Origin of the sequence: Xanthomonas sacchari (assembly GCF_024266585.1) — a bacterium.
Lineage (GTDB): Bacteria > Pseudomonadota > Gammaproteobacteria > Xanthomonadales > Xanthomonadaceae > Xanthomonas_A > Xanthomonas_A sacchari_C.
This window is the reverse complement of record NZ_CP100647.1, coordinates 2,387,345-2,840,676: the sequence shown is the minus strand read 5'-3', so window position 1 is coordinate 2,840,676 and position 453,332 is coordinate 2,387,345. Positions and strand designations below refer to the sequence as shown.

At 68.9% G+C, this 453,332-nt stretch carries 389 protein-coding genes, 7 tRNA genes, 8 pseudogenes and 1 riboswitch (1 of these 405 cut by a window edge); of the genes and pseudogenes, 155 read left to right on the top strand and 249 right to left on the bottom strand.

Annotated features, from left to right (window positions below):
• Positions 1-65: 65 nt before the first annotated feature.
• The 41 genes from NKJ47_RS11770 to NKJ47_RS11570 form a co-directional block, all read right to left on the bottom strand.
• Positions 66-2,450 carry a methyl-accepting chemotaxis protein gene (locus tag NKJ47_RS11770; protein WP_254458084.1) on the bottom strand — a complete coding sequence of 795 codons (2,385 nt, stop codon included), beginning with the start codon at positions 2,448-2,450 and terminating at the stop codon, positions 66-68.
• Positions 2,451-2,551: 101 nt separating this feature from the next.
• Positions 2,552-2,932: a hypothetical protein gene (locus NKJ47_RS11765; RefSeq protein WP_254458083.1), complete on the bottom strand. Its 381-nt coding sequence runs from the start codon at positions 2,930-2,932 to the stop codon at positions 2,552-2,554.
• A 182-nt stretch (positions 2,933-3,114) separates the two neighbouring features.
• On the bottom strand, positions 3,115-3,609 hold the full coding sequence (locus NKJ47_RS11760) for a chemotaxis protein CheW (protein WP_254458082.1): 495 nt from the start codon (positions 3,607-3,609) through the stop codon (positions 3,115-3,117).
• 122 nt (positions 3,610-3,731) lie between these two features.
• Positions 3,732-4,514, bottom strand: a complete 783-nt coding sequence (locus NKJ47_RS11755) for a flagellar brake protein (protein WP_254458081.1) — start codon at positions 4,512-4,514, stop codon at positions 3,732-3,734.
• A 59-nt stretch (positions 4,515-4,573) separates the two neighbouring features.
• Entirely contained in the window at positions 4,574-6,778 is a 2,205-nt protein-coding gene (locus tag NKJ47_RS11750) for a methyl-accepting chemotaxis protein (RefSeq protein ID WP_254458080.1), read from the bottom strand.
• A complete protein-coding gene (locus NKJ47_RS11745; RefSeq protein ID WP_254458079.1) occupies positions 6,775-7,215 on the bottom strand; it encodes a hypothetical protein in 441 nt (146 codons plus the stop codon). The genes NKJ47_RS11750 and NKJ47_RS11745 overlap by 4 nt, the downstream gene beginning before the upstream one ends.
• Before the next feature lie 334 nt (positions 7,216-7,549).
• Positions 7,550-10,045, bottom strand: coding sequence for a methyl-accepting chemotaxis protein (locus tag NKJ47_RS11740; protein ID WP_254458078.1), 2,496 nt, complete (start codon positions 10,043-10,045; stop codon positions 7,550-7,552).
• Between the two features lie 688 nt (positions 10,046-10,733).
• Positions 10,734-12,977, bottom strand: coding sequence for a methyl-accepting chemotaxis protein (locus NKJ47_RS11735; RefSeq protein ID WP_254458077.1), 2,244 nt, complete (start codon positions 12,975-12,977; stop codon positions 10,734-10,736).
• 342 nt (positions 12,978-13,319) lie between these two features.
• Complete coding sequence (locus tag NKJ47_RS11730) at positions 13,320-15,554, bottom strand: methyl-accepting chemotaxis protein (RefSeq protein WP_254458076.1); 2,235 nt, start codon at positions 15,552-15,554, stop codon at positions 13,320-13,322.
• Between the two features lie 460 nt (positions 15,555-16,014).
• Positions 16,015-18,267 carry a methyl-accepting chemotaxis protein gene (locus NKJ47_RS11725; protein ID WP_254458075.1) on the bottom strand — a complete coding sequence of 751 codons (2,253 nt, stop codon included), beginning with the start codon at positions 18,265-18,267 and terminating at the stop codon, positions 16,015-16,017.
• Positions 18,268-18,755: 488 nt separating this feature from the next.
• Entirely contained in the window at positions 18,756-20,759 is a 2,004-nt protein-coding gene (locus NKJ47_RS11720) for a chemotaxis protein CheA (protein WP_254458074.1), read from the bottom strand.
• A 34-nt stretch (positions 20,760-20,793) separates the two neighbouring features.
• Positions 20,794-21,159: a response regulator gene (locus NKJ47_RS11715; RefSeq protein WP_010341778.1), complete on the bottom strand. Its 366-nt coding sequence runs from the start codon at positions 21,157-21,159 to the stop codon at positions 20,794-20,796.
• Complete coding sequence (locus NKJ47_RS11710) at positions 21,156-21,464, bottom strand: STAS domain-containing protein (RefSeq protein ID WP_010341777.1); 309 nt, start codon at positions 21,462-21,464, stop codon at positions 21,156-21,158. Before NKJ47_RS11710 ends, NKJ47_RS11715 begins: the two co-directional genes overlap by 4 nt.
• Positions 21,465-21,576: 112 nt before the next feature.
• Positions 21,577-23,049, bottom strand: coding sequence for a chemotaxis protein CheW (locus tag NKJ47_RS11705; protein WP_254458073.1), 1,473 nt, complete (start codon positions 23,047-23,049; stop codon positions 21,577-21,579).
• The gene (locus NKJ47_RS11700; protein ID WP_254458072.1) at positions 23,046-23,828 is read right to left on the bottom strand and encodes a ParA family protein; all 783 of its coding nucleotides are present in this window, start codon (positions 23,826-23,828) and stop codon (positions 23,046-23,048) included. Before NKJ47_RS11700 ends, NKJ47_RS11705 begins: the two co-directional genes overlap by 4 nt.
• A complete protein-coding gene (gene motD / locus NKJ47_RS11695) occupies positions 23,828-24,775 on the bottom strand; it encodes a flagellar motor protein MotD (RefSeq protein ID WP_254458071.1) in 948 nt (315 codons plus the stop codon). The genes NKJ47_RS11700 and motD overlap by 1 nt, the downstream gene beginning before the upstream one ends.
• Before the next feature lie 7 nt (positions 24,776-24,782).
• Positions 24,783-25,523, bottom strand: a complete 741-nt coding sequence (locus tag NKJ47_RS11690) for a flagellar motor protein (RefSeq protein WP_254458070.1) — start codon at positions 25,521-25,523, stop codon at positions 24,783-24,785.
• Positions 25,524-26,056: 533 nt separating this feature from the next.
• Positions 26,057-27,805 carry a chemotaxis protein CheA gene (locus tag NKJ47_RS11685; RefSeq protein WP_254458069.1) on the bottom strand — a complete coding sequence of 583 codons (1,749 nt, stop codon included), beginning with the start codon at positions 27,803-27,805 and terminating at the stop codon, positions 26,057-26,059.
• Positions 27,806-28,072: 267 nt separating this feature from the next.
• A complete protein-coding gene (locus NKJ47_RS11680; protein ID WP_254458068.1) occupies positions 28,073-28,681 on the bottom strand; it encodes a protein phosphatase CheZ in 609 nt (202 codons plus the stop codon).
• On the bottom strand, positions 28,682-29,074 hold the full coding sequence (gene cheY, locus NKJ47_RS11675) for a chemotaxis response regulator CheY (protein WP_254458067.1): 393 nt from the start codon (positions 29,072-29,074) through the stop codon (positions 28,682-28,684). It lies immediately after the preceding gene.
• A gap of 19 nt (positions 29,075-29,093) precedes the next feature.
• The gene (locus NKJ47_RS11670; protein WP_017908923.1) at positions 29,094-29,843 is read right to left on the bottom strand and encodes an RNA polymerase sigma factor FliA; all 750 of its coding nucleotides are present in this window, start codon (positions 29,841-29,843) and stop codon (positions 29,094-29,096) included.
• Positions 29,840-30,724: a MinD/ParA family ATP-binding protein gene (locus tag NKJ47_RS11665; protein WP_254458066.1), complete on the bottom strand. Its 885-nt coding sequence runs from the start codon at positions 30,722-30,724 to the stop codon at positions 29,840-29,842. The genes NKJ47_RS11670 and NKJ47_RS11665 overlap by 4 nt, the downstream gene beginning before the upstream one ends.
• Positions 30,711-32,348, bottom strand: a complete 1,638-nt coding sequence (gene flhF / locus NKJ47_RS11660; RefSeq protein WP_254458065.1) for a flagellar biosynthesis protein FlhF — start codon at positions 32,346-32,348, stop codon at positions 30,711-30,713. Before flhF ends, NKJ47_RS11665 begins: the two co-directional genes overlap by 14 nt.
• A 170-nt stretch (positions 32,349-32,518) precedes the next feature.
• Complete coding sequence (flhA, locus tag NKJ47_RS11655) at positions 32,519-34,579, bottom strand: flagellar biosynthesis protein FlhA (RefSeq protein ID WP_254461409.1); 2,061 nt, start codon at positions 34,577-34,579, stop codon at positions 32,519-32,521.
• Positions 34,580-34,596: 17 nt separating this feature from the next.
• The gene (gene flhB / locus NKJ47_RS11650) at positions 34,597-35,727 is read right to left on the bottom strand and encodes a flagellar biosynthesis protein FlhB (protein ID WP_254458064.1); all 1,131 of its coding nucleotides are present in this window, start codon (positions 35,725-35,727) and stop codon (positions 34,597-34,599) included.
• A gap of 109 nt (positions 35,728-35,836) precedes the next feature.
• Positions 35,837-38,737 carry a ligand-binding sensor domain-containing diguanylate cyclase gene (locus tag NKJ47_RS11645; protein WP_254458063.1) on the bottom strand — a complete coding sequence of 967 codons (2,901 nt, stop codon included), beginning with the start codon at positions 38,735-38,737 and terminating at the stop codon, positions 35,837-35,839.
• 221 nt (positions 38,738-38,958) lie between these two features.
• Positions 38,959-39,750 carry a flagellar biosynthetic protein FliR gene (gene fliR, locus NKJ47_RS11640; protein ID WP_254458062.1) on the bottom strand — a complete coding sequence of 264 codons (792 nt, stop codon included), beginning with the start codon at positions 39,748-39,750 and terminating at the stop codon, positions 38,959-38,961.
• 631 nt (positions 39,751-40,381) lie between these two features.
• The gene (locus NKJ47_RS11635; protein ID WP_010343869.1) at positions 40,382-40,651 is read right to left on the bottom strand and encodes a flagellar biosynthetic protein FliQ; all 270 of its coding nucleotides are present in this window, start codon (positions 40,649-40,651) and stop codon (positions 40,382-40,384) included.
• 4 nt (positions 40,652-40,655) lie between these two features.
• Positions 40,656-41,486, bottom strand: coding sequence for a flagellar type III secretion system pore protein FliP (fliP, locus tag NKJ47_RS11630; RefSeq protein WP_254458061.1), 831 nt, complete (start codon positions 41,484-41,486; stop codon positions 40,656-40,658).
• Between the two features lies 1 nt (position 41,487).
• The gene (gene fliO / locus NKJ47_RS11625; RefSeq protein ID WP_254458060.1) at positions 41,488-41,904 is read right to left on the bottom strand and encodes a flagellar biosynthetic protein FliO; all 417 of its coding nucleotides are present in this window, start codon (positions 41,902-41,904) and stop codon (positions 41,488-41,490) included.
• Positions 41,901-42,239: a flagellar motor switch protein FliN gene (fliN, locus tag NKJ47_RS11620; protein ID WP_429002413.1), complete on the bottom strand. Its 339-nt coding sequence runs from the start codon at positions 42,237-42,239 to the stop codon at positions 41,901-41,903. The genes fliO and fliN overlap by 4 nt, the downstream gene beginning before the upstream one ends.
• Positions 42,236-43,243 carry a flagellar motor switch protein FliM gene (gene fliM, locus NKJ47_RS11615; RefSeq protein WP_254458059.1) on the bottom strand — a complete coding sequence of 336 codons (1,008 nt, stop codon included), beginning with the start codon at positions 43,241-43,243 and terminating at the stop codon, positions 42,236-42,238. Before fliM ends, fliN begins: the two co-directional genes overlap by 4 nt.
• A gap of 12 nt (positions 43,244-43,255) precedes the next feature.
• Entirely contained in the window at positions 43,256-43,774 is a 519-nt protein-coding gene (locus NKJ47_RS11610) for a flagellar basal body-associated FliL family protein (protein WP_254458058.1), read from the bottom strand.
• Between the two features lie 248 nt (positions 43,775-44,022).
• Positions 44,023-45,333, bottom strand: coding sequence for a flagellar hook-length control protein FliK (locus tag NKJ47_RS11605; RefSeq protein ID WP_254458057.1), 1,311 nt, complete (start codon positions 45,331-45,333; stop codon positions 44,023-44,025).
• Complete coding sequence (fliJ, locus tag NKJ47_RS11600; protein ID WP_010341649.1) at positions 45,330-45,791, bottom strand: flagellar export protein FliJ; 462 nt, start codon at positions 45,789-45,791, stop codon at positions 45,330-45,332. The genes NKJ47_RS11605 and fliJ overlap by 4 nt, the downstream gene beginning before the upstream one ends.
• 3 nt (positions 45,792-45,794) lie before the next feature.
• Complete coding sequence (locus NKJ47_RS11595; RefSeq protein WP_254458056.1) at positions 45,795-47,171, bottom strand: FliI/YscN family ATPase; 1,377 nt, start codon at positions 47,169-47,171, stop codon at positions 45,795-45,797.
• Positions 47,168-47,791: a FliH/SctL family protein gene (locus NKJ47_RS11590; protein ID WP_254458055.1), complete on the bottom strand. Its 624-nt coding sequence runs from the start codon at positions 47,789-47,791 to the stop codon at positions 47,168-47,170. The genes NKJ47_RS11595 and NKJ47_RS11590 overlap by 4 nt, the downstream gene beginning before the upstream one ends.
• Positions 47,788-48,777, bottom strand: a complete 990-nt coding sequence (gene fliG, locus NKJ47_RS11585; RefSeq protein ID WP_254458054.1) for a flagellar motor switch protein FliG — start codon at positions 48,775-48,777, stop codon at positions 47,788-47,790. The genes NKJ47_RS11590 and fliG overlap by 4 nt, the downstream gene beginning before the upstream one ends.
• Before the next feature lie 10 nt (positions 48,778-48,787).
• Positions 48,788-50,506, bottom strand: coding sequence for a flagellar basal-body MS-ring/collar protein FliF (gene fliF, locus NKJ47_RS11580; RefSeq protein WP_254458053.1), 1,719 nt, complete (start codon positions 50,504-50,506; stop codon positions 48,788-48,790).
• 12 nt (positions 50,507-50,518) lie between these two features.
• Positions 50,519-50,881 carry a flagellar hook-basal body complex protein FliE gene (gene fliE / locus NKJ47_RS11575; RefSeq protein WP_254458052.1) on the bottom strand — a complete coding sequence of 121 codons (363 nt, stop codon included), beginning with the start codon at positions 50,879-50,881 and terminating at the stop codon, positions 50,519-50,521.
• A 265-nt stretch (positions 50,882-51,146) separates the two neighbouring features.
• On the bottom strand, positions 51,147-54,671 hold the full coding sequence (locus NKJ47_RS11570) for a glycosyltransferase (RefSeq protein ID WP_429002412.1): 3,525 nt from the start codon (positions 54,669-54,671) through the stop codon (positions 51,147-51,149).
• Positions 54,672-55,108: 437 nt separating this feature from the next.
• Between NKJ47_RS11570 and NKJ47_RS11565 the strand changes: the two genes are divergently transcribed.
• Positions 55,109-55,558, top strand: coding sequence for a hypothetical protein (locus NKJ47_RS11565; RefSeq protein ID WP_254458051.1), 450 nt, complete (start codon positions 55,109-55,111; stop codon positions 55,556-55,558).
• 160 nt (positions 55,559-55,718) lie between these two features.
• Here the strand turns inward: NKJ47_RS11565 and NKJ47_RS11560 are convergent, their stop codons facing one another.
• From NKJ47_RS11560 to NKJ47_RS11410, 31 genes are all read right to left on the bottom strand, one after another.
• Complete coding sequence (locus NKJ47_RS11560) at positions 55,719-56,186, bottom strand: FkbM family methyltransferase (protein WP_254458050.1); 468 nt, start codon at positions 56,184-56,186, stop codon at positions 55,719-55,721.
• Positions 56,187-56,268: 82 nt separating this feature from the next.
• On the bottom strand, positions 56,269-56,886 hold the full coding sequence (locus tag NKJ47_RS11555) for an acetyltransferase (RefSeq protein WP_254458049.1): 618 nt from the start codon (positions 56,884-56,886) through the stop codon (positions 56,269-56,271).
• Positions 56,883-58,022, bottom strand: coding sequence for an aromatic ring-hydroxylating oxygenase subunit alpha (locus NKJ47_RS11550; protein WP_254458048.1), 1,140 nt, complete (start codon positions 58,020-58,022; stop codon positions 56,883-56,885). The genes NKJ47_RS11555 and NKJ47_RS11550 overlap by 4 nt, the downstream gene beginning before the upstream one ends.
• A gap of 24 nt (positions 58,023-58,046) precedes the next feature.
• Positions 58,047-58,688 carry a NeuD/PglB/VioB family sugar acetyltransferase gene (locus NKJ47_RS11545; RefSeq protein ID WP_254458047.1) on the bottom strand — a complete coding sequence of 214 codons (642 nt, stop codon included), beginning with the start codon at positions 58,686-58,688 and terminating at the stop codon, positions 58,047-58,049.
• The gene (locus tag NKJ47_RS11540; RefSeq protein ID WP_254458046.1) at positions 58,685-59,446 is read right to left on the bottom strand and encodes an SDR family NAD(P)-dependent oxidoreductase; all 762 of its coding nucleotides are present in this window, start codon (positions 59,444-59,446) and stop codon (positions 58,685-58,687) included. The genes NKJ47_RS11545 and NKJ47_RS11540 overlap by 4 nt, the downstream gene beginning before the upstream one ends.
• Before the next feature lie 14 nt (positions 59,447-59,460).
• Entirely contained in the window at positions 59,461-60,222 is a 762-nt protein-coding gene (locus NKJ47_RS11535) for an SDR family NAD(P)-dependent oxidoreductase (protein WP_254458045.1), read from the bottom strand.
• Positions 60,223-60,224: 2 nt separating this feature from the next.
• Positions 60,225-61,265: a ketoacyl-ACP synthase III gene (locus NKJ47_RS11530; RefSeq protein WP_254458044.1), complete on the bottom strand. Its 1,041-nt coding sequence runs from the start codon at positions 61,263-61,265 to the stop codon at positions 60,225-60,227.
• Position 61,266: 1 nt separating this feature from the next.
• Entirely contained in the window at positions 61,267-61,491 is a 225-nt protein-coding gene (locus NKJ47_RS11525) for an acyl carrier protein (RefSeq protein ID WP_254458043.1), read from the bottom strand.
• Entirely contained in the window at positions 61,488-62,669 is a 1,182-nt protein-coding gene (locus tag NKJ47_RS11520; RefSeq protein ID WP_254458042.1) for a DegT/DnrJ/EryC1/StrS family aminotransferase, read from the bottom strand. The genes NKJ47_RS11525 and NKJ47_RS11520 overlap by 4 nt, the downstream gene beginning before the upstream one ends.
• A gap of 276 nt (positions 62,670-62,945) precedes the next feature.
• The gene (locus NKJ47_RS11515; protein WP_254458041.1) at positions 62,946-64,433 is read right to left on the bottom strand and encodes a sigma-54 dependent transcriptional regulator; all 1,488 of its coding nucleotides are present in this window, start codon (positions 64,431-64,433) and stop codon (positions 62,946-62,948) included.
• Positions 64,430-64,813, bottom strand: coding sequence for a response regulator (locus NKJ47_RS11510; protein WP_010341669.1), 384 nt, complete (start codon positions 64,811-64,813; stop codon positions 64,430-64,432). Before NKJ47_RS11510 ends, NKJ47_RS11515 begins: the two co-directional genes overlap by 4 nt.
• Before the next feature lie 15 nt (positions 64,814-64,828).
• A complete protein-coding gene (gene rpoN / locus NKJ47_RS11505) occupies positions 64,829-66,232 on the bottom strand; it encodes an RNA polymerase factor sigma-54 (RefSeq protein WP_254458040.1) in 1,404 nt (467 codons plus the stop codon).
• Positions 66,233-66,500: 268 nt separating this feature from the next.
• Positions 66,501-67,133 (bottom strand): response regulator, encoded by a 633-nt coding sequence (locus tag NKJ47_RS11500; RefSeq protein ID WP_017908534.1) that lies wholly within the window; start codon positions 67,131-67,133, stop codon positions 66,501-66,503.
• Positions 67,134-67,224: 91 nt separating this feature from the next.
• Positions 67,225-67,803, bottom strand: coding sequence for a PilZ domain-containing protein (locus tag NKJ47_RS11495; protein WP_254458039.1), 579 nt, complete (start codon positions 67,801-67,803; stop codon positions 67,225-67,227).
• Positions 67,800-68,099, bottom strand: a complete 300-nt coding sequence (locus NKJ47_RS11490; RefSeq protein WP_254458038.1) for a hypothetical protein — start codon at positions 68,097-68,099, stop codon at positions 67,800-67,802. Before NKJ47_RS11490 ends, NKJ47_RS11495 begins: the two co-directional genes overlap by 4 nt.
• Positions 68,096-68,515: a flagellar export chaperone FliS gene (gene fliS / locus NKJ47_RS11485; protein WP_254458037.1), complete on the bottom strand. Its 420-nt coding sequence runs from the start codon at positions 68,513-68,515 to the stop codon at positions 68,096-68,098. The genes NKJ47_RS11490 and fliS overlap by 4 nt, the downstream gene beginning before the upstream one ends.
• Positions 68,516-68,664: 149 nt before the next feature.
• Positions 68,665-69,987, bottom strand: coding sequence for a flagellar filament capping protein FliD (gene fliD, locus NKJ47_RS11480; RefSeq protein WP_254458036.1), 1,323 nt, complete (start codon positions 69,985-69,987; stop codon positions 68,665-68,667).
• A gap of 198 nt (positions 69,988-70,185) precedes the next feature.
• Entirely contained in the window at positions 70,186-71,373 is a 1,188-nt protein-coding gene (locus NKJ47_RS11475; protein ID WP_254458035.1) for a flagellin, read from the bottom strand.
• Positions 71,374-72,203: 830 nt separating this feature from the next.
• On the bottom strand, positions 72,204-73,391 hold the full coding sequence (locus tag NKJ47_RS11470; protein ID WP_254458035.1) for a flagellin: 1,188 nt from the start codon (positions 73,389-73,391) through the stop codon (positions 72,204-72,206).
• Positions 73,392-73,725: 334 nt separating this feature from the next.
• Positions 73,726-74,931: a flagellar hook-associated protein FlgL gene (flgL, locus tag NKJ47_RS11465; RefSeq protein WP_254458034.1), complete on the bottom strand. Its 1,206-nt coding sequence runs from the start codon at positions 74,929-74,931 to the stop codon at positions 73,726-73,728.
• On the bottom strand, positions 74,928-76,802 hold the full coding sequence (gene flgK / locus NKJ47_RS11460) for a flagellar hook-associated protein FlgK (RefSeq protein ID WP_254458033.1): 1,875 nt from the start codon (positions 76,800-76,802) through the stop codon (positions 74,928-74,930). The genes flgL and flgK overlap by 4 nt, the downstream gene beginning before the upstream one ends.
• An 11-nt stretch (positions 76,803-76,813) precedes the next feature.
• Positions 76,814-78,028, bottom strand: coding sequence for a flagellar assembly peptidoglycan hydrolase FlgJ (gene flgJ / locus NKJ47_RS11455; RefSeq protein ID WP_254458032.1), 1,215 nt, complete (start codon positions 78,026-78,028; stop codon positions 76,814-76,816).
• A 1-nt stretch (position 78,029) separates the two neighbouring features.
• On the bottom strand, positions 78,030-79,148 hold the full coding sequence (locus tag NKJ47_RS11450) for a flagellar basal body P-ring protein FlgI (RefSeq protein WP_019796242.1): 1,119 nt from the start codon (positions 79,146-79,148) through the stop codon (positions 78,030-78,032).
• 8 nt (positions 79,149-79,156) lie between these two features.
• Positions 79,157-79,858 carry a flagellar basal body L-ring protein FlgH gene (flgH, locus tag NKJ47_RS11445; RefSeq protein ID WP_254458031.1) on the bottom strand — a complete coding sequence of 234 codons (702 nt, stop codon included), beginning with the start codon at positions 79,856-79,858 and terminating at the stop codon, positions 79,157-79,159.
• Positions 79,859-79,881: 23 nt separating this feature from the next.
• Complete coding sequence (flgG, locus tag NKJ47_RS11440) at positions 79,882-80,667, bottom strand: flagellar basal-body rod protein FlgG (RefSeq protein WP_254458030.1); 786 nt, start codon at positions 80,665-80,667, stop codon at positions 79,882-79,884.
• A gap of 103 nt (positions 80,668-80,770) precedes the next feature.
• On the bottom strand, positions 80,771-81,526 hold the full coding sequence (locus tag NKJ47_RS11435; protein ID WP_254458029.1) for a flagellar basal body rod protein FlgF: 756 nt from the start codon (positions 81,524-81,526) through the stop codon (positions 80,771-80,773).
• Positions 81,527-81,632: 106 nt separating this feature from the next.
• Complete coding sequence (gene flgE / locus NKJ47_RS11430) at positions 81,633-82,856, bottom strand: flagellar hook protein FlgE (protein ID WP_254458028.1); 1,224 nt, start codon at positions 82,854-82,856, stop codon at positions 81,633-81,635.
• Between the two features lie 31 nt (positions 82,857-82,887).
• Positions 82,888-83,562: a flagellar hook capping FlgD N-terminal domain-containing protein gene (locus NKJ47_RS11425; protein ID WP_254458027.1), complete on the bottom strand. Its 675-nt coding sequence runs from the start codon at positions 83,560-83,562 to the stop codon at positions 82,888-82,890.
• A gap of 41 nt (positions 83,563-83,603) precedes the next feature.
• Positions 83,604-84,011, bottom strand: coding sequence for a flagellar basal body rod protein FlgC (gene flgC, locus NKJ47_RS11420; protein ID WP_254458026.1), 408 nt, complete (start codon positions 84,009-84,011; stop codon positions 83,604-83,606).
• Positions 84,012-84,013: 2 nt separating this feature from the next.
• Positions 84,014-84,412, bottom strand: coding sequence for a flagellar basal body rod protein FlgB (gene flgB / locus NKJ47_RS11415; protein WP_017908569.1), 399 nt, complete (start codon positions 84,410-84,412; stop codon positions 84,014-84,016).
• Positions 84,413-84,571: 159 nt separating this feature from the next.
• On the bottom strand, positions 84,572-85,519 hold the full coding sequence (locus NKJ47_RS11410; protein ID WP_254458025.1) for a chemotaxis protein: 948 nt from the start codon (positions 85,517-85,519) through the stop codon (positions 84,572-84,574).
• Positions 85,520-85,632: 113 nt separating this feature from the next.
• Between NKJ47_RS11410 and flgA the strand changes: the two genes are divergently transcribed.
• From flgA to NKJ47_RS11390, 4 genes are all read left to right on the top strand, one after another.
• Positions 85,633-86,277: a flagellar basal body P-ring formation chaperone FlgA gene (gene flgA / locus NKJ47_RS11405; protein WP_254458024.1), complete on the top strand. Its 645-nt coding sequence runs from the start codon at positions 85,633-85,635 to the stop codon at positions 86,275-86,277.
• Positions 86,278-86,343: 66 nt separating this feature from the next.
• Entirely contained in the window at positions 86,344-86,661 is a 318-nt protein-coding gene (flgM, locus tag NKJ47_RS11400) for a flagellar biosynthesis anti-sigma factor FlgM (protein ID WP_048489805.1), read from the top strand.
• Positions 86,658-87,002, top strand: coding sequence for a flagellar protein FlgN (locus NKJ47_RS11395; RefSeq protein ID WP_254458023.1), 345 nt, complete (start codon positions 86,658-86,660; stop codon positions 87,000-87,002). Before flgM ends, NKJ47_RS11395 begins: the two co-directional genes overlap by 4 nt.
• A 72-nt stretch (positions 87,003-87,074) precedes the next feature.
• Positions 87,075-88,295 carry an ATP-binding protein gene (locus tag NKJ47_RS11390; protein ID WP_429002411.1) on the top strand — a complete coding sequence of 407 codons (1,221 nt, stop codon included), beginning with the start codon at positions 87,075-87,077 and terminating at the stop codon, positions 88,293-88,295.
• Between the two features lie 153 nt (positions 88,296-88,448).
• Here the strand turns inward: NKJ47_RS11390 and NKJ47_RS11385 are convergent, their stop codons facing one another.
• Positions 88,449-90,173 carry an EAL domain-containing protein gene (locus tag NKJ47_RS11385; RefSeq protein WP_254458022.1) on the bottom strand — a complete coding sequence of 575 codons (1,725 nt, stop codon included), beginning with the start codon at positions 90,171-90,173 and terminating at the stop codon, positions 88,449-88,451.
• A 4-nt stretch (positions 90,174-90,177) separates the two neighbouring features.
• Entirely contained in the window at positions 90,178-92,280 is a 2,103-nt protein-coding gene (locus NKJ47_RS11380; RefSeq protein ID WP_254458021.1) for a PAS domain-containing sensor histidine kinase, read from the bottom strand.
• Positions 92,281-92,443: 163 nt separating this feature from the next.
• Between NKJ47_RS11380 and NKJ47_RS11375 the strand changes: the two genes are divergently transcribed.
• The 3 genes from NKJ47_RS11375 (at position 92,444) to NKJ47_RS11365 (ending at position 98,847) form a co-directional block, all read left to right on the top strand.
• The gene (locus NKJ47_RS11375; protein ID WP_254458020.1) at positions 92,444-95,233 is read left to right on the top strand and encodes a sensor domain-containing protein; all 2,790 of its coding nucleotides are present in this window, start codon (positions 92,444-92,446) and stop codon (positions 95,231-95,233) included.
• Positions 95,234-95,753: 520 nt separating this feature from the next.
• Complete coding sequence (locus NKJ47_RS11370; protein ID WP_254458019.1) at positions 95,754-97,511, top strand: ABC transporter permease; 1,758 nt, start codon at positions 95,754-95,756, stop codon at positions 97,509-97,511.
• 16 nt (positions 97,512-97,527) lie between these two features.
• Positions 97,528-98,847: an AAA-associated domain-containing protein gene (locus tag NKJ47_RS11365; RefSeq protein ID WP_048489799.1), complete on the top strand. Its 1,320-nt coding sequence runs from the start codon at positions 97,528-97,530 to the stop codon at positions 98,845-98,847.
• Between the two features lie 663 nt (positions 98,848-99,510).
• Here NKJ47_RS11365 and NKJ47_RS11360 read toward each other — a convergent pair.
• The 6 genes from NKJ47_RS11360 to NKJ47_RS11335 form a co-directional block, all read right to left on the bottom strand.
• Positions 99,511-99,810 (bottom strand): hypothetical protein, encoded by a 300-nt coding sequence (locus NKJ47_RS11360; RefSeq protein WP_254458018.1) that lies wholly within the window; start codon positions 99,808-99,810, stop codon positions 99,511-99,513.
• A 130-nt stretch (positions 99,811-99,940) separates the two neighbouring features.
• Positions 99,941-101,131 (bottom strand): methyl-accepting chemotaxis protein, encoded by a 1,191-nt coding sequence (locus NKJ47_RS11355; RefSeq protein ID WP_254458017.1) that lies wholly within the window; start codon positions 101,129-101,131, stop codon positions 99,941-99,943.
• Positions 101,132-101,293: 162 nt separating this feature from the next.
• Positions 101,294-101,908: a high frequency lysogenization protein HflD gene (hflD, locus tag NKJ47_RS11350; RefSeq protein WP_254458016.1), complete on the bottom strand. Its 615-nt coding sequence runs from the start codon at positions 101,906-101,908 to the stop codon at positions 101,294-101,296.
• Positions 101,905-103,047 carry a tRNA 2-thiouridine(34) synthase MnmA gene (mnmA, locus tag NKJ47_RS11345; protein WP_254458015.1) on the bottom strand — a complete coding sequence of 381 codons (1,143 nt, stop codon included), beginning with the start codon at positions 103,045-103,047 and terminating at the stop codon, positions 101,905-101,907. Before mnmA ends, hflD begins: the two co-directional genes overlap by 4 nt.
• Positions 103,044-103,502: an NUDIX hydrolase gene (locus tag NKJ47_RS11340; RefSeq protein ID WP_254458014.1), complete on the bottom strand. Its 459-nt coding sequence runs from the start codon at positions 103,500-103,502 to the stop codon at positions 103,044-103,046. The genes mnmA and NKJ47_RS11340 overlap by 4 nt, the downstream gene beginning before the upstream one ends.
• Complete coding sequence (locus NKJ47_RS11335) at positions 103,502-104,005, bottom strand: hypothetical protein (protein WP_254458013.1); 504 nt, start codon at positions 104,003-104,005, stop codon at positions 103,502-103,504. Before NKJ47_RS11335 ends, NKJ47_RS11340 begins: the two co-directional genes overlap by 1 nt.
• A gap of 76 nt (positions 104,006-104,081) precedes the next feature.
• Here NKJ47_RS11335 and clpS point away from each other — a divergent pair, with 76 nt between their 5' ends.
• Both clpS and clpA read left to right on the top strand, forming a co-directional pair.
• Entirely contained in the window at positions 104,082-104,402 is a 321-nt protein-coding gene (gene clpS / locus NKJ47_RS11330) for an ATP-dependent Clp protease adapter ClpS (RefSeq protein ID WP_254458012.1), read from the top strand.
• A 123-nt stretch (positions 104,403-104,525) separates the two neighbouring features.
• On the top strand, positions 104,526-106,808 hold the full coding sequence (gene clpA / locus NKJ47_RS11325) for an ATP-dependent Clp protease ATP-binding subunit ClpA (RefSeq protein ID WP_254458011.1): 2,283 nt from the start codon (positions 104,526-104,528) through the stop codon (positions 106,806-106,808).
• 136 nt (positions 106,809-106,944) lie between these two features.
• Here clpA and infA read toward each other — a convergent pair whose 3' ends face one another.
• The 4 genes from infA to trxB form a co-directional block, all read right to left on the bottom strand.
• On the bottom strand, positions 106,945-107,163 hold the full coding sequence (gene infA / locus NKJ47_RS11320; RefSeq protein ID WP_004425677.1) for a translation initiation factor IF-1: 219 nt from the start codon (positions 107,161-107,163) through the stop codon (positions 106,945-106,947).
• Between the two features lie 92 nt (positions 107,164-107,255).
• The gene (gene aat, locus NKJ47_RS11315) at positions 107,256-107,993 is read right to left on the bottom strand and encodes a leucyl/phenylalanyl-tRNA--protein transferase (RefSeq protein WP_254458010.1); all 738 of its coding nucleotides are present in this window, start codon (positions 107,991-107,993) and stop codon (positions 107,256-107,258) included.
• A 22-nt stretch (positions 107,994-108,015) separates the two neighbouring features.
• Positions 108,016-109,140: a GNAT family N-acetyltransferase gene (locus NKJ47_RS11310; protein ID WP_254458009.1), complete on the bottom strand. Its 1,125-nt coding sequence runs from the start codon at positions 109,138-109,140 to the stop codon at positions 108,016-108,018.
• A gap of 114 nt (positions 109,141-109,254) precedes the next feature.
• Entirely contained in the window at positions 109,255-110,223 is a 969-nt protein-coding gene (gene trxB / locus NKJ47_RS11305) for a thioredoxin-disulfide reductase (protein WP_010341722.1), read from the bottom strand.
• A 288-nt stretch (positions 110,224-110,511) separates the two neighbouring features.
• On the opposite strand from trxB, the gene NKJ47_RS11300 reads away from it, so the two are divergent.
• The 3 genes from NKJ47_RS11300 to lolA all read left to right on the top strand — a co-directional run bounded on the left by NKJ47_RS11300 (position 110,512) and on the right by lolA (position 115,565).
• Positions 110,512-112,869, top strand: coding sequence for a DNA translocase FtsK (locus tag NKJ47_RS11300; RefSeq protein ID WP_017909556.1), 2,358 nt, complete (start codon positions 110,512-110,514; stop codon positions 112,867-112,869).
• A gap of 47 nt (positions 112,870-112,916) precedes the next feature.
• A complete protein-coding gene (locus NKJ47_RS11295) occupies positions 112,917-114,863 on the top strand; it encodes a DUF3857 domain-containing transglutaminase family protein (RefSeq protein WP_254458008.1) in 1,947 nt (648 codons plus the stop codon).
• A 75-nt stretch (positions 114,864-114,938) separates the two neighbouring features.
• Entirely contained in the window at positions 114,939-115,565 is a 627-nt protein-coding gene (gene lolA, locus NKJ47_RS11290; protein WP_254458007.1) for an outer membrane lipoprotein chaperone LolA, read from the top strand.
• Between the two features lie 48 nt (positions 115,566-115,613).
• On the opposite strand, the gene dmeF is transcribed toward lolA, so the two are convergent.
• A complete protein-coding gene (dmeF, locus tag NKJ47_RS11285; protein WP_254458006.1) occupies positions 115,614-116,705 on the bottom strand; it encodes a CDF family Co(II)/Ni(II) efflux transporter DmeF in 1,092 nt (363 codons plus the stop codon).
• A gap of 140 nt (positions 116,706-116,845) precedes the next feature.
• Here dmeF and NKJ47_RS11280 point away from each other — a divergent pair, with 140 nt between their 5' ends.
• Together NKJ47_RS11280 and crcB are read left to right on the top strand one after the other, a co-directional pair.
• Positions 116,846-118,219 carry a replication-associated recombination protein A gene (locus NKJ47_RS11280; protein ID WP_254458005.1) on the top strand — a complete coding sequence of 458 codons (1,374 nt, stop codon included), beginning with the start codon at positions 116,846-116,848 and terminating at the stop codon, positions 118,217-118,219.
• Between the two features lies 1 nt (position 118,220).
• Positions 118,221-118,290, top strand: a riboswitch (Fluoride riboswitch).
• Positions 118,291-118,400: 110 nt separating this feature from the next.
• Positions 118,401-118,820: a fluoride efflux transporter CrcB gene (crcB, locus tag NKJ47_RS11275; RefSeq protein WP_254458004.1), complete on the top strand. Its 420-nt coding sequence runs from the start codon at positions 118,401-118,403 to the stop codon at positions 118,818-118,820.
• Between the two features lie 16 nt (positions 118,821-118,836).
• Here the strand turns inward: crcB and NKJ47_RS11270 are convergent, their stop codons facing one another.
• From NKJ47_RS11270 to NKJ47_RS11260, 3 genes are read right to left on the bottom strand one after another with little or no spacing between them, the layout of a single operon-like run.
• The gene (locus NKJ47_RS11270) at positions 118,837-119,169 is read right to left on the bottom strand and encodes a DUF3325 domain-containing protein (RefSeq protein WP_254458003.1); all 333 of its coding nucleotides are present in this window, start codon (positions 119,167-119,169) and stop codon (positions 118,837-118,839) included.
• The gene (locus NKJ47_RS11265; RefSeq protein ID WP_254458002.1) at positions 119,166-120,782 is read right to left on the bottom strand and encodes a PepSY-associated TM helix domain-containing protein; all 1,617 of its coding nucleotides are present in this window, start codon (positions 120,780-120,782) and stop codon (positions 119,166-119,168) included. Before NKJ47_RS11265 ends, NKJ47_RS11270 begins: the two co-directional genes overlap by 4 nt.
• Positions 120,779-121,108, bottom strand: a complete 330-nt coding sequence (locus NKJ47_RS11260; protein WP_254458001.1) for a DUF3649 domain-containing protein — start codon at positions 121,106-121,108, stop codon at positions 120,779-120,781. Before NKJ47_RS11260 ends, NKJ47_RS11265 begins: the two co-directional genes overlap by 4 nt.
• Before the next feature lie 223 nt (positions 121,109-121,331).
• Between NKJ47_RS11260 and NKJ47_RS11255 the strand changes: the two genes are divergently transcribed.
• Complete coding sequence (locus NKJ47_RS11255; RefSeq protein WP_254458000.1) at positions 121,332-121,691, top strand: response regulator; 360 nt, start codon at positions 121,332-121,334, stop codon at positions 121,689-121,691.
• A gap of 38 nt (positions 121,692-121,729) precedes the next feature.
• Here the strand turns inward: NKJ47_RS11255 and NKJ47_RS11250 are convergent, their stop codons facing one another.
• The 14 genes from NKJ47_RS11250 to NKJ47_RS11185 all read right to left on the bottom strand — a co-directional run bounded on the left by NKJ47_RS11250 (position 121,730) and on the right by NKJ47_RS11185 (position 132,783).
• Complete coding sequence (locus tag NKJ47_RS11250) at positions 121,730-122,380, bottom strand: tetratricopeptide repeat protein (RefSeq protein ID WP_254457999.1); 651 nt, start codon at positions 122,378-122,380, stop codon at positions 121,730-121,732.
• Positions 122,377-122,853 (bottom strand): cytochrome c-type biogenesis protein, encoded by a 477-nt coding sequence (locus tag NKJ47_RS11245; protein ID WP_254457998.1) that lies wholly within the window; start codon positions 122,851-122,853, stop codon positions 122,377-122,379. The genes NKJ47_RS11250 and NKJ47_RS11245 overlap by 4 nt, the downstream gene beginning before the upstream one ends.
• Positions 122,850-123,392 carry a DsbE family thiol:disulfide interchange protein gene (locus tag NKJ47_RS11240; RefSeq protein ID WP_254457997.1) on the bottom strand — a complete coding sequence of 181 codons (543 nt, stop codon included), beginning with the start codon at positions 123,390-123,392 and terminating at the stop codon, positions 122,850-122,852. Before NKJ47_RS11240 ends, NKJ47_RS11245 begins: the two co-directional genes overlap by 4 nt.
• On the bottom strand, positions 123,389-125,359 hold the full coding sequence (locus NKJ47_RS11235; protein ID WP_254457996.1) for a heme lyase CcmF/NrfE family subunit: 1,971 nt from the start codon (positions 125,357-125,359) through the stop codon (positions 123,389-123,391). Before NKJ47_RS11235 ends, NKJ47_RS11240 begins: the two co-directional genes overlap by 4 nt.
• Positions 125,360-125,396: 37 nt before the next feature.
• The gene (ccmE, locus tag NKJ47_RS11230; protein ID WP_254457995.1) at positions 125,397-125,861 is read right to left on the bottom strand and encodes a cytochrome c maturation protein CcmE; all 465 of its coding nucleotides are present in this window, start codon (positions 125,859-125,861) and stop codon (positions 125,397-125,399) included.
• Positions 125,845-126,060, bottom strand: a complete 216-nt coding sequence (gene ccmD / locus NKJ47_RS11225; RefSeq protein ID WP_254457994.1) for a heme exporter protein CcmD — start codon at positions 126,058-126,060, stop codon at positions 125,845-125,847. Before ccmD ends, ccmE begins: the two co-directional genes overlap by 17 nt.
• Entirely contained in the window at positions 126,057-126,863 is an 807-nt protein-coding gene (locus NKJ47_RS11220) for a heme ABC transporter permease (RefSeq protein ID WP_254457993.1), read from the bottom strand. The genes ccmD and NKJ47_RS11220 overlap by 4 nt, the downstream gene beginning before the upstream one ends.
• A gap of 9 nt (positions 126,864-126,872) precedes the next feature.
• A complete protein-coding gene (locus tag NKJ47_RS11215) occupies positions 126,873-128,207 on the bottom strand; it encodes a S8 family serine peptidase (protein WP_254457992.1) in 1,335 nt (444 codons plus the stop codon).
• Complete coding sequence (locus tag NKJ47_RS11210; protein WP_254457991.1) at positions 128,204-128,845, bottom strand: zf-HC2 domain-containing protein; 642 nt, start codon at positions 128,843-128,845, stop codon at positions 128,204-128,206. Before NKJ47_RS11210 ends, NKJ47_RS11215 begins: the two co-directional genes overlap by 4 nt.
• On the bottom strand, positions 128,845-129,426 hold the full coding sequence (locus tag NKJ47_RS11205) for an RNA polymerase sigma factor (protein ID WP_254457990.1): 582 nt from the start codon (positions 129,424-129,426) through the stop codon (positions 128,845-128,847). Before NKJ47_RS11205 ends, NKJ47_RS11210 begins: the two co-directional genes overlap by 1 nt.
• Positions 129,427-129,489: 63 nt before the next feature.
• The gene (locus NKJ47_RS11200) at positions 129,490-130,245 is read right to left on the bottom strand and encodes a hypothetical protein (protein WP_254457989.1); all 756 of its coding nucleotides are present in this window, start codon (positions 130,243-130,245) and stop codon (positions 129,490-129,492) included.
• Between the two features lie 180 nt (positions 130,246-130,425).
• Positions 130,426-130,821 (bottom strand): c-type cytochrome, encoded by a 396-nt coding sequence (locus NKJ47_RS11195; RefSeq protein ID WP_254457988.1) that lies wholly within the window; start codon positions 130,819-130,821, stop codon positions 130,426-130,428.
• Positions 130,822-130,844: 23 nt separating this feature from the next.
• A complete protein-coding gene (locus NKJ47_RS11190) occupies positions 130,845-132,209 on the bottom strand; it encodes a cytochrome C (RefSeq protein ID WP_254457987.1) in 1,365 nt (454 codons plus the stop codon).
• Between the two features lie 61 nt (positions 132,210-132,270).
• Complete coding sequence (locus NKJ47_RS11185) at positions 132,271-132,783, bottom strand: cytochrome b (protein ID WP_429002534.1); 513 nt, start codon at positions 132,781-132,783, stop codon at positions 132,271-132,273.
• Between the two features lie 278 nt (positions 132,784-133,061).
• Here NKJ47_RS11185 and NKJ47_RS11180 point away from each other — a divergent pair, with 278 nt between their 5' ends.
• From NKJ47_RS11180 to NKJ47_RS11110, 15 genes are all read left to right on the top strand, one after another.
• Complete coding sequence (locus NKJ47_RS11180; protein WP_254457985.1) at positions 133,062-133,478, top strand: sugar 3,4-ketoisomerase; 417 nt, start codon at positions 133,062-133,064, stop codon at positions 133,476-133,478.
• Between the two features lie 2 nt (positions 133,479-133,480).
• Complete coding sequence (locus tag NKJ47_RS11175) at positions 133,481-134,146, top strand: acetyltransferase (RefSeq protein WP_254457984.1); 666 nt, start codon at positions 133,481-133,483, stop codon at positions 134,144-134,146.
• 5 nt (positions 134,147-134,151) lie between these two features.
• Positions 134,152-135,111 (top strand): hypothetical protein, encoded by a 960-nt coding sequence (locus tag NKJ47_RS11170; RefSeq protein ID WP_254457983.1) that lies wholly within the window; start codon positions 134,152-134,154, stop codon positions 135,109-135,111.
• Positions 135,098-136,033: a GNAT family N-acetyltransferase gene (locus NKJ47_RS11165; protein ID WP_254457982.1), complete on the top strand. Its 936-nt coding sequence runs from the start codon at positions 135,098-135,100 to the stop codon at positions 136,031-136,033. Before NKJ47_RS11170 ends, NKJ47_RS11165 begins: the two co-directional genes overlap by 14 nt.
• Positions 136,030-137,160, top strand: a complete 1,131-nt coding sequence (locus NKJ47_RS11160) for a DegT/DnrJ/EryC1/StrS family aminotransferase (RefSeq protein ID WP_254457981.1) — start codon at positions 136,030-136,032, stop codon at positions 137,158-137,160. The genes NKJ47_RS11165 and NKJ47_RS11160 overlap by 4 nt, the downstream gene beginning before the upstream one ends.
• The gene (locus NKJ47_RS11155; protein WP_254457980.1) at positions 137,157-138,410 is read left to right on the top strand and encodes an O-antigen translocase; all 1,254 of its coding nucleotides are present in this window, start codon (positions 137,157-137,159) and stop codon (positions 138,408-138,410) included. Before NKJ47_RS11160 ends, NKJ47_RS11155 begins: the two co-directional genes overlap by 4 nt.
• Positions 138,410-139,351 (top strand): glycosyltransferase, encoded by a 942-nt coding sequence (locus NKJ47_RS11150; protein WP_254457979.1) that lies wholly within the window; start codon positions 138,410-138,412, stop codon positions 139,349-139,351. The genes NKJ47_RS11155 and NKJ47_RS11150 overlap by 1 nt, the downstream gene beginning before the upstream one ends.
• On the top strand, positions 139,348-140,514 hold the full coding sequence (locus tag NKJ47_RS11145; protein WP_254457978.1) for a hypothetical protein: 1,167 nt from the start codon (positions 139,348-139,350) through the stop codon (positions 140,512-140,514). The genes NKJ47_RS11150 and NKJ47_RS11145 overlap by 4 nt, the downstream gene beginning before the upstream one ends.
• 11 nt (positions 140,515-140,525) lie before the next feature.
• Positions 140,526-141,374, top strand: a complete 849-nt coding sequence (locus NKJ47_RS11140) for a Wzz/FepE/Etk N-terminal domain-containing protein (protein WP_254457977.1) — start codon at positions 140,526-140,528, stop codon at positions 141,372-141,374.
• 108 nt (positions 141,375-141,482) lie between these two features.
• Positions 141,483-142,331, top strand: coding sequence for a class I SAM-dependent methyltransferase (locus tag NKJ47_RS11135; RefSeq protein ID WP_254457976.1), 849 nt, complete (start codon positions 141,483-141,485; stop codon positions 142,329-142,331).
• Positions 142,332-142,333: 2 nt separating this feature from the next.
• Positions 142,334-143,566 (top strand): amidohydrolase family protein, encoded by a 1,233-nt coding sequence (locus tag NKJ47_RS11130; protein WP_254457975.1) that lies wholly within the window; start codon positions 142,334-142,336, stop codon positions 143,564-143,566.
• Entirely contained in the window at positions 143,563-144,258 is a 696-nt protein-coding gene (locus NKJ47_RS11125) for a class I SAM-dependent methyltransferase (RefSeq protein WP_254457974.1), read from the top strand. Before NKJ47_RS11130 ends, NKJ47_RS11125 begins: the two co-directional genes overlap by 4 nt.
• A gap of 23 nt (positions 144,259-144,281) precedes the next feature.
• The gene (locus tag NKJ47_RS11120; protein WP_254457973.1) at positions 144,282-145,793 is read left to right on the top strand and encodes a B12-binding domain-containing radical SAM protein; all 1,512 of its coding nucleotides are present in this window, start codon (positions 144,282-144,284) and stop codon (positions 145,791-145,793) included.
• Positions 145,794-145,819: 26 nt separating this feature from the next.
• Positions 145,820-146,944 carry a glycosyltransferase family 4 protein gene (locus tag NKJ47_RS11115; protein WP_254457972.1) on the top strand — a complete coding sequence of 375 codons (1,125 nt, stop codon included), beginning with the start codon at positions 145,820-145,822 and terminating at the stop codon, positions 146,942-146,944.
• Entirely contained in the window at positions 146,941-148,077 is a 1,137-nt protein-coding gene (locus NKJ47_RS11110) for a glycosyltransferase family 4 protein (RefSeq protein WP_254457971.1), read from the top strand. The genes NKJ47_RS11115 and NKJ47_RS11110 overlap by 4 nt, the downstream gene beginning before the upstream one ends.
• Before the next feature lie 323 nt (positions 148,078-148,400).
• On the opposite strand, the gene NKJ47_RS11105 is transcribed toward NKJ47_RS11110, so the two are convergent.
• Positions 148,401-149,672, bottom strand: a complete 1,272-nt coding sequence (locus NKJ47_RS11105; protein ID WP_254457970.1) for a nucleotidyltransferase family protein — start codon at positions 149,670-149,672, stop codon at positions 148,401-148,403.
• Complete coding sequence (locus tag NKJ47_RS11100; RefSeq protein ID WP_254457969.1) at positions 149,669-151,180, bottom strand: B12-binding domain-containing radical SAM protein; 1,512 nt, start codon at positions 151,178-151,180, stop codon at positions 149,669-149,671. The genes NKJ47_RS11105 and NKJ47_RS11100 overlap by 4 nt, the downstream gene beginning before the upstream one ends.
• Positions 151,181-151,356: 176 nt before the next feature.
• On the opposite strand from NKJ47_RS11100, the gene NKJ47_RS11095 reads away from it, so the two are divergent.
• The 3 genes from NKJ47_RS11095 (at position 151,357) to NKJ47_RS11085 (ending at position 155,150) form a co-directional block, all read left to right on the top strand.
• The gene (locus tag NKJ47_RS11095; protein WP_254457968.1) at positions 151,357-152,418 is read left to right on the top strand and encodes a serine kinase; all 1,062 of its coding nucleotides are present in this window, start codon (positions 151,357-151,359) and stop codon (positions 152,416-152,418) included.
• Between the two features lie 99 nt (positions 152,419-152,517).
• The gene (locus NKJ47_RS11090; RefSeq protein WP_254457967.1) at positions 152,518-154,245 is read left to right on the top strand and encodes an ATP-binding cassette domain-containing protein; all 1,728 of its coding nucleotides are present in this window, start codon (positions 152,518-152,520) and stop codon (positions 154,243-154,245) included.
• Positions 154,246-154,451: 206 nt separating this feature from the next.
• A complete protein-coding gene (locus NKJ47_RS11085; RefSeq protein WP_254457966.1) occupies positions 154,452-155,150 on the top strand; it encodes a TraX family protein in 699 nt (232 codons plus the stop codon).
• Positions 155,151-155,349: 199 nt separating this feature from the next.
• On the opposite strand, the gene NKJ47_RS11080 is transcribed toward NKJ47_RS11085, so the two are convergent.
• The 3 genes from NKJ47_RS11080 to NKJ47_RS11070 form a co-directional block, all read right to left on the bottom strand.
• Positions 155,350-155,625, bottom strand: coding sequence for a hypothetical protein (locus NKJ47_RS11080; protein ID WP_254457965.1), 276 nt, complete (start codon positions 155,623-155,625; stop codon positions 155,350-155,352).
• Positions 155,626-155,909: 284 nt separating this feature from the next.
• Positions 155,910-157,190, bottom strand: a complete 1,281-nt coding sequence (locus NKJ47_RS11075) for a phospholipase D-like domain-containing protein (protein WP_254457964.1) — start codon at positions 157,188-157,190, stop codon at positions 155,910-155,912.
• 379 nt (positions 157,191-157,569) lie between these two features.
• The gene (locus tag NKJ47_RS11070) at positions 157,570-157,800 is read right to left on the bottom strand and encodes a hypothetical protein (RefSeq protein WP_254457963.1); all 231 of its coding nucleotides are present in this window, start codon (positions 157,798-157,800) and stop codon (positions 157,570-157,572) included.
• A gap of 155 nt (positions 157,801-157,955) precedes the next feature.
• Between NKJ47_RS11070 and NKJ47_RS11065 the strand changes: the two genes are divergently transcribed.
• Genes NKJ47_RS11065 through NKJ47_RS11040 form a run of 6 tightly spaced genes read left to right on the top strand, consistent with a single transcriptional unit; the run spans position 157,956 to position 162,531 of the window.
• Positions 157,956-158,498, top strand: coding sequence for a ZrgA family zinc uptake protein (locus tag NKJ47_RS11065; RefSeq protein WP_254457962.1), 543 nt, complete (start codon positions 157,956-157,958; stop codon positions 158,496-158,498).
• Positions 158,495-159,208 (top strand): ABC transporter ATP-binding protein, encoded by a 714-nt coding sequence (locus NKJ47_RS11060; protein ID WP_254457961.1) that lies wholly within the window; start codon positions 158,495-158,497, stop codon positions 159,206-159,208. Before NKJ47_RS11065 ends, NKJ47_RS11060 begins: the two co-directional genes overlap by 4 nt.
• Positions 159,209-159,210: 2 nt before the next feature.
• Positions 159,211-160,464 carry an ABC transporter permease gene (locus NKJ47_RS11055; RefSeq protein WP_343237539.1) on the top strand — a complete coding sequence of 418 codons (1,254 nt, stop codon included), beginning with the start codon at positions 159,211-159,213 and terminating at the stop codon, positions 160,462-160,464.
• Between the two features lie 2 nt (positions 160,465-160,466).
• Positions 160,467-161,060: a DUF3299 domain-containing protein gene (locus NKJ47_RS11050; RefSeq protein ID WP_254457959.1), complete on the top strand. Its 594-nt coding sequence runs from the start codon at positions 160,467-160,469 to the stop codon at positions 161,058-161,060.
• Entirely contained in the window at positions 161,047-161,712 is a 666-nt protein-coding gene (locus NKJ47_RS11045; protein ID WP_254457958.1) for a DUF3299 domain-containing protein, read from the top strand. The genes NKJ47_RS11050 and NKJ47_RS11045 overlap by 14 nt, the downstream gene beginning before the upstream one ends.
• A gap of 39 nt (positions 161,713-161,751) precedes the next feature.
• Positions 161,752-162,531: a hypothetical protein gene (locus tag NKJ47_RS11040; protein ID WP_254457957.1), complete on the top strand. Its 780-nt coding sequence runs from the start codon at positions 161,752-161,754 to the stop codon at positions 162,529-162,531.
• A 171-nt stretch (positions 162,532-162,702) separates the two neighbouring features.
• Here the strand turns inward: NKJ47_RS11040 and NKJ47_RS11035 are convergent, their stop codons facing one another.
• From NKJ47_RS11035 to NKJ47_RS11010, 6 genes are all read right to left on the bottom strand, one after another.
• Positions 162,703-164,298, bottom strand: a complete 1,596-nt coding sequence (locus NKJ47_RS11035; protein WP_254457956.1) for a phage tail sheath family protein — start codon at positions 164,296-164,298, stop codon at positions 162,703-162,705.
• Between the two features lie 401 nt (positions 164,299-164,699).
• Positions 164,700-166,175 (bottom strand): hypothetical protein, encoded by a 1,476-nt coding sequence (locus NKJ47_RS11030; protein WP_254457955.1) that lies wholly within the window; start codon positions 166,173-166,175, stop codon positions 164,700-164,702.
• Positions 166,162-167,145, bottom strand: coding sequence for an ATP-binding protein (locus tag NKJ47_RS11025; RefSeq protein ID WP_254457954.1), 984 nt, complete (start codon positions 167,143-167,145; stop codon positions 166,162-166,164). Before NKJ47_RS11025 ends, NKJ47_RS11030 begins: the two co-directional genes overlap by 14 nt.
• A gap of 46 nt (positions 167,146-167,191) precedes the next feature.
• Positions 167,192-169,057, bottom strand: coding sequence for a hypothetical protein (locus NKJ47_RS11020; protein WP_254457953.1), 1,866 nt, complete (start codon positions 169,055-169,057; stop codon positions 167,192-167,194).
• Positions 169,047-169,772: a hypothetical protein gene (locus tag NKJ47_RS11015; RefSeq protein ID WP_254457952.1), complete on the bottom strand. Its 726-nt coding sequence runs from the start codon at positions 169,770-169,772 to the stop codon at positions 169,047-169,049. Before NKJ47_RS11015 ends, NKJ47_RS11020 begins: the two co-directional genes overlap by 11 nt.
• A gap of 107 nt (positions 169,773-169,879) precedes the next feature.
• Positions 169,880-170,152: a hypothetical protein gene (locus tag NKJ47_RS11010; protein WP_152249581.1), complete on the bottom strand. Its 273-nt coding sequence runs from the start codon at positions 170,150-170,152 to the stop codon at positions 169,880-169,882.
• A gap of 977 nt (positions 170,153-171,129) precedes the next feature.
• Between NKJ47_RS11010 and NKJ47_RS20830 the strand changes: the two genes are divergently transcribed.
• Together NKJ47_RS20830 and NKJ47_RS11005 are read left to right on the top strand one after the other, a co-directional pair.
• Positions 171,130-171,498, top strand: a complete 369-nt coding sequence (locus NKJ47_RS20830) for a GIY-YIG nuclease family protein (RefSeq protein WP_429002410.1) — start codon at positions 171,130-171,132, stop codon at positions 171,496-171,498.
• Between the two features lie 218 nt (positions 171,499-171,716).
• Positions 171,717-172,703: a hypothetical protein gene (locus tag NKJ47_RS11005; RefSeq protein ID WP_254457951.1), complete on the top strand. Its 987-nt coding sequence runs from the start codon at positions 171,717-171,719 to the stop codon at positions 172,701-172,703.
• A 720-nt stretch (positions 172,704-173,423) separates the two neighbouring features.
• Here the strand turns inward: NKJ47_RS11005 and NKJ47_RS11000 are convergent.
• Complete coding sequence (locus tag NKJ47_RS11000) at positions 173,424-173,999, bottom strand: 3'-5' exonuclease (protein ID WP_254457950.1); 576 nt, start codon at positions 173,997-173,999, stop codon at positions 173,424-173,426.
• A gap of 237 nt (positions 174,000-174,236) precedes the next feature.
• Between NKJ47_RS11000 and NKJ47_RS10995 the strand changes: the two genes are divergently transcribed.
• From NKJ47_RS10995 to NKJ47_RS10980, 4 genes are read left to right on the top strand one after another with little or no spacing between them, the layout of a single operon-like run.
• On the top strand, positions 174,237-175,436 hold the full coding sequence (locus tag NKJ47_RS10995) for an HNH endonuclease (protein ID WP_254457949.1): 1,200 nt from the start codon (positions 174,237-174,239) through the stop codon (positions 175,434-175,436).
• Positions 175,433-176,692: a nucleotidyltransferase domain-containing protein gene (locus NKJ47_RS10990; protein ID WP_254457948.1), complete on the top strand. Its 1,260-nt coding sequence runs from the start codon at positions 175,433-175,435 to the stop codon at positions 176,690-176,692. Before NKJ47_RS10995 ends, NKJ47_RS10990 begins: the two co-directional genes overlap by 4 nt.
• Entirely contained in the window at positions 176,685-178,457 is a 1,773-nt protein-coding gene (locus tag NKJ47_RS10985; protein WP_254457947.1) for a ThiF family adenylyltransferase, read from the top strand. Before NKJ47_RS10990 ends, NKJ47_RS10985 begins: the two co-directional genes overlap by 8 nt.
• Complete coding sequence (locus NKJ47_RS10980) at positions 178,454-178,939, top strand: Mov34/MPN/PAD-1 family protein (RefSeq protein ID WP_254457946.1); 486 nt, start codon at positions 178,454-178,456, stop codon at positions 178,937-178,939. The genes NKJ47_RS10985 and NKJ47_RS10980 overlap by 4 nt, the downstream gene beginning before the upstream one ends.
• Before the next feature lie 127 nt (positions 178,940-179,066).
• On the opposite strand, the gene NKJ47_RS10975 is transcribed toward NKJ47_RS10980, so the two are convergent.
• From NKJ47_RS10975 to NKJ47_RS10960, 4 genes are all read right to left on the bottom strand, one after another.
• Positions 179,067-181,001, bottom strand: a complete 1,935-nt coding sequence (locus NKJ47_RS10975; protein WP_254457945.1) for a UvrD-helicase domain-containing protein — start codon at positions 180,999-181,001, stop codon at positions 179,067-179,069.
• A complete protein-coding gene (locus tag NKJ47_RS10970; protein ID WP_254457944.1) occupies positions 181,001-182,953 on the bottom strand; it encodes an ATP-dependent nuclease in 1,953 nt (650 codons plus the stop codon). The genes NKJ47_RS10975 and NKJ47_RS10970 overlap by 1 nt, the downstream gene beginning before the upstream one ends.
• A 150-nt stretch (positions 182,954-183,103) precedes the next feature.
• Complete coding sequence (locus NKJ47_RS10965; protein ID WP_254457943.1) at positions 183,104-184,216, bottom strand: hypothetical protein; 1,113 nt, start codon at positions 184,214-184,216, stop codon at positions 183,104-183,106.
• Positions 184,217-184,336: 120 nt separating this feature from the next.
• Positions 184,337-185,425, bottom strand: a complete 1,089-nt coding sequence (locus NKJ47_RS10960) for a site-specific integrase (protein WP_254457942.1) — start codon at positions 185,423-185,425, stop codon at positions 184,337-184,339.
• Positions 185,426-185,529: 104 nt separating this feature from the next.
• Between NKJ47_RS10960 and NKJ47_RS10955 the strand changes: the two genes are divergently transcribed.
• From NKJ47_RS10955 to NKJ47_RS20825, 4 genes are all read left to right on the top strand, one after another.
• Positions 185,530-186,429 carry a DNA-binding protein gene (locus NKJ47_RS10955; RefSeq protein WP_254457941.1) on the top strand — a complete coding sequence of 300 codons (900 nt, stop codon included), beginning with the start codon at positions 185,530-185,532 and terminating at the stop codon, positions 186,427-186,429.
• A gap of 88 nt (positions 186,430-186,517) precedes the next feature.
• A tRNA-Ile gene (locus NKJ47_RS10950) sits at positions 186,518-186,610 on the top strand.
• A gap of 655 nt (positions 186,611-187,265) precedes the next feature.
• Positions 187,266-187,625 (top strand): hypothetical protein, encoded by a 360-nt coding sequence (locus tag NKJ47_RS10940; protein ID WP_152249660.1) that lies wholly within the window; start codon positions 187,266-187,268, stop codon positions 187,623-187,625.
• A gap of 175 nt (positions 187,626-187,800) precedes the next feature.
• A complete protein-coding gene (locus NKJ47_RS20825; RefSeq protein ID WP_327237550.1) occupies positions 187,801-187,893 on the top strand; it encodes a hypothetical protein in 93 nt (30 codons plus the stop codon).
• Between the two features lie 362 nt (positions 187,894-188,255).
• On the opposite strand, the gene NKJ47_RS10935 is transcribed toward NKJ47_RS20825, so the two are convergent.
• From NKJ47_RS10935 to NKJ47_RS10925, 3 genes are read right to left on the bottom strand one after another with little or no spacing between them, the layout of a single operon-like run.
• Positions 188,256-188,477, bottom strand: coding sequence for a hypothetical protein (locus tag NKJ47_RS10935; RefSeq protein WP_254457940.1), 222 nt, complete (start codon positions 188,475-188,477; stop codon positions 188,256-188,258).
• A 50-nt stretch (positions 188,478-188,527) separates the two neighbouring features.
• On the bottom strand, positions 188,528-189,778 hold the full coding sequence (locus NKJ47_RS10930) for a sensor histidine kinase (RefSeq protein WP_254457939.1): 1,251 nt from the start codon (positions 189,776-189,778) through the stop codon (positions 188,528-188,530).
• Entirely contained in the window at positions 189,775-190,464 is a 690-nt protein-coding gene (locus NKJ47_RS10925) for a response regulator (protein ID WP_254457938.1), read from the bottom strand. Before NKJ47_RS10925 ends, NKJ47_RS10930 begins: the two co-directional genes overlap by 4 nt.
• A 109-nt stretch (positions 190,465-190,573) precedes the next feature.
• Here NKJ47_RS10925 and NKJ47_RS10920 point away from each other — a divergent pair, with 109 nt between their 5' ends.
• From NKJ47_RS10920 to NKJ47_RS10900, 5 genes are read left to right on the top strand one after another with little or no spacing between them, the layout of a single operon-like run.
• The gene (locus tag NKJ47_RS10920) at positions 190,574-192,034 is read left to right on the top strand and encodes an efflux transporter outer membrane subunit (RefSeq protein WP_254457937.1); all 1,461 of its coding nucleotides are present in this window, start codon (positions 190,574-190,576) and stop codon (positions 192,032-192,034) included.
• 26 nt (positions 192,035-192,060) lie between these two features.
• Entirely contained in the window at positions 192,061-192,879 is an 819-nt protein-coding gene (locus tag NKJ47_RS10915) for a MipA/OmpV family protein (protein ID WP_254457936.1), read from the top strand.
• Between the two features lie 23 nt (positions 192,880-192,902).
• Positions 192,903-194,021, top strand: a complete 1,119-nt coding sequence (locus tag NKJ47_RS10910; protein WP_254457935.1) for an efflux RND transporter periplasmic adaptor subunit — start codon at positions 192,903-192,905, stop codon at positions 194,019-194,021.
• Positions 194,018-197,089: an efflux RND transporter permease subunit gene (locus NKJ47_RS10905; protein WP_254457934.1), complete on the top strand. Its 3,072-nt coding sequence runs from the start codon at positions 194,018-194,020 to the stop codon at positions 197,087-197,089. Before NKJ47_RS10910 ends, NKJ47_RS10905 begins: the two co-directional genes overlap by 4 nt.
• Positions 197,086-199,149, top strand: coding sequence for an esterase/lipase family protein (locus NKJ47_RS10900; RefSeq protein WP_254457933.1), 2,064 nt, complete (start codon positions 197,086-197,088; stop codon positions 199,147-199,149). Before NKJ47_RS10905 ends, NKJ47_RS10900 begins: the two co-directional genes overlap by 4 nt.
• Positions 199,150-199,330: 181 nt before the next feature.
• Here the strand turns inward: NKJ47_RS10900 and NKJ47_RS10895 are convergent.
• The 4 genes from NKJ47_RS10895 to NKJ47_RS10880 form a co-directional block, all read right to left on the bottom strand.
• Positions 199,331-199,406 (bottom strand) — tRNA-Glu (locus tag NKJ47_RS10895).
• A gap of 44 nt (positions 199,407-199,450) precedes the next feature.
• Positions 199,451-199,526 (bottom strand) — tRNA-Ala (locus NKJ47_RS10890).
• Positions 199,527-199,637: 111 nt separating this feature from the next.
• Positions 199,638-199,713 (bottom strand) — tRNA-Glu (locus tag NKJ47_RS10885).
• A 45-nt stretch (positions 199,714-199,758) separates the two neighbouring features.
• Positions 199,759-199,834 (bottom strand) — tRNA-Ala (locus NKJ47_RS10880).
• Positions 199,835-200,248: 414 nt separating this feature from the next.
• On the opposite strand from NKJ47_RS10880, the gene NKJ47_RS10875 reads away from it, so the two are divergent.
• From NKJ47_RS10875 to NKJ47_RS10865, 3 genes are all read left to right on the top strand, one after another.
• A tRNA-Leu gene (locus tag NKJ47_RS10875) sits at positions 200,249-200,335 on the top strand.
• A gap of 162 nt (positions 200,336-200,497) precedes the next feature.
• Positions 200,498-200,878: a response regulator gene (locus NKJ47_RS10870; RefSeq protein WP_254457932.1), complete on the top strand. Its 381-nt coding sequence runs from the start codon at positions 200,498-200,500 to the stop codon at positions 200,876-200,878.
• A gap of 157 nt (positions 200,879-201,035) precedes the next feature.
• A complete protein-coding gene (locus NKJ47_RS10865) occupies positions 201,036-204,839 on the top strand; it encodes a PAS domain-containing protein (protein WP_254457931.1) in 3,804 nt (1,267 codons plus the stop codon).
• Between the two features lie 81 nt (positions 204,840-204,920).
• Here the strand turns inward: NKJ47_RS10865 and NKJ47_RS10860 are convergent, their stop codons facing one another.
• From NKJ47_RS10860 to NKJ47_RS10850, 3 genes are all read right to left on the bottom strand, one after another.
• Positions 204,921-207,287, bottom strand: coding sequence for a Tex family protein (locus NKJ47_RS10860; protein WP_254457930.1), 2,367 nt, complete (start codon positions 207,285-207,287; stop codon positions 204,921-204,923).
• Positions 207,288-207,383: 96 nt separating this feature from the next.
• Positions 207,384-209,018: a hybrid sensor histidine kinase/response regulator gene (locus NKJ47_RS10855; RefSeq protein ID WP_429002409.1), complete on the bottom strand. Its 1,635-nt coding sequence runs from the start codon at positions 209,016-209,018 to the stop codon at positions 207,384-207,386.
• A gap of 75 nt (positions 209,019-209,093) precedes the next feature.
• Positions 209,094-209,309 (bottom strand): hypothetical protein, encoded by a 216-nt coding sequence (locus NKJ47_RS10850; RefSeq protein ID WP_254457928.1) that lies wholly within the window; start codon positions 209,307-209,309, stop codon positions 209,094-209,096.
• 179 nt (positions 209,310-209,488) lie between these two features.
• Here NKJ47_RS10850 and NKJ47_RS10845 point away from each other — a divergent pair.
• Positions 209,489-210,700: pseudogene (locus NKJ47_RS10845) on the top strand (NAD(P)/FAD-dependent oxidoreductase).
• Positions 210,701-210,835: 135 nt separating this feature from the next.
• On the opposite strand, the gene NKJ47_RS10840 reads toward NKJ47_RS10845, so the two are convergent.
• From NKJ47_RS10840 to NKJ47_RS10820, 5 genes are all read right to left on the bottom strand, one after another.
• Positions 210,836-211,291 carry a hypothetical protein gene (locus tag NKJ47_RS10840; protein ID WP_254461405.1) on the bottom strand — a complete coding sequence of 152 codons (456 nt, stop codon included), beginning with the start codon at positions 211,289-211,291 and terminating at the stop codon, positions 210,836-210,838.
• Entirely contained in the window at positions 211,288-211,488 is a 201-nt protein-coding gene (locus NKJ47_RS10835; protein WP_254457927.1) for a PspC domain-containing protein, read from the bottom strand. The genes NKJ47_RS10840 and NKJ47_RS10835 overlap by 4 nt, the downstream gene beginning before the upstream one ends.
• 81 nt (positions 211,489-211,569) lie before the next feature.
• Positions 211,570-212,646 (bottom strand): class III poly(R)-hydroxyalkanoic acid synthase subunit PhaC, encoded by a 1,077-nt coding sequence (locus NKJ47_RS10830; protein WP_254457926.1) that lies wholly within the window; start codon positions 212,644-212,646, stop codon positions 211,570-211,572.
• On the bottom strand, positions 212,643-213,770 hold the full coding sequence (phaE, locus tag NKJ47_RS10825; protein WP_254457925.1) for a class III poly(R)-hydroxyalkanoic acid synthase subunit PhaE: 1,128 nt from the start codon (positions 213,768-213,770) through the stop codon (positions 212,643-212,645). The genes NKJ47_RS10830 and phaE overlap by 4 nt, the downstream gene beginning before the upstream one ends.
• A 45-nt stretch (positions 213,771-213,815) precedes the next feature.
• Positions 213,816-214,430 carry a CDP-alcohol phosphatidyltransferase family protein gene (locus NKJ47_RS10820; protein ID WP_010342962.1) on the bottom strand — a complete coding sequence of 205 codons (615 nt, stop codon included), beginning with the start codon at positions 214,428-214,430 and terminating at the stop codon, positions 213,816-213,818.
• A gap of 147 nt (positions 214,431-214,577) precedes the next feature.
• Here NKJ47_RS10820 and NKJ47_RS10815 point away from each other — a divergent pair, with 147 nt between their 5' ends.
• Entirely contained in the window at positions 214,578-215,336 is a 759-nt protein-coding gene (locus tag NKJ47_RS10815; protein WP_254457924.1) for a 3-hydroxybutyrate dehydrogenase, read from the top strand.
• Between the two features lie 273 nt (positions 215,337-215,609).
• On the opposite strand, the gene NKJ47_RS10810 is transcribed toward NKJ47_RS10815, so the two are convergent.
• The 3 genes from NKJ47_RS10810 to ppsR form a co-directional block, all read right to left on the bottom strand.
• Entirely contained in the window at positions 215,610-216,098 is a 489-nt protein-coding gene (locus tag NKJ47_RS10810; RefSeq protein WP_254457923.1) for an NUDIX hydrolase, read from the bottom strand.
• An 81-nt stretch (positions 216,099-216,179) separates the two neighbouring features.
• Positions 216,180-216,686: a DUF1249 domain-containing protein gene (locus NKJ47_RS10805; RefSeq protein WP_254457922.1), complete on the bottom strand. Its 507-nt coding sequence runs from the start codon at positions 216,684-216,686 to the stop codon at positions 216,180-216,182.
• Between the two features lie 137 nt (positions 216,687-216,823).
• Positions 216,824-217,645, bottom strand: a complete 822-nt coding sequence (ppsR, locus tag NKJ47_RS10800) for a posphoenolpyruvate synthetase regulatory kinase/phosphorylase PpsR (RefSeq protein ID WP_254457921.1) — start codon at positions 217,643-217,645, stop codon at positions 216,824-216,826.
• A 145-nt stretch (positions 217,646-217,790) separates the two neighbouring features.
• Between ppsR and ppsA the strand changes: the two genes are divergently transcribed.
• Positions 217,791-220,166, top strand: a complete 2,376-nt coding sequence (gene ppsA, locus NKJ47_RS10795) for a phosphoenolpyruvate synthase (RefSeq protein WP_254457920.1) — start codon at positions 217,791-217,793, stop codon at positions 220,164-220,166.
• A gap of 5 nt (positions 220,167-220,171) precedes the next feature.
• Entirely contained in the window at positions 220,172-221,125 is a 954-nt protein-coding gene (locus NKJ47_RS10790) for a mechanosensitive ion channel family protein (protein WP_254461404.1), read from the top strand.
• Between the two features lie 91 nt (positions 221,126-221,216).
• Here the strand turns inward: NKJ47_RS10790 and orn are convergent, their stop codons facing one another.
• From orn to mntR, 3 genes are all read right to left on the bottom strand, one after another.
• Positions 221,217-221,789 (bottom strand): oligoribonuclease, encoded by a 573-nt coding sequence (gene orn, locus NKJ47_RS10785; RefSeq protein ID WP_254457919.1) that lies wholly within the window; start codon positions 221,787-221,789, stop codon positions 221,217-221,219.
• Between the two features lie 101 nt (positions 221,790-221,890).
• A complete protein-coding gene (gene tadA / locus NKJ47_RS10780; RefSeq protein WP_254457918.1) occupies positions 221,891-222,391 on the bottom strand; it encodes a tRNA adenosine(34) deaminase TadA in 501 nt (166 codons plus the stop codon).
• Positions 222,388-222,852 carry a manganese-binding transcriptional regulator MntR gene (gene mntR / locus NKJ47_RS10775; protein ID WP_254457917.1) on the bottom strand — a complete coding sequence of 155 codons (465 nt, stop codon included), beginning with the start codon at positions 222,850-222,852 and terminating at the stop codon, positions 222,388-222,390. The genes tadA and mntR overlap by 4 nt, the downstream gene beginning before the upstream one ends.
• A gap of 149 nt (positions 222,853-223,001) precedes the next feature.
• Between mntR and NKJ47_RS10770 the strand changes: the two genes are divergently transcribed.
• Entirely contained in the window at positions 223,002-224,351 is a 1,350-nt protein-coding gene (locus tag NKJ47_RS10770) for an Nramp family divalent metal transporter (protein WP_302329791.1), read from the top strand.
• Between the two features lie 148 nt (positions 224,352-224,499).
• On the opposite strand, the gene NKJ47_RS10765 is transcribed toward NKJ47_RS10770, so the two are convergent.
• The 3 genes and pseudogenes from NKJ47_RS10765 to NKJ47_RS20765 all read right to left on the bottom strand — a co-directional run.
• Entirely contained in the window at positions 224,500-224,952 is a 453-nt protein-coding gene (locus NKJ47_RS10765) for a VOC family protein (protein WP_254457916.1), read from the bottom strand.
• A gap of 81 nt (positions 224,953-225,033) precedes the next feature.
• Complete coding sequence (locus tag NKJ47_RS10760) at positions 225,034-225,384, bottom strand: helix-turn-helix domain-containing protein (RefSeq protein ID WP_254457915.1); 351 nt, start codon at positions 225,382-225,384, stop codon at positions 225,034-225,036.
• A 172-nt stretch (positions 225,385-225,556) separates the two neighbouring features.
• A pseudogene (locus NKJ47_RS20765) lies at positions 225,557-225,853 on the bottom strand (hypothetical protein); the annotation flags it as partial.
• 561 nt (positions 225,854-226,414) lie between these two features.
• On the opposite strand from NKJ47_RS20765, the gene NKJ47_RS10750 reads away from it, so the two are divergent.
• Positions 226,415-227,929, top strand: a complete 1,515-nt coding sequence (locus NKJ47_RS10750; RefSeq protein ID WP_254457913.1) for an MASE1 domain-containing protein — start codon at positions 226,415-226,417, stop codon at positions 227,927-227,929.
• Here the strand turns inward: NKJ47_RS10750 and NKJ47_RS10745 are convergent.
• From NKJ47_RS10745 to NKJ47_RS10735, 3 genes and pseudogenes are all read right to left on the bottom strand, one after another.
• Positions 227,913-228,332 (bottom strand): hypothetical protein, encoded by a 420-nt coding sequence (locus NKJ47_RS10745; RefSeq protein WP_254457912.1) that lies wholly within the window; start codon positions 228,330-228,332, stop codon positions 227,913-227,915. The two genes, NKJ47_RS10750 and NKJ47_RS10745, sit on opposite strands and share 17 nt — an antisense overlap.
• A gap of 175 nt (positions 228,333-228,507) precedes the next feature.
• Positions 228,508-229,327, bottom strand: a pseudogene (locus NKJ47_RS10740) (alpha/beta hydrolase).
• A gap of 53 nt (positions 229,328-229,380) precedes the next feature.
• Positions 229,381-230,298: an NAD(P)-dependent oxidoreductase gene (locus NKJ47_RS10735; RefSeq protein WP_254457911.1), complete on the bottom strand. Its 918-nt coding sequence runs from the start codon at positions 230,296-230,298 to the stop codon at positions 229,381-229,383.
• A 144-nt stretch (positions 230,299-230,442) separates the two neighbouring features.
• Between NKJ47_RS10735 and NKJ47_RS10730 the strand changes: the two genes are divergently transcribed.
• Entirely contained in the window at positions 230,443-230,901 is a 459-nt protein-coding gene (locus NKJ47_RS10730; RefSeq protein WP_429002408.1) for an acetyltransferase, read from the top strand.
• 96 nt (positions 230,902-230,997) lie between these two features.
• Here NKJ47_RS10730 and NKJ47_RS10725 read toward each other — a convergent pair whose 3' ends face one another.
• Both NKJ47_RS10725 and NKJ47_RS10720 read right to left on the bottom strand, forming a co-directional pair.
• Positions 230,998-231,546: a GNAT family N-acetyltransferase gene (locus NKJ47_RS10725; RefSeq protein WP_254457910.1), complete on the bottom strand. Its 549-nt coding sequence runs from the start codon at positions 231,544-231,546 to the stop codon at positions 230,998-231,000.
• Between the two features lie 263 nt (positions 231,547-231,809).
• On the bottom strand, positions 231,810-231,953 hold the full coding sequence (locus NKJ47_RS10720) for a hypothetical protein (RefSeq protein WP_254457909.1): 144 nt from the start codon (positions 231,951-231,953) through the stop codon (positions 231,810-231,812).
• A gap of 303 nt (positions 231,954-232,256) precedes the next feature.
• Between NKJ47_RS10720 and NKJ47_RS10715 the strand changes: the two genes are divergently transcribed.
• Positions 232,257-233,108 carry an AraC family transcriptional regulator gene (locus NKJ47_RS10715; protein ID WP_254457908.1) on the top strand — a complete coding sequence of 284 codons (852 nt, stop codon included), beginning with the start codon at positions 232,257-232,259 and terminating at the stop codon, positions 233,106-233,108.
• A 5-nt stretch (positions 233,109-233,113) separates the two neighbouring features.
• Here NKJ47_RS10715 and NKJ47_RS10710 read toward each other — a convergent pair whose 3' ends face one another.
• The 4 genes from NKJ47_RS10710 to NKJ47_RS10695 form a co-directional block, all read right to left on the bottom strand.
• Entirely contained in the window at positions 233,114-233,740 is a 627-nt protein-coding gene (locus tag NKJ47_RS10710; protein ID WP_254457907.1) for a Fur family transcriptional regulator, read from the bottom strand.
• Between the two features lie 118 nt (positions 233,741-233,858).
• Entirely contained in the window at positions 233,859-235,301 is a 1,443-nt protein-coding gene (locus NKJ47_RS10705; protein ID WP_254457906.1) for an efflux transporter outer membrane subunit, read from the bottom strand.
• 13 nt (positions 235,302-235,314) lie between these two features.
• A complete protein-coding gene (locus NKJ47_RS10700; RefSeq protein ID WP_254457905.1) occupies positions 235,315-238,407 on the bottom strand; it encodes an efflux RND transporter permease subunit in 3,093 nt (1,030 codons plus the stop codon).
• 11 nt (positions 238,408-238,418) lie between these two features.
• Positions 238,419-239,555 carry an efflux RND transporter periplasmic adaptor subunit gene (locus NKJ47_RS10695; protein ID WP_254457904.1) on the bottom strand — a complete coding sequence of 379 codons (1,137 nt, stop codon included), beginning with the start codon at positions 239,553-239,555 and terminating at the stop codon, positions 238,419-238,421.
• 348 nt (positions 239,556-239,903) lie between these two features.
• Here NKJ47_RS10695 and NKJ47_RS10690 point away from each other — a divergent pair, with 348 nt between their 5' ends.
• The 3 genes from NKJ47_RS10690 (at position 239,904) to NKJ47_RS10680 (ending at position 243,119) form a co-directional block, all read left to right on the top strand.
• Positions 239,904-242,195, top strand: a complete 2,292-nt coding sequence (locus NKJ47_RS10690) for a TonB-dependent siderophore receptor (protein WP_254457903.1) — start codon at positions 239,904-239,906, stop codon at positions 242,193-242,195.
• Positions 242,196-242,317: 122 nt separating this feature from the next.
• On the top strand, positions 242,318-242,731 hold the full coding sequence (locus NKJ47_RS10685) for a hypothetical protein (RefSeq protein WP_254457902.1): 414 nt from the start codon (positions 242,318-242,320) through the stop codon (positions 242,729-242,731).
• A complete protein-coding gene (locus NKJ47_RS10680) occupies positions 242,724-243,119 on the top strand; it encodes a hypothetical protein (RefSeq protein ID WP_254457901.1) in 396 nt (131 codons plus the stop codon). The genes NKJ47_RS10685 and NKJ47_RS10680 overlap by 8 nt, the downstream gene beginning before the upstream one ends.
• A gap of 253 nt (positions 243,120-243,372) precedes the next feature.
• Here the strand turns inward: NKJ47_RS10680 and NKJ47_RS10675 are convergent, their stop codons facing one another.
• Entirely contained in the window at positions 243,373-244,302 is a 930-nt protein-coding gene (locus NKJ47_RS10675; protein ID WP_254457900.1) for a LysR family transcriptional regulator, read from the bottom strand.
• A 107-nt stretch (positions 244,303-244,409) separates the two neighbouring features.
• Here NKJ47_RS10675 and NKJ47_RS10670 point away from each other — a divergent pair, with 107 nt between their 5' ends.
• Both NKJ47_RS10670 and NKJ47_RS10665 read left to right on the top strand, forming a co-directional pair.
• Positions 244,410-245,981, top strand: a complete 1,572-nt coding sequence (locus NKJ47_RS10670) for a proton-conducting transporter membrane subunit (RefSeq protein ID WP_254457899.1) — start codon at positions 244,410-244,412, stop codon at positions 245,979-245,981.
• Between the two features lie 23 nt (positions 245,982-246,004).
• The gene (locus NKJ47_RS10665; RefSeq protein WP_254457898.1) at positions 246,005-248,392 is read left to right on the top strand and encodes a YbcC family protein; all 2,388 of its coding nucleotides are present in this window, start codon (positions 246,005-246,007) and stop codon (positions 248,390-248,392) included.
• 175 nt (positions 248,393-248,567) lie between these two features.
• Here the strand turns inward: NKJ47_RS10665 and NKJ47_RS10660 are convergent, their stop codons facing one another.
• The gene (locus tag NKJ47_RS10660) at positions 248,568-249,494 is read right to left on the bottom strand and encodes a LysR family transcriptional regulator (RefSeq protein ID WP_254457897.1); all 927 of its coding nucleotides are present in this window, start codon (positions 249,492-249,494) and stop codon (positions 248,568-248,570) included.
• A 64-nt stretch (positions 249,495-249,558) separates the two neighbouring features.
• Here NKJ47_RS10660 and NKJ47_RS10655 point away from each other — a divergent pair, with 64 nt between their 5' ends.
• Positions 249,559-250,599, top strand: a complete 1,041-nt coding sequence (locus tag NKJ47_RS10655; protein ID WP_254457896.1) for a zinc-dependent alcohol dehydrogenase family protein — start codon at positions 249,559-249,561, stop codon at positions 250,597-250,599.
• 495 nt (positions 250,600-251,094) lie between these two features.
• On the opposite strand, the gene NKJ47_RS10650 is transcribed toward NKJ47_RS10655, so the two are convergent.
• The 5 genes from NKJ47_RS10650 to NKJ47_RS10630 form a co-directional block, all read right to left on the bottom strand.
• Entirely contained in the window at positions 251,095-252,141 is a 1,047-nt protein-coding gene (locus tag NKJ47_RS10650; protein ID WP_254457895.1) for a glycoside hydrolase family 43 protein, read from the bottom strand.
• A 283-nt stretch (positions 252,142-252,424) separates the two neighbouring features.
• On the bottom strand, positions 252,425-253,324 hold the full coding sequence (locus NKJ47_RS10645) for an alpha/beta fold hydrolase (RefSeq protein ID WP_254457894.1): 900 nt from the start codon (positions 253,322-253,324) through the stop codon (positions 252,425-252,427).
• A gap of 17 nt (positions 253,325-253,341) precedes the next feature.
• Positions 253,342-253,956 carry a TetR/AcrR family transcriptional regulator gene (locus NKJ47_RS10640; RefSeq protein WP_254457893.1) on the bottom strand — a complete coding sequence of 205 codons (615 nt, stop codon included), beginning with the start codon at positions 253,954-253,956 and terminating at the stop codon, positions 253,342-253,344.
• Positions 253,957-254,072: 116 nt separating this feature from the next.
• The gene (locus NKJ47_RS10635) at positions 254,073-255,206 is read right to left on the bottom strand and encodes an FAD-dependent oxidoreductase (protein ID WP_254457892.1); all 1,134 of its coding nucleotides are present in this window, start codon (positions 255,204-255,206) and stop codon (positions 254,073-254,075) included.
• Entirely contained in the window at positions 255,207-256,094 is an 888-nt protein-coding gene (locus NKJ47_RS10630) for an NAD-dependent epimerase/dehydratase family protein (protein ID WP_254457891.1), read from the bottom strand. It lies immediately after the preceding gene.
• 100 nt (positions 256,095-256,194) lie between these two features.
• Here NKJ47_RS10630 and NKJ47_RS10625 point away from each other — a divergent pair, with 100 nt between their 5' ends.
• A complete protein-coding gene (locus NKJ47_RS10625; protein WP_254457890.1) occupies positions 256,195-256,911 on the top strand; it encodes a TetR/AcrR family transcriptional regulator in 717 nt (238 codons plus the stop codon).
• Here the strand turns inward: NKJ47_RS10625 and NKJ47_RS10620 are convergent.
• Positions 256,883-257,017: pseudogene (locus tag NKJ47_RS10620) on the bottom strand (SDR family NAD(P)-dependent oxidoreductase); the annotation flags it as partial. The gene NKJ47_RS10625 and the pseudogene NKJ47_RS10620 overlap by 29 nt on opposite strands.
• Positions 257,018-257,056: 39 nt before the next feature.
• Here NKJ47_RS10620 and NKJ47_RS10615 point away from each other — a divergent pair.
• Positions 257,057-257,485, top strand: a complete 429-nt coding sequence (locus tag NKJ47_RS10615) for a RidA family protein (protein WP_429002407.1) — start codon at positions 257,057-257,059, stop codon at positions 257,483-257,485.
• 94 nt (positions 257,486-257,579) lie between these two features.
• Here NKJ47_RS10615 and NKJ47_RS20820 read toward each other — a convergent pair whose 3' ends face one another.
• The 6 genes and pseudogenes from NKJ47_RS20820 to NKJ47_RS10595 all read right to left on the bottom strand — a co-directional run bounded on the left by NKJ47_RS20820 (position 257,580) and on the right by NKJ47_RS10595 (position 260,864).
• Complete coding sequence (locus tag NKJ47_RS20820) at positions 257,580-257,816, bottom strand: hypothetical protein (RefSeq protein ID WP_429002533.1); 237 nt, start codon at positions 257,814-257,816, stop codon at positions 257,580-257,582.
• 104 nt (positions 257,817-257,920) lie between these two features.
• Positions 257,921-258,151 (bottom strand): annotated as a pseudogene (locus tag NKJ47_RS20815) (aldo/keto reductase); the annotation flags it as partial.
• Between the two features lie 182 nt (positions 258,152-258,333).
• The gene (locus tag NKJ47_RS10610) at positions 258,334-259,344 is read right to left on the bottom strand and encodes a saccharopine dehydrogenase NADP-binding domain-containing protein (protein WP_254457888.1); all 1,011 of its coding nucleotides are present in this window, start codon (positions 259,342-259,344) and stop codon (positions 258,334-258,336) included.
• Positions 259,345-259,355: 11 nt separating this feature from the next.
• Complete coding sequence (locus NKJ47_RS10605; RefSeq protein ID WP_254457887.1) at positions 259,356-259,703, bottom strand: YybH family protein; 348 nt, start codon at positions 259,701-259,703, stop codon at positions 259,356-259,358.
• Positions 259,704-259,707: 4 nt separating this feature from the next.
• On the bottom strand, positions 259,708-260,109 hold the full coding sequence (locus tag NKJ47_RS10600) for a VOC family protein (protein ID WP_254457886.1): 402 nt from the start codon (positions 260,107-260,109) through the stop codon (positions 259,708-259,710).
• Between the two features lie 11 nt (positions 260,110-260,120).
• Positions 260,121-260,864 (bottom strand): SDR family NAD(P)-dependent oxidoreductase, encoded by a 744-nt coding sequence (locus NKJ47_RS10595; RefSeq protein ID WP_254457885.1) that lies wholly within the window; start codon positions 260,862-260,864, stop codon positions 260,121-260,123.
• Between the two features lie 134 nt (positions 260,865-260,998).
• Here NKJ47_RS10595 and NKJ47_RS10590 point away from each other — a divergent pair, with 134 nt between their 5' ends.
• Complete coding sequence (locus NKJ47_RS10590; protein WP_254457884.1) at positions 260,999-261,910, top strand: AraC family transcriptional regulator; 912 nt, start codon at positions 260,999-261,001, stop codon at positions 261,908-261,910.
• On the opposite strand, the pseudogene NKJ47_RS10585 reads toward NKJ47_RS10590, so the two are convergent.
• From NKJ47_RS10585 to folD, 4 genes and pseudogenes are all read right to left on the bottom strand, one after another.
• Positions 261,897-262,020: pseudogene (locus NKJ47_RS10585) on the bottom strand (Arm DNA-binding domain-containing protein); the annotation flags it as partial. The gene NKJ47_RS10590 and the pseudogene NKJ47_RS10585 overlap by 14 nt on opposite strands.
• A 299-nt stretch (positions 262,021-262,319) precedes the next feature.
• Positions 262,320-263,885 (bottom strand): glutamine-hydrolyzing GMP synthase, encoded by a 1,566-nt coding sequence (gene guaA / locus NKJ47_RS10580; protein ID WP_254457883.1) that lies wholly within the window; start codon positions 263,883-263,885, stop codon positions 262,320-262,322.
• A gap of 100 nt (positions 263,886-263,985) precedes the next feature.
• Complete coding sequence (gene guaB, locus NKJ47_RS10575; RefSeq protein WP_254457882.1) at positions 263,986-265,443, bottom strand: IMP dehydrogenase; 1,458 nt, start codon at positions 265,441-265,443, stop codon at positions 263,986-263,988.
• A gap of 171 nt (positions 265,444-265,614) precedes the next feature.
• Complete coding sequence (gene folD / locus NKJ47_RS10570) at positions 265,615-266,526, bottom strand: bifunctional methylenetetrahydrofolate dehydrogenase/methenyltetrahydrofolate cyclohydrolase FolD (protein ID WP_254457881.1); 912 nt, start codon at positions 266,524-266,526, stop codon at positions 265,615-265,617.
• A gap of 51 nt (positions 266,527-266,577) precedes the next feature.
• Here folD and NKJ47_RS10565 point away from each other — a divergent pair, with 51 nt between their 5' ends.
• Together NKJ47_RS10565 and NKJ47_RS10560 are read left to right on the top strand one after the other, a co-directional pair.
• Positions 266,578-266,874, top strand: a complete 297-nt coding sequence (locus tag NKJ47_RS10565) for a DUF1244 domain-containing protein (RefSeq protein ID WP_254457880.1) — start codon at positions 266,578-266,580, stop codon at positions 266,872-266,874.
• Between the two features lie 2 nt (positions 266,875-266,876).
• Entirely contained in the window at positions 266,877-267,650 is a 774-nt protein-coding gene (locus NKJ47_RS10560; protein ID WP_254457879.1) for an alpha/beta hydrolase, read from the top strand.
• A 255-nt stretch (positions 267,651-267,905) separates the two neighbouring features.
• Here the strand turns inward: NKJ47_RS10560 and NKJ47_RS10555 are convergent, their stop codons facing one another.
• The 11 genes from NKJ47_RS10555 to ndk all read right to left on the bottom strand — a co-directional run bounded on the left by NKJ47_RS10555 (position 267,906) and on the right by ndk (position 280,188).
• Entirely contained in the window at positions 267,906-269,753 is a 1,848-nt protein-coding gene (locus tag NKJ47_RS10555; RefSeq protein ID WP_254457878.1) for a monovalent cation:proton antiporter-2 (CPA2) family protein, read from the bottom strand.
• A gap of 623 nt (positions 269,754-270,376) precedes the next feature.
• On the bottom strand, positions 270,377-271,513 hold the full coding sequence (gene moeB, locus NKJ47_RS10550) for a molybdopterin-synthase adenylyltransferase MoeB (RefSeq protein WP_254457877.1): 1,137 nt from the start codon (positions 271,511-271,513) through the stop codon (positions 270,377-270,379).
• A gap of 51 nt (positions 271,514-271,564) precedes the next feature.
• Complete coding sequence (locus NKJ47_RS10545; protein WP_254457876.1) at positions 271,565-272,782, bottom strand: molybdopterin molybdotransferase MoeA; 1,218 nt, start codon at positions 272,780-272,782, stop codon at positions 271,565-271,567.
• Positions 272,779-273,381 (bottom strand): molybdenum cofactor guanylyltransferase, encoded by a 603-nt coding sequence (gene mobA, locus NKJ47_RS10540; protein ID WP_254457875.1) that lies wholly within the window; start codon positions 273,379-273,381, stop codon positions 272,779-272,781. The genes NKJ47_RS10545 and mobA overlap by 4 nt, the downstream gene beginning before the upstream one ends.
• A gap of 7 nt (positions 273,382-273,388) precedes the next feature.
• Entirely contained in the window at positions 273,389-274,786 is a 1,398-nt protein-coding gene (der, locus tag NKJ47_RS10535) for a ribosome biogenesis GTPase Der (RefSeq protein WP_254457874.1), read from the bottom strand.
• An 18-nt stretch (positions 274,787-274,804) separates the two neighbouring features.
• A complete protein-coding gene (bamB, locus tag NKJ47_RS10530; RefSeq protein WP_429002532.1) occupies positions 274,805-276,163 on the bottom strand; it encodes an outer membrane protein assembly factor BamB in 1,359 nt (452 codons plus the stop codon).
• Positions 276,160-276,798 carry a YfgM family protein gene (locus tag NKJ47_RS10525; protein WP_254457872.1) on the bottom strand — a complete coding sequence of 213 codons (639 nt, stop codon included), beginning with the start codon at positions 276,796-276,798 and terminating at the stop codon, positions 276,160-276,162. Before NKJ47_RS10525 ends, bamB begins: the two co-directional genes overlap by 4 nt.
• Before the next feature lie 64 nt (positions 276,799-276,862).
• A complete protein-coding gene (locus tag NKJ47_RS10520) occupies positions 276,863-277,744 on the bottom strand; it encodes a helix-turn-helix domain-containing protein (protein ID WP_254457871.1) in 882 nt (293 codons plus the stop codon).
• The gene (gene pilW, locus NKJ47_RS10515) at positions 277,741-278,559 is read right to left on the bottom strand and encodes a type IV pilus biogenesis/stability protein PilW (protein ID WP_254457870.1); all 819 of its coding nucleotides are present in this window, start codon (positions 278,557-278,559) and stop codon (positions 277,741-277,743) included. The genes NKJ47_RS10520 and pilW overlap by 4 nt, the downstream gene beginning before the upstream one ends.
• Positions 278,546-279,751: a 23S rRNA (adenine(2503)-C(2))-methyltransferase RlmN gene (gene rlmN, locus NKJ47_RS10510; protein WP_429002406.1), complete on the bottom strand. Its 1,206-nt coding sequence runs from the start codon at positions 279,749-279,751 to the stop codon at positions 278,546-278,548. Before rlmN ends, pilW begins: the two co-directional genes overlap by 14 nt.
• Positions 279,752-279,762: 11 nt before the next feature.
• On the bottom strand, positions 279,763-280,188 hold the full coding sequence (gene ndk, locus NKJ47_RS10505) for a nucleoside-diphosphate kinase (RefSeq protein WP_002812972.1): 426 nt from the start codon (positions 280,186-280,188) through the stop codon (positions 279,763-279,765).
• 215 nt (positions 280,189-280,403) lie between these two features.
• Between ndk and NKJ47_RS10500 the strand changes: the two genes are divergently transcribed.
• The 3 genes from NKJ47_RS10500 to NKJ47_RS10490 all read left to right on the top strand — a co-directional run bounded on the left by NKJ47_RS10500 (position 280,404) and on the right by NKJ47_RS10490 (position 284,801).
• Positions 280,404-281,036 carry a TetR/AcrR family transcriptional regulator gene (locus NKJ47_RS10500; protein WP_010342898.1) on the top strand — a complete coding sequence of 211 codons (633 nt, stop codon included), beginning with the start codon at positions 280,404-280,406 and terminating at the stop codon, positions 281,034-281,036.
• 34 nt (positions 281,037-281,070) lie between these two features.
• On the top strand, positions 281,071-283,443 hold the full coding sequence (locus NKJ47_RS10495; protein WP_254457869.1) for a 3-hydroxyacyl-CoA dehydrogenase/enoyl-CoA hydratase family protein: 2,373 nt from the start codon (positions 281,071-281,073) through the stop codon (positions 283,441-283,443).
• 152 nt (positions 283,444-283,595) lie between these two features.
• The gene (locus tag NKJ47_RS10490) at positions 283,596-284,801 is read left to right on the top strand and encodes an acetyl-CoA C-acyltransferase (RefSeq protein WP_254457868.1); all 1,206 of its coding nucleotides are present in this window, start codon (positions 283,596-283,598) and stop codon (positions 284,799-284,801) included.
• 266 nt (positions 284,802-285,067) lie between these two features.
• Here the strand turns inward: NKJ47_RS10490 and galU are convergent, their stop codons facing one another.
• The 8 genes from galU to cmk all read right to left on the bottom strand — a co-directional run bounded on the left by galU (position 285,068) and on the right by cmk (position 293,377).
• Positions 285,068-285,949: a UTP--glucose-1-phosphate uridylyltransferase GalU gene (gene galU, locus NKJ47_RS10485; RefSeq protein WP_254457867.1), complete on the bottom strand. Its 882-nt coding sequence runs from the start codon at positions 285,947-285,949 to the stop codon at positions 285,068-285,070.
• Positions 285,949-287,859, bottom strand: coding sequence for a polysaccharide biosynthesis protein (locus tag NKJ47_RS10480; RefSeq protein ID WP_254457866.1), 1,911 nt, complete (start codon positions 287,857-287,859; stop codon positions 285,949-285,951). The genes galU and NKJ47_RS10480 overlap by 1 nt, the downstream gene beginning before the upstream one ends.
• Entirely contained in the window at positions 287,860-288,849 is a 990-nt protein-coding gene (locus NKJ47_RS10475) for an MraY family glycosyltransferase (protein WP_254457865.1), read from the bottom strand.
• Complete coding sequence (lapB, locus tag NKJ47_RS10470; protein WP_254457864.1) at positions 288,849-290,027, bottom strand: lipopolysaccharide assembly protein LapB; 1,179 nt, start codon at positions 290,025-290,027, stop codon at positions 288,849-288,851. Before lapB ends, NKJ47_RS10475 begins: the two co-directional genes overlap by 1 nt.
• 6 nt (positions 290,028-290,033) lie before the next feature.
• Positions 290,034-290,336, bottom strand: coding sequence for a lipopolysaccharide assembly protein LapA domain-containing protein (locus NKJ47_RS10465; RefSeq protein ID WP_254457863.1), 303 nt, complete (start codon positions 290,334-290,336; stop codon positions 290,034-290,036).
• 73 nt (positions 290,337-290,409) lie between these two features.
• The gene (locus NKJ47_RS10460) at positions 290,410-290,715 is read right to left on the bottom strand and encodes an integration host factor subunit beta (protein ID WP_010342890.1); all 306 of its coding nucleotides are present in this window, start codon (positions 290,713-290,715) and stop codon (positions 290,410-290,412) included.
• A gap of 79 nt (positions 290,716-290,794) precedes the next feature.
• Positions 290,795-292,474 carry a 30S ribosomal protein S1 gene (gene rpsA / locus NKJ47_RS10455; protein WP_010342889.1) on the bottom strand — a complete coding sequence of 560 codons (1,680 nt, stop codon included), beginning with the start codon at positions 292,472-292,474 and terminating at the stop codon, positions 290,795-290,797.
• 231 nt (positions 292,475-292,705) lie between these two features.
• Positions 292,706-293,377, bottom strand: coding sequence for a (d)CMP kinase (gene cmk, locus NKJ47_RS10450; protein ID WP_017913728.1), 672 nt, complete (start codon positions 293,375-293,377; stop codon positions 292,706-292,708).
• A gap of 172 nt (positions 293,378-293,549) precedes the next feature.
• Between cmk and ykgO the strand changes: the two genes are divergently transcribed.
• The 6 genes from ykgO to NKJ47_RS10420 all read left to right on the top strand — a co-directional run bounded on the left by ykgO (position 293,550) and on the right by NKJ47_RS10420 (position 298,190).
• Positions 293,550-293,675 (top strand): type B 50S ribosomal protein L36, encoded by a 126-nt coding sequence (gene ykgO, locus NKJ47_RS10445; protein ID WP_010342887.1) that lies wholly within the window; start codon positions 293,550-293,552, stop codon positions 293,673-293,675.
• Positions 293,676-293,802: 127 nt separating this feature from the next.
• On the top strand, positions 293,803-294,132 hold the full coding sequence (locus tag NKJ47_RS10440; RefSeq protein ID WP_254457862.1) for a hypothetical protein: 330 nt from the start codon (positions 293,803-293,805) through the stop codon (positions 294,130-294,132).
• Positions 294,133-294,297: 165 nt separating this feature from the next.
• Positions 294,298-295,335 (top strand): agmatine deiminase family protein, encoded by a 1,038-nt coding sequence (locus NKJ47_RS10435; RefSeq protein ID WP_254457861.1) that lies wholly within the window; start codon positions 294,298-294,300, stop codon positions 295,333-295,335.
• 143 nt (positions 295,336-295,478) lie between these two features.
• Positions 295,479-296,363, top strand: a complete 885-nt coding sequence (locus NKJ47_RS10430; RefSeq protein ID WP_254457860.1) for a carbon-nitrogen hydrolase — start codon at positions 295,479-295,481, stop codon at positions 296,361-296,363.
• 11 nt (positions 296,364-296,374) lie between these two features.
• Complete coding sequence (locus NKJ47_RS10425) at positions 296,375-296,911, top strand: GNAT family N-acetyltransferase (RefSeq protein ID WP_254457859.1); 537 nt, start codon at positions 296,375-296,377, stop codon at positions 296,909-296,911.
• Positions 296,904-298,190 (top strand): TraB/GumN family protein, encoded by a 1,287-nt coding sequence (locus NKJ47_RS10420; protein ID WP_429002405.1) that lies wholly within the window; start codon positions 296,904-296,906, stop codon positions 298,188-298,190. The genes NKJ47_RS10425 and NKJ47_RS10420 overlap by 8 nt, the downstream gene beginning before the upstream one ends.
• A 140-nt stretch (positions 298,191-298,330) precedes the next feature.
• Here NKJ47_RS10420 and NKJ47_RS10415 read toward each other — a convergent pair whose 3' ends face one another.
• From NKJ47_RS10415 to NKJ47_RS10405, 3 genes are read right to left on the bottom strand one after another with little or no spacing between them, the layout of a single operon-like run.
• Positions 298,331-301,417, bottom strand: coding sequence for an efflux RND transporter permease subunit (locus tag NKJ47_RS10415; protein WP_254457857.1), 3,087 nt, complete (start codon positions 301,415-301,417; stop codon positions 298,331-298,333).
• Positions 301,414-304,920, bottom strand: coding sequence for an efflux RND transporter permease subunit (locus tag NKJ47_RS10410; protein WP_254457856.1), 3,507 nt, complete (start codon positions 304,918-304,920; stop codon positions 301,414-301,416). The genes NKJ47_RS10415 and NKJ47_RS10410 overlap by 4 nt, the downstream gene beginning before the upstream one ends.
• The gene (locus tag NKJ47_RS10405) at positions 304,920-306,038 is read right to left on the bottom strand and encodes an efflux RND transporter periplasmic adaptor subunit (RefSeq protein WP_254457855.1); all 1,119 of its coding nucleotides are present in this window, start codon (positions 306,036-306,038) and stop codon (positions 304,920-304,922) included. The genes NKJ47_RS10410 and NKJ47_RS10405 overlap by 1 nt, the downstream gene beginning before the upstream one ends.
• Positions 306,039-306,232: 194 nt before the next feature.
• Between NKJ47_RS10405 and NKJ47_RS10400 the strand changes: the two genes are divergently transcribed.
• Both NKJ47_RS10400 and NKJ47_RS10395 read left to right on the top strand, forming a co-directional pair.
• The gene (locus NKJ47_RS10400; protein WP_254457854.1) at positions 306,233-306,616 is read left to right on the top strand and encodes a c-type cytochrome; all 384 of its coding nucleotides are present in this window, start codon (positions 306,233-306,235) and stop codon (positions 306,614-306,616) included.
• Positions 306,617-306,623: 7 nt separating this feature from the next.
• Positions 306,624-307,085, top strand: coding sequence for a c-type cytochrome (locus tag NKJ47_RS10395; protein ID WP_017911097.1), 462 nt, complete (start codon positions 306,624-306,626; stop codon positions 307,083-307,085).
• A 666-nt stretch (positions 307,086-307,751) separates the two neighbouring features.
• Here NKJ47_RS10395 and NKJ47_RS10390 read toward each other — a convergent pair.
• Positions 307,752-309,473 carry a hypothetical protein gene (locus NKJ47_RS10390; protein WP_343237515.1) on the bottom strand — a complete coding sequence of 574 codons (1,722 nt, stop codon included), beginning with the start codon at positions 309,471-309,473 and terminating at the stop codon, positions 307,752-307,754.
• 13 nt (positions 309,474-309,486) lie between these two features.
• Complete coding sequence (locus NKJ47_RS10385; RefSeq protein WP_019800223.1) at positions 309,487-310,083, bottom strand: NfuA family Fe-S biogenesis protein; 597 nt, start codon at positions 310,081-310,083, stop codon at positions 309,487-309,489.
• Between the two features lie 86 nt (positions 310,084-310,169).
• Here NKJ47_RS10385 and NKJ47_RS10380 point away from each other — a divergent pair, with 86 nt between their 5' ends.
• The 4 genes from NKJ47_RS10380 (at position 310,170) to NKJ47_RS10365 (ending at position 313,815) form a co-directional block, all read left to right on the top strand.
• Positions 310,170-310,511 (top strand): 4a-hydroxytetrahydrobiopterin dehydratase, encoded by a 342-nt coding sequence (locus tag NKJ47_RS10380; protein ID WP_254457853.1) that lies wholly within the window; start codon positions 310,170-310,172, stop codon positions 310,509-310,511.
• 5 nt (positions 310,512-310,516) lie between these two features.
• Positions 310,517-310,957 (top strand): energy transducer TonB, encoded by a 441-nt coding sequence (locus tag NKJ47_RS10375; protein WP_254457852.1) that lies wholly within the window; start codon positions 310,517-310,519, stop codon positions 310,955-310,957.
• Between the two features lie 97 nt (positions 310,958-311,054).
• Positions 311,055-311,876, top strand: coding sequence for a zinc transporter ZupT (gene zupT / locus NKJ47_RS10370; protein ID WP_254457851.1), 822 nt, complete (start codon positions 311,055-311,057; stop codon positions 311,874-311,876).
• 127 nt (positions 311,877-312,003) lie between these two features.
• Positions 312,004-313,815 (top strand): DUF3300 domain-containing protein, encoded by a 1,812-nt coding sequence (locus NKJ47_RS10365; protein ID WP_254457850.1) that lies wholly within the window; start codon positions 312,004-312,006, stop codon positions 313,813-313,815.
• 45 nt (positions 313,816-313,860) lie between these two features.
• Here the strand turns inward: NKJ47_RS10365 and NKJ47_RS10360 are convergent, their stop codons facing one another.
• A complete protein-coding gene (locus NKJ47_RS10360) occupies positions 313,861-314,850 on the bottom strand; it encodes an RluA family pseudouridine synthase (RefSeq protein ID WP_254457849.1) in 990 nt (329 codons plus the stop codon).
• 403 nt (positions 314,851-315,253) lie between these two features.
• On the opposite strand from NKJ47_RS10360, the gene NKJ47_RS10355 reads away from it, so the two are divergent.
• Positions 315,254-318,772, top strand: coding sequence for an Rne/Rng family ribonuclease (locus tag NKJ47_RS10355; protein WP_254461399.1), 3,519 nt, complete (start codon positions 315,254-315,256; stop codon positions 318,770-318,772).
• 408 nt (positions 318,773-319,180) lie between these two features.
• On the opposite strand, the gene NKJ47_RS10350 is transcribed toward NKJ47_RS10355, so the two are convergent.
• Complete coding sequence (locus tag NKJ47_RS10350) at positions 319,181-319,828, bottom strand: response regulator (RefSeq protein WP_254457848.1); 648 nt, start codon at positions 319,826-319,828, stop codon at positions 319,181-319,183.
• A 461-nt stretch (positions 319,829-320,289) separates the two neighbouring features.
• Between NKJ47_RS10350 and NKJ47_RS10345 the strand changes: the two genes are divergently transcribed.
• The 3 genes from NKJ47_RS10345 (at position 320,290) to NKJ47_RS10335 (ending at position 322,141) form a co-directional block, all read left to right on the top strand.
• The gene (locus NKJ47_RS10345) at positions 320,290-320,436 is read left to right on the top strand and encodes a hypothetical protein (RefSeq protein ID WP_254457847.1); all 147 of its coding nucleotides are present in this window, start codon (positions 320,290-320,292) and stop codon (positions 320,434-320,436) included.
• A gap of 159 nt (positions 320,437-320,595) precedes the next feature.
• The gene (locus NKJ47_RS10340; protein ID WP_254457846.1) at positions 320,596-321,426 is read left to right on the top strand and encodes an AraC family transcriptional regulator; all 831 of its coding nucleotides are present in this window, start codon (positions 320,596-320,598) and stop codon (positions 321,424-321,426) included.
• A gap of 76 nt (positions 321,427-321,502) precedes the next feature.
• Entirely contained in the window at positions 321,503-322,141 is a 639-nt protein-coding gene (locus tag NKJ47_RS10335) for a LysE family translocator (protein WP_254457845.1), read from the top strand.
• A gap of 25 nt (positions 322,142-322,166) precedes the next feature.
• Here the strand turns inward: NKJ47_RS10335 and NKJ47_RS10330 are convergent, their stop codons facing one another.
• The gene (locus NKJ47_RS10330; protein WP_254457844.1) at positions 322,167-323,354 is read right to left on the bottom strand and encodes a DUF2252 family protein; all 1,188 of its coding nucleotides are present in this window, start codon (positions 323,352-323,354) and stop codon (positions 322,167-322,169) included.
• Between the two features lie 316 nt (positions 323,355-323,670).
• On the opposite strand from NKJ47_RS10330, the gene NKJ47_RS10325 reads away from it, so the two are divergent.
• Positions 323,671-324,249, top strand: coding sequence for a DUF3617 domain-containing protein (locus tag NKJ47_RS10325; protein ID WP_254457843.1), 579 nt, complete (start codon positions 323,671-323,673; stop codon positions 324,247-324,249).
• A 145-nt stretch (positions 324,250-324,394) separates the two neighbouring features.
• Here the strand turns inward: NKJ47_RS10325 and NKJ47_RS10320 are convergent, their stop codons facing one another.
• The 4 genes from NKJ47_RS10320 to NKJ47_RS10305 are packed head-to-tail and all read right to left on the bottom strand — an operon-like array spanning position 324,395 to position 327,407.
• Entirely contained in the window at positions 324,395-325,696 is a 1,302-nt protein-coding gene (locus NKJ47_RS10320) for a hypothetical protein (protein WP_254457842.1), read from the bottom strand.
• Positions 325,689-326,282, bottom strand: coding sequence for a hypothetical protein (locus NKJ47_RS10315; RefSeq protein WP_254457841.1), 594 nt, complete (start codon positions 326,280-326,282; stop codon positions 325,689-325,691). Before NKJ47_RS10315 ends, NKJ47_RS10320 begins: the two co-directional genes overlap by 8 nt.
• Positions 326,269-326,847, bottom strand: coding sequence for a hypothetical protein (locus NKJ47_RS10310; RefSeq protein ID WP_254457840.1), 579 nt, complete (start codon positions 326,845-326,847; stop codon positions 326,269-326,271). Before NKJ47_RS10310 ends, NKJ47_RS10315 begins: the two co-directional genes overlap by 14 nt.
• Positions 326,844-327,407, bottom strand: a complete 564-nt coding sequence (locus tag NKJ47_RS10305; protein WP_254457839.1) for a hypothetical protein — start codon at positions 327,405-327,407, stop codon at positions 326,844-326,846. Before NKJ47_RS10305 ends, NKJ47_RS10310 begins: the two co-directional genes overlap by 4 nt.
• Positions 327,408-327,825: 418 nt before the next feature.
• Between NKJ47_RS10305 and NKJ47_RS10300 the strand changes: the two genes are divergently transcribed.
• Positions 327,826-328,617 (top strand): DUF5343 domain-containing protein, encoded by a 792-nt coding sequence (locus NKJ47_RS10300; protein WP_254457838.1) that lies wholly within the window; start codon positions 327,826-327,828, stop codon positions 328,615-328,617.
• A gap of 514 nt (positions 328,618-329,131) precedes the next feature.
• Here the strand turns inward: NKJ47_RS10300 and NKJ47_RS10295 are convergent.
• From NKJ47_RS10295 to serS, 4 genes are all read right to left on the bottom strand, one after another.
• Positions 329,132-329,491, bottom strand: coding sequence for a hypothetical protein (locus NKJ47_RS10295; RefSeq protein ID WP_254457837.1), 360 nt, complete (start codon positions 329,489-329,491; stop codon positions 329,132-329,134).
• 123 nt (positions 329,492-329,614) lie between these two features.
• Positions 329,615-329,704, bottom strand: a tRNA-Ser gene (locus NKJ47_RS10290).
• Between the two features lie 213 nt (positions 329,705-329,917).
• Positions 329,918-330,907, bottom strand: a complete 990-nt coding sequence (locus NKJ47_RS10285) for a LysR family transcriptional regulator (protein WP_160947841.1) — start codon at positions 330,905-330,907, stop codon at positions 329,918-329,920.
• A gap of 399 nt (positions 330,908-331,306) precedes the next feature.
• Entirely contained in the window at positions 331,307-332,587 is a 1,281-nt protein-coding gene (serS, locus tag NKJ47_RS10280) for a serine--tRNA ligase (protein ID WP_254457836.1), read from the bottom strand.
• 131 nt (positions 332,588-332,718) lie between these two features.
• Between serS and NKJ47_RS10275 the strand changes: the two genes are divergently transcribed.
• Both NKJ47_RS10275 and NKJ47_RS10270 read left to right on the top strand, forming a co-directional pair.
• On the top strand, positions 332,719-333,372 hold the full coding sequence (locus tag NKJ47_RS10275) for an energy transducer TonB (RefSeq protein WP_254457835.1): 654 nt from the start codon (positions 332,719-332,721) through the stop codon (positions 333,370-333,372).
• Between the two features lie 106 nt (positions 333,373-333,478).
• Positions 333,479-333,730, top strand: a complete 252-nt coding sequence (locus NKJ47_RS10270) for a hypothetical protein (protein ID WP_254457834.1) — start codon at positions 333,479-333,481, stop codon at positions 333,728-333,730.
• 205 nt (positions 333,731-333,935) lie between these two features.
• On the opposite strand, the gene NKJ47_RS10265 is transcribed toward NKJ47_RS10270, so the two are convergent.
• Complete coding sequence (locus NKJ47_RS10265; RefSeq protein ID WP_254457833.1) at positions 333,936-335,414, bottom strand: PLP-dependent aminotransferase family protein; 1,479 nt, start codon at positions 335,412-335,414, stop codon at positions 333,936-333,938.
• A 471-nt stretch (positions 335,415-335,885) separates the two neighbouring features.
• Between NKJ47_RS10265 and NKJ47_RS10260 the strand changes: the two genes are divergently transcribed.
• The 4 genes from NKJ47_RS10260 to NKJ47_RS10245 are packed head-to-tail and all read left to right on the top strand — an operon-like array spanning position 335,886 to position 343,213.
• On the top strand, positions 335,886-338,267 hold the full coding sequence (locus NKJ47_RS10260; protein WP_254457832.1) for a TonB-dependent siderophore receptor: 2,382 nt from the start codon (positions 335,886-335,888) through the stop codon (positions 338,265-338,267).
• Between the two features lie 2 nt (positions 338,268-338,269).
• Positions 338,270-340,018: an ABC transporter ATP-binding protein/permease gene (locus NKJ47_RS10255; protein WP_254457831.1), complete on the top strand. Its 1,749-nt coding sequence runs from the start codon at positions 338,270-338,272 to the stop codon at positions 340,016-340,018.
• A 53-nt stretch (positions 340,019-340,071) separates the two neighbouring features.
• Entirely contained in the window at positions 340,072-340,404 is a 333-nt protein-coding gene (trxA, locus tag NKJ47_RS10250; protein WP_242159037.1) for a thioredoxin, read from the top strand.
• A 1-nt stretch (position 340,405) separates the two neighbouring features.
• Positions 340,406-343,213 carry a S9 family peptidase gene (locus NKJ47_RS10245; RefSeq protein WP_254457830.1) on the top strand — a complete coding sequence of 936 codons (2,808 nt, stop codon included), beginning with the start codon at positions 340,406-340,408 and terminating at the stop codon, positions 343,211-343,213.
• Positions 343,214-343,555: 342 nt separating this feature from the next.
• On the opposite strand, the gene aroA is transcribed toward NKJ47_RS10245, so the two are convergent.
• Complete coding sequence (aroA, locus tag NKJ47_RS10240) at positions 343,556-344,872, bottom strand: 3-phosphoshikimate 1-carboxyvinyltransferase (protein WP_254457829.1); 1,317 nt, start codon at positions 344,870-344,872, stop codon at positions 343,556-343,558.
• On the opposite strand from aroA, the gene NKJ47_RS10235 reads away from it, so the two are divergent.
• A complete protein-coding gene (locus NKJ47_RS10235) occupies positions 344,842-345,231 on the top strand; it encodes a hypothetical protein (protein ID WP_254457828.1) in 390 nt (129 codons plus the stop codon). The two genes, aroA and NKJ47_RS10235, sit on opposite strands and share 31 nt — an antisense overlap.
• 333 nt (positions 345,232-345,564) lie before the next feature.
• Here NKJ47_RS10235 and pheA read toward each other — a convergent pair whose 3' ends face one another.
• Complete coding sequence (gene pheA / locus NKJ47_RS10230; protein WP_254457827.1) at positions 345,565-346,722, bottom strand: prephenate dehydratase; 1,158 nt, start codon at positions 346,720-346,722, stop codon at positions 345,565-345,567.
• 80 nt (positions 346,723-346,802) lie between these two features.
• Positions 346,803-347,888, bottom strand: a complete 1,086-nt coding sequence (gene serC, locus NKJ47_RS10225; protein WP_254457826.1) for a 3-phosphoserine/phosphohydroxythreonine transaminase — start codon at positions 347,886-347,888, stop codon at positions 346,803-346,805.
• 154 nt (positions 347,889-348,042) lie between these two features.
• On the opposite strand from serC, the gene msrP reads away from it, so the two are divergent.
• Both msrP and msrQ read left to right on the top strand, forming a co-directional pair.
• Positions 348,043-349,011 carry a protein-methionine-sulfoxide reductase catalytic subunit MsrP gene (msrP, locus tag NKJ47_RS10220; protein ID WP_254457825.1) on the top strand — a complete coding sequence of 323 codons (969 nt, stop codon included), beginning with the start codon at positions 348,043-348,045 and terminating at the stop codon, positions 349,009-349,011.
• A gap of 134 nt (positions 349,012-349,145) precedes the next feature.
• Positions 349,146-349,775, top strand: a complete 630-nt coding sequence (gene msrQ, locus NKJ47_RS10215) for a protein-methionine-sulfoxide reductase heme-binding subunit MsrQ (protein ID WP_254457824.1) — start codon at positions 349,146-349,148, stop codon at positions 349,773-349,775.
• On the opposite strand, the gene NKJ47_RS10210 is transcribed toward msrQ, so the two are convergent.
• Positions 349,744-350,541 carry an FHA domain-containing protein gene (locus NKJ47_RS10210; protein ID WP_254457823.1) on the bottom strand — a complete coding sequence of 266 codons (798 nt, stop codon included), beginning with the start codon at positions 350,539-350,541 and terminating at the stop codon, positions 349,744-349,746. The two genes, msrQ and NKJ47_RS10210, sit on opposite strands and share 32 nt — an antisense overlap.
• A gap of 116 nt (positions 350,542-350,657) precedes the next feature.
• Here NKJ47_RS10210 and NKJ47_RS10205 point away from each other — a divergent pair, with 116 nt between their 5' ends.
• Complete coding sequence (locus tag NKJ47_RS10205; RefSeq protein ID WP_254457822.1) at positions 350,658-350,933, top strand: polyhydroxyalkanoic acid system family protein; 276 nt, start codon at positions 350,658-350,660, stop codon at positions 350,931-350,933.
• A gap of 198 nt (positions 350,934-351,131) precedes the next feature.
• On the opposite strand, the gene NKJ47_RS10200 is transcribed toward NKJ47_RS10205, so the two are convergent.
• Positions 351,132-351,851 carry an FFLEELY motif protein gene (locus NKJ47_RS10200; RefSeq protein ID WP_254457821.1) on the bottom strand — a complete coding sequence of 240 codons (720 nt, stop codon included), beginning with the start codon at positions 351,849-351,851 and terminating at the stop codon, positions 351,132-351,134.
• An 87-nt stretch (positions 351,852-351,938) separates the two neighbouring features.
• Between NKJ47_RS10200 and NKJ47_RS10195 the strand changes: the two genes are divergently transcribed.
• From NKJ47_RS10195 to NKJ47_RS10185, 3 genes are all read left to right on the top strand, one after another.
• Positions 351,939-353,204 (top strand): patatin-like phospholipase family protein, encoded by a 1,266-nt coding sequence (locus NKJ47_RS10195; RefSeq protein ID WP_254457820.1) that lies wholly within the window; start codon positions 351,939-351,941, stop codon positions 353,202-353,204.
• 114 nt (positions 353,205-353,318) lie between these two features.
• Entirely contained in the window at positions 353,319-353,972 is a 654-nt protein-coding gene (locus NKJ47_RS10190) for a phasin family protein (protein WP_254457819.1), read from the top strand.
• Between the two features lie 200 nt (positions 353,973-354,172).
• Positions 354,173-355,168: a restriction endonuclease gene (locus NKJ47_RS10185; protein WP_254457818.1), complete on the top strand. Its 996-nt coding sequence runs from the start codon at positions 354,173-354,175 to the stop codon at positions 355,166-355,168.
• Between the two features lie 155 nt (positions 355,169-355,323).
• Here NKJ47_RS10185 and NKJ47_RS10180 read toward each other — a convergent pair whose 3' ends face one another.
• The 3 genes from NKJ47_RS10180 to NKJ47_RS10170 all read right to left on the bottom strand — a co-directional run bounded on the left by NKJ47_RS10180 (position 355,324) and on the right by NKJ47_RS10170 (position 359,958).
• Positions 355,324-357,312, bottom strand: coding sequence for an SDR family oxidoreductase (locus NKJ47_RS10180; protein ID WP_254457817.1), 1,989 nt, complete (start codon positions 357,310-357,312; stop codon positions 355,324-355,326).
• 476 nt (positions 357,313-357,788) lie between these two features.
• Positions 357,789-358,511 carry a histidine utilization repressor gene (hutC, locus tag NKJ47_RS10175; protein ID WP_254457816.1) on the bottom strand — a complete coding sequence of 241 codons (723 nt, stop codon included), beginning with the start codon at positions 358,509-358,511 and terminating at the stop codon, positions 357,789-357,791.
• A gap of 49 nt (positions 358,512-358,560) precedes the next feature.
• Positions 358,561-359,958: a formimidoylglutamate deiminase gene (locus tag NKJ47_RS10170; RefSeq protein WP_254457815.1), complete on the bottom strand. Its 1,398-nt coding sequence runs from the start codon at positions 359,956-359,958 to the stop codon at positions 358,561-358,563.
• A 63-nt stretch (positions 359,959-360,021) separates the two neighbouring features.
• On the opposite strand from NKJ47_RS10170, the gene hutI reads away from it, so the two are divergent.
• The 7 genes from hutI to NKJ47_RS10135 all read left to right on the top strand — a co-directional run bounded on the left by hutI (position 360,022) and on the right by NKJ47_RS10135 (position 367,390).
• Positions 360,022-361,224: an imidazolonepropionase gene (gene hutI, locus NKJ47_RS10165; protein ID WP_254461398.1), complete on the top strand. Its 1,203-nt coding sequence runs from the start codon at positions 360,022-360,024 to the stop codon at positions 361,222-361,224.
• The gene (gene hutH / locus NKJ47_RS10160; RefSeq protein WP_254457814.1) at positions 361,221-362,759 is read left to right on the top strand and encodes a histidine ammonia-lyase; all 1,539 of its coding nucleotides are present in this window, start codon (positions 361,221-361,223) and stop codon (positions 362,757-362,759) included. Before hutI ends, hutH begins: the two co-directional genes overlap by 4 nt.
• 109 nt (positions 362,760-362,868) lie before the next feature.
• Entirely contained in the window at positions 362,869-363,732 is an 864-nt protein-coding gene (hutG, locus tag NKJ47_RS10155; RefSeq protein WP_254457813.1) for an N-formylglutamate deformylase, read from the top strand.
• Positions 363,733-363,780: 48 nt separating this feature from the next.
• Positions 363,781-365,448: a urocanate hydratase gene (hutU, locus tag NKJ47_RS10150; protein WP_254457812.1), complete on the top strand. Its 1,668-nt coding sequence runs from the start codon at positions 363,781-363,783 to the stop codon at positions 365,446-365,448.
• A 140-nt stretch (positions 365,449-365,588) separates the two neighbouring features.
• Positions 365,589-366,401, top strand: coding sequence for a hypothetical protein (locus NKJ47_RS10145; RefSeq protein ID WP_254457811.1), 813 nt, complete (start codon positions 365,589-365,591; stop codon positions 366,399-366,401).
• Positions 366,402-366,506: 105 nt separating this feature from the next.
• Positions 366,507-366,764 carry an acyl-CoA-binding protein gene (locus NKJ47_RS10140; protein ID WP_254457810.1) on the top strand — a complete coding sequence of 86 codons (258 nt, stop codon included), beginning with the start codon at positions 366,507-366,509 and terminating at the stop codon, positions 366,762-366,764.
• Entirely contained in the window at positions 366,764-367,390 is a 627-nt protein-coding gene (locus NKJ47_RS10135) for a TetR/AcrR family transcriptional regulator (RefSeq protein ID WP_254457809.1), read from the top strand. Before NKJ47_RS10140 ends, NKJ47_RS10135 begins: the two co-directional genes overlap by 1 nt.
• Before the next feature lie 42 nt (positions 367,391-367,432).
• Here NKJ47_RS10135 and NKJ47_RS10130 read toward each other — a convergent pair whose 3' ends face one another.
• Both NKJ47_RS10130 and NKJ47_RS10125 read right to left on the bottom strand, forming a co-directional pair.
• Positions 367,433-367,912 carry a GNAT family N-acetyltransferase gene (locus tag NKJ47_RS10130; protein WP_254457808.1) on the bottom strand — a complete coding sequence of 160 codons (480 nt, stop codon included), beginning with the start codon at positions 367,910-367,912 and terminating at the stop codon, positions 367,433-367,435.
• A gap of 78 nt (positions 367,913-367,990) precedes the next feature.
• Positions 367,991-368,410 carry a hypothetical protein gene (locus tag NKJ47_RS10125; RefSeq protein ID WP_254457807.1) on the bottom strand — a complete coding sequence of 140 codons (420 nt, stop codon included), beginning with the start codon at positions 368,408-368,410 and terminating at the stop codon, positions 367,991-367,993.
• A 160-nt stretch (positions 368,411-368,570) separates the two neighbouring features.
• Here NKJ47_RS10125 and NKJ47_RS10120 point away from each other — a divergent pair, with 160 nt between their 5' ends.
• Positions 368,571-369,425, top strand: coding sequence for a hypothetical protein (locus tag NKJ47_RS10120; protein ID WP_254457806.1), 855 nt, complete (start codon positions 368,571-368,573; stop codon positions 369,423-369,425).
• A gap of 317 nt (positions 369,426-369,742) precedes the next feature.
• On the opposite strand, the gene NKJ47_RS10115 is transcribed toward NKJ47_RS10120, so the two are convergent.
• From NKJ47_RS10115 to ligA, 7 genes are all read right to left on the bottom strand, one after another.
• A complete protein-coding gene (locus tag NKJ47_RS10115) occupies positions 369,743-372,172 on the bottom strand; it encodes a membrane-bound PQQ-dependent dehydrogenase, glucose/quinate/shikimate family (RefSeq protein ID WP_254457805.1) in 2,430 nt (809 codons plus the stop codon).
• A gap of 340 nt (positions 372,173-372,512) precedes the next feature.
• Positions 372,513-375,329, bottom strand: a complete 2,817-nt coding sequence (gene gyrA, locus NKJ47_RS10110; RefSeq protein WP_254457804.1) for a DNA gyrase subunit A — start codon at positions 375,327-375,329, stop codon at positions 372,513-372,515.
• Between the two features lie 208 nt (positions 375,330-375,537).
• Positions 375,538-376,602 carry an S-methyl-5-thioribose-1-phosphate isomerase gene (mtnA, locus tag NKJ47_RS10105; protein ID WP_254457803.1) on the bottom strand — a complete coding sequence of 355 codons (1,065 nt, stop codon included), beginning with the start codon at positions 376,600-376,602 and terminating at the stop codon, positions 375,538-375,540.
• Positions 376,603-376,672: 70 nt separating this feature from the next.
• The gene (locus NKJ47_RS10100; protein WP_254457802.1) at positions 376,673-377,380 is read right to left on the bottom strand and encodes a DUF3011 domain-containing protein; all 708 of its coding nucleotides are present in this window, start codon (positions 377,378-377,380) and stop codon (positions 376,673-376,675) included.
• Positions 377,381-377,516: 136 nt separating this feature from the next.
• Positions 377,517-378,467 carry an EF-P lysine aminoacylase EpmA gene (epmA, locus tag NKJ47_RS10095; protein WP_254457801.1) on the bottom strand — a complete coding sequence of 317 codons (951 nt, stop codon included), beginning with the start codon at positions 378,465-378,467 and terminating at the stop codon, positions 377,517-377,519.
• Positions 378,467-378,952 carry a GNAT family N-acetyltransferase gene (locus NKJ47_RS10090; protein ID WP_254457800.1) on the bottom strand — a complete coding sequence of 162 codons (486 nt, stop codon included), beginning with the start codon at positions 378,950-378,952 and terminating at the stop codon, positions 378,467-378,469. The genes epmA and NKJ47_RS10090 overlap by 1 nt, the downstream gene beginning before the upstream one ends.
• On the bottom strand, positions 378,949-381,465 hold the full coding sequence (gene ligA, locus NKJ47_RS10085; RefSeq protein ID WP_254457799.1) for an NAD-dependent DNA ligase LigA: 2,517 nt from the start codon (positions 381,463-381,465) through the stop codon (positions 378,949-378,951). The genes NKJ47_RS10090 and ligA overlap by 4 nt, the downstream gene beginning before the upstream one ends.
• 810 nt (positions 381,466-382,275) lie before the next feature.
• Here ligA and NKJ47_RS10080 point away from each other — a divergent pair.
• On the top strand, positions 382,276-383,406 hold the full coding sequence (locus NKJ47_RS10080; RefSeq protein WP_254457798.1) for a pyridoxal phosphate-dependent aminotransferase: 1,131 nt from the start codon (positions 382,276-382,278) through the stop codon (positions 383,404-383,406).
• 382 nt (positions 383,407-383,788) lie between these two features.
• Here NKJ47_RS10080 and zipA read toward each other — a convergent pair whose 3' ends face one another.
• The 7 genes from zipA to NKJ47_RS10045 form a co-directional block, all read right to left on the bottom strand.
• Positions 383,789-384,520, bottom strand: a complete 732-nt coding sequence (gene zipA / locus NKJ47_RS10075; RefSeq protein WP_254457797.1) for a cell division protein ZipA — start codon at positions 384,518-384,520, stop codon at positions 383,789-383,791.
• Between the two features lie 114 nt (positions 384,521-384,634).
• Complete coding sequence (gene smc, locus NKJ47_RS10070) at positions 384,635-388,138, bottom strand: chromosome segregation protein SMC (protein ID WP_254457796.1); 3,504 nt, start codon at positions 388,136-388,138, stop codon at positions 384,635-384,637.
• 329 nt (positions 388,139-388,467) lie between these two features.
• Positions 388,468-388,917, bottom strand: coding sequence for a 50S ribosomal protein L9 (rplI, locus tag NKJ47_RS10065; RefSeq protein ID WP_254457795.1), 450 nt, complete (start codon positions 388,915-388,917; stop codon positions 388,468-388,470).
• 192 nt (positions 388,918-389,109) lie between these two features.
• Positions 389,110-389,340, bottom strand: coding sequence for a 30S ribosomal protein S18 (gene rpsR / locus NKJ47_RS10060; protein WP_002804494.1), 231 nt, complete (start codon positions 389,338-389,340; stop codon positions 389,110-389,112).
• Positions 389,341-389,351: 11 nt separating this feature from the next.
• Entirely contained in the window at positions 389,352-389,786 is a 435-nt protein-coding gene (gene rpsF / locus NKJ47_RS10055; RefSeq protein WP_010342529.1) for a 30S ribosomal protein S6, read from the bottom strand.
• Positions 389,787-390,094: 308 nt separating this feature from the next.
• On the bottom strand, positions 390,095-390,640 hold the full coding sequence (locus NKJ47_RS10050; RefSeq protein ID WP_254457794.1) for a CbrC family protein: 546 nt from the start codon (positions 390,638-390,640) through the stop codon (positions 390,095-390,097).
• A 65-nt stretch (positions 390,641-390,705) separates the two neighbouring features.
• Entirely contained in the window at positions 390,706-391,053 is a 348-nt protein-coding gene (locus tag NKJ47_RS10045; RefSeq protein WP_254457793.1) for a HesB/IscA family protein, read from the bottom strand.
• A 136-nt stretch (positions 391,054-391,189) separates the two neighbouring features.
• On the opposite strand from NKJ47_RS10045, the gene asnS reads away from it, so the two are divergent.
• Genes asnS through NKJ47_RS10025 form a run of 4 tightly spaced genes read left to right on the top strand, consistent with a single transcriptional unit; the run spans position 391,190 to position 393,851 of the window.
• Positions 391,190-392,584, top strand: coding sequence for an asparagine--tRNA ligase (gene asnS, locus NKJ47_RS10040; RefSeq protein WP_254457792.1), 1,395 nt, complete (start codon positions 391,190-391,192; stop codon positions 392,582-392,584).
• Positions 392,585-392,606: 22 nt separating this feature from the next.
• Positions 392,607-392,912, top strand: coding sequence for a hypothetical protein (locus NKJ47_RS10035; RefSeq protein WP_160948275.1), 306 nt, complete (start codon positions 392,607-392,609; stop codon positions 392,910-392,912).
• Entirely contained in the window at positions 392,909-393,223 is a 315-nt protein-coding gene (locus tag NKJ47_RS10030) for a hypothetical protein (protein WP_254457791.1), read from the top strand. The genes NKJ47_RS10035 and NKJ47_RS10030 overlap by 4 nt, the downstream gene beginning before the upstream one ends.
• 7 nt (positions 393,224-393,230) lie before the next feature.
• Positions 393,231-393,851: an FMN-binding negative transcriptional regulator gene (locus NKJ47_RS10025; RefSeq protein WP_254457790.1), complete on the top strand. Its 621-nt coding sequence runs from the start codon at positions 393,231-393,233 to the stop codon at positions 393,849-393,851.
• An 18-nt stretch (positions 393,852-393,869) separates the two neighbouring features.
• Here the strand turns inward: NKJ47_RS10025 and NKJ47_RS10020 are convergent.
• The 5 genes and pseudogenes from NKJ47_RS10020 to NKJ47_RS10000 all read right to left on the bottom strand — a co-directional run.
• Positions 393,870-394,049, bottom strand: a pseudogene (locus NKJ47_RS10020) (DNA-binding response regulator); the annotation flags it as partial.
• A 128-nt stretch (positions 394,050-394,177) separates the two neighbouring features.
• Entirely contained in the window at positions 394,178-394,891 is a 714-nt protein-coding gene (locus tag NKJ47_RS10015; protein ID WP_254457789.1) for a hypothetical protein, read from the bottom strand.
• Between the two features lie 104 nt (positions 394,892-394,995).
• Positions 394,996-395,184 carry a hypothetical protein gene (locus NKJ47_RS10010; RefSeq protein WP_254457788.1) on the bottom strand — a complete coding sequence of 63 codons (189 nt, stop codon included), beginning with the start codon at positions 395,182-395,184 and terminating at the stop codon, positions 394,996-394,998.
• On the bottom strand, positions 395,177-395,506 hold the full coding sequence (locus NKJ47_RS10005; RefSeq protein ID WP_254461496.1) for a hypothetical protein: 330 nt from the start codon (positions 395,504-395,506) through the stop codon (positions 395,177-395,179). Before NKJ47_RS10005 ends, NKJ47_RS10010 begins: the two co-directional genes overlap by 8 nt.
• Before the next feature lie 11 nt (positions 395,507-395,517).
• Positions 395,518-395,772: pseudogene (locus tag NKJ47_RS10000) on the bottom strand (DUF2589 domain-containing protein); the annotation flags it as partial.
• A gap of 175 nt (positions 395,773-395,947) precedes the next feature.
• Here NKJ47_RS10000 and can point away from each other — a divergent pair.
• The 8 genes from can (at position 395,948) to NKJ47_RS09960 (ending at position 405,107) form a co-directional block, all read left to right on the top strand.
• Positions 395,948-396,610, top strand: coding sequence for a carbonate dehydratase (gene can / locus NKJ47_RS09995; RefSeq protein ID WP_254461291.1), 663 nt, complete (start codon positions 395,948-395,950; stop codon positions 396,608-396,610).
• 38 nt (positions 396,611-396,648) lie between these two features.
• Entirely contained in the window at positions 396,649-397,173 is a 525-nt protein-coding gene (locus tag NKJ47_RS09990; protein ID WP_254461290.1) for a 3-hydroxyanthranilate 3,4-dioxygenase, read from the top strand.
• 31 nt (positions 397,174-397,204) lie between these two features.
• On the top strand, positions 397,205-399,349 hold the full coding sequence (locus NKJ47_RS09985; protein ID WP_254461289.1) for an FUSC family protein: 2,145 nt from the start codon (positions 397,205-397,207) through the stop codon (positions 399,347-399,349).
• Positions 399,350-399,491: 142 nt separating this feature from the next.
• On the top strand, positions 399,492-400,763 hold the full coding sequence (gene kynU / locus NKJ47_RS09980; RefSeq protein WP_254461288.1) for a kynureninase: 1,272 nt from the start codon (positions 399,492-399,494) through the stop codon (positions 400,761-400,763).
• Positions 400,764-400,809: 46 nt separating this feature from the next.
• The gene (locus NKJ47_RS09975) at positions 400,810-402,174 is read left to right on the top strand and encodes an FAD-dependent oxidoreductase (protein WP_254461287.1); all 1,365 of its coding nucleotides are present in this window, start codon (positions 400,810-400,812) and stop codon (positions 402,172-402,174) included.
• A gap of 172 nt (positions 402,175-402,346) precedes the next feature.
• On the top strand, positions 402,347-403,786 hold the full coding sequence (gene sbcB / locus NKJ47_RS09970) for an exodeoxyribonuclease I (RefSeq protein WP_254461286.1): 1,440 nt from the start codon (positions 402,347-402,349) through the stop codon (positions 403,784-403,786).
• Positions 403,783-404,469, top strand: a complete 687-nt coding sequence (locus NKJ47_RS09965; protein WP_254461285.1) for a DUF2461 domain-containing protein — start codon at positions 403,783-403,785, stop codon at positions 404,467-404,469. Before sbcB ends, NKJ47_RS09965 begins: the two co-directional genes overlap by 4 nt.
• Before the next feature lie 101 nt (positions 404,470-404,570).
• Complete coding sequence (locus tag NKJ47_RS09960; protein ID WP_254461284.1) at positions 404,571-405,107, top strand: DUF2939 domain-containing protein; 537 nt, start codon at positions 404,571-404,573, stop codon at positions 405,105-405,107.
• A gap of 544 nt (positions 405,108-405,651) precedes the next feature.
• Here the strand turns inward: NKJ47_RS09960 and NKJ47_RS09955 are convergent.
• From NKJ47_RS09955 to NKJ47_RS09940, 4 genes are all read right to left on the bottom strand, one after another.
• Positions 405,652-406,464 carry a fused MFS/spermidine synthase gene (locus tag NKJ47_RS09955; RefSeq protein WP_254461283.1) on the bottom strand — a complete coding sequence of 271 codons (813 nt, stop codon included), beginning with the start codon at positions 406,462-406,464 and terminating at the stop codon, positions 405,652-405,654.
• Positions 406,461-407,426 (bottom strand): 5'-nucleotidase, encoded by a 966-nt coding sequence (locus NKJ47_RS09950; protein WP_254461282.1) that lies wholly within the window; start codon positions 407,424-407,426, stop codon positions 406,461-406,463. Before NKJ47_RS09950 ends, NKJ47_RS09955 begins: the two co-directional genes overlap by 4 nt.
• Positions 407,427-407,561: 135 nt before the next feature.
• A complete protein-coding gene (locus tag NKJ47_RS09945; RefSeq protein ID WP_254461281.1) occupies positions 407,562-408,332 on the bottom strand; it encodes an NAD kinase in 771 nt (256 codons plus the stop codon).
• Between the two features lie 324 nt (positions 408,333-408,656).
• Positions 408,657-413,549 carry an NAD-glutamate dehydrogenase gene (locus tag NKJ47_RS09940; RefSeq protein WP_343237537.1) on the bottom strand — a complete coding sequence of 1,631 codons (4,893 nt, stop codon included), beginning with the start codon at positions 413,547-413,549 and terminating at the stop codon, positions 408,657-408,659.
• 112 nt (positions 413,550-413,661) lie between these two features.
• Here NKJ47_RS09940 and NKJ47_RS09935 point away from each other — a divergent pair, with 112 nt between their 5' ends.
• The 4 genes from NKJ47_RS09935 to NKJ47_RS09920 are packed head-to-tail and all read left to right on the top strand — an operon-like array spanning position 413,662 to position 419,142.
• Positions 413,662-414,021 (top strand): hypothetical protein, encoded by a 360-nt coding sequence (locus tag NKJ47_RS09935; protein ID WP_254461279.1) that lies wholly within the window; start codon positions 413,662-413,664, stop codon positions 414,019-414,021.
• A gap of 10 nt (positions 414,022-414,031) precedes the next feature.
• A complete protein-coding gene (locus NKJ47_RS09930) occupies positions 414,032-414,682 on the top strand; it encodes a TetR/AcrR family transcriptional regulator (protein WP_254461278.1) in 651 nt (216 codons plus the stop codon).
• Positions 414,679-415,956, top strand: coding sequence for an efflux RND transporter periplasmic adaptor subunit (locus tag NKJ47_RS09925; protein ID WP_254461277.1), 1,278 nt, complete (start codon positions 414,679-414,681; stop codon positions 415,954-415,956). The genes NKJ47_RS09930 and NKJ47_RS09925 overlap by 4 nt, the downstream gene beginning before the upstream one ends.
• 12 nt (positions 415,957-415,968) lie before the next feature.
• Entirely contained in the window at positions 415,969-419,142 is a 3,174-nt protein-coding gene (locus NKJ47_RS09920) for a multidrug efflux RND transporter permease subunit (protein ID WP_254461276.1), read from the top strand.
• 336 nt (positions 419,143-419,478) lie between these two features.
• On the opposite strand, the gene NKJ47_RS09915 is transcribed toward NKJ47_RS09920, so the two are convergent.
• Positions 419,479-420,627: an acyl-CoA dehydrogenase family protein gene (locus tag NKJ47_RS09915; protein ID WP_254461275.1), complete on the bottom strand. Its 1,149-nt coding sequence runs from the start codon at positions 420,625-420,627 to the stop codon at positions 419,479-419,481.
• A gap of 126 nt (positions 420,628-420,753) precedes the next feature.
• On the opposite strand from NKJ47_RS09915, the gene NKJ47_RS09910 reads away from it, so the two are divergent.
• The 4 genes from NKJ47_RS09910 (at position 420,754) to NKJ47_RS09895 (ending at position 426,753) form a co-directional block, all read left to right on the top strand.
• Positions 420,754-421,755: an ArsR/SmtB family transcription factor gene (locus NKJ47_RS09910; protein WP_254461274.1), complete on the top strand. Its 1,002-nt coding sequence runs from the start codon at positions 420,754-420,756 to the stop codon at positions 421,753-421,755.
• Positions 421,752-422,903: a homocysteine S-methyltransferase family protein gene (locus NKJ47_RS09905; RefSeq protein ID WP_254461273.1), complete on the top strand. Its 1,152-nt coding sequence runs from the start codon at positions 421,752-421,754 to the stop codon at positions 422,901-422,903. The genes NKJ47_RS09910 and NKJ47_RS09905 overlap by 4 nt, the downstream gene beginning before the upstream one ends.
• A 99-nt stretch (positions 422,904-423,002) precedes the next feature.
• Positions 423,003-425,765, top strand: a complete 2,763-nt coding sequence (metH, locus tag NKJ47_RS09900) for a methionine synthase (protein WP_254461272.1) — start codon at positions 423,003-423,005, stop codon at positions 425,763-425,765.
• Positions 425,766-425,835: 70 nt separating this feature from the next.
• Positions 425,836-426,753 carry an NAD-dependent epimerase/dehydratase family protein gene (locus tag NKJ47_RS09895; RefSeq protein ID WP_254461271.1) on the top strand — a complete coding sequence of 306 codons (918 nt, stop codon included), beginning with the start codon at positions 425,836-425,838 and terminating at the stop codon, positions 426,751-426,753.
• A gap of 10 nt (positions 426,754-426,763) precedes the next feature.
• Here NKJ47_RS09895 and NKJ47_RS09890 read toward each other — a convergent pair whose 3' ends face one another.
• From NKJ47_RS09890 to NKJ47_RS09860, 7 genes are all read right to left on the bottom strand, one after another.
• Positions 426,764-427,513 (bottom strand): transporter, encoded by a 750-nt coding sequence (locus NKJ47_RS09890; RefSeq protein ID WP_254461270.1) that lies wholly within the window; start codon positions 427,511-427,513, stop codon positions 426,764-426,766.
• A gap of 142 nt (positions 427,514-427,655) precedes the next feature.
• Positions 427,656-429,773, bottom strand: coding sequence for an acyltransferase family protein (locus NKJ47_RS09885; RefSeq protein WP_254461269.1), 2,118 nt, complete (start codon positions 429,771-429,773; stop codon positions 427,656-427,658).
• Positions 429,774-429,796: 23 nt separating this feature from the next.
• A complete protein-coding gene (locus NKJ47_RS09880) occupies positions 429,797-430,498 on the bottom strand; it encodes a DUF2058 domain-containing protein (protein WP_254461268.1) in 702 nt (233 codons plus the stop codon).
• 27 nt (positions 430,499-430,525) lie between these two features.
• Positions 430,526-430,762: a SlyX family protein gene (locus NKJ47_RS09875; protein WP_010344225.1), complete on the bottom strand. Its 237-nt coding sequence runs from the start codon at positions 430,760-430,762 to the stop codon at positions 430,526-430,528.
• Positions 430,752-432,098 (bottom strand): UDP-glucose dehydrogenase family protein, encoded by a 1,347-nt coding sequence (locus NKJ47_RS09870; RefSeq protein WP_254461267.1) that lies wholly within the window; start codon positions 432,096-432,098, stop codon positions 430,752-430,754. The genes NKJ47_RS09875 and NKJ47_RS09870 overlap by 11 nt, the downstream gene beginning before the upstream one ends.
• Positions 432,099-432,113: 15 nt before the next feature.
• On the bottom strand, positions 432,114-433,064 hold the full coding sequence (locus NKJ47_RS09865) for an FKBP-type peptidyl-prolyl cis-trans isomerase N-terminal domain-containing protein (protein WP_254461266.1): 951 nt from the start codon (positions 433,062-433,064) through the stop codon (positions 432,114-432,116).
• 95 nt (positions 433,065-433,159) lie between these two features.
• Complete coding sequence (locus NKJ47_RS09860; RefSeq protein ID WP_254461265.1) at positions 433,160-433,726, bottom strand: glutathione peroxidase; 567 nt, start codon at positions 433,724-433,726, stop codon at positions 433,160-433,162.
• A gap of 128 nt (positions 433,727-433,854) precedes the next feature.
• Between NKJ47_RS09860 and NKJ47_RS09855 the strand changes: the two genes are divergently transcribed.
• Genes NKJ47_RS09855 through NKJ47_RS09830 form a run of 6 tightly spaced genes read left to right on the top strand, consistent with a single transcriptional unit; the run spans position 433,855 to position 437,795 of the window.
• The gene (locus tag NKJ47_RS09855; protein ID WP_254461264.1) at positions 433,855-434,097 is read left to right on the top strand and encodes a hypothetical protein; all 243 of its coding nucleotides are present in this window, start codon (positions 433,855-433,857) and stop codon (positions 434,095-434,097) included.
• Positions 434,098-434,099: 2 nt separating this feature from the next.
• On the top strand, positions 434,100-434,462 hold the full coding sequence (locus NKJ47_RS09850) for a GntR family transcriptional regulator (RefSeq protein WP_254461263.1): 363 nt from the start codon (positions 434,100-434,102) through the stop codon (positions 434,460-434,462).
• Positions 434,459-435,337, top strand: a complete 879-nt coding sequence (locus tag NKJ47_RS09845) for an ABC transporter ATP-binding protein (RefSeq protein ID WP_254461262.1) — start codon at positions 434,459-434,461, stop codon at positions 435,335-435,337. The genes NKJ47_RS09850 and NKJ47_RS09845 overlap by 4 nt, the downstream gene beginning before the upstream one ends.
• Complete coding sequence (locus NKJ47_RS09840; RefSeq protein WP_254461261.1) at positions 435,334-436,326, top strand: ABC transporter permease; 993 nt, start codon at positions 435,334-435,336, stop codon at positions 436,324-436,326. Before NKJ47_RS09845 ends, NKJ47_RS09840 begins: the two co-directional genes overlap by 4 nt.
• 43 nt (positions 436,327-436,369) lie before the next feature.
• Positions 436,370-437,194 carry a DUF4097 family beta strand repeat-containing protein gene (locus tag NKJ47_RS09835; RefSeq protein WP_254461260.1) on the top strand — a complete coding sequence of 275 codons (825 nt, stop codon included), beginning with the start codon at positions 436,370-436,372 and terminating at the stop codon, positions 437,192-437,194.
• Between the two features lie 40 nt (positions 437,195-437,234).
• On the top strand, positions 437,235-437,795 hold the full coding sequence (locus NKJ47_RS09830) for a DUF2884 family protein (protein WP_254461259.1): 561 nt from the start codon (positions 437,235-437,237) through the stop codon (positions 437,793-437,795).
• A 98-nt stretch (positions 437,796-437,893) separates the two neighbouring features.
• Here the strand turns inward: NKJ47_RS09830 and NKJ47_RS09825 are convergent, their stop codons facing one another.
• Complete coding sequence (locus NKJ47_RS09825; RefSeq protein ID WP_254461258.1) at positions 437,894-438,757, bottom strand: DMT family transporter; 864 nt, start codon at positions 438,755-438,757, stop codon at positions 437,894-437,896.
• A gap of 161 nt (positions 438,758-438,918) precedes the next feature.
• Between NKJ47_RS09825 and NKJ47_RS09820 the strand changes: the two genes are divergently transcribed.
• The 3 genes from NKJ47_RS09820 (at position 438,919) to NKJ47_RS09810 (ending at position 441,725) form a co-directional block, all read left to right on the top strand.
• On the top strand, positions 438,919-440,286 hold the full coding sequence (locus NKJ47_RS09820; RefSeq protein WP_254461397.1) for a PLP-dependent aminotransferase family protein: 1,368 nt from the start codon (positions 438,919-438,921) through the stop codon (positions 440,284-440,286).
• A gap of 79 nt (positions 440,287-440,365) precedes the next feature.
• On the top strand, positions 440,366-440,806 hold the full coding sequence (locus tag NKJ47_RS09815; RefSeq protein ID WP_254461396.1) for a hypothetical protein: 441 nt from the start codon (positions 440,366-440,368) through the stop codon (positions 440,804-440,806).
• A gap of 175 nt (positions 440,807-440,981) precedes the next feature.
• A complete protein-coding gene (locus NKJ47_RS09810; protein WP_254461257.1) occupies positions 440,982-441,725 on the top strand; it encodes a carbon-nitrogen hydrolase family protein in 744 nt (247 codons plus the stop codon).
• Positions 441,726-441,956: 231 nt separating this feature from the next.
• On the opposite strand, the gene NKJ47_RS09805 is transcribed toward NKJ47_RS09810, so the two are convergent.
• Together NKJ47_RS09805 and NKJ47_RS09800 are read right to left on the bottom strand one after the other, a co-directional pair.
• Entirely contained in the window at positions 441,957-443,390 is a 1,434-nt protein-coding gene (locus NKJ47_RS09805) for a class II fumarate hydratase (RefSeq protein WP_254461256.1), read from the bottom strand.
• A gap of 382 nt (positions 443,391-443,772) precedes the next feature.
• The gene (locus NKJ47_RS09800; protein ID WP_254461255.1) at positions 443,773-444,777 is read right to left on the bottom strand and encodes a YiiG family protein; all 1,005 of its coding nucleotides are present in this window, start codon (positions 444,775-444,777) and stop codon (positions 443,773-443,775) included.
• A gap of 373 nt (positions 444,778-445,150) precedes the next feature.
• Between NKJ47_RS09800 and NKJ47_RS09795 the strand changes: the two genes are divergently transcribed.
• The 6 genes from NKJ47_RS09795 to NKJ47_RS09770 all read left to right on the top strand — a co-directional run.
• Complete coding sequence (locus NKJ47_RS09795) at positions 445,151-446,470, top strand: hemolysin family protein (protein WP_254461254.1); 1,320 nt, start codon at positions 445,151-445,153, stop codon at positions 446,468-446,470.
• Positions 446,471-446,506: 36 nt separating this feature from the next.
• Entirely contained in the window at positions 446,507-447,874 is a 1,368-nt protein-coding gene (purB, locus tag NKJ47_RS09790) for an adenylosuccinate lyase (protein ID WP_254461253.1), read from the top strand.
• A 67-nt stretch (positions 447,875-447,941) separates the two neighbouring features.
• Positions 447,942-448,529, top strand: a complete 588-nt coding sequence (locus tag NKJ47_RS09785) for a DUF3060 domain-containing protein (RefSeq protein ID WP_254461252.1) — start codon at positions 447,942-447,944, stop codon at positions 448,527-448,529.
• A 217-nt stretch (positions 448,530-448,746) separates the two neighbouring features.
• Positions 448,747-449,997: a cupin domain-containing protein gene (locus tag NKJ47_RS09780; protein ID WP_254461251.1), complete on the top strand. Its 1,251-nt coding sequence runs from the start codon at positions 448,747-448,749 to the stop codon at positions 449,995-449,997.
• A 7-nt stretch (positions 449,998-450,004) separates the two neighbouring features.
• The gene (locus tag NKJ47_RS09775) at positions 450,005-450,901 is read left to right on the top strand and encodes a GNAT family N-acetyltransferase (protein WP_254461250.1); all 897 of its coding nucleotides are present in this window, start codon (positions 450,005-450,007) and stop codon (positions 450,899-450,901) included.
• A 183-nt stretch (positions 450,902-451,084) separates the two neighbouring features.
• Positions 451,085-453,332: the 5' portion of a 2-oxoglutarate dehydrogenase E1 component gene (locus NKJ47_RS09770; protein ID WP_254461249.1), read on the top strand. The gene runs 578 nt beyond the window's last position; the window shows 2,248 of its 2,826 coding nt (coding positions 1-2,248); it begins with the start codon at positions 451,085-451,087; its stop codon lies off the right edge, out of view.

The window sequence follows — 453,332 nt, the reverse complement described above, 5'->3', positions numbered from 1 at the left end:
CCGCGAAAAAAAATCCCCGGCGCGAAGGCCGGGGAGAGGGGATGCAGCGACAGGCCGGGCCGGTCTCAGAACTCCTGCCAGTCCGAATCGGCAAGGGCCGGCTCGACCTTGCGGGCGCGCACCGGCGCCGGCTTGGCGGAGGCCACGGCCGCAGGCTTCTTCGCCGCCACTGCCGGCTTCGGCGCGGCCACGGCGTGCGGTACCTGCGCCGCCGCGGTCTGGGCCGACTGCTCGACACGGAAGATCGACACGGCCTCGATCAGCTGGCCGGCCTGTTCCTCCATCGACCGCGCCGCGGCGGTGGCTTCTTCCACCAGGGCGGCGTTTTGCTGGGTGGTCTCGTCCATCTGGGTGACGGTCTGGTTGACCTGCTCGATGCCGGCCGACTGCTCCTGCGAGGCGGCGGCGATCTCGCCCATGATGTCGGTGACGCGCTGCACCGAGGCGACGATCTCGGTCATGGTCTGGCCGGCCTGGCGCACCAGGGTCGAGCCGTTGGCCACCTGGCTCACCGAGGCGTCGATCAGGCCCTTGATCTCCTTGGCGGCGTTGGCCGAGCGCTGCGCCAGGGTGCGCACTTCGCTGGCGACGACGGCGAAGCCGCGGCCCTGCTCGCCGGCGCGCGCAGCTTCCACCGCGGCGTTGAGCGCCAGGATGTTGGTCTGGAAGGCGATGCCGTCGATCACCGAGATGATGTCGGCGATCTTCTTCGAGGAGGCCTCGATGCCGCTCATGGTCTGGACCACCTGGCCGACCACGTTGCCGCCCTGCGAGGCCACGGTCGCGGCACCGCCGGCGAGCTGGTTGGCCTGGCGGGCGTGCTCGGCGTTCTGGCGCACGGTCGAGGTCAGTTCCTCCATCGAGGCGGCAGTTTCTTCCAGGTTGGCGGCCTGCTGCTCGGTGCGGCGCGACAGGTCGTCGTTGCCGGCGGCGATCTCGCTGGCGGCGCCGTTGATCGCGTTCGCCGCCTGCTGGATGCGGCCGACGATGGCCGCCAGCTGCGCGGCGGTGGCGTTGGCGTCGTCGCGCATGGTCGCGAACACGCCCTGGAAGTCGCCGTGCATGCGCGCGGTCAGGTCGCCCTGCGACAGCGCGGTCAGCAGCTTGGACACTTCGCCGATGCTGTCGCCGTTGGCCTGCAGCAGGCCGTTGAGCTGCTGCGCCAGCTGCAGGAAGAAGCCGTGCTTGCCTTCGATGCCGACACGCCCGCTGAGGTCGCCGGCGGCGGCCTCGCGCACGATCTTGGCCACTTCCTGCTCCACCTGCGCTTCCAGGGTGCGGTCGCGCGATTCGCAGACGAAGCCGATGTGGGCGCCGTGCTGGTCGCGGATGGCGGTGATGGTCTGGGCGATGCGGGCGTCGGCGTAGGCCATCTCGCGCTCCATCACGCCCTTCTTTTCCAGCTCCGCCAGGGCCTTGGGATCGTGCTGGTTGCCGTACTCCAGCACCGTCACCTGCGAGCCGACCAGCGGCAGGCTCGAATCGAAGGCCGGCGCCACCGAGTGGATCTGCTCGGCGTACTTGTCGGTGAGGCCCTGCATCGACGGGTTGGCGTAGACGATGTTGTAGTCCAGGTCGACGATGAACATGCCGATCGAGGAATTGTCCAGCGCGGTGCGGATGCGCAGGTTCTCGGAAGCGACCGCGGCGTCGCGCTCGATGCGCCCGCGCAGGTCCTGCTGCATGCGCTTGAGCGCCTGCATCAGTTCGCCGATTTCGTCCTTGCCACTGGCATCGATGTGCCCGTCGAGCTTGCCGCCGGCGACATCGCTGGCCACCTTGACCGCGTCGCGCACGCTGTTGGCCAGCATCCGCCCGAACAGGAAGGCCATGCCGATCGCCGCGCCCAGGCCGATCAGCAGACAGATCAGCAGGGTCGCGGAGGCCTTGCGGTAGGTACCGCTGGCGGCGTCGGCGGCGACCTTGGCCTGGCGGTCGTTCTCCGCGATCAGGGCCACGACGTCGTCCACGACCTTGTTGTGCAGGGTGCGGGTCTCGCCGGTGAAGGTGTCGATGGCGTCGTCATGCAGGTCCAGCTGCAGCATTTCGTTGACCGACTGGTAGGAGGCGCTGGCCTTCTTCCAGTCGGCCACCAGCCGCTCGTAGATCTTCTTTTCCTGCGGGCTGCCGATCTTGGGCGGATAGTCGGCCAGGATCTTGTCCAACTGTTTCTTCAGCTCGACCGAGCGCGCGGCCGATTCCTTCTTCAGCGCATCGCTGCTGCGGATCAGGCTCTGGTAGGCCGCGTTGCGGTACTCGCCCAGGATGCCGCGCATTTCACCGCCGGTGCGCACGCTCGGCACGACCTGCGACGAGAGATTGCCGGTCACGCCATTGAGCGAGTTCAGACCGCGATAGGCGGCCACACCCTGGATGAGCATCAACGCCAGTACGACGCCGAACGCCAGCATCAGCTTGGGCATCACCTTGAGATCTTTTATCCACTGCATGAGCGCGTTTCCCGTAATTCGGAGGGGGCGGCAAGGGGAGAGAACGACAAACGCCGCCGCGCCGGACCGCCTGCACGGGTCCAGCACGGCGGCGTCCGGGCTTACTTGATGGTGGCCAGCTTCAGGCTCGACGGCGCGCTGACCTGGATTTCGGCGCGCGAGCTGTCGCGCTCGATCTTGCCGATCACGCACACGTCCTTGCCTTCCAGGGTCTCCGGCGGGAAGCCGAACTTGCTGCGGTCGGCGCCGGCGATGCGGGCGGAGAAGGTGTGGCGCGGGAACATGCCGCCCATGTACAGGAAGGTCGGCTCGCCTTCGGAGTTCTGCGCGTACTTGGCTTTCTCGACCTTGCCGCAGACCATGCCGTCCTTGCCCACGAAACGGGTGGCCATTTCCGGCGGGATCATCTGCTGGGACTGGGCGAAGGTGCTGGGGCTGGCGGCGAGCAGCAGGACCAGCAGCATGGGAAAGTTCGGTTTCATGGGGCGACTCCTTGAGAACGGGGGATGAAGTGAGGGCTGCGTGATGGCTAGCCACCCTTCAGCTATCGGCGTGAAGTCGGGGAACTTGATTCGAGCAAGTGATAAGTAGTTCGCATTTCAAATAAAAAACCCGCCGTGAGGCGGGTTCTTCTTGCGTCGGGCGGCCGCCGCGGCGGCCGGGCTCAGGCTGCCTCGTCGACGTGGGCGTGCTGCTGGCCGAACTCGGCGCTGTCGAGCAGGGTCTCGATATCCAGCAGGATCAACATCTTGTCGTCCTGGGTGCCGATGCCGGAGATGAAGCGGGTGTCGACCGCCGCGCCGAACTCGGGGGTGGGGCGGATCTGCTCTGCGTTCAGCGGGATCACGTCGGAGACGCTGTCCACGACGATGCCGACCACGCGGTTCTCGACGTTGAGCACGATCATCACCGTGAAGGCGTCGTAACGGGCTTCCTTCAGGCGCAGCTTCAGGCGCAGGTCGATCACCGGCACGATGGTGCCGCGCAGGTTGATCACGCCCTTGATGTACTCGGGGGCGTCCGGGACCCGGGTGACCGAGTCGTAGCCGCGGATTTCCTGCACTTTGAGGATATCCACGCCGTAGTGTTCTTCGCCGAGGGTGAAGCTGAGGAATTCGCCGCCGGTGGCGCCGGAGGTGGAGGTGGTCTTGTCGTTCATCGTGTGCTCCTGGTGCGCACGGGATTGCGGATGGTGGCGTGAGAGGGGAAAGCGCGACTCTGATGCTAGATCGGCGCGGCGCCGCCGAACTTTAGACCCGATCGACTGACCGGGTCCGGCGTTCAGGAAAGCACGCCGCTCTTGCGGGCGCTGCGCTGGCGCTCGATCCGGAACACGTAGCGCTGGATCGCCGCATCGGCGCCGCGCGGCAGGTCCAGGAAGCGCATGCCGACCCGCAGCGTGTCCTGGCCGTTGGCGAGCTTGGAGACATACATGTTGCAGACCTGCAGGGTCAGCCGGATGGGATCGGCGTCGGGCAGCTGCAGCACGCAGTTGGGGTAGCTCTGCTGCAGTTGCGGCATCGGCTGGCCCTCTACCAGCGCCACCGCCAGGCCGCCGCCGCTGATGTCCACCACGCGCAGCTTCAGTTCGACCAGGCCGGCGTCGTCCTCGATCCGCAGCACGCACAGCGGCGACTCGGTGATCGGCGTCTCCAGGCGGAAATGCTCGCGCCGCTGCAGGTAGTACAGCGATTCGGGCAGCGGTGCGCGGAAGCCGGACTGGCCGTTGTGGTCGGTGCGTTGCGGGCCTTCGATGCGAAAGCGCAACCGCACCCTGTCCAACTGGGCGAAGCACAGCAGGTAGTCGGCCTGTTCGGCGGCGCGGTTGGAGGCTTCGTTGACGCTCAGGTCCAGCAGCACGCTGTCCTCGTCCAGCTCCAGCAGCGCGGTCGAGAAGGCCTGATCGCGACCGCCCACGTGCGCGCTGACCTGCGAACGCTGCTGGATCAGCGACTGCAGCAACTGGCGGATCTGCCGCGGCTTGGTCAGCAGGAAACGGTCGTCCTCCACTTCTTCTTCCGGCGAAGTCGGGGCAGGGGAGTCGCTGGGAGTGCCTTCGGCCATGGTGGAGACGGGGACTGGAGGTGGGTGGGGCGGCGCTGCGTCGAGCCGCCACACGCATGCTATCGGCTGAGCAGGACGTTTTTGTAGGCCGGCTGCACCTTGCCGCCGGCGGCCGCGCTCAGCGGCGGGCGCTGCTCCAGGGTGAAGGATGCCACGGCGCGCGCCAGGGCGCCGGCCTCCTGTTCCATCGAGCGGGCGCTGGCGCTGGCTTCCTCGACCAGGGCGGCATTCTGCTGGGTCGCCTCGTCCATCTGCGCGACGGTCTGGTTGACCTGCTCGATGCCGGCCGACTGCTCCTGCGAGGCCGCGGCGATGTCGCGCATGATGTCGGTGACGCGCTGCACCGAGGCCACGATCTCCCGCATGGTGGAGCCGGCCTGGTCGACCAGGGCCGAGCCTTCGGTGACGCGGGTCACCGAGTCGCCGATCAGGTCCTTGATCTCCTTGGCGGCGCCGGCCGAACGCTGCGCCAGGGTGCGCACCTCGCTGGCGACCACGGCGAAGCCGCGGCCCTGTTCGCCGGCACGCGCGGCTTCCACCGCCGCGTTCAAGGCCAGGATATTGGTCTGGAAGGCGATGCCGTCGATCACCGAGATGATGTCGGCGATCTTCTTGGAGGAGGCCTCGATCCCGCTCATGGTCTGGACCACCTGGCCGACCACGCTGCCGCCTTGCGAGGCGACCGTCGCCGCGCCAACCGCCAACTGGTTGGCCTGGTGCGCATGCTCGGCGTTCTGCTTGACGGTGGAGGTCAGCTCCTCCATCGATGCGGCGGTTTCCTCCAGGCTGGCGGCCTGCTGTTCGGTGCGGCGCGACAGGTCGTCGTTGCCGGCGGCGATCTCGCCGGCGGCGGTGTTGATCGCGTCGGAGGCGCCCTGGATCTGCCGCACGATCGCCGACAGTTGCGCGGCGGTGGCGTTGGCATCGTCCTTCATGGTTGCGTAGACGCCCTGCAGGTCGGCGTCGATGCGCCGCGACAGGTCGCCTTCGGCGAGGGCGCGCAGCAGCTGCTGGATGTGGCCCAGGCCGGCGGCGCCGGCGGCGAGCATGGCATTGATCTGTTCGCCCAGCTGCAGCAGGAAGCCGTGCTTGTTGTCCAGGCGGATACGCCCGCCGAGGTCGCCGGCGACCGCGCCGCGCACGATGCCGGCGATCTCCTCTTCCACCGCGACCTCTTCGGTGCGGTCGGCCCATTCCACCACGAAGCCCAGACGGTTGCCGGCGGCGTCGGTGACCGGATTGACGATCAGGCGCATGGTGTGGCCGCCGACGCGGATCTGTGCGCGGTGGGTGCCCTTGAGCTCGGCGAGCATGCGCGCCTGGTGTTCGGGATGGCGGTGGAACACGTCGATGGTCTTGCCCAGCAGGGTGCTGGCATCGAACTGGGGCAGGTCGCGGCGCAGGTCCTCCTGCACCTCGCTGAGCATCTGCAGCAGCGGGCGGTTGACGTAGACGATGCGGCGCTCGGCGTCGGCGATCATCACGTTGGTGGTGACGTCGTCCAGTGCGCTGCGGATGCGCAGGGTCTCGCGCTGGGCCTCGCTGTCCTGCTCGCGGCTGCGCAGCAGTTGCGCGTTGGCCGCCACCAGGGTGTGGGCGATGGAGCCTTCCGGCAGGGCCAGCGTGCGGATCGCGGCCGGCAGTGGCTGCTGCTGGGCGATGGCGCGCGCGGCCTGCGCCAGGTCGTGCGGATCGTGGCCCACGTCCAGCAGTTGCCGGCGCATCTGCACCGCCATCGGCACCAGGATCGCCGCCTCCACCGCCACGTACAGCGCGTGGATCGCCAGGATGCCGATGCCGGCCTCGGCGGCGAACACGCGGACCGGCAGGCCGCGGTGCTGTAGCCAGAAAAACAGCACGTGATGCACGGCGATCGCCGCGGACGCGACCACGATCGGCCGCCAATCGCGGTAGTACAGCAGCAGCGCGATCAGCAGGATGACGCCGAAGTGCACCTCGATCATGCCGCCGGCCTGCTGGATCAGCGTCGCCGCCAGCACCATCAGACCCAGTGCCACGGTGCAGCGGCTCAGCAGGCTGCCCGGATGCAGCTTCACCTGCAGGGCGACCACGGCCAGGGTCGGCAGGCTGACCGCCAGCCACGGCGTCCACGCACCCTGATGCCAGGCAGCGGCCAAGCTGGCGAGGGTGGCCAGCGCGGCCACCGCCACGAACAGCCGGTCGGCCTGTGCGGCGAGTTCCTGCAGGTAGACGTAGCGCTCGTTGCCGACGAGAAAACTGCCTTGGGGAGGCGAGGCGCTCATGCGAAGGGTTCCTTGGAGTCGGGGGGACATCCGCACTGGGCGGGAGAGATCAGCGGCGAGGCGCCGCTGGTGGCCAGCAGTCGCGAGATCAGCGCCGCGGCGGCGATCGGCGTGCCGCATCCGGCCAGTTGCGCCGGACCCGCATAGATCAAGCGCGACTGCGCGTCGAGGACGATAAGCGGATAGGGCAACGCCGGCGGCGCCGGTCGGTCGCGCAGGTCGACGCTGTGGACGCCTGGCAGCGCGAGCGCCGCAGGCGCGGCGCATGCGCAGCCGGCGATGCGCAGGCGGAACGCCACGGCCTGGCCGGCGGTGCGGGTGATGGGGGCGAAGGCCAGCAGGCGCGCGCGAATGGCCTCGGCACTGTCGGTTGGTGGCGGCGTGGCGAGCGCGACCAGCTGGCTCGCCGCCCAGATGCTCCAGAGCACCAGCAGCACCAGTCCCCATGGCAGGCGGGCGAGACGTCGCGGACGGGGCGTCGTGGCGGAACGTGCCTGCGGCATGGAAGATCGGCCAGCGTGACGCCGGCACGCACCGGCTTTTCACGTTATCGACAGTGCGCCTGGTTCCTTAAGGTTGCATTCATCACAATTCGCGGTGTGGTAACGACGCTGACGGCGCTTTCGCTCGCAAGCGCTGAGTTACGCGCCTGGAAACGCGATCGGCCGCGGAACGGCCGCGGCCGATCGGGCCGTGCGCCTTGCCGCCCGGCGCAAGCATTGCGTTGGCCGGGGGCAGAGCGGGTGGAGACCGGCGGCCGCGCGGGCCGGCTCAGGCGGCTGCGTGAGCCGGCCTGCGCGCGGACGGCAGCGTCGGCGCGCGGGCCGAGGGCGCCGCCTCCACCTTGAATACCGCCACCGCTTGGCGCAGTTGGCCGGCCTGTTCCTCCATCGAGCGCGCGGCGGCGGTGGCTTCCTCCACCAGGGCGGCGTTCTGCTGGGTGGTCTCGTCCATCTGGGTGACGGTCTGGTTGACCTGCTCGATGCCGGCCGACTGCTCCTGCGAGGCGGCCGAGATCTCGCCCATGATGTCGGTCACGCGCTGCACCGAGGCGACGATCTCCTGCATGGTCTTGCCGGCCTGGTCGACCAGGGCCGACCCTTCGGCGACGCGGTCCACCGAGTCGTCGATCAGCATCTTGATTTCCTTGGCGGCGTTGGCCGAGCGCTGGGCCAGGGTGCGTACTTCGCTGGCGACCACGGCAAAGCCGCGGCCCTGTTCGCCGGCGCGGGCGGCTTCCACTGCGGCGTTCAAGGCCAGAATATTGGTCTGGAAGGCGATGCCGTCGATCACCGAGATGATGTCGGCGATCTTCTTGGAGGAGGCCTCGATGCCGCTCATGGTCTCGACCACCTGGCCGACCACGGCGCCGCCCTGCGAGGCCACCGCGGCCGCACCGCTGGCGAGTTGGTTGGCCTGGCGGGCGTGTTCGGCATTCTGCTTCACGGTGGAGGTCAGTTCCTCCATTGACGCGGCGGTTTCTTCCAGGCTGGCGGCCTGCTGTTCGGTGCGGCGCGACAGGTCGTCGTTGCCGGCGGCGATCTCGCTGGCGGCGCCGTTGATGCTGACCGCGGCGGCCTGGATGCGCGCCACGATCGCCGCCAGTTGTTCGGTGGTGGCATTGGCGTCGTCGCGCATGGTGGCGAATACGCCCTGGAACTGGCCGTGCATGCGTGCGGTGAGGTCGCCGGCGGCGATGGACTGCAGCAGGGCCGACAGCGCCTGCAGGTTGCCGTCGGCGGTGGCCATCAGCTGGTTGAGGCTGTCGACCATCAGCCGGAAGTCGTATTGGAAGCGCTCGGTGTCGCCACGCACGCTGAAATCGCCTGCGGCAGCCGCCCCGGCCAGGTGCTTGATCTCGCGGTTCATCGCGGTCAGGTTGCGCTTGACCGTGTCCATGGTCTCGGTGAGCGCGGCCTTCTCGCCGGGCAGGCGCTCCATGTCCTCGGACAGGTCGCCGATGGCGTAGCGGCCCATGATCTGCGCCAGGCGCTCGGTCACCGCGATGTGCGCGGCGGACAGGGCGTTGCTGTCGCGGACCATGCGCCCGTAGTCGCCGGGGAACAGGCTTTCGTCCATGCGGTAGCTGGTCTGGCCCGCATCGTGGCGCCGCGCCATCTCGGTCTGTGCGGCCAATACCTCGCGCAGTTGCTGCTGCATGCGCTGCATGTCGGCCAGCAGGCGCCCGCTTTCGTCGCGGCTTGGCACCACGATCCGGGCATCCAGGCGTCCCTGGGCGATGTCGGCGGCGACCCCGGCGGCGCGGCGCACGTTGCGGGTGAGGGTGCTCAGGGTATGCACGCACACCGCCGCGATCAGCAGCGTCAGCAGGCTGAGCCCGGCCACTGCGGTCCACATCGCCTGCAACGAGGCGTCCAGGTGCCGCTGCGACTGGCGTTGCAGTGCCTGCAGCGCGGTGGCGCTGAGGCCGTGCAAGGCCGCGTCCCAGCCGTGCAGGGCCGCGTTCCAGCGCTGATCGGCATCGGCGCCGCCGCCGTCCAGGGCCTGCGCCAGCTGCGGCAGGGCGCGATCGGCGACGGTGGCCTCGGCGGCGACGGCGCGCGCCAGCGCCGGGTCCGGTTGCTCGAGCAAGCCCAGGGCCTTCTTCAGCTCATGCCGCAGGCGTGCGTGGTCGCGCGCGAGCTCGGCGATCTGCGCGCGCAGGATCGGCAGTTCGGCGCCGGCCTGGGATGGGGCGCGCATCGCATCCAGGCGGGTCAGGGTGCTGCTGGTGACCGGCGCGTAGATCAGGCTGCTGACCACCAGGTGGTAGCTTTCCACGTACGGCGTATACACCAGCTGGCTGTCGTCGCGCAGGGCGTCCAGCGCGTCGTCGGCCTGGTCGGCGACCGTCGCGGAGTCGTTGCGCCGGGTCTGCAAGGTCTGCTGCAACCGCGCCAGCGCCGCCGTGCTGCGTTCGAAGCCGGGCAGGGCCGGCACGGTCCGCTGCAGTTCGCGCAGCGCACGGTCGGCGCTGGCGCGTGCCTGCGCCGCGTCGGCGGCGCCGCCGACCTGTTCTTCCTGCAGGGCCGCCAGCAGCGTCAGCATCTGGCGCAAGGGCGCATAGCTGCGCAGCTCGGCGCGGCTCACTTCCACGCCGTCGTTGAGCGTGCGGGTGTACAGCAGCAGGGGAATCACCAGCCCGATCAGGGCCAGCACGCCGATCAGGCTGAGCTTGCGCGCAATGGGAAGGTCGTGCCAGACCCGCCAGCGGGAGCGGCGTTCGGAGGCGGGCGGAGCGGCGTTGTTCGCGGGGGGCGACGTCATTGCGCGGGTCTCTGAGGGAGAGCGAAGGAAGGCAGGCGCTCCATAGGGAGTGCATGCCGTGGGAATACGGGGTGGAACCGGACGACCGTCGAACCTCGCCTGGTCCGGATGCGCGTCTGCAATGGGATTGGCAGCGCTCGACCGGGCCGGGCAGATCTTTAGCGGCCGCCACGGAGGAAACTTTGAATCTGTGATGGCCGCCGAATTACGCCGGCACCGTGTTACGTGTGCCACCGCGAGCTCGATCGGGCAGGACATACGCGGTACGCGCTTGTGCGGATGCAGCCACGAGGCAGGTCCTTGCGCGATCCGCGCGCGGCGGCATGGTCCTGGTGTTCGTAGGGCAGCGCGAAGCGATGCCGGGGCGGTCGTGACCGGCGCGGCGACCTGCATGCGGCCATCCAACCTCGCCCCAGAGGGGGGCGGTATGCCGCCTTCGCACGCGGGGCCTGCAGCAGGCGTCGCTTGCCCGGCGTCGTTCGGTATCGACGGGCGGCGTCATCGGAGTGGGGAAACGCGGGGCGGTTCCGCACCGGCGTGCCGCGAGCGATGGGGCCTAGTAAGGGTCGGACCGGCCGTCGCCGGCTGCGCGTGTCCGCGCCGCCGGCGTTCGATCGGGCCCAAAATGGCGGCTGTGCCGCATGTACAGGCGTGGTGGCCAGACCGCAGGGGCCTGGCCAATGTGGCCTCAGAACTCCTGCCAGGCGTCGCCGTTGCTGGCGGCGGCCACGATTGCGCGGCGCGCGGCCGGTTGCGGCGTCGGGCCGGCCTTGGTCGCGCTCCGGCCCGCCGGCTTGGCCGGCACCGCGCGGACCGCTGGCGGCCGCGCGGTCGTAGCAACACGGTCGATCTTGAACAGCGCCACCGCATCGCTCAGTTGCACGGCCTGTTCCTCCATCGACCGCGCCGCGGCGGTGGCTTCTTCCACCAGGGCGGCGTTTTGCTGGGTGGTCTCGTCCATCTGGGTGACGGTCTGGTTGACCTGCTCGATACCGGCCGACTGTTCCTGCGAGGCCGCCGAGATCTCGCCCATGATGTCGGTCACGCGCTGCACCGAGGCGACGATCTCCTGCATGGTGTGGCCCGCCTGGCCGACCAATGCCGAGCCGGTGGCGACGCGGCCGACGGAGTCGTCGATCAATGTCTTGATTTCCTTGGCGGCACCGGCCGAGCGCTGGGCGAGGCTGCGCACCTCGCTGGCGACCACGGCGAAGCCCCGGCCCTGGTCACCGGCGCGGGCGGCTTCCACCGCGGCGTTGAGCGCCAGGATATTGGTCTGGAAGGCGATGCCGTCGATGACGCTGATGATGTCGGCGATCTTCTTCGAGGAGGCCTCGATGCCGCTCATGGTCTGGACGACCTGGTCGACCACGCTGCCGCCCTGTGCGGCCACCGCGGCCGCCCCCACCGCCAACTGGTTGGCCTGGCGGGCGTGCTCGGCATTCTGCTTCACGGTGGAGGTCAGCTCTTCCATCGACGCGGCGGTCTCTTCCAGGCTGGCGGCCTGCTGTTCGGTGCGGCGCGACAGGTCGTCGTTGCCGGTGGCGATCTCGCTGGCGGCGGCGTTGATGCTGACCGCCGCGGTCTGGATGCGGCCGACGATGCCGGTCAACTGGTCGGCGGTGGCGTTGGCGTCGTCGCGCATGGTGGCGAACACGCCATGGAACTCGCCTTCCATGCGCGCGGTCAGGTCGCCGGCGGCGATGGCCTGCAGCAGCGAAGACAGCTTGCCCAGGTTGCGGTCGCTGACCTCCATCATCGCGTTGAGGTCCTGCACCATCAGCCGGAAGTCGTGCTGGAAGTGCGCTGCATCGCCGCGGGCGCTGAAGTCGCCGGCCGCGGCGGCCGCGGCCAGGCGCTTGATCTCGGTGTTGATCGCCAGCAGGCTGGCCTTGGCCGCATCCATCGATTCGTGCAGTACCGCGCGGCTGCCGGGCAGGCGGCGGGCGTCGCGGCGCAGGTCGCCGTTGGCGTACTCGTTGAGCACGCCGATGGCGTCGACGATCGCGTCCAGGTGCTCGAACATCATGGTGTTGATGCCCTTGCTCAGTTCGCCGTACACGCCCGGGAAGTCCTGCGGCATGCGATGGCGCATGTCCTTGTCCGCATGCAGTTCGATCATCAACGCGGTTTCGCCGGAGAAACGCTGCAACTGGGTCTGCATGCGGCCCATCGCCAGCAGCAGGCGGCCGGGTTCGTCGTGCGCGTCGGTGGTCACGTCGTTGTCCAGGCGCCCGTCGGCGATGGCTTCGGCGGCGCGGGTGGCGCGGCGCAGCGGTCCGGTCAGGCTGCGGGTGATGGTCCACCCCAGCAGGCCGCTGACCAGCAGGACGGCGAGGCCGCCGGCGATCAGGACGATGCGGCCACGCGCCATCGCCGCCGAGGACGCCGTATAAGCGTCCTGGCTCAGGCGCCGCTGCAGATCGGCATTGGCGCGGATCGCCGCCTGCTGCTTCTCCATCGCCACCGATGCATCGCCGAGCAACAGCGCCTGCGCCTGCGCGTTCTGGTCCTTCTCGCCCAGTGCCAGCACCTGGTCGTTGAGTTGCATCGACCGCGTCCGCGCGGCCTGGATCAGGGCCATGGCCTGGTGTTCGCGCGCACTTGCCGGCATCGCCGACAGCGCATCGTGCGCGGCCTTGTAGCGCGCCCGGTTGGTCTTCACGATGTTCAGCATCTTCTGGTTGGCCGCATCGCCCTGGACGATGCTGATGGCCAGCAGCCCGATCTGCACATTGGTGTTGGCATCCAGCATCTCGTTGGAGAGCCGGACCTTCTCCATGTTGCCGTTGACGATGCTGTCCAGTTCGCGATGCGCCCTGGTCATGGTCAGCAAGCCCATGGCGACCAGCACGCCGGACAGCAGGATGAGGATGCCGAACGCCATGCCCAGGCGCCGGCCGACGTTGTAGCGTTGCAGAAGTGCGTTCATAACCGACCTTTCGGGGGAACAGGAGGAGTCGAGGTCGCAGGTGCTGGCAGGCCAGCCATGCGATATGTCATGGCGATGCGCTGCCACTGCCTGGATATCGACATGGCGGGCGGAAATTGAGCGGTGCTGCGGTTCTCGTTGGCGGGCGCTTAGGAAGCTGTCTGGAAAGCAGACGGAGTGGTCGACGCGGGCAGAATCCGACACTGTTCCGACATGCGATGGCGCGGACTGGGCGCATCTACGCCTTGCCTGTCGTGGATATGCGCCCACGACAGGCAAAGCGGATGTCGGATGTTGCCGCCGGGACCGTTCGCCGTGCCGCCGGCACGGCGAACGCGCGACTCAGAACTCCTGCCAGTCGCCGCCGACCACGGCCGCGGCGCGCTTGGCGGGTTGACGCGGTGTGTGCGCCACTGCCTTGACGGCGCGCGGAGCGTGGGGAGCCACGGCCGGTGCCGGTGCCACGCGCACGCCAGCGACGGCAACGACACCGACGCTGTCGATCTTGAACAACGCCACCGCATCGCTGAGTTGGCTGGCCTGTTCCTCCATCGACCGCGCCGCGGCGGTGGCTTCTTCCACCAGCGCGGCGTTCTGCTGGGTGGTTTCGTCCATCTGCACCACGGTCTGGTTGACCTGCTCGATGCCGGCCGACTGTTCCTGCGAGGCGGCCGAGATCTCGCCCATGATGTCGGTCACGCGCTGCACCGAGGCGACGATCTCCTGCATGGTGCGGCCGGCCTGGTCGACCAGGGCCGAGCCCTCGGTCACGCGGGCGACCGAGTCGTCGATCAGCGTCTTGATCTCCTTGGCGGCACCAGCCGAGCGCTGGGCGAGGCTGCGCACCTCGCTGGCGACCACGGCGAAGCCCCGGCCCTGGTCGCCGGCACGCGCCGCTTCCACCGCCGCGTTCAAGGCCAGGATGTTGGTCTGGAAGGCGATGCCGTCGATCACCGAGATGATGTCGGCAATCTTCTTGGAGGAGGCCTCGATGCCGCTCATGGTCTGGACCACCTGGCCGACCACGCTGCCGCCCTGCGAGGCGACCGCCGCTGCGCCGCTGGCGAGCTGGTTGGCCTGGCGGGCGTGCTCGGCATTCTGCTTGACGGTGGAGGTCAGTTCCTCCATCGAGGCGGCGGTCTCCTCCAGGCTGGCGGCCTGCTGCTCGGTACGGCGCGAGAGGTCATCGTTGCCGGCGGCGATCTCGCTGGCGGCACCGTTGATGCTGACCGCGGCGGCCTGGATCCGCGACACGATGGCGGCCAGCTGTTCGGCGGTGGCATTGGCGTCGTCGCGCATGGTGGCGAATACGCCTTGGAACTGGCCGTGCATGCGTGCGGTGAGGTCGCCGGCGGCGATGGACTGCAGCAGGGCCGACAGCGCCTGCAGGTTGCCGTCGGCGGTGGCCATCAGCTGGTTGAGGCTGTCGACCATCAGCCGGAAGTCGTACTGGAAGCGCTCGGTGTCGCCACGCACGCTGAAATCGCCTGCGGCAGCCGCCCCGGCCAGGTGCTTGATCTCGCGGTTCATCGCGGTCAGGTTGCGCTTGACCGTGTCCATCGTTTCGGTGAGTCGGGCTTTTTCGCCGGGCAGGCGCTCCATGTCCTCGGACAGGTCGCCGATGGCGTAGCGGCCCATGATCTGCGCCAGGCGCTCGGTCACCGCGATGTGCGAGGCGGACAGGGCGTTGCTGTCGCGGACCATGCGCCCGTAGTCGCCGGGGAACGCGGTTTCGTCCATGCGGTAGCTCATCTGGCCGACGTCGTGGCGCTTGGCCATGTCGGCCTGCGCGGCGAGCACCGCCTGCAACTGGCTCTGCATCTTGTCCATGCTCAGCAACAGCACGCCGGCCTCGTCCTTGCTGCGCAGGTCGATCGTATTGTCGAGCTTGCCGCGCGCGATGGCGTCGGCCACGCCGATCGCAGTGCCCAGACGCTTGAGCAGTTGCCGGCGGATCACGATCGCCAGGCCGATCGCGGCCACGATCACCAGCAGGTTGCCCAGCAGCACGGCCCACTTGTTCTGCGCGCGCACCGTGTTCAGGGTTGCGCTGCGCTTGGCCAACAACCCGCTTTCCTCGTTGTGGAACGCACCGAGCAGGCTGCGGATCGTTTGCATTGCCTTGCGATCGCGTGCTTCGCGGAACACCGACACGACCTGCGCCGGATCGTTGGACTGCTCGCGCAGGGCGGTCACCTGCTTTTCCACGTTGACGAGATCGTCGAACGCGGTATGCAGCTTTTCCAAGCGCGCCTGCTGGCGTGGATTGTCCGAGGTCAACTGCTTGGCCTCGGTGAAGTTCTTGTCGAAGTTGGCCTGGCCGTTGATGAAGGGCTGCAGGTGTTGCTTGTCGCCCGACAGCATGTAACCGCGTGCGCCGGTTTCAACGTTCAGGGCGTCGAGCCCCATCATGTCGCCGGTGGCCAGCACCTTGTAGGTGTGGTCGTTCATGTCGGCGGCATTGTTGAGCGAAGAGAGACTGCTGAGGCTGATCGAGCCGATGATCACCGTGATCAGCACGATGACCGAAAAGCTGAGCGCGAGTCTTGCGGAAAGACTGAGATTCTTGAGCGTCATCGTCGTATTCCTGGTGGAAAAGTGGTGCGTTGGGGATGGCGTACCCCGTGCCTGAGTCGATGTCCGCGTAGGCGCTGGGCGCTGCCCTATATATTCATGCTGTGAATTGAAATAAACTAATTGATAGTTATTCTTTAAATAAACGTTTGCGATTGAAGCGTTTACTGCACTCTGACTTGTCTTGCTTTAGTCGCTTGATGACACGGCGCATTCAAATTTGTAGACAATTTGTGTGAGCAACACCCGTATCGGCATGTGCGCTTCGTTCTTGAAGCCGCCGTGACGCGCGAATTTAGCTTTGCTTCACATTGACTTCACGTCAGTCGGAATGGGGTTCACGCTCTGCTCTGCGTGGGTGCGTTGCAAGGGGGCTCGGGCCATGCGCGCTGGTGCAAAAAAGCCCGGGAGCTGGCGCTCCCGGGCTTGGATCCTCTGTGTCCGTGGCAGGTGGGTGAGGCGATCAGAACTCCTGCCAGTCCGCGCCGCCGCCACTCGCGGCCGCGGCGATGGCCACCGGCCGGCGTGCGTTCGCCTTCGGGGCAGGTGACTTGGCCGGCGGTCGCTTGGGGGTAGCGGTGGCGAGCGCCGGCGGCGGAGCGGCAGCGTGGTGGGCCGCCGCCACTGCCTGCTGGTCGATCCTGAACAGCGCCACGGCCTGGCTCAACTGCCCGGCCTGATCCTCCATCGAGCGCGCGGCGGCGGTGGCTTCCTCGACCAGCGCGGCGTTCTGCTGGGTGGTCTCGTCCATCTGCATGACGGTCTGGTTGACCTGCTCGATGCCGGCCGACTGCTCCTGCGAGGCCGAGGCGATCTCGCCCATGATGTCGGTGACGCGCTGCACCGAGGTCACGATCTCCTGCATGGTCTTGCCGGCCTGATCGACCAGGGCCGAGCCTTGGGCGACGCGGACCACCGAGTCGTCGATCAGGTCCTTGATCTCCTTGGCCGCATGCGACGAGCGCTGCGCCAGGGTGCGCACTTCGCTGGCGACGACGGCGAAGCCGCGGCCTTGTTCGCCGGCGCGCGCGGCTTCCACCGCGGCGTTGAGCGCCAGGATATTGGTCTGGAAGGCGATGCCGTCGATCACCGAGATGATGTCGGCAATCTTCTTGGAGGAGGCCTCGATGCCGCTCATGGTCTGGACCACCTGGCCGACCACGCTGCCGCCCTGCGAGGCGACCGCCGCTGCGCCGCTGGCGAGCTGGTTGGCCTGGCGGGCGTGCTCGGCGTTCTGCTTGACGGTGGAGGTCAGTTCCTCCATCGAGGCGGCGGTCTCTTCCAGGCTGGCGGCCTGCTGCTCGGTGCGGCGCGAGAGGTCATCGTTGCCGGTGGCGATCTCGCTTGCCGCGGCATTGATGCTGACCGCCGCGGTCTGGATACGGCCGACGATGCCGGTCAACTGATCGGTGGTGGCGTTGGCGTCGTCGCGCATGGTGGCGAATACACCGTGGAACTCGCCGTCCATGCGTGCGGTCAGGTCGCCTCCGGCGATGGCTTGCAGCAGTGCCGACAGCTTGCCCAGGTTGACGTCGCTGACCTCCATCATCGCGTTGAGGTCCTGCACCATGCGTTGGAAGTCGTGCTGGAAACGCTCGGCATCGCCGCGGGTGCTGAAGTCGCCGGCCGCGGCCAGGCGCTTGATCTCGGTGTTGATCGCTAGCAGGCTGGCCTTGGCCGCATCCATCGATTCGTGCAGCACCGCGCGGCTGCCGGGCAGGCGACGCGCGTCGCGACGCAGGTCGCCGTTGGCGTACTCGTTGAGCACGCCGATGGCGTCGACGATGGCGTCCAGGTGCTCGAACATCATGGTGTTGATGCCCTTGCTCAGCTCGCCATACACGCCCGGAAAGTCCTGCGGCATGCGGTGACGCATGTCCTTGTCGGCATGCAGCTCGATCATCCGCGCGGTTTCGCCGGAGAAGCGCTGCAACTGGGTCTGCATGCGCTCCATCGCCAGCAGCAGGCGGCCGGGTTCGTCGCGCGCGTCGGTAGCCACGTCGTTGTCCAGGCGGCCGTCGGCGATGGCCTCGGCAGCGCGGGTGGCGCGGCCCAGCGGTCCGGTCAGGCTGCGGGTGATGATCCAGGCCAGCGCACCGCTGACCAGCAGGACCGCCACGCCACCGGCGATCAGCATGTTGCGGCCCTGTGCCATCGCCTGGGTGGCGTTGGCATAGGCGGCTGCCGTCTCCTGTTCCTGCAGGGCCACGTTCTCGCGGATCTTGTCCTGCAGGGCGGCCGTCACCGGCCTGGCCTGCTCGTTCATCAGTGTTTGCGCTTCGGCATTGCGGTTGGCGTTGCCGAGTGCGATCACCTGGTCGTTGAGCTTGCCGGCAGCGGCACGCCGCGCATCGATGTCCGCACGCAACTGCTTGACGGCGTCGCTGGAGGGAGGGAACGCATCGAGTTGCTTGCGCAAGCCGACATATCGCTGACGCGCCTGCTGGATGGCGGCCATCTCCTTCCGGTTGAGTTCTTCGTCGGACACCATGCTCAACGCACTCACCGCGAGCAGGACGCGCGTATTGGCTTCGAGCATGCCGTTGCTGATCCGGATCTTCTCGACATCGACCTTGACGATGTGATGCAGCTCGCTGCGCGCCTGCGCGATGGAGACCAGGCCGGCGGCGACCAACAGGCAGGACAGCACGATCAGCAGGCCGAAACCACCGCCGAGGCGGCGACCCACGTTGTAGCGTTGCAAGAAAGACGTCATGTTCAAACCCCCTGAGAATGGACAATTCACTGCGTGTTCGCTACGAGGGAAAATCGATCGCGGTGCAGGCTTCATCTGTGATGAAGTACGCAAACCGAGCGGAGAGCGTGCAAAACACGCGCCCAGGCGGCGCCCCATGACACACACGATGCGATTTCCCCTTCTCTGGCATGGCTTCAGCGACCGGCAGCGTCTCCGATCGATCCCCCTGAAGTGCCGGTTCCACCTCCCCAGGTGTCACCAACACGCACATCGGGACAAAAATGTGCGCTACATCGATATCGGCAGGTTCGTCCTCTTCTTCAGGCCCGCAGTGCGCTCGTCGCCTGTCCGACGACAGGTCGCGCGGCAACACTGTCCATGCGATGCGTCGCCCCTGCGTCCGGTCGTCATGCACGAAGATGCGGATCGTGCGGACGCGCTGCAAACGAAAGCCCCGGCATCGCTGCCGGGGCTCGTGTGATGCATGACGCGCGAGGGCGGGGCGGTCAGGCCGCTTGCTGTACCCGCAGCGAGCGGACCAGGCCGCCGATGTCCACGATCAGGGCGACGCGACCGTCGCCGAGGATGGTGGCGCCGGAGATGCCGCTGATGCGCCGGTAGTTGTTCTCGATGTTCTTGACCACCACCTGCTGCTGGCCGATCAGCTCGTCCACTTCCAGCGCCAGCTTCTGCCCGTCGGCCTCGACCACCACTACCAGCGGTTCTTCGCTCTGCTCGATGCGGCCAAAGCCGTAGGAGTCGCTGAGCGAGAGGATCGGCAGGTACTCGCCGCGGACCCGCAGCACGCGGCCTTCGCCGGCCATGGTGCGGATGTCGTCGGCCTTGGGCTGCAGCGCCTCGATCACGTAGGCCAGCGGCAGGATCAGGGTCTCGCCGGCGACCGCCACGGTCATGCCGTCGAGGATCGCCAGGGTCAACGGCAGACGGATCAGCACGCGGGTGCCGCGGCCGGATTCGCTTTCCAGCTGCACTTCGCCGCCCAGGCCCTGGATGTTGCGGCGGACCACGTCCATGCCGACGCCGCGGCCGGACAGGTCGGTGACCGCATCGGCGGTGGAGAAGCCCGGGGCGAAGATCAGATCCCAGACCTGCGCATCGCTCGGGTTGTCCGGCACCGCGATGCCGCGTTCGGCGGCCTTGGCCAGGATGCGGCTGCGGTTGAGGCCGGCACCGTCGTCGCTGACTTCGATGACGATGTGGCCGCCCTGGTGCGAAGCCGCCAGGGTGATGGTGCCGGTCTCGTCCTTGCCGGCGGCGCGGCGCGCCTCCGGCAGTTCCAGGCCGTGGTCGATCGAGTTGCGCACCAGGTGCACCAGCGGATCGGCGATCTTCTCGATCAGGCCCTTGTCCAGTTCGGTGCCCTCGCCGATGGTGCGCAGGCGCACCTGCTTGCCGAGGCGGGTGGAGAGGTCGCGGACCAGGCGCGGGAAGCGGCGGAACACCGCGTCCACCGGCAGCATGCGCACGCCGATCACCGCTTCCTGCAGGTCGCGGGTGTTGCGTTCCAGCAGGTCCAGGCCGGCGAACAGGCGCTCGGCCACGGCCTGGTCCAGGCCGGTGGAGACCTGCTTGAGCATGGCCTGGGTGATGACCAGTTCGCCGACCAGGTTGATCAGCGCGTCGACCTTGTCGACGCTGACGCGGATCGAGCTTTCCGCTTCGTGCGCGGCGGCGGCGTTGCCGGCCGGCGCGTTGGCGGCCACGGCGGCGGCCGGCGCCGCGGTGGCGGCGGTCGGCGGCGCGGTCAGCACCGGCGCCGGCGCGGTGGCCAGGCTCGGCGGCGGCACCGGGCGGATCTCCAGTTCGCAGTCGTCGATGACCCAGGCGAAGGTGTCTTCGATCGCGCTGCGCGGGATCTTGCCGACCAGGCCCAGGTCCCAGGCCAGGTAGGCCTCGAGCGGGTCGAGTTCGGCGAAGCCGGGCAGGCGGGTGCTGCGGCAGGCGACCTGCAGCGGGCCGAGGTGTTCCAGTTCGCGGATGATGCGCAGCGGGTCATTGCCGCTCATGAACAGCGACGGCGCTGGGGTGAAGCCGATCTGCCAGGCTTCCGGTTCGGCCGGCTGGTTCGCCGCCGGAGTGGCGGCGGTCGGCGCGGCCGGGCCGCCGTTCAGCGCGTGCTGCAGGCGCTCGTGCACCGCCTTGACCGCGGCCGGATCGGCCGGGACGCCGTGTTCGGCTTCGCGCAGCAGGGCGCGCAGCACGTCCACCGAGCCGAGGATGGCGTCGATGGCGTGCGCCTCGACGTCGCGCTTGCCGGCGCGCAGCTCGTCGAGCAGCGTTTCCAGCACGTGGGTGAGGCCGGCCATCGCCTCGAAGCCGAAGGTGGCGGCGCCACCCTTGATCGAGTGCGCGGCGCGAAACACCGAGTTGATGGTCTCGGGATCGCGATTGCCTTCTTCCAGCGACAGCAATCCGGCTTCCATCGCGTCCAGTCCTTCGCGGCTTTCCTCGAAGAAGGTGGCGTGGAAACGCTGCAGGTCCATGCTCATGGGGCGGGAATCCGGAAAAGGAGGAGGAGAGGGATCAGCCCAGGACTTTCTGGACGGTGGCGATCAGCTGTTCGGGATTGAACGGCTTGACCAGCCAGCCGGTGGCGCCGGCGGCCTTGCCCTCGGACTTCTTCTCCGCCGCCGACTCGGTGGTCAGCATCAGCATCGGGGTGAACTTGTAGTCCGGCAGCTGCCGCAGCTCGCGGATCAGGGTGATGCCGTCCATGTTCGGCATGTTGACGTCGGTGACCACCGCATTGAAGCGCTGGCCCTTGGCGCGGCCCAGCGCGACCGCGCCGTCTTCGGCTTCTTCGACGGCAAAGCCGGCCGAGGTGAGGGCGAAGGAGACCATCTGGCGCATCGACGCCGAATCGTCCACTACCAAGATACGTGCGCTCATGCCGCGTTCTCCACAGATTTCAGATTGTCAGGGGTTGCAGGAAGGCCCAGCGATTCGCTGACCCCTAGCAGGCGGGCCGCGTCGCGAAAGGTCGCGTTGCAGGCCTCGAATTCGGTGCGCTTGCCGTCCTTGCGACGGGCATCGACGAACGCGCACAGCACCTGTACGGATGCGGTGTGGATGCGGCGGACTTCGCCGGCGTCCAGCCGCAGCACGTCGTCCGACGCAAGGAACGCGGTCAGGCGTTGTTTCAGGTCGGCGCTGGTCTCGATGCCGAGATCTTCGCCAAGGGGGACTGTGCTCATCATTGCTCCGCACCAATGGTTCTATGGCAGATAACGGCCGTGGCCTGAAAAGCTTTAGCGGCGCTTGGTAAAGTGCGGCACCGTTCGCAGTTGCCGCCCGCCGGGCCCCGGGTCAGTGCAGCAGTTGCTCGGCGTCGAGCAGGATCATCGGCTGCTGCGCCAGCCGCGCCACGCCGCGGAACAGATGGTTGGAAATGCGGCAGATGCGGGCGTTGTCCGGCGGCTCGATTTGCTGGTCGCTGAGGCTGGCCACGTCTTCCACCGCGGACACGCGCAGGCCCAGGGTCTCGCCGTTCTCCTCCAGCACCACCACGCGGGTCAGCATGTCCATCTCGATCGGGGCCGCGCCCAGGTGCAGGCCGAGGTCGAGCACCGGTACCACCTGGCCGCGCAGGTTCATGATGCCGAGCATGGCCGGCGGGGTGCCGCGCAGCGCCAGCAGCGGCACCGGCAGCACCACTTCCTGCACCTTCAGCAGTTCCAGCGCGTAGGCCTGCTCGCCGCAGCGCAGGCGCAGCCAGCGGGTGCGGCGCTCGGACAGGCGGTCGGGGGCGATGGCCGAGCCGTGTGGCACGCTCGGCGCCATGAAGGACTGCAGGTTCGGCGGCAGCTTCGCGCCGGCGGCCTGGGCGCGGCTGGCTTCGGCGCGCCGTTCCGGCGGCACCGCCATCGGCGGGCGCTTGATCGCGCGCGCGGCGGCGGCATCGTCTTCGGCGGCCAGGTTGCGCGGCACGGTGACGCGCTGCCGCTCCATCGCCGCGACCGCGTCCAGGTCGGCCTGGCGCTCGGCCTGTTGGGCCGGGGTGAGTGCGGCGGGCGCGGCCGCCTGCTGCGACATGATCCCGGCCAGGGCCGGATCCGAATCGGCTTCGGCCAGCACCGCGGCAGCGATCTGCTCGGGCGTCGGGCCGGTCGGCGCGGGCGCCAGGGCGTGTTGCGACATGATGCCGGCCAGGGCCGGATCCGAATCGGCTTCGGCCAGCACCGCGGCAGCGATCTGCTCGGGTGTCGGGCCGGTCGGCGCAGGCGCCAGGGCTTGTTGCGACATGATGCCGGCCAGGGCCGGATCGGCATCGGCTTCGGCCAGGACCGCGGCAGCGATCTGTTCGGGCGTCGGGCCGGTCGGTGCGGGCGCCAGCGCCTGCTGCGACATGATGCCGGCCAGCGCGGGATCTGCATCGGCTTCGGCCAGGACTGCGGCAGCGATCTGTTCGGGCGTCGGGCCGGCCGGCGCGGGCGCCAGGGCCTGCTGCGACATGATGCCAGCCAGCGCGGGATCGGCGTCGGCTTCGGCCAGGACTGCGGCAGCGATCTGTTCGGGTGTCGGGCCGGTCGGCGCAGGCGCCAGTGCCTGCTGCGACATGATGCCGGCCAGCGCCGGATCGGCGCCGGCCTCGGCCAGGACCGCGGCGGCGATCTGCTCCGGGGTCGGCGCGGCCGCGGCAGGCGCCGGGGTATCGGCGTCCGCGTGCGCGTCGGCGACCGCGACCGCTGCGGGACTCGGCGGCGGCGCCTTCTGCTCCTCGGCGATCACGTCGTGGAGCAGGCCTTCCAGATAGTCGTCGAGGATGCCGGGGGTGCTCATGCGGCTTGCTCCATCGGTGTCGCATCGCTGGCCAGCAGCCATTCCAGTGCGCGGCGGTAGGCGGCCAGGCCGCGGCCGGGGTAGTCGCCCGGCACGCCGGGCACGGTCAGCGCCTTGACGTTGCAGATCTTGGTGTCGACCGGGATCGCGTCTTCCCAGACCCGCTCGGCGTAGCTGTCCTGCATCTGCCGCAGGGTCTCGTTGCCGGCGCGGGTGCGCTTGTCGAACAGGGTCGGCAGGATCGAGGCGGGCAGCGGACGGCGCCGCGAGCGCTCGACCATGTCCACGGTACGGACCATGCTGGCCAGGCCGTGCAGCGCCAGCGGCTCGGCCTGGGTCGGGATGACCACGCGGTCGGCCGCGGCCAGCGCGTTGATCATCAGCAGGCCCAGGGTCGGCGGGCAGTCGAGCAGGATGTAGTCGTGCTGGCCGGCGTGGCGGGCCATCGCCTGCTGCAGCGCCAGGCCCAGGCCGGGCTGGTTGGCGCTGCGCCGTTCCAGCGTGGCCAGCGCGGTCTGCCCGCAGACGAAGCTCAGGCGCTCGACGGCGGTGTCGCGGGCCAGCGCGGCGAGTTCGCCCGGCGGGGTCGCGAACAGGTCCAGCACGCCCGGCGGCTGCGGTTCCTGCGGCACGTCGAAGGCCCGGGTCAGCGAGGCGTGCGGATCGAGATCGAGCATCAGCACGCGGTGTCCGAGCATGGCCAGCCCACGGCCCAGGGCCAGCGTGGTGGTGGTCTTGCCCACGCCACCTTTCTGGTTGGCGATCGCCCAGATGCGCATCAGTTGACTCCTTCAATGGCAGGTACTGCGCGGGGCGCGCCGGCGTTGCCGGCGGCCGCCGCGGCGGGGGGTGTGGTGGTGGCCGGCGCGGCGCCGGCGCTCAAACGGTCGGAGGCCGACGGCGTCGCATCGCCGCTGGCGCCGGAATCGGCCAGGATCACCAGCACCACGCGGCGGTTGGCGTTGCGGCCGGCCGGCGTGTCGTTGCTGGCGCGCGGGCGGAACTGGCCGTAGCCGATCATCGACAGCCGCGAGGGCTGCAGGCCCTGGTCGGCGAACAGGTGGACCACGCTGGCCGCGCGCGCCGCCGACAGCTCCCAGTTCGACGGGAACTGCTGGGTGGCGATCGGGGTGTTGTCGGTGTAGCCCTCCACGCGCACCCCGTTGGGCACGCCGGCCAGCACCTGCGCCAGTTCCGCCAGGGTGGCGCGCGCGCTCTGGTCCAGCGCGGCCGAGCCGGAGCCGAACAGGATGTCGCTGTTGATCTCCACTTCGATCCACAGCCCGGCGCGGCGCACGGTGATCAGCTTCTTCTGGATCAGCGGCGCCAGCGCGGCGCCGAGGCGGTCGGCGATGCTGTCGAGCTGGCGTTGCGCGCGGCGCAGCTGCTGCGCGTCGCGCAGGTCGTCGCCGCGCTGCGCGGTGCCCGAGGGCAGGCGGTTGGGATCGGGTAGGGTCAGCGCCGGGCTGGACTTGATCGGGGTCGGCCGTTCGCCGCCCTGGCCCTGCAGCGCCTGGTCGCCGACCTGGACCGGGCGCACGGTCTTCGGCGTGCCGCCGAACGCGGCGCTCATCGCGTCGGCCATGACCCGGTACTTGGCTTCGTTGACCGTGGACAACGCGTACATCACCACGAAGAAGGCGAGCAGCAACGTCATCAGGTCGGCATAGGGGATGGCCCATGCCTCGTGGTTGGCGTGCTCGTCGTGGGCGTGCTTGCGGGCCATTCGGAACTCAATGCAAGAATCCGGCCAGTTTCGATTCGATGTTGCGCGGGTTCTCGCCCTGGGCAATGGCGATCAACCCTTCGATGACCATTTCGCGCTCGCCGCAGCCGCGCTTGATCACGCTCTTGAGCTTGGCGGCCATCGGCAGGAACAGCAGGTTGGCCGAGGCGATGCCGTAGATGGTGGCGGTGAAGGCGGCGGCGATGCCGTGGCCGAGCTTGCTCGGGTCGGCCAGGTTCTTCATCACCGCGATCAGGCCCAGCACCGCGCCGATGATGCCAAGGGTGGGCGCATAGATGCCCATGCCCTCGAACACTTTGGCCGCGGCCAGGTCGCAATGTTCCTGGCCTTCCAGGTCGATCTCCAGCATGTGCCGGATGGCCTCCGGTTCCACGCCGTCCACCAGCATCTGCAGGCCCTTGCGCACGAACGGATCCTGCTGCTGCGGCACCTGGTTCTCCAGGCCGAGCAGGCCCTGGCGGCGGGCGATATTGCTCCATTCCACGATCTGCTTGAGCAGTGCCTGGCGATCGCTCGGCGGCGGCCACAGGATCCACTTGGCGATCTGGAACGCACGGCGGAACACCGCCGGCGGGGTATGCACCAGGATCGCGGCCACGGTGCCGACGATCACGATCACGAACGCAGCCGGCGACCACAGCGCCGACATGCCGGCGCCCTTGAGGATGCTGCCGCCGATCAGCGACAGAATCGCCAACAGCAGGCCAATGAGACTGAGCTTGTCCATGCAAGAGGTATCGGCAACGGGGCTTGGGACTTGATGGTAGGGGGCCGGGAGTGGGGATTCGGGATTCGCTGCAGCCGGGATTGGGGAATCGGGAGTGGGGATTCGCAAAGGCAAGCCGCACGGAAATCTGGGGTCGGCTGTTGTGGGAGCGGCTTCAGCCGCGACGCGCGGACCTCGGCGTGTCGCCGGCGCGCACTGCGACATGCGTCGGCGAGAGACAGGAGGCCAGGGGCATTCGCTTTCGCCAATGCAGATTCCCCACGCCCGGCTTTACCGCGTCGCGACTGAAGTCGCTCCCACAAGGAAGGGATACCAGCGGGGAACCGCTGCTGCGCTTTCCGAATCCCCATTCCCGAATCCCAGCCTCACCGCGTCGCGGCTGAAGCCGCTCCCACAGGGAAAAACGAGGCGCACGGGGCCGCTGTTGCGATTCCCGAATCCCCATTCCCCATTCCCGGTTTCACCGCAGAAGAAGGAGGCGCAAGGAACCCTGCTCTTACGATTCCCCAATCCCCATTCCCCACTCCCGGCTCTCAGGCCTTCAAGCCATCCACATCCAAAATCAACGCCAGACGGCCATCGCCGATCAGGGTGGCGCCGGCATAGCCGGGCAGGCCGCGCAGCGAGCGCGGCAGCGGCTTGATCACCACTTCCTCGCGGCCGCGGACCTGGTCCACGACCAGGCCCATGCGCGATTCGCCGGCCTGCAGCACCACCACGGTGAGCAGCGGCAGTTGCGGGGCGTCGATGTTGAGCCACTGGCGCAGGTCCACCAACGGCAGGGTGTGCGACTGCCGGTCGAGCACGGCGCGGCCGTCGAACCAGCCCAGCGAGCGGCGCGGCGCATGCAGCACTTCCACCACGCGCGCCAGCGGCAGCGCATAGACGGTGTCGCCGGCCTGTACCAGCAGGGTCGGCAGGATCGCCAGGGTCAGCGGCACGCGGATCAGGAAGCGGCTGCCGCGGCCCAGCTCCGACTGGATCTGGATCTGCCCGCTGAGTTCGCGGATGCGCGACTGCACCACGTCCATGCCGACGCCGCGGCCGGAGATGTCGGTGACTTCGGATTTGGTCGAGAAGCCGGGCAGGAACACCAGGTGCAGGCATTCCTCGGTGCTCAGGCGGGCGGCGGCCTCGGGGTCGATCAGGCCCTTCTCGCGCGCCTTGGCGCGCAGCCGTTCCGGGTCGATGCCGGCGCCGTCGTCCTGCACTTCGATGCTGACGTAGTCGCCTTCCTGCTGCGCCGACAGGCGCACGTGGCCGCCGCGCGGCTTGCCGGTGGCCTCGCGCAGCGCCGGGGCCTCGATGCCGTGGTCGATCGCGTTGCGCACCAGGTGCACCAGCGGATCGGCCAGCGCTTCGACCAGGTTGCGGTCCAGTTCGGTGTCGGCGCCGACCAGTTCCAGTTCCACTTCCTTGTTGAGCGAGCGGGCGACGTCGCGCGCCACCTTGGGGAAGCGCGAGAACACCTTGCCGACCGGCTGCATGCGCGTGCGCATGACCGCCGACTGCAGGCGCGCGGTGGCGATGTCCAGGCTGCTGACCGCGCGGTCGAGTTCCTCGTCGCGCAGGCGCACGCGCAGGGTCTTGAGGCGGTTGCGCGAGAGCACCAGTTCGCCGATCAGGTTGACGATCGCGTCCAGGCGCTTGGTGTCCACGCGCACGGTCTGTTCGGGCTCGGCGGCCTTGGCCGGGGCGGCCGCGGCCTTGGGCGCGGCGCTGGGCGCGCGTGGCGCCGGCTGCAGCGCCTGCGGCGTGGCCGCCGGCGGCGCATCGCCGTGCAACTGGTCCAGCAGCGCCTCGAATTCGTCGTCGCTGATCAGGTCCGCATCGCCCGCGGCGGCGGCGGCCGGGGCTGCTGCCGGCGCCGGCGCGGCGCTCTTGGCCGGGGCCGGCGCGGCGGTGCCGTGCGCGTCGAACTGCGCGATCAGTTCCGCCGGCGCGCGCGGCGGCTCCTGGCCGTTGCCGAACGCGTCGAGCATCGACTGCAGGTAGTCCAGCGACTGCTGCGCGGCGTCGAAGTGCTGCGCCTGCAGGGTGGCCTGGCCGGCACGGGCCATGCCCAGGGTTTCCTCCGCGGCGTGGCACAGCTCGACCATGGCGGTGATCGCCAGGAAGCCGGCGCCGCCCTTGAGCGTGTGGAAGCCGCGGAACACGGCGTTGAGCTGGCCGCTGTCCTCGGGCGCCTGCTCCAGCGACACCAACTGCTCGCCGAGCCGGTCCAGGATCTCCTGGGCCTCGATGATGAAGTCGGCAGCGATGTCGTCGGGGACGGCGCTCATGGCTAGAGCCTGCCCGCGCGGTTGCAATCGGCCACGTTGCCGTGTCCGGTTGCCAGGTGGCTGCGCGCGGCGCCGCGACAGGCCGACCGCCTGTTCAAGCCGTGCGCGGCCGCCTGGGGAGCGGACACGGCAACCCGAACGGCCGCGCTTGGGTGCGCGCGATCCTGCGTCATCATGCGGTCGTCTGTTGACATAAATTTCCTCGTTCTTTCTCGCCGTGCGCGCACCCGAGTGCGGCGTGGCCTAGTCCAATCGCCCGGGCACGCTCTAGAGTCCCAGTCCGGACAGCAGGTCGTCGGCGTCGTGCTGCGACACGCCGTGGCGATCCAGGCCGGGCAGGACCGGGCCGGCCAGGGTGCCGTCGGCCTTGCGTTCTTCCTTCGGCGGCAGACCCAGCGCGCCGAAGCCCTCGTGCACGCGGCGCACGATACCGGCGACGCGGCGGATGATCTGCCCGGTCAGGTCCTGGAAGCTCTGCGCCAGGGCCATTTCGGTGAGGTTGTGGCGGATCTTGTCGAGGATCTCGCCCTGGTCGCCGCTGAGGCCGCCGGCGGCCAGCTGGTCGGCCAGCGCACGGCATTCCTCGGCCAGGTCCAGGGTGCGGTGGCTGGCCTGTTCGGTCATCTCCACCACGTGGTCCAGGCGCGAGCAGGCATCGTCCAGTTCGCCGGCCTCGCTGGGCACCACCGGCAGTTCGCCGAGCGCCTGCCCCAGATCGCGCGCAAGCCGGCTCAGGCCCTGCATCATCGGCCGTGTGCGCCAGGCGGCGAGGGTGTCGATCTCCCTGCGCCAGCCGGCCTCGTCGCCGTTTTCCAGCGCGTCGAGCGCGCCTTGCAGGCGTTCGATCAGGGCGGTGCGTTCGGCGGTAGCTTCCATTTAGGCGGTCGCTCCCAGGCGTTCGAAGATCTTGCCCAACTTCTCCTGCAGCGTCTGCGCGGTGAACGGCTTGATGATGTAGCCGTTCACGCCGCACTGGGCGGCCTCGATGATCTGCTCGCGCTTGGCCTCGGCGGTGACCATCAGCACCGGCAGGTGCTTGAGCTTGTCGTCGGCGCGGATGTTGCGCAGCAGGTCGATGCCGGTCATGCCCGGCATGTTCCAGTCGGTGACCACGAACTCGAACGGCGCCGAGCGCAGCGCGACCAGGGCGCTGTTGCCGTCTTCGGCCTCGGCGGTGTTGGTGAAGCCCAGATCGCCGAGCAGATTCTTGACGATGCGTCGCATCGTCGAGAAATCGTCCACGATCAAAATCCGCATGTTCTTGTTCACCACTGACTCCTAAGGGTTCCTATTCTTCGTCTTCCAGACCGGCATCGGCGACCTCGAACGCCTTCAGGCGTCCGCGCAACCGTACCGTGGCCTGGCCATGGATCTGACACACGCGCGACTCGCTGACCCCGAGCACCGCGCCGATTTCCTTGAGGTTCAATTCCTGCTCGTAGTACAGCGACAGCACCAACTGCTCGCGTTCGGGCAACTGCGCGATGGCCTTGCCCAGCTCGCGGCCGAATTCGCTGCGCTCGAGCATCTGCTGCGGATTGGGTCCGCCCTTGGCGATGGTATCCAGTTCGCCATGGTCCTCGATGCGCGACTCCAGGCTCAGCACCTGGCCGCGGGCGGCATCTTCCATCAAACGCAGGTATTCGGGAAGCGGCATGTCCATCGCCGCGGCCACTTCGTTGGCGGCGGCGGCGCGGCCGGTGCTCTGTTCGATCTTGCGGATCGCCGAGGCGGCGTCGCGGGCGCGGCGGTGCACCGAGCGCGGCACCCAGTCGCCGCGGCGGATCTCGTCGATCATGGCGCCGCGGATGCGGATCGAGGCGTAGGTCTCGAACGAGGCGCCCTGTTCGGCGTCGTAGCTGCGCGAGGCCTCGATCAGGCCGATCATGCCGGCCTGGATCAGGTCGTCGATCTCGACGCTGGCCGGCAGCCGCGCCGCCAGGTGGTGGGCGATGCGCCGGACCAGGTCCGAGTGCTGAGCGATGTAGTCGTTGGCGCTGTTGCGCTGGACGGCGCGGTAGTGGGCGGCGGCGTTCATGCGGCCACCCCGCGCTGGATGATGCGTTCGACGAAGAACTCGACGTTGCCGCGCGGGGCGGTCGGCGCCTGCCATCGCGCGGTGCGCCGGGCGATCTCGGCGATCGCCTGCGCCGACGGGCTGGACGGGTAGGCCTTGACCACCGGCTGCTGGCGCTGCACCGACAGGCGCAGCCAGTCGTCCTGCGGCACGCAGCCCAGGTAGTTCAGCGACACGTCGCCGAGGAATTTCTCGCAGACCCGGCTGAGCTTGTCGTACAGCATGCGGCCTTCGTTGAGGTCGCGGACCATGTTGGCGACGATCTGTACCCGGTCCACGCCGCGCTCGCGCGAGAGGACCTTGATCAGGGCGTAGGCGTCGGTGATCGAGGCCGGCTCGTCGCAGACCACCACCACCGCGTCCTGCGCGGCCTGGCAGAAGGTCAGCACGCTGTCGGTGATGCCGGCGGCGGTGTCGACGATCATCACGTCCAGCTCGCGCTGCAGCTCGGAGAACACGTTGACCAGGCCCACGTGCTGGGCCGGCGGCAGCTCGGCCATGTAGCGGCGGCCGGAGGCGGCGGGCACCACCATCAGCCCGTTGGGCAGGTCGATCAGCACCTCTTCCAGGGTGCAGCGCCCGGCGACCAGGTCGGCCACGGTGAACTTGGGGGTCAGCCCCAGCAGCACGTCGACGTTGGCCAGGCCGAGGTCGGCGTCCAGCAGCAGGGTGCGCTTGCCCATGTCGGCCAGCGCCATGGACAGGTTGACCGAGATGTTGGTCTTGCCCACGCCGCCCTTGCCGCCGGTCACGGCGATGGTCCGCACCGGACCCAGCGGTTCGTTGCGCGTCGCCGACAGGGGAAAGGCATTGGTCAGATTGACGTAGTCACGCGACGGCATGGGTCTGCTCCGGAGTACAGGGCTTATCGGCAGCGCGCCGCAAATCTTCAAGGCGCAATACCAGGCTGGCGGCGTTGGCGCGGTGCAGGTCGTCCGGCACACGCTGTCCATCGGTCACCCAGGTGATGGGGAGGCGGTGGTCGACGACCACCGACAAGGCACTGCCGAACCGCCCGGTCTCGTCCAGCTTGGTCAGGATGACCCCCTGCGGGTCGGCGCCGGCGAACCGGCGCACCACCTCGTCCAGGTCGGAGAAATGGGCGTTGGCGGGGAGGACCAGCAAGGACCGGACCACCCGCGAGGCGCGCAGCCAGTGCAGCTGCGCGGCCAGGGCGCGGTCGCGCTGGCCCATGCCGGCGGTGTCGATCAGGACCAGCTTGTAGTCGGCCAGGCGCTCCAGCAGCAGCTGCAGCGCGGCGTCGCTGTCGGCCTCGTGCACGGCGATGCCGAGCTGGCGGCCGTAGCTGTGCAACTGTTCGCGGCCGCCGACGCGGATGGTGTCGGTGGTGACCAGGGCCACGTCGCGGGCGGCATGGCGCTCCAGGAAGCGCGAGGCCAGCTTGGCGATGGTAGTGGTCTTGCCGGCGCCGGTCGGGCCGATCAGGGCGATCACGCCGCCTTCCTCAAGCGGGTCCAGCGCGGCGATCGGCAGGCGCTTGGACAGCAGGCCCAGCATCAGTCCGCGGCCGCGGTGCAGCTCCAGGTCGGCGGGGATCTGCATGACCACGTCGCGGATGATGCCGCTGTCGAAGCCGTAGTCGTCCATCAGCTCCAGCGCCTGGGCGCGGACCGGCGAGCCGCGCAGGCGCTCGTCGGTGAGGCGGTTCATCTCGCGCTCGATCATCTGCCGCATCAGCGCCAGTTCGTCGCGCAGCTGCGTCAATTGTTCGTCGTTCTGCGGGGCGGGGAAGGTCGGCACCGCCGCCAGTGCCGCGGCCGCCGGGATTCCGGCAGCGGCCGGCGCCGGCGCGATCGGCGCGATCGGCGCGATCGGCGCGGCCGGGGCGCTTACCGGGGTCAGCGCCACCGCGGCGACGTCGTCGCGCCAGGCCGGCGCGGCCTCGGCGGCCGGCGCCGGGGTGGCGGCGAACGGGCTGGGCAGGGGCACGCTGATCGGGGCGTTGCGGAACACGTCCTCGGGAATGCTGAACTCGGCACGGGCCGGCGCTGGCGCCACCGCCGCAGCTGCAGCCGCAGCCTTGGCCGGCGCGGGCTGGCGCGCGGCGGCGGCCGGGGCGGCCGCGCCCGGCATGGCCGAGGCGGCGAGCGCCGCCGGCTGGGTCAGCGGCCGTGCGGCGGCGGCGGGCGCGGCATTGCCGCGGCGTTCGCTGATCGCGGCCATCATCGCCATCGCCGGGCTGGCCGCGGCGCTGTCGCCGCGTGCGGCACGCGGGGCGGCCGCGGCCGGGGCCTGCGCCGCCGCGGCGGCGCGCGGCGCCTCGTCCGGGCGCACCGCATCCAGCGCCCGCTGCACCAGGGCTTCGTCGTAGTTGCTGGCGGCGACGATCTCGATGCCCTCGTCGGTGCGCCGGTTGGACAGGATCACCGCATCCGGCCCGTGCTCGTCGCGCACCATCCGGAAGGCGGTGCGCATGTCGGGGGCGACAAAGCGTTTGATCTTCATGGGTGGAAGCCGGGAATGGAGAACGGGGAATGGGGAATGGACGCGCTGCCGGTGCCGATACGTGGCGGGCCGCGGTGCCGTGTCTGGGTTGTGGTGATCGTGTTCATTGCTCTCTCCGCTTCCGGGACAGGGGGACGATTCCCCATTCCCTGTTCCCGATTCCCGTCATCTCAACTGATCGTGCCCACCAGCTTCAGCCGCTTGTCTTCCGGCACTTCGCTGTAGGACAGGACCGACAGCGCGGGGACGCTGTGGCGGACCAGGCGGGCGAGGGCGGCGCGGACCTGCGCCGGCACCAGCACCACGGCCGGTTCGTTGCGCGCTTCCTGCTTGCTCACGCAGTCCGCCAGACTTTGGTGCAAGCGTTCGGCCAGTCCGGGTTCCAGCGCCGCGCCGTTGCCCTGGGTGGAGTCTTGCAAGACACGTTCCAATTGCGGGGCCAGGGTGAACACCGGCAGTTCCGGGGCCATGCCGGCGATCTCCTGGACGATGAAACGGCCCAGGGCGTTGCGCACCGCGGCGGTGAGCGCGCCGGGTTCCTGACTCTGCGGGGCGTGTTCGACCAGGGCTTCGACGATCTTGCGCAACTGCCGCACCGGGATCTTCTCGATCAGCAGGTTCTGCAGCACGCGTACCACCACCGACAGCGGCAGCGCCTTGGGGGTGAGGTCCTCGACCAGCTTGGGCGCGCTCTTGGCCAGGGTGGCCAGCAGCTGCTGCACTTCCTCGTGGCCGAGCAGTTCCGGGGCGTGCTCGCGGATCAGGTGCGAGAGGTGGGTGGCGATCACCGTGGCCGGGTCGACCACGGTGTAGCCCATGGTCTCGGCCTGGGCGCGCAGGTGCGGCTGGATCCAGATCGCGTCCAGGCCGAATGCCGGGTCCTTGCCGGGAATGCCGTCGATCTTGCCGAGGGCGCCGCCCGGGTCCAGCGCCAGTTCGCGGTCCGGATGGATGTCGGCGGTGGCCACGGGAACCCCGTGCACCAGCAGGCGGTAGGCGTTGGCCGGCAGTTCCAGGTTGTCGCGGATATGCACCGGCGGCACCAGGAAGCCGATGTCCTGGGTCAGCTTGCGGCGCACGCCCTTGATCCGCGCCATCAGCTCGCCGCCCTGGGCCTTGTCCACCAGCGGGATCAGCCGGTAGCCGACTTCCAGGCCCAGCGGGTCGATCGGGCGCAGTTCGTCCCAGCCCAGTTCGGCATTGGCCTGGGCCGCGGCCGCGGCCTGTGGCGCCGCTTCGGCGGCGGCCGGCGGCGGCTGCAGGCTACGCTTCCACATCTTCCAGGCCAGCAGGCCCAGGATCAGCGCCAGCGTCAAGAAAGCGACGTTGGGCATGCCCGGGATCAGGCCGACCAGGCCCATGATCGCCGCGGCCACCGCCAGCGCCTTATGCTGGCCGAACACTTGGCCCATCATCGAGGCGCCCATGTCCTGCGAGCGCGAGGCGCGGGTGACCAGCATCGCCACCGCCGAGGACACCAGCAGCGCCGGCAACTGCGCGACCAGGCCGTCGCCGATCGACAGCAGGGTGTAGGTGGAGGCTGCCTGGGCGAACGGCATGCCGTGTTGCAGCACGCCGACCGCCATGCCGCCGATCAGGTTGATGAACAGGATCAGGATGCCGGCGATGGCGTCGCCGCGGATGAACTTGCTGGCGCCGTCCATCGAGCCGTAGAAGTCCGCTTCCTCGCGCACTTCCTCGCGGCGGGCCTTGGCTTCCTCGCGGGTCAGCAGGCCGGCGTTGAGGTCGGCGTCGATCGCCATCTGCTTGCCGGGCATGGCGTCGAGGATGAAGCGCGCGGTCACTTCCGACACGCGCCCGGCGCCCTTGGTGATGACCACGAAGTTGATGATGGTCAGGATCGCGAACACGACGATGCCGACCGCGTAGTTGCCGCCGATCACGAATTCGCCGAAGGCCTCGATGACCTTGCCGGCGGCGCCGTGGCCGTCCTGGCCGTTGATCAGGATCACGCGGGTGGAGGCCACGTTCAGCGCCAGGCGCAGCATCGTGGTCATCAGCAGCACGATCGGGAAGATGCTGAACTCCAGCGGCCGCTTCACGTACACCACCGCCAGCAGCACCATCAGCGAGATGGCGATGTTGAAGGTGAACAGGGCGTCCAGCACCGGGGCGGCCAGCGGCACCACCACCATCGCCAGCATCAGCAGCACGATCACCGGGGCGCCCAGCCCGTGCTTGATCATGTCCATCACTTTGCGCGTGTTCATCTGCGCGGCCGGCTGGCTCATGGCTGGCTCCCCGGGGCGAATTCATCCACCTCCAGCGGCGGCAACGGCGGCATCGGCCCGCTGCGCCAGGCGCGCAGCTGGTAGACGTACGAGAGGACCTGCGCCACCGCCGAATACAGTCTCACGGGAATTTCCTTGCCGAGTTGGCCTTCCCTATACAAGGCGCGTGCCAAAGGCGGCGCCGAGATCACCGCCACCCGGTGCTGCTCGCCGACCTCGCGGATGCGGAAGGCGATCTCGTCCACGCCCTTGGCGACCACGGTGGGCGCGCGCATGCGCCCGCTCTCGTACTTCAGCGCCACCGCGTAGTGGGTGGGGTTGACCACCACCACGTCGGCCTTGGGCACCGCTTCCATCATCCGCCTCTGCGACATCTGCATCTGCATCTGGCGGATGCGGCCCTTGACCTCTGGGCTGCCGTCGCTTTCCTTCATTTCCCGGCGCACTTCCTCCCGGGTCATCTTCAATTTGCGGATGTAATTCCACTTCTGATAGGGCGCGTCGATCGCGGCCAGCAGCGCCAGCGCGCCGGCGGTGTACAGCAGCAGCCGCAGGGTGAAGCCCAGGCCGTGGCCGATGGCCTGCTCCAGCGGCTGCAGCAGCAAGCCGCGCAGGAAGTCGACGCTCCCCCACAGGCACAGCACCGCGGCGCCGCCGACGAAGCCCATGCGCAGAATCGACTTCAGCAGTTCGGCCAGGGTCTCGGCACCGTACATCCTGCTCAGCCCGGCCATCGGATTGAGACGGTCGAACTTGGGGATCAGCGCCTGGCCGGAGAAGCGCAGGGTGCCCATCAGCACCGGCGCGGCAAAGCTGGCCGCCAGGCAGATGCCGACCAGCGGCAGCACCACCCAGAGCAGGTTCAGCAGCAGGTCGCCGAAATGGCCGAACATGGCCTCCGGATGCTGGCGCATCGACAGGTCCGGGCGCAGCGCTTGCTTCAGCCAGGCCACGGCGCCGGCGGTCAGCGAGGTGGACAGGCCCATCAGGGCGAAGACGCCGGCGCTGAACACCGCGGCCGTCGCCAGCTCGCGCGAATGCGGGACATTGCCCTGTTCGCGGGCTTCGCGCAGGCGTTTGTCTGTGGGCTGTTCTGTGCGCTCTGCGCCTTCTTCGCTCTCGGACATCGGGGGATGCGCTCGGCCAGGATCGACCCTGCGCGCTGCAAGGACCGTGCCGGTCCCGTGCCGCGCTTGCCCCGGCGCTGCCGGGGGGCGCCTCCGACCGCGGCGGCGGCTAGGCCGGCTGCAGCTCCACCCGGTCGCGGCCCAGGTGCTTGGCCTGGTACAGCGCCGCGTCGGCCCGCGCCAGCAGGTGCTGCAGCGGCTCGCCGGGCTGGTACCAGGCCACGCCGATCGAGGCGGTGATCGCCAGCTGCCGCTCGCCGATGCGCAGCGGCTGGCCGGCGATGGTGGCGCGCAGGGCCTGCAGCCGCTCGCCGCAGCTCGGCGGCAACCCCGGCAGCACCGCCAGCAGCTCCTCGCCGCCGTAGCGGCCGACCAGGTCGGCGTCGCGCAGGTTGGCATTCAGGCGCCGCGCCACCTCGATCAGCACCGCATCGCCGACCAGATGGCCGTGTTCGTCGTTGATCCGCTTGAAGTGGTCCAGGTCGATCATCGCCACAGCCAGCGGGATCTGGTCCGCCCCGCAGCGGCGCATCTGCGCCGCCAGCGCCTCGAGGATGCCGGCGCGGTTGAGCAGGCCGGTGAGGGCGTCGTGCGAGGCCTTCACCGCCAGTGCGGCGCGGGCGATCTCCAGTTCGCGCTTGTCGTGCTCCAGTTCCTCTGTGCGCCGCGCCACCAGGTCGGCCAGTTCGCGCTGGCGCTGGTACAGGCGACGTTCGCGCCAATGCAGCAGCGCCACCGCCAGGCCGCCGCCGAGCAGCAGGTACAGCGCCAGCATCGGCTGGCTGCGCCACCACACCGGCGCCACCGAGAACGCCACCCGCAGCGGGGCCGAGGCGCGGCGCCGGTAGGCATCCAGCAACTGGATCTCCAGCACGTAGCTGCCCGGCGCCAGCGGCGGTTGCTCGAACTCGAAATTGGGCGTGTGCAGCCAGCGCGTATGCGCGCCCTCGAAGCGGTAGCGGAAGCTGATGCGGTTGCGTTCGTCGTACAGGTCCGGGGCCCCGACCGCGATGTGCAACGGATCTTCGCTCCAGCGCAGGCGCGCGCCCGCGGCGATGGGCACGCCGCCGCGGCTGAACTCCTGCAGCGCCAGCCGCGGCGCCTGCGTCGGAAACAGCCGCGCCGGGTCCAGCAGGTGGGTGACGCCGCGGCTGCTGCCGAGCCACACCGAGCCGTCGTTGTCCTCCAGGAAAGCCGATTCGGACATGTCGTTCCAGAGCAGGCCCTGCGCCTGGGTCAGCCGCGACCAGGCGCGTCCGTCGTACACGTCCACACCCTGGTTGTGGCAGATCCAGATCCAGCCGTTGCGGGTGCGGCGCAGGCTGTAGAGCTGCAGGTCGCTCAATTGCGCATCGGCCGGCTGCAGGTGCAGGGTGTCGCCATCGAGCCGGCCTTGCCAGACGCCAGGGCCGTACAGGCTGGCCCAGGCCTGGCCGTCGTCCAGGACCAGCAGCTTGCTGAGCACCGGCTGCGCCGGCGCGCCGTCCAGCGTCAGCCGGATCGGCGTCCAGGTCTCGCCGCGCAGGCGGAACACGCCGGTCATGCCCACCACCAGCACGCTGCCGTCGTGGCGCTGCTGGATGTCCGAATACTCGCCGCCCGGCAGCGCCCGCACCGGCTCCGGCACCGCGTCGGCGTCGGCCTGCGCCAGCAGGTAGACGCCGCGGTTGGTCAGGATCCAGACCCGGCCGCGCGCATCCACGAACAACTGCTTGGCGATGCCGTCCAGCGGCGGGTAGGCGCGCAGCAGCCGGCCCTGCGCGTCGTAGCGGCGCAGCATGCCGACCGACCCGATGCTCCACAGCGTGCCGTCCGCGGCGCGTTGCAAGCCGATCATCTGGGTGCCGTTGTCGCTGGCCCAGCGCTCGAAGCGGCCGTCCTCGCGCAGCCGATCGACGCCGCCCTCGTTGCCGACCAGCAGGTCGCCGCGCTGGGTGCGCTGGATGCTCCAGGTCGGCGCCCGGCTGATGCCCTGCGACACGTCCCAGTTCTCGATCCAGCCATAGCCGTTCCAGCGCAGCACGCCTTCGCCGTCCATGCTCAGCCACAGGTCGCCGGCCTGATCGAAGTGCATCGCGACGATGTTGCCCTCGGGCAGGCCGTGGCGGCCGTCGAAGCTGCGCCAGCGGCCGTGCTCCCAGCGCGCCAGGCCCTGGTTGGTGCGCACCAGCACGCGGCCCTGCGGGTCGAGCAGGATCGGCGTGCGCAAGGTCACTAGGGCCGGTCCGTCCAGGCCCGGCGGGGTCTGGTCCTGGAAGCGCGTCGTGCCGGCCGGTCGCCGCATCACCGTGCGGTTGCCGACGACCCACAGGGCGCCGTCGTTGTCGCGGACCGCATTGCGCCAGAACTCGGGCGGCAGGCCATCGGCCTGGTCGTAGCGGGTGGCGCGGCCATCGGCATCGACCCGGCACAAGGCCTTGGCGCAGCCCAGCCACAGGGTGTCGTCGGCCACGAACAGGTCGTGGACATCGGCCAGTTCCGGCTGCCGCGCCAGCGTCGCCGCATCGAACAGGGGCTGCAGCTGCCATCCCTTTCCGTCGGCCTTGCGCACCGCGCGCAGGACCCGGTGCTCGTCGAGCACCACCGTGCCCCAGGCCGGCGTGGCCAGGCGCGGGCGGTTCAGCCGGCGCTGCGAAGGCAGGCTGCTGTGCTCAAGCGGAATCCACCGTGCCGGAGCGCCGTCGCCGACGTAGATCGCATCGAAGGTCGCCACCCACAGGCGCTGCGCGGCGTCCTCGGCCGCGTCGGAGATGTAGTGGCCGCCGCGGCCCTCCAGCGGCAACTGCTGGAACTGATCGCCGTTGAACGCGTACAGGCCGCTCTCGCTGCACACCAGCAGGCTGCCGTCGCGACGCTGCAGCAGGCAGGTGTCGGCGAGGCCGAGCAGGCCCTGGTCCTGCGCGTAGTGCCGCAACGGAATCACCTGGGCCTGCGCGGCCCCGCTGCAGGTCAGGGCCGACAGCAGCAGCCACAGTGGCCAGCGCAGGCATCGACCCCGCAACGTACGCATGCGCCGCTCAGCCGCCGCGACGCCGCCGTGGGACACGGCGATGGCAGGCACGAGCGGGCGCTGGCGGGCGATGGGGCATGGCGTGCGCGGACGGCGAAGGAAGGGACGGACAGGGGCGATCGGCAGTGTAAGGACGGCCGGCGTCGCCGGCGCTCATCCTGGCGTCACACCGATGGCATGCTGCCGGTATCGGCCGCGTCGCAGCTTAGCTTGAGCGCCGGCTATGCGGTGAGCGCGCGCGCGGCGTCGAAGGCGGCGTCGAACAGGCGCTGCACCGGCGGCCCCATCTCGCCGACCAGCACCGCCAGCAGCGCCAGGCCCAGCACCACCGCCACCGGCAGGCCGAGCTGGATCGGGTTCAGCGACGGCGCGGCCTTGGCGAGCGCGCCGAAGGCCAGGTTCACCGCCATCATCGCCACCATCACCGGCAGCGCCAGCGTCACCGCGCCGCGCATGATGCTCATGAAGAAGTTCGGCGCCACCGAGGCCATGGCCTGCGCATCGGGCAGGGCGGTGCCGATCGGCAGCGCCTTGTAGCTGTCCACCAGCAGCGACACCACCGCCAGATGCCCGTTGGCGGTGAAGAACATCATCCCGAAGGCCAGATAGAACCACTGGCCGATCACCGGGGAGTTGACCCCGCGCAACGGATCGGCCATCTGCGCGAACCCCAGGCCGGTGCTCTGCGAGACCAGTTCCCCGGCCATCGCTCCGGCCTCGAAGATCAGCCGCAGCATGAAGCCCATGCTGGCCCCCACCGCCAGCTCCCGCGCCACGCTGAGCACCACCGCGGCATTGAACCCATCCCAGTCCGGCACCGGCGGCAGCAACGGCGCCAGCGCCATCGCCAGCGTCCCGGCCAGGATCACCCGCACCCGCCCCGGCACCGCCTTGGTCCCCACCATCGGCATCACTGTCAGCATCGCCCCGATCCGCAGCATGGTCCACAGAATCGCCCCGACCATCGCGAACGCCCGCGACCCATCGACCACCATTTGCGTGGCGGCATCCATCAGCCCGAGACCCCGGTAGGCATTACAAAGGAGCGGTGAGCACCAACCGCGCTAGGCGAGCGGCCTGCAGCCAAAGACCGACCGGCGACCATGCGAACAATCGCAGACACCGCACGCTCGATACCCAAGCCAACGCCCCCATGGCTGCAACTATTGCCGTTGCTGTTGCCGTTGCTGTTGCTGTTGCTGTTGGGATTGTTTTTGCTGTTGCTGTTGTTTCGCTCTTGATCCACCGGGTCCCCTCCGCAGCGGCGGAGCTGGCGGGTCAAACCCCCCGCAGGGGGGCGGCGCACAGGGACGTGCGCCGTTTTCGGCCGGGGCAGGGCTCGCCGGGAAAAGGCGAAGCACTGCTTCGCCCCGGCGGGCGGGCAGGCGCCGCGAGGCGACTGCCCCGGACTTGGCTGCGAAGCAGACAAGCCCCGTCCGAAAATCCCGTCAGCGGAGCGGACCCGCGTAGCGGGCGCTGCGGCGGGGTGTGCTTTCTTTTGGTTACTTTTCTTTGCACAAGCAAAGAAAAGTAACTCGCCGCCAGGCGAAAGCTCTAGCTGTTGCTCTCCAAACCTAGAAAAGCGAGCAGAAGAGGCATCCACTACACAGGGAGCGATCAGGGCAGCAGGCGCAGCCATCCCCGCTACCCAATCAAATGCGGAATACGCTGAAACAGCATCGTCGTGTACTCCACCAGGTGCGCCAGCAGCATGCTGCCCGTCGCGAACAACATCGCCGTCAACGCCACCACCTTCGCGATGAACGCGATCGTCGGCTCATTGAGCTGCGTCGCCGCCTGGAACACACCGATCACCACACCCACCGCCAGCATCGCCAGCAACAACGGCCCGGCCACCCACAACACCGTGATCAGCCCGCCACGCAGCTCGGTCAACGCCAGTTCCGGACTCATCGCCTCAGACCCCGTTGAAACTGGCGGCCAGCGTGCCGACCGTCAGCACCCAGCCATCGACCAGCACGAACAGCAGGATCTTGAACGGCGCCGAGATCAGCATCGGCGACATCATCATCATGCCCATCGACATCAGCACGCTGGCGACCACCAGATCGATGATCACGAACGGAATGAAGATCAGAAAGCCGATCTCGAACGCCGTCTTCAGCTCGCTGGTGACGAACGAGGCCACCAGTACCTGGAACGGCACCGCGTCCGGGCCGCTGTAGGTGCCGTTGCCGGCCATGCCGGCGAAGGTCATCAGGTCGGTCTCGCGCACCTGCGCCAGCATGAACGCGCGCAGTGGCTGCGTGGTCAGCGTCCACGCGGTCTGGAAATCGATCTGGCCGTTGAGATACGGGCTCATGCCCTGGCCCCAGGCCTTTTCCCACACCGGCATCATCACCAGCGCGGTCAGGAACAGCGCCAGGCCCATCAACACCTGGTTGGACGGCGTCTGGCCGGTGCCCAGCGCCTGCCGCAGCAGGCCGAGCACGATGGTGATGCGGGTGAAGGCGGTCAGCACCAGCAGCATCGACGGCAGCAGGGTGATGGCCGTCATCAGCAGCAGCGTCTGCAGCGGCAGGCTCACCGGCTGCGCGCCGATCTTGCCGACGTTGACCTGCGGCAGCGAGGGCAGGGTGGGCGCGGCGTTCTGCGGATTCTGCGCGGTCGGCGTGGCGGCCGGTGCCGCGGCGGCCTGCGCCCAGGCGAACGCGGGCAGCAGGCTCAGCGCCAGCAGGATCAGCAGCAGGCGCAGGCGGCGGGCGTTGCGGTTCCAGAAAAACGGCATGTCATTTGTCCTTGCGCAGCTTCTGCGCCAGAAGCTGGGCGAAATCGGGAAGCTGCTTGAACGGCTTGATCGCGGGCAGGGTCGGCGCGGGCGCCTGCGGCAGCGGCGCGGGCAGCTGATGCAAGGTGCGTACCCCGCCGGGCGACACGCCGAGCAGCAACTGTTCGCCGTTGACCTCGACCACCACCACCCGCTCCTTGGCGCCGACCGCCAGGCTGGCGACCACGCGCAGGCCCTGCGCCGGGCGGAAGCCGCTGCCGGGCAGGCGCTTGAGCACCCAGGCCATGGCCAGGATCAGGCCCAGCACCAGCAGCAGGGCGAACACCGCGCCGAGCAGGCTGGGCGCCGACGGCGCCGCGTTGCCGACGCCCGCACCGTGCTTGGCGGTCTGCGTGGCGACGGCGAGCAACAGGCTCACCGCAATCTCCGGATGCGCTCGCTGGGGCTGACCACGTCGGTCAGGCGCACGCCGAAGCGGTCGTTGATGGTCACCACTTCGCCGTGCGCGATCAGGGTGCCGTTGACGTACACGTCCAGCGGCTCGCCGGCGCCGCGTTCCAGTTCCACCACCGAGCCCTGGTTGAGCTGCAGCAGGTTGCGGATCGGAATGCGGCTGCGGCCGACTTCCAGCGACAGCGTGATCGGCACGTCCAGGATCACGTCCAGGTTCAGATCGTTGGACTCGGCCATGGCCTCCGGCTGCAGGCTGTCGAACTGGGCCGGCGCCGGCTGGGTGGGATCGGTCTGGGTCATGGCTGGTCTTCCTGTGGAGCGGGGCGGCGGCGCGGCGCGCCGGGGGGATGGGTGGCGGTGATCTTCACCGCGTTCTGGCCGTGCGAAATGCCGAACTCGCCGGTGAACACCGGGATGTTCTCCACGCACAGCGGCACCTGCTTGGGCAGGTCGATCGGCAGCACGTCGCCGATCTTCAGCCGGGTCAGCTCGCGCAGGCTCATCTGCTTCTGCGCCAGCACGCTGGAAATGGTGACCTCCGAGCCGAACAACTGCTCGCGCAGCATGATGTTCCAGCTCTCGTCGCGGTCCACGCGGTCGCTCTGGATGCCGGCGTCGAGCAGTTCGCGGATCGGCTCGAGCATCGAATACGGCAGGGTCACGTGGATCTCGCCGCCGCCGCCTTCCAGCTCCACGTGGAAGCGGCTGACCACCACGTACTCGCGCGGGGTGACGATGTTGGCGAAGTGCGGGTTGACCTCGGAATTGAGGTACTCGAAGTCCACTTCCATCACCGGCGCCCAGGCCTCGGCCAGGTCGGCGAAGGTCTGCTTGAGCATCAGCTGGATCACCCGCATCTCGGTCGGGGTGAACTCGCGGCCCTCGATGCGGGTGGGGTAGCGGCCGTCGCCGCCGAAGAAGTTGTCGACCACGGTGAACACCAGGGTCGGCTCGAACACGATCAGGCCGGTGCCGCGCAGCGGCTTGAACTTGATCAGGTTCAGGTTGCTCGGCACGTACAGCGAGTGCATGTAGTCGTTGAACTTGATCAGGTCGATGCCGCGCACCGACAGGTCGGCCGAGCGCCGGATCAGGTTGAACAGGCCGATCCGCCACAGCCGCGCGAAGCGCTCGTTGACCATCTCCAGGGTCGGCATGCGCCCACGGATGATCCGGTCCTGGCTGGAGAAGTCGTAGCTGCGCGCTTCGCCCGGCTCGGCCGGCGGTGGCTCGGTGTCCACCACGCCGGCGTCGACGCCATGCAGCAGGGCATCGATCTCGTCTTGGGAAAGCAGGTCGGTCATCGCGGCAGCGCCTTACTGGGTGACGAAGCTGGTGAACAGCAGTTCTTCCACGCACTTCTTGCCGGTCTCGGCGGTCATCAGCTTCTGCGCGTCGGCCAGCGCCGCGGCCTGCAGCTTCTTGCGCCCGGCGATGTCGGCGATGTCCGGCGCCTGCACCTGCGAGAACAGCATCAGCAGGTGCGCGCGGATCGCCGGGGCGTTCTCGGTGATCAGCTTCAGTTCTTCCGGGTCGCGGGTCATCAGCTGCACTTCCAGCTGCAGGTAGTGCGGGCCGTCCTCGGCGCCGCCATTGAGGTTGACCACGAACGCCGGGTCCATCGCGAAGTACTGCGCCGGCTTGGGAATCTCGGCGGTCTTCTCTTCGGCCTTGGCGTGGCCGCCCTCGGGCTTCTTCAGGAAGAAGAACGCGCCGGCACCGCCGCCGCCGAGCACCAGCACCGCCGCGACGACGATGATCAGCAGCGTCTTCTTGGACTTGCCGCCTTCCGGGGCATCTTTGGCGTCTTTCTTGGATTTGTCGGCGGCTGACACAGAGCGGGCTCCTGGAGGGGGTCTGCCCCTAGGGATGCAATCGCCGTGCCGAAACCGGGCGGCTGGCGCGCCGGGTGTTTGACGGGGGGCCGCGCGCCGTGCGGGCGCGGGCCAAGACCGTTGCGGGAGAAGGGGCTGGGAGGGGCGGCGGGGCGTCGGCCCCGACGCTTTTGGGGATGGCGCGTCGGGGCTGGAGCCCCTCCCACAGGGCGAATCGCCCGGCCGCGGTGGCGCCGCCGCCGCCAGGATCAGGCGTAGGCGTCGAGCAGGCCGCGCTGGCGCAGCACCATCGCCGGAATCCCGACGCTGCCGGACAGGTCGTCGGCCAGCTCGGTGCCGCTGCGGCTGCCGCCCTGCGGCGTGCTCTGCGCATTGGCCTGCTGTTGCTGCGGCTGCTGCTGGCCGACGTCGGCCTGGCCGAGCTGGAAGCCGTGCTGGCCGAGCATGTCGCGCAGGCGCGGCAGGCTGTTTTCCAGCGCCTGGCGCACGTCGGCCTGGGCGCTGATGAAGCTGGCGTTGACCTGGTCGCCGGTCATGTGCAGGCGCACCTCGACCGGGCCGAGCTCGGCCGGATTCAGCTTGATGTGGGCGTGGCCGATCTTCTGGTCGGCCAGCCAGCTGATGCGCGCGCCCAGTTCCTCGTCGAACTGGTTGCCGTGCAGGTTCGGGGTCGGCGTCGGCGAGCCGCTGAACGGCTGCGGATCGGCCAGCCGCGCCGCGGCGTGCAGCGGGGCCGCCGCCGCGGTCGGCACGATCGCGCTGGGGTCGGCGGCGGGGGCGGCGTCGCCACTCTCGCCGCTCTTGCCGCCAGCCGCGGCGGCGACGGCGGCCAGCGCCGCCAGCGGGGCCGCGGTCTCGGCGCCGCCGGCCTTGCCGGCCGACCCGGCCTGCGTCGACAGCATCACGCCGAAGCCGCCGGCCGCCGAGGCTGGGGCGGTACCGGCGGCGGTGCCGGCGGTGGCGGCGTTCGGATCGGTGGCGCCGGCCGCGGTCTGCGGCAGCGCGTCGCCGCCGCCGAGCAGGGCCGCGGCGCCGTTGGCCACGGCGCCGGCGACGCCGACCGCCAGCCCGGCCGCCGCACCCAGCGGGGTCGCGGTGGCCGCCGGCAGCACGGCCGCGCCGATCGCCGGCAGCAGGCCCAGGCCGATGCCGGCCAGGCCGGCCGGCGGCCAGGCGCTCTCGTCGGGCTTGGCGTCGTCGCGCTTGTCGTCGCTCTTGCCCTTGTCCTTGCCGGCTGCCTTGGTCTCGGTGCTGCTCTTCTCGGTGTCCTGGGCGACCTTGTCGCCGGCCTGGGCGGTGCGCGCCGGATCGCTGGCGGTGTCGTCCGCGGCGGCCGGGCGCTTGTCCGCCTGGTCCTTGCCGGCGGCCTGCGCCGGCTTTGGGGTCTCGCGGGCAGCCGGCTTGGGCGCGGTGGTGCGTGCCGAGCCGCTGCCGCCACCGCCACCAAGCAACTTGGCGAAGTCCTTGCCGCCGGTGCGGTCAGTGCCCTGGGCGTCGTTGCCGCCGCCGATCTGGCTGGCGCGGCCGCTGCCGGCCAGCGCGGAAAGCGCGTTGTTCATCGTCCATCTCCGTCATCGTGTTCGTCGGCGGTGGCCGCCAGGCGCGCGCGGCGTGCGCCGAGGTCGTCCATCTCGCGCTGGCTGCGGCGGTCGTCGACCTTGCGTTCCTGTGCGCGGTAGCTGGCCGCGAGCTGTTCCAGCACCTGCTTGTCGCGGCTGGCCAGCAGCAGCCGGCTGCGCTCCATCTCCACCTTCTCGCGGTTGCGGTCCACGGTCTGGCACTGCTGCTGCACCGCGCTTTCCAATCTGTCCAGGAACGCACGGCGGTTGGCCAACTGCGCCAGGCTGGTCGCGGCCATCTGGCTGTTGGCGTACTCCTCGGCGTAGCGGCGCAGTTCCTCCAGCCGCGACTCGTGGGTGGCCAGGGCGCGCTGGCGCTCGGCGAGATCGCGCGCGACCTCGTCTTCGTGCTGCTGGGCGCGGCGGAGCAGGGGATCGAGACGTTGCGATTGCATCATGGCTTAGTTCTCGCGGTCGACCAGGCGCTTCAGGGCGGCCTGGCTATGGGGCAGATCTGCGGCTTTGGCGACGTCCTGTCCGAGGAACTCCATGATCTCCGGCCAGCGCTCCAGCGCTTCGTCCACGGCCGGATCGTTGCCGCGCTGGTAGGCGCCGATGGTGATCAGGTCGCGGTTGGCCGAGTACGCCGCGACCAGCCGCTTCAGCGCGCGGATGCGCAGCCGCCACGGTTCGTCGGCGATGTCCTGGACCACGCGGCTGACCGAGGACTCGACGTCGATGGCCGGGTACAGGCCGCTGTCGGCGACGCGCCGCGACAGCAGGATGTGGCCGTCGAGGATGGCGCGGGCGGCATCGGCGATCGGGTCCTGCGGATCGTCGCCCTCGGTGAGCACGGTGTAGAAGGCGGTGATCGAGCCGCGGCCCTTGGCGCCGTTGCCGGCACGCTCGACCAGCGCCGGCAGCTTGGCGAACACCGACGGCGGATAGCCGCGGGTGGTCGGCGGCTCGCCGACCGACAGGCCGATCTCGCGCTGCGCCTGGGCGAAGCGGGTCAGCGAGTCCATCAGCAGCAGCACGTTCAGGCCCTGGTCGCGGAACCATTCGGCGATGGCGGTGGCGCGGTAGGCGCCGTGCAGGCGCGCCAGCGGCGGGCGGTCGGCCGGGGCGGCGACCACCACGGCGCGGCGCAGGCCTTCCTCGCCCAGGGTGGTCTCGACGAAATCGCGCACTTCGCGGCCGCGTTCGCCGATCAGCCCGACCACGATCACGTCGGCGGCGGTGTAGCGGGTCATCATGCCCAGCAGGGTGGACTTGCCGACGCCGGAGCCGGCGAACAGGCCCACGCGCTGGCCGCGGCCGATCGGCAGCAGCGCGTTGATCGCGCGCACGCCCACGTCCAGCGGGGTGGTGATCGGTTCGCGCGCCAGCGGGTTGATCGACACGCCGGCCATGCCCACCGAGCCTTCGGCGCGGATCGGGCCCTTGCCGTCCAGCGGCACGCCGTCCGAGTCGATGACCCGGCCGAGCAGGCCTTCGCCCACTTCCACGCCGCCGCGGCGGTGCAGCGGCACCACCCGCGCATTGGGCAGCAGGCCGTGGGTTTCGGCGCTGGGCATCAGCGAGGTGCGGTCGCCGGAGAAGCCGACCACTTCGGCATCGACCCAGCCGCCGTCGACCTCGACCTTGCAGGTGGCGCCCATCGGCGCCTCGCAGCCGACCGCTTCCAGGGTCAGGCCGACCGCGCGGCGCAGGATGCCTTCGCGGATCAGGCCGCGGCCGGCGGCCGCGGCCAGGTCGAGCTTGCCCAGGCGGCCGGCCAGGCGCAGGTTGCGCGCATCCAGCCAGTCGCCGGGGTGGGTGCCGGACAGCGCGCTCACAGGCCCGCTCCGGACTTGCGCATCACCGTCTCCAGGGCCGCGCGCAGGCGCGCCTCGAGGGTGCCGTCGATGCGCACCGATTCGGCGTGCACGCGCAGGTCGCCGCGGCTCAGGCTCAGGTCCGGCACCAGCCGGATGCCCTGGTCCATCAGCGTCAGCAGCGGGGTCAGCGCGGCGATGTCGTCCGGATGCAGGCGCACCTCGACGTCGCGGCGCGCGCCGCCGACCGCGTCCAGTGCCTCGGCGACCAGTTCCGACAGCAGCACCGGGTCGGCCTGGTAGGCGCGGCCGACCAGGCTGCCGGCGATGCGCACCGCCAGTTCGCCGAGCGCGCCGACCACTTCGTTCTCCAGCCGCGCCAGCGGCCGCGAGAAGTTGTCCAGGATGCCTTCGATCTGCGCGGTCAGGCGGCGGATCTCGGCCTGGCCCTGGGCCAGGCCCTCGGCGTGGCCGCGTTCGAAGCCTTCGTGCTGGGCCGCGGCCTCGATCGCCTGGATCTCCTCCAGGCTCGGCGGACGCAGCACCGGTTCGTCCGGCAGGGCGTCCTCGTACGGCAGCGCCGCCAGCGGGGGCGGGGCATCGAGTTCCGGCGCCAGCCAGCGCACCACGTTGCCGTTCATACCATGGCCTCCGCACCGCTGCCGCCGAGGCTGATCACGCCCTCATCGGCCAGGCGCCGCACGATCGCCAGGATCTCCTTCTGCGCGGCCTCCACGTCGGACAGGCGCACCGGGCCGCGCGCCTCCATGTCTTCGAGCAGGATCTCGGCGGCGCGCTGGGACATGTTCTTGGTGATCTTTTCGCGCACCTTGATGTCGGCCCCGCGCAGGGCCAGGCCGAGGCGATCGCCGCTGACTTCGCGCAGCATGGTCTGCAGCCCGCGGTCGTCCAGCTCCACCAGGTTGTCGAACACGAACATCAGGTCCTGGATACGGCTGCCCAGGTCGGCGTCGATCTTGCTGATCGCCGACAACACGCCCTGGTCCGCGCCGCCGTCCAGGAAGTTGAGGATGTTGGCCGCCACCTTGACCCCGCCGACGTTGGACGACTTCAGGTTTTGGTTGCCGGAGAACTGCCGCTCCATGATCTCGTTGAGCTCGTTGAGCGCGTGCGGCGGGATGCCGTCGAGGGTGGCGATGCGCATCAGCACGTCGGCGCGGGTGCGCTCGGGCAGCAGCTTCAGCGCCTCGGCGGCCTGGTCGCTGTCCAGGTGCGCCATCACAATGGCGATGATCTGCGGATGCTCGTTGCGCACCAGGTCGGCGATGGAGCGCGGGTCCATCCACTTCAGGGTGTCCAGGCCGGTGGTGTTGCGGCCCAGCAGGATGCGGTCGATCAGGCTGCCGGCCTTGTCGGCGCCCAGCGCCTGCACCAGCACGTTGCGGATGTAGTCGTCGGCGCCCACGCCGAGCGAGGTCTTGCTGCCCAGCTCGGCGTTGAATTCCTCCATGACCTTCTCGACCTGCTCGCGCGAGATGCCGCTCAGCGTGGCCATGGCGATGCCGATCTTCTGCACCTCCTTGGGGTCCATGTGCTTGAGCACCTCGGCCGCGTCGGTCTCGCCGAGCGACAGCAGCAGCACGGCGGCGCGCTGGGTGCCATTCATTGCGTTCGCATCAGGCTTCATTGGCGACCCATCCCTTCACGACCTGCGCCACGCGCTTGGAATCCTGTTTGACCGCTTCGCGGGCCTGGCGCAGGCGTTCCTCGTAGGCGTCGGGCAGGGCGATGGCGGGGTTGCCGCCGCCGCTGAGGCTGGCGGTGTCCTCGCCCAGCGACGGCAGCAGCGAGGTGTCGTCGTCGAGCATCGACAGCTTGGCGTCGCGCGGCTCGTTGCCGTCGCGGTCGTGGCCGACCGCCGCCGCCGGCGCGGGACCGGCGATCTGGCGCAGCGCCGGGCGCAGCACGCCGAACAGCAGCGCCAGCACCACAGCCGCACCCAGCACCAGGCGCAGGCCGTTCATCACCCGCGGATCTTCCCACCAACCGGGCTTGTCGGCCGCTTCCGGGGCCGGGCGGACGAACGGAGCGTTCATCACCGAGACGGTATCGCCGCGTTCGGCGTTGAAGCCGACCGCCTGCTTGACCAGGCCTTCGATGCGGGTCAGCTCGGCGGCGCTCAGCGCCTGCTCGGTCATCTTGCCCTTGGCGCCCGGCCGCATCACGTGGTCGACCAGCACCGCCACCGAGACACGCTTGATCCGTCCGGGCGGCTGCCGGGTGTGCTGCAGGGTGCGGTCCAGCTCGTAGTTGCGGGTGGCGCTCTTGGAGCTTTCGGTCGGCGTCGCGGCGGCGGCCTGCTGGGTGCCGGCAGTGGCACCGGCGGCGGCCGGGGCGCCGGTGGCGCCCGGCTGGCCCGGCGCGCTGCCCGGCGAGTTGCTGGTGGCACCGGGCGCGCCCTGTGGGCCGGCGGTGCTGGTGCTGCTGTCGCTGACCTGCTCGCTGCGCAGCTTCGGCGGGTCGCCGTTGTACAGCTCGCGCGCTTCCTCGGTCACCGAGAAGTCCATGTCCACGTTCACTTCCGGGTTGACCCGGCCCGGGCCGGTCATCGGCTCCAGCAGTTCGCGGATGCGCTGGTTGTAGGCGCTTTCCTGGCGTCGCACCTGGTCGAACTGGGCGGCGTTGAGCGCGGCGTCGCTGTTGGGGTCGGCGATGGTCAGCATGCGCCCGCTCTGGTCGACCACGGTGACGCGGTCCGGCGCCAGGTCGGGGATGCTGGAGGCGACCATGTTGACGATCGCATCGACCTGGTTGCGTTCCAGGGTGGTGCCGCCGCGCAGCTCCAGCACCACCGAGGCGCTGGCGGCCTCGCGCTGACGAGTGAACGCGCTCGGCTTGGGAATGGCCAGGTGCACCCGCGCCTCGCGCACCGGGCGCAGGCTGGCGATGGTGCGCGCCAGCTCGGTTTCCAGGGCGTGTTGGTAGCGCGCGTTCTCCACGAACTGGCTGACCCCGAAGCCGGGATCCTTTTCCATCACCTCGAAGCCCATGTTGCCGTTGTCGGTCAGGCCGGAGCCGGCCAGCTTCAGCCGCGCGTCGTACAGCTTGTCCTCCGGCACGGTGATCGCGCCGGTGGCCGGATCCAGCTTGAACGGGATCTGCGCGGTGCGCAGCAGGTCGGTGGCCTCGGCCGTGCCTTTCTCGTCCAGGCCGGTGTACAGCGGGGTGTAGGCGGGCTTCTGCGACCAGAAGAACACGAACAGGCCGGCCGCCACGGCCACCGCGATCATCGCCATCAGGCCGATGCGTCGGGTGATCTGCAGGCTCTGCAGGCGGTCGAACCAGGCGCCCGCCTTCTCGCTGTTGAATGTGTCTTTGCTGATCGCAAGCGCCATCGTCTTCTACCCTTACAGCGGCATGTTCATCACGTCCTGGTACGCCTGGACGAGTCGGTTGCGGACTTCCACGGTAGCGCGAAACGCCACCTGGGACTGTTGCGCGGCCAGCATCACCTTGGCCAGGTCGGCGCTGGGGTCGCCCAGTTCGAAGGCCTTGGCGAGCGCGCCGGACTTCTGCTGGGCCTCGTTGACCCCGCCGATCGCGTTGCGCAGGGTCTCGGTGAAGCTCGGGCCCTGCACGCCCTGGTTGCCGGCCAGGCCTTCGATCGCGTTGCTGCGGCCGACATCGCCCACCCGCGTCTGCGCCGCCTGGCCGACCTGGCCCTGGTAGCTGCGGATCTGCGAAAGGATGGAACTGATGGAGTCGCTCATACGGTGAAGTCCCTGCCGGGGGATGGCTTGCCCGTATGCAATGCAAGCAGCGTGCCGAAACCGGATTCACGCGCCGCGACCGCCGCCGCCGGCGCGCGGGCAGGGCGGCCGACGGGCGGTGTCGGGTTCCCGGCGCCGGCGATGCCGGCGGCGTAGTGGGCCGTCCTTGGCGCGTCGGGCGGTTGACGCCGTGCGCGCCGTCACAGCCGTGGCGACGCCGGCGCAGCCCCCGGCGGCGGTGGCAGCGTCGGGTGGATCGGTCGGGTCAGTCGGGCAGCCAGGCCGCCCGCCATGCCTGCAGGTTGTCGCCCTGCAGCAGCCAGTCGCGGTGCACCGCCGCGCGCAGGGCGGCGCCGGCCGCGGTCCGCGCCGGCGCGTCGGCCAGGTGCGCGCGGATCGCGTTGACCCAGTCGCGGAAGCGGTTCTTGACCAGGGTGACCGGCAACCCGCCGTCGCGGTAGGGCGGCAGGTCGCTGGCCACCACCGGATAGCCGCAGGCGCCGTACTCGAGCAGGCGCAGGTTGCTCTTGCAGCGGTTGAACAGATTGTCTTCCAGCGGCGCCAGCGCCAGGTCCAGGCCGAGCGCGGCCAACGCCTGCGGATAGCGGGCGAAGTCCACGCCTTCGTGCACCTCGTGCACGTGCCGGCGCAGCCGCTCCGGGCACAGGCCCATGAACACCCAGTGCACCTCGCCGGCCAGGGCCTGCACCACGTCGGCGATCAGCTCCAGGTCGCCGGTGTGGCTGAGCCCGCCGGCCCAGCCGATCCGCGGCTTGGCCGTGGCGGACGCCGCCGGTGCCGTCAGCGCGCCCCACAGCTGCGGCTCCAGCCGGTTGCGCACCACGCGGATGTCGCCATGCAGGCCGGTCAGCGCCTCGGCCAGGTCCGGCGTGGACACGGTGACCCGGTCCACCAGCGCGGCCGCGCGGCGCAAGGACCGCAGCACGTCCTTGGGCATCTGCTCGCGATGCGCGCTCTTCAACGGCAGGTTCGGCAGGTAGTCGTCCAGTTCGTAGACCATGAACGCAGTGCCGAAACGGCGCATGCGCTCGATCCGCGCCAGTTCCGCGTCGCCGACACGGCGTTGCAGCACCACCGCGTCGGCGCCGATGCGCTGCAGTTCCACCGGGTCGAGCAGGCGTGCGTAGTACAGGCCGTCGATCTGCGCGGCCGCGGCCAGCGCCTGGAGTGGCTGGATCACCCGGTACTGGCCGCTGCCGAAGGTGTCGCCCGGATGCGCGAGCACCCGTGGCAGCGGCTTCCACGACAGCGGCTGCCAGGAGAATTCGGACTCGGTCAGATGGAAGCCGCCGGGCTGATCCAGGCCCAGGCTCGGCGAATAGGCCGGATCCTGGGCCAGCGCCGGCAGCCAGCGCTGCAGCAGGGCCTCGTCGGCCGCCTCGCTGCGCGTGGCCGGGGCCGGCTGCAGCAGCAGCGCCTGCGGTGTCCACACGGTCCAGGCGCCGGCCGCCGCGGCGCGCAGGCACAGGTCCACGTCGGCGCCGCCCTCGGCGAAGCCGGCCGCGTCGAATCCGGACAGGTGCTCGAACAGCGCCCGCCGCACCAGCAGGCAATGCGCCGACACCGCGCTGTAGCGGTGCGCGACCTGCAGCCGGCCCATGTAGCCGGGCTGCGCCATCGCTTCGCCGGCGAAGGCGTGGCCGGCACCGGCCAGCAGGCCCGGCAGCAGGCCGGCATGGGTGATGCGGCCGTCGGCGGACACGCCCTTGGCGCCGACGATGCCGACCTCCGGCCGCTGCGCGTGGTTCATCAGCGCGTGCAGCCAGCGGTCCTGTACCGCCGCGCTGTCGGCGTCCAGGAACAGCAGGTAGTCGCCCTGCGCCTGGGTGGCGGCGAGGTTGTGCGCCTCGGCCTGACAGACCCGCTGTTCCAGCGCGAACACGCGGATGCGGCCGTTGCCCAGCTCGGCCACCGCCTGCATCCACGCGGTGATCTCCGGTGCCTGGCTGGCGTTGTCCACCAGCAGCAGCTCGTAGGCCGGGTAGGCGGTCTGTTCGAGCAGGCTGACCACCGCGCGCTGCAGTGCCGGCAGGTTGTCCTGCGCCAGCAGCACGATCGAGACCGGCGGCTGTGCGGGGTGGCCATAGTCGATGTGGAACAGGCCGCTTGGCAGCGGTTCGACCGAGGCCTGCGGATAGCCGCGGGCCTGCAGGTGCGCGGCGATCGCGCGCTGGCGCGCCTGGCTGCCTGCTTCGGTGCTGCCCGGGGCGGCGACCAGCAGCGGTTCCGGCAGGTGCGCGATGCCGTCGCCGCCGTCGCGCAGGAACAGCCGCAGGATCAGCTCCAGTTCGCTGGCGCCGTCGTAGCCCGGGTCGAAGCCGTCCAGCGCCTGCACCGCGGCGCGGCGGAACACCCAGTGGCCGGCCATGGCCAGCGGATTGCCCAGCAGCAGGTCCAGGTCCGGGTCGGGCCGCAGCAGCGGCGCCAGGTGATCCGCGTCCATGGCCAGCCATTCGTCCGCATACAGGGCGTTGCACTGCGGGTGCTGCGCCAGTTCCAGCAGCAGCCGCAGCAGGCCGCCGGCGCAGAAGCGGCTGCCGGCGGCCACGCGCAGGCACCAGTCGCTGGCCGGCGCCGCCTCCAGCGTGGCCTGCAACGCCGCCGCATCGGCCGCGGCCGGCAGCGGCGGCAGGATCTGCACCCGCGGGTCCGGCCACGCGGCGAGCGGCGCATCGCCCAGCACCAGCGCCTGCACCTGCGCGAACGGCGCGCCCTCCAGCAGCAGGCTGCCCAGGGTCGCCGCCAGCGCGGCGCGGTCGGCACCGCGTGCGTCGACCAGCACGGCCAGCCGCGGCGCGCCGCCCAGGGCGGCCAGGCGCGCGTCGAGCAGCGCGCGTTGCGCCGGCGTCAGCTGCCGTCGCGCTTGCCAGTCGCGCAATGCGCCTTGCACTAGGACGCGGGCGTAGGCGTCCTGGATCGCCTGCAGCAGGTCCACCGGCGCGCCCGGGCCGCCGCCCAGCGGCGTCACCGTGACCTGGCGGACATCGCCATCGCCGCGGTACCAGCCCATCGCGCGCACGCCATTGCGGAAGTTGGCGTGGCCCTGGTCGCCGATGCCGGGCTGGTCGCGGCCGACCTGGCTGTACTGGTCCTCCGACACTCGGAAGCGGGTCAGCGGCCGCGCCAGCAGCGCCAGGTGGCCGCGGTGCAGTAGCTTGGCGTACAGCGCCAGGTCGCCGACCCAGTTGATCACCTTGCCGGCCAGCGTCATCAGTTCGTCGCCGATCTCCAGCAGGTCGCTGCGCCGGCACAGCACGCAGCTGGGCTCGCCGACGAAGTTGATGGTGTGGTCGGCCAGGAACGACAGCAGCTCCGGCCCGTCCAGCAGCACGTCGCCGGCGAACGGGAAGGCGGTGGCGGGAATGTCCTGCAGCGGCGCACCGTCGCTGTCGATGCGCTGCCGGCGCGAGGAGGCCAGCAGGACGTCCGGCGCGGACTGCATCGCCGCGACCAGCGCGGCCACGCAGTCCGGCGCCAGCACGTCGTCGTCGTGCAGGAACTTCACGTACTCGCCCTGGGCCAGGGCGATGCCGCGCGCGGTGCTGCCGAGTTCGCCCAGGCGGCTGGGATTGCGGTGGTAGCGGATCGGGAACGGGGCGGTGGCGGCGCGGCGCTCCACCACCTCGGCGATCGCCTCGGTGGGGTTGTCGTCGCAGATGACCAGTTCCAGTGCCGGATAGGTCTGGGCCAGCACGCTGTCGAGCGCCTGCTCGAAGTAGCGCAGCTTGTAGGCCGGCATGACCACGCTGACCAGGGGCGGGTGGGGCATGAACGATGGACCGTGTCGGGAGGGAAAATGCCGGGCTCGGCCGCGAGCGACATCGCGGTCGAGCAGAGCAATTTTTGTGTCCTGCAATATGTGTGCCGATGGAAGGGCGCTGCGATAAAGCCCAAGGTGCCGGGGCGTGGCCTGCCGTCTGTAGGCGGCTAGAGGGGCGGCATGAACGTGGCTGTCCCGGGGCACTGCCTTCGATAGGCCTTGCAAGCTTGATGCAGAGTCAGCGCAGTATTTGCGTATCGCTCTCTGCAGCGACTTACTGGGCCATGCCGCCGAAGACGAGGACGCAGGCCGTCGCCTCACTTGCCCATAGCTGCGTCGAAATCCTGACGGCACAAGGCGAGGTGGCGCGATAGCGAGGCGGACGTCGCACCGTCACTTTTCTTTGTTACGCTGGCGCTGCTTCATCTCAAAACACATGGGGAAATATGATCAAGCGTAAAGCTTTGGCGTTCATTGCGCTCGCGCTGGCGGCAGGATCCTCGCAAGCCTGGACCTTGGTGTATGGGACGGACGCCAATGGGAATGTTTCGGCAGGCTCGTTGCAAACGCTGCGTACGGCCGTGGACAATGGCGCGGATCTCAAGGTCCTGGTGACGGCACCAAATCAGAATACCCAGCATACCTGGGGCGTTCTTTGCACGAACACCTCCATGAAGCTCGATTCTTCGCAGGCCCTGGTGTGTGTCGGGCACGACGATTATGCGATGAATATCGGCATGGGCAGCCAGTTCGGCGAGCCCAGCAATCCGCCCTTTTCGGCCCATTTCGTCATCAATACCTCGGGGGAGTACGCTGAGGCCGATATGAAGCTGGGCACCGGCGAGGTGGTCTCGAAGTCGAAGTACGTCTATCCGATGCGCTGGTACGTGAATTGATAGAGGTTGAAAAGGTACTCCTTCAACATCCTGATTGCTTTGGATTGAGTTGGTGATCAATAGCACTCAGTCGATCACGGTGTAGCACGGCGCGGCGGTAGACCCGTAAGGGCGCCGTCGCGCGATCGGAGCAGATGCGTCGCGCCGATGCGCATCTGCGTCATTCAACGTAGAGCTCGGTGTCGTAGAAGTGGCAAGAATACTTGCGCAGGCGGAGCCTGGCATCCGGCAGGATCCGATTCAATTCGGCGACGATGTCCGGCAGATCGAGCGCGTGGTGGTAGCAGGTGATGGCCATGTGCGGACGGCAGCGCCCGATCGGCTCGGTGGCGCCACGCAGTACCTGCGGCTCGGCGGTTTCCACGTCCATCTTCAGCAAGGTGCCGCGCTCGACAACGTCGTCCAGGCGCAAGCAATCCACGCGCGCGGTGCCGCTGCCGTCGAGACGGCGTCCCATGGTGCTTTGTGCGTCGCATGCCAAGGTGCCGGCGGTGTCGGCGACTGCCGCGTTGTACAGCGTGGTGCGGCCGCCTTCCTCAGCCAATCCCTGTTGCAGAGCGGCATAGTTGGCCGGGTGCAGGCATCCCAGTCTCGCGTAGTGGCGCGTCGTATGCGCTGAATCGGACAAACAGTACGCTGCCACACTGTTGGCGCGGTGCAGCGGGAGCTCGATCGTGATGTGTGCCGCGGGGCGTCGCGCGGCAGGGCGGTCAACGCAGGATGCGGGCGCCGCCTGGCATCAGCGCGTCGTAGAAACAGCGGTCCGGCAGTACGTCCGGCACGGTGCCGGGCAGCAGCCATTCGCTGTGCCGGCCGATGCTGGTACCGCTGCGGGTCATGCTGCCACCGCCCAGGGTGCTGCCCTGGCCGATCTGGGTGCCGCGGCCGAGGTGCACGCCTGCATGCAGGGTAACGCAGACGCCGACGCGCACGTCCTGTTCGACGATCACCTGGCGTTCCAGCCAGCTGCCGGCGCCGATGCTGCTGCCGGCCGCCAGGTTGCAGCCGGGGCCGACATGCACGTTGCCGAGCAGGCGCACGCCGGTATCGACGTGCGCCTGCGGCCAGATCAGGTCGATGCTGCCGTAGCCGGCCAGGCGCACGTCGGCGAGCAGCTTGTGTCGCGACTGATTGATTGCGCGTTCGTCCATGGCAACGAATACGTCGGTTGCGGCGGGCGGGTGGCTGGCATACAGGACCCCCAGGTCGAAGTTGTAGCGGTCAGGCGATTCCAGAGCGATGCCCACGTGGGCCAGGCCGCAGGCCTGCGCGGTGCGTTGCGCCTGTTCCAGCGCATGGCCCTGGCCGATCAGCACCAGCGTCTTCATACCGCTTGCTCCAGCACGTTGGCGCGGTACCACAGGTGCTGGCGCACCAGCTCGGTCTCGTAGTCGCCGTGCGTGAAGGGTAACGAATGCGGACCGATCCCAGCCTGCATGCGTTCCAGCAGTGCCGTGTCTTCCGCGATCACCAATCGCTCAGCCCTGATCAAGCTGCTCAGCAAGGCGGTGAAATCGGTACGCGCGTCTTTGCGGCGCGCGGTCATGACCCACAGGTGATAGTCGGTTTCCCCTGGAGCGACGGGGTCGTACTGCTGCAGCAGGAAGTGGTCGCCGCGCACGCAGCAGAAATTCACATTCGGATAGATGAACCAGTTGTAGTAGGCAGAGTCCGCGCCGTAGCGCTCGCAATGGCGCCGGAACCAGTTGTCCTGCGGCACGATCGCGCCCTTGGCCGCAAAGCTCAAGCGATGCAGCGGCGTGGGAGCGTGCGCGCTCAGGAGTTGCTCGACATCGGAAGGAACATCGGCGGCGCGCTCGATATTGGCTGGTGTCCTGTCCGTCTCTGTCATCAGCGGACCGAAGGTCTTTGGATGGACGAACGGGACATGGTTGTAGTCCTTCACGTTCTCCATGTTGAGCTTCCAGTTGTAGTGCACGCGGTGGCAGCTGTAGGCGATCTGCGAATCCAGATGCGAGGAGGCCGTCGCGACATTTTCTAGGAACGCCGGTGCGAACTGCTCCTCCAGCGCTAGCGGCTGCTCGGCCATGTTCACGAACAGCAGCTCGCCGACCTGCTGCAGATGCAGCTTGGTCAGGCAGATGCCGGCCTTCTCCTCGGCGGTGAACTGGTACAGGCCGGAGTTGGGCAGCCCGCGCAGTTCGCCCTCGGCGCCGAACGACCAGGCGTGGTACGGGCACACCAACGGACGCTTGCCGTGCGACTCGATCTGGATCGCCGATTGCCGGTGCGGGCACTGGTTGAGAAAGGCGCGGATGCCGGCCTCGGTGCGCTGCACCAGCACCGGCACCCCGGCCACCTGGCGCGCGAAGAATTGGTTGCGCTCGCGCACCATGGAGGCGAAGCCGACGAAGATCCACAGCTTGCCGAACAGCCGCTGCTGTTCAAGGCGCAGGCTGTGCGGGCTGGTGTAGTGCTCGGCGTCGAGGGCGTGGCGGGTCATGCGGAGGGCGTCCTGCGCGCGGGGTTAACGGCTGAAGATGGTACGCGCCGGATTCCCGGCGACGGTGACGTTGGGCGGCACGTCGCGGACCACCACGCTGCCGGCGCCGATCACCGCGCCGTCGCCGATCGCGATGCCAGGCAGCACGGTGGCGTGCGGATGGATGACCACATCGTTGCCGATGCGCGCGCCGCCGCCGACGAACACGAAGTTGCCGATCTGCACGTAGTCGCCGACGATCACGTCGTGGCCGAGGATGGTGGTGGCGAGGATGGTGACGAACTCGCCGATGCGGCTGTCGGCGCCGATCGACACGCCGACCTCGAACAGGCTGCCGCGGCCGATCGGGGTCTCCGAAGCTTCGCGCAGGCGCGGACGCAGCACCATGAAGTCGGCGCCACGCGCCAGCAGCGGCTGGCTGTAGCGGCGGCGCGCGGCCGGGTCGCCGAGCGCGCACACGAACAGGTCGCCGGGCACCGGCTGGTAGGTGTCCGGGTCGCCGAGCAGCGGCCAACGCAGACCGGGGCCCAGTTCACTGCGGCTGTCGAGGAAGCCCTTGATGTCCCAGGCCTGGCCGTAGCCCGGATCGTCGTTGCAGGCCATCGCCGCGATGCCGCGGCCGAAGCCGCCGGCGCCGACGATCAGCACGTGTTTCGGCACGGTCATACGTACTCCACGCCGCCATCCATGCTGAAGGCCTGACCGGTCACCTTGCCGCTGGCTGTCGAAAGAAAATACAGACATGCCAGAGCGACATCCTCGGGAGTGCCGATGCCCAGCGGGTAACGGGCGCGGTTCTCCTCGAGCCAGGCCCTGTCCTCGCTGGTCAGCGGTGTTTCGACCAGACTGGGGCACAGCGCATTGGCGCGGATGTTACGCCGCACCAGTTCCAGTGCCAGCGGGCGCAGGGTGCCGATCAACGCGGCCTTGGAGCCGGCATAGGGGCCGACGCCGACGGTACCGGTGAGCGCGGCGATGGAAGACAGGAAGACGATCGAACTGCCGGGGCGCAGCGACTGCCGCGCCAGCAGATGCCGGGTGAGCATCGTCGGCGCGATGTAGTTGATCGCCATCACCTCGTTGAGGAACGGTTCGCTGACCAGTTTCATCGGCGACAGCCCGCGGATGCCGGCGCTGTGGACGATGCCATCGAGTGGACCGCACTCGGCGGCGAGGCGCTGTACGGTGACTGCTTCGCTGAGGTCGCCGGCGAACAGGCGATGGCCATCGCCAGGCAAGGCGTCCAGTACGGCCTGCAGGCGCACCTGGTCGCGTCCGGCCACGATCAGGCGCGCACCCGCGCCGGCGCAGGCGTGCGCCACCGCCGCGCCGATCCCCTTGGAGGCGCCGGTCACCAGCACGGTCTTGCCGTCCAGTCCATACAACGCGCGCAGCAGCGCGGAAGGCTCGTCCAACAGCGGCATTGATGTTTCCAGGTTCATAGGCGCATCGGTAGGGAAAGACCGCCGTCGATGGTCAGCGTGCTGCGGGTGATCCAGCGGCTGGCGGCGGACAGCAGATAGACCGCGCCCTTGGCGATATCGTCGGCATCGATGCGTCCCAGCGGCGTCAGGCTGATCTTGTCTTCCATTTTCGCCTTGGCGCCGAGGGCGTCGAGCATCGGCGTATCCACGTAGCCAGGCGCGATGCAGTTGGCACGGATGCCACGTTTGGCCTGTTCCAGGGCCAGCGTGCGTACCGCGGCCTCCAGGGCGGCCTTGGACCCGGCGTAGCCGGCGCTGGCCTGCGGTGCTGCCCGCGCGGTCAGCGCGGAGATGTAGACCAGCGAGGCACCCGAGGCCAGGCGACGTTTGGCCAGCAACTGTTGGGTCAGCGTGAGCGGCGCCAGATAGTTCACCGTCAGCATCTGTTGCAGATGCTGTTCGCTGGCCATGTGGAAGGGCACCAGCGTCGCGATCCCGGCGCACGAGGCCAGCCCATGGTAGTGCTCCGCGGCTTCCAGCAGCCGCGTGCGGGTCGCCTGCTCGGTGAGGTCGCCGTCGATGGCGCGATGCCCGTCGCCGTGCAATGCGTCGGCGACTGCCTGTAGCCGTGTGCGGTCGCGTCCGTTGAGTACCAGGCTGGCGCCGAGGCGTGCGCACAGCGCAGCCACGGCGGCGCCGATGCCCGAGGAGGCACCGGTCACCAGGATGGTCTTGCCTTGCAACCCGAAGGCGTCGGTGGGTGCGGCAGGCGCCATCGTCAGGACTCGATCAGGTCGGGGAACACCGCGCCGTCGATATCGACCAGGCAGGTGCCCCAGGACAGGCCGATACCGAAGCCGCACAGCAGCACGCGCTTGCGGCCTTCTTCCAGTTGCTTGTTGATCCGCGCGGTCATGGTCACCGGCAGCGAGGCGCCGCTGGTGTTGCCGAAATCGTGCAGGGTCGATGGCACCTTTTCCGTGGGCAGGCCGAGCTTCTTGCGGATGCTCTCGTTGATCATCCGATTGGCCTGGTGGAACACGAAGTAGTCGATCTCGTCCTTGGACACGCCGCTGTAGTCGAGCAGCTTCTGCACCGCCGGCGGTACCCGCTGGGTGGAGAAGCTCAGCACCGCCACGCCGTCCAGTTGCAGGTCGGTGCCGCGATGCCAGCGATCGTGCTCGTCGGCCCGGTAGGGGATCAGGTGCTGCACCCCGACCGGTTCGCGGTGGCCGCCGACCGGCAGGATGATCGCGCGGTAGCCGCTGCCGTCGCTGTTGAGGTCGAAATGCATCGGCGCCGCGTCGGCGCTGAATTCCAGTGCGGTGGCGGTACCCGAGTCGGAGAAGATCGGATCCTCCAGGTTGGCGCTGCGGTCGCCGACCAGCAGCAAGCCCTTCTTGACGCCGCCGGCGGCGATCATCGAGCCGAGCAGGTTGATGCCGAACGGGTAGGCCGAGCAGCCCAGGTTGACGTCGAAGGCCACCGTGGCGTGCGACAGGCCCAGGCGGTCCTGCAGGATGATCGCGGTGGCCGGGATCAGATAGTCCGGCGACTGGGTGACCACGATCAGCGCATCGACCTCTTCGCGCTGCCACTGCAGGCGTTCCAGCAGCACCTGCGCCGCGTCGAAGGCCAGGTCGGAAAAGCATTGCCAGTCCGCGGCCATGCGCCGCGTCTCGATGCCGATGTTGCGCACCAGCCGCTCGCGCTCGGAGCGGATCTGTGGCCGGCAATCGGTGAGATTGGAGACGACGCGCCTGGGCACGCAGGTCGCCATCCCGGCGAAGCGTACGTTGCGCAGCGTGGAGGTCGGCATGCTATGCCTCGGTCAGCTGGTAGAGATCGCCGAGGGTGATCACGGCGGCCAGGTGCTCGCCGGTGATGGTCTTGCCGTACTCCGAGTCGAACATCACGATCACGCCCAGCGCGGCCAGCGAATCCCATTCGGGCAGTTCGCGCAGCACCGTGTCCATGGTCACCGCGACCGGATTCTGGAAATCGGTGGCCGACAGGAAATTTTCGATAAACGTCTCTTGGCTCATGCTGCTGGTTCCACGGGTTGGGCGAAGGAGGAGGGAGGGACGAGGGTGCGACGGGAATCGGACATGGGCATGACGCCGCCCGCCGCGGCGATCAGGTCGACGATGGCGTCCACCTGTTCGGCGGACAGTCCGGGAAAGATCGGCAGGCACAGCACGCGTTCGGCCATCTGCCGCGCCACCGGCAGGCCCGCCGGGGCGGACGAGGGCAGGCCGCGGTACATCGGGAAGTCGCTGATCAACGGGTAGAAATAGCGGCGCACCAGGATGTCGTGGCTGCGCAGCAGCCGGTGCAGTTCGTCGCGGGCCAGCGGGAAGGCGTCCTCGACCAGGATCGGGAACGAGGCGTAGTTGGACAGCGCCGGCGCCCGCGGCGCCAGGCAGCGGATGCCCGGCACCTGCGCCAGGCGCTGCCGGTACTGCGCGTCGATCGCCCCGCGCTGCGCCAGCGCGGCATCGATGTGCTGCAGTTGCAGCAGGCCGAAGGCGGCGTTGATCTCGCTCATCTTGCCGTTGATGCCGGTGGCGACCACCGTGGTCTCGTCGACGAAGCCGAAGTTCTTCAGCCGGCTGATGCGCTGGTAGGTCTTGGCGTCCGGGCAGACGATGGCGCCGCCCTCGAAGGTGTTGAACACCTTGGTGGCGTGGAAGCTGAGCACGCTGAGGTCGCCATGGCGCAGGATCGAGCCGCCGGCGTCCTTGACCCCGAACGCATGCGCGGCGTCGTAGATGACCTTGAGGTTGTAGGTGTCGGCGATGCGCTCGATCGCGGCGCTGTCGCAGGGCGTGCCGTAGCAGTGCACCGGCATGATCGCGGTGGTGTGCGGGGTGATCGCCGCCTCGATCTTGAGCGGATCCAGGTTCATGGTCTGCGGATCGATGTCCACGAACACCGGCTTGATCCCGCGCCACAGCAGCGAGTGCGCGGTGGCGACGAACGAGTACGGCGTGGTGATCACCTCGCCGGTGATGCGCAGCGCCTGCAGCGCGGTCAGCAGCGCCAGGGTGCCGTTGGTCAGCAGCGCCAGGTGGTTGACCCCCAGGTACTCGGCCAGCGCCTTCTCCAGCGCACGGTGCATGTCGCCGCCGTTGGTCAGGATGCGGCTGCGCCAGATCTGTTCCAGGTAGGGGACGAACGCCTCCAGGGGCGGCAGCAGCGGACTGGTGACGGGGATGGCCATGGAACCTGCCTGGCGACGGGTGGAAGTCCCCGGTGCGGAACGCCCCGCCCGGTGCTGTGGAAACGTGAAGCAAGCCACATGCCAAACGCGCTGTCCACTGTCGGCGTGGCCGAACGGCAGGCGCTGTCGGCGAGGCGTGGCCGTCGTCGCCGCGAATGCGCGCAGCGCGGCAGCGCCCGCGTGGTTCCGGCAGGCAAGGCAAAAGGAGGGAAGGAGATGACGTCCAGCGGCACACCGTGCCGCCGGGTGCGACCGCACCCGGCGCCGTGCGTCGGCTCAGCTCGCCAGTTCGGTCTGGTCGCGGTCGATGCCGTACTTGCGCAGTTTCTCGACCAGGGTGGTGCGCCGCAGGCCCAGCAGCTGCGCCGCATGCGCGACCACGCCCTGGGTGCGCTCCAGCGCCTCGTTGATCAGCGCCAGCTCGATGTTGGCCATGTGCCCGCGCAGGTCCAGGCCGCTTTCCGGCAGCGTCGCCGCGGCCGGCGCTGGCGTCTCCGCGTCCGCGCCGCCCGGCTTGCCGCCGACATGCAGGTCCACCACGTTGGGCACCCGCCGCGGATCGGCCGCGATCGGCGCCGGCGGCGCCGACACGTCGATGGACGAGGCGAAGTCGCCGCGGTAGCGGGCCGGCAGGTCCTGTACCCGCACCAGGGCGCCCGGATGCAGCACCGCCAGGCGCTCGACCAGGTTGGTCAGCTCGCGCACGTTGCCCGGCCACTCGTAGCTGCGCAGCGCCTGCAACGCCTCCTCGGAGAAGCGCACTTCGCCGCGCCCGGTGCGCGCCAGCTGTGCGGCGATGGTGTGCACCAGCGACGGCAGGTCGTCGCTGCGTTCGCGCAGCGCCGGCATCTCGATCGGGAACACGTTGAGCCGGTAGAACAGGTCCTCGCGGAACTGGTTGCCGGCGATGCGTTCTTCCAGGTTGCGGTGGGTGGCGGCGATCACCCGCACGTTGCAGCGGATGGTGACGTTGCCGCCGACCCGCTCGAAGCTGCGTTCCTGCAGCACCCGCAACAGCTTGACCTGCATCGGCAGGCTCATGTCGCCGATCTCGTCGAGCAGCAGGGTGCCGCCCTCGGCCATCTCGAAACGGCCCTTGCGCGCGCTCAGCGCGCCGGTGAACGAGCCCTTCTCGTGGCCGAACAGTTCGCTCTCCAGCAGATCCGGCGGGATCGCGCCGCAGTTGATCGCCACGAACGGACCGTCGCGGCGCGGCGACTGCTGGTGGATCGCCCGCGCCACCACTTCCTTGCCGGTGCCGGACTCGCCCAGCACCAGCACGGTGGTGTCGAATGCGGCGACCTGATCGATCAGCCGGCGCAGGCGGGTCACCGCCGCGCTGGTGCCGGTCGGGCCGTTGTCCTGCGCGGCGCCGGCCTGGTGCTCGGCGTCCAGCCGCTTGAGGCTGGCGCGGCGCAGCAGCGTTTCCAGCTGGGCGTGGCGCAGCGGCGCCTCCAACTGCCACACGTTGGCTTCGTGCAGGCCGTGGCGTTGCGCGAACGCCTGCGCGTCGCCGTTGAGCAGCAGCACCGGCGGCGGCAGCGAACTGCGCGCCACCCAGCCGAAGAAGGCATCGGCCTGGTCCTGATCGTCGAGTCCGCCGACCAGGATCGCCATCCACTCGGTCTGCCGGTGACGGCCGGGCTGCACGTCGGCGACGTCGGTGACCCAGCGCGGGTTGAGGTCCATGAATTCGAGCAGGCTCACGGTCCGCTCGGCGCGCACCGCGTCGTCATCGATCACCAGGATCCGCGATTCGCTCATGCCGGCACTCCTTCGGTCCGCAGCCCCTCCAGGATCGGCATCACTTCCTGGATGTAGGACAGCTTGCTGACGAAGTTGTCGGCGCCGGCGCGCATGGCGTGCTCGCGGTGCTCGGCATCGTCGAAATGGCTGGCGATCACGATATAGGGCGCCTGGTCCTGGGTTTTGATCAGGCGCGTGGCCTGCAGGCCGCCCATCTCGGGCATCGCCAGGTCCATCAGCACCACCTGCGGGCGCAGCGACTCGGAGCGCTCGATGGCTTCCAGGCCGTTGGCGGCGCTGCCGATCACTTCCATCCAGTCGAGCTTGCGGAAGTGGCGCATGGCGGCGTTGATGAAACCTTCGTGGTCGTCGACCAGAAGTACGGACAGTTTGTTCATATGCGTCGTTTTTCCTTAGCCCGCACGGGCCAGCAGCGGTTTGCTGCCGCGGCGGCGTTCGCGTGCGGGAGCGATGTCCAATTGTTCACGATACTTGGCGACAGTGCGCCTTGCCACGTTCACGCCCTGTCGCGACAGCAGCCCGGCGATGGCCTCGTCGGCCAGCGGCCGTCCGGCCGGTTCGGATTCGATCAGGCGCCGGACCATGGCGCGCACCGCCTGCCCGGACACTGTGGCGCCTTCCAGGCGCACGGCGAAGAAGTGTTTCAGCTCGAAGGTGCCGCGCGGGGTCTGCAGGTACTTGCCGGTGGTGATGCGCGAGACCGTGGACTCGTGCATGCCGATCGCGTCGGCCACTTCCTTCAGGGTCAGCGGCGCCATCGCTTCCTCGCCCCTGACCAGGAAGGCGGCCTGGCGCTCGACGATGGTGCGGGTGGTGCGCAGCAGGGTTTCGTAGCGCATCGACAGGCCGCGGGTCAGCCAGCGCGCTTCCTGCAACATTTCGCGCAGCGGCTGCGCGGCGTCGCCGGCCTCGGCCAGGGCGCGCTCGTGCATCGGATTGACGGTGACGCGGTGGGTGGTGGCCGGGTTCAGCGCCACCCGCCAGGTGCCATCGGCGTGCCAGGCGACCACGTCCGGCAGCACATGGCCCAGGTCCTGCGGCTGCAGGCTGTCGCCGGGGCGCGGCTGCAGCGACAGGATCAGCCGCACCGCCTCGCGCACGTCGTCGGCCTCGGCATCGAGCTGGCGCCCGAGCAGGGCGTAGTCGTGGCTGGCGAGCAGGGTGAGGTCGCCGGCGAGGATGCGGGCGGCCAGGTGGCGGCCGGGCACGCGGCCGGGCAGGTCGCTCAGCTGTGCCTGCAGGCACTCGCGCAGGTCGCAGGCGCCGAGACCGCCCGGGTCGCCGTGCAGCAGGCGCTGGCGGACCGCTTCGGCCTGCGCAACGGACAGGCCCAGACGGGCGCTGGCCAGCTGTTGCAGGGTGTCCAGCGCGCCGTCCAGGTAACCGGCGTCGTCGCAGTGTTCCAGCCAGAACGCCGCCGCTTCCAGTTCGGGGGCCGGCAGTTCCAGGGCCAGCCGCTGCAGCACGCGCAGGTGCGGATCGGTGGACTCGCCCGCGGCGATGCGCTGCAGGCGGTCGTCTTCGCCGTCGTTCCAGCCGGCCGCCGGGATGTCCCACATCGAGGATTCGGGCAGTTCGTCGAATGCCGCCGTGTCCAGCGCCGCGTCCTCGTGCTTCACCACCGGCTCGATCACGCCCTCGGGTTCTTCCAGCTCGAGCAGTGGATTGGTCTCCAGCGCGCGACGGATTTCCAGCTCCAGTTGCATGCCGTCGAGCTGCAGCAGCCGGATCGACTGCAGCAGTTGCGGGGTCAGATGCAGTTGCTGGCCCAGTTGGGCGGAAACGGTCGGCTTCATGCGGACTTCCTCGGTTCGGCGCCAACCCTCTGGCGCCCGTGGAACGCATAGTGCTTGTCGCCCGACGGTAACAGAATCGGGGGGTTCCTGAGGAGGGTAGTCAAATTCCCGACATGGTGTCAGGAATTTCCCGACATGAAGGTCCTGGGCGACGGACAGTCGACGGCGCAACGCCTGATACGACGGGGGTTCGGCGGGGTCGACACGCCTGCTGACCGATTAAGGCAAGCGCTATGCCAATGCTGGGTGTCGGGATGCCGTCCCCAGTTCAGCTCAGCTCGCCCTGGTGGCGTGCGGCCAACAGGACCAGATCGTTGGCGCGGCGGCAGCCCAGCGATTCCATCATCCGCGCGCGGTGGGTCTCCACGGTCTTGACGCTGATGCCCAGGTCCGAGGCGATTTCCTTGTTGCTCTGGCCGCGGCCGATCTGGCGCAGGATCTCGCGCTGCCGCGGCGACAGGGCGGCGATGCCCACCGGGCGCTCGCGGCCGAGCATGGGCGCGATCATCTTGGAGGAGATCTGCGGGCTCAGGAACACCTGGTTGGCGCTGGCCGCGCGCAGCGCCAGTTCCAGCTCCAGCGGGGCGGCATCCTTGACCACGAAGCCGGTGGCGCCGCGGTCCAGCGCGTCGCGCACATGCACCGGGTCGTCGTGCATGGACATCATCACCACCCGGGTCTTGGGCGAGCTGTGCAGCACGTCGGTGAGCGCGTCCAGGCCGCTGCGCCCGGGCAGGGACAGGTCCATCAGCACCAGATCGGGGCGGTGCAGGGTGGCCAGGTCCACCGCCTGCTGCGCATTGCTGGCCTCGGCGACCACGTCGACGTCGGCAAACGTCTGCAGCAGCCGGCTCAGGCCGGCGCGTACCAGGGTGTGATCGTCGACGATGATGACTCGCACAGTGCAGGTCCTTCTATTCAGATCCGCACATTAGCCGAGCCGCCCGCCGCCGCCAACACCTTGACGCGGCGGCCGCCGCTGCCGGGCCGGTTCAGCGCGCCCGCCGGCTGTCGGCGATCTGCCGGCGGTGCAGCCGGAACAGGTGACGTTCCAGGGCCTCTTCCAGGCCCGGCGGCTGTGTCTCGAACCGTAGCCAAAGTTGCACCACGCCGGCGGTGGTGGCCTCGGCCAGCACCCGGACCGGCAGTTCCAGGTGGTCCGGCAGCCAGTCCGAGGGCTGCAGGCGCAGCAGGCCGGCCGCGCCGGGCGTGGCGCCCGAGCGGGCGCCCAGCTCCAGCCGCACGCCCCGGCGCGACCAGCGCAGCGGCCGCAACGGCAGGGCATCCTCGTGCTGGCGGGCCAGCCGGCCCAGCAGCACCAGCATCAGGTCGAGCTTGGCCTCCATCCGCTGCGTCTGCGCGGTCGCCTCGCTGCGGTCGTCGCCGCCGTCCTCGCCGCGCAGATCCTCGATCTGCGCCAGGCTGCGCAGCAGCGCCTCGCCGGCGGCGAGCCGGCCGGCGCCGTTGCCCAGGCGGAAGTCCGCCGGCAGCGCCAGCTCGCAACTGAGCGTGTCGTGGAACAGTTCGGCGTCTGCGGGATGCTGCGCGGCGCCGTCGGAGCCGGCGTTCATCCCAGCAGTCCGGCCTGCGAATAGATCCGCGCGGCGTGGCTGGACTGGCGGCTGGCGCGCAGCCAGGCCGCGGCATGATCGCGCTCCATGCGCATCTGCGCGGTCACCGCCTGCTGCAGGGCGAGCAGCGGCTTCAGCGCCTCGCGCGAACGGTCGGCGCCGTCCTGTTGCAGATACGTCTGCAGGCGCCGCGCATGGTCGGCGACCATCGCCTGGGCCAGGGCATAATCGTCGCCACGCAGAATCTCGCGCAGCTCGTGCAGGTCGTTGTGCAGGTCGGCGAGCTGGATGCTCACGATGCGCTCGCCGTGGCCAGTTCGCGCTGCTGCGCGGGAATGGCGGCCCAGGCCGCGTCGATCTCGCTGAGCAGTTCCAGCGCTTCGGTCAGCGCGGCGTCGTCGTTGTGCAGGTTGGCTTCGGTCAGCCGGTGCATCACGTAGTCATAGAGCGCCGACAGGTTGCCGGCGATCTCGCCGCCGGCCTCGTGGTCGAGCGAGCCGTTGAGATGGCCGACGATGGCGCAGGCCTCGCCGATCGCCTTGCCCTTGCGCGCCTGGTCGCCCTGCGCGAGGCAGGCCTGGGCCTGGCGGATCCGCTGGCAGGCACCGGCGAACAGCATGGCGACCAGCTTGTGCGGATCGGCATCGGTAACGCTGGTGGAAATGCCCATCTTGCGATATTGCTCAGCGTACTGGCGGCTGGAACCGTACATGGAAAACTCCCTCGGGTGGACTGGCGGGGCCTGGTGCCGTACCGGTTGGCGGCGACGCCGGGCGGTGGTTGCCGCAGATCCACAATGACTGTCGATACTCTTCATATCGGCCGCGACGCGGTTCGACTTGAGCCGCGACCAGACGCGCGTCAGCTGAATTGCTTGGTCAAGTTGTCGCTCGTGGTCTGCATCTGCGTCACCAGCGTCTCCATCGCGGTGAAGCGCGCGGTGTACTGGTCGGTCAGTGTCTGCATGCGCGCATCCAGATCGCTGAGCTGGTCGGTCAGGTCGGAGATGTGCTTGTTGAGCGCGTCGGTCCGTTGGGTCAGCGTGCCGCTGGTGCTGTCCAGGTTGCTCTTCAGCAGCGTGCTCATCCCGGCACCGAAGCTGCCGGCGCTGCCGAGCATGGTCTTGGCCGCCGACGGATCGGTGGCCACGGCGGTGTCGAACTTGCTGCTGTCCAGGCTCATCACCCCATCCTTGTCGATGGTCACGCCGAGTGCCATCAGGCCGCTCACGTTGTCGCTGACCAGCCGGCGCAGCGACTGCTGCAGACCGCGCACCATCGCATCACCGGTCATCGGCGAGGCCTTCTTGTTGGTGGCGTCGTAGGCGCTGGACGACTTGAGCACGCTGTTGGCGGAGTTGTAGGCGCTGACCAGGGCGGTCAGATTGGCCTTCAGCGGGCTGTTGTCGGGGGTGATGTTGAGATTGAAGGTGGTACCGGAAATGGCCTTGGTGAGATTGAGCGCCACGCCGGGCACCAGGTCGGCGATGGTGTTGCTGCTGGAGGTGCGCTGGAAGCCGTCCACCTTCACCACCGCGTCGGCGGCGGCGACGGTCTGGGTCAGGCCGCCGTTGTTGCCGGGCGGGTAGGTGAGATTGGCCAGGCCGCCGTCGCCACCGGAGGTGGTGATGGTCAGGGCGCCCTTGCTGCCGGTGTCGACCGCGTTGAGCACCAGATGGTCGCCATCGTCGGCGGTGACCACGCTGGCGGTCAGGCCGGCGCCGTTGGCGGCCTTGTTGATGAAAGCGGCCACGTCGCTGAGCTTGCTGCCGGCATCGACGTTGACGTTGAGCGTGGTGCTGCCGTAGGCGATGGTCAGGGTGCCGCCGCCGACGACCGCGCCACTGGCGTAGGCCGACGAGGTCAGTTTCTGCGCCTGCGCCAGCTTCACCACCTCGATGCCGTACCTGCCGGCGCTGGCGCTGGAGGTGACCGTGGCGGTATAGCCTGCGCCGTCGTCGATGCTCGCCTTGTAGGCGCCCTTGTCGGCGCTGTCGGAGACGGTACTCATCGCCGTCTGCAGATTGGACAGCGCGCTCTTGATCGTGCTCAAGGACGATAGCTGCGCACTGGAGGCGGTGCCGTCGCGGTTGATCCGGTCTTCCTGCGGCTGACGTTCCTTCGACACCAGTTTGGCGACGAAGGAGGGGATGTCCAGGCCTGAGCCGATCGACGTGGTGGACATGATCGCGTTCCTTGAAGGGGCGGGCGCGCGACGCGCCAGCGGCTGAGGGGAGTATCGGCGCGCGGGGTCGCTTCTTGAGCGCCGCCCGCGCATTGTTGCGGCCCAAAGTGCGATGCAAATCCTGTGCCGCTTCCGCGTGCGTCAAAAAAAAGCCCCTCCTTGCGGAGGGGCCCGGTAGTGCGGTGCGGCGTGTCGCGCTTAGCCCTGGAGCAGGCTCAGCACGCTCTGCGGCGCCTGCTTGGCCTGGGCCAGCATCGCGGTACCGGCCTGCTGCAGGATCTGCGTGCGGGTCAGCTCGGCGGTTTCCTTGGCGTAGTCGGTGTCGCGGATGCGGCTGCGCGAGGCCGACAGGTTCTCCGAGGTGGAGCTCAGGTTGGCGATGGTGGAAGTGAAGCGGTTCTGGATCGCACCCATGTCGGCGCGCGAGGAGTTCACCGAGGTCAGCGCGTTGTCGATGATGCTCAGCGCCTTCTGCGCGCCCTGGAAGGTGGAGATGTCCACGTCGGCCAGGTAGTTGGTGGTGCCGGCGGTGGCAGCGGCGCTGGCGGCGATGCCGGCGTTGCTGAAGGTGACGCCGGTGGCACCGGTGGCGCTGCCCGCGGTGAAGGAGAAGTCCTGGCCGCCCTTGACCGATTCCAGCTTCAGCGCACCGCTGGTGCTGTCGACCGAGGCGTACACGCCGGTCTGGGCCAGCTTGTCGTTGATCGCCGAGGCGATCTTCTTGGAGATGTCGCTGCCGACGTCGCCGACGGCCACCGAGACCGAGGCGATGGTGACGCCGTTGACGACCATGCCGGAGAAGCTGCCGCTGGCGGTGGCGGTACCGGAGGCCAGGGCGGCCGAGCCGGTCTGGGTGGCGGCGAAGCCGGCCTTGCCCAGCGAGGCGGCGCTGGCGTTGACGATGCTGTTGATGCCGATGGTCTGGCCGGCATCGGCACCGACCTGGAACAGGGCGCCGGAGAAGGAGCCGTCCAGCAGCTTGGTGCCGTTGAAGTTGGTCTGGCTGGAGACGCGGTCGATTTCCGAGGCCAGCTGCTTGACTTCCGAGTTCAGCGCGCCGCGGTCGGTGCTGGAGTTGGTGGCGTTGGCCGACTGCACCGCCAGTTCGCGGATACGCTGCAGGTTGTTGCCGATTTCGACCATCGCGCCTTCGGCGGTCTGCGCCAGCGAGATGCCGTCGTTGGCGTTGCGCGAGGCCACGTCCAGACCACGGATCTGGGTGGTGAAGCGCTCGGAGATCGCCAGACCGGCGGCGTCGTCCTTGGCGCTGTTGATGCGCAGGCCCGAAGACAGACGCTGGATCGTCGTCGCCAGGCTGGCGCTGGTGGTGTTGAGGTTGCGCTGAGCGTTCAGCGACATTACGTTGGTATTGATTACCTGTGCCATTTTGATATCTCCTCTAAGCGATTTGTCCGGCAACCCGTTGGTGCCTGGAGCCTCCGCAGGGGGCCATCAATTGGCCAGTGCCGCTGCTGGTATAAGTAACGGCAGTCGGTGCGCAACCTTTAGGGATTTGCTGCCGAAAATTTGGCGTTTCGGCGATTTGCGTGACACCAGAAACGCGGCGAAAGGCTTGTTTCGGCCGCGCTTCGTCAAACTTTAGGCGTCTTGCCCAAGTCGAAGAAAGGGCGGCCCGAATCGTGCAGGGAGTGATGTGCTCGATGCTCTCGATGGTGTGTCGCGTCGACGACGCGAACGCTTGACCTGCCGGTACGCAGCGCATCGCGACGCGACGGCTTGGCCATCTCTCCCTCTCCCTCTCCGATCGCCTTCCCGCCATCCTTGGCGATGAAGTAGAAGGAGTGTCGGTCGTCCAGCGATGTGGGCAATGCCGGCGTGCTTTCAGGTCGTGCACGGCGTTGACGACGCTTTACAGGCGATCTTGGAATGCGGCCGCTGTCATCGCCAACTGCTGACCGTCATCCAGTCCATTGGTCACGCGTCGCGCGACAGCGCCGGCGGTCGGTGGCATTGGCCGTCTCCCGTTGATCCCTCATAACGGGTCGCATGCACGGGGATCACCGCGAATAGCATGGCCACGCTGTCTGCTGGCCGCCGCCCTACCAGGCAGGGCAGCGCTTACCTTCGGCGTCGAGGACCGGCAACGCGCGGAGATGGCGCTTCCTCCGAGATGCGACGGCCCGTGGCGGGAACAGGGAACAAAAAAGGCCCCTCCTTGCGGAGGGGCCTCGGTGGTGCGATGCGGCTGGCGACGCTTAGCCCTGGAGCAGGCTCAGCACGCTCTGCGGGGCCTGCTTGGCCTGGGCCAGCATCGCGGTGCCGGCCTGCTGCAGGATCTGCGTACGGGTCAGCTCGGCGGTTTCCTTGGCGTAGTCGGTGTCGCGGATGCGGCTGCGCGAGGCCGACAGGTTCTCCGAGGTGGAGCTCAGGTTGGCGATGGTGGAGGTGAAGCGGTTCTGGATCGCACCCATGTCGGCGCGCGAGGAGTTCACCGAGGTCAGCGCGTTGTCGATGATGCTCAGCGCCTTCTGCGCGCCCTGGAAGGTGGAGATGTCCACGTCGGCCAGGTAGTTGGTGGTGCCGGCGGTGGCAGCGGCGCTGGCGGCGATGCCGGCGTTGCTGAAGGTGACGCCGGTGGCACCGGTGGCGCTGCCCGCGGTGAAGGAGAAGTCCTGGCCGCCCTTGACCGATTCCAGCTTCAGCGCACCGCTGGTGCTGTCGACCGAGGCGTACACGCCGGTCTGGGCCAGCTTGTCGTTGATCGCCGAGGCGATCTTCTTGGAGATGTCGCTGCCGACGTCGCCGACGGCCACCGAGACCGAGGCGATGGTGACGCCGTTGACGACCATGCCGGAGAAGCTGCCGCTGGCGGTGGCGGTACCGGAGGCCAGGGCGGCCGAGCCGGTCTGGGTGGCGGCGAAGCCGGCCTTGCCCAGCGAGGCGGCGCTGGCGTTGACGATGCTGTTGATGCCGATGGTCTGGCCAGCGTCGGCGCCGACCTGGAACAGGGCGCCGGAGAACGAGCCGTCCAGCAGCTTGGTGCCGTTGAAGTTGGTCTGGCTGGAGACGCGGTCGATTTCCGAGGCCAGCTGCTTGACTTCCGAGTTCAGCGCGCCGCGGTCGGTGCTGGAGTTGGTGGCGTTGGCCGACTGCACTGCCAGTTCGCGGATACGCTGCAGGTTGTTGCCGATTTCGACCATCGCGCCTTCGGCGGTCTGCGCCAGCGAGATGCCGTCGTTGGCGTTGCGCGAGGCCACGTCCAGACCACGGATCTGGGTGGTGAAGCGCTCGGAGATCGCCAGACCGGCGGCGTCGTCCTTGGCGCTGTTGATGCGCAGGCCCGAAGACAGACGCTGGATCGTCGTCGCCAGGCTGGCGCTGGTGGTGTTGAGGTTGCGCTGAGCGTTCAGCGACATTACGTTGGTATTGATTACCTGTGCCATTTTGATATCTCCTCTAAGCGATTTGTCCGGCAACCGGTTGGTGCCTGGAGTCTCCGCAGGGGGCCATCAATTTGGCCAGTGCGGCTGGTGATATAAGTAACGGCGACAGGCGCGCAACCTTTAGCGATTTACTGCAGAAAATTTGCCGTTCCGGCGATGCGCAAAACACCTGGAACACCGCGGAGAGCCTTTCTCGGCCGCACTTCGGCAAACTTTAGGGCTGCCTGCGCGTTGTCTACTTATCCAGCGGCGATGGCGGTCTTTTGTATAACGGAAAAGGCCCGGAGGCGTCGCCGCGCTCCGGGCCTTTTGGTATATCCGGTATATCGGCTGTTTAGCCGAGCCGGTCGAACAGCGACATCTTCTGCATCTGGGTGAAGATGGTCTGTGCCGCTTTCAGCGCCGACTGTTCCAGTTGGTACTGGGAAATCGCCTGGGCGTAGTCGAGGTCGCGCAGCGAGGACAGGGTGGTCTTCAGGGTCACGTTGTTGGCTTCGCGCAGGTCGGTGGCGTTGTCGATGGCCGCGAGCTGGGCGCCGCCGGCGGCGCGCGCGTCGATCATCTTCGACGAGGCCTGGGTGATGTCGCGCATCGACGATTGCAGTCCGTTCTGCAGCGCCGCCTTGGCCGTCGGGGTGATCGGATCGGTATTGAGCAGGTTGACCAGGTTGCTGATGGTGGAGAACACGTCCTTGGTGGTCGATGGACCGATCTGGAAGCTGTCGCCGGCCGCGGGGGCGCCGTCCACGCGCATCTTCAGGCCGGGCAGGCCGATGCTCTCTCCGGCGGCGTAGGTACCGGTGTTGACCACCGTGCCGCTGCTGTCGCGCACCTCGTAGGTGGTGGCGGCAGTGAACACCACGCTGTAGCTGCCGCCGTTCCAGGCGCTGCCGGAGCTGTCGCGGCTGAAGTCCAGCAGCAGGCCGGTGCCGGTGTTGCCGGCGGCCGCATGCGCGTCGACGGTGCCGTCGCCGGTGGGCACGCGCATGAAGATTTCGCTGCCGGGCAGGGTGTCGGAGACCTTGGTGTCCGGCGCCACTTCCACGCTGCGCTGGGTCTGGTTGCCGCTGTAGACCACGTTGCCGGAGACCACGGCGAAGGGCGCCGCGTCGTCGGCGGTGCCGCCGAACAGGTAGCGGCCGGAGCCATCGGTGCTGTTGGACAGGCTCAGCAGGCTGTCGTGCAGGGTCTTCAGCTCGGCGGCGATGGCCTTGCGGTCGGGGGTGGTGAGCGCCGAACTATTGGCTTCCACCGCCAGATCCTTGACCCGCGCCATCAGGTCGCCGGCCTGCGACAGCGAGTTCTCTTGCAGGTTGAGCCGGTTCTGCACGTTGGTGGCGTTGTCGCCGAAGCGGGCCAGCGCGGCCACGGTGCGATCCAGGCTGACCGCGGTGCCGGCGGCGACCGGGTCGTCGGCCGCACTGACCAGGCGCTGGCCGGTGGAGAGTTGCTGCTGCAGGTGCGAGATCGTCGCCTGCTTGCCGAGCATGGTGTTGAGCGACTGATTGAAGATCATGCCGCTGGAGATGCGATTGCTCATCGGACCGCGCTCAGGATGGACTGGAACAGGGTGTCGGCGGTGGAGATCAGGCGCGAGGCCGCCTGGTAGGCCTGCTGCAGCCGCAGCATGTCCGCCGCTTCCTCGTCGAGATTGACGCCGGACAGCGAGTCGCGCGCATCCTGGGCGCTGCTCTGGATCACGTCCTGCGCGTCGGCCGCGTACTTGGCCTGGCGTGCCGACGAGCCGATCGTGGTGGTCAGGCCGGCCACCGCGCCGTTGAGGGTGATGGTGCCGCCGTTGAAGGCCTTGGCATCGTCCAGGTTGGACAGCAGCAGGGCATTGCCGTTGTTGCTCGAGCCGACCCCGGTGGGACCCACCGCGAAGCTGTCGCCGGCGGACGGCACGCCGTCCATGGTCAGGCTCCAGCCGTTGGCGCTGATGGTCTGCCCGGCGGTGTAGGTCTGCGGCGCGCCGCCGTTGATCGAGTAATGCGTGGAATCGATGAAGGCGATGTTCGCCGGCGTCAGCAGGTTGGCGTTGCTGGCGTCGGTCGCGGTGACGTTGCTGACCTTGCCGGTGCCCAGGTTGTTCAGCGTGGCGCTGGCCTGGATCGGCGTCGCCGCGGCGATGCGCGAGGGGTCGCTGATGGCGACCGACAGCTTGCTGATGGTGTTGGCGGTGGGCTGCAGCAGGAACTTGTCGCCACTGGCGGCGGTGCCGGATACCTGCAGGGTCACGCCGTTGACCACGAACGGGTCGGTACTGGTGCCGGACCCGCTCATCGGGACGCTGGCGCCGGTGTCGGCGCGGCTGGCGTTCCAGCTCGTGCCGTTGTAGGTCAGCAGCAGGTTCTGCCCGTCGAGCTTGCTCAGGTCGCTGACGCTGGCGGTGAACGCCGCCGTGCCGGTGTTGGCGCTGTTGCCGTCCACGGTCGGCGGCGGCAGATTGAAGAAATCCCCGCCCATCTGCCCATACAGGTCCATGCCGGCGTGGTGCTGCTGGTTATAGGTGCTGGCCAGGCCGGTGGCGATGCGGCCGAGTTCGGCCTTGGTCGGATCCAGGACGGTGCTGCGGAACTCCAGGAAGCCGCCGATCTGCCCGCCCAGCGCCTTTTCGCTCAGCGGGGTCGAGCCGCCCTGGGTCTTCACCGCGATCTGCAGCCGCTCCGGCTGGTAGGGGTCGGGACTGGCCACCAGCGTCGAGGCGTTGGTGCCCACCACCATCGCCTGGCCGCCGGAGGTATAGACGTTCATCATCCCGCCGTCCTGCTGGATGACGCTGCCGCCGGTGTAGCCGATGAGCTGGCTGATCATCTGGTCGCGGCGATCGAGCAGGTCCGGCGCGGCGGCGTTGGCGTTGGAGCCGATCTGGCCATTGAGCTTGGCGATCTCGGTGGCCAGGCGGTTGGCTTCGGCGGTGCCGGCCAGCAGGCCGTTGTTGACCTCGCTGCTCAGCGAATCGAGCTGGCCGTTGAGCTGCTTGAAGCGGGTGACCAGCGAATTGCCGGCGTCCAGCAGGTTCTGCCGGTTGGCGCTGGCCGAGGCGTTGGAGGACAGGCCGGTGGTGGCGTCGAAGAAGTTCGACCACTGCCCGGCGAGGCTGGTGGCCTTGTCCGAGAACAGCCCGTCCACGCGGCTGGACAGGCTGGACAACTGCTTCAGCCGCGCGACTTCGCCGGTGCTGTCGAACAGGCGCGAGATCGCCAGTTGGTCGGCGACGCGGGAGATGTCGTTGATCTGGGTACCGTTGCCGATGAACTGGCTGCCGTACTGGCTGGGGACCGTGGTCGCGAACGTCGTCCGCTGCCGGCTGTAGCCGTCGGTGTTGATGTTGGCGACGTTGTGGCTGACCGTGGACAGGGCCCGCTGGAAGGCGAGCAGGGCGCCGGTACCGGTGGAGAGGATGGACATGGGCGGCTACCTCAGCGGCGCACGAGGCCGGACGAATCGACGGTGCTGGCCAGCACGCGTTCGATGCCGCCGGCGGCGGCGCTGCCGATCGCGGCGACCGCGCGGCCGATGGTCGGGCCGCCGGCGATGGCGGCGATCTTGGCCGCATAGGCCGGGTCGGTGGCGTAGCCGGCGCGCTGCAGGCCCTGGGCGAAGCCGCGGATGTCGGTGCCGGCCTTCAGCGCCTGCTGGTAGCGCGGATTGGTCTTCAGCAAGCGCACGTAGTCGGCGAAGCTCTCCGCCGGCGAGGAATAGGCGCGGAAATCGGCGGTCTGCGACTGCTTGACCCCGTCCACGTACTCGTGGGTGCCGGTGGTCACGCGCTCGCCGCTCCAGCCGGTGGCCTTGATCCCGAACAGGTTGTTGGAACTGGCACCGTCGCCGCGGGAGATGCCGCGGCGGCCCCAGCCGGTTTCCAGCGCGGCCTGCGCAACCAGGGCGCGCGCGTCCACGCCCAGTTCCTGCGCGGCCTTCTGCGCATGGTTCCAGATCTTGGCGACGAAGCCTTCCGGGGTGCGCTCGCCGAGGCTGGCCGCGGCGGCATTGGCGGCCGCCGCGGCGCTGGGATCGATGGCGCTGCCGCTGTCGGCGGCCGCCTGCAGGTTCGACCAGCGGTCGTCGGCGCCGGCCCAGGACAGGCCGGCGCTGCCGTCGGCCGGGCTGCTGCCGATGGCCTGGTGCAGGGCGCTGCTCTCGCGGCCGGCGATCATGTCCAGCACCTGGTCGACCTGGTGCTGCGGGGCCGCGCCATCGGCGCTGCTCCACGGGCCGACGCCGGCGCCGGCCGCGGCACCGGCGCCGAGCGCGGCCTCGCCCTGCAGCGGCATCGGGCCGTTGCCGGACTGGCCGGACACCAGCGAGTAGGCCTTGGCCGCCTTGGCTGCGCCCAGCGCGGTGTTGGGCGTCTCGCTCGCCGCCGGCTGCCCGCCGCCGAGCTGCTTGGCGATCATTGCCGCCAGGCCCAGCCCCTTGCCGTCGGTCAGGCCCTTGGCCAGCTGCTGGTCGTACATGTCGCGGAAGGTCTGGTTCTCGCCCGGGAATAGCGAGTTACCGAAGCTGGCCTCGCGCATGCTCTTGACCAGCATGTTGGCGAACTGCCCTTCGAGCTGGCGCGAGACCTTGTCGATCTTGGCCGGATCGTTCTGGGTAGAGGCGTGCAGATCGAAGGGAGCGGCCGAAATACGCATGTCAGATCACCTCTAGCTCCGCGCTCAGGGCACCGGCCTGCTTGAGCGCTTCCAGAATCGCGATCAGGTCGCCAGGCGCGGCGCCGACCTCGTTGACCGCCCGCACGATCTGATCCAGCGAGGTGCCGCCCTCGAACTTGAACATGCGGCTGCCTTCGTTGGTGGCGGTGATGGTGGACTTGGGCGTGGCCACGGTCTGGCCGCCGCTCAGCGCATTGGGCTGGCTGACCTGGGTGCCTTCGCTGATGGTCACCGTCAGCGAGCCGTGCGAGATCGCCGCCGGGCTGACCCGCACCTGCGAGCCGATCACCACCGTGCCGGTGCGGGCGTTGACCACCACCTTGGCCGGCGCCGCGCCCGGCGACAGCTCGACGTTCTCGATGCGCGCCAGCAGGCCGATCCGCGCGCTCTGGTCGGTGGGCGAACGCACCGCCACGGTGGAGCCGTCCACCGCGTGCGCGCTGCCCGGGCCGAAGGTGCTTTCCAGCGCCGAGACCATGCGCGAGACGGTGGTGAAATCGGGCTGGTGCAGGTTCAGGGTGATCTCGCCGGTGTTGCCGAACACGTCCGGCAGCGCACGTTCCACCGTCGCGCCATTGGGGATCAGGCCGACGCTGGGCACGTTCACCGAGATCCGCGAACCGTCCTTGCCCTGCGCGCCGAAGCCGCCGACCACCAGGTTGCCCTGCGCGACTGCATAGACCTGACCATCGGCACCTTTCAGCGGCGCCATCAGCAGCGTGCCGCCACGCAGCGAGATCGCGTTGCCGATCGAGGAGACGGTGATGTCGATGGTCTGGCCCGGCTTGGCGAACGCCGGCAACTGCGCACTGATCGCCACCGCGGCCACGTTCTTCAGCTGCGGATTGACGTTGGCCGGCACGTTGACGCCCAGCTCGCCGAGCATGTTCTTCAGGCTCTGCACGGTGAAGGGCGCCTGGCTGGTGCGATCGCCGCTGCCGTCCAGGCCGACCACCAGGCCGTAGCCGACCAGCGCGTTGTTGCGCACGCCGCCGACCTGGGCCAGGTCCTTGATGCGTTCGGCCGCGGCCGGCGCGGCCAGGCCGGCGCACAGGGCGACGGCGGCAAGCAGGCGGCAGGGCAGGGACAGGAGATTCATGGCGGGCCTCAGTACGGCGAGATGCGCGAGTTGAAGAAGCGGCTCAGCCAGCCCATCGCGTTGGACTGCGCGACCGCGCCGCGGCCGCCGTAGGCGATCCGCGCTTCGGCCACCTTGCTGGAGGGAATGGTGTTGTCCGGGGCGATGTCGGCGGCGCGGACCACGCCCTGCACCTGCACCAGCTCGTCGCCCTGGTTCAGGCGCAGGTTCTTCTGGCCCTGGATCACCAGGTTGCCATTGGGCAGGCGCTGCATCACGGTCACGGTGATGCTGCCCTGCATGGTGTTGCTCTGCGCGGTGTTGCCCTTGCCGGCGAAGCTGCGGTCGCCGCTGGTGGCGTTGTTGAGGATGTTGGTGCCGTTGACGGTCAGCGGCGCGCCGAGCAGGGTCGGCGTGGCCATGGTCACCGCGTCCTTCTTGCTGATGCTGGTGTTGGCGGTGCTGCTGGCGGCGGTGCTTTCGACCAGGGTGATGGTCAGCAGGTCGCCGACGTCGCGGGCGCGGCGGTCCGAATACAGCTGCAGGCCGGGGCCGGCGGCGTAGATCGCACCGGCGGTGGGCTGCGCCTGCGGCGCCATCACCGGCACGATCGGCGCCATCGGCGCGTACGGACGCACGTCGCCGGCGGCCACGCCCAGGCCGGCGCAACCGCCGAGCAGGACCGGCAGCAACAGCGCGGCGGAGAAGGAGAGGGAGGACAGGCGCGACATGGCGGATTCCGGAGGCGAAGGGATCAGACGTTGTTGTTCAGATAGCCGAGCATGGAGTCGGTGGTGGAGATGGCCTTGGCGTTCATCTCGTAGGCGCGCTGGGTCTCGATCATGCTCACCAGCTCTTCCACCACATTGACGTTGCTGCCTTCCAGCGCGCCCTGCGCGATCTTGCCGAGGCCGTTGAGGCCGGGCGTGCCGTTCGTCGCCGGGCCGGAGGCGGCGGTTTCCACGTACAGGTTCTGGCCCTGGGCCTGCAGGCCCGAGGGATTGATGAAGTCGGTCAGGGTCAGCGCGCCGACCTGCAGCGCCGCGGCGGTCCCGGCGATCTGCACGCTCACCGTGCCGTCGGCGCCGATGGTCACCGACTGCGCGCCTTCCGGAATCTGGATGCCCGGCTGGATCGGGTAGCCGCTGTTGGTGACCAGCTCGCCCTGCGCGTTGATCTGGAAGCTGCCGTCGCGGGTGTAGGCCGAGGTGCCGTCCGGCATCTGCACTTCGAAGAAGCCGCGGCCGTTGACCATCACGTCCAGGGCGCGGTCGGTCTGCTGCTGGCTGCCCTGCTCGAAATCCTTGGCGGTGGCGACCACGCGCACGCCGGTACCCACCTGCAGGCCGGAGGGCAACTGCGTCTGCGAGGAGCTGGCACCACCGGGCTGCCGCAGCTGTTGGTACAGCAGGTCCTCGAAGTTGGCGCGGTCGCGCTTGAAGCCGGTGGTGTTGGTGTTGGCCAGGTTGTTGGAGACGACCGACATGCGCGTCTGCTGCGCATCCAGTCCGGTCTTGGCGACCCACAAAGCCTGATTCATGACCCGAATTCCTCTGATGGTGGCCCCGGCACGACGCGCCGGGGGCGCAGGGACTGATGCATGTGCCGTGCCAAACCGGCGCCTGCGGGCGCCGCGGCGCGCCTTAGCCGTTCAGGCGCAACAGCGTGTTGGCCGACTGCGCGTTCTCGTCGCCGTTCTTGATGACCTTCACCTGCATTTCGAACTGGCGCTGCAACTGGATCATCTGCACCAGCGCGCCGGCGGCATCGACATTGCTGCTCTCGAGCACGCCGGTCCGCAGCGAATTGCCGGTGGCGAGCGCGAAGGCCTTGGCCGGATCGTCGCTGACGTTGCGCATCAGGCCGTCGGGGCGGCGGGTGAGCTGGTCCGCCGGCGCCTGCACCACCTTGAGGGTGGCGATGGTGTTCATCGCGGTGGGGGCTTCGCCCAGCGGCACGATCGACACGGTGCCGTCGTTGCCGATTTCCAGCGACTGGTGCGGCGGAATCGCCACCGGATTGCCCTGGTCATCGAGCACCGCATGGCCGCTGGCGGTGACCAACTGGCCGTTCGGGGTCAGCGCCAATTCGCCGCCGCGCGTGTAGGCCTCCTTGCCGTCGGCGGACTGCACCGCCAGCCAGCGATCGGCATCCAGCGACACATCCAGCGGATTGCCGGTCAGGTGCTGCGCGCCGACGTCGCGGTTGAAGCCCTGGTCGATATGCACCGCATCGATCCGCGACGGATAACCGGCGCCGGGAATCCGATAGGCCTCGGTATTGGCCAGCGCCGCCTTGAACCCGGAGGTCTCGACGTTGGCCAGGTTGTGCGACACGGTGGCCTGCGCCTGCAGCGACGCGCGGGCGCCGGTCATGGCGACGTAGAGGGCTTTGTCCATTGGAGGGAACCGGGAATGGGGAATCGGGAATGGAGGAAAGCGGGCGTTCGGTGGCGGGAACCGCGTTCACGATTCCCGATTCCCCGTTCCCGATTCCCTGCGGTCGTCAACGCATATTGATGATCGTCTGCGTGACCTGATCCTGGGTCGAGATCACCTGCGAGTTGGCCTGGAAGTTGCGCTGCGCCACGATCATGTTGACCAGTTGCTCGGTCAGGTCGACGGTGGAGGATTCCAGCGAGCCGGACTGCACGCTGCCGAAATCCGAGGTCGCCGGCGAGCCGGTGCGGGCGATGCCGGACGCCGAGCTTTCCGCCCAGGCGTTGTCGCCGAGCGAACTCAGGCCCTGCGGATTGACGAAGTTGGTCACCGCGATCTGGCCCAGCGCCTTGTCCGCGTTGTTGGAGTAGCGCGCGTAGACGATGCCTTTCTCGTCGATGCTGATCGAGTTGAGCTTGCCGCTGGCGTAGCCGTCCTGGGTCGCGCCGCGCAGCGCGAAGGCTTCGCCGTACTGGGTCGAACCGAACACGTTCAAGGTCAGCGACAGGGTGCCGGCGCCCGTGGCGGGGGTGAAGGAGCCCAGCGGGATATTGCCGTCGGCCGGGCTGACCAGCGCGCCGCTGTTGGAGAACTGCAGCGTGCTGGCGCCGCCGGCGGCCACGCCGTCCACGTAGTTGTAGACGGTCCACTGGTTGGGCGTGGAGGTCTTGACGAAGTACGAGGTCTGCACGTGCGCCACGCCCAGCGAGTCGTACACCGTGGTGCCGCCGCTGGAGTTGTTGTAGCTGTTGGCGTCGTTCGGATTGAACGTGGTCACCGTCGGCGGCTGGGTGTTGCCGGGCAGGGTAAAGGTCAGGTTGACCGTGCCGGTCTGCTTGGGCGGGCTGTCGGTGGTCAGCAGTTGCAGGTCGCTCAGGGTGCCGACCGCGAAGCCGTTGCCGTTGCTCGCCGGCGGGAACACCTGCAGGCGCGCGCCCTGCGGATTGACCACATAGCCGTTGGCGTCGGTCTGGAAGTTGCCGGCGCGCGAGTACACGCGGGCGCCGTTGTTGGACAGGGTGAAGAAGCCGGAGCCGGAGATGGCCAGGTCCAGGCTGCGCCCGGTCGGATCGATGGTGCCCTGCGAGAACTGCTGGGCGACGTTGCTGACGCGTACGCCCGACCCCACCGCGTTGCGCGCCAGGCCGTAGCCATTGAGCGTGAACTGGTCGGCGAACTCGGCGCGCGAGCCCTTGAAGCCGGTGGTGTTGGCGTTGGCGATGTTGTTGGCGGTGACGTTGAGGTCGGTATTGGCCGCCCTGAGGCCGGACAGCGATGTATTGAAACCCATGGTGGACTCCTGAGGATTGTCGGGCGTGGCGTTAGCTGACGCGGAGGACGTTGGTCAGCGGCGTGGTGCCGAGCCCGGTCAGATCGAGATAGATGCCGTCCGACCCGATGATGGCGCTCTCGACCGGCGCCTGGACGTACGTGGACAGGGACAGTTGGTTGCCCTGGGCATCGGTCTGCCCAGCGGTGATGCTGTAGCTGCCGGCGGGCATGCGCTTGCCGCTGGCGTCGGTGCCGTCCCAGGCGAAATCGAGCTGGCCGGCCTTGTCGGTGGTCAGGCTGATCTTCTTGATCGGTTGCCCGTTGGCATCGCTGACGGTGACGTCGACCACGCCCGCGGCCTTGGCCGCGACCAGGCCGCCGGTGCTGCCTTCGGCGGCCAGCGGCAGCGTCGCCGACGGCACCAGCACCTTGTGCCCGATCAGGTTGGCGCCGCGCAGCACCTGGTCGGTGCTCATCGACGCCGACAGCGCGGTGACGGTCTTGTTGAGGTCGCCGATGCCCTGCACGGTGGACAGCTGCGCCATCTGCGCGACCATCTGGCTGTTGTCCATCGGCTTGAGCGGGTCCTGGTGCTGCAATTGCTCGGTCATCAGCTTCAGGAAGTCGGCCTGCTGCAGCGCCTTGTTCTTGGTCGTGTTGGTGTTGCCCGAGGCGGTCAGGCCCAGGCTGGAATAGGCATCGGTGGAGGTGGTGACGCTGGTCATGGAAGCGATCCTGGGACGTGACGCGGCGGAAGGAGGGCGGCTCAGCGGCCCATGGTCAAGGTGGCCAGCGCCAGTTCCTTGGCGGTATTGAGGACCTCCACGCCGGCCTGGTAATTGCGCGAGGCGGAGATCAGGTTGACCATCTGCGAGACCGGGTCCACATCGGGCGAATAGATGTAGCCGTCGGCGTCGGCGAGCGGATGGCCGGGTTCGTAGCGCTTGATCGGCGGCGCGTTGGTCTGGGCGATTTCCTTGACGTTGACCGAGGTCAGGCTGCTGTCGTGCGGGTTGCGCACCGCTTGGAAGATCGGCTCGATCGGCTTGTAGGCCGCCTCCGCCGAACCGGCCACCGAATCGGCGTTGGACAGGTTGCTGGCGATGGTGCTCATGCGCACCGACTGCGCCTGCAGCGCGGAGCCGGCGACGTCGAAGATCGGCAGGTTGCTCATGCTTATTGGCCCGTGATCGCGGTGAGCATGCTGCGCACCTTGGATTCGAGGAAGCTCAGCGAGGCGCGGTACTCCAGCGCGGCGCGGCCGTAGGCGGCGCGTTCGGCGTCCGGATCGACGGTGTTGCCGTCCATGCTGGGCTGGCTGGCGGCACGGGTGATCTGGAACGGGTTCAGGCCATCGCCGCCGACCGCGATGTGGCGGCTGTCGTCGACCGCCAGCTGGGTGCCTTCGCGCTGTCCCTGCGCGGCACGCATGGCCGCGTCGAAATCCAGGTCCTGGGCCTTGTACCCGGGCGTGTCGACGTTGCTGAGGTTGCTGGCGATCAGTTTCATGCGCTGCTCGCGCAGCGGCAGGGCGTCGCCGTGGACGCCGAAGTAGGCTGTGATCGGATTGGACATGGCACGATCCCGCGGTTCGTTGCCGAAACCACAGGCAAGGCGCGTGCCAAAGCCGGGCGCGGGGCCCGGGAAATCAGCTGATCGGCCACCGGACGCCGGCAGCGTCCGCGGTATCCATTAGGCGCCAGGCCGACCGTGCGGCGGGCCGCGGCGCCTGGGTCAGGCCGCCTGCGCGGCCGCGGCCACGACCCGCAGCCGGGTCAGCACGTACTCGGCCAGCTCGGTGGGGCTATACTTGGCGACGAAGGCATTGGCGCCCACGCGCTCGACCATCGCATTGTTGAACACGCCCGACAGCGAGGTGTGCAACAGCACGTACAGGCCGGACAGGCCGGGGTGGCGGCGGATTTCCGTCGTCAGCGTATAGCCGTCCATCGCCGGCATCTCGATGTCCGAGATGACCATGGCGTAGCGTTCGGCCGGGTTCTCGCCGGCGGCGTGGATCTGCAAGAGATGGTCCAGGGCCTGGCGGCCGTCCGAGAGCAGGGTCGCGGCGACTCCGAGCTGGTCCAGCACGCTGCGGATCTGCTGCCGCGCCACGCGCGAGTCGTCGACCACCAGCACCTGCAACTGCGGGCCGGTGAGCGCCAGCGATGGATCCAGGTTGGCCTCGACCCGGGTCTGGGCGATGTCGGCCAGCACGCTTTCCACGTCGATCACCTGGATCAGCTCGCCCTGGAAGCGGGTCACCGCGGTCAGGTAGCTGGACTCGGCGCCCAGTTCCGGCGGCGGGTGGATGTCCTCCACCGCGATGTTGACGATGCGTTCCACGCCGCTGACCAGGAAGCCCTGCACCGAACGGTTGAACTCGGTCACCACCAGATAGCCTGGCGCCGTGTCGGCGTTGGGCTCGCGCTCCGGGTGGCCGATGGCCAGGCCCAGGTCGAGCACCGGCACCGAGCGCCCGCGCACGTCGGCGACGCCGGAGAATTGCAGCGGCAGCCCCGGCACCTGGAACAGCTCCGGCCGGCGCAGCACTTCCTGCACCTTGAAGACGTTCACGCCAAAAAGCTGACGACCGCCCAGCCGGAACAGCAGCAGGGCGAGCCGGTTGTGGCCCGCCAAGCGGGTGCGCTGGTCGATTCGGTTGAGAAGGTCATGACTCATGGCGTTCATATCGGCGCCGTCGCGGTGGAACTTGAGGGCGCGGTCCGGATCGGGTGTGCGGTTTGCGGCACGGCCTTTGCATGGTGCCGGCGACCTTTCCCAGAGAGACGGCGATGCGCCCGATCCTATTGCTGGTCCTGCTGGCGGCGACGCCGGCCTGGGCCGCGGACTTCCAGCCGGTGGACTCGATCCGGGCCGCGGCGCTGTCGCTGGCCGGGGCCGACGCCGATGCCGAGGCAACCCTGGACCCCTCGGTGCGGGTGCCGCTGTGCCCGGTGCCGTTGCAGGCGCAGCCGACCGGCACCACGACCGTGGAAGTGAGCTGCCCGCGCGAGACCGGCTGGCGGCTGTTCGTGCCGGTCAAGGTGCGGCGCATGCAGCACGTCCTGGTGCTGGCGCGCGGCCTGTCCGCTGGAGAAACCATCGGCGCGGCCGATATCGTTCCCGAGAAGCGCGACGCGGCGCGCATCGTCGGCGCCGCGATGACCGAACCGGAGGCGGCGATCGGCAAGGTGGTGCGGCGGACCCTGCCGGCCGGCACCTTGTTGTCGGCCACCGATCTGGTCGCGCCGCGGCTGGTCCGGCGCGGCGACAATGTGGCGCTGGTGGCGCGCAGCGGCGGTCTGGAAGTGCGCATGTCCGGGCGCGCACTGGGCGATGCGGGCGAAAACGAGCGGGTGACCGTCGAAAACCTGTCGTCCAAGCGCATCGTTCAGGGAATTGTGTCACAAAATGGCGACGTTTTAGTGACGCGATGAGATCCTGGCTAAAGTTCTCCGACGCTGTGCCGTTACTTACCCCGAACCCGTAACAGGATGTCCGTCATGACCCAGAAAATTGAAGGGAGTTTGCCGAGCCCGGCCACCCTTCGCACGTCGTCCGTCTCGACCAAGGCCGCCTCCGGCGCGTCCGAGGAAGGCAAGGATCGTGCGGTCGGTGCGGCGGCTGCTACCGACAGCCTGCGCCTGACCGGCGAGGCGTCCGGCCTGCAGACCCTGCAACGCCAGCTCTCGGCCGCTCCGGCGGTGGACAGCAGCCGCGTCGATGCGGTGCGCTCGGCACTGCAGAACGGCAGCTACAAGATCAACCCCGACGCGATCGCCAGCCGCATGATCGACATGGATCGGCAACTCGGCGCATGAACACGCTCGTGACCAACCCCCTGCAGCAGCTCAGCGACGCGCTCGCCGGCGAGCGCCAGGCGTTGTTGGATCACAACGTGGAAGGCCTCATGCAGGCGACCAGCGCCAAGCTGGCGGCATTGCGCGCACTGGAGGCCGACGTGCCCGCCGGCGCCGAAGCCGAACTGCGCCTGCGCGAGCTGGCCGACGCCAACCGCGCCAACGGCGCGCTGCTGTCGCGGCGCCGGCGCGAGGTCAATTGGGCGCTGCGCCACCTCGGCCGCAGCGAGAGCGCGTCGTCCTACGACGCCAACGGCGAATCCAGCACGCCGCTCGCTCAGCGTCCCCTGGCGATCGCGTAAGCCGCAGCGCGGCGCGCATCCGCCGGCGGCAACGGCGTATATTGGGCGTCCATCGATCGCCCGTCGCCTGTCGTGAATTTCGCCGAAATCAATCCCAACGCACCGCTTGCCCTGCCTCCACGCGAGAGCCTGCTCGCCCTGAGCGAACTGTTGTACGAAGGCGTGGTGCTGTTCCGCGCCGATGGCCAGTTGCTGCTGGCCAACCGCGCCGCGCGCCGCCATCTCTCCAGTGCCGATGCCGGCGCGTTGGGTTCGCATCTGGCGCAGTGGCTGCCGGGCGATGCGCTGTCGCAGGCGCGCGGCAGCGGCCGCTGGAGCGGCAGCCTGCCGACCGAGCAGCACGTGGTGCTGGCCCATCTGTACTTCCATGCCGACGCGGCCGGCGGCCATTACCTGATGCTGATCCAGGGCATCGAAGGCCAGCAGGACTACGAACAGGAGCTGCAGCAGCGCCACGCCGAACTGCGCCAGGCCTACCTGCGCCTCAACGGCGCCCAGGAAAAACTGCTGCAGTCGGAGAAGATGGCCTCCATCGGCCAACTCGCCGCCGGCGTCGCCCACGAGATCAACAACCCCATCGGCTACGTCCATTCCAACCTGGGCAGCCTGCAGGAATACCTGCGCAGCCTGTTCACCCTGATCGAGGCCTATGAGCGCGCCCTGCGCGCGCCGGATCCGAAGGCGCTGATCCCGGAGATCGACGACATCCGCAACCGCTTCGACATCGACTTCATCAGCCGCGACCTGCCGCAGTTGATGGCCGAGTCGCGCGAAGGCATCGAACGGGTCACCCGCATCGTCCGCGACCTCAAGGATTTCTCCTATTCCGGCCGCGAGGAGTCGTGGAAGCTGGTGGACCTGCACTCGGGCCTGGAATCCACGATCAACATCATCTGGAACGAGCTCAAGTACAAGGTCACCCTGGAGCGCCACTACGGCAACCTGCCGCTGGTGGAGTGCCTGCCGTCCGAGCTCAACCAGGTGTACATGAACCTGCTGCTCAACGCCGGCCAGGCGATCGGCGAGCGCGGCACCATCGTGGTCAGCACCGGCCAGGACGGCGAAGAGGTGTGGATCGAGTTCAAGGACTCTGGCGCCGGCATTCCGGCGGACCTGCTGCAGCGCATCTTCGACCCGTTCTTCACCACCAAGCCGGTCGGCAGCGGCACCGGCCTGGGCCTGTCGATCTCCTACGGCATCATCAACAAGCACCACGGCCGCATCGACGTGAGCAGCACCGTCGGCGACGGCTCCACGTTCCGGATCGTGATTCCGGTGAGGCAGCCGAAGTAGCTGGGAATGGGGAATCGGGAATGGGGAATCGGAAAAGCGGGAGCGCTGCCGCTATTGGCTTCGGTGCCGCCGATATCGCCACATTGACCTGACCTGAAAAAAGAAAAGCCGCGATGCGGCTTTTCCCATTCCCGATTCCCCATTCCCGGCTTTTCAGGGCCCCGCATCCCGCCGCTGTTCGTCGTGGGTGCGGAAGGCCTGGCGGATGTGCTCGCGGAGTTCGTCGTCGTTCCAGGGCTTGGTCAGGAAGCGGTAGATCGCGCCGCGGTTGATCGCGTCGGTGACGGTGGCCAGGTCGGTGTAGCCGGACAGGACCAGGCGGATGGTGTCGGGGTAGAGCATCTTCACCCGGCCCAGGAACTCGGTGCCGCTCATGTCGGACATGCGCTGGTCGGACAGGATCACCTGCACGTCGTTGGTGGCGAGCAGGTCGAAGGCGTCGCGGACGTTGCCGGCGGCGAGGATGCGGTAGCCGTCGCGGCGGAACAGGCGCACCAACGAGCGCAGTACGTTCTCTTCGTCGTCGAGCAGCAGCAGGGTGCGGTCCGGGCGGGTCTCGGTGAACGATTCCGGGCGCAGGTAGCGCCGCCGCAGGGCCATGCCCGCCGCTTCGGCGGACATCGGTTCGCCGAACAGGTAGCCCTGGAAGATGTCGCAGTCGTTGCGGCGCAGGAAGCCCAGCTGCGCCTGCGATTCGACGCCGTTGGCGATCACCACCATGCCCAGCTGGTGACCCATGGCGATGATCGCGCGGGCGATCGCCGCCTCGCGGTTGCCGGCCGGCGCGCTCTTGATGAAGCTGCGGTCGATCTTCAGCTTGTCCACCGGGTAGCGCACCAGCGCGCTGAGACTGGAATCGCCGGTGCCGAAATTGTCCAGGCTCAGGCTGATGCCTTCGCGGCACAGGTTGGCCAGGGTTTCGTGGACGAAGTTGACGTTGTTGGTCAGCGCGCTCTCGTTGATCTCCAGCACCATCATCTGCGGCGGCACCCCGGCCGCCTGCAGCGCCGACATCACCTCGTTGAAGAAGGTCGGGCGCAGCAGTTGCAGGGTGGACACGTTGACCGCGATGGTGAAGTCGTCGAAGCCCTGGTCGCGCCACAGCCGCGCCTGGCGCAGCGCGCCTTCCATCACCCAGGTGCCGATCTGCACGATCACGCCCAGGCGCTCGGCGGTGCGCATGAAGCGCTCCGGCACCAGGATGCCCAGGGTCGGCGACTGCCAGCGCAGCAGCGATTCCATGCCGACCACGCGGCCGTCGCGGGCGCTGACCATCGGCTGGTAGCGCAGGCGCAGTTCGCCGTTGGGAATGGCGTCGACGATCTGCCGCGAGATGATGCTTTCGCTGTGCGCGCTGGGCGGACCGTCGGCGGCGTACAGGCGCACCAGGTTGCCGCCTTCGCGCGCGGCCTGGTAGACCGCGTCCTCGGCGAAGTCGAGCAGGGTCGACAGGCGCGTGGAATGCTCCGGGCACAGGCTCACGCCAATCTTGCCGGTCATGAACAGCGTGTACGGCAGCACCGACAGCGGCAGCTCGATCTGCTGCCGGATCTCCTCGGCGAAGGCCTCCGGCGGCGGCACGTCGGCAGTGCGCGGCACCGCCATCACCAGTTCGTCGCTGCCATGGCGCCACAACAGGCCGCGGCCGCGCAGGTGCGCCTGCAGCCGGTGCGCGAGCAGCGCCAGCGCCTGGTCGCCGACCTCCGGGCTCATGTTCTCGTTGATCGAGGCGAAGTGGTCGATGTCGATGTGCAGCAACATCACGCCCGGCCCGCCGGCCAGCGCCTCGGCGACCATGCCGGACAGGGCAGGGTGGCCCGCACCCAGGCGCGACGGCAGTTCGTCGTCCATGGGCAAGGCGCTGGCGGGATTCCACATCGGCTCAGGTTCCAGGAGAGGGCGACGGCGATGCCGCGGTGGCGTAGGGCAGGCACAGCGTCACCCGGGTGCCGGCGCCCGGCGCGGTGTCGATCTGCAGGGTACCGCCGGCGCTCTGCGCGCGCTCGCGCATCACGATCAGGCCCAGGCCGCGCGGTCCGGCCGGGTCGAAGCCGTCGCCATCGTCGACCACTTCCAGGCGCAGGCGTTGGCGTTCCTCGTCGCCGAGGGTCATCCGCACCTCGCCGGCGCTGGCATGGCGCAGCACGTTGGTCAGGCTCTCCTGGGCGATGCGGAAACAGGCCTGCTCGACCTCGCCGCTGGGGCGCTCGGGCAGGGCGGCGATGTCCAGGTGCAGGCGCACCGGCGAGGCGCGGAACAGCATGCCGGCCTGCCAGCGCAGCGCCGCCTCCAGGCCCAGCGCGTCCAACTGCGGCGGCCGCAGCAGCGTGGACAGGTTGCGCAGCTTGGTGATGCTGCTGTCGGCCAGGCTCACGATCTCGTCCAGGTCCTCGCGGCGGCGCGCGGCGTCGGTCTCGTCCAGCGCCGCGTGCGCGGACAGCTTCATCGCGGTGATCGCCTGGCCGATGTCGTCGTGCAGGTCGCGCGAGATCGCGCGGCGTTCGTCCTCCTGCAGCGAGAACAGGCGCCGCGCCATCGCCTGCAGTTCGCGGTTGCTCTGCGCCAGCGCGTCGCGCATGCGCTCCGGTTCGCTGAGGTCGCGCACGATCAACAGCTTGCAGTCGCGGCCGCTGTAGCGGACGTTGCCGAACGACAGCCCGGCGTGGAACAGCGAGCCGTCGCGGCGGCGCATGCGCGCGGTGGCGCCGCGTTCGCCCTTGGCCCCGGCCGCGCCCATCCGCTGCCGCACCTGCGCCAGGTCGGCGCTGTCGACCAGGCCTTGCAGGGGCTCGCCGAGCAGGTTCTCGCCCTCGAAGCCGAATTGCCCGGCGCAGGCGGCATTGGCGTACAGCACGTGTTCCTGGTGCAGGATCGCCACGCCGTCCGGCAGCACCCGCACCAGTTCGCGGAACTGTTCCTCGCGCTCGTGCAGCAGGCGCCGCGAGCGCTCGTGCTCGGTCACGTCCTGCAGGGTGCCGTGGACGCAGGCGCCGCCGTCGTCGTCGCTGGCCGACTCGGCGCGCAGGTGCAGCATGCGCGCCTGGCCGTCGGCGGCCAGTACCGGCAGCAGCATGTCCAGTTGCAGCGGCGCGCTGCCGCACAGGTCCTCGATCACCCGCTGGATGCGCGCCTGCGACGCCACGTCCGGCGGCACCAGCAGCTCCTCCAGGCGGTGCTGGCGCGGCTGGTCCGGCACGCGCCGGCCAAGCATCCGGTAGACCTGCTCGGAATAGCGGCCCAGGCCGCTGGCCCGGTCGAGTTGCCAGGAGCCCAGCCGCGCGATCGCCTGCGCTTCCTGCAGATGCTGCAGGGCCTGGTCGCGGCGGCGCTGCGCGTCGTATTCGGCGCTGCGGTCGCTGACCACCACCAGTCGCGCCTGCCGGCCGTGGTAGTCCAGGCTGGTGCTGCGCGCCTCGGCCATGCACTGGCTGCCGTCGCGCAGGCGCAGCGGCTCGGCCACCACGCAGGTCTTGGACGGGGTCTGCCGGATGGTCTCGATCACTTCGGCCAGGCGGGCGCTGGCGCTGGGCGGCCACAGCCGGGCCAGCTCCAGGCCCACGAATTCGTCGTGCGACCAGCCGAAGAAGGCGACCGCGGCGGGGTTGACGTCGAGGATGCGCAGGCTTTCCAGGTCGTAGACCAGCATCGGGCTGGGATTGGCGTGGAACATCTGCCGGTAGCCGGCTTCCGACAGCGCCAGCCGGGTGTGCGCCTGCACCGCGGCGCGCACCAGCGGGCGCAGCAGGTAATACAGGGCGACCGCGGTCAGGGCCAGGAACAGGGCGTCGTTGACCAACTGCAGGACGATCAACGTGTCGGGATCGTCTACGAAATGCACCAAAATCAGGTCGCTGCCAATCGACAGCGCCAGTCCCAGCAGCACGTACAGCAGCACCACCCGCCAGATGCCGTGGTCCAGGCGTTGCGCCAGGCGCATGCCGGAGGTCGCCTGGATGGGCGGGGCGCTGTCGCGTTGTGGTTGCATGCCCCGGCAGCCTGCTGCGGTGGTCCGTGTCCGGCGGACATCTTAGCCGCTGACGGCCGCCGCGGCCCATCGCCGGGCGGTGCCGGCGCTCAATTAATGCCGCCGGGTGCCGTTATCACCTTCGACCGCTGGCCTTCAGGGCGGCGAAACGGAGCATCTCGGCGTGGATCAAGGCGTCATCGCAAGCTTGCTGCAGCACCCGCTCACCTCGGCGCTCGTCCTGTTGGACGCCGACGGCAGGCCGCTGGCGGCGAACCGGGCAGCGCAGGCACTGGAGCTGCCGCGCACGGTGGAGGCGTACGCCGAGCTGTTGCGTGCGGTCCGCGAGCGCCTGCTCGGCGGCGAGACGATGCTGGCCTGCGCCTTGCCCGGTACCGCCGGGCGGCGCCTGGACGGCTGGTTGCGCGCGGTCCGCGACGACAGCGGCGGCCTGCTGGCCTATACCCTCAGCGTGCCCGAACCGGTCGGCAGCGACGGTGCCACCCGCTGGGAGATCGCCCTGGACAGCGCCGAGCACGGCCTGTGGGACTGGGACATCCCCAGCGACACGATCTTCCGCTCCGAACGCTGGAAGCGGATGCTCGGCTACGCCGGCGATGCCCCGGCCGATGGCCTGAACGCGCTGCTGCCGCTGGTCCACGGCGACGACCAGGAGCGCCTGCGCCAGGCGATCCGCGCGCACTTCGAGGGCCGCACCGAAACCTACATGTGCGAGTTCCGCCTGCGCCGGCAGGACGGGCAGTGGCACTGGATCCTGGACCGCGGCCGCATCGTGGCGCGCACCGCCGACGGCAGCCCGCTGCGCATGATCGGCACGCACACCGACATCCACGAGCAGAAGCTGCTCGAGCAGCGCCTGCGCGACCAGCAGACCCTGCTGCGCGAGGCGCAGCGCATGACCCGCATGGGCAGCTGGTCCTGGGATCCGCTGCGCGACCGGGTGTGGTGCTCGCGCGAGTTCCTGCGCGTCACCGGCCTGGACGACCAGCAGGCGCCCAGCAGCCGCGGCTGGCTGCGCCTGCTCAGCCGCGATTCGATGGCGCAGGTGGTCTCGATCTGGCGGCGCATGGTGCGCGAGGCCAAGCCGGCCAATTTCGAGGTCGAGCTGGTGCGCGGCAGCGAGGCGCCGCTGCACCTGCGGGTATGGGCGCAGCCGCAGCTGGAGGCCGACGGCCGCATCCAGCGGGTGCTCGGCCAGGTGCAGAACATCACCGAGCAGCGCCAGACCGACGCGCTGATCCGCTGGCGCACCGAACTGCTCAACCGGGTCTCGGCGCTGGGCAAGATCGGCGGCTGCGAGATCGAGGTCGGCACCCGGCGCATGCAGTGGACCGAGGAGTGCTACCGCATCCATGGCCTGCGCAAGGAGGTCATCGACCTTGACCACGCGCTGGCGCTGTACACCCAGGACTCGCGCGATGCGTTCGAGGCGGCGCTGGTGCGCATCGCCCAGGGCGGCCTGCCGGAGCAACTGGACCTGTGTTTCCACCGCCCGTCCGGGCAGCGCATCTGGGTGCAGGTGCTGATCGAGCTGGACGAACGCGACGGCCTGCCGCAGCGCTTCGTGGTGCTGTTCCGCGACATCACCCGCGAGCGCGAGGCCAGCGAGCGCATCGAATTGCTGGCCCACTACGATTTGCTGACCGGCCTGCCGAACCGCCAGTTGCTGCGCGAGCAGGCCGAGAAGGCGATGCACGATGCGGTAGGGCGCGGCACCACGCTGGCGATGCTGTTCGTCGACCTGGACGGCTTCAAGAGCATCAACGACTCCTTCGGCCACGCCACCGGCGACGCCTTGCTGAAGCTGGCGGCCACCCGCATGCACCAGCAACTGCGCACCAGCGACCTGTTCGGCCGCTTCAGCGGCGACGAGTTCGTGGTGGTGCTGCGCGACCTGGCCGAGCCCGGCGACGCCGGGCACGTGGCGCGCAAGCTGATCGCGGCGCTGGCCGAGCCGCTGCATAGCGGCGAGAACGTGATCAAGATCGGCGCCAGCATCGGCATCGCGCTGATGGAGGAGGGACGCCAGGACTTCGATGGCCTGCTGCGTGCGGCCGATGCGGCGATGTACGCGGCCAAGGAATCCGGGCGCAACACCTGCCACTACTATAGCCAGGACGTGCTGCTGCGCGCGCAGCGGCGCCTGGAGATCGAACATGCCCTGCACGGCGCACTGGACCGCGAGGAGTTCGCGCTGGTGTACCAGCCGCTGGTGCACGCGGCGGGCGAGCGGGCGCCGGCGGTGGAAGCGCTGCTGCGCTGGCACCGTCCCGGCCACGGCCACTGCAATCCGGCCGAATTCATTCCCATCGCCGAGGAATGCGGCGAGATCGTGCGCCTGGGCGACTGGGTGATCGGCGAGGCCTGCCGCCAGGCCGCGGCCTGGGATGCGGCCGGGCTGAGTTTCGACCGGGTCTCGGTGAACGTGTCGGCGATGCAGTTGCGCGACCGCGGCTTCGCCGAGCGGGTGATCGAGCTGTGCCAGCGCAATGGCTGGTCGCCGAAACGGCTGGAACTGGAGCTGACCGAGTCGGCGCTGATCCGCGACAGCGAGTCGCTGCGCCGCTGCTTCGAACTGTTCGAGCAGGAAGGCGTGCTGCTGGCGGTCGACGATTTCGGCACCGGCTTCTCCAACCTGCATTACCTCAACCGCTTCCCGGTGCAGCGGCTGAAGATCGACCGCAGCTTCGTGCAGGACATGCTGCACGACAGCGGCACCGCCAAGGTCACCCAGGCGATCGTGCAGCTCGGCCACGCGCTGGGCATGCAGGTGGTGGCCGAGGGCGTGGAGACGGCGCAGGAAGAGGCGCTACTGCGCGAGCAGGGCTGCGACGAGATCCAGGGCTATCTGCACTCGCGGCCGTTGCCGCCGCGCGAGCTGGCGGCGTGGTTGCGCGCGCGCCAGCAGGTGGCGCCGGCCACGCATCCGCGGCTGGTGCTGGCTGCGCAGTGAATGCGCCGCCGCCGCTGCGCCGCGCGCACTTGCGGCGGCGCAGCAGCTGGCTATACTGCGCGCGCCCATCGTTTCCCGGCCAGAGGCCACCTTCCTTGGACAGTCATCCTAGACCGACGCTGCAGCGACAGAGCTGACAGGACCGCCACGGTCTGGGTCGTCCCAGATGGGTCCCGTCCGCTCAGGACGGGATCGTTCGCCAGCCCCTTGCGGCGCTGGCCTTGATTCCGAAAAAGCGCAAGCCGATCCGCGAGGACTCCGAGCGTAGCCCCTGGCGTTGCCCGCCGTCGGAGCCGCCCATGCGCCTGCCATCGCCCCTGATCCATCCGCCGCCGCCGCTCGGCCGTGCGCTGCGGCGACGCCATGCCTGCACCGCCGCGCCTGCGGATGCCGGCGCGGCCGGCAGCGGCTGACGCACGGCGTACATCTTCCCCGGTCACACTGGGCGGTCCGCTTCGCGGCCTGCGCCAGCTTCCTTCTTCCCTGCGGCCCCCGCCTGCCGCTCCTGCCGGATTTTCCTATGCTGCCATTCGCACGCGACCGCTCCGCGCCCGAACAGCTCGCCGCCCGCCCCGGCGTGCTGCCCAACCTGCACGACCTGGCGGTGTTCGGGTTGCTGCTGGGGCTGGGCGCGTTGCTGCTGCACGGCGCCGCCGACATGCGCGCGCCGCTGCCGCCGGCGGGCACCGCCGCGGTGTCGCTGGATCTGTGGCAGTTGCCCGAGTACGGCCTGCGCACCACCTTGCGCATGTTCGCGGCGATGGCCGCCTCGTTGCTCTTCACCTTCGTGGTGGCGACCCTGGCCGCGAAGAGCCGGCGCGCCGAACGGGTGATCGTGCCGGCGCTGGACATCCTGCAGTCGGTGCCGGTGCTGGGCTTCCTCACCTTCACCGTGACCTTCTTCCTGGGCCTGTTCCCCGGCCGCCAGATCGGCGCGGAGCTGGCCTCGATCTTCGCCATCTTCACCAGCCAGGCCTGGAACATGGCGTTCTCGTTCTACCAGTCGCTGCGCAACGTGCCGCGCGACCTGGACGAAGTGGCGCGCGGCTTCGGGCTCAGCGCCTGGCAGCGCTTCTGGCGGCTGGAGGCGCCGTATGCCACGCCGTCGCTGATCTGGAACATGATGATGTCCATGTCCGGCGGCTGGTTCTTCGTCGTCGCCTCCGAGGCGATCAGCGTCGGCGACCACACCCTGGAATTGCCCGGCATCGGCTCGTACCTGGCGCTGGCGATCGCCCAGCGCAACTTCGCCGCGGTCGGTTGGGCGGTCGTGGCGATGGCGGTGCTGATCGCGCTGTACGACCAGTTGCTGTTCCGCCCGATCGTGGCCTGGTCGGACAAGTTCCGCGCCGAACTCACCGCCTCGCAGGACAAGCCGCAGTCGTGGCTGTACGACCTGCTGCGGCGCACGCGCCTGGCCAAGCGCCTGGTCGCGCCGCTGGCCTGGGTCTGGCAGCGTGCGATGCTGCTGCGCTGGGCACCGCGGCGCCAGCCGCAGCCTGCGGCCGCGGCGCGCCCGTCCGGCGGCAGCGGGGTGTGGGGCGACCGGCTGTGGAGCGCGGCGCTGGCCTTGGCCGGCGCCGCCGCGGCCTGGTTCGCCTACGACTACGGCCGCCGTCATCTGGGCCTGCACGACCTCGCCGAGGCCTTCGGCGGCGGCCTGGCCACGCTGTTGCGGGTCGTGGTGCTGATCGCCCTGGCCAGCCTGGTGTGGGTGCCGATCGGCGTGTGGATCGGGTTGCGTCCGAAGGTGGCGCAGCGGGTGCAGCCGCTGGCGCAGTTCCTGGCCGCGTTCCCGGCCAACGTGCTGTTCCCGTTCGCGGTGCTGGCCATCGTCCGCACCGGCGCCGATCCCAACATCTGGCTGTCGCCGCTGATGATCCTCGGCACCCAGTGGTACATCCTGTTCAACGTGATCGCCGGCGCCAGCGCCTTTCCCACCGATCTGCGCGAGGCGGCGAGCATCTACCACCTGCGTTCGTGGACCTGGTGGCGGCGGGTGATCCTGCCCGGCATCTTCCCGTACTACATCACCGGCGCGCTGACCGCGTCCGGCGGTTCCTGGAACGCCAGCATCGTGGCCGAGCTGGCCAGCTGGGGCCATACCCAGGTGCAGGCCTACGGCCTGGGCGCCTACATCGCCCGCGCCACCGCCGCCGGCGATGGCGCGCGGGTGCTGCTCGGGGTGGCGGTGATGTCGCTGTTCGTGACCCTCTTCAACCGTGCGGTATGGCGACGCCTGTACGTCTTCGCCGAACGCCGCCTGCGTTTCGACTGATTCCAGGAGACCGACCATGAGCTATTCCGCAAGCGTGCCCGAGCGCGCCCCGCTGGTCCGCGTGCAGGGCGTGCGCAAGAGCTACGACAAGGGCGGGGCCACGCCGCTGGTGGTGCTGGAGGACGTCGACCTGACCCTGCACTCGGGGCAGATCGTGGGCCTGCTCGGCCGTTCCGGCTCGGGCAAGTCGACCCTGCTGCGCGCCATCGCCGGGCTGCTGCAGCCCAGCGCCGGCAGCATCGCCTTCCGCGACGCCGCGCCGGGCCAGGTGGCCGACGACATCGCCATGGTGTTCCAGAGCTTCGCCCTGTTTCCGTGGCTGACCGTGCTGCAGAACGTGGAAGTGGGCCTGGAGGCGCGCGGCGTGGCCGCCGACGAACGCCGCCGGCGCGCCCTGGCGGCGATCGACCTGATCGGCCTGGACGGCTACGAGGGCGCCTACCCGAAGGAACTGTCCGGCGGCATGCGCCAGCGCGTGGGCCTGGCGCGGGCGCTGGTGGTGCGGCCGAAGCTGCTGCTGATGGACGAGCCGTTCTCGGCGCTGGACGTGCTCACCGCCGAGACCCTGCGCACCGACCTGCTGGACCTGTGGTCGGAAGGGCGCATGCCGATCGAATCGATCCTGATGGTCACCCACAACATCGAAGAGGCGGTGCTGATGTGCGACCGCATCGTCATCTTCGGCGCCAACCCGGGGCGGGTGATCGGCGAGATCGAGGTGACCCTGCCGCAGCCGCGCAACCGCCTGGCACCGGCGTTCCGCGCCCTGGTCGACGACATCTACGCACGCATGACCGCCAGCCCGCAGCGGCCGCAGACCCGCGAGGGCGTGTTCCCGGGCAGCGGCATCGCCATGGTCCTGCCGCGGGTGTCGAGCAACCTGCTGGCCGGCCTGATCGAGGCGGTGGCGGCCGAGCCCTACCACGGCCGCGCCGACCTGCCGCCGCTGGCGGCCGGCCTGCAGCTGGAAGTGGACGAACTGTTCCCGATCGCCGAGACCCTGCAACTGCTGCGCTTTGCCGTGTTCGAACAGGGCGACCTGCAACTGACCCCGGCCGGGCAGCGCTTCGCCGAGCTGGGCACCGATGCGCGCAAGCAGCTGTTCGCCCAGCACCTGGCCACCTATGTGCCGTTGGCCGCGCACATCCGCCGCGTGCTCGACGAGCGCCCGGCGCATCACGCGCCGGCGCGCCGCTTCCGCGACGAGCTGGAAGACCACATGTCCGAGGCCTACGCGGCGGAGACGGTGCAGGCGGTCACCAGCTGGGCGCGCTATGCCGAGTACTTCGCCTACGACAAGCAGGCGGATCTGTTCTCGCTGGAGAATCCGAGCTAGCCCCGGAGGCGTTGCGCGCCGAGCGTAGGAGCGAGCGCGAGAGACGTTGCGCGTCGCGTGTAGGGGCGGTTTCCGCCGCGACCCGACGCCGGCGACGGCATCAGGCGATGGGATATCTCCGCAGCCTGGGCCGCGACGGATGGCACGGCCTAAGGAGCGCACTCGCCACGCGCAAGCCAGGGTGTAGGAGGGACTTCAGTCCCGACGGCAGGAGGCATCAACGCGCCGGATGGCGCCACGCGTCGCGACTGAAGTCGCTCCCACAGGAGGCTATCCCGCGATCCGGCGCTGGACAGGGAGTTCAGTCCCGACTGCATGCGGCCGGCCAGGCACGTGGCGCTGGCTCGTCGCGACCGCACGCTGCTGCGCTTGGTGGCCTTTTGCCGCAGCCTGGCGAGACACGCTGTCGGCCGACGTAGGAGCGGCTTCAGCCGCGACGGATCGTTCCCAGTAAGCCCGTCGCGGCTGAAGCCGCTCCTACAGGATGCAGAGGTGCCCTGAAGCCGCTTCTACATGCCGCTTCTACATACAGCCGCGGAGCGCGTATGAGCCGCTCGGCCGCGCGCGCCCAGGCGAAATGGAGCGGGATGACGTTCTGGCGGTGCCCTGAACTCGCTCCCACAGCAAACTCCACGCGCTGCCACCACTGCAACCGCGATCGGCTCAGTCGCCGTCGTAGAGCGGGAAGTGCACGAGCGGCGCCGGCGTGCCGGCGGCGGCGACCGCGCTGCCGTTGAGGCCCATGTCCCAGGCCAGGCCGGCCCACACCGGGTCGGCGATGCGCGCGTCCTGCGGTGACGGCCCACGCGCGATCAGCAACTGCCGCAGCTCGGCCTGGGCCAGCGCCTCCAGCCGTCGCAGGGTGTGGCCAGGCTGTCGCGGCGCGCTCACCGGCCGGACCACGGGGTCCGCCACCGGCTCGGACGAGGGCGCGTGTGCGCTGCTGCGTTCATCGCAGGACATGGCCGCAACTCGGGACAGGGACTGGAGATGCATCGACATCGACGGGGCCGGACGGGAAGGGCAGAGACGACAAGCCCCGGCAGGGGCCGGGGACTCGTCGGTTCATGGCGCGGAGGACGACAAGGCGCGCTTAGAACAGCTCGACCGTACCGGCACCCATGCTCTGCTGCGCCACCGGCTTGTGCGGCGGACGCTCCCACTCGGTGCGCATGTCGCGCAGGCGGTTGCCGACCCGCTGCAGGGCGTCGATCAGTTCGTGGTCGAACACGCCGCCATTGCGGTGCAGCAGCTCCTGCAGCGCCACGGCCTCGCGGTTGATCGCGGTCAGGCGGTCCAGGTGGGTGTGCACGCCGCCCAGGGCCTGGGTGGCGATGTCCTCGAACTGCAGGGCGCGTACCGCTTCGGCGACGCTGCTGTCGATGGCGCGGCCGCATTCGGAGATCTCGCGCATGCCGTCGCCCAGCGAGTGGTTGATCGCGGCCACGTTGTCCAGCATCGCCGCGGCCTCGGCCCGCGCCTCGCGGGAGCGGTCCATGTCGCGCGAGGCCATGTGCGAGACCGTCTCGCGGACCTTGGCGATGGCGTCCTTGGAGCTGTGCGCCAGCTTGCGGATCTGCTCGTTGAAGGTGGTCGAGCGCTCGGACAGGTTGCGCACCTCGTCGGCCACCACCGCGAAGCCGCGGCCCGCCTCGCCGGCACGCGCCGCTTCGATCGCCGCGTTCAGCGCCAGCAGGTTGGTCTGGTCGGCGATCGACTTGACGTCCTCCAGCAGGGCGAAGATGCCGTCCAGGTGCTGGGACATGTCGTCGATGTAGTGTACCGTGGTGCTGCTCTGGCCGCTGACCTGCTCCAACGCCTCCACCAACTGCTCCATGCGCTGGCTGGCATGCTGGGCGAAGCGGGCCACGTCCACTCCGGCGCCGCCGTCTTCGCCGGCGCGGTCGACGATGCGGGCCAGGGCCACGCTCTGCTGCCGCGATTTGCGGTTCATCGCCTCGAAGCTGCCGCCCAGGCCGCTGACCGCCTGGCGGATCAGTTCGCGGGCACGTTCGATCTCGGAGCGGGAGCCCTCGATCTCGTTGCCGACGAAGCTGCGCAGTTCGGTCAGCAGATGGTCCTGTTCGCGCATGACCTTGGCCTGCTCCGGCGAGCGCCGGCTCTGGCTGTACGCGGTCCAGCCGGCGAAGCCGAGCCAGCTCAGCGTCATCGTGGTGAGGATGGCCCAACGGACCGGGGCCGGCCAGTCGAAACCGGCGGCGATGGGGAACAGCAACGTCAGGGCGAGCGGGGCGGCCAGACGGATCAGGAGGCGTGAGTACATGGACGTTCTCGGCAGAGTCACGGTTGCTGTATCGGCCGTCCCCCCGGTGTCTTTAGCAGCGCCGTTGCCGGATCGTCGAAACCTACCGGCTTTCGCACGATCGGCGTCGCAAAACGCGCCGCGGACCGCACGCGGCGGGCCCGCTGTGCTGCCGCGGCAGGCTCAGCGCAGCGCCCGGTCCACGGTCTCGCGCATGCGCCGCTTGGCCAGCAGGAAATCCCACAGGCTGCCGCCCATCTGCCGCCACAGCACCGCCGCGCGCACCGCCGCCAGCAGCAGCGCGCGGATCTCGGCCACCACCCCGGCCTGGCCCAGGTAGTGCGGATTGCCTTGCACCATCACCCGCGGGCGCAGGTGGCTGATGGTGTCGGCATAGAGCTGGCCCAGCGCCGCGATCACCTCGGGGTGGGTGCTGTCGCCATGGCGCTCCAGCAGCGGCCCGATCCGGGCGAGGCCGGCGTCGACCTTGGCGTCGGTCGCGGCATCGCCGGCGAAGCGCCGTTCCAGCTGGATCACCGCCAGCGCCAGCCGCGGCAGCACCTCGTCCTGGCCCTGGTTGCGGAAGTAGTTGTGCAACAGGCGCAGGCCCGGCGCCAGGTCGGCGCGGCGGCCGTAGACCGCCTCGGGGCTGGGCGCGTCGATGCGGAACACGCTGTCGAGCAGGGTGCGCACCAGCGACGCCTCCGACTGGCCGGTCTCGGCGATGCGCCGCACCTGCTGCAGGGCCTGGGCCATGCCCGCCAGCGCCAGCATGCGCGCGTCCATGGAATCGGTCATCGAATGGTGTCCTCGTGTACGGCGGGGGCCTGCTGCGCCAGGCGGCGCTCCAGCGGGGCATCGGTGGTGGCGATCACGGCGCCGCCCAGGCATTCCTCGCCCTGGTACAGCACCAGCGACTGCCCGGGGGTGACGGCGCGCTGCGGGCGCGCGAAGCGTACAGACAGGCCGCCGTCGTCGCCGACCTCGACCGTGCACGGCTCGTCGGCCTGACGATAGCGGGTCTGCGCGGTGCAGTCGAAGCGCCGCGCCGGCGGCGCCCCGGCGATCCAGTGCGCGGTCTCGGACCGCAGCCGGCCGGCCATCAGGTAGGGGCTGTCGCGGTCCTGGTCGACGTACAGCACGTTGCGGGCGACGTCCTTGCCGACCACGTACCACGGCGCCGCGGCGCGGCCGCGCACGCCGCCGATGTTCAGGCCCTCGCGCTGGCCCAGGGTGAAGTAGAACACCCCCGGATGCTCGGCCACGACCTGCTCGTGCGGGTCGCGGATCTCGCCGCGCCGCGCCGGCAGGTAACGGCCCAGAAACGCGCGGAAATCGCGTTCGCCGATGAAGCAGATGCCGGTGGAATCCTTCTTGGCGTGGGTCGGCAGGCCGGCCTCGCGGGCGATGCGGCGCACCTGTTCCTTGGGCAGCTCGCCGACCGGGAACAGGGTCGCGGCCAGTTGCGCCTGGCCCAACTGATGCAGGAAGTAGCTCTGGTCCTTGTTGCGGTCCAGCCCGCGCAGCAGCCGCCAGCGGCCGCCGACGCAATCCACCCGCGCGTAGTGGCCGGTGGCGATGCGCTCGGCGCCGAGGTCGCGCGCCGCGTCCAGGAAATGCTTGAACTTGACCTCGCGGTTGCACAGCACGTCCGGGTTCGGTGTGCGCCCGGCGGCGTACTCGGCCAGGAAGTGCGCGAACACGCCTTGCCAGTACTCCTGCGAGAAGTCGCGGAAATGGAACGGGATGCCCAGCCGCCCGCACACCGCCACCGCATCGCGGCGGTCTTCGTCGGCACGGCAGTCGCCGCTGCCGTCGTCGGCCCAGTTCTGCATGAACAGCCCGGACACCGTTGCGCCCTGCTGGGCCAGTTGCCAGGCCGCCACCGACGAATCCACGCCGCCGGAGACGCCGACCATGACCGCTGCGCCGTTCATGCCACCTGCCGCAGCAGATCCAGCGGGTAACGGCGCCCGGCCAGAAAATCGGCCACCACCTGCCACACCAGGGGGCTGCGCCAGCGCGGCGCGGCGGCCTCCAGCGCGGCCGGGGTCATCCACAGCGCACGCACGATGCCGGTGTCCAGCGGCCGCTGCGCATCGTGCGCGACCGCATCGGCGGCGAAGGCGAAGCGCAGGTAGTGGCGGCCGTTGTCGGCCTTCCACTGGTAGGCGCCGATGAACGCGGTCGGCCGCACGTGCCAGCCGGTTTCCTCCAGCGTCTCGCGCACCGCGGCCTGGACCAGGCTCTCGTCCGGCTCCAGATGGCCCGCCGGCTGGTTCAGCACCAGCGCTCCGGCGATCGCTTCCTCGACCTGCAGCAGGCGCCCGTCGCGCACCACCACCGTGGCCACGGTCACGTCGGGCTGCCAGGGGGCCGCGGCCGCCGTCATCAGAACAGGTCCTTGCCGCCGTTGAGCTCGGCGTCCATCGCGTCGGCGCCGCGCGCGGCCGCCTCCAGCGCCTCGCGCAGCGCTGTATCGTCGGCATCGGCGGGGAGCTTGACCACGAACACCGCGGTGCCGCCCTGGCGCACCCAGCCGCCGAGGATGTCCGACTGCGCGTCCTCCAGCAGCCGGTTGGCGACGCTGGCGGGCAGGCTGTCGCCCTGCGCCTGGTAGGCCGGCGACCACACCTCGCGGATGCGGTAGCTGCCGAAGGTCTCCACCGGCGAGCGCACGTAGGCGAGCTGCTTGCGCTCGCGGCCGTGGTCGCGCAGGCCGAACAGCACCTGGTAGTCGCCGTCCTCGTCGGCCTGCACGTCGTAGCCCAGCGCCTGCAGGCGCTTGCCCAACGCCGCATCCGGCGGCGCGGCGGCAGCCGGCAGGGCGGCGGCGAGCAGCGCGGCGAGCAGCGGAAGCTTGGGGAACATCGTCGAATGCATGCGGAGCGCCATCGAAAGGAGGGGAATTGTGCGGGCAGGGCCGGCGATCGTCCAATCCGGGCCGGCAGCCCCCGTATATAATGGGCGGATGCCCCGCAAGAATTCCCCCGAACACGACCATGGCGTCGTGGTGGAGACCGGCAAGCCGGAGATCGCCCGCCCGCCCATGTATCAGGTGCTGCTGCTGAACGACGACTACACCCCGATGGACTTCGTGGTGACCGTGCTGCAGCAGTTCTTCGCCCTGGACCTGGAACGCGCCACCCAGGTGATGCTGCACGTGCATACCCGCGGCCGCGGGGTGTGCGGGGTGTATACCCGCGAGGTGGCTGAATCCAAGGTGGCTCAGGTGAACGAATTCTCGCGGATGAACCAGCATCCCCTGTTGTGCACGATGGAAAAAGCCTGATAGTGGGAGGCGTCGGTCACCGGTTTGCCCGGACTAACGCGGTGTGAACACACTGATCCGATAGGGTTGTGGAAATTCGCAACTCAAGCCACATATTGTTGGCAACAGACGTCGGAGTACACCATGTTCAGCAAAGATCTCGAGCAGACCATCGGCCAGTGCTACAAGCGCGCCCGGGAAGCCCGTCATGAGTTCATGACGGTGGAGCACCTGCTGTTGGCACTGCTCGACAATCCCTCCGCCCAGGCTGTGCTCAAGGCCTGCGGCGCCGACGTCGACCGCCTGCGCAGCGACCTGGAACAGGCCATCGACGCCTCGGTCGCACGCCTGGCCGACGATGATGGCCGCGACACCCAGCCGACCCTGGGCTTCCAACGCGTGCTGCAGCGGGCGGTCTACCACGTGCAGTCGTCGGGCAAGAAGGAGGTCAGCGGCGCCAACGTGCTGGTGGCGATCTTCGGCGAGAAGGACTCGCATGCGGTGTACTTCCTGAACCAGCAGGACATTACCCGCCTGGACATCGTCAACTACCTGTCCCACGGCATCGCCAAGATGGGCGAGGACGGCGAGCACCCCGCGCCGGCCGATGGCGAGCCCAAGGGCGAGGCGGGCGAGGGCGAGGCCAAGGGCGACGCCCTGGCCGAGTACGCCACCAACCTGAACGAACAGGCCCGCAACGGCCGCATCGACCCGCTGGTGGGCCGCGGCGACGAGATCGAGCGCACCATCCAGGTGCTGTGCCGCCGGCGCAAGAACAACCCGCTATACGTGGGCGAGGCCGGCGTCGGCAAGACCGCCATCGCCGAGGGCCTGGCCAAGCGCATCGTCGAGGGCAGCGTCCCCGAGGTGCTGGCCGACGCGGTGATCTTCTCGCTCGACCTGGGCGCGCTGGTCGCCGGCACCAAGTACCGCGGCGACTTCGAGAAGCGCCTGAAGGGCGTGCTGACCTCGCTGAAGAAGGTGCCCAACGCGGTGCTGTTCATCGACGAGATCCACACCATCATCGGCGCCGGTTCCGCCTCCGGCGGCACCATGGACGCGTCCAACCTGATCAAGCCGGCGCTGTCCTCGGGCGAGCTGCGCTGCATCGGCTCGACCACGTTCCAGGAGTACCGCGGCATCTTCGAGAAGGACCGTGCGCTGGCGCGGCGCTTCCAGAAGATCGACATCGTCGAGCCGACCGTGGGCGAAACCTTCGAGATCCTGCAGGGACTCAAGCCCAAGTACGAGGCGCACCACGGCGTGACCTACGCCGACGACGCGCTGCAGGCGGCGGTGGACCTGTCGGTCAAGCACATCGGCGACCGGCTGCTGCCGGACAAGGCGATCGACGTGATCGACGAGGCCGGCGCGCGCCAGCGGCTGCTGCCGGAAGGCCAGCGCAAGGAACTGATCGACATCGAGGAGATCGAGACCATCGTCGCCAAGATGGCGCGGATCCCGGCCAAGCAGGTCAGCGCCACCGACAAGGACGTGCTGCAGCACCTGGAGCGCAACCTGAAGATGGTGATCTTCGGCCAGGATCCGGCGATCGAGACGCTGTCCTCGTCGATCAAGCTGGCGCGCTCGGGCCTGGGCAATCCGGAGAAGCCGATCGGCAACTTCCTGTTCTCCGGCCCCACCGGCGTGGGCAAGACCGAGGTCACCAAGCAGTTGGCGCTGCAGTTGGGCATCGAGCTGGTGCGCTTCGACATGTCCGAGTACATGGAGCCGCATTCGATCAGCCGCCTGATCGGTGCGCCCCCGGGCTACGTCGGCTTCGACCAGGGCGGTCTGCTGACCGAGAAGATCGTCAAGACCCCGCACTGCGTGCTGCTGCTGGACGAGGTGGAGAAGGCGCATCCGGACATCTTCAACATCCTGTTGCAGGTCATGGACCGCGGCGTGCTTACCGACACCAACGGGCGCGAGGCCAACTTCAAGAACGTGATCCTGGTGATGACCACCAACGCCGGCGCCACCCAGGCCTCGCGGCGCTCGATCGGCTTCACCCAGCAGGACCACTCCACCGATGCGATGGAGATCATCCGCCGCAGCTTCACCCCGGAGTTCCGCAACCGCCTGGACGCGGTGGTGCAGTTCCAGCCGCTGGCCTTCAGCCACATCCTGCGCGTGGTCGACAAGTTCGTGATCGAGCTGGAGATGTTGCTGCAGGAGAAGCACGTGTCGCTGTCGGCGACCCCGACCGCGCGCGACTGGCTGGCTCAGCACGGCTTCGACCCGCTGATGGGCGCGCGGCCGATGGCGCGGGTGATCCAGGACAAGGTCAAGCGCCCGCTGGCCGACGAGCTGCTGTTCGGCAAGCTGGTCAACGGCGGCCGCGTCACCATCGACGTGCGCGACGGCGAGCTGGTGGTCGACACCCAGGCCGAGCCCGAGCGCCTGCTGCCGGCGACGGTGGACTGAGGCAGGTCCGGGCGATAGGCACGACGAAAGGCGGCTGCAGAGGCTGCAGCCGCCTGGCGAGGGGCACCGTCGTTCTCCCGTTGCAGACGCGAAAAGGCGGCCATTGGCCGCCTTCTTCATGTCCGCGCGTGGCGGATTACTTCATGCGGTAGGTGATGCGACCCTTGGTCAGGTCGTACGGGGTCATTTCGACCTTCACCCGGTCGCCGGTCAGGATGCGGATGTAGTTCTTGCGCATGCGGCCGGAGATGTGGGCGATGATTTCGTGCCCGTTTTCGAGCTTGACCCGGAACGTGGTATTGGGCAACGTCTCGCTGACGGTGCCTTCGAATTCGATGGAGTCGTCTTTCGACATGTAATCCTGTGCGATTCGGAACGGCCAAAGGCCTGAAGAGCGAGGATTTTACTCGCCTGGGCCGCGCCATGCAAAGTTTGCGTTAATCCCGCTCAGCCCTGGGCCAGTTCCAGGGCCGCCAGCGTCCCGAATCGCAACGTCCACGGCCCGGTCTCGGCCGGCGCCGCCACCAACGGGGCGATGGCGCCCAGGAACCGCGCGCGCGGCCAGCGTTCGGCGCCCAGGCTGAGCAGGTGGTCGTTCTCCACCTGCGCGTCGATCAACGGCCAGCCCCAGCCATGCAGGCGCCGCGCCAGCGCCGCCAGCGCCACCTTGGAACCGCCGCTGCGGGCGCTGAACATGCTCTCGCCGAAGAACATGCGCCCGCGCGCCACCCCGTAGATGCCGCCGACCAGGGCGTTGCCGTCAAACACTTCCACCGAATGCGCGTGGCCGGCCTGGTACAGGGCCAGGTAGGCGTCGCGCATCGGTGCGGTGATCCAGGTGCCGTCCTGGCCGCGGCGCGGGAGTTGCGCGCAGGCGTCGATCACCTGAGCGAAGGCGGTGTCGGCGCGTACCGTCCATGGCGAGCGCCGCAGGCTGCGGCGGAAGCGCGAGGACAGGCGCACGCCGTCGCTGCGGAACACGGTGCGCGGGTCCGGGCTCCACCACAGGATCGGCTCGCCGTCGGAGTACCAGGGGAAGATGCCCTGCGCATAGGCCGCGAGCAGGCGGGTCGGCGTCAGGTCGCCGCCGACCGCGAGCAGGCCGTCCGGCTCGCGCAGGGCGCTGGACGGCGGCGGGAACGGGGCGGCGGGATCGGCCGCGAGCAGGACAGGGAGACGACGCATCGCCGCAAGCCTAGCCGATGCCTCAGGCGTCGTGGCGGAACGGCGAGTGGCGCTGCAGCGCCGCCGCATGCTGGCGGACATCGGCGCGCTCCTGCGCGCACCACTCGGCCAGCGGCACGCGGAAGCCGGGGTCGGCGATCCAATGGCGGCTGCGCACCAGCCGCGGCAGGAAGCCGCGGGCGATCTTGTGCTGGCCCTGCGCGCCCGGCTCGAAGCGGGTCAGGCCTTCGCGCAGGCAATACTCGATGCCCTGGTAGTAGCATGTCTCGAAGTGCAGGCCGGGCAGGGGCTCGCCGCCCCAGTAGCGACCGTACAGGGTGTCGCCGCCGCGCAGGCAGAACGCACCGGCTACCGGGGTGTCTTCGTGCATCGCCAGGAAGATCAGCAGGTTGCGCGGCATCGTTCGCGCAAGATGCGAGAAGAAGTCCAGGGTCAGCGCCGGCGAATTGCCGTAGTTGTCGAAGGTGCGCAGATAGAACCCGTACATCGCCTGCAGGTCGGCGGCGCTGGCCTCGTCGCCGTGCAGCACGCGGAAGCAGATGCCGGCGCGCTGCACCTTGGCGCGCTCCTGGCGGATGTTCTTGCGGTGCTTGTGGTCCATCGCGCCCAGGTAGTCGTCGAACCCGCTCCAGCCGGCGGCGTTGTGCCACTGGTACTGCACGTCGTTGCGCTCCAGCCAGTCGGCGCCGAAGGCGGCGTCCTCCTCGGCGCGGTGGAAATTGACGTGGGCCGAGGACAGACCGCTGCTTTCGGTCAGCGCCTGCATCGCCGCCAGCAGCTCCTGCCGCGCCGCCGGGTCGCGCGCCAGCAGCCGCGGCCCGGTCACCGGCGAGTAGGGCACCGCGCACAGCCACTTGGGAAAGTAGTCCTGGCCGTAGCGCGCGTAGGCATGCGCCCAGGCATGGTCGAACACGAATTCGCCGTGCGAGTTGCTTTTCAGGTACCCGGGCGCGGCCGCGACCAGGGTCTCGCCGTCCCAGACGGTGAGATGCAAGGGACTCCAGCCCCAGTCCGGGCGCAGGCAGCCGTGCTGCTCGAGGCCGGCCAGGAAGGCGTGGGCGACGAAAGGGTTGCGGCCGTCGTGCAGGGCGTCCCAGTCGCCCGCGGTGACCGCGTCGAGCCGGCGCAGCCAGCGGATCCGGCTCATCGCCGGGACGGCGCGCCGCCGCGGCTGGCGCAGCGGTCGGCCATGCCGCCCGCCACCCGTGCAGACGCGCGATCGCGGCCGGCCAGACGCCGGCAGCTCAGCGGAGGCGCGAACTCAGGCACCCTTGTCCAGATAGCGCTCGGCGTCCAGCGCGGCCATGCAGCCGAAGCCGGCCGAGGTGATCGCCTGGCGGTAATGCTGGTCGGCGACGTCGCCGGCGGCGAACACGCCCGGCACCGAGGTCTCGGTGGCGGCGCCGCCCAGGCCGGAGCGGATCTCCAGATAGCCGTTGTGCATCGCCAGTTGGCCGTCGAACAGCTGGGTGTTGGGGTGATGGCCGATGGCGACAAAGAAGCCGTGCGCTTCCAGGTCGCGGGTGCTGCCGTCCTGCACCGACTTGACCCGCACGCCGGTGACGCCGGCCTCGTTGCCCAGCACCTCGTCCACCTGGTGGTGCCAGACGGTCTCGATCTTGCCGGCGGCGACCTTGGCGAACAGCTTGTCCTGCATGATCTTTTCCGCGCGCAGGGTGTCGCGGCGGTGCACCAGGTAGACCTTGCGGGCGATGTTGGACAGGTACAGCGCCTCTTCCACGGCGGTGTTGCCGCCGCCGACCACGACCACGTCCTGGTCCTTGTAGAAGAAGCCGTCGCAGGTGGCGCAGGCGGACACGCCACGGCCCTTGAACGCCTCTTCCGAGGGGATGCCCAGGTACTTGGCGGTGGCGCCGGTGGCGATGATCAACGCATCGCAGGTGTAGTCGCCGCTGTCGCCGCTGAGCCGGAATGGGCGCTGCGACAGGTCGGCGGTGTGGATGTGGTCGAAGATCACCTCGGTCTCGAAGCGCTCGGCATGCGCCTGCATGCGCGCCATCAGGTCCGGGCCCATCAGGCCGTGCGGGTCGCCGGGCCAGTTGTCGACCTCGGTGGTGGTCATCAGCTGGCCGCCCTGCTGCAGGCCGGTGATCACCACCGGCTTGAGGTTGGCGCGCGCGGCGTAGACCGCGGCGGTCCAGCCGGCCGGGCCGGAACCCAGGATCAGCAGGCGGGAATGCTTGGCGGAATTGGCGGCAGAGGGGCTCATGTATACTCGCGAACAGGGTGAAATGGCGGCCGAAGCGCGGCATTGCGCGAGTTCCGGACGAAGGCGCATAGAGTGGCGGCCGGCCTGGAACGAATCAAGCCGCGTGGCGGAAACGCTGCGGCCCGTCGCCACCGCCGCCGCCCTCACGCGCCATTGCGTGTCTGCACCGGGCGCCGCCGGGCAGCCGCTCGGGCGTGACCGGACGATTCAGCTACCGACTGCTGAAATGCAAGGGCGAGTCGTTTATTATCAATCACTAACGATGCATTTCTAAGGTCTGGTCATAGCGTGGCGAAGCAGGTTCCGGAACGCGGCAAATCCCAGGGCGCCAACGCGGCGGCACGCAAGCAGGGCGCCGCGCCCAACCCGCGCCGGCAGAAGCTGTGGCGCGACCTGGCGCTGATCGCGATCGCGCCGCTGCTGCTGTACCTGCTGGCCAGCCTGGCCACGTACTCGGCGACCGATCCGGGCTGGTCGCATACCGGCAGCGTGGTCGCGCCGGTGCACAACATGGGCGGCAAGTTCGGCGCCTGGATCGCCGACGTGCTGCTGCAACTGTTCGGCTACGTGGCCTTCCTGCTGCCGGTGGTGATCGGCGCGATCTCCTGGATCGCGCTGTTCGGCATGGATCAGGACGGCGATGGCGAGGCCGACCTCGGCCCGGCGCTGCGCCTGGTCGGCATCGTCGGCTTCCTGATCGCCGCCACCGGGCTGCTGCACCTGCGCCTGTTCGCCGGCGACGTGGCCGGGGCCGGCGGCATCCTCGGCAAGCTGGTCGGCAACTCGCTCGGCGCCGGGTTCGGCGCGCTCGGCGCCAACCTGTTCGTGCTGGTGCTGCTGCTGGTGTCGGTGACCCTGGCCACCGGGCTGTCCTGGTTCGCGGTGATGGAGCGCATCGGCAAGGCGGTGATGACCCTGCCGGCGCTAGCCCGGCGCGGCACCCAGCAGGCCAACGAATGGCAGCAGACCCGCGCCATGCGCGAGGAACGCGAGGAAGTGCGCAAGGTCGACGCGGTGCAGCGCGCCAAGCGCGAGCCGGTCAAGATCGAGCCGCCGCCGGCGCCGGTGGTGGAGAAGAGCGAGCGCGCCAAGCGCGAGCAGCAGATCCCGCTGTTCCACGGCACCGGCAGCGACCCGTCCGGGGTGCCGCCGCTGGCCCTGCTGGACGACCCCAAGCCGCAGGCCAAGGGCTATTCCGAGGAGACCCTGGAAACCCTGTCGCGGCAGATCGAGTTCAAGCTCAAGGACTTCCGCATCGAGGCGCAGGTGGTCGGGGCCTATCCGGGCCCGGTCATCACCCGCTTCGAGATCGAGCCGGCGCCGGGCATCAAGGTCAGCCAGATCAGCTCGCTGGACAAGGACATCGCCCGCGGCCTGTCGGTGAAGTCGGTGCGCGTGGTCGACGTGATCCCGGGCAAGTCGGTGATCGGCCTGGAGATCCCCAACGTCAGCCGCGAGATGATCTATCTCAGCGAGCTGCTGCGCTCCAAGGAATACGACAAGTCGGCGAGCCCGCTGACCCTGGCCCTGGGCAAGGACATCGCCGGGCGCCCGACCGTGGCCGACCTGGCGCGCATGCCGCACCTGCTGGTCGCCGGCACCACCGGCTCGGGCAAGTCGGTGGCGGTCAACGCGATGGTGCTGAGCCTGCTGTACAAGGCCTCGGCCAAGGACCTGCGGATGCTGATGATCGACCCGAAGATGCTCGAACTGAGCGTCTACCAGGGCATCCCGCACCTGCTGGCGCCGGTGGTCACCGACATGAAGGAGGCCGCCAACGGCCTGCGCTGGTGCGTGGCGGAGATGGAGCGCCGCTACAAGCTGATGAGCGCGGTGGGCGTGCGCAACCTGGCCGGCTTCAACAAGAAGGTCAAGGACGCGCAGGACGCCGGGCAGCCGCTGATGGACCCGCTGTTCAAGCCCAACCCGGACCTGGCCGAGGCGCCGCGGCCGCTGGACACGCTGCCGTTCATCGTCATCTTCATCGACGAATTCGCCGACATGATGATGATCGTCGGCAAGAAGGTCGAGGAACTGATCGCGCGGCTGGCGCAGAAGGCCCGCGCCGCCGGCATCCACCTGATCCTGGCCACCCAGCGGCCCTCGGTGGACGTGATCACCGGCCTGATCAAGGCCAACATCCCGACCCGCATCGCCTTCCAGGTCAGCTCCAAGATCGACTCGCGCACCATCCTCGACCAGTCCGGCGCCGAGACCCTGCTGGGCCATGGCGACATGCTGTACCTGCCGCCGGGCACGGCGATGCCGGACCGCGTGCACGGCGCCTTCGTCAGCGACGAGGAAGTGCACCGGGTGGTCGAGCACCTCAAGGCCAGCGGCCCGGCCGACTACATCGAGGGCGTGCTCGACGAGGTGCAAACCATGGGCGACGGCACCGTGATCGGCGCCACCGGCCTGCCCGAAGCCGGCGGCGGGGGCGGCGACGAATCCGACCCGCTGTACGACGAGGCCCTGCGCATCGTCACCGAGACCCGCCGCGCCTCGATCTCCGGCGTGCAGCGGCGGCTGAAGATCGGCTACAACCGCGCCGCGCGGCTGATCGAGGCGATGGAAGCCGCCGGTGTGGTCAGCCCGCCCGAACACAACGGCGACCGCAGCGTGCTGGCGCCGCCGCCGCCGAAGTGAGGCGCACCGCGCCGTCCGCCGGCGGTGGCCGGCGCCAGCCTGGACCGATGCCGCCGCGCGCCGCACGCTGGCTGCTGGGATCGGCGCTGCTGGCACTGGCCAGCCTCGCCACGGCGCAACCGGCGCCGGCCGCAGGCCATGACGCCGCGCCACCGGCCACCGCCGCCCCGGTGGTCAGCAACAACTACAGCTACGTGCGCTACCGCGCCGACTACGAGGTGCGCGAGGACGCCACCAGCGTGGAGACCGACGAATACGAGCTGCTGCTCAAGACCAAGGCCGGCGTCGACCAGTTCAGCCAGGTGCGGCTGGGCTACAGCGAGAAGCTGGAGACGCTGGAGGTGCTGGCCGCCTACACGCTGACCCCGGACGGCCTGCGCCACGACGTGCCGGCCGACAAGATCTACACCCAGGAAAGCTACTCCAGCGCCGCGGCGGCGATGTACGCCGACCGCAAGGTCAAGGTGGTGGTGTTTCCCAACCTGATGCCCGGCGCGCGCCTGGTGTACCGGGTGCGCCGCACCCAGAACGTGCCGTACTTCCCGGGTTACTTCAGCCTGTGGGAGACCTTCAGCGTGTTCTCCCAGTACGACGACGCCACGGTGACCCTGGTGGCACCGCGACGCCTGCAGATGCATCTGTACACGCGCGGCGTGCAGGGCAGCGACACGCCGACGTTCGACGGCGACCGGGCGCGCTGGGAATGGCGCTACAGCCGCCGCGAGCCGATGAAGAGCCAGAACTGGTCGGCGGCCACCTGGGAGTTCAGCCCGACCATCATGGCCAGCAGCTTCCGCAGCTGGGCGCAGATGGCCCAGGCCTACCAGCGCAGCAGCGCCGCCGCCGCGCAGGTCACGCCCAAGGTGCGCGCCCGCGCCGAGCAGATCACCGCCGGCATCAGCGACCGCCGCGCGCAGGCCGCGGCGCTGTATGAATGGGTGGCGCGCAACATCCGCTACGTGGCGGTATACCTGGGCAACGGCGGGCTGCAGCCGAACAGCGCCGACAGCATCCTCGATACCCACTACGGCGACTGCAAGGACCACACCGTGGTGCTGGAAGCGCTGCTGGCGGCCAAGGGCATCGCCAGCACGCCGGTGCTGATCGGCGCGCAGGGCGGGCCGACCCTGCCCGAGGTGCCGGTGCTGGGGCGCTTCAACCATGCCATCACCTATCTGCCCGAGTTCAAGCTGTACGTGGACTCGACCAGCCCGTACGCGCGCTTCGGCCAGTTGCCGGCCGGCGACCTGGGCGCGCCGGTGCTGCACACCGCCGACGGCACCGTGGCGCGCACGCCGCCGGACGACGCCAAGCGCAACCGCTATCTGGCCGAGACCGACTACCGCTTCGCCGCCGACGGCAGCCTGAGCGGCATCACCCGCCTGGACAGCGGCGACGTCGGCGAAGTCGGCCTGCGCACCATGTTCGTGCAGCTCAACGCGCAGAACCGCACCCGCATCGAGGAATCGATCCTCGCCGCCTCCGGCTTCGACGGCAGTGGCGAGCTGCTGCTGCAGGGCGCGCCGCAGGACCTGAGCCGGCCGTTCGGCTACGCCTACCGCTTCCGCGCCCACGACTACGTGGACTTCGGCGTGGTCGGCGGCATGAGCCTGCCGCTGATGCCCGGCGCCGACTCGGTGCGCGGGGTCTACAGCACCGCCTCGGCCGAGCGCAACCTGACCCCGTTCTACTGCAACGACAACGCGCGCCGCGAGACCTACCGGCTGACCTTCCCGGACAGCGTGCCGATCATCGCGATCCCGGCCGACACCCATTTCAGCAACGCCGCCGGCGAGTACGCCGCCACCTGGGTGCGCGACGGACAGACCGTGACCGCCACGCACACGCTGCACCGGCGCGCCATCCACGGCCCGGCGGCGCTGTGCCAGCCGCAGGACTACGCCGCCTTCCGCGAGCTGTACCAGCAGGTGCGGCGCGGCTTCCGCGGGCAGATCCTGTACGGCGACCTGACCCGGATGCAGACCGGACCATGAGCCGCCACGCCCTCTGATCGCCTATTCAGGCGCGCCGCGGCACACTGCCCACACTCCATCCGGAAATCCATCCGCATGCTTCGCACACTCCGCTACACCGTCCTCGCCACCGCGCTGCTGGCCGGCTCCGCCTTCGCCGGCGCCCGCGAGGACCTCACCGCCTTCACCCGCGGGCTGAAGGGCCTGGACGGCCAGTTCGCGCAGAAGGTCTACGACGGCAAGGGCACGCTGAAGGAAAGCTCCAGCGGCCGCGTCGCGCTGTCGGCGCCGCGCCTGTTCCGCTGGGAGTACCGCAAGCCCTACACGCAACTGATCGTCGCCGACGGCAGCAAGGTCTGGGTGTACGACCCGGACCTGAAGCAGGCCACGGTGCGCGCGCAGGGCAGCGAGGAACAGAACAGCCCGCTGACCGCGCTGATCGACCCGGGCAAGCTCGACCGCCAGTACGATGTCAGCGAGGAAGCGGTGGCCCGCGACGGGCTGCAGTGGCTGACCATGACCCCGAAGGTAGACACCGAGGCCAGCTTCCAGATGGCCAAGCTCGGCTTCGACCGCAATGGCCTGGCGCGCATGGAAGTGGTCGACCCGGTCGGCCAGCGCACCGAGATCAGCTTCAGCGACTGGAAGCGCAATCCGGCCTTCGCCGCCGGCACCTTCCGCTACGTCCCGGACAAGGACGTGGACGTGGTCGGCGACCGCTGAGCCGGCGCCACCGCGCGCCGTCGCCAGGTGGCGGCGGCGCGTTGCGCTTCAGTCGGGACAGCTCTGCACTTCGATGCTGACGTGGCCCAGCGTGGCCACGCCCTGCAGGCGCGCGTGGTAGAACGCCGCCGGCCGCGGTTTGTGCGTCACCAGCGACACGATCGCCGCGTGCTGGCCGGGGCCGATCCGCCACACGTGCAGGTCGGCGATGCGCTCGTCGTCCTGCTGCAGGCGTTCGCGGATCTGCGCCTGCAGCGCCGCCGGCGCCGAGGCGTCCAGCAGCACCGCGCCGGTGTCGCGCAGCAGCGCCAGCGACCAGCGGGCGATGACGATGGCGCCGACGATGCCCATCAGCGCATCGGTCCAGGTCCAGCCCAGGGACTTGGCCAGCAACAGGGCGACGATCGCCATCACCGAGGTCAGCGCGTCGGCCAGCACGTGCAGGTAGGCCGAGCGCAGGTTGTGGTCGGCATGCGCATGCCGGTCGTGGCCGGCCGCCTGTGCCTGCGCGGCATGGGCGTGCCCGTGGTGATCGTGGGGATGATGATGGTCGTGCGCGTGATCGTGGCCGTGCCCGTCGTGGCGCTCGTGCGCGTGGTCGCCGTGCCGATGCGCGGCATGGGCGCGTGCAGGGGCGTGGTCGTGATGATGGCCGTGACCATGCCCGTGATCGTGGTGGTGGTCGGCCCCCAGCATCCAGGCGCTGAGCAGGTTCACCAGCAGGCCCAGGGTCGCGATCCACAGGGCCTCGTCGTAGGCGATGTGCACCGGCTGCGCCAGGCGCAGCGCCGACTCCACGCCGATGCCGAGCGCGATCAGCGCCAGGATCAGCGCGCTGGAGAAGCCGGCCAGGTCGCCGACCTTGCCGGTGCCGAAGGTGAAGCGGGGATTGTGCCGGTGCCGCCGCGCGAACCAGTAGGCGAAGCCGGCCAGCGACAGCGCACCGGCATGGGTGGCCATGTGCAGGCCGTCGGCCAGCAGCGCCATCGAGCCGGTCCACCAGCCGGCGACGATCTCCACGAGCATCATCACCGTGGTCAGTGCGACCACCGACCAGGTGCGGCGCGCATTGCGCTCGTGGCGCGTGCCGAGGAAGTCGTGCTGATGGGTGAACGCATCCAGGGTGTCGTGGTGGCTCATGGCGGACTCGGCCGGGCAGGGAGGCGTCGCGATTCTAGCGCTGGTGTCGGTGCCGCGCAGGCTGGCCACGCCCGTCCGCCTGCACCCAGAACACGTACGGCAGGCAGAGCGTGCACCGGCCGCGGCGATAGAATGGGCGCATGGCCAAACGCAGACCCTTCGCTTCCGACACCTCCGATCTGCTGAGCGTCGACCGCGAGGCCATGCGGCCGCTGGCCGAACGCATGCGCCCGCGCACGCTGGACGAGATGGTCGGGCAGAAGCGCCTGCTGGCGCCGTCCAGCGCGCTGCGCCGTGCGGTCGCCGCCGGACGCGTGCATTCGATGATCCTGTGGGGGCCGCCGGGCTGCGGCAAGACCACCCTGGCGCTGCTGCTGGCGCAGTACGCCGAGGCCGAGTTCAAGGCGATCTCGGCGGTGCTGTCCGGGCTGCCGGAGGTGCGGCTGGTACTGGCCGAGGCCGCGCAGCGCTTCGCCGACGGGCGCCGCACGGTGCTGTTCGTCGACGAGGTGCACCGCTTCAACAAGGCGCAGCAGGACGCTTTCCTGCCGCACATCGAACGCGGCACCATCCTGTTCGTCGGCGCCACCACCGAGAATCCCTCGTTCGAACTGAATTCGGCGCTGCTGTCGCGCTGCCGCGTGCACGTGCTGGAGGCGGTGTCGCCGCAGGACATCGCCGAGGCGCTGCAGCGGGCGCTGCACGATTCCGAACGCGGGCTCGGCGCCGAGCAGCTGCGGGTCTCCGACGCGGCGCTGCTGGAGATCGCCGGCGCCGCCGATGGCGACGTGCGGCGTGCGCTGACCTTGCTGGAGATCGCCGCCGAACTGGCCCAGGACGAGGGCGGCGAGATCACCGCGCAGACCCTGCAGCAGGTGCTGGCCGACCGCACCCGCCGCTTCGACAAGGGCGGCGAGCAGTTCTACGACCAGATCTCGGCGCTGCACAAGTCGGTGCGCAGTTCCAACCCGGACGCGGCGCTGTACTGGCTCACGCGCATGCTCGACGGCGGCTGCGACCCGGCCTACCTGGCGCGGCGGCTGACCCGCATGGCGATCGAGGACATCGGCCTGGCCGATCCGCGCGCGCAGTCGATGGCGCTGGAAGCCTGGGACATCTACGAGCGCCTGGGCAGCCCGGAAGGCGAACTGGCGTTCGCGCAACTGGTGCTGTACCTGGCCAGCACCGCCAAGTCCAACGCCGGCTACGCCGCCTTCAACCAGGCCAAGGCCGAGGTGCGCGAGACCGGCACCCAGGAGGTGCCGCTGCACCTGCGCAACGCGCCGACCAAGCTGATGAAGACCCTGGGCTACGGCGCCGACTATCAGTACGACCACGACGCCGAGGGCGGTATCGCCCTGGACCAGACCGGCTTCCCCGATGCGATGGGCGAGCGGGTCTACTACCGGCCGGTGGAGCGCGGGCTGGAGATCAAGCTCAAGGACAAGCTCGACCGCCTGCGCGCGGCGCGCGAACAGGCGCGGGCTGACAAGGCCGGGCGCTCGCCTTCATAATCGGCGCACAGGAGATGGCATTCCTCCTCGAACCGCCCGCAGCACTGCGCGCTGATGATGCCTGCCCAACCCCCGCCGGGGTGGCAGGTCCGCGCCCCGGCATCGTCCTTGTGGAGAATCCGATGCCCGTTCCTTCTCGTCTTCCTGCTGCCGCTCCGGCTTCCGTCTCGCGGAGGCGCGCATGAACCTGTCCCTGTGGTGGCAGCAACTGCTGCTGGCGATGGCCGGCGGCGCGGTTGGCTCCGGTATGCGTTTCGCGGTCGGCAGCGTGCTGCTGCAGCGCTACGGCGCCGGCTTCCCGTGGGGCACGCTGGCGGTGAACCTGGCCGGCGCCTTCGTCGGCGGTTTCCTGCTGGTGTGGATCGAAGGCCGCGGCGCCAGCGCGCCGTACTGGCGGGCGCTGCTGATCGTCGGCCTGATCGGCGGGCTGACCACGTTCTCCTCGCTGATGATGGAAAGCATGGTGTTCGTGCGCAACGGCCGCCTCGGCATGGTGCCGCTGTATCTGGCGATCACCCTCGCGGCGGGACTGGTGCTGGTGTTCGCCGGCGCGCGCACGGCGGCCGAACTGCGCGCGCCGACGGTGACCGCCGAGCGCTGAGCGGCCGGGCGCGCGCCTATCCCAACAACGCGGCGCCCACGCCCAGCGGTGGCGCCAGCAGCGCCAGCGGCACGATCAGCCGCGGCCGGTACGGCAGCAGGCCCAGGGTCAGCAGCGCCGCGCTGGCGCTGAGCGAGCCCACCCACAGCACCGGGCCGATGCCCCAGCCGTGCGCGGCGACGCAACAGGCGAGCGCCGCGCCCAGCAGCAGCCAACCGGCGACCTGCAGTTGTCGCAGGCGCGGCGCGGCGGCGCGGCGCGCGCCGTACAGGTCGAGCTGGTGCTTTTCCATGCCCAGGCACAGCGCGACGAAGCCGGAGAAGGCCAGGCACAGGCCGAGCACGGTCATGCGCCCTCCGTGGCCAGCACCGGCTTGCCCGAGCCGCCGCGCTCGCGGGCGCGGCGTTCGGCCGCCGACAGCGGCGGTTGCCAACGCTGCATGCGCCGCGCGGCCAGGGCCAGGGCCAGGCCGAGAAACAGGCAGACCAGGTCGAACCCGGCTAGCGCCCAGTCGCCGGCCAGCAGGCTCACGCCCAGGTGCGCATCGGTGGTGATGGCGTTGAGTAGCGGCAGCCCGCCGAACAGCGCCGCCCCCGCATACAGTTGCCAGGCCCACATCGCGCGCTTCGGCCACACCTGCGCGGCGAGCAGGGCCGCCGCCCAGGCCAGGAAGAACACCGCCGCTTCGCGCTCCGGGCGCGCCTCCAGGTGCAGCGGCAGCAGCCGGTTGCCCCAGAAGTACGCGGCGAAGGCGATCGGCAGGCCGGCGACGGTGCCGATGTTGAGCGCGTCGACCAGGCGCAGGCCCAGGCCGATGCGCCCGGCCTTGGCATGCTTGGGCCGCTCCTTGACCGCCCACAGGATCGCGCCGCTGGCCACCATCAGGCAGCCGAGCAGGCCGCAGCCGAAGAACAGCCAGCGCAGCCAGGGGCCGGCGAAGTGCGCCAGGTGCAGGCCGTACAGGGTGCTGCGGGTTTGCGCGGCGGCACCGAGCGTGCCGCTGCGGCCGAGGATCTGGCCGCTGCCGGCGTCCAGCAGCAGCGACGGTGCGTCGTAGCCCAGCCGCTGGCCGTCGCCCTGGCGGATCTGGATGGCCGCGGCGGCATCGCCGGCGTTGTACACGGTGAAGCCGGCGATCGGCGCCTGCGCGCCCCATTCGTGGCGCGCCACGTCCAGCAACTGCGCGATCGGCAGCATGCGTCCGGGCGTGCCGCTGGCCTCGCGCAGGTTTTCCGGTTCCTGGAAGGCCTCGGCGTAGAACGCCTGCTCGGCATCGGGATAGGCCGTCTTGATGCCCCAGGGCAGGTACATCAGCATCAGCGTGACCAGCCCGGTGTAGGTGATCATCGCGTGGTAGGGCAGGGCGAGCACCGCGCTGGCGTTGTGGAAGTCCAGCCACGAGCGCTGGCCCTTGGCCGGGCGGAAGGTGAAGAAGTCCTTGAAGATCTTCTTGTGGGTGATGACGCCGCTGATGATCGCCACCAGCATGAACATCGCGCAGAAGCCGACGATGTAGCGCGCCCACAGCGCCGGGATGTAGTGCAGGTCGAAGTGCAGGCGGTAGAAGAAGTCGCCGCCACGGGTGTCGCGGGTCCGGCTGGCCTCACCGCTGACCGGGTCGAGCAGGGCGCTGCCGAACATCTCCTTGCGGCTCTGGCGGGCGCCGTCGGCCGGCGGCGGATTGCGCCAGAACAGGTCGGTGAACGGTGCGCGCGGGCTGGCCAGCGACACGAACCACTGCGGCGACTGCGGCGCCTCGCGCTGCAGCAGCGCCACCGCACGCGCGGCCACCACGTCGGTGCCCGGTTGCGCGCGCGGCAGTTCCGGGCGCATCCAGCGGCTGATTTCGTTGCGGAAATAACTGGTGGTGCCGGCCATGAAGATCAGCAGCAGCACCCACGACACCAGCAGGCCGCTCCAGGTGTGCAGCCAGGCCATCGATTGGCGGAATCCCTGCTTCATGGCGCGTGCTGCTGCAGCCAGGCGATGGCCAGCGCCATCGGTGCCAGCAATGCCGCGATGCCCAGCCAGGCGCGCCCGGCGCTACGCGCGGCGAACGCCCACAGCGCGGTGCAGGCGCAGACCAGGATGCCCAGCATCATCCCGCTCAACACCGCCTGCGCGCGCACCGATGGCCACAGCAGCGGCAACAAGACCGAGGTGGCCGCGGCCAGCGTGTAGCCGCCGACGATGGCGGCGAGGGTGCGGGCGAGCACGCCCAGCCAGGGCGGCAGCACACGCGCGGCCGCGGTGGGAAGGTGTGGCGGCGCTGGCGGAACTGGGTGCATGGGAGCCCGTCGAGAGAGGCACCGGCTTGGCGACAGGGCTAGGCGGAGCGGGATGGCGGCAAAGGTGTGTGCTTAGTTAATGATACTCATTCCTATTTTCGACGCAAATCCGTAACTTGGCTGGCGTCGTGTGGCCGCCAGTGGCTGGGGACGGCGGCGTCGATGGCTTCGGCGGCCGAACTCCTGCACCATCGGTCCGGCCATCGGACTGCCTGGGGATGCCATGAAGATTCTGGTCGTCGACGACTACCGCACGATGCGGCGTCTCATCCGCATGCTGTTGGGCCAGCTCGGCTACGACGACGTGGTCGAAGCGGCCGACGGCGAGGCGGCACTGGCCGCGATGCGGGCGGAGAAGATCGGCCTGGTCATTTCCGATTTGAACCTGCAGCCGATGACCGGTCTGGCGTTGCTGCAGGTGGTTCGCAGCGACGCCGTGCTGTCCTGCACGCCGTTCCTGATGGTGGTCGCAGAGGCGCGCAGCGACAAGGTGATCGCGATCCGCGAAGCGGGCGTCAGCGGCTATATTGTCAAGCCGTTCAATGCGGACATGCTGAAGGAGAAGCTCGCACGTGTGCTCTGAGTGGATTGCGGAGCGCTGGTGCGGTCGGGAGGGTGGCGTCAGCGTGGTGTAGCGGTCGCTGTGCTTGGTGCGGCGGTCATTGCATCAGCGGCGGCAATCTTCTGCGTTACCGCGTCCCGCAGCGGCGACGCGGCGGGCAGCAGGGTCAGCAGGTGGCGCCAGTCGCCAGCTGCGTCGGCATAGCGCTGTTGCTGGAAGTCGGCGATGCCGCGCATCCAGAGCGCCCGCTGGTTGTCCGGTTCTTGCGCCAGCACCCGGTCGAGCATGGCGCGTGCGGCGCTGCCGACGGCCAAGTCCGTGCGTTGCGCCATGTCGGTCTCGGCCCAGCCGAGCAGGGCCTCGACATTGTCCGGGGCGATCCGCAGGGCCTGCGCATAGGCCTGCTGCGCATCGTGGGGGCGCCGCGCCTGTTGCGCCTCCCAGGCCTGCCGCAGCCAGCCTTGCAGCCGCTGCGCGGTCTGCTCCGGTGCGGCCGGCGGCAACGGCTGCAGTGGGACGCCGGCCAGGGCCGCCGGCGTGCCGATGTGCCAGTACAGGCCGGCACCGAGCAGCGGCAGGCCCAACGCCAGCAGCACGGCGATGCCGCGTTGCGGATGTGCGCCGGCGTGCGCTGCCAGCAACGGGCGCAGCACCGCGAACAGGGCGATGCCAAGCATCGCCGTGGCGGCGAGGGCGAAACCGGGCGTCACCAGGCGTCCTCCGCGTCCGCGTCCGCCGTCGCGGCGCCGATCGCGCGGCGGCGCTGCCGCAGCGTCGCCAACACCATCGCGGCACCGCCCAGCAGCAACAGCGCCGGCCCGAACCACAGCAGCCAGGTGGCCGGCGCCAGCGGCGGGTCGTACAGGACGAAGGCCGAGTAGCGATCGACCATGTACTGCTTGATCTGCGCGTCGCTGCGTCCGGCCTGCAGTTGCGCGAACACCTGGTGGCGCAGGTCGCGCGCCAGGGTCGCGTCGGAATCGGCCAGGTTCTCGTTCTGGCAGACCAGGCAGCGCAGTTGCGCGGTCAGCTGCTGGAAGCGCTGTTCCTGCGCATGGTCCTTGAAGGGCAACGGGTCGACCGCTTGGGCGAACGCCGGCAATGCGCCGCCCAGCAGCCACAGCAGCACCAGCAACCGCCGCCACGGCGTGCGTCGGCGCGTTGGGGCGGCGATCGCGCTCATCGCCGCGCTCCATCGAGCGCCACGATCGCCGGACGCAACTCGTCGGCCAGCACCTGCGGCGTCAGCACGCCGACATGCTTGTAGCGGACCACGCCGTCGGCATCGATCAGGAAGGTTTCCGGCGCGCCGTACACGCCCAGGTCGATCGCGCGCTGGCCATCGCTGTCCACCAGCACCAGCGCATACGGATTGCCGCGCTGCGCCAGCCAGGCGGCGGTGTCGTGCGGATCGTCGCGGTAGGCGTAGCCGACCAGCGCCACGCCCAGCTGCCGGGCCTGCGCCATCAGCAGCGGATGCTCCTCGCTGCAGGCCATGCACCAGCTGCCGAACACGTTGAGCAGATATGGGCGGCCACGCAGCTGCTGGCTGCCGCTACGCAGGTCCGGGCGGTCCAGGCGTGGCAGCGCGAACGCCGGCACCGGCTTGCCCAGCAGCGGCGAGGGTACGGCACGCGGATCGTGGCTGCGGCTCCACCACAGGCCGAACCCGAACAGCGCGGCCAGCAGCAGGAACCCGGCCAGCGGCAGCAGCCGGCTCATGGTGCGGCGCCGGCGAGTGCGGCCGGCGTAGCGGCGCTGTCCGCGATCGGCTGCGCGCGCAAGCGGCGCGCGCCGGCGCTGACGAAGCCGCCGAGCATCATCAGCAGGCCGCCGGCCCAGATCCAGCGGATGCAGGGCTTGTCGTACAGGCGCAGGGTCCAGCCGTACTCGATGTGCTGGTCGTCGACCGGTTCGCCCAGCGCGACGTACAGGTCGCGCAGCACGCCGGCATCGATCGCCGCCTCGGTCTGGATGCGCTCGCTGCTGTACAGGCGCTTCTGCGGATGCAGCACCGCCACGACCGCGCCGTCGCGCAACACGCTCACGGTGCCTTGCTCGGCCTTCCAGTTGGGGCCGTCGACCAGGCGCACGCCGTCGAAGCGGAACGCATGCGCGCCGATCTGCGCGCTTTGGCCGGGATCCAGGCGTACGTCGCGTTCCACCGACAGGCTCTCCGACAGCAGCACGCCGGCCACGAACACCGCGACCCCGGCATGCGCCAGCAGCATGCCGGCCAGTTCGGCCGGAAAGCGGCGGCCGCGCGGGGCGCTGCGCCAGCGGGTGAGCGCATACAGCGCGGTGCCGACGCCGACCCAGGCCGCGGCGGCGACCCCGGCCACCGCGCGCAGCGTGCCGGCGCTGAGCAGCCACGCCAGCAGTGCGCAGGCCAGGGCCGCCAACCCGGCGCGCGCGGCCACCGCACGCAGCGCGCCCGGCTCGGTGCGACCCCAGCGCAGGTAGGGACCGAACGGCAACAGCAGCACCACCGGCAGCATCAGCAGCGGGAACAGCAGGCCGAAGTAGGGTGGCCCGACCGAGAGCTTGCCCAGCTGCAGCGCATCGCCGAGCAGCGGGAACAGCGTGCCCAGCAGCACCATCGCCGCGGCCACGCTCAGCATCAGGTTGCCGACCAGGATCGCGGTCTCCCGCGACAGCGCGGCGAACGGCTTGCCGGCGGGCAGGCGCGGCGCGCGCAGCGCGTACAGCAGCAGCGAGCCGCCGACCACCAGCACCAGGAAGCCGAGGATGTACAGGCCGCGGCGCGGGTCGGCGGCGAAGGCGTGCACCGAGGTCAGCACGCCGGAGCGGACCAGGAAGGTGCCCAGCAACGCCAGCGAGAACGCCAGGATCGACAGCAGCAGGGTCCAGGCGCCGAGCGCGCCGCGCTTTTCGGTGACCGCCTGGGTGTGGATCAGCGCCGCGCCGACCAGCCACGGCATGAAGCTGGCGTTCTCCACCGGATCCCAGAACCACCAGCCGCCCCAGCCCAGCTCGGCGTAGGCCCACCAGCTGCCGGCGACGATACCGGCGCTGAGGAAGCCCCAGGCGACGTTGGTCCACGGCCGCGCCCAGCGTACCCAGGCTTGGTGTTGCTCGCCGCCGAGCAGCGCGGCGATGGCGAAGGCGAAGGCCACCGAGAAGCCGACGTAGCCGGTGTACAGCACTGGCGGATGCAGCACCATGCCCGGGTCCTGCAGCACCGGGTTGAGTTCGCTGCCGTCGCGCGGCATCGGCGACAGCCGCGCGAACGGATTGGAGGTGAACAGGACGAAGGCCAGGAACCCGCTGGCGATCAGCCCGAGCACGCCGAGCACGCGCGCGGCGAAGGCCTCGGGCAGATGCCGGCCGCTGCGCGCCAGTGCCACCGTCCACAGGTTGAGGATGGCGATCCACAGCAGCAAAGAGCCCTCGTGCGCGCCCCACACCGCGGCCAGCCGGTAGTACCAGGGCTGCGCCAGGTTGGCGTTGGCGGCGACGTAGCGCACCGAGAAATCCAGCTGCAGCAGCGCGTAGCCGAGCAGGGCGAAGGCCAGCCAGGCGAAGCCGGCCTGGGCGTAGGCCGCCGGCCGCGCCACCGCCATCCAGGCGCGCTGGCCGCGCCAGGCGCCGAGCAGTGGCAGCACGCCCTGCACCAGCGCCAGCAGCAAGGCCAGGATCAGCGCGCACTGGCCGAGTTCGGCGCTCATCGCGCCGCGCTCCCGGCGCCGAGCGGCGCAGTCGGACTCATGGCCGCGCCGTCGCCGCGGTGGCCGCCGCACTGCGATTGCCATGCGCCTGCGCCATCGCGTCCTTCAGTTCCTGCGGCATGTAGGTCTCGTCGTGCTTGGCCAGCACTTCGGTGGCGACGAAGCGCGCGCCCTGCATCGAGCCGGTGGCGATCACCGCCTGGTTGTCGCGGAACAGGTCGGGCAGGATGCCGGTGTAGGCGACCGCCGTGGCGCCGGCCTTGTCGATCACGGTGAACTGCACCTGCAGCGCATCGGCGCTGCGCGTGATCGAGCCGGCCTTGACCATGCCGCCGAGCCGGAACACCCGGTAGTCCTTGGCCGCGCCGGCCTGCACCTGGCTGGGGGTGAACAGGTAGCTGATGTTGTGCTGCAGGGCCAGCACGAACAGGCCGGTGGCCAGCGCCGCGGCGCCGAGCAACAACAGCACCAGCAGCAGGCGGCGCTTACGGGTGGGATGCATCGCGCGCTCCGGTGCTGGCGGTTGCGGTGCCGCGGGCGCGGCGGGCCTGTTCGCGGGCCACTTGCGCGCGGATCCCGGCGAGCAGGCGGCGCTGGCGGCGGCGCGGCAGCAGGCTGTCCAGGCTCAGCACGACCAAGGCCAGCGCGTACGCGCTCCACACGTAGACGGCGTAGCCGCCCATCGCCCAGAAGCCGCTCATGCCGCGTGCTCCGCGGGCAGCGGTGCGGTGTTTGCCGGCGACGCCGGCACCGGCGCTGCCTGCAGTGCGATCGCCCGCACCCAGGCCTTGCCGCGCTCCAGCGCCAGCAGGTCGGTGCGCATGCGTCCGCACAGGCTCGCGACGTAGTAGCACTTGCTGGCGGCCACGCCGAACAGCAGCGGCCACAGCATCGACAGCGGCATCTTCGACGGGCCCAGCACGCGCACGGTGGACCCCTGGTGCAGGGTGTTCCACCAGACCACCGAGTAATGCACGATCGGCAGGTTGATCAGCCCGACCAGCGCCAGCAGCGCGGCGGCGCGCGCGCCCTGGCGCGGATCGTCGATGGCGCGGTGCAGGCCGATCACGCCCAGGTACAGGAACAGCAGCACCAGTTCCGAGGTCAGCCGCGCGTCCCAGGTCCACCAGGTGCCCCACATCGGCCGGCCCCACAGCGAGCCGGTGCACAGGGTGACGAAGGTGAAGGCGGCGCCGATCGGCGCCGAGGCCATGCAGGCGATCTCTGCCAGTTTCACCCGCCACACCAGCGCGACCAGGCCGGCGACGCCCATCGCCGCGTAGACGAACAGGCTCATCCACGCGCACGGCACATGCACGAAGAGGATGCGGTAGGCGTCGTGCTGCTGGTAGTCCGGCGGCGCCAGCACCAGCCCGCCGTAGCCGGCCACGGCGCCGAGCAGCACCGCCGCGGCCAGGCTCCACGGGCGCACCGCGCCGGCCAGGCGGTAGAAGGTCGGCGGCGCGCCGAGCCGGTGCAACCAGAGCGGGATCCAGGAACGCATGGCGGGCCTTCAGCGGGCGAGGGGGGCGCTGCGCGGCAGTGCCTGCACCGCGGCGGCGGCGTCCACCTGCAGCAGGCCGTCGCGCGTGCGGCTGGTGCGCAGCAGCAGGTCGTGCACGCTGCGCGCGTCCAGGTGCGGCGCCAGCGCCAGCAGCAGCGCGACCACGCCGCTGACGTGGGCAGTGGCCATCGACGAGCCGGAGGTGAAGTCGTAGCCGCCATTGGGCTGGGTGGTGAGGATGTCCTCGCCCGGCGCGCTGAGCACGCCCGCCGGCGCTGGCGTGGCGGCGCTGCTGCGCACCACGATCACCCCGGGAATGCCGTCGGGAAAGCCGTCCAGGCGGCCGTTGGGCGGCATTGCCGCGACCACGATGCGGCCGTCGCGCAGCAACTGCTCCAGCAGCTTGCGCAGCAGCGGGTCGGCCGGGCCGCCCAGGCTGAGATTGACGATGCGGGCACGGGTATCGCCGATCGCCGCCAGCGCCTTGGCCAGGGTGAAGGAGTTGCAGCCGGCGCCGGCGCCGGCGCCGGGGCGCTGCGGATACCAGCAGGCCTTGTACACGTCGAGCATCGCCTTCGGCGCGATGCCGACGATGCCCAGGTGGTTGTTGCTGCCGGCGGCGATGATGCCGGCGACCTCGGTGCCGTGGTGGTCGCGGTTGAACGCGCCCGGATCGGCGGCGACCAGGTCGCGGGTGCTGCGCAGGCGCCCGCGCAGGTCCGGATGGGCGGTGTCCACGCCGGTGTCGACGATCGCCACGTCCACGCCCTGGCCCTGGCTCAGCGCCTGCGCGGTGGCCGCGTTGGTGGCGGCGAAGCCGCGCTGCATGTCCACGTAGGGGTCGTTGTAGCGCAGCGGCTGCGTCGGCGCGGCCGCGGCCGCGGCCTGGCCGTCGGCCGAATAGGTGCCGAAGTCCTGCAGCGGCTGCGACAGCGCCACGCGGTCGTCCTTGGCCAGTTGCGCCAGCAGCGCCGCGCGGTCGCTGCCCGGCGCCGGCTCCAGCACCACGCAGTACAGCCCCAGCGCCTTGATCGGCCAGCCGGCCACCTGGCGCAGGCCGTAGCGCGTGTTCAGCGCCTCCAGGGTGGCCACCGCCTGGGTGCCGGCGCCGTAGTAGCGTGCGGCGGCGTAGCCGAGCAGGTTGGAGCCGGCGTGGCGGCTCGGCGCGGCCATCGGGTTGGCCACGGCGAGGACGATCTGGCGCTGGCTGTCCAGCGCCGGCGACGGATCCAGGCTGGGCGCCTTGGCCGCGGCCGCGGGATCGGTGACTGCCGCCGGCGCGGCATGGGCGCAGGCGCCCAGCCCCAGGCAGGCGGCGAGCAGGATGGCCAGACGCAGCGTCATGGTGCGGCGATCGGCTCGGCCAGGCGGATGCCGGCGGTGGCGCGCAACTGCTGCACGCTGCGCTGTGGCTGCGCCGGTGCACCGGCCTGGATCGGCACCACGGTGTAGGCGCCGGCGGCGTTGGGGCCGCCGATCACCCGCAGCTGCAGCTTGCGCAGCAGCGCGTCCCAGTCGGCCAGGGTCATGCGCGCATCCGGCACCACCCGGATCGCGTTGGCCGCCAGCGGCTGCGCGGCGTCGCTGAGGGTGCGGTAGGCGGCGCTGCGCTCGTGCTCGGCGGACAGGCGCATGCCCAGCACGCCCAGGCCCACCGCCTGCAGCAGGGCGGCGGCGACCAGCGCCCGCGTGGTCCAACTGGCGCGGCGGCGCGGCGGCTGCGCCTGCGGCAGCGGCGCGTCCAGGCGCTGCAACAGGCGCTGCAGTCCGGCCTCGGCGTCCACCGGCACGTCGCTGGGCAGGGTCATGGCCATGCGCAGGCGGTTCTGCTGGGCGAACTCGGCGCTGCAGTGCCGGCACTTGGCCAGGTGCGCGACCAGCCACTCGTTTTCTTGTTCCGTGGCGCTGTCCTGCAGCACCCACGGCATCAGTTCCCAGGCATGCGCGCACTCGTTGCCCGGCTCGTTGAAGCCCGTTTTCATCACGCGCTCTCCGTCAGCGTGGACGCGCCGCCGGCCAATCCCGGCAGCACGTTGCGAAGCTTGACCCGGGCATGGAACAGCCGGGCCTTGATGGTGCCCACCGGGCACTGCATGATCGCGGCGACCTCTTCCAGCTTGTGGCCGAGGCCGTAGACCAGTTCCACCACCAGGCGCTGGTCGGGCGACAAACGTTCCAGGCCCTTGCCGAGCCAGTCGCGCAGTTCGCGGTCCTCGTCCGGGTCGGCCGCCGCGGCGTGGTCCTCGGCCAGCGCGCCGTCGTCGATCGCCTCGTCGCTGTGGTGGCGGATCGCCTTGAGCCCGCAGCGGTAGGCGATGCCCATGATCCAGGTCGAGACCTGCGAGTCGCCGCGGAAGTCGCCGGCCTTCTGCCAGACGATCCAGAAGCAGTCGTTGATCGCTTCCTCGATGATGTCCGGGCGCCGGGTCAGCCGCGACAGGAACCGGCACAGGCGGCCGTGGTAGGCGCGGTACAGGCGGGCCAGCGCCTCGCGGTCGCTGGCCGCCATGCGCCGGAGCAGCATGCGGTCGGTGGCATCGCCGAGCAGGTCGGTGTCGTTCATGGGGGCAGGGGTGGCAACGGGCACCGGTATGTGCCGGGGCGGCACGGAAAGGTTGCGCTCGAATCAGAAGCTGCGCGAGACGCTGGCCACCCACGGCCACAGGCCGCGGTCGGTATAGCCGGTGTGGGCGTTGCCGAACACGCGGTCCATCTCCACGCTCCAGCGCCCGGCGTTCCAGATCAGCCCGGCGTGACCATAGTGGTAGTGCGCGGTGGACACCAGCCCGTACAGGGCCGGCGGCGCCTGGCTGATCCCGACACCCGCCGCCAGCGACAGCGGGCCGGCCAGCGGCTGGTGCGCGGTCAGGTCGAGCGCCCCGTACCAGCGCTGGTGCAGGCCGCTGTCGGGCATGCGGAAGGCGGCCAGCGACAGGCTGAGGCGGTCGCGGTAGCTCCAGCCCAGGCTGAACTCGTCGCGGTTGAACAGGCGGTCGGCGCGCGTGCCGGGGTAGCGGTACAGCAGCGCCTCGGCCTGTAGCTGCCAGCTGTCGGACAGGGTCCAACTGCGCGACAGGCCGACGCTGCCCATCAGCACCTTGCCCGGCGCATCCAGCGCCACGCTGGCCGAGCCGCTCAGCGACCAGCCCGGCGCCGGCAGCCAGAACAGCGCGCCCTGCAGGGTCGGGGCATTGCGGGTCACGGCGATGCCGCGGTCGACCAGTTGCGAGCTGATCCCGGCCGCGCCGCCGACGTCGCCGGCCAGCGCGGCAGGGGCGTGCAGCGCTGCGAGCGCCAGGCCCAGGGCCAGGGCCAGGGCCGCCGGTCCGGCGCCTGGACGCGCCGACGGCCGGAGCGCGCTTCTGCGACGGCCCGCGTGCATGTTCAGCATGCGCGGCCCGCACTGCGGCGCCGCGTTGCGGCGCGGGGCAGGGACGGGGCACCAATGACGGCTGGGGGCACACGCACGGCGGTTCGATGCTCGCAGGTCAGGGGAACGGCACGGGCGCGGCGCGATGGCCGGCCCGTCGGGCGCCGAATATGACCGGATCGGGCAGTCAGTTCAATGCAGGCTGTGCAGATAGGTGATCAGGTCCTGCAACTGCTTGGTGTCGTCGAGCCCGTCGTACTTCATCTTGCTGCCGGGCAGGGCCTTGGACGCCGGCTGCGACAGGTAGCTGCGCAGCTTGTCGTCGCTCCAGGTCCACTGGCTCTGCTTCATCGCGTCGGAGTAGTTGTAATCGGACACGCTGCCGGCGCGGCGTCCGACCACGCCGAACAGGGTCGGGCCTTTCTTGTTCTTGGCCGGGGCGGCGCTGTGGCACTCGGCGCATTCGCTGGCGAACACGCTGGCACCGGGCGTGCCGCCGGCGGCGTGCGCGCTCGACGCCAGCGCGGCGGCCAGCGGCAGCAGGCCGGCCAACAGGCGGCGCAGGGGGAGGGCAGTGGCGGGTTTCATGCGGGAAGCTCCGTGCGGGGGAATCAGAACGCGAGGCTCAGGCTCAGCGCGAACTGGTTGAGGTCGCGCGGGCGGGTGACCGGGATGGCGCCGAACACGTTGCCGGTGCTGCCGTTGAACTTGCTGAAACGGAACCAGGTCGCGGACAAGCGCAGGTTGGAGATCGACGAGTAGCTGTCGTCCTTGCCGAACGGCGCCCACGAGGCGCTGATCAGGTTGCTGGTGGTGTCCGGCGCGCCGTACGGGCGGTAGCGGAACGGATCGTCCGAGCCGCTGTTGATGAAGTGCGCCAGCAGCAGGCTGTAGCTCTGCCTGTAGGTGTAGTTGAGGCTGATCGACTGGTCGCGGACGCTGGCCCGGCGCGGGCCGGCCAGGGCCGGATTGGTCGGGTCGATCAGCGCGCTGCCGTAGCGGCGGCGTTCGTAGATGTTGAGGTAGCCGAGCTTGAGGATGTGCTCGCGGGTGCCCAGGAACTGGTAGTTGAGGTCGTAGCCGAGATCGGTGAAGTCGTCGCGCGGACCGGTGCTGCGCGGCAGCTGCCGGCGCGTGGTCAGCGCGACCACGCCGGCGGAGAAGAACTGCCGCTTGAGGTCCTTCAAGTAGCTCAGGCGCAGGTAGCCGGTATCGCTGAGCTTGCCCGGATCGCCGCCGACGGCGTAGCCCAGGTCGTCCTGGGTCGACACCGGCAGGGCGGTGTAGGTGCCCAGTTCGCCGTACCAGTTGCGGTCGTACAGGCCGTAGACGCTGCTGCCGATCACCCGGTTGGACAGCGACGACTGGTTGAGCAGGGTGGTCGAGCTGGCGTAGGCCGAGGCCGGGCCCAGGCCGGAGGCATTGGGCAGCATGCCGATCGGATCCTGGCTGCCGGGGTTGTTGTTGACGCTGACGCCGAGCAGCGCGTCCTTGCCGCCGACCTGGAAGCGCTTGAGCACCGCGCGCAGGTCCACGTTGTCCAGGCGCGTGCTGTAGTCGTTGCTGCCGTTGTTGCTGGTGGCGACCTTGACGTAACCGCCGACGTTGTCGGTGATGCGCCCGGCCAGGTACAGGTCGGCCTCGCTGAAGCGGGTGCGGCTCTCGCCGCGCGCCGGCACGCTGCGGTTGGCGGTGAGCTGCGCCGAGACCGGGACCTTGGTGCCGTTGCCGTCGCTGTCGGTGTAGCCGCCGAGCTTGAAGCGCATGCCGTACGGGGTCAGCGCCGGGCCGTAGGCGCCGATGTGGCAGTCGGCGCAGGAGGAGCCGGTCTGCCGCGCGAACGCCGGCACCGCCGCCGCGCGCGGGCTCAGCACCAGCAGCAGCGAGCCCAGCGCCGACCACAGCAGCGCCTGCTCGGCGCCGCGCGTCCTGTCGCTGCGGGAGGAGGTGGAGAGGGACGACGGGGCCTGGTGCATGCGGGGAGTCCTTTGGCGGGTGGGTGCGGCGACGGACGCGAACGAGAGAGGGAAGGGCGGCTCAGCGGCGGCGCAGGAACGGCAGCATCCGTTGCAGCACGGCATCGCGGCGCACGAGGTGGTGCCACAGCGCCGCGCCGATGTGCAGCAGGATCAGCGCCAGCAGCAGCCAGGCCGCATCCACGTGCCAGGCACCGAGGCGGTCGGCCAGGTCGGGATCGGGCGCGACCAGCGCCGGCAGGGTGGCGCCGAACAGATGCACCGGCTTGCCCATCGACTGGCTCAGCGCCCAGCCCAGCAGCGGCAGGGTCAGCAGCAGCGCGTACATCACCACGTGGGTGGCGCCGGCCAGCAAGCGCATCAGTGCCGAGCCGGCCTCCGGATCGTGGCGCTTGCCCAGGCGTATCCGCAGCGCCACGCGCAGGCAGAACAGGCCGAGCACGAACAGGCCGAAGTGGCGGTGGCCTTCCAGCAGCCACTGCCGCCACATGCGGCCGTCGACCTCTTCGCGCAGCAGGATCAGGCCCGCCGCCAGCACCAGGCACAGTACGGTGAGCCAGTGCAGCCACACCATCGGCCGCGGCAATGCCGCCGGCGTGGCAGCGGAGGGAACAGGCGGTGGCGGCGCGGCCGGCGTGGGGACGGTCATGGCGGTACGCGGTGTCCTTGGGCGAGACGAGGCGAAACTGCGGCGCGATGCCGTTGGGCTTCGCTGCAGCGGTGGTCGTCGATGGGTGCCGGCGTTGCGGCGAAAGGTTGCGTTGCGACGCGCGCCGGCCTCGCGCAACCTTTCCGCGGACGTGCGGCACTCAGCCTGGACACTCCGATGCGGAGCCCGGCTCGGGCACTCTGATGGCAATCGAACGAATCCAGTTGCGGACGCACGGCGACGCGCGCGGACAGCTCGTGGCGCTGGAGCCACAGCGCGACCTGCCGTTCGACATCCGCCGCGTGTACTACCTGTTCGCCACCCGCAACGGCGTGCACCGCGGCCAGCACGCGCACCGCCATCTCAACCAGTTGGCGGTGGCGCTGCACGGCTCGGTGTCGTTCCTGCTCGACGACGGCAGCGGCCCGGTGCAGGTGGTGCTGGACGATCCGTGCCAGGGCCTGCTGCTCGGCAGCATGGTCTGGCGCGATCTCTACGACTTCAGCGAGGACTGCGTGCTGATGGTGCTCGCCGACCAGGCCTATGACCCGACCGACTACATCCTCGACTACGACGAGTTCCTGCGCGAAGCCGCGGGCATGCGCCGGCAGGAGGCCTAGCGATGGCGCGCCCCCTGGTCATCGTCGGCGCCGGCGAACTGGCGCAGATCGCCTGCGAATACTTCACCCACGACAGCGACTACGAGGTGCTGGGCTTCAGCGTGGAGCGCGACTACCTGTCCACGCCGATCCTGGCCGGTCTGCCGGTGGTGGCCTATGAAGAGCTCGAGCAACGGTATCCGCCGTCGCAGGTGGAGGTGTTCGTTGCGATCCCGGCCAGCGGCCTCAACCGGCTGCGCACGCGCTTCTACCTGGACGCCAAGCGCCGCGGCTATCGCATGGCCAGCTACGTCAGCTCCCGCGCCTTCGTCTGGCGCAACGTGGAACTGGGCGAACACTGTTTCGTGTTCGAGCACAACGTGCTGCAGCCGTTCACCCGCATCGGTGCCAACTGCATCCTGTGGAGCGGCAACCACATCGGCCATCGCACGGTCCTCCACGACCACGTGTTCGTGGCCTCGCACGCGGTGATTTCCGGCTATTGCGAGATCGGCGCGAGCAGCTTCGTCGGGGTCAACGCCACGCTCAGCGACCGGGTCAAGGTCGCCGCCGACAACGTGATCGGCGCCGGCGCGCTGCTGACCCGCGACACCGAGCCCGGACGCCTCTACGTCGGTGCGCCGGCGCGGGCGGTGGCCGGCAAGTCCAGCTTCGACGTGACGCTGTGAGGCGCATGTTCGCCTGGCACAAACGCGGCCTGGTGTTCGCCACCGCGTGCGACGGCGTCGGCGGCTGGATGCGGCACTCGGCGCTGACGCCGACGCCGCTGCGCCTGGATGCCGAGCGCCTGCGCATCTACGCCGGCTTCCGCGACGATGCCGGGGTCAGCCGCATCGGCTACGTCGACGTGCGTGCCGACGATCCGACCCGGGTGGTGGGCGTGAGCGCCGAGCCGGTGCTGGACATCGGCCGCGCCGGCTGCTTCGACGACAACGGCATGATCCTCGGCGATGTGGTGCACGGGCCGGACGGCCTGTACCTGTTCTATGTCGGCTTCCAGCAGGTGGCCCGTGCCAAGTTCCTGGCCTTCACCGGCTTGGCGGTGTCCACCGATGGCGGCGACTCGTTCCGGCGCCGCCAGGACACGCCGCTGCTGGATCGCGCGCCGGGCCGCAGCACGATCGCCGCGGTGCATTCGGCGCGCTACGAAGATGGCCGCTGGCGGCTGTGGTACGCGGTGGGCGACGACTGGGAATGGATCGGCGGCACGCCGTATCCGCGCTACCACATCCGTTGCGTGGAGACCGACGACCTGCTGGCGATCCCGCGCCAGGACACGGTGTGCCTGCAGCCGCAGGGCGAGGAATACCGCATCGGCCGCCCGCGGGTGTATCGGCACGACGATCGCTACCTGATGCTGTTCACCCACGGCAGCCGCGACGGCGCCTACCTGCCGGGCATGGCGGTCAGCGACGACGGCCGCCGCTGGCAGCGCTGCGACGCCGCGCTGGGATTGCCGCTGTCGGCCGAAGGCTGGGACGCGCGCACGCTGTGCTATCCGGCGCTGATCCGCCACGGCCAGCGGCTGCTGCTGTTCTACAACGGCAACGCCATGGGCCGCGACGGCTTCGGCGTGGCCGAGGCGACGCTGCCCGCCGGCATGCGCTGGGAGGACGCCGATGCTGTCGGTTAGGGCCTACACCGTGGCCGATGCGCCGGCGTGGGACGCCCTGGTGGACGCCTCGCGCAACGGCAATCTGCTGCACCGGCGCGGCTACATGGACTACCACGCGGCGCGCTTCGCCGATGCCTCGTTGCTGGTCGAGGATGCCGGCACGCCGGTGGCGGTGTTTCCGGCCAACCGCGAGGGCGATGCGGTCACCAGCCACGCCGGCCTCAGCTATGCCGGCCTGCTGTCGACCCACGCGCTGCGCGCGACGGCGACGCTGGAGGCATTCGAACGCATCGCCGCGCACTACCGCGGCATCGGCGTGCGCACGCTGCTGTACAAGGCGGTGCCGCATCTGTTCCACCGCAGCCCGGCGGAAGAAGATCTGTACGCGCTGCACCGGCTCGGTGCGCAGTTGCAGCGCCGCGACCTGTCTTCGGCCGTCGCCCTGCGCGAGCCGCCGCGCTTCGCCGCCGCGCGCAAGCGCTCGGTCGCCAAGGCGCGCCGCGCCGGGCTGCGCGTGCAGCGCGTGGACGACCCGGCGCCGCTGCATGCGCTGCTGGGCGAGGTGCTGCAACGCCACCATGCACGTCCCACCCACCGCCTGGACGAACTGCGTCTGCTGTGCGCGCGCTTTCCGGCGCAGATCGTGCCGTACGAGGTCCGCGACGGCGCGCAGTTGCTGGCCGGCGCGTTGGTGTACGACTTCGGCCATGTCGTCCACACCCAGTACCTGGCCTGCTCGGAGCAGGGCCGCCGCGCCGATGCGCTGAGCCTGCTGCTGGCCGAGCTGATCGAGCAGGTCTACGCGCAACGCCAGTTCCTCAGCCTGGGCATTTCCACCGAGCAGCAGGGCCAGGTGCTCAATGCCGGCCTGGTCGAGCAGAAGGAGCGCTTCGGCGCGCGCGCGGTGGTCCACGATTTCTACCGTTGGGAGTTGCAATGAGCCTGCCGCCGGCCAGCGTGCCGTTCCTCGACCTGCGCGCCGGCAACGCACGCCATGCCGACGCGCTGAAAGCCGCGGCGGCGCGCGTGATCGATTCCGGCTGGTATGTGCTCGGCGAAGAACTGGACGCGTTCGAGCGCGAGTTCGCCGCCTACTGCGGCAGCGCCCACGCCATCGGCGTCGGCAACGGCATGGATGCGTTGACCCTGATCCTGCGCGGCTACCGGGCGCTGGGCCGGCTGCACGACGGCGACGAAGTGCTGGTGCCGGGCAATACCTTCATCGCCAGCTTCCTGGCGATCAGCGAGAACCGGCTGCGGCCGGTGCCGCTGGAGCCGGAGGCGGCCAGCTTCAACCTGGATCCGGCGCAGGTGCGACGGGCGATCGGCCCGCGCACGAAGGCGATCCTGGCGGTGCACCTGTACGGGCAACTGGCGGACATGGCCGCCTTGCGCGGCCTCGCCGAGCAGCACCGCCTGCTACTGATCGAGGACGCGGCGCAGGCACATGGCGCGCGCCGCGACGGACGCCATGCCGGCAGCTTCGGCGACGCTGCCGGCTTCAGCTTCTTCCCCGGCAAGAACCTGGGCGCGCTCGGCGACGGTGGCGCGGTGACCACCGACGACGACGCGCTGGCTGCGCAACTGCGCGTGCTGCGCAACTACGGCTCGGACATCAAATACCGGCACCTGTTGCAGGGCGTGAACTCGCGCCTGGACGAACTGCAGGCGGCGCTGTTGCGGGTCAAGCTGCACTATCTGGATGCGGACATCGCCGCGCGCCGCGCGATCGCCCAGCGCTACCTGGACGGCATCGCGCATCCGCAGATCGCCTTGCCGCAGGTGGCCGACCCGGCCGCGCATGCCTGGCATCTGTTCGTGGTGCGCAGCGCGCAGCGCGATGCGCTGCAACGGCACCTGCAGTCCCAGGGCGTGCAGTGCCTGGTGCATTACCCGACGCCGCCTCACCGGCAGCCGGCCTATCCGGAACTGGCGATGCTGCAGCTGCCGCTGTGCGAGCGGCTTGCCGCCGAAGTACTGAGCCTGCCGATCGGCCCGACCCTGGACGAGGCGGCGGTGGCGCAGGTGATCGACGCCTGCCGGCGTTTCGGCGGCGTGGTGGCATGAACGTGCTGCGCAGCGGCGTGTACAGCGGCGTGGCCACCGCGGCCAAGCTGCTGGCTGCGTTGCTGGTGCTCAAGCTGGTGGCGGTGTACGCCGGTCCGGCCGGGGTCGCCCGGCTCGGCCAGTTCACCAGCCTGATGTCGCTGCTGGCGGTGCTGGCCGGCGGCGGCATCGGTGCCGGCGTGGTCAAGTACGTGGCCGAGTACCGCGACGATGCGCCGGCGCTGACCCGGCTGCTCGGCAGCGCGCTGGGCTACGCCTGCGTGGCCGCCTGCGCAATGGGCGTGGCCGCGCTGCTGTGCAGCCGCCCGATCGCCGAGCGCCTGCTCGGCGATGCGCAGTCCCAGCCGCTGATCTGCGTGCTGGCGGTGGCGCAGCTCGGCATCGCCCTGGCCAACTACATCCTGGCGGTGGTCAACGGCTTCATGGACGTGCGCCGGCTGGCCTTCATCCAGGTCGCCGGCGCGGTGCTGAGCGTGCTGCTGGTGGCCGCGCTGGCGCGTGGGCTGGGGTTGTACGGGGCGTTGCTGGGCCTGGTGCTGGGGCAGGTGGCCTGGCTCTGCGCCGGGGTGCCGGCGCTGCGGCGCAGCCCGTACTTCCGCCGCGAGATGCTGCGCATCCGCTTCGACCCGGCGATGCTGCGGCGGCTGGCCGCGTTCTCGACCATGACCCTGGCCTCGGCGCTGCTGCCGTTGCTGGTCAACATCGGCGTGCGCGATCACCTGGCCGGCCAGTTCGGCTGGCGGCAGGTCGGCGACTGGCAGGCGGTCAGCCGCGTCTCCGACGCCTACCTGTTGTTCTTCACCACCGCCATCAACGTCTACTACCTGCCCAGGCTGGCGGCGCTGCACACGCGCGAGGCGCTGCTGCAGGAACTGCGCGGCGCCTACCGCTACGTGCTGCCGGCGGTGGTGCTGGCCGCGGCGGCGGTGTACCTGTGCCGCGACGGCATCACCCGCCTGCTGTTCTCCGAGGATTTCGCCGCCGCACTGCCGCTGTACGCGCCGCAGTTGCTCGGCGACGTGCTCAAAATCGCCTCCTTCGTGCTGTCCTACCTGATGCTGGCCAAGGCGATGACGCGGCTGTTCGTGCTGTCCGAATGCCTGTTCGCGGCCAGCTACCTGGGCCTGGTGGTCCTGTTCACCGCGCGCATGGGCCTGATCGGCGCGGCCTACGCGTTCGCCTGCAACTACGCGCTGTACCTGCTGTTCAACGTGCTGGTGGTGCGCCGCTACCTGCGAGGACTGGGCTGATGGACGCACCGCAACCGCCGCCGCCACTGCCGCTGGTGTCGGTGCTGATCCCGGCCTACAACCACGCGCACTTCGTGCAGCGCTGCCTGGACAGCGTGCTGGAGGATCCGTACCCGCACAAGGAACTGGTGATCGTCGACGACGGCTCCAGCGACGGCACCGCCGAGGGCATCGCCGAGTGGATCGCGCGCCATGGCGACAAGCTGCACGTGCGCTTCTGGCCGCGCGAGAACCTCGGTATCGCCGCCACGCTCAACCACCTGGTGGCGATGGCCCGCGGCGAGTTCCTGCGCCTGGGGGCCAGCGACGATTACCTGTTGCCCGGCGGGCTGGGCGTGCAGGTGGCCTACCTGGGCGCGCATCCGCACAAGGCCGCGGTGATCGGCGACGCCATCGTGGTCGACGCGCAGGACCGCACCGTGCACCAGAGCAGCATGCGCGACCTGCACCGCGTGGACAAACGCCTGTACCTGAGCGAGGCCGGCATCCGCCGCGCGGTGATCCGCCACTGGGCGGTGAGTGGGGCGGTGGCGCTGGTCCGGCGCAGCGCGCTGCGGCCGGGCGCGGCATGGGACGAGGGTCTGCGCATCGAGGACTGGGATTTCTTCCTGCGCCTGGTGGCGCGCGACGCCCTGGGCTTCCTGGACGTGGCGGTCTGCGCCTACCGCGTGCACGCGCGCAACGCCAGCCGCACCCGGCACCTGCCCAGCCGCCTGGCCAACCTGGCCGAGTCGCGCCAGGTGGCGCTGCGCCGCGCGCGGCTGTTCGATCCGGCCTGCCGCACCTTGCTGCAGGCGCAGGCGCACTACATCGCCGCCAAGATCGCGTTCCTGCGGCGCAGTCCGCTGGCGCTGGGCGGCCACCTGCTGGCGCATGCGTGGCTGTCGTTGTTGGCCCGGCTGCGGCAGCGCGACCAGCCGGCACTGGCGCAGCGCAAATGAGCCGGCTGTTGCGCCTGCCGTCGGCCTATTTCGGCCTGCCGCTGCTGCTGAGCTGCGCGCTGACCCTGCTGACGTTCGACATGCCGCCCGGCTATTTCGCCGGTATCGCGCTGCTGGCCGCGGTGGCGCTGGCGACGCTGGGGCTGGACGCGCTGCTCGGCATCCGCCTGCCGCCGCTGGCGGCGTTCCGGGCGCGCGAGTACGCCGGCACCCGCGAGGCCTTCGTCGCGCTCGGCCTGGCTGCCGCGGTGGGGCTGTTCTGCCTGCTGGACCTGCTGCTGTTTCCGATTCCGTTGCTGCACAACCCTTCCGCCTACGCCGACCTGAGCCCGCTGCAGGCGCACGTGCGGCATGTGTCGAACATGTGCTGGATCCTGCCGCCGATCAGCCTGCTGTGCGGGCGCGCGCGCGGCGTGCGCAACGCGCTGCTGCTGGCCGGCTTCGCCTTCCCGGTGCTGGTGATCGACCGCAACCGGCTGTTCGCGGCGGTGTTCAGCGTCGGCCTGCTGCTGTTGCTGCGCCGCGACCCGGCGCGGCCGCTGCCGTGGAAACGGGTGCTGGCGCTGCTGTGCGCCGGCGCCGCCGCGTTCTCGTTACTCGGCACGCTGCGCTCCGGCTCGCTGGATTCGGTGGCGTTGCCGTTCGGCGCGCTGTACCGGGCCGCGCCGCAGGGCATCAAGTGGCTGCTGCTGTACATCGGCGCCGGCCCGTACAACTTCGGCGCGCTGCTCAGCAAGGGCTACGCGAACGCCAGTTTCCTGGTCAACCAGCTGGTGCCGCTGAGCGGTTCCATTGCCACCGCCGGCACCGGCATCCCGCTGGATGCGCCGAACATCAATGTCGGCACCGAGTTCCTGCCGTTCCTGCTGGCCGGCGGCCCCGGTGCCGCGCTGGCGGCGATGCTGGCGCTGTACGCGGCGCTGCTGTGGAGCGTGCGCCTGCTCGGCCGCGGCGTGGCGCTGTTCAACCTGCTGGTGTTCCTGCGCATCGCCTACGCCTGCGTGATGTCGCCGTTCGCGCCGCAGGCCTTCACCTGGACCAATGCCGGCTTCGTCGCGCTGTGCCTGCTGCTGCACGCCTGCAGCGCCTTGCTGCCGAACCGCCGCGATGCCGCAGCGGCCACGGCGTTGCCTTCCCTTTCCTCGAGCTGCCAGTTGCCATGACCGACACCGCCATGCACCAAGACGAAATCTACCTGATCGACCTGTGGCGGATCCTGCGACGGGAATGGCGCTGGTGCCTGCTGCCGCTGCTGCTGGCGTTGGCGCTGGCGGCGCTGTTCCTGCACGGCGCGACCCGCCAGTGGCAGGCCACCGCCTGGGTGCAGGTGGGCGAGTTCGGTCCGACCCCGGCCGGGCGCGACCCCAAGCTGGAGCCGTTCCAACGGGTGATCGACCGGATCAAGACCCGGCTGTTCCAGGACCAGGTGCTGCGCAGCGCCGGCGTGGCGCCGGACAGCCGCCAGGCCGCGCTGTACCGCGACAGCCTGAAGCTCGACCCGGACCCGTACGCCAACCTGATCCAGCTGAGCGTGCGCGCCGAGTCGCCGCGGCAGGCACGGCAACTGGCCACGGCCACCATCGCACAGCTGCAGGCGCTGCACCGGCACATCCAGGCCGGCCCGCTGCAGCAGGCCACTGCGCGGCTGCAGGAATTGGCCGCGGACATCGCCGCGACCCAGGCCGAGCGCGAGCGCCTGCTGCAGCAGCAGCGCGACGGCCGCGGCAGCGTCGAGCAGCAATTGCTCGGCAATATGCTGCTGTCGGAGAAGACCACCACGCTGCGCGGTCTCAAGGCCGAGCGCGAGGATCTGCTCGGCCGGCTCGGCGCCCGCTATACCTACGACACCTCGGCGCCCTGGGAGACCTATGTGCCGCCGCGTGCCGCGTTCCCCAACCCGGTGCTGGTGCTGGCCGCGGCGCTGCTGGCCGGGTTCGGCGGCGGCGTACTGGCCGCGGTGGCGCGCGACGCGCTGCGCCGGCGCCAGACGCGGCCAGCCAGGGCGACGGCCGCCATCGCGTAAAGGCAGCGCGCCGATTCAACCAAACGCCACTGCCGCCGCACCTACCTGCAAGACCGCGCGATCGGTTCGTGCGGATTCCGACAAGGGCAGGGCAGTGGAGAGGGGCAGGTGACAGCGAATGGCAAGGCCGGCGCCGCGGCGCGCGCGGCGACTCTGGACCCGGTGCGGCTGCTGGACACGCAGCGCGCCTTCGACAGCGTGGCCGCCGACTACGATGGCCCGCGCGGCAACAACGCGCTGATCCAGCGCATGCGCAAGACCTTGTGGGACACGGTGGGCACGCAGGTGCCGGTCGGCTCGCGTCTGGTCGACCTGGGTTGCGGTACCGGCCTGGATGCGCACGCCTTCGCCCAGCGCGGCTACCGCGTGCTGGCCACCGACTGGTCGCCGCAGATGGTCGAGCGCACCCGTGCCCGCGCGCAGGACCCGACCCTGCACGGGCGGCTCAGCGTGGCGCATGTCGGCATCCAGCAGCTGGATCTGCTCGACGGCGAGTTCGACGGCATGTACTCCAACTTCGGCCCGCTCAACTGCGCGCCGGATCTGCCGCAGGTCGCCGGCCAGTGCGCGCGGCTGCTGCGCCGCGACGGCCGCCTGGTGTTCTCGGTGATCGGCCGCCTGTGCCCGTGGGAGCTTGGCCATTACCTGCTGCGCGGGCGGCTGCGCCGTGCCGGCGTGCGTGCCGCGCGCGGCGCTACCGCGGTGGGCATGAACGGGCACACGATCTGGACCTGGTACTACCTGCCGCGCGAGTTCTATCGCGCGTTCGCGCCGCATTTCGCGCTGGAGTCCTACCGCGCGCTCAGCCTGTGCCTGCCGCCGCCGTACCTGGTCGACCACTACCAGCACCACCCGCGCCTGGGCGAGGCGCTGGGCCGCCTCGACGACCGTATCGGCGGCTGGCCGCTGCTGCGCGACATGGGCGACCACTTCCTGATCGTGATGCGCAAGCGCTGAGCATGGCCGTGTCTGCCGCCGCCGTCGAAATCTGCCTGGAGGGTGCGCGCATCGCGCAGGCCGCCGGGGCGGTGCGCGCGCCGTTGGCGTTGCATGCCGGCCGTATCGCCGCGGCGGCCACGCCGGCGGCGCTGCGCATCGCCTTGCCCGGACATGTAGTGCTGCCGGGCCTGATCAACGCCCACGAACATCTGCACGTCAACGCGGTGCCGCCGCTGCCGCAGGCCGCACCGTTCGCCAACAGCTATGACTGGATCGCGGCCTTCGCCGCGCATTTCCGTACCCCGGCGGTGGCCGCCGCGCTGGCCCTGCCCAAGCCGCTGCGGCTGCGCCACGGCGGGCTGAAGAACCTGCTGGCCGGGGTGACCTGCCTGGCCCACCACGATCCCTGGCATGCGGCGCTGGACGCGGCCGACTTCCCGGTGGCGCTGTTGCGCGACTTCGGCTGGAGCTACACCTTGCACGGCCCCGACTACGGGCCGCCGCTGGCGCACAGCTTCGCCGCGGCCACCGCCGCCGGCTGGCCGTGGATGATCCACCTGGCCGAAGGCACCGACGCGGTGGCCGCCGGCGAACTCGCCGAACTGGATCGGCGCGGCTACCTGACAGGGAACACGGTGCTGATCCACGGCGTCGGCCTGCGTGCGGACGACGTCGCGCGCGTGCTTGCCTGCAACGCGGCGGTGGTGTGGTGCCCGAGCAGCAACCTGACCCTGCTCGGACGCACCCTGGACCCGCAGCGCCTGAGCGCCGCCGGGCGCCTGGCGCTGGGCAGCGATGCGCGGGTCAGCGGCGGCCGCGACCTGCTCGACGACCTGCGCCTGGCCGCGGCCCATGGCCTGGACGCCACTCAGGCGCTGCGCCTGGCCACGACCGCCGCGGCCGGCATCCTGTGCTTGCCCGATCGCGGGCACCTGGCGCCGGGCGCGCACGCCGATCTGTTGATCGTCGCCGACCGTGGCGGCGCGCCGGCACAGAGCCTGGTCGGGCTGCCGCGCAGCGCCCTGCGTGCGGTGGTGCGCGCCGGGCGGCCGCGGATCGCCGATCCCGACTTCGCCGCATGGTTCGCCGCCGCCGGTGTGGACACGGTGCCGGTGACGCTGGACGGGGTACCGAAACTGCTGGCGGCGGAGCTGGCCGACCCCGCGCTGCTGGCGCTGGAGCCGGGCCTGGCACTGCGAGCAGCGCCGCCGCGCGCAGGCGCGGAACAACGTCTGCAGAGCTGCCAGGCATGAACGCCGTCCCGACCCTCGATCCGCTCGCCGCCTACGCCCTGTGGGCGGACAGCTACCCGGCGCAGGCGCACAACCCGGTGATGCAGGCCGAGCAGCGCGCCATGCTGGCGCTGCTGCCGGCCACGCTGCATGGGCACCGCGTGCTCGACGCCGGCTGCGGCAGCGGCCGCTACCTGCGGCATGCGCTGCAGCGCGGCGCCGACCACGTCACCGGCGTGGACCTGTCGCCGCAGATGCTGGCGCGCGCCGCGCAGGAACTGGCCGACGTCGACGCCGGCCGCTGCACCTTGCACGAAGGCAGCCTGGAGTCCTTGCCGCTCGCCGACGCCAGCGTGGACCTGAGTCTCTGCGCGCTGGCGCTGGGGCATCTGCCGCAGCTGGCGCCGGCCCTGGCGGAACTGCACCGCGTCACCCGGCCCGGCGGCTGGGTGCTGTGCAGCGACGTGCACCCGATCGGTCCGGCGCTGGGCTGGCGCCGCGACTTCAAGGCCGGGGGCCAGCGCTATGCGGTGCGCCACACCCAGCACCTGTACAGCCACTGGCACGCCGCCTGCGCCGCGCTGGGGCTGGCCATCGACGCGGTCAGCGAACCGATGCTCGACCCGGCGGACATTCCCGCCGGCGCCCATTTCGATCCCGCTGCATTGCAGGTGCCGGTGGCCCTGGTGCTGCGCCTGCGGCGCCTGCCGTGACCCCCGTCCTGCGTTCGCCCGCCATGCCCTCCACATCCAACACGCTGCTGGTCAATCCGCCCATCACCAAGCCGGCCAGCGCCCGCTTTCCGCTGTCGCTGCTGCATCTGGCGGCGGCGTTGGACCGCCACGGCGACAGCCGCATCATCGACGGCAACGTCGACCGCGACTTCATCGAGCGCAGCCTGCAGGCGCTGCAGGCGCAGCGCTACGACGCGGTCGGCATCAGCGTGATGGGCGGGCCGCAGCTGGCGCCGTCGATCGCGCTGTCGCAGGCCATCCGCGCGCGCTTCCCGGCGCTGGCGATCGTCTGGGGCGGCTATTTCCCCACGCTGTACCCGGACACCGCGCTAGCCGCGCCGTACGTGGACTACGCGATCCGCGCGCAGGGCGAGGACACCTTGCCGGAATTGCTGGCTTCCCTACGCGGCGAGGGGCCGATGCTGGCGCAGATCGACGGGCTGTCCTGGAAGCAGGACGGCGCCGTGGTGCACAACCGCAACCGCGCCTTCCAGCGCGGCGACACGCTGCCGTCGCTGCCGTACGAAAAACTCGGCGAGCCGCGCCGCTATCTCGGCCGCACCTTCCTCGGCCGCCGCACCGCCGCGCACCAGGCCGCGCTGGGCTGCCGTTTCCGCTGCACCTTCTGCGGGGTGGCGGCGATGTTCGGCGGCGCCACCGCCTTGCCGACCGCGGCACGCCTGGAACGCGAGCTGGGCTATCTGAAGTACGGCCTGGGCGCCGACGCGATCCAGTTCTTCGACCACAACTTCTTCGACCGCGAAGCCGACATGATCCCGCTGCTGGAGGTGATGGCGAAGCTGGAACTGCCGTGGTGGTGCTACGCGCGCGCCGACGCGCTGCTCAACCTGTCCGAAAGCACCTGGACGCTGGTGCGCAAGAGCCGCCTGCGCATGGCCTATATCGGCGCCGAGTCGCCCAGCGGGGCGATGCTCAAGGAGATCCGCAAGGGCACGCGTCCCGACCAGACGCTAGAAGTGGCCGAACTGTGCCGGCGCAACGGGGTGATCCCGGAGCTGTCGTTCATGGTCGCACCGCCGCAGGACAGCGAACGCGAGACCGAACAGACCTTCGAGTTCATCCGCGAACTGAAGCGGATCAACCCGCAGTCGGAAATCATCGTCTACGTGTACACCCCGTTGCCGGACAGCAGCCGCCACGCCAAGGACCGCGGCCGCCGCGCTGGCATGCCCTTGCTCGACCGCGACGGCGTGCCGGTGCAGTTCCCGCGCACGCCGGAGGAGTGGGCGCAGCCGCAGTGGGTGGACTATGCCTGCCATGCCGATGCGCCCTGGCTCACCGATGCGCTGCGCCAGCGCATCCGCGATTTCGTCACCGTGCTCGGCTGCCGCTATCCCACCGCGCAGGACCCGCGCTCGCCGGGCTGGGCCAAGCGCGGCCTCAGCGCGCTGGCGGCGTGGCGCTACCGCTACCGGCGCTACGACCGGCCGTGGGAACTGAACCTGGCCAACCGGCTGGTGCGCCTGCACCGGCCGCAGGTGTCCGGGATCTGAGCATGGTCGGGAATGCCGCCCGCGCCATGCACGCTGTGCAGCTCAACTTCGTGCCGCTGCCGGACGGGGTGACGCCGGAGCAGGCCTTCGCGCTGTGGCCGTCGCTGGCCGACATCGCCGACGCGGTGGCCAGCGCCGGCACCCGCGTCTCGGTGATCCAGGCCGCCGCGGTCGATGCGCAGCTGCGGCGCGGCGGCGTCGACTACCACTTCGTGCGCCGCGCCGATGCCGGGCGCCGGCGCCACCTGCGGCGCATCGCCGCGTTGCTGGCCGCGCTCGACGCCGACGTGGTGCACGTGCACGGCCTGCAGTTCGCGCGCGAGGCGGCGATGCTGGCGCGCTGGCAGCCGTCGCGGCCGATCCTGCTGCAGGACCACGCCAACCGCCCGCCACGCTGGTGGCGGCGGCCGCAGTGGCGGCGCTGGTACGCGGCCGCGGCCGGTATCGCCTTCACCTCGCTGGAACTGGCACGTGGCTTCGTCGGTGCCGGCCTGTTCGCCGGGTCCACGCGCCTGTTCGCCATTCCCGAATCCAGTTGCCGCTTCACTCCCGGCGAGCGCGACCAGGCGCGCCGCGACAGCGGACTGGACGGCGCGCCCTGCGTGCTGTGGGTCGGCCATCTGAGCGAAGGCAAGGATCCGCTCACCGTACTCGACGGCGTGGCCCGCGCCAGCGCGCAGTTGCCCGGGCTGCAACTGTTCTGCGCGTACGGCGAAGCGCCGCTGCTGCCGGTGGTGCAGCAGCGCATCCAGGCCGATCCGCGCCTGGCCGGCCGCGTTCACCTGCTGGGCCTGGTCGAGCACGCGCGGATCCAGACCCTGATGCGCGCGGCCGACCTGTTCGTGTCCGCCAGCCTGGCCGAGAGTTGCGGTTACGCCGCGCTGGAGGCCTATGCCTGCGGCGCGGTGCCGGTGCTGACCGATATCCCGGCGTTCCGCGCGCTCAGCGATGGCGGCCGGGTCGGGGCGCTATGGCCCTGCGGCGATGCCGACCGTCTGGCGGCCGCGCTGTTGCGGGCATCGCGCGAAGGCACGTCGCCGGCACTGGTGCGCGCGCACTTCGATGCGCAGCTGTCGTTCGCAGCGGTCGGGCGGCGCTGGGCGCGCGCCTATGCGCAGTTGCTCGGCGCCGCGCCGCGGAGCGCGGCATGAAGCTGGCGCTGGTGGTGCCGGGCGGGGTCGACCGCAGCGGCGCGTACCGGGTGATCCCGGCCTTCCTGAGCCTGATCGAACGCCTGGCGCGCGTGCACGAGCTGCATGTGTTCGTGCTGCACCAGGAGCCGCTGCCGGCACAGTGGAATCTGCTGGGCGCGCGCATCCACAACATCGGCGCGGTACGCACGCGCTGGCGCGCGATCGCGGCGATCCGCGCCGAACATCGCCGCGCGCCGTTCGACCTGGTGCAGTCGCTGTTCTCCGGCCACTGCAGCCTGATCGCAGTGGCGGCGGCGCGCTGGCTGCGGCGGCCGAGCCTGGTGCACATCGCCGGCGGCGAACTGGTCGCGCTGCCTGCGATCGGCTACGGCGGCCGGCGCAAATGGCAGGGCCGGCTGCGCGAGGCATTGGTGTTGCGGCTGGCGAGCGCGGTGACCGCGGCCAGCGCGCCCATCCTCGACAGCCTGCGGGCACTGGGCATCGCCGCCGAACGCGTCCCGTTGGGCGTGGACCTGCGCGCCTGGCCGCCGCGCCCGCCGCGTGCGCGCGGGGACGGGCCGGCGCGGCTGCTGCACGTGGCCAGCCTCAATCCGGTCAAGGACCAGACCACTCTGCTGCGCGCGCTCGCCGCGCTGGCCCGCGCCGGGGTCGACTTCCGCATCGACCTGGTCGGCGTGGACACCCTGGACGGTGCGATGCAGCGCCTGGCCGCGGCGTTGGGTTTGAGCGCGCGCGTGCGCTTCCTCGGCTTCAAGACCCAGCGCGAACTGCGTCCGCTGGTGGAGGCCGCCGATCTGCTGGTGCTGTCGTCGCTGCACGAAGCCGGGCCGCTGGTGCTGCTGGAAGCCGCCGTGGCCGGGGTGCCGACCGTGGGCACGGCGGTCGGGCATCTGCTGGAATGGGCGCCGTCGGCCGCGCTGGCGGTGCCGGTGGGTGACTGGGCCGGGCTGGCCGATGCGCTGCGCCAGGTGCTCAGCGACGACGAACTGCGCCTGCGCCTGGCCTGGGCGGCGCAATGCCGCGCCGTGCGCGAGGACGCCGACGGCAGCATGCGTGGCTTCAGCGCGCTGTACCAGCGCCTGTGCGCATCGCGCAACGCCGATGGGCGGCGCGCGGCGCAGAATGGCTGACCTGGCACACGCCGTCGCCAAATAGTGGCAGCGTCGCGTTTGTCGGCCGCTGTCAGCGGCTCTCCAAGCGCTCGCTCTGGTCGCGGCAAGGCCACAGGCGTCGGTCGGTGTTCGCATATCTGCGCATTCGCCACGCACAACGTCGTCCCGTCGTTCCGTAGGAGCGGCTTCAGCCGCGACAGCCTTGCCGGGAAAGCCTGGGCGCAGCTGATCCCACATGGGGACAAGAACCTGCTCCGCGTGTGCCTCTTGTCGTTTTTGAAACTCCCCGAAGCCGCTCCTGCAACCAGGCCGATCACCACCGCCGTGCCGAAAGGCGCACGTCAGTCCGACGACGGCGCATAGCCCTGCAGCGCGGTGCGCACCGCATACAGCGTGTCCATTCTTGGCACCGGGTGCAGCAGCCGTTGCAGCACGCGACGGTGCTGCGGCAGGCGCACCCAGTCCTGGCCCTGCAGCCACAATTGCGTGCGGATCATCTCGGCGCGTTCCTGCCGGCTTTCCGCCGACGGATGCAGGCGCTGGCGCAGAGCATCCAGCACCTCGCGGCCCGAACGCGCCCACTCGATGCCCGGCAATGCCGGCAGCCACAGCTGCGAGCAGGACACCGCGGTCAGGTCCAGCCCGCGCGCGCGCAGCCGCAGCAGCGGCGGGCACTGCGCACGCAATTGCGCGAGTACCGCCGGCGGAATCGACGCGCGGTAGTAGCGCAGCATCAGCCGCAGCGGCGGCCACGCCCACCAGGCATCGGCGCCGGTCACGACCTGCCAGTCGCTGGCGCGCATGCGCAGGGCGAGCAGGGCCAGGTCGTGCAGGTGCATCAGCCGCAGGCTGCGGCTGCATAGCCCGCCGGCCGCGTGCAACACCAGGTGGCGCATCAGCGCACCGTTGCTCGGGTAGGGATTCAGGCCGGGCATGCTGTCGTGCGTCAGGATCCGCTCACCGAGATCGACCGTGCGCAGCGGCAGGCGCTCCTGGAGGCGCACGTGCAGTTCGATGTTGATCGGCGTGTCGCGGTGCTCGCCCAGCGCCGGCACGGCCTGCGCCTGCGCCGGGCGGAAGGTCTGGTGCTTCCACTGCGCGAACTCGGCCACGTAGCCCAGCGCGCCGAGCAGCGTCGCGGCGCGCTCGGCCTCCTCCGGGCGCACCAGCAGGTCGATGTCGGCCATCGGTCGGTCGCCCGGCCGATACAGGCCTTGCGCATGCAGCGCCGCGCCTTTCAGCGGCACGATCGCCAGGCCGGCGGTCCGCGCCAGCGCGTCGATCCGCTGCAGCAACGCGGCGATGCGCTGGTAGCGATGCGCCACATGTTCGCGCTGTGCGTCCAGGAACGCGCGCCAGCAGGGGTCCGGCCACTGCGAGCGCTGGCCCAACAGCGGCGCCACGCCGTGCGCGACCGCCGCCGCCGCGGCCAACTGCCAGTGCAGGGCGCTCCAGTCCGGCATCGGCGCACCGGGGCGCGCCAGTTCGTGCGCCAGGGTTTCGGTGGTCAGGCGCAGGCCGCGGCCGATGCGCCGCAGCGGTAGCTGCGCAGGCGCCTGTGCCGATGCCGGCAGATCGACCGTGGCGGCCGGAGACGATGGCGTTGCGTTCATGAGCGCTGCACCAGTAGTGGGATGCGGCGGCTGCCGCCAGCGGCGACCGCCTTGGCTGCCGGCGCTGGCGCCGCGTCGGTCCGATGCTGCGCCGCGCGCGCGATCAGCGCCGCCCAGTCGGCTTCCAGTACCGCCCAGTCCCGCGCATGCGCCTCGGCAGAGCGCGCAGCCTCGCGGCATTGCAGCTCCACCTGCCGGTGCAGCAGGTCGCGTACCTGGCGGTAGAACGCCGAGTCGTAGGCGCCGCGGAACATCATCGCCAGGTCGTCGCTGTCCTGCCAATGCGTCTTGCGCCCGAGCTGGTCCTTGACCTGCTGGTAGAACACGGTGCCGGGCAGGGGATAGGACACGCTGACGCCGATGTCGTCCGGCCGCGCCTGCGCCACCAACTGGCGGGTGGCGAGGATGTCGTCCAGCTGTTCGTCCAGGTAGCCCAACTGCAGGAAGAAGCCGACGCGGATGCCTTGCGCGCCCAGGCGCCGGCGCGCGGCGATCACCTCGTCCACGTCGGTGCCCTTGGTCATCTTGTCGAGGATGCGCTGGCTGCCGCTCTCCGCGCCGATCCAGGCCTCGCGGCACCCGGCCCGCGCCAGGGCCGCGGCCATGCGTTCGCTGCACAGGTCGGCGCGGGTCTGGATGGTGAAGGGCACCGAGCCGTCGGCGGCGGCCAGCGCGTCGGCGAAGTCCTCCACCCAGTCGACGTGGAAGCCGAAGATGTCGTCGGCCATCCACACATGGTCGGGCGCGACGCCGCGCTTGAGCTGGGTCATTTCCGCGGCCACGTCCTGCGCCTCGCGGCGCTTGTAGTGATTGCCCCAGATCGGCTTGGCGCACCAGTTGCAACGGAACGGGCAGCCGCGCGAGGCGGCCATGTTCAGGCTGAAATGGCCGTGCCGCTGCTGCCAGAACGCACGGTAACGCGCGATGTCCAGCAAGTCCCAGGCCGCCGTCAGCGACAGCCGCGGATCCGGCGGCCGCGCGCCGATCTGCGCGCGTTTGAGTTGCGGCAGCACCGCGCTGGCGACCTCGGTCAGGCCCGCCACCCAGCGCGCCGGGTCGATGTCCGGTTGCGCCTGCAGGCGCGCCACCAGCTCCAGCAAGGCCGCGATGCCTTCGCCGATCAGCACCGCGTCGGCACCGGCGGCGAGGAACGCCTCCGGATGGTCCGACGCGTCGGAGCCGGCGACGATCACCCGGCTGCCGCCGGCGCGCGCCTCGGCGATCATCCGGCACGCGGCATCGCGCATCCGGCTCAGGCACATCTTGGTGAGGAAGTTGAAGTTGTCCTCGTAGAACACCACCAGGTCCGGCCGCTGCGCGCGGACCGCACTGCCATAGTCCTCCACGTCCTCGGCCAGCATCGCGTCGAACAGCGTCACCGCGTGCCCGTGCTGGCGCAGCAGCGCCGCTACCTGCAGCGTGGCCAGCGGCGGATACGGCTTGCCGCGTTCCCACTGCTTCGGGTCGTAGCGCAGGAAGTAGGAATGGCTGACCTGGATCTTGAGCATCGGCGGAAGGTCTCGTTCGGCGCCGCGGGGGAGGGGGCGCATGCAGCGGTGGCCGCGCGCAGGTGGCCGTGGCGGTAGGTGCCGGGGCTGCGCCGTTTGGTTGCGCGCCGCGCCGGCGCAACCTTTGGCCGCGGCAGGCGCACCCACGCTGCATTCCCTCACGCGACTGTTCTCCAATGCAGCGATCGACTTTGCGGGCCCTGGACGTGGAGGCGAGCGACCACGCCGCGCCTGTCGTCGCCGTCGGCGGCGCCTGCGATCCGTTCCATACCCGGCTGCGGCGCCCGCACACGCTCAGCAAGCAACTGCTCGGTGGCCGTTTCCACTTCGAGAGCAACAGTCCGGCGCTGCTGGCGTTGGTGGAAGCGGCATTCGGCGCGGTGCCGGCGCATCGCCTGCCGGAAAGCGCCGCGTTCCGCATCGAACTGACCCTGGTGGACCGCGCCGATGCGCCGTACGCACTGGCGCTGGAGCCGCCCCCGGTGCAGACCCATTCCGGCGCCGGCGTGCTGAGCGGGGTGATCGACGCGCACAACTACGTGGTGCTGGTGCCAGAACAGGGCAGGGCACTGGTGATGGTGTCCGAGGACATGCTCGCCCACACCTATCACGTGCGTTACGAACTGATCGAGTTCGCGGTGTTCGTGCTCGCCGCGCGGCGCATGGGCCTGGTGCCGCTGCACGGCGCCTGCGTCGGCCGCGACGGCCGCGGCGTGCTGCTGCTCGGCGGCAGCGGCGCCGGCAAGTCCACCCTGGCCCTGCACAGCCTGCTGCGCGGGCTGGAGTTCCTCGCCGAGGACGCGCTGTTCGTCGCGCCGCAGTCCCTGCTCGCCACCGGCATCGGCAACTTTCTGCACCTGCGGCCGGAATTGTTGCGATGGCTCGACCCGCAGACCCGCGGGTGGATCGCTGCGGCGCCGATCATTCGCCGCCGTAGCGGCGTGCGCAAGCACGAAGTGGACATCCGCCAGGGCGACGGCCGCCTGGCGCAGGCGCCGTTGCAGTTGGTCGCGGCGGTGTTCGTCTCGGCCACGGTGGCGGCCGATCCGCAGCGGCTGCTGCGGCCAGTCGCCAATGTGGAGGTGGCGGCGCGCCTGGCCGCGGACCAGCCCTATGCCGCGGGCCAGCCGCAGTGGCCGCTGTTCGCCCGCCAGTTGCAGCGGCTGGGCGTGTACGAGTTGCAGCGCGGCACGCATCCGGAGGCCTCGGTCGATGCGCTGCAGACGCTGCTGGCCTGAGTCGCCGCGTCGCGCGACGATGCCGGCAATGAGGGGCGCTGGCGCGCGTGCGCATTGGTTGCGCACGGCATCGATGGTCCACCGCGCGGACGCTCGCCGATGAGTGCGCGTCCGGATCCGGCCTCGCACTTGCTGCGCGCCTTCATCGCCGTGCTCGGCCGCGGCGAGCGCCTGCGCATCGCCTGGTACGTGCTGCTGTCGCTGCTCGGCGCGGTGGCCGGTGCCGTCGCCGCGGTCGCGCTGGTGCCGCTGGTGCAACCCGGCCATGTGCTGACCCTGGCCGGCCACGCCTTGCCGTTGCCGCATGGTTTCTTCGCGCAGACCCTGCTGTTCGTTGCCGCCAGCGGCGGCTTCGCCCTGCTGCGCTGGTGGGGCACGCGACTGGCCGCGGACCTGGCCAGCCGCCATGCGCTGGACCTGCGCCGGCAGGTGCATGCACGGCTGCTGCAGGCGCCGCTGCCGGCCCTGGCCGATGCCAGTTCGGCGGAGATCGCCAACCTGCTCACCTACAACGTCGAGATCGCGGTGCAGGGCTTCAGCGCGCTGCTGCAGTTGCTGGTGGCGGCGATCACCGCGGCGGTGAGCCTGGCCGCGGCGTTCCTGGTCTCGCCGATGCTGGTGCTGGCGCTGCCGCCGCTGCTGGCGCTGGGCCTGCTGGCCTTCCGCATCGCCGGCCACGAACAGGCCCGGGTCAGCCGCCAGTACGTCGCCGACATGACCCGCTTGTTCTGGCTCAGCGAGGATTTTCCGCGGCGCCTGCGCCACGTGCGCTCGTTCGCGTGCGAGGCACGCGAGCAGGAGGCCTACGAGACGATCGCCGGCCGGCTCGCCTACGGCTACGCGCGGCAGCAGGCGCTGGTCGCCTCCGGCCGCCTGCTGCTGGAACTGGCGGCCGTGGCCGCCATCGCCGCGATCATGCTGCTGGCCGGGGTGTGGCATGGCATCGACCGCGGCGCACTCATCACCGTCGGCCTGCTGCTCGGGCGACTGCTGCCGTACCTGGTCTCGACCCGGCAGAGCGTGCAGCAGTTGCGCTCGGCCGCGCCGGCACTGGCGCTGTGGCAACGCTATGTCGCGCTGGGCACGTCATCGCCTGACGCGCCGACCACGGTGGCGGCGCCGGCGGCTGCAGAAACAGACACAAGGTTGCCGTCGGCGGCGCCGATCGAAATCGAACGCATCGGCCTGGCGCCGCCGCTGGTTGCAGTCGCCTTGCGCGACCTGGTCCTGGCGCCGGGCACCCTGACCCTGATCAGCGGCCCGTCCGGGGTCGGCAAGAGCAGCTTGATGGATGCCCTGGCCGGCATGGTCGCGCCACCGCAGTTCGCCGCCCACTGCGACGGCCACGCCCTCGACTTCGCCGGCTATCGCGCCGCACTGCACCCCTTGGCCTATGTCGCCCAGGGCGTGCGGCCCTGGCACCACAGCGTGCGGCAGTGCCTGGCCTGGGCGGCGCCGGCCGCGAGCGAGGCGGCGATGTGGGAGGCCTTGCGCGACGTCGGCCTGGCGGCGCGTCTGCACGGCGACACCGGCCTGGACACCGCCGCGCACGGCGCCGGCGCGCGCCTGTCCGGCGGCGAACTGCAGCGGCTGCTGCTGGCCCAGGTGCTGCTGCGGCAACCGCGCGTGGCGCTGCTGGATGAAGCCACCAGCGCGCTCGACGCCAGCGCCGAGCAGCAGGTCTTGGGCACGCTGCGGCGCCGGCTGCCGCATACCGCCCTGGTGGCGGTCTCGCACCGTCTCGGCCTGTCCGCCATCGCCGACCAATGCGTGATGGTGCAGCGGGCAACCGTGGCGCCGTTGCTGCTGGCGGACCGCGCGTCCTGAGCGCGTCGGCAACGGCCCGCGCGGCCCGTGCCGGCGCGGATGGCCACGCTCCTTTCGCCATATGCACGTCCGATTCGCTAAAGTGCGCCGCTTGGTTCGCAGCGCATCGACGCCCTGCGCCCGATCCGGCGCGGGGCAGGCCGCCAGTCGCGGGCGAGGGCGGCAGGCGCAGCGCGATCGCCAGGAGCCAGCCTCGGATCGACATGATGACCAGCGGTGCCCGTGAACTGTTGAAGTGGATCGCCCTGGTCCTGATGACCGGCGACCATGTCGCCAAGGTGTTCTTCGGCGGTTATGTGCCGGTCGTGTCCGAACTCGGCCGCATCGCCTTTCCCGTGTTCGCCATCGTCCTGGCCTACAACCTCGCGCAGCCCGGCGTGGACGCACTCAAATCGTTCCGCCGGCTGCTGCTGTGGGGCATCCTGGCGCAACCCGCGTATGGCCTGGCCTTCGGCTTCTGGTTTCCGTTCAACATCCTGCTGAGCTTCGCCCTGGCCAGCGTTGCCATCTGGAGCATCCAGCATCGGCAGTGGGTGCTGCTGGGCATGTGCAGCGTCGTCGCGCCGCTGCTGGTGGATTATCAATGGTCCGGCCTGGCGCTGGTGCTGTCGGCCTGGTGGCTGTTTCGCGCAGCGGTCGACGCGCGGGGCGGCGCATCCGCGGCGATCGTGCCCAGCGCAGTGGGGGCGTGGGACGGACGCGGCCTGCGACTGATCCTGGTCACGGCCGGCTTCGGCCTGTTGTGCTGGTACAACCGCAACGGCTGGGCGCTGCTGGCGATTCCGTTGCTGGCAGTGCTGGCGCCGCGCAACGTCCAGGTCCCGCGGATGCGTTGGGTGTTCTACGGGTATTACCTCGGACATCTGACGCTAATCGCAGTCCTGGTGAGGGTATTGGCGGCGTAGTGCGTGCGGAGGCGGCGAGGCCTCCCAGGCTTTCTCGATTGACGCAAGCCACACCGCCAAGACCGTCGCTCTACCCGGGCCCGGCCGCCCCACCCAGACGCACGGGCGTTCGCTAACCGCATGAAGCAAAGCCCCGCAAGTGGGGCCTTGTCCGGATGGAGGCGATGTCACGCGTAAGCCACGCCGGTCGCACTCACCCCTACGGGAGATCGCACTTCATCTTTCCATCCACGTAATAGGGCTTGGGAACGTCCGGATTCTGGCTGGTCTTCTCGAACACCACCTCGAACGAGTTGGAATCCGGCGTGCCCTTGCGCGATGTGCAGGCGTCCTGCAACTTCTTCTTGACCGCCGCGATACCCGCTTCGCGGTCGGCGCCATCGGCGCTGTTGGTCAGATTGGCGACCTCGGCGAAGACCGGCGAGGCGAGGCCCAGCAGGCTTCCAGTGAGCAAGAATGCGTGCAGCGTCTTCATGGCGTCTCCTTGTTTTTGATGTCCGTACGCAGTTGGAGGAGCACTTCTCCGCACCGATGGCATCGCCTGGCGCAGCGGGCGCCTTCCAGCGCGAGGCCAGGATAGGGAGCAGCGGTTAAGGCTTCGTCGGGATGGCCGCGGCACCAGATGACAACACCGTCCGACAGAGCACCGAAGCGCTTCGGTGCGCAGCTTCACACGCCGGCCGATGACGTGATGAAACACGTACCGGCCCGCCATCTGCTCGACCTTGAAGACACAAGCCTCCAGCGCGACAGCACACGCTATTCGGTCCGCGGCGCCTCGTAGTTCTGGCCAGGCTGCAGCGTCGTCACGTAGGGGCCGTTCCAGTCGCGGTCGAAGATGCGCGTCAGCGTGTCGGCCGGGCCCTTGCCCTTGACGAACACCGAGGCGTCCACCGCGGTGTTGAAGTAGCTCCATTCCCAGTTGCCGGTGCCGATGACGCTGCTGCGGTCGTCGGCCACCGCATACTTGGCGTGCTCGACCCGCGCATACGGGATGAAGCCTTGCGGCGCCGGCGGCAGGCGGCTGAACTTCACCGTGATGTTGGGCAGCGCGGCCAGGCTCTTCAGATACGCCTGCATCGGTTCGCGCAGCGCCCAGTCGGCGACGATGATGTGCACCTGCACGCCGCGTGCGGCGGCATCGCGGATGGCGCTGTCGACCGGCGTCCACCAGCCCTTGGGCCCGAAGCTGCGGATCGCCGAGAGCGTCATCACCTGGATGCGCAGCGCCTGCTGGCTGGAGCGGATCATGTCGACCAGCGCAGGCTCCTCGGCAGTCACCCAGGCCGGCTGCAGCGCCGGCGGGCTGAAGGCGGGGAAGGCGATCAGCGGCGCGGCGCTGCCGGCATCCAGCAGTACCGGATCGGTGGCGGTGGCCGGGGCGAAGTCCGGCGGCTGCACGCCGCGTGCCTGCGCCTTGGCCAGATTGCCTTCGTCGGCCAGGCGCCAGCTGTAGTCGAAACTGGCGGCGAAGGTCTTGGCGAACCGTGCGTCGTCGATGCGCGCGCCGATCTCGTGGATCTGCTCCAGCGCCCGCCAGTCCCAGTTCTGGCTGCCGACGAACACGCTGGCGTCGTCGACGATCATGTACTTGGCGTGCAGCACGCCGCCGGTCAGCGTGTCGACCGGCAGCACCCGCACGGTGATGCCGGGCACCTTGCCCAGCCAGGCGACGCTGTCCGGGTTTTTCGCGAGGAACGTATGGTCGACCAGCAGGTGCACCGCCACGCCGGCGCGGGCGCGTGCGGCCAGCGCGTCGAGGACCGGAGTCAGGCCGGTGCCGGGCTTCTCGGAGATGTAGAACGCGGCGATGTCGATGCGCTGCCTGGCGCCATTGATCATGGCCAGCCAGGTCGGCTGGGTGCGCGGCACCCCGGGCTCTCCATAGACGCTGGCCTCGGGCACGCTCTCGACGATCTGGAACTGCGAGGGCTGTGGCCGGGCCTCAAGCCCAGTCGCTGCCGAGAGCAGCAGGCAAGCCAGCGTGGTGGACAGGACGCGACGCGCGCGATACGCACTGGCGAGGGAAGAAAGACGCACGTTGAGGGTCCTTGCGGAAGCTGGGAAGTGGATGCCGGACGGCTGTGCGCGTGCATGCTACCGGCAGCAGCCGTGGCTGGGCAGCCCGCGGCTGTCGCGTACCTGTCATAGAGAGGCGCGTGTAGCGAACGTGATCCGGACGGGAAGGCCAGGGCCGTGCGCGCCGACAGCGCGCCAGGGTCCGGGATGCCGCCGGTGCGCGTCAGTCGCAGCGGCCGCCACTGGCCTGATGACCTTGGGCGAGCAGGGGATCAAGACATCGCCTCCCCTCCGTATGAGCACGCCGCGGCCAGCGCCACTTGCGGTGCGGCCTTCGGCAGCAGACAGCCGCCGACGTTGCACCCCACACCCAACCACCGCGGCAGCCGAGGATGACGGCTCAGCCGCGACCGTCGGCGAATGCCGCCTGCGCCTGCGCGAACCACAGCAGCACCTGCTGGCGATGCGGCTCGCCCCAGCAGCGGACGAACTGCTGGGTGTGATGGTCGGTGGGGTCGTTCAGCGCGGCGATGCGTTGCGCGATATAGGCCGGGTCGAGGCGCAAGCCGCAGTCGACCTCGATGCAGTGGCGCCAGGCGGTGTAGCTGTCGGGAATGATGGAAGACACCATGGAAGTCCTTGAAGTTCGGCGCCCATCGCGGCGCCTGCCCGCCGTGCGACGGACTTCTGTCGTGGTCGCAGGCGAACCGCGGCTGACTGACGGCAGCGGCCGGCTTGCATCCATGTGATTATTCACTAATGTTATAGTGTAACTCAACCGATGCAATGCATATGCGACCTGGCATTTCCCTGATCCTGTTGCTTCTTTTCGCCAGCTCGCCCGCCACCGCCGCGGTCCGCCACCACGGCCCGCACGTGCACGGCCAGGCCAACCTGGAGGTCGCCGTGGATGGCACGGCGGTGGAGGTTCAACTCAGCGCGCCGGGCATCGGCATCCTCGATTTCGAACATCCCGTGCGCGACGCCAGCGAGCGCCAGCGCCTGGCGGCCGCGGTCGCCACCCTGCGCGGTGCCGGCTGGTTGCAGTTCCCGGTCGCTGCGGCCTGTTCGCTGCGCAGCGCGCAGGTCACCACCGAGGGCTACGCCGTGGCGATGGCCGATCCGGACGAACCCGGCCACAGCCATGCCGAGTTCCACGCCCGATACGCGTTCCACTGCGCGCAGCCGGCACGGCTCGACCACCTGCAGGTGCTGCTGCCGCAGCGTTTCCCCGAGCTGCACACGGTGCTGGTGGACGTCGCCACCGCGGCCGGCCAGGGCCGCACCGAGGTGGTGCCCGGGCAGACCCGGGTGAAGCTGCCGGAATGAGCCAGCAGCACGTTGTCGAACTGACCGAGGTGCGCTTCGGCTATGCCGGCGCCGCCGCGCCGGTGCTGGACATCGCCGCGTTCGCGCTGCCGCGCGGGCAGCAGGTGCTGCTGCGTGGCGCCAGCGGATCGGGCAAGAGCACCTTGCTGGCGCTGATCGCCGGCGTGCTGCAACCCACTGCCGGTTGCGTGCGCGTAGCCGGGCAGGACCTGGCGGCCTTGCGCAAGGCCGCGCGCGACCGTTTCCGCGCCGACCACTGCGGCGTGGTCTTCCAGCAGTTCAACCTGCTGCCGTTCCTCAGCGCCCGCGACAACATCGCACTGGGCCTGCAGTTCTCCGCGCGCCGCGGCCGGCTGGGGCCGGGCACGCGGGCGCTGGACGCGGAGATCGAGCGGCTGATGGTCGCACTGGGCCTGGACGTGGCGGCGCTGTGGTCGCGACCGGCCGCGCGCCTGAGCGTCGGCCAGCAACAGCGCGTGGCCGCCGCACGCGCATTGATCGCGCGCCCGCCGTTGCTGCTGGCCGACGAGCCCACCTCCGCCCTCGACCCGGTCGCGGCGCAGGCGTTCCTGCAATTGTTGTTCGCCGAGTGCCGGCAGGGCGGCACCAGTTCGATCGTGGTCAGCCACGATCCGTCGATCGCACCGCTGTTCGACGCCCAGATCGACCTGGCCACGCTCAACCGGGCCAGTGCCGGAGGCGTGCGATGACCCTGTTGAAGCTGGCCCTGGCCAGCCTGCGCAGCCGGCGCCTGGGGGTGGCCTTGACCGTGCTGGTGATCACCCTGAGCGTGACCCTGCTGTTGGGCGTGGAGCGGATCCGCACGCAGGCGCACGAGGGTTTCGCCAGCACCGTGTCGGGCACCGACCTGATCGTCGGCGCGCGCTCGGGCCCGGTGAACCTGTTGCTGTATTCGGTGTTCCACATCGGCGACGCCACCAACAACGTGTCGTGGAAGAGCTACCAGGACCTGAGCGCGATGCCCGACGTGAAGTGGGCGGTGCCGCTGTCGCTGGGAGATTCCTATCGTGGCTATCGGGTGGTCGGCACCAGCACCGGATTCTTCGAGCACTATCACTACGGCGCAAAGCATCCCCTGGCATTCGCGCAGGGCAGGGCGTTCGACGACCTCTACGATGCGGTGATCGGCGCCGACGTCGCCGCCGCGCTCGGCCGCCACCTCGGCGACGAGATCGTGCTGACCCATGGCACCGGACGGATCAGCCTGGCCACCCATGCCGACAAGCCGTTCCGGATCGTCGGCATCCTGCGCCGCACCGGCACGCCGGTGGATTCCAGCGTGCTGGTCTCGCTGCAGGCGATCGAGGCGATCCATGTCGACTGGCATTCCGGCGTGCGCCTGCCGGGCCACCACGTCAGCGCCGCGCAGGCGCGGGCGATGGACCTGACCCCGGACACCATCACCGCCTTCATGCTCGGCCTGAAGACCCGCATCGCCACCTTCTCGGTACAGCGGCGGATCAACGAGTACCCGGAGGAAGCGATGCTGGCGATCATGCCGGGCGTTACCCTGCAACAGCTGTGGGGCACGCTGGGCACCGCCGAAGGCGCCCTGCGCATGATCGCCTCGCTGGTGGTGCTGCTCGGCCTGGTGTCGATGGTCGCGCTGCTGGTGGCCACGCTGCAGGAGCGCCGGCGCGAGATGGCGATCCTGCGCGCGGTCGGCGCGCGGCCGCGCGACATCGCCTGGCTGCTGCTGTTCGAGGCTGGCCTGGTCACCGTGGTGTCGTGCGCGCTGGCACTGCTGGTGGTGACCGCGGCCAGTTGGCTGGCGCGCGGCTGGGTGCTCGATCATTTCGGCCTGGCGATCAACCGCATCGCGCCCAGCGCGACCGAGTGGGGCTGGCTAGGCTGCGTGCTGCTGGCCGGCGTGCTCGCCGGCATCGTGCCGGCCTTGCTGGCCTATCGCCGCACCCTGGCCGATGGCCTGTCGCCGGAGCTGTGAGCATGAGCCGCTGGATACTTCCCTTGCTGGCGCTCACCGTGGTGTGCGGCTGCGGCCGGCAACAACCCGTGGCCCCGAAACAGCCGCAGCAGACCGCGGCGGCGCAGCCGGCACCGATCGCCGAGGCGGCCATCAACCCACCGCTGGGCGAGCCCGACGCCGACGGCTATCGCGAACTGGACTGGAGCGCGATGCTGCCACCGGCCGAACTGAAGGCGCTGGAAAACAGCGACGAAGCGCCGGTCAACCACACTGGCAAGCAGGCGATGCCGCAGACCGGCACCTACAACACCGTGGCCGCCGTGCTGGGGCGCAAGGTGCGCCTGCCGGGCTACGTGGTGCCGCTGGACAGCGACGACGCCGGCCGCGTGCGCGAGTTCCTGTTCGTGCCGTACTACGGCGCCTGCATCCACGTGCCGCCACCGCCGCCGAACCAGATCGTGCATGTGCGCCTGGACAGCCCGATCGACCCGCCCGACATGTACAGCCCGTTCTATCTGACCGGCCAACTGCGCGCCGAGACCCTGCACGGCGAACTCGCGGGCACCGCTTACACGATGGAGCAGGCCCGCCTGCACCCCTATGAAAAAGGCTGACCGCCATCTCCCGCTGGCCGCGGTGCTTTGCCTGCTCGTGGCCTGCCACGGCGACGGCGACGGCGGGCAGCACGGCACCACGTCGGCACGAGCGCCGGCGGCCACGCAGGCGACCACACGCGCGACCACAGCAGCCGACGGTGTCCCGGACACCGTCGAACGCTGGGAACAACTGGCACCGGCCAACGACATCTACCAACGCCCGCCGCCGCGGATCAACGCGGCGTGGCGCGGTGACGCCGCGGTGATGGATCAGGCGGCGCCCGTCGACGATGGCCCCTCGGTGGTCAACGGCATGCCGATCGACCATTCCGGCACCCAGCGCGCCGCGCAGTTCGGCTCGTCGCAAGTGGTGAAAGGGCTGGAAGGCAAGCGCTTCGCCCTGGACGGCTACGTGGTGCCGCTGGAAAGCGACGACCAGGGCAAGGTCAGCGAACTGCTGTTCGTGCCGTTCTATGGCGCCTGCATCCACGTGCCGCCACCGCCACCGAACCAGATCCTGCATGTGGTGCTGCGCACCCCGATCGACGTCCCGGAGCTATGGGATCCGTTCCACCTGCAGGGGCGGTTGCATCTGGCCACCTTCAAGGGCGACATCGCCAATGCCACCTATGAGGCAGAGGACGCGTCGATCACCCCGGTGCAGGGCTGAGTGCGCAACTCCCCACGCTTGAAGCCGCCTAGCTTGCGTGTGACCGTGCTCGCCGTATGCGCGATCGCCCTCGGCGGGGGCGGCATCCTGCTGATGGTGCATGCGCACCGGCAGGCGGCCCCCACGCAGCGCACTGCGACCACCGCGGCCCGGCCCCCGATGGCTCCCGCGTTCCATGTCACATCGCTGCCCGACGATGCGGCCGGCAAGCGCATCATTGCGCTGCTGCACAGCGACCCCGCATTCGCGCGCGATGCCGCGTTCCTGATCGCGGCCAGCGTGCGCGAACGCTGCGCACCAGCGCATGCCGGCGAGCTGGCGAAGATGGCCAACCGCGCGCGCCTGCCGGTGCTTGCCGCGACATCCGACGTGACGACACGCGAACCCGACCTGGACCAGCCGATCTACCAGGCGATCCAGCGCATCGCCGCCGCCGCACCATGCGGCCGCGCGCTCGACCTGACAGCGACTGGCCTGCCGTTGCAACTGGACCCGGAACGCTACGCAGCAGCGTTCCCCGACAGCTACTACCAGCCGACGCTGGACAGCGTGCCGCACGAATACGCCGGCCAGCCATTGGGCATCCGCGCGGCACAGGAATGCCAGTCGATCGCCTACGCGGTGCTGCCGCTGGGCCGGGACGGCTGGCAGTGCAGGGCGCTGTGGTCCGGCATGCGCCCGCGGATCGTCAAGGCCTGCGAGCAGGCCCGCAGCGAAGCCGGGCAGGGGGCTGGTGAGGCGATTCCACCGGAGGTCGCGAACCGGCTGACGCCGGTGGTGGCTGGCTTGTTGGAGAAATTGCCGGAAGCCTGCCGCTGAAGGCTGCTGCTCAGTTGCGGCGAGCGGTGAATCGCGGCAGACACTTTCCGGAGCCGGGTTGGATCGGTAACGGCGATCAGGGGTGTTTATCCGGGGCAGAGTAACCGTCTGCTTCCCGCCGATAGCAGACGCGCTGGGTGCCTGACCATTGTCTACGACACTCCGGGCGATTCAGCCACTGGCATCGGGGACTGCGGTCTTCTGCGTCATGCGGATGATGACGAACTCGGCCGGATAAACCGGCGCGATACCCACATCGATGTACATCTGCCCCTGCGCACGTGTCTCGGGCGGGTTGTTGGAGGCGTCGCAAGTCACGAAGAACGACTCGGCCGCGGTGGCGCCGAACAGTCCGCCGGCCTGCCACAGCACGGTGAGGAACGCGCCGACGTCACGGGTGACCGATGCCCAGGTCTGCACATCGTTGGGTTCGAACACCACCCATTGCAGGCTTTGCTTCAGGCTCTGCTCGATGTAGATGCAGAGCCGGCGCACGCTCAGGTAGGTCCAGTCGCTGCCGGGCGACGCCAGCGTGCGCGCTCCCCAGATCACGTTGCCGTAGCCGGGGAAGTTGCGAATGGCGTTGATTCCCTGGGGATTGAGCGTGTCCTGGTCGGCGTCATTGATCTGCGCGTCGAGCCGTACCACACGCAGCAGCGCGCCGTCGACGACGCCAGCGGGCGACTTCCAGACCCCCACGTCGTTGTCGGTGAACGCGTAGCGTCCCAGCACCGGCCCCGACGGCGGCATCGGGACCCTGGCGCCGGTTACCGGGTTGGAGATCCAGACCCAGGGGTAATAGAGCGCGCCATAGCTGGACTGCAACGCGGGTGCGGTGGTGCTGCCGGCTTTGAAGCTGCTGATGCCTGCCACGGTCTGGTCGAACGGCGGGTCGCAGACATAGAACAAGTTGCGCATCGACGCGCCCTCGCAGAACAGCAGCGCCGCACTGATCAAGGTCGCCTGCTGCGGGACACTGGGTAGGCCGCCCGCATCGGTCGCGTTGACCGTATCGGGCATTGCCAGCAGGCTTGCATCCTGAAGGTTGGTCAAGGTGGCCGTCGCACTCTCGAAATCCCAGGTCGCCGCTGCGCCGCCTTGCAGCGGCGTCGCCTTGCTGCTGTTGGGGGGACGTGTGTTGCCGGTTACCACCGCGCGCACGAACATCGAATTGGCGTTGATCGCGGCGGGCAGGGTGGTGCCCATGCTGCTGGCCGTATAACCGTTGTAGGTTTCCAGCACGTAATAGGATTGACCGAGGATCGACTGCAGCGCGAGGTTGTTCTGCACGATGTAGGCTTGCAGCGTGGCTGTGGCCGCGCTCGCTGCGCTCAACGATGCCGAGTCGACGACGATGCGGAGATTGAAGGAATCCGATACCGCGCTGTCCGGACCGCTGGCGTTGCTGATAGTGAAACCGAGCACGTTGGCCCAAGGGCCTGGCGTGACAGCGCTCAGCTTGATGCCGCCAGCGTCGGCGCTGGCCTGTTTGCCGGTCCCCTTGGTGTCGGCGACACGGACGATGTAGCACGCCGTTCCGCCCGCGTTGAAGAACTCGAAGACCGCCCACGACACCATGCCGTTCCAGACCAGGCCGCCGAATCGATGTTGGTAGGCGCCCCAGCTGGTGATCAACGTAGGCTGTTGGCTGGGACCGAACTCGGTCACGCCTACGAACACGGCGGTCGAGGTGGAAGCGCCCTGGATGGTGTGGGTGCCTGGAATTTCCTCGATGTAGACGCCTGGAGGATAGTGGTTGCTCGTCAAGGTCGTGCTCTCTCAACAGCCGACGCAGTTCGGTAGCCACGTATTGCACGGTCGTGGTTTGCAGTCAACGTGGTGCAGTTACCCCGACAGTTGGCCGATCTTGTCGACGAATCCGGGACGGTTGTCGGGACCAATTGATGCGTTTGTTGGGGTGGCTGGGGCAAATCATTGGCTGCAATCACTTGGGGGATGAGGCGGTGATTGACGACAAGAATTCGCCGCAGATTTAACTGATTGAATAATTGGGATTTTTCCTGGCGAAGGGGCGAATCCTTAGTAGGATGAGTCGAAGACAAGTCGCCACATTCGCGGCGAACTTCGCTCAAACACCACCAACTTAAGTCTAGTGCCGACAAATAGCCCCGGAGTCTGCGTTGGCGACGACAATCTGCCCCGCAGTTCTATCTGCGTGGCCGCGAGGCGGCAGGGCGCGACCGCCTCGACGGAGGGACGGTCGCTGTCTTGGCCGTTGGTATGGTGAGTGGAATGTCCACGATTCGACATCTTTCGGGTGTTGGCACCCGAAGCCAAGTGATTCGGATCTGGTCGAGATGTCCCGGTCGAGCCCGAACCTCGATCGATGGCAGCCACCAGCTCACGCTGCTCTTCACACCGCTTTGGAGATGTCCGCGGAGCACCAAATCCAGACCTTGGGCGTAGCCGCGTCGGATCAGGCATTCGAGTGCGCGCAACAGGCAGTCTCGCCCGGCAATCTGTTCCAGAGCGTGACTGCGCGCCGCCTGCAGTGATCTGGCTTGGTCGTCCAGCTCGAGGCCACAGGCCGCGATCACGCGGTCGATGAGGCGGCCGCACAGTTGTAGCATTTCAGGCTCGATCGCCGACAGGTTCAACCATATCTCATTGCTACGAGCAGGGCTGTGCGGTGCGATGAAACAATCAGGACGGGCGTGGACATTGTCGCGCAAGGCCACCTTCGCGTCCAAGCCATGGAAGGTGACCAACTCCAGCGGGGTTTGGACATCCGCGGGAAGTCCACGAACTACCTCTTCGCTCACTTCGCTTAGCATCGCAAGCACACGCGCAGGAAGTGGAACGTACGTCATCGGACGTTCCGAGCCTAGCAGGCACCAGGCCCAGCACTGGCGCCTATCAAGTTCGGCGAGTCCCGCCGCATTGAACTCTTCAATCTCAAGAGCAGTGGCATCCGGCAGCAGTGCGTCCGGGAGCGCCGCCTGGTGACGGTAGTGCTCGCGCCATCGGGAATCGCGATCGGGAGCCACCAGATAGCGAGTGGTGCGCTGGTCTCGGGCCCAAAGCCAGTAGGCTTGAAGCCAACCCTCTGCGTGCAGCGACGGAAATCGCCGCATCTGTGCCGATGCCACATCGACATCGAACAGATCGAAGCCGCAAGGGCAGGCACCCATTTGCTCGGGACCGCCGAGCAGCGGAAACAGTGGACGGTGGCAGCGCGGGCAAGACTCGATCAATTGCTGACCGTGCCAAGGACACTCGACGATTGATGGCAGCTGAAACGCGGCCGTGTGGTATCCATGTTGCGCGCACTCTGGGCACTGTCGAACCGGGGCCGGTCGATCAAGGGTGCCGGAGGTCTGGATCGGCGACCAACTCTCAGGGAGCCAATGCATTCTGGCGTACGCCGGGTCGACGCCTGCGGCCGTGCACAGGGCCATCTGTGCGCGGCCGGGGCGTTGAACCTGCACCAACAGGTTGATGTCCTTCCTCAGCCGGAGGCCGAGAGAGGAAACCAGTTCGCGCGGCTCCAATGCCATCAGGCGGCACACGCGAAGCAGCAGCCCGTACCCGGACAGGTGCGGGTAGATGTCGAAGTCGGCCCCCAACAACGCGAGTGGCGCAGAGCTGCTGGATACCGCTTCACGTGTGTTACGCCGCCTCATCACCTGAGATCAGGTTGGCCCGAACGTACTCCAGTCGCAGGTAGCCGCTCGCAAGCAGGGCGGCGCGCACGTGTGCTGGCGTCAGTTCGTCGAAACCTCGCTCCTCAGCGGCATTGGCAAGCAGATGGCGAACGGTCAGGGCAAATGTGGCCATCGGCCAGGCATCACTGGTCGGCAACTTGTTTTCGGCCCGTAACGCGATCACGCCCTCGAGAATCAGACCCGCCTGCGCCGCTAGGCGCCAGCCACTGTCGTACGCGCCCGGGGCAAAGAACCGGGAGAACGGCATGTCCGGCGTAGGCCACGTTGCAGAATGGTCGTACCTATCCAGGGCGTGCGCGATCTCCGCCAACCCTATCAGGGGTTGGAAGGCGTGGGTCGACATGAACCAGCGCCGCAGTAGGTGAGAGGGATAGCCGGCCCAGTCGTCATGCGCGTTAACGCCGGTGGCGTCGTTTTGGCGGACGAAAACGATGAACAGGCGCAGCTTCGCATCCGTCACCTGCTCGTCGATGTCAGCGAGATAGTCGTACTCAGCCCGCGTAATGCGCTGAGCGTTGTCGATGAACATGACCATCAACGGCAGGTCGGCTTGGCCGCATCGTGTCTTGACGAAGTTTACGATCCGGTCCTTGCCGCGTTGTGGTGTCAGACGATCGGAAGTTGTCAGGTTCAGTCGAGTGTTGAGCGCGGTATAGAACGCGCCGTCGCTGCGTCGCTGTCCACTGGGCATGATCAGGCGACTGGCGACGCCGATCGGCCTATTATCGCGATCCACCAGCCATCGCGACACGTTCTGAGTGAGGTACTCCTGGGCGCTGGTTTTGCCTAAACCGCCACCGCCGTAGGCAGGGGCGCCATGGTGGTCCAGTTCGACGTTGCTGAGCACATAGTTGGCGAACGCCTCGATAGGCCGCGTGGAGATATGAAACCCGTTCGGGACGAAGATAGGGTGTTGTTCCGAAGACATGTGAGCCTCCGCACGCAAGATTGGTTAGAGCAGAAGTGAGTGGCCGTCAGTGGTCGCGCGAGCCGTCGAAGCTGACCCAGCCTCGCCGCGGTGTGGGGACGGTCAGATCGATCGCCGGCAGCGGTGTCGGTTGAGGCGGTTTCGCGCCCGACGCCTGCTGCATGCGCGCCAGTTGGTCCACCGCTTTCTGGGAGCTGGACGCCAGCTTTCGCAGGTGATCCGTGTAGGCCTCTACCGCGCACTCGCAGCCGACAAACGAGAGCCCACCCTTCAGTTTGGTCCACTGCATGGCCAGGGTACGCGTCGTCTCGTCGTGGGGGGCACGGTCCCATGGGGGCATCGCGCGGACGAAGCCGAGCGGCACGGTGGCGCTTCGCATCAGCAGCAGCGTGCGCAGGTCATGGCGGCAAATGCGTGCCAGCACGGTTCTGCCGACCAGCTCCCATCGCTCGTCCAGTTCGGAACTGCGGTAGCGCACGTACAAATGGTTCACATGCGGCATTTCTCCGGTCTTGCGGTTCCCGTGCACGACCAACGGCACCAGTACGCTGCCCATCTCACGGGCGTCCTTCTCTGGCTCGGGCATGGACAGCGCGAATGCGCGTGGTGTCTGCATCTGCAGGAACTGCAACGGGCTCAAGCTGCCGAGTGCCGGGTGCGGAGTCGCGTTGTAGTTGGCCACCAGGACATCGAGCAATTCATCGAACAGGTGCAGTTGGATTGGAAGATCGCCGGGTGCGAAATTGCTGATTCGCAGCTTGCTCTCACCCAGCCGGGTGGCTGGCTCGAATCCGCCGGGCAAGTCCCGGAGTACGCCACGCTCCAGACGCGAGAAAAGCTGCTCGACTACCGGTCGCGAACGCGGCTCATGGGCGCGCCCAAAGTAAAGAATCGCGCCGTGCGCACGTCCCATCGCGTCTTCGAAGCTAATCGAGTGATGGGCCTTGGCATTGTCCATAGCGATGCAACGAACGCGTCGACGACCGCGATCACCGGTCAGTCCGCTTGGCATTCCGGCGCCGGGGGCATACTCCAGACCAGGGATCGTCAGCTCACGGCGCGTCCAAGGGTACAGTGCCCGTGCAACGCAGCTCGCCACATCAAGGTTGTTGTAGGCGCGGCCGACCCGCAAGGTCCAGGCCAAGATCGCCCGAGATTCGATTTCCACCTCGCACAGGAACCACAACTTAGTGATCCGGCGCTTGACCACGCCACCATTGGGCAGCGCCACGCCAAGTTCGGCTTCAATGTCGACCGAGTGTGCATCGAACTCGGAACGATCAAACGGCCGTCCACGAAAGGCATCCGCGAGTACGGTGAGGGAGGGGCCCATCTCGTCCAGCGTCGGTACCGCGATGTCATCGATACGCACTTTGCGCAAGTAGCGCAGCAGCGCCCGCCGGCCCTGGTCAGGTTGATTTAGTGGATAGAACGCGTGCTGATCCAGGCGCTTGAGCTCGGCGACGATCTTGGCGAACAAACGTTCAAAGGCCTTTGGTGGGCGGCCGGGGGGAAGCTTCGTGGTGAAGCCCTCGATCCATGTCGCGATCGTAGGTTGTGCACGGAGCACTTTGCGCATTGCATGTGGCTCCGCCATGGATGGCATCTGCGGGTCATCAGTGTCGTCATTGCCCTCGTAGGTGCCCCACGGTACGCACACGCGATAGCCGAAAGGGTGTCCGTCGCGTGCGAGCTGTGGGGCGAGCCTCGCCATGCGCTTGAGTCCGCTTCGGCAAAGCCCATTGGCCTCGGCGGCGCGGGTCAAACTCATTGCCCCGGTGAGCACTGCGGTCAATGCGGCGCAGCGGCGTTGGAAGCGGTCGACGAACGCCGGTTTCATAGTAGACAGATCCGGTTTGAACCATTCCTGCAGTTGCTCGGCATCGAAGAGCTCGGTTCGGTCAGTGCGCATGGCATACCTCCACCGTCGCCTGCGCACTGCCGGCGGTGTAGTCGACCAGACGCAATCTGCCTGCATGCACCATTCCCGCGACAACGGCACGCACGCTATCGGCGTCGACTGCCAAGTGCTGGATCAGGCCAGAGAGTGTGAGGCGCGGGCGATTGGTCAGCAGAGCCAGAATCTGGTCCTGGATGGTCGAGCGCGTCACCAGGCGCTGATAGGCCCATACGTGGTGAAGCAACTCGAAGCGAACGGCGCAGTCGGCGATTGATGAGATGAGTTCGCGCTCAGTAATGTAGATCAGCCGGAGCCCATGGCGCTCTGCGGCAGCGTCGAGCGCCTCTTGGTCGCGGATGGACACGATGCCGCTGGTGCTCCCGATGGTGCCTGATGCGGGAATCGCCAAGTAGTAGCGCTCTTCGCCTTGCTTGCTCCGAGTCCAGAACGAAATGTCGATGTCTTGTCGAGGCGACAGCGCGATGCGCCGCGGGCGCTCGACGTAGGACTGCAGGTTGGGATCGAACTCGAGCTGCAGGGCCAGGGTCAGGTGCAGGAACTCGGTGACGGTTACAATGCGCGCATTGCGCGGTGAGTGGAACACGAAAAGTTCACGACGGGTGCGTTCGCTGCGAGTGAGCTTTCGCGGCACGTATGGAAGGGTGGGGTTGGTGACGTGCGAATTGGGCTTGAACTCGTCGCGGGTGGCGGCAGTACCTGCGGTCATGGCATGACTCCAGACGAATAAGCGCGAGCGCGGCCAGAGGCCACGCGATGCGGGGTGCGCGCCGAGGGCGCGCGAGGAGGAACGCTGCGATGCGGCGGGAGCGACGGTTAGGCCGTAGACAAAGGTGACAGGCGATAGCTGAGCACCCGGCCTGTGATTTGGTCGCAATTCACATCCAGGCGGTACAGCCGACCTAAGACGCCTACCACCTGACGCCGATTAATCTGCATAGGGGAAAGTTGCTCCGCTTCGGCTGAAGCGGATGCAGCGCACGCAGGCTCTGCAGCGTGGTTAAGGCCGGCAAATTCGAAGGCGAGTTGCTCAGGTGAGCTCAACAGTTCGGTGTTCGGTGCAGGCACGGATTCCGGGTACACGTTCATCGCGACATCTCCTGACGCGCTGCCGGCAGGCAGCACTTGACTAGGACCCAAGAACGCGCGACGCTGCAGTTCTCTAGGCGGCAGCATCTGGGGCCCCGGTATCGGGGCCCCACTTGGGTCAACGTGACAATCGGTTTGATATTCACGATCGAAGTGGTCTGTGGGCACCTCCTAGGATTAGAGGGAGTGAAGAACAGACGTAACTGGTCCGCCCGCGACGACGCGGGAACTTTTTCGAGCCTCACCCTTCCTTTGGTGATCACCCAACTTCCCCGGCTGTCAGCGTTGCAGTCGGAGGTTGGCACTGAGATAGATCGCGCCTATCGCTGAGGGAAAAAAACCCCCTCCTGCATACAGCGGCCTGACGTAGCCGGACGATAAAGACTGGGCGCAGGTTACCGAACGTAGCAGCTCCTATCGCCACGCACAATACCTTTCAAATCAGTAGGTTTTCGATCCCGGGTAGCAACAATTGGAGCAGCGCGAAGCTGCGCTGCCTGTGTTCCGTATATGCCAACCAAAGTTGTTATTCATAGGCGCGACATATGACAACAAAAGTCGCGCTGCCGTCGTCCATCCTTGCCGTTGACGCGCCGGATCGCAGTGACGCCAGCCATCCTTCGATACTGTGCATCGCTGCCAACCACGAGGCGCATATCCTATGTGTTTCGACGAGCACACATCGAATTTCGCCAGCATATGGCGCAACAGCCAGCATGAGCGAATAAGGGACATTGCGGAGGAATGGGCGTAGCGGGAAGTTTCCCGGTGAACTGAAAGTCAAGATCTACGGGTGAGCGATTCGGAAGCGTTATCGTGGCTAGGGGAAATGTCCAATTTCACCTCATAAAGTAGACTTGGCATTGTCGCGGCGGCGCTGTGTGGTCACCAAACTTGCTCGTTTAAGTGAGGCATGAGCAAGATGCGCACACGGCCGTCATGCCGTGTAATCTGGCTGCATTGAAGCTGATGTTAATATGACAGACATTCTGAGCTTAACAATTCGATCTTCGCCCATCACGATCTACGTTCTAGAGCTTGAGAACGGTTGCTACTATGTTGGGCAGTCATGCAAGTTCGTCGAGCGGATTGCTGCTCACTTTCAGGGAAAAGGATCTGCCTGGACGCGGCGACATTCACCCGTTGCTGTGTTGTGCGCCACGACGGTTAGAACACGCGATTGGAAGGTGGCTGAGCGAATTGAGAACAGGCTTACTTTGTTCTTGATGTCTAAACACGGTTGGCAGAAGGTGCGTGGTGGTTTCTGGTCGAATGTCTGCGAGCGATCTACTAGTGGCGCCCTAGTGCACCACCGGAAGGCGCACATCCTCAAACATAGCCCTTAGTGCCAAAAAAGCATATAGAGCTTCTGGATTAGGGATGTTTATCGGGGGTATGAGGACGACTTAGAGTTCCATCGAAGGAACCAAGCGCGGATTTCCATCGTCTGAATCCGGGCGATACAATTTGCGATAGAGAAAGCCTTTCACCGTACTGAAGCGGATCCTTAAGTAGTGCGGTGAGATGGCAAAGCAAATGCGCGGGCAAGAACAGGGTGCGACGGATGCTCCTTCCAAAAGATATTGAGCTGGGCTTTTCATTCTCCGGCTATGATCAGAATCCTCGATTGCGCGTAATGGTGTTCGATCCAAGGGGCGGAAGCTACCCGCGCGGAACATTCTTCTGCGACGACGGCTTCTTCCACGCCGATGCAGATCTCGCCTTCACGGTCGTACGGTGCTCAGGTTGGCGGTCCATCGACGCAGACGTCCCATTCTCCGAGTTTGCTTGGGCTTCGCCTGCCCAAGTGAGAGTGCTGGGCGCGCTTCTCTTCTGTCAAACCTTTGATGGTGCTTGGATCCGGCTCTACCCAGTGGCCGGGCCGGAATTGGTGCTGAGTATGCATCAGCCTGATCTCTCAGATCGGGCCACCGTCAGCTTGATCAAAGAGCGATTGTTGCTCTCAGCAAGAGAACAGCGACGTATGCCGATGTCGAGCGGCCCCCACGTATCCGCAAGCGTATTGAGAGATCCTTATCATCTGCTGGACCAAGACATCGAAATGGATCGATTCGCGCCATCCTACCGAAGGATCGACCCTGCAAACTTTGTGCTAATGCGAGGCCTTCAGGCGCTAGTGAAGTCAGACATGCTGGGGCGCCATCAAGAGTTCGGCGAAGAATCAGTCATTGCTGCGTTCATTGCATTGGATGCTTCATTTTCCTTAGTACAGCGGAAGCTCAAGTTAGAGGGCCTGACCAATCCGTCGGCGCATGATGCAGCCCGGTGGCTTCATCGTAATCTCTACGAGCCATTTGGGCATGATCCGCCTGGGGAGCTAGAAAATTACTTTGACGATTTTTACAGCAGTAGAATCTCAACGCTGCATCCGGGCAATCGGTTCGGAGATTTTCCTTTTTCGCCAACCATGTGGGACGACGCAATTCATCTGAGATCGCAGCTAAGGCAAGTCTTCTCATTCTTGGTGCATGGAATGCATTTTAAGGACTTCGAAGATGCAGTCGACGACTATCACAAGCGGCACGTTTGAGGAGGCGTAACGATGTAGTCCATCGAAACATTTAAGCAAACACATGTGCTTGAGCGCAGGGTGAGTGGGAGCACGAGCGATAAAGGCTAGAGCGGAGCGAGGGATGCCGAATTCTGGCCAAGATATGTCTCGCCTCGAGATTAGGAAGATTTATCGGGGGTAGGGTGCCATGAATACAGTGAGAGACCCGCCTACGGTTGCTGGACTTCGATGCGATGGCGGAGGTGCTCGTGGTTCGGAGTCTGACCCATGCGCGTGTAGAACGAATCTAGGAACGCTGTGGCCGTGTTGATGGCACAAGCCGCGCACTCGGGTGCCAATAAGCGGGGGCCATAGTGGTGCGTAGCCGGCAGGAAACTGAATGCTGTTTGCCGCCCGGGGGTATAGGGCGCTTCCGTAGAGGTTGTTGACTCCTACTATGTCTTCGGTGCCAGAATCCAACCAATCGCGTTTGTAGTGAACCAAACGGTTCCGAAGGTCCAGAAGGGTCTTGGCTCCCTGCCACGTGGCGTCTTCCTGGTCGAACTCTGATCCCCCCGCATCTATGCCTCCGTCTCGAATCAAAAAACCTGAGCGTGGCCAACTGCACGCGCGCCGCAGTCCTAGCAAACAGTATCAGCACTCCTCGTGGGCAGAGGTCCGCAGATATGTAGCATTGGGGCCTAGCCTAAACTTTCTGCATACTAGGTGGATTGGGACTGTACAACTTAACCCCTACAGTCAGCCGAGTGAATCACAACGATTATTTGGCATTTCGCGTAGTGAGCGCATCAAGCGAAAAAGTTCGGCCTGGTACAAGGCGTCTTCCAGGGCGTCATGATTCGGGGCTCGCTGCGGCTGCAAGCGCTTGCTCATCAGACTGGAACGCGTATCGCCCCATGAGCATCCTGTGGCGCCCATGTAGTAAGCCTTGATATCCAGGGCCGAAAAGCCAAACGGGTTGTCGCGCGTAAAGCGATGGAAGTAGTAGTTCACGAACGACCAGTCGAATGGCGCATTGAAGCCCACGAAAACCAGTTTATCTCCCTCAGCCTGCAGGGACTGCAGCCACTGGGCAAAATGATTCATCGCAATGGCGGGCGCAGTGCCGGTTTTGGCCAGTTCACTCAACGACAAGCCGGTGGCGGCCAAGGCCTCGGGATCAGCGTTCTGATTCAGTGGCTGCAGCGTGCACGCGAAGGTCAGCTCATCGCGATCTACATCGCACGCCCCCAGCGCGAGCAGGCTGAATTCGCCGGGGATCGGTCCGGAGGTCTCCACATCGACGGAGATGAAACGTTCGGGTGTGTTCGGCATGTAAAGCAAATCCTCAATAATCGGCCGCTCTCAATAGCATTGCCTTGGGCGATTTGCACTAGGTCAGAGCCCCACACGAAGCGCTTAGGGACCCTCCTGGTCCGTCGCACGCGCTAGAAGGATTCCGGGCCGCCTATTCATTAAAATGAATAGGCTAACGACCACTTTTCTCAATTTCTGAGACTTGAATAGCATTAGCTAGGGACATACGTAGCACTTTAATCACGGAGTGATGACATGACGCTAACAAAACAGCAAGCGCGTGACTCGCCGACCAAGACGGCCAGCCACGGCCGTTTTAGTACGACCGAAGAGATCAAGCGCATCGTTTGGACTCAAGCTGCCGGGCATTGCGAGCTGTGTGGTACCGACCTGATGCACGACTATAGGGTGGGCCAACCCATGAAGTGGGGCGAGGTCGCCCACATCATGCCAGCTAGTCCCAAAGGGCCTCGAGGACAAGCCCAGCACAACGCCGAACAGGCGCAGGCCCTGACCAATGATCCAGCCAACTTGATGCTGCTCTGTCCCAGCTGCCACGACAAGATCGATCGCGACGCAGAGGACTACCCCGAGCAGGATTTGAGCAACCTGCATCAGGCCCATTGTGAGCGGATTCGGTTAGCCGCCTCCACTCCAGAAGGTGGCCGGGCCATCGCCCTGATCGTGCAAAGCCGGCATTTCAGCACCCAGAACGAGATTGGGGAGCGCGCCTTCCTCACGGCCATGTCCGCTGAAGGACTGGCCGCCTTCGGCCATCCTGTGAAGCTGATTCTGGATGCGCCTGGGCCCGCGGGTCGCGATGCGGCCTACTGGAAGTTGCTGGAAAACAAGATGCGCTACGAGCTCGAACACAAGCTCAGCCAGCGCGGCGGCTCACATGGCGATGCGCCGGCATTGGCCGTGGTGGGCGTGGCCGATATGCCGGCGTTGGTCCTGTTGGGGCAATGTATTGGTGATCGCTCCAACCGCGCGTTGTTCTCCTTCAACCGTGAGCACGGCCTGAGCTGGCCCGACCCCGGCGCCGCGCCGCCAGAGTATCTGTACACCGCGCCACCCGACGGCGATGGGCCGTTGGCCTTGGTGCTGTCCATTTCCGCCCAAGTCCCTGATCGGGATGTGCTGGCTGCCTTGCCCGGCGCGCGCATTGCCACGCTGACTATTTCCGAGCCCAGCTACGCGATGGTCAAGAACCGCGGCGTCATCCATGCCTTCCGCGATGCCTTGCAGATCCAGCTCAGCCGCCTGGAGGCCATGACGGCAGGGCCCATCCATGTCTTTCCGGCCGCGCCTGCGGCCTTGATGATCGAATTTGGGGCTCTGCTGACCACCGAACACCAACATCCCTATCTGATCTTTGATCGTGACAAGAACGATCAGGATCGTTTCAAACCCGCCTTGCCGTTGGGCCCTACGTCGAACACAGGTGAACCATGAACATGCACGTCAATACTGGCCACACCAAGTACAGCAGCTGGGAGTTTTTCCTACTGAGTGCGGCTGAGAGGATTTCGCTGAGCGAGGCGCAATACCAAATCATCAACAATCGCTACCAGCAATTGCAAAAGGTTCTGGATGCGGCTGACGATCCATTGTTGGCCGGGGCCCACATCTTTGTGCAAGGATCCATACGCTTGCGCACGACGATCAAGCCGGTGGCGGACGCGCCCAAGGACTTGGGCACCATCGATGCCGATGCCATCGTCTGGTTGCCCCATGCGCAGGGCGCCAGCGCGATGCAGGTGCTGGATGCCATCTACAAGCGCTTTGATGACGGCAGCCGCGTCCAGGCCAAGATCGAACTGCTGCGGCGCGGCGTTCGCATCGTGTATGCCGATGATAATCCCGGCTTCCATATCGATGTCACGCCAGCCCGCGCCATTGCCGGCAATGGGCAGGAGAACGGTGCGGGCAAGCTCGAGGTACCGGACCGCGAAATGCGCAGCTGGAAGGCGAGCAGTCCGCTTCCATACGCGACCTGGCTGCAAACTGCATCTCAGGAGCAGATCGCGTTGGACAGCACGCATCGCTTGGCTAAGCGCGATGGCCGGCTGGTCGAAGCTTCACAGGAGCCGCTGCCCGACTATGCGCTGTATTCGGAACAGGATCCGCTGCGTGCGGCGGTCAAGATGCTCAAGCGGCACCGTGATGAATGGGCCATTCGCACCCGGACGGAGGGGCATCGGCCGATCTCGGCGGTCATCACCACTTTGGCTAGCCAGGCCTATCTGGATGTCGCTAAGGCCTCCAAGGCCCGGGCATTGCGCCCGTTGGAGGCGATGATGGCCATCGTCCAGCGGATGCCGGCCCATATCCAGGGACATCCCGGCCACTACCAAGTCTGCAATCCAAAGGATCCGGGCGAGAACTTTGCCGAGAAGTGGAATCGTCCCGACGGGCAGCTTTACCGCCAGACGTTCGATCGTTGGCATGCCCATGCGATGTCCTCCTTCGGGCTGGGTCTGCAGACCTTCAGCTCGACGGCGGCCTTTACCGACTCGGTGAAGGAGAGCTTTGGCATCGGCGGTGCCTTTGTGGACGAGATCAACAATGCGATCCCGCCCAACTGGACCTTGCCTGGTCGTGCCGATACGGTGACCCGTAACGCCATGATGGCCGGCTCTTTCTTCGGCGAGGGGGTGCGAGGTCAGGGCTCGCAACAGGACGTCAAACCGGTCGGGCGCCTTGGCTAAGCCTGCGCAAAGTGATGTGCAGCGCGGCATCGCCGCGCTGCATGCGTTCTTGGGCCCGGATGTGGTCCAGACCTGGCTGACAGCGATCACGCCGCGCTACAACGAAGCAGCGGCTTTCACCCTCCCGCTGCCGGCGGACTATACCGGCCTCTCACGCCGGCTACGCATCGGGTTTCCCTCGCAGTTCCCCTCAGGTCAACTGGCTCTGCAGGTGACGCCATCGCCCTGGCTTCAGTGGCCTCATGCCATGGAGAATGGCATGTGCCTGCACGGCTTTGGCGAGCGCCCGATTACGGGAACACCCGAGAGCATTGTCTGCGACAGTTTGAAACGACTCGGGCAAATTCTGGAATTTTCCGTTGAAGGATCTGATCCCCATCGTCGGGCAGCCGAGTTCCAGGCGGAGATCACCTCTTACTGGTCCCACCAGCTAAAAAGGTCCTCGCAGAGCTTGCTGCTGTTGAAGCGCCCCACGCAGGCCGGGCCCTTGTATGCCTTGAGTGATCCTCGACGCGAGGTAATATCGGGATGGGAAACGCTATGGCTATCGGATGACCAGGGCGCCCTGAGGAAGCATCACGAACGCGTCGTCGGAGTGGCTCGATCAATCCGCGAGCCGCTGGCTCCGGCGTTTTTCATCAAACTGCAGGACTATCCTCCACTGAGTGTTCCCACGGCTGAAGCATTCTTGGAATGGCTGATGCCGTATCTGGATGATGAGGATATTCCGGCCTTGTTGGATTGGCTGCAGCGCAGCGATGATCTTCCCGTTCGCTGGGCCGTGCTGGAACTGCCCGGTGAGCAAGCCGGGCCGCTGTTTTGCTTCAACCTGCGCTCCAAGGCGCTGCAACCCCGCCGAGGCCCGCGCTATGGGCTGCGCGCCGGGCGTCGACAGGGCGCGCAGAAGACAGCGTTGTTTCCCGCGGTTCTGCAGGTAGCCACGCTCGACTTGCTCGAGCGCGCTGCGATCCATTCAAGAGAACGCGCCGGAATGGCCGCAAATCTGGAGCATCGCCGCGTCGCGTTGGTCGGTCTAGGTTCCTTGGGAAGTCCCGTGGCGATGTTGCTGGCCAAAGCCGGGGTAGGGCATCTGACATTGATTGACCCGGACAAGCTGGTTGGTCAGAACTTGGGCCGACATGCGTTAGGCATGGATGAGTTGGGAAAGTCCAAGGTAGGCGCGCTGCGGATGCGGCTCCAGCGGGATCTCCCCACCGTCCTGATCGAGGCTTACAACACCTTCGTGGAGGTCATCCTCACCGCCAAGACCGAGGTCCTGGACAAGGCAGACCTGGTTATCGTGACCAGTGCCGAATGGAGTTCAGAGGTAGCGCTGTGGCGCGCCAAGGCCAATGGCGCAGCGTGGCCGTTGATACAGGCATGGAGCGAACCCAATGCCTTTGTTGGTCATGCCCTGGTGGCGATTGAACCGGGCAGCGATGGGCGGCGATTGTTCAATGAGCGCGGTGATTTTTGCCAGGCGTTCACCCAGTGGCCTGATGGTGGCGTGGTGCCGCTGCCGGCCTGCGGGGAGAGCTTCATTCCGGGAGGCGCTACGGGTCTGGCCAGCGTGGTTTCGATGATCGTCAACAGTGCGATACGCGTGTTGCGCTCGCAAATGCCAACGCGGGCATGGATCAGCAGCATTTCTACCCCCGATGAAGTTACCCGGCTGAATGGGCACTACCGAGGCCCAAGTCTGGAGGCCGGCCAGATCCATGTGGTGTTGGAGCGCGACTGGCCGCACTGTCAGGACCGCCCTTGAACACTATTGCCTGGCGATGGCATTGGCCTCGGCACAACGTAGAACTGCTTGTCACGGAGACCGTGGCGCAGGTGCTGAGCGCACATCGCCAGCGTATCTGGGAGACCGAGCGCGGCGGACAGCTGTTCGTCGATCCGGATGATCCGCGAGGGCTAGTGCTCGCCGGCGCCACCCCGCCCCATCCCGCCGACCGGGCGGGGTGGGCATGGCTGGAACTGGATGCTAAGCGATGCCAACAAGAGATAGGCCACGCCAACTCCCAAGGTTGGCGTCTGGTAGGCTACTGGCATACCCATCCGCAAGTAGTGCCCAAGATATCGCCTGTTGATGTGGCGAGCTTTGCAGCTTTTGCTACCCGGTATACCATTGCATTGTCCTCTCCGCTGGCGGTCATAGTTGGCAAACCCGTGCACCCGCGCGGTATCCGCGCTTGGTCGATTCGAGATGGTCAACCCAAAGAAGGGGAGCCGGCGCCGGCATGAGAAACACCTTGGGGGCAATAGCAGGGCATACGACCAGCGCTCTGGCGGACGACCACGTCACCGGCTATCAGGTGCCGGGCAGTCCACTCAACCCTGTTGCGGCGGTAGAGGCGGTGATGGACCTTCATTAGGCCGTTTCACCACGCGGTTCGATCATGTCAAGCAGTTTCCAGCCGGCGCGCGTCAGTCTCTTCAAGCAGTCGATGTCAGCTCTGTCTACGTGCATCGCAACGGCCAAGAGCTTCCGCGGGCGAGTGACACCGACGAACATGTTCATCAGGCGCTCAGTCGTCGCTTCATCCGTTGCACCCCGGGCATCCTCATCTCCGCATAGGAACGGCAGCAGAGTCTGCACGTCGAACTTCTTGTTTCGGCAACTCTCCATAATCAGTGTGGCTAAATGAGTCTCCCCCTTTACGGAAGCGACCGTGGCCACGTGGATGGGAAAGGAAACCTGTAGACCTTGAACGAGATACGTATTCGATGGGCCGAGATCCTCGCTGGCTTGCGGGGTGTCGTGGGCGAGCCAAGCCATTGGAACGTCAGCAAGCGAAGGACATACATCAATGATGTCTCCCAACTCTCTCGTGATGTTGACGAGCGCAACGAGGAATGACTGTTCCGAGGCCATATCGTAGGGCTCGAACACCAACTTGTGCGCAGCAGTGGTGAGCGTGATTTGTTTATCGCTGTGCGGTCCGAGGATGTTAAGTAGATCGCGCCAGTGCCTAGCCTTTCGATACTCTGACTTGCCAAAAGCCTGAACTATCAAGACGAGGGCTGCGCGAGCTGCCGATACACGCTTTTCTATAACAGAGCCCTTGGTCTCGGTGCCCGCAACCTGCATTAACTTCTTTGCGTTGCTCGAATTACGCGTCGGGTTGGCCGCGATGTCGTCATAGCCAGGGAAATAGTCGGGAATGTGTCTACCGACTCGCTGTTGCGGGTTTCCTCGGGACTTGATCGCGCACACTGCCTTAACCGGAAGCGCGTCTAGTTCTTCCTGCATGGCATGATTTGCGACCCAAGCACCAAAACGCGCGATGACTTGGTTCACAGTGTCGTCGCTGTACAAGAACAGCGTCGGCGGAGCAGAGGGATTCGGACCTCGGCCCTCGATACCTTGCCCTACTGCCTTGACGCTGTTGGCGACTTCGGCAAATTGGGCTCCAAATCGCATGCTGATCCGCACCTCCTGACTGCCCACGTTAGGAAAGGCGTTCGCAACCGAACTCCGACGTCGATTCAGAATGGCTTGGTTAACATCCCCGAACCGCTGAACGACTGAATTCTTGCCAAATATCGCGTTGAGAACTTCAAGCTGGAGCTCGCTCGTGTCCTGCATCTCGTCGATAAAAACGTTCGGAAATCGGTGACTAATAACTCCCGCGAGAGCCGGAACCTGCGACATGGCTTGAAGCGCGTACGCAAACATATCCGCATGCCGCAATCTTCCGTCCTGCGCCATCTTCTCTTTGAGTGCGCGAAGGTTCTGAACCATCTGCCCGCCGGCTGGCAATGGGACATCGGCGTCTGAGTGCAGGTCCAGGTTAGGGCCTCGAAAACGAACTTGCTTTATCGTCGATTCGCGCGCGTACCTGTTTATACCTATCCATCCTTTGCTAAACTTGTAAGCCGCTGAGTAAAAACGCTCGGAAAAATCTTCCTCGTCAACTTCCCGAGGGGTAATTCCAAGCGTGCGCAGCCACGGTAGAGCGACAAAGCGATTAACAAAGCTTTGAATTGTGCCGATGTAGTGGGGATACGCGAGCAGGGATTCTCCGGACGGGACCGATTTGAGGCATCTTTCAATCTCTGCTCGGGCAACGTTGGTGTGTGTGAGGATGCAGATCCCTCTACGCGCATACGGCCAGCGGGCTGCCATTAGGGACAACTTTGCCCCCAGGAGAGTTGTCTTGCCGCTACCTGGGGCGGCTTGCACGTCGCCCGAGGAGGCCATCAGCAGCGCATCCACCTGCTCTTGCCGATTGAACTCCAGCTTCGGAAACAGCCCCGGCAGCTTTGCCAGGTCGTCAAGGGTCAGGATAAAGGGAGTCCCCATCACAGTTCATCCGGAACGAGATAGTCGAAGGCGGCGAGGATATAAGGAGGCAATGCCTTGAGGATCTGCTCTTGGTTCCCGGCATGCCCATCCTTTAACAGGCGAGCCAGATACTGCGCTACGACAGCTTTTGACGCGCTCTTAGAGTGCAATGTCTCGTACGTGGTCGCGGCGATTGATTCGGAGGAATCGCACTCCTTGAGTAGGTCGAACTCTTCGCCGGCGGAGTTGACTGTGGCAGCGTACTGCTCTGTCGTCAGATGTCCCTTCGAGCCCTCGGCTTGGTCCAACTGAACCGCGATATATGTCGCGCGTGCAAGGCCGGAACGAAGCAGGTCGTACTCTAGGGTCCAGTAATCCGAGATAAAAACTTCTGTGCTTCCGCCACGCGCGCGGTCAACCTTGGCTTGTCGCGCCGCTGCCAATTCTATGGCCGTGTAGTCCGCCACCTTGCGCTTCGGATGACGCTTACCGCCCTGGGTCGTATGATTTCCGCTGGCTTCCTTTTCCAATCGCCCTTGTATGTACGTAACATCGTTGGGAACAATGTCTGCATCGCCCAGACATGCCACCTTGATGGGAAGACTTGTGCCATCTCCGCGTTGCAAGATGCGTGCATAGCGAAACAATCCGACACTGCCGACGCTGACAACGGAGATGCCATTGGCCTCGAAAGAGCGCCCCGCGGCTTCAGCCAACGCTGGCAGCAAGATTGCCTCGGCGGGGCCTTCGACAATCATAACGCCACGCGCAAAGAACAAGTTTGCCTTTGAACTATCCAGAAAACGTCGTAAGAATTCATAGTCATCTGGCTCAAGGGCTGTCTCGCCCTTGGCCAATCGAAACGCCTTGCCTCCGCAGATGATGGTGAGCGACTCAACTGGGGCACTGGCTGCGATGCTGGGACTATGTGTAGTGACCACCACCTGGATTCCATCTGCGCTTGCTTTAGCTGCCAGCATGGATAGCACGCGAGACTGCAGTTGCGGATGCAAATGCGCCTCTGGTTCCTCAATGAGCAGCAAAGGCAGATCTTCGTTGCTGCCATTGCCGAGCAGAAGCAACTCCGCCGCCATGAACAACACATTATTGTAGCCGAGGCCTCGTTCGCAATTTGTCTCCTGTGTCGACGCTTGCGGGGGGAGCAGTCTCAGCTCCAGTCGTTCCAGTATTTGCGTAAGCGTCAGCTCGGAGGAGATTCGGATGTCGGACGTGAGTGGCGTCGCCTGAAAGCTCAGTTCTTTTAGATACTCGTTATTGAGCTTGTCACGCACGTCCTTGACCACCGCCTTGGTGCTGATGCGATGCTGAGCTTGAGCCATGATTCCGACAAGGGTGTTCGGGGGAGCGTCAGGGGCCGTCTTGTCGAACTTGTTCTCGCCTTCCTTCTTTAGATCCTTGTGCGACCTCAGAATTTGGGAAAGACGTGACCCTTTCCTAGGCCTGAGCTCTGCGATCGCATCGCGAAGTGGCTTTAGGTACGTCGAGCGGAGCAGATCGCGAGCCGCCGACGACAATTCCGGACCACCGCCTCCCTTGCCACAGGTAACGCTGATGATAGGAGTAAGTTGCCTGGCGTTTGCCGCGCCCGGCAATCGGCGCTTGGCGTGTACGTGGATCACCACGAAAGGTTCGGAGCCTGCCTCCAGTGTGAGCCAATCCAGGAGCGCGGCCTGTTGCGGCTTGTTGAGGCCTCGCAACTCCAGTTCTAGGCGCAACTCCGATGCCTGACCTGCGGGTCCGCAGTGGAAGTCGTCGTCTTCGATGCGTATGAAATCGTTGCTCGTCGTGAGCAATGTATATCGCATCACATCCACAATGCATGTCTTTCCGGCGTCGTTCTCTCCGACGAGCACATTCAGCCCTTGGGCAAGTTGCAGGTCTAAATGCTTGTTCGATGCGCTATCCGCGAAGACGCGAAAGTTCTCTGCGAACATCCGATGCACATACATGGAATCCGCTCCCTAGATTGAATTATTCAAGGTCGTTAGCTTAAAACGACCAGGAAAAAAAGAGAGTGCCCTGCTGAGCAATCTAGTATACCAAGATTATGAATCTGAGCCTCGTCGAGCAGTTGCACGATCTTTCCATAAGCGACGACGTCATTCCCGCCCTAAGCGCCCGCGGCCGAAATGCTCGAGCACTTCTAGCTCGACCGTCGTCCCTTGCGCACCGAACCATCCTAGCAGCCTCTTTAGTTCGGCGCGGCCATCGGGCGCCAGCACCAGCTGATTGATCATTGCGCGCACGCCGAGTCGGTTGCGGTACTTGCGCCAGGTGGCGGCTGGGTTCCAGGACAGGCTGAACCCATCAAAGCCCACGCTCATCGACGATTGACCGAGTCCCGCGCCGGCCAGGGCGTCGTCGACCCCGCGCGCGATCTCGACCAGCGTGCGCTCGTAGGTGGAGATAGGGGCGCCATCGGGGTTGTTGACGTGCTGCTGGTACAGCCCGAGCCAGTCGCGCACTGGCCGGAAGCGGTCGCGCAGCGCCACGGCACCGGCAATCAGGGCCGCGGGGCTGTCGACGTCACGGATGACTTGCAACGGGATCGGATCGAGCATCAGCCGTAGTGACATCAGCGACTCGTTGCGCGTCTCACGCCGTTGCAGCTTGGTCCGGCTGGTGCGCACCATGTCGAGGGTACGATCGGCGGCGCTGGCGTCAGGTAGTGCGACGCCGGCGATCTGATAGAAGCGGCGCCGTGCCGGGTGCGGCGTGTACGGCGTGTCGAACTTGACCGCACGCGCAAGCATGCCCGCGCCGCCCCACAATATCTGCGACTCCAGCGGGTGCGAGCTGACCCCGTGCTCACGGTAAGCGATTGTGTACTGCGCGTGCAGCTCGCGGAGCGGCGCCGTAAACGCCAGGCGCTCGACAAACGCGTCACGCACCGACCCCAATTCCGGATCCCGCGGCTGGAAGTCGTAGCCACGCAGAGCCCCCTGGCGAGTGGCGGGGGCAAACACATGGCCGGCGCGCTGCCACGTGTCGACATGAGCGGCCTCGACCAGAATTTGGTCGCGCAGCACTAGGTCGGTGAGCAGGTCGAACAAGCACTCCAGCGCGATAGCAGCCGAAGGCACTGACGTCAGCTGTGGGGCGCCGTCGGTCGTGACCTGCAGTAGCTGGCACTGATCGCGGCCGAGTCCGTCGGTGAGCAGCTCCGCCACAATCTGCAGCGACCAGTTGTCGGCAATAACCGATTGTCCCATGTGTCCATACCGGGCTGAGTGTTCCGGTATCGTACCCCTAATAGGCCCAACTTCCGCTGCCCAGGCTTCCGATCAATCCACGACGCTCGAACGAAATTCCGCAACGATCACTTATGCGGCTTAGCTATCTTCAAGTAAGCGAGCGGCAGGATTCGCGGATGCGCTGCCTGTCTGGAAGTATCCAATCACACTTGCCACCGACCGGTGCTCGGTCAGCTGCATGATCGCCGGCAGAGCCACCCCTTGGCGGCTGGCCTCGGTCACGAACCCTGACCTCAAGCTGTGCCCACCAAAATCCCCCTCCAGCCCGGCCAGGCGGGCCCGCCTTTGCACGATCTCACCCACCGCAGCGGGGGACAGGGCAGGGCCGACGCGCTGTTTCCAGAGCCGCCGGAAGATGGCCCCCTCGGTGATGCCTGCCGCCTCCAGCCAATCCTGCAGGGCGAGAGCGGCCCGGTCCAGTACCGGCTTGTCCGGCGTTGAGGTGGCGGTAACGCCCGCCTGCTGGGTCTTGCTGTGCTCGAGCCGGTAGATGTACCCCGCCTCGCCGATCCGGCGCAGGTCGCGTAGGTCGGCGGCGGCGATCTCACTGCGCCGGCGCCCACCGCTGGCAAACCCGAAGCAGAGTAAGGCGCGATCCCGTATTCCTTCCAGGCTGTCGTCGCAGGTGGCCAGCAGGGCTTCCAGCTCAGGCAGGGTAATCGCAGTCTTCTTGCGCGGCCGCTCGCCCCGTTTGACTGCAGCTCGGGCGGCGCGGCTGAGCACGGTGCGGATCGCTGGCTGTTCACAGGGATTGGTCGCCTGTTTGAGCCTGTGCGCGGTGGACAGCACGGCGACCCGATGCCGCACGGTGGCCAAGGTCCATGGCCCAAGCTTGGCTTTCAGGCCGGCCGCCACCAAAGCCTGGTCCACGATCGGCGGCAGCTCCCACGCCAGCTCACCGTCAGTCGAGCGGCGCTGCACGTGATCGACCACAAACTGCAGCACAGTGGCTTCGGGCACCGGCAATGCGAGCTCGATCCCGTAGCGCGCCGCATGCCAGCCGGCCCAGTAGCGCAGGGCACTGGTATAGCTGCGGGTGGTGTTCTCGGCCGCCGCTTCGGCCAGCAGCTCGCGCACCGCGTCCGCCGCCTGTTGCGCTAGCTGTTCGGGCAGTACCAGCTGGTGGACGGTCTGGACGAGGGCGGCACTAGTGGAATTAGCATTCATAGTATGTAATGTGCGCTACGAATAAGTAGACGTAGCCACGATAATCATCACTTATCGTGAGTACGTCAATCGCAGGGTAGGGCACCAATCCAGGAGGCATTTGAATGGCCAGAGGCATCACCGAATCGGACGTGCACGGCGCGGCCGACGCACTTGTCGCCACCGGCGAACGCCCGACGGTGGAGCGCATCCGTGCCCACCTGGGCACCGGATCTCCGAACACCGTGGTGCGCTGGCTGGAAACCTGGTGGGGAAGATTGGGTGAGCGGCTGACCGCGCAGCAGGTCAAACTTGAGCTACCCAATGCCCCTGCGGAGCTGGCGACCTTGGCCTCACAGTGGTGGGAGCATGCGCTGGCAGCCGCACAGCGCCACGCTGACGCCAACCTGGCTCAACAGTGTGCCGACCTCGTCGCACTACAAGATGACTTTGGCAATCGGGAGGCCGCTTGGCAAGCGCAGATTCATCAGCATTCCGTTGCTGCCAACCAAGCTCGGGAGTCGCTGGTTGTCGCCGAACAGCGGCTGGCCGATCTCCAGCGCTTGTGCGATCAACAGCTTACTCAAATTGCCGACCTAACCACGCAACGCGAAGACTTGCGTGATCGCTGCACCCAGATGGAACAAGAGCTTGGTGCGCTGCAGGGCCGCTACAGCGAGCGTGAGGCGGTGATCACCATCGAGCGCAATCGTCAGGCCGACCATGTGCGCGCAATTGAAGATAGGGCACATGCAGAGATCGATCGGGCACGGCAGGAAGCTCAGGCACTTCTAAAGCAACTTACGAGCGCACAACGGGAGCGTCAAACGTTTGAACAGCACGCTCGCCAGCAAGAAGACAGTACCCGTCAGGCGTTGGCTGAGGCGCTACGAGAAGCTGCCGTCGAGCGAACTCGAGCCGACACCCTGGCAGCAGAGTTACAACGTACCGTCTCAGCGAGGCAAACGTCACGCCAGAAGTCGGCCGCACCGGCGGTACGCAAGCCGCGCCGCGCCGCACGTTAGACAACAAGCGCATGGTATGCTCAAGCCATGAGTGCCTACCACCGCTACGAGCCCGGCTTTCGAATACCGGCGTGATCGCAACGATCACGCCCCTGTAGCTCAATTGGTAGAGCAGCGGATTTATATCCCGTCAGCGCCAGATAAGCGGCAAGTGCCGGTTCGAACCCGGCCAGGGGCACCACCTGTTCGCGTCGTCGCGGATGACGAGTTGAACCGTGCCTTGCTTCTACCCGGGCATTTAATTGATGCGCTTTTTTCTAGATACCGAGTGGGCCGACACTATAGGATCTGAGCTCGTCAGCATCGCCCTGGTGGCGGAGAACGGCATTGACTACCTCTACGCCGAGCGAGAGATCTTGCCGGCGCGTCCGACTGACTTCGTTCGAAGCGTCGTGTATCCACTGCTGGATCGGGACAAGTCGGTCCTGACGGATCAAGCAATGACCAAGCGCGTACGCGGTTTTCTCAACTCCGCAAGTGCTCCAATGATCTTTGCGGACTACGCCAACGATCTCCAGCTTCTCCACTACGTGCTCGCGGGCTTCGATCTACCCGATACCCAAGTCTATGCGTGCGGCCCGACACCTCGGCCAGTGGATGTGCAGATCATTCACGACAGGCCGACGGCGACATTGGTGGAAGCCTACTTTGAGGCTCATCCTGCAGTTCGGTCCAGACGACACCATGCCTTGGTCGATGCAGAGGCACTGAGAGTGGCATGGCATATCTCTACCGGTCGCGTTCCATGCCCCGCATGGGGCGTTGATGCTATGGCACGAGTAAGCGCACACCCTAGCTAACCATCGTAAGCAGAACCGTGGGGAGAGAGAAGCGGCATGAATGACCTCGCAGACGAACTAGATCCGCAGTACCGATCATGGCTGTTGTCTCAGGCTGTGCCTCATGTATGGGCTGCAACGTTTTCCCTCCATCTTGATAAAGGCGAGGGCACAGCAATCGCGACAGCAGATGCTGCGGCTGGCGTGGTGAAAAGGCTAAAGGATGAACCTGTGCTTCCTCCAGAGGAGGTTGTTGCCAAGTCGGGCTTCGTCTTTTCCTTCGACGATTTTCGGGGGTGGTACCGTGTCACTCATCGATTGCAACAGTCCAGTGGCTCGATCTACCGAGATCCCACTGATACTGAGATCGAGCAAGCCTTCGAGAGCTACCAACAAAGCCGCAGTGACTTCTACTAAGGTCTGGGAACACCAGACCGACATCGGCATGCCATCTTGGCGAATCCGGAGCAGCTTTTCCTTCCTTCCATTTTGGAGTAAACATGACCAAGCTCGACCACCTGTTTCCGAATTTGAGTCGACCGAAGCCGCCGAGGACTACGACTGGTAGTTCCGGGCGAAGATCGAGCGCGCCGTGGCCGACACGCGGCCGACGATTTCGCACGACCAAGTGATGGCGCGCACACGCTGCGATCGAAGCCGCCGCGAAGCGATAGAAGCTCGCTGATGAACCAGGTCCAGAGCTGCAGGAACTTGTCATCCTATGGAACAGCGCTGCTGGAACTTAAGGTCCAGATTTCAGTACTGGCGGTTGTTCTGGTCAACTCCGGGGCGTTTTTTCCGTCGTTCCATCAAAGCTGTGGCGACTTGTCCAGGCTCCGAGAAATGTGCGGCGTATGTCCGCGGCAAATGGGGTGTATGCCTGCGGGAACGGGGGCATTTCCTGCGCGGCAATCACTGCTGCGATGGAGGGCCGCGTAGTGCTGCACAGCCACCATGACGCTGACGCCAACAACGACCAGCACCGCAGAATTTCGCATAATGTATCTTATGTAAAATTCAGATGCCGCAGGGCTACTCACGTCCGCGTCACCCATTCAACGCTTCCAGCCGCCGTCGTATCTGCGACATCTGCTTGGCGCTGAAGTTGCTGCCGTGGCGATCCAGCAACGCGACCACGGTCGCGTGTGCCTCGTCTGCCCGGCGTTGCAACTCCTGGATGGCCGCGTGCTCGATGGCTTGCCACTCCTCGGCGGTCTTGCCCGTTGGGACGACCTGGCGCTGGCGATTGGTATCCAATGCGGTACTCACGTGGAAGCCTAGGACTGAACGTCTCCATTGCGGACTTTACCGCACCGATCTCACGCTTGCCGTTTGCGCGGATGTGGCGCAGGCGCACTGCCGCGACCCGCGCCAGCATCGCCTGCCAACCCGGACGGCAACCGCACCTGGGCGCATAGTCCGCCGCCGTCGCGATTGCCGAACTCCAGCGCGCCGCCGTGCGCCTGGCAGATGGCCGCGGCGATCGACAGGCCCAGGCCGCTGCCGCCGGAATGGCGCGCGCGCGAGTCGTCGGCGCGCCAGAATCGGTCGCCCATCCGCGCCAGCGCCTCCTCGTCGACGCCGGGGCCGCGATCGGCGACGCGGATCAGCACGCCATCGGCATCGGCCTGCGCCTCCAGCGCCAGTTCGCCGCCGGCCGCGGCATAGCGCAACGCATTGTCGATCAGCACCGACAGCACCTGGCCCAGGCGGTCGCGGTCGGCACTGATGTGCAGTTGTTCGGGAATGCGCACCTGCACCTGCATGCCGGCCTCCTGCAGCGGCTGCGCGGCCCAGGTCAGGCGTTCGCGGACCAGCGCGCCGAGTGCGAACCGCTGCGGTTCCAGCATCAGCTGATTGGCGCGGGCCATCGACAGCAGGTGCAGGTCGCCGACCAGGCGATTGATCTGCTCAAGCTGGCGCTGGACCATGCGCAACTGCTCTTCGCTGCTCGGGAACACCTGGTCGAGCATCCCCTGCACCCGCCCCATCGCCGCGTTGAGCGGCGTGCGCAGTTCGTGCGCCAGCATCGCGCTGGACTCGCGCACCTCGCGCTCGTATTGCTGCAGCTGCGCGCTCATGCCGTTGAAGTCGATCGCCAGCCCGGCCAGTTCGTCCGGTGCACCGGGCACCACCCGGGCGCGCGCGGCGAAATCGCCGTCGCTGATGCGCCTGGCTGCCTCGGCGACGTTGGAGAACTGCCGCGACAGCGGCCGCGACGCCAGCAGGCCGCAGACCACGATCACCGGGATCGACGCCAGCACCATGCCCGCTAGCAACCACCAGTCGCGGCTGGCCAGCCCGGGCAGGAAGTCGGCCACGTCGTAGTAGGTCTCGAACAGTTTCCACAGGCGCCGCGCATTGCTGTGCGGATCCTCGCGCAGCTGCAGCATCTCCTGCCGCGCCTGCGGCGGCAGGCGGCTCAGGGTGGACACGTCCCAGATCGCGAAGCGCAACACCATGCCCAGCGCGATCGCGATGATGGTCAGCACCGCCAGCGCGCTCATGCGCAGGCCCACCCACTGCCACAGCGGCGCATGGCCCTTGCGGCGGAACCAGGACCAGTTCATCGGAAGCGGTAGCCGATCGCGCGCACCGTCACCAGCAGGCCGGTGACCTGCTCGTGTTCGAGCTTCTTGCGCAGGTTGTGCACGTGCGCATCCACCACCCGTTCCAGCGCATCGCTGTCGGGCAGGCAGATCTCCAGCAGTTCGCTGCGGGTGAAGGCCTTGAACGGCGTCTTCATCAGCGTCGCCAGGATGTTGAACTCGGTCGGGGTCAGCTCCAGCGCTACCTCGTGGCCGTCGGCATCGCGCACCGTGGCGCGCACCGCGGCGGTATCCACGATGAGCCGTTCGTGGCGCAGCGGCTCCTCGCTGGTGCGCGCCGGCGCGGCGCGGCGCAGCACCGCAAACACCCGCGCCACCACTTCCTTGGGGCTGTACGGTTTGACCACGTAGTCGTCGGCGCCGTAGCGCAATGCACCGAGCTTTTCCGGTTCGTCGCCCATCGCGGTGACCATGATCACCGGGGTATCGCTGCTGCGGCGGATCGTGGATAGCACCTCGGTGCCGCTGAGCCGCGGCAGCATCACGTCCAGCAGCACCAGGTCCGGCTTCCACTGCGCATGCACCGCTACCGCTTTCTGCCCGTCCTCGGCGATCGCGACCTCGAAGCCGTCGCGGCGCAGGTAGGCCTCGAGGATGCTGGCGCTGTCGGCATCGTCTTCGACCAGCAGGATCTTCTTCGCGTGCATTGCCTGGTGCCCGTGGTTGGCGTCTTGATGGAATCTTGAAGATTCCTAGAAGGCGGCTTGAACATGTCCGCCGATATTGGCAGTCGAGTTCGATCACCCGACCGCCACCATGATTCTACCGTCCCCATTGCTTCGCCCGCGTCGCCTCCGCGCCCTGCTCGGCCTGCTCGCGCTCGCCCTGGGCGGCTGCTCGCTGGCGCCGGTCTACCAGCGCCCGCAACCGGCGTTGCCGCCCACGCTGGGCGCGACCGCTGCGACTGCGGCAGCCGCCCCGAACCGCAGCGACAATGCGCTCACCGACCAGGAACGGCAATTCGTGCGGGCCTTCTCGCCGCAGCACGATCTGTCCCCGCTGCTGACCCAGGCGCTGGTCCACGACCCGGACTTCCGCAACGCCGTGCTGACCGTGCAGCAGGCGCGCGCGCAGTACCGCATCGAACGCGCGCAGCAGCTGCCGCAGCTCGGCCTCGATGCCCAGGGCACGCGCCGCAGCTACGACGACGCGGCCATGCAGGCGCGCTATGGCCAGAAGCTCAGCACCGTCGCAGTCGGTGTGGACGGCTTCGAGCTGGACCTGTTCGGCAAGCTGGCGTCGCTGTCGGCGGCGGCGCAGCAGCGCTACCTGGCCTCCGAGGACGGCCGCCAGGCGGCGCGCGGTGCGCTGATCGCCGAAGTCCTGCGTGCCTACACGCTGGAGCGCGCCGCGCTGCAAAGCCGGCAACAGGCGCAGACCATCGCCGAGCGCAGCGCCGCGCTGCTGGCGATCGCCGCGCGCCAGCAGGCGGTCGGGCTGATCTCCCGCGATGCACTGGACCGCCAGCGCCACGACGACGACCAGGCGCAGGCGCGCGCGCAGCAGGCCGCCAGCGACCACGGTGCCGCCCGCCGCGCCCTGCAACTGCTCGCCGGCTATGCCACGCCCGACGGCATTGGCACGCTGCAAGACCTGCTGCCGGATGCCGAGCAGGACGACGGCCACGCCTGGCGCGACCTCGATTCGAAGGTGCTGCTGCAGCGCCCGGATGTCCGCCAGGCCGAGGCCGAACTGCGTGCGCGCAACGCCGATATCGGTGCCGCGCGCGCCGCGTTCTTCCCGTCGATCCGCCTGAGCACGTCACTGGGCACCGCCAGCGAGGCACTGAACGGCCTGTTCATGCCCGGCAGCCGCACCTGGAGCTTCATGCCGCAACTGCTGCTGCCGCTGTTCGACGGCGGCCGCAACCGCGCCAACCTGGATATCGCACAGCTGCGCAAGGACGCCGCGGTGGCCGACTACGAGAAGACCGTGGAAGCGGCGTTCCGCGAGGTCGCCGATGCGCTCGATGCCCTGCCGGCACTGCAGCAGCGCGAGCGCGGCGAACGGATCAACCTGGAACGCGAGCGCCAGCGCGTGGCGCGCCTGCAGCAGCGCGTCGCGCAAGGCCTGCAGGACCGCCCCGAACTGCTGGCCGGCGACATCCAGGCCGCGCAAGCCGAGCTGGCGCACCTGCAGGCGCGGCAGGAGCTGCTGCTCGATCGCATCGCGCTGTTCCGCGCGTTCTACGGCGTGCCGCTGCCGCACGCGCCCTGACTTTTCCCCCGCACGAGGTTGCCCCGATGAAACATGTCCTGTCCGTTCTCTCGCCGACGCTGACCGTGGCCGTACTGGCGCTGCCGCCGGCAGCGCACGCCGCCGACACCAATGCCGCGTCCAGCGCCGGCCTGTTCGGCGACCGCACCCAACTGAGCGTGGGCGCCGGCGCCATGCTGACGCCGCGCTATCCCGGTTCCGCCGACGATCGCGTACAGGCGGTACCGGTGTTCTCGGTGCAGCGCGGCATCCTGTTCGCGGACACGGTGCGCGGCGCCGGCGTGCAGTTCCAGACTGCGCACGGCTTCTCCGCCAGCCAGTCGTTCGGCTACGACCTGGGCCGCCTGCAGCGCAACAGCAGCTGGCGCCCCGGCTCCAAGAGTCTGGCCGGCATGGGCGACGTGCCCGGCGCGATCACAGCGCGCAGCCTGGTCATGCAGCAGCTCACCCCTTACCTGGCGCTGGATGCCGAGGCCGAGTTCGCGCTGAAGGACGGCGCACGCCGCAACCGCTACCGTGCCGGGGCGCGCTTCACCCTGCTGCAGGCCGCGGCCGACACCGTGACCCTGGACCTGGACGCGCATTTCGGCGACCGCCGTTTCAACCAGGCGTACTTCGGCGTCACCGAGGCGCAGAGCCTGGCCAGCGGCTTCCAGCCGCACCGGGCCGATGCCGGCGTGTACGCCTACTCGGTCGGCGCCGAATGGGACCACACCCTGTCGCCGCACTGGACCGCCTCGCTGCTGCTCGACGCCACCCGCTACGTCGGCCCCGCCGACGGCAGCCCGGTGGTGCGTCGCCGCGCCGGTGCCGGCGGCGGCGCCACCGTCACCTACACCTTTTGATCGCTCTCGGGACACCGCCGACCATGACCCTGCGCCCTACCCTGCTTCTCACGCTGTGCCTGCCACTGGCCGCGCTGGCGCTGTCCGGCTGCGGCCGCGAGGCGGCACCGCCCGCCGATGCGCCACGCGCGGTCAAGCTGGAAACCGTCGCCAGCGACGCCGCGCACGACAGCACCCGCTACCTCGCCCAAGTGCGCCAGCAACAGCGCGCCGACCTCGGCTTCGAAGGCGGTGGCCGCATCGCCGCCATCGCCGTGGACGTGGGCGACCGCGTCCACGCCGGCCAGGTGCTCGCACGCCTGGATCCGGAACCGAACGCCCTGCGCCTGCAGCAGGCCGAGGCCGGCGTCGGCATCGCCGCGGCCGAGCTGCAGCAGCAACAGACCCAGCTCGCCCAACAGCAGGCCATGTTCGACGACGGCGCCGCCTCCGCGGCGACCCTGACCGCGGCCAAAAGCGCCTTCGCCGCGGCCCAGGCGCGGGTCCGCAGCACGCAATCGGACCTGGCGCTGGCGCGCCGCGCGGTGCGCCAGTCGGAACTGCGTGCGCCATTCGACGGCAGCGTGGTGGCGCGACTGCAACAGCCCGACAGCCTGGTCAGCGGCGGCCAGCCCGTGCTGCAACTGGACGGTGCCGATCGCGCGCAGGTGCTGGCGACGCTGCCGGCCGATCGCGCGGCGGCGCTGCAACCCGGCCAGATCGTTCTGGCCTACCGCAGCAACGCGCCACAGCAGGCCTTGCCGCTGCGCCTGCATAGCGTCTCCGCACGCGTGGACGGCGGCGCCACCGTGCAGGCGCTGTTCGACAGCGCCGGCGCCGATGCCGCGCAACCGCGCAGTGGCGAATCGCTGCTGCTGGCGCTGCCCGACAGCGCCGCCGATCAGGCGCCGAGCGTGCCGCTGAGCGCGCTGCTCCCGAGCATGGCCGATGGCCAGAGCATGGTGTTCGTGTACCGCCCAGACAGCGGCCGCGTGCGCCGCCGCCAGGTCGTCACCGGGCGCAGCGATGGCGGCCGCGTGCAGATCCTGCGCGGCCTGGCCGCGGGCGAGCGCATCGTTGCCGCCGGCGCCGCCTTCCTCCACGACGGCCAGCACGTCGTGCCGTTCCGCCCCACCACCCGCCTCGGCACCGTCTCGCCATGAACCTGACCCGCGCCACCCTGCAGTCCAGCCGCCTGGCCCTGTTCAGCGCCGCCCTGCTCCTGATCGGCGGCATCGTCACCTTCCTCGGCTTTCCCTCGCAGGAGGAACCCAGCGTGACCGTGCGCGATGCGATCGTGCAGGTCGGTTTCCCCGGCATGCCCAGCGAACGCGTGGAGAACCTGCTCGCGCGCCCGCTGGAAGAACGGCTGCGCGAGGTCAGCGGGCTGAAGAAGATCGTCACCACCATCCATCCCGGCAGCGCCATCGTGCAGGTCACCGCGCAGGACAGCGTCAAGGACCTGCCGGCGCTATGGCAGCGCGTACGCAGCAAGGCGGCCGAGGCCGGCGCCGAACTGCCCGCGGGCACCCAGGGGCCTCTGGTGGACGACGACTTCGGCCGCGTCGCCATCGCCTCGATCGCGGTCACCGCGCCGGGCTTCAACACCGCCGAGATGCTCGGCCCGCTGCGGCAGATGCGCGCGCAGCTGTACGCCGTGCCCGGCGTCGAGCGGGTCACCTTCCACGGCCTGCGGGACGAGCGCGTCTACGTCGCCTTCGACCGGACCAGGCTGGGCGAAGCCGGCCTCACTCCCGCCGCGGTCGCGCAGCAACTGCGTGCGCAGAACGTGGTCGCCGGCGGCGGCCTGGTCGCCACGTCGGGCATGGCGATGACCGTGACCACCTCCGGCGACGTGCGCGACCTGGATGCGCTGCGCAATACCCCGATCGCCACGCAGGGCGCCGACGGCCCGCGGCAGATCCCGCTGGCACAACTGGCACGCATCGAACTGATGCCGGTGGATCCGCCGGAGGCCGCTGCGATCTACCAGGGCCAGCCGGCGGTGGTGGTGGCGGTGTCGATGGCGCCGGGCAACAACGTCGCCGAGGTCGGCAAGGCGCTGCGGCGCACCCTGGGCGAAACCGCCAAGGCGCTGCCGGTGGGTTTCCAGCAGCACGTGGTCACCTTCCAGGCCGACGTGGTCGAGCGCGAGATGGGCAAGATGCACCACGTCATGGGCGAGACCATCGTCATCGTGATGGCGGTGGTGATGCTGTTCCTGGGCTGGCGCACCGGCCTGATCGTCGGCGCGATCGTGCCGCTGACCATCCTCGGTGCGCTGATCGCGATGCGGGCGCTGAACGTGGAGCTGCAGACCGTCTCCATCGCCGCGATCATCCTGGCGCTGGGCCTGCTGGTGGACAACGGCATCGTCATCGCCGAGGACATCGAGCGGCGCCTGGCCGCCGGCGAGGAACGCCGCGCCGCCTGCGAGGCCGCCGGGCGCAGCCTGGCGATCCCGCTGCTGACCTCCTCGCTGGTGATCGTGCTGGCGTTCTCGCCGTTCTTCTTCGGCCAGACCAGTACCAACGAGTACATGCGCTCGCTGGCGATCGTGCTGGCGGTGACCCTGCTCGGCTCCTGGCTGCTCAGCATCACCATCACCCCGCTGCTGTGCATGTACTTCGCGCGGGCGCACGCCGCGCCGGCCGACGGCCACGGCGATACCTACACGTCCAGGCCATACCGCCTGTACCGGCGCGCGATCGAGGCGCTGCTGGCGCACAAGGCGCTGTTCCTCGGCAGCATGCTGGCCCTGCTGGCACTGGCGGTGACCGTACTGGTCTCGGTGCCGTACAGCTTCCTGCCGAAGTCCGACCGCCTGCAGTTCCAGATGCCGGTGACCCTGCAACCGGGCAGCGATGCGCGCGAGACCCTGCGCACCGTGCAGTCGATCAGCCAGTGGCTGGCCGACCGCCGGCAGAACCCGCAGATCGTCGACAGCATCGGCTACGTCGCCGACGGCGGCCCGCGCATCGTGCTCGGCCTGAACCCGCCGCTGCCGGCGGCCAACATCGCCTACTTCACCGTCAGCGTGCGGCCGGGCAGCGACACCGATGCGCTGATCGCCAAGGTGCGCACCCACCTGCGTCAGGCCTACCCGGCAGTGCGCGCCGAGCCCAAGCGCTTTTCGCTGGGGTCGACCGAATCCGGCGTGGCGATCTACCGGGTGATCGGCCCGGACGAAGCGCAACTGCGCCGCCTCGCCGCCGGCATCGCCGACGCCTTGCGCGCCCTGCCCGGCACGCAGGACGTCAGCGACGACTGGGATAGCCGCATTCCGCGCTACGTGGTGCAGGTGGACCAGGCCAAGGCGCGCCGCGCCGGCGTCGCCAGCGAGGACATCGCCCAGGCGCTGCAACTGCGCTACGGCGGCGTGGACGCCTCGGTGATCCGCGACGACGGCAGCAACGTGCCGATCGTGCTGCGCGGCGACAGCGACCCGCGTGCGCGCGGCGGCCATCCCGGCGACACGCCGATCTACCCCTCCTCCGGCGCTGCGCCGCTGCCGCTGGCGGCGGTCGCCGACATCCAGTTGAGTTCGGAACCCTCGACGATCCAGCGCCGCAACCTGAGCCGCGCCATCACCATCACCGGCCGCAACCCCGACCTGACCACCGACCAGGTGGTGGACGCACTGGCCGACAAGGTGGCGGCGCTGCGCCTGCCGCCGGGCTACCGCATCGAAATGGGCGGCGAACTGGAGGACGCCGCCGAAGCCAACCAGGCGCTGCTGCAATACATGCCGCATGCGCTGGGCGCGATCCTGCTGCTGTTCGTGTGGCAGTTCAATTCGTTCCGCAAGCTGTTCATCGTGGTCGCCAGCATTCCGTTCGCGCTGATCGGCGCCACCCTGGCCCTGCTGGTCACCGGCTATCCGTTCGGCTTCATGGCCACCTTCGGCCTGCTCGCGCTGGCCGGCATCATCGTCAACAACGCGGTGCTGCTGCTGGAGCGGATCGAGGCCGAACTGGCCGACGGACTGAGCCGGCACGAGGCGGTGATCGCCGCGGCGGTCAAGCGCCTGCGCCCGATCGTGATGACCAAGCTGACCTGCATCGTCGGCCTGATCCCGCTGATGCTGTTCGCCGGTCCGCTGTGGACCGGCATGGCCATCACCATGATCGGCGGCCTGGCGCTGGGCACGCTGGTGACCCTGGGCGTGATCCCGGTGCTGTACGACCTGCTGTTCGCGCGCCGCGCTGACGCGGCGAAGGCCACGGCATGAAGTGGCGACGCTGGCGTCGCGTGGGCCTGGCCTGCGTGGTGCTGGGACTGGCGCTGTGCGCCGGCGGCTGCGCCAGCGTCACCCTGCAACGCGTGGATGCGGCGCACTACATCCAGGCCAAGCGTGGCGATGCGCTGAGCGCCGCGCGCCCCAGCGACGCGGCCCTGCAGACGCTGAACGTCGCCGGCCTCGACGCGACAGGCTGCACGGCAAAAGTGCAGCCGTGCATCGACCAGTTGCTCGGCAGCGCCGACGTGGACCAGGAACGCGCCCTGGCCACGTCGGCGGAGCTGTCGCTCCTCGCCGCGCAACGGGCCGCCAGGCAACAACCGGACAGCGATGCCACCCTGACCGCCTGGCTGCAAACCGCGCGCTACGCCTACGCCTATCTGTTTTTCGGTGGGCGCACGCCCAGCGACCGCGCCTTCGAGGAACGCCAGACCCAGGTACGTGACTATTACAACTATGCCGTGCAGCAGGCAGTGACCGCGTTGTTCGCGCGCTACCAGCGGCATCCGCCCGCCACCCACGACGCCGATGCGCCGATCGCCGCCCTGCCCGACTGGACAGTGACGCTGGATGCCAGCGGCGTCGGCAGCCCGCAGGACATGCCGATGCCCGAGGCGATGCTGGCGGCCAGCGGCCTGCGCTTCGACGGCTTGCGCAGCGTGTATCGGCGCGACGGGTTCGGCGCGGAAATGGTCGCGGTCCTGACGCCGCCAGCGGCGGATGCCATCGACGGCGCCGACACAACTCCCGCCTACAGCGACATGCCCATGCCCAACCTCACGGTGGTGCTGCGCTTCGACGGCCACTCCCTCCAAGAAGTGTTGGCCACGCGTCGCGCGCGCGTGGACGTCCACGACCCTTCGCTCCACGAGCGGGTGGCGGTGGGCGGTGTCGACGTGCCACTGGCCGCCAACTTCAGCGCCGGCTACGGCGTCTGGATGGCGCACGCCGGTTTCGCCGCGCAATCGCTGCGCACGCTGCTCGGCCTGGGCCACGGCATCGACCGGCCGCATGTGTTCCTGACCCAGCCCTACGATCCGAACCGGCGCGTGCTGGTGCTGCTGCATGGGCTGGCCAGCAGCCCGGAGGCCTGGGTGAACCTGGCCAACGACCTGCTCGGCGATCCGCGCGTGCGCGAGCGCTACCAGATCTGGCTGGTGTACTACCCGACCAACCTGCCGATTCCCTACACCCACCTGCAGGTTCGCACTGCGCTGGAGCAGACCCTGGACCGACTCGATCCGCAGCGCCGCAGCGTCTCCGCACACGACATGGTGCTGATCGGGCACAGTATGGGCGGCGTGCTGGCGCGCTTGCTGGTGTCCTCCAGCGACGGCGATCGCCTGTGGCGCACCCTGTTCGACGAGGCGGCGCTGCAGCCGAAGGCACGCCAGGCGCTGCAGGCCAGGCTCGGCCCCATGCTGCATTTCGCGCCGATGCCGGAAGTGTCCGAGGCGATCTTCCTGGCCACCCCGCATCGTGGCACACCGGAGGCCGGCGGCACGCTCGGCGAACTGGCGCGCGCCCTGGTCGGCCTGCCCCGGCGCGTCCTCGATCAGTTCCGGGACATCGCCGGCAAGGACATGCTCGGCACGCTGCCCAACAGCATCGACAGCCTCAGCGACCGCGATCCCTTCCTCCGCGCCGCGGCGCAGCTGCCGATCTCAGCGCAGGTGACCTACCACTCGATCATCGGGCGTGAGGATCCGCGCGTGCCGCTGGCGCAGTCCAGCGACGGCATCGTGCCGTATTGGAGCGCCCACCTATCCGGCGCCGCCTCGGAGACAGTGATTGTTTCGGGGCACAGCGTGCAGCGGACACCCGAGGCGATCCGGCAGATCCGCCGGTTACTGCGCTATAGCCCCTCTCCCATCGGGAGAGGGGTTGGGCTGAGGGGACGCGCGCAGCCAAGTGCCATCGGGGTACACGGCGCATGTCCGCACGGTCGGAATGATGATGAGCGGCCGGCCCCTCATCCGCCCCTTCGGGGCAGCTTCTCCCGGAGGGAGAAGCGACAAGCCAAACTCCCTCTCCCTCCGGTAGAGGGGTGAGGGTACGGGCGCAGCCTCGCAGACCATGGAGGCAAGCAGGAAAGGAGAAGCAGGCCCATCGCTCGAAGCATCAGGCGATCCAGCCGCGACCAATACACACTCTGCAGCCCTCTTCCGTTCATCGCCCACGGCTACAGCACGCACAAAAAAACACCCGGCAATGCCGGGTGTTTCCGAAAAGTGGCGTCCCCACGGGGATTCGAACCCCGGTCGCCACCGTGAAAGGGTGATGTCCTAGGCCTCTAGACGATGGGGACGCAGATAACGATGTTGCTTTGCGGACGGCCTATGTCCGAAAAGTTGGTGGAGCCAGCCGGGATCGAACCGGCGACCTCTTGCATGCCATGCAAGCGCTCTCCCAGCTGAGCTATGGCCCCACGTGTACTGGCAGAAGCGGAATCATACCCGACTTTCTTCCGATGTACAAACCCCGCACTCATTGGTTTGGCAGAGCCGAACCCGGATGCGCGCGAGGAATTCCTGCAAATTGGCGTCCCCACGGGGATTCGAACCCCGGTCGCCACCGTGAAAGGGTGATGTCCTAGGCCTCTAGACGATGGGGACGCTGTTAACGATGTCGCTTTGCGGACAGGCCTACGTCCGAAAAGTTGGTGGAGCCAGCCGGGATCGAACCGGCGACCTCTTGCATGCCATGCAAGCGCTCTCCCAGCTGAGCTATGGCCCCACGTGCTGCGAGGAGCGGAATATTAACGATCGTGATCGGCACACGCAAGCGTTTTTTTGCGCAACGTTGGCGACGCCGCAAATGCCCTCGCGACATGTGGCCGAATGCGCGCACGCGCCTGCATTGCGCGGCCTATGTACCTCAATGTCCCACGGTGGGCGCGGCCTGAGGACGTCACGACATGCGGTGTCCGCGCGCCGGCGCAGCCTGCCGTCGCCCATCACTGGCGACTGCCGATATCGGCACAACGCGGCGGCGCGCACGCAGGCATCTCGCGACGTGGCACTGCATCTCTACATAAGTGTTCAAGCACGCCACGCCCACCGCCAACTCTCCCCCCCGCCCTGCCCTGACGACAGCGAGTACAGAGGCGCTGGCGGCACGGCCGCACAGTCGGCTATACTCCGCGGCCGCGCCGAAGTGGCGGAATCGGTAGACGCAGCGGACTCAAAATCCGCCGCCCTTAAAAGCGTGTGGGTTCGAGTCCCACCTTCGGCACCAGGACTGACGGCAGCTTCGGCTGCCGTTTGTTTTTTGCGCGGCCGCCGCGCGCCGGTTGGCGCCGATCACAGGTAAACGCTTCATCTTCCTGCCCCATTTGTCTAGGCGGCGGCGGCGGGGGGGCCGCTATACTTTCCGTTCCCAAACCTTAACGAGCAAGCGATGTCGGCATTGCGGGGCCTGCGTATCCTGGTGGTCGAGAACGACGAGATGAACGCCACGCTGCTGGAGTTGCAGCTTGCCCAGGCCGGTGCCGAGGTGGTCGGCATCGCCGCCAGCGTGCAGCACGCCCTTGCACTGATCGACAGCGAACGCCCCGACCGGGCCGTGCTCGACTTCCGGCTCTCCGCTGGCGAGACCAGCGAGCCGGTGGCCAGGGCGTTGAGCGAACGCGGCACTCCCTTCGTGCTCGCCACCGGCGTGGCCGCCGACGCTCTGCCCCCCGGCTTTGCCGCCGGCGTGGTGCTGACCAAGCCGTATCTGTCAGAGCAGTTGATCCGGGCGTTGCAGGACGCTCACGCCAAGATGACCGCACGCCCCTGAGAATCCTCGGCTGTAGCCCGCCGCCTGGCGGAATGATTCGAGGGATTCAGCCATCAACGCCAAGGACTGTTCGCCGCCTCCTGTCCGGTTTCCGGCCGGCAGCGCCACGGGAGCCTTGCTGCGCGCCATTGATTGGCACAAGCACGAACTGGGCCCGATGGAGCATTGGCCGCGGAGCCTGCTGACCGCGCTGTCGATCTGCCTGAACTCGCGATTCCCGATGGCGGTGCGCTGGGGCGAGCGCATGTTCAACCTCTACAACGACGCCTACGTGCCGATCCTCGGACTGCGGCACCCGCAGGGTTTCGCGCGGCCGATGGAAGAGGTGTGGCCGGACGTCTGGCCCGAGGTCCGCGCGCAGGCCGATCGGGTGCTGGCCAGCGGCGAATCGACCTGGAACGAACATATCCCGTTGACGATGATGCGCAACGGCTACAGCGAGCAGGTGTATTTCACCTTCTCCTACAGCCCGCTGTTCGACGACGAGGGCCGCATCGCCGGCGTGCTGTGCGTCTGTACCGAGGACACTGCGCGGATCACCCTGGCCCGCGAGCGCGACGCGCTGCTGAAGGCACTGGAGGCGCAACGCGCGCAGATGGCCGATGCCTTCGAGCAGTCGCCCGCGGCGCTGGCGATCCTGCGCGGCCCGGACTACGTGATCGAGACGGTCAACCGTCGCTACCAGCAGTTGATCGGACCGCGCGAGGTGGTCGGCCGGCCGCTGACCGAGGCCATCCCGGAAATCCAGCAGCAAGAAGGCTTCATTCGCCTGCTCGACAACGTGCGCGCCAGCGGCCTGCCGTTCATTGGCGAGTCGATGACCTTCAACCTGCGTCGCACGCCGCACGAAGCCGCCTCGGAAACGACGCTGGAGTGCGTCTACCAGCCGATGCGCGACGCCGGGGGGAAGGTCAGCGGCATCCTGGTGCACGGCATCGACCGCACCGAGCAGGCGCGCGCGCAGGCACACGACAGCTTCCTGTTGATGCTCGAGGACACGCTGCAGAACCTGCACAGCACCGAGGCGATCTGCGAGACCGGCGCGGCCCTGCTCGGCCAGCATCTGCGCGCCAACCGCTGTGCCTACGCGATCGTCGAAGCCGACGAGGACACGTTCGACGTGCGCGCCGACTACGTCGACGGCGCCGAGCACCTGACCGGGTGCTCGCGCTTCAGCGACTTCGGCGGCGACCTGCTGGAGTGCATGCGCGAGAACCGGCCGTGGGTGGTGCAGGACACCGAGACCCACCAGCCGCCGATGCGCACGGACGACCCCAACTACCGTCGCCTGGGCATGCGCGCGGTGCTCACCGCGCCGCTGCACAAGGCCGGCCGCCTGGTCGCGGCGATCGGAGTGCACCAGGCCCAGCCACGGGTGTGGACCTCGGCCGAGATCGAACTGGTGCGCCTGGTCGCGGCGCGCTGCTGGGAATCGATGGAGCGCGCGGGCGCGCAGGGCGAGCTGGCCAGCAGCGCCGCACGCCTGCGCGAACTGGCCGATGCGATGCCGCAGATCGTGTTCACCGCCACGCCCGACGGCCACGTCGACTACTTCAACCGCCGCTGGTACGAATACACCGGGCTGCCGGTCGGCGAGGCCGGCTACGACAGCTGGCGCAAGGTGCATACCGAGGAAGGCCTGGCGCGGGTGATGGAGGTGTGGCCGGAGGCGCTGCGCAGCGGCAAGCCGTACGAAATCGAGTATCCGCTGCGCCGTCACGACGGCGAGTACCGCTGGCACCTCGGCCGCGCCCTGCCGATCCGCGACGACAGCGGCCGCGTCGTGCGCTGGATCGGCACCAATACCGACATCCACGACCGCCGCCTGGTCGAGCAACGCCTGCAGGAAAGCGAACTGCGCTTCCGCCAGCTGTGCGACAACGCGCCGGTCATGATCTGGATGTCCAACGCCGACGGCGACTGCGAGTACATCAGCCGCCAGTGGTACCTGTTCACCGGGCAGAGCGAGCAGGAAGCGCTGGGCAGCGGCTGGCAGGAAATGATCCATGCCGACGACCTGGCCACGGTCGGCCGCACCCTGGCGCGCGCCTGCGCCGATCGCCGCGCCTACACCCTGGAGTACCGCCTGCGCCGCCACGACGGCGAATACCGCTGGTGCCTGGATACCGCCACGCCGCGCTTCAGTTCGTCGGGCCAGTTCCTCGGCTTCATCGGCTCGCTGCTGGACATTTCCGAACGCAAGCGCATCGAGAACGCCACCGCGGCCGAGCGCGCGGCGCTGGAGATGATCACCACCGGCAAGCCGTTGAACGCGGTGCTGGATGCGATCGCCCGCGGCATCGAGTCGCAGAGCGATGTCGGCCTGCGCTGCACCATCATGCTGGTCGACGAGCACCGCCAGTGCCTGCTGGAAGGCGCCGCGCCGAGCATGCCGCAAGGCTTCCGCAAGGCGGTGCAACGCCTGCCGATCGACCCCGACACCGGCTGCTGCGGGCGCGCCGCCTACCTGCGCCGGCAGGTGCTGTGCAGCGATGTGCGGGTGAACCCGCATTGGCAGGCGTATCTGGCCACCGCCCTGGAGGCGGACATCATCGCCTGCTGCTCCACGCCGATCCTGGCCAGCGACGGCGAGGTGCTGGGGGTGGTCGCGATGTACTACCCGTTCGTGCACTACCCCAACCCGCACGAACAGGACCTGGCGCGCTCGGCCTCGCACCTGGCCGGCATCATCATCGAGCGCCGCGGCACCGACCTGCGCCTGCAGCAGTTGCTCGCCGCCGAGCAGAGCGCGCGCAGCGAGGCCGAACGCGCCAGCCGCATGAAGGACGAATTTCTGGCCACGCTCAGCCACGAACTGCGCACGCCGCTCAACGCGATCCTGGGCTGGTCGCGGCTGATGCAGGACGCGGCGGTGCGCGAGAAGGAGCTGGCCAAGGGCCTGGAGGTGATCGAGCGCAGCGCCCACTCGCAGGCGCAGATCATCGACGACCTGCTGGACATGAGCGCCATCCTCTCCGGCAAGGTGCGCCTGGAGGCCGGCGACCTGGACCTGCGTGCGCTGCTGAGCGAGACCATCGATGCGGCCCGCCCCGGCGCGCAGAACAAGGGCATCGATATCGTGCTGGTCGCCAACGACGCGACCGCCCTGCCCTATCTCGGCGATGCGATCCGGTTGCAGCAGGTGCTGACCAACCTGATCGGCAACGCGATCAAGTTCACCCCCAGCGCCGGCACGGTCACGGTCACCCTGGACAGCACCAGCACCCACGTGCGCATCGCCGTCGGCGATACCGGCGTCGGCATCGCCCCGGCGTTCCTGCCGCACGTCTTCGACCGCTTCCGCCAGGCCGATGCGAGCAGCACCCGCAGCGCCGGCGGCCTGGGCCTGGGCCTGGCCATCGCCAAGCAACTGGCCGAACTACACCAGGGACAGTTGTCGGTCAGCAGCGACGGCGTCGGCCTCGGCGCCACCTTCACTCTGCTGCTGCCGCGCAACGATCAGCAGAGCCTGGCCCCGATCCGCCGCGACGACGTGGCGCTGTCCGGCGGCATGCTGCGGCGTGGCGGCGTGCGCCTGGACGGGGTGCGCGTGCTGGTGGTGGACGACGATATGGATTCGCGCGGCGTCACCCAGCGCTTCCTGCAGGAAGCCGGCGCCGTGGTCGAAGCCGCGGTGTCCGCCGACGATGCCGAAGCGCTGCTGCGCGAGCGGCCGTATGCGTTGCTGGTCAGCGACGTCGGCATGCCGCGCCGCGACGGCCACAGCCTGATCCGCAGCATCCGCGCCCGCGGCGCTGGCGCGGCCAGCCGTATTCCCGCCATCGCCCTGACCGCCTACGTGCGCGGCGAGGATCGTGCACTGGCCCTGGAGGCCGGCTTCGATGCGCACCTGGGCAAGCCGGTGGATCCGGCCAAGCTGCTCGGGCTGGCCGCATCGCTGGTGGCGCCGCCAGCGGCCGCGCTCACCACCGACCAGAGCCCGCGCGCCGAACCGGCCTGACCCCGGCGCGCTTTCCGGCGACGCCGGGCCCGGCTCGACCGGATCGCCCAGCGCCTGCGTGCAGGCGCTGGGCATTCCACCTCAGCCGCGCTTGGCGCGGGCGAAGGCGTCGGCCAGCGCACTGTTGACCGGCGCGGCGGCCGCGGGCCGCGGCTTGGCGCTTGCGCCGCCCTGGTTCCCGCCGCGCGCGTCGCGCTCGCGCCGCGGCGGGCCGCCAGCGCCGCGTGCGCCGCTGTCGCGATCGGCGGGACGCGCCGGCGCCGGCGTGTCGTCCAGGCGCCGGGTCAGCGCGATGCGCTTGCGCGCCACGTCCACCTCCAGCACCTTGACCTTGACGATGTCGCCGGCCTTGACCACGTCGCGCGGATCCTTGACGTAGCTGTCCGACAGCGCGGAGATGTGCACCAGGCCGTCCTGGTGCACGCCGATGTCGACGAACGCGCCGAAGGCGGCGACGTTGCTGACCACGCCCTCCAGCACCATGCCCGGCTTGAGATCCTTGATGTCCTCCACGCCGTCGGCGAAACGCGCCGCCTTGAACTCCGGGCGCGGATCGCGGCCCGGCTTCTCCAGTTCCTTGAGGATGTCGCGCACGGTCGGCAGGCCGAACTTCTCGTCGGTGAACTGGTCCGGCTTGAGGCCGCGCAGAAAGCCGCCGTCACCGATCAGCGCCTTGATCGGCTTGCCGGTGGCGCCGACGATGCGCTCCACCACCGGATAGGCTTCCGGGTGCACCGCCGAGGCGTCCAGCGGTTCCTCGCCATCGGCGATGCGCAGGAAGCCGGCGCACTGCTCGAAGGTCTTCTCGCCCAGCCGTGGCACCTTGAGCAGATCCTTGCGGCGCTTGAACGGGCCGTTGTCGTCGCGGTGGCGCACGATGTTCTCGGCCACGCTCGACGACAGCCCGGACACCCGCGACAGCAGCGCCGCCGAAGCGGTGTTGACGTACACCCCGACCGCGTTCACGCAGTCCTCGACCCGCGCGTCCAGCGCCCGCGCCAGGCGATACTGGTCGACGTCGTGCTGGTACTGGCCCACGCCGATCGCCTTGGGCTCGATCTTGACCAGCTCCGCCAGCGGATCCTGCAGGCGCCGCGCGATCGACACCGCGCCGCGCAGCGACACGTCCAGCTGCGGGAATTCCTTGGCGGCGAATTCGGAGGCCGAGTACACCGAGGCGCCGGCCTCGCTGACCACGATCTTCTCCAGCTTCAGCTGCGGGTTCTGCTTGATCAGGTCCGCGGCCAGTTTGTCGGTCTCGCGGCTGGCGGTACCGTTGCCGATCGCGATCAGCTCCACGCCGTGCTGCGTGCACAGGTGGCGCAGCGTGTGCAGCGACTGGTCCCACTGCCGGCGCGGCTCGTGCGGGTAGATGGTGTCGGTGGCCAGCAGCTTGCCGGTGGCGTCGACCACCGCGATCTTGCAGCCGGTGCGGATGCCCGGGTCCAGGCCCAGGGTCACGCGCGGCCCGGCCGGCGCCGCCAGCATCAGGTCCTGCAGGTTGTCGCCGAACACCGCGATCGCCTCGGCCTCGGCCTTTTCGCGGGCCTGGTTGAACAGGTCCAGCAGCAGGTGCATGTGCAGCTTGGCGCGCCAGGTGAGACGGCAGGCATCCAGCAACCAGCGGTCGCCGGGACGGCCCTGGTTGGCGATGCCGGCGCGCAGCGCGACGCGGCCTTCGGCGTACTGGTGGCCGGCTTCGGCGTCGCTGCCGGGATCCAGCTCCAGGTACACGATCTCCTCGCGGCGCGAGCGGAACAGCGCCAGCAGCCGGTGCGAGGGAATCTTGGCCAGCGCTTCGGCGTGGTCGAAGTAGTCGCGGTACTTGGCGCCTTCCTGCTCCTTGCCCTCGGCCACGCGGGCGCGGATCACCCCGACCTCGCCCAGCCAGCTGCGCAGTTCGCCGACCAGCGCGGCATCCTCGCCCCAGCGCTCCATCAGGATCGCGCGCGCGCCTTCCAGTGCGGCCTTGACGTCGGCCACGCCCTTGTCGGCATCGACGAAGCCGGCGGCGAAGGTCTCCGGCACCAGCGCCGGATCGGCCAGCAGGCCGTCGGCCAGCGGCTCCAGCCCCGCTTCGCGGGCGATCTGCGCGCGCGTGCGGCGCTTGGGCTTGTACGGCAGGTACAGATCTTCCAGTCGCGACTTGGTGTCGGCGGCGACGATCTCCGCGCGCAGTGCGTCGCTGAGCTTGCCCTGCTCGGCGATGCTGGCCAGCACCGTGGCGCGACGCTCTTCTAGTTCGCGCAGATAGGTCAGGCGCACTTCCAGGTTGCGCAACTGGGTATCGTCCAGCCCGCCGGTCACTTCCTTGCGGTAGCGCGCGATGAACGGGACGCTGGCACCCTCGTCGAGCAGGGCGATGGCGGCGCGCGCCTGCGCCGGCTGCGCGCCGATCTCGGCGGCGATGGTGGTGGCGATCTGCTGGGCGAGCTGAGTGTCGTGCATTGCGTCCGGCCGAAGCCGCCTTGCGGAAAACCCGCATTTTCGCAGTGCGCGCGCCGCCGGGGAACCCGTTGACAGGCGCGCGCCGACCTGGCCGCCTCAGGTGACCCCGGTCGGGCCGTCGAGCACCATGCGCACCTTGCGGGTGAGTTCCTGGCGGTTGTAGGGCTTGGCCAGCACGTCGAACTCGGTGCCGCCGGCGTCGGTACGCTCGATCGAGGACTCGGCATAGCCGGTGGTCAGCAGCACCTTGATCTTTGGCCGGCGCCGCCGTGCCTCGCGCGCGAGCATCACCCCGTTGAGGCCCCCTGGCATGATCAGGTCCGAATACAGCAAGTCCACGTGCACGCCGGTGCCGAGCAGCTCCAGCGCCTCGCGGGCGTTGTAGACCACGTGCGTGGCATAGCCCTGGTCCTCCAGGAACAGCCGCGCTAGCTCGGCGATGTCCGGCCGGTCCTCGACGATCAGGATGGTCTCGTCGCCCTGGCGGTCGAACGGACGGCGCGTGCGCGAATCGCGCGGCGCCATGTTCTCGACGTTGTCGTCGATCGGGAAGTACAGGCGCACGGTGGTGCCGTGGCCCTCCTCCGAATACAGGCGCACCGCGCCGCCGGACTGCTTGGCGAAGCCGTACACCATCGACAGGCCCAGGCCGGTGCCCTTGCCCTCTTCCTTGGTGGTGAAGAACGGATCCAGCACCCGCGTCAGCACCTCCGGCGGCATGCCGCTGCCGTTGTCGGTGATCGACACGCACACGTAGTGGCCGGGCAGCAGGTTGTCGTAGGTGGTGGGCTCGTCGGCGCGCACCGAGACGTTGCGGGTCTCGATCACCAGGCGCGGCGCCGCCTGTTCGGCCATGGCGTCGCGGGCGTTGATCAGGATGTTCAGCAACGCCACTTCGGCCTGGGTGGGGTCGATCCGGCAATTGCGCAGGTCCGGGGCCAGTTCCAGCGAAAACGCGATGCCGTCGCCCAGCGTGCGCTCGGCCACATCGCTCATCCCGGCGACCAGGGCATTGAGGTTGAGCACCCGGCCTTCCAGCTTCTGCTTGCGCGCGAACGCCAGCAACTGCTGGGTCAGGCGCGCGGCCTGGCCGGCGGCGTCGCGCGCGCGATCCACGCTCTTGCGCAGCAGCGATGGGTTCAGCGGATCGCTCTCGACCGCGTGCTCGATCAGTTCCAGGTATCCGGACATGACCTGCAGCAGGTTGTTGAAGTCGTGGGCGATGCCGCCGGTGAGCTGGCCCAGCGCCTCCATCTTCTGCGCCTGGCGCAGCGCGTCCTCGGCATCGCGGCGGCGGCTGACGTCCAACTGCGAGCCGAAGAAGTACACCAGCTCGCCGCGGTCGTCGTAGACCGGGGAGATGTACAGCGCGTTCCAGAAGCTGGACCCGTCCTTGCGGTAATTGAGGATCTCCACCGCGATCTCGTCGTGCGAGGTGATGGCATCGCGGATGCTGCTGACCGTCTCGCGGTCAGTGTCCGGCCCCTGCAGGAAGCGGCAATTGTTGCCGATCAATTCATCGCGGCCGTAACCGGTCATCTCCAGGAAGGCGCGGTTGACGAAGATGATGGGATTGTCCGGCTGCCGCGGATCGGTCACGATCATCGGCATGCGCGTGGTCTGCACCGCAGCGAAGAAAATATCGCTGCGCTGATTGGACATGTCGGTGGGTGCGTCAGGGTCGACGGTCGTCGGCGGCGCCGGGTTGTTGCTGATTTCTGGTGCGGGCATGGTCGATGGCAGGTCGATGCGAACCGTCGCTGACCCGCCTAGGCGGGCGGCCACACCGGGGTTCGCACGCCGGCGTCAACGCGAATAATACCTGTGCAGCCGTTCCACGACGATCTCGTCCTGCAGCGACTCCAGCGCCATGATCCGTACCTGCCGGTCGCTCACCGCGAGCACGCGCTCGACGTAGATCTCCGGGCCTGCCTCGGTTTCCTTCATGGACTTGCGGAAACCGTAGGGCATCACCCCCTTCTCTCCGTCCTTGCTGCCACCGATATACAGAACGACCGACATGACGCTTCCTCTACAGGGAATTCGTGGAACTGGCGCGCACCATACACAGCACCATGTGAGGGACTTCTGCACCGAGGTTAATCCTGGCTGTTTGCCCGAACATGACCTCCGCCCCGCCTCACGCGGACTTAACCGGGCCTGCGCGTAAGTCGCACCTTCTTTACGCGTCGGGGGGCGCCATGGATCTCAAGAGCGGTTATCCCTTCTGGTCCGTCCGCAATGGCCTCATGCAGAGTTTTCCGCAGCTGCGCGACGACGTGCGCTGCGATGTCGCCGTCGTCGGCGGCGGTATTACCGGCGCGCTGATCGCCGAGGAACTGAGCACCCACGGGCACGCCGTGACGGTCCTGGAGCAGCGCGACATCGGCTGGGGCAGCACCGCCGCCAGCACCGCTTTGCTGCAGTACGAGATCGACACCCACCTGATCGACCTGGCCAAGCGCTATGGGGAACCCGCCGCCGCCCTCGCGTACGGCGCCTGCGCGCAGGCGCTGGAGCAGCTGCGCGACCTGGTGCGGCCGCTGCGCGATGTCGACTTCGGCTGGAACGACAGCCTGTACTACGCCAGCAAACGCCGGCATGTGCGGGTGCTGCAGGAAGAACTGGAAGTGCGTGCGCGGCACGGCCTGGACGTGGAATGGCTGGACGCGCAGATCCTGGACACCGATTACGGCATCCAGGCGCACGGCGCGATCCTCAGCCACCAGGCGGCGCGGGTGGACCCGTACCGCCTCACCTACCGCCTGCTCGGCCGCGCGTTCCGCCGCGGCGTCGGCGTCTACGACCGCACCCGCATCGCGCGGATCGTGGTCAACGGCCGCGGCGTGACCCTGCACACCGACCACGGCGTGCAGGTGCGCGCCGGCCATGTGGTGATGGCCGCCGGCTACGCCAACCAGCATTGGCTGGACCAGCGCGTGGCGCGCAACCGCAGCAGCTAAGCCTTCGTCAGCGACCCGCTGGACCCGTCCGCGCTCGGCCCACTGCACGACACCATGGTCTGGGAAAGCGCGCGGCCGTATCTGTACCTGCGCAGCACCGGCAATGGCCGCATCGTCGCCGGTGGCGAGGACGACAGCGTCGACGTGCCGGCGCGCCGCGACGCGCGTGTCGACAGCAATGCGCGCACGCTGTCGCGCAAGATCGCCAAGGTGATCTCCGGGCTCGAGCTGCAGCCGACCTTCGCCTGGGCCGGCACCTTCGCCGAAACCGAGGACGGACTGCCGTTCTTCGGCCCGCACCCGCAGCACGGCCCGCGCGTGCAGTTCGCCATGGCCTACGGCGGCAACGGCATCACCTACAGCATGATCGGCGCCGGCCTGCTGCGCGCGCAGATCGAGCGGCATGCGCATCCGCTCAAGCGCCTGTTCGGTTTCGCTCGGCTCGACTGACGGCACGACCATGGATACACCCGCAGGAGCGGCTTCAGCCGCGACCGGCATTCCGGTAACGCCTGGTCGCGGCTGAAGCCGCTCCTACGCGGCAACCTGGGGCATGGCGAAAGTCAGGTGGCAGGCGCGATGCACTCAGCCACCGCCCGGCCACCAGCCGCGGCCATGCAGCGCATAACGATCGGCGGCGCGTTCCAGCGGATTGCGCACGCTGACCCCGCCGCAGGCCAGGTATACCGGCAGGAACAGCGGCCCCAACAGCATGTACTGCAGCACGTGCGCCCGTTCGTGGTCGCCGAGGCGCACCGCGGGATGCCGGCAGCGACCGGCGGCGTGCTCGTAGGTGGCGCAGGCCACGTCCAGATCGTCGGCGCTGAGCAGGATCACGTTGCCCAGGGTCATTGCCCCGCGTGGCCGCAACGGCACCCGTTCGAACACCAGCGCCAGCTCGCGGCGACTGAAGCGCGGGCGCGCGCCGAAAGCCAGCGCGAGCGTGCCGGCGAGCACACCCAGCAAGGTGTTGGGCAAGGTCCACAGAACCCCGGCGGCGATGCCGGCACGGCGCCAGGCCAGCGGCAGCGGCCGCGTCAGTCGGCCTCGTTGGGAATCAGCAGCCACAGGATCAGGTAGACCAGGATGCCGGGGAACGCGGCCGAGACGATCGACCCGACCACGTACAGTACCCGCAGCACGGTCGGATTCCAGCCGAAACGGTGGGCGATGCCGCCCATCACGCCCGCGATCATGCGGTCGTTCAACGAGCGCGACAGCGAGCGGGGTTGCGACATGGCGAAAGCTCCAGCAACGGCGGCGATCCACTCTACCCGCAGCGGTGCGGGCGCCGCGTGAGGGCATGAGGCGCTCGGTGCTCAGTGCCCGCCATCGCGCTCGGCCAGCCATTGGTGCAGCGCCGCCGGCACTTCGCGCTGGGCGCGGCCGGAGACATAGATGCCGATGTGGCCACCGCGGAAACTCAGTTCGGCGTAGTCGCGGCTGCCGACCACGCCGCGCAGCGCCCGCGAGGCGTCCGGCGGCACCAGATGGTCGTGCTCGGCGTAGACGTTGAGCACCGGCATGGTGACCTGGCCCAGGTCCACCGCGTGTGCGCCGATGCGCGCGCGGCCATGCATCAGCGCGTTGTCCTGGTAGAACTGCTTGACGAACTCGCGGAAGGTCTCGCCGGCCAGGTCCGGCGAATCGAAGATCCATTTCTCCATGCGCAGGAAGTCCTCCAGCGCCCGCGGATCGTCGAGGATGTCGAGCAGGCCGACGTATTTCTGCAGGTTCAGGCGGAACGGCTTGAGCATCAGGTAGCTGATGTTCATCAGGTCCGCCGGCACGTTGCCCAGCGTGTCCACGAACAGGTCGACGTCGACCTGGCGCGCCCAGTTGGAAAGCATGTTGTCCGGCGTGTGGAAATCCACCGGCGTGACCATGGTGATCAGGTTGCGCACCTTCTCCGGCTGCAGCGCCGCGTAGCACAGCGAGAAGGTGCCGCCCTGGCAGATGCCCAGCAGGTTGATCGGCGCACCGTCGCCGGCGGCGCGCAGGTGGTCCACCGCGCCGTCGATGTAGCGCAGCAGATAGTCTTCCAGGGTCAGGTAGCGCTCGGAGCGGTCCGGGTAGCCCCAGTCCAGCACGTAGACGTCCTCGCCCAGCGCCAGCAGGCCCTGCACCAGCGAGCGGTCGGCCTGCAGGTCGACCATGTACGGGCGGTTGACCAGCGCATAGACGATCAGCAGCGGCACCTTGCCGCTGGGCGGGCGTTCGCCGACGAAGCGGTACAGCACCACCTTGCCGTCGCGCCACACTTCCTGGCGCGCGGTGGCGCCGTAGTCCACCGCGTCCAGGCCCGGCAGCACGCGCAGGCCTTCGAGCAGCTTGCGCTGCAGCTCCAGGGTTTCCTGGACCAGATCGTCGCTGCTGAAACTCAACGGCCCTTTCATGCGCGGCTCCGGCGCGCGGCGGGCGTGGTCGCGGCCCGCCGCGGCTTGGTGGCGGAGGCAGCCTTCGCTGGCTTGGCGGCGTTCGATCTGGATTTGGAGTTGGATTCGGGCACGACGGTTGCCGCCCTCGACGCAGCGGGCTTGGCCGCGGTCTTCCTGGCGCCTTTCTGCGGCGCGGCCGGGGCCGCGGCAGCAGGCGAAGGCGCACCCGCGGTAGGCGCGCCCTGCCCTTCGCCGCGCTCCAGCCGGCGCAGCCGCCGTTCCAGGTCGGCGATACGCCGATGCGCGGCATCCAGCTCGGTGCGCGTGGGCAGGCCCACCTGCTCGCAGACCTGCTCGGTCTCGCGCTGCAGCAAGGCGCGCAGGCGCATCTGCGCGTTGGCGACGTCGGCGTAGACCTGGCGGAACTCCGGCGACAGCGCGGCCGCCGCATAGGCCTCCTCGGCCGCGTCGATCCACAGATCGAACATCGCCCGCGCATTGGTCAGCTGCCGGCCCGGTTCCTCATGTTCGCGCAGCTTTTCCTCGAACAGGCCGAAGGCCCGGTCGATGGCGCCCTGCAACAGCGCCATATAAGCCTGCAACTGCGCCTGGTAGTCCTGCTGTGCCTTGGCCAGCGCCTGCCAGCGCGCCTGGTGGTTGCGTGCCGGGCCGAACCCGGGCATCTGCAGCCATGGCCCGCTGTCGCGCTGCAGGCCCTGCAGCCACTGCGCGGCCTGCTGCAACCACGGGTCGATCCCGCCCTGGCCGGTGCCGCGCACCGCGCCCAGCAGCCACTGCAGCAGCTGCTCGCGCTGGCCCTGTACCTGCTGTTTCCAGGCCTCGGCGACATCGGCGCTGCTGGCGTCGCGGCCGGCGAACTGCGCCGCCACCTGCTGCATCGCGCCAAGCCAGTCGCCGGCCTGCTGCTGGAACCGCGCCACCGCGTCCTCGGCCTGCGGCGCGCTGCCGCGCGGCAGCCACTGGCTCCAGGCCGCGATCGCCTCGCGCCAGGAGCCGGCGCCATCGCTCGCCGAGGCCGCCGGTGCCGGTGCGCCCTGGCGCAGCGCGGCGTTCCAGGCCTCCCAGTACTGCCGCGTCATCGCCTCGAAATCGCCGGCGCCACCGCCGCCGCTAGCCTTCATCGCCACTCTCCCGAACTGGCCTGCGATGATAGCAACCCACCGCGATCAGGGCTTGGGAATGCGCAGCGTCTTGCTGATCATCAACGAGCCGGACAGCGCGAACAGCAGCGCCAGCGGGTGCAGCAGCCACGGCCCCAGCCGCCACTCGCCCCACCACAACGCATCGCCGATATGGCCCAGGTGCGCGGCGATCGCCAGCACGATGACCAGGCCCAGGCTGCTCGGGATCGGCGTGCCCTCGAAGTACGGCACCTTGTCGCCGTCGCCGGCCAGTTGCTCGGCGGTGACGTTGTAGCGCGCCAGGCGGCTGACCCCGCAGCAGACGAAGAAGCTCAGCACCAGCCAGTCCCAGCCGCCCTGCATGCCGCAGGCATAGGCCAGCGCGGCCGGGGCGACACCGAAGGAGATCACGTCGGCCAGCGAATCCAGTTCGCGGCCCAGGGTCGAGGACGACTTGCGCCAGCGCGCCACCCGCCCGTCCAGCGCGTCGAACACGAACGCCAGCGGGATCAGCGCCATGCCGAACAGCAGGTCGCTGCGGCGGCCGTCCTGCAGGAAGCGCATCGCCGCGAACACCGCGCCGGTGCCACAGAAGGCATTGGCCAGGGTGAACCAGTCGGCCAGCTGGAACTCGCGCAGCATGGAAAAGTGGCGTTTCATCGGCATAACCTGGCGGATCCGGCGTGAGCGGCGAGCGACGGCACAGGGTAGCGTGGCGCCGCCGCACTGGCGAGCGGCGCCGCTGGCTGCTGGGCGTCGCGGCCCGCTGCTACGCTGGCGCTCTCCACTTCCGCGCAGGTATTGCCCATGCAGACCGTCCTGATCACCGGTGCCGCCAGCGGCATCGGCGCCGGCATCGCCCACGAACTGGCCGCCGGCGGCCGCCACATCGTCGTCAGCGACCTCGACCTGGACGCCGCCGAGGCAGTCGCCGCGCAGCTGCGCCAGGCCGGCGGCGCGGCCGAGGCGGTGGCACTGGACGTGGCCAGCGCCGACAGCATCCAGGCCGCGCTGGCGGCGCTGAGCCGGCCGGTGGATGTGCTGGTCAACAACGCCGGGCTGCAGCACGTGGCGCCGCTGCAGGAGTTCCCGATGGAGCGGTGGAGCCTGCTGGTGGAGGTGATGCTGACCGGCGTGGCGCGGCTGACCCAGGCGGTGCTGCCGGGCATGCGCGCACGCGGCTTCGGCCGCATCGTCAACATCGGCAGCATCCACTCGCTGGTCGCCAGCCCGTACAAGAGCGCCTACGTCGCCGCCAAGCACGGCCTGGTCGGCTTCTCCAAGGTGATCGCGCTGGAGACCGCCGACACCGACATCACCATCAATACGCTCTGCCCCAGCTACGTGAAGACGCCGCTGGTGGACAAGCAGATCGCCGACCAGGCGCGCACCCGCGGCATTTCCGAAGCCGACGTGATCGCCCAGGTGATGCTCAAGCCGATGCCCAAGGGCGTGTTCATCGCCTACGACGAGCTGGCCGGCTGTGTGGCGTTCCTGGCCTCGCCGGCAGCGCGCAACATCACCGCGCAGACCATCGCGATCGACGGCGGCTGGACCGCCCAATAGCGCCGCGGCAACCGTGCGCCTGCCGGCGTTGGCGATTTTTTCGCCAGTGCCGGCGCAGCCCTTGCGCCGCAACGCGGCGGCGCGCTTATCCACAGGGTTTGGGAAATTCCATCCACATCGGCTGTGGAGAACTGCGCGGGCAGCTGGCGAATTTTTCGCCACCGCGAACATCCGCCCAGCGATTTCAGCGACTTGGCGCAGTTGCCCACATGCTTGTGCAGGATCCATCCACAGCCGGTGTGGACAAGCGCCGCGGGTGGCGGCGCTGCCGGCCTAGACCCGCGAATAGCGCCAGGACAGCATGCGTCCGTCGCGGTACGGCATGACCCCATGAAACGGGCGCGGGTCGCCGTCGAACACCAGCGGCAGGAAGTGGCGATCGCCCTCCCACAGCGGCAGCGTGTCCATCTGCGCGATCGGCACCCAGGCCAGCGTGCCCTCGGCGTTCTCGGCGAAGGGCTCGCCGTCGTAGGCCTCGATCAGGAACACGAAGCCCAGCCAGTCCTCGCCGTGCTTGCCGAACCCCGGCCAGCTGATGGTGCCGCGCAACTGCAGCGCCTCGCAGGTGATGCCCGCCTCTTCCAGGATCTCGCGGCGCATGCCGGCCAGCACGTCCTCGTCCGCCTCGACCTTGCCACCCAGGCCGTTGTACTTGCCCAGGTGATGGTCGCCGGGACGCGCATTGCGGTGGACCAGCAGGACCTGGGTGCGGTCGGGCGAGAGCACGTAGCCCAAGGTGGCGACGATGGGGGTGTAAGGCATGCGGCGGCGGCAGATGGCGAGGGGCGCGCAGTATGCCGCATCCGCGCTGCGGCCCGGGCACGCGTGTGGCGGGACAGCCGCTTAGACCGCCGGCGTAGCGGCGTCGTGCGGCACGCGTGGCAGCGGCGGCGCCGGCCGCAGCGTGGCCACGCCGTGACCGCGCTCGGCCAGGTATTCCAGCCACTTGCCGAGGAAGGTGTTCATGCGCATGCGGTGGCTGATCAGTTCCGCCGGCGGCGGGTACAGCCCCATCACGTCCTGCCAGCGGCGGCCGACATAGCAGTGCGTGGTCTCGGCCTGGCGCGCGTCCAGGTACAGGCGCACGTAGGCCGACGGATCCGGCTCGCCGGTCAGCGGGTCGCACAGGTCGTAGGTCAGGCGCAGTTCGACGGTGTAGCGGTGGCGCTCGATCACGTCCAGGCGCAGGTCCAGGCCATCGCCGATGCTGGACACGTAGCTGCCGGCCGCCAGGTCGGCCGGCACGAACAAGCGGTTCAGGTGCAGGTAGTTCTCGGCGTACAGCCCCATCAACCAGCCGAAACGGCTGAGTCGGGGGATGCGTTCGCTGCGGGTCAGGGCGTGCTGCATGGACCGATCCTACACGCTGGATCGCGCCGGCGGCAGCATTGACGGATCGGCGCCGTGGGCCTACCGTGGAGATCCATGCGACGACGTGCGGAAATGCCGTTTTCGCCAGGAACGGCCCCGCCCGTCGCCCTGCCCGCTCAGAACATTTCGCGCTGCAGTCCCAGCGTCGCCAGCACCTTGCTGGAAATCTCCTCGATCGAGGTGTGCGTGGTGCTCAAGGTCGGAATCCGTTCCATGCGGAACATGGTTTCGGCCGCCGCCACTTCGCGCCGGCAGGTCTCCGCATTGGAATAACGCGAATTCGGCCGCCGCTCCTGGCGGATCTGCTGCAGCCGCTCCGGATCGATGGTCAGCCCGAACAGCTTGTTGCGGTAGGGGCGCAGCCGCGGCGGCAGCCTATCGTTCTCCAGGTCCTCGTCGGTCAACGGATAGTTGGCCGCACGCACGCCGTAATGCAGCGCCAGGTAGATGCAGGTCGGGGTCTTGCCCGCGCGCGAGACCGCCACCAGGATCACGTCGGCCTCGTCGTAGGTGAGCGCGATGCCGTCGTCGTGCGCCAACGCGAAGTTCATCGCGTTGATGCGACGGTGATAGGTCTCGAAATCCACCAGACCGTGCGCCTGTCCCACCCGCGAGTGCCGCGGCGCGTTCAGTTCGCGCTCCAGCGGCTCGATGAAGGGCGCGAACACGTCGAGCATCAGCGCCCCGCTTTCGGCCAGCAGCATGCTCAGCTGCGGATCGACGCAGGAGTTGACCACGATCGGCCGGACCTGATAGCGCTCGCCCGCGGCATGGATGCGCTGCGCGGCGTCGCGGGCTTTTTCCGGATCGTCGACGAAGGACATGCGGTCGGTGACGAAGCTGAAACCGCTGAACTGGGTGAGCAGGCTATGCCCAATGGTTTCAGCGGTGATACCGGTTCCATCGGACACGTAGAACACCGGTCTGATCGTCGACATTGCCTGCATTCTCCTGGCTGAAACCCAACGGATGCGCCCGCTTCGCTTGTGCCCGCTCGGGTGCGCACTGCATCATATCGGCTTCTTCCCTCACGGACGCGGCCATTCAGCCCGCCTCGGGCGATGGCCTAACGGAGCATCGCGCTTGAACGAGAACATCCTGTGGTTGCATGAGCTGCGCCTGGCCGACCTGGCCCGCGTCGGTGGCAAGAATTCCTCCCTCGGCGAAATGATCGGCAACCTGGCGGGCCTCGGCGTCTCCGTGCCGGGCGGCTTCGCCACCACCGCCGAGGCGTTCAAGGCCTTCGTCGCCCACAACGATCTGTACCAGCGCATCTTCGACAAGCTGGCCACGCTGGACGTGGAAGACGTGGGCGCGCTCACCGCCGCCGGCAAGGAGATCCGCGGCTGGGTGATCGACGCGCCGCTGCAGCCGGAGCTGGACCAGGCGATCCGCCAGGCCTATGCGCAACTGTGCGACGAGAACGGCGGCGGCCACGTGGCCGTGGCGGTGCGCTCCTCGGCCACCGCCGAAGACCTGCCCGACGCCAGCTTCGCCGGCCAGCAGGAGACCTTCCTCAACGTGACCGGCGCCGACGACGTGGTGCACAAGGTCAAGGAAGTCTTCGCCAGCCTCTACAACGACCGTGCCATCGCCTACCGCGTGCACCACGGCTTCAAGCACGAGGACGTGTTCCTCTCGGCCGGCGTGCAGTTGATGGTGCGCTCCGGCGTCGGCGCCTCCGGCGTGCTGTTCACCCTGGACACCGAGTCCGGCTTCCGCGACGTGGTGTTCGTTACCTCGAGCTTCGGCCTCGGCGAGATGGTCGTGCAGGGCGCGGTCAATCCCGACGAGTTCTACGTCTACAAGCCCACCCTGAAGGCCGGCAAGCCGGCGATCCTGCGCCGATCGCTGGGCAGCAAGCTGATCCGCATGGTGTATTCGGACGTGCCCGGCGAGCGCGTGCGCATCGAGGACACGCCGGCCGAGCTGCGCAACACCTTCTCGATCAACGACGAGGACGTGCAGGAACTGGCCAAGCAGGCGCTGGTGATCGAGCAGCACTACCAGCGGCCGATGGACATCGAGTGGGCGAAGGACGGCGTCAGCGGCAAGCTGTTCATCGTGCAGGCGCGCCCGGAGACGGTGAAGTCGCGCGGCCATGCCACCCAGATCGAACGCTTCGCGCTGCAGCAGCGCGGCGAGGTGATCGCCGAAGGCCGTGCCATCGGCCAGAAGATCGGCGCCGGCGTCGCCCGCGTGGTGCGCAGCCTGGAGGACATGAACCGGGTGCAGCCCGGCGACGTGCTGGTCGCGGACATGACCGATCCCGATTGGGAGCCGGTGATGAAGCGCGCCTCGGCGATCGTCACCAACCGCGGCGGCCGCACCTGCCACGCGGCGATCATCGCCCGCGAGCTGGGCGTACCGGCAGTGGTCGGCACCGGCAACGCGATGGAACTGGTCGAGGACGGCAAGGAAGTGACGGTCAGTTGCGCCGAAGGCGATACCGGCTACATCTATGGCGAGCGCCTGCCGTTCGAGCGCACCACCACGGACCTGGGCAACATGCCGCCGGCGCCGCTGAAGATCATGATGAACGTGGCCAACCCGGAGCGGGCGTTCGACTTCGGCCAGTTGCCCAACGCCGGCATCGGCCTGGCGCGTCTGGAGATGATCATCGCCGCGCACATCGGCATCCATCCCAATGCGCTGCTGGAGTACGCCAAGCAGGACGCCGCGACCAAGAAGAAGATCGACGAGAAGATCGCCGGCTACGCCGACCCGGTGAGCTTCTATGTCAACCGCCTGGCCGAAGGCATCGCCACGCTGACCGCATCGGTGGCGCCGCATCCGGTGATCGTGCGCCTGTCGGACTTCAAGTCCAACGAGTACGCCAACCTGATCGGCGGCAGCAACTACGAACCGCACGAAGAGAACCCGATGATCGGCTTCCGTGGCGCCAGCCGCTACGTCGATCCGAGCTTCGCCGCCGCGTTCGCGCTGGAATGCAAGGCCGTGCTGAAGGTCCGCAACGAGATGGGCCTGGACAACATGTGGGTCATGATCCCGTTCGTGCGCACCCTCGAGGAAGGCCGCAAGGTCGTCGAGGTGCTGGCCAGCAACGGCCTGCGCCAGGGCGAGAACGGCCTGAAGATCATCATGATGTGCGAGGTGCCGTCGAACGCGCTGCTCGCCGAGGAATTCCTCGAGATCTTCGACGGCTTCTCGATCGGCTCCAACGACCTGACCCAGCTCACCCTGGGCCTGGACCGTGACTCCTCGATCGTGGCGCACCTGTTCGACGAGCGCAATCCGGCGGTCAAGAAGATGCTGTCGATGGCGATCAAGGCCGCGCGCGCCAAGGGCAAGTACGTGGGCATCTGCGGACAGGGTCCGTCGGACCACCCAGACCTGGCCGAGTGGCTGATGCAGGAAGGCATTGAGTCGGTGTCGCTGAACCCCGACACCGTGGTCGACACCTGGCTGCGCCTGGCCAAGCTGAAGAGCCAGGGGTGATGCCGATGCAGTCGTGGCTGACGGCACTGACGGCGGCCACCACGGCCGCCGCCCCGGCGGCGCCGGCCACGCGCTCGCTCGACTGGCGGACGCTGGACTGGACGCAGTACGCGCTCAACTGGGGCGTGGCGATCCTGATCCTGGTGGTCGGGATGTGGATCGCCAAGCGCCTGAGCCTGTGGCTGCAGCGCGCCCTGCTGCGCGCGCGGGTGGAGACCACGCTCAGCAACTTCCTGCGCAACGTCGCCTACGCGTTGATGCTGGTGCTGGTGCTGGTCACCGCGTTGCAGAAGATCGGCGTACCGCCGACTTCGCTGTTCGCCGTGCTCGGCGCCGCCGGCCTGGCGGTGGGCCTGGCGCTGAAGGACTCGCTGTCCAACATCGCCTCCGGGGTGATGCTGATCGTGCTGCGGCCGATGCGCGACGGCGACCACGTGGTGGTGGCCGGCCAGGAAGGCGTGGTCGACGAGATCCGGATCTTCCAGACCCGCATCCGCACCTTCGACGAGCGCATGGTGACGCTGCCCAACAGCACCATCACCACCGCGCCGATCGTCAACTACAGCACCCTGCCCAACCGGCGCCTGGAGATCACCGTCGGCGTCGGCTACGGCGACGACCTGAAGAAGGCGCAGGAGCTGTTGCTGCAGATCGCCCAGGACAATCCGAACATCCTGAAGACGCCCGCCCCGTTCGTGCAGGTGACCAACCTGGGCGAGAGCACGGTGGACCTGATGCTGTTCGGCTACGCCAAGAATGGCGATTTCGGCGCGGCCAAGAGCAGCACGCTGGAACAGATCCGCAACCAGTTGCTGGAGAACGGGCTCAGCATTCCGTACCCGCAGCGCGACCTGCACGTGTACCACCACGATGCCGACGGCCGTCCGATCGCAGAACTGCTGACGAAGGGCGTCACCGACGACGGCGAGACCAAGCCGGGACCGCCGCTGGCGCGCTGAGCGGCGGCATCCCCTTTTCCGTGTTCCCTGCATCCGCCCGACGCGCGTCGAGCGGCGTGTCGCATGCGCCCGCAGGCGTCCGGGTCGAGGATCAGCCCTCGCCCTGCCCGCCCAGCCTGCCCATGAACGGGCGGTAGTAGCGCAGCTCGTCGATGGAGTCGTGCACGTCGCTGAGCGCGGTGTGCGAGGAGGCCTTGGTCAGGCCGGCCGACACCGTCGGCGCCCAGCGCCGCGCCAGTTCCTTCAGCGTCGACACGTCCAGGTTGCGGTAGTGGAAGAAGCGCTCCAGCCGCGGCATCTGCCGATGCAGGAAGCGCCGGTCCTGGCAGATCGAGTTGCCGCACATCGGCGAGGTGCCGGGCTTGCACCACTGGGTCAGGAACGCCATGGTCTCGGCCTCGGCCTGGGCCAGGGTGACCTTGCTGTCGAGCACGCGCTGCCACAGGCCGGAATGGCGGTGCTGGTTGCGGTTCCACTCGTCCATCGCCTCCAGCGTCTGCAGCGGATGGGCGATGGCGAACTCCGGGCCTTCGGCCAGCACGTTGAGCTGGGCGTCGGTCACCACCGTGGCGATTTCGATGATCGAATCGCGATCGGTATCCAAGCCGGTCATTTCCAGATCGATCCAGATCAGCCGATCGTTCGCCACGTGCGCTTGCGCCATATCACCGTCCTGTCGTTCGCGGCGGCGAGGCCGGCGCGGAAGTGTCGTATCAGCCTTCAATGATACCGTGCGGCCTGCGCGATCGGCAGGGGCGCGATGCCTCAACCGCCGAGCAGCGGCTTGCCGCGCTTGGCGCGGAAGTAGTTGGTCAGGCGCAAGCTGGCCTCCGCCGCCAGCACGCCGCCGCGGACCTGCACGCGATGGTTGTGGCGCGGGTCGGCGAGCAGGTCGAACACGCTGCCGCAGGCGCCGGTCTTGGGATCGGTGGCGGCGTAGACCAGCTCCGCCACCCGCGCATGCACTACCGCCATCGCGCACATCGCGCATGGCTCCAGGGTCACGTACAGGCGGCTGCCGACCAGGCGGTGGTTGCCGAGCCGGCGGCCGGCCTGGCGCAGCGCGACGATCTCGGCGTGCGCGCTGGGATCGTGCTCGGCGATGTTGAGGTTCCAGCCCTCGCCCAGCACCTCATCGTCGGCCGAGACCAGCACCGCGCCGACCGGGATCTCGTCGAACTCGCGCTCGGCGCGCTCGGCCAGGGCCAGCGCGTGGCGCATCCAGTGCTCGTCGCGCGCCCGTTGCGCGTCGTCGCCGACGCTCATCGCGCCGCGCCGTGCTTGCGCACGAACTCGGCGAACACCGTCAGCGTCGCTTCGCTGACGTGGTGTTCGATGCCCTCGGCATCGCGGCGCGCGGTATCCGCGTCGATGCCCAGGGCCAGCAGGAACTGCTCCACCGTCTGGTGGCGCTGCCGGCTGGCCGCGGCCAGCGCCTCGCCCTCGGCGGTCAGGAACACCCCGCGATACGGACGCTGCACCACCCAGCCGCCCTTGACCAGGCGCTTGAGCATCTTGGCCACGGTCGGCTGGGCCACGCCCAGGCGCGCGGCGATATCCACCTGCCGCGCTTCGCCGCCGTCGGCGAGCAGGTCGGAAATCAGCTCCACGTAATCCTCGATCAGCTCCAGGCGGTGCGCCTCGCGCACCTGGCGGAAGCTTTCGACCTGCACCTCGGCGTCGAGCAGCACCGCCTGCGGCGCCATCGACTTCCCGCTTTTCTGCATCGCAACGCCCTTGTCCGCTGCCGGCGCCCCGCCGGCCACCTGCCTATTCTGGCCGAAATCCTGGCTATCGCAGCGATTTGAATTGCCAATGCTAATCCATATAGCACCTGCTATATACTCGTTCGCACCCCGCCCACCCCGTCGCCGCCATGGCCGTTCCCCTGCCCCTTCCCCAATCCGCCGACGCCCAGGCCAGTCGTGGCGAGGCCCGGCCCAGCCTGGGCGCCATGCACGCCAGCGTCGCCGTGCCGCGCGGCGGCCTGGGCTGGCGCCGCTTCCTGGCCTTCCTCGGGCCTGGCTACATGGTCTCGGTCGGCTACATGGACCCCGGCAACTGGGCGACCGACATCGCCGGCGGCTCGCACTTCGGCTACCTGCTGCTGTCGGTGATCCTGCTCTCCAACCTGATGGCGATCGTGCTGCAGGGCCTGGCCGCGCGCCTGGGCATCGCCACCGGCCTCGACCTGGCCCAGGCCTGCCGCGCGCACTACTCCAAGCCGGTGAACCTGCTGCTGTGGCTGGCCTGCGAGGCGGCGATCGTCGCCTGCGACCTGGCCGAGGTGATCGGCACCGCGATCGCGCTGAAGCTGCTGTTCGGCATCCCGCTGACCGCCGGCGCGATCATCACCTCGATCGACGCGCTGCTGGTGCTGTACCTGATGCGCCGCGGCTTCCGTGCGCTGGAGGCGTTCGTGATCGCCCTGCTGACGGTGATCTTCGTCTGCTTCCTGGTGCAGATCGTGCTGGCCGCGCCGCCGCTGCGCGAGGTGCTGGCCGGCTTCATCCCGCGCACGCAGGTGGTGACCGACCCGGCCGCGCTGTACCTGGCGATCGGCATCATCGGCGCGACGGTGATGCCGCACAACCTGTACCTGCACTCTTCGATCGTGCAGACCCGCGCCTACGAACGCACCGACCAGGGCCGTCGTTCGGCGCTGCGTTGGGCGCTGGCCGACAGCACCATCGCGCTGAGCCTGGCGCTGTTCGTCAACGCCGCGATCCTGATCCTGGCCGCCGCGGTGTTCCATGCCCACGGCCGCACCGACGTGCAGGAGATCGAGCAGGCCCACGAACTGCTGGCGCCGATGCTCGGCGTCGGCCTGGCCTCCACCCTGTTCGCGGTGGCGCTGCTGGCCTCCGGCATCAACTCCACCGTCACCGCCACCCTGGCCGGGCAGATCGTGATGGAAGGCTTCCTGCACCTGCGCCTGCCGTCGTGGGCGCGGCGCCTGCTGACCCGCGGCCTGGCGATCATCCCCGTGGTCGCGGTGACTTCGCTGTATGGCGAACAGGGCACTGCCAAGCTGCTGGTGCTGAGCCAGGTGGTGCTGTCGATGCAGTTGCCGTTCGCGGTGATCCCGCTGGTGCGCTTCGTCACCGACAAGCGCCGCATGGGCCCGTTGGTGGTGCGTCGCGGGCTGGCCTGGCTGGCCTGGGCGATCGCCGCGCTGATCGTGGTGCTGAACCTGAAGCTGCTGGCGGATACCTTGCTGCACTGAGCGCTGCGCAGCCGCAGCGCGCCGGGTGCGCGCGCCTGCCGAGCCTGGCCCGCGTTCCGGCACCGGTGCATTCAAGGCACATCGGGCGGGTTGCCGGGTAAAGCTGCGAGCATTGGCGTGCTGCCCGGCCATGTGCGCCGCCTCCCGCTCATGTCTTGGCCGACGTATCGAACAAGGCCGTGTAGCGCCGCTGCATCTCCTGCGACGTCACCGACTCGATCGCGTGGCCGATCAGCCAGCGGTGACCGAAGGGATCGCGCACCGTGCCGGAGCGTTCGCCGTAGAAGTGGTCCTGCATCCCGCGCTCGAGCGTGCCGCCGGCGGCGACCGCGCGGGCGACCAGCGCGTCGGCATCATCCACATGCAGGTGCAGCGTCACCGGCGTGGCGCCGAGATGTTCGGGGCTGCGCACGCCCATGTCCGGATATTCTTCCGACAGCATCAACGTGTGGCCGTCGAGATCCACCTCGGCATGGCCGACGCGCCCGTCCGGCTCGGTCAGGCGGAACAGTTCGCGCGCGCCGAATGCACGCGCGTAGAAGTCCATCGCCGCGGCGGCATCGCGCACGCACAGGTAGGCATAGAGTTCGTGGATCGCCATGACAGGTCCTTGTGTGGAGTGCATGCCCATTGTGGAACCCTGCGCATGCGGCGTCTTGCAGGAAATTGACCTGCGCCGCGCTCAGCGCGGCACGTGCCGTGGCGCGGCCGGGTCGGCCATGCGACGCCAGGCGGACGGCGCGACACCGGCCACGCTGCGGAAGGTATTGGCCAGATGCGCCTGATCGGCGAAGCCGCTGGCGGCCGCGATCTCGGCCCAGCCCAGCGATCGGTCGCAGGCCAGTTCCAGCGCATGCGAGAAGCGCTGCAGCCGCAGCCATGCGTTCGGTGCCAGGCCGGTCGCCTGCCGGAACAGGGCGATGCAGTGCCGATGGCTGAGCCACCATGGTCTCCACGCGCAGCCCCGGCTGCCAGGCGCGCAGAAGCATGGGCGCCAGCGCCGGATGCAGCAGCGGCGGCCGGCCACCGGCACGCGCGATCAACCACTGCTCGAATGCCGCCAGTCGCGCCGGCGCGTCGGCGCCTGCATGCAGCCGCTCCAGCAGCGCGTCGACCTCGCCGGCGGACAGCAGCAGTTCCAGCGGCGTGTGGTGCCCGGCCAGCGCCGATTCCGGCACGCCGAGCAGCACGCCCGTGGCGCCGGGACGCAGCATCGCACCGACCGAGACCGCGGGCTGTGCGACATCGCGCACGTGGTACGCCATGCGGACGCCCCCCACCACCGCATGGCCCAGGCAATGCCCGCGCAGGTCGGCCGCGTGGTCGAACACCCGCAACGGCGCGCCGCCGATGCGCACGGCAAGATGCGTGGCGCCGGTCGGCAGCACATGCTCGCGCGCGTGCGGCCGCACGGCCGCCGCCGCCGGCGCGGGATCGTGCGCCCACACCGACGTCACCAGGCCGCGCAATGCGGGAACGGGAGGCCGATGCACGGAAGCCATGGCCCGATGCTACGCCTCCCCCTGCCCTGTCGATAGACGCCTCGGCGCCGTCTTCAACCCGGTGACCGGAGGACTGCCGTGCGCGCTCGGCCACGCCCTCGCCGGCATCGATCCGGTGCGACGATGACGGAACATCGAGGACGCTCTTCGGCATGACATGCACGGCGTGCCCGGGACGGCCTAGTCGAATCCGTTGTGGCAGGACGCCAGCATTGCTGAAGCCCCTCGGCGCTTGGCGGTCGCTGTCCTGCGTCGAGTATCGCCTGGCCGTGCAGCGCCGACGCGGCCGCGCTCGCATGGCGCGGCATCGAAGCAGACAAGCACGTGTCGCTGCATGCGCGAGCGCGAGCGGCAAGCAGGACGCCGTCGGTGCAGCATCGAAATGCTGGAAGTGGCAATGCCGCCGCAGCTGCCGAATCCGGCGCGAGACGAACGATCGCGCTAGGGTGCATCCACCCACCGCTTGCGACACACCGCACACGGCTGTCTACAACAGCAACTGTCTACCCTCGACACCGATCCGGCTTATACAGTAGCCGCGACACACCACGGATGGCGGGGATGGCCGCGGGAAGAGACATCGCCAGAGGCGTTCTACTCAGCGTTGCCTACTGCGCCACCTTCCTGCTGGCCTGGCGCTGCTCCGTGGACCAGTGGTATCTGCCGGCAGGCGTGCGCGTCGCCAGCCTGCTGTTTTCCCCCGTCCGGCGCTGGCCGTGGTTGATGGTGGGCGATGCCGCCGCGCTGCTGACGCTGCGGATCCCCATGAGCGGCACCTGGGGCGCGAGTGCGGCCTGGGCGTACCTGAGTCCGTTCCTGCTGATGCCGGCCGTGGCGCTGCTGCCGGTCCTGGCGCGTCAGCGCATCCCGGATCTGGCGCGCAACGATCACTGGCTGCTGCCGCTGATCCTGGCGACCGCGCTGTGGAGCACGCTCTGCAACATCGCGATCAACACCGCGCTGGGCGGCCCGGCCGGGCCGGCGCCGCTGGACGTGCTGCTGCGCTACTGGCTCGGCGATTACCTGGGCAGCTTGATGTTCGTGCTGCCGGCGCTGCTGTGGTTGCGCCGCGACGAGCCGATCAGCATGCGCGCCTCGCTGCTGCACGAGGGTCTGGCCTGCATCGCCGCGGTGGTGGCGCTGTCGGCGGCGATCGCCGTCGTCGGCGACGCCGTGCTGCGGCAGGTGCTGATGGTGCTGCTGGTGGTCCCGGCGATCGTGCTGACGCTGCGCCATGGCTGGCGCGGTGCGGCACTCGGCGTGGTCCTGGCGAACGTCGCCGTGGCCTTGTCCATGCCCAAGGTCGTCGCACCGGGCATGCACGATGCCGATGCGTTCGTGGTGCAGATCCTGCTCGCCGCCACGGCCACGGTGATGTTCGCGTTCGGCGCGCGGATCTCCGCCGCCTACCGGCACATGCGCGAGGACGGGCGCCTGCGCGAGCAGGCGCTGGCCTTCGCCCAGGCCGGCTACCTGTCCGCCGAACGTACGTTGCGCCGGCGGGTGGTCGACTACACCGACCTCAGCACGCAGATCAACAAGCTGCGCCGCGACGTGGTGGAGGATCTGCGCGCGCGCGGCCACTACGCCGCCGCCATGCAGATGACCCGCACCGGCATGATCCAGGCGAAGCTGCTGGACGACTACGTCACCGCGCTCTACCCGCTCGGCATCGAAACGCATGGCCTGTACCACACCCTGCGCGCGTCGAGCTTCGGCAACCTCTGCGCCACCGAGTTCCGCTGCAGCCTGCAGGGCGATCCGCGGCGCCTGTCGCTGGGCCTGCAACTGGTGGCGTATCGCTGCATTCTCGACGCCATCGAGACGCTGCCGGTGGCGCACACCCATCTGTTGCGCGCGCGGGTATGGAGCGCCCGGGGACGGCACGGCATCGCCATCCGCATTACCGCCGATGCCGCCATGCTGAGCGCGTTGCGGCGCCGCCCGGCGGAGCCCGAGCGGGAACTGGCGGTGCGGCTGCAGGCGCATGGCGGCACCTGCCGGCGCCGCCATGCGCTGAGCTTTAGCTTCCTGGTGTCGGAAAGCCGCGCCGCTCGCCTCACTCCACCGCGGTGACCTCCCACGCGTCGCCGCGCGCCTGCGTGCGCACGCGCACCACCACATCCGCGCTCCGATAGACCACGCGGGCCGGCGTCGCAGGCGAGGCCGTCAGCGACACGCGCGCCACGTCGCTGCCCATCGGCAGTACCCATAGCGTCTTGCCGATGCGGCCGACCGCGGCGCGGACCACGCCGTTGGCGTCGTTGATCTGCACGTAGTTCACGCCATCGCGCGAGAACTCGTAGATGCGCCAGGACGCATCGGTGGCCAGATTCAGCGCCCTGGGCACGCTCTCCCCCAGGCCCTTGCCGACGACCCCATGCCCGCCGGAGGGGCAGCACGACTGCGCCTGCGCCTGAAAGGACAGCGCCAGTCCCGCCGCGACCACGATTGCCAAGCCCTTCGCCTTCGTCTTCATTCCATCGTTCCTTTCCCACCCGGGGAGTTCCGCCTGCGTCTCAGGCTGGATCAAGGTACGTGGTCCGGGACGGGAAGCGGTTGACAAACACCATCACGAAGACAACGTGCGGCCGATCGCGGCGATACGGCCGCGCGCCCCGCGATCCGACCGTCGCCGCGGCCCATCCGCTGGCCTATCCGGCGCCAGGCCGCTCGACATCGGCGAGCGCATCGCGCAAGAACGCCACGGAACGGTCGGCCACCAAGCCCGCCAGCGGCGTTCGGTGCGGCGAACCGATGGCATGCGCCCCGTGGCGAACGCCTGCACGCGTTTGCGCCCCGGCGGCGTCCCCAGCGACGCGAACATGGCCTGCATCGCCGGCACGGACACCGTCCGGTCTTCTGCGCCCTCCAGGCCGCGGCAGTAACCAAGGAACACCGGACAGCCGACGCGCGGCCAGGGCGGTTCGGCGGCGTACTTGCGGAACGTCTCGCGCAGCGTACGGAAGCCCTCGGGATGAATCGCACTGGACCAATACGCCTGGACGGCCGGCGTACGTTGCCGGCCGTCGACCCAGGGCGCGTGCGCGACGCAATGTCGATCCAGCAGCGCCGGGTCGGCAGCCTGGATGCCCGGCGACCACGCCACGACGACGGCAACCTCGGCGGGCCGCACCGCCGCCAGCCAGAGCGCCAAGGTGGCACCGAGCGAGCTTCCGACGATGCCCACCCGATCCCCCATCGTGCGGACCTGGTCGAGCGCCGCGCATGCGGAGGCCTCCAGGCGCGCGCTGCTCAGCCCGCGTATCGCATCGGGTGCGGCCTCGCCATGGCCTGGCCAGCGAAGCACGTACAGATTGGCCGCCAGCGCGTCGGCCATGCGCTCAGGCAGCCGCCGGCTTCGCCGGAACTTGCCGAAACCCCATGCAGGTGGAGCAGCGCGACGGGGGTACGCACGCCCTGCCCCAGGCGCCAGTGCGCTCTCGCCTGCGTCCCGGGCTTCGGAGGCGGCACGCCGCCGCCATCGCGCAGTTGGGCTTCCACGCCAGTCCCGCCGCCTTCTCGCGTCACTGCCCGGCGCCGACGCGCTCGACGCTCGACAGTGCGGCGGTCCGCGCCTCGATTGCGCGAACGACCGCGATCATGTCGTCGTCGCCAAGCCCCAAGGCCTGCGTCTCCGCGTAGAGGGCGAGGCAGGCATCCATCTGCGGCGACGCGATGGCCGCCTCGCGGGCCGCGTCGACGATCAGGCGGCTGTTCTTCAGCACGTCCGAGATGCCCGCCTGCCGCGCGAAGTCCCGATCCCTGGCTTTGGCGGCCTTGATCCGCGATACCTCGCTCGCCATCGGGCCGGCATCGAGGATCGCCGCAAACCGGTCCAGATCGAGGCCGTGGCGCGCGGCAAAATGCGTCGCCTCGGCGAGGCCGGTCACCATGGTGATCAGAAACACATTGATCGCCAGCTTCATCCGCAATGCGTTCGGAGCCGGACCGCAATCGAACATCGTCCGGCACATGGGCGCGAGCAGCGGCCTGACCGCGGCAATGTCGTCAGGTGCGCCCGCCAGCATCCCGACAAGCGCGCCGTCCTCCGCAGGCCGGCGCGAGCCCGAGACCGGCGCCTCCACATAACGCCCGCCTGCGTCCTGGATCGCCTGCGCCAGCGCCAGCGAGTAGGCCGGGCGCACCGTGCCCATCGCCACGATCCTGCGGCCGGCGACACGCGCCGCAAAATCCGGCGATGCGCGCGCGAGAACCGCGTCCGTCGCGGCCTCGTCCGCGAGCATCAGGACGACGGTTTCGGCATGCGCGAAGACATCGGCGGCGCCAGGCATGGCCGTCGCACCGAGCGCCAGCAACGGCGTGCAACGTGCTGCGGAGCGGTTCCAGACGATCAGCGGCATCCCCGCACGCGCCAGCGCGGTGGCCATCGGCAGCCCCATCGTGCCGAGTCCGATGAAGCCGAGCGGCGTCGATCCGGTCATCCCGTTCTCCTGTTTCCCGAAAGGCTAGCCCATCCCGGACGACTTTAGAATTTGCTGTGTCCGCCGTGTCGATTCCACGATCCGCGTGGATGGCACTGCGCTGCGAGAGCGCAGCGCTGCACCCCTTCGAGAGGTTCTACCGACATGATGAAACGCAAGACCACCACGCTCGGGATAAGACGCTCCCGCCCCGATGAGGGAGATCGCGCACTGCAGATCTGGCGCGACGCGGTCGCGGCGACCCACGACTTCCTGTCGCCGCCGGATCGCCTGGCGATCGAGGCACTGGTGCGCGGGTTTCTTCCGCAGGCCCCGCTCTGGTTCGCCGTGGATGCGCACGACCATCCGCTGGCGTTCATGCTGATCGACGATGGGCATCTGCAGGCGCTGTTCGTCGACCCGGCGTATCGCGGGACCGGCGTGGGGGCGGCGCTCGTGCGCCACGGGCTGGCGCTGCATCCGCGCATGACGACCGACGTCAACGAACAGAACCACCAGGCCGTCGGCTTCTACGAAAGGATGGGTTTCAGGCGCACAGGCCGTTCCCCGCTCGACGACCAGGGCAAGCCGTATCCGCTGATCCACCTGGAATATGCGCGATGAGCGGCTTGCGGTACGGGTGAGTGCCGACCGTGCATGGTTGGTCGAGGAACAGCGCTTGGCTTCGGCGTCCTCGTGTGGGTGCACGCCATGCCCCGGCTAACCAGCCGCTCCAGCGCTCCACTCCTCGGCCAGCAGCCCATAGATGAGCGCATCGCGGAGACCGATGTGGGTACGCCATTCGGCCCGCAAGCGGCCCTCCAGGCGGAAGCCGAGCGCCGTGAGCAATGCGATGGAGGGCCGGTTGTCCGGATCGGTATCGGCGAAGAGGCGCCGCTGTCCCTCCGCGAACAACTGCTCGATCAACAAGGCGACCGCTTCGCGCGCATACCCGCGCCCCTGCGCCTCGCGTGCGAGCAGGTAGCCGATTTCGGCCACGCCTTCGCGCCTCTGCCCGGCCGCCACGAACCCGATCGCGCGGGCCTGGCCCACCGGCACGATCGCCCAAGCACGCCAGTTCGCATGCCCATCGGCGGCGAAGGCATCGCGCAGCTCTTCGACACGCGCGAACGGAGCGCGCGACCACCAGCGCATGCTGGCCGGATCGGACATCGTCGGGAACAACGCGTCGGCGTCGGACGCCTGGCGCGGACGCAGCGACAGGCGCTTCTGCGCGGCAGGATTCCAAGAAGCATGCTTGTCGATCACTGTCTTCGCACCTGTGCCTGTCGATCCATGTTGCATCCGGGACGACCTCATCCAGAAAACCAACTGCCGCAGCCCCGAGGCAGATCGGTCGCGTTCACCGTCGTGGTCACGATCAGCCCACGGATACTGCGCGAAACGTCTCGATCTTTTCAATGCGCGACACCGCATCACCGCGCATTTCGGTCTTCGGGCTGGTGGTCCGCGTCGTCCCAAGGTAGGCCTTGGATTCGCGACCAGCGACCAGCGGCCTCCAACGGGCCCAGTCAATCGCGCGAGACGAGGTCCTCCAGCCGCGAAACCGCTTCGTTGCCAAGCGAGGTGTTACGCAAAACGGCCGCCGCGTCTTCTGGCAACCGGCGCATCAGGGCCTGGCGCATCCGCCTCAGCCCATCGGATGCCGTGTTCACGGATCCCCACATCCCAACGGGCATCGCCATTGGATGCCTGCGATCCGATGCAGCGCACAGCCCGCGCAAGAACCGCCGCGCGCCCCTGCCCGCTTCCACCGCGCAGCCGACACGAAAACAGGCGGCGCCCCCCGCCATCGAGGCAGGGCGTCTATGCGATCCGCGCGACATCCCCCGCAAGCCGTGATCCTGCAGCGCCATGACGTCAACAAACCGCACAACGGTCGGATGCAATCAGAAAAATTTTTTAATAGTATTATTCAAAACAGACAGCCCCCACGGCGGCACCAGTCCCAGCGCACCATGTCGAGCGTTGCCATCACCGAAGTCATTGAGCCCCTGGACGTCGACAACGTTCCGCGCCCCGTCGTCGCCCTGCGTGCCACCTCGGTGACAAAGGACTGGGAAAATGCCCGGCATCGGCACCACAAGGCGCAGCTGATCTACTCCGTTCGCGGTGTCCTGAATTGCGAAATCGAAGACGGCGTCTGGATCGTGCCGCCGCAGTGCGCCATCTGGATTCCCGGTGACCTGCCCCACGCGGCACGCGGGTCGGGCGAAACCGAATGCCATTGCCTGTTCGTCGATCCCGCCGCCGCCGCCGATCTTCCGACAACCTGCTGCACCATTGCGGTATCGCCCCTGCTGCGCGAGCTGCTGCTGAAGGTGGCCGGTTTTCCTGCCTTGTACCCGCTGGGGGGGCGGGAAGATCGGCTGATTGCCGCCTTGCTCGACGAGCTGGTGGAAGCGCCGGTCGAGGACCTGCATCTGCCCATGCCGCGCGACGCCCGATTGCGCCGCCTCGCGGAACTGCTGCTGGCCGACCCAACGGACAAGACCTCGAAGGCCGTCTGGGCGACCCGCATCGGCATGAGCGAGCGCAGCATGAGCCGCCTGCTGCTGCACGAAATCGGCATGAGTTTCGGGCGCTGGCGCCGGCAACTGCACGTCATCCTGGCGCTTCAGCGCTTGACCAAGGGGGACAGCGTGCAGACGGTGGCATTGGAACTGGGATACGAAAACGCCAGCGGGTTCGTCACCATGTTCCGCAAGGCCGTCGGCAAGCCGCCGGCACGCTATCTTTCCGACCGCAGGAACGGCGCCGAGCTTGCTCCCGTGCCCGGCATCGTGCTGCCCAATGACATCTCGCCTTGATCGGATCAGGCCCGCCGGGTTCGTGACCTTCGATCGTCCTCTGCCACCCCATGCGCTGCAGTGCGGAGTTGCCCGCACCGCGCGCACGTGGTGGTGATGGTGAAGACCGTCTCGGCGTCGAGCACGAAGCCCTCCTTCCCGGCAAGCGACCGCAGGTGCGCACGCAACACGGGGTCTTCGATGAACACCAGTCGCGCGCCACAACGACAGCGCAGCGTGTCGTGGCGGGCGGTCAGCAGGTCGGGCTTGATCGCGTAGAACGCACGCCCACGCGTGCCTTCCGTGCGAACCAGCAAGCCGGCGACCCACAGATCGTGCAGTGCCCGATACACCGATCCCGGCGTAAGGCGATCGCGCCGACCGCTCAGGAGGCGGTACACCCGGCTGGCATCGAGACAACTCGGCGCCGCCTGCTCCAAGGCGCGCAAGACATCGGCACGCGCGGCCGTCGGTCGCAGCTTGTGCGCGATCAGGCGCCGCTCCTGCGCCGACACCGGCGATCCGGCGTCGGCATCGGCATCGGCATCGGCCGCCGCCGTAGGCTTCGCCTTGTGGTGGCCCGACTGCGGCGTTTTGCGTCCGAAGGATGCAATCAGATCCACGATCCGGGGCGGTTCATCGCAGGGCTCCATTCCATCTTCCTTTGCTGTGCCAGATCTCCGACATTCGAAAACGCGGAGCGGCGTGGCGTGTGGGTAGCTCGGGAGAAGCGCGATGACGGGGGGGCCACCGCGCCGGTACGCATAGGTGCTACCGTGTCGCAGGCTGCTCCCATCCTCCCCCCAGCGCCTTGAACACGCTGACGCGTGCGGAGCCCACGCGCTGGTCGGCAGTGGTCACTTGCAACCTCGCGTCGATCAGGCTGCTCTGCGCTACGAGCACGTCGAGATAGCTGATCGAGCCGGCGCGATAGCGCTGATCCGCCAACCGGAAGGCGTTCTCGGCACGGTCACGCGCTTCGATCAGCGCCTCGCGCTGCTGCATCGCGGCACCGTAGGCGCTCAACGATTGCTCGGACTCCTTCAGCGCGTTCAACACCGTTCCGTCGAAGCCGGCCAACGCGCCGTCGGCTTGCGCCTTGGCCTGCGCGATGCGGGCGCGTGCGACCATCGTGTTGGGGAAGCTCCAGGAGATCAGCGGTCCCAACGAGAACGACCAGGTACGATTGCCCCTCAGAAAATCGTTGCGCAGGTAGCTACCCGACGCCCCCAGCGTGACGCGCGGATAGAGGTCGGCCACCGCCACGCCAATCCGTGCGGTATCGGCGGCCAGTTGCCGCTCGGCCTGGCGCACGTCCGGGCGGCGACGCAAAAGCGCGGCGCCATCGCCGATCGGCAGTGCCTGCGCCATCTCCGGCGCCCTGTTGCAGGTACGCGCGGCGTCGGGCACGCGCGAGGGCGTGCGGCCCAGCAGCGCGGCCAGCTCGAACAATGCCGCCTCCCGCTGCCCCTGCAACGGCGGCAAGATCGCCTGGGCCTGCGCCAACGTGACCCCGGCACGCTCCACGTCCAGATGCGACGCCGCGCCGGCGTGTTCCTGACGGCTGACCAGTTCCAGGCTGTGCTGGGCCAGCGCAACGGACGAGCGCGCGACGTCGATGGACTCGCCATAGGTGCAGGCGTCCACATAGGCTCTCGTCGTCTCGGCGACGACAACGACCTTGGCGGCATCATGCGCGGCCGCGACCGCATCGGTGTCGTCGCGTGCGGCCTCGATGTCGCGTCTGACCCGGCCGAACAGGTCGACTTCGTAGGCGACGTCGAGTCCGCCGCTCTCGCTCCATTGCGTGGGTGCCCGGCCGGCTCCCGTCCATGTGGTCTGGTCGCGGCCGTAGCGTGCGCCAGCCGACACCTCGGTCGAGGGGAACAGGCCGCCACGGGCTTCCCTGTAGACGGCCTTTGCACGGTCGAGGTTGGCGAGGCTGACCCGCAGATCGGGATTGGCCGACAGGGCTTCCTGCACCAGCGTATCGAGCGCGGGATCCTTGTACAGCCGCCACCAGTCCGGCGGTGGCGACGCGGCGGCGTCCATATCGGCCGGCTGGCTGACGAAGGCGCCTGCAGCGGTGTGCGGCGTGACCGGTGGACGGTAGTCAGGACCACTGGCGCAGCCAGCGGTGACACCGGCAACGACGACCGCCATCAACATCGCGCGGCCAGGAAGGCGCGTGGTTGCACGCGAGGCGGTCGGCATGCGAAAGATCCGTTCAGAGCGCGACATCGGGAGCCTCCGCGGTCGCGAGTTCGCGGGCACGGGGACTTTCCGCCGCTGCGCGGTGGTCCTTGGCGATGAAGCTGTAGACGGTGGGCAGCACGAACAGCGTGAAGAAAGTGCCGACCAGCATGCCCATCACCACCACGATGCCGATGGAGAAGCGGCTGGCCGAGCCCGCGCCGTCCGCGAACAGCAAGGGCACCAGCCCCGCGACCATCGCCGCCGTGGTCATCAACACCGGGCGCATGCGTACCGCCGCCGCCTTCTCGATCGCCTCGATGCGGCTCAGGTTGTCGTGGTGCTGGATATGGTTGGCGAACGTGACCATCAGGATGCCATGCTTGGAGATCAGCCCGATCAAGGTGACCAGTCCGATCTGCGTGTAGATGTTGAGCGTCGCGTAGCCGAGCCACAGCGGCACCAGCGCGCCGCAGACCGCCAGCGGCACCGTCACCAGGATCACCAGCGGATCACGCAGGCTCTCGAACTGCGCCGCCAGCACCAGGAAGATGACCACCAGGGCGAAGCAGAACGACACCAGCAGGCGATTGCCTTCCTGTACGAACTGGCGGCTGTCGCTGAGCCAGTCCACGCTGGTGCCGGGGGGCAGCGGCTGCGACTGCAGGAAGGCGACCGCCTCGCCCATGCTCACGCCGGGGGCCGGCAGCATTTCCAGCGTGGCCGAATTCATCTGGCCGAACTGGGTGAGCTGGTTGGCCTGCGGACGCATCTCGACGCGGGTGACGGTCGACAGCGGCACCAGCGCGCCGGAGGTTGTCTTGACGTAGAAGCGCCCGAGGTCCTCCGGTGTCATGCGTTCGCTGCCGCGCACCTGCGGGATCACGTCGTAGGAGCGGTCGTGGAAGTTGAAGCGGTTGACGTAGTTTTCGCCGACCAGCACGGCCAAGGTGTCGGCGATCGACTGCATGCTCACGCCCATTTCGCTGGCCTTCGCATTGTCGATCGTGACGTGCGCCTGCGGGCTGTCGAAGGACAGGTCGTTCTGCACATAGAGGAACAGGCCACTGGCATACGCCGCGGTCTTGATCTTCTCGCCTGTCGCGTACAGCGCCTTGAAGTCATCGGGCGAGCGCAGCACCATCTGCACCGGCAGCCCGCCGCTGGAGCCGGGCAACGGCGGTAGCTGCACGGCGGTCAGCGTCTCGCCGTCGATGGCGCCGCCGGCGGCCTGGATCTGGCCTTGGATGTCGGCGGCCGATCGCGTGCGTTGCGACCAGTCCTTGAGGATCGCGCCGCCGACCATCATGTTCTGGCCGCCGGCATAGTCGCCGATGTTCATGAAGCTGCTGTCGAACTCGGGAATCGACTCGAACAGCGTCTCGATCTGCTGGGCGTAGCGCGCGGTGTAACCGACGCCTGCATACTGCGGCGCCTTGGTGACGACAATGACCACGCCCTGGTCTTCGGTCGGCGCCAGCTCGTGGCGGGTACCGGCGAACAACACCACGATCGCCGCCAGCACGACCGCGCCGACCAGCAGGACCGCGCCGCGCGCGGCCAGCGTGTGGGCCAGCAGGCGTCCATAGAACGCGGTCAAGCCCTCCATGGCGTGTTCGATCCGCTTCGCCAGCCGCCCTTCGCCCTGCTTGGAACTGAGCAGCATCGAACTCATCACCGGCGAGAGCGTCAAGGCGACGATCCCAGAGACGATGACCGAACCGGCCAGGGTGAAGGCGAATTCCTTGAACAGCGCGCCGGTCAGCCCCCCCATCATGCCGATGGGCGCATACACCGCCGCGAGCGTGATGGTCATGGCGATCACCGGCCCGACGATCTCGCGGGCGCCGAGCAATGCCGCGCGCACCGGCGTCAGCCCCTCCTCGATGTGGCGATGGATGTTCTCCACCACGACGATGGCATCGTCCACCACCAGGCCGATCGCCAGCACCATCGCCAACAGGGTCAGCAGATTGATCGAGAAGCCGCAGGCCAGCATCAGCGCCGCCGTGCCGATCAGCGACAGCGGAATGGTGACCACCGGAATGATCACCGCGCGGAAGGTGCCGAGGAACAGGAAGATCACCACGATGACGATCACGATCGCTTCGATCAGCGTGTGCTTCACCTCCTCGATGGAGGCATTGACGAAGCGCGCCACGTCGTAATTCGGCGCGACGGTCAACCCCGGCGGCGCCATCGCGCGAATCTTGGGCAGCAATGCGTTGGCCTGCTTGACGATCTCCAGGGGGTTGCCATCGGGCGTGGGCTGGATGGCGACGAAGATCGCAGGCACGCCGGTCGCGAACGACAGGTTGTTGTAGTTCTGGCCTCCGACCTCGACGGTGGCGACATCCGACAGCCGCACCACGCCGCCGCCGGGACTGGACTTGACGACCATCTGGCGGAAGTCCTCCACGCCGCGCAGGTCGGTGGCCGCGCTGATGTTGGTGATGGTCAGCGAACTCTTCAGTTGGCCCGGCGCGGCCTGCACATTGTTGGCGCGCAGCGCGGCCGAAATCTCGCCGGCCGACAGCCCATGCGCGGCCAAGCGGACCGGATCGATCCAGATGCGCATGGCCAGCGACTGCCCGCCGAAGACGTCGGCCGAGGCCACCCCGGGAATGCTGGTGAACAGCGGCTGCGCCACCCGGGACGCGAAATCCGTCACCTGCGGGACCGAGAGGGTCTTGCTGTAGAAGGCGATGTACTGCACCGCCGTGCCGCCCTCGGTGGACTTGCTGATGACCGGATCGGTGACGCCCGCCGGCAACTGGTACTTGACCTGTTGCACCTTGGCGAGCACTTCGGTCATCGTGCGATCGGCATTGGCGTTGAGCACCAGGCGCGCCTTGATCTCGCTCTTGCCCTGCTTGGTGGTCGAACTGAGGTATTCGATGCCGCTGGCCGTGGCGATGGATTGCGCGATCGGCGTGGTGACGAATCCCTGCATCACGTCCTGGGTCGCGCCCGGAAGCGACGTGCTGACCGTGATGGTGGCGTTCTCCAGGTAGGGGTACTGCCGGACCGGCAGGAGGAAGACGGCGGTGGCGCCCATCAGCAGGATCAGCAGACTGACGACCAGTGCGAGGATCGGGCGGCGGATGAAGATGTCGGTGAACTGCATGGCGCCGTCCTCTACCGTGCGCCAGCGGCGGAGGCGACCGCCATGCCCGCAGGCGGCATCGGGGGCGCTGGCGCATTGATCTTCACCATCGCCCCCGGCGGCAGCCGGTTCTGGCCGGCCATCACCACGATGTCGCCGGCCTTGACCCCCTGGGTCACGACAACGTCTTCGCCGAGTCGGCGCCCGGTGACGACCGGCACGGCGACCGCCTTGCCGATTCCCTGCGCGTTGGCATCCCGCACCAGCACCACGCTGTCGCCGGAAGCGGATGTCTGGATGGCGGTCAGCGGCAGGACGATGCCGTCGGCCTTGATCGGCAAGGTCAGCCGGGCCGTCGCATACATTCCAGACTTCAAGAGTCGATCGGCGTTGGGCAGCAGTGCCTGCACGACCACATTGCGGGTTTCGCCGTCGATGCGCGGCTCGATGCTGCTGATGCTTCCGGTGAACACCCTGTCCGGCGCGGCGTCCACGCTGACCTGCACCGCCATGCCCGGCGCCAGCTTCGGCAAGTCCTGCTGGGGAAGCGTGAAGTCCACGTAGAGCGGGTCGAGCTGGGTCAGCGTGGCGATCGCATCGCCGGCGTTGAGGTACTGGCCGGGATTGATGCGCCGGATGCCGATCTGGCCGGAGAATGGCGCACGTATGCTCTTCTGCCGGATCCTTGCGTCCCACTGTCGCACTGCCGCCGCGGCCTGGGCGGCCTCCGCTTTGTGTTGTTCGAACACCTCGCGCGGTTCGGCGCCGGTGGGGGCCAACTCCTGCGAGCGCCGCAGTTGCGCCTGGGCGAAATCGGCCTTTGCCGCCGCCGCCGCACGATCCGCTTGTTCGGGAGCGTCATAGAGCTGCACCAACGCCGCGCCCTCCTTGACGGTCTGGCCGGCTTCGAAATGGATGGCGGTCACGCGGCCCGAGGTGTCGGGAGCCAGCAGCACTTCGCGCACGGCTCGCACGTTGCCGACGGCCTGCAACTCGTCGGCCACAGCACGGGATTGAGCGCGGATCGTCGAGACCGGCAACGGCGGCATGTCATGGGCGTCGGCGCCGCTGCCACGGGTGGCGCGCCAGGCATAAAGCAGGCCGAAGACCACGACCAGGCCGACGACGCCGATGGCAATGGGCTTGGCGCGGGAGAGAGAGGCGCTCATGCACGGCCTCCTTGCGCGTACGAGGTCAGGGACGCGCGCCACCGGAGGCGGCGCGCCATTGCGCGGAAGCAAAGCAAGTGCATTGGGGGGTGTCCTCGATAAGAAGCAGCGCCTGCTCAGCCGAGCAGGCACGCGCGGCCGACAGGTGGCAAACCACGATGACGCGCAGCCTAGCCAGGAGTGGCAAGAACCACATTGCGACATCAGGTCAACATATTGCGCATTACGGCCAGCGCCGACGCGCGATGACGAATGACCTGAATGAATAACAATCTGGCCCAGATTCGCCATCGAGCCAACGCGCCACGTTGTTAAATGGTGCGTCTAAACGCTAATGAGTATTATTTGATGTGCGATTTCACGGATGCTGGCACGTCCCAGCGGCAAATCGGTTGGCGCGCCTTCCCTGCTGCACTGCATGAGCGCAAGCCCGCGTCCCGCAACCTGCTGGGCGTCGCGCTGGGGGCGGCCATCCTCGTCGGCGCGCAGAACGCATTCGCCGCCGAGTCGGCGCAGCGATCGAACGAGGCTGGAGAAAACACGCCCCACGAAACGCAGACCTTGCCGGCCGTCAAGGTCACGCGCCGCACGGATGCGGCCGCGACCGAAGGGACCGGCTCCTACACCACGGGCGAGACGGCGGCGGCCACGCGCCTGCCGCTGTCACTGCGGGACACGCCGCAGTCGGTCACGGTGATCACGCGCCAACGCATGGACGACCAGCAACTGACGTCGGTGCAGGGCGTGCTGGAGAACACCACCGGGATCGCGTCGTATCAGTCCGACAGCGAACGGACGAGTTTCTACTCGCGCGGATTTCTGATCAACAACCTGCAGTACGACGGCATTCCCACGGTGGTCGGCAACATCGTCAACGGCAGCGGCATCGGCTCGCTCGATACCGCGTTCTACGACCGTGTCGAGGTCGTGCGCGGCGCCTCCGGCCTGCTGACCGGCACCGGCAATCCCTCGGCCGCCATCAATCTCGTGCGCAAACGCCCGACCCCGGAATTCTCAGCGTCCGCCTCGCTGGGCGCGGGGAGCTGGGACACCTACCGGGGAATGGCCGACGTCTCCACGCCGTTGACCCAGGACGGTCGCATCCGCGCGCGCGCGGTGGGCACGTACCAGGACGGCCATTCGTACCTCGACCGCTACAAACCGCAGAGGAAATCGTTCTACGGCATCATCGAGGCGGATCTGACCGCGGACACGACGCTGAGTGTGGGCGTCGACTATCAGGACATCACGCCGAAAGGCGCCACCTGGGGCGGCATGCCGCTGTGGTTCAGCGACGGCACGCAGGCACACTACCCGCGCTCCAGCAGCTATGCGCAGGACTGGAGCCGTTGGGACAACACGCTCAAAACCGGGTTTGCCGAGCTCGCGCATCGCTTCGGCAACGGCTGGACGCTCCGCGCCGTCGCGAACCAGTACCGCACGGACTACGATGCCGAGCTGCTCGGCCTGGTCGGCCGCCCCGATCGCGCCACGGGACTGGGCGTCTCCCCCAACGGGGCGTATCCGGTCGCGCTGGCGTCCGACGGGCGGAGCCGGCAAAACACCGTCGATGTGATGGCCAGCGGCCCGTTCGAACTGCTGGGCCGCCAGCACGATCTGGTGCTGGGGGCGACGAGCTCGCGCCGCACCGCCAGCCAGCGGGACATCGCGCCCTTCTACGCGGGCTTCATGCCGGTCGACGTGTATGACCTGAGCCAACCCTATCCCCGGCCCGACTTCGCCGCCATGACGTGGATACCCACCGGCACCCGGATCAAGCAGAGCGGTGTCTATGGCGCAGCCCGCTTTTCCCTGGCCGATCCACTGCACCTCATCGTCGGCGGCCGCGTCAGCAACTACGACATCGACGACACCGCCGGCAACAACAGGCTGCACTACAAGAAAACGGGCGAGTTCACCCCGTATGCGGGCTTGATCTACGACCTCGATACGACCTACTCGGCCTACGTCAGCTACACCGGCATCTTCAACCCGCAAACGGATTACCGGGACAGCAAGGGCAACGTGCTCACGCCGTCCAAGGGAAAAACCAAGGAACTCGGCCTGAAGGGCAACTACCTCGACGGACGCCTGAATGCGTCGATCGCCGTGTTCGAAACCACGCTGGACAACGCGGCGCAGAGCGTCGCCGGGACCTATACGCCAGGCGGCGCGCAAGCCTACAAAGGCGCCGACGGGACAAAGTCGCGCGGCATCGAGCTGGACCTGCAAGGCGAGTTGGCGCATGGCTGGAACATCGCTGCAGGCATCGCGCACTTCACCGCGGAAGATGGCGATGGCGTCCGCCTGAATTCGCAACTCCCGCGCACCACGGCCCAGCTCTTCACCACCTACCGATTGCCGGGTGCGGGGAGCAAGTTGACGCTGGGCGGCGGCGTCAAATGGCAAAGCCGCATCTACGAGGCGCCCAATACCGGCACCAGTTCACTGGGCGGGGAACAGCGTTCCTATGCCCTCGCCTCCCTGCTGGCGCGCTACGCCATCACGCAGAAGACCCATCTGGCCGTGAACGTCAACAACGTTTTCGACAAGAAATACGCGCTGCAGAAGGGCGACTTCGACACCGTGAGTTACGGCGCACCGCGCAACGTGATGGTGACGCTGGACTACACGTATTGATGCGCTCGCAGGCCAATGCGTCATTCGGTCGAGCACCCGCCGTCATCCCGCCATCGATTTCAGAGAACCCGCCCATGCCACTTCAGCCCTCCCCCCCACCACGCCCTACCCAAGACGCGACCATGCACGCCCCGAACAGGGTCGCATTGTTCTGGTTGACGACTGCGACGGGTGTCGTGCTTTTCGTGACCTTCCAGTTGTTCTTCTACGTCAATACCTTCGTGAGAGCGCACGGAGCGACAGCGGCCATCACGTTCTATCCCGGCATCCTGTGGATGTTTTCCGCCTTCTATGGGTGCTGGATCGTCACGGTGCTGCTCGCCCTGATCGGAACCCGCCGCGCGCAAGGAATCGCCCTGGTCCTCGGCGGCCTGCTCGTCGTCCTGAATACCCTCGGAGGAATCGCGGACGGGCTGCGCGACGGCTGGTATGTCGCGCTCTCTGCCGTGCTCTTCATCACCCTGCCCGGTGCGTTCGCCATTGCGATCACCTGGCGGCACATCAAGCGTCAAGGAGTTGGCCATGCCCATGAATAGTTCGAACTTCCCCTTGGTCTGGATGAACCTGTCCCAGGAACCCGGGCATGACCACCAGAAGGACTTCGACGCGTTCGAGGCGAACCTGCGGCGCGGGGAGCCATTCGTGATCCTGAGCGACAGCACGCCGAGCGAAGACCACGAGCACACGCCGGAAGAAAAGAAACGCACGGCGCTGTGGATGAAAAAGCACAAGGTGGAACTGCGAAGGCTGGTCCTGGCGATGATCCAGATCGAACCCAACCCGGCCAAACGCGTCGGCTACAAGGCCTTCGCGGTCCTGTTCGGCAAGTTCTGGGGTTACCCCATGCTGCTTGCCTCCTCGCGCGAGCAGGCAGTGGAGATGGCGCAGGAACTGCTGTCGACGTGCGGGACCTCTTCTCGCTGACGGCCCACGCAGGCGGACCTCGCAGCAATCCCCGCCGTCGAGCGTCGTCGCGGCGAGCGGCTGCGCCATCGCTGTTCGGTCAGTGGCGTCTACGGCATCGGCAGCCTCCGCCTGCCATCCTCGAGCATCGTCCAAGATCCGCGGGCGAGCATGACGCTGCGGGGGGAACGGCGCGCCGCCAGCGCACGGTCATGGATCGATGCCGCAGACCGGTTCAGCGGTGTTCGTGGTCCACAACGTCCGCTCCACCGGATCAGACGGCGGCTCCGGTCCTCGGCGCTGCGGAGTGGCACGGTGCATCTACTTCAGCCCCCGGTGGCTGAAGCAGCAGCCGCACCAGCGGATTCGGGAAACGCCGCGACATGGTGACGGCGTGGAAGGTCTCGACGATGTCCGGCAATTGATCGCCTTCCACCAGGACGCCCGCGGCGATCTCGTCCTTGACCACGATCGGCGGGAGCACCGCCAGGCCGAGGTCCTCGCGCGCCAGCAATCGCATCATCGCCATGTCCTCCACTTCCGCCACGATCTGCGGCCGCACGCCCAGGCGATCGGCCAAGGCGTCGAAGCCGGCGCGCACGCTGTTGTCCACCGTCGGCAGGATGATGGGGTGGTTGCGCAGGCGATCGGCAATGCTGGCGGCATGACCCAAGCGATCCGGCGTGCCAACCAGGCTGACCGGATGCTGCGCGAGCCGATGGGAGACGAATGGGGTCAGCGCATCGCCGGGCGGCGCCTGGTTCAGCAGGACGACGTCGAGATTGAGCGCCTCGAGCGCCCGCAGCAGTTCGCCGGCACTGCCGGAGCGAAGGATCAGATCGATGTCGGGACGGCCGAGCAGCGGACGCAGGAACTGCATCTGGAAGTTGCGCGACAGCGTGGCCAGCGAGCCGACCCGCAGCGCCTGCCGCGCCGCGCCTGTCTGCCGCAGCGTGCCCAGCAGTTCGTCGCCGGTGGCGAAGATCGCGTCTGCGTGGTCGAGCGCGATCTGCCCGGCCTCGGTCAGGTGCAGCTGGCGGCCGCGCCGCTCGAACAACGCATGGCCCAGCCGCTCCTCGAGCTTGCGGATCTGCACCGACAAGGCCGATTGCGTGAGGTTGAGCCGCTCGGCGGTGCGGGTCAGGTTGCCGTCGTGGGCGACGGCCCAGAAGTAGCGCAGGTGGTTGTAGTTCAGGGCGGCCATCGTTCGATAATAACGAACGAAACCGTGAAAACAATGAATTTTTGTTCGTCCCAGCCGATCGCTATCGTGGCGCCGCCCGCCACCGCGCCCGATCCGAGGGGATTGCCTTGTCGCTCTATCTGCTACCGCTCTCCGCACCGTTCCTGCTGCTGGTCGCCGCCATGTTCGGCTTCGTCCGCAGCGGCCGACGCCCCCGCCTGCTGCCCGTGGTCGCGGAAGGCGCCGCACTCGCCGCGCTGCTCGTCGCCATCGCCGCGCTGGCGCTGCTGCTCGTTCGCGGCGCCGGCGATAGCGACTTGATCGGATGGAGCGGGATCGGCCTGTCGGTCCGGCTCGATGCGGTGAGCACCACGATGCTGCTGCTGGTCGCCTTCGTCGGCTGGATCGTGGTGCGCTACACCCGGACCTATCTCGATGGCGAGGCGCGGCAGGGGGATTTCACCGGCTGGCTGTGCGTCGCGCTCGCGGCGGTGCTGCTGCTGGTGCAGGCCGGCAACCTGGTCCAGGTCGTGGTGGCCTGGATCGCGACCAGCGTCGCGCTCAATCGCCTGCTGCTGTTCTATCCCCAGCGCGTGGCGGCGCGGCGTGCCGCGCGCAAGAAGCGCCTGTTCTCCAGCATCGGCGCCATCGCCCTGCTCTGCGCAGCGCTGCTGGTATGGAGAAGCCTGGGCACCACCGACATCGCCACCATCAACACCCTGGCCCGCAGCGGCCAGCACGGCTGGCTGCTGACGGCCGCCGCCGCGCTACTCGCGCTGGCCGCGGTGCTGAAATCGGCGCAGTTCCCGACCCACGGCTGGCTCACCGAGATGATGGAAGCGCCCACGCCAGTGTCGGCGCTGCTGCATGCCGGCGTGATCAACGGCGGCGGCTTCCTGCTGATCCGCTTCGCCGACCTGATGCTGGCTGCCCCGGGCGTGCTCGCCGTGCTGGCCATGCTGGGTGGGTTCACCGCGCTGTTCGGTGCGCTGGTGATGCTGACCCAGCCCGCGGTCAAGACCTCGCTGGCCTGGTCGACGGTCGCGCAGATGGGCTTCATGATCCTGCAGTGCGGGCTGGCGCTGTTCCCGCTGGCGTTGCTGCACATCGTCGCGCACTCGCTCTACAAGGCGCATGCCTTCCTGGCCTCCGGCGGGGCCGTCGAGCACGTGGCGTCCATTCGCCGGCCGGGGCCGGTAGCGGTGCCCAATGGGGCGGCGGTCGGCCGCGCCTTCCTGATCGCGTTGGCGATCTATAGCGGGATCGGCGCCGCCTTCGGGTTCGCCTTCGGCTTCGAGCACAAGTCGCCGCAGGCGCTGGCCCTGGGCGCCATCCTGATCTTCGGTGTGGCCTATCTGCTGGCCCAGGGCCTGGCCGATGCCGCGCCGCGCCCGCTTACCCGCAGGACCGCGCTCTACGCCAGCGCCGCCGCGGTGGGCTACTTCGCGCTGCAGACCGCCGCCGAATGGCTGACCGCCGGCGTGCTGCCCGCCACACCGGCACCGGGCCGGCTGGAGTGGACGCTGATGGCGCTGGCCGTTCTGAGCTTCGGCCTGGTGGCGGTGGCGCAGGCGCTGTTCCCGCTCTGGGCCGCGCACCCGGCCGCCGCCGGACTGCGCGTGCATCTCTCCAACGGCCTGTACGTCAACGCCGCCATCGACCGCCTGCTCGGCGGCTGGTCTGTGCGCAAGACGCCGTGACCCCCAATCGCCAGGACACCTCCATGCTGATGACCGCGACCGACGCACCGCCCCTGTCCCACACTGCAATCATCGCCGCCGCCGAGCGTGCGGCACGCGCCATTCCTCCGCTGTGGCCGCTCGCCTCGAGCGTGGCGGTCAATCCCTTCCTCGGCCAGGCCGGCGAACCACTGGCCACGGCGGCGGCGCGGCTGCGCAATGCCGCCGGCATCGCCCTCACCATGCCGCGCTCCTGGTATGCGGAACGGCTGCAGTCCGGCGACATCGCCGCGGCGGATCTGCAGGCGGCTTTCCACAACGCGCCGGCAGCGCTGCGCCCGCCGACGGTGTCCGCGCTCAAGCATGCCATCGCGTGCGAGCGTCCCGGCCCGCAGGCGATCCCGACCGTCGCCGATCTGGCGCGCGACGCGGCGGCAGTCGACTGGCCGGGCATCGTCAACGAGCGCATCGGGCACTGGGCCGCCGCCTATTTCGACCAGGGACAGGCACTGTGGATCGCAGGGCACTCCGGCAGCGCCTACAGCGCGTGGCGACTCGTCGCGACCCACGATCTGACGCCGGAAATCGCAGGGCTCACCCGATTCGCACAGCAGGTGGCGGACGCGCCAGCGACTGCCGAGGACGCGATCGTCGAGGGAGTCGCGCGCCTCGGCCTCTCGCCCGACGCCCTGGACGGCTATTTCCACCGACTGCTGACCACGCTGGGCGGCTGGAGCCAGGTCGCCCGGTATCGGCTCTGGCAAGCGGAGCTGAGCGGCGGAACCGATGCCTGCGTCACCGACCTGCTGGCCATCCGCATCAGCTGGGACGCCGCGCTGTTGGGCAAGTTCGGTGCGGCGATCGCGTCCAAGTGGCGATCCGCCATCGCCGCCTACGCCACGCCGGTTGCGGCGACATCGGAGGATGTCGTCGACAGTATTCTGCAGGAGGCGGCCGAACGTGCGGCGCAGCGGCGGCTCGACACCACGCTTGCAGCACCTGCTTCAGTCCCTGCCGCGCCTTCCCGCATGGCGCTGCAGATGGCCTTCTGCATCGACGTGCGCTCGGAAGTGTTTCGGCGCGCACTGGAAAGCCTCGACGCCGGCATCCAGACACTCGGATTCGCCGGCTTCTTCGGGCTGGGCATCGGCCATCGGCGATTCGCCTCGGACGTGGTCGAGGCGCGTCTTCCCGTACTGCTGCCCCCGCGGGTGCACACCTGCTGCGGCGAGACGACGCCGACGCTGACCGAATCGGACCTCGCTGCGCGGATCGCCGCACGTGCCAAGCGCGCCTGGGGCCGCTTCAAGCTGGCCGCCATTTCCTCGTTCGCCTTCGTCGAAGCCGCCGGCCCGATCTACGTCGGCAAGCTGCTGCGCGACGGACTGGCGCTGAAACGGCAGGACGCGCCGAACGATCCCGCACCGCGCCCGGCCGACACCCTCGACCTCGACACGCGACTGGGCATGGCCAGCAGCATCCTCAAGGCAATGTCGCTCACGACAGGCTTCGCACGACTGGTCGTGCTCGCCGGCCACGGCGCCAACGTGGTCAACAATCCGCACGCCAGCGCCCTGCATTGCGGCGCCTGCGGCGGCTACTCGGGCGAAGTGAACGCACGGCTGCTCGCTGCGCTGCTCAATGACCCCGAGGTGCGCGCCGGTCTCGCCGAACGCGGCGTCGCGATTCCCGCGGACACGTTGTTCATGGCGGCATTGCACGACACCACGACCGATACGGTCATGCTCTACAGCGCCGACCATCCCTCGCCTGCGCATGCGGCCGATCTCGAGCAGGCGGTACGTTGGCTGCACGCCGCCGGCGCGCTGGCGCGTGGCGAGCGGGCACTGCGCCTGCCGCGCGCGCAACGGAGCGAGGACATCGCGCATCGCGCCCGCGACTGGGCCGAGCTGCGCCCGGAATGGGCGCTGGCCGGCTGCCAGGCCTTCATCGCCGCGCCCAGGGCACGCACCGCCGGGCGCGACCTGGCGGGGCGCGCCTTCCTCCACGACTACGACTGGCGCCGCGACGAGGGCTTCGGCGTGCTGGAGTCGATCCTGACCGCCCCGGTCGTGGTCGCCAGCTGGATCAGCCTGCAGTACTACGGATCGACGGTGGCGCCCGAGGTCTTCGGCGCGGGCAACAAGCTGCTGCATAACGTCACCGGCGGCATCGGTGTGGTCGAGGGCAATGGCGGCCTGCTGCGCGGCGGATTGCCGTGGCAGTCGGTGCACGACGGCGAACGGCTGATCCACGAACCGCTGCGGCTGTCCGTGCTGATCGAGGCACCGGCCGACGCGATCACCGACATCCTCGAACGTCACCCGCAGGTCCGCGCGCTGTTCGACAATCGGTGGCTGCATCTTTTTGCGCTGGACGACGCAGGGGCGATGGCGTCGCGCTACATCGGCGACCTGCGCTGGGAGGCGTGACTCTAGCGATTGACGGCTCACCAAGCCCAATAAGTCGGACGACACGACAGTGTCCTTCGACGATGACGCATAGGTCGCAACGACGCCAGTCGCTGTCGTTCAAGCGGAAGCGCACGCAAGAGACACGTAGTTGTCCAACCGCGCCAAATCCTTCGCCGGCGCGTCGCCGATCGGGTCAGCGACACAAGTGCGTCGCTGTCGTCCACGACGGATGTTCGAACGTCCGTACCATCCAGTCGGTAAACGCGCGTACCTTCGCGAGGGTGTGCTGGGCCGAAGCCCTGACCACGTACATGGTCTCCTCGCCCTGCACCTCCCAGGACGGCAGCACTTCGACCAGACGTTCTTCACGCAGCGCGTTGGCGACGACCCAGTCTGCGCAATATGCCACGCCAGCGCCTTGCAGCGCCGCGTGCATCGTCGCATCGATGTCGTTGGTTGCAAACCGTGAGCGGATACGCACCGCGTGTCGTTTCCCTTGCCGGCACAGATGCCACACCGGATGCGACGCCATCGGCGTGAACCCGATGCACGCATGCGCAAGCAGGTCGCGCGGATGACGGATCGGCGGATGCGACTGCAGATAGGCCGGCGATGCGCATAGCAGCCGGCGCATGCTGGCCACGTGCCGTGCGACAAGCCGATTGTCGTCCAGCCTGCCGATGCGCACGCCCACGTCGAAACGCTCGGCAATCAGATCGACAAAGCGGTCAGTGAAGTCCGCTTCCACTTCAAGCGCCGGATAACACGCGAGAAATTCGGGCAGTTTCGGCGCGATCCAGCGACGGCCGAAACCCACCGGCAGGGTGATACGCAGCAATCCGATTGGCGCCGCACTCAACTGACGCGCTTCTTCCTCACCGCTGCGTATCAGTTGCATCGCCTCCTGCACACGCTCGCGCAGGCGCGTGCCGGCATCGGTGGGGGAAAGGCGGCGCGTCGAACGTTCGACGAGCCGCGTGCCGAGGCGCGTTTCCAGCTTCTTCAGACGCCGCGAAATGACCGAACTGTCGCGACCGAGCCGCCGCCCCGCGGCCGTGAAGCTTCCCGTTTCGAGCACGGCGAGCAAGGCACCGATTTCGTCCGCTTCCACGCTGTTCATTCGTGCACCAGGCGCAAGGATGTTGTGTTTTTTGGATCGATTATAGGAGTTCTACAGGCATAACGTGCACGTCCTCGATCACCACGCGGAGCAACCCGACATGCGCGCCTTCCAACTAGCGTCTGGAGAAGCCTGGCAACTTTCCCTGGGCCAGGCACCGGTGCCGCGCCCGGCGGCGGACGAGGTGCTGATCCGGCTGCATGCGGCCGGTCTGAACTATCTGGATCTGATGGTGGCGCGAGGACGGCTGGGCGATACCACGCCGCCCTTTGTCCCCGGCACGGATGGCGCAGGCGAGATCGTCGAGATGGGCGCGTCCGTCCGCGGCTGGACGATTGGAGATCGCGTGATGTCGGGGTTGATCGTCGACTGGTCGGCGGGCTTGCCGAGCGAAGCGACCACGCGGCGCATTCGTGGCGTCACCATGCCGGGTTCGCTCGCCGAGTATGCCGTCGTGCCAGCCAGCGCGCTGGTCCGCATCCCGGACGGCATGCCCTACACCCAGGCGGTCACCTTGCCGATCGCGGCCACCACCGCGTGGAACGCAATTTTCAAGAGCCGCACCGGCCCGGCGTCCACCGTGGCCTTGCTCGGTACCGGTGGCGTGAGCCTGTTTGCCTTGCAGTTCGCCAAGGCGGCGGGCGCGCGGGTGATCCTGTCCTCATCCTCGAATGAAAAGCTGGAGCGGGCACAGCGGCTCGGCGCCGACGTGCTCATCAACTACACCACGACCCCGGCGTGGGACGACGCCGTGCTCGAAGCGACCGACGGCCAGGGAGCGGACCTGGTGGTCGAAACAGTGGGTGGCACCACGTTCGCAAGGTCGATCAATGCCGCGCGGATCGGCGGTACCGTTTACGTGGTGGGCTTTATCGGAGGGATGGAGGTCAGCATGCCCGTGTTGCCGGTGATGGTGAAAACGCTGAACATCCTGGGCAGCCAGACCGGTTCCACCCGCGATCTGGCGCAAGCCGTGCAGGCGGTGCGTCAGGCACGCATCGAACCGGTGATCGATCGGGTGTTTCCGTTCGACGCCGCCGCCGATGCCTATGCTTACCTGGCCTCGGGCACACACTTCGGCAAGGTGGTGATCTCGATCAATTGAGCATCGGGTGCGCGTCGAGCAGCCACAGGCGGCAGCGCCCCCCAACTGGACGGTCAGCACCTCTGATCACAGACTCCGTGTCGGCTCCGCCAGCCAGCTCCGCTCAGCTCGCTCGGGTACCGGCCCTCAGCACGTCGCCGGCATCCTTCAGCTCGGGCAGCGACCGACATAACTGCATCACGTGATCGGCCTGCGATTTGGGCAGCACGCCGGCCGCGAGATCGGCGAACTTGGCCTCCAGTTGCCAAGCGCATTACGCTCGCTGCTGGAGGTCTCCAGCAGCGGGCCGCTCAGTGCAATCAGGTCGTAGATCACCGTGAGCAGCCTCGCCAGGTCGTTGATCGCGTTCTCTGTGCCCGGTGAGCGTAGCGCCATGCGGTGTCGCTTGCCAGCGGGGCATCCTCGCGTCGCCATCGACGATCGCATCGGCCGCGTCACTGCGCTATCGGCCCATCCAGACCGGCGCGTGCGCCCACCCTTCCTGCAGGAACCGGCCTAGCGCGCTTGAACGCGCTTCTGCCGCGTTCCGTCCAACGACCAGCGCGCATGCCAATCGATGCGGAAGCCATCGCCTTCGAGTCGCAGCGGCAGCCAGACATAGCGTCCATCGATGGCGTTCCCGGGATTCCAGCGATCGCCCATGTAGATGAAACGATCCGGCTGGCCCGGCATGGGCAGGATGTAGGCACTCTGGCTGTGGAAGGTGAGCGCGGCATCTTCGCCTTGCGCGGGATTACCGAATTCGGTCCACGGCCCCATCGGCGCTGCCGCGCTGGCGCCGTGCGCGGTGTTGGGCTTCCAGCCCGTGCACTCCGAGCCCATGAAGAAGTAGCGCCCGGCATGCTTGAAGATCGCCGGCGCCTCCAGCCACTGGTCCACGAAGATGCGCTGGTAGTCCCGCTCGGTATCCAGGTAATCGGCCGTCAGGCGCGTCACGTGCATGGTGGCGTTGCCTTCGGAGCTATAGAACAGATAGGCCGTGCCGTCGTCGTCCTGGAACAGCGTCATGTCGCGCGACTGCTGGCCGCTGGGCTGGAACGAGCGCAGGTAGCGGTACGGCCCGGCCGGCGCTTCGGCGACCGCCACGCCCACGCGGGCATCCTTGTAGCCATGCCCTGCCCGTTCCAGATGGAACCACATCACGTACTGGCCGGTGGCCGCGTTATGCAACACCTTGGGGCGCTCGATGATGGCGCCGTCGGCAATGTCCGACGCGGGATCCGTCGCCACCGGCAACGCGATGCCACGCGCATCCCAGTGCAGCAGGTCGGTGGACTGATAGACCGATACGCCGACATGCGCCGCGTTGCCGCCCTTGCCCGCGGTCTTGTATTCGCCAAACCAGTAATAACTGCCGTCGGGCGCCTTGAGCATCCCGGCGCCATGGGCGTTGATCACCTCGCCCTGGCGGTCGTGCCAGAGCTCGCCAGGCGCGATAGCCGCTGTTTTGTCGGCGGCTGAGGCCAGCAAGGGCGCAAGCAGCAAAAAGGAGATCGCGACGGTGAAGCCGCGGCCTCCGATCAGCCCTTTGCGAATCGACATTGCGCACGCCGCCACCGTTCGCCCCATTCCCGCATTCCTCGTAGTCAGTCCCACAGTCACATCAAACGCATGGCCGACATGCCCCTGGCGTCACGTCGGCTGTCCCGTGCGATCCCATCGACGCTGGCCCTCTTCCATGGCGATCGCGAGCAGTACGGACGCCTGCTGCCCGGCAAGCGCTACGACGGGGATCAGGCCGCTACGGTAGCCGATCCGTGTTTCGCGCGTTGCGCCGTTTCTCGTTCCGCCCGCCGACAAGCGCTCCCGCCTGTCCAACGCGGCGTCAGCGCTGCGCGAAGAAGTCGTCGAACATCCTCGCGAGCGCCTCTGGCTGTTCCTCCGGGATGAAGTGTCCGCTCCTGTCGACGGTCTCAGCGCGCAGGTCGTCGGCGAAAGCGCGCAACGGGCCGGCCATGTCGGGGATCGAACCTTGATCCGCGCTGACGGCCAGGACCGGCATGGTGAGCTTGGCGTCGCGGATCAGGGCACGGTTCTGCTCGGCGGAACGTGTGACGGCTCGATAGAAGGCAAGCCCTGCCCGCAGTGCGCCAGGCATGCTGAAGATGCGGACATACTCGTCGAGATCGGCATCGCTGAAGCTCCACGGGCTGGCCGCCTTGCGGCGCAGGAACCAGTCCAGATACACGCGCTCGCGGCCGGCGATCAACGCCTCGGGCAGATCGGCCACGGCATGGAAGGCGAAGTGCCAGGTCTTCCAGGCGCGATCGGGTGCCGCCGGCAGCATGTCCGGTAGCGTGACGCCAGGGATGCCGGCATCGAGAAGAGCCAGACGGTCGACCTCCCGAGGGAACATCAGGGCATAAGGCAGAGCGACCCACGCGCCGATGTCATGGGCGGCCAGTCCATAGCGGGAAACGCCGATCCGTTCGAGCAAGCCGTGGATGCGGCGCGCAACCGTTCCGGTGTCGTAACCATCGAGTGGCTTGTCCGAATCGCCTTGGCCAGGAAGGTCAAGGGCGATGAGCCGGAAGCGACCCGCGAGCAGCGGCATCACCTTGCGCCATGCGAACCAGCTTTCGGGATAGCCGGCGAGCAGGACAAGCGGCGGCGCGTCCTCCGGTCCGGTGGTCACGTAGTGCAGGCGCCCCCCGTCGACCGTTTCGAAGGCATGGCGGAAGGAACGGTCGTCCGTTGACGACGTGGTGCGGGCATGTGCGGGCATGGTGCTCCTCGTGGGATTCAGTCGAGCATCTTGAGCGCGGTCGTGATCAGTTCGGCGTGGTGCGCCGGGTCATGCAGCTTTCCGAGCGCACGAAGGCCCTGCAGCAGGCCGAGCAGCAGCTCCGCACAGGGCTCGACCGCAAGATCGCCGCGGATCGAACCATCGCGCTGTCCATCACGAAGCGTCGCGATCAGGGCCGCCCGGTTTTCGTCCAGGGATTTGCCGAGGGCGTCGCGCAGCGGATCGTCCAGCGTCGTCGCCTCGATCAAGCTCGCCAGCACGAGGCAGCCGCGCCGACCCTCAGCGCCGGAGGCGGACTCGAGGTAGAAGCGCAGGATTTCGGCGATCCGCTCGCGCCCGTTCAACGCGCCTTCGAGCCTGAGCGCCAACTGCTGGCGCCGATGTTCGAGGTAATGGGAAAACGCGGCCGAGAAGACCTGCCGCTTGTCCTTGAACGCCTTGTAGAGACTCCCCGCCGTCAGACCTGTGGCCTGTTTGAGATGGTCGATCGACGCTCCGTCGTAGCCATGCTCGCGAAACACCGGCACGGCCCGGGCGATAGCCGCCTCGAGGTCGAAGCTGCGCGGCCTGCCCATGGGCCGCCGGGCGTTTGATGAGGCGCGGTTGGTCATGCCTCAATATAGGAAATGATCGTTTCCAATGTCAAGAGCCGAGGATCCTTGCGAACGGCCCTCGTCCTCTTGCGGACCGGCGATGTCGTGGAGCGACGGCCATCCCCGGCCCTCGATCATGTCGCGGATGCATCAACCGCGAAGAGAGCGAGCAGGCTCTGCGGGGCGGTGTCGTCGAACATCACCCTCAGATTGCGCGCGGCTTCCGCGGCAGCGGCGGCGCTCCGGGGAAACAACGCCGACTCATACAGGCGCAGCCCGGTCTCCATATCGTCCGGATGGGCCGCGATGGCCCTGCCCAGTTCAGCGCCATCGAACATCGCAAGATTGGCCCCCTCGCCGGCGAACGGCGACATCAGGTGGGCCGCGTCGCCGAGCAGCGTCACGCCCGGCACAGGGTCCCAACGATGGTCGATCGGCAGCGTATGGATCGGGCGCAGGATCGGTGTCGTATCGCTGTCGGTGATGAGCGATGTCAGCGCCGGCGCCCAGTCCTTGAATTCAGTGAGGAATCTGTCCCCGACGGCGAAATCGCCTAGCCAATCCTCCGGTTGGTTCAACGCGACATAGGCATGAAGCACCGCGTTGGCCTCGCGATGCGCGAAGATGCCCTTGCCTGGCGCCGGCGCGAACATGGCGCCGGCACCCACTGCGGCGGCCGCCGCCTGGTGTCGGGTATCGACATCGTGGAGATAGGTCTCCAGGAAGGTCGTCCCGGCATAGCTTGGCGTTGCGGCCGACAGGAGCGGCCGGACCTTCGACCATGCGCCATCGGCGCCTACGAGCAGATCGGTGTCGATGTTCGATCCATCGGTGAAATGGAGCCGGTGCCGCCCGCCGCCGATCGACGCCGCGCTCGAGAGACGCTGCCGCCAGCGGATCAGCTCGGGAGGCAGTGAATCGAGCAGGATGCGACGCAGATCGCCCCGTTGCGCCTCCGGCCGCGTGCCGTGGCCGTCATCGGGCTCGTCGAGAAGAACCCTACCGTCCTTATCGAGCACCCGCGAGGCTTGCCCTCCCACATGGATGATGCCGCGGAATTCCTCGACCAGGTCCGCTGCTTGGAGCGCGCGTTGGCCGTTGTGTTCGTGAATGTCGAGCTGGCCGCCCTGCGGCCGCACGTCGGGCGAGAGCTCGCCTTCGTAGACCGTCGCGGGAATCCCATGAAGATGCAGGACCCGGGCAAGCGTGAGCCCGCCGAGCCCCGCGCCGATGATGGCGATGGAACGCTGGTGTGGACGCTGCGCCATTCAACCCTCCTGCCGCATCCAGTCGAGCATCGCGCCGACCTTGGGCCGCCACTGCAATTCGGCGCGCGCGCGCGTTGCCCGCACCCGACAGTGCGAGCCGAAGATGAAGGTATAGGTCTCGTCGACATGCGCGGCCGCCTCTTCGACCGACCAGGACTGCGCCTGGCCGAGGCCGAGACGATCGGCGATGGCCTGGGCCAGGTCGGCGAAGGTGTTCTGGCCGTTCTCCACCAGATAGCGGCTGCCAGCCGGCGCCTTGTCCAATGCGAGCAGGTAGAGGTCGACCAGGTCGCCGATATGGACGTTCGACCAAACGTTGGCGCCGCTCCCGATGAAACGTGCGACGCCATCCTTCTCCGCTTGCCGCTTCAACCGCGGCACCATGATGCTTTCCCGGTGCAGGCCTGCGCCCCAGCCATAGATGCAACTGTTGCACAGCACGATGGACCGGACGCCGCGCGCGGCGGCGTCCAGGATGTGCCGATCGATGCTGGCGCGATCGCCGAACTCCACCTCGGAGGGCAGCGGCGCGTCGTCGTCATAGGTCTGCTCGGACGCCCCGCCACGCGTGTCCTGCGCGTACGGGCCGGTTCCGCTGGTCTGCAACAGCGGCTTGCCCGACCCGGAGAGCCACTCGATGAGGGCCATCGCCGCCCCTCGGTGATCGCTGTCGGCCGCGTTGACGACACCATCGGAGGCGTACGCCTCGCGGACGATGAGATCACGATCGTCCAGATGGCCGAGCACCGGCACGATGCCCCTGCGCGCAAGCTGCTTCGCCTTCGCCTCGTCCCGAATCAGCCCGCGCACCTGATACCCGTCAGCCACAAGCCGGGCCGCGACGGCGCCCCCGATAAAACCGGCTGCGCCGGTCACAAAGATGGCCACGGATCCTCCCGTCCACGTATGGAATGTCGTTCCAATACAATGGAACGGCATTCCATTGCTGTCAACTTGGAATGTCGTTCCAAAAATGCAACGATGCCGCATGAAGCAGACAAAGCGGAAGGTTCGGAGACGGCACACGGCGCTTTCGCGGGAGCAGATCGTGGCGGCCGCCATCGACCTGCTTGATCGCGATGGTGAGGCGGGGCTCACCTTCAAGTCGCTCGCCACGCAGCTGACGACCGGCTCAGGTGCGATCTACGGCTACATCTCCAACAAGAACGATCTGATGGTCGCCGCCTCGGACGCGGTCATCGCCCAGGTGCATCGCGACAGCGTGTCCGCCGAGGATCCGCGAAGTTCGATCAGGGCATTCGCCCTGGGGATGTTCGACGCGTTCGACGCGCATCCTTGGGTGGGAGCCGCGCTGACCCGGATGCCGGGTCAATCCCCACTCGTGCGCGTTTTCGACACTGTGGGCCAACATGTGCGTGCCCTTGGCGTCCCGTCTGACAAGGAATGGGCCTCGGCGATGGCGGTGTTCAGTTACATCGTCGGCGTGGGCGTCCAGAACGCCGCCAACGCGCAAGCCGCACGCGCGCTCGCCCTGGACAGAACCGAGGCACTGGCGGCGCTGGCGGGAAGCTGGTCAGCGCTCGATCCGGCGAGTTATCCGTTCGCGCAAAGCGTCGGATCGCAACTCCGTGCCCATGACGATCGCGCCGACTTCCTCGCCGGCATCGACATCCTCATCGCGGGAATGACGCGCGATCAATCCCCACCGCGCCGTCATCCAGCGCCGCTTGTCGCCTTCCGGTGATCACAACGCGAGCGCCTTCGCTCGCCAACCGCTTGGCGATCGCCAATCCGATTCCACTTCCGCCACCGGTCACGACGGCGATCTTTCCGTTCAACTTCGACGGCATCAATGTGGAAGTGGTTTGCCAGCATGCCGATAGCGCTCCATGACGACAGGAGCGCCCGTGCCTAGACAAGCGATACAGCCCCCTGCCTTGTTTTCGAGCCGTGCCTGGGGATTCTCGCAAGTCGTGATCAGTGAGCCGGGGCGGATGGTGTCGATCGCCGGACAGGTCGCGTGGGACGCCGGCGGCAGGAAGAACGCAGAGGGCCTGGAGGGCCAGTTCCGTCAAGCATTGAAGCAGGTGTGCATCGCCGTAGAGGCGGCTGGTGGCACTTCAGGTGATATCCAGAACTTGCGCATCTATATCCCGAACTTGCGATCGGGTTCGGATGCCGATGTGCTTGCAAAGGTTCTGGTGGAGACGTTTGGCTCCGAGAATCCACCGGCCTCATCGTGGATTGGTGTTCAGGCCCTGGCCCAACCGGAGTACTTGGTCGAGGTGGAGGCCATGGCTGTCATTCCGGTCAAGTAGCGCGCCGCCCGCGCTTGTGGAGTGGGAGGTGCGATACAGAAAGCGGCAACGTTATGGATCGGATTGCCAGCCGCGATGGTGCCGCCGTGGGCGCTCAGACTGGTCGGATGCCCTGTACCAACTGGGCAAGGCGATCCAGGACTTCCAGCTCGGCCTCCGTCAGCTGGATGTCCGGCGCTCCGAGATTCTCTTCCAGTCGGTTGCGCTTGTGAGTCCCTTGGGATGGGTACGCCGGTGAGACCGTGTGCCACCGCTCGCAGTGAACCCACGACAATGCCACCTGTGCGGGCGTCGCAATCCACGCCTGGGCAACGCGGCGGATTTCCTCCACCAACGCGGGGCATTGCTATCCGCATTGTCTCCAGCGAACCGCGGGAGGTAACGACGCACGTCGCCGTCATCGAGTTGTGCGATGTCCACGCCCCTGCCGAGCATGCCGCGTCCCAATTGCGGGTACGGTAGCAATGCGATGCCCAGGTCGGCGGCAGCCGGCACGGAACTCTGGTCGATGTCTCGCGAGAACAGCGACCATTCCGATTGGACAGCCGCGATCGGATGAATGGCATGTGCCTCCTGCACTTCATCGCCACTCACCTCCGACAGCCCGAGGTGGCGGACCTTGCGGGCAGTCACAAGCTCAGCCATCGTCCCCACCGACTCGGCCAAGGGGGCCAGTGCGGGGATCTCAGGGCCCTGGCGACATGCGACTTCGTTCGGTGCAACGCGTACCTGGCCAGGACGTGGCCATCTTCCAGCCAGTTGAAGTGGCGTGAGGCGGGGGCGAGAAGGTCGGCGACTCTGGCAACAATAAGTCGCCCTTGCGGCGATGGCACGTTGCAAAAGCTAAGTCACACATCGCCCTCGATGGTCGCGGCGTCGATGATCCGGGTATCGGCGATCGTTTCGGCAAAACCGTGGCCGAACACACCTGCGGGAGTCTGGAACCCATGGCGAAGCTCTCCGCACAACACCCGCCGCGCGGCCTCAGCAGCGGCCATGGCGGTGAAGGTATAGCCGTTCACCGTATCCAGGACCGAGCGCGCAACCGAGCCGTCGGCGTCGGTGACTTCGACGGCCGCATGGTATCGATTGGCCGCCCGCTCTTCCGGGCTCGGGCCTGCAGGGAGTTCCGCCACGTCTCCCGCCGGGAATGCGCCTGCGGTGACATGAACGAAGGTCTCGATGTCGCGCACGCCGGTCGCGTGGTGGATGGTCAGGAGATCGGGCAAGGTCACAGGGAACGAAGACTGCGGCCCGTTGCCGAAGTCGAAGACCTGCAGTTCCTCGGGACTGCGCGCAACGAGTTCCCCGTCGACGAGATGGAGCATCTCGGCCACCACATTCTGCGTCGCGCTGGTCACCGACCCTCGCGACATCCCGCCCGCCACCTCGAGTGCTATGCGGATCCTCTTTGGATCCTTGACCCGCACCGCGGCATGACCGGCAAGACTCCCGAGCATCGCGACACTGCCCCCGCTTCCGGGCAGAAGCATCACGCCTGCAGCTCGTGCTTGCCCATCGAGGGCCATCGCCTGTCGATAGGTGCCGAGCTCGGCCGAGAAATCGAGGTAGTGCACGCCGGCACGGATGGCGGCAGCCATGAGCGGCTCGGCCGTGACCATGAAGGGTCCGGCGGCGTTGAGCAGCACGCAGACGCCTTCGAGTCCGAGGTGGATTGCATCGGAATCGTCAAGGGAGAAGAACCGTGCCTCGGCACCGAGCCGCTGGGCGAGTGTCTCCAGCGCCGCCCGGCTTTGAGCACGGCCTGCAAAAACCAGGTCGAGACCTGCGGACGCGGCATGCTCTGCCACCATGCCGCCGGTATACCCGGCGGCTCCATAGATCATCAGTTTTTTCATTGTGGATCCGGCTATTCGAGCGAGGCGTCGATGCGCAGGATCAGCCCCTGGGCGTCGACCGACATTTCCAACAGGCCGATCTCGTGGCCGAAATCCCCGGTGAAATCCACCCGCACGCGCGCCCGGTTGTCGTCAAGGAACTCGATCGACATGAACGTTGTCACCGTGTGATAGCCGATGAAGTACTCCTGGATATAGCGCCGGATGCCAGCGTGGCCGTCGAAGCGATGGCCGGTGGACGGGTCGTCGATCACCGCATCCGCTGTGAACAAGGCCAATGCCTTTTTGACGTCGAAGGCGTTGGTCGCAGCGATCAGGGCATTCGCGATCTTGCGTAGGTTTGCTGTCTGCTGAGTCATCCCACTAGGTCCCGTGTTGCCAGCTTTTGTAGACGAACTCCAGGCTGTAGCCATCCAGGTCCCTGACCTGCGCGGCGTAGTAGCGGGGATCGTAGTGAAGCTGTGGCCCGGGCGCATGGATCTCGGTCGCGCCGGCGGCCAAGGCCTCCGCAAAGGCGGCATCCACCATTTCCTCGGAGTCCGCAATGAAGCCAATGTGCACGGCACTGGGCGCCGCAACTCCTTGTCGTAGCCAGAATGACATGCGGCCTTTTGCTCCGAAGCCCTTCAGGTCGGGATGGCCCGCCGGGCCGTCCTTCCCGTCATAGTCGAGCCGGTTGGTGATCCCAAGGACGGGAAGCACTCTTTCGTAGAAAGCAACCGAGCGATCAATGTCATTCACGGTGAGAAAAATGTGATCGATCATGGGATCGTCCCTCAGACGAAGTAGCCGCCAGCGACTTCGATGTCCTGGGCGTTGATCCAGGCACCGTCGGCGGTCAACAGCGACGCGATCACACGGGCCACCTCTTCTGGTTCGCCCACGCGCCCAAGGGCGGTTTGAGAGCCAAGTAGCGCCTCGAACGCATCGTTCAGTCCCCCGCCGAGTTCGGTGCGGATGGGTCCCGGCGATACCGAGTTGGCCCGGATGCGGCGTTCGCCGAATTCCTTGGCCATGTAGCGCGTTAATACCTCCAGGCCTCCCTTGAATGCCGCATAGGGCGCAACGCCCGCGGTGGCCACCCGCGTGGTTGCGCTCGTCAGGTTGACGATGCTGGCGCCCTCGCTCAGCAACGGCAGCAGTGCCTGAGTGAGAAAGAACGGGCCTTTCAGATGCACGTTCATCAAGCCATCGAACTGGTTCTCGGTGACGGTTTCGATGAGATTGAACAGACCATAGCCTGCGTTGTTGACCAGGCCGGCCAGCTGGCTCGTTCCCCATGTAGACGCCAGCGCCCGTTCCACCGCGTCTCGAAAGCCTGTAAAGGTGCTGACGTCGGCGACGTTCAGCGGCAACGCAACCGCCTTGCCTCCCGCGTGCGCAATGCTGCGAATCACGTCTTCCGCGGCGTCTGGATTCTGGTTGTAGGTGAGGATGACACCAAATCCGCGCCGTGCGCATTCGACTGCGGTGCTCGCGCCGATGCCCCGGCTGCCTCCGGTGATGACGATGATTCCCATGAGTGGCTCCTTGAAATTCGGTATCGCCACGATAGGCGTGCGTCACGGTGCTGGCTCACCTGATCGCGCCTCATTCCTGCCTATTTCTGCTCGGTCGCTTGCCCACAGCCGAAGGTCGAAGTTCAATGGGCCTCATGGAAAACCAATTGAGCGAACTGCGGAGCCTGGCCGCTCACGCGCAAAATCGTCGAACCGAGACTGGCATACCACGCGTGGCGATGGTTCAGGGAGCTGTTCCAGAACACGAGCTCGCCGCCGTCTATGAGCCCATGGTCAACGTGATCCTGCAGGGAAGTAAGTCCATGACCGTGGGGGGACAGACCCTGCACTATGATCCTGCCACCTATTTCGTCATGTCCGTCGACCTGCCTGCGGCCGGCATCGTGCGCAGCAGCGATTCGGGCGCGCCCTATCTCGCGGTAAGCCTGACGCTCGACCCGTCGCTACTGGCGGGATTGCTGTCCGATTTGCCCGATGCTGCCGCGGCAAGACGCCGCGAAATGGGCTTCTCGGTCGCTGCCATGACCACGGAGTTGCTCGATGCCTGGGTACGCATGCTGCGCCTGATGAAACATCCGATGGATATTCCGGCCCTTGCACCCGCGTATGAACGCGAGATCCTTTACCGCGTGCTGCAAGGCCCAATGGGCTGGATGCTGCATGACATCGCGACGCCGGATACCGCCTTGGCGCGCATGAACCGGGCCATCCAACGTATCCGCCAGGACTACGCGCGCCCCCTGCGGATCGAGGAACTGGCCAAAGAAGTTGCGATGAGCGCATCGGCGTTCCACCGTCACTTCAAAGCCGTGACAGCGCTGAGTCCGCTGCAATACCAGAAACAGATTCGCCTGCTGCAGGCGCGCACGTGGCTGGTCACTGCGGGCTACAGCGTCACCACAGCGGCACATGAGGTGGGCTACGAGAGTCCGACCCAGTTCAGCCGCGAGTACGCTCGTGAATTTGGATTGCCGCCAGCGAAGGACGTACTACGTATTCACAACGCAATGCGTACCAAAGACGGCACCACCAATAGCGAAAGGTGACGGTACCGGTGGGCGATACCGTCACGTACATTCCATCGCGATCAAGATCCGTATAGATCTTGGACTTGGACTTGGGCTTGAGATTGCGCAGGTGCGGTGTCGGTCAGCATCGAGGTTTTTTCTCCTATTCATGACGGCTTTTACCGTCAGGGACTCGGAGACCCGTTGATGCTCGAACGCCACATGAAACAAGCTTTCCTCAAGAGGTTTTACCGTCAAAGACCGTTTCGGCCTCAATAATGAATGGGAGGGTCTTGATCCGACCTCCGGTTCGTACCGCCAGCGCGACCGCCAACTTGTCGTGCTAGCCAGCGATAGCTACCGATAGAAGCCGCGACCTGCTTCCTTTCAGATCAACAATTTGCGACGATTTTTCGATAGCTGGCGATAGCCCCGGAAGGACCTGATTTCACTCCCACTCGATCGTCGCCGGCGGCTTGCCGGAGATGTCGTAGACCACGCGCGAGACGCCACGCAGTTCGTTGATGATGCGGTTACTGACGGTGCCGAGGAAGTCGTACGGCAGGTGCGCCCAGTGCGCGGTCATGAAGTCGATGGTCTCCACCGCGCGCAGGGCGATCACCCATTCGTAGGCGCGGGCGTCGCCGACCACGCCGACCGACTTGACCGGCAGGAACACGGCGAAGGCCTGGCTGGTCTTGTCGTACAAATCGGCCTTGCGCAGTTCGTCGATGAAGATGGCGTCGGCCTTGGCCAGCAGTTCGGCGTACTCGCGCTTCACTTCGCCGAGGATGCGCACGCCCAGGCCGGGGCCGGGGAACGGATGGCGGTAGACCATGCTGCGCGGCAGGCCGAGTTCGACGCCCAGGCGCCGCACTTCGTCCTTGAACAGTTCGCGCAGCGGCTCGACCAGGCCCAGCTTCATGTGCTCGGGCAGGCCGCCGACGTTGTGGTGGCTCTTGATGACGTGCGCCTTGCCGGTCTTGCTGCCGGCCGATTCGATCACGTCCGGGTAGATGGTGCCCTGCGCCAGCCACTTGGCGTTGCGAAGCTTGTTCGACTCTTCGTCGAAGATCTCCACGAACAGGTTGCCGATGATCTTGCGCTTGGCTTCCGGATCGCTGACGCCGGCCAGCGCCTGGAAGTAGCGGTCGGCGGCGTTGACCCGGATCACCTTGACGCCCATGTGCTCGGCGAACATCGCCATCACCTGGTCGCCTTCCTGCCAGCGCAGCAGGCCGGTGTCGACGAACACGCAGGTCAACTTGTCGCCGATCGCCTTGTGCAGCAGCGCGGCGACCACCGACGAATCCACGCCGCCGGACAGGCCGAGGATCACCTCATCCTCGCCAACCTGGGCGCGCACGCGGGCGATCTGGTCCTCGATGATGTTGGCCGCGGTCCACAGCGTGGCGCAGCCGCACACATCGACCACGAAGCGGCGCAACAGGGTCTGGCCCTGCAGGGTGTGGGTGACTTCCGGATGGAACTGCACGCCGTACCAGCGCTTGGCCTCGTTGGCCATGGCGGCCACGGGGATGCGGTCGGTGGTCGCGGTGATGGTGAAGCCCGGCGGCGCGACGGACACGTGGTCGCCGTGGCTCATCCAGACATTCAGGCGCGGCTCGCCGCCGTGGTCGCTTAGGCCCTTGAACAGCGCATCGGGGTGGATCACGTTGACTTCGGCATGGCCGAACTCGCGCTGGTCCGCCGCCTCGGTGGCGCCACCAAGCTGCGCGGCCAGGGTCTGCATGCCGTAGCAGATGCCGAAGATCGGCAGGCCGCTGTCGAACACTTCCTGCGGCGCGGCCGGCGCACCCGGCAGCGTGGTCGATTCCGGGCCACCGGAGAGGATGATGCCCTTGGCGCCGAAGCCGGCGATCTCGGCCGGATCGTGGTCCCACGCCCAGATCTCGCAGTACACGCCCAGTTCGCGAATGCGCCGCGCGATCAACTGCGTGTACTGCGCACCGAAATCGAGGATGAGGATCTTGTCGCTGTGGATGTTGGTCATCTGGGCCGGGAATCGGGAACGGGGAATCGGGAATGGGCAAAGCGGTGCAGACGCTGGTTCATCGATTCCCGACTCCCGATTCCCCATTCCCGGATGGGCATCAGCCCATCCTGTAGTTCGGCGGTTCCTTGGTGATCTGCACGTCGTGGACGTGGCTCTCGCGCTGGCCGGCACCGGTGATGGTGACGAACTTCGGCTTGGTGCGCATGTCTTCGATGGTGGCGCAGCCCACGTAGCCCATGGTCGCGCGCAGGCCGCCGACCAGCTGGTGGATGATGCCGCTGAGCGGGCCGCGGTACGGCACGCGGCCTTCGATGCCTTCCGGCACGAGCTTGTCGGCGTCGGAGGCGTCCTGGAAGTAACGGTCCTTGCTGCCCTTCTCCATCGCGCCCAGGCTGCCCATGCCGCGGTAGCTCTTGTAGCTGCGGCCCTGGAACAGTTCGACCTCGCCCGGGGCTTCCTCGGTGCCGGCGAACAGGCCGCCGACCATCACCGTGGAAGCGCCGGCGACCAGCGCCTTGCCGATGTCGCCGGAATAGCGGATGCCGCCGTCGGCGATCAGCGGGATGCGGTCCTGCAGCGCCTCGGCGACCATGTCGATCGCGGTGATCTGCGGCACGCCGACGCCGGCGACCACGCGCGTGGTGCAGATCGAGCCCGGACCCACGCCGACCTTGACCGCGTCGGCACCGGCGTCCATCAGCGCCAGCGCGGCGTCGCCGGTGACGATGTTGCCGCCGATCACCTGCAGCTGCGGGTAGGTCTTCTTGACCCAGGCCACGCGCTCGATCACGCCCTGCGAATGGCCGTGCGCGGTGTCGACGATGACCACGTCCACGCCGGCCGCGGCCAGCAGTTCGATGCGCTGTTCGGTGTCGCCGCCGACGCCCACCGCGGCGCCGACCAGCAGCCGCGTGGCGGCGTCCTTGGCGGCGTTGGGGTTGTCGGTCTTCTTCTGGATGTCCTTGACCGTGATCAGGCCGCGCAGCTCGAAGCCGTCGTTGACCACCAGGATCTTCTCGATGCGGTGGCGGTGCAGCAGCTGCAGCACCTCCTCGTCGCTGGCGCCTTCGCGCACGGTGACCAGGCGATCCTTCTTGGTCATGATGTGGCGGACCGGATCGTCGAGCTTCTTCTCGAAGCGCATGTCGCGGCTGGTGACGATGCCGACCAGTTCGCTGCCGTCCACCACCGGCACGCCGGAGATGTTGCGGGCGCGGGTCAGTTTCAGCACCTCGCCGATGGTGGTGTCCGGGCTGACCGTGAACGGCTCGGTGATGACGCCGGCCTCGAACTTCTTGACCTTGGCCACTTCGGCCGCCTGCTGCGCCGGGGTCAGGTTCTTGTGGATGATGCCGATGCCGCCGAGCTGGGCCATGGCCACCGCCAGGCGGTGCTCGGTGACCGTGTCCATCGCCGCCGACAGGATCGGCAGTTTCAGGCGCAGGTCGCGGGTCAGCCGGGTTTCCAGGCTGACGTCCTTGGGCAGGACGGTCGAATGGGCGGGGACGAGCGAGACGTCGTCGTAGGTGAGAGCTTCAGCCTGGATGCGTAGCATCGGCGGACCCGAGTGTGGGGAAGCGCGGCATTTTAACGCATTTGCGGCGGGGATTGGGGATTCGGGAGTGGGGATTCGGAAGAACAGAGCCTTCCACAGCAGCCGTCGTATGGTTGCCGTGGGCGCCACAAGCCGTCCCGGATGCAACCGGGATCGCCCTTTGCTGTTGCTTTAGCGAATCCCGACTCCCGACTCCCGAATTCCCGCCGCCTCAGCGGCCTCGATCGTGTTCTGCATCAGCGTCGCCACGGTCATCGGCCCCACCCCGCCCGGCACCGGCGTGATCCAGCTGGCGCGCTGCGCCGCCGCGTCGAAGCCGACGTCGCCGACCAGGCGACCGTCGTCCAGGCGGTTGATGCCGACGTCGATCACCACCGCGCCCGGCTTGACCCATTCGCCCGGGATCAGCCCCGGCCGGCCCACCGCCACCACCAGAATGTCGGCGTCGCGCACCCGCGCCTGCAGCACGTCCGGTGGGGTGAACTTGTGGCAGCAGCTGACCGTGCAGCCGGCGATCAGCAGTTCCAGCGCCATCGGCCGGCCGACGTGGTTACTCACGCCGACGATGGTGGCGTTGCGCCCGCGCACCGGCTGGTCGGTATGCGCCAGCAGGGTGACGATGCCGCGTGGCGTGCACGGGCGCAGGCCGAACTCGCGCAGCGCCAGGTGGCCGACGTTCTCCGGATGGAAGCCGTCCACGTCCTTGCGCGGATCGATGCGGTGGATCAGCCGGCTGGCATCGGGAATGCCCGGCAGCGGCAGCTGCACCAGGATGCCGTGGATCTTGGGATCGGCGTTGAGCCGGTCGATCAGCGCCAGCAGCTCGGCTTCGCTGGTGCCTGCGGGCAGGTCGTAGTCGAACGCCTCGATGCCGACCTTCTCGGCCGCGCGGCGCTTGTTGCGCACGTACACGGTGGAGGCCGGATCGCCGCCCACCAGCACCACCGCCAGCCCGGGCCGCGGCTGCCCGGCCGCCAGCCGCGCATCGACCCGTGCCTTGAGTTGATCGAGCAGGTCTTCGGCGATGCGCCGCCCGTCGAGGATGCGGGCCGGGACGGAGGAGACGGGCGCGGAATCGGTCATCGGGGCGGGCGGGTGTAGAGTCGGGGGATGTCCATTGTCCCCGATTCCGCCATGACCGACACCACCCGCATCGAAGCCGCCGCCTTCCGCCGCCTGCTGCAGCACCTCAATCAGGACCGCCCCGACGTGCAGAACATCGACCTGATGATCCTGGCCGGGTTCTGCCGCAACTGCCTGGCCGACTGGTACCGCGAGGCGGCGGCGGCCGAAGGCGAGGTGCTCAGTAAGGACCAGGCGCGCGAACGCGTCTATGGCATGCCGTTCGCCGACTGGAAGGCGCAGCACCAGGCCGAGGCCACCCCGGAGCAACTGGCCGCCTTCGCCGAGGCGCAGCGCAAGCACGGCTAGCGATGTTGCGCTTCGCCGGGGTCGCACTCGCCACCCTCGTCGCCGCCTATCTGGTGGTCTGCGCCCTGCTCTACCTGGGCCAGCGCGACCTGCTGTATTTCCCGCAAAGCACGCGGGTCGCGCCGGCGCAGACCGATATCGCGCTACGGCGCGGCGCGGACGTGCAGGTTCGCGGCTGGCGGGTCAATCCCGGCCGCGACAAGGTGCTGCTGTACTTCGGCGGCAATGCCGAGGATCTGCGCGAGGCGCGCGCGCAGCTGCAGGCCGCCCTGCCCGACTACAGTCTTTACCTGCTGGCCTACCGCGGCTACGGCGCCAGCGATGGCACACCCAGCGAGACCGCGCTGGTCGGCGACGCCGTGGCGCTGTACGACCACGTGCGGACCGCGCAGCCGCAGGCGCAGATCGCGGTACTGGGGCGCAGCCTGGGCAGCGGCGTGGCCAGCCAGCTGGCGGCGCGCCGCGCGGTGTCGCGGCTGGCGCTGGTGACGCCGTTCGACAGCCTGGTCTCGGCGGCGCAGGCGCACTATCCGTGGGTGCCGGTACGCTGGCTGCTGCGCGACCGCTACGATTCGGCGCAGGCCTTGCGCGCCTATCGCGGCCCACTGCTGATCCTGCACGCCGGCCGCGATCAGGTGGTGCCGCCGGCCAGCACGGATGCCCTGCTCAAGGCGTTGCCGCAACGCCCGAGCGTGGTCGCGTTCGCGCAGGCCGACCACAACGACATCAGCGCCGATCCAGGCTACGTGCAGGCGCTGCAGGCGTTCTTGCGCTGAGGCGACATCGCTCGAACGGCGTACTCGGCAGGTCCTGGGTGGAGTCAACTGTCATGCAGCCGCGACACGCGAGGTGGTGTGTGCTTTCCGATGGTCCACTGGGTCGGGACTGAAGTCCCTCCCACAGTGCACGCGGCGGGCTCGCCACACCCCCTGTGGGAGCGGCTTCAGCCGCGACGGGCTCTACCAGCAATGCGTGGTCGCCACTGAAATCGCTCCCGCTTAGGGCACAGTGGACAGGGTGCCGTGCCGCGGCTAATCGCCGCGACGCTGCTCGCCGGCCTCCGCCGGCACGCCTTCCGGATTAAGCCTGCGGCTCTCGCGCCGCGGCGGCGTGAACGGGGTCGGCGTGGGCACCGCCGGGGTGATGTTGCCGTACATCAGGCCGGCGCCGGCGCGCACGGTGCCGGCGGCGATCTCCAGTTCCAGCCGCTCGGCGTCGCGGCGGCGGATCTCGCGGGCAATGGCGCGGGCCTCGCCTTCGTCCATACCCAGTTCGATCAGCGCGGCCTGGCCGAATTCCACCGCCGATTCGAAGGTTTCGCGGATGTGGTAGTCGACGCCGGCGGCGATCAGCTCCAGCGCGTGCTCGCGGTCGTAGGAGCGCACCAGCAGCTTGGCCTGCGGGAACTCGTGCCTGGCCAGCTCGACGATGCGGTTGGCCGCCTGGCGGCTATCGACGCATACCGCGATGGCGCGGACGCTGTGCGCGCCGGAAGCGTGCAGCACGTCCAGGCGGGTGCCGTCGCCGTAGTAGATCTTGAAGCCGAACTTAGCCGCGCTCTGGATCATCTCGATGTCGTTGTCGATGATGGTCACGTCGACGTCGCGCGCCAGCAACGACTGGCTGGCGACCTGGCCGAAGCGGCCGAAGCCGATGATCAGCACGCTGCCGGTGAGACCGTCGGCCGGATCCACGCCTTCCATCGACGGCGCCTCCACCGGCGCCCAGCGCCGGTACAGCAACACGAACAACGGGGTCAGGGCCATCGACAGCACCACGATGGCGGTCAGGTTGGCGTTGATCTGCGCGTCGATGACGCCGGCGCCGCTGGCAGCGGCGAACAACACGAAGGCGAACTCGCCGCCCTGCGCCATCAGCACGCCGCGATCCAGCGCCTGCGCATGGCCGCTGCCGGTGAGCCGCGCGACCAGATAGATGCACGCGGCCTTGGCGGCCATGAAGGCGAGCACGCCGCTGAGGATCAGGGTCCAGTTGGCGGCCACCACCGCCAGGTTCAGCGCCATGCCCACGCCGAGGAAGAACAGCCCCAGCAGGATGCCGCGGAACGGTTCGATGTCGGCTTCGATCTGGTGGCGGAAGGTCGACTCGGACAACAGCACGCCGGCCAGGAACGCGCCCATCGCCATCGACAGCCCGCCGAGCTGCATCAGCAGCGCCGCACCCAGCACCACCAGCAGGGCCGCCGCGGTCATCACCTCGCGCGCCTTGGCCGCGGCCAGCAGCCGGAACAGCGGGTTGAGCAGCCAGCGCCCGGCCGCCAGCAGGCCGACGATGGCGGCGGCGCCGACACCGATGCCGATCCAGCGCGACGGCGCCGACGCATCCGTCGGCACCGGCGCCATCCACGCCACCACCGCCAGCAGCGGCACGATCAACAAGTCCTCGAACAGCAGGATCGCCACGATCTTCTGCCCGGCCGGCAGGGCGAGGTCGCCGCGCTCGCCGAGCAACTGCATCACCACCGCGGTGGAGGTCAGCACGAAGCCGGAGGCGGCGATGAAGGCCACCGGCAGCGGAAACCCGAAGGCCAGGCCGACGCCGGTCAGCACGCTCGCGCAGACGAGGATCTGCGCGGCGCCCAGGCCGAAGATCTGCTTGCGCAGGCTCCACAGGTGCAATGGCCGCATCTCCAGGCCGATCACGAACAGGAACATCACCACGCCCAGTTCGGCGACGTGCAGGATCGCCTGCGGATCGGAGAACCAGCCCAGGCCGAACGGACCGATCGCCAGGCCGGCGGCGAGATAGCCGAGCACCGATCCCAGGCCGAGCCGGCGGAACACCGGCACCGCCACCACGGCCGCGCCGAGCAGCGCCACCACCTTGATCAACTCGCTGCTGTCGGCTGGACTGGTCATGCGCCGATTCTACGCACAAGGCCGGAGCATCCCCATGGATCGGGATGCGACCTGAGACGCGGCGCACTGCGTGCTGCGCGCAATGTGCTTCTCGCGAGACATGCGTGCGTTCGTGCGCCGGACGGTCGTGCGATCGACACACAACCCAAACCTCCCTTCTCCCATCGGGAGAACGTGCCCCGCGGGGGCGGCTGAGGGTGTGGCTGCCGCTGCGCGCAACGAAGGCCAGCACAGACTGGCATCGCGAGACGCTTCGCGCCGTACCCTCACCCCAACCCCTCTCCCGGGGGGAGAGGGGCTTGCGACTCCCTTCTCCCATCGGGAGAAGGTGCCCCGCAGGGGCGGATGAGGGTGCGGCTGCCGCTGCGCACAACGAAAGCCAACGCTGGCTGGCATCGCGAGACGCTGCGCGCCGTACCCTCACCCCAACCCCTCTCCCGGAGGGAGAGGGGCTTGCGACTCCCTTCTCCCATCGGGAGAAGGTGCCCCGAAGGGGCGGATGAGGGTGCGGCTGCCGCTGCGCACAACGAAGGCCAGCGCAGGCCGGCATCGCGAGGCGCTGCGCGCCGTACCCTCACCCCAACCCCTCTCCCGGGAGGAGAGGGCTTGACGCACGGCTGCAGCTAGCCCTCAGCGCCGCAAAACCGCGCGTAGTCGATGTAGCCGGGGAACGGCCGGCCGGGCGCGCACAGCGGGCACTGCGGATCGGCGGACAGGCGGGTTTCGCGGAAACGCATCGCCAGCGCGTCGAAGTGCAGCAGGCGCCCGCGCAAGGGTTCGCCGATATCGAGCAGCAGCTTCAATACCTCGTTGGCCTGCAGCAGGCCGACGATGCCGGGCAGCACGCCGAGGACACCGGCGTCGGCGCAGTTCGGCGCGAACTCCGGCGGCGGCGGCTCCGGGAACAGGCAGCGGTAGCACGGCGCCTGGCCGCGCCGGCGGCCGGCATCGAACACGCTGACCTGGCCCTCGAAGCGCTGCACCGCGCCGTACACCAACGGCTTGCCCAGCTTCACGCAGGCATCGTTGAGCAGGTAGCGCGCGGGGAAATTGTCCGAGCCGTCCAGCACCACATCCACGTCCTGCAGCAGCCGCTCGACGTTGTCCGCGGTGACCCGCTCGCGGACCGCCTCCACCCGCACGCCCGGGTTCAGCGCGCCCAGGCTCGCCGCCGCCGAGTCCACCTTGGCCTGGCCGATCCGCGCATCGCCATGCAGGATCTGCCGCTGCAGGTTGCTGCGCTCGACCACGTCGTCGTCGGCGATGCGCAACCGCCCCACCCCGGCCGCGGCCAGGTAGAAACCGGCCGGCGACCCCAGGCCACCGGCGCCGACCAGCAGCACGCGCGCGGCCTGCAGCCGGCGCTGGCCATCGACACCGACTTCGGCCAGGCGCAGATGCCGCGAATAGCGGTCGAAGAAGTCGTCCTGCTCCGGGGCCAGCACCGGCCGCTGCAACGGCAACCCCTCGCGCTGCCAGCGCGTCGTGCCGCCCAGCACCGAGGCCACCTGCGTGTAGCCGGCCTGAGCCAGGAACACCGCGGTGTCGTGCGAGCGCTTGCCGCTCTGGCAGATCAGCAGCACCTCGGCGTCGGTGCCGAGATAGGCGGCCGGGTCGGCCTGCAACTGCGCGCGCGCCACGCCCTGCGCGCCGGCGGCCATGCCGGTGGCGCGCTCGTGCTCCTCGCGGATGTCGATCAGGCGCGCGCCTTGCGCCTGGCGTGCCTGCGCCTGTGCGGGAGTCAGTTCTCGAATGCCCATGCGCGCATTATCGGCGCAAACCCGGCGCACGTCCGCCCTGCGCGCCGTGACTCAGTACGGCACCACCTCGACCACATCGCCGGCCTGGAACTGGCGCGCACCCTCCTCCAGCCGCAGCAGCACGTCGCTGTCGGCGGCGCCGCGCAGGCGATGCGAGCCGTCGGCGAGATTCGGTTCGGCCCACAGTTGCCCGTGCGCGTCGCAGCGCATGCGCCCGCGCAGGAACTCCAGCCGGTCGTGGCGCTTGTCCCAGCCGGTCGCCAGCCGCGCGCGCCAGGCCCGGTGCGGCTCGCCACGACGTTGCAGCGCATCCAGCAACGGCCGCCCGATCGCCAGGAAGGTCGCCAGCACCGACACCGGATTGCCCGGCAGGCCCAGGAACAGGGCGCGGTCCCACTCGCCGAACAGCAGCGGCATGCCCGGGCGCATGCGTACCTTCCAGAACAGGATGCGGCCGTGCTCGGCCAGCAGCCGCGGCAGATAGTCCTTCTCGCCGGCGGAGACGCCGCCGCAGGTCAGCACCACGTCGAACGCCGAAGCCGCATCGGCCAGCATGGCCTGGATGCGCTGCGGATCGTCCGGCAGGGTCGGCCAGGCGGTCGGCGCCAGGCCGAGCAGGCGCAGCTGCGCCATCAGCATGTCGCGGTTGCTGTTGTAGATCTGCCCCGGCTGCAACGGCAGGCCCGGCTCGACCAGTTCGTCGCCGGTGGCGAACACCGCCACGGTCGGCCGCGCCGCCACCGTCAGCTGGTCCACGCCCAAGGCCGCGGCCAGGCCGATGCGCGAGGGCGTCAGCAGCATGCCGGCCTCCAGCACGCGCTCGCCGGCACGCACGTCCTCGCCGCGCGCACGCACGTGCGCGCCGGCAACGAGCCCGTCCGGGACCTGCACGAGACCACCGTGCTCGTGCACGTTCTCCTTGATCACCACCGTATCCGCCCCGGCCGGCAGCGGCGCACCGGTGGTCACCCGCAGGCATCCGCCGGGCGCGAGCGCCTGCTGCCGATCGGCGCCGGCGAACTGCTCGCCGGCCAGGCGCAAGTCGGTCGGCGCCCCCGGGGTCAGGTCGACATGGCGCAGCGCGAAGCCGTCCATCGCACTGTTGGCAAACGGCGGCAGGTCGATCGGCGCATCCAGCGGTTCCAGCAGGATGCGCCCATCGGCGCGCGACGCCGCCAGGCGCTCGCTGTTGACGGGGCGGGCACGCGCGGCGGCAGCGACGATCGCCAGCGCGTCGGTGTAGGCGATCCGGGAGGGAGAGTCGGTCATGGTGGCGGCAGGATACCCGCTGCGGCCAGATCCTGCGGCGTGTTCAGATTGCCCAGCACGACGTCGGGCAACACCAACGGCCGCATCCGCAGACGTTGCTGCAAGGCGCGCGGCGCGTAGCGGGCAGCCGCCAGCGCCTGGTCCAGCGCCGGGCACAACGCCGCAAGCCGATACAGCGCCACCAGCGGCTGGGCGCCGGCGGCATCCTCGACCACCGTGCCGTCCTCGCCCGCGGCGGCGGCCAGCCGCGCCGGCAGGTCCGGCGGCAAGCGGCACAGGTCGACCGGCACGGTCAGCAGCCAGGGCGTGGCGCAGGCGGCGGCGAGCGCATCCAGCCCGGCGATCGGTCCCAGCGAACGTTCCGCCTCGGCCGGCGCCGCGACGCGGTCCGGCAGCACCTGCAGGCCGAGGGCGGCATAGCGCGGCAGGCTGCGGTTGGCGCTGACCAGGACCGCGGACACCTGCGGCGCCAACGCCTGCAGCAGCCATTGCACCTGCGCCTGCCCGTCGCGTTGCAGCCAGGCCTTGTCGCAGCCGCCCAGGCGTTGCGCGCGGCCGCCGGCGAGAATGCCCAGGGTGATCGCGCGCTGCGGGTCCATCGCGCGGCTACTTGCCGCGGACGTGCTTCATCAGGCGCCGCTTCTTGGCGATCTGGCGCTCGGTCAGCACGTTCTTCTTGCCTTCGTACGGATTGGCGCCTTCGCGGAACAGGAAGCGCACCGGCGTGCCGACCAGCTTGAACCGCTTGCGGAAGAAGTTCTCCAGGTAGCGCTTGTACGATTCCGGCAGCACCTTCAGGCGCGTGCCGTGGACGATGAAGGTCGGCGGGTTGCTGCCGCCCGGATGCACGTAGCGCAGCTTGGAGACGTGTCCGCGGATGCTCGGCGGCGGATTGCTCTCGTAGGCGATTTCCAGCGCCTGGTTGACCTCGCTGGTGCTGAACTCGCGCACCGCCGAGGCGTGCGCGCGATGGATCGCCTGGAACAGCTCGCGCATGCCCGAGCCATGCTTGGCGGAGATGCGCACCGCCTCGGCCCAGCTGACGAAGCCGAGCTTGCGCGACAGCAGGTCTTCGGCCTGGGCGCGCTGGTAGTCGCTCTGCCCGTCCCACTTGTTGATCGCCACCACCAGGGCGCGGCCGGCATCGAGGATCGCGCCGAGCACGGTCGCGTCCTGGTCGGTCACGCCTTCGCCGGCATCGAGCATCAGCACCGCCACCTGGCACTGCTCGATCGCCTGCAGCGTCTTGAACGCGCTGAACTTCTCCACCGCCTCCTCGACCCGGCCGCGACGACGCAGGCCGGCGGTGTCGATCAGCCGGTACAGGCGGCCGTCGCGCTCCAGGTCCACCGCGATCGAGTCGCGGGTGGTGCCGGGCACCTCGGAGGCGATCATGCGCTCCTCGCCCAGCAGGCGATTGACCAGGGTCGACTTGCCGACGTTCGGGCGGCCGACGAAGGCGATGCGCATGCGCGCCGGATCGGTGTCCAGGGTCTCGCCGGCGCCCTCTTCCGGCAGCCGCTCCAGGACTTCGTCGAGCAGGTCGTCGAGGCCGTGGCGGTGCGCCGCGGAGACCGCGATGGCGTCGCCGAGGCCGTAGCGCGCGAACTCGGCGCGTACCTGGTCCTCATCGGTGCCGTCGATCTTGTTGATCAGCAGCAGGGTCGGCCGCGCCAGCTTGCGCAGCCAGGCCAGGATCTCGTCGTCGAGCGCGGACGACCCCTCGCGGCCGTCGACCACGAACAGGATCAGGTCGGCCTCGCCGGCCGCGGCCCGCGCCTGCTCGGCGGTGGCGCCGGCCAGGCCTTCCTCTTCGCCGGAGATGCCGCCGGTATCGACGATCACGAACGGGGTGTCCGGCGCCAGCCGGCACACCCCGTAGTGGCGATCGCGGGTGACGCCGGGCTGGTCGTGGACCAGCGCGTCACGGCTGCGCGTCAGCGCGTTGAACAGCGTGGACTTGCCGACATTCGGCCGTCCAACCAGGGCGACCAGCGGCAGCATCGCGACATCCTTCCCTTGTTATTGACCCAACCGGAACGCGGTCAGGTCGCCTTTGGTGTTCTGCATCAGCAGGATCCCGTCCGCGACCACCGGCTGCGCCACCAGCGGCTTGCGCCCCACCCGCTCGCGCGCGGCGAACTCGCCGTTGTCGAGCCGGAGCCAGTGCAGATAGCCCTTGTAGTCGCCGACCACGGCGTAATCGCCCTGGATCGCCACGCCGGTCAGCGAACGGCGCGCCAGCCCCGGCTGCGACCACATCGCCGATCCGGACGCCTTGTCCAGCGCCCACACGGTGCCGGCATTGTCGGCCACCACCACGTTGCCGGAGCTGACGCCGACACCGCCGGCACCGCCATGGTCGCGGCTCCACAGCGGGCGGCCGCTCGGGCCTTCCAGCGCCACGGTCTGGTTCTTGAAGCTGGTCGCGTACAGCGTGGTGCCGTCGAGCACCGGCGCGCCGTCGACGTCGGCCATGCGCTCCAGCTCGGTACGGCCTTCCGGCACGCCGATGGTCTGCTCCCACAGCACGCGACCGTCCTGCATCGCCAGCGCGGCCAGGCTGCCGTCGTCGTTGCCGATGAACAGCACGCCCGGACCGGCCACCACCGGCGCGTTGCCGCGCACGGTCAGGCTCGGCAGCTCCTGCGCATTGAACCAGCGCTGCTGGCCGGTCGCGGCATCGAAGGCGGTGGTGCGGCCGTCGTTGCTGCGCACAAACACCGTGTTCTGCGCGATCACCGGCGCGGCGATCACTTCGTTGGGGACCTGGGCGCGCCACTTCTCGGTACCGGTGGCGGCATCGAGGGCGATCACCTCGCCATCCAGCGCACCGACCACCACCAGGCCGTCGCCCACGCCGGGGCCGCCGGCAAAGCGCGGCAGCGGACGCTTCTTCTCCAGGCGCTTGCGCTCCTTGGCCTGCAGCTTCTCGTTGCGCAGGCGCTGCTTGTAGGCGGCGCGCTCGTCCTTGGACAGGTTCTTGCCTGACTCGCTCTCGACCTGGCTCTTCGGCTGGTCCTCGGCCTGCGACAGCTGCTGCTTGCGCGCCTGCTTGGCGTCGTATTCCCAGAGCGTCTTGCCGGTCTGCAGGTCCAGCGCGTAGACCGTGCCGGAGGTCGCGGCCGCATACACCTTGCCGTCGGCCACCACCGGGTGCTGGCGCACGCCGATGCGGCGCTCGCCCTTGCCGGCGTCGGTGGACCACAGCTTCACCACCTTCACCGACGGCGTGAAATCGACCAGCTCGGCCGGCTCGGCGGCCTTCTTGGCGGCCGCATCCTTGCCGGCGAACCAGCCCTTGACAGTGCTGCAACCGGACAGCGCCAGACCCAGCAGGGCCACGGTGGCGACACGCTTGAACATGACTACCTTCATCAGATCGGCTCCGCGGCATTCGGCACGCTGCCGCCCGCATCCATCAATTTCATTTCGACCACGCGCCGCTGCGGCGAGGCCACGTCCAGGCTGGTCAGCGCCTTGGCGTACGCATCGCGCGCCGCGTCGCGCTTGCCCTGCGCGATCAGCGCATCGCCACGGATCTCCAGGCCCTGCGCATCGGTGGCCGAGGCCACCAGCGGCAGCGCATCCTGCGGCTTGCCGCCGGAAATCAGCAGCCGCGCCACGCGATGGTCGACCAGCACCTTTATTTCGCCGTCGGCCTTGAGCGCACGCAGCGTGGTCAGCGCAGCCTCGGACTTGCCGGCATCGACCTGCGCCTTGGCCAGGCGCAGCGCCGCCAGTTCGGCGTAGATGTTGGTCGAGCCCTGCTGCAGTTCGGCCATCTCCTTGGCGGCCTTGTCCAGCTGATTGGCCTGGATGCTCTTGAGCACCGCCTCGTAACGGGCATTGGCCTGGGCCAGGTCGTTGGACCGCTGCTTGGTCCACCACTGCCAGCCGATGATCGCGCCAATGCCCAGGACGATGCCGCCGATCAGGCCGGCGCCGTTCTTCCTGAGCCAAGTGCGGACGCGTTCGCTTTGTTCGTGCTCGTCGAGCAGGTCGTCAATCGCCATGCGTACTCTCGCCCCGCCGCTACGACGGGACATGGAATGTTGAAGATGAGGAACCGCGCCGCCGTCACTCGGAGGCAGGCACCACGGAACCGTCAGAGGATACCGCAAAGCGCGCCACGTTCGCGCGCCTGAACGGGGTCAGATCCACGGTACTCCCGGCTTGCTGAACCTGGACCGCTGACGCATTGCCCAGCACCACGCGCCCGACCTGGCCCGGCGCATAGGTACGGCTCTCGCCTGCCTTGAGCAACGCCTTTTCCACCGGTGTGCCGTCCGGCGCGAGGACCTGCACCCAGCTGTCGCCCTGGAACGACAGGCTCAGCCCCTTCTTCTCCGGCTCCGCTTCCTGCGCCGGACGCGGCATCGGCGTCAGCGACGCGATGTACGGCGCGGTGTTCGCCGCCGGCCGCGCGGCCGCCGGTGCGGCCGGTACCGCTGCCGCCGCAGTGCCATTGACCGGTGTCGCCGTTGCCGCGGCGGGACTGCCGGGCGCGCCCGGCACCACGTCCAGCGAGGCGGTGCTGGGACCGCCATCGTCGGCGAAGTGGCTGCGGGTGGCGTACCACACCGGCACCGCCAGTCCGGCGGTGATCACCACATAGACCATGCGCCGCGTGGCGCTCTCGAGCATGCGCCGCAGCGGCGGCGTGTGCGTGTGGCTGATCAGCTCCACCGGCTGCACCGGCGCGATCTGCGCGGTCTGCAGCAACGGCTCCAGATCCACGCCGAGCAGGCGCGCATAGCTGCGCAACTGCCCGCGCACGAACACCGGCGCGCCGAGGCGCTGCCACTGCTCCGACTCGAGCGCCTGCACCACATGCACCGGCATGCGCAACCGGCCACCGACGTCGTCGATGCTCAGGCCCGCCGCTTCGCGCGCTTCGCGGAGCTGTTGCCCGCAGCCTTTGGCGCCATCGAAAGCGTTCGGATTGGAATCACTGATCACAATGCACTAGCCCCGGGTGTCGTGGTCGCGGCATCGGGAAACTCCTTGCGCAACCGCTGTTGGTAACGGCCGGCGGCAGCCTTGTCGCCCAGCCTTTGCTCAATCTGAATAGCAAGTTGTAACACGGAAGCGGTGGCGGGCGCAGCCGCCAGCCGCCGCTCGGAGAAGGCCCGCGCCTCGAAAAAGCGCCCCTGCGCGGCCTCGTTGCGCGCCATCGCCTCCAGCGCATAGGCGTTGTCCGGATCCAGCTCCAGCGCCTTGCGCAGGTCGCGCTCGCCGCGTTCGCGCTGACCGACCTGCAAGGCGCAGCCGCCGGCATTGGCCAGCGCCGAGGCCGGCGTGGCGTAGTCCTGCAGCGCGAGCGCACGGTCGAACCAGGCCAGCGACTCGGCCGGCGAGCCGTTCGCGCACAGCCAGGCGCCGTAGTTGTTCAAGGTCGCGCCGCTGCTCGGCGCCAGCTCCGCGGCCTTGCGGTACAGCGCGCCGGCGCCGGCGGCGTCGCCGCGGCGATCGGCGACCACCGCCAGCACGGTCAGCGCCTCCACCGACTCCGGGTCCAGCGACAGCGCCTTGCGCGCATGCGTCTGCGCGGCGTCCAGGTCGCCGGAGGCCAAGCCGTTGGCGGCCAGGCCAAGCTGTTCCTGCAAAGCGACGCGCGACTTCACCGCGCGGCTGTCGCGGAACGCGTAATGCGGCTGCACCTGCTCGGCGGTGCGCACGGTGCCGGTCTTGGCCGCGATCCAGTTGCAGCCGGGCAAGGCCAGCAACACGGTCGCCGCCGCCCCGAAGCAGAAGCCCTGGTTACGCCGCCGCATCCCGATCCGCCCGCGTCTGCAATTCGCGCTTGAACTCGGCCTGGCGACGGGTGCGGTCCATGACCTGCCCCTTGAGCTGCCCACACGCCGCGTCGATGTCGTCGCCGCGCGTGCGCCGCACCATGGTCAGCACCTGCGCATCCAGCAGGATCTTCTGGAACGCGCGGATCTCGGTGTCGCCGGAGCGCTCGTAGCGCGTGCCGGGAAACGGATTGAACGGAATCAGGTTGACCTTGCCGGCGTTCGCCGCCTGCACCGCGTTGTCGAACTGGCGCATCAGCCGCGCCAGTTGCCGTGCGTGCTCGGGCTGGTCGTTGATTCCCTTCATCAGGGTGTATTCGAACGTCACCGACTCGCGGCGCTTGTTGGCGCGCAGGTAGCGCGCGCAGGCCGCCATCAGTTCGGCGATCGGGTATTTCTTGTTGAGCGGGACCAGGGACTCGCGCAGCGCGTCGTTGGGCGCGTGCAGCGACACCGCCAGCGACACGTCGCTCTCGCTGGACAGGCGGTCGATCTGCGGCACCAGGCCCGAGGTCGACAGGGTCACGCGCTTGTTGGCCAGGCCGTAGCCCAGGTCGTCGCGCATCACGCTCATCGCGCGCACGACGTTGTCAAAATTCATCAGCGGCTCGCCCATGCCCATCATCACCACGTTGGTGAGACGACGCATCTGGTGCGGCACGTTGCCCAGATGCCGCGCCGCCACCCACACCTGGCCGATGATCTCGGCGGTGGACAGGTTGCGGTTGAAGCCCTGGGTGGCGGTGGAACAGAAGGTGCAGTTGAGCCCGCAGCCGACCTGCGAGGACACGCACAGCGTGCCGCGGGTCTTGTCGGGGATGTACACGGTCTCGATCGCGTTCTTGCCGTCCACGCCCATCGCCAGCAGCCACTTGTGGGTGCCGTCGGCGGAGGGCTTGTCGAACACGATGTTGGGGACGACGACCTCGGCATGCTGCTGCAGCTTGGCGCGCAGCGCCTTGCCGAGGTCGGTCATCTGGTCGAAGTCGGTGACGTAGCGGTGATGGATCCACTTCATCACCTGATGGGCCCGGTAGCGCGCTTCGCCAAGGGTCTCGGCGAAGAAATGCTCCAGGCCCGCGCGATCGAGGTCGAGCAGGTTCTGCTTGGCCGACGCGCCGTTCCGCACGGGATCGGCGATGGCCAAGGAAGGATGGACGACCTCGTTCACGACGACCTCGCTTAGCGCGAAACCACTTCGGTGGCGGCGAAGAAATACGCCACTTCGTTGGCGGCGTTCTCGACCGAGTCAGAGCCGTGCGCGGCGTTGGCGTCGATCGAATCGGCGAAGTCGGCGCGGATGGTGCCCGGCGCGGCGTCCTTCGGGTTGGTGGCGCCCAGCAGGTCGCGGTGCGCGGCCACGGCATTCTCGCCTTCCAGCGCCTGGATCATCACCGGGCCGGAGATCATGAATTCGACCAGCGCGTTGAAGAACGGACGCTCGCGGTGCACCGCGTAGAAGCCCTCGGCCTCGCGGCGCGACAGCTGCTTGTACTTGGCGGCCACGACCTTCAGGCCGGCCTTCTCGAAGCGCGAGTAGATTTCGCCGATGACGTTCTTGGCGACGGCATCGGGCTTGATGATGGACAGGGTGCGCTCCAGCGCCATGGAAAGTTCTCCGTTGGGCGGGCCACTGAAGGCCCGAGGTTAACATGAAAAAAACCCGCGTCAAAACGCGGGCTTAGCCAGAATTGCGATGGACAATTCTATCCAATCGGCGCCGGCTTTGCACGGCCAGGCCTGAATCGTGCTGCAAAGCAGCATGACGCCCCCGCCGCCCGGGCCTAGACTCAAACAATCGTTTGATTGATTCTGGCGGCCGCATGGCAAAGCAAGCGCACTTCTCCACCAAGGACCGCATCCTCAGCGCGGCCGAGGAACTGTTCGCGCAGCACGGCTTTTCCGGCACCTCGCTGCGCCAGGTCACCAGCCAGGCCGACGTCAACATCGCCGCGGTGAACTACCACTTCGGCTCCAAGGAAAACCTGGTCAATGAGGTGTTCCGGCGGCGCATGGACGAGATGACCGCCGCGCGCATGGCGCAGCTGGAGGCCGCGCAGCGGCAGCATCCCGGCCAGCTCGGCCCGGTGCTGGCGGCCTTCGTCGAGCCGGCCCTGGCGATGGCCCAGGAGCGGCAGAGCGGCGGCGCCTTCGTGCGGGTGATCGCCCGCGCCTACGCCGAGAACAACGACAGCCTGCGCCAGTTCCTGTCCGACCACTACGGCCACGTGCTGCGCGAGTTCGGCAAGGCCATCGCCGCCTGCGTGCCCGGGCTGAGCAAGCAGGAACTGTACTGGCGCCTGGACTTCCTGGCCGGCGCCCTGACCTACGCCATGGCCGACTTCGGCCTGATCAAGCGTCCCGCCGGCGTCAGCGAGGGCGCGCACCGCGCCCACGCCGCCCGCGAACTCATCCGTTTCGCCGAAGCCGGCTTCCTCGCCCACTCGGCGCCCTGATCCCGCAAACGTTGACCCACAGAGGCTGATCGCTATGTCCAATCCCCTGCTAGTCCGCCGTGCCGCCGTCCTGGGCGCGGGCGTGATGGGCGCGCAGATCGCTGCGCACCTGACCAACGCCGGCGTCGACACCGTCCTGTTCGATCTTCCCGCCAAGGAGGGCCCCGCCGACGGCGTGGTGCTCAAGGCGATCGCCAACCTGACCAAGCTCAGCCCGGCGCCGCTGGCCAGCACCGCGCTGGCCGAGGCCATCACCCCGGCCAACTACGAATCCGGGCTGGAACAGCTGCGCGGCTGCGACCTGATCATCGAAGCCATCGCCGAGCGCATGGACTGGAAACAGGACCTGTACAAGAAGATCGCGCCGTTCGTGGCCGACCATGCGGTGCTGGCGTCCAACACTTCCGGCCTGGGCATCAACGCCCTGTCCGACGTGCTGCCGGAGCAACTGCGCCACCGCTACTGCGGCGTGCACTTCTTCAACCCGCCGCGTTACATGCACCTGGCCGAGCTGATCCCGGCCAAGCACACCGAGCCGGCGGTGCTGGAAGGCCTGGAAAGCTTCCTGGTCACCACCCTCGGCAAGGGCGTGGTCTACGCCAAGGACACGCCGAACTTCATCGGCAACCGCATCGGCGTGTTCTCGATCCTGTCGACCATCCACCACACCGAGCAGTTCGGCCTGGGCTTCGACGAGGTCGATGGCCTGACCGGCCCGCTGGTGGGCCGTCCGAAGTCGGCGACCTACCGCACCTCCGACGTGGTCGGCCTGGACACCATGGCCCACGTCATCAAGACCATGGGCGACACCCTGCCGAATGATCCCTGGCATGCCTTCTTCAAGGCGCCGAAGTGGCTGGAGGCGCTGATTGCCAAGGGCGCGCTCGGCCAGAAGACCGGCGCCGGCATCTTCCGCAAGGTCGGCAAGGACATCGTGGTGCTGGACCTGCAGAAGCAGGACTACCGCCCGGCCGACCGCGCCGCCGCACCGGAGGTGGTCGAGATCCTGAAGATCAAGCACCCGGCCGAGAAGTTCGCCAAGCTGCGCGAGAGCCAGCACCCGCAGGCGCAGTTCCTGTGGGCGACCTTCCGCGACCTGTTCCACTACAGCGCTTACCACCTGGCCGACATCGCCGAGACCGCGCGCGACGTCGACCTGGCAATCCGCTGGGGCTACGGCTGGGCGCTGGGCCCGTTCGAGACCTGGCAGGCCGCCGGCTGGAAGCAGGTGGCGCAATGGATCGCCGACGACATCGCCGCCGGCAAGAGCATGAGCAGCGCGCCGCTGCCGAACTGGGTGTTCGACGGCCGCGACGGCGTGCACGCCGCCGAAGGCTCGTACAGCCCGGCGCGCGACGCCAAGCTGCCGCGCTCGGCGCTGCCGGTGTACAAGCGCCAGCGTTTCCCCGATCCGCTGCTGGGCGAGAAGTTCGCGCAGGGCGAGACCGTGTTCGAGAACGACGGCCTGCGCATGTGGCACGACGGCGACGACATCGCCGTGGTCAGCTTCAAGACCAAGATGAACACCGTCTCCGACCAGGTGCTGGACGGCCTGCAGGACGCGGTCGGCCGCGCCGAGAAGGACTTCAAGGGCCTGGTGCTGTGGCAGCACAAGGAACCGTTCTCCGCCGGCGCCGACCTGGCCGGCGCGCTGGGCCTGCTGCAGGCCGGCAAGGTCGACGCGTTCGAGGCGATGGTCGCCAACTTCCAGGCCACCAGCCAGCGCATCAAGTATTCGCTGGTGCCGGTGGTCGCGGCGGTGCGCGGGCTGGCGCTGGGCGGCGGCTGCGAGTTCCAGATGCACAGCGCCAAGACCGTGGCCGCGCTGGAGAGCTACATCGGCCTGGTCGAGGCCGGCGTGGGCCTGCTGCCGGCCGGCGGCGGCCTCAAGGAAATCGCGGTGCGCGCGGCGCAGGCCGCGGGCCCGGGCGGCGACGTGTTCGCCGAACTGAAGAAGACCTTCGAGACGGTGGCCATGGCCAAGGTCTCCACCTCGGCGGTCAACGCCAAGGAACTGGGCCTGCTGCGCGGCACCGACAAGGTGGTGTTCAACAGCTACGAGTCGCTGTACATCGCCAAGGCCGAGGCCCGCGCCCTGGCCGAGGGCGGCTACCGCCCGCCGCTGCCGGCGCGACGCATCCAGGTCGCCGGCGACGTCGGCATCGCCACCTTCAAGATGCTGCTGGTCAACATGCTGGAAGGCCGCTTCATCAGCGAATACGACTACGAGATCGCCACCCGCATCGCCACCGTGCTGTGCGGCGGCGAGGTCGACCGCGGCGCGCTGGTGGACGAGGAATGGCTGCTCAAGCTCGAGCGCAAGCACTTCGTCGAACTGGCCCAGCAGGAAAAGACCCAGGCGCGCATCGGGCACATGCTCAAGACGGGTAAGCCGCTTAGGAACTGAGAATCGGGAATGGGGAATCGGGAATGGAAGCGCATTCCCGGCTCCTCCTTCTCTCCCTAATTTTCTGCCGGAAATAGGACTGCTGCAGATCGCGCGAATCGCTTCACGATTCCCGACTCTCCATTCCCTATTCCCGGCTTTCGGAGAAAGCCATGAGCAAACAGATCCAGGAAGCCTACATCGTCGCCGCCACCCGCACCCCGGTCGGCAAGGCGCCCAAGGGCATGTTCCGCAACACCCGTCCCGACGACATGCTGGCGCACGTGCTGCGCGCGGTGGTGGCGCAGGCGCCGGGCATCGACACCTCGCGCATCGACGACGCGATCATCGGCTGCGCGATGCCCGAGGGCGAGCAAGGCATGAACGTCGCGCGCATCGGCGTGCTGCTGGCCGGCCTGCCGAACTCGGTGGCCGGGCAGACCATCAACCGCTTCTGCTCCTCCGGCATCCAGGCGGTGGCGCTGGCCGCCGACCAGATCCGCCTGGGCAACGCCGACCTGATGCTGGCCGGCGGCACCGAATCGATGTCGATGGTGCCGATGATGGGCAACAAGGTGGCGCTGTCGCCGAGCGTGTTCGCCGACGACCACGTCGCCATCGCCTACGGCATGGGCATCACCGCCGAAAAGGTGGCCGAGGAATGGAAGGTCTCGCGCGAGGACCAGGACGCCTTCGCCCTCGCCTCGCACCAGAAGGCCATCGCCGCGATCGCCGCCGGCGAGTTCCGCGACGAGATCAGCCCCTACGAGATCGTCTCGCACCAGCCCGACCTGGCCGGCAACGTGATCGCGTTGCGCAAGAAGCTGGTCGATACCGATGAAGGCCCGCGTCCGGATAGCTCGATCGAAGGCTTGGCCAAGCTGCGCCCGGTGTTCCGCAACGGCCAGTTCGGCGGCAGCGTCACCGCCGGCAACTCCTCGCAGATGAGCGACGGCGCCGGTGCGGTGCTGCTGGCCTCCGAGCAGGCGATCAAGGACTACGGGCTGACCCCGCTGGCCCGCTTCGTCAGCTTCTCGGTCGCCGGCGTGCGTCCGGAAGTGATGGGCATCGGCCCGATCGAGGCGATTCCGAAGGCGCTCAAGCAGGCCGGCCTGACCAAGGACCAGTTGGACTGGATCGAGCTCAACGAAGCCTTCGCCGCGCAGTCGCTGGCGGTGATCCGCGACAGCGGCCTGGATCCGTCCAAGGTCAACCCGCTGGGCGGCGCCATCGCCCTGGGCCATCCCCTCGGCGCCACCGGCGCGATCCGCACCGCCACCCTGGTGCACGGCCTGCGCCGGCACAAGCAGAAGTACGGCATGGTCACCATGTGCATCGGCACCGGCATGGGCGCCGCGGGGATCATCGAGGCGCTGTAAGCGCGCGGCGCCCTACCCTTGCCCGGCCCTGTGGGCCACCCGATGGGAGAAGGGAGCAGCACATAGCCCCTCTCCCACCGGGAGAGGGGTTGGAGTGAGGGTCCGGCATCAAGCATTGCTGTACAGACCAGCGCACACACAAAAAAGGCAGCCTCACGGCTGCCTTTTTTGTGTGTCATTCGACCTATCGGTCGAATCAATTGTTTAAAGCCACTGCATCAACACTCAACCAGCGCGCCGCCCTGCAGCGGCGCGCGGCGCCAGGCTCACTCCTCGGCGAGCATCTGGCTCAGCTTTTCGCGCGCCGGCTTGGCCAGCTTCTTGTTCTCCAGCGCGAAGCGGATAGTCGCCTCGACCAGGCCCAGGTGGGTACCGCAGTCGAAGCGGGTGCCCTCGAAGCGGTAGGCGTCCACCTCCTCGCTCTTCAGCAGCGCGGCGATGGCGTCGGTCAGCTGGATCTCGCCGCCGGCACCGGTGCCGGTGCTTTCCAGCAGTTCAAAGATCTTCGGGCTGAGCACGTAGCGCCCCACTACCGCCAGGTCGCTCGGCGCGTCTTCCGGCTTGGGCTTCTCCACGATCTGCGCGATGCGGCCCTTGCGGCCGTCGAAGGCATCGGTCGCCACGATGCCGTAGCTGGCGGTGTTCTCGTGCGGCACGTCTTCCACGGCGATCACGCTGGCGCCGCTGCGCTCGTTCAGATCGGCCATCTGCTTCAGCGCGCCGTCGCCGCGGTTCCAGATCAGGTCGTCCGGCAGCAGCACCGCGAACGGCTCGTCGCCGATCACCGACTTGGCGCACAGCACCGCATGGCCCAGGCCCAGCGCTTCGGCCTGGGTCACGAAGATCGCGCGCACGCCGTCGGGCAGCACGTGGCGGATCATCTCCAGCTGTTCGTGCTTGCCGGCGCGCTCCAGCTTCTGCTCCAGTTCGTAGGCCTTGTCGAAATAATCCGCGACCGCGTGCTTGTAGCGGTTGGTGACAAAGATCAGGGTGTCGCACCCGGCTTCGATCGCCTCGTCCACCGCGTACTGGATCAACGGCCGATCGATGATCGGCAGCATTTCCTTGGGAACGGTCTTGGTAGCGGGAAGGAAGCGGGTACCCAAACCTGCGACCGGGAATACTGCCTTGCGGATTCTCTTGCTCATCAGAGCCTTCTGGCCTCGCGTGCGGGGAATGGAACGATTGTAGCGGAGCCGTCGTGACCGTCTTGCTGACGCAAGGGCGCGAACTCCGGCATGGTCATGCGCAACACCTTCTCGATGGTGTCGCTGTCGTAGTCGGCCACCGCGGCGCGCAACTGCTGCACGCCGCGCAGCACATCCTCGCGCGAGAAACTGCGCACGCCCGCCTCCAGAATCTTCGGATGCGAGGTGGGCCGGTAGTTCTCGTCGGCGTAGAACAGGGTCTCGTGCAGTTTCTCGCCGGGGCGCAGGCCGGTATAGACGATGGCGATGTCGCGCCCCGGCTGCTTGCCCGCCAGGCGGATCATCTGTTCGGCGAGCAGGCGGATCGGCACCGGCTCGCCCATGTCCAGGGTGTAGATGGCGCCATGCGACGCGGAAGCCGCCGCCTGCACGATCAGTTGGCTGGCTTCGGGAATGGTCATGAAGTAGCGCGTCACCTGCGGATCGGTGACCGTCACCGGGCCGCCCTGGCGGATCTGCTCGCGGAACAACGGCACCACGCTGCCTGCCGAATCCAGCACGTTGCCGAAGCGCACGGTCACGAAGCGCGTGCTCACCGCCTGGTCGTCCAGCGACTGGCACACCATTTCGGCGTAACGCTTGGACGCGCCGAGCAGGTTGACCGGATTGACCGCCTTGTCGGTGGAAATGAACACGAAGGTCGAGACCTTGGCCGCGACACAGGCACGCGCCACGTTCTCGGTGGCCAGCACGTTGTTGCGCACCGCTTCGCGGCACTGCTGTTCCAGCAACGGCACCTGCTTGTAGGCGGCGGCATGGAACACCGCGTCCGGCTCGGCCACCTGCATGGCGTGGCGAATCACCGCCGGATCGCCGCAGTCGCCCAACACGCACTCGATCTCCAGATCGGGGAAAGTGCGGTGCAGGTCGGCATGGATGGTGATCAGCGACAGTTCGTTGATCTCCAGCAGCACGATCTTGCGCGCGCCGTGACGCGCGCACTGCCGGCACAACTCCGAGCCGATCGAACCGCCGGCGCCGGTGACCAGCACTGTACGCCCGGACAGCCAGCCCTTGATCAGCTTCCAGTCCGGCGTCACCGGCTTGCGCCCGAGCAGGTCCTCGATCGCGACCTCCTTGAGCTCGCCCGGCAGGTAGTGGCCCTCGAGCACGTCGAGCAGGCGTGGCACGGTGCGGAACGGCAGGCCGGTGCTTTCGCAGATCGCCACCACCCGCTGCATGCCGGCCGCGTCCAGCGACGGGATCGCGATGACCAGCAACTTGGCCGCGGTCTCCTTGGCGATCGCGCCAGCTTCGTCGATGCGGCCGAGGATCGGCAGACCCTGCAGCTTGGCACCGTGCAGATGGCCGGCGTCGTCGACGAAGCCGACCGGGTGGTAGGCGCCGGAACGGCGCAGGTCGCGCACCAGCGCCTCGGCCGCGCGGCCGGCGCCGACGATCAGCACGCGCCGCGCGGTGTCGTCCGAATGCGCGATCTGGTAATCCTTCCAGGCGCGGTACAGCAGGCGCGGCGCGCCCAGCAGCGCCGACAGCGCGAACGGATACACCATCAGCACCGACAGCGGGATCGCATCGAAGCGGCTGTAGGCCAGCCCCAGCACGATTGCCACCAGGCCATAGAAGCTGGCCTTGAAGATATTGAGCAGGTCGGGAACGCTGGCAAAGCGCCACAGCCCGCGGTACAGGCCGACCTTCCAGAACACCAGCCCCTGCGCCACCAGCACGATGGCGGTGTTGAGGTTCCACAACGGCAGCGGATGCTCGCCGGGGAGCATGGTGTAGCGCGCCGCGTGCAGCAGTTGCCAGCAGACCCAGACGATGGCCAGATCGTGGACGACCACGGAGGCCTTGGGAAACAACTCGGTGACTCGGTCGCGCGTGGAGAGCATTCAGTGATCCATGAGAGTTCGGCGCATCCGCTTGCGCAAAGCCAGCCAAAGCACACCTGCCGCACAGAACCAGGCGAGCGTCAGACCCGCCTGCGCGCTCACGTCCAGGGGCCTGCCCAGCCGCGCAATTGTAATCGCGACAATGCTGAATAGACCGTAGGCGAGCGTCACGACAGTATGGCTGCTGCCGGTGTGTACCCAACGCTGATAAAAATGTTGCGTGTGTGGTTGCCACCAGCGTTCGCCGGCGAGCATGCGCGCGGCGAGCGTGAAGCCGGCGTCGATGGCGAAGGCCGACAGCGGCAGTGCCGGCAGCCAGGGCGCCTGCCCTCCGACGACGATGCACCAGGCGAACAACGCGGCGATCAGGTAGCCGAGTGCGCCGCTGCCGACATCGCCGAGGAAAATGCGTGCCCGGGGGTAGTTGAACGGCAGAAATCCCGCGCACGCCACCAGCAATACCCAGCATGGCCAGCGCAGCGGCGCCGGCAGCAACCACGCCAATCCCAGGGCGGCCAGCATCGCCTGGCTGCTGGCCAGACCATTGATGCCATCCATGAAATTCCAGATATTGATCAACGAGACCGTCGCCAACCCTACCAACGCGACCACCCACAGCGGCTGGTTCGTTTTGTAGACAAGTGCAGCCAGCAGGGTCGCCGCCACCACATGCACCAGCAATCGGAGCCCCGCAGACAGCGACCGGTGGTCGTCCCACCAGCCGATGCCGGCCACCAGCAGCAGGCCGGCCGCGACGGTAGCGATGCCGGTGCCGTGTTGCGGCCACTGCAGCGCCGCCCAGCCGAAGCCCAACAGGACCGCCGCCACGATCGCCACGCCGCCGCCACGCGGCGTCGCCACGGTGTGGCTGCGCCGCTCGCCGGGCGCGTCCATCAGCTTGCGTTTGAGTGCGTAGCGGCGCGACAGCCAGGTGCCGGCCGCACTGACTGCCCCGAGCGCCAAGAGCAGCGCGGCTCCTGCGATGGGCACTACACCACCGCGTAGTTGAGCAGAGGCTTGACCGTGCCCCACTCCTTGCAACTGGGGCATTGCCAGTGGTGGGTGCGCGCGCCGAAACCGCAGCGCGTGCAGCGGTAGCTGGGGTTGCGCACCAGCAACTGGTCGGTGATGTGCTTGAGGTCCTGCAGGGTCGCGGTGGAGTCGGCGCCCTCGGCCAGGGTCAGGTCAATCAGCGCGGACTCGCCGCGTACCGACGGGCGGTCCTTGAGTTGCCGGCCCAGGTAGGAGCGCGCGGCGGAGATGCCTTCCTGCGACTCCATCAGGCGGGTCAGCGCCAACACCGGGGCGATGCCGCGGTAGTGCTCGGTCATTTCCGACAGGAACGCGCGCGCGCCGCTGAGATCGTTGCCGCGGCGATAGCACTCCATCAGCGCCGGCATGATCTCCGGCAGGTAGTCCGGGTCATGGCGCGCGGCACGCTCGAAGGCGCGGATGGCGGCCTCGTCGTTGCCGTCGTCGACGTCGATGCGCCCTTCCAGGATGCCGGCGCGCACCGACTTGGCATCGGCCTGGTAGGCGCGCGCGATCGCCGCCCGTGCCAGGTCGTTCTTGCCCGAGGCGCGATAACGGTCGGCCAGCTCGCATTCGAACTGGGCGATCAGCTTGCCCATCGGCTCGCCGGTCACCTCTTCGTAGCGGGTGGCGTTGTCGATGGCCTTTTCCCAGTCCCGCTCGGCCTGGTAGATGCTGATCAGGTGCTTGAGCGCCTGCGGCGCACGCTGGTCGATCTGCGCCAACTCGGTGAACACGGTTTCGGCGCGGTCCAGCAGCCCCGACTTCATGTAGTCCTCGCCCAGCGCCAGCAGGGCCTGCACGCGCTGCGCATCGCTCAGGTCGCCGCGCTGGACCAGGCCCTGGTGCAGGCGGATGGCGCGATCGACCTCACCGCGGCGGCGGAACAGGTGGCCCAGCGCGACCTGGGTCTCGAAGGTTTCCTTGTCCAGTTCGGCGATGTGCAGGAACAGCTCGATCGCCTTGTCCGGCTGCTCGTTGAGCAGGTAGTTGAGGCCGCGGAAATAGGTGCTGGAGAGCCGGCTGACCTGAGTGTCGCCATGGCGCTGGCCGCCACGGCGGCCGATCACCCAGCCGCTCAGCGCCGCCAGCGGCAGGAACAGGAAGAACCAGAACCACTCGGTCAGAAAGTCCATCGAAGATCAGCGTCCGTCCAAGGGCTGGTGGGCAGCATGGGGAGAGACCGGCGCAGCGGCCGGCGCAGCGGCGTTCGCGGCCTTGTTGGCGCGACGCAGCTTGGCATACAGGGGAATCACCAGGGCCGCCAGGACCAGCGAGGCGCCGATCAGCACGCCGGCGAACAGCGAGACGATGATGGCGATGCCGGAGGTGGTGGCAATGCTGGAGAACACGAAGTTGATCTGGATCGGCTGCGAATTGAGCGACCCGATGACCAGGCCGGCCAACAGCAACACCAGCAAAATCAGCAGTCGTGCAATCTTCATGAGCAACTCCAGCGTCGGGAGACACTAGATTAGCCGAACAGGCGTGGATTCCGGCAAGCGCCGGACGCCGGGCTCAGGGCGTATCGGATTCGACCGGGACGACGCCGCTGACGCGCTCGCGCAGCTCCTTGCCGGGCTTGAAATGCGGCACGTGCTTGCCGGGAAGCGCGACGGACTCGCCGGTCTTGGGATTGCGTCCCAGGCGTGGCGGCCGGTAATGCAGGGAAAAGCTGCCGAAGCCGCGGATCTCGATGCGATCGCCGCCGGACAGGGCGCCGCCCATCATTTCCAACAACGACTTCACCGCCAGATCGACGTCGTCCGACTTCAGATGCGCCTGCTTGCGCGCCAGGATTTCGATCAGCTCGGATTTGGTCATTACGGATTCGTGCAGTGGGGGCCGCAACCTGGCACGGCCCGGGAAACCGGGCCGTGCCAGAAACGCTGCGTGTGGCGGATTACTCGGACTTGTTGCCGTTCAGCTGCGCGCGCAGCAGCGCACCCAGCTGGGTGGTGCCGCCCGACGCGGACTGGTATTCCTCCAGCACTTCGCGCATTTCGGCATCGTCCTTGGCCTTGATCGACAGCTGCAGGGTGCGGCCCTTGCGGTCCATGCCCACGAACTTGGCTTCGATCTTGTCGCCGACCTTCAGGTGCTGGCTGGCGTCGTCGACGCGCTCGTTGGCGATGTCGCGCGCGGCGACGTAGCCTTCGATGCCGTCGGCCAGGTCGATCGTGGCGCCCTTGGCGTCCACTTCACGCACCACGCCCTCGACCTTCGAGCCCTTCGGGTTGGCGGCCATGTACTGGCCGAACGGATCCTGCTCCAGCTGCTTGACGCCCAGGCTGATGCGCTCGCGCTCCGGGTCCACCGCCAGCACCACGGCTTCCAGCGTGTCGCCCTTCTTGAAGTTGCGCACGATGTCTTCGCCGGTGGTGTTCCAGCTGATGTCGGACAGGTGCACCAGGCCGTCGATGCCGCCGTCCAGACCGATGAAGATGCCGAAGTCGGTGATCGACTTGATCTGGCCGGACACCTTGTCGTTCTTCTTGTGGGTGGCGGCGAAGGTCTCCCACGGATTGGCGGCGACCTGCTTCATGCCCAGCGAGATGCGGCGACGCTCTTCGTCCACGTCCAACACCATCACTTCGACTTCGTCGCCGACCTGCACGACCTTGGACGGGTTGACGTTCTTGTTGGTCCAGTCCATCTCGGACACGTGCACCAGGCCTTCCACGCCCGGCTCGATCTCGACGAACGCGCCGTAGTCGGTGACGTTGGAGACCTTGCCGAACACGCGGCTGTTGGCCGGGTAGCGACGGGCGATGTTGTCCCACGGATCCTCGCCCAGCTGCTTCAGGCCGAGGCTGACGCGGTTACGCTCGCGATCGAACTTCAGCACGCGCACGTCCAGCTCGTCGCCGACGTTGACCACTTCGGACGGATGGCGCACGCGCTTCCAGGCCATGTCGGTGATGTGCAGCAGGCCGTCGATGCCGCCCAGGTCCACGAACGCGCCGTAGTCGGTCAGGTTCTTGACCACGCCCTTCAGGATCGCGCCTTCCTGCAGCTTGTCCATCAGCTGCTCGCGCTCTTCCGAGTGCTCGCTCTCGACCACGGCACGACGCGACACCACCACGTTGTTGCGCTTGCGGTCCAGCTTGATCAGCTTGAACTCCAGTTCCTTGCCTTCCAGGTAGGCCGGGTCGCGCACCGGGCGCACATCCACCAGCGAACCGGGCAGGAACGCGCGGACATCCTTGATGTCCACGGTGAAACCACCCTTGACCTTGCCGCTGATGCGGCCGGTGATGGTCTCGTTCTTCTCCAACGCTTCTTCCAGCTCGTCCCACACCATGGCGCGCTTGGCCTTCTCGCGCGACAGCACGGTCTCGCCGAAGCCGTTCTCGAGCGAGTCGAGCGCGACCTTGACCAGGTCGCCTTCGGCGACGTCGATCTCGCCAGCGTCGTTACGGAACTGCTCGATCGGCACGATGCCTTCGGACTTCAGGCCGGCGTTGATCACCACGACGTCGCCGCGGACTTCCACGACGGTACCGGTGACGATGGCGCCGGGCTTCAGCTTGGCCAGGTTGGCTTGGCTGGCTTCGAACAGTTCGGCAAAAGATTCGGTCATTTGAAATTACTCTAGTGGACACACGGACAGGGCGTTTTCTTCTGGAAAACAGCGACTGCCCACCTGGTTAGTCGGCCCGAACAGCGGCCGGGTGTGGAATGGAAAAACCGCAGCGCGGAATTGCGCGGCGGAGCCTTTGACACATTGCTGGAACATGGGTGTTGCGGATGTTGCGAGAAACCGGCGGCCGCCATGACGAGGCCACCCTGCTGCCCTGCCCCTGCGCGCTGCTCAGACCGGCAGCAACTGCAGGACGCGGCCCACCACCTGGTCGATGTCCATCCCGGTGGTATCGAGGAGGACGGCATCGTCTGCCGGCCTCAGCGGCGCCACCGCGCGTTGGGCATCGCGTGCGTCGCGGGCCATGATCTCGCGCAGCAGGTCGTCGAATATAACGGAAACCCCTTTTTCCTTCAACTGCTTATGCCGGCGCTGGGCGCGCTCCTCGGCGCTGGCGGTCAGGAACACCTTGTACGGGGCGTCCGGGAAAATCACCGTGCCCATGTCGCGACCGTCGGCGACCAGCCCCGGCGGGGTGCGGAAGGCCCGCTGGCGCTGCTTGAGCGCCGCGCGCACCTCGGGAATGGCGGCGATCGCCGAGGCCACCGCGCCGGTGGTCTCCAGGCGCAGCTCGTCGGTGGCGTCGGCGCCATTGATCCGGACCCGCAGGCCGCCGCCGGCGACCTCGTCGAAGTCCACCCGGGTGTCGAAGGTGCAGCGCACCAGGGCGGCGGCGTCGGAAATGTCCAGGTTGGCCCAGCTGGCCGCGACCCCGACCGCCCGGTACAGCGCCCCCGAATCCAGGTAATGCCAGCCCAGGCGGGCGGCGACGATGCGGCTGACGGTGCCCTTGCCGGCCCCGGAAGGGCCATCGATGGTCAGGACGGGAGCGGGCTCGTTCATGCGGTTCCTCGGGACGGGGGCGGCGCATTGTAGCGCCGACGCCGGCCCGGCTGGCGCAAGCAGTTGAAACCATGAAGAAAACCAGGCTACAATCGCCGGCTTACTGATCCCGCGACATGGTTTCGGCCGTGCCGCCCTCCTTCGAATCCACAAGTTTACGCCGAGGTGTGCCATGAAAGTCCTGTCCTCCCTGAAGTCGGCGAAGGCCCGTCACCGCGACTGCAAGGTGGTCCGCCGCCGCGGCAAGGTCTTCGTGATCTGCAAGTCCAACCCCCGTTTCAAGGCGCGCCAGCGCTGATCCGACCCGGCCTGCCCTGCCGCACCGCGCGCAGCGGTGGCCGGTCGTCGACGAAAGCCGCCTTCGGGCGGTTTTTTGTTGCCGAAGTTTGCTGTAATCGGCGTTCGTCCTCTGGGGAGTCCACCTGATGAAGCATCGTCTGTCCGTCCTGCCGCTGCTGGCCGTGTTGGGCCTGGCCGGCGGCGCCCACGCCGAGACCTTGCTGGTCGATCGGGTCAAGGAGGAACCCGCCGCGGCGCTGCCGACGCGCGGCCTGAGCATGGCCCAGGTGCAGGCGCGCTACGGCGCCCCGCAGCAGAGGCTGGAGCCGCGCGGCGGCCAGAAGCGGCAGTGGCCGACCATCAACCGCTGGGTCTATCCCGCCTTCACCGTGTACTTCGAGAAGCAGAAGGTGGTGGACGTGGTCGCCAACAAGGCCGATTCCAACGAGATCGGCCCGAAGCCGGCGATCCGCTGACGCCGGTCCCGCGCCCGCTGGCGGGCGCCCCTGCCGGACGCTCCGGCGCGGCCGTGTCGTGGTCGCCCGGCCGTGGTCCCGCACAAAGCCCCTGCATCTGCCGGTGCCGGGATATGAATGCCACGCCCTGGCGCGATGCCGGGCACAACCTGAGTAGTCGTCGCAATGTCTGATCGCCTTCGCCTTCCCGCGGAATGGGAACCCCAGTCCGCCATCCTGATCGCCTGGCCGCATGCCGGCACCGACTGGGCCGAGCGCCTGGCCGAGGTCGAGGAGACTTACATCGCCCTGGTCGCGGCGATCGTGCGCTTCCAGCGGGTGCTGATCTGCGTGGCCGATGCCGACCTGCAGACCTATGCCGAGGCGCGGCTGCGCTCGGCGCGGGTGGACATGCAGCGGGTGCGTTTCGTCGAGGCCGACTACGACGACACCTGGCTGCGCGATTCCGGGCCGATCACCCTGGCGCGCGCCGGCGGCGGCTTCCAGTTGCTGGATTTCCGCTTCACCGGCTGGGGCGGCAAGTTCCAGGCCAGCCGCGACGACCAGCTGGTGAGCGTGCTGGCCGAGCAGGGCCTGTTCGCCGACAGCGACGTGCGCCACATCGATTTCGCCCTGGAAGGCGGCGCCATCGACTGCGATGGCGCCGGCACCCTGCTGACCACCTGGCGGTGCCTGCACGAGCGCCACCCGCAGCGCAGCCGCGAATCGCTCAGCCACGACCTGGCCGAGTGGCTGGCGCAGCAGCGCGTGCTGTGGCTGGATCACGGCTACCTGGAAGGCGACGACACCGACGCGCACATCGACACCCTCGCCCGCTTCGCCAGCGCCGACGCGATCGTCTACCAGGCCTGCGACGACGCCGGCGATTCGCACTACGCCGAGCTGCAGGCGATGGGCGCGGAGCTGGCCGCGCTGCGTACCGCCGACGGCGCGCCCTATCGCCTGTTCCCGCTGCCGTGGGCGCAGCCGGTGATCGACCAGGGCCGGCGCCTGGCCGCGTCCTACGCGAATTTCCTGATCGTCAACGGCGCGGTGCTGATGCCGGCCTACGGCGACCCGGCCGATGCGCAGGCGCAGGCGGTGATAGCGCAGGCCTTCCCGCGGCACGAGATCGTGCCGATCCCGTGCCGCGCGCTGATCTGGCAGAACGGCAGCCTGCACTGCATCACCATGCAGTTGCCGGCCGGCCTGCTGGCGGACTGAGCCGCCGCGCCGCCGCCGCCCACTGGCGCAGCGCCGACCACACCCGTGCCGCCGCCATGCGCGGCGCGGGATTCATCTCCCCGGAACCTGCCGCGCGGCCATCCGCGCTACCATGCCGGTTTACCGCGAACCTTGATTCCGTAATGAGCCGAAACACTCTTTCCGTCGCGCTGATCCAGGAGCGCAACCACGGCGACGCCGCGGCGAACCTGGCAGCGATCGAATCGCGTGTGGCCGAGGCCGCCGCGCAGGGCGCGCAGTTGGTGCTGCTGCAGGAACTGCACAATGGCGCGTACTTCTGCCAGCACGAGTCGGTGGACGAATTCGACCTGGCCGAACCGATTCCCGGCCCCAGCACCGAGCGCCTGGGCGCGCTGGCCAAGCGCCATGGCGTGGTCCTGGTCGGCTCGCTGTTCGAGCGCCGCGCCGCCGGCCTGTACCACAACACCGCGGTGGTGTTCGAGAAGGACGGCAGCCTGCTGGGCAAGTACCGCAAGATGCACATCCCGGACGATCCGGGCTTCTACGAGAAGTTCTACTTCACCCCGGGCGACCTGGGCTTCACCCCGATCCAGACCTCGGTCGGCCGCCTCGGCGTGCTGGTGTGCTGGGACCAGTGGTACCCGGAAGCGGCGCGGCTGATGGCGCTGGCCGGCGCCGAACTGCTGCTGTACCCCACCGCGATCGGCTGGGACCCCAACGACGAACAGGCCGAGCAGGAACGCCAGCGCGATGCCTGGATCCTCAGCCACCGCGGCCATGCCGTGGCCAACGGCGTGCCGGTGCTCAGCTGCAACCGGGTCGGCCACGAGCCGTCGCCGCTGGGCGCGGCGGGCATCCAGTTCTGGGGCAACAGCCACGTGCTCGGCCCGCAGGGCGAGTTCATCGCCGAGGCCGGCAGCGAGCCGACCGTGCTGGTGTGCGACGTGGACCTGCAGCGCAGCGAGCACGTGCGGCGGATCTGGCCGTTCCTGCGCGACCGCCGCATCGACGCCTACGGCGACCTGCTGAAGCGCTACATCGACTGAGCCGCCCCGCCTTGGACGACCTGCAGCTGCGTGCGGCCGAGGCCGCCGACGTTCCCGCGATCACCGCGCTGTACGCCGACGAGGTGCGCCGCCACGTCAACACCTACGAGGACGTGGCGCCGGACCAAGCCGAGATGCTGCGGCGCATGCAGGACGTGACCACGCGCGGCTATCCGTACCTGGTCGCCTGCACCGCCGACGGGCGCCTGGCCGGCTATGCCTACGCCAGCAGCTACCGGCCGCGCGCCGCGTATCGCTGGACCGTGGAGGACACCGTCTACGTCGCTCCCGCGCTGCACGGCCGCGGCGTCGGCTCGGCGCTGTTGCAGGCGCTGATCGCCGCCTGCGAGGCGCGCGGCTTCCGGCAGATGATCGCGGTGATCGGCGAGCCGGGCAATCACGCCTCGGTCCGCCTGCACCAGCGTTTCGGCTTCGCGCCGGTCGGCGTGTTCCGCGGACTCGGCCGCAAGCACGGACGCTGGCTGGATACCCTGCAGATGCAACGCCCACTGGGCCCCGGCGCCGACGAGGCGCCCTCCGATGAGTGATGGAATGAACGCAATTTCCCAGGCCGACGGCGACGACGCGCTGTTCGACGGCCAGCCCTACCGCATCGTCGAACGCGACGGTGTCCGCTATACCCTGCTCGGCACCGCGCACGTATCCCTGGCCAGCGTCGCTGCGGTGGAACGGGCGATCGGCAGCGGCCGCTTCGACGCGGTGGCGGTGGAACTGGACCCGCAACGCCTGCAGGCGCTGACCGATCCCGACGCGCTGACCAAGCTGGACCTGGTGCAGGTGATCCGCAAGGGCCGCGTGGCCCTGTTCGCCGCCAACCTGGCGCTGGCCGCCTACCAGCGACGCCTGGCCGAGCAACTGGGCATCGAGCCCGGCGCCGAGCTCAAGCGCGCGGTGCTGCTGGCGCGCGAACGGCAACTGCCGGTGTATCTGGTCGACCGCGAGGTCGGCCTGACCTTCAAGCGCGCCTCCAGCCGGCTCGGCTTCTTCGGCAAGCTGAAGCTGGCCAGCGGCCTGCTCGGCGGCCTGTTCGCCTCCGACGAGGTCGGCGAGGCGGAGATCGAGAAGCTCAAGCAGGGCGACATGCTCGAAGCCAGCTTCGGCGACTTCGCCAGCGAAAGCCCGGCGCTGTACGAGACCATCATCGCCGAGCGCGACCGCTACATGGCCACGCGCCTGCGCGAGGAACAGGCGCAGCAGCGCGCGCTGGCGCTGCCTGGCGCCGCCGAGCCGCTGGACGGCAGCGCCGGCGTGCGCGAGGTACTGGCGGTGGTCGGTGCCGGCCACCTGGCCGGCCTGGCGCGGCACCTGCAGGGCGACCAGGACGATCCGGCGACGCTGCGCAAGGCGCTGGAAGACGTGCCGACCAAGAAGAAGGTGCCGTGGATCACCCTGACCCTGACCGCACTGGTGCTGGGCGGCGTGGCCTGGGGCTACTGGCACGGCGGCTTCGCGTTGGGCACCGACCTGCTGCTGCAGTGGGTGCTGTTCACCGGCGGCCTGGCCGGGCTGGGCTGCATCCTGGCCGGCGGCCATCCGCTGAGCGTGATCGCCGGCGCCATCGCCGCACCGCTGAAGCCGTTCCGCCCCGGCGTGCCGGCCGGCGCGTTCAGCGCCCTGGTCGAAGTGCACATGCGCAAGCCGGCCTACGGCGACTTCCTGGCGCTGCGCGACGACGCGCAGAACCTGCGCGGCTGGTACCGCAACCGCGTCTCGCGGGTGGTACTGACCTTCCTGCTGACCAACCTGGGCAGCATGCTCGGCGTGTGGCTGGCCGGCTTCCGCATCTTCGGCAAGCTGGCGGGTTGAGGAATCCCGCGCGGCGGCCGACGTCGCCGCGCACGTTTTGCCCTTGTGGGAGGGGCTTCAGCCCCGACGCTTCAACGGTAAGGCGTCGGGGCTGAAGCCCCTCCCACGGTTGGTTTTCGAGCGGGCACGCCGCCCACGCATCAGGACGCCGGATGCGCTGCCGCGGCGCGCTGCCCACGCGCGCGCCGCACTAAGCTCGCCGCGCCATTGCTGAGATCGTCCAGGATCGCGTAGATGGTCGGCAGGAACAGCAGGCTGACCACGGTCGAGAACGCCAGGCCGCCGGCGATGGCGCGCGCCATCGGGTAGTAGGCCGGGCCGTCGCCGAACATCTGCGTGGTGGTCAGCGAGATCGGCACCATCGCCAGGATCGCCGTGCCCATGGTCATCATGATCGGCCGCAGGCGCTCGCGCGAGCCCTCGATCAGCGCCTCGGTGCGACCCAGGCCGCGCCGGCGCAGGTTGTTGATGTGTTCGATCATCACGATGCCGTTGTTCACCACCACGCCCATCAGCACCAGGATGCCGATGAAGGCCATGATCCCGAAGCTGGTGCCGGTGATCCAGAACAGCCAGAACACGCCGAACACCGAGAACAGCACACCGCTCATGATCGCCACAGGAAACAGCAGCGATTCGAACATCGCGGCCATCACCACGTAGATCATCACCAGCGCGATCAGCAGGTTGAACAGCATCTGCCGGCTGGCCCGGTCGTCGTCCTGGCCTTCCACGCCATCGAAGCTGTAGCGGTAGCCGACCGGGAAGTCGACCGTCTTGAGCGTGTCCTCGATCGCCTGCTTGGCTTCCGGCGCGGTGACCTTGGCGCCGAGGTTGGCGGTGATGGTCAACGTGGTCTGGCGGTTGGTCCGGGCGATCTGGGTCGCGGCCGCGCGCGGACGCACATCGACCAGGCTCAGCAACGGCACGCTGCGCCCGTCCTGGGTACGCACGTTGAAGCTGTCCAGGTCCTCGGGGGATGTATGCTCGGCGCCGGCGAAGCGCACCCACACCGGCACCTCGTTGTCGCCCTGGCGGAACTCGCGCAGCGACGCCCCGCGCAGCGCCAGGCCGACGAAGCTGGCCACCTGTTCGGCGCTGAAGCCGAACGCGGCGGCGCGCTCGCGGTCCACCCGCACCGCCAGCTCGGTGCTGCGGTCGCCGCTGTCCACGCGCACGTCGCGCAATTCCTTGCGCCGTGCCAGCAGCGGCACCACGTCGTCGGCGAGTGCGCGCAGCGCCTCGGTGGAATCGCCGACCAGTTGCACCTGCACGGTCTGCCCGCCGCCGTTGCCGCCATCGCCGTCGTTGCTGTTGCCGACGTGGAAATCCACCAGCGCCGAGCGCGGCAGGTCCTTGCGGATGCGTTCCATCAGCGCCGGCAGGTCGCGGACCTGCTTCAGGTCCACGGTCAATGTGGTGCTGCTGCCCTCCTCCTCGCTGAACCAGGAATACACCTGGGTCACGTGGTACTGCGCGCGCCGCGCGTCGATGAAGCGTTCCAGCCGGGTCACTTCCTCGGCCATCTGCTCGCGCGTGTAGGCGCCCTTCCACTGGTAGCCGATGAAGACCTGCTCGCCGCCGTCGCCGCCGAACATGTCCTGCTTGGTCTGCATCATCGGGATCACGCTCAGCGCGCTGATCAGCACGATCGCGCTGACGCTCCAGCCGCGATGCGCCAGCGACCAGGCCAGCACCCGCGCGTAGCGGCGCTGCAGGCGCGGGATCAGCCCGTGCGGGGCATGCACCAGCGCCGGGGTGCGCATGCGCGCCGACAGCATCGGGATCAGACTCACCGCCACCAGCCACGACGCCAGCAGCGACACCGAGATGGTGATGGCGATCTGCGACATGAAGATGCTGATGTTGTTGGTCTCGCCGAACAGGTTCGGCAAGAACACGATGCAATGGCACAGGGTACCGGCCGACAGTGCGATGGCGACGTTGCGGGTGCCGACGATGGAGGCGCGCTGCGGCTGGTCGGGCATGCGCTCGCGCTCCTGGTAGATGCTCTCCACCACCACCACCGCGTTGTCCACCAGCATGCCGACCGCCAGCAGCAGGCCCATCATGGTCAGGATGTTGAGGGTGACCCCGGCGAAGTACATGAAGCCCAGGGTGATGGCGAAGCAGATCGGGATCGCCAGGGTCACCATCAGCGTCGACGGCCAGTGGCGCAGGAAGAAGAACAGCACCGTCACCGACAGCAGCAGGCCCACCGCGCCGGCTTCGGCCAGTTCCGCCAGCGACGCGGTCACCGCCTTGCCCTGGTTGTCGATGACCTTGATCTGCACGTCGCTCAGCGCCGGCTGCTTGCGGATCTGTTCGACCTCGGCCAGCACCGCGCGCGAGACCTCGACCAGGTTGGCGCTGCGCTCCTTGAACACGTCCAGGCCCACCGCCGGGCGCCCGTCCAGGCGCCGGCCGTAGCTCATCCGGGTCGGTTTCAGGCGCACGTCGGCGATGTCGCCCAGGCGCAGTCCCTTGGCGTCGATGACCAGGTCGCGCAACTCCTGCAGGTCGCGCAGTTCGCCGACCGGCTGCACCCGCAGGCGCTGGCCGTTGTCGTCGATCTGCCCGGCCGACAGCGAGAAGTTGAGCTTGCCCAGGCGCTCGCTCAGCGCATTGAGGCTGAGGTTGTGCGCACTGAGCCGGTCCGGGGCGATGGCGATCTCGACCTCGTTCGGCGGCGCCCCGGACACCGACACCTTGGCCACCCCGGGAATGCGTTCCAGGCGGCGCTTGAACTCGCGGTCGAGCATGTCGTACGCACCGGTCAGGTCGGCCGCGCCGGCCAGGCGCACCTTCAGCACCGGCTGGTCGCTGCTGGACCACTTGAACACGTTGTAGCGCCGCAGGTCCGCCGGCAGATCGGCGCGGATCGCATCGATGCGTTCGCGCGCGTCGGAGGCGGCGATGGCGATGTCGCGGTCCCAGTCGGAGAACTCGATGAAGATGTTGGCGCCGTCGGCGGTGGCGGTCGAGCGCATGCGCTTGATCCCGGTCATCGTCGCCAGCGCCTCCTCGGTCGGCCGCACCAGGTTGCGCTCGACCTCGTCCGGGGTCGAGCCGGTGTACGGCAGCTGCACGAACAGGAACGGCGCGGAGATGTCCGGCAAGGCCTCCAGCGGCAGCCGGAAGGCGGCGATCAGCCCGACCACCACCAGCGATACGAAGCACATGATGGTGGTGACCGGACGGCGGATGCTGAACTCGGCGACGCTCATGCCGATGCGCCCTCGCCGTCCTGCAGGCGCCGCTCGCCCTGCTCGCGTTGCCGCGCGCGCCGCCCGCGCTCGGCGTAGTACGCGTCGCTGCGGCGATCCAGGCGGTCGTAGACCACGGGGATCACCAGCAGGGTCAGCAGCGTGGACACCAGCAGCCCGCCGATCACGGTGATCGCCATCGGCGCGCGCACCTCGGCGCCCTCGCCGCTGGCCACCGCCAGCGGCAGGAAGCCGAACAGCGTGCACAGCGTGGTCATCACGATCGGCCGCAGCCGCGAGCGCGCGCCTTCGATCAGCGCCGCGCGCTTGGCCACGCCGTCCTCGCGCAACTGGTTGACCTTGTCGATCAGGATGATCGCGTTCTTGGTCACCAGGCCCACCAGCAGGATCAGGCCGATGAACACCACCACCGACACCGGCTTGCCGGTCAGCAGCAGCGCCAGCACCGCGCCGACCAGGGCCAGCGGGATGGTGAACAGGATGACGAACGGATGCAGCAGCGATTCGAACTGCGAGGCCATCACCAGGTACACCAGGAACACCGCCAGGCCGAACGCGAACAGCAGCGAGCGCGCCGACTGCGCCAGTTCCTCGCCCTGCCCGCCGATGTGCATGCCGACGCCGGCGCCGAGCGGATCGCGCGCCACCATCTCGCCCACCTCGCGCACCGCGCCGCCCAGGTCGATGTCGCGCAGGTTGGCCGAGACGATCGCCACGCGGATCTGGTCGGCGCGGTGGATCTCGCTGGGGCCGGTGGTGGCGACCACGTCGGCGACTGCGTCCAGGGTCACCGGCCGGCTGCTGCCGGGATTGACGATCAGCCGGCGGATGCTGTCGACGCTGGCGCGGTCGCTCTGCTGCGCGCGCACCAGCACGTCGATCTTGCGGTCGCGGAAGCTGTAGCGGGTGGCGACGTCGCCGCGCACCTTCTTCACCACCACGTCGGCGATCTGCCGCGTGGTCAGCCCCAGCGCGCCGGCGCGCTCCTGGTCGAAGCGGATCTGGATCTCCGGGAAGCCTTCCTCCACCGTGGATTTGACGTCGGCGAAGTGGCCGTTGCCACGCAGCAGCGCCGCCAGCTTCTGCCCGGCGTGCTGGATGGTCGGCAGGTCCTGGCCGCGCAGTTCGATTTCCAGCGGGGTGGAGAAACTGAACAGCTCGGGCCGGCTGAAACCGACCTGCACGCCTGGATGGTTGCGCATCGTCGCGCGCATGCGCTCGCTCTGCTGCGCCTCGAACTGCGCACTGCCGCCACCGGCCATGGCGATGGTCAATTTGCCGATGTTCTCGCCGCTCTCGGTGGGATTGGCGTCGAGCCGGGTGCCGCTGCCGCTGACCCCGTACAGCGCCTGCACACCGGCATCCTTGCCGTGTACCTGCTGCAGTTCGCGCACCAGTGCATCGGTCTGCCGCAGCGGCGTGCCGGCCGGCAGCTTCACAGTCATCTCGAAGCGGTCCTGCGCCAGCTGCGGGATCAGGTCGGCGCCCAGCAGCGGCGCCACCGCCAGGGTCGCGGCGAAGGCGAGCGCGGCCAGCCCCAGCACCCAACCTGGACGCGCCAGCGCGCCGGGCAGCAGCCGCAGGTAGCCGCGCTCGGCCAGCGCGTACGGCGCCATCGCCAGGTCGCTGGCCTTGCGCATCACCGGCGCGACCACCGCCACCGCGCCGCGCCACAGCCGCACGCACAACCAGGCGCCGCCGAAGAACACGCCGCGTGCCGCCGCGCCGGCACCGTGCCGGCTCCAGGCCAGCGGCTTCAGCCAGCCGCGCTGCGGCTGCCAGCGCGGCGCCGCCGGCTCCGCAGGGAACGCCAGCGGCGCACGCCCCTTGAGCGAGCTGAGCATCGGGATCAGGGTCATCGACACCACCAGCGAGATCGCGATGGCGATCGCCACGGTCAACGCCTGGTCGCGGAACAGTTGCCCGGCCACGCCCTCCACGAACACCAGCGGCAGGAACACCGCGATCGTGGTCAGGGTCGAGGCGACCACTGCCATGCCCACCTCGCGGGTGCCGACGATCGCCGCATCGAGCACGCTCAGCCCGCGCTCGCGCGCCTTGGCGATGCTTTCCAGCACCACGATCGAATCGTCCACCACCAGGCCGGTGGCCAGCGCCAGTCCGCCCAGCGACATCACGTTGAGGCTCAGCCCGAGCTGGCCCATGAAGAAGAACGTGGTCACGATCGACACCGGCAGCGACAGGCCGATCACGAAGGTGCTCCAGCCGTCGCGCAGGAACAGGAAGATGATCAGGATCGCCAGCACGCCGCCGATCACCGCATCCTTCTTGACGTCGCCGATGGCGTGCTCGATGAAGCGCGACTGGTCTTCCAGCGTGGTCAGCTCGGCGTCGGCCGGAATCTGCGCCTTCAATTGCTCCAGGCGCTGGCGCAGCGCCGCGGCGGTGGCCACGGTGTTGGCGTCGCCTTCCTTGTAGATGGCCAGTTCCACCGCCTCCTTGCCGCCCAGGCGGATGATCGCCTCGCGTTCCTTGTAGCCCTGCCGCACCTGCGCCACGTCCTTGAGCCGGATCGGCATGCCGCCGGCGACGCTGGTGGTCGCGCTGGATGTCGCGCTCTGCGCCGCCGACGCCGCGGCCAGCGCCGCTTCCGAGCCAGTGGACGCGGCGATCGCGTACATCTGTTGCAAGGCCGCATCGGCGGCGTTGCCGCTGGCGCCCTGGGTGGTCAGCAACAGGTTGCGGATCTCGTCCAGGTCGGCGAACTGGTTGACCGTGCGCACCAGGTAGCGCTGCGTGCCCTGCTCCAGGCGCCCGCCGGAGAGATTGACGTTCTCGTCCTTGAGCCGCGCGATCACTGTGTCGATCGGCATGTTGAGTTGCGCCAGCCGCTGCTGGTCGATGTCGACCTGGATCTGGTCCTCCAGGCCGCCGCCGACCTTGACCGCGGCCACGCCCGGCACCGGCTCCAGCTTCTTCTTCAGGTCCTCGTCGGCGTAGCGGCGCAACTGGGTCAGCGCGCGCACCGCCTCGGCGTCGCCGTGCGCGGCGGTCTTGCTCGACAGCACCAGGCGCATGATCGGCTGGGTGGAGGGATTGAAGCGCAGCAGCACCGGCGCCTTGGCCTCCAGCGGCAGCGACAGCGCTTCCATCTTGTCGCGCACCTCCAGGCTGGCCTGGTCCATGTTGGTGCCCCAGGCGAACTCCAGCACCACATCGCTCTGCCCGGTGCGCGACACCGACTTGAGCTTGCGCAGGTTCTTGACCACGCCGACCGCTTCCTCCACCGGCTCGGTCACCAGCGTCTCGATCTCCGACGGTGCGGCACCGGCGTACTCGGTGCGCACGGTCAGAGTCGGATAGCTCAGGTCCGGCAGCAGATTGACCTTGAGCCCGTGCAACGCGATCGTGCCGAACAGCACCATGGTCAGCGTGATCATCGCGATGGTCACGCGGCGGCGGGTGGCGAATTCGACCAGGCCGCCGCCGTGCGCACCGGCAGGCGCAGGCGGTGCGTGCGCGTCGGAACCGGCGCCGTGCATCAGCGCGCTCCGTCGGCGCTGGCCGGCGCGGCGTCGGCCACCGCGCGCTGCGGCGCGATCACCTGCACGCGGCTGCCGTCGCGCAGCGCGACCTTGCCGGCGGTGACCACCTGGTCGCCGGCCTGCAGGCCCTGGCGGATCTCCACCCACGGCCCTTCGGCATAGCCCAGCGTGACCGGCACCCGCGCGACCTTGCCGGCGACCACGCGGAACACCGCCGGCTCGCCGTCGTCGAGCAGCGCCAGCCGCGGCACCACCAGCGCATCGGTACGCTGGTCGTAATCGATGCGGATGCGGCCGAACATGCCCGGCTGCAACGCCTGCGCGCCCTCGTCGAAGGCGCAGACCACGCGGAAGGTGCCGCTGCCGGCATCCACCACCGGCGCGATGCGGTCGACCCGGCCGCGGAACTGCTTGCCCGGCAGCGCATCGGCCAGCAGCGTCACCGGCTGCCCGGTCTTGAGCGTGGCCAGTTCGCGCTCGGGCACGTTGAGCGTGGCCTCCAGGCGCGAGTCGTCGACGATGCGGAAGATCGGCGTGTTGATCTGCACGAAGTTGCCGGTCTTGATCGAGCGCGAGGCGATCACCCCGGAGATCGGCGCCGTCACCGTGGCGTAGGACAGCTCCAGCGCGGCCAGTTGGTGTTGCGCACGCACGTTGGCCAGGTCGTACTTGATCTGATCGACGTCGGCGGCGCTGACCAGTTGCTGGCCGACCAGTTGCTGCGAGCGCCGGTAGTTGTTCTCCAGCTTGCGCAACTGCGCCTCGCTCTGCGCCAGCGCCAGCCGCGCGCGATCCGGATCCAGCCGCACCAGCGGCTGCCCGGCGCGGACCTGCTGGCCTTCCTCGGCCAGCACCGCCAGGGCCACGCCGGCGGTCTTGGCCACCACCTGCGATTCGGCGCGCGCCTCCAGCGCCGCGGTGCCGCTGTAGCTGGCCGCCACCGCACGGCGGCTGGCCGCAGCCACTTCCACCGGCACCGCCTCCGGCGCCTTGTCGCCGTCGGCGGCCTTGGCCTGCGCCTCGGCGGCCGGCTTGCAGGCGCCGAGCAGCAGCGTGGTGATGACCAGCAGCGCGGCAGCGCAGCTGGCGGTGCGGCGCGAGAGCGGTCGCGTCATCGTCGTGTCCCCGGTGGATGGCGTAAATGGTGTTGTAGATAAGTAGATCACCAATCGACATCCTGTCGAATGCCCCAAAGGTCACGGGTCGCCCGCCGCGGCCAGTTTCGGAGCCGCGGAAGGTGAGGCTATACTCGGGCCGTTCCGTGTTCCCCCACGCCGGAACCCCAATCCGTCCTCCGGACCACGAAACCATGCGCACGCAGCCGCTAGCCGCTTGTTTTGCTCTGGCCGTACTCGTTTCTGTTGGGGCCGCCCCGGCCATGGCGCAGACCGCGCCGGTACCCGCCGCTCCCGCCGCCGCTGCCGCGGCACCCGCCCCCATTCATGGCAACGCCGCCAACGGCCGGGTGCTCACCTACACCTGCCAGGGCTGCCACGGCGTCACCGGCTACAAGAACGCCTATCCCAGCTACCGCATCCCCAAGATCGGTGGGCAATCGGCGCAGTACCTGACCCAGGCGCTGACCGAATACCGGCTCGGCAAGCGCAAGCATCCGACCATGCAGGCCCAGGCGGAAAGCTTCTCCGACCAGGAGATCGCCGACATCGCCGCTTTCCTGTCCACCCTCAAGTAGGCCTCCCATGCCGAACGCCGCGCACGCCTTGCGTCCCGCCCTCGTCCTGCTTGCCGCCCTGTGCCTGGGGGCCTGTTCGCAATCGCAGGTGGAATCCACCAGTAAATCCGCTGGCGACCCGGGCCACGCCAGCGGCGAGCACGGGTCCGGCTCCTCCGCCGGCCTGCCCGGCGGGCGCATCGACGCCGGCGACAAACTGGCCCACGCCAAGGGCAAGGCCACCGGGCAGAGCTGCATCGACTGCCACGGCGCCGACGGCAACGCGCCGATCGACCCGACCTACCCCAAGCTCGGCGGCCAGTACGGCGACTATCTCGCGCATGCGCTGCAGGCCTACCGCGGCGGCACCCGCACGCATCCGCTGATGAGCCCGCAGGCGGCGCAACTGAGCGACCAGGACATCGCCGACCTGGCCGCCTACTTCGGCTCGCGCAGCAGCCAATTGCGCGATTTGCACGGCGTGAACTGAGCGGGCGAGGCCTGAAGGGTCAGGCGCAGCGTCGGATGACATGCGCTGTCGCCTGCACCACGCTGCGCCCAACACGAGCGACGCAAGGGCGCACGGCGTGACCCCGAGGCGCCACGGTCGACGCGTAGCCATCGCACTGCCGCTTTTACTTGCTGCGCGACCGCATTCCAGCCCTATCCATGCGTCCGGCATCACGTCTCATGGCGGCTCTTGATGCACACGAAAAGCATCTTGGCCGATGCTGCCGCGGGGAGCGTCTAGGCACACGCGTAGGAGCGGCTTCAGCCGCGACTGGGCTTTCCCGCAAATCCGTCGCGGCTGAAGCCGCTTCTACGACACAGCACGATGCGCGGCAGGTGATTGAAGGTGCCCTTTTGCCGCGACGCGTCCTCATCGCGAAGGCCCTTGACGGCTAAAGACAACCTACTTCCGCCACAAGCACGCCGGATGCGCACGCCTTGTGGGAGCGGCTTCAGCCGCGACGGGCCTTCCCGGAGAGGCCCGTCGCGGCTGAAGCCGCTCCTACAGGAGCCGTCCCGGCGTTATTAGAAAAGTGCTCTGAAGCCGCTCCCACACAGGGCAAGCTGCGTCCGGCTCACGTGTGCTGAAAGCAGGCGATTGGACGCGCCCTCATGTTGTGCCGGGTGCGCACACCGCCACCGCCACTCAGCGGCTGCCGTTGTCTTCCTGCAACTCACGCTTGAACGGCACGTTCGGCGGCGGCCGCGCGCCGGCCGGCTGCTCGTTGAGATTGGGGTCGGTGATGCTGCAGCCACCGCCGACCTGCAGGATCGAGATCACGCAGGAAATGCTGCTGCCGGTGCCGGGAATCGGGATCTTCACCGACTTGATGCCGCGCCGCACCCACTCTTCCAGCAGCGTCGCGTTCGGCAGCCAGTACTTGTCGAACGAGGTCGGCGTGTAGTCGTACGGCGGACGCTTGAGCCACTCGCCGGCCTTTTCGATGCGCTCGCGCGTCCAGGTGTCGGTCTCGGAACCGGGCGCGCTGCGCGCCGGCGCCTGCTCGTTGCCGCGACCCTCGGCGAGGCGCACGCTGCCGTCGGCATTGAACAGGCCACTGCCCTTGCTGGCGCCGGCCCCGGCATCGCCAGGGCGGTTGCGCGCGGCCGCGCCCCAGTCGTCGCCGCGCTGCGGCGTGGCCCAGCCGCCATCGCGGGCGACCGGCGCCGGACCGCTGCCCGCGGCCGTGGCCTGGCTGCCCGGTGGCGCGGTGCCGGCCGCGGGCGCCGCCGGCTTGGCGGTGCCGCTGGCGGTGGCGGCGACCGAGGCGGCGGCTGCCGGCTGCGCGGTCGGCGCAGTGGCCGGTGCCGCCTCCGGGCTGGCGACCGGGGCGGCCGCCGGCATCGGTGCAGGCGCACTCGCGGTGGCCGTATCGGTGCGCGGCGTCGGGACTTCGATCTGCCGCACCTGCGGCACCTCGGCACTGCGCAGCACCGGCGTGGGCGCCGGCGTGCGCAGCTGTGGCACCGGAATCTGCACCTGCGGCAGCGGTGCCGGCACCTCGCGTTCGCGCACCTGCACCTGCGGCGCGGCCGGGCGCGGCACCACGATGTCGCGCGGACGCAGTTGCGCCACGGTCGGCACGTCGGTGACCACCTCGACCTCGCGCACCGGCACCTGCACGTCGGGCGGTACGATCGCGCGCGGTGCCGGCACCGGCACGCGCACGCTCGGCGGCGGCGGCAACACGAAGTCGCGCGTGGGCGTGGGCGTCTCGGTCACCTGCAGCGGCTGCTCGGCCGGCGGCGGTGGCGCACTGGCCGTGGCCTGCGCGGGTGCTGGCGGAACGGGTGCCGGCGCTGCGGCCGCTGGCGGCGCAGGCGCAGCAGCGGCTGGCGGCGTCGGGCGCGGTCGCGCGGACACGGCGCGCTGCGCACGCGGCGGGGCCGGCGACGTCGCGGCGGCGGTCGCCTCGGCCGGCGCAGCGCCGCCGCTCTCGGCAGGCGTGCCGCGGCCGACGAATTCCACCTGCACGCGTCCGGCCTGATCCGCGTCGGCGCGCGGCGGCAGCCAGCGCACGAACGCGACCCACAGCAGGAACACCGCGAACAGCAGATGCAGCAGCAGGCTGAGCAGCACGGCGATGCGCCGCCACCAGCGCTGGTCGTACGGCGCCGGATCCCAGTGCTGCCACCACAGGCGGCGGAACGCCTGCCACAGCGGCAGCGCCGGCAGGCGCAGGGGCGCAGGCGGCTGCGCCGGCGGCATCGCCGCGATCAGCTCGGGCGCCGCGAACGGCCGCGGCACGGCAGGTTGCGCCGCGATCCAGTGCGCCCACCCGTATGGCAGGCCGGTGCGGCGGTCGCGCAGCAGCTTGCGCGGCGTGCGCGCCAACAACACATCCAGGATGTCGGTGGCGCGCGTCACCGGCAGCGGGACGTCAGGCGGCCGAATCGCGCGGAATGTAGGGAGCGCTGCCGCTGTCGTGGTCGGTGGCGTCGCGCACCGCGGTCACCCCCGGCACGCGGCCCATCAGCGTCTTCTCGATGCCCTGCTTCAAGGTCACGTCGGCCATGCCGCAGCCGTGGCAGCCGCCGCCGAAGCGCAGCAGCACCACGCCGTCGGCGGACACTTCCTGCACCGCCACGCGGCCGCCGTGCTGGGCCAACTGCGGATTGACCTCGTTCTCCACCACCCAGCGCACCCGCTCCACCAGCGAGGCCGCCTCGCCCGGGGCCTCGCCCTTGATCTTGGGCGCCTTGATGGTGAGCTGCTGGCCGGTGCCCTGGGTGACGTAGTCGATTTCCGCGCCGTCGAGCCAGGCGACGCTGTCGGCGGCCACGTACAGGGTGAAGCCGGCGCAGTCGATCGCCCATTCGTCGCCGGCCAGGTCCGCCGGTTCGGCGAACTCCAGCCGCGCATCGGCGCGCGGGGTGCCGGCATCGACCGCGCTCAGGCGCACGCCCATGCCGGGCACGGCCTCGCGTTCGAGCAACTTGCGGAAATGGGCCTGTGCGTTGTCTGAGATCTGGATCATGCGGGTATTCTAGACCCTTCCATGCCCTGCGCTCATCGCAGGCGTTATGTTTGACCGGCCCCGCCCGTTCCGCCGCAGAGACCCCCATGAACGACCTGATCCCGCTCGTCCAGGCCCATTGCTCGCCCTGCAAGGGCAGCGAGTACAGACTGACCCAGGCGCGCCTGGCCGAACTGCTGCCGCAGGTGCCCGGCTGGGAGGTGATCGAGAACGGCAACGCGATCAGCCGCACCTTCCGCTTCCCCGACTATTACCGCACCCTGGCCTTCGTCAACGCGCTGGCCTGGATCGCGCACCGCGAGGACCACCATCCCGACCTGGGCGTGCACTACGACCGCGTGGTGGTGCGCTACTCCACCCACGACGTCGGCGGCCTCAGCGAGAACGACTTCATCTGCGCCGCCAAGGCCTCCGCCCTTCCGGAATGACCCCCATGACCGCTGTCGCCCGCCCCCTGTTCCTCCTGTTCCCCCTCGCCTGCCTGAGCGCCGTGCTGCTCAGCGCCTGCGGCCAATCCCAGCAATCGCAGCAACACACCGTGACGCAGCCGCCGACCGAGGTCGCCGCGGTGAAGACGCCGCCGCCGGACTACCCGATCGACGTGGCCTGCGCCGGCATCGGCGGCAAGGTGGTGCTGAAGGTGGTGGTCGGCGTGCAGGGCACGCCGACCGACGTGGCCGTGGTCACCGGCAGCGGCCAGGCCAAGCTCGACGCCTCCGCGCAGGAGGCCGTGCGCGGCTGGACCTTCAAGCCGGCCACCCGCAATGGCCAGGCGGTGCCGTGGACCATCCAGGTGCCGGTCAATTTCAACCCGCCGCAGCCGCGCCCGGACCGGTGCTTCGCGCTGGACGCGCAGGCGCACAAGGCCGGCTGAGTTGGCGCCGCGCCCGCGCGGGCGCGGCACATCCCTTCACGCGACACCCGCACCGCGCCGGGTTTGATCGACGCGTCGTCCTCGGAGCCGCCGGCGCATGCTGGAGATCCCGCTGCACAATGTCCTGGTCGCGCTCGGCGTGACCCTGGCCGCCGGCCTGGCCACCGGCCTGGGCAGCGTGCTGGTGTTGTTCAGCAGGGGGCCCAATCCGCGCCTGCTCGCCTTCGGCCTGGCGTTCTCCGCCGGCGCGATGGTGTACGTGTCGCTGACCGAGATCCTCGGCAAGTCGATCGCCGCCTTCAGCGACGCCTTCGACCCGCGCCTGGGCCAGGCCTATGCCACCCTGGCGTTCCTGGCCGGCATGGTGCTGATCGTGACCATCGACCGGCTGGTGCCCAACCCGCACGAAAGCCTCAACAGCCGCGATCCGCTGTTCCGCGACGACAACCGCGCCTACGTCAAGCGCGTCGGCCTGCTCACCGCGGTGGCGATCACCGCGCACAACTTCCCCGAGGGCCTGGCCACCTTCTTCGCGACGCTGGAAAGCCCGGCGGTGGGCATGCCGCTGGCGTTCGCCATCGCCGTGCACAACATCCCCGAAGGCATCGCCATCGCCGTGCCGGTGCATTACGCCACCGGGCGCAAGTCCTACGCCTTCGCCGCCAGCCTGCTGTCCGGCCTGGCCGAGCCGATCGGCGCGCTGATCGGCTATGTCGGACTGGCACGCTTCCTGTCCGATGCGGTATTCGGCGCGGTGTTCGGGCTGATCGCCGGGGTGATGGTATTCCTGGCCCTGGACGAATTGCTGCCGGCGGCCAAGCGCTACGCGCAGGGGCACGAAACGGTGTACGGCCTGGTCGCGGGCATGGCCACGCTGGCGCTCAGCCTGGTGCTGTTCCGCCTGTCCGCACCGGTCTGAACGCACCGGCCGGCGCCGGCTGAACGCGCGCTCGCTGGCCCGTGCGACAGCGCCGCGCAGAAAGGTCGCAGACACCCAAGGCAGCGCATCCTGCGGCCACCTTCGCCCCGCTCCGATGAGGTGTCGCATGGATCTCCGTCCCCTGCCCCCGGCCAGGCTGGCCCTGTTCACCGCGCTGAGCGTGGTGGTGCTGGGCGCGTGCCAGCGACAGGACGCGTCCGCCCCCGCGGCACAGGCCGATGCGCCTGCCGCGGCACCGGCGGCGGCGCCCTACGTGCCGCCGACCGCCGACCAGCTGTATCAACTGGTGGCGCCGATCGCGCTGTTCCCGGACAAGCTGCTGGCGCAGACCCTGGCCGCCTCGGTATACCCGGACCAGGTGGTGTCCGCGCAGGACTGGCTGCGCAACAACCGCACCCTGTCCGCCACCGATCGCCTGCAGGCGGCCGCGGCGCAGCCGTGGGATCCCAGCGTCAAGGCACTGACCGCCTTCCCCGACGTGGTCGACCAGTTGGCCAGCAACGGCGACTGGACCCGCGCGCTGGGCGACGCCTACGCCCACGATCCCAACCAGGTGCTGGATGCGGTGCAGGTGATGCGCCAGCGTGCGCAGGCGCAGGGCCATCTGCGCAGCACCCCGCAGCAGCGCGTGCAGGTGGTGCAGCGCAGCGTGGTCGAGCCGGCGCCGGCCTATGCCGACGCGGTGCCGCCGCCGACCCGCACCATCGTCATCGAACCGGCGCAGCCGGACGTGGTCTACGTGCCGCGCTACGATCCCGACGTGGTCTACGGCGCCCCGGTCAACGTCTACCGCGAGTACCGCTACCGTCCGCCGCGCCCCTACTACGACACCGGCGACCTGGTCACCGCCGGCCTCATTTCCTTCGGCGTCGGCGTGCTGGTCGGCGACGCGCTCGAGCACCACCACCACAGCGTGTTCGGCTGGCTGGAACCGGCGCCGCCGTGGCACAGCTGGGGCTGGAACAACTGGGGGGTGAACTGGGACGCGCCGCCGTCGGCGCCGAACTACGTGGTCTACCGCAACAGCGTGTACGCGCCGCGCACCACCATCATCAACAACCATTACGACAACCGCAGCTACGTGCACAACGACTACCGCGGCGCGCCAACGCCGGCGATGCCGATGGGCGGTCCGGGTGGGCAGCAGGCCTTCGCTGCCGCGCATGCGCCGGGCGCCGCGCTGACCGCCGCGGCGATGGCGGCGCGTGCTCCGGCGGCGGCGTTCGGCCCGGCACGCGCCCAGCCCGGCGCGATGCCGCAGACCATGCCGCACTTCACCAGCCAGATGCTGCAGGCCGGCCGCCCAGTGGCGGCGATGCCACCGCCGATGCAGCGCCCATCGGCTGCGGGCCTGCCGGCGGCCATGGCCGCCGCGCGCGATCCGCGCTTGCTGCCCGGCTTCGCCCAGCGTGCCGCCGCACCGCAACGCTCCCTGGCGATGGCCCAGCCGAATGCGCCGCGCACCGCCCCGTCGATGCCGGTGCCGCAGTTCCACGGCCGGCCGGTGCCGCAGGCGCTGACGCCGACACCGGTGACCCGCGAGGCATTCGCCAATCGGGGCGGCATGCCGGACGCGCGCTACGCCGCCGCGCCGCGGCGCGGCGACCCCGGCATGCAGCCGTCCGGCTTCGCCCGCGAGATGGCACGCACGCCACCGCCGCGCGAGGCGATGCCGGCCGACGCGCCGCGCGCCCAGGTCTGGCGTGCGCCGGCGCCCGAACGCCAGGCGCGCGCCCCGGAGATGCCGCGCGAGGCGATGCGCGCGCCGATGCCGGAACCGCGCCAGGAGCAGCGCGTGGCCCGGTTCTCCCCGCCGCCGCGCATGCCCGCGCCGCGGCCGGCCGACGCGCGGCCGGCACAACGGCCGACACCCGCCCACCACGACGGGCGCCACGACCACGATCATCACGAAAGCTGAGCGCAATGCGCGGGCGGCAACCCTGCCGCCCCCGGCGCGCGGGCCTCAGCCGAGGCGGTTCAGCGCCTCGGCCAGCTCGTCGGCCAATGGCGCATTCAATAGATAAGGCGTCTTGCCGTCGTCGAGGCTGAACTCCAGCGACGCCGCATGCAGGAACAGGCGCTTGAGCCCGACCTGCTCGCGCAGGCGCTTGTTGACCGCCGGATCGCCGTATTTGTCGTCGCCGGCGACCGGATGCCCCAGGTGCTGCGCATGCACGCGGATCTGGTGGGTGCGGCCGGTCTCGATCCGTACCTCGCAATAGGAATGCCCACCGCGCCGTTCCAGCACCCGGAAATGGCTCAGCGACGGCTTGCCCGCCGCGTTCACCTGCACGTGGCGCTCGCCGCCCTGGCGCAGGCCGATGTGCAGCGGCGCGTCCACGCTCATGGTGCCGTCGGGCATGCGCCCGACCAGCAGGGTCAGGTAGCGCTTGCTGATGCCGCGGCCCTGGACCCGGTCGTCCTCGCGCATCAGCGCCTGCAGCTCGGTCAGCGCCGAGCGCTTCTTGGCCACGATCAGCAGCCCGGAGGTGTCGCGATCGAGCCGGTGCACCAGCTCCAGCGACTGATTGGGACGCAGCGCACGCAGCGTCTCGATGGCACCGAAACTGATGCCGCTGCCGCCGTGACTGGCGACGCCCGAGGGTTTGTTCAGCGCCAGCAGCCGCGCGTCCTCGTAGACGATGGCCGCCTCCAGCCGGGCCATGAACGCGTCCGGCGGCGCGCTCTTCTCGCCCTCTTCGGCCAGCCGCACCGGCGGGATGCGCACCTCGTCGCCGGCCTCGAGCTTGCGCTCGGCCTTGGTGCGGCCGCCGTTGACCCGGACCTGGCCGCTGCGCATCAGCTTGTAGATCAGGCTGCGCGGCGCGCCCTTGAGCTGGCCGAGCAGGAAATTGTCTACGCGCTGCCCGGCCCTGTCTTCCGGGACCTTGAGAATGCGCACCGCGCTGGTCGCGACATCGCGCGGCTTCGGAGGGATCGGGGGGGAAGTCATCGGGCAGTTTATTCTGTTACACTCGGGGGGCGAGATAAGGGTTTGATTTCGTTGGAAGTTAGTTGAGGGCCAGAAGCCCGGCTTACGACGATTCCGGCACAGTGCGCGACCACCGCCCCCGGGGCGGCCATGTTAGCGGCTCACCGGCCTACCCGGCCATCGCCGGATGCCGCAAGCGTCCGCGCTGAACATGCCCCGCGTGGCGCCCAGCCTGGCTGGAGTCGCCGCCGGTCCTGAACCACCTAAAAGCAAGAAGCGCTCCCGCGGTTCGCCGTGGTGTCGTAGCGCTGGAAACCCAAGACGCCCACCCCGCGCCTGCGCGATGGGCGACGAAGCGTGACCAGAAGCGAAACCCCATGGCGTTCCGCGCGGTAGCAGCGCGAGGAACGCAACAATGAAGCGAATGCTGATCAACGCCACGCAGGCAGAAGAACTGCGTGTGGCCATCGTGGACGGCCAGACCCTGTACGACATCGACATCGAGCAGCCGTCCAAGGAACAGAAGAAGTCCAACATCTACAAGGGCCGCATCACCCGGCTCGAGCCCTCGCTGGAAGCGGCCTTCGTCGAATACGGCGGCGAGCGCCACGGCTTCCTGCCGCTGAAGGAAATCTCCCGCGATTACTTCCAGGCCGGCGTCGACCACAACAAGGCGACGATCCGCGAGCTGCTGCGCGAGGGCCAGGAAGTGGTGGTGCAGGTGGACAAGGAGGAGCGCGGCAACAAGGGCGCGGCCCTGACCACGTTCATCTCCCTGGCCGGCCGCTACATGGTGCTGATGCCGAACTCGCCCAGCGCCGGCGGCGTCTCGCGCCGCATCGAAGGCGAGGACCGCGCCGCGTTGAAGGAAGCGCTGGACAAGCTGAACATCCCCGACGACATGGGCGTGATCATCCGCACCGCCGGCGTTGGCCGCGATGCCGAAGAGCTGCAATGGGACCTGGACTACCTGCTGCAGGTGTGGAAGTCGATCGCCGAGGCCGCCCTGGCCAAGCCGGCGCCGTTCCTGATCTACCAGGAATCGCGGCTGATCATCCGCGCCTTGCGCGACTACCTGCGCGCCGACATCGGCGAGATCCTGGTCGACACCGAGGAGATGTTCGGCGACGCCAAGGAGTTCATGCAGCAGGTGATGCCGCAGAGCCTGCGCAAGCTCAAGCACTACACCGACGACATCCCGCTGTTCAACCGCTTCCAGATCGAGTCGCAGATCGAGGCCGCCTACGAGCGCAGCGTGCGCCTGCCCTCCGGCGGCTCGATCGTGGTCGACCAGACCGAGGCGCTGACCGCGGTGGACGTCAACTCCTCGCGCGCCACCAAGGGCAGCGACATCGAGGACACCGCGTTCCAGACCAACCTGGAAGCGGCCGAAGAGGTCGCGCGCCAGCTGCGCCTGCGCGACCTCGGCGGCCTGGTGGTGATCGACTTCATCGACATGGCCTCCAACAAGCACCAGCGCGAGGTCGAGAACCGCCTGCAGAACGCGCTCAAGTACGACCGCGCGCGGGTGCAGATCGGCCGCATCTCGCGCTTCGGCCTGCTGGAGATGAGCCGCCAGCGCCTGCGTCCGTCGCTGGGCGAATCCAGCCAGATCGTCTGCCCGCGCTGCGACGGCCACGGCCGCATGCGCAGCGTCGAGTCGCTGTCGCTGTCGATCATCCGCGTCGCCGAAGAGCATGCGATGAAGGAGAACACCGGACAGGTGCTGGTGCAGGCCCCGGTGGAGATCGCCAACTACCTGCTCAACGAGAAGCGCCGCGCGCTCAGCGAGATCGAGAAGCGCCACGACGCGCCGATCGTGATCGTCGCCGACGAGCAGTTGCACACCCCGCACTACGAAGTGACCCGCCTGCGCGAGAACGAGCTGGGCGAGGAAAGCACCAAGCCCAGCTACCAGCGCGGCACCCCGCGCAAGCTGCCGGTGCACGCGCTGACCAAGGCGCAGTTGAACATTCCGGCACCTGCGGTGACCAATGTGAAGCACTCGCAGCCGGCCCCGGTGCGCGAAGTGGCCGAGGAACCGGTGGCCGCGCCGGCACCGGCGCCGGTCGTCGCGCCCGCCCCGGTCGCACCGCCGGCCACCGGCGTGGTCGGCTGGCTGAAGCGCATCTTCGGCGCCGGCGACAACCCGGCACCGGCCCCGGCCGCCGCCGAGTCCGCGCAGCGCCAGCGCCCGCAGGACGGCAACCGCAACCGTCACGACCGTGGCGATCGCAACGACCGCAATGCGCGTCGCGACGGCAACCGCACCGGTGGCCAGGGCGGTAACGCCGCCCGCGGCAACGGCAACAACGGCGGCGGCAACGCGCGCCGCGACGAGCGCCGCGCCGGCAATGGCGCCGCCGCGTCGGCCGCGCAGCAGAATCCGCAGCCGAAGGCGCCGCGCAACGAGCAGGCCGCGCAGCAGGCCAAGCCGCAGCAGCCGCCGCAGACGCCCAAGCCGCCGAAGCAGCAGCAGCCGCAGAACCCGCCGCGCCAGCCCAAGCCGCAGCAGGAGCCGGCACAGGCCACCGTGCAGGGCGACAAGCCGCCGCGCCAGCCGCGTGCCGACGAGGCCGTCGCCAAGCCGCAGGCCGCGCCCGTGACGCCGGCGCAGGACGCCACCACCCTGGCCGCCGCCGCGGTCGCCGGTGGCGCGATCGCCGCATCCCAGGAGCCGGCAGCGGCCGTCGAGACCGCCGCCGCCGCACCCGTGCAGCCGGCGCCGACCGCTACGGCAGCCGGCATCGACGAGCGCGAAAGCGCCGCGGAAACCGCGCAGGCCGTGCCCGCCGGCGAAAGCGCCGATGGCGAGGACGGCACCGGCGACGCCGGCGGCCGCCGCCGTCGCGGCCGTCGCGGTGGCCGCCGCCGCCGCCGTGGCAATGGCGAAGCCGGCGCTGCCGGCGATGCCAGCGGGCTGGACGATGCCGATCTGGATGCCGGCGACAGCGACGGCGAAAGCACGCCGGCGCCGAGCCGCAGCCAGCCGGAGTTCGACTTCGACGACGACGCTGCCAGCGACGACGCCCCGGCCAAGCCGCAGCCGCCCGTGCAGGAGAAGCGCGAGCCGCAGGAAAAGCGCGAGCCGCGCCGCGAGCGTCCGGCCGCCGCCAGCGCGCCGGCACCGGCCAGCGATGTCGTGCCGGCAGTTGCGCCGGTCGCTATCGACCCTGCGCCGGCCCACAGCGCCGCCGCGGCGGTGCAGCCGGCCGCTCCTGCCGACACCGTGGCCGCCGCGCCTGCGCCGACCGCGCCGGTCGCCACCACCTCGGGCGCCAGCGATGCCGCCGCGGCCCACGCCGACACGGTGGTGGCTGCGGCTCCGGCAGCCGTCGCCGAGACCACGCCGGTCGTGCAGGAGAGTGTCGCCAGCGACCACGCGGACGCGCCGACCGAGCGCGCAACGTCCGCCGTCGCGCCTGCCACGCCGCAGCCGCACGCGATCGGTACCGTCGTCGAGCAACCGACCGCCACCGCCGCCAAGGCGCCGGTCGCGGAAGCGGACGCCGCCGATACCACGGCCACGGTCGAGGATCCGGCGGGCGTGACCGCGCCGTCGGCGGCCACCGTCGCGCCGAGCGCGGCGCCGGAAGTCGCCGCCGCGCCCAGCGCTCCCGCGGAGCCGCGTGCGCAGGAGGTAGCCCCGGTCAAGCCGGCTTACGCACCGGTGCAGACCACCCTGCTCGACGCCTTCGCCGACGCACCGGCACAAGCCCCGAGTGGCGACGAAGCGCCGGCCGCGACGTCGACCGAGCCTGCATCGGCCCCCCCGGCAAGCGACAGCAGCGCAGCGGTCGCCACGCCGGCCGTGCAGGAGCAGGCCGCAGCTGCAGACGAGGCGAACAAGAAGGAACGTGCCGCCACGGCCGCGCAGTCCGCAGCGCATGCGCCGCAGGCCGCGGACAAGGCGGACGGCGACGAGCACAAGGAGCGCGGCTGATTCACGCTGCGTCCGCTGCGGCATGAAAGAAGCGGCCTTCGGGCCGCTTTTTTCATGGGCGCGATGACGCGCTCCCCTTGAGGGCGCTCAGGACGATCGCGCTTGCGCCGACCAACGGTCCCCGACGGCGGCTCGCGCGAGCGCCACTGCAGCGTCGGCACGGGACGCGCGCATGCAAGGGCACCTCTGAACCCGCTTCCGTCGCCGTAGAGCCGGATGCCGCATGTCCCGTAGGAGTGGCGACGGGTTTCCCGGTGACGCCCGTCGCGGCTGAAGCCGCTCCTACAGGACCATTACTAGCGGTGCCCTGCAGTCGATCAGCAGCCGCGAACGGATCCGTTCGATCGCACCCACACAACGCAAAAGCGGCCCGAAGGCCGCTCTCGTGCAGACCCGGACACCCCGCGATTACAGCGGGTGCGCCGGATCCAGCAATCCGTACTGGGTGGCCAGCCGCGCCAGGGCGATGTTGTCCTGGATGCCGACCTTCTCGAACAGCCGCGCCTTGTGCGTGTTGACGGTCTTGGCGCTGAGGCTAAGGCGCTTGGCGATGTCCTCCTGGCGCAGGCCGCGGGTCAGCAGCAGCGCCACTTCCAGCTCGCGCGGGGACAGCGCGTCGAACGGCGAACCGCCACCTTCCAGATTGGCCAATGCCAGGTTCTGCGCGATGTTGGCGCCGAGGTAGCGCTTGCCCATCGCCACGTCGCGCACCGCGCGCAGCAACTCTTGCGCATCGCCGGCCTTGCCGACGTAACCGGACGCGCCGGCTTCCAGCAGGCGCTTGGGCAGCGGGCCGTCTTCCAGCACCGACACGATGATGACCTTGGTGCCGTGGTCACCCTTGACGATGCGCTCGGTGACTTCCAGGCCGCTGACGCCGGGCATGTGCAGGTCGCACAGGACGATGTCCGGCTTCAGCTGCCGGATCTGCGGGAGGGCCGTTTCGCCGCTGTCGGCCTCGCCGACGATCTCGATATCCGTTTGATTCGACAGGATCAGCCTCATGCCCGTTCGGACAAGAGCGTGATCATCGACCAGAAAAACCCTGATGGCCATCTCGTATAACCCCAACGCAGCGGATACCGCACGATCAGACTATCTGCGTGAATTATTCAGGGCAATACGATTTCGTAGACAAACAACGACGCTTCACGATGTGCTCATCCGCACCTCGCGAAACGTCATGCTGGCGTCATCAAAACCCTGCCGAGCTTACTCAAGGCTCGGCACGCAGGGTCGAGTGACCTGCCTGCGCTCTCCTGTGGGAAGGCGCACGACGGTTCCTGCGTCAGGCGGGGCCAGTATGCTGGCGCGGCGGGGAAAGCGTTATCAGGACAATCCTGATCTGACGTAAGAATTATCTGACATCCACCCTACCCGCTTCCGGACACCGCGTCGCTGCGGCGGCCGGACAGGGCCGCCGCGATTTTCCGACACGCGGTTCGGAAACGGACGATACGGGACGCTTCGTACGAGGCGCCCACGACCGCCGAGGCCGCCCGCGGCGCACTGCCCGGGTGAACACGATCCGTCCGTCTGCCGCGCAGGACCACGCCGCCTGCCTGGCGCTGTTCGACAGCCCGCTTCCGCACTTCTTCGACCCGGCCGAGCACTTCGTCAACGACATCCGCAGGCGCTTTTGCTCGATCGACATGTTGCGCTGAACGCCGCTTCGGTCCGCGCTTGGCCTGTGCATGCACGCGCATCGAAGCCGCTACCGACGTCCTGCTGCGGCAGTTGGGTACCATGCCGGCATCGCGCAAGCGCCCTTTTCGTCCCAGCGACGCATCGCCATGCCCCGTTCCGCGCCGTCCGCACCGCCCATGCGCGCCGATCCAGCCCCGCTGTTCTGGCGCGACCCGGCGCTGCCGTTCGTCGAAAGTCGCCGTGCCTGCGACAGTCGCGCCTGCTACAGGCCGCACCTGCATCCGACCTACTCCATCGGCGCAGTGGACAGCGGCAACAGCCTCTTCCGCGGTGCCGACGTCGGCCGGATCGCCCTGCATCCGGGAACGCTGGTGTTCGTCCCGGCCGAGCGTGTGCACGCCTGCAATCCCGCGCCGGATTCGGCGTGGAGCTACCAGATGCTGCATCTGGATGCGGACTGGCTGCAGGCGCTGCGCGAGGAAGACACCGACGCCGCCGCCGCCACGCGTGCGGCCGAGTCGATCCGCATCGTCGATGCGCCGGCGGCCTACGCGCGCTTCTGCCAGCTCAATACGCTGCTGTTCTCCGACGCCGAGGCCGGCGCCAAGGAAGCCGCGCTGATCGCGTTCCTCGGCGACCACGACACCGCGCAGGGCCTGCGGATCGAGCCCCCTTGCGCGCCAGCGCACCTCGCCGCGCAGCTGCGCCCGGCGCTGCAACGCCTGCGCAGCGCCCCGGCCGCCGACATCGCCCTGCAGGAACTGGCCGAGCTGGCGGCAATGAGCCGCTATCGCCTGATCCGTGCATTCCGCACCGTCACCGGGATGACGCCGCATGCCTGGCAACTCAATGCGCGCATCAATCTCGCCAGGGCGCGCATCCGCCAGGGCGAACCGTTCGCGCGCCTGGCGCAGGAGCTGGGCTTCGCCGACCAGGCGCATTTCCAGCGGGTGTTCAAGGCGCATGCGGGCGTGCCGCCGGGCCGTTTCCGGCCGCCACGCCCATAGCGGCAGCGCAATTTCGTTCAATCCGCGCCTTGCCGCGATCGGCACACTGCGCCGCACCGCGTTCACGTGTGGCCCGATGGAACAGTTCCTGATGATCGCCGCAGCGCACTTCCTGGCGCTGCTTTCGCCCGGCCCCGACTTCTTCCTGGTCGCCCGCACCTCGCTGGCTGCCGGCTGGCGCGTCGCCAGCGGCGCGTGCCTGGGGATCGCCCTGGCCAACGGCGTGTTCATCGTCGCCGCCTTCGCCGGCACCGCGGCCTTGCGCGCGGACAGCCGCGTGTTCGTGGTCCTGCAACTGGCCGGTTGCGCCTACCTGCTGTATCTGGGCCTGCTGTTCGTGCGCCACGCCGGCCAAGGCACGCTGGAGATCGCCGCCCAGCCACGCCGCGCGGCGCCCGCGGCGTCGGGCGCAGCGTGGTGGCGCGCGGCCGGCATGGGCGCGCTCTCCGGCCTGCTCAATCCGAAAAACGCGCTGTTCTACGCCAGCCTGGCGGCGATGCTGACCGGGCCGCACGCCAGCGTCGGCTGGAAGACGTTCTACGGCGCCTGGATGTTCGGCGTGGTGCTGCTGTGGGACATCCTGGTCGCCGTCCTGATCGGCAACCAGGCGGTGCTGCGCCGCTTCGCGCAGGCGCTGCCATGGCTGGAACGCGGCTCCGGCATCGTCCTGATCCTGCTCGCGGTGGGCGTGCTGGTGGCGCTGGCGCTGCGCTGAGGCATTCGCGCTGTCGTGTTCGCCCTCACGCGGCCAGCGCGTAGCGGCGGCAGTGTTCCAGATAGCCGGCTTCGTGATGGCCGGCGAGCGCGACCACGCTTTCCCAGAGCCACGACGGCGCGTCGATGGCCTTGCGGCGATCGGCGTCCAGCAGCCGCAGCCATGCGGTGCGGGTCCTGGGCTTCATCTGCCGCGCATGCGCCTTGCCGACGACGAAGGCGAGATAACGCGCCGAGCGCACCGCTTCGACGTGATTGAACTGGTCGACCTCCAGCTTCAGGTCGCGCGGCGAGAGCTCGCGAATGAACAGCGAGCGGCCCAGCATCCGCACCGGCAGCATCCTGCTGCCCAGGTACGGCGACAGCGCCCGCGCCGCGGCAATCACCCGTTCGGCGTTGTCCGCCGGCATCCGCGCATCGGGCGCGGCCGGTGCGATCGGCGCGACCGCTTCCTTCAGATCGACCAGCGCATAGGACCAGTGGCCCTTGCCGGTCTTCAACGCGACGATCGCCGCGTAGCGCAGCAGGCCCAGCGAACTGCAGCCCTTCATCCAATACGCGGCATCGACCAGGCGCACTTCGCGGTCCTTGGGCTTTCCCTTCAGCGACAGCACCATCTGCGCCAACGCCGGGTCCGCGAACAGCCGCTGCAGCGCCTCGCGCTCTTCCGGCGCCAACGCCCAGAACTTCTCGCCCAGCGGGATGCGCGGCTCCACCGCCTGCAGGCGTTCCTTGGCCAGGTGGCGCCAGCGCCGGCCGAAGGCCTCGCGGCGGATGCTGCGCACGGTCTCGGGTTCGGCACCGGGGTGATCGCGGGTCGGATCCTCGATGGCGGCGCGATAACCGTCGATCATCGCCTCCATCATCCGCGCGGTGGTGACGCCGGGCAGGTCAGATCCGCGTGCCGCGGTGGCCAGCGACAGGCCCAGGCGAATGAGATCGTGCGCGGGATTGCCGATCACGCCCTGGTCGAGGTCACGGATCTGGATCTCGACGCGACCCTCGCCGTCGGCGACCGGCCCCAGGTTGCCGAGATGGCAGTCGCCGCAGATCCAGATCGCCGGGCCCGTCGGCACGCGCCGCGCCGCCGGCGACGCCGCCAGCCATTCGTAGAACCTGGCGGTATTGCCGCGCACGTAGGCATGCGCGGAGCGGGCCATCTTCGAGGTGCGCTTGTTTTCGAGAATGGCGAGGCGTTCGGCGGGGCTAGGCATGGTCGAAGCGGAGCAGATAGCGTATGGGTCACGCATGACGGCGCAGACGCTAGCAGAGCCGAACGCAATGGACCGTGCACGGCAGGCGCGCCCGCAACGCGTTCCGCTGTCGCCGGGGACCGCGCGGCGGTGGCCCGAACGCAGCCGCGCGGTGCGTCGCGGGTCCGATCGGCTGCTCCCGTGACTGGGCGAGCCTGCGGCGAGCGGTCCGCGCCTGCACGCCGGCCTGGGCAGGCGCCAATCGGAGACGTCGACGTGATCTTAATCACACCCCCCGCTATGCTCCGCGCACCTCACATAACTTAGGGAGAAGTTCATGCGTCTGACCATGCCGGCAACCCTTGCTGTCTGTGTGCTGCTCGCCGCCTGCAGCAAGGGCGGCGACAAGAACGGCGACAATGTCGCCATGTCCAACGCCTCGGTCGCCGACGTGGCCAAGGTGCAGGCGGCCAAGCTGCAGCCCGGCGAATGGGAGATGCGGATCGAGCAGGTGAGCAGCGAGACCACCGGCGGCTCCGGCAACACGCCGCAGATGCCGAAGATGCCGCCGAGCACCGCCAAGGTGTGCCTGACCGCCGAGCAGATCAACAATCCGTCGAGCATCTTCGGCAGCGCCTCGCCGATGCAGAAGAACTGCGTCTACGACACCTTCAACATGAAGGACGGCAAGATCGACGCGAAGATGCATTGCACGATGGGCGACATCAAGGTCGAAGGCACCAGCACCGGTACCTTCACCGCCACCGAGATGGCGTCGGAATCGCACTCCACGGTCAGCGGGCTGCCCGGCGGCATGTCGATGAAGACGCACATGAAGCTGGACGGCAAGCGCCTGGGCGAGTGCCAGCCGGGCGACCTGAAGGCGGGCGAGCCCAAGGCGCCAGCTGCCGGCTGAGCCAGCGCGTCCGCGCGGGCGATCAGGGAGACGCGATGCCGATCCCCTTCTCTGCAGCGCCGCGATGGTTCACCATCGCGGCGTTTTTTGTTGGCGCCTGCACAGCACCGCCCGCGGCGCCGCGAACACGGCGCGATGCCGTGGACTACTTCAACGCCCGCCAGGCCCGGCCGGCACGGAAGGCGCGCTCCAGCGTCGCCGCGAGCAGGCAGATCTTCAGCGTCTGCGGCAGGATGCCGTCGCCGGGATCGCTGGGCGTGCCCAGCACCACCGAGAGCTGGTTGGCGATCGCCTGCCACACCACCTGCGGATGCGGGCCGATCAGGCGGGTCAGGCCCATCCAGGCCCAGGCCGAGGCCCAATCCAGGGCGCGATACAGCACGATCAGCGTGACCAGCGCCGCCAACCCTGTCGCGCCGGCCAGCTGCACGCTGTTGGCGGCGGCGCGATAGCGCGAGACGGTGCCCGCCCAGAAATGGCCGATGAAGTCGCGCAACCAGGTCGGCAGCTTGCGCCAGAGCCCGAGCGTGCCGTCGACCTTGCGCGACCACTTGCCGGCGGCGTTCAGTTCGGCGTTGTGCACGTCGTAGCGGTAGATCAGCGCGGCCAACGCCAGCCAGACCACCGGCAACAGGGCCGAGAAGAAGATCACCACCAGCGTATCCGCCACGCCCGGCGGCGCCTGCTCCACCGCACCCGGCAGCGCGGCATGCGCAACGCCGATCGGATGGCTGATGCCCTGCCACAATTGCTGGCCGAGATCGGCGATGCGCAGATGCGCCAGCCAGCGGAACACCCCGCCCTTCCATTCGGTGAGCACGTACATGCCGACGAAGGTCCAGCCGGCCTCGCACAGCACGATCAGCACGTTCCACGCCGGATGCGCACTGCGCTGCTTCTGTTTTTTCGCGGCGCGCCGGATCAGCCACAGCAGCGCCACCGAGGCCGCCAGCCACCAGCCGCCCGACACCTCGAACAGGGAGCCGGTGTAGGTCGGGTCGAACGGATTGAACTGTCCCAATCCCTCGCGCCCGTAGGCGCGGATCGTCTCGCCGAGGAAGCCCCAGGCGGCGTAGTAGGCGAAGAACGGCACCAGCGCCTGCGACACGATCGTGGACAGGCGGCGCCAGCGCGCCCTGCCCGCGTCGTCCGCTGCCGGCGCATCGTGTTCGGGCAGTGCCGCGCTGGCGATCGCCGGCAAGGCCGGGCGCAGCGTCTCGAACAGCAGCACGATGACCACCAGCTTGACCAGCACCACCAGCGTCAGCGACAGCAGACCGGCAAGCCGGTTGCGATAGCCGATCCACACCGCGGCCTGCATCAGCAGTTCGTTGAGCAAGACCCCGGCCAGCGCCACGGCCAGCAGTTGCGGCAGGTAGCGGACCCACAGCCGCAGCGTGTCGCCGATCAGCCCCAGCGGCCCACCGCGCAGCGCCGTCTCAGTCATGGCCTTGCTCCCGCGCGAAGCGAAGAAAATGCGGGCGACCGCCGCGCGTGCTCACGGTGAGCCGCAGCTGCGCGGCCACCGCACGCGGGACCAGGTAGTAGCCGTCGATCGCCAACGGCACGCCCGGCTTGGCCGCGGACACGGCCAGCCCATCGCAGGCCACGCCGGGCGGCTCGCCCGGCCTGGCCAGGGCACGCTGCAACAGGTCCGGCACGGTGTCGATCGCGGCCCAGGAACGGCCCGAGCCATCGACCAGCGTGAGCCTGCAATCGCTCCACTGCGCGCCGGAGGCGCCCGGCACGAGCGACAGCCGCGTGCGCACGAAGGTGCGATCGGCGGGCAGGCCCGCCACGAGCGGCAGCACATCGACCGACGCGAGCCGCACCGTCGCCCCGTCGTAGTCCGCGGCCTGCGCCGTCGCCACATCGACCGGCCGCCATTCGCGCGCATGCAGCAGTTCCACGGCGTCGCGCCAGCCGGTCGCGGCCATCGTGCACGGCACCAGCACCACCAACGCCGCAAGCGCGAGCCAGCGCATGCGCCGCTCGGAAACGGCAAGACCCACATCGCGTTCAGAGGCGTGCATGCAGCGCATCCAGATCGAGCACGTCGGTGACCGCCGCTCCGGCCGGCAACGGCGGATAGCGCACCTGCGCCTCGGCCGTCAGTTGCGGGTCGCGGTCCTCCGCCAGCACCAGCGTGCCGCCTGCCGTAGCGAGCGCGGACGGCAGTTCGAACACCAGGACGTCCTTGCGTTCCAGCCCGGGCTGCAGCGTCTTGATCGACGACAGCACCGCATCGCCCATCTCCGCGCGGCCGCTGGCGCGATAGCGGCGCCCGTCGGGCGTCGCCCAGACCCGCCCGTACACGCGCGCGGTCGCGCGCGCGACCTTCGAACGCACCGGCACCACCAGCCACACGCCACCGCTGTCGCGCTGCTGCACCGCACCCGCCGCCTTGAAGCGGATCGCGTGCGCGAGCTGCGGCGTGCCGGCGGCCACGGCCAGATTGTCGGTCTGCACCCACGCGCCGGGCGCCCCGGACACCGCGATCGGACCGGTGATGCGCTCGTAGCGCGGCATCGTCCAGCGCATGCCGGCGAGCAGCACGAAGCCCAGCAGCAGGATCGCGACGGCGGCCAGCCGCTTCACAGCGCACCTGCCGGCGTACCGGGACGCGACGCCCCTAGCGGCAGTTCCACGACCCCGACCGGATGCGGATCGGTCCACAGCGGCTGCGCATAGAGATTGTCGAAGGCCTTGAAGGTACGGGCGGTGACGTCGAAGCGCACGCGCCCCGGCGCCCGCTCCGTCGCCGGATAGGTCCAGACCAGCGCGATCTGTTCCGGCAGGCCCGGCTGCAATTCGGTGGTGGCCGCGCGGTCGCGCAACAGATAGGCCGTTGGCCGCGCATCGGCTCCACGCGGTGGCGTCTTCAACGCCACCGCCTGCACCAGCGAGCCGCTGGTCTCCGTGGTGCGATTGGTCGCCTGCAGATACAGCACGATCGCCTTGCGACCGTCGCGCGAGACCGTCTCGCCATTCGGCAGCCGATCACTCGCCTCCGCACGCGCGAAGCGCAGCGACCACTCGCCCGCGGCAACGTCCTTCCCGGCCTGCAGCGCGGGCGGCACCGGCACGTCCTTGGCCTCGAACAACCCGATGCCCCACCCCACCACGATCGCGGCAATGCCACCGATCCCGGCCAGCATCCGTGTCCGCCACTGTCCTAAGGAAGCTTTGCTCACCAAATTGGGTGACCCTTTTGGAGCTCGGGCGGAACGTAGCACTGGCCTGCGAAAAGATGCAACCAAACCGTATAGTGGACTCATCAGCAAATTCACCAAGCCGAACACTCTGCGGCTGCAGCTCTCCTGCGTATTGAATCAGACGATCTCGCCCGGGCTTCCGCATGCCCCCCCTGGACAGTCATCATTTGCGCAATTTCGCCCGGTCGCGCAACAGCAAAGCCGCCCGGGCGGCTTCAGACGAAATAAATTTCACAAATATAGATTTCAAAAAATAACCTTATGAATCAAATATTTGCGAGATATTTCAGGAATTTTTTTAAATAAGATTTTCGTCCGTAAAGCCAGGGCTACTGGATCTAGTTGCACGATGTCTCGAGGCATGCTGAAATCCATTCGTCCGCTTGCCTCGGACGACAAGGGGATCCACATGAACGACAAGATTATCAAGCCGCCATACACCTCATATAAGAGCTTCTTGACCCTTATGAGTGATTTGCGGAATCACGACGTGCTGCCCGCAGCAATCGACCGCAGCTTCCTAAGCAAGCGTTCCGGCTCCGAACAGTCTGCGCTTATCGCAACGCTCAAGTGGTTCAAGTTGGTTGATGAGGTCGGGATCCCCACAACGCTTCTGGATGAGTACATCGCAGCCGACGAGGAGAAAGCCAAGTCCATGCTCAAGGGCATGGTGATTGAATCCTACGGCGCCATAACCAATGGAACTTTCAACCTGCGTAGCGCAACAGCTGCGCAGCTCGCAGAACAGTTCAGGCAGTATGCGATTAGTGGCTCAACACTGGCGAAGTCCGTAACTTTCTTCTTGGCAGCGGCGAAGGACGCGGGTGTCGTAGTCAGCCCTTTTGCGAAGGCGCCACCAATCGCCGGGAACGCAGGGAGCAAACGTAAGACAAAGCCAACGACCGCAGCGCAAGTCACTCAGACGCCAACGCCCTATCCGATACAGAAGGCAACTCCGCCCGCGGGCGAAGGCATGATCTCTATCCCGATCCCGATCTTCGGCGGAAAGAATGGGCAGATCGTTTTGCCAGACAAAATGACCGAAAAGCAATGGAATTCGGTCGTAAAGATGACGCAGTACATCCTCGAGAACTATCGCGAGACGATGGGGGAGGAAGAGAACGAGGACGAAGAGGAGGATAACGACCTATGAGAAGAACAGAAGGCCGCCCGTTGAAGCCCGCTACCACGGGCGGCAAAAAAAAGCCCCAACCCAAGTCCCCATCGCAAAATAGGCTTGAGTTGAGGCGCTAGGCAGGCAAAACGCCGGTGTGGATGGTCCGGTATTGAGATCGCCTTTGGCGAGGCAGTCTCAACAATCCTCCGGACCTCCGCACTGGCATCACGGCATGGCAGTCGGGGGCGTCCCTCTGCTGGTTCCGAGGCCCTTACAGCAAGGGGAGTATAGCCCCTAGGACTTGGAATTCCGATATCGCCCTCACAAACCGGCTTTGCAGGAAGACTTATGTCCCACGCCAAGACGGTGCATGTGTGTGCGTATACACGGTTCCGGAAGGGCCGCCTGGAGTACGTCACTTCACATTGGCGCAGCCCTCCGGGCTAGGCGCAACACCCGGGAGCGCCCTTCGGGGCGCCTCCCGTCCTTGCAAGAACGAGCCCTTCGCAAAAGCATTGCGCAAGATGCACTCGGCTGGCGAGAGCCATGCCTACCTATATCCCTTCGCCACTTGCTGAGCGGTGTCGCAGTGCTGATGGATCAGGCGCGTGTTCGCTGCCGTATAGCCATAGATGGCATGGATGCGGTCGAGAACAGCACCCTTCTCGGGCAGCACTTCATCGCAAAGCGGACACACGCCGCTTTGCTCCTTCATCTTGAACCGCTTCAGCCGACGCCGCTCCGCCGGCTTGCTCCGCTCGTCATATGCCAACTCCTTGGCGATCTTGCGGCGATAAGCGAAAAGCAACTCGGGATCGCCGTCACTCAGAGCGCGAAGCCACTCGCGAATCTCAACCAGGAGCACGCGGGCTAGTTTGAGCTGTTCGGGTGTTAGGCGCGGGTTGGACATACGCGACGACAGCTCCTGCAGCCAGCAGGCATACTTTCCACCCGCCTAACAGACAACCTCTGACTCGGACATGGGCAAGAGAATTTCTGAGTCCGTAATAGTTTCCTACGGAAAAGCACTATCTGGCGGAGAGAGTGGGATTCGAACCCACGGAAGGTTTGACCCTTCGCCGGTTTTCAAGACCGGTGCCTTAAACCGCTCGGCCATCTCTCCGTTTGCGAACGCGGCGGTGCTGCGGAAGAACGTCGCAGCCGCTTCAAGCGCAGCGCCGCGGGAGCGCGATGCTGCAGTGCCTGCCCCACTCGAGGCGGTCGGTGCCGCTGACGGCACCCGATGCTCCCCGAACCCGGGGCCACCGACACAGGCGCGCATTTTCGCACGCCCGTGGCGGTTTTGCGCGACCGATGTGCGCGGCCGGCGTCTCGCTCAGCCCGCTTCGACCGCCATCGCGCCCAGGGTCGAATGCTTGGCCTTGGTGCGCTCGGGGCAGTTGCCGCCGCAGTCCAGGCGCGAGGCCTCGATCTGGCGCGGCAGGTGTTCGGCGAGGAAGTCGATGAACACGCGCACCGCCGGCAGCAGGCCGCGGCGCGAGGCGAACACGGCGTGGCAAATGCCCTGCGGCAGCGACCATTCCGGCAGCACCACTTCCAGTTCGCCGTTGCGTACGGCTTCGGCGCAGACGGTCTCGGGCAGCAGGGTGATGCCGAAGCCGTCCTTGACCATCGACTGCAGCAGCGGGAAGTCGAAGCCGGCCACGCGCGGCTGCAGGTCGACGCGGCGCACTTCGCCGGCCGGGCCGTGCAGTTCCCAGCGCTGCCGGGCTTCGTCCTCGCTGATGCTGAGGGTGACGTGCGAGGTCAGTTCCTCGGGGTCCTTGGGGCGGCCGGCGCGGTCCAGGTACTTGGGGCTGGCGACCAGCAGTTCCTGCACCTGGCCGAAGCTGCGCATCACCAGGCTGCCGTCGTCGTCCAGGCGCGACCGCACGCGCAGGGCGACGTCGTAGCCTTCGTTGATGATGTCGACGCGGCGGTTGCTGATGTTCAGTTGCAGCCGCACCTTGGGGTATTGGTCCAGGAACATCGGCAGCAGCTTGGGCAGCTGCATCTGCGCCAGCGACACCGGCACGCTGACCCGCACCAGGCCGCGCGGCTCGGCGCTGAGCCGGTCGACCACCTCGCGCGCGGCCTGCGCCTCGGCCAGCATGGTCTGGGCGTGGCGGTGCACGCTCATGCCCAGGTCGGTGACCGCGAAGCGGCGCGTGGAGCGCTGCAGCAGGCGCACGCCCAGGTCGCTCTCCAGCTGGCTGATGCGGCGGCTCAGGCGCGATTTTGGAATGCCCAGCGCCCGCTCGGCGGCAGCGAACCCGCCGTGGTCGACCACCATGGCGAAGTAGTACAGATCGTTGAGGTCATGCATGTTCTTTCGATATTTAGAACGATGGGGACAATCGGATCCGGTTCATTCTACTCCTACAACGAATTTCGCTGCAGGGACGCCGGTCGCGCTTGCGTCGCGATGCTCGGGCAGGGAGATAAGCGCGGGAAGGGTAACCCCGGCCGGGCTAGCGCGAGGTGACGGGCGAGGGGTTCGGCGCACGCGCAATGCCGCCTGCGGCGGATGCTGCATGGCGCGGAAGGCAACGCGCGCGAATGCCCTGCCCCCGCCAGATCGACCACATGCGGGCGCAAGGTGGGAGGCGACTGCCTCACGGGAACGCGCCTGCGTGCGGCGTCGCGCACGATGCGCCGCCGCCGCGACGACGGCGCCTGGGGAGACGTCGGGATCGCCCGAGGCCGACGCCCCGGGACTGGGCGATCAGCCGATCCGTTCGGCGCCGCCCATGTAGGGGCGCAGCGCGTCGGGCACGGTGATCGAGCCGTCGGCGTTCTGGTAGTTCTCCATCACCGCGATCATGGCGCGGCCGACCGCGGTGCCGGAGCCGTTGAGCGTGTGCAGCAGCTCGGGCTTGCCGGTGGCCGGATTGCGCCAGCGCGCGTGCATGCGCCGCGCCTGGAAGTCGCCGCAGTCGGAGCAGGAGGAGATCTCGCGATAGGTCTGCTGCGAGGGCAGCCACACTTCCAGGTCGTAGGTCTTGCTGGCGGAGAAACCCATGTCGCCGGTGCACAGCAGCATCTTGCGGTACGGCAGGCCCAGCGTCTCCAGCACCACCTCGGCGCAGCGGGTCATGCGCTCGTGTTCGGCGCCGCTGTCCTCCGGGCGGCACACGCTGACCAGTTCCACCTTCTCGAACTGGTGCTGGCGGATCATGCCGCGGGTGTCGCGGCCGCCGCTGCCGGCCTCGGAACGGAAGCAAAGCGAGTGCGCAGTCATGCGCAACGGCAGGCGCTCGGCCTCGACGATCTCGTCGCGCACCAGGTTGGTCAGCGAGATCTCCGAGGTGGAGATCAGGTAGCGCTTCTGTTCGCCCAGCGCGGTGGCGAACATGTCTTCCTCGAACTTGGGCAACTGGCCGGTGCCGTACAGGCTGTCGGCGTTGACGATCACCGGCACGTTGGTTTCCTGGTAGGCATGCGGGCCGGTGTGCAGGTCCAGCATGAACTGCGCCAGGGCGCGGTGCAGGCGTGCGATCGGCCCGCGCAGCACGGTGAAGCGCGCACCCGACAACTTGGCCGCCGCCTCGCTGTCCAGCCAGCCGTGGCGTGCGCCGAGTTCGACATGGTCCTTGACCTCGAAATCGAAGCTGCGCGGGCTGCCCCAGCGCTGCAGTTCGACGTTGTCGGCCTCGTCCTTGCCGACCGGCACGTCGGCCTGCGGCAGGTTGGGAATCTCCAGCGCCAGCGCCTCCAACTGCGCGCGGATCTCGTCCAGGCGCTGCTCGGAGGCCTTCAGCTCGTCGCCGAAGCCGGCCACTTCGGCCATCAGCGCGGTCACGTCCTCGCCCTTGGCCTTGGCCTGGCCGATCGCCTTGGAGCGGCTGTTGCGCAGGCTCTGCAGCTCCTGGGTCCGCACCTGGATGCGCTTGCGGTCGGCCTCCAGGGCCTCCAGGGCGGCCACGTCCAGCGCATAGCCGCGACTGATGCGCAGACGCTCGGCGAGGTCGGCGGGCTGTTGACGAAGCAGGACGGGATCGAGCATGGGCGCGGGTGCTAAGGGGAGCGAATCGGGGATTATCGCCTGTCCGTCGCGGTTTTGCCGCCCCGGTGCCGACGCGGCGTGCGATTCACCGCGGCTATGCCAGAATCGGGCGGTTCCCCACGGTGAGCCTCATGTCCACGTCACCCTCGTCCTCCAAGCCCGGCATCGTGCTGCATTTGCCGCGGCGCCTGCTCGCGATCGTCGGCATCGCCTTCGCCGCCGGCCTGCTGCTGTTCCTGGTGGTGTGGCTGGTCGGACGCAAGGACAACGATTTCTACAAGCCGCAGCCAGCGCAGGTGCAGCAGGACACCGAACAGGTGAAGCCGCTGCCCGAACCGCTGCCGGCCGGCAGCGCCGCCAGCAGCATGCCGCAGGCCAAGCCCGCACCCGCCGACGACGCGCCGAAGCTGGTGGAGACCGCGCCGGCGCCGCCGCCGGCCACCGAGGCGCCGGCCCCGGCCGCGGGCAGCGACGCCGCCGGTGGCACGGCCACCGCGCTGGCGCCGGGCGACCGCCCGGTGCCGCTGGAAGGACAGACCCCGCCACCGCGCTACCCGCCGGCGGCGCTGCGCCGTGGCGATGCCGGCACCGTGGTGGTGCGGGTCGAGGTCGACGCCAGTGGCGCGCCCGCCGGCGTGGCCCTGGTCCGGCGCAGCGGCTCGCGCGACCTGGATCGCGCGGCGATGGAAACGGTGCGCCGCTGGCGGTTCCGCCCGGCGCAGCAGAACGGCCATGCGGTGCCGGCCAGCATCGAGATCCCGTTCGACTTCAAGCCGGGGCCGTAACTGAACCGGCACCCGGACGCGCAGGCCGCGTTCACATCGGGGTGACACCGCAGGGACGGGGCCTGGGCGACACTGGCCCCGCTCCCACGCCACAGGAGTTGCCGCCATGCCCACCTCCTACAAGCCGACACAGCCGCTGGATGCGTGGAAACGCGCTGCTGCGCGTCCGGCGATCCAACGCGAGCCGCGTGCGCGCGCCGATCGCGGCTCGCCCTGGGCCTGGGTGATCGTGATTGCGCTGGTCCTCGCGATGGCTGGCTGGTGGCTGGCGCTGGAGCAGAACGACGAGGACAGCGGCGCCCCCGCCACGACCTCCACACCGAAGGCAGACCCGCCGCGCCCGCAGCCGGCACACTGATCGCGGACGGGCCGCAATCGCGCCTCTTCGTCGGCCAAGCCGGCGCGCTTCTCCTCTCCTTCTCTCTTCGTAACGCGGTCGACACGCAGGCTGGCTGCCACGGCGTGCCCCGACGTTGCGATGTCCTGACCCTGCCAACGTCGCCGCGCGAGGCGCTGCACCGAGCAAGGCACGCGATCAGCAGACGCTCACACGCCTTCGCCTGTCACGCCTTCGCGCGCGTCGCCTGCTGCCCAGCGACCGCGGCGACGGCCGCCGCGATCCGATCGAGCATCGCATCGTCGGTGTGGGCGATGTTGAGGCGTACGTGCTGGTCCACGCCATGGCTCGAGAACGCCCTTTCGTGCGCCAGCAGCATGCCGTCTGCACGCAGCATGTCCGCCACTGCAAGCGCGTCGACGCCTTCGCCGAACGCGACCCACAGGTACATGCCCGCCTCCGCCTCCATCGCCCGCCAGCCGCGGGCGCGGATCTTGGCAAGCAACGCATTGCCGTTGGCAGCCAGCTTTTTCTGCAGCCTTTCGCAGTGCTGCTCGTAGCCGCCCTCGGTGAGCAGGTGGTGCACGAGCTGGTCCGTGAGCAGAGAGGAATGGATGGAGCCGACCGAGCGCATCAACAGCAGCTTTTTCATGCGCTCGCTCCCCGCCGCCAGAAACCCGGCGCGCAGCCCGGGGGCCACGGTCTTGGAAAAGCTGCCGATATGGATCACCCGCTCCAGATGATCGAGCGCGGCCAGGCGCGTGACCGCGCCGAGCTTGCTGCGCGGAAGCAGGTCGCCATGGGTGTCGTCGTCCACGATCCACATCGCATGCTGCTCGGCGAGCTTGAGCAGCTGATGGGCCTTGCGTGGCGACATGCTGGTGGAGGTCGGGTTGTGCAGCACCGAGCTGCAGAAGAACGCTTTCGGCTGATACTTCTCGCACAGGTCCGCCAGCTGCTCCAGGTCGGGACCATCCTGCAGGCGGCGCACACGCAGCACCCAAAGGCCGCTGGCCATGAGCCGCTGGGTATGGATGAACGATGCCGGCTCCTCCACCACCACATACTGCCCCTGATAGAGAAAGGACCAGATCACCAGGTCCAGGGCATCGGTGGCGCCTGCCGTTGTCACGATCTGCTCGGCGCTCGCGCTGATGCCGATCGTACGCAGCCTGGCACTCAGCGCCTCGCGCAGGGGCAGCCAGCCGCCGATGTCGGAGTATTCGAACAGGCTCCTGCGCGGCCGTGCGGCCAGCGCCTGCAGGGCCTGGGCCAGCGCCTCGGTGCCGATCCATTCGACGGGCAGCGTGCCCAGCGCCGAGCCGCCATGCCGCTGGTCCGAGTGCAGCAGGTGGCTCCAGGAAACCGGCGCCGTAGGCCCGGCCCACCCTGCGGCCGGGGCCGATTTGCCCAACTGGCGGGCCTGCGGCGACACATAGAAACCCGAGCCACGACGGGCTTGCAGATAGCCGGCCGCCACCAGCTTGTCGTAGGCACGCAGCACGGTTTCATTGCTGATGGCCATGCTGGCGGCCATCGCCCTGACCGACGGCAGGCGCTCGCCAATCTCCAGCGACCGCTGTTCGATCCGCTTGCTGATGTCGTCGAAGATCCGGTCGATCAGCGGCCCGCTGACGCGGCCGGCCGACGGCGCGGCCTTGAGCTGTTGCTTGGAACCGTTCTTCGCTGGACGGGGAGCTGGCATGGACGGAGCGTGTACTGGAGAAAAGGGGGAAGGTGGAGCCACGGGATCATAGACCGTCGGCCCCCGGACTGGCCGCCTTCGGCAAATTGATGCCTGCAGTTGCCGGCCGCCTTGCCGGCTTGCCCATTCAGCGACGACGTCTGGCGCACCAACCCGGGGCGAAACCTGGCCTTGGAGCGCACCTCAACGTGTCGCAATGCACCAAAACTGTTCAATACACGATGGGCAACCCGCGCGTATACGCGCCGCTCCCTACCCGCGTGTGACATCACGATAAATTCATCTGTACCAAACACTTTTCGCGTGGCATGCTCGGCCAATGCACCTGCTGACGGGGATGGCGTGCCGGGAGGGTCGCCCCGGGGTGGATCGCATGAAAAGCGTACTAAACACCTGACTTGTAGCTACGGAACACCGCATCGCGTCCGTTGAGCGCGATCTGCCACCCACGCCACTCCAGAGGATTCCACCGTGTCTCCCATCAAGTCCCCGCTCCGTCCGGCTCCGTTTCGTTCCACCGCGATGTACGCCGCCCTCACCCTCGCCCTGCCAGCGAGCGTGCATGCCCAGCCGCAGGACAGCCCGGCCGCCACGACGCAGGCCGGCCCGACGCCCATGAACTTCACCATTCCGGCCGGCCCTCTCTCTGCCACCCTGCAAGCGATCGCACGGATCAGCGGGACCGCCATCCAGTTCCAGGACAAAGACGTACAGGGCATCGGCGCCCCCGCCATCTCCGGGCAGACGACCGCGCAGGGCGCGGTGCAAGCGGCCGTCTCGGGCAGCGGGTTGACCATGGCGTCGGCCTCCGATGGCTCGATCCGCGTGTTCGTGCAGCAACTCGATTCCGTCACCGTCACCGCCAAGCGCGACGAGGCCGAAACCGGGTTCCACGCCTCCAGATCCTCTACCGGTACGCGCGGCGACTCCGATCTGCGCGACGTGCCGCAGTCGATCACCGTGCTGACGGCCAAGGTGCTGGAGACCCAGCAGTCCGCCACCGTCGAAGACGCGTTGCGCAATGTCGCCGGCGTGGTGGTGCAACCCGCGACGCAGGGGTCCAGCGGTTTCAACATCCGCGGCTTCGGCGCGAACGCCGCCACGCTGTCCAATGGGCTGACCGATCCCAATTCGGTCAAGACCAACGTCGCCGGCGTGGAGCGCGTCGAGGTGCTCAAAGGACCGCAAGCCCTGCTCGCCGGTGCGAACGCCATCGGTGGCACGCTGAACATCGTGACCAAGAAGCCGACGACCGACTCCATCCGCGATGCATCTGTCAGCTACGGCAGCCATGCCGAACGCACCGGCACCCTCGACCTGGCCGGCGCCATCAACGGCAGCAAGGAATTCAGCTACCGCCTGATCACCTCGGCCACGCGCGCCAGTCGCAGCTCCGCAGGGTACGACGGACGTTCGCAGCACTACGGATTGGGCGAGGTGCGGTGGAAGACGGCGGATACGGATTTCATCTTCGGCGTGTCGGCCGACAATTCGCACACGCCAATCGACCGGTACACGGTGGCGATCCGCGGCTTCATCGAGCCGCCTCCCTCCACCCTGCCCGGCAACAAGAGCAATGGCGTCGATGCCGACACGCGCTCGGTGTTCTACACGTTGCAGCACTCCTTCTCGAACGCACTGGAATTCAACAGCCGCATGCAACGCGTCAGCACCGACCTGGATCTGGCGCTGTGGACACCCCAGTTTCCGGTCAGCGTTTCCAACCTGCTGCTGAGCTATAGCGGCACCATCAGCCGCTCGAACCAGACCACCACCAGCGGCGATCACTACCTGAGCTACCGGTTCGCGACCGGGCCGGTGGAGCAACGCCTGGTGGCCGGCGTCAACCATACCGATTACAGCTTCGACCAGACCCAGTACAACGGCCCGAGAGCGGTGGTCCGCTTCGACCAGCCGACCCAGTACCCCTTCCCTGCCCTGGTGCGTAGCGATGGCAGCCGCTCCTACCGCAGCTACTCGCCGCAGGAACAACTGGGCCTGTACCTCCAGGACACCCTGAAATGGGAGCAATGGACACTGGTGGCGGGCTTGCGCCACACCCGCATGGACACCGGACCCGGCTTCACCACCGTGTACACGAATCCCCCCACGCCCGACATGACGACACCCAAGCGATCGTTCAGCAAGAACACCGTCAATGCCGGACTGATCTACAACCTGGACGCGAACATCTCGATCTACGGCAGCTACGCCGAAGGCTTCATGCCGCTGTTCTCCGACCTGACCATCTGCGGCACGTCGTCGTCGTCCACCCCGCCCACCCAGTCCAAGAGCAAGGAGCTGGGCATCAAGAGCAACGTGGACGACCGTTTTTCCTGGTCGGCCGCCGTGTTCCAGATCGATCAGTTCAACCTGCTGCAGCGCAACCGCGCGCTCAACTGCAACACCCTGATCGACGGGCAGCGATCCAGGGGCGTGGAACTGGAGGCAGCGGGCAACCCCATGCCCGGGCTCAACCTCATCTTCAACTACTCCTACAACAAGCGCGAGAGCCTGTTCGATCCGAACCTGCTGCCCGGCGCAGGACCGCGCACCCAGGTCAGCCTGTGGAGTACCTACGATTTCCAGTCGGAGCGATTGCGCGACCTGAGCGTCGCCTTCGGCATCAGCGCATGGGACGACTCCGTCCTGGGCATCAGGAAAGGACAGCCTAGCGCACCCGGTGGCGCCCGCATCGATACCGGCATCGCCTACACCCAGCCGAGGTGGTCGCTGCGTCTGGGCGTGAAGAACCTCGCGAACCGAACGCTGTACGGCTTTTCCAACTCGACCCTGTTTGTTCCCGTCTACGACAAGCGTACGTTCACGCTCACCTATCAGTTCAAGCTCTGACCATGAACGTGCAACGCCACCGTCCCCGTCTGCGCGACCTGATCCTGCCCTACTGGACGTCGCGCGAAAGCTGGCGCGGCTGGGTGCTTCTCGCGACACGGCTGTTGCTCATGTTCACCAGCGTCTACGTCGCCGTCTGGGCCAACCAGTTGTCGGGCCAGGTGGTGGATGCGCTGGTGAAGCGTGAGTGGAACGACATCTGGCGCAGCCTGGGCCTGTCATGGATCGCCGGCATCCTGGCGATGCTGGTCTCCATGGTGCTGCTGTTCGCGATCACGGAACTGCAGCAGTACGAGTGGCGCACCGCCATGACACGCTGGTTCGTCGACGCCTGGACCCGCCAGCGCACGTACTACGCCATCGAGCGGGATGGCGGCCTGGACAACGCGGACCAACGCATCTCGCAGGACATTCCGCGGTTCATCGAGCTGACGCTGCAGTTGTTCCTCAACCCCATCCAGGTGGTTGTCGGAGCCGCGTCCTTCACCGTCATCCTGTGGAACCTGTCCGGCACGCTGCGCTTCACGCTCTGGGGCATCGACTTCGCCATTCCCGGCTACATGGTCTATCTGGTCTATGCGTACTCGGCAGGTTCGCTGCTGATCTCGCATCTCACCGGCCGCCCGTTGATCTATCTGTTCAATCGCCGCCAGACCGTGGAAGCCAATTTCCGCTACCGCGGCATGCAACTGCGCGAGAACGCCGAGCAGATCGCCTTCTACGACGGCGGCGCGCAGGAAAAGCAGCGGCTGGATGCATCCTTCGAGGACGTAAGGGCCAACTGGCGGGACATCATCGCGCGCAACGTCAAACTGATCCTGGCGCGCGAAACCTACTCGACGATCTTCTCCTCCCACCTCCTGCCGACCGCGGCAGCGCTGCCGCGCTATCTCTCGGGCGCCATCACGATGGGCGACGTGACGCGCGCGGGCGGCGCCTTCACCGCCGTCAGCAGCAGCCTGGCCTTCTTCAGCCAGGCCTACGTCACCTTTACCGAATGGTGGGCCCTGGGCAACCGACTGCGCGATCTGCTGGGCGCCATCCAGGAGGTCAACGCGCCCTCCCCCGGCATCCACATCGGGCGTGCCACCGGCGATGCCATCGCAGCGCAGAACCTCGCCCTGCACAAGCCGGACGGAGAACAGTTGGCCGCCATCCCAGAACTGCGCATGCGCCGGGGCGAACGCTGGCTGGTGCGCGGCACCTCGGGGGTCGGCAAGAGCACCTTGCTGCGCGCCGTCGCCGGCATCTGGCCTTACGGTGAGGGCGAGATCGGCCACCCGCAGGGCGGACAGCTGATGTTCCTGCCCCAGCGCAGCTACATCCCGCAGGGCACGCTCAAGGCCGCGCTGTGCTATCCGGGGCAGCCCGAGGATTTCGACGACGCGCGCGTGCGCCAGGCGCTGCATGAAGTGCGCCTGTCAGCGCTGGCGGATCGGCTTTACGACAGCGACCGCTGGCAGCAGAAGCTTTCCGGCGGCGAGCAGCAGCGACTGGCGATCTGCCGTGCACTGCTGCACCGGCCCGACTATCTGTTCCTGGACGAGGCGACCAGCGCGCTGGATCCGGACACCGAACAAGCGCTGTACCAGGCCCTGCTGCACGCGTTGCCGAACGGCACGTTGATCAGCGTCGCGCACCGCGAATCGCTGGCCTCCTACCACGACCACGTGCTGGACCTCACGCTGCGCCGCTGCGAAAGCGGCAGCCAGGCCGGCGACGGCGCAGAACCCTCTCCGACGCCCGCCTGAATCGGCCTTCGCACATATCTGGTTTCTTTTCTCCGTCACCACAGGACCGAACCATGTCTTCCCACGTCACCGCCATCACCGAAGCGAGCTTTGCAGAACACGTCCTCCAATCCTCCGGCCCCGTCCTGGTGGACTTCTGGGCCGAATGGTGCGCTCCCTGCAAGCAGTTGCTGCCCATCCTGGACGACATCGCAGAGGACTACGCCAGCGATGCGCGCGTGTGCAAGATCAATGCGGACGAAAACAAGGCAACCATGCAGCAGTTCCACGTGCGCGGCCTGCCCACCATGATCCTGTTCATGGACGGCCAGGAAAAAGCCCGCCTGGTGGGCCTGGTCTCCAAGACCCGGATCGCCCAGCTCATCGACGACTGCTTGGAAGGCTGACATGACCCTGCGCGCATACCATGGCGACCCGGACCTGCGCCGGCAGGCGATCGACACGCTGCAATCCCTGGAAAAGGCCGGGCGATGGGAGCATCGCCCGCTGTACTGGAACGGCGAGGTCGGCAGCTTCATCGGCAGCCTGCTGCAAGGCGACGACCTGGACCGCTGGGAAGCCGATTACGGCCTGCCGAAGTGGCTCGCCCTCACGATCGATTCGATGGTCGCTGCCAATTCGACGCTCGGTGTGTCCTGGGGCATCCACCTGATGCAGGGCATTGCGCCTGGCATGGCGATGGACACCGCGGGTAGCCGCAGCCTCCTGGAGCTGCTCAACGGCCAAACCCACGGACTGAACCACCTGGACGCTGCCGCGGGCCTGGCCGAAGCGCTGGAAGGCGTGGCCGCGCTGCATGCGGCACGCCTGGCGGGCCAGGACATCGACAGCGCCAGCTGGCGCAAGGCACGCCGCGCGGCGGTCGCGCAAACCGATGCGCAGACGCCCGGGTCGGTGGCCGCATCCGTGGGAACGTGCATCGAAGCCGCGGCCTGGGACCCGATGCAGTCCCGCAGCGCCGTGTCGGACACGCTGCGCGGCTGGATGAACGCACGTATCGCCGCGAACATGGCCGTCTACCCCTGGGGCCAGGCAGAAGACGACGACATGAAGCAGGTGCTGGAAACCTTGCATGCGGAAGACGTGGCCGGCCGCGAGCCCGGGGACACCAACTACACCAATGTCTTCACTCTGCTGGAGCAAAAGCATCCCGAGAAAGCGAAGCGGCTGAGAGCCTACTACCGACAACAGAAGAGCCAGTACGGCAAACAGTGGCGCCAGGCGGCGCTGGTGATGCAGAACATCCTGCATGCGGCCGACGGCGACGCGCCCGCAGCGCTCATCCCCCGCAAGCACCTGTTCGCCAACCCGGCGCGGGCCTCCATGAGCATCAGCCCGGACGGGCAATGGCTGGCATGGCTGGCAGACGGCGATGGCGTGATGAACATCTGGGCCGCGCCCAGCAGCAACCCGCGCGAGGTCCGACAGATCACCCGGGACACGCGTCGCGGCATCCAGAGCTTCAATTGGACCTACGTTCCCGGCATGCTGCTGTTCTCGCAGGACCGCGATGGCGACGAGAACTTTCAGGTGTTCGGCGCCGACCTCTCGGACGGGAGCCTGCGCGCCTTGACGCCTTCGGCGGCCGGCGTCCGCACGGGCGTGCAAAGCATCAGCCGGGAGCGGCGCGAAGAAATCGCGATCGTCTCGAACGCGCGCGACGCACGCTTCTTCGATGTGCATGTGCTGAATCTCCGCACCGGAGAGATGCAGTGCATGGAAGAGAACACCGGCTTTGCCGGCTTCGTGGTGGATGCGCGCTACCAGGCGAAGCTGGCCGTGCGCAACACACGCGATGGCGGCAGCGAATGGCTGCGGCGCGATGCCGCCGGGGTGTGGCAGCCCTGGCAGGTGTTCTCGGCGGAAGACGGCCGCAGTTCGGCCCCCTCCCATTTCGACGTCGAGGGCCGCACGCTGTACGCCTACGACAGCCGCGGTCGCGACACCGCCGCACTGGTAGCGATCGATTGGAACAGCGGCGCCATCACCGTGCTGGCTGAAGACCCGCGCGCCGACATCGGCGGCATGATCACCGATGTGGCCAGCTACCGTCCCCTGGCCTACGGCGTGACCTACGAGCGCTTCAAGCTGCACATGCTGGACGACGCGATCGAGCGCGACATCGAAACCCTCGACGGCTATGCCGGTGATGGCGAATGGCGCCTGACCTCGCGCACCGAAGACGACCAGCAATGGGTCGTCGCCCTGTCGTCCGATACGCGACCGTCCTCCACATGGCTGTATGACCGCAAGAAGCAAGCCATGCAGCACCTGCTGGATCTGCGTCCCGAACTCACCTGGGTTCCGCTTGCGCGGATGCAGCCGGTGGTCATTCCGGCGCGCGACGGCCTTTCGCTGGTGTCCTACCTGACGGTGCCCGCAGGCTCCGAGGGGGGCGACCTGCGCACCACCTCGCCGTTGCCGCTGGTGATGCTGGTGCACGGCGGCCCCTGGTCGCGCGATGGCTTCGGCTTCAACCCCATGCACCAATGGCTGGCCAACCGCGGCTACGCGGTGCTGAGCGTCAACTTCCGCGGCTCGACCGGCTTCGGCAAGCGCTTCGTCAACGCCGCGGACGGCGAATGGGGCCGCAAGATGGACGAGGACCTGGAAGACGCCGTGACCTGGGCCATCGAGCGCGGCATCGCCGATCCCAAGCGTTTGGCCATCTTCGGCGGCAGCTACGGCGGCTACGCGGTGCTGTCGGCGCTCACCCGTTACCCGTCGCGCTACGCCTGCGGCATCGACGTGGTCGGGCCGTCCAACCTGGAAACGCTGTTGGCATCTATTCCGACCTACTGGGAGGCGGACCGCATCCGCCAGCACCGTGCGATGGGCGACCCGGCCACCGCGGAGGGACTGGCTCAACTGCGCGACCGCTCGCCCCTGCATCGCGCCGCGCAGATCCGCGCGCCGCTGCTCATTGCCCAGGGCGCGAACGACCCGCGCGTGAAGCAGGCGGAGTCCGAGCAGATGGTCGCCGCCCTGCGGCAGAGCGGTATCGCGGTGACCTATGCGCTCTACACGGACGAAGGCCATGGCTTCGTGCGGGAAGCCAACCGCATGTCGTTCAATGCGCTGTGCGAAGACTTCCTGGCCCGCCACCTGGGTGGCCGCGCCGAAGCGTGGTCGGCAACGGACTACCCAGGCCATTCGCTGCTGCTGGCGCAACATACCGCACGCCATGTCGCATGAGGGGCACTGTCGCCACCGGTTGCGCGCTATCGCGTTCTGCACGTAGCGCGCATCCGACAGCGCGTCTGGTCGACTGACCGACGGGCATTGCGTGGACGCATCGAGCCAATCGCGCGGCGGCCTGAAGGGCCGCCGCAGGTTTTTCGTCGCACCGGGAGTGGGGGCAGGCGGCAGGTCGCCGGTGGCCGAGCGGCGATCGCGGAGGCGAGATGCGCCACGGCGCCGGCACCGTGTGTCCGCGTTCCACCGCGCACGCGTTCGCGACACGCACGCGAATCGCTCCGGATGCGCAGCGCTCGAGTCATGCACCCCGGCCTGCGGTTACGCAGGCCGGAAGCGCCCTCAATCGGCTGCGCGCAACCCGAATCCGGCGCCGCGCGCCAGGCTGTCGAAGCCCGGGAACGACGTCGCCACGTTCGCCACGTCCTCGATCCGCACCTCGCCCTGCGCCAGCTGACCGGCGATGGCGAAGGCCATGGCGATGCGATGGTCGCCGTGGCTCTCGATGGTCCCCGCGCCCAGCGTGCCGCCGTGGATGGTGGCGCCGTCCGGGGTTTCGTCGACGACGATGCCGAGGCTGCGCAGGCCGGTGGCCATCGCCGCCAGGCGGTCCGATTCCTTGACCCGCAGTTCCGCCGCGCCGCTGACCACGGTCTGGCCGTCGGCGGCGGCCGCCGCGACGAACAGCGCCGGGAACTCGTCGATCATGTCCGGCACCACGGCCTCCGGAATCCGCGCACCGCGCAGCGGCGCGTAGCGCACGCGCAGGTCGGCGACCGGCTCGCCACCGTGTTCGCTGTGGTTGTGTTCGACGATGTCCGCGCCCATCAGCCGCAGCGCCGCGAGCAGGCCGGTGCGGCGCGGATTGAGCCCCACTGCCTTTAGGGTGATGTCCGAGCCGGGAATGATGCTGGCCGCGACGATGAAGAACGCAGCCGAGGAGAAATCCGCCGGCACCGCGATGTCGGTGGCGCGCAGGCGCTGGCCGCCGCGCAGCCGCGCCTGGCCCGGCGCGAACGCGATCTCCACGCCGAACGCGGACAGCATACGCTCGGTGTAATCGCGGGTGGGATGCGGCTCCTGCACCGAGGTGACGCCCTCGGCATACAGCCCGGCCAGCAGCACCGCCGACTTGACCTGGGCGCTGGCCACCGGCGAGACGAAGTCGATGCCGCGCAGCGGCTGTCCGCCATGGATGCGCAGCGGCGGCACGCCATTGGCCTCGGTGTCGATGCGCGCGCCCATCAGCGCCAGCGGCTCGGTGACCCGACGCATCGGCCGCTTCGACAGCGACGCATCGCCGACCAGCACGCTGTCGAACGGCTGTGCCGCGAGCAGCCCGGCGAGCAGACGCATGCCGGTGCCGGCGTTGCCGCAATCCAGCGCCCCCTGCGGCGCCTGCAGCCCATCCACGCCCACGCCATGCACGATGCGCTGCGACGGCGACGGCGTCTCGATCCGCACCCCGAGCTTGGCAAAGATCGCCGCCGTCGCGCGCGTATCCTCGCCCTCGAGAAACCCCTCGATCCGCGACGTGCCATCGGCCAACGCCGCGAACATCACCGCCCGGTGCGACACCGACTTGTCCCCCGGCACCGTCAGCGTGCCCTGCAGCGCAGTGCCGCGCGTTGCGATCCAGCCTTGCTCGTTGCTCATCATCGTTCCTGAAAGTCCGACCACCCGAAGGTCCACTACCACCCGACGACACGGATGCCGCTAACGCGCGTTGGCGCTACCGCTACGACTACCGTACCCACTCCCTCACCGCTGTTGCTGTTGCTGTTGCTGTTGCTGTTGCTGTTGCTGTTGCTGTTGTTCTTGCTGTTGTTCTTGCTGTTGCAGTTGCTGTTGCAGTTGCAGTTGCAGTTGCTGTTGCTGTTGCTGTTGCTGTTGCTGTTGTTCTTGCTGTTGCAGTTGCTGTTGCTGTTGCTGTTGTTCTTGCTGTTGCAGTTGCAGTTGCTGTTGCTGTTGCTGTTGCTGTTGTTCTTGCTGTTGCAGTTGCTCTCAATCCCCCGTGAGGGCTGGCGGACACGACGGGTAAAACCCCGCAAGGGGCGACGCGCAGGATGCGCGTCGTTTTCGGCAGGCACATGGATGTGCCTTCCGAAAATTCCCGTCGTGTCCGCGGACCCCGCGCGCAGCGCGGGGCAGCCCGCCCGGGGGTGTGTTTCTTTTGGTTACTTTTCTTTGCACAAGCAAAGAAAAGTAACTCGCGCAAAGCGCGAAAGCTGTTGCTGTTGCCGTTGCCGTTGCCTTCCAGCTTTTGTGCAACCAACCACTTAGAGCACTTGACTGTTAATCAGATGGCCTTTTGGTTTTGGCCGTCGTGCCGCGACGAAAGGACGGCTCGATCAAGGCACCGCCACCGGATAAGACCCCAACACCTTGATCTGCGCCGAATGCGCCTTCAACTCCGCCAACGCCGCCTTCATCGCCTCATCCTCCACATGCCCCGCCAGATCGATGAAGAACCCGTACTCCCACTTCGCCTGATGCGAAGGCCGCGACTCGATCCGGTTCATGCTGATCCCATGCCGCGCGAACGGACTGAGCACATCGAACAGCGCACCCGGCTTGTCGTGGATGAACACCAGCACCGAGGTGCGATCGTGCCCGGACGGCGGGAAGATCTGCCGCCCGATCACCAGGAAGCGCGTGGTGTTGTCCGCGTCGTCCTCGATCGACTTCATGATGACCTTCTTCAGCGCATACACATGCGCCGCGCTCTCCCCGCCGATCGCCGCCGCATCGTCGGCATTGCGCGCGCGGCGCGCGCCCTCGGCGTTGCTGGAGACCGGAATCTTCTCCACCTTCGGCAGGTTCGCGCGCAGCCAGCCGGCGGTCTGCGCGAACGACTGCGGATGCGCATAGATCCGCTCGATCGCGTCCAGCCGCCCGCTGCGCGAGAGCAGGAACTGGTGCACGCGCAGCTCGGTCTCGCCGCAGATCTTCAGATTGGAGGTGAGGAACATGTCCAGAGTGACCTGGATCGTGCCCTGCCCCGAGTTCTCCACCGGCACCACGCCGAAGTCGGCGTTGCCGCTTTCCACTTCCTGGAACACTTCCTCGATGGTGGCCATCGGCAGGCCCACCGCCGAACGGCCGAAGTGCTTGAGCACCGCCTGCTGGCTGAAGGTGCCTTCCGGCCCCAGGTAGCCGATCTTCAGCGGCTCCTGCTGCGCCAGGCACGCGGACATGATCTCGCGGAACACGTGCACCAGCACTTCGTCGCTGAGCGGGCCCTGGTTGCGGTCCACCACCATACGCAGCACCTGCGCCTCGCGCTCGGGGCGGTAGTAGTCCACCGCGGCGGCGAGCTTGCCCTTGGCCTTGCCGACCTGGTGCGCGAACTGCGCGCGCTCGGCGATCAGCGCCTGGATGGTGCGGTCGATCTCGTCGATCTTGGCGCGCACGTCGGCCAGGGCCGGCGTGGCGGCGGGCGCCGGTTCGGCGGACTTGGACTTGGCCGGCTTGGCGGCGGCGGGGGATTTCTTCGGCTTGGCGGCCATGGATCGGGGGTTCCTCGGTGGTCCGGATCGCCGCAGCGATCCGGTCGCGGCTGACGCCGCTCCTGCAAAAGATCGGCGACTCAGCCGTGGCGCTGCTGGAAGTCGTGCATGAACGCGACCAGCGCCTGCGCACCGGCCAGCGGCATGGCGTTGTACAGCGACGCGCGGATGCCGCCGACCGCCTTGTGGCCCTTCAGCGCCAGCAGGCCGGCCGCCTTGGATTCGGCGACGAAGCGCGCGGTGAGGGTCTCGTCCGGCAGGAAGAACGGGATGTTCATCCGCGAGCGCACCGCCGCCACGACCTCGTTGCGGTAGAAGCCGCCGGAGGCGTCGATCGCCGCGTACACCAGCGCCGACTTGGCCTGGTTGCGCGCGGCGAACGCCTCCACCCCGCCCTCGGCCAGCATCCACTTGAACACCAGCCCGGCCAGGTACCAGTTCCAGGTCGGCGGGGTGTTGAGCATCGAGTCGCGCGCCACGTGCGAGCGGTAGTCGAAGATGTCCGCGCGCGGCTGCCCGGCGCGTTCGAGCAGGTCGCGGCGGAGGATCACCACCGTGACGCCGACCGGGCCGAGGTTCTTCTGCGCGCCGGCGTAGATCAGCGCGTACTTGCTCACGTCGATCGGCTCGGAGGCAATGCTGGAGCTGAAGTCGGCGAACAGCGGCACCGCGCCGACGTCCGGCGTGTCGCGGAACTCCACGCCGTGGATGGTCTCGTTGGCGGTGATGTGCACGTAGGCGGCATCGTCGCGCAGCTGCCAGTCGGCGCGCGGCGGGATGTCGCGGAAGCCGCCGGCCTCGCTGCTGGCGGCCACGTGCACGTCGACGTAGGGCCCGACCTGCTTGATCGCGGTCTTGCTCCAGTGCCCGGTCACCACGTAGTCCACGGTCTGCCCGGGCGCGGCGAAGTTCAGCGCCAGCAACGCCTGCTGGGTGGTGGCGCCGCCGGCCAGGAACAGCACGGCGTAGTCGTCGGGAATGCCGATCAGCCGGCGCAGGTCGGCGTCGGCCTGCGCCGCCACCTCCATGAATTCGGCGCCGCGGTGGCTCAGCTCCACGATCGAGGCGCCCACGCCGTTCCACTCCAACATCTCCGCCTGCGCCTGGCGCAGGACCGATTCCGGCAACGCAGCGGGGCCGGCACTGAAATTGAACGCGCGCGTCATGGGACACCTATCGGACAGGACCCCTAGTATGCCGCAGCGCAACAGCTTGTTGCCCGGGCAATTTAGGTTGCATTTGCATCCATTCGCCCGGCGTATGCGTAGTCTGTGCTGAAGTCCCCGTCACCGCTCGCCCCCTTCGCTCCAGGAGTCCGCCATGTCGTTGCGCGATGCCCTCACCGTCCCCAGCCGCGAGATCACCGACGAAGCGGTCTACCGCGAGCGACGGCGCTTGCTGCAGGCCCTGGCGCTGACCCCGGTGGCCGGCCTGGTCGGCTGCGCCGACGCCGAGCCGCCGGCACCGCCGAAGACCGTGGTGACGCCGGAGCAGGCGCGCAGCGGGTTCCGTACCAACGAGGAACTGACCCGCTACGAGGACGTGACCAGCTACAACAACTTCTACGAGTTCGGCACCGACAAGACCGATCCGTCGAAGGCGGCCAAGACCCTGCGCACCTCGCCGTGGTCGGTGAAGGTGTCCGGCGAGTGCGAGAAGCCCGGCACGCTGAGCCTGGACGACCTGCTCAAGGGCCACACGCCCGAGGAGCGGATCTACCGCCTGCGCTGCGTGGAAGGCTGGTCGATGGTGATCCCGTGGCTGGGGGTGCCGCTGGGCGAGGTGCTCAAGCGCTTTGCGCCGACCTCCAAGGCCAAGTACGTCGCCTTCACCACCCTGGCCGATCCGCAGCAGATGCCCGGCATCCGCTACAGCTCGATCGACTGGCCCTACAAGGAAGGCCTGCGCATCGACGAGGCCATGCATCCGCTGACCCTGCTCGCCACCGGCCTGTACGGCAAGCCGCTGCCGCAGCAGAACGGGGCGCCGCTGCGGCTGGTGGTGCCGTGGAAGTACGGCTTCAAGAGCATCAAGTCGATCGTCGAGATCCGCTTCGTCGAGCGCATGCCGGAAACCGCCTGGCACGAGCTGCAGCCGTCCGAGTACGGCTTCTTCTCCAACGTCAATCCGGCGGTGGACCATCCGCGCTGGAGCCAGAAGACCGAGCGCCGCATCGCCGGCAAGGCCAGCAAGCTGTTCGCCGAGCGCATTCCCACCCGTCCGTTCAACGGCTATGCCGACCAGGTGGCGTCGCTGTATGCGGGGATGGATTTGAAGAAATGGTATTGAGCGGAGGCTGGGAATGGCGAACCGGGAATCGGGAATGGGAAAAGCGCGGCGCCGGGTGGTGGCGTCGCGCGATGGCTGGCACCACAGTCGGCGCGTCTCATGCCGCCTTTGCCCACACCGCGCGATGACGGCGCATGGCTAAGACCTCGACTTCGTTGATTGCCGCCAAGGCGGTGGTGCATGCGCTGGCGCTGGCGCCGATGGCGTACCTGGGCTGGCAGTTCTGGCAGGTGTGGCAGACCGGCAGCGACGCCCTGGGGGCCGATCCGGTGGCCGAGGTAGAACACCGCACCGGGCTGTGGGCGCTGCGGCTGTTGCTGCTGACCCTGGCCATCACCCCGCTGCGGCAGCTGACCGGGCAGCCGGTGCTGCTGCGGTTCCGGCGCATGCTCGGGCTGTACGCGTTCTTCTATGCCAGCGTGCATCTGGCGGCCTACCTGGGGCTGGACCTGCGCGGCTACTGGACGCAGATCTTCGAGGAGATCGTCAAGCGTCCGTACATCACCGTCGGCTTCCTGGCCTGGCTGCTGCTGGTGCCGCTCGCGGTCACCTCCACCCAGGGCTGGATGCGCCGGCTCAAGCGCAACTGGGGCAAGCTGCACAAGGCGATCTATGCGATCGGCGTGCTCGCCGTGCTGCACTTCTGGTGGCTGGTGAAGTCGGACATCCGCGAACCGCTGCTGTACGCGGCGATCCTGGCGGTGCTGCTGGGCTGGCGCGGCTGGCGGGCGCTCAGCGCGCGCCGAACCACAGCAGGCCGCTGAGCGCGGCGGCCAGCAGCAAGGCGCTGAGCAACAGCCACGGCCAGCGCCGCACGGTGGCCGGACGCGGGGCCACCGCCGGCGTCAGCGCCAACGCGGCCAGGGCCGGGTCGTCGCGCAGCGGCTCGGCACCGACCATCTGCGGCACTTCCAGCACGAACCGGTGCTGGGCATCGAACACGACCTGATCGCCGGGCTGCAGCCAGCAGCTGCGCACGGCGATGCCGTTGACCTGGGTCTGCGCATCGCCGAAGCCGCGCAGCAGCACCCGCTCGCCGTGCCGTTCCAGGCGCGCGTGCTGCTCGGCGCAGGCCGGATCGTCGATGCGGATGTCGCAGTCGCGCAAGCGGCCGACGCTGCGCACCCGGTCCACGGTGAAACTGCGGCCATGGTGCGGGCCGCCGACACCGCGCAACACCAGGCGCGGATCGTCGTGTTCGGCCTCGCTGACCTCGGGCAGGCGCTGCAGCGGCTCGCACTTGCCCTGCACCACCATCTCCACGCCGTCGGCGTAGACCGCGTCGCCGGCGCGCAGCAGGGCCATGCGCCGCACCGGGCGGCCGTTGACGTGGATGCCGCGGCTGCCGTTGGCGACCTGCAGCCACAGCCCGCGCCGGTCGAGGCAGAATTGCGCCAGCAGCAACGCGCCCTGGGTGTCGTCGACCACGCTGACCTGGCCGGAGGCCAGCCGCACGATGCGATGCACGCCCGCGCGCAGGGGCCGGTCGGGATGTTGGCGGTTGCTGAAATGGACTTGCAGATCGTGCACGGCGGGCAGCCTAGCAGGTTGCCCGCGCGCGCAGAAGCGCGCGCGCTGGACAATGCATCGCGCATACGCACAATGCCTGATCGTTCACGCGGGCACCCGCCCGCACAGGAGCCAGCATGTCCAGCATCGACATCCGCCACGACCACGCCATGTCCCCCGCGCAGGCCCGCAAGGCCATCGAAACCGCCGCCAGGAAACTGGCCGAGCGCTTCGACCTGGAATCGCACTGGGACGGCGACGCCCTGCTGTTCTCGCGCTCGGGCGTGGACGGCCGCATCGAACTGCTGCCCAAGCAGGTGCATGTCACCGCCGAACTGGGGTTCCTGCTGTCGGCGATGAAGGGCACGGTGGAGAGCGAGATCCGCCGCGTGCTGGCGGAAAAGCTGGGCTGATGCGCGATCGAGCCCCTCTCCCCCCGGGAGAGGGGTTGGGGTGAGGGTACGGCGCCAAGCACTGATGGAACTGGCTACACGAGGCTGCGCCCGTCCCCTCATCAGGCCCTGCGGGCCACCTTCTCCCGAGGGGAGAAGGAACGACCAAAGCCCCTCTCCCCCCGGGAGAGGGGTTGGGGTGAGGGCGCGGCCCCCGACTCACTCCAACGCAAACGGATCCGGATCGCCCGCGAACAACCGCCGCGACACGGCGCGCTCGGTGGTCTCGATATCACCGATGAAGCCTTCCGCGTCGCCCAGCTTGGAAAACGCGTCGAAGCCGCGCTCCAGGAAGCCCTGCAGTTCCGACAACCCGGCCGCCTTGGCCGGGCCGCGCGCGAAGCGCAGCAACATGCGCACGCCGGGCGTGTGCACCGCGTTGGCCAGGCCCAGGCCGACGCGGGCGATCAGATCGATCTGGCGCTGGCGCAGCCGCGGCAGTCCGGTCTGCCGATAGGCCTGGGCATACAGCGCCTCGTCCAGGCGCTTGCGCCGTGGCGCCAGGGCCTGCAGCGCCGCAGCCATGCGCAGGTCCAGGGCGTGGGTCAGCGCGCCCAGCTCGATGCCGTCGGCGACCGTGTCCAGCAACGCCGCCGGCATCAGCCGCTGCATCATCGGCAACACCTTGACGATGTCGGCGTCGCGGCGGCTGAAGTCGCGGTCGCCATAAACGTCGGTAAGGAAGAACATCGCCGCCGGGCGCCGCTGCGGATCCTCCAGGAAGTGCTCGAAGCTGCGCTCCAGCCGCTGCGACTGCCAGCGCCGCAGTTCCTGCAGCCAGCGCAGCGCGTTGCGCGGTTCGCGCACGGGGTCGTGCAGCGCCTGGTGCCACGCCAGGCGGCGGCCGAGTCGTTCCAGGACGGGGTTGCTGCGGGCCATGGCCGCCGATGATGGTCGCAGCCCGTCACGACCGCAAGCGTCGCCGCGCTCGGCTACACTCGCGCCACTGCCTCCTGCGGACCGCGCATGCTTTCCCTCCATAGCGCCTCGCCCCGTCCCCATTCCAATGGCCGCATCGGCCTAGCCATCGCCGGCGGCGGCCCGATCGGCGGCATGTACGGCCTCGGCGCGCTGCGCGCCCTGGACGAGGCGCTGGACGGACTGGACCTGACCCGCCTGGATTGCTATGTCGGGGTCAGCTCCGGGGCCTTCCTCACCGCCGGCCTGGCCAACCGGGTCAGCAGCGCCGAGATCTGCCGGATCTTCGTCACCGGCAACAGCGACGATGCGCACTTCCGCCCGGAAGACTTCCTGCGGCCCAACGTCTACGAGTACCTGCGCCGCGCCGCGACGCTGCCGCGGCTGGCCTACGGCTGGTGGCACGACCTGCTCACCGAGCCGCGCAAGACCCGCTGGTCCGACCTGATCACCCGCTTCGGCGGGCTGGTGCCCAGCGGCCTGTTCGACAACGCCGGGGTCGAGCGCTTCCTGCAGGACGTGTTCAGCCGCCGCGGCCGCAGCAACGATTTCCGCGACCTGGATACCAGCCTGTTCGTGGTCGCGGTGGACCTGGACAGCGGCCGCACGGTGCGCTTCGGCGAGCCGGGCATGGACCACGTGCCGATCTCGCTGGCGATCCAGGCCAGCGCCGCGCTGCCGGGACTGTACCCGCCGGTGCAGATCGACGGGCACCATTACGTGGACGGCGCGCTGCGCCGCACCATGCACGCCTCCACCCTGCTGGAGCGCGGCATCGACCTGATGATCGGGATCAACCCGCTGGTGCCCTACGACGCCACCCATGCGCCGCGCCGCAATGGCCACATCGACCGCGCGCGGCTGCTCGCCGGCGGCCTGCCGGCGGTGCTGTCGCAGACCTTCCGCACCCTGCTGCAATCGCGCATGCAGGTGGGGCTGGAGAAATACGCGCAGCAGTACCCGCAGGTGGACCAACTGGTGTTCGAGCCCAACGCCAACAACAGCGAACTGTTCTTCACCAATCTCTTCAGCTACGCCGCGCGCCACCGCGTGTGCCAGCTCGCCTACCGCAACACCCTGGCCGACCTGCGCCGCAACGCGCAGACACTGGAGCCGCTGCTGGCCGCGCACGGCATCGCGCTGCGCCACGCGATCCTGAACGACCGCCACCGCACCTTCCTCGATGGCGTGGACGTGCAGCCGCGGCGCATGACCGAGACCACCGCGCGGCTGCGCCGTGCGCTGGACGACGTCGACCAGGTCATCGCCAACCGCCGCGCCAGGCGCCGCACCCACCGTTCGCCGGAGGCGTAGCGCCGACGTCGCCCGCGTACGCCGCTTGCCCGCTGCGCACGCTGGTGTGATTACTCTAGTCACAGTCCCGAGTCTCAAACTCCGCCACTCATCCGCCGAAGGAACCGCACCGTCATGGCCACTCTGAAGAAATCCGCGCGCAAGAAGCGCAGCACCGCCACTGCCGCCGACGACACCCTGCAGGCGCAGGCGGAGAAGCTGTCCAAGCGCCTGGGCGAATCGGCGCAGCAGGTCTGGCTGGCCGGGGTCGGCGCCTTCGGCCGCGCCCAAGCCGAAGGCGGCAAGCTGTTCGAGACCCTGGTGAAGGAAGGCCTGAGCCTGGAGCAGAGCACGCGCAAGCTGGCCGGCGGCGGCGTCGACGCGGTGCGCGATGCGGTGGAGAACCGGGTCGGCCAGGCCCGCGAGCGCGCTGCCGACACCTGGGACCGCCTGGAAAAGGTGTTCGAGGACCGCGTGCAGCGCGCCCTGCGTCGCCTGGAAGTGCCCAGCCGCGAGGACCTGGGCGCGCTGATCGAACGCGTGGACGCGCTCAATGGCGAACTGCGGCATCTGCGCGGCGGCCGTGCGTCGCAGGCCTCGGGCAAGGCGCCGGCAACGAAGAAGGCCACCAAGAAGACCGCCGCATCGCACGCCGGCACCGCCAAGCGCGCGGCACCGGCGCGCCGACGCGCCGGCCCGGTGGTCGCCAAGGTCGCGCCAGCCAGGAACGCAACCGCACCCAAGCGCCGCAGCCGCACGCAAAGCGCGACGCCGACCCCGGCCGAGTAACCGGATTGTTGCAAAGCAACACGTTTTTCCAGACAATCGAAGCGGACCCGCCAGTCCATCAGAAGACCGTTTGCTCCCCTCCCCTCTCGGCTTCGGACTGGCGGGTCTTTTCTTGTCCGCCTTCCACCGCCGTCGCCTTGCCGGCGCCGTGACACGCTGGCGATACACTGACTTCTTTCGGCGCGTGTGCGGGTGCGAGCATGTTTTCCTGGATAGCGGCCGCGATCTTGGCGATCGCGGCATGGCTGGCGGCCAGTCTCTACCTGTGGCTGGTGCGGCGCCGCGAGAATGAGACCACCGCCGGACTGCATGCGCTGGCCGGCCTGCACTGGCGCGATTTCTCCTACATGGTGCGGCGTGCGATGCGCGAACAGCGCGACCTGCACGATGCGGCCGTGGACGACGCCGCGTCCAAGGAACCGCAGAGCGACTTCGTGATGACCCGCGGCGATGCGCGCTGGCTGCTGTCGTGCAAGCACGGCCGCGCGTACCGCATCGGCTCGGCCGCGGTCAACGAACTGGGAGCGGCGGCGCGGCTGATGGGCGCGCAGGGCGGCATCCTGATCACCGAGGGCAAGGTGCAGCGCGACGGCATCGCCGCGGCCGAGAAGCAGGCGGTGGAAATCCTCGACGGCCGGCGCATCTGGCCGATGCTCAAGCGCTACCTGCCCAGCGAGCTGGAAGACGGCGTGATCGGCGCCAGCCGCCGCCGCGCGCAGCGCCACATCGCCATCGCCGGCCTGGCCTCGCTCGCGCTGGGCGTGGTGACCGGGGTCGGTGCGTTGGCGCTGCAGCAACCCGAAGCGACACCCGCATCCGTGGCCGCGCCCGCGCCTGCGCCCGCCGCTGCTGCGGCCCACACGCAGGCGCCAGCCACCTCGACGACCGCCAGCGAGGCTGCGCCCCAGCAGGCGCTCGATGCCGCCGGCGATCTGGCCGAGCCCGACCCCGCCACCGAACAGCGCAATCGCCAGAACCTGTCCAAGGCCCTGGCCAGCACGCCGGGCGTGATCCGCGGCATCTGGCAGACGCAGATGACCCTGGTGGTCGACCGCAGCGGCGACGATGCCCAGGTGTGGCCGCGCATCTGCCGCGAAGTGGAACGCTACCCGACCCTGCGCACGGTCCGCATCCAGCTCAACCCGCGCCCCGGCCGTGCGGAACCGGTGCGTTGGCGGCAATGTCGGACGTTTTGAGCCGGGATTGGGGAATCGGGAATGGGGAATCGGTAGAGCGGGCTATCGGCATGCCGTGCACATGCGCGCGCACCTGTCTGACAAGACAGCAGTGGCACCGCGTGCAGCCAGCGCTTTTGCGATTCCCGATTCTCCACTCCCGATTCCCCGCCCCACTACCAATGCACGCCCCGCATCAACGCAGCAAACGCGATCTGCTCCTGGCTCGGTTTGGCCTCGCGTAGGGCCTTGCGGTCGCCCTTGGCCGCGGCCGAATCGGGGAACAGTTCGAAGGCGGTGTTCATCACCACCTCGTAGGCCTTCGGCGCCACCGCGTTGACCAGGGCGGCGAAGATGCCCAGGCGCGTGGCCACGCGGCTGGGGCGTTCGATGATCGCCTTGACCATCAGGTCGGCGGCTTCGTCCACGCTCAGCGTCGGCACGCTGTCGTACATCTTGGTCGGGGCGATCATCGGCGTCTTCACCAGCGGCATGTTGACCGTGGTGAAGCTGATGCCCTTGCCCGACAGCTCGCCCTGCGCGCAGCGGCTCCAGGCGTCCAGCGCCGCCTTGGAGGCGACGTAGGCGGAGAAGCGCGGCGAGTTGGCCAGCACGCCGATCGAGCTGACGTTGATGATATGGCCCTTGCGCCGCGCGGTCATGCCCGGCAGCACGCCCATGATCAGGCGCAGGCTGCCGAAGTAGTTCAACTGCATGGTCCGCTCGAAATCGTGGAAGCGGTCGTAGCTCAGTTCGATCGAGCGGCGGATCGAGCGGCCGGCGTTGTTGATCAGCACATCGACATGGCCGTGCGCCTCCAGCACGGTCTTGAGCAGGCGGTCGCAGTCGGCCAGGTCCGACAGGTCGGCGGTGTAGGCGAACACCTTGCCGCCCTTGGCGTTCATCGCGTCGCGTGCGGCATGCAGTTCCTGCTCGCCGCGCGCCACGATGATGGTGATGGCGCCGGCCTCGGCGACGCGCTGCGCGGTGGCCAGGCCGATGCCCGAGGAACCGCCGGTGATCAGCACCACCTTGCCGCGGACCTTGCCCTTGAGCGAGCGGTCGACGAACAGGTCCGGATCCAGGTGCCGCTCCCAGTGATCCCACAGGCGCCAGGCATAGTCCTCCAGCCGCGGTACGGCGATGCCGCTGCCCTTGAGCGCGCGCTCGGTCTCGCGGCTGTCGAAGCGCGTGGGATAGGTGATGAACTTCAGCACCTCGCGCGGGATGCGGAAGTCGCGCAGCAGCATGCCGGTGAAGCGGCGGATCGGCGGCAGGCTGCCGACCGCGGCGCGAATGCTGGAGGGCACGAACGCGAACATGCGCGCGTCCACCCGCAAGGTCATTTCCGGGGCGTGGCCGGCACGGCAGAACACGTTGAGCACCTCGCCCACCCGCAGCGGCTCGGGGTCGGTGAGGTGGAAGGTATGGCCGTCGAGCTTGGGCTTGTGCGCGATGTGGTCCATCGCATCGGCGACGAAATCCACCGGCACCAGGTTGATCCGGCCGCCCTCGATGCCGAGCATCGGCGCCCACGGCGGCAGCAGCTGGCGCAGCTTCTTGATCAGCGGGAAGAAGTAGTACGGGCCGTCGATCTTGTCGATGGCGCCGGTGCGCGAATCGCCGACCACCATCGCCGGGCGGTAGATGCGCCACTTGATCCGGGTCTCGGCGCGCACCAGCGCCTCGGCGTCGTACTTGGTGCGCAGATAGGGATCGTCCAGCCCTTCGGCTTCCTCGAACATGTCCTCGCGGAAGATGCCCGGGTACAGCCCGGCCACCGCGATCGAACTGGTGTGGTGGAAGATGCCGGCGCCGAGGTGCGCGGCCAGTTCCAGCGCGTTGCGGGTGCCGTCGAGGTTGGCGACGCGCTGTTCCTCGGCCTTGGCGGTGAGGTCGTACAGCGCGGCCAGATGGAAGAAATGCTTGACCTTGCCGTGCAGCGCCTTGCGCTGCGCCGCAGACAGCCCGCAATACTCGGCGCCGACGTCGCCATGCAGCACCACCAGGCGCTTGGGATCCCAGCCTTGCTCGCGCACCAGCGCATCGAACTTGCGCTGCGACTCCTTGCGCAGCAGGACATGCACGACGCCCTTGCGCCGCATCAGCCTGGCCATCAGATAGCGGCCGATGAAGCCGGTGGCGCCTGTCACGAAATACGTCATGCCGAACCATCCCTCGTTCCGCGGCCACGGCCCCTCGCCCAGCCTCGGCGCTAACTTGCCAGAGTGCGGCAGGCAGGACAAACGCACGCCGGCGTATGGCGCGCATGCGGCGCCGCAGCATCGTGCACCGCCGAGGCGACTGCGGGCACCTCGCCCTCTAGTTTCGCCACTATCCAGCCGATGCAGCTCGCCCTTTGCGAGCGGCGCTTGCTCCCCGCTTGTGGGATCGGCCGAGACGCACGCGTTTTTGGTAACGCCCGTCGGGCACATCCACTCCCCCCGGGCAGGTACGCGTAGAAGCGGCTGTTGTCCCCTTTTCGTGACTAGCCACGATGCAGCGCTCCGTGGCAGGCCGTCGCGGCTGGAGCCGCTGCTGCGCGATGCGGTGATGCAGGCGAAAGCAGGCGTTCAGCGCAGCAAGTCAGGCACTCCCGGACGGTACGTGCATCGTATGAGCGCCGCCGCGCGCGCCGGACTCAGCGCGCGCCGGGCGAGAACCGCGCGACCAGGTCGTAGGTGTCGCCGAGGAACACCTGGCGCACGAAGGTCACCGCCTGCTCGCCGCGCCAGGTGCGGCGGTCGATCAGCAGGCAGGCGGTGCCGGCCGGTACCTGCAGCCGTGCCGCCTGCGCGGCACTGGCGCCGACCGCGCTGATGCGGTGTTCGGCGCGGGTCCACGGCACATGCTGCAACAGCCAGCTGCCGGGCACGGTGACCGCGAAGTCCATCTGCAAGGCCTCCGGCACCGCCACCGGATTGATCACCCGCTCCTCCAGCGCGAACGGGCGGCCGTCGGCGTAGTGCAGGCACTGCAACGCCAGCAGGCTGCCGCCCGCGGCGACCTCGGCCTCCTGCGGCAACGCCGCGCGCTGCCGGCGTTCCAGCAGTTCGAAGCGGTAGGCATGGCCACGCGCGGCAACCTCGACCGGGATGTCCGGGATCTCCAGCGCGACCTGCTCCATGTGCGGATGCGGGCGCGCCACGAACGAGCCGGCGCGGCGCCGGCGTTCGATCATGCCGGCGTCGGCGAGCAGCGCCAGCACCTTGTTGACGGTCATGCGCGAGCAGCCGTACTGCGCCATCAGTTCGTGCTCGAACGGGATGCGATGGCCGGGCGGCCATTCGCCGCTGCGGATGCGCGCCTCGATGTCGCGGCGGATGCGCTGGTTGAGCGGCAGCGCCGGTGTGGCCGGCGTCATCGGCGGCCTGCGCCACGGCGCGTAGACCATCTCGTATTCGTTGCGCGTCTCATGCGTCCAGCAACCGGGCCAGCGCACGCGCGTAGCGGGCGGCGACGGCCTCGCGCTGCAGGTGGCGGCCCTCGCGGACCAGCTCGCGGCCGTGGCGCCACACCGAACGCACCGCGCCGCCGCGTGCGGCGAACACCCAGCTGTCCAGCCAGGCGTCGCCATGGCGCGCCTGCATTGCCGAATGCGCGGCGTCCAGTTCGACCAGGTCGGCCGGCGCGCCCTCGCGCAGGCCCTGGGCGACGCCGAGCGCCTGCGCCGCGCCCTGCGCGGCGGACTGGAACAGGAAACGGCCGCTGGACAACGCGGTGTCGCCGGTGAGCACGTTGCGCCCGCGCAGGCCCAGGCGCTGGCCGTATTCGAGCAGGCGCAGCTCTTCGGCCGCGTCGATCAGCACGTTGGAGTCGGAGCCCACGCCGAAACGGCCGCCGGCGCGCAGGAACGCCGGCATCGGAAACAGGCCGTCGCCGAGATTGGCCTCGGTGATCGGGCACAGCCCGACCACCGCGCCGCTGGCGGCGATGCCCTGCACTTCGGCGGCATCGACATGGGTGGCGTGCACCAGGCACCAGCGCGCATCCACCGGCGCGTGCGCCAGCAGCCACTGCACCGGCCGCTGCCCGCTCCAGGCCAGGCAGGCGTCGACTTCGCGGGTCTGCTCGGCGATGTGGATGTGCACCGGGCCGTCGCACAGCGGCAGTAGCGCCGCCAGTTCGTCCGGGGTGACCGCGCGCAGGCTGTGCGGGGCCAGGCCCAGCACCGCGTCGTCCAGTCCCTGCAGGGCGCGGCGGCTGCCGTCCAGCAGCGCGGCGAAGCCGTCCACGTCGTGCAGCAAACGCTGCTGCGCCGGGTTCGGCGCGGCGCCGCCGAAATCGGCGTGCGCATAGAACACCGGCAGCAGGGTCAGGCCGATGCCGCTGGTGTGCGCCGCGGCGGCCAGGCGCTGCGCCATCTCGGCACGGTCGGCGTAGGGCCGGCCGTCGGCGGCGTGATGCACATAGTGGAACTCGCCGACCCGGGTAAAGCCGGCCTCGAGCATTTCCACGTAGGCCTGCTCGGCGATGGCCTGCAGATCGTCGGGGTCCAGCCGCTGCAGGAAGCGGTACATCAGCTCGCGCCAGCTCCAGAAGCTGTCGCCGCTGCGGCCGCCGATCTCGGTCAGCCCGGCCATGCCGCGCTGGAAGGCGTGGCTGTGCAGGTTGCCCAGCCCCGGCACCACGATGCCCAACTGGCGATCGCCCAGGACGGCGGCCACGCCGCTGTCCACCGTAACGATGCGGCCGCCGCGCACGCCGATGCGCACGTCGCGCGCCCAGCCCTGCGACAGCAACGCGTGCGCGCACCAGAATTCGCCCGATCCCGCGTTGCCGCTGGCCTGCTGCTGCACCTGGGTCTGCACTGGACACCCTCCATCGACCGCAATATTGTATATACAAAATAACCGACGAGCCCGCCCGTGACCATGCCCTGCGACACGCTCTGGCACAACGCGCACCTGATGACGCTGGACGCCGAGGATGGCGGACTGGGCCTGGTCCGCGACGGCGTGGTGGCCTGCCGCGACGGCCGCATCGTCTATGCCGGCGCGGCCGCGCAGTTGCCCGGCCCGCTGTCGGCGCAGCGCAGCGTCGACTGCGGCGGGCGCTGGATCGGCCCCGGCCTGATCGACTGCCACACCCACCTGGTCTATGCCGGCAACCGCGCCGGCGAGTTCGAGCAGCGCCTGCTCGGCGCCAGCTATGCCGACATCGCCCGTGCCGGCGGCGGCATCGTCTCCACCGTGCGCGCCACCCGCGCCGCCGACGAGGACGCCCTGCTCGCCGCCAGCCTGCCGCGGCTGGACGCGCTGCTGGCCGAAGGCGTGACCACGGTGGAGATCAAGTCCGGCTACGGCCTGACCCTGGAGGACGAACTGCGCCTGCTGCGCGTGGCGCGGCGCCTGGGCGAACTGCGCCCGGTGGCGGTGTCGCCGACCTTCCTCGGCGCGCACGCGGTGCCGCCCGGCGCAGAGGCGCAGGCCTACATCGACGAGGTCTGCGAGCGCATGATTCCGGCGGTCGCCGCGCAGGGCCTGGCCGAGGCGGTGGACGTGTTCTGCGAGCACCTGGCGTTCACCCCGGCGCAGACCGAGCAGGTGTTCCAGGCCGCGCAACGGCATGGCCTGGCGCTGAAGATCCACGCCGAACAGCTGTCCAACCAGGGCGGCGCGGCGCTGGCCGCGCGCTACGGCGCGCGCTCGGCCGACCATGTCGAATATCTGGACGACGCCGGCGTCGCCGCGATGGCCGCCGCCGGCACCGTGGCGGTGCTGCTGCCGGGCGCGTTCTATTTCACCCGCGATACCCAGCTGCCGCCGATCGCCGCGCTGCGCGCCGCCGGCGTGCCGCGCGCGCTGGCGACCGACTGCAACCCCGGCACCTCGCCGCTGACCAGCCCGCTGCTGGCGATGAATCTGGCGGCGACGCTGTTCCGGCTGACCGTGGCCGAGTGCATCGCCGGCTTCACCCGCGAGGCGGCGCGCGCGCTCGGGCGCCAGGATCAGGTCGGCCGGCTGCGCGCCGGGCTGGCCTGCGACCTGGCGATCTGGGACATCGCCGAACCGGCCGAATTGGTCTATCGCATGGGCTTCAACCCACTGCATGCGCGTATCTGGAGAGGACAATGAGCGACGACGAGATCCTGCTGCGCCCCGGCGCGGTCAGCCTGGCGCAGTGGCGCGCCGTGTACCGCGGCGCCGGTGTGCGCCTGGACCCGGCCTGCACCGATGCGGTGCTGCGCAGCGCGCGCACCGTGGAGGCGATCGTCGCCACCGGCGCGCCGGTGTACGGCATCAACACCGGCTTCGGCAAGCTGGCCAGCGTGCGCATCGAACGCGATGACCTGGAATCCCTGCAGCGCAACATCGTGCTGTCGCACGCGGCCGGGGTCGGCGCGCCGATGCCGGTGCCGGTGGTGCGGCTGATGATGGCGCTGAAGCTGGCCAGCCTGGCCCAGGGCGCCTCCGGCGTGCGGCCGCAGACGCTGGCGCTGCTGGAAGCGCTGCTGCGCCACGCGGTGATCCCGGTGGTGCCGTGCCAGGGCTCGGTCGGCGCCTCCGGCGACCTGGCGCCGCTGGCACACCTGGCCACGGTGATGCTCGGCGTCGGCGAGGCCTTCGTCGGCGACGCGCGCCTGCCGGCGGCGCAGGCGCTGGCCCAGGCCGGGCTGCAGCCGCTGACGCTCGGCGCCAAGGAGGGCCTGGCGCTGCTCAACGGCACCCAGTTCTCCACCGCCTATGCGCTGGCCGGGCTGTTCGAGATCGAGCGCGTGTTCCATGCCGCGCTGGTCGCCGGCGCGCTGTCCACCGAGGCCGCGAAAGGCTCGGACACCCCGTTCGATCCGCGCATCCACGCGCTGCGCGGCCAGCCCGGGCAGATCGCCACCGCCGCCGCGCTGCGCGCCCTGATGCACGACTCGGCGATCCGCGATTCGCACCGCGACAACGACGTGCGCGTGCAGGACCCGTACTGCCTGCGCTGCCAGCCGCAGGTGATGGGCGCGGCGCTGGACGTGATGCGCCAGGCCGCCACCACCCTGGCCACCGAGGCCAACGGCGTGTCGGACAACCCGCTGGTGTTCAGCGACACCGGCGAGGCGCTGTCCGGCGGCAACTTCCATGCCGAACCGGTGGCCTTCGCCGCCGACATGCTGGCGCTGGCGGTGTGCGAGATCGGCTCGATCAGCGAGCGCCGCGTCGCCATGCTGGTGGATCCGGCGCTGTCCGGGCTGCCGGCGTTCCTGACGCCCAAGCCCGGCCTCAACTCCGGTTTCATGATCCCGCAGGTCACCGCCGCGGCGCTGGTCTCGGAGAACAAGCAGCGCGCCTATCCGGCCAGCGTCGATTCGATCCCGACCTCGGCCAACCAGGAAGACCACGTGTCGATGGCCGCGCACGGCGCGCGCCGCCTGCTGGCGATGGCCGAGAACGCGGCCAACGTGGTCGGCATCGAGTTGCTGGCGGCCGCGCAGGGCTGCGACTTCCACGCGCCGTTGCGCTCCAGCGCCGCGCTGGAGGCGGCGCGCGCGCTGCTGCGCGCCCGCGTGCCGGCACTGCAGGACGACCGCTACTTCCACCCGGACATGCTGGCCGCCACCGCGCTGGTGCGCGACGGCACGCTTGCTGCCGCGGTGGAGATGGCGTTGCCTGAAGTCATGTCCTGATCCAAAGAACCCGTCGTAGGAGCGGCTTCAGCCGCGACGGGGCATTACCCGGTAAAGCCCCGTCGCGGCTGAAGCCGCTCCTACGACACAGCACAACGCGCGAGGCCGTATGACATCCCTGCCCGACTGGCTCAGTGTGCACCGCGGCGATGCGCCGCTGATCCTCAGCTTCCCGCATACCGGCACCACGCTGCCGGAACCGCTGGCCGACGGCTTCGTCTCGCCGTGGCTGGCGCAGCGCGATGCCGACTGGTGGGTGCACCTGCTGTACGACTTCGCCACGGCAATGGGCGCGACCACCGTGCGCACGGCGATCTCGCGCTCGGTGATCGACGTCAACCGCGACCCGGCCGGGGTGTCGCTGTATCCCGGGCAGAACACCACCGGGCTGTGTCCGCTGACCACCTTCGACGCGCAACCGCTGTACCGGCCCGGCGCCGAGCCGGATGCGGCCGAGATCGACGCGCGCCGCACGCGCTGGTTCGTGCCCTACCACGCCGCACTGGACGCGGAGATCGCGCGCCTGCGCGCGCTGCACCCGGCGATCGTGGTGTACGACGCGCATTCGATCCGCTCGCGCATCCCGCACCTGTTCGACGGCGAGCTGCCGCAGTTCAACATCGGCAGCGCCGGCGCCACCGGCGCGGTGGATACCAGTTGCGCGGCGGCGCTGACCGATGCGGTCGAACGCGTCTGCGCCGGCAGCGGCTTCAGCCACGTGCGCAACGGCCGCTTCAGGGGCGGCTGGAGCACCCGCCACCACGGCGCGCCGGCCGACGGCGTGCACGCGATCCAGATGGAGCTGGCCTGCCGCGGCTACATGCACGAGCCGGACACGGTCGACCCCGCCAGCTGGCCTTCGCCCTGGCAACCCGACGCCGCCGCGCCGCTGCGCGCGGTACTGCAGCAGGTGCTGCAGGCCTGCCTGGACTTCGCTCGCCACCCCACCGCGTCCGGTCCCTCTGCCGACTGACGCGCGCACCGCGTTCCGCCTTCCGCGCATCCACCTGAGGATTCCCGCATGACCCGCCTCGACGCCACCCGCCGCATCCACGCCCCCACCGGCAGCACCCTCACCGCCAAGAGCTGGCTGACCGAAGCGCCGCTGCGCATGCTGATGAACAACCTGCACCCGGACGTGGCCGAGCGCCCGCAGGAACTGGTGGTGTACGGCGGCATCGGCCGCGCCGCGCGCGACTGGGAGAGCTTCGACGCCATCGTCGAAACCCTCACCCGCCTGGACGACGACCAGACCCTGCTGGTGCAGTCGGGCAAGCCGGTCGGCGTGTTCCGCACCCATGCCGATGCGCCGCGGGTGCTGATCGCCAACTCCAACCTGGTGCCGCGCTGGGCCAACTGGGACCACTTCAACGAGCTGGATCAAAAGGGCCTGGCCATGTACGGCCAGATGACCGCCGGCAGCTGGATTTACATCGGCGCCCAGGGCATCGTGCAAGGCACCTACGAGACCTTCGTGGAAATGGGCCGGCAGCACTACGGCGGCGACCTGTCCGGCAAGTGGCTGTTCACCGGCGGCCTCGGCGGCATGGGCGGCGCGCAGCCGCTGGCCGCAGTGATGGCCGGCGCCTCGTGCCTGGCGGTGGAATGCCGCAAGAGCAGCATCGACATGCGCCTGCGCACCGGCTACCTGGACACCTGGACCGATTCGCTGGACGAGGCGCTGCGCCTGATCGCCGAAGCCTGCGCGGCGAAGACGCCGCGCTCGGTCGGCCTGCTCGGCAACGTCGCCGACGTGCTCGCCGAGCTGCTGGCGCGCGGCGTCAGGCCGGACCTGCTGACCGACCAGACCTCCGCGCACGACCCGGTCAACGGCTACCTGCCGCAGGGCTGGACCGTCGCGCAGTGGGACGAAAAGCGCGTCTCCGCGCCGAAGGAAGTCGAACAGGCCGCGCGTGCCTCGATGGCCAACCACATCCGCGCCATGCTCGGCTTCCATGCGCTGGGCGTGCCCACCGTGGACTACGGCAACAACCTGCGGCAGATGGCGCTGGAGGAAGGCGTGGCCAACGCCTTCGACTTCCCCGGCTTCGTGCCCGCCTACATCCGCCCGCTGTTCTGCCGCGGCATCGGCCCGTTCCGCTGGGCCGCGCTGAGCGGCGACCCGGAGGACATCGCCAGGACCGACGCCAAGGTCAAGGAGCTGATTCCCGACAACCCGCACCTGCACCGCTGGCTGGACATGGCCGCCGAGAAGATCCAGTTCCAGGGCCTGCCGGCGCGGATCTGCTGGGTCGGCCTGGGCGACCGCGACCGCCTGGGGCTGGCGTTCAACGAGATGGTCGCCAAGGGCGAACTGAAGGCGCCGGTGGTGATCGGCCGCGATCACCTGGACAGCGGCAGCGTCGCCTCGCCGAACCGCGAGACCGAGGCCATGGCCGACGGCTCGGACGCGGTGTCCGACTGGCCGTTGCTCAACGCCCTGCTCAACACCGCCAGCGGCGCCACCTGGGTGTCCTTGCACCACGGCGGCGGCGTCGGCATGGGCTTCTCGCAGCACGCCGGCATGGTCATCGTCTGCGACGGCACCGAGGCGGCGGCCAAGCGCATCGCCCGGGTGCTGTGGAACGACCCGGCGACCGGGGTGATGCGGCATGCCGACGCCGGCTATCCCATCGCCCTGGAGTGCGCCCGCGACAAGCACCTGGACCTGCCCGGCATCCTGCGCTGAGGCCGGCGCGGCGTCCGTCGCCTGGCGGCGGCGGACGGCCGGCGCGGCGCCAAACCGGAACTGCGTCACCGCTTGGACGATACGCCCTCAAGATCGGCCGCAACACGCCGACAAGGGATGCAACGTTTCAAGGAGCCTGCATGGGCATCCTGATCTATCTCACTCCTGCCGTGGCGCTGTGGGCTGCCGTTGCCACAGCGTTCGCGCATGGCTTGTTCCAGCGTCTGGGGCATGCCTATCAGCGCGACGCGACTGCGAAGGAGACGATCGCGCGGTATCAGGCGGCGCTGAGCCAGCTGAAGGCGCAGGCCGCCGCCAGCGCGCAGGAACTGGAAACGCTGCGCCAGGACCACGAGCGCCTGCGTGCGACCTACGAGTACGAGTCGGCGCCCGCGGCGGCCGCCGCGGCCGCGCCTGCAGGCGCGCCCGCCACGGCACCACCGAAGGCAGCGCCGGTGTCGCCCCCTGCAGCGCCACCGTCGACCATCGCCCTGGCGCAGATCGACATCGCCGACGAGGTGGGCACCCTGCTCGCGCACGTCGCGCGGGTGGCGCGCAGCATCCGCCGCTACAGCGCGTTCAGCCGCGGCCACAACGGGCCGGAGCCGGCCAGCGCGCGCTACGACCTGCACTGGCTCTCGGACTGCCTGCACAACCTCGACCAGGTCGGCCACGCGCTGGCCCGCAACAACATGGAAACCCTGACCGCGGCCTGCACCGAACTGCTGACCATGTACGAGCAGTACCTGCGCGACGGCTCCGGCTACAACAGCCGCGACACCTTCCAGCGGCTCGGCAGCCAGGTGCCGCTGGCCGAAGTGACCGATGCGATTCGTTCCATCGCCGCCAAGGCCTCGCTGGCACGGCAGGCACAGGCCGCGCAGGAACAGGCCGCGCATGCGCACGAACGCATCGCCGACAACCGCCAGGCCGACGCCTTGCCGATGCTGTAACGGCGGCAGCCGCGCCGGCGACCGCGGCCGCCACCGGCCGCAGCCCGCGTTGACCGGGCCGGTCGCCCGTGCTGTGATGCCTGCCGGTCAGGGCGGAGCGGGATCATGGCGGACAGCAAGGCGGCCTTCGAGAAAGCGGTCCAGGACATCAAGCAGCGCGCGGAGCGTCCCGACAACGACACCCTGCTGCGGCTGTACGCGCTGTACAAGCAAGGCTCGGAGGGCGACGTGAGCGGCACCAAGCCCGGCTTCTTCGACTTCGTCGGCACCGCCAAGTACGAGGCCTGGGCCAAGCTCAAGGGCATGCCCCAGGCCGAAGCGCAGAAGAAGTACGTGGACCTGGTGAAGAAGCTGCTGGCCTGATGGCCCGCGACACCCGACGGCGCATCCTCGAGACCGCCCTGGCGATGTTCAACGCGCAGGGCGAGCCGCACGTCACCACCAACCACATCGCCGACGAGCTGGAGATCAGCCCCGGCAACCTGTACTACCACTTCCGCAACAAGGACGACATCATCGAGCACCTGTTCGCGCGCTACGAGGAGCGCATGGACGCGGCGCTGGCGCTGCCGAGCGCGCGGCTGCCGGGGCTGGAGGACATCTGGCTGCAGTTGCACTTGGTGTTCGAGTGCATCTGGGACTACCGCTTCCTGTACCGCGACCTGGTCGAGATCCTCAGCCGCAGCCGGCGCCTGCGCCTGCGCTTCGCACGCATCCTGCGCCGCGCCGACGCCAGCGTGCAGGCGGTGTTCGAGGGGTTGGCGCAGACCGGGGCGATGCGCGCCAGCGTCCAGGAAAGAAGCGGCGTGGCCACCAATGCGCTGGTGGTGGCCACGTTCTGGCTCAACTACGCGGCCGCGCGCGGCGAAAAGGACGAGCAAGTGGCGATCCGCCACGGCATCGTGCAGGTGATGCAGCTGATCGCACCGTTCCTGCGCGAGGCCGAGCGCGCGCACCTGGCCACGCTGATGGAAGCCTATCTGGATTGAGGCGCCCTGCCCCGCGCGCCATCGCGCGCGGCATCGCGCCGCTCAGCCGGCAGCGGCTGGGCCGTCGAGCCGGTAGACCTTGCAGACCAGACCCGGCGGCGTGCGATAGGTACGAAAGCCGATGGCCTCGTAGTACGCCTGCCCGAGCGCATTGTCGGCGGCGATGCTGGCGTCGATCTGCGTCAGCCCGGCGCTGCGCGCCGCCGCACAGGTGGCCCGGAACAGCGCACTGCCGACCCCGCGCCGCGCCGCACGCGGATCGACATGGGTACCGATGATGCCCCAGCCCTCGGCGACATCGTAGGCATTGCCGACGCGCGCGATGCGCAGCGACTGGAAGCCGAGGACGCCTCCGTCGGCGCCCTCGGCCAGCACGCACTGGAGGCGGTCGGCATGCTGCAGGTAGGTCGCGCGCACCGTCGCCGGATCGGTCGGCGCCTTGCGCCGCCCGGCGGCGAAGATGGCGTTCTGCACGGCGGCCATCGCCTCGGCATCCTCAAGCGTCGCAGGCCGGATCCGCATGGTCTCGCCGTCTCGGGTCGGGTGGGGACGGCGAGTATGCCCGAGCGCGGCCGGCCATCGCGCGTGCGCGGCGCCGGGTCAGGCGCCAGCAGTTCGCCTGCGGGTAACCCGCTTGGCCGGGCTGCGCTTGGCCGCAGCCGGCTTGGCGCCGCGCTTGCTGACGCTGTGCTTGCTCGTCGCGGCGCGCTTGCGCGGCTGCGGACGCGCCTGCAATCCCAGCTTCACCAACACCGGCTGCAGGCGCGCCTCGACCTCGGCGCTCAACGGCTGCACCTGCTCGCGCAGCGCCGCAGCGCCTTCGCGCACGCTGGTCTCGGCGTCGCCGGCCAGTTGCGTGGCCAGCGCCTTCAGCGTCGCCGCGCCCTGCGCGGCATCGGCCGCGGCGGCGAGCGCACGCTTGCGGGTCAGCGCGACCACGCCCAGCCCGGCCAGCCACAGGTGCCGTGGGTTCAGCCGATCCGAGCGCAGCGCGGGGGTGGAACGCTTCTTGGTCGCCATCGCACGATCTCCAGACGGGCCGGCAGTGGCCCCGATGCGCGCCATGCTCGCGCCGGCGGCTTGAGCAAACACACTATCGGCCACCACCCTTGCCACGCGCCGGCGCCCGCGCCATGCTCGGCGCGGACGCCGTGGCCCGGCGCCGCACAGGGAGATCCGCATGGCAGCAACATCGGGCGCGTGGGCGCCGTTTCCATACGACGCCAAGGCCTACGCCTACGCCGGCGATGCGTTGAAGAAGGCCTGGCCCAAGCTGCACGCCGGCGACCGCGAACCCTATCCGGATCCGGCGCGCGCGCAGGCGCTGCTGGATGCCGCCGGCAAGGCCGGCAAGGGCCACGACGCGCAGACCCTGTCGGCGGCGCTGATCGAGGCCTGGCGGGCCTTCCACCACGGGCAGTTCCAGCAGGCCTACGCGGCCGGCAAGGCGCTGGGGGTGTTCGGCGCCTCGGTCGCGGTCAAGGCGATCGGCATCCACGCCGGCTACCTGGTCGAGGACGACAAGGAGCAGCTGCAGCGACTGCAGCAGGCCGCGGCGCTGGCCGAAGCGGCGATCGCCGCCCTGCCGGACGAGGCCAACAGCCACTACCGCCACGCGTTCGCGCTGGGCCGCTACAGCCAGGGCCTGAGCATCGTCAAGGCGCTCAAGCAGGGCATCGCCGGCAAGGTCCGCGCGTCGCTGGAAGCGGCGCTGGAGCTGGAGCCCAAGCATGCCGAGGCGCACATGGCGCTGGCCCTGTACCACGCCGAGATCATCGGCAAGGTCGGCGCGATGATCGGCGGCCTGACCTACGGGGCCAAGGCCGCCAGCGCCGAACAGCACATCCAGCAAGCGCTGAAGCTGGTCCCGGACGCGCCGATCGCCCACGTCGAGCACGCCAACGTGTTGCTGTTGCTGCACGGCGACAAGCGCGAGGACGCCGCCGCCGCGGCGTTCGAGAAGGCCGCCAAGCTCAAGCCGCGCGATGCGATGGAAGCGCTGGACGCGGCGTTCGCGCATGACCAGTTGGAGTAAGCGCCGCTCTGTTTGGCAGGCGTGACATGGCCGGGGCAGGCGTCAATTGCCATGCCTGCCTCCGCGGTAGCGGTGCGCCGCCGGCACTAGCGTGTCTCGCAGGAGCGGCTTCAGCCGCGACAGGCGTTCCCGGGAAAACCTGTCGCGGCTGAAGCCGCTCCTACCTGCAAGGCGCGAATCGCCCATGCCTCGCGCGGACGCATCGCGACGCAACGCTGCTCGCTGGGAGGGAGGCAGAGCGCCCGAAGACGCCCTTCCAGCGTCCATTCGTCCCGCCGCCGCGAAGCCGCATCGCGACCTCGCAGCGACGGTCCGCCTCACTTTGCCGGCGGCAGCGCGTAGGCGATCACATAGTCGCCGCGCTTGGTCTCCATGAAGTGATGGCCGGCGGCGACGATGACCAGGTACTCACGACCGTCGACCGCATACACCATCGGCGTGGCCTGGCCGCCGGCGGGCAGCTTGGCCTGCCACAGGGTCTTGCCGCTGGCCAGGTCGATCGCGCGGATCATGTCGTCGGTCGCCGCGGCGATGAAGATCAGGCCGCTGGCGCTGACCACGGCGCCGCCGTTGTTGGGCGTGCCGATCTCGATCGGCAATCCGGAGTGGATGCCGAACGGGCCGTTGCCGCGCGCGCTGCCGAACGGACGGTCCCAGAGCGTCTTGCCGCTGGCCAGGTCGATCGCGCGAATGCCGCCGTAGGGCGGCTGCTTGCACAGCAGCCCTGTGAACGGCAGGCGCCAGCCGGCGTTGACGTTGATCGCGTACGGCGCGCCCGCCTGCGGATCGCCCGCGCCCTCGGCACCGCCGCTGTCGCCGCGCACCTGATCGCGCGGCGCCCAGCCCATCTTGTCGGCCTTGGCCCGCGGCACCAGCAGGTTGTAGTTGGGCATGTCGTTGTAATTGGCGACGACCACCCCGCGCTGCGGGTCCACCGCCACACTGCCCCAGTCCGAGCCGCCGTTGTAGCCGGGATACTCGATCGAATGGCGATCGGCTTCGGGCGGCGTGTAGATGCCCTTGTAGCTGGCGCTGCGGAACTGGATGCGGCACACCAACTGGTCGATCGGGGTCATGCCCCACATGTCGCGCTCGGTTAGGTCGCGCTTGCGCAGCGAGTGGTACAGCGAGAACGGCTGGGTCTTGGCGCGGCGCTGCGGCTCTACGCCACCGCCCGGCACCGCGCGTTCCTCGACCCCGACCAGCGGTTTGCCGGTGCGCCGGTCGAGCACGTACAGCTCGCCCTGCTTGCTCGGCAGCAGCACCGCCGGCACGGTCGTGCCGTCGTGCGGGAACTCCAGCAGGGTCGGTTGCGAACCCAGGTCGTAGTCCCACACGTCGATGTGGGTGGTCTGGAAGTTCCACACCGGCTTGCCGGTGGTGACGTCCAGCGCGACCAGCGAGGTCGCATAGCGATCTTCCTGCGGGGTGCGCGAACTGCTCCAGTAGTCGGCCGAGGAATTGCCCATCGGCAGGTACACGTAGCCGAGCTGTTCGTCGCCGGCCGCGCTGGTCCACATGTTGGGCGTGCCGCGGGTCCAGGTCTGCCCCGGCGGCGGCGCGCCGGTCCAGTCCGGATGGGTCATGTCCCACGCCCAGCGCAGCGCGCCGGTCACCGCGTCGAAGCCCTGGATGACGCCGGACGGCTCGTAGCGCTTCTGTCCGTCCAGCACCTGGTGGCCGGTGACGACCACCCCACGCACGATGGTCGGCGGCGAATTGATCGAGACATAACCAGGCGGCGTCTCGCCCATGCCGACGGTGATGTCGACCTGGCCGTGCCGGCCGAAGTCCTCGCAGGGCTTGCCGTCGGCGGCATCGACCGCGATCAGGCGTCCGTCCAGAGTGCCTTCGATGATGCGCTGACGGCACGCGGTCGACGCCGTCGCCTGCGCATCGGGCACCGCGTAGTAGCTCACCCCGCGGCAGGCGGCGGTGTACGGGATCGCCTTGTCCGCCACCTTGGGGTCGTAGCGCCAGCGTTCGCGGCCGCTGCGCGCATCCAGCGCGATCAGCTGGTTGCGTGCGCTGCACAGGTACAGGCTGTCGCCGATCTTCAGCGGCGTGGTCTCCGCACCCCAGCGCTTGTCCGGCAGGTCGCCGGTGCGGAAGGTCCACGCGGTGCGCAGCTGCGCCACGTTGCCCGGCGCGATCTGCCGCAGCGGCGTGTAGCGGCTGCCGGCGTTGTCGCGGCCATAGGCGGCCCAGTCGGCAGCGGCGGGCGCGTCGGCCGGCTGCGCGCCGGTGCGCGGGGTTGCCAACGCTGCGGCCATGCCGGCCGCATGCGTCAGCGCACCATCGGCCTCGGTCACCCCGTACGGCAGGAACGCCAGCGCGAACGCGCCGACGAACACCAGCGCCAGCACGGCGGCGAGCGTGCGCGACAGCCTGCGCGAGAACGGCCGGTCCAGCCGCGGCAGCAGCAACGCCAGCAGCAGCGCCAGGAACACCATCAAGCCCATGCGCGGCACCCAGCGCCAATAGTCGGTACCCGACTCCCACGCCGCCCACAGCAGCGACAGCAGGAAGGTCGCGGCAAACCACAGCGCGCCGCTGCGCCGCGCGCGCCACAGTTGCACACCGGCGATCGCCAGGCCGGGGCCGGCGACCAGGTAGTACCAGGAGCCGCCCAGTGCCAGCAGCCAGGCGCCACCGATCGCCAGCACCGCGCCGATCAGCGCGCAGACGCCGCCGAGCAGGCGCAGCGGCCAGCCGCCGCGACGCTGCGTTTGTTCGAATGCATTCATTGCCACTCCTTGCAGGACACGGCCACGCGGAACATCCGCGTGACAGCGGCGCACGCGCGCCGCGCATCCTTATCCCAAGCAGCAAGTGAACGTGATGCGTTTCTCGGTGACACACACTGACACGCAATCTTGCGGTCCTCGTGACCCAGTGCCGACCTGAGCGTCACGCGCCGTGTGCATCGGTCCCAGCAGTAGCGATCCGGCATCCCCGTCCGGATGCATCGCGCTGTTTGGCACGCACGCGTGCGCCGCATGCCGAGACGCCGCCGCGTCATTTGCCCCATTCCCGAAAACGACGACGCCGGCACGCGGCCGGCGTCGTCGTTCGCTCAGGCGCGGATCACTCCTGCGGCGGTGCCGCCTCGCCAGCGCCTTCGGCAATACCGTCCTCGCCCGGCAGCACGTCTTCCTCGACCAGCGAGCCGTCCAGGCGTTCCACCGCCTGCAGCTTCTCGCCCTTGGACAGGCGGATCAGGGTGACGCCCTGGGTGTTGCGGCCGACGCGGGAGATTTCCGAGGCGCGGGTGCGCACCAGGGTGCCGCCATCGGAGATCAGCAGCACTTCGTCGCGGGTGCTCAGCAGCACCGCACCGACCAGCTTGCCGTTGCGCTCGCTGGTCTGGATGCCGATCACGCCCTGGGTGCCGCGGCCCTTGCGCGGATACTCGCCCAGCGGGGTGCGCTTGCCGTAGCCGTTCTCGGTCGCGGTGAGGATGTAGGCATCGGCCTCCTCGCCGTTGCGCGCCTCGGCATCGGTCTCGGCATCCGCCGCGGCGTCGACGTCGTCGGCGTCCTCGTCCTGGCCCACGGCCGGCTCGGCCACGATCAGGCTGACCACATACTCGCTCTTGGCCAGGCGGATGCCGCGCACGCCGCGGCTGCTGCGCCCGGTCGGCTTGACCCCGCCGCGGCTCTTGCGCCGCGCGCCACGGGCCTCGTCGCCCTCCTCGCCGGCGGCCTCGTCGTCGGCCACCGCGCCGTCGTCGGCAGCGGCCTCGTCGAGCACCGCATCGTCGGCCTCGTCGTCCTTGGGCCGCTCGGAGAAGCGCACGGTCTTGCCGTTGGAGGCGAACAGCAACACGTCGCGCTCGCCGTCGGTGAGCGCCACGCCGATCAGCGCGTCGCCCTCGTCCAGGTTGATCGCGATCTTGCCGATCTTGCGCTGGAACGCGAACTCGCTCAGCGGGGTCTTCTTGACCATGCCGTTGCGGGTGGCGAAGAACACGTAGCGCCCCTCGGCGTACTCGCGCACCGGCAGCACCGCCTGCACGCGCTCGCCGTTCTCCAGCGGAATCCAGTTGACGATCGGGCGGCCGCGTGCGTTCGGCCCGGCCTCCGGCAACTGGTACACCGGCAGCCAGAACACCTTGCCGCTGCTGGTGAAGGTCAGCAGCGTGTCGTGGGTGTTGACCAACCACAGCTGGTCGATGAAATCCTCTTCCTTGGTCGCCGCCGCGCTGCGGCCGCGGCCACCGCGGCGCTGCGCGCGGTAGGCACTGACCGGCTGGCGCTTGGCGTAGCCGGCATGCGACAGGGTCACCACCACGTCTTCCGGCGCGATCAGGTCGAGGATGTCCAGGTCCTCTTCGCTGTGGCGGATCTCGGTACGGCGCGCATCGCCGTATTCCTCGCGGATATTGACCAGCTCCTCGCGGATCACCTGCAGCAGCACGTCCGGGTTTTCCAGGATGCGGATCAGCCCGGCGATCGCGTCCAGCAGCTGCTTGTATTCCTCGGTCAGGCGCTCCTGCTCCAGGCCGGTCAGGCGGTGCAGGCGCATTTCCAGGATCTGCGTGGCCTGCACTTCGGTCAGCTGGTAGCCGCCGCCGACCAGGCCGACGCCGCTGGGCAGGTCTTCCGGGCGCGACGCCTCGGCGCCGGCCGCGTTGAGCAGCGCGCCGACCAGGCCCGGTTGCCAGGTCTTGGCCAGCATGCGCTCGCGCGCCTCGTTCGGGTTCGCCGAGGTCTTGATCAGCTCGATCATCTCGTCGATGTTGGCGAGCGCGACGGTCAGGCCTTCGAGGATGTGCGCGCGGGCACGCGCCTTGCGCAGTTCGAAGATGGTGCGGCGGGTGACCACTTCGCGGCGGTGGCGGACGAACGCCTCCAGCATCTGCTTGAGGTTCAGCAACTGCGGGCGGCCGTCAACCAGCGCCACCATGTTGATGCCGAACACCGACTCCATCTGGGTCTGCTGGTACAGGTTGTTCAGCACCACGTCGGCGGCTTCGCCGCGCTTGACCTCGATGTAGATGCGCATGCCGTCCTTGTCGGACTCGTCGCGCAACTCGCTGATGCCCTCGAGTTTCTTTTCCTTGACCAGCTCGGCGATCTTCTCGATCAGCCGCGCCTTGTTGACCTGGTACGGGATCTCGGTGACCACGATCGCTTCGCGGCCGTTGTCCTGGATCTCGATCTCGGCCTTGGCGCGCATGCGCACGCGGCCGCGGCCGGTGCGGTAGCCGGCGACGATGCCGGTGGTGCCGTTGATGATGCCGGCGGTCGGGAAATCCGGGCCGGGGATGTGCTCCATCAGCCCGTCGACGTCGATCTGCGGGTTGTCGATCAGCGCCAGGCAGGCGTTGATCGACTCGGTCAGGTTGTGCGGCGGGATGTTGGTGGCCATGCCCACCGCGATGCCGGCCGAGCCGTTGACCAGCAGGCTCGGGAAGCGCGTCGGCATCACCGACGGTTCCTGTTCCTTCTCGTCGTAGTTGGGCTGGAAATCGACGGTTTCCTTGTCGATGTCGGCCATCATCTCGTGCGCGAGCCGCGACATGCGCGCTTCGGTGTAACGCATCGCCGCCGCGGAATCGCCGTCGACCGAACCGAAGTTACCCTGCCCGTCCACCATCATGTAACGCAGCGAGAACGGCTGCGCCATGCGCACCAGGGTGTCGTACACCGACTGGTCGCCATGCGGGTGGTACTTACCGATGACGTCGCCGACGATACGCGCCGACTTGTAGTAGGGCTTATTGCTGTGCGCGCCCAGTTCGTTCATCGCGAACAACACGCGGCGATGCACCGGCTTGAGGCCGTCGCGCGCATCCGGGAGGGCACGCCCCACGATCACGCTCATGGCGTAATCGAGGTAGCTCTTGCGCATCTCGTCTTCCAGGTTGACCTGGATGATTTCCTTGGCGGATTCTGCCATTCGGGTTCCGTAAGTCTGGTGGCGGATCGACCACGACGCCGGCCCGCGATGGGCGGACCCGCCGCGGCTGGACGCCTACGGCGCACGGCGGTCGATCGAACCGCCGGATTCTATCATGACGGGCGCCCGATTGCCCGGTTTTGCCGGCGCGAACAAGCACTTGCGCGCCATCGGCGGCGCCCGGCGGGCGCCGTCGCGTTACCCCGGCTCAGCCGCCGAAGGCGGCGCGCATGCGCGCCGGGTCCGGGCGCTCGATGACCCCGCGCTCGGTAACGATGGCGTCGATCAGGTCGGCCGGGGTCACGTCGAACACCGGGTTCCAGGCGGCGATGCCGTCGGCCACGGTGCGCGCGCCGCCGACGCCGAACAGTTCGCCCGGATCGCGCTGCTCGATCTCGATCTGCGCGCCGTCGGCGGTGTCCATGTCCACGGTGGACGACGGCGCCACCACCATGAACCGGACGCCATGGTGGCGCGCGGCGATCGCCAGCTGGTAGGTGCCGATCTTGTTGGCGGTGTCGCCATTGGCGCAGATGCGGTCGGCGCCGACGATCACCCACTGCACCGCCCCGGTCTTCATCAGGTGCGAGGCCGCCGAATCGGCGATCAGAGTGGCGTCGATGCCGTCCTGCTGCAGCTCCCACACGGTCAGCCGCGCGCCCTGCAGCCAGGGCCGGGTCTCGCCGGCGAACACCTTGGCGATGCGCTGCTGGGCGACGCCGGCACGGATCACGCCCAGCGCGGTGCCGAAGCCGGCGGTGGCCAGCGAGCCGGTGTTGCAATGGGTCAGCACGCCGCTGCCCGGCGCGATCAGGCCGGCGCCGAGCGCGCCCATGTGCCGGTTGGCGGCCAGATCCTCTTCGGCGATCGCCTGCGCCTCGCGCTCCAGCACCGAGCGCCAGTCGCTGCCGGCCGTGCCCAGTGCGCTGCGCATGCGCGCCAGCGCCCAGGCCAGGTTGACCGCGGTCGGGCGCGCGGCGTTGAGCCGCTGCAAGGCCGGCTCCAGCTTGAGCAGCGCCTCGGCGCCGTGCTCGGCCTGCACCTCGCGCGCGGCCAGCACGGTGCCCCAGCCGGCGGCGATGCCGATCGCCGGCGCGCCACGCACGGCCAGGGCGTGGATCGCCGCGGCGACCTGGTCGCTGTCGGTGCAGCGCACGTGCTCCACCGCGAACGGCAGCTTGCGCTGGTCGAGCAGTTCCAGCGCATCGCCGGTCCACAGGATCGGGCGGATATGGTCGTAGCGGGCGTAATCGATATCGAGGGCGGCGTTCATCGGCCCATTGTAAACGCCGCCGATTGCCGATTGCGGACGGGGTGCGGCGTTGCAGCGCCGCGCCGCGCGCTCAGTTGACGCCGAACTCGGCGCGGCAGCCCTTGTCGACCCAGATGCCGTCGCGGTCCCAGCCCCAGCTGTCGTCCTGCACGCAGGGCGCGCCCGACAACTGCCGGCGCAGTTCCACACGCTCCTGGACACTGACGCCGCAGCGGCGCCGCGCCTTGCCCTTGGATTCGCACAGCACCGGACGGGTTCCGGCGGGAAACCCGGACCCGTCGGCGGCGCCGATCTCGAATTCGCCGCGGCAGCCGCGCGCGACCCAGATCTCGTTGCGGCGCACGCCCCAGCTGCGCTCCTCGCGGCACGGCACCGACGACAGCTGGCGCATCAGCCGCACCGGCGCCCCGCGCAGCATCACCGGGCAGCTCTCGAGGCGGCCATCGGACTCGCAGCGCAGCACGCGGCGCATCGCGCTGCGCGGCGTCTCCCCCGGATTGGGGCGGAATTCGGCGCGACAGCCCAGGGTCACCCACACGCCGGTGGCGTCCGAGCCCCACTCGCTGCCGCGGATGCAGTCGTTGTCGGACAGTTGCCGCACCAGTTGCACGCCCTGCGCGGTCGGCATCGGGCAATGCACCCAGGTCATGTCGCGCGACTCGCAGCGCACCACCGCGTTGTCGTACGCATCGGCGTCCTGCGCTGGCGACGGCGTCGGCCACAGGCTTGCCGCCAATCCCAGCCAACACCAGCCACCGAGCCCGTACGCCCACTTCATGCTTGGCTCTGCCCCTATGCCTAGAACCTGAACAACGAAGACCTGCCGGCCCGCGGTGTGCGCATGCCGAGTCCGATCAAACCATCATCGATGTGGACAACGCAACAACGCGCCGCGGCGCTTCCTGACCAGCGGTTCAGGCATGCGCGAAATCGTAGGCGAGCACGTCGCCGATCTGCGTGGTGCCGCGCATCGCCATCAACAGCCGGTCCACGCCGACCGCCACGCCGGCGCAATCGGGTAGCGCCGGCAACGCCTGCAGCAGGCGTTCGTCCAACGGCGGCAGCACCGCGCCGCGCGCCTGGCGCAGCGCATGGTCGCGCAGGAAGCGCCGGCGCTGCTCGGCGGCATCGTTGAGCTCGTGGTAGCCGTTGGCCAGTTCGTAGCCGCCCAGGTACAGCTCGAAGCGCTCGGCCACCGGCGGGTCGCCGTCGCGGATCCGCGCCAGCGCGCACTGGCTGGCCGGCCAGTCGTGGACCACGGTGAGGCGGTCGGCCGGGAACGCCGGCTGCAGGCGGTGGGTCATCAGCAGGTCCAGCCAGTCGTCGCGGCCGAGGCCGTCGGCGTCGATGCGGATATCGCGCAACGGCTGCTGCAGCGCGTCCAGCGGCGCGACGAACGGATCCAGCTCCAGCCCCTGCAGGAACAGCTCGCGGTAGCTGAGCACCTGCAACGTGGCGCTGCGTCCGACCAGGGCCAGCGCGGTGCGCACCAGCTCCACCGTCTCCTCGATCAGCTGCCGATGGTCCCAGCCGACGCGGTACCACTCGAGCATGGTGAACTCGGGATTGTGGCGGCCGCCGGCCTCGCCGTTGCGGAACACCCGCCCCAATTCGTAGCAGTCGCCGATGCCGGCGGCGAGCAGCCGCTTCAGCGGATACTCCGGCGAGGTGCGCAGCCAGCGCAGCGCCGGGCCGGCATCGACATGACCGCTGAAACGGGTCTGGAAGCTGTCGATGTTCGGCTCGGTGTTGCCGGCCGCCGACAGCATCGGCGTCTCCACTTCCAGCACGCCGCGCGCGGCGAAGAAGGCGCGGATGGCGGCATTGAGCCGCGCGCGCAGTTGCAGGGCGGACAGCAGGTCCATCACGGCGCCGTCTCGAGCCGGCGGCTCAGTTGGTCGCGCGCGTCGTCGCGGTAGCCCAGCCCCAGGTACAGGCGCTTGGCGGCGGCGTTGTGGTGGTTGACCTCCATCCGCAGCACGTCCGCGCCCAGCGCGCGGGCGCGCGCCTCGACCAGCGCCACCGCCTGCCGGCCCCAGCCACGGCCGCGCGCGGCCGGGCCCAGGTACAGCTCGTCGAGCAGCAGATAGCGCCCGCCGAGTTCGACGCTGAAGCAGGCGGTGATCAGCGCGTAGCCGACCACCGCGCCATCCGGCGCCAGCCACAGCAGCGCCTCGCCCAGCGCCGGCTGGGTCAGCAGCGCCTGCAGGCCGCGCCCCACCCGCGCTGCATCGAAGGCGATCCCGTCCTCTGCATAGAAGGCCTGCAGCATCGCCAGCAAGGCCGGCTGGTCGGACACGCCGGCGGTGCGCCAGCGCAGTGCCTCGGGCGTCGCGGCAAGCGCGCTCATCCGGCCTGCTCCTGCGCCTGCAGGAACGCCAGCAACTGCGCTTCGTCCCACACCGCCACGCCCAGTTCCTGCGCCTTGTCGAGCTTGGAGCCGGCGGCCTCGCCGGCGACCACGAACGCAGTCTTCTTCGACACGCTGCCGGCGACCTTGGCGCCCAGCGCCTCCAGTCGCGCCTTGGCCTCGTCGCGGGTCAGCGCCGACAGCGTGCCGGTCAGCACCACGGTCTGCCCGTCGAGCGGACCGGCGTGGCGCCGGGTCTGCGCCGGTGCGGCATCGAGCAGGCGCCGCATCGCCGCCTCGGCGTCGAGCAAGGCCTGCTTCTGCGCCGGATCGGCCAGGTACGCCGCCAGGTTGGCGGCACCGGCGGTGGACAGGCCCGCCCCGGTCCAGCCGCTTTCGTTGGCGCGCAGCAGCGCGTCCAGCGTGCCGTAGGTGGCCGCCAGGCGCTGCGCGCTCTTGCCGCCGAGCTTGTCCACCGGCAGCGTGCCGAGCAGATGCGCCAGGTCCAGCCGCTCGCGCAATTCCGCCGGCGGCGCGCCCTCGTCGGCGAAGCGGATGCCGGCGGCGATCAGCGCATCGACCACCGCGGCGTTGCCGGGCTGCTCGAAGAACGTGGCGATCGAACGCGCCACCTCGCCGCCGATGTCCGGCAGCGCCTGCAGCAGCACCGCCGGGGTGCTGCGCACGAACGCCAGCGAGCCCAGCCAGTAGGCCAGCGCCTTGGCCGTGGTTTCGCCCAGGTGCGGGATGCCCAGCGCGAACAGGAAGCGCGGCAGGGTCGTGGCGCGGCTGGCGTCGATGCCGGCGACCAGGTTCTCGGCCCACTTGCTCGCCAGCTTGCCGCCCAGGTCCACCGCCAGGTGCGCGCGCAGGAACTCGGCGCGCCGCCACGGCGCGGCGTCGTCCTCCAGCGCGGCGCGGCCGGCCGCGTCCAGCACCAGCGCGCCCTTGCTGTCCTCCAGCGCCTGCAGCAGGTCGGCGGCGGTGGCCGCGTCCAGCGCGGTCTTCATCCGCACCAGGTCTTCCACGCTCAACGCGTACAGGTCGGCCAGCGACTGCACGAAGCCGAATTCGACCAGGGCGTCGGCCTGGCGTTCGCCCAGGCCTTCGATGTCCAGCGCGCGGCGCGAGGCGAAGTGGCGCAAGGCCTCCTTGCGCTGCGCGGCGCAGGCCAGGCCGCCGCTGCAGCGCCAGGCCACCGCGTCCTCTTCCTTGACCAGTTCCGAGCCACATACCGGACAGGCCGCCGGCATCGTCCACGGCACGGTGCCGGGGGGGCGCCGTTCCTCGATCACCCGCACCACTTCCGGGATCACGTCGCCGGCGCGGCGCACGATCACCGTATCGCCCTCGCGCGCATCCAGCCGCGCGATCTGGTCGGCGTTGTGCAAGGTGGCGTTGGTGACGGTAACGCCGGCGACCTGCACCGGCTCCAGCCGCGCCACCGGGGTGACCGCGCCGGTGCGACCGATCTGCACCTCGATCGCGCGCAGCACGGTGGACTGTTCCTGCGCCGGGAACTTGTGCGCCAGCGCCCAGCGCGGCGCGCGCGAGACGAAGCCCATCGCCTGTTGCTGGTCGTAGTCGTCGAGCTTGTAGACCACGCCGTCGATGTCGTACGGCAGGCGGTCGCGCGCGGCGCCGATGCGGCGGAAATAGGCGATCAGGCCGTCGAAGCCGGTGGCGGTGTCGGCCTCGGGCGCGACCGGGAAGCCGTAGTCGCGCAGCAGTTGCAGCGTCTGCGAGTGGGTTTCGGGCAGTTCCAGGCCGCGCACCTCGCCCACCGAGTAGGCGAAGAACGCCAGCGGCCGGCGCCGCGTCACCGCCGGATCGAGCTGGCGCAGCGAGCCGGCGGCGCCGTTGCGCGGGTTGGCCAGCAGCTTCTCGTTGCGCTCCAGCGCCTGCGCATTCCAGGCGGCGAAGGCGGCGCGCGGCATGTAGATCTCGCCACGCACCTCCAGCACCGCCGGCGGCGCCGCGCCGAGATCGCGCAGCTTCAGCGGCACCGAGCGCACCTGGCGCAGATTGGCGGTGACGTCCTCGCCGGTGCTGCCGTCGCCGCGGGTGGCGCCCTGCACGAACACGCCGTCCTCGTAGCGCAGGCTGATCGCCAAGCCGTCCAGCTTCGGCTCGACCGAGAACACCGGCGCGGCCAGGTCGAGTTCGCGCTCGATGCGGCGCTCGAAATCGGCGACCTCGGCAAAGCGCGTGCGGTCGTCGGCCTCCTCGGCCACGCCCGGCGTTTCGAAGGCATTGGCCAGCGACAGCATCGGGATCGCGTGGCGCACTTCCGGGAAGCCACCATCCGGCCGCGCGCCGACCCGGCGCGTCGGCGAGTCCGCACTGGCCAGTTCAGGATGCGTGGCTTCCAGCGCCTCCAGCTCGCGCATCAGCGCGTCGTACTCGGCATCGGGGATCGACGCATCGTCGAGCACGTAATAGCGGTGGTTGGCGTCGTCGATGCGCTGGCGCAGGTCGGCGGCGCGCTGCTGGGGATCGGGAGTTGCGGTCATGCGCAGCGGAAAAGCGGGTAACGGAGAGGGGGGCGATAGTAGCTGGAAGGCAGGGATTGGGGAGTCGGGATGGGGGATTGGCTTAACGGCCGGGATTGGGGATTGGGGATTGGGGATTCGCAAGAGCCGAAGCTCGGACTTCTGGCGTCGGCGGCGGTCGTACCCTCATCCGTCCCTTCGGGGCACCTTCTCCCGAGGGGAGAAGGGAAAGGCCGAAGCCCCTCTCCCACCGGGAGAGGGGTTGGGGTGAGGGTACGGGGCGTGCAGCGCTCGCACCGATCTGGCGATGCGAGGCTTCGCCCGGACCCTCATCCGTCCCTTCGGGGCACATTCTCCCGAGGGGAGAAGGGAAAGGCCAAAGCCCCTCTCCTATCGGGAGAGGGGTTGGGGTGAGGGTGCGGGGCGTGCAGCGCTCACACCGATCTGGCGATACGAGGCTTCGCCCGCACCCTCATCCGCCCCTGCGGGGCACCTTCTCCCGAGGGGAGAAGGGAAAGGCCGAAGCCCCTCTCCCACCGGGAGAGGGGCTGGGGTGAGGGTACGGGACGCGCAGCGCTCACACCGATCTGGCGATAAGAGGCTTCGCCCGCACCCTCATCCGCCCCTGCGGGGGCACTTTCTCTCGGTGGGAGAAGGGAGTGCGCTGCGCCATCGGTGTCAGTGCACGCTTTTGCCATCCCCAATCCCCAATCCCCAATCCCCAATCCCAGCCCTCAAGCCATCCCAAATCCCCACTGCTCGCCCCTCGCTCCCTTGCCCCGCCATTAACACCCCGTTAACGTTACCTCCCCGCCCGCTCTGGAGAGCCCCGTGTCGCTACCGGTCTCACGCCGTTCCTTCCTCTCCCTGGCCACCTCCGGCCTGGCGCTCGGCGCCGTCGGCCTGGCGCCCGTCGCGGAGGCGGCGCGGCGTAAGGCGGCCGCCGCCACGGCCGCCACGCCCGGCGTGGCGCCGGCGGCCGGCACGGTGTACCTGAACTTCAACGAATGCCCGCTGGGTCCCTCGCCCGCGGCGCTGGCGGCGGCACAAGCGATCCTGCCGCGCAGCGGCCGCTATCTGTTCGAACTGTCGGACGCATTGATCGCCGCCTTCGTCGGCCAGCAGCACCTGCCGGCCGACCACGTGGCCGTCTATCCCGGCTCCAGCGAGCCGCTGGCCCGCGCGGCGCGCGCCTTCACCACGCCGCGCGCCGGCGTGGTGGTGGCCGATCCGACCTTCGAGGCGGTGGCCGATGTCGCCGCCGCCCATGGCGCGCCGGTGCGGCGGGTGCCGCTGCGCGCCGACGGCGCCCACGACGTCAAGGCCATGGCCAGCGCCGACCCGAACGCCGGCCTGATCTACCTGTGCAATCCGAACAATCCCACCGGCTCGGTGACCAAGCGCGCCGACATCGAATGGCTGCTGGCCAACAAGCCCGCCTCCAGCGTGCTGCTGGTCGACGAGGCCTACCTGCACTACAGCGAGGAGCCGTCGGTGATCGACCTGATCGGCCAGCGCCAGGACCTGCTGGTGCTGCGCACCTTCTCCAAGCTGTACGGCATGGCCGGCCTGCGCCTGGGCCTGGCGGTGGCCGCGCCGGGGCTGCAGACCAAGCTCGCCGCGTTCGGCCAGAATCCGGTGTCGGTGCCCGCCCTCGCCGCCGGCATCGCCAGCCTGCAGGACCCGCAACTGGTGCCGACCCGCCGCGCCGAGAACGCGCGCATCCGCAACGACACCATCGCCTGGCTGCAGAGCAAAGGCTACAAGTGCCTGCCGTCGCAGGCCAACTGCTTCATGGTCGACGTCAAGCGCGACGGCGCCGCCTTCGCCGCGGCGATGGCCGAGCAAGGCGTCATCGTCGGCCGCAGCTGGCCGATCTGGCCGAAGCTGGTCCGCGTCACCGTCGGCAGCGAAGCGGAGATGCTGCGGTTTCGGGATGCGTTTGCTAAGGCGCGCAAGTAGCTTGGGGCCGGGAATTGGGAATGGAGAATCGGGAATCGTCGAAGCCGGTTGCCGTGCAGCTGAGGCGTGGCTGGGCTTGCCCTGGCCTTGTTGTTCCCGCCTCACGATTCGCCAGTGCTGGCGCCAGCGCGCCAGGAGTGGGAAGTCGGGATTCGGGGTTGGCTTAACGGCCGGGATTCGGGATTCGAGATTCGCCAGAGCAAAAACCAGGGGTTCTGGCATCGGCGGCAGTCGTACCCTCATCCGCCCCCTCTTCGGGGGCGCCTTCCCCCGAAGAGGGGGCCATGGTCCCGGCGGGAGAAGGGAAAAGCACGCGTGGCATCAGCGACAGGGAATCGCTTCTACAATTCCTCATTCCCGTTTCCCCATTCCCAGCCCCACGCTACCAGCGTGGGGCTTTCGTCAACGGCGGCGCCTGGTGCTGCCGGTCGTAGGCGCGCAGGTCGTCGCGGATGTGGGCGATGCGCTGGCGGCCCAGGGCGTTGCGGCTGTCGTCCAGGACCACGCCGTCGAGCAGTTCGCCCATGCGCTGCACGGTCGGCAGCATCTTTTCCCAGGCGTCGAGCGCGGTCAGCGGCGCCGGCAGGGTCAGGAAGAAGGCGATCGCCGGGGTCTCCATCTCGCGGATGTGCGCCATGTCGAAGCTGCCCGGCTTCATGATGCTGGCCATGCTGAAGATCGGGCCGCGCTCGGGATGCCCCTCCACCAGGCGGTGGAACACGTTCATGTGACCGAAGGTCAGGCCGGTCTTCTCCGCGGCCACCACGATGTCCTCGCCGCGCAGCACCTGCCCGGCGCGGGCGGCGACGTACAGCGAGACGATCTTGTCGAAATCCTGGCTCGGCCGCTTGCCGAGGTCGGCACCGGGCGCCTCCGCAGCGGGCAGGCCCAGCTCGGGCTGGTGCGCCTCGCCATCCGCGCCGGGCGCGGCCAGCGCGTCATCGCCAGCGGCCGCCTCGCCCAGCGAGGGTTCGCGGCGCGGCGCGGCCGGATCGGCCGGCTCCACGCGCCGGCCCTGGCTCGGTTTCTTGGGGCGGCCGAACAGGAAGATCGCCGCAATCAACAGCAAGCCGGCGGCGAGGATGCCGATGCGTAGCATTGCCATGTCGGACATTCAGGGGTTACTCCGGCAAGGGTACACAGGGGGAAAATAGCGGCCTGGTGCGCACGAGGTTCGCCAACACGGGAACATCGCCGCCACGCATAGCACGTCCTTTAGCATGTCACGTCAGGCCGCGCCCGCCAAACGCGCGGCCTCCTCCAGGTCCACGCTGACCAGGCGGCTGACGCCCGGTTCGCGCATGGTGACGCCGCTGAGCTGGTGCGCCGCCTCCATCGTCGCCTTGTTGTGGCTGACGAACAGGAACTGCACTTTCTCGCTCATTTCCTTGACCATCGCCGCCAGGCGGCCGACGTTGGCCTCGTCCAGCGGCGCGTCGACCTCGTCGAGCAGGCAGAACGGCGCCGGGTTGAGCTGGAAGATCGCAAACACCAGCGCCACCGCGGTCATCGCCTTCTCGCCACCGGACAGCAGCGAGATGCTGGACACGCGCTTGCCCGGGGGCCGCGCCATGATCGCCACGCCGGTGTCCAGCAGGTCCTCGCCGGTCAGCTCCAGGTAGGCATGGCCGCCGCCGAACAGGCGCGGATACAGCGCCTGCACGCCGGAGTTGACCCGGTCGAAGGTGTCCTTGAAGCGGCCGCGGGTCTCGCGGTCGATCTTGCGGATGGCGTCTTCCAGGGTCTCCAGCGCGGTGTTCAGGTCGACGTCCTGCGCCTCCAGGTATTCGGCGCGCTGCGCGGCCTCGCCGTACTCGCTGATCGCCGCCAGGTTGACCGGCTCCAGCCGGCGCATGCGCGCGTCGATCTGCTGCACCGCCTGCTCCCACTCGGCCGGGTCGGCGTGTTCGGGCAGGCCGTTGATGACGTCCTCGAGCACGAAGCCGGCCTTGACCACCGCCGCCGACAACTGCTCGGCGCTGAGCACCAGCGCCTGCTGGTCGAGCCGGCGCTGGGCGATGCGCTCGCGCTGCGCCAGCGCCTGTTCGTCGCGCTGCTGGCGGGTCTGCTCCAGCGCGCGCAGTTCGTTGTCGATGCCGTCCAGCAGCGCGCGCGCCTCGCCGAGCACGCGGTCGGTGCGAACGCGCTCGCTGAGCGCGGCCTGGTGCTCGGCCTCCAGCGCCAGCACCGGCGAATCGCCCTCGTTCAACTGCGCGCTGAGTTCGCCCAGGCGCGCGTCCAACTGGCCGCGCTGGTTGCCCATGCGCTCCAGCGCCTGGCTCAGCGAGGCGATCTGGGTGCGCTGCGATTCCAGGGTCAGGGCCAGCGCATGCGCGGCCTCGCGTACCCGCCGCGCGGCGTCGCGGGCCAGGTCGCGCGCCTCGGTGAGCTGGCGGCGCTCGCTTTCCAGCGCGTGCCGCACCGATTCCAGGTCGCCCATGCTGGTGACCGCGTCCTCCAGCTTGGAGCGCGCCTCGCGCGCCTGCTCGCGGCTGCTGTCGAGGGTTTCCAGCAACTGCGCGACCTCCAGCTCGATGCGCTCGATGCGGGTGCGCGCGGCGTCGACCTTGCCCTGCTGGCTCTGCAACTGCCCGGCCAGTTCGGAGGCGCTGCGGTGCGCCTGGTACAACTGGCGCTGCGCGTCCTCGCGCTGCTGCTCGCCGGCCAGCAATTGCGCACGCAGCTCACCCAGGCGGTGCTCGAGGTCGGCCTCGCGGTCCTGCAGCGTCTCGATCTGGCCGCGCAGGCTCTGGATCTCGCGCTCGCGCAGCAGCGCGCCCTGCTTGGCCGCGCCGGAGCGCGACACCCGCAGCCAGCCCTGGCCCAGGCGCGCACCGTCGCGGGTGACGATGGAATCGCCCTCGCCCAGCTGCGGCAGCAGGGCGCGCGCGGCGGCCAGGTCCTCGGCCGCATGCAGCCGCGCCAGCAGCCGGCGGATCGCGATCGGCCCCTGCACCTTGGCCGCGAGCGAGGTCGGCGCGAAGCTCTCGGCCGCCTCGGCGCCGCTGACCAGGGCGATGCGGCCTTCGCCGAGTTCGCCCAGGGCGTCGACCAGGGTTTCCGGCGCCTCCACCAGCACGCCTTCGATCAACTGCCCGAGCGCGCCTTCGACCGCGTTCTCCCAGCCGCTCTCCACGCTGAGCCGCTCGCCGACGCGCGCTGCCGAATCCAGCCCGTGCGCCTGCAGCCAGGCCACCGCCGCACCCTGCTCCTGGCCGAGCGCGGCCTGCTGCAGGGTTTCCAGCGACGACAGCCGGCCGCGCGCGGCCTGCGCCTGCTTGCGCACGTCGGCCAGTTCGGCCTGCGCGGTGCGCTGCTGGTCCTGCAACGCCGCCACCGCCTGCTTGCGCGCCTCGACCTGCTCGGTCAGGCCGTCCAGCGCGGCGCGCTGGGTCTCGTGCTGCAGTTCCAGTTGCGCGAAGGCCTCGGCCAGCGCGTCCAGGTCCAGCCCGGCGCGCTCGGCCAGCAGCGCCTCGCGGCGGCGCTCGGCCTCCAGCGACTGCCGGTCCAGGTAATCGACGCGGGTGCGCTCCACTTCGCCGGCGCGCGAGGCTTCGGCGGTGTTGCGCTGGTGCGATTCCCAGCGCTGCTGCCAGTCGGCCAGGCGCGCCTCGGCCTCGCGCAGCGCTTCCTGCTTGTATTCGTTGTCTTCCTGCAACTGCTCCAGCTGCGGGCCGGCCACGTCCACCGACTCGCGCAGCAGCGCCAGCTTGGCTTCGTCGGTGCCGATGTGCTGGCCGAGCTCGGCCAGCGCCAGTTGCGTCTCGTCGCGCGCCTTGTGCAGGCGCTGCGACAGGTCGCGCTGGTGCTGGATCTGCTGCTCGATCCGGGCCAGGGTGCTGCCGACCTTGTAGACCTCGGCCTGCGCGGTGCTCAGCGCTTCGGCGGCCTCCTCGCGGCGCACGCGGCCGGTCTCGATGCGCGCTTCGGCATCGCGCTGCTCGGCGATCAGCTGCTGCAGGCGGGTCTCTTCCTGGCCCAGGGCCTCGCGCAGGCCCTGCAGGCGCCCGTCCAGGCCGCGGTATTCCAGCGCCTTCCACTGCGCGTCCTTGATCCGCCGTTCTTCCTGCAGCGCCTGGTACTGCTCGGCCTGGCGCGCCTGGCGCTTGAGGTGCTCGAGCTGCTTGCCGATTTCCTCGCGCAGGTCGCCCAGGCGCTCCAGGTTCTCGCGGGTGTGGCGGATGCGGGTCTCGGTCTCCTTGCGCCGCTCCTTGTACTTGGAGATGCCGGCGGCCTCCTCCAGGTACACGCGCAGGTCCTCCGGGCGCGCCTCGATGATCTGGCTGATCATGCCCTGCTCGATGATCGAGTAGCTGCGCGGGCCCAGGCCGGTGCCCAGGAACAGGTCGGTGATGTCGCGGCGCCGGCACTTGGTGCCGTTGAGGTAGTAGCTGCTGCTGCCGTCGCGGCTGACCTGGCGCTTGACCGAGATCTCGTTGAAGGAGGCGTACTCGCCGGCGATGGTGTGGTCGGTGTTGTCGAAGATCAGCTCCACCGTGGCCTGCGACACCGGCTTGCGCGCCGAGGAACCGGAGAAGATCACGTCGGTCAGCGAATCGCCGCGCAGGCGGCTGGCCGAACTTTCGCCCATCACCCAGCGCACCGCGTCGATGATGTTCGACTTGCCGCAGCCGTTCGGACCAACGATGCCGGTCATGTTGGTCGGCAGGTGCAGCGTGGTCGGATCGACGAAGGACTTGAAGCCGGACAGCTTGATGGTCGACAGGCGCATGGTGCGGGCAATCCATGGCAGACGCCGCCGGCATTCCGAGCTGCGCTGCCGCTAGTGAAGATCCAGGTGAGGTCCTGCTTCCAACCCATTGATGCGGCTACATCGCTGGGCCGAAATCGGACGCGAGTCGCTGAGTATAGCGGCCCCTGCGCGACGCTGGGGCGGGGCACGCCGGGCAGCGGCAATGCGACGGCGATCGCACATGCAGGCGAGCGGCCCCGGCCGGCCGTGCCGGTCCGGGCCGCACGGCCCGCCGATGGCGGCGCAGGCCGGCAAAAACGACACGGGCACCTTGCGGTGCCCGTGTCGGTACAGCGATGACGCCGCGATCAGGCGTCGGCTTCGACCACGACCTTGACCGTGGTTTCCACGTCGGCGTGCAGGCGCACCAGCACCTCGTACTCGCCGATGTTGCGGAACGCGCCTTCGCCCAGCACCACTTCGCCCTTCTCCAGCGGCAGGCCGGCGGCGGTGAAGGCCTCGGCGATGTCGCGCGGGCCGACCGAACCGTACAGCTTGCCTTCGGTGGAGGCGTTGGCCTTGACGGTCACGCTGGCGCCTTCCAGCTTGGCGGCGCGGCCTTCGGCGTCGTCGTGGATGGCCTTGGCCTTGGCTTCGTACTCGGCGCGCTTGGCTTCGAACTCGGCGATGTTGGCGGCGGTGGCCGGCACGGCCTTGCCCTGCGGCACCAGGTAGTTGCGGCCATAGCCCGGCTTGACGTCGACCTTGTCGCCGAGGCCGCCCAGGTTGGTCACTTTCTGCAGAAGAATCAGTTGCATGGTCTTGCTCCGTTATTCGTTAGCGCACGCCCGAAGGCGCCCGCAACGCTTGCTGTCCGAATAGGAGAAGCCGGGATTCGGGATTCGGGAATCGGGATTTGCGCCCGATCGGCACCGCACTCTTCAATCGCCAGACTTCGGTTGAGTGCCCGCACCGGCAGGTGCGGGCCATGTCGCTCCGGGAGACCCGGATCAGACGTCGTGGTTGTCCGTGTACGGGATCAGCGCCAGGAAACGCGCGCGCTTGACCGCCGTGGCCAGCTGACGCTGGTACTTGGACTTGGTGCCGGTCACGCGGCTCGGCACGATCTTGCCGTTCTCGGTGAGGTACTGGCGCAGGGTGTTGAGATCCTTGTAGTCGATCTCCTTGACGCCCTCGGCGGTGAACTTGCAGAACTTGCGACGACGGAAGAACTTGGACATGAGCGTGCTCCTTAGGCGGCTTCGGCGGCGTCGCCGTCGGTTTCGGTGGCGGCGGCGGGCGCATCGCCCTCTTCGTCGTCGCGACGACGGCGCTCACCGCGCTCGGGCTTGTCGGCCTTCTCGTCCTTGCTCTTCATGATCAGCGACTGCTCGGTGTCGGCGCCGTCGCGCTTGATCACCAGGTGGCGCAGCACCGCGTCGTTGAAGCGGAAGCTCTCGACCAGCTCGCTCAGCACGGCCTGGTCCACTTCGATGTTCAGCATGACGTAGTGGGCCTTCACCAGGTTCTGGATCGGGTACGCCAGCTGGCGGCGGCCCCAGTCTTCCAGACGGTGGATGGTGCCCTTGCCGTTCTCGACCAGCGACTTGTAGCGCTCGATCATGGCCGGGACCTGCTCGCTCTGGTCCGGGTGGACCAGGAACACGATTTCGTAATGACGACTCATGGTGTTTACCTTTCGGATGTGGCCTTGCGGCCGGACAGCCCCCCGCGGTGCGACGGCGGTGGGGCAAGGACTCCTGCCGGGAAGGCAGGAAGCCGCACATTATGGCGCAGAAGGGCCGCCGTGGACAAGCTGTCGGGTGGACGGCGCTGGATTGCTGTGACGCCGGGACCGGGGACCCGGGGCCCGGGATCCGGAAAAGCAAGGCCACCCGGCTTTTTTCATGGCGAGATGCCCGACCCACCGTTGCATTGGGGCAGATCGCACCGCTTTTCCCGGGTTCCCGGTCCCGGGCCCCGAGTCCCGGCTTCTCACCCCATATCGACGTGCAGCCGATGCTGTCCGCACTGCAGGCAACGGAACAGGCAGCCGACCAGCGCGCCGTCGCGGGAGATGCGGGCCAGCAGCCAGTCCGCATCGCGCGAGGTGACCTCGACGATATCGGGCATGACCTCCTCCAGGATCGGCGCGAGATCGTCGCGGCCGGCGTAGCCCAGGAAGGCGCAGGGCCGGTCGCAATGGCTCAGCCACACCGGCTGCTGCCACGCCGAATACCCAGGGGTGCGCGTGCAGATCTCCCGCAGCAGCGCAGCGTCGATGGCCGGCGGCGGGTCGTCCGGGTCGGGCGAGACGCCCTCGATCCCGGCCCAGTCGTTGAACTCGCCCTCGAAGCGCGCCGCGGCGCGGCCGTCGGCGATGCACCAGGGACACAGGTACCGTGGGCCATCGCCGGCACAATAGAACGGCCCCTGGTAGCGCCATGCGCGGGCGTCGCCACAACAGTCGCACACGCCGGCTTCCTGCGCGAAGCACAGCGCATAGGCGTTGGGGTGATGCAGAAACTGAGGCAGCTGCATGCGAAAACCGCGCCGCCCCACCCTGCGCCCTCCCGGAGGAGGCCGCCTGGCCGCCGCGGCGACGCTCAGGGCACGGTGGCGTGCGTGGCGTCGGTGGTGAAGCTCTCGCCACAGCCGCACTCGGCGGTGGCGTTGGGATTGCGGAACACGAAGGTCTCGCCCAGGCCCTGCTTGGCGAAGTCGATCTCGGTGCCGTCCACCAGCGGCAGGCTGGTCGCGTCCACGTAGATGCGCACGCCGTCCTGCTCGAACACGGCATCGTCCGGACGCGCCTCGCGCGCCAGGTCGGTGACGTGGCCCCAACCCGAACAGCCGGTGCGCTCGACGCCGAAGCGCAGTCCCAGCGCACCCGGCGTCTGCGCGACGAAGCGCTGCACGCGGGCATGGGCGACGGGGGTGAGATGGACGGCCATGGGGAGAACTCCGGCGACTGCGAACGGACATTATAGGGAGGAAGGCGGCCGATCGCCGCCACGCCTCGCAAGCGCTGCGCTCGAGCCAGTACACTTGCCCCTTCCATATCGAGTCGCTGCGGCGAGGATTCAAGTCATGACGGTGGTGAGCGTTGCACATGCGCTGGCCGGGAAGATCCCGGAAGGCGGAGAAGTCACGGTACGGGGATGGGTGCGCACGCTGCGCGGATCTGCCGGGCTGGCTTTCATCAACGTGACCGACGGCTCCTGCTTCGCCCCGATCCAGGTGGTGGCGACCGATGCGCTGCCCAACTTCGACGAGGTCAAGCGGCTCACCGGCAGCTGCTCGCTGATCGCCAAGGGCGTGCTGGTGAAGTCGCAGGGCAAGGGCCAGTCGTACGAGATCCAGGCCAGCGCGATCGAGGTGGTCGGCTGGGTCGAGGATCCGCTGACCTACCCGATCCAGCCCAAGCCGATGTCGCCGGAGTTCCTGCGCGAGGTCGCGCACCTGCGCCCGCGCACCAACCTGTTCGGCGCGGTGACGCGCATCCGCAACTGCCTGGCGCAGGCGGTGCACCGCTATTTCCACCAGAACGGCTACAACTGGATCAGCACGCCGATCATCACCACCTCCGACGCCGAAGGCGCCGGGCAGATGTTCCGCGTCTCCACCCTGGACCTGGCCAACCTGCCGCGCGACGCGCAGGGCCAGGTCGACTTCGGCCGCGACTTCTTCGGCAAGGAAACCTTCCTGACCGTGTCCGGCCAGCTCAACGTCGAGGCCTACTGCCTGGCGCTGAGCAAGGTCTACACCTTCGGCCCGACCTTCCGCGCCGAGAACAGCCACACCACTCGCCACCTGGCCGAGTTCTGGATGATCGAGCCGGAGATCGCCTTCGCCGACCTGGCCGAGGACGCGCGGGTGGCCGAGGATTTCCTCAAATACCTGTTCCGCGCCGTGCTGGACGAGCGCGCCGACGACCTGGCGTTCATCGCCGAGCGCGTGGACAAGACTGCGATCAGCAAGCTGGAGACCTTCATCAACTCGCCGTTCGAGCGCATCGAGTACGGCGATGCGATCGGCCTGCTGCAGAAGTCCGGGCAGAAGTTCGAATTCCCGGTGGAATGGGGCCTGGACCTGCAGACCGAGCACGAGCGCTGGCTGACCGAGCAGCACGTCGGCCGCCCGGTGGTGGTGACCAACTACCCCGAGCACATCAAGGCGTTCTACATGCGCCTGAACGACGACGGCAAGACCGTCGCGGCGATGGACGTGCTGGCCCCCGGCATCGGCGAGATCATCGGCGGCAGCCAGCGCGAGGAGCGCCTGGACGTGCTCGACGCGCGCATGCTGCAGTTCGGCCTGGACCCGCAGCACTACGGCTGGTACCGCGATTTCCGCCGCTACGGCACGGTGCCGCACGCCGGCTTCGGCCTGGGCTTCGAGCGCCTGGTGGTCTACGTGTGCGGGCTGAGCAACATCCGCGACGCCATCCCCTACCCGCGCGCGCCGGGCAGCGCCGAGTTCTGAGGCGAACCGGGGAACGCCCGCCATGATCCTGTTCTTCGCGCTGTGCTTCGTCGGCGTGGCGATCGCCGGGGCCAGTGCGTTCCTGATCTTCTGGCCGCTGACCCTGGTGCACATCCGCGACCGCCATCCGCCGCTGGTGGCGGCGTTCGGGCCGGGCGCCTTCCTCAAGCCGGCGGCGCTGGGCTGGCTGCTGGCGCGGCGCTACCGCCCGCTCGGCGACCGCGGGCTGTCCGGGCTGGCGACGCCGGCCTGGCTGTCGCTGCTAACCATCTTCTTCGGCCTGGGCATGGCCGCCCTGCTCTGGCTGCTTTCCCTGGTGATCCCATGACTTCAGATTCTTCCACCCACGATCAGTGGTACCTGGCCAGCCTCGGCCGCCTGCTGGTGTGGGCGCGCCTGCGCGTGCGCGCCGCCGGCACCGCCGAGGTGCTGGACAGCGACGGCAACACGCTCAGCTACGACAGCGAGGACACCGCCCGCGCGGCGCTGTTCGACGCCGAGTTCGTCGCCTTCGACGGCCTGGACGAGGACGATGCGCGGGCGCGCGGCTTCTCGTTGGGCGAGGTGTCGCCGCCGCAGGCCGACGACGACGCCGGCCTGCGCGGGCGCATGACCCAGACCCTGGGTGCGCGCGCCTGAGCCGGCGATGCACGTCCCGCCCGCCTTCGCCGAAAGCGACCTGCACGCGCTCGATGCGCTGATCGCGGACAACCCGTTCGCCACCCTGGTCACCGTCGCCGACGGCCTGCCCTGCGCCACGCCGTTGCCGGTGCTGTACCGGCGCGACGGTGAGCGTATCCTGGTCGAAGGCCATTGGTCGCGGGCCAATCCGCAGGCGCGCCACGCCGGGCCGGCGCTGCTGCTCGTGCATGGCCCGCACGCCTACGTCTCGCCAAGCTGGTACCCGGACAAGGACGCGATGGCGCGGGTGCCGACCTGGAACTACGCCACCGCGCAGTTGCACGGGCAGTTGCATCCCAGCGACGACGAAGCGCTGCTGGCCGACGTGGTGGCGCGGTTGAGCGAACAGCACGAGCGCGCCATCGGCAGCGATTGGCGCTACGAGCCGGACAACACGGCGCACCGGCGCCAGTTGCGCGGCATCGTCGGCTTCCGCTTCGAGGTCGAGCGGGTCGCGCTGAAGTTCAAGCTCAACCAGAACCACCCGCCGGCGAACCAGGCCGCGGTGCGCGAGGCGCTGCAGGCCCAGGCCGCGCCCGGTGCGCAGGCCGTCGCGGCGCTGATGCGCGCGCGACGCCCGGACTGAGCGGCGCGGCCGCGTTGCTCAGCCGCACCGGCTGTCGCGCTCGTGCTGGTCGCGATCGGCGCGGCGCGCGCTGGCCAGGCCCCCGTCCAGCGGCGACAAGCCCTCGCGGATCGCATAGCGGGTCAGTTGCGCGATGCCCTGCATGCCGAGCTTGAGCATGATGTGCTCGCGATGGGTGCCGATGGTCTTGACGCTGATGTCGGGCCATCGCTTCGCACTCGGCGCACAGTTGCGACAGGATGCCCGGCGCCGGCCAGCGTCTTGATCCAGATGTTCATCACATCACTCCTGGACGGACACGGCGGCCGGCGCCTGCGCGCGGCGGATTACGGGTTGGTGGGCGCACGCTCCAGCAGCCCGCTGTCCCGACGCATCCCGGCGGGGTCGATGACCTGCAGTTCGATGCGTCCGTCCGGCCTTGCGTGCAAGGTGAGCTGCCCCCCGCTCAGGCGATCGCAATAGCCGCCATGGGCGATATTCAACGAATACACCGCCGTTCCTTCACGCAGGCCGACGTAATACGCCTGCACTCCGCACTCGCGTGGCGCGCCGTAGCGCAGTCGCACCGTGGGATTGCCGGGCGCCTGCGGCGTCGCGGCGACGCTCAGTTCCACGACGACGTCCCTCTCGCCGCGCTCTGGGTGGACCATTCCGCGCCACGTACCCTGCAGCGGGCTGGGCTGGCCCGGGTCGGAATGCAGCACCACCGGCAGGTCCTTGCCGTCGACCGTCAGCCGCAGATCGTCGCCACTGCGCTGCACGCGCAATTGCTTGCCCATCTGCTTGTCGCAGTAGGCGCCACCGTTGATCGAGTCCAGCGCGAAGGCGCCATCCTGTTGTGACTTGACCAGCAACGTGCAGTTCAACGGCGGGCCGAACACCAGCCTGGCCTTGCCGTCGCGCTGAACCAGGCGCACCGACGCCAGGCGCTGCGGGTCCAGCGTCAGGGTGCCGTTCCAATCGCCAGTCGGGAGCGCCTCGGCGCTGGCCGCTGCGGCAGACGTGGGCGCCTGCGGCGCGGCGCCGGCAGCGGACGGCAAGGCCAGGCACAGCGCCAGCCAGAGCGGGAAACGCGCAACACCACACGAACGGATACGCATGCGACTCTCCTGTTGGGATACGAAAGGGAAAACGAACGGCGCGGTCAGGACAGACCGAACCAGAGCAGCGCCGACACGGCCGCCACCAGGCACAGTACGGCAAGCAACCATAGTGCCCGCCGCCGGCGCCGGCGCAACCGCTGCGTGCGGGCCAGCGAGCGCAGGTCGATGTGCAGTTCTCGGCACCACAGGTCGGTGTCGTGCCGCGACAGCAGCAAGCCGTGTCTAGGCATGGGCCGTCTCCTTGGCGGGATCGTGCGGGGCGACCGGTTCGGACAGGTGCCACAGCTTCAGCCGCTGCCCGTCGAACAGCACCTCGCCGACCGGGGTATGGGTGCCGCGGAACAGGATCTGCAGGCGCTGGCCGGGCCGGCGAGGCCGGCGCGGCGCCACCTGCAGCGCCAGGCGCGGCGCCCCGTCCGGCAGCTCCACCACGTCCAGTTCCAGGTCGAACGACAGGGCCAGTTCGCCGATCTGCGGCAACTGCCAGGCGTGCAGTCCCCACAACGGGATCTGCAACGCCGGCAGCTCGGCCTCCTCCGCCACCCCCTGCACGGTTTCGGCCGCACCGAGACGTGGTACTTGGCCGAGTTGTCGGAGCTGCGCGTGTTCTCCTTGCTGGTGGCGACCGAGCCCTGGAAATGCACCTTGGCCTTGAACAGGCCGAAGCCGTGTTCCACATCCGCCGACAGCGACGCCGAGGCATCGGTCTTTTCCTTCGCGGAGAAGGACGACTTCACCTCCATGTCGAAGGTGATGTCCACGGTCTGGATGCTCAGGCTGGGCACGTTGACGATGGCCAGCAGCGGCACTTCCAGTTCGCCCGGTGTGGGCGTGGAGGAAGTCTGCGCAGCGGCGCGCGTCGGCGGGATCGGCAAAAGTCCGATCCGGCACTGCCTGCGTCCCGAGACGCCGCGGGACCTCGCACGCCGGGCGTGCAGGCGGCAGCGAACCGGGCCGCGCGCCGGCCGCGGGCTTCTGGGATAATGCCCGGCTATGAGCAAGATCGAACAACTGCTGGACAACAACCGCTCCTGGTCCGAACGCATCAACCGCGAGGATCCCGAGTTCTTCAGCCGCCTGTCCAAGCAGCAGACCCCGGAGTACCTGTGGATCGGCTGCTCCGACTCGCGGGTGCCGGCGAACCAGATCATCGACATGGCGCCGGGCGAGGTGTTCGTCCACCGCAACATCGCCAACGTGGTCGTGCACACCGACCTGAATTGCCTGTCGGTGATCCAGTTCGCGGTCGAGGTGCTGAAGGTACGGCACATCCTGGTGGTCGGCCACTACGGCTGCGGCGGCGTGCACGCGGGCCTGACCCGCGCGCGGCTGGGCCTGGTCGACAACTGGATCCGCCACGTCACCGACGTGGCCGAGAAGCACGAGCAGTGCCTGCAGCAGGCCGGCGACCTCAGCCTGCAGCACGCGCGCCTGTGCGAGCTCAACGTGCTGGAGCAGGTGGTCAACGTCAGCCGCACCTCGATCGTGCGCGACGCCTGGACGCGCGGCCAGGAACTCACCGTGCACGGCTGGGTGTACAGCCTGCGCGACGGCCGCGTGCACGACCTGGGCATGGCGCTGGAGCGCATCGAGGACCTGGCGCCGCGCTACGATGCCGCCCTGGCGCGCATCCGCCAGGACCGCGAGGACCGCTGAGCGGCGCGCCGCTCGGCCATTTCCGCCCAAGGATCCGCATGCTCCCCGGCCCCCTCAACCTGCACGCCTGGATCGACGCCCACCGGCATCTGCTGAAGCCGCCGGTGGGCAACAAGTGCATCCACGCCGGCGACTTCATCGTGATGGTGGTCGGCGGGCCGAACGCGCGCAGCGACTACCACTACGACGAAGGCCCGGAGTGGTTCTACCAGCTCGAAGGCGAGATGGTGCTGAAGATCCAGGAGGACGGCGCGGTGCGCGAGATCCCGATCCGCGCCGGCGAGACCTTCCTGCTGCCGCCCAAGGTGCCGCATTCGCCGCAGCGCGGGCCCGACTCGGTGGGCCTGGTGATCGAGCGGCAGCGCCTGCCGCACGAGCAGGACGGCCTGCTGTGGTTCTGCGAGCGCTGCAACCATCTGCTGTACGAAGCCTACTTCCCGCTGCAGGACATCGAGAGCGACTTCCCCCCGGTGTTCGCGCGGTTCTACGCGTCCGAATCGCTGCGCACCTGCGGCCGCTGCGGCCACGTGCATCCGCTGCCGGCGGCTGCCGCCGCGCCGTGACCGCCCTGCGCCCGCGCCGTTCCGGTTGGCGATGCTGCGCAGCCTGATCGCGCTCAAGCCGCGCGACGTGCCGGTGCGCGTGGCCCTGCGCAACACCGCCGCGGTGGTCGCGCCGCTGGCGCTGGGCGTGGCCGCCGGCCATGCCGAGCTGGGCCTGGCGGTGTCCACCGGCGCGCTCAACACCATGTTCTCCGACCAGCCCGGCCCGTACCGGGCGCGGATGCAGCGCATGCTGATGGCGGCGCTGGCGGCGGGCATGGCCGCGTTGCTGGGGATGCTGATCGGCGCGCACACGCTGGCGCTGGCGCTTTGCGCCCTGCTGCTCGGCCTGGGCGGCGGCCTGCTGGTGGCGCTGGGTCCGGTGGCGGCGCGGGTCGGGCTGACCAGCATGATCCTGCTGGTGGTCAGCGCCGACGTGCGCCTGCCGCCGTGGCAGAGCGTCGGCGTGGCTACGCTGATCTTCGCCGGCGGCGTGCTGCAGATGCTGATGGCACTGGCGGCCTGGCCGCTGCAGCGCTACCGCCCCGAGCGCTTCGCCCTGGCCGATCTGATGCGGCAACTGGCCGGCATCGCCCGCCAGCGCCCCGGCGCGACCGCGGCGCCGCCGGCCACCGAGGCGGTGCTCGAGGCGATGGTGATGCTGCACGGCGAACACCGCTCGCGCGGACGTGCGGTGCAGGCGTTCCGGGTCATCGCCGAACTGTGCGAACGCGCGCGGCTGGAGCTGCTGACCCTGGCCGACCTGCACGGACGCCTGGAGGCGACATCGCCCGCGCGCTTGCCGATCGAACGCGTGCTCGAACGCAGCGCGGTGGTGCTGGACCAGCTCGCGCACGCGCTGGACAGCGCCGAGGATCCGGATGCGGCCACTGCGTCGATGACCGGGTTCGACGACCTGGTCGACGCGCTGGCGCAGGTGCAGGCGCAGACCGAGGACACCCGCGAACGGCGCCTGCTGCGCATCGCCGTGGCCCGCGCGCAAGGCCTGGGCGGCCAGTTGCGCGCGTTGGTGCGCAACAGCCGCTGGGCCAGCAGCCGCGGCGAGATCCAGGCCGAGCTGGCCGAGGCGCGGCTGCCGGCGGCGCTGCGACCGTTGGCGCCGCTGCAGACCCTGCGGGCGAACCTGAACCTGTCCTCGGTGGCGTTCCGCCATGCGCTGCGCTGCGGCGTGTGCCTGGCCCTGGCGGTGCTGTTCGCCCGCTGGCAGGCGATTCCGCATGGCTACTGGATCCCGATGACCACCGCGATCGTGCTCAAGCCGGATTTCGGCGGCACCCTCAGCTTCGGCGCGCTGCGCGTGGCCGGCACCTTCGCCGGGCTGCTGCTGGCCACCATGCTGGCGCACTTCGTGATGGACGGGGCGGTGGTGCGGCTGCTGTTGCTGACCGTGTTCTGCCTGGGCTTCCGCCTGCTGACCCAGGTCAACTATGGGCTCGGCGTGGCCAGCCTGACCGGCATGCTGGTGCTGTTGCTGTCGTTCGAGGGCATGGCCCCGGGCGAGGCGATCGGCGAGCGCATCCAGGCCACCGTGCTCGGCAGCGCGCTGGCGCTGGCCGCCTACGCGCTGTGGCCGACCTGGGAACGTAAGCACATCCGCGCCATCCTGGCGCAGTTGCTGCTGGCCTATCGCGACCATCTCGACGCGGTGCTGGAGGGCCGCCTGCAGGCGCTGCCGGACACCCGCGCGGCCTCGCGCACCGCGCGCACCAACGCGCAGGCCTCGATCGAACGCCTGCGCGGCGAGCCGCGGCGCAGGCGCAACCTGCGCGAACTGACCCTGGCCGAATCGGTGCTGGCCAACGGCAACCGGCTGATCCGCGCCTCGCTGGCGCTGGAGGCGGTGCTGCGCGATGCGCCGCCGCTGCCACCGCTGCCGGAACTGCAGCAGTTCCGGCAGCAGGCGCATGCCGCGCTGACCGAGCTGGCCGAGGGCCTGCGCACCGGCACGCCGCCACCGCAGGCCAGCCTGCGCGCCGCCGAGCGGCGCCTGGCCGAGGCGCTGGCCGCGCAACCGCAGGACGGCAGCGATGGCGGCGCGCTGGCCGCGCTGGCCGACACCAGCGACCGCGTCGCCGACAGCATCGGCACCCTCACCCACCTGGTCCGCAGCGCACTGCTGCCGGCCGCGGCCGCCGCCAAGGAGCCGCCGCCGGCGACCGCGCACCGCAGCGGATGAACGCGCTGCCGCGGCGCGCCGGCCGCGCAGGCAGCGCCGGACAGGCCCGCGCGGCATGGCCCCGCGCCATGCCGCCGCGCACTCACCTCACGCCTTTCCATACGCTCTAGACTTTCGCCTTGCTTCCCGGAACCCAATGCCGATGAACGAGATCCTGTCCCGCCAGCACGCCATCGCCCTCGACGCCGCCGATCCGCTGCGGGCCCTGCGCCAGGAATTCCTGTTCCCGCAGCACCAGGGCGCCGACCAGGCCTACTTCGTCGGCAACTCGTTGGGCCTGCAGCCGCGCGGCGCGCGCGCCGCGGTGCAGGAGGTGCTGGACAAGTGGTCGTCGCTGGCGGTGGAAGGCCATTTCAACGGCGACACCCAGTGGATGACCTACCACGAGCTGCTGGCCGCGCCGCTGGCGCGCCTGGTCGGCGCGCACCCGCACGAAGTGGTGGCGATGAACACGCTGACGGTGAACCTGCACCTGCTGATGGTCAGCTTCTACCGGCCCACCCGCGAGCGGCCGGCGATCCTGATCGAGGCCGGCGCGTTCCCCTCCGACCAGCACGCGGTGGCCTCGCAGATCCGCTTCCACGGCTTCGACCCGGCCGCCGACCTGATCGAAGTGCAGCCCGACGGCGCCGACGGCACCGTGTCGCTGGCGGCGATCGAGCGCGCCATCGCCGAGCACGGCCCGCGCCTGGCGCTGGTGCTGTGGCCGGGCGTGCAGTACCGCACCGGCCAGGCCTTCGACCTGGCCTCGGTGGCGCGGCTGGCGCGCGCGGCCGGCGCCGCGGTCGGCTTCGACCTGGCCCACGCCATCGGCAACGTGCCGCTGCACCTGCACGACGCCGCCCCGGACTTCGCCGTGTGGTGCCACTACAAGTACCTCAACGCCGGCCCCGGCGCGGTCGCCGGCGCCTTCGTGCACGAGCGCCACGGCCACGGCGACACCCCGCGCTTCGCCGGCTGGTGGGGCCACGACAAGCGCACCCGCTTCCGCATGGCGCCCGAGTTCGTCGCCGCGCCCGGCGCCGACGGCTGGCAGCTGAGCAATCCGCCGATCCTGAGCATGGCGCCGCTGCGCGCCTCGCTGGACCTGTTCGAGCGCGCCGGGCTGGACGCGCTGCGGCAGAAGTCGCAGCAGCTCACCGGCTACCTGGAGACGCTGATCCGCGCCCGCCTGGCCGACACCCTGCAGATCATCACTCCGTCCGACCCGGCGCAACGCGGCTGCCAGCTGTCGCTGCGCGTGGCCGGCGGCCGCGCGCGCGGCCGGGCGCTGTTCGAGTACCTGCAATCGGTCGGCGTGCTCGGCGACTGGCGCGAGCCGGACGTGATCCGGATCAGCCCGGTGCCGCTGTACAACCGCTACCGCGACGTCTACCGCTTCGTCGAGGAAGTGGAAACCTGGGCCGGCGTCTGACCCGCCTCTCTCGCGCGGCCAGCGGCTGCGCCTTCCGGACACCCCATTGAACGCATCCCCCCGCAGCATCACCCTGATCGGCGCCGGCCTGGCCGGCTCCCTGCTCGCCATCCTGCTGTCGCGCCAGGGCTGGCAGGTCACCGTCTATGAACGCCGCGGCGATCCGCGCGTGCACGATTACGAGCGCGGCCGCTCGATCAACCTGGCCCTGGCCGAACGCGGCCTGCACGTGCTGCGCCAGGCCGGCGCCGATACCGCGGTGATGGCCAAGGCGGTGATGATGCGCGGACGCATGGTGCACTTCCCGGACGGCCAGCAGCAGCTGCAACGCTATGGCCGCGACGACAGCGAGGTGATCTGGTCGGTGCACCGCAACGATCTCAACATCACCCTGCTGCAACTGGCCGAGCAGGCCGGCGCGCGCATCCACTTCTACCGACGCCTGCACACGGTCGACTTCGACGCCGGCTATGCGCGTTTCATCGACGACCGCGACGACCAGCCGCACGACATCCGCTTCGACAGCATGATCGGCGCCGACGGCGCCGGCTCGGCGCTGCGCGCGGCGATGCAGCGCAAGGCGCCGATGGCCGAGCACATCGAGTTCCTCGACCACTCCTACAAGGAACTGGAGATCCCGCCGGGCGCCGACGGCGGCTTCCGCATCGAGCCCAACGCCCTGCACATCTGGCCGCGCGGGCACTACATGTGCATCGCCCTGCCCAACCACGAAGGCACCTTCACCGTCACCCTGTTCCTGCCCAACAACGGCGAGCCCAGCTTCGCCACCGTACGCAACGGCGAGGAAGCGCTGGCGCTGTTCGCGCGCGATTTCGCCGATGCGCTGCCGCTGATGCCGCAACTGGCCGAGCACTGGGAACAGCATCCACCCGGCCTGCTCGGCACGCTGCGGCTGGAGCGCTGGCACCTGGACGGCCGCGCGGTGCTGCTGGGCGACGCCGCGCACGCGATGGTGCCGTTCCACGGGCAAGGCATGAACTGCGCGTTCGAGGATTGCGCGGCGCTGGCCGCGCACCTGCAGCGCGAGCCGGACCTGGCCCGCGCCTATGCCGCCTTCGAGGCCGAGCGCAAACCCAATGCGGGGGCGATCCAGCAGATGGCGCTGGAGAACTACGTGGAAATGCGCGACCGCGTCGGCGACGCCGGTTTCCTGCTGCAGCGCGAACTCGGCCAGGCGCTGCAGGCGCGGCATCCGACCCGCTTCGTCCCGCACTACACCATGGTCACCTTCCTACGCACGCCGTACGCGCAGGCACTGCAACGCAGCGAGGTGCAGCGCGACATCCTGGTCGAGGCCACGCAGGGCCATAGCGACCTGTCGCGGATCGACTGGACCTCGCTGGAGCGGATCGTGCATGCGCGGCTGACGCCGCTGGAGGGGGCGCATTGATCCGGCGTACCCTATCGGGACACTCCGTCTTCTGTAGGAGCGGCGCTACGTGGCCTCGGGCCATCAGCCGCGACGGACATTCCCGGTAATGCCCGTCGCGACTGAAGCCGATCCTACACAAGCACGCCACGTTCCGCGCCTCTCCGGCCTTGCCCGCACCATTCGACCCTGCATGCCCGACAGCTTCCTCTTCTACGACCTGGAAACCTTCGGCGCCGATCCGCGGCGCACGCGCATCGCGCAGTTCGCCGCGGTGCGCACCGACGCCGAACTGAACGTGATCGAGGAACCGATCAGTTTCTTCGTCAAGCCCGCCGACGACCTGCTGCCCTCGCCGGTCGCCACCCTGATCACCGGCATCGCCCCGCAGCAGGCATTGCGCGAAGGCGTCAGCGAAGCCGAGGCGTTCGCGCGCATCGCCGAGCAGATGGCGCGGCCGCAGACCTGCACGCTGGGCTACAACTCGCTGCGCTTCGACGACGAGTTCGTGCGCCACGGGCTGTTCCGCAATTTCCACGATCCCTACGAACGCGAGTGGCGCAACGGCAACTCGCGCTGGGACCTGCTGGACATGCTGCGGCTGATGCACGCGCTGCGCCCGGAAGGCATCGTCTGGCCGCAGCGCGAGGACGGCGCCACCTCGTTCAAGCTGGAGCAGCTGGCATTGGCCAACGGCGTGCGCGACGGCGATGCGCACGAGGCGCTGTCCGACGTCTACGCCACCATCGGCATGGCCCGGCATTTCCGCCGCAGCCAGCCGCGGCTGTGGGAGTACGCGCTGAAGCTGCGCGACAAGCGCTTCTGCGGCAACCTGCTCGACGCGGTGGCGATGCAGCCGGTGCTGCACGTGTCGATGCGCTATCCGGCCGCGCGCCTGTGCGCGGCGCCGGTGCTGCCGCTGGCACGGCACCCACGCATCGACAGCCGGGTGCTGGTGTTCGACCTGGAAGGCGACATCGAGCCGCTGCTGCGCTATACGCCGGAACAGATCGCCGACCGCCTGTACACCCCGCAGGCCGATCTGCCCGAGGGCGAACAGCGCATCCCGCTCAAGGAAGTGCATCTGAACAAGGCGCCGGCGCTGGTCGCCTGGGCGCACCTGCGCGAGGCGGATTTCGCCCGGCTGCGGCTGGACCCGGCGCAACTGCTGGCCAAGGCCGCGCGCCTGCGCGAGGCCGGCCCGGCGCTGGCGGAGAAGGTGCGGCGGGTGTTCGCCAGCGAGCGCGCCGCGGTGCCGGCCGATGTCGACGCCTCGCTGTACGACGGCTTTTTGGCCGATGGCGACAAGCGCGCGATGGCGCAGGTCCGCGCCACTCCACCGGCGCAGCTGGCCGCGCTGGAAGGACAGTTCCGCGATCGGCGCCTGCCCGAACTGCTGTTCCGCTACCGCGCGCGCAACTGGCCGCAGAGCCTGTCCATCGCCGAGCAGGCGCGCTGGGACGACTACCGGCGGCAGCGCCTGCAGCAGGACAGCGGCCTGTCCGAACTGAGCTTCGACGCCTTCCACGCGGAGCTGGCCGGTTTACGCTTGGCTCACCCGCAGGATGCTACCAAGCAAGCCCTGCTCGACCAGTTGGCCGCCTGGGGCCACGACCTGCAACGCAGCCTATGACCAGCTATTTCAGCGATGCCAGCTTCAAGTTCCTGCGTGCCCTGGCGCGGCACAACGACAAGGCCTGGTTCAACGCCAACCGGCACAAGTACGAAGAGCACGTGCGGCAGCCGTTCCTGCGCCTGATCACCGATCTGCAGCCGGACCTGGCGCAGGTCAGCGAACATTTCCGTGCCGATCCGCGCGGCGTCGGCGGCTCGCTGTTCCGCATCCACCGCGACGCGCGCTTCTCCCACGACAAGTCGCCGTACAAGACCTGGCAGGGCGCGCGCCTGTTCCACGAGCGGCGCAAGCAGGTGCCGGCGCCGTCGTTCTACATCCACCTGCAACCGGGCGAAAGCTTCGTCGGCGCCGGGCTGTGGCATCCGGAGCCGGACACGCAGCGCAAGGTGCGCCAGTTCATCTTCGACAATCCCGGCAGCTGGAAGGCCGCCGCGCACGCGCCGGCGCTGCGCCGCCGCTTCGACTTCGAGGAAAGCGAGATGCTGGTGCGGCCGCCGCGCGGCTTCCCGGCCGACTTCGAATGCATCGACGACCTCAAGCACAAGAACTGGGTATTCTGGCGCCAGCTCGACGATGCGACCATGACCGGCCCGCGGCTGCGCACGCAGATCGCCGCCGACCTGCAGACGCTGGGCCCGTTCGTGGACTACCTGTGCGCGGCACTGGACCTGGAATTCTAGAACGGCAGCGTTTTTCCGTAGGAGCGGCTTCAGCCACGACAGGCATTCCCGTCAACGTCCGTCGCGGCTGAAGCCGCTCCTACGCGACCTGAGGACATCCCATGAAGAAATGGCTGGCATTGCTGTTCCTCGCCCTGTTCGCCCTCGGCGGCTACGTCGTCGCCGGGCCATACCTGGCCATCCGCGGCATCGACCAGGCGCTGCGCGAACGCGATGCCGCGGCGCTGGAGCGCTACGTCGACTTCCCGACCCTGCGGGTCAACCTCAAGGCCCAGGTGGACGATGCGCTGGTGCGCCGCGCCGGTCCCGACCTGCAGTCCAGCCTGTTCGGCGGCGCGCTGCTGTCGCTGGCCGGCGGCCTCGGTGGGATGAGCGTGGACGCGCTGGTCACCCCGACCGGCATCGGCGCGCTGATGCAGGGCGACGTGTTGTGGAAACGCGCCAGCGGCGACACCGTCGGCGGCGATACCTACGCCGCGCCGCGCCCGCCGCAACCGTTGCACCAGGCCGAACATCGCTTCGAATCGACCACGCGCTTCGTCGCCACCGTGCATGCCGCCGACGGCACCGCCGTGCCCTTCGTGTTCACCCGCGAGGGCCTGCACTGGAAGCTCAGCAACATCCTGTTGCCGCTGTAGGCGATGGCGGGCGGCACAAGGCATCTCGGCTGAACGCCCGAGGTGACGTCAGAGCGCGAGCACGCGACGCCCTCCTGTGGCGATGACGTTCAGAGCACCTGCAACAATCCGTTTTTGCCAAGCATCCGCCTGTCTCGTAGGAGCGGCTTCAGCCGCGACCGGGCTTTCCCTGCAAGGCGGTCGCGGCTGAAGCCGCTCCTACGCGGGTGCCCTGGCGTGATCGGGGCTCCGTTCCGTCGCGACGATCGAAGGGCCGATGTTTCCCCAGGCAGCATGCAGTCGGGACTGAAGTCCCTCCCACAGGAGGCACAGGCCATCGGCCGCGATACGCCGTCCTGCCCAGATGGGTCAACCGGTCACTGGACGCATAGTTGCGCATCGTGCCGCTCTGCGTGCCGCAGGCGCCACGTCGATCGGCGGGTGAGCAAGCCGGTGGCGGCGATGGCAACCGAAACGGCACGAGGGAGTGCACGCGCACAACGCAGCGCACCGGCACGCCGGCCCTCGGGGACACCATGACCCGATGTCGCCAGCCAGGCCCCGCCTAGCGCGGCGCGCCCGGCCCCGTCCTGCCCGCCATCGCCTGCTGCACGCGCCGGAACGGCGTGCGCAGTTGCCAGCGCGCCGACCACGGCAGGCGCGCCAGGGCTGCGTGCGCGTCCAGCCCCGGCAGCGCGCCGGTCCAGGCGAACACCACGTGGTTGTCCATCTGCGGCTCGTCCAGGCGCAGCACGCGGCCGCCGAACAGCGCGCGCAGATGCGCCAGGTGGCGGCGCGTGTCGGTGTCGTACAGGTTCACCGCCAGCACCCCGCCCGGCGCCAGCGCCGCATGGCAGTCCTCGTAGAAACCGCGGCTGAGCAGCGCCGCCGGGATGCCGTCGGCGTCGTAGGCGTCGAGCAACAGCAAGTCGTAGCGATCGCGCCGTTGCGGCAGCAGCCGCGCGCCATCGCCGTGCACGGCCTCGAAGCGCGCGTCGTCGTCCGGGATGCGAAAGGCCGCGCGCAGGGCCAGCACGTCGGTATCGGCCTCGATCGCCTCGATCCGCGCCTGCGGCAGGTGCCGGTAGCAGAACTTGGCCTGCGAGCCGCCGCCGAGGCCGACGATGCCGATCCGCCGCGGGTCCGGGCGCAACAGCAGCGCGCCGAGCATGCTGCGGGTGTAGCCCACCTGCAGCACGTCCGGCCACCACGTGTACATGCGGCTCTGGGTCACCTCGCCCTTGAACTGCAGGCTGGTGTAGCGCCAACCGTGGCGCACGTAGGGCTGCCCCGGACGCAGCGCGGCGGGTGCGTCCGAACCTTGCCGCAACAGGCGGCGCAGTACCGTCCAGCGACCGCCGCCGGGCGTGTCGCTCACCGCGTGGCGATGTCGTTGGCGACCCCGTGCGGCACATGTCCGGCGGCGACGCGCTCGCGGGCGGCGCTGTCGATATTGTGCTGCGAATCGTCGAAGAAGATGTCCGCGCCGAACGCCTGCAGGAACGGGCCCTTGTGGCGGCCGCCGAGGAACAGCGCCTCGTCCAGGCGCACGCCCCATTCGCGAAGGGTGCGGATCACCCGTTCGTGCGCCGGCGCCGAGCGCGCGGTGACCAGCGCGGTGCGGATCGGCGAGGCCTCGCCGGCCGGGAACGCGGACTGCAGCGCATGCAGCGCCGACAGGAAGTTGCGGAACGGCCCGCCGGTCAGCGGCTCGCGCGCGTTCTCGCGTTCGTAGCGGCCGAACGCCTCCACGCCCTGTTCGCGCGAGAAGCGCTCGCCCTCGTCACCGAAGATCACCGCATCGCCGTCGAAGGCGATGCGCAGCTGGGTGGACAGGCGCCCGGCGTCGATCGCCCCGGCCGCCGCGGCCGCTTCCTGCGCATGCTCGCCGGGCGGCTTGGGCAGGATGGTCGCCGCGGCGATGCCGTGGCTGAGCGCGCGGCGCACCGACTCCGGGTTCGCCGACAGGAACAGGTCGGTGCCGAACGGCTTGACGTAGGGCCAGGTCGCCTCGCCGGAGGTGAAGGTGGCGCGGACGATGCCCAGGCCGTAGTGCTGGATCGAATTGAAGATGCGCAGCCCGGTGTCGGCGGAATTACGCGACAGCAGGATCACCTCCACCGGCGGCGTCTCCGGCGGCGTGCCCTGGTTCAGCGCCAGCAGCTTGCGCACCACCGGAAACGCCACCCCGGGCGCCAGCACATCGTCCTCGCGCTCGCGCTGGTACGCGCTGTACGCCTCCACCCCTTCGCGCTCGAACAGGGCATGGCCCTCTTCCAGATCGAACAGGGCGCGCGAGGTGACCGCGACGGTGAGCAGACGGGGGGAGTTGTCGGACATTGTTGGCGGGGAGTGGGGAATCGGGAATGGGGAATAGGTAAAAGCGGTTTGCAGGCGATGAATTTATCCAGGGAAAGGGTGTTATCAGGAAACCGCTCTTGCGATTCCCCATTCCCGATTCCCCACTCCCCGCCCCTACACCATGAATTGCTCGCTCAAGATCCGCTCCTCCAGATTGTGCTCCGGATCGAACAGCAGGGTGACCAGGCGGTCGCGGGATTCGCGGATGGTGACTTCGACCACGTCGCGGGTCTCGTGCGAGTCGGCGGTGACGCTGACCGGGCGCTTGTACGGGTCCAGCACGCGGAAGCGCACCTCGATGTCGGCCTTGAGGATCGCCCCGCGCCAGCGCCGCGGCCGGTACGGCGCGATCGGGGTCAGCGCCAGGGTGTGCGAGCCCAGCGGCAGGATCGGCCCGTGCGCGGAGGAGTTGTAGGCGGTGCTGCCGGCCGGGGTGGACACCAGCACGCCGTCGCAGATCAGTTCGTCGACCCGGGTCTGGCCGTTGAGGTCGATGCTCACATGCGCGGCCTGGCGGGTCTGCCGCAGCAGCGAGACCTCGTTGTAGGCCAGCGAGCCGGTGGTGGCGCCCGATTCGGTCTGCGCCAGCATCTCCAGCGGCCGCAGCTTGGCCGGCTCGGCCTGGGCCAGGCGCGCGACCAGGTCATCGTCGCGGAACTGGTTCATCAGGAAGCCGACCGTGCCCAGCTTCATGCCGAACACCGGCTTGCCCAGGCTGCCGTGGCGATGCAGGGTCTGCAGCATGAACCCGTCGCCGCCGAGCGCGCACAGCACATCGGCCTCGGCCGGCTCGCAATCGCCGTAGCGCGCGACCAACTGTTCGCGCGCCCGCTGCGACTCGGTGGTGACGCTGGCGAGGAAACAGATGCGGGGCGAGGACGGCATGGGCGCATTCATGGCCATGATCATACCTGCCTGGGGGGAAAGCCGGGATTCGGGAGTCGGGATTGGCAAAAGCGGGCAACGGGATCGGAAGGCACACAGAGAAATCGAGAAAGCGCTGCGCCGTTGCGAATCCCCACTCCCGACTCCCCAATCCCCCCACCACGACAGCCCCCTCGCCCATCCCACATTCCTCCCTGGAGGAAAGCCCCCCTTCTGTTAAGGGGGGCGCGGCGAAGCCGCGGGGGATAGGCAAGGTGGCCGTGCGGCGCCAACCGTTTGCGCCGCAAACGGTTGGGTCAGGCCCGCACGGGTCTGACCACGGGGCTACACCCCGTGCGCCGTCACCCCGTGCGCCGCCAGCTGGCCCAGCCGCTGCACCGCCACCGACACGGTCGGGTAGTCCAGCGTCTTCTGCGCGGCCAGTTCCTGCAGCATGTTCAACGTGAAGCGCAGGCTGCTGTCGTCGCGCTGCAGCCAATGCTGCACCTTGGCCTCGGCGCTACCGCCCGGCAGGCTCAACGCCTGGCCGGCCAGCGCGCTGTGGTGCTTGGCCAGTTCGTCGCGCAGCACGCCGCGGGCCACCGCATGCCAGCGGCCGTTGACCTCCAGCGCGTCGATCTGCTCGAACAGCCACGGCAACTGCAGCGCCTCGCCGAGGCGGAAGTGCACCTTCGACACCTCCACCGGCTTGAGCTTGCGGGTGCGCGCCATCTCGATGATGTCGAACGCCGGCTCCAGGAAGCGCAGTTCCGACAACTGCTGCGCCAGCGCCGGCGGCAGGCCCTTGTCCTGCCACTCCTGCACCAGCGCCTCGTAGCGCGGCCGCTGCGAATCGGGCAGCACGCCGGAGGCGACGCGGATGTCGTTGAACGGCTCGTAGTAGCGCTCCACCGCCGCGGTGATGCCCGGCATCGGGCCCGGACGGAACAGCAGCCAGCGCACGAAGGCGCGCTGCAGCGTCCAGATCACCTCCAGCGCGTCGATCTGCACCGACTCGGGCACCTTGCCGTCCAGCGCATCGATCTGCGTCCACAGCGCGCGCGCATCCAGCGTCTCGCGGCTGATGGTGTAGGCCTTGGCGACCTCGGCGATGCTGCGGCCGGTGTCTTCCTGCATGCGCATCAGGAAGGTGGCGCCCATGCGGTTGATGGTGGTGTTGGTCACCGCGGTGGCGATGATCTCGCGCTTGAGGCGGTGCCGCTCCATCGCATCGGCGTACTTCTTCTGCAGCGGCTTGGGGAAGTAGCGCTGCAGTTCCTTGGACAGGTACGGGTCCTCGGGAATGTCCGACTCCAGCAACTGCTGGAACGCCACCAGCTTGGAGTAGGACAGCAGCACCGCCAGCTCCGGCCGGGTCAGGCCCTGGCCGCGTGCCTTGCGCGCGGAGATCTCCGCGTCCGAGGGCAGGTATTCGATCTGCCGGTCGAGCAGGCCCTGCGCTTCCAGGGTGCGGATGAAGTGCTGCTTGGAGCCCAGGCGCTTGACGCTCATCCGCTCCATCAGGCTCAGCGCCTGGTTCTGGCGGATGTTGTCCCACAGGACCAGCTCGGCGACCTCGTCGGTCATCGACGCCAGCAGCTTGTTGCGCGCGTCCAGGGTCAGCTTCTTGGCCTGCACCACGTCGTTGAGCAGGATCTTGATGTTGACCTCGTGGTCGGAGGTGTCCACGCCGGCCGAGTTGTCGATGAAGTCGGTGTTGAGCAGCACGCCGGCCTGCGCGGCCTCGATGCGGCCCAGCTGGGTCAGGCCGAGGTTGCCGCCTTCGCCGACCACCTTGCAGCGCAGTTCGCCGCCGTTGACGCGCAGGCCGTTGTTGGCGCGGTCGCCGACGTCGCCGTGGGTCTCGCTGGCGGCCTTGACGTAGGTGCCGATGCCGCCGTTCCAGAACAGGTCCACCGGCGCCTTGAGGATGGCGTGCATCAGGTCGTTCGGCGAAAGCTGCTTGACCCCCGGCTCCAGGCCCAGCGCCTCGCGCACCGGCGCGCTGATCTCGATCGACTTGAGCGTGCGCGGATAGATGCCGCCGCCGGCGCTGATCAGCTTGGCGTCGTAGTCGGCCCAGCTGGAGCGCGGCAGCTTGAACAGGCGCTCGCGCTCGGCGAAGGACGCCGCCGCGTCCGGGTTCGGGTCGAGGAAGATGTGGCGGTGGTCGAACGCGGCCAGCAGGCGGATGTGGCGCGACAGCAGCATGCCGTTGCCGAACACGTCGCCGGACATGTCGCCGATGCCCACGCAGGTGAAGTCCTCGTTCTGGCAGTCGCGGCCCAGCGCGCGGAAGTGGCGCTTGACCGACTCCCAGGCGCCGCGCGCGGTGATGCCCATGCCCTTGTGGTCGTAGCCGACCGAGCCGCCGGAGGCGAACGCGTCACCGAGCCAGAAGCCATGCGCCAGCGCCAGGCCGTTGGCGATGTCGGAGAACGTGGCGGTGCCCTTGTCGGCGGCGACCACCAGGTACGGGTCGTCCTGGTCGTGGCGCACCACCTGCGGCGGCGGCACGATCTTGCCGCCGACGATGTTGTCGGTGATGTCCAGCAGGCCCTGGATGAACAGCTTGTAGCAGGCGATGCCCTCGGCCAGCACCGCGTCGCGGTCGCCGCCGACCGGCGGGCGCTTGCAGAAGAAGCCGCCCTTGGCGCCGACCGGCACGATCACCGTGTTCTTGACCATCTGCGCCTTGACCAGGCCCAGCACCTCGGTGCGGAAGTCCTCGCGCCGGTCGGACCAGCGCAGGCCGCCGCGCGCCACCGCGCCGAAGCGCAGGTGCACGCCTTCCACGCGCGGGCCGTACACGAAGATCTCGCGGTACGGACGCGGCTTGGGCAGGTCCGGCACCTTGGCCGAATCCAGCTTGAAGCTGATGCAGTGGCCCAGGCCGCCATCGGCGGTGCGCTGGTAGTGGCTGGTGCGCAGGGTCGCCTCGATCACGCCCTTGAAGCTGCGCAGGATGCGGTCCTCGTCGAGGCTGGCGACCTGGTCGAACAGCTTCAGCAGCGCGGCCGAGACCGCCTCCAGCTGCGCCTCGCGGCTGCCGCTGCGCGCGTCGATCACCGGCTGCAGCACCTTCAACGCGGCGTCGTCGCCGTTGGCCAGCAGGCGCAGCTGCGCCGCCAGCGCGGCCTGGCCCTCGGCGATCTGCGCCTTGCTCTCGCTGCCGGTGGCCGGATCGAAGCGCGCCTCGAACAGTTCCACCAGCAGCCGCGCCAGCAGTGGATAGCGGTTGCAGGTCTCTTCGACGTAGGCCTGCGAGAACGGCACGCCGGTCTGCAGCAGGTACTTGCAGTAGCCGCGCAGCACCGCGACCTGGCGCCAGCTCAGGCTGGCGCCGACGATCAGGCGGTTGAAGCCGTCGTTCTCGGCGTCGCCGCGCCAGATCCGCACGAATGCCTCGCACAGCGGCGCGTCGGCGGCGGCCACGTCGATGCTGCCGGCCAGCGGCTCGACCTCGAAGTCCTGGATCGACAGCGGCGTGCCGTCCACCACCAGCCGGTACGGACGCTCGGAGATCACCCGCAGGCCCAGGTTCTCCATCATCGGCAGCACGTCCGACAGCGGCAGGTCGTCGTGCTGGCGGTACAGCTTCAGGCGTAGGCTGTCGGCGCCGTCGCGGCGCAGCGCCTGCAGGCTCAGGTGCAGGTCTTCCGGGCCGCGCAACGCGGCCAGGCGCTCGACGTCGCGCGCGGCGATCTGCGCGGTGGACTCCTCGATGTAGCCGGCCGGCAGCGCGCGGCCGTAGCTGGCGGCCAGGCGCAGGCCGTCGCGCTCGCCGCGGCTGGCCACCAGCGCCTCGCGCAGGTCGTCGTGCCAGTTGCGCAGCAGGTGCGCCAGGCGCGACTCCAGCTCGCTGGTATCGAACTCCAAGGCTTCGCCCGGCTTCGGCCGCACGATCAGGTGCAGCTGCGCCAGCGGCGACTCGCCCAGCACCACGCTGGAATCGATGTACTCGCCGTGCAGCGCGTCCTTCAGCAGCGCCTCGATGCGCAGGCGCACGTCGGTGTTGAAGCGCTCGCGCGGGATGTACACCAGCGCGGAAATGAAACGGCCGTACTTGTCGCGGCGCAGGAACAGGCGGCTGCGCACCCGCTCCTGCAGGCCGAGGATGCCCATCGCGGTGCGGTACAGCTCCTCCTCGTTGGACTGGAACAGCTCCTCGCGCGGCAGCGTCTCCAGGATGTGGCGCAGCGCCTTGCCGCTGTGGCTGCTCGGGGTCAGCTCGGACTTGCGCATGACGGAGTCGAAGCGCTCGCGCACCAGCGGGATCTCCCACGGGCGGCGGTTGTAGGCGCTGGAGGTGAACAGGCCGAGGAAGCGCTGCTCGGCGACGATGCGGCCCTTGGCGTCGAACTCCAGCACGCCGATGTAGTCCATGTAGCCGCTGCGGTGCACCCGCGAGCGCGCGTTGGTCTTGGTCAGGATCAGCGCTTCCTTGTTGCCCGACTCGCTGAGGCCGTGCGCGGCCAGCGTGCGCACCGGCCGCGCCGGCGACTTGTCCTGCCCGCGCAGCAGGCCCAGGCCGCTGTCCTCCAGCGGCGCCAGCACGTCTTCGCCGCCCTGCTTCTCCACCCGGTACTCGCGGTAGCCGAAGAAGGTGAAATGGTCGGCCGCGGCCCAGCGCAGGAATTCCTGCGCCTCGCGCCGGCCCTTGTCGTCCACCGGCAGGCGCCGCGTGGTCAGGTCGTCGGCCAGCGCCAGCATCTTCTCCCGCATGCTGCCCCAGTCGCGCACGATGTTGCGCACCTCGCCGAGGATGCGCCGGATCGCCGCTTCCACCTGCGCCATGTCCTCCGGCGGCTGGCGGTCGATCTCCAGCGCCATCAGCGATTCCGGTTTGCCCTCGCCCACGTTCTCCAGCACGCCGCCCTTGTCGCGCTGCATGCGCAGCACCGGATGGCCGAGCACGTGCACGCCGATGCCCAGCTCCGCCAGCGCCATGCTCACCGAGTCGACCAGGAACGGCATGTCGTCGTTGACGATCTGCAGCACCGTGTGCGACGACTCCCAGCCGTCGCCCTTCAGGCTCGGGTTGAACACCCGCACGTTGACCGTGCCCGGCTTGCGCTTGCGCGCGAATTCCAGCATCGACGCGGCCAGCGCCGCCCACTCCTGCGCGCTGTGGTGGGGGAACTCGTCCTCCTCCATGCGCTTGTAGAACTCCTCGGCGAACGCCTGCGCCTCGTCCTGGCGACCGCCCGGATAGCGCTTGCGCAGCGCCGCGAACACCGGCGCCAGGCTGAAACCGCTGGCGGCCGGCGCCGCATCGATCACCTTGGCGGTGGCCGGGACGGCCGCGGCCGGCTTGGCCACCACCGCCGCCTTGCGCGGAGCGGCGGGCTTGGCCGCCGCCTTGCGCTTGGCAGGCGTCTTGGCCGACGGCGTGGCCGACTTGGTGGCGGAAGGGGTCGCGGAGCTGCGCGCGGCGGCCGTGGATTTGGAACGGGAAGCGGCGTGTTTGGGTTTCATGACGGAGAGCAGCAACGATGCTCGATGGGAAAGCGCGAATTGTACCGGTGCGCCGTTCAACTACCTTGCTGCATCGCAAACCGACGACATGCCGGAGGCGACGCGCCAGATCGCGCAAAGTGTCTACAACATCGCCTTCACGCCGCGGTCACCATGCTTTCCCGGCACCGGCCGTTGTCAACAAGAACGCCCCGGTGTCAAGGCTGTTCTAATTCTAAACTGGACGGTATAGTCCACAATCAATGAGCACCCCCCCCGCCTCTGTCGCGCAGCGCCAGGCGCGCGACCAGCGCGTGTACGCCGCCGTGCGCGACCTGCTGGCCGAAGAAGGCATGGGCCTGAGCATGGAGGCGGTGGCGGCACGCGCCGGCTGCTCCAAGCAGACCCTGTACAGCCGCTACCGTAGCAAGCAGGACCTGCTGCAGCGGGCGCTGCAGGACCACCTGGACCTGGCCACCGCGCACCTGGAGCCGGCGCAGGACGACCTGCGTGCGAGCCTGCTGCGGTTCGCCTGCGAGTACCTGGAGCAGTTGTCCGAGCCACGCGTGGTGCAGAGCACCCAACTGATCGCCGCCGAGTCCCGGCATTTTCCCGAGTTGTCGCGGGCCATGTTCCGCGACAGCGTGGAACGCCTGCTGCACTGCCTCAGCGACTGCCTGCGCGGCGCCACCGGCCGCGGCCAGCTGCGGCATGACGATCCGCACTTCATGGCCGAGCTGCTGTTGAGCATGATCGTGGGCATGGATTTCGAGCGTCAGCGCTTCCACAGCGCGCATCGCGGCGACCGTACCGCGCAGCGCGCCTGGGCCGAGTTCGCCGTGGACGGCTTCCTGCGCGCGTTCGCCGCGCCTTCTCTTTCTTCTACAAAACCAGACCGGAGTACCACCCGATGACCTCCCCGTTGCGTTCTCTCGCCCTGGCCTGCGCCGTCGTGGTGGTGTTGGCGTCCTGCAAGAAACAGGATCAGCAGCAGGCCATGCCGCCGCCGGAAGTGGGCGTGCTGCAGGCACAGCCGCAGACCGTGCCGCTGCAGCGCGAGCTGGTCGGCCGCCTGTCCGCGTTCCGCAGCGCCGACGTCCGAGCCCGCGTGGCCGGCGTGCTGGAAAAGCGCCTGTACACCGAAGGCACCGACGTCAAGGAAGGCCAGCCGCTGTTCCAGATCGACCCGGCGCCGCTGCGGGCGACGCTGGCCTCGGCGCAGGGCCAGCTGGCCGCGGCCGAAGCCACCTACGTCAACGCCAAGGCCGCCGCCGCCCGCGCGCGCAGCCTGGCGCCGCAGGCCTACGTGTCCAAGTCCGACCTGGACAGCGCCGAAGCCACCGAGCGCAGTTCCGCTGCCGCCGTGCAGCAGGCCCGCGCGGCGGTCGAAACCGCGCGCATCAACCTCGGCTACGCCACCGTCACCGCGCCGATCGCCGGCCGCGCCGGCAAGCAGCAGGTCACCGAGGGCGCCTTGGTCGGCCAGGGCGACGCCACGCTGCTGACCACGATCGACCAGATGGACCCGCTCTACGTGAACTTCTCGATGAGCGCCGACGAACTGGCGCAGTTGCGCCAGGCGCAGACCGAAGGCAACGTCGCCCTCAACCCCGAGGACAAGTCCACCGTGCAGATCAAGCTCGGCGACGGCAGCACCTACGCGCATGCCGGCACCCTGGACTTCTCCGGCGCCACGGTCGACCCGAGCACCGGCTCGGTGACGCTGCGCGCGCTGCTGCCGAACCCGGACCGGGTGCTGCTGCCCGGCGCCTTCGTCAGCTTCGCGGCCAACCTGGGCGAGCGCAAGGGGGTCTACCTGATCCCGCAGGCCGCGGTGCTGCGTGACGCCAAGGGCGCCTACGCCATGGTCGTCGGCAAGGACGGCAAGGTGCTGCGCAAGGACCTGACCACGGTCGGCCAGCAGGGCGACAAGTGGATCGTCAGCGGCGGCCTGCAGAGCGGCGACCAGATCGTGGTCAGCGGCCTGCCCAAGGTCAAGGAAGGCGCACCGGCAGTGGCCAAGCCGTGGGATCCCAATGCCGCCGCGCAGGGCCAGGGCCCCGGCGCGGCTCCCGGCCAGGGCGCCCAAGGCGCCGCGGCGCCGGCCAAGGGCGCCGCCCCGGCGCAGGGCGCAGCGCACGGCGACGCGCCGGACGCCGCCTCGCATTCCGACCAGCCGAAGCAGTAACGGACTCCCCCCATGCCTAAGTTCTTCATCGAACACCCGGTCTTTGCCTGGGTGGTGGCGATCCTGATCTCGCTCAGCGGCGTGATCGCCATCCTCAATCTCGGCGTCGAGTCCTATCCCTCGATCGCCCCGCCCCAGGTCACCGTCACCGCCACCTATCCCGGCGCCAGCGCCAGCACCACCGAACGCTCGGTCACCCAGGTGATCGAGCAGCAGCTCACCGGCATCGACCACCTGCTGTACTTCAGCTCGTCGTCGTCCTCCAGCGGCAGCGCCACCATCACCCTGACCTTCGAAACCGGTACCGATCCGGACATCGCCCAGGTGCAGGTGCAGAACAAGGTGTCGCTGGCGACCCCGCGCCTGCCGTCGGAAGTGACCGCGCAGGGCGTGGTGGTGGCCAAGGCCAACGCCGGCTTCCTCAGCGTGATCGCGTTGCGCTCGGACAACCCGTCGATCGACCGCGACGCGCTCAACGACATCGTCGGCTCGCGCGTGCTGGAGCAGATCTCGCGCGTGCCCGGCGTCGGCAGCACCCAGCAGTTCGGCGCCGAGTACGCCATGGACATCTGGCTCAACCCGCAGAAGCTGCAGGGTTACCACATGTCCGCCAGCCAGGTGTACAGCGCGATCGGCGCGCAGAACGTGCAGTTCGCCGCCGGCTCGCTCGGCTCGGACCCGGCGCCGCAGGGCCAGTCGTTCACCGCCACGGTCAGCGCCGAGGGCCGCTTCACCTCGCCCGAGCAGTTCGAGAACATCATCCTGCGCGCCGACAGCAACGGCACCGTGGTGCGGCTGAAGGACGTGGCCCGGGTCGCGTTCGGCCCGACCAACTTCGGTTTCGACACCCAGTACAACGGCAAGCCGACCGGCGCCTTCGCGATCCAGCTGCTGCCCGGCGCCAATGCGCTGAGCGTGTCCGAGGCGGTCAAGGCCAAGATGGACGAGCTGCAGCCGAGCTTCCCGCAGGGCGTCACCTGGTTCACGCCGTACGAGAGCACCACCTTCGTCAAGATCTCGATCGAGGAAGTGGTCAAGACCCTGGCCGAGGCGATCGTGCTGGTGTTCCTGGTGATGCTGGTGTTCCTGCAGAACTTCCGCGCCACCATCATCCCCACCCTGGTGATCCCGGTGGCGCTGCTGGGCACCTTCCTGGGCATGTGGGCCATCGGCTTCACCATCAACCAGCTGACCCTGTTCGCGATGGTGCTGGCGATCGGCATCGTGGTCGACGACGCGATCGTGGTGATCGAGAACGTCGAACGCATCATGTCAGAGGAGCACCTGGCGCCGAAGGCGGCCACGCACAAGGCGATGACCCAGATCACCGGCGCGGTGGTGGCCATCACCGTGGTGCTGGCGGCGGTGTTCATCCCCTCGGCGATGCAGCCCGGCGCCGCCGGCGCGATCTACAAGCAGTTCGCGATCACCATCGCCATGTCGATGGGGTTCTCGGCGTTCCTGGCGCTGAGCTTCACCCCGGCGCTGTGCGCGGCGTTCCTCAAGCCGACCCACAACGACAACCCGAACTGGGTCTACCGCACCTTCAACAAGTACTACGACAAGCTGGCGCACCGTTACGTCGGCGCGGTCGGCAATACCATCCGCCGCGCGCCGCGCTGGATGGCGGTGTTCGCCCTGCTGTTGGTGCTGTGCGGGTTCCTGTTCACGCGCATGCCGGGCAGCTTCCTGCCGGAAGAGGACCAGGGCTTCGCGCTGGCGATCGTGCAGCTGCCGCCGGGTGCGACCAAGACCCGCACCAACGAGGTGTTCGCGCAGATGCGCGGCGTGCTGCAGCAGCAGAAGGCGGTCGAAGGCATGCTGCAGGTGGCCGGCTTCAGCTTCCTGGGCCGCGGCGAGAACGTGGGCATGGGCTTCATCCGGCTCAAGCCCTGGGAAGAGCGCGACATCGCCGCCGGCGACCTGATCCAGCAGTTGAACGGGATGTTCTACGGGATCAAGGACGCACAGATCTTCGTGGTCAACCTGCCGACCGTGCAGGGCCTGGGCCAGTTCGGCGGCTTCGACATGTGGCTGCAGGACCGCACCGGCCAGGGCGAGGAAGCCCTGCTGCAGGCGCGCAACATCGTGCTCGGCAAGGCCGCGCAGCGCCAGGACGCCCTCGCCGGGGTGCGCCCGAACGGCCTGGAGAACTCGCCGCAGCTGCAGCTGAAGGTGGACCGCGTGCAGGCGCAGTCGATGGGCCTGTCGGTCAACGACATCTACCAGTCGATCCAGCTGATGCTGGCGCCGGTGTACGTCAACGACTTCTTCTACGAAGGCCGCATCAAGCGCGTCAACATGCAGGCCGACGCACCGTTCCGCACCGGTCCGGAGTCGCTGCGCAACTTCTACGTGCCCAGCAGCACCGCCACCGACAGCAGCGGGCTGCCGCAGATGATCCCGCTGAGCACGGTGGTGAGTTCGGACTGGATCTACAGCTCGCCGTCGCTGAGCCGCTACAACGGCTACTCGGCGGTCAACATCGTCGGCAACCCGGCCCCGGGCGGCAGCTCCGGCCAGGCGATGAGCGCGATGGAGAACATCGTCAACAACGACCTGCCGCCGGGCTTCGGCTTCGACTGGAGCGGCATGTCGTACCAGGAGATCATCGCCGGCAACACCGCCACGCTGCTGCTGGTGCTGTCGATCGTGGTGGTGTTCCTGTGCCTGGCGGCGCTGTACGAGAGCTGGTCGATCCCGGTGTCGGTGCTGCTGGTGGTACCGATCGGCGTGCTCGGCGCGGTGGCGTTCTCGCTGCTGCGCGGCCTGCCCAACGACATCTACTTCAAGATCGGCCTGATCACGGTGATCGGCCTGGCCGCCAAGAACGCGATCCTGATCGTCGAGTTCGCGGTGGAGCAGCGGGCGATGGGCAAGACCCTGCGCGAGGCCGCGGCCGAGGCGGCGCACCTGCGCTTCCGCCCGATCCTGATGACCTCGTTCGCGTTCATCCTCGGCGTGCTGCCGATGGCGATCTCCACCGGCGCCGGCGCCAACGCCCGCCATGCCATCGGTACCGGCGTGATCGGCGGCATGCTGTTCGCCACCGTGCTGGGCGTGCTGTTCATCCCGCTGTTCTTCGTGATGGTGCGGCGCATGCTCGGCGACAAGCTGGACGAGCCGTCGAAGGAATTCACGCAGATGCAGGAAGCCGGTCTGGCGCGGCATCAGCCGGATCGGTGAGGGGCGGGGATTGGGGATTCGGGAGTGGGGATGCGTGAACGGACCCCTCCCGGTCCTGATCCTTCCGCCCTGTAGAGGCAAAACAAGAAGCGGCCGCAAGGCCGTTTTTTGTTGTCCGGGAATCTAGTCGGGAAGCGCGATCCAAAACCCGGCGCAAGACGGAGCGCTCCTTGAAGGCCGAGCGCTCCTTGTGGGATGGACTTCAGTCCCGACGCATTGCAGCCCGAATGCCGCTCACCCCTTTTCCACAAAAAGAAAAAGCGGCCTTGCGGCCGCTTCTTCGTGATTCCTCAGCGGATTCAGGAACCGGCTAATCCCCGATCCCGACTCCCGGCCTCACCGCAACCCCGTCTCGTTGCGCGCGATCACCAGCCGCTGGATCTCGCTGGTGCCCTCGTAGATCTCGGTGATCTTGGCGTCGCGGAAGTAGCGCTCCAGCGGCATCTCCTTGGAGTAGCCCATGCCGCCGTGGATCTGCACCGCCTGGTGGGTGATCCACATCGCCGCCTCGGAGGCGGTCAGCTTGGCGACCGAGGCCTCGGTGGTGAAGCGCTGGCCCTGCCCCTTCAGCCAGGCCGCGCGCAAGGTCAGCAGCAGCGCCGCATCCAGCTTGCACTTCATGTCGGCGATCTTGGCCTGGGTCATCTGGAACGCGCCGATCGGCGCGCCGAACGCCTTGCGCTCCTTCACGTAGGCCAGGGTGGCCTCGTAGGCGGCGCGGGCCAGGCCGATCGCCTGCGAGGCGATGCCGATGCGGCCGGCGTCGAGCACGCTCATCGCGATCTTGAAGCCCTCGCCCGGGGTACCCAGCACCTCGTCGGCGCTGGCCACGTAGTCCTGGAACTCGATCTCGCAGGTGGCCGAGGCGCGGATACCCAGCTTGGGCTCGGTCTTGCCGCGGTGGAAGCCCGGCTTGTCGGTGTCGATCACGAAGGCGGTGATGCCGCGCGCGCCCTTGTCCGGCTCGCTCATCGCGAACAGCACGATGTACTTGGCGACCGGGCCGGAGGTGATCCAGCTCTTCTTGCCGTTGATGACGAAGCTGCCGTCGTCCTGGCGCACCGCGCGGCACCGCATCGCGGTGGCGTCGGAACCGGACTGCGGCTCGGTGAGGGCGAAGGCGCCGATCTCGCGGCCCTCGGCGATGGCGCGCACGTACTGTTGCTTCTGCGCCTCGTTGCCGTTCTTGAGGATGCCGACGCAAAACAGCGAGTTGTTGACCGACATGATGGTCGAATGCGCCGCATCGCCGGCAGCGATCTCGACCATCGCCAGCACGTAGGCGATCGGGTCCATGCCGGCGCCGCCGTACTCCTCGGGCACCTCGATGCCCATCAGCCCGTTCTCGCCCAGCAGGCGGATGTTCTCCAGCGGGAACTCGCCGGTACGGTCGTGCTGCTCGGCGCTGGGAGCGATCCGCTCCTGGGCGATGCGCCGCGCCACGTCCTGGATCATCAATTGCTCTTCGGTAAAGCTGAAATCCACGTCGAACCCCTCCCGGGCTTGTTGGTGCGGCCATTGTAGCCGCGCCAACCATACGCCGGCGTGTGCAACTTGACCGGGACCGTCGCGCGGACCAAAATATCTCTATATCGCGATAGGAAGATATTTATGGATCTGGAGGACTGGTCGTCCCGGCTGAAGGTCTTCGCCGACGCCACCCGCGTGCGCCTGCTGGCGCTGCTGGAGCAGGAAGAGCTGACCGTGGCCGAGCTGTCGGCGATCACCCGCCTGGCGCAGCCGCGCGTCTCGACCCACCTGGCCAAGCTCAAGGAGGCCGGGCTGGTGCGCGACCGCCGTGCCGGCGTGTCCGCCTATTATCGCTTCGACGAGGCCCTGCTGGACCCGGCCCAGCGCGCATTGTGGCTGGCACTGAGCACCGGCAGCGACGATCCGCTGCTGCGCCAGGACGCCGAGCGCGTGGCCGCGGTGCTGGCCAACCGCGCCGCCGACCAGAACTGGGCCGACTCGGTGGCCGGCGACATGGAACGCCACTATTCCCCGGGCCGCACCTGGGAAGCGCTGGCGCGCACCGCCCTGCCGCTGCTGGAGACCGGCGACGTGCTCGACATCGCCTCCGGCGACGGCGTGCTGGCCGAACTGGTGGCGCCGCACGCGCGCCGCTACGTCTGCATCGACACCAGCGCGCGGGTGGTGGCCGCGGCCAGCGAACGCCTGCGCCGGCTCGGCAACGTGGAAGTGCGCGAGGGCGACATGCACGCCCTGCCCTTCGCCGACGCCAGCTTCGACCTGGTGGTGATGATGCACGCCCTGACCTACGCCACCAAGCCGGCGCAGGCGGTGTGCGAATCGGCACGGGTGCTGCGCCCGGGCGGGCGCCTGCTGCTGTGCAGCCTGGCGCGCCACGAGCACAAGGCCGCGGTGCAGGCCTACGGCCACGTCAACCTGGGGTTCTCGGCCAAGGAACTGCGCAAGTTCGTCGGCAAGGCCGGGCTGGAGGTGTCCAGCCTGGAGACCGTGACCCGCGAGAAGCGCCCGCCGCATTTCGAGGTGATTTCGTTGATTGCCGGGAAGCCGGGAATCGGGATTGGGGAATCGGGAATCGAAAAAGCAACCGCCAAGGCCAAGGCGGCCGCAGGAGATGTCGCATGAGCACCATCGCTCCTCCCCCATTCCCCATTCCCCATTCCCCACTCCCGGCCTCCCAATGGCTCCACCCCCAGCGCGCCGAATCGCTGCTGCAGGCCCTGTCCGAGCGCATCCTGATCATCGACGGGGCGATGGGCACGATGATCCAGCGCCATGGGCTGCAGGAGGACGACTACCGCGGCGCGCGTTTCGCCAACGGTTACGACAGCGCGCAGGAGGCCGGCCACGTGCACGGTCCCGGCTGCGACCACGCGCCGCAGGGCCACGACCTGAAAGGCAACAACGACCTGTTGCTGCTGACCCGGCCGGAGGTGATCGCCGAGATCCATCGCGCCTACCTCGACGCCGGTGCCGACCTGCTCGAGACCAACACCTTCAACGCCACGGCGATCAGCCAGGCCGACTACCACCTGGAACACCTGGTCTACGAGCTCAACAAGGCCGGCGCGCAGGTCGCGCGCGCCTGCTGCGACGCGGTCGAGGCACTGACGCCGGACCAGCCTCGATTCGTGATCGGCGTGCTCGGCCCGACCAGCCGCACCGCCTCGATCAGCCCGGACGTCAACGACCCCGGCTTCCGCAACACCAGCTTCGACGAACTGCGCGCCACCTACCGCGAGGCCATCGACGGCCTGATCGACGGCGGCGCCGACACGCTGATGGTGGAGACCATCTTCGACACGCTCAACGCAAAGGCCGCGCTGTACGCGATCGAGGAGGTGTTCGACGCGCGCGGCGGGCGCCTGCCGGTGATGATCTCCGGCACCATCACCGACGCCTCCGGCCGCACCCTGTCCGGGCAGACCGCCGAGGCGTTCTACGCCTCGGTCGCGCACGGGCGGCCGCTGTCGGTCGGGCTGAACTGCGCGCTCGGCGCCAAGGACCTGCGGCCGCACGTGGAGACCCTGGCACGGATCGCCGACGGCTACGTCAGCGCGCACCCCAACGCCGGCCTGCCCAACGCCTTCGGCGAGTACGACGAAACCCCCGAGGAAATGGCCGCGACGCTGCGCGAGTTCGCCGCATCCGGACTGCTGAACCTGGTCGGCGGCTGCTGCGGCACCACCCCGGCGCACATCCGCGCCATCGCCGAGGCGGTGCGCGGGCTGCCGCCGCGCGTGCCGCTGGCGGCATCGGCGCAGGCCGCCTGAGATGGCCGTACCGCGTACGCCCGCCCCCGCCGCCTGTACCACCGTGCGCATCGCCGTCTGCGTGCCCGCCTGCACGTCCCCGTTTCCGGAACGCTGATCATGTCCTCCGCCCGCTACACCCGCCTGTCCGGCCTGGAGCCGTTGCTGCTGACCCCGGACCTGCTGTTCGTCAACGTCGGCGAACGCACCAACGTCACCGGCAGCGCGCAGTTCCGCAAGCTGATCAAGGAAGAGCGCTACGAGGAAGCGGTGGAGGTGGCGCGCCAACAGGTCGCCAACGGCGCGCAGATCCTTGACGTCAACATGGACGAGGGCCTGATCGACTCGGAGAAGGCGATGGTGCGCTTTCTCAACCTGATCATGTCCGAGCCGGACATCGCGCGCATTCCGATCATGGTCGACTCCTCCAAGTGGAGCGTGATCGAGGCCGGGCTGAAGTGCCTGCAGGGCAAGAGCGTGGTCAACTCGATCTCGCTCAAGGAAGGCGAGGCGCCGTTCGTCGAACAGGCGCGCAAGGTACTGCGCTACGGCGCCGCGGCGGTGGTGATGGCCTTCGACGAGGTCGGCCAGGCCGATACCTGCGCGCGCAAGGTGGAGATCTGCACCCGCGCCTACCGCATCCTCACCGAGCAGGTCGGGTTCCCGCCGGAAGACATCATCTTCGACCCGAACATCTTCGCGGTGGCCACCGGCATCGAGGAGCACGACAACTACGCGGTCGACTTCATCGAGGCCACCCGGGAGATCAAGCGCAGCCTGCCGCACTGCCACGTCTCCGGCGGTGTGTCCAACGTGTCGTTCTCGTTCCGCGGCAACGAGACCGTGCGCCAGGCGATCCATTCGGTGTTCCTGTACCACGCCATCGCCGCAGGCATGGACATGGGCATCGTCAACGCCGGCGGCATGCCGATCTACGACGAGCTGGATGCGGAACTGCGCGAGCGCGTGGAGGACGTGATCCTCAACCGCCGCCGCGACGCCACCGAACGCCTGCTGGAGATCGCCGAGCGCTACAAAAAAGCGGGGAATCGGGATTCGGGAATCGGGAATCGGGAAAAGCTGGCATGGCGCGAGAAGACGGTGCGCGAGCGGTTGAGCCATGCGTTGGTGCATGGCATCGACGAGTTCGTCGAGACCGACACCGAGGAGGCGCGGCAGCAGGCCACGCGGCCGCTGGACGTGATCGAAGGCCCGTTGATGGACGGCATGAACGTGGTCGGCGACCTGTTCGGCGCCGGCAAGATGTTCCTGCCGCAGGTGGTGAAGTCGGCGCGGGTGATGAAGAAGGCGGTGGCCTACCTGCTGCCCTACATCGAGGCGGAGAAGCTGCGCAGCGGCGACACCGGCAAGTCCAACGGCAAGATCATCATGGCCACGGTCAAGGGCGACGTGCACGACATCGGCAAGAACATCGTCGGCGTGGTCCTGGCCTGCAACAACTTCGACGTGATCGACCTGGGGGTGATGGTGCCGACCCAGACCATCCTCGACCGCGCCCGCGCCGAGAACGCCGATATCATCGGCCTGTCCGGGCTGATCACCCCGTCGCTGGAAGAGATGACCCACGTCGCCCGCGAGATGCAGCGGCAGGGCTTCTCGATGCCGCTGCTGATCGGCGGCGCCACCACCTCGCGCGCGCACACCGCGCTGAAGATCGACCCGCATTACGCGGCGCCGACGGTCTGGGTCAAGGACGCCTCGCGCGCGGTCGGCGTGGCGCAGTCGCTGATCTCGCGCGAACTGCGCGCGGCCTTCGTCGCCGCCAACGACGCCGACTACGCCGAGATCCGCCAGCGCCACAAGAACCGCGGCGACGCCAAGCGCCTGGTGTCGCTGGCGCACGCCCGCGGGCAGCGCTTCGACGGCGGCTGGGACGCCTACACCCCGCCGGCGCCCAAGCAGCCCGGCCTGCACGTGTTCGACGACTACCCGCTGGACGACCTGGTCCCGCTGATCGACTGGACCCCGTTCTTCCAGGCCTGGGAACTGGCCGGCAAGTTCCCGGCGATCCTCACCGACGAGATCGTCGGCCAGCAGGCCAGCGAGCTGTACCAGGACGCACGGGCGATGCTGCAGCGGATCGTCGAGGAGAAATGGCTGACCGCCAAGGCCGTGTTCGGGCTGTGGCCGGCGCAGGCGGTAGGCGACGACGTTGTGGTCCTGACGGACCGGGAATCGGGAGACGGGAATGGGGAATCGTCAGGCGGGACTGCGCCGCTCGACCATTCCCGATTCTCCATTCCCCATTCCCTGCATTTCCTGCGACAACAGGTCGACAAACCCGCAGAGCGCCCGGACTTCTGCCTGGCCGACTTCATCGCCCCGCGCGACAGCGGCAAGCAGGACTGGATCGGCGCGTTCGCGGTCACCGCCGGCATCGGCATCGAGCCGCATGTGGCGCGCTTCGAGGCGGCGCACGACGACTACAACGCGATCCTGCTCAAGGCCCTGGCCGACCGCCTGGCCGAGGCGCTGGCCGAGCGCCTGCACCAGCGCGTGCGCACCGAGTTCTGGGGCTACGTTGGCGACGAGGCGCTGGACAACGAGGCGCTGATCGCCGAGCGCTACCGCGGCATCCGTCCCGCCCCCGGCTATCCGGCCTGCCCCGACCACAGCGAGAAGCAGACCCTGTTCGCCCTGCTCGACGCCGGGCGCAACGCCGGCATGTCGCTGACCGAGAGCTTCGCGATGCTGCCGACCGCGGCGGTGTCCGGCTACTACTTCAGCCACCCGCAGAGCCAGTATTTCGTGGTCGGCCGGCTGGGCAAGGACCAGCTCGCCGACTACGCCCGGCGCAAGGCCGTGTCGCTGCAACAGGCCGAGCGCTGGCTGGCCTCGAACCTGGACTACGATCCGGAATGAGCCGGGACCGGCCGCCGGTGTGCGCAGCATCGCCTACATCGCCCCCCCACCCGCCTTCGAGCCATCGCCAATGCCCATGCCCATCGCGTCGCCGCTGAAGATCGTCGTCACCGGCAGTGCCGGCCGGGTCGGCCGCGCGATCCATATCCGGCTCGCGCGCGAGCACCGCGTCAGCGGCTTCGACCGGACGCCCTGCTCCACCGCCGACTGGGTCGGCGACCTCGACGATGCCGCGCTGCTGGCGCGGGCGCTGCAGGGCGCCGACGCGGTGATCCACACCGCCGCGCTGCATGCGCCGCATGTCGCGCACGTGCCGGCGGCGCGCTTCCGCCAGGTCAACGTCGACGGCACGCGCCGCGTGCTGGATGCCGCCGCGGCGGCCGGCGTGCGCCGCCTCGTCTTCACCAGCACCACCGCGCTGTATGGCAGCGCCGCCAGCCCCGACGGCACCGCCGCCTGGGTCGACGAGACACTGACGCCACAGCCGCAGACCATCTACCACCACACCAAGCTGGAGGCCGAGGCGCTGCTGTGCGAGGCCGCCGGACAAGGCGGGCCGAGCGTGCGCATCCTGCGCATGTCGCGCTGCTTCCCGGAGCCGGTCAACGTGATGGCCGCATTCCGCCTGCATCGCGGCATCGACGCGCGCGACGTCGCCGAGGCCCACGTCGCGGCGTTGCGGCATGCCGGGCCGGCGAGCGCGACGTTCGTGATTTCCGGCACCACGCCGTTCCAGCGCGAGGATTGCGCCGAACTGCACCGCGCGGCACCGGCGGTCCTGCAACGTCGCGCCCCGGCGCTGGTGGCGGCATTCGCGCAACGCGGCTGGGCGCTGCCGGAACGGATCGACCGCGTCTATTCACCGCAGCGGGCGCTGGACGCGCTGGGCTGGCAACCGCGCCATGGGTTCGCGGAAGTGCTGCACCAGTACGACACGCACGTGCCCGAGGTGCTGCCGCCGAACGACGGGCGCGCCGCCAGCGAGTGAGCGCGTCGGCTCAGCGCAGCAACACCGAAATGCCGAGGCCGCCCTGCCAGTCCGGGGTCTGCGCCGACAGGCCGCGCAGCACCGACAGGTCCAGTTGCACGCGCTCGGCGAACAGCCAGGTGACGCCGCTGCCGAGCGCGCGCATCTCGTCCTCGCCGCCGCCGATCCCGGCCTCGACGTAGGCGCTCAGCGTATTGCCGGCATAGAAGGTGTAGCTCGGCGAGACGCTCCAGCCGAAGCCATCCTCGCTATCGCTGAGGTTGCCGTACAGCGCCAGGCTGCGCCCCTCCGGCAGGTCCCAGCCGGCGCTCATGCCCAGGTCGTAGCGGTGGCCGGCATCGCCGTACGGCGCGCGCCCGACCGGCAGGCTGGCGCTGCCGAGCAGCGCCCAGGTGAAGCCGTCGCTGGCGCTCGGCAGCGCCTGCTTCAGGCCGAGGCTGGCGTCGCCGCCGCTGTGCCCGCGCCGGTCCTGCCCGCCGCCGCGCACGCGTTGCCACACCTGGCTGTCGATCGCCAACTGCAGCTCGGTGCGCGCGCTCAGGCCGATCCGCAGCCGGCTGTTGGCGACGTACTCGGTGCTGCGCACCTCGCCGGCGCGGTCGTAGCTGCCATCGAAGAACGCCTGCTCCCAGGCCACCTGGCCGCGCTCCAGGGTGCTTGAGGCGAAACCGATGCCGGGCCGGTCGAACGCCGGCGCGTCCTCGGCGCACGCCACCCCACTGGTGCCGGCCTGGACGGCCAGCAGCAGCGCGCCGCGCATCAGGACAGTCGCACCGCGTCGGCAGCAGCCGCTGGCGACGGAGGCCTCCATCGGCCGCAATGGAGGCGACGGACGCGGCGCGGTAGAACACGGAACAAGCATGCGCGAACTCCTTGCGCTGCGGGAAATGAAGGGCTGCGCCTCAAGGCGCGGGCGGCGAGTGTGCCTGGGTCGCCGCGAAGTGCGATGTGAAGCCCGGCAGCAGCACGCGGTTGCCATAGCCGCTGAGGTGATCGGCATCGAAGAACAGCGGGCGTCCGTCGCGGCGGCCGGTGCATTGCTGCGCATCGCACAGCAGCGGCAACGGGTCCCACACCGAGGCATGCGGCAGGCGCGCGGCGATGCGCTGCAGGCTCTGCAACACCGGCGCGCGGTAGCGCTCCATCGTCGCGCGCGGGATCGAAATGCCGTGCGCGCAGATCGGATTACCGCGGTTGAACCAGTCCGAACACCGATACGGCGGCGCGCGCAGCACCGGCTTGGGCGCCTCGAAAACGATCCGCACGCCGCGTTGCGCCAACGGCTGCAACAGCGCCACCGCCGCGTCCTCGCCCGCCGCGCGCGCGGCCTGCGCCGCGGCGCCCTCTTGCTCGGCCATCACCGCGTTCTCGTCGAACACGCGGTCCTGCTCGGCCAGGCGCAGCACCCGCAGGGCGGGCAGGAACAGCACATCGCCGTCGCGCGCGTGCGCGGTGACGTCGGCCAGGGTGCTGCGCTCGTAGGCCTCGCAGCCGGGATTGCTCGCCTGCCAGGCCTGCAGCCCGACGATCGGGCAACCGCCGACGCCGTACAGGCGCACCGGCACCCCGCTTTGCAGCGCGAAGCGCCGCAGCAGTTCGTTGTAGGCCAGCGCATGCGAGTCGCCGGCAACGAACAACTGGCCGCCGTCGCGGTTGTGCAGCGTGCAGGCCCCGCGCGCGAACAGCTTGGCGCTGCCCACCTGCACCGGCTCCTGGCTGGTCTGCAGCGCGCACTGCGGGAACTCCCGGCGCAGGCCCTTGGCGTAGGCGTACCAATCCAGCGGATGCCGGCTGACCGTGCTCAGCCCGTAGTAGCGCTGGGCGTTCTGCAGCAGCGCATGGGTACCGGCGGCGAGCAGCACCAGCCCCAGCCCGGCCGCGATGGTGCGCGCCGGCGTCCGCGCGCGGCCGATGCGGCCGTGCCGCCACGGCAGCTCCACCCAGCGGTACGAGGCCAGCGCCAGCCCGACCACCAGCAGCAGCGCGGCGGCCCTGGCCGGCGCCGATTCCAGGCCGACGGTCCAGCGGAACAGCACGAACACCGGCCAATGCCACAGGTACAGCGAGTACGACACGCGGCCGATCGCCACCGGCACGCGGTGCGCCAGCGCGCGGCGGGTCCAGCCGGCCGGCGCACCGTGCAGCAGCGCCAGCAGGCCGAGCGTGCCCAGCACCGGCCACACGCCGTCCGGCCACGGCGAGTGGCCCGGACGCGCGCGCCACAGGCCGACCGCGACCGCGCCCAGCGCCAGCGCCAGCAACGGCGAGCGCCAGGTCCAGGCGCCCGGCGGCGGCGCCTGGGTACCGGCGTCGAAGCGGCCGCGCAGCGCCAGCACCTGGTACAGCAGCACGCCGCTGCCGAGTTGCCAGAACCGCGCGGTGGTCAGATAGAACGCCGCCGCGGCCTCGCCGGCATCGCGGCTGCGCAGCCAGGCGAACGCCAGCGAGGCGGCCGAGGCCAGCGCCACCAGCAGCGTCGACCACAGCCGGCCGCGGCCGCCGCGGTTCCAGGCCAGGAACAGCAGCGGGAACAGCAGATAGAACTGCTCTTCCACGCCCAGCGACCAGGTGTGGGTGTACGGATTGAACTCGGCCTTGGGCGAGAAGTAATCGTTGCCGGTCGCGGCCAGCACCCAGTTGCTGAGGCCGACGAAGGCCATGCGCCCGGTCTTGGCGCTGGTTTCGCTGAGCCAGGACTCGGGAATGAACAGCCCGCTGGCCAGGCCGGTGAGCAGCAGGCACACCACCAGCGCCGGCGCGATGCGGCGCAGGCGCCGCGCGTAGAACTGCACGAACACGCCCAACTGCCCGGCCGCCGGCAGGCGTTGCAGCGAGGCGCTGACCACGAAGCCGGAGATCACGAAGAACATGTCCACGCCGGTGAAGCCACCCGGCAGCCACGCCGGATCGAGGTGGTAGGCGATCACCGCCAGCACCGCGATCGCGCGCAGCCCGTCCACGTACGGCAGGTAGCCGCCGCCGGCTTGCGGCGGCGTGCGCAGGCGCCCGGCGTCCTGCATACCCGTCCCTGGGAGTGCCACGCTTACCAGACCAGGTCGTCGGGGATCTGGTACTTGGGATCGGCGTAGGGATCTTCCTCGGCCGGCGCGTTCGGATCCACCCGCAGCGCCACCGCCGCCGGGAAGATCGCCTCGGCCTGGTCCAGCAGCGCCTTGGTCACCAACAGGTAGCGGCCGTTCTGCTGCAGCACGCCCAGTTCGCCGGCGTTGAGCGCCTTGAGCTGGTCGGCGGTGACGTAGATGCGCTTGATCTTGCCGCCATAGGGGAAGTGGCGGGCGATGTCGGCCTCGGCCTGGTTCAGCGCCTGGCCCTTGAGCAATTCGTCGAGCTTGGCCCGCGCCTCGCGGCGCAGGCGCGCTTCTTCCTGCTTCTGCCGCTCCGCCTCGATGCGCTCGTCCTTCTCGCGCTGGGCGCGGATCGCGTAGGCCTTGGCCAGGTCGATGTCCTCGCGGCTGCGCGGCGGCCGCGCCGGCTGGCCACCCGCGCCCTGCGGCTTGCCGTTGCCGTGCGGCTTGCCGTTGCCCTGCGGGCGGCCACGCCCGCCGCCCGGCTTGCCGGGCGTGGGCGCGCCAGCGGGAGCGCGCTCGCCGCGCGCCCCGGCCGGTGCCGGGCGCTGGCCCGGCCGTCCCTGCGGCCGCGGCGCGGCAGGCGGGGCTTTGCGTTCGGGTTTCGGCGCAGGCTTGAAGCCCAGGCCCAGCAACTGCTCGCGGAGGGTATCGCTCATCGGGACGGCATCGGTCGGTTCGGGGGATCAGTAATGCGGCGGCGGCGGTTCGTCGGCCGGATCGGCGTAGAGCGTACTGCGCACCTTGCCCAGATCCTCGAGCAGGTGGCGCAGCAGTTCGGCGTTGCGCTGGCTTTCGATACGCGCCTCGGCCAGGGCATCGCTCATTTCCGCCAGCGCCTGCTCCTGGAAGGAGAGGCGCGTTTCCAGCTCGATCAGGCGGTTCTCCAGCAACCGGTCCTGGGTGGAAAAATCATGCTGCATGGATCGAACGTCCGCGACCGATGCCGTAATACGCCAGGCCGAAGCTCTCGATTTCCTGCGGATCGTAGAGATTGCGGCCGTCGAACACCACCGCATCGCCGATCAGTTCCTTCATGCGGGTGAAGTCCGGGCTGCGGAACTGCTTCCATTCGGTGACCACCGCCAGCGCGTCGGCGCCTTCCAGCGCGTCGAAGGCATCGCTGCAGAAGTGCAGGTCGGCGCGCTCGCCGAAGATGCGCTTGGCTTCGTCGGTCGCCTCCGGATCGTAGGCGCGGACCGTCGCGCCCGCTTCCCACAGTTGCGCCAGCAGGCGGCGGCTGGAGGCGGCACGCATGTCGTCGGTGTTGGGCTTGAACGCCAGGCCCCACACCGCGAAGGTCTTGCCCTTGAGCGACTGCGCCGCACCGTAGTGGCGCTGGATCAGTTCGTACAGATGGCCCTTCTGCGCCTCGTTGACCGCTTCCACCGCATCCAGCAGCCTGGGCGCATGGCCGTACTGCTGCGCGGTACGCGCCAGCGCCTGCACGTCCTTGGGGAAGCACGAGCCGCCGTAGCCGGCTCCCGGGTAGATGAAGTGCCAGCCGATGCGCGGATCCGAGCCGATGCCCTGGCGCACCTTTTCCACGTCGGCGCCGACCCGCTCGGCGATGTTGGCGATCTCGTTCATGAAACTGATCTTGGTCGCAAGCATCGCGTTGGCCGCGTACTTGGTCAGTTCGGCCGAGCGCACGTCCATTTCCACGATGCGGTCGTGGTTGCGGTTGAACGGCGCGTACAGGCGGCGCAGGCGCGCGGCCGAGCCGGACTTGCTGCTGCCGATGACGATGCGGTCCGGACGCATGCAGTCGGCGACCGCGTCGCCTTCCTTCAGGAACTCCGGGTTGGAGACCACGTCGAACTCGATCGCCTCGCCGCGCGCCTCCAGCTCGGCGGCGATCGCCGCGCGCACCTTGTCGGCGGTGCCGACCGGGACCGTGGACTTGTTGACCACGACGGTCGGCCCCTGGATGTGCTGACCGATGGTGCGAGCCACCGCCAGCACGTACTGCAGATCTGCGCTACCGTCCTCGTCCGGCGGCGTGCCGACGGCGATAAACACGATATCCCCATGCGCGATGGCGCTGGCCGCATCGGTGGTGAAGAACAGCCTCCGTGCGGCGTGATTGGCCTTGACCATCGGCGAGAGGCCAGGCTCGTAAATCGGGACCACGCCCTTGTTGAGCCCATCCACTTTGGCTTGGTCGATGTCCACGCACACCACATGGTGGCCGACTTCGGCCAGACAGGTTCCGGTGACGAGCCCGACATAGCCGGTGCCGAATATCGCTACGCGCATGTAATCTCCTTTCGGTTATTGAAGGATGCCCAACAGTTCCACGTCGAAGGTCAACATCGCATCCGGGCCGATCGGGCCGCCCGGCGTGCCCTGCGGGCCGTAGCCCAGGTTGGAAGGAATCCAGAAACGGTACTTGGAGCCCACCGGCATCAGCGCCACGCCTTCGCTCCAGCCCGGCACGACCTGATTCAGGGAGAACTCGGCCGGCTGGCCGTTCTTGTAGGAGCTGTCGAAGACGGTGCCGTCGAGCAGCTTGCCTTCGTAGTTCACCCGCACCTTGCTGGTGGGCGTCGGCCGCTGGCCGCTGCCCTCGCGCAGCACCATGTACTGCAGGCCGGACGGCGTGGTGATCACGCCCTTCTGGTTCTTGTTCTGCGCCAGGAAGGCGTTGCCCTTCTGCTTGTTCTCGTTCGCCACGGCGGCCTGCTTGGCGGCGCCGAACGCCTGCAGCGTGGCCATCGCCTGCTCCTGGGTCATCGCGGTCTGGCCCTTGGCGAACACGGTGCGCACCGCGCCCATCAGCGTCGGCAGGTCGATGTCGTTCTGGATCCGCGCCAGCGACGGACCGACCGCACGGTCGCCCAGCATCAGGCCCACGTTCTCCTTGGACACCGGCGGCGGCTGCGTGCCCGGCGCCATGCCCGGCACCGGCTGGCCGTTGCGCGCCGCCAGCTGCGTGCGCAGCGCGGCGTCGGTGGCCTGGGTCTGCTCGTCGGACAGCAGCGGCTTGCCCTGCTTGAAGGCGTTCTCGATCGCGCGCTGCAGCGCGTCCACATCGATGTCCTGGGCGATGGGCTCGAACGAACGCGCCACATCCATGCCGATCGCGTAGCTGACCTTCTGCTTTTCCGTGCTCAGCGTCGTCGCCGTGCTGCCGGCCGCCGGCGCCTGCGCCGACGCATGACCGGCGACCATCGCCATCCCCACCACCAGCGACGCCACGGCGCCGCGCATTCCCATCTTCATTCGCTACTTTCCCTGGAAGTGAACTGTGTACTGGATGCGCCGGGGTGGCGCGGAGGCCGCATTGTCGCACGCGCGGCCGAGATGTTGACCCGCTTTCAGTGCGACGCCAGCTGCGCTTTCAGTTCGCGTTCGATGGCGCTGCGCAAGGCCGGATCGTCGGGCGCGACCTTGCTCGGAAATTGCGCGACCACGCGCCCGTCGCGGGCGATCAGATACTTGTGGAAGTTCCAGCCCGGCGCCACGCCGGTGGCCTGGGTCAGTTGCTTGTACAGCGGCGTCGCGTCGTCGCCGATCACATGCACCTTCTCGAACATCGGGAACTTGACCCCGTAGGTGAGCGTGCAGAACTCCTGGATCTGCTTCTCCGAGCCCGGCTCTTGGCCCTTGAAGTCGTTGGACGGGAAGCCGAGCACGCTGAAGCCCTGCGCCGCGTACTGCTGCTGCAGCTTCTCCAGGCCGTCGTACTGCGGGGTGTAGCCGCATTTGCTGGCGGTGTTGACCACCAGCAGCACCTTGCCGCCGTAGGTCTTGTTCAGGTTCACCTTGTCCTTGCCGGCCAGCGGCCGGTAGTCCTGGTTCAGCAAGGACCCCGCCCAGGCACTGCCGACGGTGCCGGCAGCGGCCAGGATCGCGAGGAAAAACAGACGCTTGGAAACTTTCATGGGGCACCGTCGGAGAGAAAGGGAAGTCGCGCACGACCAGGTCGGAAGTTGGGGATCCCGCGTGTTGACATGCCGTGTAACGGTGTTATAGTTAAATACAACACCACTCACCCAGAGCAGGTCCCACGATGAATCGCAAACGCCTCCAGCGCAGTCTTCCGGCCCTGGTCATCGTCGGCACCCTGCTCTGCGCGAGCTGGATCGGCACTCAACGCCACCAGGGACGGTCGCTGGATTATGGCGCCAGCACGCCGCACGACGACAGCGCCACCGGCGCCGCACCCGCCACCGTCCCGACGGTGCGGCGCCTGCGGGCCTCGCTGTCCGTGCCTTATTTCTCCTTCGCGCGCACCTTGCGCCCACGGAGCTGACCATGAGCGATATCCAATGGAGCGACGGCGCTCCGATCTACCGCCAGCTGAAGGAGCGCGTCATCGCGATGATGCTCGACGGCATCCTCAAGCCCGGCGACGCCCTGCCCTCGGTGCGCCAGGTGGCCGCCGAATACCAGCTCAATCCGATCACCGTCTCGCGCGCCTACCAGGAACTGGCCGACGAGGCCCTGGTCGAGAAGCGCCGCGGGCTGGGCATGTTCATGACCGAGGAAGCGGCGCAGAAGCTGCGCGGCAGCGAGCGCCAGCGCTTCCTCAACGAAGAGTGGCCTCTGGTGCTGGAACGCATCCAGCGCCTGGGCCTGACACTGCAAGACTTGTTGCCACCGGGGAAAACGCCATGACTGCCGCTGTCGCATCCGAATCCGTCGTCTACGCGCAGGGGTTGCGCAAGACCTACAACCACAAGCCGGCGCTGGCCGACGCGTCCTTCGCCATCGCGCCCGGCCGCATCGTCGGCCTGATCGGCCCCAACGGCGCCGGCAAGACCACCGCATTGAAGGCCGTGCTGGGCCTGACCGCGGTGGAAGGCGAACTGCGCGTGCTGGGCATGGACCCGCGCAAGCAGCGCGACGCGCTGATGAACGAGGTGTGCTTCATCGCCGACGTGGCGGTGCTGCCGCGCTGGATGCGGGTGCGCGAGGCGATCGACTTCGTCGCCGGCGTGCATCCGCGCTTCGATCGCGCCAAGTGCGAGCGCTTCCTGGCCAACACCAAGCTCTCGCCCAAGCTGCGGGTGCGCGAGATGTCCAAGGGCATGATCGTGCAGCTGCACCTGGCCCTGGTGATGGCGATCGACGCGCGCCTGCTGGTGCTGGACGAGCCGACCCTGGGCCTGGACATCCTGTATCGCAAGGAGTTCTACCAGCGCCTGCTGGAAGACTACTTCGACGAGCAGAAGACCATCGTCATCACCACCCACCAGGTGGAGGAGATCGAGCACATCCTCACCGACGTGCTGTTCATCCGCGACGGCCGCATCGTGCTCAGCGCCGACATGGAGCACATGGCCACCCGCTACACCGAACTGCTGGTGCCGGCCGAGCGCATCGAGGCGGCGCGCGCGCTGCAGCCGATCGACGAACGCGGCCTGCCGTTCGGCAAGTCGGTGTTCCTGTACGACGGCGTGCCGCAGGCGCAGCTGGCCGCGCTCGGCGAAACCCGCACCCCCGGCCTGGCCGACCTGTTCGTCGCCATCATGAAGGGCACCTACGCATGAACGCTCCCGCCAAATCGATCTCTCCCGTGTCCACCTTCACGTGGCTGCTCAAGCGCGAGTTCTGGGAACACCGCGGCGGTTTCCTGTGGGCGCCGGTCATCACCGGCGGCATCGTCGCCACGCTGTACACGGTGCTGTCGATCATCGGCAGCATCGCCGGCCGCAACAACGGCGGCGGCTCGCGGCTGAACGACGTGCAGTGGGACGGCCACGCCCAGAACGCCCACCAGATCATCGGCGCGGTCGGCGACGGCACCATGCTCGCCGGCGTCCTGCTGGCCAGCATCGTGGTCGGCTTCGTGGTGTTCTTCTACGCGCTGGGCGCGCTGTACGACGACCGCCGCGACCGCAGCGTGCTGTTCTGGAAGTCGCTGCCGCTGTCGGACACCGGCACCGTGCTGTCCAAGGCCGCCTGGGCGCTGCTGCTGGCGCCGCTGCTGGCGATCGGCGTCGGCCTGCTGATCGGCCTGGCGCTGTGGGTGGTCACCGCCCTGACCCTGTCGGTCAACGGCATCCCGCAGAGCACCGCGGTCTTCACCGAATCGCATCCGCTGCGCATCATCGGCATGGTCCTGGCCGCGCTGCCGGTGCAGGTGATGTGGTCGCTGCCGGCGATCGGCTGGCTGATGCTGTGCTCGGCCTGGGCGCGCAGCAAGCCGTTCCTGTGGGCGGTGCTGATCCCGATCCTGGGCTGCGTGACCGCCAGCATGATGGGCATCCTGCCGATGCTCAATGTCAACCACAAGCTGATCTGGTACACCGTGGTCTACCGCGGCCTGCTCAGCGTGCTGCCGGGTAGCTGGGGTCCGGTGCTGAACGAGCAGGTGGCCGAGACCCACATCAGCGGTCCGCAGGACCTGGTCAATGCGATCCATCTCGGCGACAGCTGGGTGCTGTTCCGCGACCCCGACATCTGGATCGGCGCCGCCGTCGGCGTGGCCTTCATCGTCGCCGCGATCTACGTGCGCCGCTGGCGCGACGAAGCCTGATCGCACACCCGTCTCCCTTCCCTTTTCCGTAAGGAGTGTTCCGATGCGCAAGACCCTCATCCTGTGTGCGCTGCTGTCGCTGCCGGCCGTCGCCATGGCCGACGACTGCAAGTATTCCGAACCGCGCGAACTCAAGCTGGACCTGGCCGGCGTCAAGTCGGTGCTGCTGGACGTGCAGCAGAACGACCTCAAGCTCAGCGGCGCCAGCGGCGGCGACTACGCCCTGCGCGGCCGCGCCTGCGCCTCCGACGCGGACATGCTCAAGGAGCTGACCCTGCGCCAGCGCCGCGACGGCGACACCCTGGTGGTGACGCTGAAGCACGAGGGCAAGATCCACGGCATCAGCGTCGGCAATCGCTACGCCTACCTCAACGTGGCCGGCAGCATCCCGGCCAACCTGCCGGTGCAGCTGCAACTGGGTTCCGGCGACGCCGAGATCAGCGGCGTGGCATCGCTCGACGCCAAGATCGGCTCCGGCGACCTGCATGCGCAGGGCATCCGCGGCGCGGTCAGCGCCACGGTCGGCTCCGGCGACATCGAACTGCGCAATGTCGGCAGCGTGGCCCTGCCGACGCTGGGCTCGGGCGACGTCAAGGCCGACCAGGTCGGCGGCGACGTCAAGGTCGGCACGGTCGGCTCCGGCGACCTGACCGTGCACGGCGTGCGCGGCGGCGTGCAGGTCGACAGCGTCGGCTCCGGCGACGTGCAACTGCGCGACGTCAGCGGCAGCGTCGCGGTGCAGACCGTCGGCTCCGGCGACCTGGACGTGGGCAACGTCGGCGGCAACCTGAGCGTGCAGAAGGTCGGCAGCGGCGACGTCACCCACCACGGCGTGCGCGGCAGCGTCAACCTGCCCAAGCCGCGCTGATCCTCCCCAGCGCCTTTCCCTTCCGCACGAGGACACGCCCATGCAGTACCGTTCCCTGCCCCTGGCCGGCGTCGCCCTGGCCGCGCTGCTCTCCCTCGGCGCCTGCCAGCGCGCGGCGACGTCGAACGACCGTGTCGTCGTCGATCACGGCGGCGCGCAACACCTGACCTTCCTCAACGGCGACCTCACCCTCAAGGCCGATGGCCAGCCGCCGGCCACCATCACCCGCGACGGCAAGCTGTTGATCGACGGCAAGCCGGTCGCGCTGGACGCCGAGCAACAGCGCCTGCTGCTGGCCTACCGCAGCCAGATCGACGCGGTGGGCAAGCAGGGCCTGGAGGTCGGCAAGGCCGGCGCGGCGCTGGGGGTGAAGGCGGCCGGCGATGCGATCAGCGGCGTGCTCAGCGGCGACACCGAGCACATCGGCGAGCAGGTCGAGGCGCAGGCCGACAAGATCAAGCAGGCGGCGCTGAAGATCTGCGACCAGGTCGCCGCGCTGCGCGCCGCGCAGGACGCGCTGATGCAGAAGGTGCCGGCATTCCGCCCCTACTCCACCCTCGACGACAGCGACGTCAGCGACTGCAGGCACTCGGCCGCGTGATCGGCGGCAGCCTCGCTGCCGGGATCACCGCCCACAATGCCCGCTGTGTCCGCATTCCCCCGGCAGCCGCGCAAACGCCTGCCGGTCGGGCTGCGGTCTCAGCGGGCGTACTGTTTCGCGCCGGCCACGCAGACCACCGCCACCAGGGTCACCGCCAGCATCGTCCAGCTCACCGTTTCGTGGAGCAGCAGCGCGGCCAGGCCCAGGCCGATGAAGGGCTGGAACAACTGCAACTGCCCGACCGCGGCGATGCCGCCCTGCGCCAGGCCGCGGTACCAGAACACGAAACCGATCAACATGCTGAACAGCGAGACATAGCCCAGTCCGAGCCATGCCGGCATCCGCACATCGCCGAACGATGCCGGCCGCGTCAGCAGGGCCAGCGATAGCATCACTGGTAGCGACAGCACCAGCGCCCAGCAGATGACCTGCCATCCGCCCAGCGTGCGCGACAGCCGGGCGCCCTCCGCATAGCCCAGCCCGCAGAGCACCACCGCGGCCAGCATCAGCAGATCGCCCTGCAACGAGGCATCGAGACCGCCCAGCGCCGCATAGCCGACGACGCTGCAGGCGCCGGCCAACGAGAAGCCCCAGAACGGCGGACGCGGGCGTTCGCCGGCGCGCACCACGGCAAAGACCGCCGTGCACAACGGCAGCATGCCCACGAACACGATGGAATGCGCCGAGGTGACATGCCGCAGCGCCAGGGCGGTCAGCAGCGGAAACCCGACCACGACCCCCAGCGCGGTCACCGCCAGGGCGGGAAGCTCGATGCGGCGCGGCCGCGGCTGCCGGAACGCCAGCAGCAGCGCCAGCCCGAGCAAGGCGGCGATACTGGCGCGGGCACAGGTCAGGAACACGGGGGAAAAATCGGCGACCGCGACGCGGGTCGCGGGCAACGAACCCGCAAAGATCGCCACGGCGATACACCCGTTGATCCAGCCGGCGGTCGTTTTTTGCATGCGCGTCTCCTGTTGCATCGCCGTTCCAGTAGACGCCGCGGAAGGCGGATCCGGCCAGATACGATCCACTACGATTTGGCTGTACTGTTATGCCTCACGCTCCAGTACAGCCGACCACGTTGGACACACCCGCATCCCACGGCACGCGCATCGACGCGGTGATGGCCGATATCCGCGCCCGGATCGCCGCCCGCACCTGCCTGCCGGGCGCGCGCCTGCCCTCCGTGCGCATGCAGGCGCGCGCGCTGCGCGTGTCGGTGTCGACGGTGGTGGAGGCCTACGAGCGGCTGGTGGCCGAAGGCGCGATCGTGGCGCGACCGGGGTCGGGCTTCTACGTGGCCGGGCCGGTGGCGCCGCTGGCGCTGGCGCACCTCGGCCCGAAGCTCGACAGGCAGATCGACCCGCTGTGGGTGTCGCGGCAATCGCTGGAAGCGGATGCGCGCGTGCTCAGGCCCGGCTGCGGCTGGCTGCCGCCGGCGTGGCTGTACGCCGCGGGGATGCGCCGCGCGCTGCGCACGCTGGCGCGCGCCGACACCCTGGAACTGACCGAGTACGCCACGCCCCTGGGGCATCCGGGCCTGCGCCAGTTCCTGTCGCGACGGCTGGCGGGCAACGGCGTACAGGCGCCGCCGGAGCAGATCCTGCTCGCCGAATCGGGAACGCATGCGATCGACCTGATCTGCCGGTTCCTGCTCTCGCCGGGCGACACCGTCCTGGTCGACGACCCGTGCTACTTCAATTTCCACGCCTTGCTCAAGGCGCATCGCGTGCAGGTCGTAGGCGTGCCGTATACGCCGAACGGACCGGACGTGGCGCGCTTCGAGGCCGCCCTGCAGGCGCACGCGCCGCGGCTGTACATCACCAATTCCGGGCTCCACAACCCCACCGGCGCGACCCTGTCGGCGGCGACGGCGCACCGGCTGCTGATGGCGGCCGAGGGCTCGGACCTGGTGATCGTCGAGGACGACATCTTCGCCGACTTCGAGATCAGCCCGGCGCCCAGGCTGGCGGCCTTCGACGGCCTGGCGCGGGTCATCCAGCTCGGCAGCTTTTCCAAGACGGTCTCGGCGTCACTGCGGTGCGGCTACATCGCGGCACGGGGCGACTGGATCGACGGCCTCGCCGACCTGAAGATCGCCACGAGCTTCGGCAGCGGCCGGCTGGCGGCCGAAGCCGTGCTGATCGCGCTCACCGACAGCGGCTACCGCAGGCATCTGGAGACCCTGCGGCGCCGGCTGGCGGAGCAGATGGCCAAGACCGTGGCGCGGCTCCAGGGCCTGGGCATCCGGCCCTGGCTGCTGCCCCAGGCCGGCCTGTTCCTCTGGTGCCGGCTGCCCGAGGGCATGGAGGCCGCGGCGATCGCGCGCGCCTGCCTGCAGGAGGGCGTCGTCCTTGCGCCCGGCAATGCCTTCAGCCAGTCGCTGAGCGCCGGCGATTTCCTGCGCTTCAACGTCGCGCAATCCACCGACGAGCGGATATTCACGGTGCTCGCGCGCGCCATGCAGTCCGTGCCGCGGCAGCGCCGCTAGCGCGCGGCAGGCGCATGCCGCCGCGACCGGGGCCGCCGCACGTTCTAGAATGCCGTCACTCCCCTACTTCACCGCCCCCATGAAGAAGACGCTGTTCGCCTGGTTCTCGCTGCTGTCGCTATGCCTGCTGCTCGCCGCCTGCGGCGGACGCGGCGGCGAGACCGCCTCCTCGCGCGCCGAGCGCAGCAAGCCGCGGGTGGCGGTGGACAGCATGACCGTGATGCTGCGGCGTGCGCCGGCCGCCAACGCCACCATCGGACCGGACGGCAGCCTGCGCATCGACGACATCGAACTGCCGTTGCCCGCCGCCCAGCGCAGCGAGCTGCAGCAGTTGTTCATGCACCTGCAGATGCAGCGCCAGCAAACCCTGGAGACCGCGCCGCCGGACCCGAACATGCGCTCGGTCGGCTTCGCGCCGACTCCGGAAATCACCGCAGCGCAGGCGGCGGTATTGCGCGACATTCCCTCGCTGCAGCCGTACCGCGACAGCTTCGGCAACCTGCAGGCCGAGCGCCGCTGAAGCGGCGACCGCGCTGCGCTCGCGCGTCTCCGCCCTCCGTCCTCCGTCGATCGGCCGATGACCGTCGCGCTGACCGCGCGAGCGATCCGACCCGACATCGGCGTGGTCGGCCGTCTCACGGCAGGGCAAACCGCCCTCCCCTCCCGATGTAACGACACGTTCCAGGAAGACCCGGATGCGGATCGCGGCCATCCAATGCGCGGCCATCGACGACGACCTGGACGGCGCCTGCCAGGTCATCGTACAGCGCCTGCACTGGGCCGCCGCGCAGGCGATCGACCTATTGGTATTCCCCGAAGCGTTCCTGCTCGGGCATTCCTACGATGCGCAGACGATCCGCCGCCGCGCCCGCCAGGCATCGGAGGCGGCGCTGGACGTGCTATGCCGACACGTGGCGGGCTTCGAGACGACCCTTGTCATCGGCGCCTTCGAACTGCGGCCTCCGCACGTCTTCAATAGCGCGCTGGTGGTCGAGCACGGCCGGATCACCGGACGCTACGCCAAGGCCCATCCCAACGAACCGGTGGTGAGCGCGGGTCGCGACTTCCCCACCTTTCTCAGGTCGGGCCTGCGCTATGGCATCAATGTCTGCAACGACGCCAACCATGCCGACGCCGCTGCGCGGATCGCCGCGCAGGGCGCCGCCCTGATCGTGTACCCGCTCAACAACATGCTGCCGCCGCAGACCGCCGCGCGCTGGCGTGCGAGGAGTCTGCAGAACCTGGTGGATCGCGCGCGGCAGACCCATTGCTGGATCGCCTCGGCCGACGTGACCGGCATGGCGAATGGACATGTGAGTTACGGCTGCACCGCGATCGTCGCGCCCGATGGCCGGATCGTGGCGCGTGTCCCCGAGTCGAGCGAAGGCGCGGCGGTGTACGACGTGCCGAAACCGCCGCCTGCGGCAACGCGCGGCTGAAGGGGACCTCCAACACGCTGCGTTCGCCACGCAATCCGCTGCCCGGCAGGAGCGGCTTCAGCCGCGACAACCGCGCCCGGCCTGGTCGCGGCGGATCCGACAAAAGGGGCGCAAGAACCGGCTCCGCGCATGCCTGTTATCGGTATAAGACTCCCTGAAGCGGTGCACCGCCCACCCGCGCACCGCGCCGGCGCCCGCGACGGGGCGCGGCGGCGCGGTCACGGGCCAAACTCAGCCGCCGCCGCCCGCGCCGGCGTGGATGCCGCCTTCGGTCAGCGCGGCGGGGTCCAGCAGCCGGCGCAGTTCGTCCTCGCCGAGGCCGCTGTCTTCCTTGGCCACCTCCAGCACCGGCCGGTTCTCCTTGTAGGCGCGCTTGGCGATCGCCGCGGCCTTTTCGTAGCCGATGATCGGATTCAGCGCGGTGACCAGGATCGGATTGCGGTCCAGCGCCTCGCGCACCCGCTCCTCGCGCACCTTGAGCCCGGCGATCGCCGAGTCGGCCAGCAGCAGCGACACGTTGCTCAGCAACTGGATCGACTCCAGCAGGTTGGCCGCAATCAGCGGCAGGGTCACGTTCAACTGGAAGTTGCCGGTCTGCCCGGCCACGGTGATCGCGGTGTGGTGGCCGATGACCTGCGCGCAGGCCATCACCGTGGCCTCGGGAATCACCGGGTTGACCTTGCCCGGCATGATCGAGCTGCCCGGCTGCAGCGCCGGCAGTTCGATCTCGCCGAGGCCGGCCAGCGGCCCGGCGTTCATCCAGCGCAGGTCGTTGGCGATCTTGATCAGCGCCACCGCCAGCGCATTGAGCTGGCCGGACAGTTCCACCGCGTCGTCCTGCGCGGCCAGGCCCTCGAACTTGTTCTCGGCGCTCTCGAAGCTGTGGTCGGTCAGCGCCGACAACGCCTTGGCGACCTTGCCGCCGAAGCGCGGATCGGCATTGATGCCGGTGCCGATGGCGGTACCACCGAGCGGCAGCCGGCGCAGGCGCTTGAGGCTGTCGTCGATGCGCGCCTGCGCCGACAGCAGTTGCGCCGACCAGGCGCCGAACTCCTGGCCGAAGGTCAGCGGCATTGCGTCCATCAGATGGGTGCGCCCTGTCTTGACCACGCCCTGCAGTTGCTTGGCGCGCTTGTCGATCACCTTGCGCAGATGCTTGAGCGCCGGCGACAGCTGCTCGCGCGCCGCCAGCAGCGCGGCGACGCGGATCGCGGTCGGCACCACGTCGTTGGAACTCTGGCCGAGGTTGACGTGATCGTTGGGATGCACCGCCGGCAGCGCCTTGCCGCCGTGCTTGCCGGCGCCCTTGGCATGACGGTTGGCCAGCGTAGCGATGACCTCGTTGGCGTTCATGTTCGACGAGGTGCCCGATCCGGTCTGGTAGATGTCGATCGGGAAATGCGCGTCGTGGCGGCCGTCGGCCACCTCCAGCGCCGCGGCCTGGATCGCCTTGGCGACGGCCTTGGGCAACAGCTCCAGATCGGCGTTGACCCCGGCCGCGGCGGCCTTGATCAGGCCAAGCGCGCGGATGAAGCCGCGCGGCATCGGTCGCCCGGACACCGGAAAGTTCTGCACCGCACGTTGGGTCTGCGCACCCCACAAGGCGTCCGCAGGCACCTGCAGTTCGCCCATGCTGTCGTGTTCGACCCTGTATGTGTCACTCATCGCGCAATCTCCGCATCTGCATGAAAGGAATCCATCGGCGACGTCGTCGGACGTCCGGGGAGGCAGGCTGGCGGGCGTGCGGCTGGCGCGCGCATTATCCGCGGCGCAGCGCCCCGCGTCAGCCAGTGTGCGCCGGCGGATGTTAGGAATGTCTGGAGGCGTGTGCGCACGGCCGGGGCCTGCCACGCTCGGCAGGCGCAGGCCGGGACACGGATGGCCTGCGCGCCGGAGCGTTACGCGCGTGCTGCGCGAATGCTGGCGGCTAGGCGTGGGCGCCGCATCGTTAACGGAGAAGCAGCCACAAGATGCCACGCCGATGCCGTTGCCGCGCGCGGCGGCGACACCGGCGGGACCGGCGGCCTTGCGCCGCCGGCCCGGAGGCTCAGCGCTGGCGGTTGCTCTGGAACACCAGGTCGTTGTAGCGCTTCATCAAGCGTGCCGGCGAGCCTTCCGGCGCGACGATCGGATTGTCCAGCGAGCGCCGCTCGAATTCGCTGTACGGAACCTTGTCCGCCACGCGCTTGATCCGCGCCTTGGCTTCCTTGCGGAAATCCTCCGCGGCGCTCTCGAAACCGCTCCAGTCGGACTTGCCCGGCTCCTGGTTGGCGACCTTGGCGTGCGCTTCGTCGGACAGGCTGTTGAAGCCGGCCACCAGCGCCGTGGCCTTGGCGGTGTCGAAGTCGTCGTCCTGCATCAAGCCGACGATGTCCTTGGCCTCGAGCATCATCGACAGCCGGTAGAAGTCGCGGGTGCGGCCCTCGGCCTTCTCCATCGCCTTCAACTGCTCGCGCTGCGCGGCATCGTTCTGCGCGTCCAGCTCATGGCTGAACGCCTCGCTGGCCTCGTGGAATTCGGACAGCGCGGCCATCAGCGGCGCATGCAACTGCTTGCCCTTGGCGAACTGGTCGTCCTGGTAGTCCTCGCGGTCGTAGTAGTCGCGGGCCTGGTTGGCCAGCGGCTGCAGCGTCTTCAACGCGGCCTGATAGCGCTTCGCCGCCGTATCCAGCGCCGGCAACGCCGGCTTGGCCGCGATCGCCTGGGTCATCGGCGCGTCGCACAGCTTCATCGCGTATTCGTCGATCGGGGCGGGCCCGTACACGCTGGTTTCCTTGCCGGTGGGACCGGCCTTGGGGTCGGCCATCCAGCGGATGTACTGTTGCGCGCCTTCGTGGATGCGCCCATCGACCTTGTTGAAGCATTCGATGTAGGCATTGAGCTTGCTGGTCAGCGCCTGGTCCGCGGCGCTGGCGGCAGCATCGGCGGATGCATGGCTGGCATCGGCACTGGCATCGGAATCGGTCGGCGTGGCGGACGGCTTGCCACCGCATGCGCTCAGGAAAACGGACACAGCGACGGCCAGCGCCGCCATACGCAAAGAGGATTTCATATAGGAAAGGACGATGTTGAAAACGGTTACAGAAAGTCTAGCAAACCAAAAGATCGTCGCAGCGTGATGGCTGGAGGGCCGGGATTGGGGCGTCGGAATCGGGGATTCGCAAGCGCGGTTGCGCGCTCGTCCAGGCGATTCGTTGGCGACGCTCGCCTGTGACGGACTGCGCGAGACGGCGCGTGCCGGCGGCGGCCACGCAGCGCATCGGCTAGACTGCGGCGACGTATCACCGATGGAACTCTCACGCCGCCATGGGCGACGCATCAGACTGTAGATGCCGGCGCACGCTGCGCCGGGCCACGCACCCCGCCGTTTCCACCCCGCCCACCCCGCACCATGACGCGCCAGCGGCGCGCGCCGGGGAACGCAGATGATCGGCAACCTCCTGCTGCTGGCACTGGCGATGCTGCTGGTGCTGCTCAACGGCTTCTTCGTCGCCGCCGAGTTCGCCCTGGTCAAGCTGCGCCACACCCAGGCCGTGGGCCTGGCTGAGCATCACGGCTGGCGTGGCCGCCTGCTGCTCAACGTGCACGGTCACCTCGACGCCTACCTGTCGGCCTGCCAGCTCGGCATCACCCTGTCCTCGCTGGGCCTGGGCTGGGTCGGCGAGCCGGCCTTCGCGCACCTGCTGCAGCCGCTGTTCGACCTGCTGGGGCTGAGCGAGGAGGCGGCGCGCCTGAGCGCCTTCATCATCGCCTTCAGCGTGATCTCGTTCCTGCACATCGTGCTCGGCGAACTGGCCCCCAAGTCGATGGCGATCCGCCGCCCGGAGCGCATGTCGCTGTGGACCGCCGCCCCGCTGTACCTGTTCTACTGGGCGATGTATCCGGCGATCTGGCTGCTCAACACCAGCGCCAACGGGCTGCTGAAGGCCGTGGGCTGGGGCGATGTCGAGCACGCCTCGCACCGCTATTCGCGCGAGGAACTGAAGCTGATCGTCGGCCGCCAGCAACCCGCCGGCGCCGCGCCCGATCACGAACTGACCCTGATGAGCCACGCGCTGGAGCTGCCGGAACTGGTGGCCGGCGATCTGATGCGCGCGCGCGACCATTTGCGCGGGTTCCGCGAGGGCATGGCGCTGGACGCGGTGATGGCCGAGTTCGCCGACAGCCGCTACAGCCGCTACCCGTGGTTCGACCGCGACGGCGAGCAGGTGCTGGGCATCCTGCACATGAAGGACCTGCTGGTGGAGATCGCCCGTGGCCGCCGCAGCGACGACCTGCGCCCGCTGCTGCGCCCGGCCAACCTGATCGCGCTGGAGACGCCGGTGCCGCTGGTGCTGGAGCGCTTCCGCAGCGGCGCCACGCACATGGCGCTGTGCGTGGACGAGCACGGCCGCATCCTCGGCTACTTCACCCTGGAAGACCTGCTGGAAGTGGTGGTCGGCGACATCGAGGACGAGCACCCCCACGTGGTCAAGGACGCGCCGACCCGCGGCGCCGACGGCAGCGTGCTGGTCGCCGGCTCGACCTCGATCTTCCGCCTCGAGCGCCTGCTCGGCCGCGGCCTGCGCGCGCCCGAGCACCTCAATTCGGTCGGCGGGCTGATCGTGCACCGGTTGCAGCGCCTGCCCGAGGAAGGCGAGCGCCTGGAGCTGGACGGGCACCTGTTCACGGTCAAGCGCATGGCCGGGCACCGCATCCAGGCGGTGAGCGTGCGTCTGGCGCCGGCCGAGGCCGCGCCGACGTAGAATGGCGCCCCCGCCGACACCACCGCCCGCCCCGCCATGTCCGATTCCGCCCTGCTCGCCCTGTCCCCGCTCGATGGCCGCTACGCCGGCAAGGTCGACGCCCTGCGGCCGATCTTCTCCGAATACGGCCTGATCAAGGCGCGGGTGAAGGTGGAGATCGAATGGCTGCTGGCGCTGGGCGCCGAGCCGGGCATCGGCGAGCTGGCCGCGTTTTCGCCGGCGGCGGCGCAGCGCCTGCGCGCGTTGGCCGACGGCTTCGGCGTGGAGCACGCGGCGCGGGTCAAGCAGATCGAGCGCACTACCAACCACGACGTCAAGGCGGTGGAGTACTTCATCAAGGAACAGCTCAAGGACGACGCCGAACTCGGCCCGGCCCTGGAGTTCGTGCATTTCGCCTGCACCAGCGAGGACATCAACAACCTCAGCTACGGACTGATGCTGGAGCAGGCCCGGCGCGAGGTGCTGCTGCCGACGCTGGACGCGGTGATCGCCACGCTGCGCGCCCTCGCCCATGCGCAGGCCGCGCAGCCGATGCTCTCGCGCACCCACGGCCAGACCGCCTCGCCGACCACCCTGGGCAAGGAAGTGGCCAACGTGGTCGCGCGCCTGCAGCGGCAACGCCAGCAGATCGCCGCGGTCGAGCTGACCGGCAAGATCAACGGCGCGGTCGGCAACTACAACGCCCACGTCGCCAGCTACCCCGACGTCGACTGGCCGGGCTTCGCGCAGCGCTTCGTGGAAAGCCTGGGCCTGGTGTTCAACCCCTACACCACCCAGATCGAGCCGCACGACAACGTCGCCGAACTGGGCGACGCCACCCGCCGCGCCAATACCGTGCTGATCGACCTGGCCCGCGACATCTGGGGCTACATCTCGCTGGGCTACTTCAAGCAGAAGCTCAAGGAAGGCGAAGTCGGTTCCTCGACCATGCCGCACAAGGTCAACCCGATCGACTTCGAGAACGCCGAAGGCAACTTCGGCATCGCCAACGCCCTGTTCGAGCACTTCTCGGCCAAGCTGCCGATCAGCCGCTGGCAGCGCGACCTCACCGACTCCACCGTGCTGCGCGCGCTCGGCACCGCCTTCGGCCACACCCAGGTGGCGCTGGACTCGCTGGCCAAGGGCCTGGGCAAGCTCACCGTGAATCCCGAGCGCCTGGACGCCGACCTGGACGCGGCCTGGGAAGTGCTGGCCGAAGCGGTGCAGACGGTGATGCGCCGCCACGGCCTGCCCAACCCCTACGAACAGCTCAAGGCGCTGACCCGCGGCCAGGGCATCACCGCCGCGTCGATGCGCGCCTTCGTCGAGAGCCTGGAGCTGCCGGAGGACGCCAAGCAGCGCCTGCGTGCGCTGACCCCGGGCGGCTACGTCGGCCTGGCCGAGCGGCTGGCGCGCGGCATCTGAGCCGCGGCCCGTCCATCCTGGGTTAATCCGCCGCGGGCATGCTGAGGGTTCACAGCAGAGCCCCGTGATGAAACGCACCCCGTTGTTTGTGCTGCCGCTGCTGGTCCTGGCCGGCTGCGCACAGGCGCCCCGCCCGCCGGCCGGCGATGGCGCCCACGCCGCTGCCGGCCGCACCCTGGTCATGCTCGCGGCGGCACCGTCCGCCGGCGATATCGCCGATGGCGACGAACGCGACGCCGAGGCACCGATCCGCATGGCCGCCTCGGCCAGCGGCGACATCGACTGCGACGGCCGCGACCTCAACATCGTCGGCCGCGACGCCACCCTGGTGCTGCACGGGCACTGCGCCACCGTCAGCCTGTTCGGCCGCAACGGCAACCTGCAGATCGAGCGGGCCGACACCCTGCGCGTGCTCGGCGACGACGCCCAGGTGGCGATGCATGGCGACGCCGGGCAGGTCGCGCTGTTCGGCCGCAACGGTCGGCTGCAGATGGCGCGCATCGCCACGCTGGAGGTGTCCGGCGACCAGAACCAGCTGCAGGCCAGCGAGATCGGCACCATCGCCCTGCACGGCAACGACAACGCCATCGTCCAGCGCAGCGGTCGCGTGCGGGTCGATGACGGCGGCCGCGACAACCGCATCCTCGGCCAGTAACGCCACAGCGCCCGCCCGCGACGCGGTTGCGGCGCGCCGCCGCCGTCCCGACGCGGCCGGCGGCCCGCAGGGCCCCTGCCGCCGGATCGCCGCGGCCTACGCCGATCCGGCAACTCCCACGATGGCTCCACGCGCCAAACCGGCGGACAATGGCCGGGTTCGGCCGGCGCCGCTGCGCGCCCGCCCTTTCCTTCCGCGTTGCAAGGACCCACCGCACATGGCTGCCCGCAAGACCGTCGCTCCCGCCTTCGAACTCCACGCCCGCCCCGGACAACCGCTGGGCATGCCCGCGGCGACCTTCCTGCGCGACTACTGGCACAAGCGCCCGCTGCTGATCCGCAACGCCTTCCCCGGCTTCGTCTCGCCGATCGAGCCGGGCGACCTGGCCGGCCTGGCCTGCGAGGAGGCGGCACTGTCGCGGCTGATCGAGCACGACCGCGCCAACGACCGCTGGCGCGTGCGCAGCGGCCCGTTCCAGGAACACGAGTTTCCCGGCATGCCCGACCACGACTGGACCCTGCTGGTACAGGACGTGGACAAGTGGGATCCGGACATCCGCGCCCTGCTCGCGCAGTTCCGCTTCCTGCCGCGCTGGCGGGTGGACGACGTGATGGTCAGCTTCGCCGCGCGCGGCGGCTCGGTCGGCGCGCACGTGGACCACTACGACGTGTTCCTGCTGCAGGCCCACGGCCACCGCCGCTGGCAGATCGACGCCAGCGCCGCGCTGGGCCGCCCGGCGCCGCCGACCGACTTCCGCGACGACGTGGAGCTGAAGCTGCTGCGCCAGTTCGAGCCGACCCACGACTGGGTGCTGGGGCCGGGCGACATGCTGTACCTGCCGCCGCTGGTGCCGCACCACGGCGTCGCCGAAGACGCCTGCCTGACCTTCTCGGTGGGCATGCGTGCGCCGTCCTCGGCCGAACTGATCGCCGATTACCTGGACACCCTGATCGACGGCGCCGACGAGACGCTGCGCTACCACGACGAGGACCTGCAGGCGCCGGCCGACCCGTACGAGATCGACGCGGCGGCGATGGGCCGCGTGGTCGAGGCGCTGAACGCGCTGCGCATGAACGACCCGGACCGGCTCGGCGCCTGGTTCGGCCGCTTCATCACCACCTACCGCGCCGCCGGCGAGATCCTGCCGCCGGCCGGGCTGCCGCCGGCGGCCGAGATCGCCGCGGCGCTGGAACAGGGCCTGGTCCTGCAACGGCACCCGTGGGCGCGGCCGGCCTGGCGGCGCGCCAGCCGCGGCGCGATGCTGTTCTGCAGCGGCCTGGAGTTCGCGCTGCCGGTCAAGGACGCCAAGCGCCTGGCCGCGGCCGAACACATCGACGGCACGGACTACGCGGCGCTGTCGGCGGCCGGCAAGCAGACCCTGCTGGCGCTGATCGAAGGCGGCTTCTACCAGCCGCTGGATGCGCAGGACGACGCCGACGACGCCGACGAGCACGCCGAGGCGACCTGATCCGACCATGCCCGGCCCAGGTTTCCGCATCGCTGCGCTCGACCCCGTCCGCGACGGCGCCGAACTGCGCGCGCTGCGTGCCGCGGCCGGCACCGTCGCGGACCCGGCCGACGCCGCCGCGGCCCAGGATGCGCTGGGAGAGCACCTGGTGGCGCGCAGTGACGACGGCCAGGCGGTCGGTGCGGCCCGGCTCGGCGCGGACCGGCGGATCGCCGCGCTGACGGTGCTGCCGGACTGGCGCGGGCGCGGCGTCGGCAGCGCACTGCTGCGCGGCCTGATCGCGCAGGCACAGCGCCGGCACTGGCCGCAACTGGAGCTGCACGCCCCGGCGGCGGCCGTGGCGTTCTGCGCCCGGCACGGCTTCCTGCCGCCGCCGGGCAGCGCGGCCGCCGACGCAGCGGCGGTGCCGCTGCGCCGCCGCTTCGACGGTGCCGCGGCAGTGGAGGACGCGGCGATGGCGATCGCCGCCAGCATCGCGGTGCTGGCCCAGGCCCGCCGCCAGGTACTGATCCACAGCCGCGCGCTGGATCCGGGCCTGCTCGACGATGCCCGGGTGCTGGAGCAGTTGCGCCGCTTCGCGGTCGCCGCGCACGCCAAGCAGGTCTGGGTGCTGCTGCACGACGCGGCGGCGCCGCAGCGCGCCGGCGCGCCCTTGCTGGCGCTGGCGCAGCGCTTGCCCAGCGTATTCCAGTTCCGCGAAGTCAGCGATCCGGTCGACCGCAGCGACGCCACCGCCTACCTGGTCAACGAGGGCGGCGGCTACTACTTCCGTGGACTCGGTCACCGTTACGACGGCGAAACCGACCTGCTCGGCGGCGGCCGCGCGCGCCAGCTGCGCACGTCCTTCGCCCGGGTCTGGGAGCGTGCGCGCCCCTGCAGCGAGCTACGCGCGCTGGGCTGGTGACGCGGCCGCGACCACGCCGCCGCATGCGCCATGGATGAACCGGGATCGGCCCGACCACGCCGAATGCACACCCCGGCAGGTTCATGGGGGTATAATTTTTTCGCTTGATTACGCCCGCGCGGCCCCCGCGTCCGCCGGTCCCTACCGCAAGCCAACCCAACAAAGCGACCCGACCCCACCATCGTGGACAATCTACTCAAGCAGTTTGCGCAGTCATCGCAACTCGCCGGCGGCAATGCCGCCTATATCGAAGACCTGTACGAACAGTATCTGGTCTCTCCCGACAGCATCGATCCCAAGTGGAAAACCTACTTCGACGGCTTCCAGGGCCGCGATGCCGGTGACGTCCCCCACTCTGCGGTCATCGCCCACATCGCCAGCGCCGCGCGCCAGGCCGCCAACAGCGGCACCGGCCCGAGCGGCGACGAGCGCGAGCGCCATGTCGGCCGCCTGATCACCGCCTACCGATCGCGCGGCCACCTCGGCGCGCGCCTGGACCCGCTGGGCCTGACCCCGCCGGTGAACCCGCCGGACCTGGGCCTGCCGTTCCACAGCCTGTCGGAAAGCGATCTGGGCAGCGAGTTCAGCACCGGCGGCCTGGGCGGCCAGCCGCGGATGAAACTGCGCGACCTGCTGGCGCGGCTGAAGGCGACCTACACCGGGTCGATCGGCAGCGAGTTCATGCACATTTCCGAGTTCGAACAGCGCCAGTGGATCTACCAGCGCCTGGAGAACGCGGGCGGCAACATCGCCGGCGACGCCGCCAGCCGCCGCCGCACCCTGGAGCGGATCACCGCCGCCGAGGGCCTGGAGCGCTACCTGCACACCAAGTACGTCGGCCAGAAGCGCTTCTCGCTGGAAGGCGGCGACTCGCTGATCCCGATGATGGACGTGCTGGTGCGGCGCGCCGGCAACGACGCGGTCAAGGACATCGTGATCGGCATGGCCCACCGCGGCCGCCTCAACGTGCTGGTCAACACCCTGGGCAAGAACCCGCGCAAGCTGTTCGACGAATTCGAAGGCAAATTCGAGCACGCCCACGACGACCGCGCCCACACCGGCGACGTGAAGTACCACATGGGCTTCTCCGCCGACGTGGCGGTGGCCGACGGCAAGTCGGTGCACTTGGCGCTGGCGTTCAACCCCTCGCACCTGGAGATCGTCGATCCGGTGGTGGTCGGCAGCGTGCGTTCGCGCCAGGAGCGCTACGGCGACGCCGCGCGCAAGTCGGTGCTGCCGGTGATCATCCACGGCGACGCCGCGTTCGCCGGCCAGGGCGTGGTCATGGAGCTGTTCCAGATGTCGCAGGCGCGCGGCTTCGCGGTCGGCGGCACCGTGCACATCGTGGTCAACAACCAGATCGGCTTCACCACCAGCGCCCGCGACGACGCCCGTTCCACGCTGTACTGCACCGACGTGGCCAAGATGATCGGCGCGCCGGTGTTCCATGTGAACGGCGACGATCCGGACGCGGTGGCGTTCGTGGCCAACCTGGCCTACGACTTCCGCCAGCAGTTCAACAAGGACGTGGTCATCGACCTGGTCTGCTACCGCCGCTGGGGCCACAACGAGGCCGACGAGCCGGCGGCGACCCAGCCGGTGATGTACCAGACCATCCGCAAGCACAAGACCACCCGCGAGCTGTACGCCGCGCAGCTGGAAAGCGAAGGCGTGCTGCAGGCCGGCGAGGCGCAGGCGCTGGTCGACGGCTACCGCAACAAGCTCGACTCGGGCGAGTACACCACCGAGCTGGCGACCCGCAAGCCCGACGAATTCGCCATCGACTGGTCCAAGTACCTGTCCGGCAAGCTGACGGACAAGGTCGACACCACGGTCAAGCGCAAGACCCTGGACCAGCTGGCCAAGATCATCACCACCATCCCGAGCGGCGTGGAACTGCACCCGCGCGTGGCCAAGATCTACGAGGATCGGGTGAAGATGGCCGCCGGCGAACTGCCGGGCGACTGGGGCTTCGCCGAGAACCTGGCCTACGCCACCCTGCTCGGCGAAGGCCACAAGCTGCGCCTGGTCGGCCAGGACGCGGGCCGCGGCACGTTCTTCCACCGCCACGCGATCCTGCACGACCAGAAGACCGACAGCTACTACCTGCCGCTGCGGCAGCTGGTGGAGAACCCGGAAGACGCCACCGTGATCGACTCGCTGCTCAGCGAGGAGGCGGTGATGGGCTTCGAGTACGGCTACTCCACCACCGATCCCAATGCGCTGTGCATCTGGGAAGCGCAGTTCGGCGACTTCGCCAACGGCGCGCAGGTGGTGATCGACCAGTTCATCGCCGCCGGCGAGGCCAAGTGGGGCCGTATCTCCGGCCTGGCGCTGTTCCTGCCGCACGGCTACGAAGGCCAGGGTCCGGAGCACAGCTCCGCGCGCCTGGAGCGCTTCCTGCAGCTGTGCGCGCTGGAGAACATGCTGG

What these genes read in the sequence shown, in the direction of transcription:
- NKJ47_RS11770 (WP_254458084.1), bottom strand. Translation starts at nt 2,450, where the DNA reads ATGCAGTGGATAAAAGATCTCAAGGTGATGCCCAAGCTGATGCTGGCG.
- NKJ47_RS11765 (WP_254458083.1), bottom strand. Translation starts at nt 2,932, where the DNA reads ATGAAACCGAACTTTCCCATGCTGCTGGTCCTGCTGCTCGCCGCCAGC.
- NKJ47_RS11760 (WP_254458082.1), bottom strand. Translation starts at nt 3,609, where the DNA reads ATGAACGACAAGACCACCTCCACCTCCGGCGCCACCGGCGGCGAATTC.
- NKJ47_RS11755 (WP_254458081.1), bottom strand. Translation starts at nt 4,514, where the DNA reads ATGGCCGAAGGCACTCCCAGCGACTCCCCTGCCCCGACTTCGCCGGAA.
- NKJ47_RS11750 (WP_254458080.1), bottom strand. Translation starts at nt 6,778, where the DNA reads ATGAGCGCCTCGCCTCCCCAAGGCAGTTTTCTCGTCGGCAACGAGCGC.
- NKJ47_RS11740 (WP_254458078.1), bottom strand. Translation starts at nt 10,045, where the DNA reads ATGACGTCGCCCCCCGCGAACAACGCCGCTCCGCCCGCCTCCGAACGC.
- NKJ47_RS11735 (WP_254458077.1), bottom strand. Translation starts at nt 12,977, where the DNA reads ATGAACGCACTTCTGCAACGCTACAACGTCGGCCGGCGCCTGGGCATG.
- NKJ47_RS11730 (WP_254458076.1), bottom strand. Translation starts at nt 15,554, where the DNA reads ATGACGCTCAAGAATCTCAGTCTTTCCGCAAGACTCGCGCTCAGCTTT.
- NKJ47_RS11725 (WP_254458075.1), bottom strand. Translation starts at nt 18,267, where the DNA reads ATGACGTCTTTCTTGCAACGCTACAACGTGGGTCGCCGCCTCGGCGGT.
- NKJ47_RS11720 (WP_254458074.1), bottom strand. Translation starts at nt 20,759, where the DNA reads ATGAGCATGGACCTGCAGCGTTTCCACGCCACCTTCTTCGAGGAAAGC.
- NKJ47_RS11715 (WP_010341778.1), bottom strand. Translation starts at nt 21,159, where the DNA reads ATGAGCGCACGTATCTTGGTAGTGGACGATTCGGCGTCGATGCGCCAG.
- NKJ47_RS11710 (WP_010341777.1), bottom strand. Translation starts at nt 21,464, where the DNA reads ATGAGCACAGTCCCCCTTGGCGAAGATCTCGGCATCGAGACCAGCGCC.
- NKJ47_RS11705 (WP_254458073.1), bottom strand. Translation starts at nt 23,049, where the DNA reads ATGAGCACCCCCGGCATCCTCGACGACTATCTGGAAGGCCTGCTCCAC.
- NKJ47_RS11700 (WP_254458072.1), bottom strand. Translation starts at nt 23,828, where the DNA reads ATGCGCATCTGGGCGATCGCCAACCAGAAAGGTGGCGTGGGCAAGACC.
- motD (WP_254458071.1), bottom strand. Translation starts at nt 24,775, where the DNA reads ATGGCCCGCAAGCACGCCCACGACGAGCACGCCAACCACGAGGCATGG.
- NKJ47_RS11690 (WP_254458070.1), bottom strand. Translation starts at nt 25,523, where the DNA reads ATGGACAAGCTCAGTCTCATTGGCCTGCTGTTGGCGATTCTGTCGCTG.
- NKJ47_RS11685 (WP_254458069.1), bottom strand. Translation starts at nt 27,805, where the DNA reads ATGAGCGCCGTCCCCGACGACATCGCTGCCGACTTCATCATCGAGGCC.
- NKJ47_RS11680 (WP_254458068.1), bottom strand. Translation starts at nt 28,681, where the DNA reads ATGGAAGCTACCGCCGAACGCACCGCCCTGATCGAACGCCTGCAAGGC.
- NKJ47_RS11670 (WP_017908923.1), bottom strand. Translation starts at nt 29,843, where the DNA reads ATGAACGCCGCCGCCCACTACCGCGCCGTCCAGCGCAACAGCGCCAAC.
- NKJ47_RS11665 (WP_254458066.1), bottom strand. Translation starts at nt 30,724, where the DNA reads ATGCCGTCGCGTGACTACGTCAATCTGACCAATGCCTTTCCCCTGTCG.
- flhF (WP_254458065.1), bottom strand. Translation starts at nt 32,348, where the DNA reads ATGAAGATCAAACGCTTTGTCGCCCCCGACATGCGCACCGCCTTCCGG.
- flhA (WP_254461409.1), bottom strand. Translation starts at nt 34,579, where the DNA reads ATGAACACGCGCAAAGTGATGGACATGATCAAGCACGGGCTGGGCGCC.
- flhB (WP_254458064.1), bottom strand. Translation starts at nt 35,727, where the DNA reads ATGTCCGAGAGCGAAGAAGGCGCAGAGCGCACAGAACAGCCCACAGAC.
- NKJ47_RS11645 (WP_254458063.1), bottom strand. Translation starts at nt 38,737, where the DNA reads ATGCGTACGTTGCGGGGTCGATGCCTGCGCTGGCCACTGTGGCTGCTG.
- fliR (WP_254458062.1), bottom strand. Translation starts at nt 39,750, where the DNA reads ATGGATGCCGCCACGCAAATGGTGGTCGATGGGTCGCGGGCGTTCGCG.
- NKJ47_RS11635 (WP_010343869.1), bottom strand. Translation starts at nt 40,651, where the DNA reads ATGAGTCCGGAACTGGCGTTGACCGAGCTGCGTGGCGGGCTGATCACG.
- fliP (WP_254458061.1), bottom strand. Translation starts at nt 41,486, where the DNA reads ATGCCGTTTTTCTGGAACCGCAACGCCCGCCGCCTGCGCCTGCTGCTG.
- fliN (WP_429002413.1), bottom strand. Translation starts at nt 42,239, where the DNA reads ATGACCCAGACCGATCCCACCCAGCCGGCGCCGGCCCAGTTCGACAGC.
- fliM (WP_254458059.1), bottom strand. Translation starts at nt 43,243, where the DNA reads ATGACCGACCTGCTTTCCCAAGACGAGATCGATGCCCTGCTGCATGGC.
- NKJ47_RS11605 (WP_254458057.1), bottom strand. Translation starts at nt 45,333, where the DNA reads ATGAACAACGCGCTTTCCGCGCTGGCCGGCAGCGGCCGCGCCAGCCAG.
- fliJ (WP_010341649.1), bottom strand. Translation starts at nt 45,791, where the DNA reads ATGATGCAATCGCAACGTCTCGATCCCCTGCTCCGCCGCGCCCAGCAG.
- NKJ47_RS11590 (WP_254458055.1), bottom strand. Translation starts at nt 47,791, where the DNA reads ATGAACGGCAACGTGGTGCGCTGGCTGGCGCCGGAACTCGATGCCCCG.
- fliG (WP_254458054.1), bottom strand. Translation starts at nt 48,777, where the DNA reads ATGAATGGCACCCAGCGCGCCGCCGTGCTGCTGCTGTCGCTCGGCGAG.
- fliF (WP_254458053.1), bottom strand. Translation starts at nt 50,506, where the DNA reads ATGGCGCTTGCGATCAGCAAAGACACATTCAACAGCGAGAAGGCGGGC.
- fliE (WP_254458052.1), bottom strand. Translation starts at nt 50,881, where the DNA reads ATGAGCGACTCCATCAGTTCCATCCTTTCGCAGATCCGCAGCTACCAG.
- NKJ47_RS11570 (WP_429002412.1), bottom strand. Translation starts at nt 54,671, where the DNA reads ATGCCCCACCCGCCCCTGGTCAGCGTGGTCATGCCGGCCTACAAGCTG.
- NKJ47_RS11565 (WP_254458051.1), top strand. Translation starts at nt 55,109, where the DNA reads ATGATCAAGCGTAAAGCTTTGGCGTTCATTGCGCTCGCGCTGGCGGCA.
- NKJ47_RS11555 (WP_254458049.1), bottom strand. Translation starts at nt 56,886, where the DNA reads ATGAAGACGCTGGTGCTGATCGGCCAGGGCCATGCGCTGGAACAGGCG.
- NKJ47_RS11550 (WP_254458048.1), bottom strand. Translation starts at nt 58,022, where the DNA reads ATGACCCGCCACGCCCTCGACGCCGAGCACTACACCAGCCCGCACAGC.
- NKJ47_RS11545 (WP_254458047.1), bottom strand. Translation starts at nt 58,688, where the DNA reads ATGACCGTGCCGAAACACGTGCTGATCGTCGGCGCCGGCGGCTTCGGC.
- NKJ47_RS11540 (WP_254458046.1), bottom strand. Translation starts at nt 59,446, where the DNA reads ATGCCGCTGTTGGACGAGCCTTCCGCGCTGCTGCGCGCGTTGTATGGA.
- NKJ47_RS11535 (WP_254458045.1), bottom strand. Translation starts at nt 60,222, where the DNA reads ATGGCGCCTGCCGCACCCACCGACGCCTTCGGGTTGCAAGGCAAGACC.
- NKJ47_RS11530 (WP_254458044.1), bottom strand. Translation starts at nt 61,265, where the DNA reads ATGCCGACCTCCACGCTGCGCAACGTACGCTTCGCCGGGATGGCGACC.
- NKJ47_RS11525 (WP_254458043.1), bottom strand. Translation starts at nt 61,491, where the DNA reads ATGAGCCAAGAGACGTTTATCGAAAATTTCCTGTCGGCCACCGATTTC.
- NKJ47_RS11520 (WP_254458042.1), bottom strand. Translation starts at nt 62,669, where the DNA reads ATGGCCATCCCCGTCACCAGTCCGCTGCTGCCGCCCCTGGAGGCGTTC.
- NKJ47_RS11515 (WP_254458041.1), bottom strand. Translation starts at nt 64,433, where the DNA reads ATGAGCGAATCGCGGATCCTGGTGATCGATGACGACGCGGTGCGCGCC.
- NKJ47_RS11510 (WP_010341669.1), bottom strand. Translation starts at nt 64,813, where the DNA reads ATGAACAAACTGTCCGTACTTCTGGTCGACGACCACGAAGGTTTCATC.
- rpoN (WP_254458040.1), bottom strand. Translation starts at nt 66,232, where the DNA reads ATGAAGCCGACCGTTTCCGCCCAACTGGGCCAGCAACTGCATCTGACC.
- NKJ47_RS11495 (WP_254458039.1), bottom strand. Translation starts at nt 67,803, where the DNA reads ATGAACGCCGGCTCCGACGGCGCCGCGCAGCATCCCGCAGACGCCGAA.
- fliS (WP_254458037.1), bottom strand. Translation starts at nt 68,515, where the DNA reads ATGTACGGTTCCAGCCGCCAGTACGCTGAGCAATATCGCAAGATGGGC.
- fliD (WP_254458036.1), bottom strand. Translation starts at nt 69,987, where the DNA reads ATGTCCACCACGTCGATCGGCTCAGGCCTGGACATCCCCTCCTTCGTC.
- NKJ47_RS11475 (WP_254458035.1), bottom strand. Translation starts at nt 71,373, where the DNA reads ATGGCACAGGTAATCAATACCAACGTAATGTCGCTGAACGCTCAGCGC.
- NKJ47_RS11470 (WP_254458035.1), bottom strand. Translation starts at nt 73,391, where the DNA reads ATGGCACAGGTAATCAATACCAACGTAATGTCGCTGAACGCTCAGCGC.
- flgL (WP_254458034.1), bottom strand. Translation starts at nt 74,931, where the DNA reads ATGAGCAATCGCATCTCCAGCGGCATGATCTTCAATCAGTCGCTCAAC.
- flgK (WP_254458033.1), bottom strand. Translation starts at nt 76,802, where the DNA reads ATGTCCATCCTCTCCACCGGTACCGGCGCCCTGCTCGCCTTCCAGCGG.
- flgJ (WP_254458032.1), bottom strand. Translation starts at nt 78,028, where the DNA reads ATGCGTATTTCGGCCGCTCCCTTCGATCTGCACGCCTCTACCCAGAAC.
- NKJ47_RS11450 (WP_019796242.1), bottom strand. Translation starts at nt 79,148, where the DNA reads ATGAATCTCCTGTCCCTGCCCTGCCGCCTGCTTGCCGCCGTCGCCCTG.
- flgH (WP_254458031.1), bottom strand. Translation starts at nt 79,858, where the DNA reads ATGTCGCGCCTGTCCTCCCTCTCCTTCTCCGCCGCGCTGTTGCTGCCG.
- flgG (WP_254458030.1), bottom strand. Translation starts at nt 80,667, where the DNA reads ATGAATCAGGCTTTGTGGGTCGCCAAGACCGGACTGGATGCGCAGCAG.
- NKJ47_RS11435 (WP_254458029.1), bottom strand. Translation starts at nt 81,526, where the DNA reads ATGGACAAAGCCCTCTACGTCGCCATGACCGGCGCCCGCGCGTCGCTG.
- flgE (WP_254458028.1), bottom strand. Translation starts at nt 82,856, where the DNA reads ATGGGTTTCAATACATCGCTGTCCGGCCTCAGGGCGGCCAATACCGAC.
- NKJ47_RS11425 (WP_254458027.1), bottom strand. Translation starts at nt 83,562, where the DNA reads ATGACCAGCGTCACCACCTCCACCGATGCCTATTCCAGCCTGGGCCTG.
- flgC (WP_254458026.1), bottom strand. Translation starts at nt 84,011, where the DNA reads ATGAGCAACCTGCCGATCTTCGACGTCGCCGGCTCCGCGCTGCAGGCG.
- flgB (WP_017908569.1), bottom strand. Translation starts at nt 84,412, where the DNA reads ATGTCCAATCCGATCACAGCCTACTTCGGCGTCCACGGCGACGCCCTG.
- NKJ47_RS11410 (WP_254458025.1), bottom strand. Translation starts at nt 85,519, where the DNA reads ATGAGTCATGACCTTCTCAACCGAATCGACCAGCGCACCCGCTTGGCG.
- flgA (WP_254458024.1), top strand. Translation starts at nt 85,633, where the DNA reads ATGCGCCCGATCCTATTGCTGGTCCTGCTGGCGGCGACGCCGGCCTGG.
- flgM (WP_048489805.1), top strand. Translation starts at nt 86,344, where the DNA reads ATGACCCAGAAAATTGAAGGGAGTTTGCCGAGCCCGGCCACCCTTCGC.
- NKJ47_RS11395 (WP_254458023.1), top strand. Translation starts at nt 86,658, where the DNA reads ATGAACACGCTCGTGACCAACCCCCTGCAGCAGCTCAGCGACGCGCTC.
- NKJ47_RS11385 (WP_254458022.1), bottom strand. Translation starts at nt 90,173, where the DNA reads ATGTGGAATCCCGCCAGCGCCTTGCCCATGGACGACGAACTGCCGTCG.
- NKJ47_RS11380 (WP_254458021.1), bottom strand. Translation starts at nt 92,280, where the DNA reads ATGCAACCACAACGCGACAGCGCCCCGCCCATCCAGGCGACCTCCGGC.
- NKJ47_RS11370 (WP_254458019.1), top strand. Translation starts at nt 95,754, where the DNA reads ATGCTGCCATTCGCACGCGACCGCTCCGCGCCCGAACAGCTCGCCGCC.
- NKJ47_RS11365 (WP_048489799.1), top strand. Translation starts at nt 97,528, where the DNA reads ATGAGCTATTCCGCAAGCGTGCCCGAGCGCGCCCCGCTGGTCCGCGTG.
- NKJ47_RS11360 (WP_254458018.1), bottom strand. Translation starts at nt 99,810, where the DNA reads ATGTCCTGCGATGAACGCAGCAGCGCACACGCGCCCTCGTCCGAGCCG.
- NKJ47_RS11355 (WP_254458017.1), bottom strand. Translation starts at nt 101,131, where the DNA reads ATGTACTCACGCCTCCTGATCCGTCTGGCCGCCCCGCTCGCCCTGACG.
- hflD (WP_254458016.1), bottom strand. Translation starts at nt 101,908, where the DNA reads ATGACCGATTCCATGGACGCGCGCATGCTGGCGCTGGCGGGCATGGCC.
- mnmA (WP_254458015.1), bottom strand. Translation starts at nt 103,047, where the DNA reads ATGAACGGCGCAGCGGTCATGGTCGGCGTCTCCGGCGGCGTGGATTCG.
- NKJ47_RS11340 (WP_254458014.1), bottom strand. Translation starts at nt 103,502, where the DNA reads ATGACGGCGGCCGCGGCCCCCTGGCAGCCCGACGTGACCGTGGCCACG.
- NKJ47_RS11335 (WP_254458013.1), bottom strand. Translation starts at nt 104,005, where the DNA reads ATGGCGCTCCGCATGCATTCGACGATGTTCCCCAAGCTTCCGCTGCTC.
- clpS (WP_254458012.1), top strand. Translation starts at nt 104,082, where the DNA reads ATGCCCCGCAAGAATTCCCCCGAACACGACCATGGCGTCGTGGTGGAG.
- clpA (WP_254458011.1), top strand. Translation starts at nt 104,526, where the DNA reads ATGTTCAGCAAAGATCTCGAGCAGACCATCGGCCAGTGCTACAAGCGC.
- infA (WP_004425677.1), bottom strand. Translation starts at nt 107,163, where the DNA reads ATGTCGAAAGACGACTCCATCGAATTCGAAGGCACCGTCAGCGAGACG.
- aat (WP_254458010.1), bottom strand. Translation starts at nt 107,993, where the DNA reads ATGCGTCGTCTCCCTGTCCTGCTCGCGGCCGATCCCGCCGCCCCGTTC.
- NKJ47_RS11310 (WP_254458009.1), bottom strand. Translation starts at nt 109,140, where the DNA reads ATGAGCCGGATCCGCTGGCTGCGCCGGCTCGACGCGGTCACCGCGGGC.
- trxB (WP_010341722.1), bottom strand. Translation starts at nt 110,223, where the DNA reads ATGAGCCCCTCTGCCGCCAATTCCGCCAAGCATTCCCGCCTGCTGATC.
- NKJ47_RS11295 (WP_254458008.1), top strand. Translation starts at nt 112,917, where the DNA reads ATGCCGCCGCGCGCCGCACGCTGGCTGCTGGGATCGGCGCTGCTGGCA.
- lolA (WP_254458007.1), top strand. Translation starts at nt 114,939, where the DNA reads ATGCTTCGCACACTCCGCTACACCGTCCTCGCCACCGCGCTGCTGGCC.
- dmeF (WP_254458006.1), bottom strand. Translation starts at nt 116,705, where the DNA reads ATGAGCCACCACGACACCCTGGATGCGTTCACCCATCAGCACGACTTC.
- NKJ47_RS11280 (WP_254458005.1), top strand. Translation starts at nt 116,846, where the DNA reads ATGGCCAAACGCAGACCCTTCGCTTCCGACACCTCCGATCTGCTGAGC.
- crcB (WP_254458004.1), top strand. Translation starts at nt 118,401, where the DNA reads ATGAACCTGTCCCTGTGGTGGCAGCAACTGCTGCTGGCGATGGCCGGC.
- NKJ47_RS11270 (WP_254458003.1), bottom strand. Translation starts at nt 119,169, where the DNA reads ATGACCGTGCTCGGCCTGTGCCTGGCCTTCTCCGGCTTCGTCGCGCTG.
- NKJ47_RS11265 (WP_254458002.1), bottom strand. Translation starts at nt 120,782, where the DNA reads ATGAAGCAGGGATTCCGCCAATCGATGGCCTGGCTGCACACCTGGAGC.
- NKJ47_RS11260 (WP_254458001.1), bottom strand. Translation starts at nt 121,108, where the DNA reads ATGCACCCAGTTCCGCCAGCGCCGCCACACCTTCCCACCGCGGCCGCG.
- NKJ47_RS11255 (WP_254458000.1), top strand. Translation starts at nt 121,332, where the DNA reads ATGAAGATTCTGGTCGTCGACGACTACCGCACGATGCGGCGTCTCATC.
- NKJ47_RS11245 (WP_254457998.1), bottom strand. Translation starts at nt 122,853, where the DNA reads ATGAGCGCGATCGCCGCCCCAACGCGCCGACGCACGCCGTGGCGGCGG.
- NKJ47_RS11240 (WP_254457997.1), bottom strand. Translation starts at nt 123,392, where the DNA reads ATGAGCCGGCTGCTGCCGCTGGCCGGGTTCCTGCTGCTGGCCGCGCTG.
- NKJ47_RS11235 (WP_254457996.1), bottom strand. Translation starts at nt 125,359, where the DNA reads ATGAGCGCCGAACTCGGCCAGTGCGCGCTGATCCTGGCCTTGCTGCTG.
- ccmE (WP_254457995.1), bottom strand. Translation starts at nt 125,861, where the DNA reads ATGCATCCCACCCGTAAGCGCCGCCTGCTGCTGGTGCTGTTGTTGCTC.
- ccmD (WP_254457994.1), bottom strand. Translation starts at nt 126,060, where the DNA reads ATGAGCGGCTTCTGGGCGATGGGCGGCTACGCCGTCTACGTGTGGAGC.
- NKJ47_RS11220 (WP_254457993.1), bottom strand. Translation starts at nt 126,863, where the DNA reads ATGCGTTCCTGGATCCCGCTCTGGTTGCACCGGCTCGGCGCGCCGCCG.
- NKJ47_RS11215 (WP_254457992.1), bottom strand. Translation starts at nt 128,207, where the DNA reads ATGACGCTGCGTCTGGCCATCCTGCTCGCCGCCTGCCTGGGGCTGGGC.
- NKJ47_RS11210 (WP_254457991.1), bottom strand. Translation starts at nt 128,845, where the DNA reads ATGAAAACGGGCTTCAACGAGCCGGGCAACGAGTGCGCGCATGCCTGG.
- NKJ47_RS11205 (WP_254457990.1), bottom strand. Translation starts at nt 129,426, where the DNA reads ATGAACGACACCGACCTGCTCGGCGATGCCACCGACCGCATGCTGCTC.
- NKJ47_RS11200 (WP_254457989.1), bottom strand. Translation starts at nt 130,245, where the DNA reads ATGCACGCGGGCCGTCGCAGAAGCGCGCTCCGGCCGTCGGCGCGTCCA.
- NKJ47_RS11195 (WP_254457988.1), bottom strand. Translation starts at nt 130,821, where the DNA reads ATGAAACCCGCCACTGCCCTCCCCCTGCGCCGCCTGTTGGCCGGCCTG.
- NKJ47_RS11190 (WP_254457987.1), bottom strand. Translation starts at nt 132,209, where the DNA reads ATGCACCAGGCCCCGTCGTCCCTCTCCACCTCCTCCCGCAGCGACAGG.
- NKJ47_RS11185 (WP_429002534.1), bottom strand. Translation starts at nt 132,783, where the DNA reads ATGGTGTGGCTGCACTGGCTCACCGTACTGTGCCTGGTGCTGGCGGCG.
- NKJ47_RS11180 (WP_254457985.1), top strand. Translation starts at nt 133,062, where the DNA reads ATGGCAATCGAACGAATCCAGTTGCGGACGCACGGCGACGCGCGCGGA.
- NKJ47_RS11175 (WP_254457984.1), top strand. Translation starts at nt 133,481, where the DNA reads ATGGCGCGCCCCCTGGTCATCGTCGGCGCCGGCGAACTGGCGCAGATC.
- NKJ47_RS11170 (WP_254457983.1), top strand. Translation starts at nt 134,152, where the DNA reads ATGTTCGCCTGGCACAAACGCGGCCTGGTGTTCGCCACCGCGTGCGAC.
- NKJ47_RS11165 (WP_254457982.1), top strand. Translation starts at nt 135,098, where the DNA reads ATGCTGTCGGTTAGGGCCTACACCGTGGCCGATGCGCCGGCGTGGGAC.
- NKJ47_RS11160 (WP_254457981.1), top strand. Translation starts at nt 136,030, where the DNA reads ATGAGCCTGCCGCCGGCCAGCGTGCCGTTCCTCGACCTGCGCGCCGGC.
- NKJ47_RS11155 (WP_254457980.1), top strand. Translation starts at nt 137,157, where the DNA reads ATGAACGTGCTGCGCAGCGGCGTGTACAGCGGCGTGGCCACCGCGGCC.
- NKJ47_RS11150 (WP_254457979.1), top strand. Translation starts at nt 138,410, where the DNA reads ATGGACGCACCGCAACCGCCGCCGCCACTGCCGCTGGTGTCGGTGCTG.
- NKJ47_RS11145 (WP_254457978.1), top strand. Translation starts at nt 139,348, where the DNA reads ATGAGCCGGCTGTTGCGCCTGCCGTCGGCCTATTTCGGCCTGCCGCTG.
- NKJ47_RS11140 (WP_254457977.1), top strand. Translation starts at nt 140,526, where the DNA reads ATGCACCAAGACGAAATCTACCTGATCGACCTGTGGCGGATCCTGCGA.
- NKJ47_RS11130 (WP_254457975.1), top strand. Translation starts at nt 142,334, where the DNA reads ATGGCCGTGTCTGCCGCCGCCGTCGAAATCTGCCTGGAGGGTGCGCGC.
- NKJ47_RS11125 (WP_254457974.1), top strand. Translation starts at nt 143,563, where the DNA reads ATGAACGCCGTCCCGACCCTCGATCCGCTCGCCGCCTACGCCCTGTGG.
- NKJ47_RS11120 (WP_254457973.1), top strand. Translation starts at nt 144,282, where the DNA reads ATGCCCTCCACATCCAACACGCTGCTGGTCAATCCGCCCATCACCAAG.
- NKJ47_RS11115 (WP_254457972.1), top strand. Translation starts at nt 145,820, where the DNA reads ATGCACGCTGTGCAGCTCAACTTCGTGCCGCTGCCGGACGGGGTGACG.
- NKJ47_RS11110 (WP_254457971.1), top strand. Translation starts at nt 146,941, where the DNA reads ATGAAGCTGGCGCTGGTGGTGCCGGGCGGGGTCGACCGCAGCGGCGCG.
- NKJ47_RS11105 (WP_254457970.1), bottom strand. Translation starts at nt 149,672, where the DNA reads ATGAACGCAACGCCATCGTCTCCGGCCGCCACGGTCGATCTGCCGGCA.
- NKJ47_RS11100 (WP_254457969.1), bottom strand. Translation starts at nt 151,180, where the DNA reads ATGCTCAAGATCCAGGTCAGCCATTCCTACTTCCTGCGCTACGACCCG.
- NKJ47_RS11095 (WP_254457968.1), top strand. Translation starts at nt 151,357, where the DNA reads ATGCAGCGATCGACTTTGCGGGCCCTGGACGTGGAGGCGAGCGACCAC.
- NKJ47_RS11090 (WP_254457967.1), top strand. Translation starts at nt 152,518, where the DNA reads ATGAGTGCGCGTCCGGATCCGGCCTCGCACTTGCTGCGCGCCTTCATC.
- NKJ47_RS11085 (WP_254457966.1), top strand. Translation starts at nt 154,452, where the DNA reads ATGACCAGCGGTGCCCGTGAACTGTTGAAGTGGATCGCCCTGGTCCTG.
- NKJ47_RS11080 (WP_254457965.1), bottom strand. Translation starts at nt 155,625, where the DNA reads ATGAAGACGCTGCACGCATTCTTGCTCACTGGAAGCCTGCTGGGCCTC.
- NKJ47_RS11070 (WP_254457963.1), bottom strand. Translation starts at nt 157,800, where the DNA reads ATGGTGTCTTCCATCATTCCCGACAGCTACACCGCCTGGCGCCACTGC.
- NKJ47_RS11065 (WP_254457962.1), top strand. Translation starts at nt 157,956, where the DNA reads ATGCATATGCGACCTGGCATTTCCCTGATCCTGTTGCTTCTTTTCGCC.
- NKJ47_RS11060 (WP_254457961.1), top strand. Translation starts at nt 158,495, where the DNA reads ATGAGCCAGCAGCACGTTGTCGAACTGACCGAGGTGCGCTTCGGCTAT.
- NKJ47_RS11050 (WP_254457959.1), top strand. Translation starts at nt 160,467, where the DNA reads ATGAGCCGCTGGATACTTCCCTTGCTGGCGCTCACCGTGGTGTGCGGC.
- NKJ47_RS11045 (WP_254457958.1), top strand. Translation starts at nt 161,047, where the DNA reads ATGAAAAAGGCTGACCGCCATCTCCCGCTGGCCGCGGTGCTTTGCCTG.
- NKJ47_RS11030 (WP_254457955.1), bottom strand. Translation starts at nt 166,175, where the DNA reads ATGAGGCGGCGTAACACACGTGAAGCGGTATCCAGCAGCTCTGCGCCA.
- NKJ47_RS11025 (WP_254457954.1), bottom strand. Translation starts at nt 167,145, where the DNA reads ATGTCTTCGGAACAACACCCTATCTTCGTCCCGAACGGGTTTCATATC.
- NKJ47_RS11020 (WP_254457953.1), bottom strand. Translation starts at nt 169,057, where the DNA reads ATGCGCACTGACCGAACCGAGCTCTTCGATGCCGAGCAACTGCAGGAA.
- NKJ47_RS11015 (WP_254457952.1), bottom strand. Translation starts at nt 169,772, where the DNA reads ATGACCGCAGGTACTGCCGCCACCCGCGACGAGTTCAAGCCCAATTCG.
- NKJ47_RS11010 (WP_152249581.1), bottom strand. Translation starts at nt 170,152, where the DNA reads ATGAACGTGTACCCGGAATCCGTGCCTGCACCGAACACCGAACTGTTG.
- NKJ47_RS20830 (WP_429002410.1), top strand. Translation starts at nt 171,130, where the DNA reads ATGACAGACATTCTGAGCTTAACAATTCGATCTTCGCCCATCACGATC.
- NKJ47_RS11005 (WP_254457951.1), top strand. Translation starts at nt 171,717, where the DNA reads ATGCTCCTTCCAAAAGATATTGAGCTGGGCTTTTCATTCTCCGGCTAT.
- NKJ47_RS11000 (WP_254457950.1), bottom strand. Translation starts at nt 173,999, where the DNA reads ATGCCGAACACACCCGAACGTTTCATCTCCGTCGATGTGGAGACCTCC.
- NKJ47_RS10995 (WP_254457949.1), top strand. Translation starts at nt 174,237, where the DNA reads ATGACGCTAACAAAACAGCAAGCGCGTGACTCGCCGACCAAGACGGCC.
- NKJ47_RS10990 (WP_254457948.1), top strand. Translation starts at nt 175,433, where the DNA reads ATGAACATGCACGTCAATACTGGCCACACCAAGTACAGCAGCTGGGAG.
- NKJ47_RS10975 (WP_254457945.1), bottom strand. Translation starts at nt 181,001, where the DNA reads ATGGGGACTCCCTTTATCCTGACCCTTGACGACCTGGCAAAGCTGCCG.
- NKJ47_RS10970 (WP_254457944.1), bottom strand. Translation starts at nt 182,953, where the DNA reads ATGTATGTGCATCGGATGTTCGCAGAGAACTTTCGCGTCTTCGCGGAT.
- NKJ47_RS10965 (WP_254457943.1), bottom strand. Translation starts at nt 184,216, where the DNA reads ATGGGACAATCGGTTATTGCCGACAACTGGTCGCTGCAGATTGTGGCG.
- NKJ47_RS10960 (WP_254457942.1), bottom strand. Translation starts at nt 185,425, where the DNA reads ATGAATGCTAATTCCACTAGTGCCGCCCTCGTCCAGACCGTCCACCAG.
- NKJ47_RS10955 (WP_254457941.1), top strand. Translation starts at nt 185,530, where the DNA reads ATGGCCAGAGGCATCACCGAATCGGACGTGCACGGCGCGGCCGACGCA.
- NKJ47_RS10940 (WP_152249660.1), top strand. Translation starts at nt 187,266, where the DNA reads ATGAATGACCTCGCAGACGAACTAGATCCGCAGTACCGATCATGGCTG.
- NKJ47_RS10930 (WP_254457939.1), bottom strand. Translation starts at nt 189,778, where the DNA reads ATGAACTGGTCCTGGTTCCGCCGCAAGGGCCATGCGCCGCTGTGGCAG.
- NKJ47_RS10925 (WP_254457938.1), bottom strand. Translation starts at nt 190,464, where the DNA reads ATGCACGCGAAGAAGATCCTGCTGGTCGAAGACGATGCCGACAGCGCC.
- NKJ47_RS10920 (WP_254457937.1), top strand. Translation starts at nt 190,574, where the DNA reads ATGATTCTACCGTCCCCATTGCTTCGCCCGCGTCGCCTCCGCGCCCTG.
- NKJ47_RS10915 (WP_254457936.1), top strand. Translation starts at nt 192,061, where the DNA reads ATGAAACATGTCCTGTCCGTTCTCTCGCCGACGCTGACCGTGGCCGTA.
- NKJ47_RS10910 (WP_254457935.1), top strand. Translation starts at nt 192,903, where the DNA reads ATGACCCTGCGCCCTACCCTGCTTCTCACGCTGTGCCTGCCACTGGCC.
- NKJ47_RS10905 (WP_254457934.1), top strand. Translation starts at nt 194,018, where the DNA reads ATGAACCTGACCCGCGCCACCCTGCAGTCCAGCCGCCTGGCCCTGTTC.
- NKJ47_RS10900 (WP_254457933.1), top strand. Translation starts at nt 197,086, where the DNA reads ATGAAGTGGCGACGCTGGCGTCGCGTGGGCCTGGCCTGCGTGGTGCTG.
- NKJ47_RS10870 (WP_254457932.1), top strand. Translation starts at nt 200,498, where the DNA reads ATGTCGGCATTGCGGGGCCTGCGTATCCTGGTGGTCGAGAACGACGAG.
- NKJ47_RS10865 (WP_254457931.1), top strand. Translation starts at nt 201,036, where the DNA reads ATGGAGCATTGGCCGCGGAGCCTGCTGACCGCGCTGTCGATCTGCCTG.
- NKJ47_RS10860 (WP_254457930.1), bottom strand. Translation starts at nt 207,287, where the DNA reads ATGCACGACACTCAGCTCGCCCAGCAGATCGCCACCACCATCGCCGCC.
- NKJ47_RS10855 (WP_429002409.1), bottom strand. Translation starts at nt 209,018, where the DNA reads ATGCCCGCACCAGAAATCAGCAACAACCCGGCGCCGCCGACGACCGTC.
- NKJ47_RS10850 (WP_254457928.1), bottom strand. Translation starts at nt 209,309, where the DNA reads ATGTCGGTCGTTCTGTATATCGGTGGCAGCAAGGACGGAGAGAAGGGG.
- NKJ47_RS10835 (WP_254457927.1), bottom strand. Translation starts at nt 211,488, where the DNA reads ATGTCGCAACCCCGCTCGCTGTCGCGCTCGTTGAACGACCGCATGATC.
- NKJ47_RS10830 (WP_254457926.1), bottom strand. Translation starts at nt 212,646, where the DNA reads ATGAAAGGGCCGTTGAGTTTCAGCAGCGACGATCTGGTCCAGGAAACC.
- phaE (WP_254457925.1), bottom strand. Translation starts at nt 213,770, where the DNA reads ATGAAGGCTAGCGGCGGCGGTGGCGCCGGCGATTTCGAGGCGATGACG.
- NKJ47_RS10820 (WP_010342962.1), bottom strand. Translation starts at nt 214,430, where the DNA reads ATGAAACGCCACTTTTCCATGCTGCGCGAGTTCCAGCTGGCCGACTGG.
- NKJ47_RS10815 (WP_254457924.1), top strand. Translation starts at nt 214,578, where the DNA reads ATGCAGACCGTCCTGATCACCGGTGCCGCCAGCGGCATCGGCGCCGGC.
- NKJ47_RS10810 (WP_254457923.1), bottom strand. Translation starts at nt 216,098, where the DNA reads ATGCCTTACACCCCCATCGTCGCCACCTTGGGCTACGTGCTCTCGCCC.
- NKJ47_RS10805 (WP_254457922.1), bottom strand. Translation starts at nt 216,686, where the DNA reads ATGCAGCACGCCCTGACCCGCAGCGAACGCATCCCCCGACTCAGCCGT.
- ppsR (WP_254457921.1), bottom strand. Translation starts at nt 217,645, where the DNA reads ATGTCGACGATCAGACCGGTGTTCTACGTGTCCGATGGAACCGGTATC.
- NKJ47_RS10790 (WP_254461404.1), top strand. Translation starts at nt 220,172, where the DNA reads ATGCAGTCGTGGCTGACGGCACTGACGGCGGCCACCACGGCCGCCGCC.
- orn (WP_254457919.1), bottom strand. Translation starts at nt 221,789, where the DNA reads ATGGCGCAAGCGCACGTGGCGAACGATCGGCTGATCTGGATCGATCTG.
- tadA (WP_254457918.1), bottom strand. Translation starts at nt 222,391, where the DNA reads ATGAGCGTCGGCGACGACGCGCAACGGGCGCGCGACGAGCACTGGATG.
- mntR (WP_254457917.1), bottom strand. Translation starts at nt 222,852, where the DNA reads ATGCAGAAAAGCGGGAAGTCGATGGCGCCGCAGGCGGTGCTGCTCGAC.
- NKJ47_RS10770 (WP_302329791.1), top strand. Translation starts at nt 223,002, where the DNA reads ATGGCCGTTCCCCTGCCCCTTCCCCAATCCGCCGACGCCCAGGCCAGT.
- NKJ47_RS10765 (WP_254457916.1), bottom strand. Translation starts at nt 224,952, where the DNA reads ATGGCGATCCACGAACTCTATGCCTACCTGTGCGTGCGCGATGCCGCC.
- NKJ47_RS10750 (WP_254457913.1), top strand. Translation starts at nt 226,415, where the DNA reads ATGGCCGCGGGAAGAGACATCGCCAGAGGCGTTCTACTCAGCGTTGCC.
- NKJ47_RS10745 (WP_254457912.1), bottom strand. Translation starts at nt 228,332, where the DNA reads ATGAAGACGAAGGCGAAGGGCTTGGCAATCGTGGTCGCGGCGGGACTG.
- NKJ47_RS10735 (WP_254457911.1), bottom strand. Translation starts at nt 230,298, where the DNA reads ATGACCGGATCGACGCCGCTCGGCTTCATCGGACTCGGCACGATGGGG.
- NKJ47_RS10730 (WP_429002408.1), top strand. Translation starts at nt 230,443, where the DNA reads ATGATGAAACGCAAGACCACCACGCTCGGGATAAGACGCTCCCGCCCC.
- NKJ47_RS10715 (WP_254457908.1), top strand. Translation starts at nt 232,257, where the DNA reads ATGTCGAGCGTTGCCATCACCGAAGTCATTGAGCCCCTGGACGTCGAC.
- NKJ47_RS10710 (WP_254457907.1), bottom strand. Translation starts at nt 233,740, where the DNA reads ATGGAGCCCTGCGATGAACCGCCCCGGATCGTGGATCTGATTGCATCC.
- NKJ47_RS10705 (WP_254457906.1), bottom strand. Translation starts at nt 235,301, where the DNA reads ATGCCGACCGCCTCGCGTGCAACCACGCGCCTTCCTGGCCGCGCGATG.
- NKJ47_RS10700 (WP_254457905.1), bottom strand. Translation starts at nt 238,407, where the DNA reads ATGCAGTTCACCGACATCTTCATCCGCCGCCCGATCCTCGCACTGGTC.
- NKJ47_RS10695 (WP_254457904.1), bottom strand. Translation starts at nt 239,555, where the DNA reads ATGAGCGCCTCTCTCTCCCGCGCCAAGCCCATTGCCATCGGCGTCGTC.
- NKJ47_RS10690 (WP_254457903.1), top strand. Translation starts at nt 239,904, where the DNA reads ATGTGCGATTTCACGGATGCTGGCACGTCCCAGCGGCAAATCGGTTGG.
- NKJ47_RS10685 (WP_254457902.1), top strand. Translation starts at nt 242,318, where the DNA reads ATGCACGCCCCGAACAGGGTCGCATTGTTCTGGTTGACGACTGCGACG.
- NKJ47_RS10680 (WP_254457901.1), top strand. Translation starts at nt 242,724, where the DNA reads ATGAATAGTTCGAACTTCCCCTTGGTCTGGATGAACCTGTCCCAGGAA.
- NKJ47_RS10675 (WP_254457900.1), bottom strand. Translation starts at nt 244,302, where the DNA reads ATGGCCGCCCTGAACTACAACCACCTGCGCTACTTCTGGGCCGTCGCC.
- NKJ47_RS10665 (WP_254457898.1), top strand. Translation starts at nt 246,005, where the DNA reads ATGCTGATGACCGCGACCGACGCACCGCCCCTGTCCCACACTGCAATC.
- NKJ47_RS10660 (WP_254457897.1), bottom strand. Translation starts at nt 249,494, where the DNA reads ATGAACAGCGTGGAAGCGGACGAAATCGGTGCCTTGCTCGCCGTGCTC.
- NKJ47_RS10650 (WP_254457895.1), bottom strand. Translation starts at nt 252,141, where the DNA reads ATGTCGATTCGCAAAGGGCTGATCGGAGGCCGCGGCTTCACCGTCGCG.
- NKJ47_RS10645 (WP_254457894.1), bottom strand. Translation starts at nt 253,324, where the DNA reads ATGCCCGCACATGCCCGCACCACGTCGTCAACGGACGACCGTTCCTTC.
- NKJ47_RS10640 (WP_254457893.1), bottom strand. Translation starts at nt 253,956, where the DNA reads ATGACCAACCGCGCCTCATCAAACGCCCGGCGGCCCATGGGCAGGCCG.
- NKJ47_RS10635 (WP_254457892.1), bottom strand. Translation starts at nt 255,206, where the DNA reads ATGGCGCAGCGTCCACACCAGCGTTCCATCGCCATCATCGGCGCGGGG.
- NKJ47_RS10625 (WP_254457890.1), top strand. Translation starts at nt 256,195, where the DNA reads ATGAAGCAGACAAAGCGGAAGGTTCGGAGACGGCACACGGCGCTTTCG.
- NKJ47_RS10615 (WP_429002407.1), top strand. Translation starts at nt 257,057, where the DNA reads ATGACGACAGGAGCGCCCGTGCCTAGACAAGCGATACAGCCCCCTGCC.
- NKJ47_RS10610 (WP_254457888.1), bottom strand. Translation starts at nt 259,344, where the DNA reads ATGAAAAAACTGATGATCTATGGAGCCGCCGGGTATACCGGCGGCATG.
- NKJ47_RS10605 (WP_254457887.1), bottom strand. Translation starts at nt 259,703, where the DNA reads ATGACTCAGCAGACAGCAAACCTACGCAAGATCGCGAATGCCCTGATC.
- NKJ47_RS10600 (WP_254457886.1), bottom strand. Translation starts at nt 260,109, where the DNA reads ATGATCGATCACATTTTTCTCACCGTGAATGACATTGATCGCTCGGTT.
- NKJ47_RS10595 (WP_254457885.1), bottom strand. Translation starts at nt 260,864, where the DNA reads ATGGGAATCATCGTCATCACCGGAGGCAGCCGGGGCATCGGCGCGAGC.
- NKJ47_RS10590 (WP_254457884.1), top strand. Translation starts at nt 260,999, where the DNA reads ATGGAAAACCAATTGAGCGAACTGCGGAGCCTGGCCGCTCACGCGCAA.
- guaA (WP_254457883.1), bottom strand. Translation starts at nt 263,885, where the DNA reads ATGACCAACATCCACAGCGACAAGATCCTCATCCTCGATTTCGGTGCG.
- guaB (WP_254457882.1), bottom strand. Translation starts at nt 265,443, where the DNA reads ATGCTACGCATCCAGGCTGAAGCTCTCACCTACGACGACGTCTCGCTC.
- folD (WP_254457881.1), bottom strand. Translation starts at nt 266,526, where the DNA reads ATGACCGATTCCGCGCCCGTCTCCTCCGTCCCGGCCCGCATCCTCGAC.
- NKJ47_RS10565 (WP_254457880.1), top strand. Translation starts at nt 266,578, where the DNA reads ATGACCGACACCACCCGCATCGAAGCCGCCGCCTTCCGCCGCCTGCTG.
- NKJ47_RS10560 (WP_254457879.1), top strand. Translation starts at nt 266,877, where the DNA reads ATGTTGCGCTTCGCCGGGGTCGCACTCGCCACCCTCGTCGCCGCCTAT.
- NKJ47_RS10555 (WP_254457878.1), bottom strand. Translation starts at nt 269,753, where the DNA reads ATGACCAGTCCAGCCGACAGCAGCGAGTTGATCAAGGTGGTGGCGCTG.
- moeB (WP_254457877.1), bottom strand. Translation starts at nt 271,513, where the DNA reads ATGGGCATTCGAGAACTGACTCCCGCACAGGCGCAGGCACGCCAGGCG.
- NKJ47_RS10545 (WP_254457876.1), bottom strand. Translation starts at nt 272,782, where the DNA reads ATGACCGACTCTCCCTCCCGGATCGCCTACACCGACGCGCTGGCGATC.
- mobA (WP_254457875.1), bottom strand. Translation starts at nt 273,381, where the DNA reads ATGGACCCGCAGCGCGCGATCACCCTGGGCATTCTCGCCGGCGGCCGC.
- der (WP_254457874.1), bottom strand. Translation starts at nt 274,786, where the DNA reads ATGCTGCCGCTGGTCGCCCTGGTTGGACGGCCGAATGTCGGCAAGTCC.
- NKJ47_RS10525 (WP_254457872.1), bottom strand. Translation starts at nt 276,798, where the DNA reads ATGGCGATTGACGACCTGCTCGACGAGCACGAACAAAGCGAACGCGTC.
- pilW (WP_254457870.1), bottom strand. Translation starts at nt 278,559, where the DNA reads ATGCGGCGGCGTAACCAGGGCTTCTGCTTCGGGGCGGCGGCGACCGTG.
- ndk (WP_002812972.1), bottom strand. Translation starts at nt 280,188, where the DNA reads ATGGCGCTGGAGCGCACCCTGTCCATCATCAAGCCCGATGCCGTCGCC.
- NKJ47_RS10500 (WP_010342898.1), top strand. Translation starts at nt 280,404, where the DNA reads ATGGCAAAGCAAGCGCACTTCTCCACCAAGGACCGCATCCTCAGCGCG.
- NKJ47_RS10495 (WP_254457869.1), top strand. Translation starts at nt 281,071, where the DNA reads ATGTCCAATCCCCTGCTAGTCCGCCGTGCCGCCGTCCTGGGCGCGGGC.
- NKJ47_RS10490 (WP_254457868.1), top strand. Translation starts at nt 283,596, where the DNA reads ATGAGCAAACAGATCCAGGAAGCCTACATCGTCGCCGCCACCCGCACC.
- galU (WP_254457867.1), bottom strand. Translation starts at nt 285,949, where the DNA reads ATGAGCAAGAGAATCCGCAAGGCAGTATTCCCGGTCGCAGGTTTGGGT.
- NKJ47_RS10480 (WP_254457866.1), bottom strand. Translation starts at nt 287,859, where the DNA reads ATGCTCTCCACGCGCGACCGAGTCACCGAGTTGTTTCCCAAGGCCTCC.
- lapB (WP_254457864.1), bottom strand. Translation starts at nt 290,027, where the DNA reads ATGGACTTTCTGACCGAGTGGTTCTGGTTCTTCCTGTTCCTGCCGCTG.
- NKJ47_RS10465 (WP_254457863.1), bottom strand. Translation starts at nt 290,336, where the DNA reads ATGAAGATTGCACGACTGCTGATTTTGCTGGTGTTGCTGTTGGCCGGC.
- NKJ47_RS10460 (WP_010342890.1), bottom strand. Translation starts at nt 290,715, where the DNA reads ATGACCAAATCCGAGCTGATCGAAATCCTGGCGCGCAAGCAGGCGCAT.
- rpsA (WP_010342889.1), bottom strand. Translation starts at nt 292,474, where the DNA reads ATGACCGAATCTTTTGCCGAACTGTTCGAAGCCAGCCAAGCCAACCTG.
- cmk (WP_017913728.1), bottom strand. Translation starts at nt 293,377, where the DNA reads ATGAACGAGCCCGCTCCCGTCCTGACCATCGATGGCCCTTCCGGGGCC.
- ykgO (WP_010342887.1), top strand. Translation starts at nt 293,550, where the DNA reads ATGAAAGTCCTGTCCTCCCTGAAGTCGGCGAAGGCCCGTCACCGCGAC.
- NKJ47_RS10440 (WP_254457862.1), top strand. Translation starts at nt 293,803, where the DNA reads ATGAAGCATCGTCTGTCCGTCCTGCCGCTGCTGGCCGTGTTGGGCCTG.
- NKJ47_RS10435 (WP_254457861.1), top strand. Translation starts at nt 294,298, where the DNA reads ATGTCTGATCGCCTTCGCCTTCCCGCGGAATGGGAACCCCAGTCCGCC.
- NKJ47_RS10430 (WP_254457860.1), top strand. Translation starts at nt 295,479, where the DNA reads ATGAGCCGAAACACTCTTTCCGTCGCGCTGATCCAGGAGCGCAACCAC.
- NKJ47_RS10420 (WP_429002405.1), top strand. Translation starts at nt 296,904, where the DNA reads ATGAGTGATGGAATGAACGCAATTTCCCAGGCCGACGGCGACGACGCG.
- NKJ47_RS10415 (WP_254457857.1), bottom strand. Translation starts at nt 301,417, where the DNA reads ATGAGCGTCGCCGAGTTCAGCATCCGCCGTCCGGTCACCACCATCATG.
- NKJ47_RS10410 (WP_254457856.1), bottom strand. Translation starts at nt 304,920, where the DNA reads ATGCACGGCGCCGGTTCCGACGCGCACGCACCGCCTGCGCCTGCCGGT.
- NKJ47_RS10405 (WP_254457855.1), bottom strand. Translation starts at nt 306,038, where the DNA reads ATGACGCGACCGCTCTCGCGCCGCACCGCCAGCTGCGCTGCCGCGCTG.
- NKJ47_RS10400 (WP_254457854.1), top strand. Translation starts at nt 306,233, where the DNA reads ATGCGCACGCAGCCGCTAGCCGCTTGTTTTGCTCTGGCCGTACTCGTT.
- NKJ47_RS10395 (WP_017911097.1), top strand. Translation starts at nt 306,624, where the DNA reads ATGCCGAACGCCGCGCACGCCTTGCGTCCCGCCCTCGTCCTGCTTGCC.
- NKJ47_RS10385 (WP_019800223.1), bottom strand. Translation starts at nt 310,083, where the DNA reads ATGATCCAGATCTCAGACAACGCACAGGCCCATTTCCGCAAGTTGCTC.
- NKJ47_RS10380 (WP_254457853.1), top strand. Translation starts at nt 310,170, where the DNA reads ATGAACGACCTGATCCCGCTCGTCCAGGCCCATTGCTCGCCCTGCAAG.
- NKJ47_RS10375 (WP_254457852.1), top strand. Translation starts at nt 310,517, where the DNA reads ATGACCGCTGTCGCCCGCCCCCTGTTCCTCCTGTTCCCCCTCGCCTGC.
- zupT (WP_254457851.1), top strand. Translation starts at nt 311,055, where the DNA reads ATGCTGGAGATCCCGCTGCACAATGTCCTGGTCGCGCTCGGCGTGACC.
- NKJ47_RS10365 (WP_254457850.1), top strand. Translation starts at nt 312,004, where the DNA reads ATGGATCTCCGTCCCCTGCCCCCGGCCAGGCTGGCCCTGTTCACCGCG.
- NKJ47_RS10360 (WP_254457849.1), bottom strand. Translation starts at nt 314,850, where the DNA reads ATGACTTCCCCCCCGATCCCTCCGAAGCCGCGCGATGTCGCGACCAGC.
- NKJ47_RS10355 (WP_254461399.1), top strand. Translation starts at nt 315,254, where the DNA reads ATGCTGATCAACGCCACGCAGGCAGAAGAACTGCGTGTGGCCATCGTG.
- NKJ47_RS10350 (WP_254457848.1), bottom strand. Translation starts at nt 319,828, where the DNA reads ATGGCCATCAGGGTTTTTCTGGTCGATGATCACGCTCTTGTCCGAACG.
- NKJ47_RS10340 (WP_254457846.1), top strand. Translation starts at nt 320,596, where the DNA reads ATGCGCGCCGATCCAGCCCCGCTGTTCTGGCGCGACCCGGCGCTGCCG.
- NKJ47_RS10335 (WP_254457845.1), top strand. Translation starts at nt 321,503, where the DNA reads ATGGAACAGTTCCTGATGATCGCCGCAGCGCACTTCCTGGCGCTGCTT.
- NKJ47_RS10330 (WP_254457844.1), bottom strand. Translation starts at nt 323,354, where the DNA reads ATGCCTAGCCCCGCCGAACGCCTCGCCATTCTCGAAAACAAGCGCACC.
- NKJ47_RS10325 (WP_254457843.1), top strand. Translation starts at nt 323,671, where the DNA reads ATGCGTCTGACCATGCCGGCAACCCTTGCTGTCTGTGTGCTGCTCGCC.
- NKJ47_RS10320 (WP_254457842.1), bottom strand. Translation starts at nt 325,696, where the DNA reads ATGACTGAGACGGCGCTGCGCGGTGGGCCGCTGGGGCTGATCGGCGAC.
- NKJ47_RS10315 (WP_254457841.1), bottom strand. Translation starts at nt 326,282, where the DNA reads ATGCACGCCTCTGAACGCGATGTGGGTCTTGCCGTTTCCGAGCGGCGC.
- NKJ47_RS10305 (WP_254457839.1), bottom strand. Translation starts at nt 327,407, where the DNA reads ATGCTGGCCGGGATCGGTGGCATTGCCGCGATCGTGGTGGGGTGGGGC.
- NKJ47_RS10300 (WP_254457838.1), top strand. Translation starts at nt 327,826, where the DNA reads ATGCTGAAATCCATTCGTCCGCTTGCCTCGGACGACAAGGGGATCCAC.
- NKJ47_RS10295 (WP_254457837.1), bottom strand. Translation starts at nt 329,491, where the DNA reads ATGTCCAACCCGCGCCTAACACCCGAACAGCTCAAACTAGCCCGCGTG.
- NKJ47_RS10285 (WP_160947841.1), bottom strand. Translation starts at nt 330,907, where the DNA reads ATGCATGACCTCAACGATCTGTACTACTTCGCCATGGTGGTCGACCAC.
- serS (WP_254457836.1), bottom strand. Translation starts at nt 332,587, where the DNA reads ATGCTCGATCCCGTCCTGCTTCGTCAACAGCCCGCCGACCTCGCCGAG.
- NKJ47_RS10275 (WP_254457835.1), top strand. Translation starts at nt 332,719, where the DNA reads ATGTCCACGTCACCCTCGTCCTCCAAGCCCGGCATCGTGCTGCATTTG.
- NKJ47_RS10270 (WP_254457834.1), top strand. Translation starts at nt 333,479, where the DNA reads ATGCCCACCTCCTACAAGCCGACACAGCCGCTGGATGCGTGGAAACGC.
- NKJ47_RS10265 (WP_254457833.1), bottom strand. Translation starts at nt 335,414, where the DNA reads ATGCCAGCTCCCCGTCCAGCGAAGAACGGTTCCAAGCAACAGCTCAAG.
- NKJ47_RS10255 (WP_254457831.1), top strand. Translation starts at nt 338,270, where the DNA reads ATGAACGTGCAACGCCACCGTCCCCGTCTGCGCGACCTGATCCTGCCC.
- trxA (WP_242159037.1), top strand. Translation starts at nt 340,072, where the DNA reads ATGTCTTCCCACGTCACCGCCATCACCGAAGCGAGCTTTGCAGAACAC.
- NKJ47_RS10245 (WP_254457830.1), top strand. Translation starts at nt 340,406, where the DNA reads ATGACCCTGCGCGCATACCATGGCGACCCGGACCTGCGCCGGCAGGCG.
- aroA (WP_254457829.1), bottom strand. Translation starts at nt 344,872, where the DNA reads ATGATGAGCAACGAGCAAGGCTGGATCGCAACGCGCGGCACTGCGCTG.
- pheA (WP_254457827.1), bottom strand. Translation starts at nt 346,722, where the DNA reads ATGGCCGCCAAGCCGAAGAAATCCCCCGCCGCCGCCAAGCCGGCCAAG.
- serC (WP_254457826.1), bottom strand. Translation starts at nt 347,888, where the DNA reads ATGACGCGCGCGTTCAATTTCAGTGCCGGCCCCGCTGCGTTGCCGGAA.
- msrP (WP_254457825.1), top strand. Translation starts at nt 348,043, where the DNA reads ATGTCGTTGCGCGATGCCCTCACCGTCCCCAGCCGCGAGATCACCGAC.
- msrQ (WP_254457824.1), top strand. Translation starts at nt 349,146, where the DNA reads ATGGCTAAGACCTCGACTTCGTTGATTGCCGCCAAGGCGGTGGTGCAT.
- NKJ47_RS10205 (WP_254457822.1), top strand. Translation starts at nt 350,658, where the DNA reads ATGTCCAGCATCGACATCCGCCACGACCACGCCATGTCCCCCGCGCAG.
- NKJ47_RS10200 (WP_254457821.1), bottom strand. Translation starts at nt 351,851, where the DNA reads ATGGCCCGCAGCAACCCCGTCCTGGAACGACTCGGCCGCCGCCTGGCG.
- NKJ47_RS10195 (WP_254457820.1), top strand. Translation starts at nt 351,939, where the DNA reads ATGCTTTCCCTCCATAGCGCCTCGCCCCGTCCCCATTCCAATGGCCGC.
- NKJ47_RS10190 (WP_254457819.1), top strand. Translation starts at nt 353,319, where the DNA reads ATGGCCACTCTGAAGAAATCCGCGCGCAAGAAGCGCAGCACCGCCACT.
- NKJ47_RS10185 (WP_254457818.1), top strand. Translation starts at nt 354,173, where the DNA reads ATGTTTTCCTGGATAGCGGCCGCGATCTTGGCGATCGCGGCATGGCTG.
- NKJ47_RS10180 (WP_254457817.1), bottom strand. Translation starts at nt 357,312, where the DNA reads ATGACGTATTTCGTGACAGGCGCCACCGGCTTCATCGGCCGCTATCTG.
- hutC (WP_254457816.1), bottom strand. Translation starts at nt 358,511, where the DNA reads ATGACGCCGGCCACACCGGCGCTGCCGCTCAACCAGCGCATCCGCCGC.
- hutI (WP_254461398.1), top strand. Translation starts at nt 360,022, where the DNA reads ATGCCCTGCGACACGCTCTGGCACAACGCGCACCTGATGACGCTGGAC.
- hutH (WP_254457814.1), top strand. Translation starts at nt 361,221, where the DNA reads ATGAGCGACGACGAGATCCTGCTGCGCCCCGGCGCGGTCAGCCTGGCG.
- hutG (WP_254457813.1), top strand. Translation starts at nt 362,869, where the DNA reads ATGACATCCCTGCCCGACTGGCTCAGTGTGCACCGCGGCGATGCGCCG.
- hutU (WP_254457812.1), top strand. Translation starts at nt 363,781, where the DNA reads ATGACCCGCCTCGACGCCACCCGCCGCATCCACGCCCCCACCGGCAGC.
- NKJ47_RS10145 (WP_254457811.1), top strand. Translation starts at nt 365,589, where the DNA reads ATGGGCATCCTGATCTATCTCACTCCTGCCGTGGCGCTGTGGGCTGCC.
- NKJ47_RS10140 (WP_254457810.1), top strand. Translation starts at nt 366,507, where the DNA reads ATGGCGGACAGCAAGGCGGCCTTCGAGAAAGCGGTCCAGGACATCAAG.
- NKJ47_RS10135 (WP_254457809.1), top strand. Translation starts at nt 366,764, where the DNA reads ATGGCCCGCGACACCCGACGGCGCATCCTCGAGACCGCCCTGGCGATG.
- NKJ47_RS10130 (WP_254457808.1), bottom strand. Translation starts at nt 367,912, where the DNA reads ATGCGGATCCGGCCTGCGACGCTTGAGGATGCCGAGGCGATGGCCGCC.
- NKJ47_RS10125 (WP_254457807.1), bottom strand. Translation starts at nt 368,410, where the DNA reads ATGGCGACCAAGAAGCGTTCCACCCCCGCGCTGCGCTCGGATCGGCTG.
- NKJ47_RS10120 (WP_254457806.1), top strand. Translation starts at nt 368,571, where the DNA reads ATGGCAGCAACATCGGGCGCGTGGGCGCCGTTTCCATACGACGCCAAG.
- NKJ47_RS10115 (WP_254457805.1), bottom strand. Translation starts at nt 372,172, where the DNA reads ATGAATGCATTCGAACAAACGCAGCGTCGCGGCGGCTGGCCGCTGCGC.
- gyrA (WP_254457804.1), bottom strand. Translation starts at nt 375,329, where the DNA reads ATGGCAGAATCCGCCAAGGAAATCATCCAGGTCAACCTGGAAGACGAG.
- mtnA (WP_254457803.1), bottom strand. Translation starts at nt 376,602, where the DNA reads ATGAACGCCGCCCTCGATATCGATTACGCCCGCTACGACCATATCCGC.
- NKJ47_RS10100 (WP_254457802.1), bottom strand. Translation starts at nt 377,380, where the DNA reads ATGAAGTGGGCGTACGGGCTCGGTGGCTGGTGTTGGCTGGGATTGGCG.
- epmA (WP_254457801.1), bottom strand. Translation starts at nt 378,467, where the DNA reads ATGGACCTGCTGTCCGCCCTGCAACTGCGCGCGCGGCTCAATGCCGCC.
- NKJ47_RS10090 (WP_254457800.1), bottom strand. Translation starts at nt 378,952, where the DNA reads ATGAGCGCGCTTGCCGCGACGCCCGAGGCACTGCGCTGGCGCACCGCC.
- ligA (WP_254457799.1), bottom strand. Translation starts at nt 381,465, where the DNA reads ATGACCGCAACTCCCGATCCCCAGCAGCGCGCCGCCGACCTGCGCCAG.
- zipA (WP_254457797.1), bottom strand. Translation starts at nt 384,520, where the DNA reads ATGTCCGACATGGCAATGCTACGCATCGGCATCCTCGCCGCCGGCTTG.
- smc (WP_254457796.1), bottom strand. Translation starts at nt 388,138, where the DNA reads ATGCGCCTGTCGACCATCAAGCTGTCCGGCTTCAAGTCCTTCGTCGAT.
- rplI (WP_254457795.1), bottom strand. Translation starts at nt 388,917, where the DNA reads ATGCAACTGATTCTTCTGCAGAAAGTGACCAACCTGGGCGGCCTCGGC.
- rpsR (WP_002804494.1), bottom strand. Translation starts at nt 389,340, where the DNA reads ATGTCCAAGTTCTTCCGTCGTCGCAAGTTCTGCAAGTTCACCGCCGAG.
- rpsF (WP_010342529.1), bottom strand. Translation starts at nt 389,786, where the DNA reads ATGAGTCGTCATTACGAAATCGTGTTCCTGGTCCACCCGGACCAGAGC.
- NKJ47_RS10050 (WP_254457794.1), bottom strand. Translation starts at nt 390,640, where the DNA reads ATGCAGCTGCCTCAGTTTCTGCATCACCCCAACGCCTATGCGCTGTGC.
- NKJ47_RS10045 (WP_254457793.1), bottom strand. Translation starts at nt 391,053, where the DNA reads ATGGCCGTCCATCTCACCCCCGTCGCCCATGCCCGCGTGCAGCGCTTC.
- asnS (WP_254457792.1), top strand. Translation starts at nt 391,190, where the DNA reads ATGACGGTGGTGAGCGTTGCACATGCGCTGGCCGGGAAGATCCCGGAA.
- NKJ47_RS10035 (WP_160948275.1), top strand. Translation starts at nt 392,607, where the DNA reads ATGATCCTGTTCTTCGCGCTGTGCTTCGTCGGCGTGGCGATCGCCGGG.
- NKJ47_RS10030 (WP_254457791.1), top strand. Translation starts at nt 392,909, where the DNA reads ATGACTTCAGATTCTTCCACCCACGATCAGTGGTACCTGGCCAGCCTC.
- NKJ47_RS10025 (WP_254457790.1), top strand. Translation starts at nt 393,231, where the DNA reads ATGCACGTCCCGCCCGCCTTCGCCGAAAGCGACCTGCACGCGCTCGAT.
- NKJ47_RS10010 (WP_254457788.1), bottom strand. Translation starts at nt 395,184, where the DNA reads ATGCCTAGACACGGCTTGCTGCTGTCGCGGCACGACACCGACCTGTGG.
- can (WP_254461291.1), top strand. Translation starts at nt 395,948, where the DNA reads ATGAGCAAGATCGAACAACTGCTGGACAACAACCGCTCCTGGTCCGAA.
- NKJ47_RS09990 (WP_254461290.1), top strand. Translation starts at nt 396,649, where the DNA reads ATGCTCCCCGGCCCCCTCAACCTGCACGCCTGGATCGACGCCCACCGG.
- NKJ47_RS09985 (WP_254461289.1), top strand. Translation starts at nt 397,205, where the DNA reads ATGCTGCGCAGCCTGATCGCGCTCAAGCCGCGCGACGTGCCGGTGCGC.
- kynU (WP_254461288.1), top strand. Translation starts at nt 399,492, where the DNA reads ATGAACGAGATCCTGTCCCGCCAGCACGCCATCGCCCTCGACGCCGCC.
- sbcB (WP_254461286.1), top strand. Translation starts at nt 402,347, where the DNA reads ATGCCCGACAGCTTCCTCTTCTACGACCTGGAAACCTTCGGCGCCGAT.
- NKJ47_RS09965 (WP_254461285.1), top strand. Translation starts at nt 403,783, where the DNA reads ATGACCAGCTATTTCAGCGATGCCAGCTTCAAGTTCCTGCGTGCCCTG.
- NKJ47_RS09960 (WP_254461284.1), top strand. Translation starts at nt 404,571, where the DNA reads ATGAAGAAATGGCTGGCATTGCTGTTCCTCGCCCTGTTCGCCCTCGGC.
- NKJ47_RS09950 (WP_254461282.1), bottom strand. Translation starts at nt 407,426, where the DNA reads ATGTCCGACAACTCCCCCCGTCTGCTCACCGTCGCGGTCACCTCGCGC.
- NKJ47_RS09945 (WP_254461281.1), bottom strand. Translation starts at nt 408,332, where the DNA reads ATGCCGTCCTCGCCCCGCATCTGTTTCCTCGCCAGCGTCACCACCGAG.
- NKJ47_RS09930 (WP_254461278.1), top strand. Translation starts at nt 414,032, where the DNA reads ATGAGCACCCCCCCCGCCTCTGTCGCGCAGCGCCAGGCGCGCGACCAG.
- NKJ47_RS09925 (WP_254461277.1), top strand. Translation starts at nt 414,679, where the DNA reads ATGACCTCCCCGTTGCGTTCTCTCGCCCTGGCCTGCGCCGTCGTGGTG.
- NKJ47_RS09920 (WP_254461276.1), top strand. Translation starts at nt 415,969, where the DNA reads ATGCCTAAGTTCTTCATCGAACACCCGGTCTTTGCCTGGGTGGTGGCG.
- NKJ47_RS09910 (WP_254461274.1), top strand. Translation starts at nt 420,754, where the DNA reads ATGGATCTGGAGGACTGGTCGTCCCGGCTGAAGGTCTTCGCCGACGCC.
- NKJ47_RS09905 (WP_254461273.1), top strand. Translation starts at nt 421,752, where the DNA reads ATGAGCACCATCGCTCCTCCCCCATTCCCCATTCCCCATTCCCCACTC.
- metH (WP_254461272.1), top strand. Translation starts at nt 423,003, where the DNA reads ATGTCCTCCGCCCGCTACACCCGCCTGTCCGGCCTGGAGCCGTTGCTG.
- NKJ47_RS09895 (WP_254461271.1), top strand. Translation starts at nt 425,836, where the DNA reads ATGCCCATGCCCATCGCGTCGCCGCTGAAGATCGTCGTCACCGGCAGT.
- NKJ47_RS09890 (WP_254461270.1), bottom strand. Translation starts at nt 427,513, where the DNA reads ATGCGCGGCGCGCTGCTGCTGGCCGTCCAGGCCGGCACCAGTGGGGTG.
- NKJ47_RS09885 (WP_254461269.1), bottom strand. Translation starts at nt 429,773, where the DNA reads ATGCAGGACGCCGGGCGCCTGCGCACGCCGCCGCAAGCCGGCGGCGGC.
- NKJ47_RS09880 (WP_254461268.1), bottom strand. Translation starts at nt 430,498, where the DNA reads ATGAGCGATACCCTCCGCGAGCAGTTGCTGGGCCTGGGCTTCAAGCCT.
- NKJ47_RS09875 (WP_010344225.1), bottom strand. Translation starts at nt 430,762, where the DNA reads ATGCAGCATGATTTTTCCACCCAGGACCGGTTGCTGGAGAACCGCCTG.
- NKJ47_RS09870 (WP_254461267.1), bottom strand. Translation starts at nt 432,098, where the DNA reads ATGCGCGTAGCGATATTCGGCACCGGCTATGTCGGGCTCGTCACCGGA.
- NKJ47_RS09865 (WP_254461266.1), bottom strand. Translation starts at nt 433,064, where the DNA reads ATGAAGATGGGAATGCGCGGCGCCGTGGCGTCGCTGGTGGTGGGGATG.
- NKJ47_RS09860 (WP_254461265.1), bottom strand. Translation starts at nt 433,726, where the DNA reads ATGAAAGTTTCCAAGCGTCTGTTTTTCCTCGCGATCCTGGCCGCTGCC.
- NKJ47_RS09855 (WP_254461264.1), top strand. Translation starts at nt 433,855, where the DNA reads ATGAATCGCAAACGCCTCCAGCGCAGTCTTCCGGCCCTGGTCATCGTC.
- NKJ47_RS09850 (WP_254461263.1), top strand. Translation starts at nt 434,100, where the DNA reads ATGAGCGATATCCAATGGAGCGACGGCGCTCCGATCTACCGCCAGCTG.
- NKJ47_RS09845 (WP_254461262.1), top strand. Translation starts at nt 434,459, where the DNA reads ATGACTGCCGCTGTCGCATCCGAATCCGTCGTCTACGCGCAGGGGTTG.
- NKJ47_RS09840 (WP_254461261.1), top strand. Translation starts at nt 435,334, where the DNA reads ATGAACGCTCCCGCCAAATCGATCTCTCCCGTGTCCACCTTCACGTGG.
- NKJ47_RS09835 (WP_254461260.1), top strand. Translation starts at nt 436,370, where the DNA reads ATGCGCAAGACCCTCATCCTGTGTGCGCTGCTGTCGCTGCCGGCCGTC.
- NKJ47_RS09830 (WP_254461259.1), top strand. Translation starts at nt 437,235, where the DNA reads ATGCAGTACCGTTCCCTGCCCCTGGCCGGCGTCGCCCTGGCCGCGCTG.
- NKJ47_RS09825 (WP_254461258.1), bottom strand. Translation starts at nt 438,757, where the DNA reads ATGCAAAAAACGACCGCCGGCTGGATCAACGGGTGTATCGCCGTGGCG.
- NKJ47_RS09820 (WP_254461397.1), top strand. Translation starts at nt 438,919, where the DNA reads ATGGCCGATATCCGCGCCCGGATCGCCGCCCGCACCTGCCTGCCGGGC.
- NKJ47_RS09815 (WP_254461396.1), top strand. Translation starts at nt 440,366, where the DNA reads ATGAAGAAGACGCTGTTCGCCTGGTTCTCGCTGCTGTCGCTATGCCTG.
- NKJ47_RS09810 (WP_254461257.1), top strand. Translation starts at nt 440,982, where the DNA reads ATGCGGATCGCGGCCATCCAATGCGCGGCCATCGACGACGACCTGGAC.
- NKJ47_RS09805 (WP_254461256.1), bottom strand. Translation starts at nt 443,390, where the DNA reads ATGAGTGACACATACAGGGTCGAACACGACAGCATGGGCGAACTGCAG.
- NKJ47_RS09800 (WP_254461255.1), bottom strand. Translation starts at nt 444,777, where the DNA reads ATGAAATCCTCTTTGCGTATGGCGGCGCTGGCCGTCGCTGTGTCCGTT.
- NKJ47_RS09795 (WP_254461254.1), top strand. Translation starts at nt 445,151, where the DNA reads ATGATCGGCAACCTCCTGCTGCTGGCACTGGCGATGCTGCTGGTGCTG.
- purB (WP_254461253.1), top strand. Translation starts at nt 446,507, where the DNA reads ATGTCCGATTCCGCCCTGCTCGCCCTGTCCCCGCTCGATGGCCGCTAC.
- NKJ47_RS09785 (WP_254461252.1), top strand. Translation starts at nt 447,942, where the DNA reads ATGAAACGCACCCCGTTGTTTGTGCTGCCGCTGCTGGTCCTGGCCGGC.
- NKJ47_RS09780 (WP_254461251.1), top strand. Translation starts at nt 448,747, where the DNA reads ATGGCTGCCCGCAAGACCGTCGCTCCCGCCTTCGAACTCCACGCCCGC.
- NKJ47_RS09775 (WP_254461250.1), top strand. Translation starts at nt 450,005, where the DNA reads ATGCCCGGCCCAGGTTTCCGCATCGCTGCGCTCGACCCCGTCCGCGAC.